The following is a 444831-nucleotide window of genomic DNA, read 5'->3' on the forward strand; positions in this document are numbered from 1 at the left end:
TCTTCTTCGATTACCTCCTGCGCGAGCCGCGCTTCAAGGCCGACATCCGCCAGACGCTGGGGGTGGAGCTCGTGCAGGTCTCCACGCCCGAGAACTCCATCATCCACCGGCGTGAGCGCGAACTCGAGCGCAACAACTCGCGCCGCTCTTTCACGGAGGCCGAGGCTGCCACCTTCCTGGAGCGCATCGACCTTGAGATGGCCCTCGCCTACCAGCAGGGCTCCAAAGGGGTGCGTGCCCACCAGCGCAACAAGGCCATGTTCGGCAGCACCCTCGAGATGGGCCTGCGCGCCGATGAAGTCCTGGGCCTGGACACCGATTCGTTCGAGCCGAATCCCGAACAGCCCGCAATGGGGGACTTCGGCATCGTCCGCGTGTTCGGCAAGGGCAGCAAGTGGCGACAGGTTCCCATCCTGAAGGTCGCCCTGAGCCACGCGCTGGCCTGGTACATGGAACACGTGCGCCCGAACTACCTGGCGAAGGCAGCACCCGGAGAAAAGGCAATGTTCCTCTCCGAACAGGGCAAGCGACTGAGCTACAGTGCCTTTCACCGCGAATTCCGCCGAATCATCGAGCTTGCGGGCCTGCCCATCGAGCTGGTGCCACACTGCCTTCGCCACACATCGATGTCGTCGGATGACATGAGCGGCCTCAGCCTGGAGTCCAACCGGCAACGCCACGGCCATGCGCACGGCTCGACCATGCAGGTCTACATCCACCATCCAGATGCTTATATCCGCGGGGCGTTTAACGCCGCCATCGCCAGAAACCTGAAGGCCGATGGAGCGACCGAGTGAGCGACGTCCGCCAGTTGACCCCTGCCGCGGCGCCGCCAGCGGCAAGTTGCGTGGTGCTGTGGCGTCTGCACACGGTCATGTCGGAGCGTGGCATTCGAACCGCTACTGAGTTGTCGCGCCGGCTGGAGCCCTACGCCGTCGGACTCACCCGCAAACAGCTCACGCGCATAGTTGCGGGCCTGCCGTCCAAGCTGAACGTGAAGCTACTGGGCGCGTTGATGCGGGAACTCGATTGCGACGCCCATGAGCTGCTGCGCCTGGAGCCGACCGGCGCACCACCCGCTGCTGGGCCTGCGGGTTCGGCCAAAGATTCTGCTCGCCCCGCTCGCGGCGTTGCGCCCTCCACACCCAAGGCTCCGCGAACCAAGCATCCTGCGGCCTCTGCGGTGCCCCCGAGTGTGCCCCGGGACATCCTGGGTCCCTCCCTGGCATCCCTCGCATTTGTCCGCCCTTTGGGCGCGAGCTAGGGACACGGTGGCTGAGTCCTGCGCCCTTTGCGCCAACCCCGTCCTCATCAAGGTGGCGACACGGCTCGCGCAACGGCCGGTCTGCGGCGCCTGCTACCAGCGAGCGTTCCTACCGGTGCCCTGCTCAACCTGCGGAGCGAGCACCCGAAGTCACCAAGGGATGGAACCTGCCTACTGCCGCCGATGTAGGCCATCGACCGCGTTTGCTTGCATGCGATGCAGCAAACCGGTGCATCGTACGTCGTTCGAAGTGCCTGGCGGCTACGCTTGCGGCTACTGCCGTCGGTTCTACGAGCCTCCTGGGAACTGCACGCGCTGTGGTCGAGAGAGTCGCCATTTCGAGTCCAATCTCGCGCTCGGCATCACGTCGCCGGTTTGCCCGCGCTGCGCCCGGCCCGACTGTCAAACCTGTTCGCGCTGCCGCAAGCACCGCAAGGTTGTCGCGCACTCGCCGGAGGGCAAAGCCCTCTGCCGTCGATGCGTGGAGCCTGTGGCGTTTAGCTGCTCCAGGTGCGGTCGCTCCAGCGAGCGCCACTCCGCCGCGGAGTGTGTCCAGTGTTACTGGCGCCGCGCTCTCGCAAACGAAGTTGCCCTTCTTGCGGGCAGGCTGACACACGGCTGGGCGCGAGCGCTGTTCGAGAAGTTCGCCGCTCAGACCATCGCCCACGCCACCCTCAGCGGACGTTCCAGGGGGCGCTGGAGAGCCTACGCGCAGTTTTTTGAGCGCCTGGGTCTCGCATCGGTCAGCGGTACCGCGCCTACCGCAGAACGGATGGCCGCTGAATTCTCGCCTGAAGAGCTTCGGCGCTACCAGGTCGCCTATGCATGGCTACTCAGGGAAGGGCAAGCCGAGGCGATGCCGATGGAAGTGGTGGCGCGGACCACTGAGAATCTTGCGCAGGACCGGCTTCTGGCGCGTGTGCGAGAGCCCTGGCAGCTCGAGCTGCTCACGCGCTATCGACGAAGCCTTGCTGCCTACCTGCGTAGCTGGCGAGCCCGCGGCTGGGGCGGCGCACACGAACGGTTCACTGCGCGAACGGTCACCTTGTCTTTGCGAGCCGCGTTCCGGCTGCTCGACTCGATGCCGTCCTCTGTCGTGTCGGCCCAAGGGATTGACCGCCCGATGCTCGAACGCTTTGTGGCCAGCTACCCCGGACACCGCAACGCTCTGCACTCCTTTATCGGATTCCTGAACCGCAAGGAGCGAATGTTCCAGCGCCTCCATCTGGACCGCAGTGTGCCAAGCGGCGTTCCGTTTCACGACCTTCTGACCCCGCAGCGTGCCGGGCAGCTGCGCCAGGGGTGGTTTCGGGCGGAAGATGGGGACCTTCGGAATGCGCTGCTGGGCGTATTGATGCTCCTCTACGCGCGTACCGGGAAACAGGCGCGCAACCTTTGCCGCGGCGCCTTCCAAACTACAGCAGACGGCTCGGTGCAGGCTCGGTTCGCAGAAGTGTCCATTGACCTCGATGCCAGGACCTCGGTGCTCTTGACACGGTATCTCGCGACGCTAGAAGCTAGGCGCGGCCAGCCTCTCAAAGACAACGATTTGCTCTTCGAGTCCGCGGTGCCCGGCCGTGCGCTCTCCGACGCCGGGCTCAGGTATGTGTTGCTGGGCCAGGGAGTCACAGCCAGGCAGCTGTACACGACGGCCCTCGCATCGTTCTTCCGAGCGGGGCTGGCCACTCCGAAGGTGCTCGTGCGCACGCTAGGAATCTCAAACCAGACTGCAGTGAAGTATTGGGCTGCCTTCGCCCCACGGATTCGCGACGAGGTGGCTCAAGCCGGACGTTCGCAGGCAACGTCGACCTAGGCGCGGCCGGCCACTGCTGGTTGACCCGCGGTCGCTGTTCTGCTGAGGGCACAAAACGCCAAGCTTCCAACGAGATGGCCTGACCCCCTGACCGGCCCTGGGCCTGCTCGACACCGAATCAGCCAACGGGGGAGCCTACGTCCCATGGACAGCTCTATGGACAACCCTTCAGGTTGCCCACAGACCTGACCACAGGACTTCGGCGAAGACCTTCATGAATGAATTCGAAATCAGAATGCGGGCTCCAACCTTGGTGGTCAGTGTTGGAACTTACCAGTCGCGTCCATTTGATTTGCATGAGCGCCTTCAGGACCGCTTTGACCGGTGCCGCCGTACGGGAGCCGATAGCCTAGCACTGGAGAGCGTAAGGAAATGGCCCCGGAGAGGAGCCTTGAGGAAAGAATTTAAAAGGGGATGCCTGCCGCTAGGGCCCCCGGCGCACTCGAAGGAAGGCCTCTCGGAATGGAGTGACCTTGTGAATCCACCTTCCGGCTCAGGTACGTCACGGGGTGAAGTCACTCGGCCCGAACGCCGCGGCTGGAGAGCCAGAGTTCCACCTCTGCCAAGCACTCATCGCGGCCGCCGCCGCAGGTCTCGACTCGAGTAGAACATCCAAACGGGATGCCCGCGGCGAGACGCCGCTCGATTTCAGCTACCAGCGCAAGGAGCATGCCGGGGGCAACGCTGTCGCGGTAGAACGGGTGCACCTCGATAACGACGAGGTCCTGATGATTCATTGTGATGTCCTGAGTTGATGGGCGCCTTGCCGTCGCCCTATATAGGGGGGGATAAGTCCCGTTGGCTACAGGTGTTGAACGCGCTCGAGGAGCGCACACCAGGAAGGACACATGTCAAACGACAACCAGATGGTCGTGCTCAATGCCGACCAGAAAGCTGTATTCAAGCGCACCCTCACCGAGGTCGTGAGCGGCTTGAACCACCTCCACCAGATGGCCGCGGGCGACCAGCTCTCTCGGGACCATGGACGCAACGTCCTGTACGTCGCCGAATCCAGCCTCGCCGAGGTCGGCAAGTTAACCGGCATCGAAACCGATGCGGCCGCCGTGCGAGAAGAGCGATATGCGGCGCTTCGCGCCGCGAATCAGCGGGTCCTCCAGCTCGAGCGCAGGCTGGGCGAGCAGGTCACCGCTGAAAACGTGGAAGCGGCAGTCAAGCGTCTCGGCGACCGTATCGACCGCTGGTGGGACATTTACGGCTTCGGGCACATCTCCGACATGTCGTTCAGCAAGTACGGCAGTGTCCACCTCAAGTTGAGCGGCAGCCTTTTCGGCACCACCTCGTTGACGTTCTCGGCGACCCCCGTCTCGGACAAGGTTACTCGAGCCACCTGGCTAGCCAGCCTTGTCGAGAGGGGCTTTGTACTTGAAACGTCCGAGGGCTCCGGCCACGAAGGCTTGGTCGATTGCGAGGCGAGTCGGAACGCGCTCATCGAGCTCATCGAGTCACACTTTCCCTCGGCACGGGTCACTGGTTTCGAGAGCCATCGCAATCGCGCCGGCGCGACTGTCCTCCGTACCATCGACGTGCATATCGCGAAGCTGGTGGACATCGAGAATCTCGACCTGCCTCCGATGAGCGTCGACGCAGCAAGCTAGGTGCCGGGAATGTCGAAGCGCTGATTCAAGAAAACGCGGCCCTCGGCCGCGTTTTCGTACGCTGGGGTACCGGCTAACTGGGCCGCGGCCCCTAGCCGAAGAGGTCTACCAACGCCTCGCCAAGCCCTTTTCCGGGACCAGGCTCCGGAGGCGCGTGGCTTCGTGCTGCGCCCCCGGCCCGGCGAATCTCCTGGTTCTCCGCTTCGATGCGCCTAGCACGCTCTTGAGCGCCCGTGGCAATCATTTGTGCCTTCTCAAGGTCCGCTTGGAGCTTGCGGAACTGCTTGTCGCGGGACAGGTCAAGCTCCTGCGTTGCGCGGCTTTCCAGCCTGTTGAGCGCGGCGGCTAGCTCCTCGGAAAGCTTGCCAACCAGCACAGCCAGGTTCGTCGCTTGGCCGATTGCGGGCCCCACAGCCTCGCGGCAAAGAGCTTCGACTGCGTGTTTCCATTCCTCTTGCGCCAGCAGGCTTCGCACCAAGAGCGTCCATTGCGCTTCGGAGAGGGCTGGCACCGGGAGCTTGCAGGTCGCGAACTCAGCTTCCACCTTGGGCCGAGCCTGGACCAGCGCATTTTCCACCGCGCCCATCACTGGTTCCATGCGCTCTTCGAGTGTTCCATAGCCCTCAAGCATGGTATCCAGGGCGGACGCCCGCAGCCTTGCATTGCTCGGGACCCGCATGAAGCCAGACTCGCTGACAAGGTAGATTTGTTCGAGCCCGTCCGTGTGCCGCAGGAATGCAAATGCAAAGGTCAGGTCTCTCGCAGGCGGCCCTCCCACTCTGTAAGGGCATACCCAAAGGGCCACTGCCCGCGTCGCTTCGCTCCTGCGGAGTGCCGATGCCATGCGGGCGCGGATTCCATCAGGGCCTCCTGAAATGAAGCTCGGGTCGCCGGGCTCCACGAGCGACCCCGCCCATCCGCCCTCGTCGCCAAGGCCCGTCAACCGCACGACCTGAATCCGAGGGGGAAATTCTGGCTCAAACTCGGCCTCTGCGACCGCCTGGCGGCAAAGCTGTGGAAAGCAATGCGCTTCCAGGAAAAGCACGTCCTTCGCGGCATCGGAATCGCCGATGCCCATGCTCTGGTCGGACATCAGCTTGTCGGCAACGCTGCTCACAATGCTTCGCAAGAGGTCGTCCTGGGTAAGCCCCCCGGCTGGCGACTTCGCGCGCCCTGATTTGGTTCGTAGCTTCGCCATGATTTCAGCTGAGACTGTTTGCAAGATGGGCCACGCCGGAGCCGACCACGACCCGACTCGACTCGGCGTCCCAGAAAAAGTACAAGCGCATGCAATAGCGCTCGTCGCGCCCGCCTCCCTTGAGCAAGTGGAGGTCAAGCATCCTGCGACGTCCGTCCCATCGAACGAAGTAGGCGCTTCCCTGTTCACCTGCGATGCTGGCTCCCACGGAGCCTTCCAGCTTCAGCCCGTGGACGGACATAGCCGCGTCCAGGTCTTCGGCTTTCGCGAGCCCTAGGCGGGTGTCGCGGTATGTGCCGGCAAGTAGCTCAAACGCCGCGCAAACGACCTCCGGCCGCTCGTAGCGCGACTTCTTTACACCGTTAAGCGCACGCGGCAGGACCACGATGCGTTCGCGGTTCTCCGCTGCCCAGGCTGGCAGTGACTCCAAGTCGGGCAGCCTTCCGTCGATGTCCACGACCACCTCGTCGGCTTGCGCATCTGCGTTGCCTGTGGCGGCTTCGAGGCTCCGGAGGCGAGCCCTGTATTGCTTGAGCTGCCGCTTCTGCTCGTCCAGCAGCGTCAGCAAGTAGTTCGCCTCATCCTCTTGGGCGTTAAGACGCGCAAGCAACTCCGGGTTGGTGGATTTGACGCGACCCTCGCCACAAAGCGTCGCCAGAAGTTCAACGAATGTCGGCAGGGTCCCCGTTTCAATAGGCGCTCCCGTCGCAGTTGCTGCCGACCACCAGGCTGGAGCTTCCAGGCGGGTTCCGCCACCATCTGGGGCGTGGAACGGACTTAGCGGACCCGCGTAGCGCCTTATTCGATACCCCGTTCGGGCGGCTATTCCCTTGGGCTGTACGAAGAACGTTTCGTGCTGTGCGAGGCCGTTTTCGTCAACACAGGCCCATCGAGCAGCAACAAAACGCTGGGAGCGTTGCACGGCCAATGAAACCGGCACACCGCCGCTATCCACGTCGCCCACGCCATCCGGCAGGGATTCGCCGGACTCGAGCTGCAAATGCCCCGCGAGCGCCTCGAGAAAGCTCTCGAACACCGCGGCGCTGATACTTTTGTGTAAGGTCTGGGACTGCATAGTGTTAATCCTACGCCTCCCAAGCCCACCTTTCAGGGCAGCGCAGGAAGGCGCGGCTGGCTAGCTAGGAGTTTTGCGCGCTTGAGCAGCTCCCTACTGGTGACAGCGAGGGCTCCCCGAGATGTCGCGACCTGGCGCTGCTCTGCCGTGATGTCGTAGTGAGGATGGCGCGTACCTCGGTGGTACCAGCAGCGGTTTATGCCGCACTCGGCCGCGAAACTGTGCAGCTGCTCGAGCGAATCCGCGGTCAGGTGAAAGCGCGGCTTACCCTTGAAGGGAATCGCAGCGTCGTCGACATAGGTCGTCACGGCTTTCGCTGCTTCAGGTGGTCGATGGCCAGAATGCAACCCGCGATGTGGCACAGGCCGATGTACAGCGACGCGAACTCCATGCCTACGTCGACAAGGCCCCAGTCAAGCTCGCCCATGAACAGGGCGTAAGCGATTGAAAGCAGATGAAGGGCCATTAGGCCGCCAAATACTGCCACAGTCGCCTGCAACTGCCGGACCGGAACGCCGGACTTCGGGTGCCGATTCAGCGAGAACACGTACAGGTACGTCCATGCGACCAGGGCGACAGGGTAGGTGAGGATGAGCACAGGAGGTTCCAGGGTTGGAGGGGCAGCGTTCTGTAGCCACCTGCTTTAGCCTTGGCTAAAACCGTCTTCCCTATACTGACGGCAAAGGGACCGCATCTCGCAAGGGCGCCCGTCTCCGCTAACGAACTACCAAATCGCCGAATGTCATTTGACCGAATCAAAGGAGTGCTGGACGGCCATTAGTTTCACAACTAATGGAGCCTTCCAATGCACACTATTCCGCCCTATCAACCGGGCGTGACCCTGCGCCATCGCAGCGGCGCAAGCTACGACTATCCCTCGCTCGAGGCGGCGTTCCGCGCCCTCGGTTACTGGTGGCTGAGCCAAAACCTCGGACTCGACTTCACGTCGCCCTTCTACTGCTCCCGTCTGCTGTCTTGGGTGACCGCAGACTGGATGATGGTGACGGACTTTGGCGCGCCTGTCGTGGTCTCTGATTTCGAACGTTTCCGTGGGCCGCCCCGCCGTCCCTTCTGGGCCTCGAAGCACGACTACTGCGGCTACGGCCCCGTACCAGGGACGGGTCGTCATCACGGCGGTCACCACTTCCGTCGCGTCCATCACATCAACGAACGACGCAATGCAGTGCTCGTCGTGCACGAGGATGGCGAGGTCGCGCCTCGAGGTAAGCGCGCTGCTGCCAACCTTCCGACCCCGTGGGACGACTACGCGATTGCGGCGCGCGACGACCGCTGCTGGAAGCGCAGTCGCAAGACCCAGTGGAAAGCCCGGGTCTGAGCGGCGTACCGCAGGAACGGCGGCTCGTACGCCCACTGGGCGGCCAGGCTCTAACCGGTCTTCAAGGGCCGGCTATAGGCGTCGAGAGCAGGGTCGGTAGCTATGCGTAAGACACAACATCTCGCTTAACTCATGCGTAATCGCTCTTCCAAGCTCAGTTTCCCTCACGTCATCGTGGGGGCCGCTACTTCCGCGACCCAGGAGGCGCTCGCTCTGCATCGCCAGGTCGAGGAGGTACTGCCGTGCAATGTCGTGAACTCCTCGGCTTCGACGCGCCCTTTGCCCGGGACACATGATGGCGAAACAGTCGGATACTTTCACATCCGCAGCCCTGGTCAGCTGGGGCGGCCCGCAGACGCAATCGCGCGCGCCTTTTCCATGGATGGAGCGCCGGGCGAGACGTTCTGGCACCGCACGTTCTCATTCGACGAAACCGGCGCACTTGAGGAATCGCTCCCGCTCTTCACAACGCTGGACGAGCCCGCTTTGCGCAGGCTGGCCACTGAGGCGCCGTTGGGGGTCGTCAGCAGCCTGGCAGGCAGTCGGCACATCGCGTTCGCGCAAAGCACGCAATCTCCGGAGGTGGCCGCCTTTGTTGACTTTTCCCTCGTCATCCGCCCGGAGGTGGATGCGGAAGAGGTTCTTGCCGCCCCCTGTAGAGCCGGGGGTGTCCGGTTTGAGGTCAGCCTCAATCAGCTCGTGACCCGCGCCAGCATGCGGGGTGCCGGCGCCGCGGCAGCCCTGGTGGAGTTCGTGGTCGATGTCGTTCAGGCAGAACTGGAGGCGGCCCTTGCCCGCCTGAAGCCCGTGGCCGATGCAGCAGGCCTGACTCTCGTCGGGAACGTGTGTGTGAGTACGCGTCGCGATAGCCAGGCAACGCTGATGGTTCAATCCTTGCTGGAGGCGGCGTTGACCCACGCCATGCTCGCGCTTGCCCATTCCGCGGAGATGCCTTCCTTCGCTGTCGGCATCGAGTTCGACGGCAATACCGTCAACTAGGCTACCCCGCCGCGGGGTGCCGCTTCGCAAGCCGTGCCGACTGAGTCAGGTCCGGTTGTGCCGTCCAGAAGGCGTGCGAGCGGCAAGCCCAGCGCATCCGAGAGCTTCGACACGGACGCCAGCGTTGGGTTGACCACCTGGCGCTCAACCTGGCTCACGTAGGTGCGATGAACTCCGGCCCGGTCTGCCAGCTCCTCTTGCGAGAGGCCGGCTCGTAAGCGGAAGGTACGCAAGTTGGCCGCGAGCGTGAGGGAGGCAGACGTCGGATGTCTCGGGGCGGGCATGTCGGCGCAGCTTGCCGTCCTGCGATGAAAAAATCTACAGCCAATCCATCTACCGCCTATACGTCTCGCTCCGTGGCCGGGACTCGACGCCGCTTAGACTACCAGCCGGAGGTGCAGGCATGGCTCGGTTGATTGTTGATTCGCGCGAGTCCCGCAGTGGGCTGGCGCAGCTGCTCGCGCAGCGGGGTGCTGACGTCGTCGTTGAAGAGCTCGACGTGGGCGACTATGTGCTGGCGGACGGCTTGGCCGTCGAGCGTAAGGCAGCAAGCGATTTCATCCTGTCGATTGAGAATCGACGCGTATTCGCCCAACTGGCGACTTTGAAGGCCACCTACGCTCGGGCCTTCATCGTTGTGGAGGGAAACCTCTTTGCCACCAGGTCCTCGATGGCCGAGGACGCTCTTCTTGGAGCCATGTCCTACATCACGGTGCTCGAAGGCGTTCCTATCCTCACAACTGGCACCACCGCCCAGACGGCAACGCTGCTGCTGACAATGCAGAGGCATGCCCTGGAGGGGCTCGGGTACGAGATTGCATTGTGTGCCGGGAAGCCGCGTGACCGCCTTGCCCAAAGCCAGTACCTTGTGGAAGGACTGCCCGGCGTCGGGCCGACCGCCGCGCGCAACCTTCTGAGTCATTTTGGTAGTGCGCATTCCGTTTTTACGGCGCAAGCCGAGGAACTACGCCAGGTGGCCGGCGTCGGTCCGAAGACAGTAACGACGGTGCGGGAAGTACTTGAGTTCGATACGCGAGGCGTTTCGATTCCTAAGCCACCGGCCACTTGAGGGGCTCGGCCCCACGGGCGCGACGTGGCTTTATGGAGCCGGGCGTTCGACAGGTCCTCGCTACACGGGAGCAGGACCACTCGAACGGAAAAGACACCATGGAATCTCTCGAACTGAAGTATCGCCGCCTTCCCGCGGACGCCAGCGATAGCTGGGAGCCATTGCCCGGCACCTTCAGAAGCGCCGCAAACAACTGGCTGGTCGTGCACGACCTGTTCCACCACCTTCCCCATGACCGCGGTTCGCTCGCGGAGGAACTCGCGACCCTAGGGGCGGAGTACTACGTCAACTACGAAGGCTCGGGCCTGCTGGGCGCCTACGATACGGCAGCCGCCGGCTTGCCCACGCCGGGCCTCAACGCCCTGACCCGCTCAGCGGCTGGCGTCGTAGGCATGGCCTATGAAGCGGGCGAAGGGCCGGAGGTGTTCGACCTCCGTCCGACGACCGCGCCCGTGGCGTGCGAACTGGCCGAATCGGTGTTCGTCGCAACGGAACGCTCAGCGGTCGCCGAGCTCGAGCATCTCCTCTGGGGAATGGGCAACGAGCCGGAATGGCAAGCCGCCAAGAAAGCGTTTTGCACACCCGGCCTGGTCGCCAGCTGGGTTCGACAGGGCTATCAAGGCGCGAAAGCGCGCTATCCGGACCAGGCGCGCGCTCGCGCAGGCTGGAACGAGGCAGTTGAGTTGCTGTTCACCGTAGGCTCCAAGGCCCAACCTGACGCCGTGCTTGTTGCAAGTCGACGCGGCTACTCGGCCTCCTTCGAGGTCGTTGCCTGACCCACCTTCGCGCCCCGAACTTTCGGGGCGCTTTCTTCTGTCTTCGGCCCTCCACGGCAAATTAGGAGACACCTTCCCTTCGGGAACGCGCCGGTGGCCTCCAAGAGCACGCCTTGCAGTTCCGGGTGGCGTACGGGCGCTCGCTATACGTGTGCAGGACATTATTTCAAAGGACACCCATGTTCGGAATGAAGCGAGCACTTGCCGCTGTCGTGCTTTCCCTTGCTGCAGGTGCTGCAGCCTGCGCGGTAGACAGCGCGCTCAGACCTAGTCCCGACGAGTGGGCACTGGACTCCACCGTGAGGGGCTGTACGCTGGCCGATATTAGCCATGAAAACGAAGACGTGGTCATGGTGTTTGCATGTGCGGACAAGGCCACTGTGCTGCATCTCTCTGCGAACCTCGGTGGGACGATTCGTCGGACCGCCGAGCACTTCGAGCACCCGTGGATTCGCCAAAGAGAAGTTGCGACCAAGGAGTTGACCGAGCGCCTGGAGGAGCACCTGAGAAGTGTGCGAAATCCCGCCCTTTGACGTCGTGCTCGAGCTTCCTGCCACCAAGTACGTTTTTTCCCTTCTTCAATCGGCCCGCCATCTGGTGGGCCGATTTTCTTCTTGAGGGTCCACCCGAGGATGTCGTCGTGCGCCATCCCTATAGGCCTTACAGGCAACTGCAAGTTCTAGGAGAACCATGAGGAATAGAGACGATTTTCAAGATGGCGCGCCGTCGCGCCAGGGCTTCTACGAGGTATTGCTGCAGGACGAGACGACCACCATCGCAGAGTGGCGCCAGCGCGACAAGCGTATCGGCAAGACCTGGTGGGAGCACCGTAGCGAGCATCCCTCGATTGCGAAAACTCCGCAACCGCTAACCCGGGTGAAGGGCTACCGGAAGGCATCCGCCCAGGCCATCGAGCAGGCTTTGCATAGGGAGCTTACCGAAGCCGAGCAAGTCGAGGTTGCTTACAGGAAGCTCCGTGGAAGCAATTTGGACCGGCTGGCCGTGCGCATGCCGGTTGTAGAGCGCCGCCGTCTGCGACTTGGCATGGCCGTTACATTCGGCGCCTTGCCAGAATGTGTTGTGGTCGGGCTGCATGAGGACGACGAGTACGTGACGATTCGCTACCGCAACCTCAAGCGTGAAAGCGGGCAAATGGTGGGCGCCGGCTTTGAATACCTGACGTCGCACTGGCTGGAGGTCTTTGAGACGGCCGCCGAAAAGGGTACGTCCGTCTGCCGCCCGTCGCTCCTGGAGCGGACGGTCTTTAGCAATGGCGACCTTCTGGGGTTGGTAAGCCGCGTGGGGCATTTCGGCGTCGATGATTCGCCCGACTACCAACGCGGCTACGCTTGGACCGCTGACGACAAGGACAGGTATCTCGATTCCCTGTTCTGCGGTCGTGACCTTGGCCGATTCATCTTCGTGAACTACGGATACACCAGGCCGGCGGAGGTCTTTGACGGCAAGCAGCGCTTGAGCACGCTCATGGAGCTTGTGCAAAGTCGCAGGGCATACAAGGGCATCTACTGGCACGAAATGCTGAAGCGTGAGCGCAGGCATGTCGAGTCCCGCGTCGTCCAGGTCGCGGAGGTTCCTGCCTCGAAGGCATCGCGCGCGGAGCTACTCCAGATGTTCTTGGACGTGAATGCCGCCGGCGTTCCGCAGACCGAGGAGCATCTGAACCATGTTCGGCGCCTGCTTGAGGCTGAACAGAGGAACGCGTCAGCCAACTGATTGAGCATCGGCCACCGGAGGAAATCTCCGGTGGCCGTTCCTTTGGGTCATCTCGCTAGACAGGAGATGGTCAACGGGCTCGGCTGAAGGCTCGGCCAAAAACAAAGGAACTGAACAATGGGAAGCTTTTACGTAGCTGATATCACCTCTGGGCGCGTACTGACGGGCGACGAGCCTGTCGTGGGATTTCTGGTCGCCTCACGGGGCCACCGGTACCCTCTCGACAAGAATCCGAACGATTCAATCATCTACCCGGCTGCTCGCTTCGAACTTGCATCACTGCCGGTATTCGGCACCTATTACGACTATGGCCGAATGGCTGTCGAAGACGAGGCCCAAGTCGGCGTTCGGCTCGCCCTGGCGATGACCGGAACCACGAAATGGGACGACCTGCTGAAGCGCGGGTTGGACTCTGACGAAGGGGTCCAGGTTGGCGGGGCTAAGCGGGCCTATGGGCTTGCGCTCATGCACCGAGACAGCTACGAGCACTTGGTGGCGAGCGGCGCCGGGCGGGTTGGCAGCAAGGTAGAGCTCGCCGCTCAGAAGGCGGGGGATGTCGAGCGCATGGTCGCTCTAGCCAACCTCTACTTCGGGAAGTTGGCTGAAATGAGGGCCATGGACCCGGCGGCCCGGGGAACCAAAGAGTTCTACGGCTCATTTGATGCCGTGAATGAGTTGGCGGGAATTGCGGGCCTGCACGGCGACTGGGCTGTGGAAGACGTACCTGACATGGCGAACGGGAAAAGCATCCCTGTGCCACCGGTGGCGTCGTACCTCACCAGTGGGCAAGGCGAAGGCCGGGCCGCGGATGAGCTGAAGACAGTCTTGCGTGCCGTGGGGCTGTGGAACCTCGGACAGGCGCAGGAAAAGGAACGCTCAACCCTGGGGGAGGTTCCACGCTATCGCGACTATGTGGCTGCGATGTGGGAGATGCAGCGGTTGATGTCTGCCATGGAAGTCAACGAGCTCTCCTTCGCGCCCAGCATGCTGGCTGGGCAGCAATCGAACCACGACGCGGTTTGTGCACGTGAGCTCGCGAGCGTTCGCAGTCAATCGAAGGCTCAGATTGCGTACTTGCGCGACTACGGAGGTCCGCGGGACGTGGCTGCCGTCTTGTCGCGAATTCGGGCACTCAAGGAGTTGGCGGCTGAGCTGGAGGCGCTGCTCTCTGACGTCTCGGCTGCCGCGGACGTGGACACGGGCGCGTAGCACCCTGCCAACTGATTGAAGGCCCGCGCACTCTGCTGCGCGGGCCTTTTTCTCGCCTGTTCCCTTGGCCGGCTGCAGGAATAAGTCCGTTCGCTAAAGGTGGTTGACTCTGGAGCTGCCCAATGCAAAAACTCTTTCTTACCCTGGCCATCGTGCTTTCCGCGACGGCCGCCCACGCTGACACCCTCGAAGTGAAGGTTGATGGGCTGAACTGCGCGCTTTGCTCGGACCAGATGCGGGCGTCCCTGCTAAAGGCAGCGGACGCGACTGCAATCGAGCCTAAACTGGAGTGCGGCGTCATCTTCCTGGAGACCGAGAAGTCGCCAGTGGCCACGGAAGCGGCGCTTGGCTGGACGCTGACAAGCCACGGGTTCAACTTGAAGAGCGTCGAGCGTTCGCGCAAGACGCTTGAAGAGGTCCGGAACCTAAAATGCTGAACCGTGAAGGCGCTACGGTCGCCTGGCTAACGCTTCTTACCAGCAGCTCGACCCTGGTCTGCTGCGCTCTGCCGGCAGTCCTTGTGAGCCTCGGCGCGGGCGCCAGCCTGGCGTCGCTTTTAACGGTCTTCCCTCAGCTCATCTGGATTTCCAAGCACAAGGCGCTCGTATTTGGCCTTTCGGCTGCGATGCTGCTCGTCGCGGGCTACTTCCAGGCCAAGCCGGCCTCATGCCCGGCTGACAGACGGCTGGCGGCAGCTTGCGTTCGCCAAAAGCTGATTTCGAGGGTGGTGTACGGCCTTGCGGTGGCCGCCTACGCGACCGGCGTGTTCTTCGCTTTCGTCCTGCCGCACCTGTTGTAGTCGACTTCGCCTAGCGGAGCACCGAGTGGTCCGCCTCAGCGGTGGCCATCTCCTGGTCGAACGCGGCATCGAACGTAGGATACAGGCGGTCTCCGACCCGAAAGCCTGCGTGCTCGGTAGACGTGGCTTCGGCCAGCGCCCTCAGCCTGTCATAGCGTGCAGCTTTCGCCAGCAACTCCATCAGCGATGCGTCGGCGAGCAAGCCACCAGCTCCGGTTGCCTCGACTTTCCCGATGAAGGATTCGGCCCTGCTCTGCAGCTCTCGCAGCTCAGGTGTCCAGCGCGGGGCGTGGATGGTTAGCTGGAAAGTCAGCTGTTTGAGCAGGGCCACGGGTGTGTCCGGGCCAGTGCCGGCGGGGAACGAAGCAAGATGGGTCATGCCCCGTGTAGCGCCCGGCCAGGTGCTGTCGCGCGAAGATTCGTGAGCGCAAGGGCAGCCGAGCAAACGGCGAAACGGGCCGCGGGCGGTCCTCCGGCGGGGTCGGCCTTACCCGCCCGGCCTAGGAGAGGGCGCTCCAAACATCAGCGGCCATGGCGCGGCCAAACCCCAAAAAGGCGACCAGAGTAAGTAAACACTTCAATGCAAAGTAAACGGGCCACCAGGACGCGCGCCAAATGATGCCCGGCACGCGGCGCCAAGTTATTCGCAGGCCGTTGACGGTCACGGCTTCGCGGCGGCCTTCCTGGCCCAGAGGGAAACGGCTGCACGACGCTCAGGCGTGTTCGCAATGCGAGCCGCGAGCGTGGTGCTCGATGCCGCGTCCAGCGCGCTTGCCGCGCCCGCAAGGTCCGATGCCTGGGAAGGGGTGGGCCCTTGGCCGCGGGAGCCCGCAATCATGCCTTGGGTGTATTTGGCTGCGTAGGCTGCCGCTTGCGGCCGCGCACCGTCGAAGTTAATAGCGATGAGGCGGTCGATTTCGTCCCGAATGCCATTGGCATTTGCATCCGGTCCCAGAAGCGCACGCTCTGCGGACGTCATCGAACCCAGGGCGGGGTGGTTCGACATTTCCGGCACTACGCCTTTTACGTAGTCGTCGCCGGTGGCGGCACATGCGCTCAGAATGATGGCGGCGCCAAGCGCAAGGAGGATGGTCTTCATTTTCATGCTTCCTAAATTGATTTGCCTAAATAGCATTTTAGCACAAACGCGGCAGTGCCGCACTCTAAAACGGTTTGCCAGTCCGCTCTATAGCAAATCGCTCGCTTCGCTCAAGCATTTGTCGGGTCGGAGAATTGGCCACGAGGCGGCCGCTTTCAAAGGCGGTGAGCAAGGCATCGGGGGCCAGTGCCTTGGAGACAAGCCACCCCTGCCCGTAGTCCCCGCCTAAGCCCGTGAGCACATCGAGCTGCTCTTGGGTTTCGATGCCCTCGGCGACAGTGGCCAAGCCGTTCGCTTTCGCTAGGCCTGTGACGAACTGAACGATAGAGCGGTCCCTAGCGCTTTCCATGATGTGATTGACGAAACTGCGGTCAATTTTGAGCACGGCGAGCGGCAAGCGCTGGAAACTGGCCAGGTTGGATGACCCAGTCCCAAAATCGTCGAGCGCAACCCGGGCTCCGACTCTGGCCAGCCAATTCAGTGCCGCTGCCGCTCGCTCAGCGTCGGCGATGGAAACGCTTTCTGTAATCTCGAGCAGTACACGACCGGGCTCAATTCCGGTATCCGTGATGGCCGCCAGGACGCTGTCCGCGTACGCGTCATCCTGCAGCTGCACCGGGGAGACGTTGACGGAGACGTAGTTGAGGCGCAAGCCTCCCTCATCCCACAGCAGGAGCTGCCTCGCGGCCTCCCGAAGCGCCCAGTCCCCGAGGGTTGTGATGAAGCCTGTGGCTTCCGCGACCGGCAGAAAATCATCAGGCGGGACTAGCCTCTCCGGCTGCTGCCACCTTACCAGCGCCTCCACACCGATGACCCTCCGGGTCGAGAGAACGAAGATGGGCTGGTAGTGGAGAACGAACTGGCCGTTAGCCAAGGCCGCTTCGAGGGCGGCCATATCGGGAGAGGCGGCGCCGGGTGCGGAGGATGCTGTCATTCCCAGTGAAGCGACCGCGTTGGTGTGCGCTCAGTGCGCGAGCGGCAGATAGGGTCCCGGCTCAAGCCGCCTGGGGGAGAGCGGAAAAAAAAGTCCACCGAACGGTGGACTGATGAATCATCTGCAATGGAGGCCGGGAAGCCCTCAATGCAGTATCTGTTGGCGGGCCCACTCCTTGACGACAAAATGGAAGGGCATTTCTTGCCACCCACGCTCGTAGGCGAAGGCCACCATACGGTCGAAGTCGACGCTCGTGAAAGAGGCGGATTCGCGCGGCTGGGCGACCGGACGCGCTTGAACTGCTTGCTGGGTCATGAGGATTCCTATCGGGGAGAGTTGATTGCCTTTCCCGTGTAGGAACAACCGCCCGCCAGGCCAGAAAAAAGCGTCCACTCAATAGAGCGGACGCTTAGCGAATCAGAATGCGAGGCTGAGCTGTGCCTTCGCCGCAGGATGGTCTTCAGTTGCCTTCTTCCGGCCGACGCTTGTGGGCTTTGCCGGCCGGGCGGGCAGCGAAATGCCACCGCGCTTCGCCAACCGCAAGTAGAGGGAGTTGACCTCTTCTGCGAGCTTCAACAACTTCCCGCCCTGGTACTGGACAATGTCGTGATGCTTTGAAAGGAACACCAAGTCATGTTCATGACTTTCCAAGTCGGCACTGTCGTGGCAGTACTCGTGGGTCAGCGTTAGAAGAAGCTCAAAGCAACCCGCGACGCCCCTGGCCATCGCCTTCTGAAGTTCCTTGCGGCCCATCACGATATAGCTGGCGCCGTCGGTCCACGCAAGCGCCACATCCGACTCACCCGACTGAAGCTCGCGCATGCCGGAGCTGCGCTCACCCGTCAGAAACCATTGGTGGAACTTCTCATGCTTCTGGCGCAACGCCGTGAGCATGCAAAGCTCCTCCACCGGCAATTCCTCGTCAGCCGTGACCAGGTACGTTTCGGTGCACCCTAGTGCAAGCGACTCAAGGCTTGCCGTCAGGTGACGGAGGTCCATCTTGGTCCTGTCCTCGATGATGCCAAGCAGGTCGTCCAGCGAATGGACCCTGAAACGCGAGAGCGTCTCTTCCGCCAGCACAAAGGCCTTCCCTTCCCGGTGCAGCTTGTTTCCGATGCGACCGTGGCTGCCGCGGGCGACCGCCAGCCGCGAGGCATTAGAGAGGTCGGTCAACGAGCAGTGGCGGCCAGTCGCATCAGTGAAGAGCTTCACGTCGCGCAGCTCGAGTTCCTTGTCGGGGGGCAGGGTGCCATAGCTCCACTCTCGTGCCAGGAAGTCTCGCTCTTCCTTCGTCAGCGACACCTTGGACGCAACCTTGTTGAGGCCGTACGTCTTCATGTGTTTTGCAATGCGGCGCCAGACTTCGCACTTGTGGCGAAGAATGTCGTTGCGCGCGAAGTTGACTTCAAGGGCCTGCTTCGAAACCACTAGGCCCCCAGTCCCGAACTCGTAGTTCGGAAACTTGCAAACCAGAACGCCCATGTTGTAGACCAGCAGGTCACCGGTCCGGACGATTTTGATGTACGCGTCGTCCGTTTCGGTGTCCCACTTCTGGTCTTTCACGTTGCGGCTGATTTCGCGGCCGTTCAACGTCACGGGAATCTCTGCAAAGCGCACGAGCTCAGAGAACTCGCGCACAACCTCGTCGAGAGCCGCTGCGCTCAGTGCCTCGTAGAGCTTCGCGTCGATGCGGCAGCCCTTCGATGTCGGAAGATTCTCGGTCAATTTGTAGCCGAGGTTCGGCTGCCCGATGATGTCGACCTCCATCTTGAAGGTGCCCGTGCGCCAGGTGTTGACCCCGAATGAATAGAGTTGTCCTCTGCCCATGCGGAAACGGCCGAACCGGGCGTCGCCGTCCTTGTGGGGCGTGCCGAAGGTTTCGAACCACTTGATGATTTCGTCCTTGGACTGAAAGCCGCGGCCGTTGTCCCGAAGCGTGAAGCTTGCTTCGCCGAGCTTGATGCTCACGCGGGTTGCGCCGGCGTCGACAGAGTTCATGACGCCTTCGAGAAGCGCCTTGCCCAGTGTTCCTGCCTGGGATTGGATGACCGATACGAGGATGTTGCGGTCCACCGCGAAGTCACGATTTTCGGAAGTCATGTGTCTTGAGGCCCCGAAGGGCTGTAGTTTGTCCTGGTGCGTGTAGCGAAAAGGACAAGGGCGCCTCAGTAAAAGCGCGTCCCCCGGAGCGGGGTCGGTGAATGCCGCCTGCGCGGCGAGGCCTGCCTTGTTACCGCGACGAGGCGCGGGTACAGCGGGGGGGGAAATATTCGACCGGCCACACAGTTCTTGTGGGGCCGCTTTTCTTATCGAAAGGGCACGCGTGTCCAAAGAAAAAGGGCCCGCGACGGTGTGCGGGCCCTGAAGGAGTGGTTAGCGAATTAGGCCTAGGGCGGACTTTTCGGCATCGGTGAGCTTTTCCAGGCCCCTTTTTCGATGCTCCTGGCGTTCGAGCTCGGCTTGGCGCAGGCGCTCCTGCTCGGCGAGGTATTCGTCGAACCAGGTGATGGCGCGGTCCAGGGCCGCGTCAATCTGCTCGAACTCGCAGGCCGCGGTGCCCGATTCGGCGTGCACGTTCGCGCGGCCGCCGGTCGACTCCAGGTGGAAGGACTGTGCCACGGCATCCACGCGGAAGTCGTCAAACCACCAGCTATACGCGTCGCGAAAGCCGGTGTGGTCGCGTGCCAGGAGGGAAAGCCGCAGGGCCTTCGCCCAGATTCGCAGCCACCAGACTGGGCGCTCGGTCTCGAAGCGCCCGATTCGTTCGGCTTCAGCCGCGGCTTCGGCGGCCTTGCGCTGGACCAGCGCGGCACTCCGTTCTGCAGCCGTGGGCTTGGGCTTTAGGGGCGCCTTGGCCTCGAGGAGAGTCTTGGAGGATGTCATTTGGTCGTTCTTTCGTTGGGTTGTCCTGATGCCCCCTGTAGCTATCGCATGGTCAATGGTGGAGCCGAGATGCACCACGCCTATATCCGCGCCTCCCGTGGCTGACTCGCTACACGCTCCAGGACCTGTTATCAGAAAGAGGCATCAATGGAAGACTACGAACAACCCCCTGAGGAAAAGCTCCTCCTCATCGACGGACTGAACATCGTACGGCGCGTCTACGAAGCCATTCCGGCCGACGATTCGCCTGAGAAGGCCCAAGGCGCACTGCGCTCGTCGCTGGCTTCCTTCAGGCGCGCACTGAGCGAGCACCGGCCAAGCCACGTACTTGCCCCGTTCGATTTCGGCGGTCGCACCTGGCGGCACGACCTGTACCCAGCCTATCGGCAGAAGCGAAAGCCGATGCCCCAGGACCTCCGAGCGGCGCTGCCTGAGTTCCGCGAGCGCATCAAGGACATCGGCATCCATTCAATCTCGGTCGAAGGTGTCGAGGCGGATGACGTCATCGGCACAGTCGGCGGCCTTTGGGCCAAGAGAAAGCCCGGTGCTGAACTCGTGGTGGTGTCCAACGACAAGGACATGACCATCATGCTCGCACAGGGCGCCCGAATCCGGGACCACTTCAAGCCGGAGTGGCGTGACGCCGCCTGGGTCAAGGCCAAGTTCTTCGTGCCGCCCGAGTTGGTTCATGACGTGCTGGCGTTGACGGGCGACGATTCGGACGATGTGCCAGGCGTCCCCGACGTTGGGGCGACGACGGCGGGCCAATGGATTGCCAAGTACGGTGGCCTGGAGAACCTACTGGCTGCGGCAGGCGAACTGAAAGGCAAGCGCGCCGAGAACCTTCGCGCGCACGTCGACCAGGTTCGCCTGTCCCGGAAGCTCGTTGCGTTCAAGACAGACATCTCGCTCGGCCTGACCTGGAACCAGCTGCGCTACCAAGTTCCGGTAGCGGCCTGAACTTTCCATCATTCCTGCTGCCCCGCTGAAAGTCGGGGCAGCCATTTTTTTTGGCTAAAACGCTTCGCTATTTTTGGAACTACATCTCGCGGAGGAGACAGTGTCGAATCGTCATGCCCAGAGCCGGCGTGCGTTCGTGGAGTTGGCCCGGAATCGCGGCTACGACCTTGAGCGCAACGGGCACAACTACGCTAACAAACTGACGAACGATGCCTTCGGGATGTACGAAGCGGGCTGCCGACAGCAGTCCCCGGTATAAGAAGCCGGCCCCTGGACCGCTGCGCAAGCAAACGACGGCCCGGTATTCATCCAGAGCGACGACTTCACCCATGACGCCCGACTGAGCATCTCTGGAGACTTTGGGCATGACCGGGTTCGATTTGCGTATGCGGAGGAGCTGGCTCGCCGGCTCAATCGCGCCAGCGGCCAAACTGTTCAGCTGGACGGTGAAGTACCGTACGAAAGGCTTCGAGCCTATTTCCTCGCGCTCGCACGCGTGCTCGACGCCCTTGGCTTAGACGAGAGCCAAACCCTCCGCTACGCGCCGGAGTGCATAGCAGCCTCGGTTTCCGCCGCGCTGGAAGCCCGAGGCATCGCGCCAAATCAACGACTTTCCTAGCGGCCCGTCGGACGCTCGGCCTCCTGGAGCTTCGTAGCCTACGGCAAAGTGCCCCCTGCACGTGAGCGAGGGGGCACGGTTCGCAGAGATGTCTGTCAGAGTTGCTCGATACCGGCAAGCTTCCAGGTTCCCCCGCCCGAGGGTTTCAGGAAGTGCCAGACCTCTTCGATGACTTCAGAGGGGTCATCCCCCTCGGCGATTTCCGCCTTGAAGTGGATGCTGCCAGTGAAGGACGCCGCCGAGCTTACGAAGTCGAGCACACGATTGCCCCGGACGCTCACGGCGAGAACTTTGGTACGCGGCGCTTCGTTCCGTTCATTGATGCTCGAGACAAAGTACTGCAGTAAGTCACCATCGTCGCTCAACGCTGCCAGTTCTTCCAGGTCACCTCGGTTGTTGGCGTCCTGCACGCGTCGAAACAGCTCCGGGGCTTCCCGCAGCAGTTCGGACTGTGCGTCGGCCGACGGCGCAGCAGTCGCGCGGGGGCTAGGCGTCGTCGCCAGCGCTGGGTCGCTGCCGGCCTTGTTCGTCCCGGCTTGACCCGCCGGCTGGTTGCCGCGGTCTCGCTTCACCAGACTGCGCAGGAGGAAGAAAGCGCCAACCACGACCAGCAAGGCCAGGAGCAGGCCACCGAGCATGCTCGCGGGCGCAGGCTTTTCTGTTTGTGACGTGGGTGGGTTGTTCACGGCGGCCGATGTAGCCCGAGGCGCCCGTTCGGAATAGCCCCCCGCCTCGGGGGCCTCGTGCTTCCGATTCGAGCTTCGTGCACCTGGGGTGTCTGGGTGGGTGTCGACGTGGGAGCGGGGTCTCGGTTGTCCGCCATCGCGTAGCCCGCGACACCGGCAAGGGCGGCGGCGCCCGCAATCTGGGCCCCGCTCCAACCGCGGCGTGGCGCTTCCTGGGTGGCCGGCCGAGCGTAGTTTCCGGCGGAGCCTCCGCCCGCCGAACCGCCACCCGCCGTGAGGGGCGTGCCCTCGCGCCGCGGCACATTGCTTCCGATGATGCTATTCCCGTTGCCCGTCGGCTGTGTAGCAGGCACCTCAGTGGCTCGCGAGTATGAGCGGGCAGGCTCAGCGGGCCGCGAGCGCGCCTCGCGCATGGCTTCGGAGCGCCGCAACCCTACCGACGCTCCGCCACCCGCGCGGACCGGCGCCCTCGCGGGAGTTGCGGTGACACTGCGGGAGGACGTAAATGATGACTTCGAACCGGACGGGCTGCCGGCGCGGGCATCTGCGGGCAGCGAAACTGCCAGCATGGCGAGGGTGGCCAACACGGCGGCGAGAGTTTTCAGCTTCAGCATTTGGAGGCTCCTCGGAATCGAAGCGGGTACGCGTTGTGACTGGAATAGAGACGGCGCTGTAGCCGCATCAGCCCGGAAGAAAACGCCTTCCCGGGCGAGAAGGCACGGGAAGGCGATAGGAATCAGCGGCCTGCCGGTTGGGCTGCCGCGCGCTCTACGAAGCGGTACGACTCGGTCAAAAACTCGAGGGCCGTTCTGCCACCGCCAAGACCGCCCAATTGGCTGCAAAGGTGATGGTCATAGACGATGCCCGCAGCGCAGGCCGATGCCGCTTGCTTGAAATCGCGCGCGAGCCACCCGTCCAGAACCCAGCGGATGAAGTGCGGAGCGAGGACCCGGTCCAAGGCCTTTGGGTCGATTTCCGGGCTGAGCGAGCTCAACTCGTCGTAGAACCGTATCGGCGCGCCATGGTCTTGGCCAGAACGGGGTACGGCCAAGATTGCCGGCTCAAGTGGCGGCGGAGGCTCCCCTGAAAAATCCGGAGAACCTTCCAGCAGGAAGGAAGCGAAGGCAACGTCTGCGGTGTGTTCGACTGCGCAGACGAAGTCGCGAGGGTGCCAGTTGCGCGCAATCCAGTGCGTGTACGTCGCGTGAAGCTGAATTCTCAGCTCTCGCAGTTCCGCTGCCGGGTTGGCCAGGTTGTCGTCGCCGTAAAAGCGCTTTGGGGCTTGGGTGGGCATGGGTTGTCTTGTATGAGTGGTCCTGGTTCGTCTAGCAAGCAGGCTCAGGCCATTCCTTGCGCCCGCCCCTAAGGCCGTGCGGAGCTTGCTGGTAAAAAAAAAGGGGGCCGCGAAGGCCCCTCTTGAGTGAACCGGGAGGGCTCAACGCTGGGTCAGCTGGTCGACCTTTGGCACGGCCCCGATTTCCGGCTGGCCTTCCACGTATTCGACTTTGGCACCCGTTGCCGATTCCACGCTGCGCGCCATGTCGAGGATGGTCTTGTTGGTCCACTCCTCTGGAGTACCAATTGCGCTTGCCACGGCGTCCCGCGCCAGGCCGCTCAGCCCGCCGCTCGCCTTCTGGAACACGGCATACATGTTCAGCTCGTAGCCATCCTTGTATCGATAGATGCAGGTGTACAGGGTCAGGTTGTCGGACCCCGAGACGCTGCGATTGGCACGCGACGTCCAGACGGCGCCGTCGCACTTGGCAACGCGTGGAATGGAGGCGCCGGCGCCCCCCTGCATGGCCATGATTGCGCCCAGCGAGGTCCCGCCCAGTGCCGCGGCAGGGTCGACGAGCTGGAAGCGACCGGCCGTCTCGGGGACCTTGGCGCCCATCTGCAAGGGACGGTTTTGCACCACCGAGTTCGTGTTGCGGGCCAAGCCGTCGGCGGTAGCCTTGATGACGGCGTCCGGGGTTGCGCGGGTCTTCACTTGGAACACGTGGTAGTGCTCCACGGTTTCGTGGCGCTTCGCAAGGGTGGAGTTGACCGAGCCGCAGCCGGCGAGGATGAGGACAGCAGCGACTGCGACGGTGACATGAATGGATTTTTGCATTTTAGATTGCCTGTTTCTAAGGGGAGGTGGTACGCGAGCGCAGCGCCGCCTTAGAAGCATTTTAGCATCAGCAGTATCGAGGCGCAAGCTGTTGGCGTTTTAGATGCTGCGAGTATGTCGTTTAGCCAGTCGAGCGCCCCCAGGGCGATTCCCTCGCCGGCCCCGAATGGTGGCTACACAGGGCAGGACTACTTTAGGGAGCTACTGCCCATGCCAATGCATGTTCTTGCCTACCACGCGACGGTTGCGCGCGAGGATTTCCCCCGCTTCGAACTCAGCGATGACGTTGGCTACCATTTCGGCTCGAAGGATACGGCTAACCGCAGGTTGGAGCACCTCCTACAGGGAGGCGACGAGGACGACCTCGAGGGCGCGCGCATTCTCCCGTGCCTCCTCACGATGCAAAGCCCTTTGCGCATGGCTGACTGCCATACGTGGAGCCTCAACAACGTCATCCCGGCGTTGAGGAACGCAGGTGTCATCTCGGCGGAGCAGAGTGATGCGCTGTGGGACGAAGGCTATCTCGACCAGGCTGGCTTCCGAGCATTGCTCGAAGGCGCCGGCTATGACGCGGTCATCTACCGCAATGAAACCGAGGGCGGCGGGGATTCCTACCTGATGCTTGACGCTGACCGCATCGAGTTCGCCTTAACGAAAGCACCCGAGACCGACCGATGATTCGAGCCCTCCACCGGAGGGCTCTCTTTTTAGGCCGCTCGCCACGGCGCGTACTTGCCCCACACCGCGATGAACTCTCGGGAGCCATTGTGTGCGCGGGAGTACAGCCACGAGGGGTGGAGGAGCGTGTGAGGTAAGGACCAGATGGACTTGGCCCGGTGGACGTGTGTGTTCCCGATGACCACGTAGGTTTCGCAGTTGCGGATGATTTCCTCTTCGACTACGCCGTGCTCGTTTCCGCCGGCTTCGTGGCGGGCCGGGTCGTACTTGTGAGTGACCCATGAGGCAACCACCACCTTCGGCTTGAGCGCGCACACCGCGTCGACGGCGTCGTACTGCCTAACATTTGCCCCGTAGGCGATGACTGGCTGGCGCAGGGCGGCATAGTGCGCTCGGATGTGCGGCCATTGCTGCATGAGGTTGTCAGTGCCAATGATGCCGAGCGCATCGCTGAGGACACCCGTCCCTGCCCCAATCTCCAAGGCGGGCCTGTCACCAATCAACGCCTTCAGCCAAGCCACAAGCTCCAGCGTTGGCAGCCCGTATGCGGCGTGGCGGACGCCAAAAATAGCCCGCTCCTCAACCGTCGTCCCTTCATAAAATGCGGCCGGCATAACTTTGAGTCGGCCGCCTTCGTCAAGCACCAGTGGCGCGATGTCGCGAACTTTCGTCGGGTCCAGGGCGCGAGCCTCAATCATCGGGGTCTTTCAGGGGAGCAGCGGGCGTTGGGCCCAGGATTATCGCAAACCTGCCGGCCTCCGGCGGTGGCATGCGGGCTAAACGCGTGCCCTATCCTGTGAACAAACCCTATAGGCGTGCAGAGCGCCGGTTAAATGCGCGTACTTTCCAAATTCCGGGACTATTACGACAACGCTCAGGCCCTGGGCGCGGATAAGACACGGGTGTTCGTGCGAACGGCCGCACGCCAGCAGTTTGCGGAGGGAGCCGTTCCTGTTCCCTGGAATGGCCTCACCGCAGCGGGGATTCCGCGCCGTATCGAAATCGCTGACGGCAGTGTGGTCGCGCTCGACGCACTCCACATCCTCTTTGCCGGCAAGTTGTACCGTGGCCTCCGTGTCCGCCTATACGGGCGCCACCTGCGCGGCTACCGCCCGCCACGGGACCACGACTTGACCGACTGCTACGCCGTCGATGAACATGTCTTTTACAACGCGCCGGGGGCCATTGCCGACCTGAGCCGACATGTGCCGGAGAAGGAGCTGAAGGCAAAGGGGTGGCGCTCCAAGCGCACGCTTGCCGAGAAAGTCGGCGACTTTCTAGGCGAACAGGGTCGCACCGAACTCTTCGACTGGGCGGTCACCCAGCGTGTTGCCATCGCGGTCAAGGAGGCTGAGCGCAGGGGAGTTGGCGTTAGCCGGGTAAGCCTGACGCTGAACCCCGCGCTGGAAACGGTGGAGTTCTACCGGCTATTCGATGCCTATCAGGCCTATCAGGAGCTCGACATGTTCTGGGGCGGCGTACTGGCACCGGAATCGCGCCCCATGGTCGGCATTGCGGACAAGTACCGCATTGCGCAAGCTGGCTTCGACCAACTCAGCTTCCGCAAAAGTCCAACCAAGCGACATACGGGATGAGGTGCTCGTCGATGGGTGCCCCGACTTCAGCGCTTTACTTGTCGCCTAGTGCCGCGTGGCCCTGACCTGCGGAAGCAGGCTTGAGAACACGCCGGCCGTGTCCGACGTGGTGCCAGAAAAGAACGTCACTGCGCCAAACGTGTCCCCGCGGACCTTGCGCGGGTTCTTCACCAGAGGGGCGGTCCCAAGCCAGACGCCTTCGTTCGTCTCTACCGTGAAGGCCATCTGGCTCACGCGATAGGGGCTGTTGCCGACTGAGCCGTACTTATCCATGATGGCGTCGAAGTACTTGAGTTTTCGCTTCGGAAGGCCCCAGGAGTTGACCACGAGAACGACGAAGTCCGCGCTCATCAGCGATGCGACACGTCTGATGTGCTCCGCGGCTTGCGTCTTGGCCTGGTCTTCATCGGTAGGCAGCGGCACTTCAAACACTTCCCGGGACAAGGTGCTGCCCACTATGGCGAACGCCTGAGGTGCATTTCCGGCTTCGACGTCGATTCGTACTTTCTTGATAATTCCGTCGACCAGGTCGGCGAGCTCAGGTGGAAGCGGCTTCATTGTGGGAGGGGACGGGGCATGCAATGCGCCATTGTCGCCTCCGGCGGTGCCTTGGCGGGGGCAGGACTTCGGGCGGCACATCACGAACTCGGCCTTGGCCCAGAATTGCTCCTGCTAGAGGTGTCAGCGCAGCCACATCTTCCCGAGGCCTCTCTCTAGTGGGCTCCGAAGGTGGGATACACTCGCGCCGCTTGCAACTTCGCTTTAGAAGCTGCGCCGCCATAGGCAACATGGTGAACTATTCCAAGGAAAACTGAAATGAACCGTATCGAACTGGTCGAGAAGATTGCATCCACCCACGATGTGAGCAAGGCAGAGGCTGCGCGCATCGTCGAGACCTTCACCAGCGCCATCATCGGTGCCGTGAAGAAGGGAGAGCCTGTCCAAATCATCGGATTTGGCACGTTCAAGCAAGTCTCCCGCGCTGCTCGCTCTGGATTTAACCCGCGCCTGGGAGAGAAAATCAAGATTGCCGCGCAGAAGGTGCCGAAGTTCGTGCCGGGCGCCGCCTTCAAGGCCGCCATCGACCCGAAGGCCGCCAAGCGCAAGGCCGACAAGGTTGCTGCCACGCCGTTAGCCAAGAAGTCCGCGCCGGCGAAGAAGGCTGCAGCGCCCGCCAAGAAGGCGAAGAAGTAAGCTGAGAGCTTGGCTCTAGGAGGCGGCCCTACGGGGCCGTTTCTCATTGTTGGGCGGCCGCTGACGGGGGTGGCACCGTGCCATAAAAAAGCCTGGCATCTCGGAGGGAGAGCCAGGCTTGGAATCAATCAGCTATGTTCGGCCGTGGCCTTGAGGTTCTCGAACCAGCGAAGGACCGCGGTCCTGCTTCTCGGCGTTCGAGGGCGGAAGCCAACGTCGTCCTTGTGAGCATCCGAGAATGCCGACCAGAGGTCCGTGTCGACCAGGCGGCAGTCTGCCTGCTCTCCGAGCAGCCCGACCAATTCGGTCACTGTCGCCTCGTAGGCTGCGCGCGCGGACACAACCTTCGGATGCTTCCAGTCGTTGTTGACACCCTCGAGAGCGAAGGAGTCGTAGTAGGCGGCCCTAGCACGGTACTGGCGCAGCTGCGCATCTCGCGCCTCGGGCGTTGGCCCGGCAAAGTCTTCAGGTGTCATGGTTTGGGGGTGAGTGGTCCTCATTGGTATAGGCGCGCGGCTGAGCGCGCCTGACGTTTAAGGAGGGGAGCTATATCTCATCCAACGAACTGCCACCTTAGGCCATGGAACCGTTTACCTTCCTGCTCGCTTCCGCATTCTTCGCCACCTCGGCTCACGCTGCTCTACCGGCGGCCGAGGTTGTCGCCACCACAGCCACCGTGGTAGCCACTTCAGCTGCCCGCAAAGTCGAGACACTTCCTTCGGGGGTCAGGGTGCAGCACACCTTGAAGGGTGCCGGCGCCCACCCTACGGCCTCGGACACCGTAAAGGTGCACTATCGCGGCACCCTGCCGGACGGTTCGGAATTCGACAGCTCCCATAGGCGGGGCAAGCCCATCGCCCTTCCCTTGAGCCGCGTAGTCAAGTGCTGGACAGACGGCGTACAAACAATGCAGGTCGGAGGCAAGGCGACTCTAACTTGCCCCAGCGACACCGCCTATGGCCAGCGGGGGGTGCCCGGCAGCATTCCGCCAAACAGCGTGCTGAAGTTCGACATCGAGCTGCTCAGCATCGGTTCCGACCAATAGAGGGCGCTCCCAGGCGGGCGTCCTGTGGTGTGCTGGCTTCCCGGGGAATAGGAAAAACCCGCCAGGCGCATGTGCCAGGCGGGTTTCCACAATCAAGCTAGTGCTCGAGCTCTCGGGAGCATGCCGGCAGCGATGAGCGGCTGCACCTTCCGAGCCAGCCGTTGGTTGGTTTCGTCGGGGTCATTTGCGAACTCTGCCAAGTCAAGCCAGCGGCACGAGTGAACTTCCTCGATTTGAGGCACGGGGTCGTACGGCTCATCCACCATACCCAGGTAGACGAAGTCGTGGTGCCAGTGCTTGCCTTCGTTCTTGCGCTGCTGCGCGGCAATCGCGTGGGTGTTGATGTCCAGGGGGATGGGCGCGAGGCTCCAGGCCCCCGGGCAGTTGAGGTCTGTCACCCCAGTCTCTTCCTCAGCTTCGCGCAGCGCCGAGTCGAACAACGAGCAGGGCTGCTCAGCATGCCCGCCTGGCGGCAACCAGCGGTTGTAGGCTTTGTGGTGGATGACCAACACCCTGGCTCGGGTCTCGTCCAGAACGAGCATGCTGGAGGTCAGATGGCCCCGCATGTTCGAGCGAAGGAAAATGTCCCGGTCGTCGGCAAGCTGGGCCTGCAACGCACGGAGGCCGGCTGCTTCGTGCGGATTGCGCGCCAAATAGGCCTTCACCGTCTTCTTCACAGTCTCAATCAAAATCTCTCCTCATCATGTGTGTCCAAATTCGGTCCCCGGTAGAGGCTCTGCGACGCGGGCGCGCGGGAGGTCCAATACGAGGATTGATGGCTTTGCCAGTCCTCGCCTGTGTAGCTAAGTGCCATCGCTAGACCCCCGAACTGAAAGGATTTGTCATGGCCACTGAAATCGAACGAAAGTTTCTTGTGAGGGACCGCTCCGTGCTCTCGGGGCTGGCCGGGACCCATATTGGCCAGGGATATCTGGCTGACAACGGAATGACCGTTCGAGTGCGGGTCGCTGGCGACAAGGGATTTCTGACCCTCAAGAGCAACACCCAAGGGCTATCCCGCGCGGAATTTGAGTACCCCATCCCCCTCAGCGATGCCGAGGACCTCCTGAACGGCCATGCAAGCTTGGGCCGCCTCACGAAGGTGCGCTACCTCATCCCCGTCCGCGATGTGACCTTCGAGGTCGACGTCTTTGAGGGCGAACTGGACGGTTTGGTCGTCGCAGAAGTTGAGCTTGGGTCCGAGGAACAGGACTTTCCGCGGCCGGCATGGCTCGGCGACGAGGTCAGCCACGACCCCAGGTACCGGAATTCGGAGCTGGCGGTAAGTCGCCGGGTCCCAGCCTAGGCCTGATTCTCTACACGAGAGAGGACAACTTCCCTCTACCTCAATGGAACACAACGAAAGCCAGGTCGCGCGAGCTCTCCTGCTGCTGAAGGAGAACGCCGCGGCAGCGATGCTCGAGATGAATGTCATGGCCGACTACGAGCTCCAAAAGGACTTGAAGGCGGTCACCGAGAGCCTGGCCCGCCGGCTGATTGGCCCGGCAATTTACCCAAACGCGGCGTTCAACGACCAGCCGGAAGCGCTCGCCCGCTGCTTCTTGTTGGAGGACGAGCAACCCGACGCCTATGCCCACCTGGTGCGAGGCATCTGCGCCGAGGAATCCGAAGGCTTCCTTCAATGCTACGAAGGCTTGAAGCGCCTTGACGTTCTCGTGTGCGGCCTTGGCGACGACCACGACTACGCCTACAACCCTGAACAGGGTACGATTGAGGTGGATGCCCGGACGCCTACGGCGTACTACCTGACCCCCGCGAGATTTCTCACACTCTTGAAATCGAAGTTCAAGGAATCAAGGCAAGCCTGACGCTGGCCGCTCCCCAAAGAACCCCTTTTTTGCAGACAGATATGAAAAGCACACCGACTCCCCGCACCCACACTGCCCGCACGAAGGCCGAAGTCACCACGACGGTCGGTCCTTCGAAATACGAAGTCACGGTCCCCGCGGGGACGCGTTGCGCCAAGCTGGGCGGCGGCTCCGAACCCTGGGTGGTCGATGACCTCAGCTTCATTGAGAACAAGCAAGGCATCCTGTATTCGGACGCCGATATTTACGGCATTCGAATCGAGGAGGCCAACCTGGCCGACATCACCCCGATTGCTCGCTGAGCAAGCCTTCTACCGTAGATTCACGAGCCCCGCACTGCGGGGCTTTTTTCTTGGGCAGGTCGCGCGGCTACCTACACACGGCAGGACTACTTTCAGGAGAACCGATGTTCAGAATGCACTTGAGCGAAGAATGCCGCAGCAGGCTAGACCAGGAGGCTTCGGAGGCGAACCGCTTGTACCGGCTTACCAATCAGTGGCTCGCGTCCGCACTGCTGAAGCTGGCGCGTGAAGCCCGGAAAAGTACGACCCTCCGACCCGACGACTGCACCTACGATTCCAGCCTCGTTTGGGGCGTGGTGCCCGAGCTCGCGCGCAGGCTTGGGAGGGTGAAGCTTGAGGTCGCCGAAATCGATTGGGAAGTCAGGGACCTGACCAACTATGAGCTGCGATGCCGAATTGGCGCCACTCTCGGAAATGTGGCCGAGCGCAGTTCCGCTGCCTGGTTGCTGTTGACCAGAACGCCGGTGAACGGTAATCCCGTGGCGTATGGGGCCGACCGCCTGCAGCCAGGTGTAGTCGGGGACCGGCAAGACCGCCTTACGTGCGCTATCGCTGAGGTTGCTCGCTGTCGAGGCGTCGCCTACAGCGGCGTCTGGTCGCCGGCGCTGACCCCCGGCTGAAGGCCACTCTCGCAACATTCGGCCCCGCGGCATCCGCGGGGCTTTTTCTCGTCGCCCTGACCGCAGGTGTGGACGGTAAAACGCCCGCAGAAGCGGGCAGGGGAATGAGCGTGCTATTCGCGGCGCAATCCGATGAGCTTGGCCTAGTCCAGGGACGCAGTAGGCCCACGTCGCCAAGATGCTCGGTCAAGCCGCGGTAAAGGTCGTCGCGCGGGAGCTGTGAGGCCGAGGTGGTATCGCGGCCGTCGTTGGGCAGGCTCGGCCTCCCTAAAGCGCCTGCCTAAAGTGCCTGCCTAAAGTGCCTGCCTATACAGGTTTTGCACACACAAAGGACACAAGAATGAGCCACTTCGTCGCCATCCGCCCCCTCTCCGTTCCGATTGCAGCGTTCATGCAAGCGCCTGGGCCGGTGAAGATGGAAGAGGTACTCGCCGGTCCCATCCGCGCCCTCTACGAGGCCGGTCAAATCCGCGGCCCGGCAGAGATTCAGCTCCTCGACCTGACGTCTTCAGATGGCCGGCTCGCAGTAGACCAACTCAGTTTGGCAGCAAACGATGAGCTCGCCGTTCATGACGAGGAGTTTGCGGTGGCTGCGCAGACTGAAGTGCCCCCGAGCCCCAAACTGACGCCCGAGCCGCCCACCGCTGTAGTTCGCAAGCTCTCGTTGGTGCGCTGACAAGCCCTTTCGAAAGCCGACCTCGTGTCGGCTTTTCCCTGAGGCGATAAATGGCAGTGCTATTCCAAAGCTGGCGCGCCACCGTTGATGGCCCCTTTTGAGCAGCACCGCTTTATGAACAGAAATCTCCTCGCAGCAGCACTCCTGGCGATGACAGTCGCCCCAGCATTCGCCATGGGCGCCAATCGAAATGCCATCGTCCTCGTCGAAACCTCCGGCCCGCGATTCGAGGAGGCGAAGGCGCTCTGCAAGCGGGCAGGCCCGAACGTCAAGGACTGCGTACAGGCGAAACTGGTCGCAAGGGATGTGCTCGCGCTGGCCAGGGCACTAGTGCCTCACCCGCGGGCGCGGCAGCACCCCTAGCCCTCGGTCCCCGAGTCCATCGGACCCGGAAAAACGCCCCGCTCGACTTTCTGCGAGCGGGGCGAAATCATTTTGCCAATTCGGAATCGGCGGCGAGTGTTGCCTTAAGGACGTCCGGCTGCAGGCCAAGCGCTTCCAGCAAGCGGGCCGTGTGGTCGTAGGACGACGATTGCTGGCTTTCGAAGCCAAGTCGCTGGTAGTGGTGGAACGCGTCGTAGGCCTCAAGGTGGCGCTCGACCGTTGCGACGCCATCTTTCGCGCTGACCGCGGCAATGCCGAGCTGTCCTGTCTCTGACAACTTGACGTGGAACAGGCCGATGACGTGTCCGTTCTTCCTCATGAAGCTGTAATACTTCCCGAGCAGTTGCTTCCAAGGGCTATCCGTCGGCGCGTCGTAGCAATCCGCACAGAGCACGGTCCGCGAGTTCACGGGGATGTCGACGGCCTCCAGTTGCTGGCAGCGGGCGGCAAGCATTCGGGCCTGCGTCAGTTCCTCGTCTCGGCGTTCCGGCGGGAAGGAATAGTGTTCAACCGCAATGCCCTTCCAGTAGACGTTTCCGTCGGGTGCCTTGGTGAGGTGCGGCGCCAGATACGTCCGCTGCCAGGTTGCGTACGTCCCCTCGGTGACGTTCCTATGCATTGCCTCGAACAGCTCGACGGCTCTGCTGGTCAAACGGCCGTTGACCGCGCCTTCCAGCAGATGAAGGTCTGAAGGGCTCAGGTCGTCGCCGTCGTTGGTCTTCTGAAGAATGGCGATTGCCATGTCTGAGTGGGTCATGGGATGCTCCTGTAGATTTCCTGCGACGTGTAGGAAAGCGCTTCAGGGGCGGCCCGAAGGTTCGGCATTCATAGACAAAGAAAAGGCGAGCCCTGGGTCGGGCTAGCTCGAATGATTGTGGTCAACGCCTTGCTGGGGCGCGCTGCTCCACGTCCCAACGGCAAAGGGCGCTCATGGAGATGCAGCCCCTTGGGGCAGAGAAGTTTGCTGGGTCCAGGCGGTCGGCCCACCAGACCCCGTCGAACACATCGAGTTCCTCGACAATGCCGGTCAGCACCATGTCAACCGCCAGGTCATCAGAAACCTCTTGCCCCGTTACTTTGGCGAGGAGCGGGGTGGCGACGTCCATCTCGATGAGGTCCGTCGTGATGTTCTCCGCCCATTGCTCGATATCGTCGGCTTCGGCCCTAGCCTTGTCTTCGTCGGCGAAAAGGCAGTACCGCTTGTCGCCCACCTCGGGGTCGGTCCACTGCAACCTGTGCCTGGTTGCCCGTTGAAGCCAGCCGCGGCGGGTACCTTCCTGCGCGAGTTTATGTTGCTGGCTAGGGCCAAGGCGGCGGTAGTCGATGAAGCGGCCGGCGCTTCGGTCCTTGCGGCTCAGCACCCAGAGTGGCAGGCCACCAAGGCGCGCGATTTGCTCCCAGGCATCGGGGTGCTGAGACACGGAGAGCCCGGCGCCTTCGTAGCTCACGCCTCGAACGCCTTTGTCGACAGGGTTGAGGCTGCCTTGGTGCCAAAGCTTGCGAAAGCTCCGGCTCGGATAGGATGAGAGATTCATTGGTACGGGTAAGTTGTCCTTCCTCCTGTAGCTACGAGTGCGCTGACGCGGCCGCCCCAAGAGAAAGGCCGTCCACAGGGACGGCCCAATCAGGGTGCGGGCGGAGCTAAGCTTTCCATGCAGGAGAAAACTCGACCTCGTGAGCGAGCAGCTTTGCTGCCGTGATACCAACGACGGTTTGCAGGTCGTAGCCTTCCGTGCTGGTCCCGCCCACGTATGCGTGGCAGCTGTACCAGTGCTTGACCACGGTTTCGGATTCAGCGCCTTCACCATAGATGGCGTGAGAGCCCGAGACGAGTCCGACGTTTGACAGGAGTTCCCCGGTGAGGCGCCAATCGGTCGTCGGGGAATACGGGCCCCACTCGTGGTCGGTCAGCACCCGCGGAGGCTGCTGCGGGGGCACCGCATCAACGTCGATTTGCTTGTGACAAAGCAGCGCGATGGCCAGGTCGAGCTCTGGACCAGTCATGCTGTCCGGTTTAATACGAAGCAGGGCTTCGGCAGCTTGGCGACGCTGGGAAAGGGTGAGGATTTCCATGGATTTCCAGGTAGTTGGGTTCTGCCCTGTGTAGAAAACGGGCCCGCTTGCCGTGGGCGCAGGACTCGCCTCGGCTTAAGGGGCTACGGTGGGGAGGTCGTTTTGCGTTCGCGTCACCGCCATGCGCACGGTGCGGACATCAAGGTGCCGAGCCTTCAACTCCTCAAGGAAACTCAGTTGACGTTTCGGCGTGTAGATGCTCTGTCGGTCGCCTTCGGTGTACCGAGGCGTTGAGAAGAATCCCATGAGCATGCTCGAGTCGCACCGACGCGCCGGAAATCCCCAAGAGGTGCAAAGGTCCGGGCAGTCATACTCGACGCGGCCCCACCTGGCCAGCAGCTTTGCTTTCAGCTGTGGCACGGAACGAAGCCTCTTGGGGTGGGCAAACGGTGCGGACCGGAGGTGGACCGAAAAGGAGAACGTAGCGAGGTCGTATCCCCGCTGCGCGAGTTCGACCAAAAGCCCGGGCTCTGGCGACGGGTGCGGCGGGAGGAAGCTGAGAATCGTCACACGGGGTTCAAGTAGCGCACCCTTCAGGAAATCGAAGTCGCCGTCGCATATTCCCGCTCCCCGGTTAAACTCGATGTACGGTGTTCCGTCAGGACGGCGGCGCCTCCCTCGCGCAAGGAATTCACCTGGGCGAGGCCGGCACACAGCGGGTACCGCGTCACAAGCGCAGATGGCGGGCAGTGTCGTGGCGGGGGCGGGTAGGGCGGTCATTGCGTCAAGCGGCAAGCAGGTTTGTTCAGGCATTTCAGGCGAGCGCCGTCAGGCGGTCAGCGCGCAGGTGGGGCGCCACGTCGGCAAGCTCGCACCCAGGTCGTCTAGGTGCCGGATTTAGCGGAGCAGCGCTGCCGCAGGTGCACGACGAAGCACCCGGCGCGCACGGGCGAGGGGTCAGGCTAGTTGCGCTTCGGCTTCGGCGGAAAGCACTCTGCGAACCAGGCTTGCACCGGCTTCGACACCGCGAGCCAGCCCAGGCCGCCCATTGCGGGGCTGAGGACAACCAGAGCCAGCAGGCACCACAGCAGAAACGGCTGAAGGGGCTGCGCCGTTACCGTAGGGTCTCCCTTGGCCAAGAGCCGCAGCACTACGGCACCCGCGGACATTGCGAGCGCGATGACAACGATGAGGAGCGCCGGCACGGCACCCGACATTGCGGCGAACCAGGCGCGCTCTGCGGGCTGCATGGCTCGATTCTCCCGGCGAGCAAAGGTCACGTTGGCGGCACCGGAAAGGACGAAGAGCGACAGCAAGCCGGTGATTGCCCAGAAAACAGGTTTTCCGAAAGAGAGCAGGCCGTTGAGCCAGAAGCATGCGTACAAGACGGACAGCCCCGCGCCCGCTCCGGTCAGGAATGGGACAACCACCGGGGCGTGGGCTTGTAGCGCTCGTGCTGACAGACCCATGCGTTCACAAAGCTTCAGGAAAATAGAGGACATGAAGGCGTATAGCGCCTGGAGCTCAGCTTTTCTCTGTGCCTGAGGCAAAGGAAAGCGCCCTCCAAAGGGAGGGCGCGGAATGAGGCATGCTAGGCGTAGCCCGGGCTCCTTGTTACAACGCCGGACGTTGCGCGTAGTCGCTTAAATATCTGTCCATCAGCGCCAGGTGCTTGGCAGCAAGAACATAGGATTCATCCTCGGTGCGCGTGGATGGAATCAACTCGGTGCTGCCAGGGAAGCCCATCGGTGTGGCCACGAAAAAGTGCTGCGCGTTTGCATCGCTAGGCAGCAAATCGCCGTACACGGCGCCGAGCTGGTACACAGCGATATCGTAGATGTAGCACAGCAGACGGCTCAGCATTGCTTCTGGGCCGGCGCCCTTGAGCCCATTGAGGGCCCCCAGCAAGTCAGCGGTGCGCTTCGAGAACGCGTCGTCGCGAATCGCTTCCCAGATTTGCAGAAAGTTGGACTCGGCCAGGTTCGGAGGATTTTGGTTCATTGGTCAAAGGGTGGTTGTCCTTTGACGTGTAGCCAGGAGGGCTCCGCTCGCCCCATGTCGCGGCTTGACAGCCTGCTTACTGGCGGATGCTGCGGGCGTTCTTCTCTGGCGTCCCCGATAGAACGGCCTCGAGCGCGGGCCATTTTTTGCGTGCGGCTATCTCTTCTCTCCACAGTTGATGCACCATTTCTTCGACGGGGCGCAAAAGCAGTTGACGCTGCGGCATCTCGCCGAAGATGCCCCAGTAGCCCGTCTCGAGTACGCGCGTCGTGACAAAGTCCAGGTCGAAGGGTATGCCCACATAGGCGCACTCCTCCGGGTTCTCCCACGTCGGGTCGACGACGGTTCCGTCGTGGGTAACACACCAGGCGTGGGCTGTCGCCATGGCAGATAGCGCATAGCCCTCGACGTAGACAAACCTGTCGGGGAACTCTGTCGCAAGCTGGGCGGCGTTGCAGAAGCACTGCCTCTTCACGGCATTTCGCGCGATATCTCTCGGGTAGGGCGCCGCCTTGAAGACCTTGCCCCGATGCAGCACGTACACATACAGCATCGCACCAAACGTCGCAAAGGACTGCAGCTGAGCGCGCAGAGTGGCCTCGGCTGGCGTGAGGGAGGAGGGCCAGTGCTCGAAGAAGGCTGCGGCAGTTGCATGCCGGCTGGCTACTTCGTCAATCTGCTGGTCGGCATCTGGGGCGGTTTGGTGGGGCATGAAGGGTCGTTGCACTGGACCCCTTATTCTGCCTTGCCTGAATTACGTCGGTCACCGACGCCGAAGGGCGAAGGTGACGATGCCTGCGGCGACAGCGCCCTTGCTCTTTGCCTTCCCTGCATAGGAGTGAAGCCGCGCGAGCGCACTCTCCGCGCCGTCCGGGGATTTCCAGCCCATCATCTCGAACTTGAGGTCAGGAATCGCAGGCGTGCCGTTCGGCGCGGAGCGGACGTAGTCGGGTTTCAGGCCACCAAGGGCTCGCTTGTAGGCCTCGTAGGCTGCTTCAATCTTTGCCGGGTCATCGCTTCGATATTCAAGGGATGCGGCCACGAGGCCCTGCTCGGGGTCGAAATCGACGCCCCGAACCGAGAACTCGAACTCACCTAGGTTCAGCACCCGATGCGTAGGCGACTTGGCCGTCGTCCGCGACTCGAGCTCTTCGCGGGACATGCCGCGCCAAAAGCCAACCTGGGACTGCGTGAGGAGCTCGAACGCCGTCGAGTCGTCAGCCGCTGCGCTTAGGAGGCCTGCTGACGGACCGCCTTGTGCATTCGCAACTGGAATGCCGCACGCGATGACGACGGCGAAGACGAGGGGGAGAAGGGATTTCATCGTTCAGTTCCGAAAGGGGTTGCTGTTGAATAGCGCGCGGCGCTTAAACGAGCGATTGGCATCGGCACTGGCCAGCAAAAAGCCCTGCATCGGCAGGGCTCTGTCGGGCTACGGCCGCTCAGGCGACGTTGAAGCCGACCTTCCGGCTTTGAGCGATTGCCCGCAGACGTTGCACGACACGCACTACGGTCGTTAGCGCGTCCTTGCACAGGTGGAAGGCGTCGCTGAACGTGTAGCCGTCCTTCGTGCCACCTTGCGCGGCTGCCTGGGCAGCGAGCTGGCGCTCAAAATCATCAGTGAACTTCGGGCTGTGCGAGACGGGCATGACGGTTGCTCCAAGTAGTAGAGGAAGGGTTTACCCTACGTATAGCTCAGCGCTCAAAGTTAGCCCTCGCCTATAGAGTCGGAAATGCCGCCGGGGCCCGGGTCGCCAGGCATCGACCCTTTCCTTGCTTCCAACGGGGAGCCGAAGAGGTCGAAGTAGGTCTCTGGTGCCCTCTTTGCACTCGACAAAAGCACTGGCTCCACGTATCCCCGGAACTTCTCGGACGCCCAGATGAACCTGTCAACCGGGTGGGCCTCCTCGCCAGGGAAATCGGCCAGGAAGTCGAGCGGTACTGCAGGAATGCGCTCCACAAGCTCGAAGCGCCCGACCGTGTTTTGGCCGAGCAGTTGGCCGGACTCCAGGCACAGAAGCACGCCGGCGGGCATGCCGACCAACCGGGCTCGTTCATCGGTGGCCACGTTTTGAATCGGGACCACACCGCCGATGAATCCGAAGATGGCGTTCCCCGAGGAGGAAAAGCCGGGCTTGGCTTGGTCGAGCGCGAGGTAGAAGCGAACGAGCTCCGCCTTGATGGCCTTGAAATCTGCGGCGGGTACGAGGGTGGGGTCCAGCGTCCAGGTAAGGGCGGCCCATTGGCCTCCAAATCTGGCGTTGTCCCTTTCGAGCGCGAAAGGATTCGCCTGTGCCAGACCGCGCATGGCTGCGCCGTACTTGCGTACCAACCACTCGTCGTGCCAAAGCTCCTCAACACAAGAGGCGGCCAATCCGATTGGAACGCCGGCGTCCATCAACGGTAATAGGCCCTGCTCCCGCGACAGCCAGGAGCCACCGAAGGCTTCCATGCCGGGGTGGAACACGAAGCACACGTCGGGCGTTGCCTCGCTCTGGGGGCGCTCCGCCCACCAGCTTGAAAGAGCATCCGCGGCGAGCTCTGCCGTAGGCAGGTTGCTCACAGCGTCTGCTCCGGCGCTCGTGATGATGCCGGACCGTTCGTTTGCCGAGCGAATGCTCGCGTTCTCTGTCCCCTGCTTCAGTTCCGGCCCGACTAACGTGACCCGCACCGTCATTTTTGGCCGTCCAAGCAACGTGGGCAGGTATTGGTACCAGCGACCTTCGTCCAGGCTGTCCGGGCCCTTCGCGGCGCCAGCAATCACGACATGGAGATGCGGACGCTCGAGCAAGGCGGGTACTTCCTGCGCAATCCACCGGGCGACCGTGGCGGGCGCCACGAGAACGGTCTGGAGAAATTCCTTCGGGAAGCGCTTCAGGCGCAGCCCAAGCGAGGCCTGCGTCACCTCGCGCAGGAGATGGCGCCAGGTGGAGTGGTCAAGGGCGGGGACGTGTGCGGGCATGTGAAGCGTAGGGAAGTGCTCGTTCGGTCCTGTAGCAAGGCCCTTTAGCCGGAGGCAGGGTTAAGGGGTGCTACGCCCAACAGGGGCGAGGCGGAGGAGCCTCGTACGCAGAAGCTATTTAAAGGGGCTTCGCTAAACGCTTCAGGAACAACCCCCTGGAGCTTTTGATGACCGCTCTTTTTCACAAGGATGTTTTTATGCCGGCGCGCCTGGCTGAGCCATGCCACCGTGGACCTCTGAGGTACACGAGGCACGCCCTCAATGAAGCCAACAGCGACCGGTACGGTAAGGTGACGTTGCTCCATGCCTTTATCCCGGAGCAAGCAACCCTCATCGAAACGGAAGCGGAAGACGGCCCCGACGGTCGAAATAGCCGCGTTGTCAAGCAACTGTGGCGCTGCCCAATGGACGAGTATCGTGACCTAGTCATGGCGCTCCTGCCAGGGGGCGTCGTCAAGACAGTCTGGGTCAACTTGCGCTCTGACAAGCATCGAACCCTCAACAAGGCTCGCTACGCTCGCCGCTGATGTTTTCCTGCTGCCCTCCCCGAGGGCAGCATTTTTTTGCTCGGGCGCAACGGCCTATGGTTGAGCTTGGCCCCAAAACGCGCTTGCAACTGCAGTGAGTGCCGAGGCTCGCCCGGCCCAAAACAAGCGCTCCGGCTCTGCCTCTGCTCGGGCTGCTTGGCAAGCTAGTTCATGCCAGGTTGGCCGCGCGAGGCTTTGCACCGCGCCTGCCAGCTGTTCCGCTTGCTCAGCCGCCCAATGCCACTGTGCAGGGAGCTGAAGCGCATGCTCGCCCGGCGCCTCAGGGACTTGCACGTGAGCCGGTAAGCCCGAATAGTCGTCTTCGAACTCCGAGGCCTCGGCTAAGCCTCCCGAGAGGAATTGGAAGACCAGATTGAGCCCGCTGTCGAAGCCGACGGAGAAAGGGTCAGGGGCTTCGCGCATGCTGATAGCGAGGGCAGAGCGAATCGCCCTGAGCTGGTCTTTACTCAGGCCGATGTCCGAAAGGTAGAGGGCGTATTCGCTGCGGAGCATGACTGCCTAAACCTCGACGACCATGGCAGGGTTGAAGTCGACGTTGAGGCTACGGGGGCCGCCGCGTGGGTTGCAGAGCACGCGTGTCGAGCCGACCATATAGTCGTGCGTTGCGTGCATGTGGCCGTGGACCCAAAGCTTGGCCATCGAGTTGCCCACGTACTCGTCCATGTCAGAGGCATAGGCCCCGTTGAGTGGTGAGTACCGGAAGCCCCGGGTGAGCGAACGTACGGACGGTGCGTGGTGCGTTATGACCACCACCTTCTCCGAGTAGGCGTTGGTCAATCCGCGGTCTAGCGCGCGCAGGCCTCGCTCATGCATCCGCACTGCGTCGTTCGGGCGAAGGTTCCTGGCGCTTCCCGTCCCATCGCCGATGCGGATGTACTGAAAGTCGCCCATGAGGTCCTGGGCGGCATGCTTGGCCAGCACGGACGACGCAGGGCCGTCAATCTGAAAGTCGGACCACAGCGGAGTTCCGACGAATCGCACCCCCTGCAGCTCTACGGACTTGTTGTGCAGCAGGTAGACGTCGCCTGCGCACGCAATGCGGTGCATGTTCAGCAAGCGCTCCGAAATCACCCCGTCGTAGAAATCATGGTTCCCCGGCACGAAGAAGACGGGCTTCCCCGCAGTCTGGGCAAGCTCGACGCACCACACGGCGGAGCGTGCACCATCGTCGAAAAGGTCGCCGGCCACCACGATAGCGTCGGCTTCGGTGAGCGGCGCCGTCCAGGCTGCGCCGTCCATATGGAGGTCGGAGAGGATTTGAAGGTTCATGGCCGAGCTGGGAATCAGCTCTCGTGTAGGGCCGTGACTTATCCCCTGCTGCCCCTTCGGCGCACGGGCATACCGAAAGGCAAGCCAAGGCTTGCCTTGAAAAAGGCGTGAAACCGCCATCACCCAGGATGGGTGGGGGAGGCGACGTGGGCGGGCGCGAGAGGCAGGCGTGAAAAAGGGCACCAAAAGGTGCCCCGTGTTGAATGTTGGAGTACTTCCTGCTTAGTGGCCCGAAAAAAGCTCGCGAACGCCGCCGGACAGCTGCTCGAGATGCACCCGCTCTTGACGGGTCAGCCGGGCAAGGCCACTCGAGTGCGGATTGCGGCGGGCATTGCTGCACAGGCCGCAGTTCGTATTTCCACAGTCCATTGCGTGGTGTTTGCGGAAGCGGCCACGCTGAACAGAAACGCGAGCGTCGTTAACGGCCGTGGCGCGAGACCTGGCGATTGCCACTTGGCGCTGGATGGCGACGGCATCGAGAAAGCGTCGTTGGGCGCGGCTGTTGGTCTGAACTTGCATTAAATCTCCTTGGTGCAAAGCACGGAGGTTGTCCGTGCCACCTATAGCGAACGCCCCTGTCCTCGCGGGACCATGATGCGCGGTAGGAAGCGAGACGCCGAAAACCAAGCGCTGACAGCACTTGTGACCGCCGGGTTAGCCGCAGGGGCCTCATCGGCGATGGCGGCCTAAAGCTTCCGGTCCTCGCGCCGATAACCCATAGGCAACCCCTGAGATATCGAATGCTGGCCCGCCGAATTCCCCTTCAATACGTCTTGGCCCTGTCGGCGTTCGTCGTGACCAGTGTCACCGTGGCCTTTGCCGTCTGGTCGGCCTGTTCCTCCCGTGAGCGCTCCATCGAAGAAGCATACAGGGAAGGGCAGCTCGTGGCCCAAAGCCTCTCCGGTCACCTGTCGGCCTCCTTGCGGGACGTAACGAACACGCTCCACGCCTCGGCTTCGGCCATCCGCGCAGAGGGCGGCTACCGCGCCCTCTCGCCCGCGAGGGTGCATCAAGCCATCGCACGCGAGGTGCTCGATAACGCCGTCATTGCGACCCTTCTGGCGGTGGGCCCGAATGGCGAGGTGGTCGCAAGTTCTGGGCGCGTCACCCCGCCTGACGCCTACTTCAAGGACTGCGAAACACTCGCCTACTTTAAGAAAACGCCCCTGGACCGCGGGACCCACATCGGAGAGCCGCGGCGGGCGCCCGATGGCACCGAGTGGGTGCTGCCAATTTCCAAAGCGATTTACGACGACAAGGGGAAGTTTGGCGGCATGGTCATGGCGTTGGTCGACCTGCGCTACGTGCGGACTTTCTATCGCTCGTTGACCACCCGGCCCCACACGGTCCTTTCCCTGGTGAGCGACCGGGGAATCTTGCTGACACGTGTGCCATACACCGCCAGTACGGTCGGGGACAACCTTGCCGGAACCACCCTGCCTGTGGGCTCGTTCGGCGCCGAGGGCACATTCACCATTCCGGCGGGCGTTGCCAAGGACGGTCGGGCCAAATTCGCGGCATACAGCCGTGTTCCCGGCCATCCGCTTATCGTGGCGGTCGGGCTGGACAGGATTCAGGTGTTCAAAGCCTGGCGAGAGGTCACGCGCGGCGTCATCCTGTTCTGCACTGTGGGTCTGGTCTTCTTTTGGGCCATGTGTGCCGCAATCTTTGCCTGGCTACGCCGCCTGCGAGCCGAGGAGGAGCGTTTCGAACTTGCCGCAAGCGGGCTGCGCGAGGGCGTATTCGACTACAGCACCGAGCCCCGACGGTTCTATCGGTCACGCCAGCTCGCCAATCTTGCGGGCCACCGTGGTCCGACCTGGGGGAGAACGCTTGAAGCCTTCCTTGGCGCCCTCGCGCCTGAGGAAAAGCGCCGCGTCCTGCGACGATTCCTGTGGGCGACCCGAAATCGAGAGGGATTTCGTTTTGACGTGAGCATCGAGCGCAGCCTTGGCGGGGCTGATGTCCTCTTCGTATCGGGGCAGGTCGTCAAGGACGCTGCGGGTCAAATTGTCCGGGTATGCGGCATCGTTTGCGACATCACGGAACTTCGACGTGCCGAGACCGAGGCAAAACGATACGCCCGTCGCTACGGCGTCCTGTTTGAGCAGGCCAATGACGGCATCGCACTGTTTCGGGACGGCAAGTTGATGGAAGCGAACCCGAAGCTGCTTCGGATGCTCCGCATGAGCCGCGCCGATGAGCTTGCCGGATTTGACCCCTGGGACCTCGCCCCTCGGCTGCAACCGGATGGGCAGCTCTCGCGCGAGATGGCCCTGAGCAAGATGCAATCGGCGCTTTCAGGGCTACCCGTGTATTTCACTTGGCGCGTGCGCCGCGTAGACGGCTCGGAATTCACCGTCAGCATCAGCCTGACGCTGGTGGCCGTCGACGGCGCGCCTCAGCTCCTTGCTCATGTGCGAGACGTGCGCCACATGCAAATCGACGAACGAGTCACCGAGCCCGGCGCACTGCTCTCCCTTTAATGCGTCGTTGCAGCGGGCCGTCAGGTCCCTCGCAGACCTTCCTTTTAGACCCGTACCCCCTTTTCATGGGCGGTTGCTAGACCGCGAAGGAACCACATTTTTTGCGACCTCGCGTCGCCAACGAAAAGCCGGCACAGCCGGAACAAGGAAACAGGACGCATGTACCGTTATCGAACGAAATCTCTCTTGGGCTTCGCCGCCGGCCTGGCTGTTGCCGTTGCACTCACCGCTTGCGGGGGTGGCGGTGGCGGTGGTGGCGGTGGAGGCATGATGGCCTTCCCGGAAACGCCCACGACGCCACCCGTCGTGGAAGCGCCCCAAACGCCCGCGCAACCGACCGACTCGCCGTTAGTCGCTGCTTGCACCGGCTGCGGCGCGGTCGACCAGAACACCTACGGGGGTTCGGGTACCGGCGTCTGGCAGGCTTCGAACACCTCCACGATTCCTGTCGACATTCCGGTGTCCATCAAAGGCCTGAACGGTCAATTGGTGACGCTGGTGTTCACTAACGAATCCGCTGAAGCGGTGCCGATGCCGGCGCTGCAAATCTACAACCTCGGCGGCAAGACCCAGCTTCTGAGCAAGTCGGTCATCGGCGACGTCGAGCCGAACAAGGTGGACGTCGCAGCGAAGGCTGAAATCAGCGAGTTCAATCGCGCTGGCTTCGGAAAGCTGCTCGGCGGCAAGGCATCCAAGTCGATGTATGCAGCCAAGCTGACTGCGCCGACGGCGCCTTCGCAGGCTTCTGGCTATGCGGTTGGCCAACAGCGGACCGTGTACCTCAACGACCGCTCGCAGCGCACCGTCAGGCTGGCAGACCAGAAGATGACCGGCGACGGCACGATGGTGAACGTCTGGGTCGAAGCTTCGGAGCTGGCCCCGGCACGCGTCTCTGACGCGCTCGTGACCCGCATGCGGGACACGTTCGCAGGCACCGGCGGCATCTACGACATGTTGGTGAAGGTCGGTGGCCCTCTTTGGGGCCCGCACGCTGAATCCTTCCTCCTGGATGGCACGGCACAGCCGATTGACATCTTCTTCGTGAACTTCGACCAGAACAACCAGGCCTACGGCCTCGGCGGCTACTTCTGGGCGCTGAACAACTTCAAGAAGGACGGCGACCCGCAACTGGCGATGAGCAACGAGTCCCTGAGCTTGTACATGGACACGGAAACGATGTACCTGGACGGCGAGCGTGGTCTCAAGCAAATCGTGACAGCCCTGGCGCACGAAGGCATGCACATGCAGAACTTCTACCGCCGCGGCGTCCAGATGGGCGTTGAATTCACGTTCGACATCTGGCTCGAAGAAATGTCTGCGCTGATGATGGAGGACTGGGCCAGCTTCAAGCTGGACGAGGCTCACAACGCAATTCGTGACGTGCGCTTCCCCTCCTACCTGAACTACCGCGGTGTCGGCAGCTACAACTGCAGCCTGCTGAACTGGACGCCGATGGCAGCAACCTGCGAAAGCTACGCGGTCTCCGGCTCGTTCGGTGGCTTCCTGAATCGCCAGTTTGGCCTCGGCTTCTTCAAGTCGGTGCTGAACAGCACGGGCATCGAGGACTCTGCGGACATCCTGGACGCCGCCATCAAGGCTCAGCGTGCTGGCTCGGGCATTGGCAAAGAACTGCGTCGCTTCTCGGCCGCCTCGGCTGGTCTGGTGCCGGTGAGCTCGGGCGTGCCTGAGTACACGATGCCCGCTCGTAGCGAAGAAGGCTTCAACCTGGTGGACATTGACCCAGCCTTCTTTGGTGAAGTCGAGCGTGGTTTGCCGTCTGCGGTTCCAGCACAGCTGGAGTCCCTGGCGAGCTTCCCTGTCACCCGCTACCACGCGACCGGGACGTACAACGAGACGATTCGCGTCCCGCAAGGCACGACGCTGACGGTCATCGTCAACTAAGACCCTCGACGGTCTGATTTCAAAGCTGCTCCTACACCAAGGAGCAGCTTTTTTCTGCCCCATACTAGGACCGCCAATGCTCAAAAATCCCCGTTTCGCTCTTGCTTCCATGCTTCTGAGTACGCTTGCGCTGTCGGCCTGCGCGGCACCGTCGGTCGGCCAGCACATCGAACTCACCGGAAAACTCGTTTTGCGGGGAACGGCCGAGTTCAACACGCCGGCTGTCGTCACCAAGGATGCAGGCGTTTGGGCGCTCGAGGGCCTTTCGCCCGAAGAGGCAGCCCGCCGGCAGAACACTCGAGTCCGCGTGCACGGCACGGTGACCCGTGCAAGGGAGGCAAAGGCCGTGGGGCCGCGCCTTCGGGTCGACTCGCTCGAGACCCTGAAGCCTGATTGATTCCAAAACAAAGGGGACCGCGATGCGGTCCCCTTTAATCATGAGCTGGGCTGGTCGTTAACCGAGGCCGTAAGCGTCCTGCGGCGAGACTACGCGGGCGTAGCGGGCGTCCCGGCCGAGTGTTCCGTCCTCCCAGGCTTCGTCGGTACTCGGGATGCGCGGCTCGCGCATCTTCGTGTCGTAGTCGAAATAGGTGCCTGCGACGTCGAGGCCTAAGGCCTTCGCGCGCGGAGAGAGCGCGCCTTGATTGTCGGCAGCGGTTTGACTTGCTGGCATCGTGTTCCTTCGGTAGTTGCTTGGAGTATGTGGAGCGCCGGCCCTCCGGTCGGCCTAGGCAGCCAGCGTGAACTGGGTCTTGCCGGTTGCCAGCAGCTCGTCGCCAAAGTTGCGAACAGCGTAGTCGGGGTACCACCAGACGTCGCCGTGTACGCGTCGCGAGCCGTCGTCGAGGTATTCGACATCTGTTGCCAGCATGGGGGCATCTGTAAGGGCGGCGACATCCTCGGGGTTGATGCGGTCGAAGTGCCCGTTGGGTGACCAACCGGTTGCTTCCAAGAGCCAGGAGAGCAGCGTCACGTCGTCGCCACCGTGGGTTTCGAGCAGGTCTGCTACCAGTTCCTTGTCGTCGTCCGACTCGAGGATGAACTGGAGATTGCCGCCAGGGGTGCGAAGATATTTCAAGGGGTTCCTTCAGTTGATGACCTGAAGGGTGTAGCTAGCGAAGGGATGCTGTAGCTAAACACAAGAACCCCCACTGTGGCGAGCCCCATTAGTTTGCGAGCTATTCGACCGAACCAGCCTCCACGAAGGTGCCAGGCCTTCAGCTTCGGCGGCCGTTGGTCCCGGCGAAAGGGAGGCTGCTTCCAAGCATTAGGAGTACGTTGTTCAAGGCGGCGCCGGCAGCACCTTTGCCGAGGTTGTCAAATGCGGCCGATAGCACCAAGCACGAACTATCGACGCTCGGATGAACCGAAACGAAAACACCATCTTCGTCGTTCGTTCCCGTGCAGCGGGCATCTAAGTGGCGCGTATCCGTGTCCACGTCGACGTGGACACGCGTCAGCCTGTAGGCGCCTTGCAGCCGCTCTACGACCTCTTCAAGGCGCAGCCCCAGGGCTGTCAGGTGCAGCGGCACCTGCACCAAGGTTCCTCGGGCATACCCTGCCACGGCTGGCATGAAAACTGGCGTGCTCTTGAGCTGCGCGAACCGCACGATTTCCGGGACGTGCCGGTGGTTGAGGTCGAGCCCGTACAGTCGGTACCCGAACGGGTCCGCCGCGAAGGCTTCAATCATCTTCTTGCCACCAGACGTATACCCGCCCACGGCGGTGACGCTGACGGGGTAATCGGCGTCTGCCAGCTCCTTGGCGAACGGTCGAAGCAGCAAAATCGCCCCCGTCGCGTAGCAGCCCGGGTTGGCCACACGGTCGGCATGTCGGATGGCGCCAGGCTGGTCCTTGGAGAGCTCTGGCAGGCCGTATACCCAGCCCTCGGCGGTTCGGTGAGCTGGACTGGCGTCAAGGATGCGCAGCCCCTTCGGGGCGGAAGCGACTGCGGCGCGCGCGGCTGCTTCGGGCAGGCACAACACCGCTACCGACGCCCGCTCGAGGACTGCCTGTCTCTCGTCGGCCGGCGTTTTGCTGCCAAGGGGAGTGACCTCGATGTCATCCCGGCCGGCGAGGCGTGCCATAAGCGTGAGCCCTACGGTCCCGGATGCGCCGTCTACAGCGACGAGCGGCTTAGCCATGTTTGAGGCCCAGCAGAACGAGGTCAGCCAGGTGCCCGAGCGCCGATTCTCGGTTGTCGCCTGCGTAAAGCGGCCAAGGCTCGCCGGCGGGCTCCGCCAGGAAGGGAATGACCATGTTGTATCGCGTCACAACGTCGTTGGCGAACACAAGTGGCAGCCCATGCTGCTGCGCCATCACAGCAGCACGCTGCACCTGCACCTCCGGAGCCTGCCCCGCGGTCGTCTTGAACCCAACTGCCAACACGTCCGGGCGCAGCTCTTTGACGAGGCCCAAGACCTTTGAGGTTGGCCGCAATTTCATCACGAGCCCGCCCTCCGGGACCTTTCTGGTTTGGAGGCGCTCGGCGTACTTGCCAGACTTCACGTCACCAATCTGGCCGTTCATGTCGCAGAGCGCAACGTTGAACACGATTGCCTGTGTCTCCGGTAGCGCGAGGACCCGGCGGAGCTCTGCCTCGACGTCGTCGTTGGTATCCATCGAACTGTCAGGGTCCGCCATGCCCGTGAGGTGGAGCTCGCAGGAGGCGCCTTTGCCTCTAAGGAGTTCGGCAAGCTTCCTGGCCGTTCCGCCCTTCGCCGGCGCACATAGCGCCATGTGGCTGCGGACATGCATGATGGTTCCGCCGCCGAAGATGTGGATAGTCATGTATGGTGTTAGGGGAAGCGGCAGGGTGTTAAAAAAGGGTCCCTTTGGAAAGAACCCACGCGTAGGCCACGGCTTAGCCATTATAGCATTGATGTTTTAGGCTCGCACCGTTTTAGAGTCGACCTAAACAAGAACGACGCCCGAGCCATCGCTTCGCTTGCTGACTACTCGCCGGAGCAGGAGCGCCCTAGCCGCTTGACGAGCGGCCCGAGGGTCGTCGCCTGGACCAGCAGGCTGAAGACCACGACGATGTAGGTCACGCCTATGATGAGGTCGCGGCCTTCGAACACCGGCAGAGAGAGGGCCAACGCAATCGAAATGCCGCCCCGCAGACCACCCCAGGTCATCACCTTGGCTGCGTGAGGGCTCATGGCGTGAAAGCCCCTCAGCGCCGACAAAGGTGCAGCAACGCTGAGGAATCGCGCCGTGAGAACGACCGGGATGGCGGCGAGGCCCAGGTAGACCACATTTGCCTTGAGCGACACCGCAATCATCTGGAGCCCGATGAGCCCGAAAAGCAACAGGTTCAGCAGCTCATCCAACAGGGACCAGAAGTTGAACAGATGCTCACGCGTCTTTGCAGTCATGCTTTTTGTTGCACCGTGACTGCCAAGCACGAGCCCCATGATGACCACAGCCAGGGGCGCGGAAACATGCAGGAGCTCGGCAAGGCTGTAGCCGGCCGTGGCAACAGCGAGGGTGATGAGGATTTCGACCGGGTAGCTCTCCACGCGGGAGACCATCAAGGAGGCTCCGTATCCCACAGCCACTCCTAGGAGCAGGGCACCGATGACCTCGCGTGCGAGCGTCACTGCAACCTCACCCAACGAGAAATGTGTTGTGCCGGCCGCGAGGCCGAGCAGCGTTACGAACGTCACGACAGCTGTGCCGTCGTTGAAGAGAGCCTCGCCCGCGATTTTTGACTCCAGTGCCGGCGGCGCACCAGCGCTCTTCAACACGCTCAACACAGCAATCGGGTCAGTCGGAGAGATGAGGGCACCGAACACGAGGCACCACAACAAGCTGATGGGGCTACCGAACAGGCTTGCGACCAAGTAAAGGCCGAACCCGACTACGGCCGTGGAGATGACGACTCCGACCGTCGCCAGTAGAAAGACGGGAGCCCTGTGGGCACGCAGGCGCGAGACGTCGACGTGAAGCGCCCCTGCAAACAAAAGCAAGGAGAGCAAGCCGTGGAAGACTACCTCTGAGAAGTCAATCTGGGTCACCAGCTTCTGAGCCTGAGCCACCATCTCAGGGTGGCCCGTCCCAAGAATGGACAGGCCAAGGCAAAGCATCAATCCAACTGCCGTGATGCCCAGAGTGTCGGGCAGCTTCAGGTATCGATGGTTGATGACACCGAAGACGGAGATGACGGTGAAGAGGAGTCCTGCTCCTTGGAAGGCGGTCATGGAAATGGCGCTTGGTCAGAAGGAAGTTTCCACGACCTATAGGGACGAAGCTTTGTGCAACGAGCGTGCGCTGTACGATAAAAAAATCCCGCACAAGGCGGGACGATGAATGAGATTGAAGGGGCGGAGTGCGTCAGCCCGGGACCTTTTTGATGAAGCCAGCTACGTCGAGACGGCTGCGGTCTAACCGGAGCGTCGCGGGAGCTAGAAGCTCGTGCACCAGGCTTAGGGCCATGTCTTCGATTCCGAGGTGGACCGACAAGCTCTCCTGCGAGCAGTTTAGGTAGCTCTCGGCGTGCCAATGGAGCGTCCGGAACGTTTCGCGCATCGTGGCCCGAATTCCGTCGTCGCGCCAAGCGCTGTCATGGGAGCACACGTGGGCCCAGTCCAGCTCGTCATAGCGTGCGATTGGGCGCTTCGTCAGCGCGGCGAAAACCGACATGTAGTTGGCCGGGGCGTGGCATGCGAGGTGCAGGTAGCCACCAACTGTCGGAAGCTCCTTGTCCGTCTGGTAGTTGTTGAAATCCATGCGAATGCTGACTGCATAGGCCTGGTCGGTCCCTTTCGGCAGCAGGTGGTACACGTTTGCGACGATGACGTCGGCGTAGCTGTGGATATCGGGCATATGGCCTTTTGCTGGTTGAGGAACTTTCTCGTGTAGCAACGGGCGCCGGCAACGCCACGCCAAATTGGCAAAAACTTCCAGGGCGTTACCAATTCGAGCGCCGCCACACCGACCGGTTCCGGGGTTTCTTAGGCGGCCCCGGCCACGGGAGCCTTCAGTGGAGTAAAAGCAGCGCACGGGTGTGCGCTGCTTGAGAAAGCTAACAGGAGACCGCCGCGCCAGTCAGGTGACAAACGCGACGCGGCGGCTCATTCCAGGTCAGGTCCAGGGTATCGTGGCTGTCCTTCAGCCAGGCGACATCGAAGAGCCGCATGAGCTTCGGGTTGGATTTCAGATTCAGCGACGAAAATGCCTGCACCCCGTAGTCGCCGAGCGAAGGCTCGTCAAACTGCGAGCATCCCCGCCCTACGACGCCGTGGACGTTCGCGGGGTCGAAAAGGACGGTGGAACCCCTCGAAAGCGGAATCCGGATGCCTGATTCGGGGAACACCAGGTCCCAGGGGTCGGTGTGCTCGAGCCACTGTATACAGAAAAACTCATTCCCGTAGGCCTGCGAGTCCTCGTGGAAAGTGGAGCCTTCGCACGCATTGAGCGTGCCGGCATCGACAAAGTCGGCCTTGCGGATTCCAAACGTGGCGAGCCACGCACGCATGCTTTCCGCAGAGCCCTCGGGCACGATGGTGTCGACGAGCAGCACATCGCCAGGATTCCAGACAGGTCCGTTGACGCGCTCCTCGAGGACCTTGTTGAGCGCCGTCATATCGAGCGGCACGTCGCCGAGGTGGGTCTGGAAGACCTTCTTGCTCACAGCGCGGGCGCGCTTGCCGTGCTTGACGCCACGAGGGCGAGAGATGAAGTTCATGACGGGTTGATTTTAAGTTGGCCTTGCTCGTGTAGGGAGCGGTCGGGGACCGAGGATTTCGCGCCCCGGGCTGCTTCGGAAAGGTGTTCGTCGCGCTTCTCGCGGGAAATGGAGAGCGCCTTTGCCTTGGCCGCGGCGCCCGAACCGCACAGGCCGATGTCCCGCTTCCAGTTGGTTCTGCGCACGACCTCGTCGAGCATGCCCAGGTGCCGCTTGGAGGTCGAGATGAGCCCCAGGCCGGCGTAGTAGAAATAGGAGGCGGTCCCCGCAAGGTCCAGGCGCCTGGACTGCTCAACCTTGTGCTCGGCTTCCCAGGTAAGAAACTCCTCAGCCGCTTCCTCGTCAACGTCAAAGAGTTCCGCCTCGTGGGCGCGCAGGACTTGGCGCCCGTTTTTGAGCGTCGTGTTAGGGGTGCCATCCTGGTGCACCATCTCTCGTACAACGTCCCGCAGCCCTAGAAAGTCCAGGTTCTCGCCGGCTCCCCAGTCCGTGCCCACCCATAGAAAGCGCTCCTTCGGTACGCCGCGGGGCGGGAAGGCGACCAGATTCTCAGGGGGATGGTACCGGCGTCCACGCACATGCACGTCGAGCCAAATCTCCACCGCTGTAAATGGCCGCTCAAACTGGCCCTGCAGGCCCCAACTCGCGTCGATTGCCACCACTGCAGAGGGAGATACCAGCTGGAACCGCGGACTTGAGCCGACGCGGCGCGCTGCCACCCGCTCTTCGGCATCGGCCGTGAGGCAGTAGCGTAGGAGCTCCGCAAGCATGGCCGGCGAGTAGGTGTCCGGCTTGACGACAAGGAACCCGTTCCCATCGGACTGGCGCTGCAGCCAACTTCTGCGGTCGAAGTCGTACTGCGTGTCGACGATGAACCGCTGAATCCGATTCAAGCCACGCAGCCAGGCGTAGCCCGGGTCCGATTCAATCATCGCTTCCAGCGACTTGTCGCGCCCAACGGCCGCGCACAGGGAGCACCCGAACCTCGCTCCGCAGGCGCGTGACTTCTTGACCCCTTCTGTTGCCATGTCGGCCACTACAGCGCACGATGAACCCCCGCCAGCGGCGTAGACCTCGAAGACGTCTCGCGCGTTGGTGAACGCTTCAAGAGCGCCCCTGCGTATATGGCCCAAGGCCTCCCAGACGTCATCAGTAGTCCAGAACGCGATTGGACTGAGGAACAACTGGCCATTCTTCGACCAGGGGCGCGTCGCTGACTCGCCTCGTTCCTCCATCCGGGCAGCTCTGCCCGTCGACTCCTCAAAGCGGGTGCCGAGCAGTGTGACCGCCGCGGCAGCGTGCTTCTTGAATCGGGCGAGCAACTTCTTTCGAAGGCGGGCCATCGGGAGCACCTTGTAGCCGACCGTGCAGTCGCGGGATGCCGCATTGGCGAAGGTGGGCAGCTTGCGCCCGGAGAGGACGGAGACGGCCCAGGAGTCGTTGAGCGACGGTCGTGCGACCTCCGCGACCACGGTGATACCGTGCGCAAGGCCAAATTGCCTGGCCTTTTCCATTTCTCGCATTGCCAGCGCAGAAATTGTTGGGTTCTCAATGCCGGTATCCCCGTGCGTAATCAGGATTGGTGGCACATCGCCGCCGGACCGCTTTAGGGCGAGGGCTGCGTTTAGGGCCAGCGCCAAGACCAGCGATGAATCCTTTCCGCTCGAAAAGGCGACCAACACCGCACGGCCTTCCTCCAGCAATCCACGAATCACGAACTCAACGTCTTTGGCCATCAGCTCGACCTGGGATACCTCTCCCTCACGCATGCGGTGCTCGCTCTCAAAAAGTAATGTTTTAGAGGGGTGATTCGCCTTGCCCCTTCTATAAGCTATCAGTTTAAAACGAATATGACTACGATGCATCAGGGGCCCTAAATTTGCACCTGCGGCTGTCGTCAGAAGTTCACGCCTGGCGCGAAGGGCGCCCGAGTTTGGGCACACGTCAGCCGCACGGCGAAGGGTTCGCTAGACGGCGAAGGTAAGAGAACAACTCAGAAAGGTACTCATGTCCGAAACCAACACGCTAGCTGCCGCGAAGGCCCACACCAAGAAGTACGTCTCAATCCTGCGCTCGCGCCTCCTGGGCGCCGGCAAGGTCGACCCCTCCTGGTACCTTGCCGTTGACGCGCTCGAGTGCTCGATTGAGGTCCATGCGGACCAGATTCGAAAAGGCACCGGCGGCCCGTACATCATCCACCCGGTGGAAGCGACGATGTACGTCATGACGCTGCCGGACCTCATCAAGCCCATCGAGACCATCGCGGTGACATTGCTGCATGACGCCATGGAGGACGGGAACCTTCGCTACAACGAATTCGTGAGTCGATTCGGCTCCGAAGTCGCTGATGGCGTCGAAGCCATCAGCAAGGTAGTTGACGGGGTCAAGAAGACGCCGGCGGAGTATAAAGCCGGCCTGGCGAGGTCCCGAACGGCCAGCATCGCGAAGCCGGCAGACCGCGGAAATAACCAGAACACGATGGGCGAGGCCTGGCCGCCTGAGAAGCAGCTCAGTTATGTGCAGGAAGCGGAGGAAGAGATTCTTCCCATGATTAAGATTGCTCGGCGCCGCTTCTGCCAGCAAGAGCTGGCGTACGAGAATGCGAAGCTTCTGTTGCGGACGCAGATTTCGATGGTTCGCGCGATGCACAAGCAATACGCCGCCTAAGCTCGGCTGATTTTGATGCCCTGCGACCTTCTGGTTGCAGGGCATTTTCGTCCGGGGCAGTCAAAGAAAAGGACCCGCCTCGTTGAGGGGGTCCTTTCGCAATCAAGGCCTATAGGCTGTCAGATTCTGTCGAAGTTCGGTGCCAAATCTCGCCGGATGCCAAACTTCGCAGCTGCGGCGACGTGTTCCGCTGCGGCTTCGATGGCGATGGACGTGCGCTGCGTCATTGCCGCTTTCTCCTTCTCAAGGTGTTCCTTGACAAAGCGGGCACGCGCCGCGGCATGGCGTTCACGCTGCTCGGCTGAGGGTTCGTAGAGAACCAGGTCGCCGATGGGCTGCTTCTTGTTGGTGAGGCTTCGCGTTGCCAATAGCATGCGCAGCTCGGCGAGCTCCGACGGCCTGTGGGCGAGGTCCAGGTTCGAAACCAGCTCGTCGAGCGTATTGCCCGTTGCGCAGCAGCGGCGGTGGCCGTGGCTATCGGTTGGGATGGTCTCCACGTCAATGTACGCCGCGTAGTCGCACGACGCCGAGTCGTACATGTGGCAGCTGAACTCGACGGGATGGCCGCCACGGGCCTCGCTGTGAGCCTGGAACATGTAGTGCACTTCCTGGGCGATGTTGAAGACGCGTACCCGGAAAGCGTCCGAAACCGAAATCTTGTTCACCGGGGGATGTTTCTGGAGCTTCATCGTTGCTTTGTGTGAGTAGTTGACCTACCTCCGTGTAGCCACAGCGCGCGCCCGCCTGCCGGGCACAGAACGCGCGCATGCCTAGACGTAGTCCCGTAGCTCTTCCTGTCCGCCGTGCCTTCATCGTACGCGCCCCTGTCGGCGCCAAATCTGTGCGTTCGCCTGCTTGCCGCAGCAATCCTCGCTGCCTCCGGGCTATCCGCGCAAGCCCAGCCCGAGCCTCCCGAGCGCTTCAAGGTCGAGTGCGAGCGGCGGCTGGGGCTCGGCGCGGTCATCGTGGATTCGCTGCCCAGCGAGGTCGTCTACGAATTTGGCATGGGCGCTCAGGAGCTCACGCGAAAGGCGCCTCTGGGCGGCGCGGCTCACATCACGTTAGGGCTCACCCAAGCCAACTTTCAGTTGTCGTCGAGCTGGGAAGGACAAACCTTGGTCGACCGAGCAACCGGACTGGCTTGCGCCAGACCAAAGGTGAAGGTGCAGGTTCAGGTGGGGCCCCAACGTGTGACGGTGGCCAAGGAGTTCCCGAAGGGCACCTGCGCATTCTGGGAGATTGCGGAACACGAGCTTCGCCATGTAAAGGCGAACCAGGCTCACGCGGAGAGGGTAGCTGACGAGCTCAAGGCCGCGCTGAGCCGCTCCTTCGGAAACCGCGTTTTCTACGGAACGCCGGGCGAGCTGCGGGTCGCGTTCACCGAGAACCTCAAAAGCCAGTGGCTGCCGTGGGGCAAGAGCCGGTTCGATGGGGTAAAAGCTGCGCACCGGCAAATCGACTCACCCGCGGAGTACGCACGCAACAACACGATGTGCGATGGAGAGGTGCCCCGGGCGCTCGGGGCTCCGTTCGCGCGCCGGCAGTCGTGACGAAAGCCCTACGGTTTCCGCAACTGGCCGGCGGCGCGGCAGCCGCTAGAGAAGTGCGAACCCTATCGCGGTGTTTATCGCAGTTCTGACGGCCTTCAAGCCGGCGTTGAGCGCGTCCTCAATGATGAGCTGGGTCAGCCCTTCGACTGCGAGAAGGACTGTCTCAAATGAGTTCTTTTGAAACTGAACCAGCTCTTTCGCTCGTTGCTCCGAGATTTTTCCCTCGATGCGAAGCTTGGCGATGGTCGCAAGCCGCTGCGCCAGCACTTTTGACTCGGCCTCGAAGTACTCTCGCACTGCAGGCCACTTTGCCCCTACCGCGCCTTTGAAGCCGCTGACGATGTCAGCTCCAAGCTGGTCGACGTCAATGCCGCTCATTTCGTAGCTCCTTACTTCGCAGGTGTTTTGGCGGGCGTTGGGGGCGCGACCGCCTTCGATTCATCTGGATTCTCTGTGCGACGCTTCGCGAGTTCGAAGGTCAAGATTGCCGTGAACTGAGAGTTGAACCCGTCCCGGACGAGCGGAATTTCAGCTTTCGAAATGCCGTCCTGGTGCATCTTCTGGAAAAGGTCGTAGTTAGTCTGCAATGTGTCGAGCTGCCGGACTGTCAGGCTGTTCCGGGACGTGGCGTCTGCGCGCACGCGCAAGGAACTGACAGCCACCTTGGTCTCGCCGTAGAACGCTTCGTTGCCCTTGTACGGCAGCGCTTTGTCCCCCGGTCCGGACGTCAGCTTGACCAGGTACGTCTCGGTGCTCTTTTGCAGTGCGGTGACGCCGTCATCGATTTGCTTGTCGTAGGTCCCTACCAGGCGGATGTCTGCACAGCCAGCGAGGACCGACAGCACCAAAGCGATGAACCAGATGCGTGTTGCCTGTGCGTACGCGAGAGGAGAGGATGTTCGCATTGTTTTGCCCCGATTTCTGTGCCGAGCTGACAATACACGCCGCTTTCGCGACGTCAATCCACATTTGTGAGGAGGGACGTTGGCGAAGGCGCCGAGGTACACCTGCCCTCGGGGCGTGCCGCCGGGCTTGTCTTCAAGTTAGCCGCCGGCGCTAAGCCGCCCATTTGGGGTCCTGGGCGGGGCCGTCGCAAAACGCGGAAGGTCAACTCAACAGAATAGGACGCTCTCATGCCCGATATCAAACGTTCCCCCATCGACGCCACCACGACGGGCTTCCAGGCCCTCCCTCGCGGCACAAAACTCGTGAAGGGAGCTGACGGGGTTGGAGTGCAGCTTCCGCTTCCCGCAGAATCGGCTCGCCTCAGCGCTTTGTCACTTGCCAGAACCCTGGCAAGGTTGGGCGTGCCCGTCGCTGACCCGGAAGTTGACAAGCGCGTGAAGGATATCTCGCGGTTCGTGTCGAGCTTTGGCGCGGGCGTAGTTCGGTACGCTCTCCTTGGCTCCTCAATGAGCCGGTTCGTCTCCTCATCCCCGAATTTCGAGGGAATTCCTCGATTCGGCGGCGAAGGAACCGCGACCGGTCGGATTTCCTCCCACCGCGCTCGACAAGCCAGCAACTACCCGCAATCAGCCGAAGGTGCGCGCTACTACAAGCGCTGAAAGCCCACACGTCATTCCAGGGCCTCCTGCGTACGCACGGAGGCCCTTTCTTTCGAGGAAATGGAACGGGAGGCGAACAACACCGCCGCCCCGGGGCGTCAGAGCTTGGCCAAATGAAGCGCTAAAGGAGCCTTGCTATAGGCGCCCATGAAAGCCCCAACCACCTTTGCCGCCAGCCGGGCCTCGAGCTTCGACGTCTTCTACCGATACGAAGATGTCCGCTATGCGCCATCGCTCGACGAGTTCGATAACCCAATCGGGGAAGGTCGAGTGGACATCCTCTGTCGAGAGTTCCTGGTGACCAAGCAAACTGCGAGGGGCGTCTGGCTAGATGTTCACGGCGCGCCGAAGTTCGTTCGGCTGTCTGCCAACAAGCGGTACGCCTGCCCGACCAAGGAAGAGGCCGCGGCATCCCTCATTGCTCGCAAGCGGGCGCAGGTCCGCATCTACGAAGGCCGCGCCATGCGGCACGGAAAGCGCTCGACCTGGCCGAGATGCTGCTTGCGACGCCGGACCCGGCTGCTGACTAGCTCGACTGCGGGCCGCGGCGGATTCTTACCCCTGGCTGCGCGCGAGGGCGCATCTTCAAGGGCCGCCGCGTTGGTCGTTGCATGCGGGCGCGCCGCCGCACCGGGCCTGTGCGGCCAGGCCCCGATTGCTAGACCAAGCAGGCAAACTCTGAAAACCGAGACATGTACACATCTATTTCGTTCACCGGCCTCAAAAGGTCCCCGCTGTTCGGCTACGCGGCCCAGCTTCCATTTTTTGCTGGACGCAAGAAGCTTGACTTCAAGCCGGGCCTGAACATTCTTTTCGGCCCCAACGGTTGCGGCAAGACCACAGTCCTGCGCATCCTCAGCGACACGATGTGCGCCACACAAGGTGGGGTATCCGCCATCACAGAGGAGTCGCTGCGCTCGACCATCGAGGCACCGTTCCAAAAGGCGGCCGTGGACGGCATCGGGCTCAAGGTGACACACGACGGGCAGCCCGCGGTGTTCGTCGACAGCCGGAAGCAAATTGGCGTCAGTGGGGGCTCCTTCGATGACGACTTTCTGAGGGAGGGCATCATGTCGAAGCTTTCGGAACGCGAGGCCAGCCACGGCCAGGTGTCGGTCCAGCGCATCAATAGGGCCCTCGCTATCCTGGCGGGGAAAGCCAAGATGCCGACGGATATCGTCCGAAAGGTGGGCGCCGGCAACCTGAACAGTGTCTGGAAGCCCAAGCTGGAATTGATTGAGCGGAGAATGGCCGCGTCCATCGAGCCCGGGCAACCGAGCATTCTGCTCGACGAACCGGAGAGCAACTTCTCGATTGAGTGGCAATCACAGCTGTGGCATGCGTTTGCCCAGGAGCGCTCTACGGCGAGCTTTCAAATCATCGTGGCCACGCATTCGGTTTTTGCGCTGGGCATTTCCGGCGCGAACTACGTTGAATTCACGCTTGGCGCGCTAGCTAAAGCTAAGGACGCACTACTTGCAAAGGCGCGCGGCTTGAGCGCCGAGCCCACTGCTTAACATTCAAACGAACGCCGGCCGAGCCGGCGTTTTCTTCGTTTGCGAGTGATGCGTGGCGGCGCAGCCAGTGGTGTTGCGGGCGTGTTGGGCGCCCTAAAGCGTGGGGCAGGGAGGTGGTTGGTTTCAGGGGCTTGGTTGTTGTAGAGAAGCTAAAAGCTATTGCTAAATTCTAAAACCCTGCTACAATTCGCATCATGGAACTTCAATATCTCCTCTGCGCAGTCGTCGTTACCGGACTTTTCGTGTTCCTGTTCCCGAATACCTTTGGAAACGGCAACGAAGAGTTCGACAAGAGCATCGGCTACTGACCGCCCCGGGGAAGGTTCCCCCTCGACGGCCCCGCCTTTGCGGGGCTTTTTGTCGTCTGGCGCGTGGTTGGTGCGACTGCGTCGGGTCGCCGCTAGCTATACAACGTATGAGCAGCTGTTGCTCATCGGGTCGACGGACTCGTTAACCATCCGCCGGGCTTCGACCACTTCGAGCCCGAGGGGCTCGGATGACGCGGCAAGGCGGACATTCTCGAGAATGGAAAACATGCAGGAACTTGCAAAGGTGTTGGGGTCGATGAACTTCTTCCTTCAGCTCGCGCTGTTGGCAGGCGTCATCTACGCATCGCGCGATGCCATGGAACGCTTGCTCGCTCTGCGTGCCCAAGGGTTCGTGAAGACGGCGCCCGCGGTCGCGCTCATCGCTGGATGGGCATTCGGCGGCTATATGCTGGCCGGCCCGCTCTGCGCATTCGGGGCAGGCCTGGTCACTGCCTTGGGCATCGGGGTGTACGGCAGCGTCAAGCGCGAGCTGAAAGCTCGGGCCGCTCAGCAGCAGTGGCGACCCGCCCAGGACGCGGACATTCACGACAGGTAGCGCTGTCTGATTCGGGGCCCTCATCATGAGGGCCTTTTTTCGGCCCTTGCCCTCCCGCCTCGAGCTAAACCGTCCTGTCTAGACTGTGCAGGACAATCATCAATGGAGATTTGACATGGGCGGAAACGCACTAAATGGCATCCGGCATACGCGGCGCTTCAGCGCCGCTGAGTACCACCCCCTTGTTTCCGACGTGTTGGGCCGGGTGCAAACCATCGTGGGCCCCAACCGGCGCGCTGCAGTCATCCCGGCGTACCGGGCCAAGGAGTCGTTCGGGGACATGGATGTCCTCGTAGAAGTGACGGACGGCTCTGCGTTCGACTTTCGGCATTCCCTTGCCCGCGCATTCGGCATCGACTACCTGGTCAGTGACGGCTCGCCGGTAAACCAGCTTGATGCGCCGGTCGAAGCTGAAGTCGCGGTTCGCACCGTTGCTCAGCTTGCGGCATCGGGCAAGACGTACAGCTTTGCCTTCAACGAGCTTCAGGTCGACATTCTGCCAACGTCGCCGCTGGCGTTTGACACCTCGCTTTCCTACTACGGGTACAACGACTGCGGGAACCTCCTGGGACGGGTCGTGCACTCCTTCGGGATGAAGCTCGGGCACCTGGGCTTGCTCTACCCCTTCAAAAGCGGAACCCACGAATTCACAGAACTGCTGGTGGAACGCGACTGGAGGACCATCCTTCCCGCGTTCGGATGGCAGTACGAAACCTGGGCGGCTGGCTTCGACACGCTCGAGGACATCTTTCGCTTCGTCGCGAGCACTCCGTTCTTCAACCCTGACATCTTTCAGCTGCACAACCGAAACGCTAAGAGCCGGGTGCGCGACAGAAAGCGAACCAGCTACAAGGGTTTCCTTGCCTGGCTCGAAGAGCAGCCCGCTGGGAGCTTGCCCGCCTATCCGTATGACGCTGCGAAGGACAAGTACCTTCCGATGTTGATGGAGCGGCTGGAGGGGTGCGGCTTTCGCGAGCGCTACGCCGCAACCGCGGCCGAGTTCCGGAACTGGAATGAAGCGCGAGCGCGGTTTTGTGGCGAAGTGGTGCGCGATTGGTCGGGGCTGGACGGGCGAGACCTGGCCGGCTTGATGACCGATGTGCGCACTGCGATGGGGAGCAACCCTGCCGAAGTCCAGGCGTACGTGCTGTCGCACAGCGACGCGCAATTGAAGGAGTTGGTCACCCAATGGTCTCGCCAGCGCTTGAACGCCGCAGTTTGATTCACACCACGAGTGCAGCCCAGCCTGTTGCGCGCGCTCACCCTTCAACGCCGACCATGAACCTGGTCGGCGTTTCCTTTTTCCGAGTTCGGCCCGTAGGCGGACCTGTCCGACGTCGCACACAACTTGCTCGCGCCCCGGAGGGTCCGCGCAGCTCTTGTGGTTCTCACCATGTGTGCGCTTCGTGGTGTCGCCGTTCTCGGGGCAACGCCGTTCTACCATGCCCCCTGGGCGCGATTTCTCGGGCTCATTGCCGGACAGCACTGGGCGTACTGGCCGTCGTCTACGGTTCAGTGTGGCTGCTCTTGCGTGGGCGCGCGTCGGGAGCTTGGCCTTTCCTGGCGGCCGCCCGGTAACCGGCCGGTACCGTAATCATGTTCAGGCCTGTGGTTGCTACGACCTACTAGGAGCTCTGGCTGCTATAGCACTCTCCCCGGCCACTCAGCAGTCACTGCGAGGCGATTGCACGGTTATCCCGAATAGACGCGCGCGGGCGGACGTCAGGTAAGGAATCGCTCGGCGTGGAGCGGTGACGGAACCAGGCAGACCGCGGAGCGGCCAAAGATTCGGTAACGGTTGCGGGCGACAAAGCGGTAGACTGCATCCCGAACCGGTGCAGGCACCAGCCACGCCGCCCACGCGAGCCGCCATGCCCCGCCGACTACGTGAAGCACGCGCAGGATGGCCGCCGTATGCTGCCAAGTCTGCGTCCCGTCCACAAGCAGAAGTGTTTCCAGTCCACTGACCTTCAGCCCGGCTGTCGCCAGCAGGCGCCGCCCGGTCTCGCCTTGTATCGAAGCGAACTGGAACACGGCGTCCTTGTCGTGCTTCAGGAGGAACTGGACCCAACCATTGCACAGGAGGCACTGTGCGTCGAAGACGACAATCACGTCGCCTCCTGGGTGGGAAGCACGAGGTAGCCTCGATACGCGACAACCAGGCCCGCGCCCGGCACAGTGGCGCGCACATGAAAGTTCAGCCTGTTCGCCGTCCCCGTTTCTTCCGCGGTGACGCGCGGCATGAGCCACGTGGGGCAGCGAATGCCTGCAAACCACAGTTGCCGCAGGCGCATGACGAGCTTGCCCTCCACAGCTTCCAGTTGGAACGCCATGCGCGCAGTGCCCAGCTGCTCGACGATGCCTGGCGTGTCGAGTCGCAACGTTGAGCTCATCGCTGAGGCGGGAAACCTCCGCGTCCAGTGCTCGGTTGTCGGCGAGGCGTCCAGGCTGAATACCAGCGACCCGTGATTCTGACGACGCGGTGTACCGAGCATTCGGGCAAGCAGCTTGCCGGCCAGCGTGCTGGGTGCCTCGGTCTCAACGGCGCCGCGCAGCTCGTGGCAGCCCGCGAGCGTATGGAAGAGCCGCACCTCCGGGTCGAGCGTGGTGAAGCTCGGCCCCATCGCGCGTTCATACATAGAGGGTGTTCCTGTCAAGGCGCGGACCCCTGTCGAGCGCCTTGCTCGAAAATCGGTGCGGATGCTGCGGGTGGACGTTTCAGGTGCATGCCGAAGTCTAGCCATCCGGGCTACGGCTAGCAGGGGCGCGATGCCTGCGACAATTCAGCCCTTGACCGGGACAGAGCGTGGCGAAACCGATTCAGCTATCCAACGGCCGAACCTGGCCAACACAGCGGGCAGCCCTAGACCATTTCAAGGCGATGCTGGCGCGCTATTCGGACGACGAACGCGTCGACAACCGGATGGACCATCTCGACTTGGTTGCGCTCCTAGACCGCTTCGACCTTTCGGTTACCGACGACGCTCCGAAGACCGGCGCCGGCGCGCGCTACTTCATGCGCAGGCTCAACGTCGGAGATGGCTACAGCTCTTCAGGCTTCTGGCTCGCCCGCATCGACGCCGAGCCGACTGACTTCAGCTACATCGCTGCCCTCAAGGGAACGCCACGCTCGGACGCGAAGGAGTTCTACGACACCTGCATGGCCACGGTGCGGCCTGTGCTGACCGAAGCAAAGCTTGAGTTTTTCGCTGCCCACGCAGGCTTGGACGGACAGGTGCCCTGCGAGGTGACGGATGAGATGCTCACGCCAGAGCAAGCATTGATTGACCATGCATGGCCAACGTTCGGCCAAATCGTCGGTGCATTCAGAGTCCATCAGGGATGGGCGACCGAGATTCCGGCAACGGCAATCCGCGCGCCTCACGGGGACGAGCGCCAAAGCTCGTTCTCCGACCACGTTGTTGCGCAGGCGTTCTGCGATTTTCATCGCAGCGTCGCGACGCTCCGAGTGATTTCCGCACGGGGTGGTCCGGCGATGGAGGCTGAGAAGCGCAGAACAGTTGTCAAGCGCCCCGTCCCGCTCCCGCCGCGACCGTAGGGTAACCGAGCCGCCGCCTCCTTGAGCAAGCGCCAAACTATGAGCCGTGAAAAAATCGCGCAGAGTTTTCCACCGAACCCGTGCATCACTCTGTGGATAACCGGTGTACTTCGCGCCGAACCCGCATCAGCGCTTGGTTTGAACAGAGTGCCTCCAAATCGAGCGGTCGACGTTCTGGACAACAGCGTGCACTTGACAAGGCTCGAAGTACTGCGCCCAGAAAAAGCTGACGGCGCCCGAAGGCGCCGTTCTTGTTCGGGGCTACGCCCCTGGCGTCATGCCCACCACGCCTTGCGCTGTACGCCGATACGGTACTTGCCAGCGCCGAACACGGCGATGACAACAGCGGTCAGGAAGAAGAAGGCCTGCAGCTCGAGCGACCAGCCGCCCGACTTGCCGAGCGCGAAGAGGTGACTCGTGTGGGCCAGTAGTACGGCGACGACCATGTTGACGGCAATCACAATCGCCGCGGGGCGGGTGAACAGACCCAGGAGCAAAAGCGCGGGAGCGAGCACTTCACCGACGAGGACGAGGTTGGCGAACGCCGCCGGCAGTCCAGCTGCCGACAGCATGCGCTCAATTCCGGCGGTGCCGTTGAGAATCTTTGCGGCACCGTGGAAGAGCATGAGGCCGCCCAGGGTTGCGCGAAGAAGAAGTTTTCCGATGTGGTCTGAGGTCATGGGTAGTCCTTGGGACGTTTGCGGCGGGCGCCGAGATGCGTGGGCCTGGCTCGGGCGAGCAAGTCCTCCTTGTTGCATAGGCACAGGTTTTGTATGCGCGGGTCCGCCGTCCGCCTGCAGCACAGTGCACGAGCGCAACCCGGCCTGAAGCCCAGTGATGAGCAGCACGCTCGCGTATAAACCCGTGAGAGCGGTTGTGTGCAGCGCCGTGAGCGCAGGCGTGCGCACACAACTGTGATGGGGTGGGTACAGGCATCAAAGAGAAAGCGGCCTGCGGGGCTCGGGAAGGCCTCGCTGCGCCCGGTAACGCGATTTCTTAACCCCCTGTTTCCGGGCCCGTTTAATCGATGACTAACAGGCAAAGAAACAGGGGTAGGCGAGGTTCTTCGGGGTACAAGAGCCCCTCATTTCGGCCGAGGCCTCCGTAAGCTACTGATTTCATGGGTGAAATCGTCGCTAGGCGTGAGTCCCTGGGGCGTACCAGACCTTGCTCGGTTTCGGCCTTGCGGCCGGCTAGCCTCTTCGCCTCGATGTCGCCGGACTCGCTTCGCTCCTCCGACGCCATTCGGCTCGAGCCAGCACCTTCGCAGGTCTGGTACGCCCCATCGATTTATTCTCCGAGGTCCCGAAGCTCTTCCCGTTCGTACCCCGTCCCACGGCGGCTCAGGATGGACTTTTCTGCGCCCTGTAGGGGCGCGCGGATGGACGGCGGGAGGGTAGGCGGGGGGGCGGCAGGGAGAGGGGAAGCCCCTAGGCGCCGGATGTACTCACGCCTGCCTGCGCAGGTAGACCCAACTCTCGTTTCGCAGGAGGGAGCGGCCTGCCTGCTATCAACGATGAGGCTGCGTCCGGCGTAGAAAGGCTTGGGTCTTCCGGGGCGGCTTAAGCCCCGGGGCGCCGGTAAGGCGCGGCCTTCACCCGCACAGGCGGAGGTTGGTCTCACGCGGGAGCGCGGCGTTTATGTAGCCCTGCGGGCGCCGGAAGGCGTCGCCTTCTTTGCTCACAGGCATACCTTGCTGACAAAGGCTGCTGGCTTTGCTGAGGGGCTACGCGGCTTGCTGAGCTGGTGGTTTACCGGCGCAGGAAGGGTGCATGGACTGCTTCTGCGCAGGTAAGGTTTGTGAGTCATTCCGGCGCAGGTAGGCTTGAACTGCTGGGGCGCCGGATGAAGTCACGGACTGTTTGCGGCGCAGGAAGGCCTGGGGTTTACCGGCGCAGGAAGGGTGCATGGAGTCCTCCGGCGCAGGTGAGGTTTGAGAGTACTGCCGGCGCAGGAAGGGTTTGGTGTGGGGCTCGAACGTAGCCTTGCGCCGCGCAAGCGCGGCGTGAAGTCCCTGGGGCGCAGGCAGAGTCTGGGGCGCCACGCAGGCGTGGCGGTGAGGCCTTAGGGCGCAGGGGCGGAGCGTGCGGGGGACTCGAAAAGCCTGGGCATGCTCCGCAGGTCTGGTACATCCCTCGGTACTGACGGCCGAGGTCCGGAAGCTCATCGCGTCCGTACCCGTCCCACGGCGGCTCAGGATGGACCTTCCTGCTTTCTGCTCCTTGGGGCTTCGCCCTCTGTGCGTTCTGAGCACTCTGCGCATATACGTCTGCGGGCTATTGGGGCGGCGGGTCTTGGCCTGCTATGTGTGCTCCCTTTATGGAATCAAGGAGAGGTGGAGGTCTGGCTATGGTGCGCAACGTAGGTTCGGAGTAGCGGATGAGGGGGTAGGAAGGACTGGGGCTTCCGCTGGACTTAAGCGCTGCGGATGCATGTCGGCATATACAGCTCCCCCACACCGGTGAGCTTCGCTTCCACTTGCCTGCGGCGCGATGAACTCCCTCGCGGGCAGGACTGCCGGCTCCGTTTTTGAAGGCAAGGAGGGGCTGCGCGAAGGCTTGGTCATGCTCCTGGCGGGGCTGGTGCTGCTTGTGAGGAAGGGCGGGGAGGCGGTCGGTCCGACGTTGGATTTGACGCGCGGGGGGAGTTCGAGTTGCCACCGGGAACCGCGGGGCGGCAGGCCTGCGGGGTGGCGCGGGGTGGCGCGGCGTGGCGCGGCGTGGCGCGGCGTAGCGCGACTAGGGGAGAACAAGTTCTCTAAAGCGTAAAAGGGTGACGGTTCTTTTCGGCCCCGACCAGGGGCTTGGCTGGAACGCCTGCATGCTGGCGGGGGCACTGGGTGCTGGTAGCAAGGAGGGCCTGCCGGCGCACATACTTCATCCTGCGCAGATAGGGTTTAGGGTTTACGGATGGACCGCCATCTGTTATAATGCAAGAGCCGTAGGCCGTCTTTCAAGAAGTCTAAACAGATAGCCGCCAAGCCCACCGGGGCCTCACCTGACCACTTCTCGAGTCCGGGTACGCGGTCCCCGCGCGTGAGGGGTTTGGTCTCCTTCGCATGCCCTGGCCGACACCCGCCGGGCGCCTCGACTCCCCAGAACTTCCAGCCTCGCGGCAGCCGCATCTGGCCACCCCGACGGTGTCTTCTTCCTCCTTCGGCCCGGCTCGACTCCTGGGCCTGGGGCCTTGCGCTTTCCCGCCAGCGACCCTCGGCGTCATGGAGCCGTGAGGCATAAACACGCGCGCTAGACAGTCTTCGGGTTGGCCGCCACCTGGCCTGGCCACTCGTCCGGTGCAGCGCGCCTGGCGCTGCAAGCCCATCCTTCGAGGACCTGCTGAACCATGACCGCCAATCCGCCTTCCGCTCCCGACAACGCCTGGCCGACGGCCGACCCTGCCGACGCGGACTTCGCTGCGATGCTTGCTGAGTGCCATGCACTGGACCGGGACGAGCCGGATTTCGAGGCTCGGCGCGACGCTCTGACCGAACGCGTTTTCCGCCTGCTGCTTGCCCGAATGGCTGTGCACCGCGAGCTATTTCCCACGCTTTGGGCGCAGGGCTCGCCGCATTCCCGCCACATGGAATGCCTCATCTGCGCCAGCCCGCTGGAGTCGATGCCTGATGACAAGCTGGTCTTCTGGAGCATCTTCGACGGCCGGTTCGAGTGCACCATCGACGACCAGAAGCGGCCGCGCGCCTTCAAGACCGTGAGCATTCCCGAGGCCTACCTGGGCGTCGACGGCGTGCAGGTCATGCGCGCTGACGCTGCCACCTTCAACAGCGGCGCCGCGGCTTGAGCCTCCCGACTGGCCGGAGCTGGACGAGCGTCTGCAGGCCTCGAACTGGTTCCTTGCCACCTGTGAGGCCGGCCAGGCCCTGAGCGGCGAGCAGTCCCTCCGAGCAGCAAAACATCTTCTTCCTTGGACCCTGAGCATGACCTCGCCCACCCACATTCTCGACGACGCCACCGCCGACGCAGGCGAGGCCTCCTCGAACTCTCGCGCTGCGGCAGCCCCGGGGCTCGAGGCTCTGCGGGCATACGCCTTCGCCGGCTTCTTCCTGCCTGAAATCAAGGCGGAGCACGAGCGCCTGAACGAGCAGGCCGCGGCCGTCATCGCACGGCGAACCGTGCTGCGGGACCGGGTTTGGGAGTTGTTGAAAGCCCGGGTCGCGCTCCACCGCGAGCTGTTCCCGACCCTTTGGGCTCAGGATTTCCCGGTGACTGAGCACCTGGCGTACGAGTACTACGAGTGCCCGCCGGACGACTGGTCGAACGACGCGCTGGACCACTGGAGCGTGCGCGCCGGCCGGTTCGAGGCCACGATTGCCGACAAGGACGTGGACGCCAAGTTCAAGCTCCTGAGCATCCCGGAGGTCTACATGGGACCCGACGGCGAGCGTGCGATGCGCGACGACGCCGCGCTTGTGAATGCGCATCTGGATGCCTGACCCAACTGGTCTGCCGCAGAGTCCGCTGGTTTAAGACGGCGCTGCTACACGCCGCGCGAACTCAAAAAGGACCACGATGATTGACGCACGCACAATCGAAGAGCGAATCGCCGAGCTGGCCCACCAGGCGGGGCTGCGCTATGTCGACGCAACTATGCCAGGGGCGCGGGTGGTTCAGATGCCGGGCTTCCTCGTCCGTTTCGGCGGACTGGACGCCCCTGAGTGTGACGGCTTCAAACAGGCTCGATTCGTACGCCTGGTGGCTACGCAGTTCCGCAGGCCCTTCCGCCTGCGACGCGACCGCACCCTCGACTACCCAGCGTACGGCGCCTGCTTTGAGCCGCTGAGCGACAAGAAAATCCTGGCCGAGGTCAAGCGGTGGGCGCTCGCGACTTCCTGGAAAGACAGGCACATCCGCCGGCTCCCGCTGCCCCAGTCCGTCCGGAAAAGCTTGCTCGCAGAGCTCGAGCTGGCACTCCAGGCTTAGCCGTCCGAGCAACAACTCGGCATCTGGCCAAGCGCACCCGCGCGGCGCCGGTCAGGCGCCGAACTCCCTCCGCCCACATTCCCGAGCGCGCGGCCGGCCGCCCACCAGAGCGCCCGCCGCACCTGCAACGCCTTGCCTTCCCGCTCTCCCGTCCTTCACCTGGCCATTGGGCAGGCAGTCGGCTCTTGCGCTAGGGCCTAAAGCGTTTCTGGGCGCGCCGGCTTTCTACACCTGCTCAGGACCTCACTCAACTGGACAGGACATATGAAGCACGTCGACTACAGCAAATACCCGGTGGCCGAAGCCCGCAAGCCCCGCGCGCACTTCACCGAAAAACTCATCCGCGCGTGCAAGCGGCTGGTCGAAAGTTCGGAGCGAGTGATGTCGTTTACCCCGCTTCTCCCCTCCCTTCCGGACCACGCGTACATCCGGATTTCCCGCCTCTGGGTCGTCGGCTCGTATGCCCGTGGCGCCACGACCTGCGGTGACCTGGACCTGGTCGCCGAGTGCAAGACCCTCGACGGGATGCAACCTTTCCCCGCTGTCATCAAGAAGAACTTCTTTGGTCCCGTGCCCAGCGTCAGCCTGTATTGCGGCACGCCGCAGGACAATACGTCGGGCGTCGCGTTCGCGGATGCCGTGCTTGTTTGGGAGCAAGGCCTGGACTGGCAGGCCGCCATCAAGGCAATCCCGAAAGTCGCCAACGCCGGTCGATTCTGGCGCGAAACCGATGAGATTCCCGTGCGCTTGCAGCAAACGACCCTGGACTGGGCGATTTTGAAAGGACTGCTGGAGCTGGAGCGCGATGGCAAGCTCACCTGGAAGTTCGTCCCGCTCACGCGCGTGGAGTCGGTGTTTCGACCCATCGGAGGACGAGAAGGAGGCTGCCGAGATGCTCTGCGAACAGAGCGAAGCCAAGCGTCAGCTGGCCCCGGCCGTTCTCGGTCTCGCTCGCCAGCTGCGGCGAGAAAAGGGAGTCGACGAGGCCCCCTGTCAGCGTTGCTTCGATGACCGCCACCTCTGTTTCGGCGGCGTGGAAGTTCATGTCGAGCGAGCCAATTTCGACCACCGAACGCTGGACAGCATCCGCAAAACCTGCATCGTCTTCGCACCAAAACTCAGCACCCGCGGGCCCAACGGCTTCTGGGTCATCGAGCGCGGGCCGGAGCATCCGCTGACCAAGCAGTTCGCTGAAGCGAGCGCTTGGATTCAAGAAGTTGGAGGCGGCCGGTCCGTTGAGACCCTCTTCTGCTACGACGCTTTCGAGGCGTCAGGCCCGACATTGTTCGCAACGCAAGAGGCTGGACTGACGGAGGTCGCTGGATGGATACAAGACGACCCCGAGGCAGGGTATCGGCTGAGGGAGCTTCGTGGCTCGCAGGTCTTGGAAGCAATCGCCGGCCACGACCTGGTTGAGTGCTGGGATAGCAGTGGCGCGTTTCCCCTCACCCAACGGGGTAAGGAGTACGTCCGTGCGTGCGAGGATGAGGCCTTGACCCTGGCGCAGTTCTCCGACTACGCGCACGGCAAGACGACCGAAGCAGCCTGAGCCGGCCGCGGCGCCGGCAGGGTTGGCCGTCCGCTGAGGGGCGTTCCCTTCACCCCACCCGGCGCCGACTCCCACCGCCCTTCGACCCTGTCGGCAGTTGCTGGCGGGGTTTTCTCGTGTGGGCCGTGTCACTTCCTTCCCGCTCAGGGCTGTCACAGTCTCATCTGGCCACTTCCGGCGGCGCGCCAAGGATACGTTTTAGCTGCCCGTTGCTAATGCTGAACCGGTTCCCCGAGCCGCTCTTCCGGCATCGTGCCCGGCTTCCGCCAGCAGCTTCGGGCTCCTTGCCTCGGAGGAGGCTTGCGAATGCTGCAGTAGGGCCGGCAGAATGCTCACACTGAGATTGCACGAGGAGGCTACCCGTGTCGAAAATTACTCCCCGACCTAGGGGGCCAAGCCCTTTGGCCGTCGCAGCAGCACTCAGCATGGCAAGCGGAGGGTGCTTCGCAGACATCGGCAAGCACTCTGAAAGCAGTCCGGAGGTGCAGGTGTACCGTGCTCTGCAAAAGGAGTTCTTGGAGGGGCCGCAGGGCAAGGAGCTCTTTGCCCGGTTGGGCGCGACGCTTTGCCAGCCGAAGTCTGAGCGCCGGGGTGACATCTACAGGTTGGATTCCGCGAGCAGTTTTTCAACAATCACCGGTGCCGCGGCTGACGCATACCCGTGCGCTCAGCTGATTGAGGGCACACCGGTCTGCGGGCAACTGGAGGGCCCCCCGTACTTTCAGGGCCCGGCAGATTCGGTCTGGCGCTTGCCAATGCATGGCGTGGCGTACGCGACCTACGTACGAGAACTTGCGCGGCGCGCCTCAATACCTCCAGGGGAGATTGAAGCTGAGCTAGCAGACATCGAAGAAGGCACGCTGGCGAGCATCCAAAGAACGTTGTCGCCCTCGGCCGCCGGCCCTGATTCCATGCGCACTCGCCTCGTGAACAATCCAGCGACCAAGGAGTTGAGCCTCATGGTCAAGTGGAACGCCTATGTCCTGGCGTTGCCAGATGCGCAGCGGGCAACGACCCCCGTCCTGTTGTCGGCTCGCCCTGTATGGGGCCAGTGTTACAACTCGCCCGGGACGGAGTACTTGGTGCGGTCGGTGCCGCCCGGTGCGATGATTCGCATCATCCAGGACTTCGACTGGAGGCTGTGTGGTGCGTTGAAGCAGGACCCCTGGGGCGATAAATGTGTGGGATGGACGGTGGTCGTCGCCAAGCGCGTCCTCATCGGAACATATCGGTACGAAGCACAGTGGCAGGACGGCAAGCGTTCGCGGCAAGTCTTGAACGTGGATGGGCGAACCGGAGACACACTGGACTTGCCTTGAGGCGTCTGGCTCCGGACGCAGGGACTCGAGTAAAGCCCCTTGCGAACTGCATCGTGCGCATACCGGCACCGGCCAGACGCCCGAGGCCTGGCCGCACCTGCCTTTGAGCACTCCGCAACCTCTCCCTGGCCAATTCGCGATGTGTTCGGTCGAGATGCGCTTCAAGTGGCCGCGCATCCCCGCCACTTTCCAGGAGCGGCGCGACAACCTGGCCGTGGCTCATCGTCCAGGCACTTACCTCCGGCGCCCCTAGCAGAACGCCCTCCACCCGGAGCTGGGCACCTCGACCCGGCAACACGAGCTGGAGCGCCGTCCTGATTACTCCGGAAAAGAGCGACATGTTGACCTGTTGTTCAGCAAAAACACGACACAGATGGCTTAACCCGGCTCCGAGAACCAAAAAACACGACACGTCGCTTGGCGCTAATGGCCGAAAAACACGACAATAGAAACTAATTGCACACCAAAAACACGACATTTCGCGCAACAAGGCTCGCTTGACCATGAAAAAAACGACAACGGTACTGGACGACACCCTCGTTCTGTACGCGGAGCTCTCGTCAGCGCAGGTGCGAACTGCTCAACGGCGACTCGCGGCGGGGGACCTGAAGCTTGTGGCCAAGGGCTTCGCAACCTCCTTGCCCGAGGGTGACTGGGAAGCCCTGGTCGCACGTCACCGAACCCGTGTGCTGGCCGCGTTCTTCCCCGGCACCGTCGTGAGCTTTCGAACCGCGTTCGACGGCGGTAGCCCGAGCAAGGGCACCGTCTTCCTGGTGGGCACGTACCGCCGCACCGTAGAGCTGCCCGGCCTTACGGTAGAGGTCTGGAAGGGACCGCCGCCGCAGGCTGGCGATGGCCAGATGATGGGGCGACCGATTTACTTCGCGTCGGAGCCTCGGATGTTGCTTGAGAACCTGTCACCAAGTCGAGGGGAGAGCCGCAGGAGCGTTGGCGCCGAAGCCGTGGAGAGGCGGCTGCTGGACATCTGCCACTCTCGTGGCGAAGAAGCCCTGAGCCAGTTGCGAGAGCGCGCGCGTGAGCTCGTGCCCGAACTGGGCCTCGAGGACGAGTTTTCCCAACTCGACGGCTTGGTGGGCAGCATCCTGAACTCTCGCCCGAGCGTTCTGACCACTCGAGAGGGAAAGGCTCTGACCGCGGCCATCCCTTACGACAGTGCGCGCTTGGAGCTATTCGAGAACTTCGCCCAACGCTTGCGCGCCGTCCCATTGCCCATCCCTGCCTCGTCGCTGACCACGGACCGTGCTCGGCGAAACTTCGCTTTTCTGGAGTCCTACTTCTCCAACTTCATCGAAGGAACGGAGTTTGCCGTCGAGGAAGCGCGCGGCTTCGTGCTGGAGGGCGTTCCGGTGGTGGCGCGACCCAAGGACTCGCACGACATCATCGGCGTGTTCGAGCAGGCGCTCAGCCCCACTTGGTCCACGCTTACGTTGCCCGCGGGCGAGCCGGTGCTCGAGCAGCTGCGCGCACGTCACAAAAAGCAGATGGAGAACCGGCCTGAGGTGGGCCCAGGGGAGTTCAAGCTGGTTGCCAATCGAGCAGGCAACACAGAGTTTGTGCTGCCGCCACTGGTGAGAGGAACCTTGGTTGAAGGGAGCAAGCTGCTATTGAGCGTCCCTGAGGGAACAGCTCGTGCGCTTTTGGCAATGTTCCTTGTAGCCGAAGTGCATCCCTTCAATGACGGCAATGGACGCCTGGCTCGCTTGGTCATGAACGCAGAACTGTCCGCCGTCGACGGTTGCCGCATCATCGTGCCGACGCTGTATCGCGAGGAGTACCTGGACTGCTTGCGCGTGCTGACCCGCGAAGGCGACCCAGCCCCATTCATCAAAGTCATGTGCCACATCCATGACTGGACATCCCGCTTCAGCTATGACGACATTGACCAGGTCATTTCGGACATGCGGCGCTGCAACGCCTTCGAGCGTTCGCGGAACCAATTTGAGCTCCTGATGCCCTAGAAACTCGGCATCGGCACCACGGCCTCTGCCAAGGCCAGAGGCAATATTCGAGAGCGCAAGTCGCGCCGTGGCTTAGTCGGCCCCAAGGAAAAGCTCCGCCGGGTGACGGCGGAGCTGGAATAAGCACAGGGCGGGCGGCGCTTAGGTCGCGCTGCTTGCAATCACGAGGTCGCGCTCGGCACGTGCGGCGTCATCTCGGGTCCGGAAGGTGTAGTCGCCTTCCTCGTCGAGTTCACCACGCCGGTCGTCGCAGACAATGCGCCACTTCTTGTCCGGGTAGTTGTTGCTGACGCAGCCACAGGCACCGGTGGGGTAGTGCAGGTTGGTGACGTACCAGCCTCCGTTGCGCCAGGGCAGGTATTGCGGCTCCCACGCGAAGACACCAATGGCGAAGCGGTCGGGGCTGCCTTCGATGGCGGCGCTCTTAACCAGAACCACGGGCTCACCGGCGAAGCGCTCGGCGGCCTCGTTGACGGTGCCTCTGAAGTCCTCGCGGTGGGTGTAGTCGGCGGGCACGACCTGCGGGGCGGTGCCAAATTCGTGAACGACCGCGGGAAGCTTGGCGGATTTCGCGTTGCGCGGGGTAGTTTGGGTCACAGGTTTCCTTTGAGTGATTTGGTGGCAGCACAGCTGCGCGAGTTTCTAAGTCGTATAGCTCCGCCAGGCCAAGCCAGAGGATGCGCGGGCCCCGTAAAACATGTTCGCGGTGGCGCGCCAAGCTACTACGCAAGACACAACGCCCAACTGAGACGGTGGTCATCGAGCGTGGAACCGTTCCTGCCATGAGACTGGCCAAGCATCCTCAAGAGTCTATAGGCTCTGCTCGCAAATAGAAGCCTAAACAGTTTAGGTTGTCCGGCGGGCCTCAACTCTGCTAAAATGGACACACCCAGAACGCTTTTAGAACCATTCGGAGTCACGCAATTTAAAGCAGGTGCTCGATGCAACGAGCACTGTCACCGCGGCAGCTTGCGGTTCAACAGAAAACCTGTCGTACGCTCTTCCCATGCAACTTCACTCATCCACTGAAACGTTGGCGCCGGCGGCACAAGCAGTCGCTGCCTCGCCGCCCGACACCCAGGCCCCAGACGTAGGCGGCGCGGCGCGCGCGGGCGTCACCCCGACCGTTGTGCGCCCCGCACTCAAGAAGCCGTACCTGCCACCCTTCGACGTCCTGATGAAGATGGACCTCGACATGCACCAACGCCGGGGCGGTGGCTCTGGCCGCAACAACCTGCTGCGCGACCTCGGCAAACGGGCCCGGTACATCCAGAGCATGCACCAGGAAGCGTTCCTTCCCACCTGGCGAGAGCATCAGACCCGAAGCTACAAGCGCAACTTCCCGTCTGTTTTCGGCCTGGACTACTTGGCGGAGTGGTGGCTCGACGGGGACCTTTGGGTTGGCCAGTACGCGCGCCCCGAACTCCAGAACGCCGCGGCGAAGCAGTTTTTCCTCGCCCTTCCGCTGGCCTACCTGAACGAAGGTGGCGAGGAGCTGATGGCACGCGACGTCGAGGCCCGTGACTTCAGCCATGTCGCCACCGTCATCGCCTGCCTGGAGAAGCTCAAGCGTCCGCTGCGGTCCATGCGCATTCCGGCCGACTTCGCATTCCCGCCGGGGTACGTCAAAGCGCTCGAGAAGCGAAAGGCGCTTGCCTCGGCAAGAGAACCCGTGGCCATTGCGGCTCCTGCCCGTGCCAAGACGCTCTCATCGGCTCTGGCGGCAGCTCTCGCCCTGAACAACAAAGACAAACCCTGCGGCATCCCTGCTGCGCCACCTGGAAAAACATGACCAACGAATCCGCACCTGAGGCCATCGAATCCTCGCCCGTCCTCTCTCCGGCAGAGGCGGAAGCGCTCGCCCAGGACATCGTCGCCCTGGCCGACTACACCCGCGGCTATTTCAGCCGCATCCCCGGCCCGGGTGAATTCCTGGTGACCGGCTTCCAGCAAGGCCGCCGCGATGCCTTGAGCCGCATAGGCTTTTGCGTCCAGGTACGCAAGGGCGTGGGTCAGTTCAGCAGTGACATCGTTTTCATGCGTCACGCCGCCGGCAAGCTGAGCACCCACGAGAACCAGAGCTTCATCCCGATGAGCCCGTACCAGCTGAAGCTGGCGCGAAAGCTCTTCGCGGGAATTCCGGAGTCGAACCTTCCCGAGGACGAAGACATGACCCACGGATACCGCTGCCAAGCCGGCATCCACGAAGTGGGCCACATCATCGAGAACTCGGCCTCCCGTGCTGCGCCCACCGCCGGCGTAGTGCTGCTCAACGTGACCGAGGCCAACGGCAGCGTCAGCTCCACCGCGTTCATCTGAGCCTCGCGCTCACGCTCCCTATTTCTGAATCGTTCGTTGCCTGGCGCGCGCCGGCGACGCTTCAGGCTCCGCCCGCTGTTGGGCAACACACCGGAAAACTCGTCCTCATGTCCAAGACCGATACGCTCCTTCGCGCCGAGAACCTGCGTCTGCGCGGCGCCCTTCAGCAAATTGCTGCCATCGAGAACGAGATGGTCGGAGGAGACTGGGATGAAATCGACCACGCGCGCACTGTGGCGCTCGACGCGCTGAACACGCCTCCCGTCACGTTCGACCAGGTGCCCACGAAGTTCATCGACCGGTTCCAGGAGGTCCTGACGCTGCTGGCCGGCGGCAAGGCCCCCTCGCTCGAGCACTGCGACATGTGGCTGCGCAACATCCAGGCCGGCGCCGTCGACCCCCTGCAGGAGTGGGCTGCCAACAATGTCGTGCTTCCCTGGGCCCAGGGCATCGGCGCCATCGACGCGGCCCGCACGCTCGCGGAGCAGCCGGAGGAGGGTGTGGAGCACGAGTCTTTCGAAGAAGCCTATCCCTCAGAGGTCGAGGTCACCGAGTTGGATGCTGAAGCGCAGGCTGCGGAAACCGACGACGAGTGGCTGGCGCGCATGCACGTTGCCATCAAGCAGTTCCACACCCACGACTTCGGCTCCGGCCCGCAGCTGCACGCTGACTGCATCTCCGATGCGCTGCGCAAAGGCCTGGCGCGAAGTGCGGAACGCGCCAGCAATGCCGAAGGGGCAGACGGCGCGGCCGGTGCAGATTCGCTGGAGCAGAACGTTCGCTACCTCCTCGAGAGGTGCCCGTTCACGGTGCGTGACCTCTCTGGCGAGCTCACGGGTGTTCGGGGTATCGAGTCCCTCACCGGCTCCCTGGCCATCACCTTCCTGGCCATGCAATCGCGCCTGACCGGCGCCGCGCAGCAGCAAGCGGCGACCACGGGACGTGGTCTGAGCGTCGACCTTCCCGAACGTGTCGCGGACGTTGTCGCCCAGACAGCTGGCATCTCCGGTGTCTTCACGCCGCAGTTCTACCGGTTCGCGCAGGACTTGAAGGACGAGGTCCTGGCACGGGTTCCGAGCTCGGCGTTGGCCACGGGCGGACAGTCGCAGGCGGCCCAAACCCTGCACGAATTCAAGAATTTCCACCGCAACCTCTGCATGCGCTTCGACTACGTTCACGACGAGCGGGATTGGAAGCGCGACCAGGCCTCCCTCGAAGAGCACATCGCGGCGCGGTTCACTCGTAGCCCGGCGTGAGTGCGGCGCAACCACCTGGCCCATGGGGCGCGCATCCGGTGAGCAAGTCATGGTGTGTCTGGCGCGAGTGGCCCTGTGGCAGGGTTGAGTACCTGCTCCGAGCCGACGGGCAGATGCGCCGGTTTCGTTCCGAAGAAGGTGCATGCGCCACCATTGCCAAATCATCAGTTGCTATCAACGGCGCCTCAGGCGCGGCACCCAAGGATTAAATACATGGCCAACCACATCGAGAACCTTCTCGAGATACTGGACGAAATAAAGGAGCATGGGCTCTCCTGGGACGACCGGTACGACGCCGTCATGGACAAGGCGCGTCAGGCGAGCAAAGGGGCGGGAGGCCGGGGGCCTGCCAGCAAGCTGGAGGCCGAAGAGACCGCGGTGGTTCCGGAGGACGTGGTTCGGCACATCTTCACCCTGGCCGAGCGCTGGGCCGACGCTCGCGTCGATGCCATCCGCAAGCGGGCCTGGGGCCCCGAGGTGCGCAAGGCGCAGGATGCCTTGTGGGAGTTCTGCAGAGGCCTGGGCAAACAAGCCTCCGCTGCAGCGCCGGCGCCCGGCTCCGACCCGGTGCCTGGCGGCCAAGTCATGATGTCGATGCAGCCTGAGCTCGAGCTGGGCTGGGTCCGCTACGAAAAGGCGCGCAAGCTCAATCCCCAGCAGTGGGCGGACCTTCATGCCCGCAACCTGGCGGGCGAGAACTTTGACGACATGGTTGACGCCCTGCCCGTGCCCTCGACCCCGCGACCTGAAGGCTGAGGCCTTGTTCCCTGCGTGCCGGCCGAAGTGCTCGCGCGCCCTCGAAGACCGAAAAACCAATGCTCAGACGACCTGGTACCGCTGACGCAAGCCTTCGGCACCGTGAACTCCTCGGCTTCCCTTGGTGAGCTGGACCGCAAGCCCAACGAGGTATCCCATGGGTGCGTCTCGTTGCGCCATACGTGCCGTATCGCAGCCCGCCCCCTCGAACACTCTGCAACCGTGACCCTGATGCGACGACCCGGACGATGGAGAACCTGTGGCCTGAATGCGTCCGCGCCGCGAAGAAGCCGTTTCCGACGCTTGAATATCTCTGAACCCCATCATGCCTGACAGCAAATTCATCGTGAGCTTCGTGCTGCTGGCCTTCGTGGTCCTGGCGCAAAACGCTGCAACCCTTGCGGGGGCCACCCTCATTGGCGAACTCGGGCCACAGACCGCAGCCGCTGCAAAGACCCTCAACCTGGTCCTCTCCATCGCTTGCATCGGGGCCGCCACGCAATTCTTCTTTCCTCACTGGTGGGGCGAAGGAAACGAGGAATTTCGCCGTGAGCTCGAGGAGCGCGAGCGCAACCGTCGGGATTGACGACGAGCCCCGCAATCAGTGGGCGGACAGCGCACGATGCGGACAAATGAAAGGCGCTACCTGGCCGACGTCCCTGCCAGCGCGGGTAGACGCAGCCGAGGACGCCGACAAGGAAGTGACGCGCGAGCCCTCAAGGCCGGCGGCCCCCGGCCGGGACAGGCGCGAACCCGGCTTCCAGGACGCGGAAGTCAGGTGCTTGGTGACGCAGGGAGGGCTCGGCTGCACAATGCGACCACCACAGGCAAAGCAGGAGGGCGCCATGCCGAAAGCCACAGTCCTCAGAACGCGTTTTCGCTGCCTGGCCGCCTCTATGCTTTTGGGAGCCGCCGGCTCCGGCTGTCTGGCAGACATCGGCAAGCACCCAGAGGCGAGCCTTGAAGTACAGGTCTACCGGGCGCTGGAGAAGGAGTTCCTGCAAAGTGCGTCAGGCAAAACGCTGCTTGAAGAACTTGCAAAGACCCGGTGTGCCCGCTCACCGGTAAGCGCCTATAACTATGCGCCAACCGAATCGGACACACGCGTGCGAGAGATGGACGCTGCTGCGGGCAAGGCTTTGCCTTGCAACCAGCATCTGTATGGCGTGTGCGGCTATGCGAACATCACGGGGCCCAGGCCTTTTAGCTCCACCTGGGCTAGCACGATGAAGGGCGTGGCTTTCCGCTTGTACATGGTTGAGCTCGTCCGGATGACGGGCATGCAAGTTCCGGAGCTTGAGAGGGCATTGCAGGCCTTGGCAGAAAGGGACGTTCAGGACATCGCCGCGAGGTTGAGCGGCACTGAGGCCGACCCAAAGGCTGCGGCGTTCAAGGGTCTCTACCGCGAAGGTGATTACGGTGAGCTTGAGGCTTCGCTTGCGAAGAAATGGAACGGGCTGGTTCTGGCGCTCCCGGAGAGCCGTCGCCACGAGGTTCCGCTCCTGCTGTTTGGCGGCGGCATGTGCCACTTTCTGCTCGGCGACCCATTTGAGGTCAGGACAGAGCCGTCCGGGGCAACGGTGAGCTTGATTCTCGATTTCGACTGGCTGTTATGCCAGGCACTCGGGCGCGACCCGTGGAATCAATCCGACTGCCCCGGCTGGTTCGTGCTTGCATCTCCGGGGCATCGACTGCTGGGAACCTACCGCTACGAAGCCAAATGGCCGGGACGACCCGTGTCGCGGAACACAATTCGAACCGAAGGCGCGGTGGGGAAAGTCCTTGTACTGCGATGACGCACCGCACCGAGGAGAGTTGGTTCACGGTTTGGGGCACCTCACGGGTAGCGCTCTAGCGCCGGTCGCCCGTCTATGGACACAGCGGCGTGACCTGACACTCCGCGTCGGACTGCGCAGTGCGAAGCGTCAGCTGGTGGCAGCTGGCGTCGTTTGAGGCCTGCGTGGTCGGCGCGCAGCCGACGGCTCAAGACCCAGGTCCTGCAGCTTCCGGCCGAGTACGTCATCCTTTGCAACCAGGTCAAGGTCCTTCTCCAGGCGTAGCACACGCAACGCTCGAAGATAGGTTCCCAGGGCGATGTTCGGTTCGCCTTTCTCCAGCCGATGTAGTGTGTCGCGCGAAACTCCCACGCGCTCTGCCATTTGGACGGCCGAAATCTTGCGGCGTAGGCGCGCCATGCGCAGACGGTCGCCAAGCGCCTCCATCTGGCGAGCTACAGAGGGAAACGGTCGTTGGAAGGTTCTGCTCATGGTGTCCGATACTTCAGGCTCAAAGCTGTAATCTGACGATAGTATCGGACGTCGACCGGCTTAGAGCAGGGCTTTCCCGCTAAATTGCCTCCCTAGACGGAGGCAATGCGTGTCTTCATCTACCTCAATCTCCACCGGCGGTGCCTCTCCGTGCGCAGCGAGGACCGTGAGACCCGTGGCCGCGTCATCGCCCACGTCGACGCTGTCGAGCTGGAGAACGCGTCTTTCGTGGTCTCGCAGGCCGGCCGGCAGCGCGCCCTGCGAGAGAAGCGCAAGAACGTCCACGCGGGCATCCGCGGTGAGCTGGTGGGCTGGCTGGAGTCAGGCGCGAGCATTGCTGACAAGCGGCCCTGGCAGCAAAAGGTACGCAGGATGCGCGGGGTCGGCGTGACCTACGACCCGTACCGCTACAGCACCTTCGTGGACCGAGCCACGCGAGAACCTGTTTTCAAGAGCGCGCGTGTGGTGGCACTGGGGAGCTCGGTCGTTGCCCGCAAGACACGCGTGCCGACCTGACTGGGCTCACGGCGGGCGAAGCGATAGTGCGAGGCTACTTCCCGCTTGCGCCCTCGTATTGTGGTGCGCAACCATCGAAAGAACATGTTCTTCGGAGTCGCCGCTTGTGACACTGCTCGACGACTGGTAACGTATAGCGGTTTGCGGTATCTAAGCAAGCGGCCTCTACCTCTCATGCCCCGCCCGCTCCGAAAGACCTCGGCCACGTCGCTGAAGCTCACCCCCGAGGTTCGCGACCTCTGGGAGCAATGTGCGGCGGCGGAGAGCCGCAGTTTGACCAACATGTTTGAGGTCCTGGTGCGCGAGCATGCCAAGAGGTTGCATCTTGCACCCGCGCCGGCTCCCCCAGCGTCCGCCAAGAAAACCAAGCCGTCCAAGAACTAACAGGGAACCAGCTCATGGCCCAGAATTTTTCCGAACTCGCGAACTTCCTCTGGTCGGTCGCCGACCTCCTGCGCGGCGACTACAAGCAGGCGGACTATGGCAAGGTCATCCTCCCGTTCACCCTGTTGCGCCGCCTGGACTGCGTGTTGGAGAGCACGAAGGAGGATGTGCTCGCCGAGTCCAAGAAGCGCAAGGATACTGGCATCAACCTCGACCCCTTTCTCAAGCGCAAGAGCAAGCAGGCCTTCTACAACGTCAGCCCGTTTACCTTGCCGGGCCTGCTCGCTGACCAGAAGCACATTCGCCAGAACCTGGTGGCCTACCTGGGCGACTTCTCGGAAGACGCGCGCGACGTGTTCGAGCGCTTCAAGTTCACCGAGCGAGTGGCGGAGCTAGAGGAGAAGAACCTCCTGTTCCAACTGGTGCAGAAGTTCGCCAACGTCGACCTCCATCCGGACGTGGTGCCTAACGAGACCATGGGCCTCGTCTTCGAGGAGCTGATTCGGAAGTTCGCGGAAGCCTCGAACGAGACGGCCGGCGAGCACTTCACACCCCGAGAAGTCATCCACCTCATCGTGCAATGCCTCTTCGCGGGTGATGACGAAGCGCTGGCCAAGCCGGGGGTGGTGCGTTCGATGTACGACCCTACTGCTGGCACCGGCGGCATCCTGTCGGTGGGCGAGGCCGTCGCGCGCTCAATCAACAACTCTGCCGTCATCCGCCTGTTTGGCCAGGAGCTGAACGACGAGTCGTACGCCATCTGCAAGGCGGACATGCTCATCAAGGGCCAGGACCCGAAGAACATCGTCCGCGGCAACACGCTGTCGGCCGATGGCTTCGCTGGCGACAAGTTCGACTACGGGGCTGCGAACCCGCCATTCGGGGTGGACTGGAAGAAGGTCCAGGACGTCGTGAAGGCCGAGCACGAGAAAAAGGGATATGCCGGCCGTTTCGGGCCTGGCCTGCCGCGCGTCTCGGACGGCTCGTTGCTCTTCCTCATGCACCTGATTTCGAAGATGCGCCCTGCTGCCGACGGCGGCGGTCGCATCGGCATCGTCCTGAACGGCTCGCCTCTCTTCACCGGCGATGCCGGGTCTGGCGAATCAGAAATTCGCCGGTGGATTCTCGAAAACGACCTCTTGGAGGCAATCGTCGCGCTGCCTAACGACCTGTTCTACAACACCGGCATCGCGACCTACATCTGGCTGCTGTCAAACCACAAAGGCGCTGAGCGCAGGGGCAAGGTACAGCTCATCGATGCGACGCGCATGTACAAGAGGATGAAGAGCCTTGGCAACAAGCGCGTGTTCATCACCGACGAACAGGTCGAGGAAATCGTGAAGGTCTACGCGGGCGCTGTCGACCAGGCCACCTTCGCGGGTGAGTTCGCCGAGACGGGCAAGAACGGCAACGGGAGGGGTCAGGCCGAGCCGGCGCGCATTGTGTCGAAGGTCTTTGAAAACAAGTTTTTTGGATACCGCAAGGTCACCGTTGACCGACCGCCGCAGGAGGGCAAGGCGCCGCCCAAACTCAAGAAGGGGCAGAAGCCGTACGACCCAGACCTGCGCGACACCGAGAACGTGCCGCTCTCCGAAGACGTCAAGGCATACATGGTGCGCGAGGTACTGCCGCACGTGCCCGACGCGTATGTTAACGAGGACGTCTGCGACGAAAAGGACGGCCAGGTCGGCAAGGTCGGCTATGAAATCAACTTCAACCGCTACTTTTACGTGTACAAGCCGCCGCGCAAGCCGGCCGTCATCGCCAAGGAAATTGGCGAGATGGAGAAGCGGTTCATGGAGCTGATGAAGGGAGTGCTCGCTTGAGTACCCTGACGCCCTTCGTTACGAAGCATCCAACCAAGCCGCTGAAGTTCCTTGCCGGCCTGAGAGGGACCAAGGTTGACAGCGTGCCCGCCGAGGGCGTTTATGTCGGCCTAGAACAAATCGAATCTTGGACGGGCCGCTTATCCGGCATTGAGCTACAACAGCAGCCGGAAGGCAGTGCGAACGTATTCGAGCCAGGCGACGTGCTCTTCGGAAAGCTTCGCCCCTATTTGGCCAAAGGGTGGGTGGCCGAAAGTCACGGATTCAGCACGACGGAGTGTCTGGTCCTGCGAACTGAGGGTGTAGACGCACGTTTTCTTAGGTATTGTCTTCTGTCCACGGAAAATATTTCCGCCATCGATGGTTCAACCTACGGGTCAAAGATGCCGCGAGCTGACTGGAGCTTCATCGGAAGCGTCAACTTTCCAGCACCCGCTCGCTCCGACCAAGTGCGCATCGCCAACTTCCTTGACGAAAAGACCGCGCGAATTGATGCGTTGATTGCAGAGAAAGAACAACTCCTGGTGTCACTTGACGATGCACTTGAGGCCTATGCGTTCGACTTCGCGAGCGAGGGACTTCAGCGCAAAGGAACTTCCAGTGGACGCAAGGAAGGCTGGCTCGCCCGCGTGCCAGCCCATTGGTCGACTCCGAAGCTGGGCTATTTCGCAGATGTTGGAAACGGCTGCACGCCGAAGAGAGAGGTGCAGAAGTACTGGTTGGACGGAACCATGCCTTGGGTCACCAGCACCGCCATCAACGACAGAGTCATCAAGGAGACGGCAGAGTGCGTGACCGACTGCGCCCTGTCCGAAACCGGACTCCGTGTGGTGCGGCCAGGAAGCGCCATAGTTGGCCTTATCGGCCAAGGACCAACGCGGGGCATGACCGCTCGGCTGGCGATTCCGGCCACGGTGAGCCAGAACGTCGCATATGTGACCTCAAGGAGTCCCGAGGTTTCAGACGACTACCTGGTTGTCGTACTAACAGGGCTGTACACCGCACTGCGCTACCTTAGTGACGGGAGCGGCGGTGCTCAAGGGGCGATGAACTGCGACACCCTGAGAGCCTTCCGAGTACCGATTGCGCCGCGAAGCGAACAAGACGCAATCGTGCAAGCGTTCATCGCAAAAAAGCACGCGATTGAAGGCTTGCAGGAACATGCCAGAGCGCATATCCAGCGCTTAAGCGAGTACCGCTCTTCGCTGATTTCCGCGGCGGTGACCGGCCTCCTGCAGGTCGGCACTGTGCTCAAGGGGGCTATCTGATTCCCAAGCCGCTGCTGGACGTGAAGAGGCGGACCTTCTTGCCTTCGTTGAGCAGGAGGCCGGGGAGGGTCCTCAAATCACCGCTACTCTAGAGAACGACATCGCTGGAGAGGAACGTGCACCACATCTTGAACATCATGAACTATTTTGCTTCGCTGCGACCGGGTCGGCGCGACGACCCGCTGACTGCGGAGTGGAAGGGAAAACAGCTACGAGCATGGGCAAACCTCTTGATTCTGCTCATCGGATTGGGGCTGAGCGCAGCTATTGCGAGCTTCCTTGACACGATGGATGGCAACCCCGGTCTGAGTACGATGTCCGAGCGGTGGCGCCCCGCAGTCTCGTGCATGGTCGCCGGAGGACTGGGACTCGTGCTCCTCTTCACCGTATGCTCCTGGGCGGTCGGTCGCTCGCTTCTTGAAGAAGCAGGGGATTGAGTGATGCCGACCACGTCCAACATTCACACCGAACGCGTTTTCGAGAACGAGCTCTGCACGCAGCTCGAGGCTCACGGCTGGTCGGTCAAAACCCATCCCAAGCAGGCCTCCAGCTACTCGAAGGAGTACGCAATCCTGGCCGAGGACCTGCTGGCTTTCGTGCAGGATACGCAGCCCACCGAGTGGGCCAAGTTCAAGAAGTGGCACAACGGTCAGTCCGACGCTGTCTTCGTCAAGCGGGTTGCTAAGCAACTGGACACCCACGGCACGCTGCACCTCCTGCGCCATGGCTTCAAGGACGTCGACGCCAAGTTCTTCCTCTGCCAGTTCAAGCCGGCCCACAAGAAGAACCCCAAGCTGCTGGACCTGTACCAGAAGAACCGGCTCACGGTGGTCCGCCAGCTGCACTACAGCCTGCACAACGAGAACAGCATCGACCTGACGCTGTTCGTCAGCGGCCTTCCAGTCGCAACCGGCGAAATCAAGACCGACCTGACCCAGAACGTCAAGGACGCCATCAGTCAGTACAAGAAGGACCGGTTGCCGAAGGACCCGAAGTCCAAGGAGCTGGAGCCTCTTCTCCAGTTCAAAACCCGCGCGCTGGTTCACTTCGCCATCTCCAGCGACCTGGTCTTCATGACCACGAAGCTTGCGGGCGACGATACCCAGTTCCTGCCCTTCAACATAGGCAGGCCGGATGGCGTCGATATGCTGAGCGCAGGCGCCGGAAATCCGCCCGCGCCGCCCGGGAAGGGTTACCCTACTTACTACCTGTGGGAGTACGTCTGGCGACCAGATGTCTGGCTCGAGGTGCTGGGCGAGTTCATGCACCTGGAAGCGAAGGAGGTCGAGGATTCTGACGGCAAGAAGGCCACCAAGGAATCCCTCATTTTCCCGCGGTATCACCAGCTCGTGGCCGTGCAGGAACTGATTCGCGCGGCGGCCGAGGAAAGCCCGGGCAAGGACTATCTGGTCCAGCACTCCGCCGGCTCGGGCAAGTCGAATTCCATCGCCTGGGTAGCGCACCGCCTTTCCAACCTGCATGACGCGGCCGACAAGAAGACGTTCGACACAGTCGTCGTGGTAACGGACCGCCGCGTGCTGGACAAGCAGTTGCAGGACACCATCAGCCAATTCGAGCACAGGGCCGGCGTGGTGCAGGTCATCTCCGAGAACAGCGCGCAGCTGGCCATGGCCCTGAACGTGGGCGCGCCGATTGTCGTAACGACTCTGCAGAAGTTCGGCTTCATCCTGGACCAGGTCGGAGCGCTGGGGAAACGCAAGTTTGCCCTCATCGTCGACGAGGCACATTCCAGCCAGACGGGCACCGCGGCGCGCAAGCTGCGGGAGGCCCTCACCAAGGGCAAACCGAAACAGAAGGCGGCCGAAGTCATCGACGGGGTGGAAGTCCAGGTCGAGGCTGACGTCGACATCGACCCGGAAGACCTAACCTCCGAGGACATGGTCGCCCTGGCAATCGAGGGACGCAAGCGCCCCGAGAACGTCAGCTACTTCGCCTTCACGGCCACCCCAAAGTCCAAGACCTTGGAGCTGTTCGGCCGAAAAGGGCCCGAGGGCACACCGGTGCCATTCCACGTCTACTCGATGCGCCAAGCCATCGAGGAAGGCTTCATCCTGGACGTGCTGAGGCACTACACCAGCTACAGCACCTTCTATAAGCTGGGCGCGGTAGCCAATGAAAAACTTGTGCCGCAGAAGAAGGCCAAGATGGCGCTGGCTCAATACGCCAAGCTGCACCCGCACAACATTTCGCAGAAGGTCGTGGTCATCGTGGAGCACTTCCGCGAGCACGTGGCGGCCAAGATTGGCGGCAAGGCGAAGGCAATGCTGGTGACCGACAGCCGGAAGGCTGCGGTCCGCTACAAGCTGGCCATCGACCGGTACATCAAGGACCAGAAGTACACCGACCTGCGTACGCTGGTAGCATTTTCGGGCGCCGTGCTGGACCCGGACTCGGGGGCCGACGAGTTCACCGAGTCGAACATGAACGACGTCAAGGGACAGGAGCCCTCGGAGGCGTTCAAGCAGGATGAGTACCGCATCCTGCTGGTGGCCAACAAGTACCAGGTCGGCTTTGACCAGCCGCTGCTGCACACGATGTACGTCGACAAGCGCCTGTCGGGAGTGCTGGCCGTCCAGACTCTGTCGCGCCTGAACCGCATGTACCCCGGCAAGGAGGACACGTTTGTCTTAGACTTCGTGAACCGGCCCGACGAAATCCTCGCGAGTTTCCAGCCCTACTACCGCACCGCGCAGCTCGAGGACGTCACCGACCCGAACGTCGTGCACGAGCTGTTCACAAAGCTTGACAAGGCCGGCGTGTACTACTGGACCGAGGTCGAGCAGTTCGCTGCGGCCTTCTTTGACCCCAAGGTCAAGAGCCAAGGCGCCCTGCATGCCGTTCTCAAGCCCGCATTTGACCGCTATGAAGGGCTGGAGGACGAGCCACAGGAGCTGTTTCGGAAGGACCTGGGCTCGTTCCTGCGCCTTTACGAGTTTCTGTCGCAAATCATCCCCTACGACGACCCCGAGCTGGAGAAGCTTTTCGTTTTCGGAAAGAACCTGATGCCGCGCCTGGCCGCCCACGGCAAGGACAAGCACAAGCTGGAGCTTGACGCCGACGTGAAGCTGACGCACTACCGCTTGCAGAAAGTGGGCGAGCAGCAGCTGGACCTGGAAAAGGCCGAGGTCGTGAAGCTTCCTGGCATCGGCGAAGCCGGCACGGGCTCGGCGCCCGAGGACGAGAAGAAGGCGCTGCGCGAGATTGTGGCCAAGATGAATGACCTGTTCTCCGGGCACATCACCGAGTCGGACTTCATCGGCGCGGTCACCACCTGGCAAGGTCACCTGGCCAAGAACGAGAAGCTCGCTGCCCAGGCCCGCAACAACAGCGAGGAGCAGTTCGCGATGGGTGACTTCAAGGATGCCTTCACGGACGTCGTCATCGAGGCCCAGGACGCTCACAACCAGATTGCAGAGCAGTTGCTGAAGGACGAGCGCATCTTCGGCATGATGCAGAAGATGGTGGCCAAGATGGTTTGGCAGGGGTTCCAGCAGGGGCCAGCCGCCCGCACCTAGTGCCGACGCACATGCCTGAAGCCGACCTGCGGGCCGGCTCGAAACCTCCGCGCGCGGGCCGATACTGAAGCGCGCCGGACGGACGGCAGGCAACAGTTGCCGCGGGAGGTTTACCGACATGGCGAGACCGAGGCTGGCAAGCTGCAGTCGAGTTCGCAGGTTCCAAGGAGAACGGTCATCTCCTGCGCGGAAGCTGCCGCAGGGCGCCCGCGGTCAACGGAGGTCCCCCAGTCCGCCCAAAGAAAGACCGCACAGCGTGAGCTGTGCGGCCTTGAACAAGGTCTTGCGGCGAACCGCATAGTCCTGGAGGGTTGCTTGTGGGTCAAGCAATCAGGCAGCTGCTTTTATCGCGCGGCGGGCGCCGGTTACGACTTGGTCATTGCCAGGGTTGAAGAACACCGGTTGCGGCATTCGCTTCATGACACGCCAAGTGACTGCATTGAGCAGCCTGAGCGTCAGCCTTCCACGAATCTGCAATGCCGCGAGGGGCACCCAAGCGAGCCTGTCGCAGTCGATGTACAGCAAGCAACCGTGCTTCCAGCCAGCGGACTCTGCCGAGACCCGGTCCCTCGGGAAAGGGATGTAGCCAGGGCGGCGCTTGTTGTTGCCGTGAGCGTCGGTTCCGGCGTACGCGACCAGCGCCATCTCACCATCCACTTGCAGAAGGACGGAGTGGTGGTCGGCAAGATTGCGGTACTTCTCGATGAGGCGGCCTTCGATGACGGCGACCGTCTTCACGGGGAACATGCCAAACACGGTGGTGCCGGCGGGGGTGTTCTTGGTAACTTCTGTCATTTCTCTCTCCTGATGAAGGGAAAGAGGGGCGGGTGCCCCTCCGGTTGAGGGGCAACGCCGAATGCGCTGTCCTATGACGCCTATAGCGATTGAGCCGACGCGCTGGAGTCTGGCTGCCGCCGGCGAGATGGCGTCCGCGAAGAATCGGGTTTTCGCTCTGACCGCCGACGTCACAAGGGCTGGTCTCAGGCGCTGACCGCACGACGAAAGCCGCGGGACCAAGAGAAAAACCGCACAGCGTGAGCTGTGCGGTCTAGAACAAGAGTTGCGGCGAACCGCATAGTCCGGTGAGGGGTGCCTGAATGCTTGTGGGTCAAGCAATCAGGCAGCTGCTTTCATCGCGCGGCGGGCGCCGGTCACGACTTCATCATCGAGCTCGCTGTAAACGACGGGCTGGGCCCGGCGCTTCATGACGCGCATCGAAACTGCGTTGAACAGTGCATTGGACAGACGTCCACGCACTTGCAGCGCTTGGACGGGAACCCAAGCGAGCACGTCGCAGTCCACGTAGTACTCGCTGCCGAACTTCCAACCAGCCTTCTCCGCCGAGACCACATCTCTCGGGAAAGAGATGTAGCCCGGGCGGCGCTTGTTGGCTTCGTCAGCGTCGGTTCCGGCGTATGCCACCAGAGCCTTGCTGCCATCGACGCCCAGAAGGACGCAGTGATGGTCGACGAGGTTGCGTTGCTTTTCGATGAGGCGGCCATTGACGACAGTCACCGTTTTCACGGGGAACATGCCGAACACGGTGGAGCCCGCGGGGGTGTTCTTCGTAACTTGGGTCATATCTCTCTCCTTGTGATGGGAAAGAGGGGCGGGTGCCCCTCTTGGTTGAGGGGCAACGTGCGCTGTCCTATGACGTCTATAGCGAACTACCGCCCAGCGGCCGGCCGAGCTTCTTTACGCCCGTGGTGGGCCCTGACTGAGCCAGCCGTGGCCAGCTGGGCAGTCGCCCTCGGTAGACCGGCGTGCCGCGACCGGAGAACTCGTTCTTCGAGCTCGGCTGCACCAGGGAGACGGTGGGTCCACCTTCAGGACGCTGGCCAAGAAAAAACCCACCGGAAGACACCGGTGGGTTGGAAGTAGGGCTTGAGCGCGAGCTACAGAACCTGTCGAAAGTCGAAGGTCGTCGGGTTGATGGCCTTGAAGGTCGACGCAAGCACTTCAGCCAGGTGGTGGGCCTTGCCTGACAGGTCCGCATAGTCGGTGGCCACGAGGATGCCCTGGAGGACCTCGTCGTTGCGTTCGACCGAAATGCTGCCGCTTCCCATCATGTGGAAAGGGGCGTTGGCGGCGTAGAACGCCTCCTTGCTGTCCTTGTCGGGGAAGACGTCGACCCCGTCCGTGCCGATGGCGATGCTCTGGGTCACCTTGAAGTCGAGGGACGTTTCCGTGTCCTGCGCCTCCGGCTTGGCAAGTACTGTGAGCTGGAATCGCGACATGCTCTCGTTCTCGCGGAACAGCTCAGCAATGCTGAGCGCCAGTTTCGTGAAGCACGCGGCGCGGGGGTACACCACTTCGTTTTGGAGGTTACGGCTGCTCAGCAAGGTCAGGTCTGCCTGGCCCTTGAGCAGCGGAAAGTTGAGGTTGAACATGTGGTTTTTGTCTTTAAGAATGTGGCCTGGCATCCTCTATAGAGAACCGACAGGGGATGGGTTGCCCAACGAGACACCCAGTGTCGCCGAAGACGCCCTGGCCGGGTTGAGTGCGACGGCCGTGTCCTGTGGCGGAGGCCGCCCCTTTGCTGCTTCAGCCAGCGCCGCCGGCGCCCAGCAGGAAACGGCAAGGCGTCTCGCCGAACGTCGATGTAAGCGAAGGTCGGAACGGCGCAAACTCCTTGAAGGCCTTGAAAGGCTTGAACTCTTTGAAGCTTTTGAATGGCTCGAAAGCCGTTGTCTTCAATGCTTCCTTCGTCGCGCAGGAGGCGTAGCCCTCGCTGTCCCAGACCACACCCTTCGTGAACCATCCGAGGTGTTTGCCGTTAAAGCCGTAGACGTGGTAGCCGCCGCCGGTGTCGTTCTTCTCCAGATAGGCGACAGGCTTGCCGCCCCAGAGGTAGATTGTGAGCTCTTCGGCGATTGCGATGTACGCGTCCGCCCTTCCTGAGCCGCTGAAAAGCGCAACTTCCTCATCGTCGGCGTGCGCCGCAGGTGTGACCAATGCCAGGGCAAGAAGGCTGGCGGCAAACAGGGAGTGCTTCATTGGGGCAGGGCTTGTGTTGTTGTGGTTGACCAGATTCTCGCCTCGACGGAAGCCTCGGCGCCGGCGACTCGGCCTGCCGGTCCGCCCGGCGGTCGAAGAAGACGTGCTTTGGGTGAACTTTTCCGCGATTTGCAGCCGGGCGTCACCCTCACCGAGCCTTTGCTGCACGCGGGCAGCATCACGGGCCGCGGGGCATTGGCTATACGTTGCCAGGAAAACTCACGGCCTCGGCCAATCACCCATGCAAATCCATATCACTGAGCACAAGAGCGTTGGCACGCTCGACCCCCGTCCCAACCGTACCGTGCGCGTCTTCGTGGACCGTGACTACCAGTACGGCTACTTCGTGGACGAACACAAGCTGTTCGGCCTGCTCACCCCGGAGCAGCAGCTGGTCTACCTGGCCGGCGGCGAGGCGAAGCTGGATATCGAACCGGCGACCGCTCAGGTCATCATCGACGACGGTACGACGCCCTACGCGAAGCCGCAAGTGGCGGAGCCTATCCCTCCCGAGCTCGCTGATAGGCCGCAATGAAGCGCGCCACGCTGGTCGCGCTCGCGCGGGCCTCCTCACTGCACGAAGTGCAAGACGACGGTTGCCGCCACATCATCACGAACAAGGAAACCGGAGTGGCCGTTGCTGTCTATGAGAACGGCGCGCCCCACCGGGCCGACGTTGACCTGAGCATCACCACGAACATGACGATTCGTGCGAGCGCCGGTGTACTGGACCTGCCGGCAGACAAACAGGGCGCTCCCGCGGCGTTCCAAAGCTCGAGTTAAGAACTCATTCTTCCAACCAGCCCCACCGTGGGCTGGTTTTTCATTGCCTCGATGTACGAAGGCGGGATTTGCGGCTTGGAGCACCGCGGGTGCGCCGGGCTATTCGCCGGGTTCGACTGCCCCTGCCGGCTCCGCAAGCGCCGGGGGCACCAGGCCGTCTCTGGCTTGGTGGCCGTCGTCCCCAAACAGCTCCGCCATCCGGCGCTCGAGTCGAAACCGCTCAAAGTCCTGGATGTCCTGGGCCTTGCCATCAGCACGCGGCCGGCGGGAGGGGCTGACTTTCATGAAGAAGTGCAACAGGCCGCTCGTGGGCTGCTGCTGCGCTGCTTCGATGAGCTCGGACCTGGTGAAGAGCCAGATGCGGGGTGTCGACATGTCGACGAGCGCAACGAGCTGCGCCGGCGTGGTCGACGGGACCCACCAGTCGAGCAACAAGGCCCCCTTGCCCCCGCCAGGCTTGGCCGCAAACACGGTCTTCACCTGGACGGTGGCGGGCTGTGCCGAAGCAGACGAATAGGTGACCAGGTCAATGCCCGTGTCGGTGCTCATGGGAGCAGATTCGACGCCTCGAGCAAGGAGTTCGTACTGGACCAGGAGCTCGCCGCATCTTCCAATCTGCGCTGTCGAAAGTTTCATGACCGTCCACGCTGTTGACCGCGCATTCTGCCAATCCCGGGAGTTCGGCAAAAGAAAACACGCTCCACGGGCAGGCCAGGGAGCGTGTGAAGAAGGAATCGTTATGCCAACCAAGGGCTCAAGTGCGAAGCGTCAAGCACGTCGCGAAGAGCGCCGTTGGAGGAAACCTGTTTTCCGGTGAGCCGGTCGACCATTCCGAGGATGGCGCATTGCTGGCGTCCTTGTCGCGTGCAGTAGGCCTGGTCGAGCATCCCGAACCAGTCCCAGCTTCCCTTGGGGTTGAACAGGAAGGGGCTCATCGTCGGGTACGCCTGAGGGTACAGGACGATGATGTCGTTCGCTTCCGCCCACTCGTTGTAGCCAGCATGCGTGGCGAACAGCTCTCCCAACTTGTACTCGGACTGCTCGCAACCGTGGAGGGCGACATGCAGCTTGCAGCGCTTACCGCGCAGGGCAGCGGTTGGGTAGTAGACCAGCCCGGTCTCGCCCATTCCGTACAGCGTCGGATGTCGCAAGAACTCGTTCTGGCTGAATCGCGCCAGGAGGCCTTGAGGCGTCGTTCGCGACCTCAAGGGCCCGTACAGGTGCTTGAGCATCTGGCCAGCCGCATCGAAGCCGACGTTGCTGATGTACGACTCCCGATAGGGCGACAGTGCCTTCGCGTCGAAGGAATCCGTGGGCATCGTGTGCGCGCACGGCACATTGTTTACGTAACGAACATTTCCCTTGGCGGTGAACCGCTCGCAGAATTCCACCAGGCCGTCGGTCGGACCCTGAAGGACCGTCTGGTCTTCGGTGCCGCGGAACACCCAAATCCGGGCGTCTACCAGGTTCTCGAGGTCGGCGATGGCGCCGACCGTTTCGAGGTACCGCGCCTTTGAAGCCAGGCGAGCCACGTCGAGCTCGGGTCCGCCGCGCATGCCCGCAGAGAGTGCCCCGTACAGAGAGCCGTTCGAGCAGAGGAACGGACCGCCGGCGATAGAGCCCATCCCGGAAAACACGTCGCTGTAGGCGACCAGCAACTGATGGGCCATGTACGCGCCGGCGGACAAACCGGAAACCGTTACTTTAGAGACATCGACAGCCGCTTTGGAAAGCTTGTCCATATTCGTATACCTTTGATTTAGTCCTTCGAGGTATAGGAATCGGGAGCTCGGGCCTAGCCGTTGGCGAAAAGCGGGGCCGGAGGCGTTAACTGGGAACGTCGCTCGCGGCGTCGCAGGTGAGTACTCGACGGAGAAGCTCACCGTCAAGAACATGACCGCCAGTGCGGCTGGCACGGTCGAAGACCGGGGCAAGCGAGTTGCCCACAAGGGGGGCCGGAATCGATAGGTTCTGGACACCGCTCGTTCACGGCGGGCTGCCCGAAGAGTTAGCCAGCGCCGCCCAGGGGGTGGGAACCGTCCTCCGGATGCGGCGCGCAAGCTAGGAGGGTCTGTGTGTACAAAAGTAAGCAGGCTGCACTATAGTTCACGACCACAACGACGAAATGATTTAAGCCGTGATTCATCTAAAGGTTCGCTTGCCCACTTTCGCGCTGCTTCTGTTTGCATCCGTCCTGGTCACGAGCGCGCGCGCCGACGACGAGGTAACTGCTTCCGACGTCGCCGACTCTCGAGAGGTGTTCACGCGCATCGGCAAAGCGTACCTAGTAGCCAAGGACAACGGGTACATGACGAAGGCGGCCTTATTTTTCAATTTGCGGCTCGCTCGATTCACGCCCCGGCCGACCACCAAGTGCAGCCCCGAATGCAAGGATGCTATTGCGCTGCCGGCGCGCCGTGAGTTCGTTGTAGAAGCGGTGGTGGCACCCGATGACGAACGTAAAGACGTGAGGCTCACGTGCCGCGCAAACAGCATGTTCTGCCACTACCGGGTGCGCTTCACTGACGGGCAGGTCGCCTATGTGGAGGTGCACACTTTCGAGGAGTCCGTGAGCCCCTCCACGGCCATCGCATTGGACATGCCCGGCTTGTACTCAATACGCCCGAAGGTGGCGACCGCCGCGTCGCGCAAACACCAGGTGGAGCTCGACAGGCACTTCCGCAAGATTGGCATTAAGCCGGGGTTCACAATGGCTGAGGTGCTGCGCAGCGACTGGGGCAAACCTGAATTCAAGACGTCGGGCAACGGGCGAACCGCGGTCTGGGCGTACCGGACCCGGATGGTGTCCTTCATTGATGGTGTTGTTCACGAAATCAAACCCCTGGATTAGGCGTTCGTCGGCCGCCGCCGTTAACCCCGCTTCAGTCAGCCCCTTGTGGGCTGGCTTTCCTTTGCGGGCGGGCGCCGTCATCATCTTGCGAGTGCCTTGCTGTCGCACAAATGAAACGAGCCCCACAAGAGGGGCTCGTCTGCATCAGGACCTGCCTGCGCCAGCGCTTTTGCGCTAATGAGGGTGTGGCTCCTGCACGGCGGGGTGCTTCAGCCCGTGGGCAATTTCCAAGGCAGTGATGCCCGCGAGCAGTTCCATCAGCCCGAAGGCGGCGACGCTGCCCATCAGGCCGAGCTGCGGGGTGTGCCAGGCCCACATGATGAGTGGACTGAGAATCGCGCCTTGCGCGAGGCAGTCCGTGATGCCCCAGAAACTGCCGAATCGAATCTGGGCCGGCGGCAGGACGCTGCGTAAGATGCGGCCAACCTTGCCGGCCCATGCCGGCGTGTGCGCTCCACGTCGTGCCAGCCTTGCCTGCAACGCTTCCTTGATGGGCTCGCCCCGCCAAGTGAACCCCGACTTTCACGGCAACGTAGACGGACAACACGGCGTGGAGGTCGATGACAGCGGTGGTGTCCGCCAAGTTGTTACAGGCCAGCAGACCCTTGGCCACGCCCACGACACCTGCGCTGTGCGCACACTCGGCCATGAGGGTGGCGGCGTTCCAGAGGGTAATACGGGAGCTCACTTTTCATCTCCTTGGGTAGCGTCATGGTTGACGGCCGTCTTGCGCGGCGGGCCCTCGAGACGCGCCTCGAGGCGCGGCGGCACCACCGGCTCGACGTGCTTTTCGATGTGCGCCGGCGGCGGGGCGGTGTTCGGCTCGTGGCCACCGGCATGGCCGCCGCCGTGACCACCGCCGAAGATAGTTCCGATAGCCAGGCCCGCCAGAACGACAACGCTCTGGACGGCGCGCGCGACGGCGCGGTTTCTCAGTGCCAGGCCGAGGACTCGGCCTGCGAAGCGGAGGACTTGAGGATTGGGCATGGTGGCAATCTCCAGTTGGGTGGTGCGTGCTGGAGAGAGCCTAAACAGCTTTTCGGAAGCTCGATAGCCTTTAGTGGGTTCGCCCGACCAACCTAAAACTACACGCTGTCCCGCTGTGCCACCTAAAACGATTTGGCGTGTCGCGACAGCGTGAGGCCCCGGGCGGGAAGAGGCGCTGCAGGGAGTGGTTATCCAGGCAAACCCTTAGACGGCGGGTTCCGGAGGAGGCGTCGCGAACGAGCGCGAGCCAGGCGCTTTGGATGCGCGGGCCGGATTGTGCCACACGAACTCCCCCGCAAGCGCGTTCGCCGGAGAACTTTCGTTATCAGAAAACCAGTTCTCTCGGCAGAATGTGCCGCTTGGACCTGACATCCGTGGAAGGAGATTGCGATGGCGACGCGCAAAGCGAAGACCGGCAAGGTTTCGGCCGGCGCCGGAGAGTGCGGGGGTGACGTGAAGGCGCAGGCGGCGGGCAAGGTGAAAGAGGACGTCACAGACAATTGGAGGCGCCTGCTTATCGACCACATCGTCTTTGGCCTCCTCTCGTACGACATCCAAGGTAGGCGCGAGGGCACCTCGATTCACGGCGCGATGAAGCGCTGGCGCCGGCTTTGCGAAGAGGGGCTTCGGTTCGGCCGGGGTCCAGACGAGATATGGCCGACGCGCTTCTGGTTGGGGACGCAAACCGACGTCGTCTTGGACCTTGGTTGCGGAGACGCGTTTCTGGGGACGCGGCTGACCCAGGCAGGGCACGTCGAGTACATCGGCATCGACTCCTCCGCCGAATGCTTGAAATCCGTCCAGCTGACGAAGCACAATGACGGTGACGGTTCACAACCTGGAGGGCGATGACCCGCTGGCCCCTATTGGGCATCTGCGACAGCGCCCACAGTTCATTTTGGCCGTCCGACTCTTTGACCACATCAAGGACCCGGCAAAACTCTTGGCTGAGATTGGACAGCGCTACGAACCTGGCAGGTCCGCGTCGATGCTGGTTGTGACGAGTAACTTGCGCTATTTCCGTAAAACGGGGCACCCCCCTGACTTCGGAGAGCAGCCGCAGGTAGGGGGGCTTACTGAATGCCGAGACGGCCAGCAGCGCTTTCTGAGGTCCCGCACGGAGATGCGCAGGCTGTTTCGTGACGCAGGGTTTCTTATTTACGACGAGGCATCGCCCTTGCTTCCCGCCGGCGCGCAGGACCTGGACGGCTTCACTTGGCGAGAAGGTGACCATGCGGTGGCACCGTTTCACGTCTGGCTACTTGGTATCCACAGCACGCGCCGAGAGCCGGCCAATGCAACCCAGATTGAGAAATGGCTGAGCGAACTGACGTCAGAACGCGACGCGCACGGTACGGCCCACCTGCTCCTGGAGGCCATCAAGGAGAACCTTGACGGTGTTCACTGGCGCACGATTCCTGCAGATTCGCCACTCATTTACAAGCACAACACCGGAGGTCAGGTCTTCATCGTGCGCACCGGCAGGTTGGGTGCATACATGCCTGGCACCGAACCCGGGGCCGTCCGGAGGGTGGCAAAGTCGAAGGGGACGGCGGCAGAGGCGGAACTACCGCAACCTCCCGCCCCGCCCCCTCCACCGCGACAGCCCAGGGTCGTCTTAGACCCGAACGAGGCCTTTGGCGAGCTCGAAATTTTCGACCACGAGACGGAGCACGACCGACGTTTCGTCTCATCGGTGTATGGCATGCCTTTGGACAGGCGTGTACCTCTGTCGGATGTACTCGTGCTGCCCCAAGAGACGGTCCAAATACTAATGAAGCTTCCTAAAGTGCTGGGCAATCCCATGCTCGTTGACCTGCGGACGAAAAGCCTGGAGTCGTCGTTGCGCTATGAGGCACCCTACGTTGGCACGTCCAAGCTCTCGTTTCAAATCGCTGGTGCCCCCCACCCGCGTGTAGTTGAGCCGGTCAACGTCAGCATGGTTGCATCCCTCCTGGCCTTGGCCCTGGAAGCAGACCGCGAGAAGGCGCTTTACGCGCTTGATGGACGGCGCGTCATCTACATCGACCGCATTCACGAGGCGCCGTCGCGGCTCTTCCAGCGATTTCCGGGTCGGGATGTCCGGGCCGCCATCAATGGCGCACTCGAGTACCTGCAGGCAGCAGGTGTGCTTGGCCTCATGCGGCCGGTCCCGCTAATGGCGACTCCAAAGGAGAGGGAGGAGCGCTATGCGCGGCTACGCGAAGTAGCCAAAGAACGAAACGTGCACAGTGCGCTGGCCACAATCGAAAAGTCCGCGCCTGCCAGCGCCGCGGTCTTCGAACGGTTTCTGAAGAACCCGTTCTATTGCCTGATTATCGTCGAGGCCGATATGTCGCTTCGCAAGTTCGTGCTGGAGCCGACCGAGGAGCTTTTCACAGATACGAACGCTTCAATCGTAGCGAAGGGGAAGCCGAGCCCTGAGTCGTTGGCGTTCTGGCACGACGAAATGGTCAAGGTCAGCATGGACTTTTGGAGAACGCGCATCGAGGCGGATGCCTGGTGGTACGACAGTCTGGGCACCCCGCTCGCCGTGGGCCGCCAAACCGCCCCGCACCATGAACCGTTGGTCTCCAGCACTCCTGAGCCAATGCGGTGACGGTCGAGGCCTAAGGCCTTGCGGTGGGAGGCAGAATGTTAAATCGTTTGCGAAAAGCGCCTTAGTACGGTACTATTCGCATAAAATCATGAGACCCATCTCGCCCCTGTCTCAGCCAGACACTCGCCGTGCAGGTCTCGAGCCTGCCCTGCGCAAAATCCAGGCCCAGGCTCGTTACCTCGTGCGTGCCGACGAGTTGGCCAAGCTCACGGGCCGGGAGCCAGGTGGCGATGCGATGAAATCGGCGCTTCGGCGTGTCGCTCAACAAGGCCTCGTCACCCTGGCTACGAAGCGTCCTTCGACATGGCTCATCGTTCCGCCCGAGCACAGCCATTTTGGGGCGCCTCCGGTCGAGTGGTGGCTGGACGACTATTTGAAGGATGTCGAGCCACACTACTACCTTGCGTTGCTGTCGGCCGCCAGGCATTGGGGCTCCGCGCACTATGCGCTGCAAGCCACCCAAGTGATGGTTAGCCGGCCGCGGCGCGCCCAAACCATAGGCCGCCTGCGCCTGGACTTCACCGTGAAGAAGTCCATAGACAAGACACCGGTCGACTACGTCACCACGCCGGTGGCGCGTCTACGGGTCAGTACCCGCGAAGCGACGCTCCTGGACCTGGTTCGACATCAGTCCCAGGTTGGTGGCATCGAGTCGGTCGCTCGAATCGCCAAGGACCTCGCGCCGTCATTGAAATCCGATGCGCTCTTGCAAACCCTGGACGCGCTCGACCAGGTGCCGGCAGTTCAGCGCCTTGGCTTCGTCCTCGATACGCTCAAGTTAGGGGAGCAAAGCCATGTCCTCAAGAGCTGGTTGACTGGACGGCACCGGGCGTCGCAGCCCCTGGAACCAGCCAAGGTTGCGCCGTCGGGCGTGTTGCACGATTCAACGTGGGGCGTGGAGCACACCCTGCATCAAAGAAACAGTATTTCGGAGCTCGCTTGATACCCCTGAAGGAAATTGTGCCTTGGCGCTCCAAGGCACCATGGAGCGACGACTTGATGGTGGAGCAGGACTACCTGCTCAGCCAAGCCGTAGGCGCAATCTTCGCGGACGAGAAGCTGCGAAAGCAACTCGCCATGCGCGGCGGCACCGTTCTTCACAAAGGACACCTGGCTCCGGCGAGTCGATATTCGGAGGACATCGACCTTGTGCTCACGGCGAAACGGTCAAGGAGTGGCATCTCTGCGGACATTGCCACGGCGCTCAAGCCGCTGCTGGGCGAGCCCTCGGAGGTTGTTCGCACAACGGTAACGCTGGCAGTTCGGAACTTCCTCTCCAAGTCGGAAATTGCACGGGTCACCTACGTCTATGGGCCAACAAGCCTGTTGGCCGCCCAGGCCAAGCTAAAAATCGAGGTGAATCTGAACGAGCAGACGAGCCTGTACCCGCTGACCACCGTGCCTATCGAGATGCCGTTGGCAGGAGGCGGCGTCGGTTCGGTACTCGTCCCCTCGTACGACCTCGACGAGATGCTGGGGACGAAGCTGCGCGCATTACTGCAACGCGAGCACGGCCGCGACCTTTACGACCTTTGGTGGGCCTGGACCGCATCGCAGGCGCAAGGCGCCGTCGCCCGAGTGCAGCCAGCCCGCGTAGCGGAAGCGTTCCGCTACTACATGGCCCAGGAGGGAAGCACATTCACCGCGGATGACGTCAAGTCTGAATTGCTGCGGCGAATGGGTTCAAAGAAGTTTCTCAATGATATGGCGGACTACCTGCCGGTTGGTGCGACGTACAACCCGCAGGTTGCCTGCAGCGAGTTCTTGGACGTGTTTTTGCCCCACCTTACGGCGAAATCCCGTTGAGCGCGGCCGACTCCGTCAGAGCAAGAGTTCGCAGCCGCGAAAGCACTCGCGTGGCCGAGCGGAGCCGTTCAGGTGGCGACGGCGGTTTCCGCAGTTGCCGTTAATCCGGTTGCTGTGCCCAAGCAGGTGGCGCCGTGGATGCCAGCGCGGACAGAAGGGCGGGTCGTTTGAAGGGAATGCCGAAGTCTGCTTCCAGCCGTTTCATCAGGTCAGGGGAAAGTCGCCCTCGGTAGTCGCTCTCCTGGGCGTTGCCCATGATGAGCATCATCGGGCTGGCAGCCTTGATGTTGAGCCGCATGCCCAACTGCTGACTCCACAGCATCACCGCCTCGAAGCCCCCTTCTACGACGAACATGAGTAGCATTGGCGGGGGCGCGTGCGTACGGTCCTGAAGCTTATGCAACTGCACCCACGAAGCGCGGACATCGACCGGGCTTTTGGCGCCCTTGGCCACCGCGAGGAGCGCTTCTGCAAAGTCCTTGCACTCCATGGACTCGGGCTTGCCGCCCAGGGCCCTGAAGTGCAACGTTACCTGGTCGACAGCGTCGTTGGCGAAGCGAACCTTGACCCGCTCACCACAGTTGTTGAACTCCTCGAAGAAATGCGCCAAGCCGACGAAGTCGACCTGGTTGTAGTTCACGTAGGGCGGAGGTCTTAGCCCCTTCTCTACCTGAGAGAAGTCGGGGGTCACCCAAAGTCCGAGAATCCGTTTGAACGTGGCCATGCCAGAAGCTCCAATGGGCCCGAGGTTTTGCCGCGGGTACACGCAGGGAACGGCCGCCTTGTCGGCCCGCAGCGATTCGTATCCTGAAGAACGGTTCTACCTCGCCATTCGTCATCGGTACAGAGACAAAGCGCAAGAAATAAGACGCATGCGTCTTGTCGAAGGCGAAAGCGCTGCCTCACCAGCAGTAGTCCGTGCACCCGACCTTCGTCGGTTGGGTGTCGCTGGCCAATATACCGTCGGGATTGAGATAAAAAAACCAATTCCACTTGGCATTCTGGTTTTCTGGGCGTATATGCCCAGCGGAATGCAGGTGGTGCTTCGGAGGCCATGACGCCCGGACTTGGCGAGCCCCTAGCCCAGCTCGTCTCTACACCTGGAAGGCCACTCTCAAGGAAGCTCAACATGATTCAAACACGCGTTCTTCGCACAAGCGAGCAGAAGCACCAAGTCTTCGCCGGACAGCTCAAGGAGATGGAGACCAGCCTGGTCTACTTCGACCCGTACACCGCCCGGCATCGCTCGTTCATCGCTGCGATGGACGGAGAGCAAGTCATCGGCCTGGCCGCACTGAAGGAGGAGTCGACGCGCATTCCCGGCGCGATGACCATCACCTTCGTTAGTGTTCGTGAGGACCGACGCAACCAGGGCGTTGCCAAACTCCTCGTCGACGCGCTCTTCGACTTCGCGGAAGCCGAAGGCAAAGCGCTGGCCAACACGCAGTACGAAGAGGAGGGGCTGCTGTACCTGAAACCCGCTCTCGAGGCAGCAGCGTCCAGGCGTCCGCACGTCGGGTTTCACGAGTTCCCAGTCGCTCATTGACACAGTCTGTTCGCAGCTCCTCCGGGGGCTGCTTTTTTTCTGGCCGCGTGGTCGCGCGCCTCGAAAACGTGCCGCTGGCGAGGTGCCGGGCTTCGAAGCTGCTAGGCTCCGCTGCCAACAAGAGGGGTCGACGATGGTGAAGATGAAGACGAAGGTCAAGGCTTGGGAGCAGGCGATGGTCCGCGGCTTGGCGCTCGCCTTGTTTGCAGGGGGCGCGGGTGCAGAGAACTACTCTTTTGACGGGGTCCGGCTCGAGGTTCCCATCCCACCTGGCTTCTGTAAGCTCGAGGAGCACGGGCCCGACGCGGTGCTTCGTAAGGGAATCGCTCCGACACTCGGCCCGGAGCTGCGGCTGCTGTTTGCGGTCGTCGATTGCCCAAGCCTGCCAACCTTGCGGAAGGACCCGGGCTATGACGGTGACGTGTCCTTCGGCATGGTTGCTCTCATGCAGAAGGACGGAAAACCAGCTCCGATGAAGAACACAGTCAGGGACCTGGCCGTGGGGCAAGCGGGCAAGGCTCCTGAGCGCGAGCGTGTTCGCAGTCAGGTCGAAGCGTGGATGCGAATGTCGGGGCACCCCAATGTCACCGAGCGCAAGGAGCTCGGGATAGCCGACGTCGACCGCAACGGGATTTACGGACTCGCGACCGTCAAGGCCCGCGGGCGTACGAATCCGGCGCTCCTCGTACAGACGCAATCGATGACCGTCGTGAATGGGATGGGCGTTGTCGTAACCATCACCGAGCCCGTCGGGCCGCGGACGACCGTTGCCGGCATCCTGGCAGAACAGAAGCGTAACTTGGCCGCGTTGGTGTCTGCTAACGGCCCCTGAGTGGCTGCCTGACACCGCCGCCGTCGAAGGAGGTCGCACCCGAGCGCCAGAGCTCGTCAACAGTCGGGCGGAAAGAAGTTTTTCGTTCAATCGCCATATGGCTGCTCGGACGAGGGAGGCTGCAGCCTCAGCGCTTCAATGAACGCCGCGTCGTCTACCCTCGACACCGGGCATTGAGCGGCCGCCACCGGCCCCGCGGGTGCGCTAGGTCACTTGGCGGACGACGCTGTCGAGGTCCTTCCCCGCTTTGTTCTTCCAAGTCTTCCAGCCGTTCATGTTGTTGCCAACCACGATTGCAGCGGCAGCGCTCGGCGTCGGAAACGGATAGGTCTGCGTGAAAATCAAATGCTCGCCCTCCTGCTTGAGCACTCCAGCTGCTTCCAACTTTTGGCGCTTCACGTGAAAGCTCTTGTCTTTGAAACTGTCGGTGACGCTCAGACGGGCCTTTGAGCCCTTCAAAACAACCAGCCCTTCAGCTGTGTAATGGCCGCGAGCGTCAGTGCCTGCTGCATTGCAATAGTAGAGCTCGAGGTTGGTTTTGCTCTCAACAGCCCCCGGCTTCTCAAACAGGAAAAAGCCGAGGGTGCTCATGAGGGTCTCCCCCGTATCGAACAGCTCGTCGCACTCAGACTCGAGCGGCTTTGAGGTATTCAGCTTGTTGCCGTTGGTGTCGTTCTCAATGACGCAACGGCCCGCCTCCTTGGCTTTTTGAATGCAAAGTCGCTCCAGATAGAGCGAATGCGTCGTCGTCAGGCTCTCCGCACGACTGAGCAGGACCACGACGCGCTGCCAGAAATCCTTCTTCTTCTGGTGCTCGACCAAGCGTTTCTTGAGGTCGGTTGTCTGGCCGATGTAGACGAGGGGCTTTGCGGCCTCCTCCGCGTCTCCGAATAGGAAGTACACCGCGCCACCGGCGGCCTCGGGCATCGCCAGGAACTCCTTCAAAAGAGCGCGCGGCACGTCGATGACTCTCACGATGCGCGTGGTGATTTCCGCTTGGCGAATTCCTTGGGGGTCTCCAGAAGGGAGGAATATCTGAATTGTCTTGGCGCGGGAGGACATCGGGTTCTTCTTGTGAGTTGACGGCGCGAACTCCTAGCTCGCACCAAAAAAGACGGGCAGTATCCGGCAAATCCTGACAGGTTAGATTTCCGATGTGGATTGCTCGACTTGCTTTCCGGACCCGAGGGATTCCGCCTCTGATGTCGCGGCGGCAATCGCATCCTCAACCGCTTGGGCTGCCGGGTCCGATTCCGAAGCCTCCTCGAGCTCAGGCAAGCGCCACTCCCGATACTCGACCAGCGAAGGCGCACGCTCCAGAGCGCCCAGAGGCTCGATGCCCATCGCCTTCAGGCGAGCAAGCAGCTCCTCGACGACCTCGTCTCTCCGCAGCGACCAGGTCGAAGCGAAGCAGCGCCAGAACGTCCAGCCGGCTCGCTCGAGCACGCGCTGGCGGCCCATGTCGGCCTGCCAACGGTCGGGCCCGTGGAACTCGTCCCCGTCACATTCGATGGCCAGGCGAGCATCGTCAGCGCCTTCGACCACCATGTCGATGCGGAAGGAGCCTGCCTTCACCTGCGGCACCACGCGATAGCCGCGGCTGTAGAGCTCGGTGTAGACCTGTTTCTCGAAGCCAGATTCGCACAGCTCGATGAGCGACTTGGCCTGGTCGTCCTTGAACTCCTCCATCGGCCGGCTGAAGTGCTCCAGGAGCCCACGGCGCAGGTCCAGGTGCGACAGGTCTGACATCTGAACCGAGCGCACCAGGTACATCCGGTCTCGTGCACGGCTTGCCGCTACGTTGAACCGCTGCTCGGAACTGTTGCCGGAGAGCGCCTTCGAGCGCTGCGGGTCAGCGACCATCGAGAGGAACATGATGTCGCGTTCGCTGCCCTGGAAAAGGCGGGCGTCGCCCACGTCGAACCGCCGGCGGATGAGTTCCTTGGCATCTAGGCGCTGACGCACCAAAGTATCAATTCTCTTGGCCTGTTCGGGGCCCAGGAGTGACACGACCCCGATGGTCCGGCCGGCAAGCTGTGGGTTGGCGACGATGGCCTCGATTTCCGCCAGGATGCACTGCGCTTCCAGGCTGTTCTCGTCCTTCACGCCGCGCATGCCGCCGGGCACGAAGATGTCCACAAGCGGAGGGTCGATGCGCTCAGAGGCCTTCGGAATGCGCAGGGGCTGGATGCCGTCGTAGAACCTGTCGCTGTAGGCAATGATGGCCGGCACGCAGCGGAAGTGTTCCCGCAGCATCACCTTCTGGGCCGCGAAGACGGTTGAGGCGATGTCGTAGAGCGACTTCTCCGGCGTCAGCACGGTCGCGTACGGCTGCTCGCTCAGGAACCGGTCACGCAGTTCCTGAATTCGAACGGCCGAGACGAAGCTGCCGTCGGGCGAGACCTGCTTATCGTCTCCGACCACCAGAATCTTCTTGCCGCGCAGCACCGCGGGCAGCGCCCACAGGTCCGACTGGCTTGCCTCGTCGACGATGACGAGGTCGAAGGCGCCAAGCTGCGCCGGGAGGCTCTCGGACACCTTGGCGTGGCTCATCACCCAGCAGGGGATGGCGCCCTGCGCGTCCAGCATCGCTTTCTGCGCGTCGCGACGGTGCCGCGTCGCATTCGGGCCGGTGCCCATGCCGATACGGCGGACCGCTGTCCGGTAGGTCTCCAGTGCCGCCAGCACTCTTGGCGAAGCTCCGAGCTTGGTTGAGAGCCAGGCGGATTTGGACACGACGCTCTCGTAGAGCCGGGCGAGGCCTGCCTCCAGGTCTCGCCGGCGCGCCGCGAGTGTGCGCAGCTCTTCGCGCGATTCGATGGCATCCAGATGGGCGCGGACACGCGACCACGTCCAGGCCTCGCGCCAGCTGACTGGCAGGACAGGGTCATCTCCAGACGCGTCGACCACCGAAGTTCTGATTCGCACAGCAAGCTTGGCGGCGCCGGCGCGCTCCAACCTGTCCGCCACGTCGTTCACCAGCGCCAGGTCATGGCCGAGGCCTTCCACTCGGCGCACGTCACTCACGAGCTCCGCGTATCGTGCCGTGGCCCGTTCAACAGGGATGGCTGTGTTGCCTAGCTCATTCGCAACGAAGGCGCGCAGGGCGTCGGAGACCGGACCGGTCGTTCCCGCAAGCTTCTCCTGCAGCGTCACCAGGGTCGTGGCTGCCTTGGCCAACTCGAGACGGGTCAGATGACTGCGCAGATGGCGCTGCATCTCTTCGAGCTGGGAGGACAAGCCACGCAGCAGCATCTTTGGAGGGTTCGCAAAAACGCGTTCTCCAAGAGCCGGCAACTGCGCGTCGAACTGCATGGCTAGCGTGTGTGCCTTCCTGGCAATGCCCGTGACCAGCTCAACGCGCCGCAGCCCGACCACGCCACCCTTGAGCTCAGGCAAGGAGAGAAGGTCGGCGACCTCGTTCCACCGCACGCCGAACGAAAGAACTTGTTCGTGGAGCGCCAGGTAGCGGTGCACGTGCTTCCAGTGGTCGACGGAGGCAGGCGCCAGGCCGCTTACCCGGATGGCATTCACGAGCTCCTTGATGTCGCTGCCGCCGAAGCTCATGAGACCAAAGGGTTTGCCGGTTTCCGCAGCGCGCTGCACGGCTTCGCGCACCTTCGGCTGCGCCAGCGCCTGCTCAGGCACCTCCACCGGCGTCTTCAGGAACTGGGCGCGCGCTGCAATCAGCTGCTCGATGTTGGCAAAGAGTGCCTCGAAGGCGGCCCGTTCGCTCGCAAAGGTCGCCTGGCCACACTTCTTGCGCAGCTCCAGGGTCCACAGCTCGCCGGATTCCTCGAGCTCGAAAGCGAGTTGCCGTGCCTCCTCGACCTTTGCCAGCAGGCGACGGGCGTCATCCAATACCTCAGGGGTCATGGCGCGCAACGCCAGCAGGCCTCCATTGGCTTCTGCAGCCTCGATTTCGCGCAAGCTGACCAGCGCGTCGTGCAGCTGGGCCACCTCTGCAGCTGGCAACAAGGCGTTGCTCGAAGGGATGCGGGCGAGGGCGTAGTCCAAGTCTTGGCCAAGCCGGCGACGGGCTTCACGGGTCTGGGCGGCCAGCGCTGCGTCCATGGGCGGCGCATGCGCGGCATCGAGCGACAGCGCGTCATCGAACCATGCGTGCTTCTCCTGGCCCGAGATGACCAGCTCTGCCATCTTTTGCGCGCGCATCTGCACCCCGTCGACCTCGATGTCCGAGAGCTGTGCCATCGCAATCGCGTCCACCCGTCGGTCGATGGTCGCGAGCTCCTCGTGCGCGCGGTCGATGCCGCTGCGCTCGGTGCGAATCTGCTCGTTCACCACCTCGGGGTTGAGCTGCGAGACGTTGTGGATGATGGCCTCGATGGAGCCCTGAAACTGGCGCATGCCTTCGCGGTCACCGGAGAGGAGCGCCACGGTCAGCGGCCGGACGGTCTCCGGAATCTTGGACTGCAGCACCTCGAGCGCCTGCTCGCCTTTGGAGGTCACCAGCACCTTACGCCCCGTGGCCAGGTAGTGGCAAACGATGTTGGCGATGGTGTGAGTCTTGCCCGTCCCGGGCGGGCCTTGCACGGCGACACCACTCGAGCGTTCGAGCTGCTCGACGATGGTGACCTGCTCGTGGTTGTAGGGCAGGGGGAAGAAGAGCTCCTGCACCTGGTTGCGGCCGCCGTAGTTGCCTGAAACACCGGAGAGCCCGCGGAACGCGACCGGCACGTGCGTGGCCAGTTGGTCCGATGGTGGCGTGACCAGCGAGAGTGGCCCGAGAGGAATCTCGACGCCGGGCGTGAGGCGCGCCTTCAGGCGCTCGATGTCCTCTTCCAGGTAGTTGACGGACTTCGGGCGGGACAAAAGAACCCATGCGTCGGTGACCACCAGGTCCTCGCCAGGCTTCGGGAAGGCCTCTGCTCCAGGCTCGTAGCGCCCCTTGTCATGCAGGTTGCCGGCGATGAGCTTGAGCAGGTGCTCGTAGCTGCCCGAATCAAAGGGGCTCACTGGGCGGTCTGCGCTCTTCTCCAATGCCGCGCGAGCGGCCTTCTCGACCTCGGGCGCGCTGAGCAGCTGGCAGGCAGCGAACGCATCGAACGAGAACTGCGGGCCGACGGCGCGCGGGCGCAGCTCAAGCGCTAGCGTGCGGTCATCCATCCCGACCTCGAGAGCCTGAGTGATGAGCGGGTACTGGAAATCGACGACCGATGTCGTGCCGCGCTCAGTGTAATTCAGCTTCCAGGCTGACACGCCCACGCCCCAGACGAGCTCATGGGGCTTGGCGGTCTCCTCGGCCTCCAGCTGATGCTTGATGGCAAAGAGGTCGCCGTAGAGCGCGATGGTCTTGCGGCGGGGCTTCTCGCCGGTGGCCCAGGCTGTCCACAGCTGGGTGTACGCCCCAAGGGCTTCTTCGAGCCGGGTACGTGCTTCGGCGACAAAGACGACCCGCTCCTCGGCGAGCATGGCTTGGGTCGCAGCTGTCATCCGATGCTCAAACGCGACCTCGTCGATGCTCGGGCGGGCGCCCGTGGGCTCGCGGTGCGCGACGATGAGGGGCTTCCACTCGTCGTTCGGCAGCGCCGGCGGCGGGTGCGCTTCAAGGCGCGCCACCTTCAGCCACACATGGTCGCCGTCACCGGCCAGGTCGAAGTCAACACCGGGCAGGCCTTGGAGGTCGGGCTTTGCCTTCTGGAAGCCGCCCTGGCCAGAGAGCTGGAAGGCCGTGGGGTCGACGGTCTTCGCTTGCTCGAGCACGTAGTCGAGCAGCTTCTTCATCAGGTCGGGCGCGTTCATTGGGCACCTGCTTTCTCGAGCTCGCGCGCGGCCGGCGGGTTGGCGCTCAGGCCGTGGGTCCGGCAGTAGTCGAAAAGAAGTTTTTCGAGGAGGTTCGTCTGGCTGCGCTGCTCGTGAGCTGCGGCTCGCTCGAGGAGGAACTTGAACTCAGGCGTCACTCTGAAACTAATCGAGACGTTCTTCTCTGCGGCCATTTGGCTCCTCTTTGCTTTTATCGGCTGTATAGAGGTTCACCATACAAGACTTCGCTGTGTTGCCGACTGCTTGCGGCTCAATGAACTGGTGCACCTGTGAAGTTGTTTGCACCATCGCTTGCTGTGACGGGCAGGACAGGGCAGATGGGCGGCTCAGCCCTCGGACGAACGGCCGTGCAACGCCGCCGACGAGTTCAAAGGACAGGTTCAAAAAGCTGAAAAGGGCCACTTCTATGTTGTGTGGTCCAGACTTTCCAGCCGACGTCCCGCGGCAGGGCGGCCAAGGTGTTCCCTCGGGATGAAACCTACGCAGCCATTGGCCCATGGATGATGCCGGAGTACGCGTTCTCGAGCGCCTGTGCCAAAGCTGAAATCATGAGACAGTGCCGCCGTGCCATGGCTGTGTATGCGACGCGGCAGGCTAAACTGATACGCTATAGGCTACGTTTTAAAGGTAGAATTCAAAGATGACGGTTTTAAGCAAGCTAAGCATTTCCAAGGCGGTTGTCCGCCATGCTGCGCTTGCACGATGTCTGTGCGCGAATCACGTCAACCGATTCCCGCAGCCATCGAACGAACCATCATGCATCTCAAAGATTCCCTCTCGGGCGCGCTGAAGCGCGTCGAACCCACCGACGTTTCAATCTACGCTTGCGGCATCACGCCGTACTCGTCCGCGCATGTCGGTCACGCACGCACCTATGTCGTCTTCGACCTCCTGAAGCGCGTCCTCACGGCGCAGGGTCACCGTGTGCGCCTGGTGCGCAACATCACAGACATTGACGACAAAATCATCAACACGGCCAAGACGGCCGGCGTTGCCTGGCACGAGCTCTCGGACAAGTACGCCGAGGAGAACCGCCAGCTGATGCGCGCCACCGGGCTGGATGTTCCGGAGGAGCCGAAGGCGAGCGAGTACCTGGCCGACATGTTCTGGCTCATGAAGCAGCTCATCGGCCTGGGGCTGGCCTACGTGGCGAGCACGGGTGACGTGCTCTACCGGGTGAGCGCCTATGACGGTGCACTGTTGATGCCCCACAAGGAAGGCGCACTTCGCTCGGAGCAAGGCGCCACGCGGGTGAGTACTGACGGCAAGGAGGACCTGCGGGACTTTGCGCTGTGGAAAACCACTTCTCGGGATGAGCCTGGCTTCGAATCGCCCTGGGGCTGGGGCCGCCCGGGCTGGCACATCGAGTGCTCCGCAATGATTCGCGCGCTCTTTGGCGGCAGCGTGACCATCCACGGAGGCGGCGTCGACCTCAAGTTCCCGCACCACCAGGCGGAGATGATGCAGTCGGAGCCGGTGTTCGGCCGGCCCCTGGCCGAAATCTGGATGCACAACGGCTCGGTCCTGTCCGATGGTCGCAAGATGAGCAAGAGCGAGGGCAACTTCGTCACTTGGCAGGCGGCCCTCGACTCCGCGGAGGCGTTGGCGCCGGGCCTGGGCGGGCAGCTGCTGAGCTTCGCGCTGGTGCAGGCTCACTGGCAGAAGCCGCTGGACTGGAATGACAAGCTTCTGGCGTCCACCCATGCGGACGTGCTGCAGCTCACCCAGGATTTGGCTGGCGTTGTGCCTGGGACAGCGGATGCTCTCATTGAGGTTCTGGCGGACAACCTGAATGCACCTGCCGGCAGCTTTTGGCTGAAGCAGGAGCTCAAGGGCGGCACACCTGCGCGATTGGCGGCCGGTCTGCACTTCTTCGGTATCGACGTCGATGCCTGGGCCCGCCTGCCCCGTTCGGCCGCGGTGAGCTTGAGCCACACGGACATCGACGACCTGCAGTCGCAGCGACAGCAGGCCCGGGCTGCCAAGAACTGGGCGCTCGCCGACGAAATCCGCCAGCGGTTGAATGCCCATGGCGTTGCCGTCAGCGACGCGCCCGTCGCGCAGCTGTAGTCCGACTCGGCTCGAAATTCCATCCCCAAGGACGCCTTGTGCCGCGAGAACGATGGCAAGCCTGCACCTTGCGAGGAGGCATTTTGGGCAGCTGACGGCCGAAAACAAAATGCCCTGCATCGCAGGGCTTCCTCCGACTCTGGCAAGGACTACTGGTCGGAATGCCCGCGGGCCTTTGCTGCATGCGAGCTCGCGTGCCACAGGCTTTCGAACACTTCGTAGGCCACGATGAGTCCCAGAAGCTCATGCATGCCCAGCACGGCAGCGCATGCCGTCGGGCCCAGCTGAGAGGCATGCCACAGCCACATCGCGAGCGGCGCCAGCATGACCCCGTTCGCCACTGCATCGACCAGGCCAAGCCAAGAGCTCAGGCGGAGCTGCGCTTTGGGCAGGAGCCGACGAACGCACGCACCGAAGGTGCGGGCCCACCTAGGCTGCTCGTTTCCGTAGCGGGCCAGCACATACGCTTTCGCGGGGGCCCCAAACAAATGCACCGAAAGCTTGGCCGCGACGTAGATGGCGGCCAGGGCGTTCGGGTCGGTGAAGACCGATACCGCGTCGGCCAGGTTCTGCGCCGCCAACAGGCCGCGGGCCACCGCGAACACGCCCGCGCTGTGAGCGGCTTGCGTGCCCAGCAGAAGGAAACCCCAGAGTGTCAGTTTAGTGCTCACTTTCGGCTCCTTGCATGATGTGTGCTGTGGTGGCAGCGCGAGGCTTGTTGAACTCGGCTTCGAGCAGATGAGGTGCAAAACGCTCCTCGTGCTCGCGCTTTTGGATGGGCGCCGGCGGCTGGGTAGGTTCTGGCTCGTGGCCGCCTCCGTGGGTATCGCCGTGGGTTCCGCTGAAAAAGGCACCAAGGGATAAGCCGAGCGACACGGCGACGGCGGTTGCCAGCCGACGCACAGCAGGTTCCTTCAGGCAGGCGGTCGCGACGGCGGTGATGACCTGGACGATGGGGCTGAACACGACAATCTCCGGTTGGGTTTTAGATGACCCAATCATCCGGATTGAAACGGGAAAGTCTTTAGGGTACTTTGCGTTGACTCTAAAACGTTCCCTGAACTCGCCGCCCGGGCTACTGAGCCACCGCGCAGCACGGTCCGAAAACCGTCGTCAGGGCGTTTCAGGGGGCCGAAAGACGAGGGCCGGGAAAACCCCAGTGCCTTGTCATCGGGTCGGGGCCCCTCGTCGCAGTGCTCGGCTCAGCGGACCGTCGTATTCGGCGGAATTCTGCCATGCGTGCGGGCGTGGGGGTAACGTCCAGGCGTGGAACCTTCATATCAAGAACGCGTTTTTTGGGCAGAATTCTCCGCTTCGGGGAATCCTCCTCGACGGAGGACAGGCATGGCAGCGCAAGACGCAGAGGATGTCGATGGTGCCGACCAGGGCCGGGAGGTCCGAGACGCTGGCGACGCAACCGATGAGCTTCGCCGAGAACTGGTCGACCCAATCGTGCAAGGTCTGTTGTGCTACGACCCCACGGGAAGCCGAGATGTCACCTCCATCCAGGCGGCGCTACAGAGGTGGGAGGGGCTTTGCGACCAGGCGACAAGCGCTGAGTTGACGCCAGAGAAGATGTGGACCTACAAGGATTGGCCCTCCAACAAGCGTCACGACAGAGTGCTGGACCTCGGGTGTGGCGATGCAGTCATCGGCCACAAACTGATGAATGCGCCGAATGTCGCCGCCTACGTCGGCGTGGATAAGGAATCGGAACGGCTCAAGGCTGCGCAGCCCTCCAAGTTCATGCAGGTTCTCGTCAGGAACCTCGAGGAAGACGACCCCTTCGGATTCATAGACACGAAGGAGATGCCGAACATCATCCTGGCAATTCGGCTTTTCGACCACATCGCTGACCCGGCTAAGCTTTTGCTCGCACTCGGGCAGCTGTTCGAACCGGGCCGGGAAGGAATCATGTTGGTGGCGACGAGCAACAGGCGCTATTTCAAGAAGGACCTGGGTCCCGAAGACTTCAGCACTGAAAAGCAGGATGAGCCCTCCTTGACCGAGTGCCGGGATGGGCTCCATCGGCATTTGCGGTCCCGAACGGCGATGAGACGACACTTCCGAGACGCAGGCTTTCACGTCTTCGACGAGGCCTCACCCCTCCTTCCGGCGAGCATCGACCGTCTCAAGGGTTTCACAAAGCGCAACGGAGACCACGCGGTAGCGCCATTCCACATCTGGTTGCTTGGGATATACAGCACACGGCGCATTCAGGCCTCACGCAAGGACATCGACAAGTGGGTTGCAGAGCTCGCGGCCGCGCGTAGAAGTCTCGGGCCAGAGGAAAACCCCGGTCCGGCCCACTTGCTGCTGAGCGCCATCAGCGACGATATCCTCCCTGGTGTGCATTGGCGCACGGTTGCCGTCAACCATCCGATAGCCTACAAGCACAACACGGCCGGCCAGGTCTTCATTGTTGAGAGTGGACGATTCGGAGCCTACCTTCCTGGTACTGAGCCATCCCCGGCCCTCACCGTCAGTGCGGAGCCTCGAGTGGTCTTCGACCCCAACGAGGTGTTTGGCGAGCTCGAGGTGTTCAACCAGGACAGGGAGCATGACCGACGCTACGTGGCTTCGGTCTATGCCATGCCGGGCGAAGACAAGGCTGCCAAGTTCTACAACGTGTTGGTCCTTCCTGTGAAGCCGACGGTGCAGGCCTTGATGGGGGTGGCCACGGTGCTCGGCAACCCCATGCTGCAGGATTTGCGCACGAAGAGTTTGGAGTCGAATTTGCGCTATCACGCCCAATACAACGGCGTGGAGCGCTTCAGCTTTACCTCCCCGACCGGGGTGACCACGACTGTAAGGCCGGCATTCGTCATCGTGGTGGCATCGCTGCTCGCGTTGGCTCTTGAAGCGGACAGGGAAAAAGGGCTGTACTCGCTCGATGGACGGCGGGTGGTCTATATCGACCGAATCGACCTGGCAGCGGAACGGCTGCTGCGCCGGTCAGGATTCAAGGACGCGAATGCCATCAACGGAGCTCTGAAGTATCTCCAGGCCGCGGGCATTATCGGGGTATTGAGGCCTGTGCCTGACGTCGCAGCCGAACGGGTGGCAGCAGCGGCGCGGCTGGAGCTTGCGGCGAGCGAGCTGTACGGCGTTCGAAAGGCCACGGCTAACGTTCCTGGCAGCAAGGAGGTGTTCGACGGATTCATCAGGAACAGCTATATATGCATGGTGCTGGTGGAGCGCGAGATGGCGCTGCGCAAGTTTCTCCTGGAGCCCACTCAGGCGCTATTCGATGAGACAACGAGGGGAATAGCGGCCCAGGACCCCGCCAGCGCGGAGACGCAGGAGTACTGGCGGGCGGAAATGGACAAGGTGAGCATGCAGTTCTGGAAGCGGCGCATTGAGGTCGGTGCATGGGCTTACGACAGTCTCGGGTTCCCGTTGTCGAAGTTCGCGGGAGCGAAGCGGCCGGCCAGAGTGCAATGACCCACGGAGATGGCGACGGCCGCGTCGTTCAGTTGGGGAAGAGTGGCGGTATCTCCAGCATCTCCGTCGGGGGCCCGCGTCCTGGCAACATGGCTGTTTCACACTCGTCCGCCACCTTCTTGAGGTCCCAGGGGCCTATTGCCCGCCTACGGGCCACACTGGATGGCGTGCCGACGGCCGCAAGGACGCTTACGCCGACGTACAGCCACACGTTGCCGCGCATCTCAGCCTGTTTGAAGGAGCAAAACCGTTCTGCTTCGAGGCGGACGTAAACGCTAAAAGGGCGTCCAAGCTCCAATAGTGCTACGTCCTCCACGACGCTGCCTCTCACCTGCGAAACGTGCCCAAGTCCCCCGGCGCGCAACTCAGCGGTGCTCGGCTCTCCCTCCTGCTCCAGCGGCTGTGGCGGCCTCATTGCTTGAGCTGCGAATTCTCCGAAGCTTGGCGTTGCTATAGCGGCGGCTGTGCTTAGCCGGCGGGTGGTGCGCACGCCGGGGCCAAGGATTCTGGGTGTGAAGTACAGCAGCTGCTCACCATAGTCCAGGGCAATGCTGCCCGCACCGGACGTGAAGCCCAGGAGCTGGCACTCAATCACTGACTCACCGGCTTGGGTCATTGGGCCCAACTTGCAGAATGAGGTCAATGGCTCCACCTCTACCGTCTCCTGGGGTTCCCCTCTTGGAGTGCCTGCAACTTGCGCCTGTTCCAGGAGTCCTGAAGAGGTACTCAGCGCGAGAACAGCGCTCATCAAAATTGCTGCTGGCAGGGAGACTGCAAGCAGGACGAGTGCCGGCGCGGTGAGGATGGAGGACAAAAGACCTGCCCACCTGCGGCGAAAAAGGGCTCCCGCAAGGCTCCGGGAAGCGCGAATCGCCGCGACCACGAGAGCGAGATACAAGGGGACTAAAGCCAAGTACGACAACAAGCTCGCAACAAGCCCCGCATACATGGCGGTCGGCAGCTCACGGGGCGAGGTGGGCACACTGTTGAAGTCGTAGTTGCCTAGTCCAAGCACCCCGCGTATTGGTGCAAGCGGAACCAAGGCGCCCGAGACCAGAAATGCAATCAGCCAGGCGCTGAGCGCGAGGGCGAACGTCGTCGCGGCCAGCAGTCGGACACCGTGGGCAGCGCGACCATTTACGAGCTTCGCAGCAAACCAAGGGACCAGCGCCCAGGCCAGCCCGAGAGCAAGCAAAGGTACAAACGCCGCGAGGTATCGCGATGGCGTCAGCACGTTGCCGAGCGATACCGCCAGCGAAAAGGGGTCTACTATGCGCGGCCCATGGGCGAGCACTGGGTAAAGGACGCTGAATAGCGCGGTGGACACCAGGAGCACGCCAACCCAGCCGAGGACGCGCCTATCGGCCTCCAATTTGCAAAGCTTGTCGACGGGATGCCGACTCATCAACGTGCCGTAGCCGTGGATGACGGAGCCCCACACCCGCTTGACCAATTCCAGCCAGCCTGCAAGCCAGTCTTCCCCTTCGGATACCAGAGGAAGCCGCTGCCGCAGCTTCTGGGTCTCCTGTGCCATCCTACGGGAACGGGACCGAAGTGAGCCCCCGGGTTTCCGCGCTGCGGACCCTCTCAAGCTCCAACGCCTTTTTGGGTGGGCCATCCTTCGCTCCTTCGCCCACATCATCAAGGCGCGGCGTCACCTTGGCAACTCGTTCGGAGCCGGCCATGAGCTAGGAGCCAGGCCCAGCGACCGTCCGCGCTGGGCGATTCGAGAGGGCTAGCAAAAGAAAACGAGCCCAGAGGGCTTGTTTGCAGCCAATCAGGCTAGTCGTCGAGGAGGTCGGCGCCGCCGTCGGGGGCCAGCTCGGGCACCAGCATCGACACGGCAAAGCCGATGCGCTCCATCGCATGTGAAATCCGGTGGAAGCCGAACCAGTGCACATCTTTGACCGCCGGGCAATCCCCATAGGGCTGCTCGTAGCTCAGAACGTAGCCCTTGTCGCGGCCGTCGGCATAGCGCAGACCGATGCCCGCATCCTTGTGACCAGGTACCAGTGAGCCGCGCAGGAACGTATTCAGGCAGGGCCGTTTGGGATAGTTCACCCCGGGCATGTCATCAGAAAACCTGTCCGCAGCTTCTGCAGCCAGGCGGAGGACGTCCTTGATGCTCAGGTTGCTCCCGGTGTACTGGTCGAACGTACCGTGGTAGTCCGGGGAATCCAGCAAGGCTGGGTCGTCCCAGAACTGCCGGATGTGCAGCGTGTGCCGCCCGAAACGTTCCTCGAGGACCACGACCCAGTTCGTGCTCTGTGTTTCCACGACGAACGCCTTGACGACATGCGGCGGTAGCTTCTCGCCGCCAATCAGGCCGAGGAGGCCCTTTGCGCCGGCGGGTACCTCTTCTGCCTCCACCTCGCGATGAGGGATGAAGTAGCAGTACGCGTCGTTGCCGAACTCGAACGAGTTGCTGGCGTCGTGGCCCTCGGCGACCAGCTTGTCGTAGAGGGCGACGTATCCTGCGAGGACGCCTTGCACCGCCAGGCCGACGTAGTTGGCCATCGTGCTCTCGAGCTCGAGGTTGCGAAGGGCCGCCTTGTCGCGGCGCTTGAGCTCAAAAAGCTCGGCCAGGACGACGGGGCGCTCCAGAAGCGAAAACTGCTCGCAGCAGCCGGCCTCCATTGCGACGCGCAGGGACGCGGCGAGCGTCTTCAGCTCTGTCATGCTTTTCATGTTCGTTTCCTTGTTGATTGACCTTCCTTGTGTAGGAAGCTGCAAACAAGGGACGGGGTAGGCTTCTCCGAAAACATCACAAGCTGGCGCGGTGTGCCTGGGTTGCGCCTCACAAAGCAATCAAGTCTGCTGGACGTTGCGCTAACCGGCCGCTCCGATTGCCCGCTGTTGCCCTTTAGTGGCCGCCGGGTGCGGCAGTTTGCCAACGGGCATCGCCTAGACCCCATAGAACTCGCGCGTTTGATGTCCATTGAGGGCCGTACCCTGACTTTTGCAGGGTCCGTAAATCAAGTTGCTGATTGAGCGCGCCAGCGATGCGGCGTCCTGCTGGGGAGGAGGCGGTATGCCATGCACGAGCATCATCTGCCGTACCTCTCGCACAGTACGTCGCCTGCTGAAGGGCTCGAATACCCAATCACCGGGAGCAACGTCGTCACGCGCAATAAGACCTGCGAGCGTCTTCAATCCAAGGCGAAAGTCGACGCTCAACGCCTCTACGCTGAGGTAGCGGCGATGCTCGAGAGTTCGAAGGTTCCAGGCGAACCACTTGTGCAGGACTGTGTCTCTCAGAACCTCATGGGCGGAGTTGTAGTTTTTCGCGGTGCCCCAATAAGTGTTTAGCAGCGCCTGCTCGCCTGCAAGCATTGCCTCTCTCGTCTCGAATCTCTCGATGATTCCAAAACGAAAATCAGACAGCCCCCAGCCGTTCTTCTGAATGTCCAAGCACATCAGATGGTTCCCGACTCTGGCTGTGCGGGCAGCTTTAATAGCCCGCCGATGTTCTGCCCACCGGCTTGAAGTATTGCTCGTCGACCCAACGTAGAACTTGCCGTTCCGCTCGTTTTTTATCTTGTAAGTGACAAACGGACGTTCGCTTTCCATCATTCTCCCTTTCTACGCTTCTTCCGTTTCTAGTGTTCCGTGTCGACGCCAACTGCTGACCTGACCGGGGTTCAAAGGACTCTAAACGGTAGCGTTAAGTGTTTTAGAGTCATCAATGATACAATGCAGCCATCGGGTATTCCGCCCTAAAACACAAGGGTAAGAAGAATCGAATGAGCGAAATGAACGGCTGGGCCTGGTTTGCCCTTTGGTATGCGACTGGCCTGCTGACAAGCTTGTTCTGGCCGCTCAGATATCGCAAGAACATGCGTCGGCGCGACTGGGATGTTGTGCTCAAGCGGTTGCCCTTGATGGCGCTCTGTGGCCCGTTGGGCCTGATTCTTTTCTTCCCGGTCTAGGCCGACGAGTTCCTCAGCCGACAAGGCCCGGCCATGCCGGAAAGGGCGTGGCCGTGGCAGGAGCCGTTGTGCCTTCCTGCTTGTCCGCAATGCCAGCTGCCCCTTCCGCTACCGCGGTCGCCGAATGAGCTTTCAATGTACGCTGCTGGAGGGCCATGTGGCGTGACAGGACTGAAACGGCCAACGCCTGAGGCACACCGTCCAAGTCGCCCAACTCGAACTCCACCTGGTCGCCGGCGTCGAGCTTCCCTTTGCCTGCGACGACCTGTGAGAGGTGGAAGCTCACCTTACCCGACGTCTTGCTCGCAATGAGCCCTCGGCCCGTGATGCGGTTGAAATCAGCGACTTTGCCGGTCATTCTCATTCAGCACTCCATCCTCGTTGTTGCAGCATTTTAGGCGCGCATCTGATGCACTCCGATGCGGACTAACGCGCACTCCGTTGAGACCGTTTGCGGCGGCCCGCAGCGGTAGACTGCAGCCTGGTGGCTTCTGAGAGGACCGCAATGAAGACGACGAAGGCTTGGGTGCGAGGAGAGGGCGTGGTCCTCGAGATGGACCTCGAGACCGGAGACGCCCGGATTGAGTGTGGGCATTTGGGCAGGCTCACCGCTCGTGCCAAGGAGGTACGAGCCGGCGCCAAGCTTAGCGTTGGGCAGCGGGTGGACTTCGACATCGTCGTTTGCGGCGGGACCGCCTCGGCCGTTGACGTTCGGGTGCTTCCAGAAAAAGCCGGTGTAGCGCCCCGGCCAGCGCCCGTCTACGGAAGGGCGAGCCCCAACGTACTCCGGCCAGGGCCGCTCGAACCTGGTTCCGCAAGCCGTTCTGCCAGGTCCGCGGGGCCGCGGGAGGTCCCGGCTTGGCCACAGCGGTCGCCGCAACCGGTCTCGACCGGACAAGGAGTTTTCTCTCGCCTGCCGGATGAGCGGACGCACCCAAATGCTGCCGGTGCTTCCCAGGTGCAAGTTCTGCCTAAGGCCCGGCCGGCGGCGCCCGCCATGGAGCCAAAGCCCAGAACGGCGCGCCGCCAACGCCCGGACGTCACGGAAACGCATGACCGCTGCGGACACTGCGGAAAGCTGATGGTCCCAATACTCGTTGTCAGAAAGGGCAGGGCGGTCCGCTCTCTGTGTCGGTTTTGCGGGGGCACGCACATCGATTTCACGAAGAGCAGCGGCGCCGGGGTGGCGGCCGCGCTGTTGTTGCTCGGCCTCCTCGCGAGCTGAAGCTCGAGCCTAGAACACTTCGTAGAGCTTCTTCTCGCGGCCGCGCGGGTCAAGCGCGCTGCAATGTCGGATTGCCTTGGGCGTTTCGGTATAGCCCTCGACCGACTTTCCAGGCAGGACCCGCAGTCCGGTGAGCTCGAGCTTCACGAACTCGCGGTCGCGCACGGTCCTCGACGAATAGTCCGAGATGTGCTCTCCGCCCTTGCCCTTGCGGCCATCGCCCGAGGTATTTCCGAACAAAAGGGAAAAGTCTTCGTCAGGCGCCACGACAGCTGAGCCCGTCGCTAGATGCTTCGGCCGAGGCCTTGCAGGCGGGACGTAATCTGGAGTCATGGTCACCGGGGGAAGGTCAACCTCGCACTGCACGGTGAGCCCGGTCAGCACTGACTGGCTGGCGTTGAGCACGTCCACGTACAGCGCCTTCCCATCCTTCTTGAACGAGACACCCAGCTTCTGGGCATCCTCTGTTGGTAGCAGTCGGTCCGCAGCATGGCAAACCGACGTGAACAAGAGGGCGGTTGCAAGGATTGGCAGCAGGGGTTTCTTGAGCATCTGTTGGTGGCGGGTGGTCGGCTGCGAGAGTGTATTGCCGGGCGCGAGGTACCAAGAACGACTTTGTCACGAAGGGCGCGAAGAAGACCCCCGGCGAACGAATCGCCAGGGGGCAAAGCCAGCCGACAAAGGGAGGAGGAGGGAAAGACTGTCGGCCGCGTGAGCATCTTCAGCCCACGCCGGCGATTCTACGCGTCGGGACGGTGGGCCGCGTCTTCCGAACTCGGCCTAAGACGCAAGTTGCATTCGCCCGCCGTCGGCCGGTCGCGCAATACGTCGGAACACCCCAAACGGTTTTAGCAGTGGGGTGCAATGCATTTTAGGTCCGTTGTTGTAGGGGCTCTGATAAAATGCAACGGAGCTGAGCGGTTCAGCGGCCTACCCCCAGGAAAACCCCCTCTATGACTGCATCTCTCGTGAGCGCCCCTGACAGCTCTGCATCTGCGCCTTCCAACTTTGCCGACAAGCTCGAGGCTCTTGCTGCCCTCAAGGGCAGCGACCCTACGACATGTTCAGAACGCTGGCGTGTCAAGGACGAGCTCGCAGCGACTCTGTTGCAGCGCATGCAGCTGCATCGGACCCTTTTCGAGCCCCTGTGGACGAGCACCGATGCGCCGCCGCGGACGTACTCGGATGACTTCCCCCCGGTAGACCCCGCGACGGACAGCATCCATGAGTGCTATGAGGCGGACGGCATCCTGTACGCGGTCGTGCAGCGCAATCCTCCCGGAGCTGCCTTTGCAAACCTGCTCAGGATTGGTTTTCCGATGCCCTACCTTGCAGACAAGGGGTTGGAGCTGATGTGCGAGCACGCGACGGCGACGCTGAAAGCGCGCGAAGCTGCCCTCAAGACCATGGTCCGGGACTTCGATGCCACCAAAAGCAAAGCGCTCAAGGTGATATCCGCGGCCCTCGGCCATCCGGAGCACTGACGCCGAAGGGGCCGTTCTATCGGCGATAAGTTCGCTCGCTACATGCGATGCCCGTCGGCGTTCGGCGGGGAAACGGAGTTAACGTGGCAACCTTCACGTCGAGCAAACAGGGCAGCCAAGGCAGGGAGAAAAAGCCTTCCAAGACGGGACCACAAATCTTTCACGCGGCCGCCGTCGACCACTGCGTTCGTCTCATCCGCGCCAAGCGCCTGCCCCTGATGGTCGGCGCCATACTCCAGCGGACACCCAAGCCGAGCCCGGAGGGCCAGAAGGGCCGCTGAGCATTCGTGGGGCGGTCAGCAGACAAGCAGGCGCTCCAGGCACCTGCGGATTTCTACGAGGCGGTCAAGAACCGACGCGCGGTGGCGCTGAGCCCGACCGCAGGCGAGCTTGGCGACTTTGCACCGGCGTTCGAGCATGAGCCGCTTGAGGGAGCGCGCGCGTCGCTCAGCGGCGCCCCTTAGGTACTCGGGCCTCCGGCCTACCCTCGCCACTCTGCAGAATCTTCAGCACGGTCATTTGCGACACGCCCACCAGGCGACCGATAGCCTGCGCGCTGAGCGATGACCGCTGGTACTGGAACCAGATTCTCTCGAGGAGTGCTTCTCTGGAATCGTAGCGACCTGTCGTCTGCTTTCGCCCCCGCTTCTTGGTCGAGCTAGGCTCGGTGGAGGGCATTGGGGTGGCGTCGGGCTCGTTCATCTAAAGGCTAGGTGGAAAGGTGATTTTTAGCTAAAATGCGCATCTGCTAAAGCATTTCTCTAGAGCGTTGGTCGCTTCATCCGCGAGGCGCGCACGCCCATTCGGCACACCTGAGGACACATTCTCCTATGACGACAACTCAACCCCGTAGCGGCCAGGTATCCGCGCTTCGCCTGACGCCCCGGCAGCGCACGCTGATTTGCGGAATGATGCACCAGCCACAGCGCCAGGCATGGCGCCACTACGAGCATCCGGGAACCTTCGACTCGCTCATCAGACGAGGCCTGGCCAAGGTGGTGAGCACCAAGCGCGAGAAGGTCGTGCGTGCGGAACTGACGGTCGCTGGCGCACGGGCCTGGGCGAAACTCACGGGGAACGTGCTGGACGAGCCCGCGCCGAAAGGGAAGGCTGTCAAGCCTCCGGCCATTGAGCACTCCGAGGCAGAGCTGGTCTTCGCCGCGCTCGCCACCGGCCACTGGACGGTCGAGCGCAACCTTCCGCTGTCATACCTCACGGCCGCAGCCAACAAGCGAAACGCATGGTCCGTTCGGAGGCGCGAGGCGCCGTTCTGTGCCGACCGTCGAGACTCGCCTCGCTCCTGGTCGGCGCCCACTGCCCAGAAGGCCCTCACCGCTGCCTGCGTTGACCTCAAGCTCCCGTTGCCCCAACCTGATAAAGCCTGAGCGCCGAGGATTTGTCCCAGACGCTCACCCTCACAATAAGTAGTATTCCTATGCCCGACGCGCTCCTGCATTCTCTCGACTCCCGCACCGCCGCGGCCGTGCGCGGGCTGCTCGTCCTCGTAGACTCGTACGCTGAAACGCGCCACAAGTGCGGCGCGTAGTACAACGCCCGGGCGGCCGAAGCTCGCAAGCAACTCATCGCAGGCTTGGTCGCAGAGCTCCCCGCGCTGCATCCGTGCGCTCAACAGGGCGCACCAAGTGCTCCGGCGTTCGTCGCACAGGGTCGTACCACCCCTCCGAGCCCGCGCGGATTCAGCTGCGACTGAGGCCAGCGGGGCCAGATTCTGGCCTCCGTAGAATGGTGGTTTACTTGGACTTTAGAATCATGACCGAAAAGACAACCAACGCCTTCTCTCGCCCACTGACCCCCAGCACGGAGCTGGCAGCAGTCATCGGCTCGACGCCCCAGCCCCGCACGCAAGTGACGAAGCTGCTGTGGGAGTACATCAAGGCGAACAACCTGCAAAACCCCGGGAACAAGCGCAACATCCTTTGCGACGCCAAGCTGAAAGCGGTGATGGGCAAGGACGAAGTGACGATGTTCGAGATGACCGCCCTAGTCGGCAAGCACCTGAGCTGACACCTCCGGCTCCTCCGCGCCTTCTATAACGTTACCCATGCCACGCCAATCCGACGACCTCACGCTCAAGCGAGCCCTGGCCCCTGCAGTACTGGACCGCGAGAGCTATGCCCAAGCGTATGGCGGCAAGGGACCGGAGGCTGAAGCGGCGACAGCCCTCAAGTTTGCGTTCGAGGCCCTTCGAGGCAAGAGCCTGAAGTCCTTGACCTCCGAGGAACGAGAGACCGCGCGGCTGGCGCTTATCTACGCCGAGCAGTGGGAGGCGTCGCTGGCCGAGGCCAATGAAGGCCTTCCTGATGCGCAGGAGCCGCTGCAGGAGGCCGCTGCCTTCCGCAAGATGAGGCTGCGCCTATGGGGGCGCACTGCGATGGAAGCAGCGCTTGCTGGCGGCAAGCCCGTAGACATCCGGAGCCTGTAGCCGCGGTCGGCGCTCCGCCGGCACTTCAGGCTTGGTGTTCTCCCTGATGCCTAGTCGCAAGAAGGTCCTGAACATCTGCAATCAACTCGAGCTTGCGAACGTTGGTGCCGGGGCACGCATGCGTGGTCTCAGGGTCCTCGCGATGGAGCTTCGTGGTCATGGGCTCGAGCCCAAGAATGGCGCAAAGGGTGGCCATGGCGGCAACGGTGTTGTGCCGAACCTTCAGCCCTCTGCCGGCGTCGAACGCGTCCCTGTCGAAGTCGCCGAGCATTTCGATGCCGAGTGACTGCTTGTTCCACGAAGGCGAGTGCACGCCTGACATCGTGAGTGGCGTGAAGACCCAAATGCGCTTGTCGTCAATGAAGAGGTGAGGGCCCGCGCTCCATTTCATCTTGTCCCGGTAGTAGGTTGCGAAGTTGCCCATGTGCGTCTTCGTGAATCCGTTCGGCCGCTGCGCCAGGGTCGGTACACCCGTGTTGTGGACGACAAGGAACGAGGGACGCCAGGCAGTCCAGGCCAAGCTGTGGCAGTAGGTGTCGAACGCGTCGACATCAAACGACTGGTCGACAGTAACCTTCCAGGCCATAGGTTCCTCCGAGCTGCTGCTTTAAGCGGACGAACTCCCCTGTTGCCAATCATCCATCGTCCGGTACCTGAATGCAATCGAGAACGGCTTCTTTCAGACCTGATGCCCGGCCCAAGGGGCCAAACGCATGCAATGCGCAGAGGGTACCCGGCGGCTAGCCCCGATGCTCTGTTCGCCCGTCCTTGTGGAGCCAAACGCCGCCTTCCAAGTAGCCCGGCTCGCCATTTCCTGGACTTACTGCCTGGAACAGCTGGGCAGCTTCGTCGTGTTCGGCTCGATAGCGCTCGTTTGACTCCTTTCGACCCAGGCCGGCCTTCTGGAAAAACGAAGGTTCTATCTCCTGGTCCTGGGTGAAACAGTGCGATGCGTCGTTGACGCGTTGGTGGACGGCTGTTCCGCTTTCCTCAAAGTTGTACTCGGCCACCCAATCGGCCTCGCGTCGGAGGCTGATGCTGGCATCGCCTTTTTCGTTGAGCAGCTCTTCGAGCTTAAGGGGCGTCACGACGACGTCGACTCCGCGTTTGCGGACCAGAACGAACATCGTCCTTGCCGCGGTCGCGAAGTAGAGGGCTCCCATCCAGCGAGAGGAGGCGGTCGCCTGCATCTTGAAGCCCTTGGCGCGCAGTTCTGCAATCAGCTCATCACGGGTCATCGCTTTCCTTTCAGCGTGCTCGACCTGGGCCCGCCAAGCGCGCCGCCTGGCTGAGCCGGCACCAGTTCGGCGGTAAGCATTGTGTCTTACATTTGAACCGCCATCCCTCGACCCAAGGCAGGCAGGGCGTCGGGCCTGCGCGGGTTCGGTGGTTTCGCCCGGTCGCCGGGGCAGGCGCTCATTTCATCTCAGACGTCTCCGATGAGCGCATCACGCGCCGATTCACGTGCCGCGTGGTCCTCGTGGAAGCGCACCCGGGAGCGCACGAACTTCTTGGCGCCACGCTTGGCATTCGCGTAGCCCTGATGGCCGTTGGAGTTGTCTCCGCCGAAGCAGGTCCCGATGGTGCGGTCTGACAGTGCCGAATAAGAGCCGGCGCCGTCGAGGGGGCTGTGCCGATAGCGCTCGCTGTCCTTGCGGGACTTGTCGCCCTGGCGGCGGTGGTTGGTCTTGCTCATCGAGAACCCTTCGCCTGGTCAGAAGCTGCTGTGAAAGCCCCGCTCGAACGGGAAGTTGACCTTCAGCACTTCCGCGGCCAAGTGTCCGGAGTCGTACAGCGCGGTGACTGCTTCCCGGAAGGCGACCACCTTGGCCGGCTGCTTCCCCCGCCAGTGCTCGACGGCTGAGAACCCCTTCACGACATAGACGCAACCGGAGACGAAGTCCGGGGCCCTTTCCTTGGAGCGCAGAACCCGCAGCGTGCAGGTCGCGACGTCCCAGGACGCGCCTTCCTTGGGGTTGGGCAGCTGGATGTAGATGCTGGGGTCGCTGAACGAGGACTCGTTCCATGCGCAGATGGCGGGGAACCCCGAGCGAAGGAGCTGATTTTCCAGGCGCAGCAGCAGAGCCTCGATGGCCAGGTTGCGGGCTTGGTAGAAAAGCTCGTTCATGCCGCCAGGGGTCGGCTGGAGCGTTCGGAGCTTCGTAATCTTCTGAGCGAGTTGCATGAGATGCGTGGGGGTGAGGCGCGGCGCGCGGGTGGGAACCTATAGCGGAACCGTCTTAAACCCGCTTGGGGCACTGGCCTCGAACCGCCGCGCTCCCTATACCAGGAAGGCTGCCAAAGCCTGCCGCGCGAGCCTCTTCGGAGGTCCGGTAAATTTGGCGGTTCCCAGAACCCTGTCAGACGCAGCTTTCCCAGTCATTCCGACTGGCCTTGCTGGCAACTCGCGCACCCAAGCTTTACCCCTATCGGAGGCCAGTCAGAACCTGATTGGAAACAAAAATGGACATTTCTCAAAGCAAGCTCAAGGCCAAAGTTCTCTCGACGTACCTGCGCGAGATTGGCTCGCCCATCAAGCACGGCCAGGCGCTCGACGCCATGGCCCGCATCAACGGGCACCGTACCTGGAACGAGTTTTCTGCATCTGCACAGAACGTCGACCTGGCGCCTGCCGTGTCGCAGACCATGCATGTGCTCCCTGTGCTCAGCGTCTTCGCCGGCCAGCGCGACACGTTGCGGGCCCCTGCTCGCATCAAGTCGGACGACAACCGCATGACGGCGGACTTCGATGCCACTGCCTGGCTGGACCAGGCCAGCGACAAGGAGCTCTCGGACCTGGTTGAAATCGGATTCGGAGGCGACTACGCATCCGACGCCGCCGGCGAGTTCATGGGCGCGCGGGACGCAGAGGTCGATGCGGTGTTCAAGTACATCGAGCGGGCGCAGGAGTTCCTCGGCCGCCGGGAATCACTCGGCTTCGAAGTCGACGTGAACCCGGAAGGTGTCTGGGCTTACCTGCGGGCGTTCCGGTACGCGCTGTATGTCCGGCTCACCCTGGCGCAGCATTTCGGTCCGGTTGCCAAATGGCCAGCAGACCTTGTCGTCTCGCGGCTGAGCACTGAGCCCGCAACCTTCGTCATCGAAACGCCCGGCGTCAAGGAAACGAGTTTTGCAGACGAGGACTTCGCCTGGACGGCCGTTGGCCGCGCCCTGGAGGAAGGCCTCGCGGACGAGCGCGGCATCACGATGGAGGCCGAGGAAGTCGCCCCGTGGTCGGGAATCCGGGAAGGCAGCACACCCGCACTGCCGACTCTGGTTCCCGGCCGTTTCCTGGAGGAGGGTGGCAAGCACCTGGTGCTGGCGGGTACGTCCCCGCTCACGCACGCGGAGCTCCGCCGCATCACCGACGATGGTGAACACGTCCTGGACGTCGTGCTTGGCGTAGAACTAGAGGACATCGCCTCAGGCATTGACTCGCTCAACGACCACGTTTCCGAGCGCATCACTGGCGGCATCTGCGACCTCACCGGTCTCAGCTACCACGGCTATGCCGGCGCGGACGTTGCCGACCTTGCGGGCAACTTTGGCGCCATCATCCGCGTCCGGGCGCACTGGACGCCGATTGACGGCATCGAGGACGACAACGAAGGCTAACCCCGTGCGCCCCTGAGCGCTCATTCGACCCTGCTGGCAAGCGATTGCTGGCAGGGTTTTTTCTTGGCTCCTCGAGGCGCTACGGCGAGACCGACGTCGACCTTCGCGACTCCGGGTTCGGGAGGCACGAGCACCTCGAGGACCTCTAGCGCATCTTCAAGGGCTGACGCCCTTTTCGGTTCTTGCAGGCTGTGCAGGCTTTGCCTGACAATTTCGACCGCTGGACGTCCGCAACGGCGTCAGGCTGGCCAATAAGCTACCAAGTCAGACCTGAGGTCGCTGGCTCGTGGGTGCTGCTGCAGGTTCTGCTCCAGCGAGCGTGTTGCCGAGGTCCGCCTGCGTCGAACAAGATTGGAGAGGAGAAGTCGGGAATGGAACCTGGAGATTTGGCCGCAGGCGCAGTGCGCCGGAGCTCGCCAGGCCTGGCGCGCCTCGCACGGCTCCTCGGGTGGCTGGAGCTCATCCTTTTCGGGTTGGCTGTTGCCTCCATCGCCATCTCCGCGCAGAACATCTTGGCGGGAGATGCCTTTGCACTCAGGTCATTGAGGTCGTTCGCAAAGGTTTCCGCTTGGTTCTTCGGCCAGTGCCTGTGGTGCACAGGACGCGAGACCACAGGGGGCATCCTGGCGAACCTGGCTGGGGGTTTCGGCTACCTCCTCGGGGTGTTCTCCCCGCTGGTGTTTGGGCTAGGACTGGGCATTTTGCGCAGGGCTGTCGAGCTTCGCGCCTCAGCTCTGGACAGGGCGGCGGGCACACCTTGGCCCGCTGTGTGGCTGCGCCCATCATTCCTTGCTCCGGCGCTCGCGGCGGCGGGTAGCCTGGTGCTCGCGCTTAGTGCCGTCTACAGCAGCTCGCGGCCCGCGTCGTCCCCTGCAAGACCGTCTTCGGCTGAAGCGTTTTTGGATTCGCCTTCAGGAACATCCCTGTTTGTCGTGCAGGTGGGCGTCTTCGAGAATGAAGAGGAGGCGAACCGCGTCCAGGCGATGCTGGAGCGCGTCGGTCTGCGTCCCTTCGCCACGGCGCCGCAAGGAGGGAAGGTGCGTGTGCGCCTGGGGCCATACCCGAGTCGCGATGACGCTCTGACGGCCGCGCAGGCCGTAAGAAGGCTCGAACTCCCAGCCGCGGTGCTCGACGTCAGCCGTTGAGGGCCGCTTCGCCCGAAAGCGAAACAAAAGTGCCTGCTCGAGAGGCGCAGACGGGCAACGCCTGCTAGCGGGCCTCTCTTCAGGAGCAGACGCTGCAGCGAGAAAAGGGCCCCCGTGTGATGCTTCACAGGGGGCCAGGGTCGTCACGCAAGAAGGGAGGAGGAGAGGGGTATTGCAGCGCGACGACGATGCAATCATGATGCACCCCTCCAATGAAGGGCGTCGGCGAGTATGCAGCGGCTGGGCAGGCCGTGTCCTAACCCGAAAGCTCCAGGCGCGCCCTAACCAGGATGCAAAAGAACAGAGCCCGGGTTCTCCCGGGCTCTGTGATGTGGCCGCTTGTCGGCTTCAGCTGAACTTGAACTGGAGCCTGGTGCCGTACTGCGTGTAAGGCGTGGGAGCGACCGGGCCGTAGGTGCCCGTGGTCAACGCCTTGCGGGTAGCCGTCACCTTCACGACGCAACTGGCGCCGGGAGCGACATTGCTGCACGCCGACATGTCATAGGTGAAGTTCGCCGGGACAAAGTTGTTGTAGCCCGTCACGTTGTTGATTCCGGTCCAGTTTGCATTCTGCGTCCCGTCGTTGCGCACGGTCGCATTGAGTGTCTTCGACGTGCCCACGGCCAGTGCACCGAAGTCCACCAAGCCATTAGCCGGTGAGACGACGTTTGGTTTGTTACCAAGGATGGTTGCGGTCAGTGGCTTCACGCCCTTGATTGTCCCGCCATCGGGAATCGTCGCCGTGTATGCAACGCTGTAAGTTCCTACCCCGATACTAGAGCCAGCGCTCAGGTAGAACGAGAGTGCGCAAGTTTGACCAGGCGGAACGTTCACGCAGTTGTTGCTATCTCCAAAGAATGGGCTGGTAACGCTATTTCCGAATACCACACTAGGGATGGTCGCTGTTCCCGTGTTCAAGAACTCAACGCTGTCAGGGTACCCCCCGCTGTTGTACGGCACAGCAAAGGCCGGATGGTGCACGACAGACAACTCACGATAGACCCCTGTGCCGGAGACCGTGAAGCTCGTCTGCCCCCCCGGGCCGTCGTGGAATACGGTGACGAGGGCTGTGCTGATACCCATCGTCGTTGGCGTGAAGGCAATTCGGACTGCGAAGTCAGTTGCACCAGAAGGTGCAGTAGCCGCGTCGAAGCCAGGCAGGTCCCGTGTCACTGATTCCAGGTAAGGACTTGCGTAGTTCGTTATCGAGCTCGCCGTTGTCGAATCCCGAGAGCCTCGACCTGTCGCGGCAATCTTGAACGGGGTACCCGACTGGACCTGAACACCGGTGAACCGGACCGCACCCGCCGTCCCCATGTTGCGCACGAAGAAATACTTGAACGAGGAGCTGCCGACGAGTGCATCGCCGAGGGGAGTGGGCGGCACATACCCCGGGCCCTCGGACACTGCGAAGCTCACGTCATACGCCGTGCGCGCAGTGAGGTCGAGCGGCAGGGGGGAGACGTTGTCGCCGTTGTGCTCGACCAGTAGCTGCGCATTGAAGTCGCCAATCTTGTTCGGAGCGAACTCAATCCGGACGTACGAGCCGGCCGGGAGATTGACGGCGACGTCGCGAGTTCCCGCCGGTGGAACGGCCCCTGTATATGAGGCAATCGAAAAGGCCGAAGCATCGGGTCCGACGATGCGGAATCTCGTAATTTGGAGGCTGCCCGCTTGCGTAGGGTTCACCACATAGAAGACCTTACCCTTTGATGCGTTGACGCCGTTCGGGTTGTACGTGACGAGGCCGAAGTCGGGCGAGACGACAGGGTCGACGGCAGATGAGCTGTCCGACCAGGCCGCGGTCGCCTGCACGCCCGTGCCCTCTAGCTGAAACGTCGTGCTGCCGCCAGGTCCGTCATGGAACACCGTCACCGTCGCTGTGACCCTGCCGCGCTGGGTCGGGGTGAACTTGAAGTTGAGGGCCAGGTCGGTGGACGTGGCCGGCGCCGTCGCGACATCCGCCCCCTGCATGCTGAAGCTTGCCGAAGTGGCCCCTGCCGGGAACGTGGTGGTCGGTCCATACTGCGTCTCCGCGCCGCGGCGTGCGAAATTGGCCGAAACCGCCGTGAATGCGGGGTCGCCCGTCAACTGGATGCCGGTATACGTGACGCTTCCGCGCGTGCCGACATTGCGCACAAAGGCCGTGCCGGTGGCGGTTGCGCCCACGGCAACGATGCCCTTGTCGACATTCGCGGCTTGCAGGACGACATCACGCACGCCCTGGCCCTGCAGGTCGAGTGCCAGCGGAGACGTGTTCATGCCGTCGTGGTCCACCAACACTTGCGCTGTGTGGCTCCCGGACTTGGTCGGCGTGAACTGGATGCGAAACGACAGGCTCGGGTACGCGCCCTCGACCATGTTGGCCGGAGACACGTCCTGAGTCGACACAGAGGTGGCGCCGCTGTACGCAACAATCTTGAAACTCGCTGCGTCAGGGCCGGCCAAGCGGATTCGGTTCACGCGCAGCGTTCCGACCCCGGTGGTGTTGACGACGAAGAACGTCTTCGCCACCGCCTCGGCAGGCGCGCCTGCTTCGCCGTTGAAAGTGGCGGAGCCCAAGTTGCCATTGGGCACCGCTGCGGGCGAACCGGCGGTCTCAGACAGTGCTGCCGCTGCGCGCACGCCCTCCCCGCTGATTTCGAAGGACGTCTTGCCGCCAGGGCCATCGTGGAAGACGGTCACGGTGGCCGTGTGCGCCCCGGTGGTGGTCGGCTTGAACTTCAGCTGGGTGTACATGTCCGTCCATCCGCTCGCAACGGACGGGTCCGTCAGCGTTCGCGTGTACGCGGCGTAGCGCGTACCTGCGGGATAGGGCGTCGCGCCGTTCTTGTTCGTCACGGTAGCCGCGCCGGCTTCGGAGATGGAGAAGGCCGGCGAGCCTACGACCTGAATTCCCGTCACGGTGAGGCTACCCACCGTGCCAAGGTTGCGAACATAGGTCGTCAGGGTGGCCTCGGCTCCCAAGCCGACGCTCGGGAACGAGGGAATCGCGACCTCACCTGCGCCGCCGGAGGCCACCACACGCACGTCGCGCGCGCCGGTTCCCCTGAGAGCCAGGATGGTCGGAGAGCCGTTGTCGGCATTGTGCGAAAGCAACAGCTGCGCGTCGTGCTGGCCCATCCGGGTCGGCTGGAATTGCACGGTGACACCGAGCGGTGAAGTGGCGCTCGTTTGCGCCATCTCCAGTGGCGCGATGGATTGCGCCGGCAGGCGGTCGCCCGCGGCTTTCGGCGAAATGGACGTGATGTGGAACGCTCCCGCGTCCGCGCCCACGAGTTGAAGGTCGCTCACCTTGAGCAGCTTGCCCTGCGATTCCGTGGTCAGCAGATAGAAGGTCTTGACTGCTGACCCGGCAGCTTCGGATGCCTCGTTGTACGACAGCGTCCCGAAGTCCCCAGAAGGCGCAACCACGGGCAGGGCACTCGAGCTGGAGAGCTCGGCCTTGTTGAAGTACTGCGCTTCACCGTACAGCGGCAGTTGCACCTGGCGCGCGCCGTTGTACCGAATGGTCAACTGTGCGTTGTGAACGCCCTTGGCCAGCGGTGCGTAGGACAACACGACAGCGAGGTGGGGGTAGGCGCCGTTGCCGACGTCAACGACCGCGCCCGTAGCGCTCAACTTATCGGGCGCAATCGTAGCGCCGCTGACCTTGTTCGAGCCGCTGCTGGCAGCTGCCACGACATTCGTGATGCGGAAGTGGGGAGCGTCGGGGCCGGTGATGGTAATGACCGGCTCGTTGATGCGCGTAGCGGCTGCCTGGACCAGGTTCAGCAGGTAGATGTTGCGTGCGACCGCGGGGTTGCCCTGGCCGGCTTCGCTAAGCGCGGCCACGACGCCGAAGTTTCCGCTGACCAGGCCGAGCCCACCCGCGGAGTTCGACAAGGCGAAGTCGGGTTCCTCGACCGTTGCGAACAAGGAAAGCGGCGCCGTGGAGCCGCCCTGCGGCACGGAGGTCGCGGCGACCACGGTCCCGGACGCGGCGCCCAGGGTCGAACCGGTGGCGATGACCTCGACGGTGCAGCTGGCCTTTGCCGCCAAGGAGGCGGGGAATGCCTGCGGGCAGGTGCCCTGTGTCCCGAGCGAGAAGACCGAAGCCGTCGGGGAGCTGACGATGATGCTCGAGAGCATGACCGGCGCCGTGCCGGCGTTGGTGAGGGTCACCGTGCTGGAGGCCGAGGAGCCCTGCGCCACGGCACCGAAATTGCCGCCGGCCGGACCCCAGGCCAGGTCGGCCGCCGGAGCGACGTACTGGATGGCGGCCGGAAGGCTGGCGGTGCCGGCGACGTTCGTCACGCTCAGGGCAACGCTGCCTTCGGCGACGATTGTGCGCGCTGGCACGGTCACAGTAGCCTGCGTGAGGCTGCGCACAACGATGGTCGCAAGCCGGCCTTCAACCGTTGCGGTCATGCCGGCAACAAAGTTGGTCCCCGACACCTGGGTCGTCCACCCGCCCGCGAGGGACCCGGACGCGGGGGACACGTCAGCGATGGTCGGTGCAGCCACGTACTGGACAGCACCAGCGCGCGACGCCGTGGTCACGCCGTTGTTCACCAGGCGCATGTCCGCGAGGCCCGCGGCGTGCGCCGGCGCGGTGACGGTCAGCTGCGTGGCGCTGACGAGGTTCACCGGTGCGGCCTCGACGCCGCCGATGAAGACCTGCGTCGTGTCGGAGAAGCCCGTACCTTGCACGACGACGGTCGCGCCGCCGGCCGCGGGGACCATGCTCGGGCTGACGGCAACAATGCTCGGCGACGAGGCGGTCGCGGTCAGTGGGACGGTCAGCTGGCCGGCGGTCGTCATGATGACCAGTGACGAGCTCAGAGCGCCATTGCCCTGGCCGGTAGCGCGCACGAGGATGTCGCAGGACGAGCCGGCGTCGATGGCTTCGCCGCATGCGTTTTCTGTTGCGAAGCCGGCTTGACTCGTGAGCGAGACCGAGCTGACCCGCATCGGGAGGGTCCCGGTGTTGTTCACGGTCACCAGGCGGTCTTGTGGGGCCGTGGAATAGACGACCCCGAAGTCCACCGCGGTCGGCGTAGCCTGGGCGGTCGTGGTGATGCCGGTCCCCGTCAAGGCGACGTCGATGGCGCCTGCGGAGTTGGAAGTCGACAGGCGAAGCGTGCCGGTGCGCGGGCCGGCGCCGGCCGGCGTGAAGGCGACGGCAACTTGGCACTGCTCCCCGGCCGCCAGGATGCCCGGGCAACCAGAAGTCGCGCCGTAGCTCGAGGTTCCGGCAGTCACCTGCGCGGAGTACACGGCAACGCTCTGGAGGCCGTCGTTGGTGAGGGTCACCACCTGGGGTGCCGACGTGAATCCGACGGGCTGGTCAGCAAAGGACACGTTCGTCGGAGTCACGGAGATGTGCGCCGGCGGGCCTTCACCAGCCAGGGACACGACGCGGGACTCGCCAGAGAGCGGAACGATGCGCAGCGCAGCTTCATGCCGGCCGGCCATCGTCGGCGAGAAGGCGACAGTCACGGTGCAGGACTGGCCCGCGCCCAGGGAATCCGGGCAGGACGGCGTGGCGGTGAATGCCTGGGCGCTGTCGCCCTCAACCGTGATGCCGGTAATAGGCAGTGCCGCGGTACCGACGTTTTGCACCTGGACGGACAGTTGGGCTGAGGCTCCGATGGCGAGTGCGCCGAAGCCCAAGGTCGCCGGGTTGACCGCGAGCACGCCGATGCGGCCCACGCCATTCAACGCCACGCGGGCGGTCTGGGTCGTCGGGTCGTTGGTCGAAACGAGGAGCCAGTCAGCGTGCGTCCCGCCGGTGACCGGTGAATGCTGCACGAACACGCTGCAGGTGCCCTCCGGCGCCACGGAGGAGCCGCAGGTCGTGCGCTTGGTGAACTCGCCACCGATGCCGATGCCGGAAATTTGAAGTGCTGCCGTGCCGGTATTGCGCACGACGACTTCCTGCTCGGCGGATGCCGTGCCCACGTCGTCGGAGCCGAAGTCGAGTGCGGCGGTCGAGAGCGAAAGTTTCGGAGCGGTCACTTGCGTCTGGACGCTGGCCAACTCAACCTTCACCGTTTGCTGCGTCTCGGTCACGAGCGTGAGCTCGGCCTGGTCCTCGGAACCGCTGCCGACATATTGAACGGTCAGGTCACAGTACTGGCCGGTCGCGATGAGCGTGTCGCAGCCGGTGGTCACAGAGAAGCTGGCGCTGCCGCTGACGATGCGCTGATTGAGGGCCACGGCGTCGGGCCCCTGGTTCGCAACCCGGACCTGCTTGCTCGAGGGCGTGCCCAGTGCAACGTTCTCGTAGGTCAGCGCGAGTGGCGTCACGGTGACCGTGGCGGCGGGCGCCTTGGCGACGCCCTGCACGTGCAGGGGCACGGGTGCCAGCGACACATCGGCCGTCTTGAAGCGGATGTCGAGTTGGGCGGCATGGTCGCGCTCCTCGCGGGGCGTGCCGCTGACCACGATGTCGCAGCTGGTGCCTGGGACCAGGCGTACCACGCAGTCGAGGCCGCGCGAGAAGGCGGCGAGGTCCGAGCCGTTGAGGTTGATGCTGTCGACCACCACGTCCACGTCGCCGTTGTTGCTCAGCCGCAGCTTTTGAGAAATCGACTTGTTGATGACGACTCGCCCGAAATCGACAGCCGGCTGGCTCAGGGACACCGAGGTGGCAGGTGCCGTCGTGGACGTGCCGTAGCCGCTCAGGGCGACCGCAATGGATGTGCCGGCGCTCGTCTGGACCAGGAGGCGGGCTTGCGTGGCGGATGCCGCGTCCGGCTGGTAGGCAACCAGGGCGGAACAGGATTGACCGGGCTCGAGGCCCAGGCCGCAATCGTTGTTGGCCGCAAACTGGTCAGCACCTGTGCCCTGCAGACTGATGCCTGTGAGCTTGGTGACGGCGCTGCCGCGATTGGTCATCGTGACGACCTTCGCCGGCGAGAGCTCGCCCACGCGCACGCCACCGAAGGCGAGGGTGGTCGGCGTGACCTCGATGTAGCCGGAGCTGCCCACGCCGGACAGCGGAACGAGGAACTGGGGCAGTTTGGCGTCGTTCGAATCGATGACCAGCGCCGAGCTGTGGAGGCCCGCGCCAGTCGGCGCAAAGATGACAGCGACCTGGCACGACTGCTGGGAAGCCAGTGCGGAGCCGCAGTTGCTGCTCTGGTTGAACGCAGCGGTGTCAAGGACATCCAGGCCGCGAATATCCAGCGTGCCAGTGCCGACGTTCGAGACGTTCACGTAGACCACGGAGGAAACCTTGCCGACGGCGGTCGACGCGAAGGTCACCTGGCCAGGGGACACCCGGATGGATGCGGTGCCTTCCTCGCCATCTCCGCCACCGGGGGTCGTTGCGGACAGGTTCACGACGGCAGTCGGATTGGACAGGTCGTTGGAGCTGAGGGCCAGCGACGCGCTGCGTTGGCCGGCCGCCACGGGCGTGTAGGCCACGGTCAACTGGCAAGAGCCGTGCGGCGCCACCGGGGTGGTCGTGCAGTTCTCAATCACGTTGAACTCTGCGGTTCCCGTGAGCTTGAACGTCCGGATGACCAGGCTCGCATCGCCCTGGTTGGTCACCGTCAGCGTCTTGCTGGCGGTCTGGCCGAGTGCGACGCTGCCGAAAGAAAGGGATGCGTCACTGAGCCGCATCGCCGGTGCTGCTGCCGTCCCCGCCAGCGGGACGGTCAGGCGCTGGCCGCCCGTGGATTGCACGGTCAGCATGCCCGCTTCGGCGCCGCCGGCGGTGGAGTTGTAGCGCACCGTCACGCCGCAGGAGGCGGCGGGGGCGAGGCTGCTCGAGCAGGCGGAGTTCACCAGGCTAAAGGCTTCGCCCGTCACCGTAGCGCTGGCCACGCCGACTGCAGTCGTACCGACGTTGTCGATGCGCACCACCCGGTCGAGCGGGGTGCCAATGCTCCCCCCCCCGAAGTCGAGGGCGTCCGGCGTCGCAGCGAGGAGCGTGGGGGTGGCCGTGGTGCCCTGGGCGGCCACATGGACGCTCAAGGCCTGGCCGTTACCGAGCGATGCCGTCACCTCAGCCGAGTACGTCTGGGCGGCGGCCACGTCAGCCCGCACCTGGACCTCGCAGGAGGCCGTTGCACCCAGGCTGGCGCCACAGGTGCTGGTGGTCGTGAAATTCGCGGCGTCCGCGCCCGTCACGTTCACGCCGGCGATGGCGACCGCGGTGGCGCCAGTATTGGTCAGCGTGAACTTGCGGGTGACCGCCTGGGGGATGCCCACCGAGCCGAAGTCGAGCGACTCGGGGAACACGCGGACGTTGCCAGCAATAGCGGCACCCGCCCCGGTCAGGAGAACGGATTTTTCGGTGCCGTCGGAGGTCTGGACGTCCAGGGAGCCGGCCCAGCTGCGACCACTCGCGTTGGGGGTGAACTGGACCGCGATGGAGCACGAGGCACCGGCATCCATGGCGCTGCCACAGTCGTTGGCCAAACTGAAGACCTGGTTGCCGGGAGCGCGAACGCCCACGCTCGAGACCCGGATGCTGCCGGGGCCCGGGTTCGTCACGGTGACTGTTTTCGCGGCAGAAGCCACGTCCTTGGCCACTTCGCCGAATTCAAGGGACGCCGGTGAGACGTTCACCTCGCCGACGAGACCTTGTCCCTTCAGCGTCACCAGGGCCAAGGGTTGGCGGGGGTCGTTATTCTCGATGGCCAGCGAGGCGAGAGCCTGCTTTCCGTCCAGCGGTGTGAAGCTCACTGCGACTTGGCACGACTGGTTCGGCTGCAGCGGGGTGCCGCAGTTGTTGCTGCTCGAGAAGCGCTCGGGGTCGGTCACGCCGATGCCATTGACTTCCAGGGGAAGGCGGCCGGTATTGGTGACGTCGACAGTCTTGGTCGCGGCGGTCAGTCCGACGCCGACGCTGCCGAAGTCCACGGTTGCAGGTGCAACCTGGATGCGCGGCGAAATGACATAGCCGGTGAGCGGGATTTGCAGGTTCTGGCCTTCGCCCGTCGTGACGGTGAGGGAACCGCCCGCGTAGTCGAGCGCGGCGGCCGAGAACTGGACTTCGAGGTCACAGGTTCCCTGGGGCGCCAACTCGTCGGTGCAGCCGCTCAGCACCACGAAGCTGCTCGCGGGCGAGGCAGACGTTTGCATCACGTTGGCCGCAACGGTGCCCGTGTTCGTGAGTCGCACCGTCCTCTTGACCGCGGCGTTGAGCGTCGTCTCGCCGAAGTCCACGGTCGTGGGGGCTGCGACCAGCTTGGAGTTCAGTGCAACCGAGCGCGCGACCAGGCCGACGGCGGCAGGGCTTGCGGGGTCATCCGACGCCAGCTCGAGGCTGGCGCTGTAGGACTTGTGCCCCGTCGGGTTCAGGCTGACGTCGATGGCACATGTCGCACGCTCGGCGAGCGCCTCCGGGCATTGGTTCTGGAGGGTGAAGGAGCCCGCGTCGGCGCCCTTGAGCGCGGCCGCCGAGAGCTGCAGCGCCTTGGTTCCCGCGTTGACGAGGGTGACGGTCCGCGTCACCGTGCCCGCATCCGGTTCCAGGGTCCCGAAGTCCACGGTCGAGGAGGTCACCAGCTTCGGTGTCGGCGTTGTGGGAATGGTCTCGGTGCCGCCGATACCCAGGAGCCAGACGTCGCGCACCTTCTCTCCGCTCTTCACGCGCAGCGCGCCCATGCGTTGACCCAGCGCCGTCGGGGTGAACGAGACGGTCACGATGCAGGTGTTGCCTGGCGCGAGCGAACCACCGCAGTTGTCGCTCAGCTTGAAGTCACCGCCGCCTGCCTCGAGCAAGTAGGGCTGGCTCAGGCTAACCGGCGCCGTGCCCGTGTTCTTGATGGCGAGCTGCTTGCTGGTGCTGGTGGTCCCGACTTTCCAGGTGCCGAAGTTCCAGCCGCTGTCGGAGATTTCCACGTCCGACAGCAGCGGCACGGAATTGCCCAGGAGTTGCGCTTCAGCCTTGGCGCCTGCGCCATGGACCGTCAAGGTGCCGGTATGGAGGCCTGCCGTCTGCGGGAGGTACGAGACCAGCATCGTGCAATCGCCACCGGCAGGCAACATCGAGCAGCCCTGCGTGTCGATGGCAAAAGGAGCCTCCGCGCGTACGGCCATACCTGCCACGGGCACGTCGCTGTGGTTCACGACCCTGACAGGGCGCGTGCTGCTTTGCGTGCGCGCGACATCCCCGAAGTCCGTGGCCGCGGGCTGAATCTCCAAGTCCGCCGCGCTCTGACCGACCTTGAGGTCGATGGGAATGCGGTACATGTGTTCTGAAGCAGCGGCCAGGACGGGTTGCAGGGCAATTGTTGCGCTCAGCAAGGCTGAAACGGCACGTTTGAAGTAGGGTCGCATGGGTCGGAACTCGTCAAGGGTGCGGGCGAAAATTGCCCGTATTTAGGCGTATTCGAAGGTGTAGCGAATCACCTTTTAGCTCGCCAGCGCCTAAAACCCAAGGTCTTTGGGGCGTGGATATAGGGCGGCTCCCGCTCTAGCCTCATGGGGAAACGCGGCTCGGGCTCGCGCGTGGCTACACAACGCAGGCCATCAACTCCACGCAAGCCTGCAACATGTACCAACTAAACCAAATCAAGCACGAAACTGCCAACTTCTGGGTTCTCGACGTCGGCCGGAAAGGCTTCGAGGTGTACCAGACAGGCCTGACGCACTCGACCCGCGTCGCGAGCATCGGCCGCGCGACCGAGCAATGCCCCAACCTGGGGCTGCCGCGCGCCATTCGGGAGTGCGAGAGGCGCGAACGCGAACTCCCGCCGGCCATCGACCAGGCGGAACCTTCCCGGCCCCCGGGTCAAGTCCGGGACGCTGCCGCACGCGGTGCCGTAGGAGCGGCCATGGCTGCCCAGTAGCAATCCACCATTCAAATGCGCCACCTTCATCGGTGGCGCATTTCTGCTTGGGCCCAACAGGGTCGGGTCATGCGTGCACAGGCACCGCGGGACACCCCCATTTTCTGGCTATAAGTCAGCTCCGTTTTCCCGCTAAGCGATTTAAATTGCAAGCCCCGACCGCTGGCTGCTAAAATCGGTGGACACGCCGGACCTATAAGGCGAACACTTGGCACCAGGGTGCCCGTTTTAAGACGGCGCACCCCGACCGGCCCCGCCCCATCTCGTCGACCGAGCGACCCCGGCGTCTTGGCCGACTCGGATGGCGCGCCTCCAGGCCTGAGACCTGACCCAGAAGAAAAGGAGTTCTTGTGAGCACCGACACCATTGCCCTCCGGAGCGTGAAGGACCTCGCCGCCGCGGCCGATGCGCGCACTTCGAGCATCGCGCGCAACCTGCTCGCGCTGGCCGACTCGTATGCGGACATTCGCCACGTCAGGGGCGCGCCCGAATACAACGCCCATGCCGCGCACGCCCGCAACCTCCTCATTGCTGCCATTGCACAGGCTCTCTCCAGCCAGCAGGAAGCCCTCACGTCCGCTGCGCTTGACCTGCGTGCGATTGCAGCGACCGCGGGTGTGGACTACGCCCAGAAGGCGGCCACGAGTGCCGAGCGAGCGCTCGTCGCCCCAGTGGTAATCCAGGTGGCGCAGCCTGCAGGCCCGCGAGCCAAGCAACGGGTCGAGACGGATGTGTCCAGTACTGACGGCGCTCTGCTCGATGAGGGTCTTGCTATGGCGGCCTGACCCATGCCCGCTGGAGGCTGAACGTTAGGGCCGACGATGCCATGGCGCTGCATGGAGCAGTGGGACCGTGCTCGATTGCCCGCCGGCACGATGTCTTGTGGGGTAACCTTCAACGTCTAATCGACCACTCGAGGCGTCCATGTTCATCGAGCATCCCAGCCAAGTTCTGAATGCGCTATTCCGCGATAAGCCTTACCAAGGGGCAAATCCAAAAAGCGCAAAATTCCTGTTCATTGGCCTCGACGCGAACTATCACGCAGAAGTAGAAGACGAGCCAATCTTCAAGAAGCTGCGGGAGTACCACGAAGACGGAGTCGCCTTCTGGCGCAGTCACCAACGGCATCATCCGTTTTTACTAGAGCAGTACCCATACCGAGGAGACGGCCGCTTCTATCACAGCAGCTTCGCCCGCATCGGCTTTACGCCGGAGCATGCGAGCCAAGTCGCATTCATAGAGTTACTGCACATTCCTACGGTCGGGCGAAGTCGCCTCGTGCGAGCAGACTTAGACGACGCCCATCTATCCAAGCTCAGCGACTATGTCCTGGATGGCGACGCAGAGCACGTCTTCGTGTCGAAAAAGGTGGCTCGCCTGATGCATGCCACGAAGCGCTTCCGATGGCTGGAAAAGCGACCGCTGGGCCAATTTGGACCGCTCGACATCCTATATCGTCAAGAAACGAAGACTGTCTACAGCCATACGCACTTCTCCGCATATGGCAAATATGAGGCACAGAAGGTCGATGAGGCGGACGCAATCCGGTCACTTCTTCGCGAATCCTCCAGCAAGTGCGTGTAGATGTTTTTGCGGGCAAGTCGCGGTAAATAGCAGATTTCTCAGGTCCGTAGGCCTTTTCGCCGGTGGCAGGCGTGTGCGTAGAAGGCTTGCTAAGCCCGTCAGCTCTGCTCGAGGCGCTGCGCCGCGTGCGCAAGGGAATCGATGTCGCCACCCGGCGGCTGTGAAGTTCACCATGCCGCTTGGCGGAGACCGGGACTTATTTCACGGAATAATGAGGGTGCGGGCGCGCAACCAGTCCATTCGGACCGTGCGCGACAAAGGCACGTTGGCCAGAATCCGGCCATGGACCGAACAATCACCTCGCATCTGGTCGCCACAAGGTCTTTCGTGGACGCATTCCTCAACGACATGTCGCAGCGTGGCCGCGCGCGAGGCGCCCTCGTGCCTGAGCCATCTGGGGACGCTGACGACATTTCGTTGGTGCCAATGAACCCTATGGAGGTGATGCGAGTCGCGAGCGACTGGCGACGCCTGGCCGGTGTGGACCAACGTGCTGAGCGGGTCGCACAGGCCCTTGAAGTCGTAGCGACCGCACGTCGAAGCTCGGCGCAGGTGCGAACAAGCCGGGTGGCCCGGCTTTTCGCCGGCTGCAGGGGAAGCTAGGTGAAGGCTTCCCGCGCCGGCCGCACATGCTGCCATTCGGGGCGGGGACCCGCGCGATGCCAGGTGAGACGCGTAACGGCGCACTGCATGCGGGCCGGCTACACTCGCCTTGCCGCGGCCGGCACGAGTGGTTCGTTCCGGCAAATCGGCTCTGAACGTCCATTGAGGTGTTCGAGAAAAACAAGAGGAGTGCCATGAGCGAGGAATCTAAAACTAAGAAGCCCTTCTTCAAGCGCCTATGGTTCTGGGCCTTGGTCGCAGTCGTCGTCGTCGGGGCCTCCATGGGAGAACGCAAGAACGACTCCAAGGTCGCCAGCACATCGTCGACAACCTCCAGCGAAAAAGCTAAGGACCCGAAGAAATCCGTCGTAACGCTCCCGCCCGCGGAGGAAGACCTCATTCGGGTCATCAGCGGAGCTCAGCGTGAGTCGAAGGACGCCGAGAACGACATGCAGCGAGGCGGCACCAAGGCAAATCGCGACAAGCTGATTTGTCAACAGATGCGTTCGCTTGCTGTAAGCAACTGGGTCGGCAAGGTCGAGAAGATTGACTCCAACAGTGACGGAAAGGGAGTTCTCGAGCTGTCTATTGCCCCCGGCATCACTGTGAAGACGTGGAACAACGCCATCTCGGACGTGCTCCACGGCACACTCATCGAGCCAGGCACGCCGGTTTTCCAAACAGCCTCCCAGATGAAGAGGGGTCAGTATGCGGTGTTCTCCGGCTCGTTCTTTCGCGGCACCGAGGCGGACTGCCTTGCTGAGCAGAGCGTGACCCTGCGCGGGAAGCTGGAGGCGCCCGAACTTGTCTTCAAATTCTCAAGCGTAGCGCCGTACATCGCTACTCAGAGCGCTGCGGCGGCTCAAGGCCCGGTGCCCGCGTCCAATCCGGCCGTCACGACAGCAGTGCCGCAGGCGGCGGCCGCTGCCACTGTAGACCCCGCCGCTGGCACCAAGGTCGTGGGGCAAATCGAGGCAGACGGGCCGAAGACGCTCGGCACCGTCGCCGGGGAGCTCAAGGTCACTGAGTTGCCTTCTGGGGAGCGAGCTGTCACGTTGGGCGGTGCGCCTCTGTTTACCGGCGAGGACGCCCAATGGCAAAGCATCGTCCGGCGGTTCGCGCTTTCTGGGGGCCGGGATGCCGTACTCCTTGCGAGCAGCGGTGGCCGCGGCAATAGCTGTGAAACGCTCTACTTCTTCGTCATCTTGGAGAAGAACAACCAAGCGAAGTGGACGCCTGAGTTTGGAACCTGCTCTCCCGGCGGTACTTTTTCCCAGGACGGCGACCGAATCTCGCTCAGCCTGCCTGCGGTTGGAAAGATGGAAGTGAGCATCTTCGACGGCAAGCAGGTGATTGAAGACGGGAAGCCAGTCGTGCTGGTGGCTGGCAACGACCCTTCGAAGTGAACGGAAGTGGCGGAACGGCGCCAGGCTGACCCGCTACGCATTGCGTCCGGCGGGCGCCGACTGTATCGAGCCAGAGCACCGAGACGCGGGCGCCTAGGTCCCCTGTGAGACCATTGGCGCCGATTGCCCCGACTCGGTTCAGCTCTTGCACTCAATGAACATTGAGTTCGGTCCCCGCACGAACGTGGCGCCGGCGCCCATCGGGGTCACGATTCCATTCGGCCCGTCCTGCCGGTCTACGAGGCTGTAGCCCTGTGGGCAGAGCTTGGCGGCTTCCTCGTAGCAAGCATGAAGAACTGCGCTGCCGCACTTGACCGTGTATGCAGTTCGCCCGTTCGGACCCGGTATGGGTTTCGAGCTGATAGCGCAGCCGTGAAGTACCAAGGCCGTCGCAACAATCGCACTCGCCTTCAAAAAGCGCATAGGTGACTTCTCCTCGTTCCCGATTGGCGAGTGTACAGAACTGCTTTCCTATTCCCGAGTGCGCCGGGGTTCGGGCTGCAGGGGCTTGAGCGCAGCCTTCTGCGCCGCCCGGAGGTCCCGGACCAAACCGCAGGGGAAAAAAGGCATGGAAGGGTTGCCGATATGCTTGCCACCGGCTGACCCTTGGCGCCCAGCACAGCAGGACAAACGGCCCCCAATAATCGTGACAAACGGCTTAAGGATGACAGTAAGGGGCAACGTAGACTTCTGCCATGGGAAGCAGTCACACGGCAACACGATGTTTGAGGCTCTAAAGTTGTTCCTTGCAGGGGCGATTTTATTCGGGCTATTACCGAAATCCTGCACAGCCGACTGCACCGTGTGTGGCCGCTTTGAAGCAGTGGACGGCTGCTCTACTCTGTCTGTGTATAAAGATGGAACCGCAGCGCTGGTGGCCCAGTGCATCGGTCCGGCCAGGGCACCTCGAACCGAGGTCTACAAGTACACCCTAGAGCAGGGTTACGACAGCGACCATTTTGAGTTGTTCACCACGGGGCCCCTTCAAGCGGGGTCAAGCGCTCCGTTTCGCATTTCGATGAAGCGAGCGGGCTCCGACGACTGGGAACCAGTTGGCTACCATCAAAGAATGGATTCGCGCTACCGGCGCCGTTAGGTTTTGCGCCAAAGCCACTCCGCGACTATGAATTCCCCTGGGGCTGTGTCGCAGTCGAATCGTTGCCGGTGGACCGCTGATGCCGTTGCTGCGAATACCTGTCCAAGCCCCAAGATAGGAGGAACGAGCCGACGATGGCTGCTGCCAGGTACAGGATAGGGGAGTCAAACCCGCTTTGCTTCAGGAAATAGAACGCTGGGATGTGGATGATGTAGAGCGGGTAGGAGATATCGCCAAGCAACCGAAGTGCCGCTGAGCCGCTCGATTGCGCGCCTACGGATTTTGCAATTCGCTTAAAGGTCCAGAGCACGGCAAGCAAGGTGAATGCCTGCAGTGCGAAGCTGTCGATGCCGACGTGCAGGAACTGGTCGACCTGGTCTCGCTTCCAACTCGAGGCGAACTGGATGGATATGGCGAGGAGAATGTGCAGCGCAAACATCCACCCTACCTCATTCAGTATGGGCTGGTAGCGCTGCGGCTCTCGCGCAAGCCTGAATCCCGCCAGCCAGATGAAGGACAGGAATACGAGGTTGAGGCCATACCCCACGCCCGAATAGTAGTTCCAGTGAAACAGCGTCCGACCGCAGGTGTGCGCGAGGAACGCGACGAACGACACGCGCGCCAGCAGCTGCAGGGTCGAAGGCTTCAGGCTGAAGAGTAGCGGCGTGAGCAGGTAAAGCCAGAACTCCAGCGCCAGGCTCCAAGCAGGGCCGACGAACGAGTCGCTGGTCACAATCTGATTCAGGAAGAGCACGTTCGCCACGAGCAACCAGGCCGACGGCATGGTGCCGTGCTCCATCGCGAAGACGACGCAAGTCAGGGCGAGCGCGGCGATGTAAATTGGATAGATTCTTAGAGTGCGCCGCCGGAGGAACGCTTTCGGCTCTTTCTGGTACGAGGTGCCTATCGAAAACCCACTAATCAGCAGGAAGCCCAGCACCGCTTCAAAGGCGCCGAATTTTGGAACCAACGCCCAAATCCCGACCGGGACAAAGTCGGGCAGATGGTTTACTGCAACGATGAAGGCCAGGACAAAGCGCAGGCCCGCAAGCACGCTCCATTTATCGATTTGCATTTGACAGGCGCGATGTTGTTTTGAAGACGTTCCTCAGTCCGAGGCCAGTCCCTGGTAGCTCTATTGCTCATACCCGGAAGTCGTTTTGAACGCACTCCGCCGTTTCTCTACGGTCGGCACGCTCCCGCTGGCTTAAGCGCTCGAATCGGCTGTTCGCCTCGAGCGCGATGTCGCATGCCATCGGCCCAGGAATCGGGCCAGGCCTTAGGCCTTTTCTGCACGACCCACCTGCCCTTGGCCGGGAGGCGGGCGTTGGCGCAGGGAATGAAGCAGGCGAGGATGACGTTCTGCACTTTGCTTCGGCCGAAGCGGGAGGCGTCAATACAGGTAGACCGCACCCGAGTAGGCCGTCGCGGGTCCGGTCGGAACGCCATTGATGCCAGAGGTCACGTTCGTCTCACTGGGGGCACCTACAGCCAAGGTTCCGCCCTCGCGTGAAAGGGAAACGGCCCAGCCGAAGCCGCTCACCGAACCGCTCAGGGCAGTTGGCCTGGCCTTGACGAAATCCTCGAGCTTCCATAAACCCGTTCGGTGGTGGAAGGTTTGCACCGCACCTGTGGTGCCACCGACCATATCCAGTGGCCCTGAGCCATTGATGCCAGTTGCGGTAGAGCGGTCGAAGACAATGCCCACCGCCATGAGCAGTCCATCGTATGAAAGCGAGATGCTTTGCCCCATGCCCTGGTTTGCGTACGTGACCGCAGGCTTGAGGGTCGTCTCGAGTGCATAGGCGCCCCCGGGCGCGCGCCGGTAGGTGTGGACCGCACCGGAATTGAGCGCTGGCGGCGCCGTACCGTCAAAGCCAGTCGTGCTGTTCCAGCCTGAACTTTCGTTCGTGGCGCCGACGGCAAGGACACTGCCGTCACCTGAGAGCGCAACCGTGATGCCAAAGACCGTCGGCAGGGCGGGAGTGGGCGACTTCAGGAAGGACGTACGCGTCCAGCTCGAGCCGTTGGCAGCATAGACGTGAACCGCACCAGATATCACGCCCGCATTGCTCGTCTCGTCGCCATCCGCGATGCTGGGGTGCGCATACTCACCGATGGCCAGCGTACTCCCGTCGGGCGAAAGCGCCAAACCATGGCCGAAATGCGCGAAGAAATGGGGATGCGACGCAACGAGCCGCGTTTGCTGTGACCAGGCGCCGGCAGATTGCTCGAATACGTAGACCGCCCCTTCCCGTGTGGCCACGCCAAGCGATTCATCCGGAGCTGCGACCGCCAGACGCGTCCCGTCAGCTGACAAGGAAACGGCGCTCCCGAAGGAAGAGTACCCAGCGACCGAGCGCTTGAGATAGGCCTGTTGCGACCAGGTCGCGCCACTGCGCTTGAAGACATAGGCAGCCCCGGTGCCGGGGAGCGAGTCGTTGTTCGGGTCCGCACCTGTTCCGGTTCCCGAACTCGCCTCGGCTTCAGCGCCCACGGCCAACGTCGAGCCATCCTCGGAGAGCGCTACCGACGCGCCGAAGTAGTCGTTTGGGTCATTGTTGTCCGCCAGCACCCGGGCCTCGAACTTCCACTGGCTCGAACCGACGCGGGAGTAGATGTCGACCTTGCCCGTGTTGGTCACCCAGAACTTCGAACCGACCGCTAGCGTGCTGCCGTCACCTGAAACCGCAACCGAAAGACCGAAGTTCGTGTTGCCCGCGGGTACCGGCGCTCTGAAGTGTCCGATGGCCAGGCTGGGCACCGGCGTCACCGAGTCCGAAAAGGGGCTGCAGCCACTCGCATTGCACGCTTGAACCGCGAACTCAGTGGGTACCTGCTCGAGCAGGGGCAGATTGAGTAGGCTGAACGTTGTTGACAGGAGGTTGTCCGCCATCAGCGTGAGCGAGCTCGGCGTGACGGTGCTCTGGCCGAGCTTGTAGTACGTGGCGCCAGATACCGGCGTCCAGGCAAGGATGTAGCTCTTCACGCCATAGCTGACGGTCGGGGTCGCTGGCTTGTTCGGCGCCGGCGGCGGCGGGACGTTCGCACAGCTGATGGCTACGTCGCCGACCGTGCCCTGGACCGTCCCCGAGCCGAGTGCGACGGTGCAGGCCTGCCCGGTAGGCAGGGTGCGGACCGTCACCGCGTACGCGCTTCCGTAAGCCAAGGCGGTCGGAAATTGGAAGGTACCGTTTGAGCTGAGGTTCAGCTCGTCGCCCCCGTTGTTGCGAAGCACGAGGGTGCCGCTCAGCCCGCTGAGGCTTCCGCCCACGTTGAACGTCGAGACGGCGCAAACCACCCGGATAGCCGTGACTGCGGCGGTTACCGAGCCTTCGCCAGCGCTCACGGAGCACAGGTGCCCCTGGGGTTGCGCCGCCACGGTGACGGCATAAGGGTTGCCTGCTGTGATGGTCTTGGGGAACTGGAAACTGCCGTTGGCGGTGATGCTGATGGCGTCGCCGCCGTTGTTGTGCAGAACAAGCGTTCCGCTCAGGCCCGACACTTCTCCACCAACGCGGAACTCCTTTTCAGGAGTCGGAGCGGGTTCTGCCGGCGCCGCAGGCGATGGCGTCTCCGCTACAGGAAACATAAAGCCTCCGCCTCCGCCTCCACCGCCGCCGCCGCAGGCACTGAGAGCAAGCGCTGCTGCGGCTGCAAGCCAGGCGCGTTTGTAGTTGAGCCATTGGAATGGCGTTGTGGTCCCCAGCGTCACTGTAGCCCTTTGTTGTTAATTTAGGCTACGCAATGTAACCGAAATGTACTGCTGTCAGGTGCCAGGGCGCGCCGGTGTCTGCAGAAAAGTTCGCGAACAGCGCCGAATATCGATGCTTTTGCAACCGTGGCCCCCGCGGAGGCTCCCTCCCTGCAAGTCCTTTAAGCTTTAGCGAGCCGTGGGCGTCTTATAGGAGCGTCCCTCCGCTCCCTACCGAGTGGATTCTTCATGCCTGGCCTTTCCTTTGCACGACCCTGCATCAGCTTCCGACGACAAGGATGGCTGACGCGCCTGAGGGCACGTGCGGCAGACGCCGCCGCCTTCTGCCTGCGTGAATGCAACGCTTGATGCGAGCATCAACACGGCGACCAGCGAAAAGACAACCCTGCGAGTGATGTCTGCGAGCAAATAGAGGGTGGCGTTGCGAAGGAAGCCTCGGGGCGGACGTTGGATATGAAATGAAGACATGGGCAGCCTCGGCGAGGAGGGCGTATCAAGTTCAGGGCGAGACAGAGCACAGGGGACGTAACTGTCCGGATACAGCGTCTAGCCTTCCCGCTTAGCCTTTGGCGGGCGAGCCTATTGCGCCCCGCCCGCGAAGAGGCGGGACGCCCTCCGAGTTGACTAAAATGTGTCTCGGCCGAAATAGGGTTCTAAAATACAAGTGACTGCTATAATGCGATTTCGCGGCCTCTTTAGCGGGTTCGCATTCCAGAGATTGATAGGTCATGACCACAACTGCCGCCACAAGCTTGAGCTCCTCTGAAGTCCGCAGCCTCACCGTGTCCTCGGCGCTCGCGGCACTGCGGCAGGGGACCGGGCGTGCCGAGCCGCGCGACCAGATGTTGAACGCTGACGCGCTGCGAGCGCTGCGCCCTGTGCTCGAGCAGCGCATGGCCGTGCACCGTTCGCTGTTCGAGCCCACGTGGGTGAAAGGTGACGGCGTATTCGAGAGCTTCCTTGACGAGTTTCCGTCGCTGGACCCCGGGGCCGACCAGCTGATGAACGCCGGCGTTCGCGACGACGTTATCTTCTTCGAGGTCGCGCGCCACCGCGAGGGCGTTGGCCTGAGGTATTCCCACATGCTGCGTTTTCCGCTGAGGTATCTGAGCGACGGGGGTGAAGCTACCTTGCGTACAGAGGCGCTAGCCCGGCTGAGCAAGCAGCAGCAAGCGCTGGAAGCGAAGAACGCGGCATTCTCCGATGCAGAGACTGCGGTGCTCACCACCCTTCGGCAGCTGGCTCGCGAAGACCAGGCTGGCGCATGAACGCGATAACGTCACCCCAAACACCTCTGTGCGACTGCCTCCTCGAGGCACTGGACCCCGTCGGCGCGAGTTCCCCCTCCGAAGCTGGCTGGATGGCCGCCGCGCATCTATTCCTCAGCAGGATTACGCCTCCCTCTCTCGAAGCGCTTCTCGTGAGAGCATGTGAAGGTGCGGCCAGGGACAAGGAGCCTTTGCGCACCACCGCGCATGTTCATTTCATCGCCCTGGTGCTGAGCGAAAAGAAAGCCCTGGGCCTGGTCGAGCCCGAGGCGCGTGCGCTCCTGCTGCTTTTGGCCGGGCAGGTCGACCAAATGGAAAACATCTTTTCGTCTTGCGTGCTGCCCGAGTGGGAAGACACCGTGGACGCGAGCAGTGCAAGCTGACACTCAGCCCGACTTCTATGACGCCAACCTGTCCCTCGCAAGCCACAGACGGTCCAGCCGCTGCGCAGCGCCACGTGGCACCCGCGGGAACGCCTCTGTCCGACGCGTTGGAGCGCACGCGCGTCGAGCTCGGCCAGCAGCGCACACCCGCATACGGCGATGCCCTTGCGCTGTGCCGCTGCCTGGAAGCAGAACTTGTCGCGCTGCGAGACACGCCCCAGCCGGCTGCAATGCAGCGCGCCGACCGCACCGAGATTCATAAGCGCTTGACGCGGCTGCAGACCGGAGGCTGCACCTGCATGACGAAGACGCCGGTGCTGGCGTATCACAGCGAGAGTTGCCGATACCGGCTCGCGTCCGAGGTTGACCTGCTACTTGCGGCCGAGGAGCAGACGGTGCCCTCGGCGCCGGTGCCGAGCATTGAGGAAATGGCGGCATTGCTCGGCAGATTGCGCTATGCGCTGCGCAAGCATGCCGGTACCGTGCCTTTCGCCATGGAAGTCGCGGACCGAGCGGGGGAGTACCTTCGGCGCCATGGACTGCAAGGTTCCCCTCTGAGGACGGGGGCCCGCGAGCCCGGTCAAGACAGGGCCTAGCAATCCTGCAGCAGCCCCAGCCCTCCCAGCTGGGCTTTTTTTCATGCTTTCGCCGTGGGAGGGGCCGCCGTACTTAGGGTGGCCAGGTCCGGCCGCCGGCCAGGGTGAATAATGCGCCGGATGCACACCCCAGATTCGCTGAAGGCCTTCCTCGAGGCGCAACCGCTGCGTGGCGCCCTGTTGGCAAAGCTCGCGCCTGCCAAGGACGGGCACCACCCCCGGCCACATCTCGCCGCGGTGCACGTTCTCCTCAGCACCGCGACGCCGTCCGTCATGGAGTTCAAGCTGGAGCATTCCTGCCTTCTTGCGGATTCGACGTCGGACACGCCCGACCAGGCCGTATTCGTCTTTTTCCAGCAGCATCTGAAGCAGGGCGGCCTAGACGGCATGACCGACACTGACCTCCTTGCAACGCGCTATCTCTTCCTGGCCTTTGCCGACGAATTGAAAAATGTCTTTTCGGCGGTGCACGAAGAGTGGGTGCCAAGGCGTCGGCCCGGCGCGCTACTGCTTCCGCCGCGCCGGACCCGTGAGTGACCTCAAATGGACCCACTGCAGTTTGCACGCAATCTGCGCAGCCCGGCCTTGCCGGCCAACGCTTCGGAGTCAGCGAAGCTAAGGCGGGTGGCCAATGGCGTGCGAGCCATCGTACCGCCGCAGCTGCAGGCACTTGGCTTGACACCTACGACCGAATGGGGCGGACGCCGGGAGTTCATCCTCGGCTACATCGGCGGTGTCGCGCTGGGCATCTGCCGGGCGCTGAACATCGGGCGTCTCTCGGCAGAAGCTGCGCTATCGGCGGTGATGGATATGGCCGGTGCGTTCGCGAACGACAAGCCGACCGTGGGCGAGCTCGTCGGGTTAATCGAGGACGGCCGCCGAGCCTTCCTGGCTGGGATGGCTGCTGGGCGCGCCGACGGCCTTGCATGGGAGACGACCACCCCCGCCGCAGGCCTCGTCGGTGCCTTTCAATCAGGGCGCCGAACTTCCCCGCCAGGGCAGGCCGACCCTTCCGCCGAACCGGCAGGCACCCGCTTTGGCAAGGCCGGCGTCGCAATGCGACGCTTGGAGCGCTATCTGGTCGAGCACCTGCCGCGGGTAACGCTAATCCTCTGCACCGCCCTGGTACTCGGCATCACCTTCCAGGCTTGGTCGACGCGCCACGCCGGAAAGACTGCTATCAAGGAGCGGGAGGAAGCGGAGCAGGCTGTGGGCAGGGATGCGAGCAACAGTGCAGCAATCCTTCTTGGGGCCTACCAGAAGTGCCGTATCGTCGGCGTCAGTGACTTGCACCTTTGTGCGACGCACAACGGGCCTTTCCCTCAAGACCGCGCCGCCAAGGCGATGGCAGCCCTCGCCCTGGACTATCGCGCGAGGTTCGACAGCAGTTGTGCCCAGGTGCACAGTACCCAGGAATGTCTGGACCTGCTGTCGCGCGCCTTGCGGATAACGCAGGCCGAGGAGGCACTGGAAAAGTAGTTCGAGACGGCAACCTTGCCGGAGACGGCGAGAAGCGCGCGAGGTGCAGGGGCGGCCCTATACGCAGCAGGCCCCAACGGAGATTCTTATGAAACGTGTTCACTTCCTGCCGCGGCACATGGCGGAGAAAATCCACCCCTTGCCGAACTGCGGCGTCATCTCGCTGACGACACCTGGCGACCCGGACGCTGTGCTCCATTCGGGATGGGCAGCAGTTCTGCGCCTCGCATTCCACGATGCCGACAAGCCTGAGCCGGAGCGCATCGTGTTCAGCAAGGAGATGGCCCGCGAAATCGTGGCCTTTCTGCGCGCGAACGAGCAGCTCGACGAAGTGCTGGTGCATTGCGACCTTGGCATCAGCCGAAGCGCGGCCGTCGCGCTTTTCATCCGGGACACCTTCGACGTCCTTACCTACCGTCGGGGCGTTCCGGTCGACATCCGCTACAGCCAATACAACCGCCTAGTATATCGCCTTTTGAGCGACGCCTACTGGCGGGACGCTGATTGAACAAATACCGCCATCTGGCGGTATTTTTTTGCTCTCAGCGCTGAGCTGGCGCGACCTTTGTCGCGTTTCCGAACCTCCCCGCGCCGGGCCTGAAAAACGCCCTGCAACCAGAAGGCTGCAGGGCGGGAATGGTCAGAATTGGGCGACTGGCTTGACGCCGAGCCTGGCCGGAACGCCCCGAATCAGGTTCAGGAACTTGTCGTCCGGCTGCTTCTCCGACTTCTGCACGACGCCATAGGTGTCGTAAGGGCCGTTTACGGCAACGTACGCTCCGACGTGAAGCTGGAAACGCGAGGACAGCTGGTAGAGGCTGCCGGTGTACTTTGGGTTGGCCATGGGGTGTCCTGGAATGCTGCTGCAGCGCAAAGAGCGGCAAGGCGGGCAGCGGTTTAGAAGGTGACTGCCTTGTCTAGTGACGACGCCTCCTAGCATCTCATTTTGCTTGGCTAAAACGCGTGCGAGATGCTAAACTGTTTAGCAACTCTTAGCCCAAGGCTTATAGGCGACCTAGCATAGTTCTCCTCGTTCAGACTGGGGCTTCTTCGAACTCTTCTAGCCGAGCTCAATCGGTCGACAATGCTTGCAACTGAACTCTCAGAGGCCCACCTGCGTGAACACGAGGCCATGGCGGTCCTGCGCGGCCTGTTGGAGGCTGGCTCGCCGCTGCTGGTGGCCTATAGCGGAGGCAAGGACTCCTCCATCGTCCTGGCCCTGACGCTCAACGCTGCCCTCAGCCTAAAACGCGCCGGCGGCATCGTGCCACCCATCCTGGTCACCCACGGAGACACCGGCATCGAGAACCCAACCGTCTCGGCGCTGGCGATGCAGGAGTTGGAGAAGGTGCGTCGATTCGCCGTCCGCCATGGCCTGGTCGTACGGGCCGACGTCGCCCGCCCGGCGCTCAACGACACCTGGGCGGTCTCGGTTCTCTCGGGGCGCAAGCTCCCGACCTTCGCAAACTCGTCGTCTCGCGACTGCACCATCGGCTACAAGATTTTGCCAATGGTTAAGCTGCGAAAGCGCCTCCTGGCCGCGTTCGGCAAGCACGCCGGCCGCCCAGTCACCGTCATTGGCACCCGATTCGAGGAATCTACTGGTCGCGCGGAACGCATGGACGAGCGCAAGGAGTCCGCCTTCGTGCCCTGGGAGAAGGATGGCGCGCTCTACCTAAGCCCCATCGCGCTATGGACGTCGGACGATGTCTGGGAGAGCCTCGGAAGAATGCGTGCTGGCGACATGGAGGCCTTCACCGACGCGGCCGACGTGTTCGACCTCTACGCCGCGGGTGGCGGTTCCTCCTGCGCAGTAGTCGCCGACATGGCGAGTGAGGGCGCCAAGAAGTCGCGGGCCTGCGGTGCACGCTTCGGGTGTTCGCTTTGCGCGGCCGTCGGCCGGGACAAGTCGCTTGAGAACATGCTCGAGTCGGGCCCCGGCTACGCCTGGCTCCGCGGGCTCAACAACATCCAGCGCTTCCTAGTGGACACGCAGTACGATTTTGACCGCAGGACGTGGCTTGGGCGCACCTTGGACAAGGACGGGTTCCTGCCGGTGGCGCCGGACACGTATTCGCCGGCGATGCTCAAAGAACTCCTTCGCTACTGCCTGACCGCCGATGCCGACGAAGCGCGCGCCTGCCGCAGAGACGGCCTGGCCGCGCCACGCTTCGAGCTGGTCTCGCCGCAGGCTCTTGTTGCCATCGATGCACTGTGGGGGCTTCACGGCAACGCCGAGCGCCCTTTCGCCGCGGTGGAGGTGTGGCTGGACGTGCACGTGAACGGCGCGCGCTACTATCCGCCGAAGGACGTGATTGCGTATCCGGTCCAGAGCTTTCCGGCGCCGCGCTTCATCGCTGTGGGGGAGGAATGGGACCAGGGGTACGCGGGGGACTATTCAGGCCTTCGCGACCTGCACGCCGAGCTCGCGGCACGCGAGGGCACGCCCAACCGCAGGCTGGGTAACGGCCGAGAAGTCCTGCAGTTGTGGGAGTCCGAGCTGTTCGAGGTCGACGTGGAGGGCGCGGACACGTTCCTGGCCTGGGAGGCGGAGGGCAAGGTTGCCGACACCGCCAGCGGCGCTTCGTCGGGCGCCATCTCGTTCTTCTATTACGCGCAGCTCGGCGTCCTGGCCACGTCCGCGCGCCACACCGGCATGCTGGATTCCATCGTCCGGCGGACACGTTGGAAGCAACGTGAAGGGGTCGCGGGGCCGGTGTCTGCTGCCAAGGTGAAGGCGATGGCGCTCTCCAAGACTGAGCGGGACGTTCAGGCTGCGCAGCGTCAGGCGTCAGGAAACGCCTTCCTTGGCCCGACTCCCGAAGTGCCACTGCGCATGAAGCTGTGCCGCCCAGCCTATGTCTGAAGGTCGCCCCGGCAGGTGCCTCCCCTAACCATCGCCTACGACGGTACCTCGCGGCGATGCCCTTTGCTACACGCTTAAGGCAGTCTCCCTTAAAGCAACCAGTATGAACAACCAGTCGCTCCCCCTCGCCGTCTGTCTCATGGCGGTTGTCGGCAATCACGTCGTAGCCGTTTCGCGACGCGACGACCCCACGCAGTGGGGCCTGCCTGGCGGCAAGGTCGACCCCGGCGAGACCGAACTGCAAGCGCTCTTGCGAGAAACGAAGGAAGAGATTGGCCTTGACGTCAGGACATCCGACGTCGTGCCGCTGTTCGTCGGTCCCTGCGGCGGCGAGAACGGTACCAGGCGCTTCCTGGTGACAACGTACCTCCTCAACGCGCCGGCGCCCGAACTCTCCGCCTTGCAAGCAGAAGAGGGCCTGGCGGTCGCGTTGCAGCCCATCGCGCTGCTGCTGCGCCCGGACACGTCCCCCTTTGCTGCATACAACCAACAAGTCTCGTGGGCGTACGCCAAGCACATGGATGCCGCGCAAGCTTGATTCCAAGCAGCCCGGGCCTCGCGCCTGGGCTTTTTCCTGCCCATTCAGGCAGCGAGGTGCCCGCTGGGAACTGCTGCTGCATCGTGCAGCTTCCAGCGGCCTGCCCCGCGCTCGGTGCGGGTAAGCACGGCGGCGCCGAGGAGGGAGGACACCCGTGCGGGCGGGTTCTTCAATTCGCCAGGAGCGCCGAGCGCGGCGCGCAGCTTTTCCGTGACGTACTCGTTGGGCTGCGGCGCATTGCAGTGCAGGCAGATGTTGCTTGTCGGCGCCTTGGACCTCCTGCCGAGGTTGATTTCATACTGCTCGATACGGTTTAGACCGAGGCCGGCAAGCTCGCTCGAGCTTAGCGCGGCCTGCACGCCGGCGAGGGTCTGGGAAAGAGAAGCAGCGGTGAGCGGGTGATACCACCAGGGTTGTTCCGCGCTGTCGAGCATCCCGCAGACGTGCTTCAGCTGCCGTTTGCATGTCCAGCACTCGCCCAACAGGTATCCGACGTGGAGCGTTCGGGTGTATTCAGGCACCTCGTAGGTCAGCCGCTTGCCCAGCAGCGCCTCAACGAACTCGGGCAGCGCCAGAGGGAATCCTTTGACCCGGGGCGGCACGCCGACCTCGAAGTCCTCGAGGGAGAAGACCGGGGTTTCCTTGTCCGTCAACGGCGCAATGCCGCTCTTCATCGGCGCGTGGAACCAGGCGCCGCGTACCCCGGAATCCCTGTAGCGGCGTTGCCGCCGAAGCGTCTCGGCGTGCGGCTGCGGGGACATCTGCACTTCGAACGCGACCTGGGCACGGCCGCGCTCGCAGAAGACGTCGGCAATCCACGCCTCGCCGGTGGGGCAGGCCCCCGGCCGCTCAGTGGTCACCGTCCAGCCGGCCGCGTGCGCCGCCTGCGCGATGAGCTGTTTGCAGTAGAGGTGCTGGGCGCTTTCAGGGGCGGTGGCACAAGGTCCCTTACGGGCGTGCGCAAAGAAATAGTTCCCGAGCGGGCTCGTCTTGGGTACCGCTGCACGCTGGCAACAGGGCATGGTCAAGCCGAGCCGCTTGTAGGTAGCCTTGAGCTCCTCCCACTGGCCTTCCTCAAATTCGAAGGCGTGCAGGTTTGTCGTACCGGTGGTAGCGCGCAGAGGCATCGAGGGTTAGTCGTTCGGCGTAGCTTGGATGATAGGGGCGCGGGGCTGTGGCGGCGACCCTCAACTTTTCCCTCATTCTGCCGATAACCCCTTCCAAACCCCCCAACGAAGGGGGGGGCGACCCTCGTATTCATCCGCGCCGGCGATTCCGCGGGCGTGCTGACCTTCGCTATACGGCAAAGGGTCAACTCTCATCAAGGAAGCACTGTGCTCATCACCCAACAAGAAGTGGAGGCGCTCGCCCAAAAGCGAGGCCTGGTTCTCGAATTCCCCAAGGCTTGGGCCTTGAACAAGTGGGATATCGAACTGGTCAAGCCGCAGCCCGAAGGCACGAAGCCACCTGCCGAGCCTCGCAAGGTCCTGCAGACCAACAATGTCGGCGACCTGTGTCGATTCCTGGGCAAGGACGGCTACACGGAGATGGCGGGCAAGCAAATCCGCCGCACCGAGCCGACCATCTTCCACCTGTGGCACCACGACGGCACGCTCCTTCATAAGTTCACGGGCCCGGTCGCGCTGATGCGCGACTAGCCGGGCCACTGCAACGCAATACATGCATCCGCATTCGGGCCGAATAGTGCCCCGCTCGGCCGTAAACGTAAACGGGTCGATGAGCGAACCGTCGGGGCCGACGCTCATGGTCCAAACCTGAAGGCGCTGACCGAGGCAAACGGGGCCCGGGCCACGGAAGGGAGCCAGACCTCAAGCGGGAAAACGCGCAGCGTCACAATCCGCTGGTATGTCGCGTCCCCACGGCAAACATGCCTGTGGAGGCCAAGGGGGGCAGGAGGCGCGCTTTCGAGAGCGTCTCATTCCGCTTAAGCGGTGAGACGCATGAGACGCGATGCGCACGAAGCAGCAATGGCCACCGAGGCTTCTGCCTGGCGTGCTCCGGCCCCGCCAGCGCCAGGCCATGGAGCTGTTGGTGAACAATGCATCCCACTGCCCATGCCTGTTCTTTGAGGGAGTCCGCGTGCCGCATGCCTTGACGTTTGAAAACTACTTCCTGGAAGCGGAGGAGGGGCGCGTTCGCCTGAAGGTCGTTCCGTCGGTCGATGGGCTTGTGCTCGACCAGGACGACCGATACGCCTTTGACTTCGTGCTCCTTCCGGCGGCAAGGGCCGGGGCCTGGGCGGACGTCTACCTCTTCACCTGCGACACCTGCGGGGACCCAGGCTGCGCTCGCATCGAGGGCGCCATTAGGCTGGAGGCGAGCCTCGGGCACACGACCTGGGTGATACCCGAATCGCTCCGCTCACAGCTGAATCCTGCGTTCCATGGCAAAGGACCGCTGAAACTCACCTTTGATGACAAGGCGTACTCGGCGGAGCTCGAACGCGTCATGGATGCCGTCAGGGCGGAGTCACGTCGTCTTGGCCGCAATGTTGACCTCGTCCCTTGGACGATGAGCGACGGCGAGCCCACGCTGGACCTGGAGGCGCACGTCGAAAAACTCATTCTCCGCAGGAGGTGGCTCGAATGGCGGGAGCGGGTGTGGGGTGCGCTCGACGACACGCACCTGGAGCTCGAGTTTCCAAGCGGCTACGTCCATGCCATCACGGTGGAGTGCCTCGCAAACCTCGTTGTGGGCAAAGGGCCCGCGACACCCTGGACCGAGCAGGTTGGCCGCGAAATCGAAGCGGACGTGGCGCCGCGCTTGAAAGCAGAGCTCGAGTCCGTCGTGGCTCTCGCCAAGACGCTGGGGTGGCCAACCATCTTGCGCGAGGGATTCACTGCTGACCGCAGCCCGGAAGGCCTAGAGCTGGGCGAACTCGAGCGAGAGACTGGATGGTCACAAGCGAAGCTGTCGCTCACGACGCACGCGCAGCGCTACCCGCCAGATTCTGAATAGTCGACGCGCGAAGGCCGAGCCACCGACCCCCTCGATGCAGGCCCACATCCTGCCCTTCTAGCTAGACAGAGGTCACCGAAACGGCCATCATGCCGCCTGGCGCGTCAGAGCGCGGTCAAAGGAGCGGCGATGCACGTTCTTCATTCTGTAGCGTGGAGAAGCTGGCGACTTCTCGCCGCATCAATCCTTGCTTTCAATGCCCTTCATCTCGCGGTAGCACAGCCACGAGGAGGCCAGACCGTTTCGTTTGATGTTACCGAGGCATCCGGGGCCTCACGCAAGCTGCAAGGAGTGCTCTACAAACCCACTGGCGCTCCAAAGGGGGCCGTGGTTCTGGTACATGGCTCCTCCGGCTGGACAGACCACCGAGAAGGCCACTACGGGCGTGCTCTGAGTGAGCGCGGCTACACCGTCCTTGCCATCGACACGTTTGGGCCGCGGGGAATCTCCAACACTGGAGAAAACCAAAGTCAGCTGACGACACTGCAGCAAACGCGTGATGCCTTCGCAGCGCGCCGTTTCCTGGTCGAACAATCGCACCTGCCAGCGCGCATAGCCGTCATGGGATTCTCTCGCGGTGGGCTCGTTGCGCTCTACGCGGCTGACCGAACATACCTGCCAGAGCAGAGCGACCGGTTCGCCGTCGCCATTCCTTTCTATCCGAGCTGCAGTGCCCGACCGCGAGAGCCCAAGCCAGCAAGCGTGGTCTTCATGGCGCTGGGGGAAAAGGATGACTACACCGGCGTGAAGCCGTGCGAAGAACTTGCCAAGGACTATGCGAATGCCGGAGGGAAGATTGAGGTCAAGGTGTACGCCGGAGCCAGTCACGGCTTCGACGGCGACCCAGCCAACACGCGCCTCTTTCGAGCCAGCACGGTTGAGAACTACATGGAGTGTGCGGTTGTAGTGGAGCCGGATGGTCGGTACGCACTGGGCGGAAAGTACTTTTCCGAAGCGAACTACGAGGAACTACTTGGCGAGATGAGGAAGGGCTGCATGAAGAAGGGAGCATCTTTCTGGACGAACACAGCGCAGAAAGAAGCGGCGACCCGAGATGTGCTCGAATTCCTAGACGCGCGGCTCACGGGAAACTAACTAGCACGGTCCCAGGTCGGCCTTCGAGGCCTCGGATGGCAGTCTTGTGGGCTCCGGCTTGCCCTTGAAGGTCACCACACGCGGAACCATGAACTTCCCGCAGTGCCCACAACTTTCCTTGTCGTCGGGTGCAGGGGCTCTACGGTCGGCGAACGAGACAACTTCTTATGCTCCCACTCAAAGTGTGAAGCTCATTCTGGTAACCGAGTGCGGGGGATTCAGGTCCCATTTGTAAGGGAGGTGAAGTCTCACGTCCTGGGCCTCGTGGCCTCAGTGCCCATAGACGGAATGTGATTGAACGCGGGCCCCTTTCCGATGGTGCGGGCCCAGAGGCAAGGCCATAGACCGCGCTGCCGGGGAACTCAAGTCGAACGCCTTAGCTCCGGCGCTGCGCCGTTTCCTCCGCTGCTTCCCCCGTTGGCCGGGGGGCTCTTTTCATGTCTCGGTTCGCCCCATCGGCCCAAGCGCGTCACGCCGGCTATCCACAGGAGCGGAGCTCCGCTGCTGCGAGTACTTGTCCAGTCCCCAGTACAGAAGGAACGAGACCGCCACGACTGCCGCCAAGTAGAGGGTCGGAGATTCGAGCGAAGCGCGCTTCAGCAGATAAAACACTGGGATGTGGGCCACGTACATCGGGTAGGAAATGTCGCCAAGCAGTCGCAGCGTTGCCGAGCCACCTGCTCCCACCCCAGGGTACGTCGTGAACCGTCTGAACGTCCACAGTACAACGACCAACGTGAATGCCTGCAAGGCGAAATGGTCGATGCCGCTGTTGAGGAAGTCATCGATGTGGCCACGCTTCCAGCTGGAGGCAAACTGGATGGCAGTGGCGAGCACGATGTGCAGCGCGAACATCCAGCCAACTTCCTTCAGGATGGGAACGGAATTCTCCGGCTCTCGAGCAAGCCGAAGGCCGGCTAGCCAGATGAAGGAGAGCAACAACAGATTCAGGCCGTAGCCCACCCCAGAAAAGTAGTTCCAGTGGAAGAGGGTTCGCCCGCAGGTGTATGCCAGGTAGGCTGCGAATGAGGCTGCCGTCAAGGCACGCAACGTGGACGGGCGGAGCTTGAAGAGCAAAGGGGTCAGACAGTAGAGCCAGACCTCCAGAGCCAAGGTCCAGGCTGGCCCAACAAAGGAGTCGCTGGTCAGAATCTGATTCAAGAACAGGACGTTGACCAAGACAAGCCAAGCCGACGGGAACGTGTCGTGCTCAAGCGCGAAGACGCCACACGTCAGTACGACTGCCGCAAGGTAAACCGGATAGATACGCAGCGCCCGGCGCCAGAGGAACCCCGCTGGCTCCTTCGCGTACGACGCTCCGATGGAGTAGCCGCTGATGAGGAGGAAACCGAGTATCGCCTCGAAGGCACCGAACTTTGGGATGAAATCCCAGGTGCCGAGGGCCACGAAGTCGGGCAAATGATTCACTGCGACGACGAACGCCAGCACGAATCTCAGCCCTGCGAGGGCGCTCCACTTTTGGATTTGCATTTTGTCGGATGAATGTTGATGGGTTTGCGGGCTCAGCAATGCGACTGCCATCGCCAACTGCGCGCCTGCGAACCCACCACGAAGGGGTAACGGGAGGGGTCATCGCCTCGGGCCCACCGGTCCTTCAAACGGCCTAGCAGCGCCGCCAGACCACCTTGCTTGGCTGCGTAAGCCAGATGCTTGCGGTAGAGCTCGCGCTCCATGGCCAGCACCATCCGCAGGGAAGAGATGTTCTCCTCTGTGTACGCCCACACGCCGTGGACAACGAAGTTTCCGGGGCGGCTCGCGTCAGGCCTGGGTCGAGCTTCAATGTCCGTAGCTCCAATGCTCCTCAGGAACTCGACGCGCGCCGCTGCGACCATCAACCCGTCGCCGTGCATCTCGAGTTCCCGACTCAGCGCGAAGTGCACAGCCTGAATAGCCGGGAAGCGCTCGGCCAGGAACATGGTCACCTCGGCCAGCAATAGAGGTGCGAAGTTGCGAACTTCCCTTCTTGAAGACGGCGAGGGCACAAAGCGGCCGACGCGAACCTCAGACCTGTCGGGGCTAGCCTCGACAGGCTCCACTGTGCCCAGCAGGCGGGCACCCTCATAGACGAACATCGGCTCGCCCAACTCGTACCTCGACAGGCCTGGGCCCGAGAGGTGGAGTTGATGAGGCGGGGAGGGCGGTGCCATTGATTTCATGCTTTCTCGCTCCCTCATCAATGAAGCGTTAGCCCGCAGTACGTCAAGCTCGTCGCCTGCGCCTTCGCGTTCAGGCGCAACAGCTTTCGGCCCCTGCCTTGTCGCGCGTCGGAGAGGCTGCGGTCGCGCAGCACCTTGCGGAAGCGGTAGCCGACGGTGACGACCTGGCCATGAGCGACGACCGCGTACGCGGAGCGGGTCTCGCTTGCGAGGCGCAGCGCCTCGGCACATTCATTGCGGGCAATCTGGCGCAAGGCGCTGCTGTCCAGGGTGACCACCTCAGCTCCGAGGTGGTCATGGGAGTAGTGGCCGTACCGCAGCAGACAATCGAGCAGGAGGCTGTTCATCCCGCGCTGCTGGACGCGCAGGGATGCGTGGGCGCTGAGAGTGGCCGCGACGCCCTCGGTTTGCGTGGAAAAGTGCATCGAACCTGACATCACGAACTCCTCTTTTTGTTTGCAATGCAGGTAGTATTTGCACAAGGGTGGCTCATAGCGTGAGCCACTGATACCAAAGAGTTACTCCCCAGCCGCCACAAGCCCCATGGACCGGACCGAGCGCTTCTACAAAATCGATTCCTTGCTCCAGCGGGGAAGGCCGGTGCCCATCGCCAGGATGCTGGAGGAACTGGAGGTCTCCCGGGCCACCTTCAAGCGCGACATCGAATACATGCGCGACCGTCTCCAAGCGCCCATTGAGTGGGACCGAGATGCCGGTGGCTACGTGTACGCCGGGGCCGGGCCGGGCCTGGAAAGGCAAGAACTCCCGGGGATGTGGTTCAACTCGAGTGAGGCGTATGCGTTGCTGATGATGCAAGCGCTGCTGTCGGAGATGCAGCCAGGGTTGCTGGGCTCACATATAGAGCCTCTGCGGGCGCGACTGCGCGCCGTCATCGAGACAGGACAGCACGCCGCTTCCGACGTCGAGGGCCGCGTGCGCCTGATAACCACCGGCGCGCGGGCCGTGCCAGACAAGCACTTCGAAGTCGTGGCCGCTGCCTTGTTACGCGGCGAACGTCTTAAGTTGAAATATTTTGCCAAGGGGCGTGGCGAAAGCAGCGAGCGTGAGGTGTCGCCCCAGATGCTCTTGCACTACCGCTCGAACTGGCTTCTCTGCGCATACTGTCATGTTCGCAACGGCTTGCGGTCGTTCGCGATGGATTCGATGGAGGCCGTAGAGGTTCTCGCTCGCCCTGCAGGGAAGGTGCCGAACAAGGTGCTTGCCTCGTTCATTGGCGAGGGCTACGGCATTTTCAGCGGCAGCCAACTCACCTGGGCAAAGCTGCGCTTCAGCGCCGAGCGCGCCCGCTGGGTGTCGCGCGAGAGCTGGCACCCGAAGCAACGCATGACGCGCGACGCCCAGGACCGCTTAGTGCTGGAGGTCCCGTATGCCGATGCACGGGAGTTGACGATGGACATCCTGCGCCACGGGCCTCATGTCGAGGTCTTGGAGCCGCCGACCTTGCGTGCGCAGGTGGCGCAAGAGTTAGCTCGGGCGATGGAGCAATACCAAGCCGCTTAAAGGGGTGCATCGGACACCTGTTTGCGGGCCACTGGTCGCTCGTGAGCACTGCCCCGAAGCCGGACCAGCGAACCCCTAATCGAGCTCAGGTCCGGAACCTAGCGACGGCCTCAATCGGCGGGTCGAGCGCGGCTTCTGCAGTGTGTGCCCACTGACCACGTGACACGCAATCGGCGCGATACGCGCTTCCGTCCATGGCAGGACATCAAGCCCGGTTCCAGTTACGATTGCCGGCGGGTGCCACCGACAAACCAAAGAAAAATGAACAAACTCGCAGCCTGCGCCATGCTCGCGGCCACGACGATTCAAGCGCAGACACTGCCGAGCGACGTGGACGAGCGTGGCAGCTACCACGAGGCGCATGTCTACCACGTCATGTTCCGCACAGAGGCGGATGCCAAAGAAGTAGCGTCGCTCCGAACTGTCCCCAAGGAGCGTTTGCTGCCAGCCTTCAAGGTGGCGGCTGTCGCCAAGAGCATCGACCCAGGCTCGCGCCAAGCGGGCGGAGACCTCGGGGTGATTAAAGAGGGCACGATGGTGCGCCCTTTCGAAGCAGCGGCCTTCGCTACCGCGCCTGGCCACATGAGCGGTCCGGTCCAAACGGAGTTTGGCTGGCACTTGGTGTACGTTGCGTCGGCGAAATCGACCCCCGTCGCGCAGGTCTGTGCCCAAACTCTCAAGGCCCAGCTGAGGGCGACGCCGGGACTGCCTGCGAACGTGATTGAGCTCACGAAGAGCTACAAGCCAGGGATGCCGGGCTTTGAGGGCAAGGTGGCGCGGTTACTCGGTCCGCTCTGGGCCTCCCCTCAAGAACATGGATGGAAATCTCACCTTTCTTAAGGTGGGGTCCACCGATGCGTCTGGCAACACGGAGGTCCTGCAGCACACGGAGTACCCGTACGCACGCCTGAACACTTCGCCCCTGGCATGCAAACGGTCGGAGCGAACCAGATACCTGGTGAACTGCAAACAGGGCATTGTCCAATTTCATTCGGCTGAAGAGCAGGCGCTCCGAGGTGGTCAAGGACTCATTGTCAATCGACGGCCCTCAATCGCCGGCGCTATCGACAAGGCAGAGTACGGCGGGTTCTACCGGCAGCTGCGCGCCCTTGCTTGCAGGCCGGAGCTCAAGACCTAAGATATGAGGAGGCCCGATTTTCCATCGTGGCGCCACGGCAAGCCTTCTCGTAGGGGCTTCCTGCATTCGGGCCAGAAGCAGACGGTCAGCCCCTGTCGCCAATCCTTGAGAATCCGTCCATGTATGCCTTAGAAATCTCCATCAACGGACGAGACGCTGTCACCGGCGGCGCAACCGACCTGTGCGTGCTCTCTGCCATCATCACCCTGACAGGGAAGCTGGGCCCTGAGGCTGCACCGCCGCGGGATGATGGAAGCGTCGACATGGACTTGCGTCTTGGAGGACTGACGGCACGCGCGGACGGGGCCGCCGACGAACACTTGGATTGGTTACGAGCGAATTTGAAGGCTGGGGATGTGGTGAGCATCCGCGTCGTCGAGACAGCCACTGCCGACCCTGTAATTTCTGGGCATGAGGCTGAGCGCGTCGCAGACGATGAAAGGGCCTATTTCGAGCATTGCAGGAAGGCATATCTTGAGATGCGTGAGAAGTATGAGCCGACCTCCGCGGCTTAGGGCGTGTGGGTGTGAGACGCTGCCAACCGCCGCGCCGGCCAAAAAGACGGTCGTTTCGGGCCTCCACTTCTCAGCGTCGATGTAGGATTCCCTTCGATGTCCGACGACTCTCTCGCAACGTTTACCCGCCGGCTGTCGGCCGAGTGGCTACCCGCCTATTGCAATTACTCAGCCCGGCAGTATTCGCCGGCGGGGTACAAGGCGATATCCAATAAGGTGACGACAGCTGATGCCAGGGGCTTCCTCCGCGCGCTGGATAGCGGCATCGTGGTGCACGGGAAACGTGGCGGATACCGACTGCCCCACGGCAAGACCGAGGAAGTGATTTTCTGGGAGGGTTCCAGAGACGCCGTCCCGAGGAGCATCACGCCTTGGCTGGAACCGGTCATTGCCATTAGCTCGGTGGCACGCCTCCATTTCGAACTTGGATGGCCCGTGACCTGCTTGGCACTGCAGTCGGCCAAGTGGGAATTCGACCTGACCGCGTCTCTTCCCGGCAACCTGGAGACGGAGTACATCGCCGGCGAGGTCAAGAAGACCGAGAAGGAACTCGACGCGCTCATCGAGCATATGCTCAACCTGGCTCCCCAGTCCGAGGTGGATGAGAAGTCCCTGACGGGCCCGAAGCTGAACGCCTACCGGAAGTTGAATCGTCGTCGCGCACCGTTCTTTTGGGCCGTGGGACCGGGGGGTGTCAGCCACGCATTTGCTGTCGTGCACTCACCCGAGTTGAAGATATTCTTCACCCATGTGCCGCTAGACCGGCTGGCCTGCCCAGGTAGCGTTGAGCCGGCACGCTCTGAGACGGACGCGACCGGCTGGTAGAGCTCTACAAGACTACTCAACGCTCGCGTTGCGGCCAATACCGGAAGTTCGTCACGACCCTCCAGTTCCGCTAGCGTTGCCTTGATTGAAGGCCTATTGACCGTGGCGCGGTCGATAAAGGCCTCCACACGAACGAAAACGTGGCCCATCGCGGGGGGCGCCGAACTCCCTTCTCGAGGGTTTCACGTGAAGTTCACCGGGAACGCACGGTGCGGCTCTAACGTAGCGCGTGCATTCGGTGTGAAGTGCAAGACTGGGGAGATTCTGCTTGTGACCCGTTCGACGATGAAGCTCGCTGTGCCGCTGTTGCTGACCTTGACCGTTGCAGGGGCGGCGGCAGGTTCGTTGTTGGAAACCAAAGGTCCAGTGCTCGCCGGTTCTGTAACTCGACCTGAGTGCAAAGAGGCGCTCGTCATTGCCCAAGCAGCGTTCGCATCGGACTCGCCTCGTCTCTACGCTCCCTTCTTGCTGCCGTCCGTCCTGTCGAGCGAACTGGTGTTGGGAGCGTCAGAACTCGACCTCTCTGGCGGCGACGCGCTTCAGGTCGATGAGACGATGTTTGAGAAGCACCGTACACCGGATAGCACCATCGCCAGAGCCGTGTATTGGCAGCGGCATGGAGAACATGGGCACCGCTTGATTGTGCAAGAAACTCCGCGCGGGTGGCGCGGAGATGCATATTCCGCCTTCATCACGCCCGATGAGCAGACTGTTGGCGACTTCGTTGCGCGTCTTGGCCAACCCGCGCAGCGGGGGTCGAACGGCGAGATTCTCTCGGGCGTGTGGAGGCCCCCCCCTGGTATTCAGGCACGGCGCATCAGGGGCACTCTGGCTCATCGATGTGGGGCAGCCTTTTGTCTTTCTCGCAGCTTGGTCTGTGTATGCGCTCGAACGCGGTCCTAGCCCAAGTTGCCGAATTGACTTCCGGCCGGCGTCTGCAAAAGATGCGAGTGCGCTGCTCCCTGAGCCGACAGCCGCTCTCGTGCGCCTGCTGGATAAGGCAATCGGGTCCGGTGCGGGCGAAGGTACGCAGCAACCAACGGCGTGGATACAGGTGGACGTTCAGCACACGCTGGCGAACGCCGCGCTGCGTCCGTGGGCGGTTCAGCAACCGTTCAACTCGAGGAGCGAGGTGGATTCCGGGCTGGCCGAGTGGGCAGGCAAGGATACGTATAACCGTCAATTGTTCCAAGCGTTTGGGATGAAGTATCCGGCTGCAGAGAGGGCGCTTGCGGCTCACTATCGGCACCGCTTTCACCTGGGGCGGAGCCAATCAAAGCGGATGGCGGCGTACTCGTTGGACGTCGCATTTCGCTCTCATTTCACGTTTCCTAAGGAAAATACTAATACTCCAGGGGGGAACCCTGCGCCGGCGAACCCCTGGCACAGTTTCAATCCACCTCGTGACGGCTGGTGACCTCCATAGGCAGAATGTGGGCCATCAGGGACAGTCAAGCGCGACGTCCGAAGCGCGTGCGCTCTGTCCTGAGGCCGGTCACGATTGCGCCTGCACTACGTACAGGCAGCCTGCCACTTTCGACTACCGATGCCTTCAATTGACCACGTCGAGGAGCACCTGCCAGGACTGCAACTCGCCTTCTTCGAGATTGTCTGGCCTGCGTTCGATTGGCTTGGAGCAATCGGTCTGCGCCCCGAGCCAGGCCATGTAGTGTCGGTGCAGCTACGGGCCTCAGAGCTTCCGACTAAAGGTGACCTCGATGACTGTAAACGGCTCCTTCGAGACGTTCTAGACGCGGCGTTCGCCGGTGTGAAGGTCAAAATCCACATCACCAAAGACAAACCTGGGGCAGAAGTTAAGGGTTGGTACCTCGGTATGTCGCCGGACCTTTTTAAAGTCATCGCGAGTTCGCATGCACCTTGGCGTCTTGAGCGCGGTCGATAGCCTTAGCGGCGCCTGGAGGCCTTTGATATCGGTCCGCAGCCGTCCGAAGCCTTCGTTCTTGATGGCGTCTCAATTCCAGTTCAACTGAACTGCAACAAAACGCGCCTCTTCCAGTTGGCTTTCGATGCCGTCCGGGTTACATTTTGCTGACATAAATCGGCTGCGCGAACCGTGCGCGGCCACGAACGAGGAGCGCCGTAGCAATGATTTGCCCGCAATGCGAGGCTGAAAACACGTTCGCGGCCGCGCGCTGCACCGACTGCGGGAAACCCTTCGGTCCGTCACGCGACAATCGGGACGAACCAGCCTCGCGTGCAAGCGAAGTCGCACCGGCATCCAACGTGACGCGTCCCAGTTCTTCAGCGTCACCAGCCGAGGTGCTAGGCCAGCCGCAGAACCTCGACTGGCTCGTCCGCTATGCGCTCTGGGGCATGCCTGTCACGTATATCGGCTTGGTCGCAGCATCCGCGTTTGGGCTGAAGCCGCCAATGCTTGTTTTCAAGGTGCTCCTTGGAGGCGGCGCTCTATGGCCGTTGCGCGCGTTGCTCAAGAAGGAACCCAGCAACGAGCGCGCCCTGGTCGCAAGAAAGTTCGGGCGCATCCAAATGGCCGTGATGCTCGCCGCAGAACTGACCATGATTCCCTTCATGTTTGTGTTGCCGGCCCAATCTTGGTTGTTGGTCGGGGGAATCTTTTTGCTCGTGGCTTTCGGTGTGCATCTTGTAGTCGGTGTCATAGGCACACGTCGCCTCAGAGGCTTTGCACAGCTCGGCGGATAGCTCGCTGGCGCTGGCGGCGACGAATTGCTTGCGCGGACGCCTCCAACCGGCCAAGACCGGACCTTCGACCCTACCCTCTGACTTCTCAAAACATGAGCCAACTCTGCACCTTCGCGGGCGTCCGCATCGCTCTCCCCAACGGCTGGGTCGACATCAGCGACGACATGCCCGAAGGAACACCGCCCACCCTGGCAAAGCCGGAAGGGGTCGGGGCACTGCAGTTCTCTGTAGGACGGTATCTTTCCGGCGCCAACCCACAAGTCAGCCCGGACGACCTTGACGCGATGCTCAAGGAGTTCGCCGACACACGTTCTCTTGGCGTGGCTGCGAACGTCGAACGAGGCAAGTCCGCGAGCCACTATGTCGGCGGGAGCTTCCTGCATGCAGGCGACGTGATTCGCGCCTGGTACTTGACCAACGGCTCCGACGTGGCACTTGTCACCTACGTGGCAGCCGCTGAAAGCGGCGATGCCGCGGGCGAGCTCGCTGACGCGGGCACTATCGTCAGGTCCGTTGATTTCGGCTGAACGTCAAAGGGCAAGATGCGGCCACAACCGGCCCTTCATCCGCATTTCCTATTCATGCCGAACATCGAAGACTTTTCATCGTTGAGCACGGAAGAGTTGGTGCAGGCTTTGTCCATCAGCCTGTACGAACCTCCCCTAAATCGCCTTCGAGAAACCTTGGCATCGCGGCCTGAGGTTTTTCGTGTGCTGACGCTCGTACTCGACTTCGATACCGAGGTCTCGATGAGCGGGATTCTCGGATTCTTGGAAAATTCCACCGGCCAGTGGCTCAGCGAGACCATTGAAGCCTTCGACCTCATCAGTGCCAACGAAACCGCCGGCATCCTTCGCCGCGTTCACCAGGCGATGAATCGACATGGCATAACCCCAACGACCTTACGTTCCGAAGTGAATGCCGGAACGCTGTATGACGTTGTTTCGTTCGGCGAGCTTCATGGAGCGAAGAGCCAGGCCATGTCTCGCGAAGTGATGCAGATTGCCGGCGACCTCTACGTCGGCAATCCTGGTTCGCAGGAGGAACCTTGGCGCCTGCTCTATGAGTATGTTGAGCCAAGGCGTCAGCAGCTCTTGGATGTGCTTAGTCAGATTTGACTCCGGCCAGGCGACGAACTGCAACAGCCGCTTTGGGGCAACGGCTACTTCCGCTATGGGCCTGCCCAGAAGTACGGCGCCGAGAAACCGGATGTTCGAGGCGTATGACGGGTTCGTGCCCGTTGCCGTCGCAGCTGTACCTCGACATCGGAGACAGCTATCCGCCACCTAGCGGTCAAACAAGCATTACCGCGTCATTGCCCCGCGCGCACTTGCGCTGCCTGAGGCACCGCTTGCGAGGTCGTACTTTGACGCCCTGGTTATCGCAGCCGACTGCCGATGCGCGACCTGGAGGGCCAAGGTACCGGCCGCCCAGGTTGGTCAGTTGGGCAGCCGTAAGTTGCCGACGTGGATGCCTTGCGCCGTCGCCGGCAAGAAGTCGGCGCACTCGTTAATTTGTGCCACGACGAGCGCTCATCAGGGTGCGCAGGGGCGCGCCGTCCTGTATACACTGCCGCCACCAGAAGAACGAACGGCCCATCGAGCCCTAGCTGAATGCAGAACTCAGGCGAACAAGCGAAAGCGCAGGGCCAAACCGCCACGCAGATGGACCAGGGCGCTGAGGCGCCAGTCCAGGATGGTGGGGTGCCATCCCAATCGTCGACCGAGCAGGCCGGTGCGTCCACTGCGAAGCCAAACTTGGCCGCAATCGCGGTGGCGACAGCAGTCGCTTTGGTGGTTGTCTATGGCATCTTTCAGGGCTGGTTTGGCACCAAAGTGACCCCCGCAAGGCTGGCAGGCACCTGGGAGTGCGACGGCCAGGGCCGGCCCATGTACGAGTTCGACCCCGCCGGCACGTACACACAGTCGACAATTGGCGACCCGAATTCGTCCGACTCGGCGAAGCGGGCCAGCATGGAGGTCAAAGGAACGTTCGCCATCTCGGGCGGTGAGGTGACCATGACCCCAAAGCGCGTGCTCGCGGCGGTAGAGCCCCAAGACCTCCCTCTGTTTGCGCCGGCCATGCGGTCCGGGGCCATCCGCCTTCTTGGCAGCAACACCTTCGAGATTCTTCCTGGCCAGGGCAGCACCACGATGAGTGCAAAGCTTTCCGACAAGACACTGACCTTCCGGGTGACCCGGCGCGTCGACGCTCGAGGTTCGGTGGTCAATCCGCCCGCGGGCGCCTGGCAGCCATTTGAGTGCACCAAGGGATAGCCCGTCGAGGGCTTTTGGTCTTCAAGAATCAATGAAACAAGCAGGAGGAGCGTTCATGAGATGTTTGGCTTTAGCGGCATCGTTGCTGCTGGTGAGTTCGTTTGCGGCCGGTCAATCGCGAGTCCCTGAGAAACTGCGGCGCAGCGCCAGTCCCGAAGCCATTGCGGCCCTGTCGGAGGCTTCCGGAGAGAAGCCGGAGGTCATCAGGGCCATCCAAATGTTCAGGACGCAGCTTGAAAGCATCCGCGCGACGCGGGAAGACGAGCTCGAATTCAGCCGGGAAGAGGTCGCGGAATTTCATCGAAAAAACCCGAACTTCAAGCCCGACAACGCCGACCAACTTCTGCTGGTTTGCTTCGACTGGAGGCCTGTTGCTCAGCAGGTTTCTGACATAGTCCCCTGGATACTCTTGCTTAGTTCCTATGGGCCTTGTTTCGAGCAGGGGTCCGCGAGTGCATACGTGGTCAATCGTGCCTTGGTCAAAGTCGCGATTTTCAAAATGCGAGAGCTCGCGCCGAGCAGCTGGTCGACTCCCTGGCCAGGGGAAAAAATCGACCGAGTCGAGAGCTATATCTTGGGAAGCAACAAGAAGAACATCGAATTGCTCGCCGAACTGATGCGCAAGGAAGCGGTGGCTGCCATGTCCCCCGCCCAAAAGGCTGCGCATGAGAAAAGCGAGCAAGCTCAAAAGGCGGCAGGGCGCGCGAACATGTGCCAGTTCATGAAGGCAACAGTCGACCAGGCAATCAAGGCAGGTGATAGAGCTTCGGCCGAAAATACGCTTGCCTCGATGTCGTTGCACGGCTGCAAGTAGTACCAGCGCTGAAGATGCGTTGCCTACAGGGCAGTCCTCTTCGCGCTGATGACGAATGGCCAATACCTTGATTTCCCGGCCTGGAATGAGGATGGCAGGCGCTGCTGCCCTTCGTACATTGCGCGGCATGGCATCACAAACCCGCCGGAGCGATGCAGCATCGAATGGCGCTACCGGGCATCGCAGCGCGTGCATCCGCACTGGCGCCGCCTCCGCGCCATAGGAGCCCGAGCTCGGCGGCTCGTCCGGAAGCTGGGAACCCGCCCCGCGTGCCGAACTGCGAGCAAGCTGCTAGCCGAGCCGCCCCTCCTGCGCACTTGCCAGCACGCGAGCCTTTGCAAGGTCGAACTCCTCTGCCGTCAGAATGCCGTCTGCGTGCAAGTTCGCCAGTTGCTCCAAGCGCAACATCATCTTGGCGGTTGCATCGCTAGCCACCGCGTTGGCTATTGACTCGGGTTTTGGGCGCATCAGGCTCTGAAGCTCGGGGCTGCTAGATGCCGTTATGAAATCGAAAGCGGTTCTTCCAGTGCTGTCAGGATGGTCGGGCTTTGCGCCGGCTTCGAGAAGAAGCGGGATGCAAGAGAGTGCCTGTTCCGAGACGGCGTATTGGAGAAAGCCGCGCCCTGTTGGCAGTTCGTCGTATGGGTGAACTCGCCCGGCCTGCAGCGCAGTGCGAATGACCGAGGGGACGTCATGTTTCAGCGCGTCGCGAAAGTCCTCGATGGCGGATAGCTTCTCGGTACTCAATGCCGTGCCGTCACCATAGCTGACCGGCGGGATGTCCTTCGTGCCCCCGCGCCCGCCGAACACCATGAAAATGGCCCCGGTCACAGCCGCGGCGCACGCTGCGAGCAACAGGTTTTGTCGGTCCTGCATGAGGCCGATGTTGTTGACACGACTGCCGTAGCCCGTCGCTACGCTCGGGTCGAACACGAAGAGTGCATAGCCCCCGACCAAGACCGCACCAATGAACAGCAGCACTCCAAATGCCTTCATCCGGCTCTCCCGTGGTGCCTAGACCGCAGCCGACGGGATGAGCCTGGCCGCAACCGCATGCGCCTTTGTCGCCAAGAAAATCCCCACCGCCAGCTCCCCGAACCCAATCATCCCGTCGATGTGCATCCAAGGGTCCATCGTCGTGATGGGCTGCCCGTTGGCAATCACGATGGCGCACAGCGACAGGTACTTCAGCACTGCCGGCAACGCCTTGATGGCAATGACGAGCAGCCCGAGCACCACGCAGGCGACGACCAGGGCCTGCTGGCTCGGAAGCTGTAGCTTGTCTTCAAACCTCGTCTTCGGAACCAAGCGGTGCGCGACGGACATTGGAAACAGCCATAGGAGCGCGCCGGCTCCGACGTAGAGCCCGGCCACCAGATACGGCACCCACACGGCGTCCGGGTTATTCGACGCCTTCAGCGCCTGGGCGATGGCGAACGCCTGGAACGCGGAGATAGCGAGCCAGATTGCGAACAGGCGAGCGGCAAGGCCGACGATTTGCTGTGGAGTCATGAGCTGGCTTGCCGAAGTGAGGGGCGCATGTTGCGCAGACGAGTTACTGCTGGTAACATAAGGTTAGCACAAAAGTACCCACTGCCGGTGGCGAGTGCGCTCAAAAGAATGGAACGGCGGTACTCCCTACGGGAGGCGCTTCAGGAGTCGAGGGCTAAGGCACGTGCCGGGGACTACCGGTCACGCGCCGGGTTGGAGGAAATCGCGATGCAGACTTGGGCGAAGGTGCTCGATTGGATTGGTGTTGCCTGCTTCGGAGTCGGCGCGCTTGCCATGGCCCGCTACCCGCAGGCCTCTCCATGGGTCATGGTGATTCATCTGCTGCCCTTCGGCGCAGCGCTGATTGCCTTCCGGCCAGACTCCTCGCGCGTTGCCGTTGTAGGAGCGCTGGCGCTCAATGGGCTGTGGCTGGCAGGACTGGCCGCGGCTGTCGCTTTCGTCCTGTGGTCGCTTAAGGCCCGGGAGAGCCTGTTCATCGCCGTCTTCATCGCGGTGATGGCGACACCGTGCCTGCTCAACATCCTCGCGCTGATGTCATCCAAGAACCGAGCGGTAGCGGGCGAGTCGGCTGCGCACACGAGCTTCGCGGCGGCGGAATGATGTCGCGACAAGGCTCATTCTGGTGCCCGCCAGCGCGTTTTCCTCTGGCCGCATGCTGGCGACGTGAAAGTCGTGGCGCGATGTGTTTGATTGTTCCCGCCCTGGCGGCACTCGTCCTGTTGTCCAGCGCCGGCGCAGCAGTGGCCGCTTCCGAAGACATCGCTTTACGCGGCTGCTGGCGTAGTCAGCAGGTTCGAGTCACCCTGGCTGACGGAACGCACCGCGAGCAGAACGGCGACTGTGTCATTGAGTACGACGGTAGTCGGGCTCGGTCGACGTGCCACGGCAGTAACGGAAAGACGGAGACTCTGTCGAGCTATGTGCCATCCGGGCCAGGGCAGTTGCGGGTGACAACCCTCGACCCAGTAACCGGTCAGCCGAAAGGTCCAGCCTCTGAGCTGAACTATCGTATCGAAGACGAATGGCTTCTGTTTGAGCGCCAACTCCCGGCTTCTGCTCAGGCGAGCCCAACGGGAAAGCAGCCGGTTTCGTTGAAGTCGGTGTCAATCCGAGTCTCGTCAGGGACGACGAAGGGAACGGAGTGCCGGCCCCGCGGCGAAAACCCGCTGCGAGTGGGGCGCATGCCGACAAGTTCGCTGCTCTTGACACTGCCCACTGGCTGGAAGCCATGGAACGTCGACCCGGCGACCGACAAGAATCTTGGACCGGCAGTCAACTCGAACTTCTTCGTCGGTGCCTTCGTTCCTCAGAGTGCAAACTTCGGGTCCTCGGGTCCGGTTCAGTTCGTGCTCGTTCTGGACGACACGCGCTATGGGCCGATACCTGTGCGGCCAGCCCAGTTTGCCGATGTAAAGAAGCGATTCATCGGCGAAATGCCTGGGTCTCGGCTGAGTTGCGATGACCAAGACCGAGTATGCGCCAGTCTGCGAACTCCAAATGGCGCAACCACCTATACCGAGCTAGTCAATCTAAACGGGCGCGTGGCCATGGTCACTGCTGCCTCCCAGAACGATTCCATCGACACGCTGCGGAGGTACGCCGCGCGATTTGTGGAAAGACTGCGACTCGACAACCAACGTTGATGCCCCGGACGCTCTAGCGCCGAACGGGCCCTACTCACAAAAACACTGAAAGACTGAGGAGCGAATATGACCATGGAGCAGGCTGGCTCGCTGCTGCCGCTGTTGATATTCCTCGCGCTGATTGCCGGTTGCGTGTGGCTGGTACGTCGGTCGGCACGCCAAAGGGAGGCTCGCGGAGAGAGGCTCCACGGAACGAGAGGCTGGCTCGGCTTCTTTCTTGTCGCTTCATTCGTCCTTTCGCCGCTGATAGGTATTGGCACGCAATTCAGGAACTTCACCGAGGCGGAGGCGCGCAACCCCGCGCTCGTGGAGCTTCCAAGCTATGTGCAATACAAGGCTTTCTGCTGGTGCCTGATGCTGGGCATGATTGTCTGGCAGGTCTGGATGGCCAACCGGCTTCGCACGAGGTACGAGCCGGAGAGCGTGACCCACGCCAAGCTCTTTCTTGCCCTAAGTCCGTTCGTCATGTACCTCGGCGATGTGGGCGCTGCCTGGGCGTTCCTCAACGTGAACGCCGCGGGGGAGGGCGCTGCTCAAACGGTTCGCGGCTTCATTTCAAGCTTCCTCTGGTTTCTGTACTTCACGAACTCGGAGCGAGTAAAGAACACCTACTTTGGTGCCAAGCAGGCCGGGGACCTTGAGCCGCTCGAGTCTCTGCGCATGCGAGCACGTGGCCGGAAAGCGCTCGAAGACCGTCGAGACCCTGTGTTCGCCGAGGCCCCGTTGGCTGCGTTGCCGACGCCGGAGCAGACCGACACGCCCGCAGCAGACGCAGCCGAGCAGGTCTGGTGGTACGCAGAAGGCGAAAACAGGAGCGGTCCGCTGTCGGCAGTGCAGCTCGAGGAGCTTGTGCAGGCGGGCACCATCAGCATGACCACGCTGGTTTGGCGCGAAGGGCGCCTGAGCTGGAAACCCATGCAGCACATCCCGGAGCTGGCCAAGGGCCGGGCTGCGCCGGCCGCGGACGCTGAGCCTGGATTCCTCAGGCAAGCTAGGTTACGCGAACGCGCCGCCGGCGCGCCGCTGTGGACCGCAGCAATCATCTTGGCCGTGGTGCTGGTCGCGTTCGGCCTGGCCTTCCATCTGCCTGAGAGGGCGTCGCTGGCCTATGCGCTCGGAGTCGGCCTTGGCACGCTGCTGCTGCCAGTCGCGGTCGTCGTCATTTTCTCGCTCTGGAGCGACTACCCCAGCCAGCGCAAGAACCTGAAGGTCTTCGTCGGATGCTGCACGGTGCTGCTCGCAACCTCGGGCGCGACCACGCTCATGACACGCGGCTACGTGGAGCGTTGGCTCAATCGGGACCAGTTGACGGCGGAGGACCACCGTTCTCAGGCAATCAAATGTGTGCAGCTGCGCGACCTGCGATGCCAGGAAGCCAGCTGGCGCGAGTACGTACGGCTTCGACCCGACGACGCCTTCGGCGCCGCGCGCCTGGGCATGGTCCTGAACTTGCGTGACAAGCACGAGGAAGCCATCGTTCACCTCAGGAGGTCGTTGGACCTCGGGGAGGGTGCGTACGACCTCTTCGCGTTCTACGCCGACAGCCACGAGAAGCTGGGCCACACGGGCGACGCCATCGAATGGTCGTACAAGGCGCTGTCCGTGGCACCGAGCCTGGTCGACGTCAGAGGGCGCTTAGCCAGCCTCCTGCTCAAATCGAAGCGGCCCTACGAGGCGCTGTCTCTCCTGCAGGCCTACGACAACCAGTTGGAAGCAAAGGGCGTCCGGCCGTACTTCGTGGCGCAACGGATTTCCATTGAGACGGCTATCGACCAGGCCGAACCAGAGAAGACCTTGGAGCGCGCGGCGCTGCGGTTGCCGGCCTTCAGTGGTCACTTCTTCGCGCCAGTGACCCTGGGCTCGAGCAAGCCGCGGGCTTTCATGGTCGACACCGGCGCCAGCCGGACGAGCCTGAGCGACGCGATGCTGCGTGACACGAAGGTCGTCTACCGGGTGACCGAGCCGCAGGTGAAGATGCGGACAGCCGACGGCAGAGTAGTGCTGGCACGAGGCATCGTCATCGAGTCGATGAAGGTCGGGCCCTTCGAACTCAAGAACGTGCCAGCAATCGCGTGCGTCGATTGCGCCTCGCTGCTTGGCCAAGCGAGCTTGGCCCATTTCGACATGCAATCAGCGCGAGCGCAAGGGGTTGAGTTCCTGCTCCTGGCGCGGCGCGGACCTCAATAGTTGAACAAAGGAAGCGAGTCCTTCGATGGAAAACATGTTCTTTCCAAGGCTGCGCCGCCTGAGCATTGCGCTGCTCGCGGCGGTGTCGTTCGCGGCAGCCGCCCAGCAGCCAACGCCAGCTCGACTGCAGGCCGAGATTTCGCGGTGGATGCAGCGCTACGTCAGTGACGAGACTCTGCTCGAGAAGACAGTGACCAACTCGTACGGGCCGAACCTGGCGCCGCCGAAGCGCGAGGCAGTCAAGGCCATGTTGCGAAGAGTCATGCTGCACGAACGGATGGCGCCATATCTGACCAGGGTGGTGATGCCGTTCTACGGCAAGCAGCTCGGCGCGGATGAAAGCAAGAACTACGTGCTCGAGGCCGTGGTCGAACTGCAGGTGAAGGGGCTGCGCCGCCTGCCGACCGAGGTCCATGCGCAATTCCTGCGATACATCCTCGACATGGCTGCGGCCACTCAGCCTACCGTGTGCAAGGCGCTCTTCCTCGGGAAAATGGGCACCCAGCAGTCCGCCGTCTATGAGCGCCGGTACATGGCGAGCTTGCCGACAGAGAAGTTCGAGGCCGTTCTCGGTATGTACCAGGCGGCAGCGCTGGCCGAGCTTGATGGCTATCCCGACGTCAAGCCGCTCAACCCGACGCAGGCCAAGGCGGCCGAGAGCGCCTATGCCGTTGCAGTCAAGTCCCGCATCGCGCGCATGCCGCTAGGGCTGCACGCACGCGTTTCCGCGGACATTGAAGGTGGCGAACCGACTGAGGTGTGCGCGTGGTTCCGTGACACCGTTGGAGCGGCATTGGACCTGCATGAGCCTTACCTCGGGTGGTATCTCACCCGCTTCATCCAGGCCATGTGACGGAGCGAGGTGCGCGATGTCGTGTTTACGCCGGCAGTGGCTTGACGCGCCACCCACCAGGAGCGGTGAACGTGGCACCACAGCGCTGGCTCGGGCAGCTTTCTGCGTCAAGGAGCACGACGGTATCGCAATTCGGGCACGTGCCCTTGGGCTTCGCCTCGTAGGCCTCACGCTCGAGACGAAGTCGACCTTCTTCTGTCTTCAACTGCTCTACCCTCTCTCGCTCGATTCGCTCTGCAGCCAACTCGCCAGCGCGGCGGCCGGTATAGAGCGCTCTGGAGCGAACTTCATCGCCCAGAGCTTCTGTAAAAGCTTTTGCCCAGACCCCGGGCTTTCGCTGCGCTGAATCGCACTCGGCCATCGCTGCGGCGAAATCGTCATCTGTTGGCCCCACATGTGCGGGAGCGGAGGAGGACTTGGTTGATGCGTCGAACAGCGCAGCGGCATTCATGGCGCCCGACGAGGAATGCGCTGAGGTGCGGCCAGCACCAGGTGCCGGAGTCGATTCCCCTGTGGCAAGATTCTTCGAGACTGCGAGAATAATCCCTGCAATCAAGGGGCTGATGAGCAGGCATAGGAAGAACCATCCCCAACCGCTTCGGCCGCGGGTCGATGCCCAGATGCCGACCGCGATAGACAGGGGCAACGCAATCGTCAGCCAGCCTAGTAGTTGTCCCATTTCACGCTCTCCTCAGTTCCTGTTTGAATTGTTGCAGCACGAGAGTGCTCATTATCGTTCTGGCCGCACGATGCTGTTGGCAACCTAACGGCACAACGGCTTCAAGCGTGCAAAGGACGCCGCGGCTTTCGCCACATCAGAGTCGCCGTTCCCAGCCAAGAATTGGAAGCGAGATGAAGTAGTCACCGAAGCAAGCTGAGTACATGACCATCCGCGCTCTCAGAATTCTGGCCCACTCGTGGAGCATGTCGAGCTCCACGATGGCGCAAACGAAGCAGCGGCGAGGGCGAACAGCCGCTGTCGCCTCGATAAGCGCCTGCGTGGCGGACGGTCTTCAATGCGAGGCCGGGAGGCGGCGAGCACAGTCCAGGCCGCTCACTTGTGCAGGTCCATCCGCTCCGTTGAAGGCCCGCAGTACAGACTGCTTCCAAGTCTGTGCGATTCCGGCGGCGTCGTCAGGATGAGCACTGCCTCGCTGAACGGCCTGCTCGAGGTCCTCCGGCAGTTCATCTTCCGGGCCCAGTCGCTCAGCCAGCATGGCGCCGAGGGCTCCTGCGGCCTTGGGCTGCAGGCGTGTTGAAAGCAGAGCCCATTCGGCCTTGTTCGCAAACTCAGGGTCCACCAACGATGCAGTCGCGACAAGCTGCGGAGCAACCCAACTGTCAGCTTGAATTGCCCGCCACAAGTACCAGAGCGTCTTGGGCGTCGTGTGCCCGCACAGGAGCGCCACACATGCCACCAAGTGAGGCCTCCACCCACCCGCGTCGAGTACCAGGCAGATGGCTCGTTCAACTTCCTCACGGGGATAGTCGCTCATCAGGGTTCGGAGCTTGTCTGCCTCGGCGGCGGCTCCTGGCTGCATCCATAGGAACTCCAAATACCCGACCTTCAGCTCCAAGCCTTCATGCTCGTCGGCTTCAGCAAAGAACAATGTGGACGCGGCCGCATTCTCTGCGCGGTCAGATTCATCAAAGGACATGCGGCATACCTTTTCTTGTTGGCTTCGTGCTTGCGAAGGTCAAGCAACCTCAAGGCTAGGGAGAGCTCGAACGCGCAGCGCCCGAGCGGCTACCGGCAAGAAGAGCCACTGTTCGGTAACCGGCCGTCCAGTCGCGCGGACCAGCGCATCCGCGTACGAGGCGAGCTGAGGCCCGTGCTCGCGCACGAGCTCCTCATCGTGAGTCGCACCGCGCGGGTTGGACTTGTGGTCGATGAGGACCCATCCGGCTGGTGTGTCAACGAGGAAGTCGATGCGCCCGCGCAGCCGCGTGCCGTCCTCACGGTCGACCTCGATGGGCACCTCCACGTGAACCGGGCAACCGGGCCAGCGCTTGGCAATCCAGGCGAGGAAGGAGTCGACCTGGCCGACCACGGCGCCCGTGTCGACAGCGTGCGCAACATCCCAGCGCGTCAAGAGCCGCTCGACGTCCTCGCCCGAGATGCTTCCGGCCACGCCAGAGCGGGCGATACAATGGTGCAAGGCCGTTCCAAGGAGAACCATGTCGACGCTCTTCGAGATGGCAATGCGGGTGCCGACAGCCTCGACCTCACCGACGGCGAAGACGCTCGCCTCGGCGCCTTCGCCGGTGCTGGGCCGGTGCCACAGCGGACGGCTGGCAAGCGGCGCGGCAGGGCTGAACCAACTGCGGTCAGCGGCAGTGGCCGCCGGTGGCTCCGCGGCGCAGTCGGCGGCGGACCAAAGCTTGGTCTCGCGCTGCACATGACGACCGTCGGGCAGCACCATCACGCCGCTTTCACCAAAAAGTAGTTCTGAGGCGCCGACCTCGTCGACCCAGGAGCGGTCGGGCCTGGTCTTCATGGCTGAAACCAGGACGAGCGCGTCTCGAGCGCGTGTCATGCTCACATAGAGGAGGCGCTTGTTTTCCTCCAGGCCGGCTTTGGCCATCGCCTGGCCGATTTGGGAGTTCTCGGCGTTGAGCGCCGCTTGCGGAGCCTTGCGTTTGCCGAAAGTTCTCGGCCAGCAGTGGATGAAGCGGTCGCGCAAGGGCTCCTGCGGGTCGAGCTTCTCGGCATTGGTGCGCGCACGGACATCCCAGACCGCGGTGCGCGCGCCGGCGCCCAGGCCCGTCAGGATGGCAACCGGCCACTCGAGGCCTTTTGCACCGTGGTGCGTGAGCACGGCAACCGCGTCATCGGCGGCAGCGGCCCGGGCGTCCTCGCCGCCAGCCGCTTGAGTTGACAGCCACCGCAGGAGGCCGCCCACCGACGCAGGCTGCTTGGAAGAGACGCACTCGCTCTCGTAGGTCGTGGCCATCGCGAGCAGCGCTTCCACGTTGTCGACACGAACGCGCGCTTCCTGCGGTGTGCGCGACCAGGCGCTGGCCAGCATGGCCACGTGGGACTCCGCCTTGGCCAGCCGGAGGGCTTCCGCAGGCGTCAGCGAGAGCAGGGACGGGCGAAGCGTCTCCAGCCGCGCAAGCAAGGGATGCGCATTGTTGCCCGTGGCCCTCCACTCATGGGACGGCTTCTCCGCGGCAAGATGGTCCAGGCGGTCGCCAAGCCACTCCTTGGCGGGCATGCCGGCCGCGAGCGTGAGGATGAGCGCCGTCGCCACGGTGTCCGTCGGGTCCTGCAGGCGACGAAGGCACGCTGTGACCAGCAAGGCCTCGGGCGTTGACAGGAGGCCCGGGCGGCCACTCGCCGACGGGATGCTCCAGCGCGCGAGAGCTGCCGCGGCGTAATCAATCTGGTCGTTCGTGCGGCACAGCACAGCAATGTCGCCCGCCCTGATGGCGCGCAGCTCCTTCGTGCCCTTGTCGTAGACCTTCGCTCCGGAAGCAAGGAGCTCCGTGATGGCAGGGCCGAGCCCGAGATAGTCGAGCTCGCCTTTCCTGCTCTCGAAGGTCCAGTCGTAGAGCGCTGGCTGGCCGGGGATGTCGCCTCGCGTCGGCGCGAGCTTCACGGCGTCGGCTTCGAGGTCCGGCGCAAACGCAGGCACGAACACGGCGTTCGCGAGCGACACCAGCGCGGGGGTCGAGCGCCTGGAGTCGGTGAGCGGGTCGCCGATGATTCCACCCCAGCCCTGGACGGCGCCGATGACCCCCGCGATGAGCGAGGCGTCAGTGCCGCGGAATCCGTAAATGGCCTGCTTGGGGTCGCCGACCCAGACCGAGCGCCTGGCGAGCTTGGCGATTTCGACAAAGAGCGCGAGCTGCAGCGGGCTCGTGTCCTGGAACTCGTCGACGAGAACGAGGTCGAGCTCGCTCGACAAGGCCTCTCGCACGGCTTCGCTCTCGCGCAAGGCCCGCAGCAGTTCGACCTCCTGGTCAATGAAGTCAACCGCACCGAGTTCTTCCTTGGCACGTCTGAAGGTGTCCAGGGTGTCAGTGGCCAGGCTGAACACAAGGTCGAGGTAGCGCCGCACCTCCTCGTGAAACTGCGGGTGACGCTCGTGCGCCTGCGCCGCGTCGACGACCGGCTGCACGAGACCCACGAGCTTGGCGCCAATCTTGACGTTGCATGCGGCGAGCCAGTCAGGCCAGGTCCAGTTGCCCGACTTGAAGAGGCGATGCAAGCGCTCGAGCTCCTCGATGCCGTCCCGCATGACCTTGTCGACCCTGCCACCGGCGGCGTCCCGGGACTCGATGTCCTTGGCGACCGCCGTCTTGGCCGTCGCGAGTTCCTCCAGCAGCCTGGCGGCATGGTCGACGCCACCCTCGGGCGCCGGCCAGTTCTCGAGCATCCGGTCTGCGTTCGTCGCGCCCATTGCGCGAAGCGCCTCTCTGGAAATGTCGTTTTCGCGAGCGGCCTTGACCACCTTGCCGATGGTGTCGGACCACATGGCGTCCTCCATCCCCAGCCGGCGCATGAGCGTCAGCAGTTCCGTGCGACGCTCGGCGTCGAAGGTGTCGTCGAGCGCACGGGCAAGAAGTTTCTTGGTCTGGGCCTCGCTCAGCACCGTCTGGTCGGGGGAGAGACCCATCTCGAAGCAAAACCGCTCGAGCAGCTGGCCACAGACACTGTTGACGGTCCCGATGCGCGCCTGGCCGATGGCTGTGACCAGGTCCATGCGGCCATGCTCGAGCAGTCTGGTGCGCACGCGTTCGCGCAGCTCCGTGGCTGCCTTCACCGTGAAGGTCGTGGCGAGCACCGCGTGGGGGCGCACCGGTTCGTTGCCGCCAAGGAGTGCCTCCGACAGGATGCTCGTCAGGCGGTAGGTCTTGCCGCTTCCTGCGCCGGCACTGATGAACTCAACTGGATTCATTGTTCCCAGCCTCCGAGCAGGGTGAGGTGTTCACGATGGAAGGGACCGAGCGTGGTGACCGGCAAGGTGCCTTCCGGCCCTTGGAATTCGGCAATGTCCGCCTGGGCGTCGACCAGTTCGACGGTGCCCTCCGCCCACTGGGACATGCGCCACTTCCAGCTTTCCCTTGCCTGAGCCAGCATCGGGTCGACCGTGACGCCGCCCGCGGGCTTGCGCAGTTGGGCATCCGGGAAGATGCCAGGCGTGGAGATGAGCAGCGTTGCCGAGTCGAAGACAAAGTAACCCAAGGCCACGGGCAGCTGCCCGTAAACCTGGTGCGTCAGACTTGCATACAGCGCGAGCTGCAGGTGGCGGCCTTCCACAAGCGCCTCTCCATGCCGCTTGGTGCCGGACCACTTGAGGTCAAGGGTGACACTGCGCTCCTGCGGCAGGTCGACCAGCAGGTCAATCTTGCCGATGACCTCCACGTCGCCCAGCAATCCCTGGACAGGAACCTCCACCTGGACTCGAACAGCGCCGGCGCTTTGCAGGTGTGTGAGCAAGGTGAGGAGCGCCGTGCGGCAGATTCGCTTGAACCGGCTCATGCTTACGCCGGCGCCCTGCATCAGGAGCGGTGCGCCTTCTGCGAGCAGGAGCTCGTCGACCATGGCGTCGAACCAGGCGCCGGCCTGCGCGCTGGTCCAGCGCAGAACATGTTCTTGTTGGAAGAATCGCTCGACCACCCGATGCGCAAGGTTGCCAAGTAGCTTGTTCTCGTGCTCATCGTCGAGGCCACTCCCCGGTCGCAGGTGGGCCACGTCCTTCAGGACGGCGAGGGCGGGGTTGTTGAAGAGCTCGTTGAGTGCCGTGTACGACTGGTGCTTCTTGCGAGAGGCGAGGGGACGCTCGAGCTCGAGGTAGCGCCCCGCGCGCTGCAGGGGAGCATCGGTGACGCGACGGGCAATCGAGCCCAGGTGCGTGCCGTACAGGTCGTCATCGATGCGGTGCACCTTCACTTTCGGCGCCAACTGCCGGATAAGTTGCCAGATGGGGTGTTCTTCCGCACCCGGCGGCGGCAGCACCAGGACGAAGCGTTCCTTGGCAGCAAAAAGTGGGCGCAGCCACTGCGTTGCGAGCAGCTCCAGCTCACGCTTGGGGTCACGAAGCTCGACCCCCAGGCTCCTGAGTGCATCGACCTCGCTTTGCGACCAAGGAAGCGGCCGGGGAAGGGCCGGCGTCGAAGGCATCCACCAGACGACTTCACCTGCAGGCTCGAGGCATGCGGCCGCGGTGGTCGCGGATTTCAGGCAGCCGACCTGGGAGACGGCAGCGGGGTTGGTCGCGCCGGCGGGCGTGGACTGCGCCAGCAGCTGTTCGATTTGCCGCGGTACCAGGTGCTCCAGGCCCTGCTGGCGCAGCTCGGCCAGGCCCACGAGCACGGCGTCGCACTGGCGAAGTGCCGGCGCGATGGTCGCAGCTTCACCAGCTTGGTGGACGGCGCGTCGTTGCAACGCCGTGCGCACCTTCTCGACGCGGACAGCGACCTCGGTGATGGGGGCGCCGTCTGCGCGGGACCAGCGCTCCCCCTCGAGCCAGAAGGCGACCTCCTCCAGAAGTGTCTGCGCGTTTTCCTTCTCGCCGATGCTCGCCTTGGCAGCAATCCAGGCCTCTCCGCCGAGACCCGGCTGCTCGGCAATCGCACGCGCGAGCTTGCCTCTCGCAGCTCGGCTGAACGGCCCGTAGGGATGCACGAGGAACTCGACGAGGCGTCCGATATGGAGCGGCGCCCACAGCATCTCGAGCGCCAGCCCCAGCGTCTGCAGCGCGGGTCGCAGGCTGCTCGGGCTGTCGAAGCCACAGGCGGCGGCGCCCGTTGCCATCAAGGTGGCGTCCAGGGAGTCGCCCCCTTGCTCGCAAAGCACCAGGCGATTCGCCGGGTTGGCACGGCACCAAGCGCTCAGCCAGTGCTCGGCGGTCTCGCGCGACTGTGCTTGCAGGACCTGGACGGTTCCATCGTTGAGAGCAAAGGCCTCGGGGGCTTTCAGCTGGCCATTGGCCACAGATTCTGCGGCGAGGCGCTGCAGCTCACGAAGCTGCCCTTTGCCGCCAGGTTCGGCGGCTTGGGGCTCGTGCACGCCCTTCAGGTGATTGAGAACAGCGCGCCACATGGCCGGAAAGCTCGCAGAGGGGTCGGCGAGCCTGACCTGCGAAATGGGCACCGTGTTGCCTGCAGCGAGCGCAGAGGCCACTTCCACCAGGCGCTCACCCTCGCCAGGTGCGACGTGGCCGAAAGCAGCCTCCTCGACGCTCGCCAGTTCCTGGATGCGCAGCGGAGAGGAGGGCGATGCCTTTCCATCCCAGCCGCCCAGGCGCCACTCGTCGCGCCATGAGAGAAGAAGTGCTGCGGTGCCGACGTCGTCTACCTGGAGCGACCGGCTGTAGAAGCGGCTGCCGTCGTCGAACTTGCGCAGGTGACCGAGGTACGCCGCCACGCGCTGCGCCTGCGGCACCTCCGGCCGAGCCAGACCCAGGTAGGTCTCCAACAGGCCAAGAAGTCCCATGCGCCCGACGACCGGCTCCCTGAAGTACCCCCTGTCCGAGGGGCCCTGGCGCTCGTCAAGTCTCAATCCAAAGGTGACCTGCATCCGGATTCCTCACAGCACCGCGAATCGCGTACAAAAATTATACGTATAAAAAGAAGACTAAAGAACTGATTTTTCGTATCATCCAGACATGCCGCAGCAGCCGTCATTGCCCCCGGACTCCGACGAGGCGGGGGAAAAGGCGCCCGCCCGCTGGAGCCAGGGCCGTCGCCTCGAGTTCTTGGATTTCCGCCTTCGCTGGGAGGGGCGGCTCAACCGCAGCGACCTGACGAATTTCTTTGGCATCTCGGTGCCGCAGGCATCGCTCGACATCTCCAAGTACCTGGAGCTCGCTCCCAACAACGCGGTCTACGACCGGAGCTCGAAGGTCTACCTGGCCACCGACGGGTTCGAGCCGCTCTACCCCTCGAACGAACCCTCGCGATACCTGAACGAGCTCCTCGCGCGCGAAATCGGGGTGCTGCCTGCAGAGCAGAGCTTCCTGGGCTGGACGCCGCCGACGGCCGCCGTTGCCGCGCCCACGAGAAAGCTGGAGGCGAACACCGTCGTGGCCGTGCTGACCGCGATACGGCAGCGTGTCTGCTTGCGCGTGACCTACCAATCGATGTCCTCGGCCGAACCCAAAGCGCGAATCATCTCTCCGCATGCGGTCGCCTTCGACGGCTACCGGTGGCACGTCCGTGCGTTCTGCCACACACGCGGCGACTTTCGTGATTTCGTGATGGCGCGGATGCTCGGCGTGGAGGTACTCGAGGACGCCGGCACCGACGGCGCAGACGACGAGGCTTGGCACCGTCAGGTCAGCCTGGTGCTGGCGCCGAACTCACGTCTCTCGAAGGCCCATCGCAAGGTCATCGAGCTCGACTACGGGATGGTCGACGGAGAGGTCGTTCTGGAATGTCGCCAGGCACTTCTCTTCTATTCACTCAAGCGACTCGGGCTGCTGGAGGTGGATGCCTCAGAGCCGCATGTGCAGCAAATCGTGCTGAGAAACCGTGCCGCGGTGATGAAGTTCCTGCCGGCGGCGCCCGCGGAGGAGGGCGGGGCGTGATGACCACGAAAGACGGACGAATGATTGCACTCAAGTGCGTTGGTTGTGGAGCATGTCCCGAAAACTCCTGGACCTGGTGCAGCTGGCCGCCCTTTGGTGGCCCTCGTCGTTATGGCCCTCGTCGGGGGCCTCTGGTACCTGGGCGATGCGTACACCGAGAACGGGTTTAAGAACTGCCGCGCCAACGGCAGCTCCTATACCTGGTGCCAAGCCACCATCAAGTGGCAGTCGTTCAAGGCGCTGTTTTAGCGCGTTTCGTTCCAATTCAGCCGCCTCGTACATCGGGGCGGCTTTTCTTCGTGCCGGGGTGGCGACCCTTACGAGCCAAAGAGCGCCTTCGACGGCGTTTGGACCCAGGCGTGGGTCACCTCGTCGAGGAGGTAGAAACCGCTTGCCACCCCCTTGCGCCACTGGAACAGGACGATGGCCTTCGCGCGGTAGACGTCCTTCACCGCCTTCAACCGGTCAATGTCCTCCTCGGTTGGCTTCGGCGCCGAGCCGCCCTTGACCTGGATGAGCGTGATGTCGAACAGGTCCAGCGACTTCAGCTGCGGGTGAGCCGGATGGTTCGGCTTTCCACCGCTCTTGCGGATGGCAACGATGTCCACAATGCCTGCGGACTCCCGGCCCGCTGGCCCGAGAAAGTCGACAAACTTCCATCGCTTCGAGCTTCGCTGTGCCAGCGCCTTGGCCAGGGTGTTGGCCATCCGACCCGTCTTGGCCGCGGATGCTGCGGCGGCTTGCCATTTCTCCAGATGGGTCGCTGGGACCTCGACCTTCGGCGGTCCGGCCGCGGGGTCCACAGAGACTTCAGTGACTAGAGTCGTGGAATTCTTCTTGGTCGTTGGCATCTGGTCTCCTGTTTCGATGGCGAGGATGGTAGCTGTCGGCAGGAAGCTTGGTTGCGTGCCGGGCGTGGAAAAAGCCCGCAGCGTGATGCAGCGGGCTCTCGAAAATCAATCTTTCCATCCGCGCCAGCTCAGGTTCGGCACGGTCATGAAGCCCGCGACCTCTAAGGGCTGGTGGCAGTTGAACTTGGCGCCATTTTTCAGGCGTAGCTCGGGATAGAGGGAACGGAAGTACTCGACCACCGCAAGGCCTCGGGTCGTGGAGTACACGTAGCCGTTGCGCGACAGATGCAGTAGGTCGTTGAGGTCGGCGCCGATGCGGTTGGTAAAACCGCTGACACCTTTGCTGAGGCCGTAGGCGGTCGGCCGCGCGCGAGGCGCGATGCGGTCAAACCACTTGGTCTCGCATGACCTGCCGCGCTTGCGGACCAGGTATTCGCTTTCGTCAGTCTCGGTAACACCCAGCAGCAGCCATAGATGGCGCGGGGTGAGTGCTAGGCGGACGTTCCAGGGATGAGCGCCTCCGCCTCTTGGCGCTTGTTCTCCCACCGCTCGAGCATCAGGAGCTCTCGGGCCTGGGCCGCCTCCTTCCGTCGGAGTTCGATTTCTTCAGGGGTGAGTTTCTTGGGCATAGAGTTCCTTGGTAGATGACCTTCTGGGTATAGGGAAGCCCGCCAGGCTCCGTGCCTCTCTAAAGGCGCGGGGGTCAGGGATAGCAAGGAAAATCTCCGACAGAAATAGGCGCATTTCCGCCACGGCAAGCTCTTTCCGAGGACTCGGCCTGCAGGCACGGGAGAACTGGTTTTCTGAACAGATGCCCGCCTGGTATGAAGGCGGCGAGCTACACGAAGCAGGACCAACAACATCCAGGAACCCCATGAAGAAACAAAACCCTGTTATCGCGACCCATTCGGGTTCTTTCCACGCCGACGACGTGGCAGCCTGCGCTGTGCTGGCCAAGCTCTTCCCTGCGGCCACCCTCGTTCGCACCCGCAACCCTGAATTCATTCGGCGCGCGCAGTTTGCGGTCGACGTCGGCGGAATCTGGGACCCGGTGAACGGTCGCTTCGACCACCATCAGAAGGGCTTCGTTGGCGCGCGCTCCAGCGGCGTCGTCTATGCCAGCGCCGGCCTCGTCTGGGCTGCTCACGGCCAGGCCTATGTGCAGGCCGTCGCGCCCAAGCTCACGCCGCTGCAAGCCGCTCGTGTTGCCAGCTCCATCGACGACGAGTTGATGCAGCATCTGGACATGGCCGACACAGGCGCCGCGCAAGGGGGTCGATTTGTTTTCGTTGTCAAAAGTGACGGTAGGAGATCGAGCACTGGCGTAGGGGTGGTCTGATAAGCCCTTGATTTCATTGGTTTTCCTGTTCACTTTTTCAGGCGTATTGTGTCTGCCCCAATCACCGGAGACACAAGATGCAAAGCTGGCACACAACCTACCTTGGCCTGCGAGAGCTGCCAAGGGAAATCAGCACCTTCGAGCTTCAGTCGTTTTTCACGTACAGCCGTACTGAGCGCGAGCTCATCAACGCCCGCCGAAGCAACGCCCACAAGCTGGGTCTGGCACTGCACATAGGTTTCTTGCGCTTGAGCGGGCGCCTGCTGAATTCGGTGCGCATCGTTCCGACAACCCTGTGGCGCCATCTGGGTGACGAAATCGGCATCACTGCTGTTGAACTGGCATCCCTGCGAGCCCTGTATGTTCGCGGTCGAACCCTCTTTGACCATCAACAACTGGCCTGTGATGTCCTGGGGTTTCATTGGATGACGGAGCACCAACGTCGCGCCCTGGTACGCACCCTGCGCGATGAGGTGGCCCGCTGCGCCGATCGGGATCAATTGCTCGTATTCGCTCGGCGCTGGTTGTATCAAAGCAAGATCCTGATCCTGCGCGACCGTGACATCCGTGTCCTGGTCACAGCGGCGCTGGGACAACTCGAAGAAGAAACAGCCAAAACGATTGCGGCATCTGTGCTGCCCGAACAACTGGTGCGCTGGCGGGATGCCATGGCCGCATTGCGCCCGGATGGGCAAACCCAGCAGAGCTGGTTGTGGTCGGCACCGGCCAAACACTCAACCAAACAAATTGGCGAGGTGTTCGAGCGAATCGAACTGCTGTACGCCCTGAATGTCCACAAACACCTGGACGACCTGTCCGGTCTCATTGTGCGGCGCTATGCACGCCGCCTGGCTTCAAGGCCTCCCTCGGTGGGGGCCAGGATCAAAGAACCCGCTCGCACAGTGGAGGTTGGCTGCTTTTTACGGCACTGCCTGTTTACCAGCACAGACCAAGCTATCTTGATGGTTCAGCGGCGCGTTGCCGATCTTTGGCGCACGGTCGCAGCAGGTGTCACGGAGACGGTCAATTGGGCTGACCTGTACAAGACATTGCTGGCAGAGCTGGCTGGTTTGGTCGCCCAGGGTGAACTTCAAGACGCGGAGTTGCGGGCTCGAATTGTTGCCCTGCTCAGTGCCAGCCAGCAAGGCAAACCACCCAGCCGGGCCTCGGTGGTGCGTGAGCGTTTGTTTGACGCCATACGTCCCGTGCGCTCTTTGCTGGCCGAAATCACCAAGCTGCCCTGGCAGGCCAATAGCGAGCACCCGGTGACCACAGCCTTGGCCCAATTGACGAAACTGTACGCGGGCAAACTTCGCGAACTACCTGCTGATGTCAGCGCCCCTCGCTTGGGTTCGGTCTGGAGCGGCGCGATTGCGGGTGCCGACCGGGAGCGCGCGTTTCGGGCCTTGGAGGTGGCCACCCTGTTTTCATTGCGACGTGCCGTGCGCAACGGTTCGGTGTGGATTGAGCACAGCCTGAGCTTTCGTGGCCGCGCACGCCTGTTCTTCACTGATGCGCGCTGGCAGGAAGAAGCCAAACGGCACTATGCCCGACTGTCACTGCCAGCCAATGCATCCACACTTTTGAAGCCGTTGCTGGCCAAGGTACGCGCCGGCGTGGAGGCAGTGGCCGTCGCCGCGCGCAGCGGTGTGCTGCGCGTGGACGAAGAACTCCACCTTTCAGTATTGCCGGCAGAGGATGAAGATCCAGAGGTGATTAAGTTGAGGGCCAAACTTGACCTGAGGATCGGTGAGGTGCAACTCCCAGAAGTGATCCTGGCCGTTGACGCTCAGGTACGTTTCAGCTGGATCATGCTTGGCCGCGAGCCACGTTCGACAGAAGAGCTGCTGATGGTCTACGCCGGCATCATGGCCCACGGCACCAGTCTGACGGCGGCCGAATGCGCCCGTATGATTCCGCAGTTGTCTGCCACCAGCATCCGTCAGGCCATGCGTTGGGCCGGGGACGAGCGTCGCTTGAGTCAAGCCTGCCACGCGGTGCTGGAGTTCATGCAACGGCACCCCATTGCAGCGACATGGGGTCGCACGGACCTGGCGTCGTCCGACATGATGAGCATGGAAACCACCCAACGGGTGTGGCAGGCCCGACAGGATCCAAGACGCAACACGTCCTCGATTGGCATCTACTCCCATGTGCGTGACCGATGGGGGATCTTCTACGCGCAGCCTTTTGTGCTCAATGAGCGCCAGGCAGGGGTCGCCATTGAGGGTGTCGTGCGCCAAGAATCCATCGAGACCAGCCAGTTGGCGGTGGACACCCACGGCTACACCGACTTTGCCATGGCGTTGGCCCGGCTACTGGGGTTCGATCTATGCCCACGACTGAAGGAATTGAAGCAGCGTCATCTGTACGTGCCGCGTGGCACGATCATTCCACCGGAGATCGCAGCAGTTTGCGAGGCTACCGTCGATACCGCTTTGATTGAGAAGCACTGGGACACCTTGGTCCATTTGGCAGCCTCGGTGATGAGCGGCAACGCCAGCGCAGTTGCAGCGCTGGCCAGATTTGGATCGGCGGCGCGGGGAGACCCCATCTACGAAGCGGGTGTTCAGTTGGGGCGCTTGCTGCGAACTGCGTTCCTGGCCGACTACTTTGTCAAAGACGCCTTCAGGAATGAGCTGCGTCGGGTACTCAACCGGGGTGAGGCGGTCAATGCCTTGAAGCGGGCGATTTATACCGGCAGAGTGAGCCCGGCTCAGGCCAAGCGGGCCGAGGAAATGCAGGCGGTGGCTGACGCCTTGAGTCTGTTGGCCAACATCATCATGGCCTGGAACACAACCCAGATGCAGGCCGTTCTGGACCGCTGGGCCAACCGGCGTCAGGTCATCCCGGCGGAGCTCACGGGGAAAATTGCGCCGACGCGGCTGCAAGGTATCAATTTGAGGGGCGTATTCCGCTTTCCAGTGGAGCGTTATGCCAGTGAAATCCTGCCGTCACAGACCACGCCGAAAACCGGGACCGGCGGTTGAAACCGAGCACGCTTTTGCGCCCTCAAACGGCGATCAAAAAAATCAACAGGAAACCCAATGAAATCAATGGCTTGGCAGGCCACCCCTACGCCAGTGCTCGATCTCCTACCGTCACTTTTGACAACGAAAACAAATCGACCCCGTGGATCTGCACTTCAATCAGGCCGCCTTCGCGCTGCGGCACGGTCGCCAGGTTCGGCTCGATTCGCACCGGCAGCAACTGCGCCGGCGCCGCCGGCACACCGTAAGCGTTCCGCGAACGACACCCTTGCGCCGTCGATGACGGCGTGTTGAAGGATGGTTCTACGCGGCGGCGGCGAGCGCCGCGTTTGGCACGGCGATGTCGGTGGCAGGCCGCCAGTTGTGCGGCAGCAGCTGCGCGAGGTCGCGCTGCTTGAGCGTGGGCAGACGCTCGAAGACGTCCTTGAGGTAGGCCCAGGGATCGTGCCCGTTTAGTTTGGCCGACTCGATCAGGCTCATGACCACGCCAGCGCGCTCGCCGGCCTGCTGCGAGCCTACAAAAAGCCAATTCTTGCGGCCAACGCACAGCGGGCGCACCGCGTTCTCCGCCGCGTTGTTGTCGATTGGGACGTCGCCGTCGTCCAGGTAGCGCGTGAGCGCGCGCCAATTGCTCAGCGAATAATCGATCGCCTTGGCCGTCACGTCGGCATTGGCCAGCTTCTGGCGCTGCCCGGTCAGCCAGAGGTGCAGGGCCTGGACGATGGGCCTGGAGCGTTGCTGGCGCAGCAGCCACCGTGCCTGGGGTTCGAGTTCGCGCGCCTCGCGCTCGACCTCGTACAGCTTTGCGATCAGCGCCACCGCCTGGCCGGCGATCTGGCTGGCGTTGAACTCGTGCGCCTCGAACAGCTTGCGCCGCGCGTGGGCCCAGCATAGTGCGGCGCTGACGCCTTGCGCCTGAAGCCCAAAATAGCCGCTGTAATCGTCGCTGACCAGCGTGCCGCCGAAGCCTCGCAGCACGCGCCGCGGATGTTCGCCGGCGCGGCTGGCGGTGAAGTCGAACAGCACCGCGCGCTGGGCCACGAAGTTGGTCGTGCGGTAGACCCAGACGTAGGCCCGTTTGGTCTTGCCGCGCCCCGGCGCCAGCAGCGACACCGGCGTCTCGTCGGCGTGGATCACACCGTGGCTGAGGATGAAGCCCTTCAGTGCATCGGCCAGCGGTGCCAGACGCACCCCGCAGATGCCGATCCACTGGGCCATGCTCGAGCGCGGGATGTGCACGCCAGAGCGCGCGTAGATCTCTTCCTGCCGGTACAGCGGCAAGTGATCGTCGTGCTTGGCCACCACCACCTGCGCGAGCAGGCCCGGCGCGGGGATGCCTTTGTCGATGATCTGCGCGGGCATCGGCGCGGCCTGGATCGTCTGGCAGCACGTGCAGGCGTACTTGCCGCGGATATGGCGCAGCACGAAGAATTGGGCCGGCACGCAATCGAGCTGCTCGCTGACTTCTTGGCCGATGCGCTTGAAGGGCTGGCCGCACTCGCAGTGGGTCTGCTCGATCTCGTGATGGTGATCGATGCGCGGCAGGCTCGCCGGCAGCGCCTGGCGCACCGCCTGGCCTTTGGCCCGGGGTGGCGCTACCGGTGGCTTCTGGTCTTGCTGGGCGGCGCGGTCTTCCAGCGCCGTGTCGGCCAGGATCTGATCGAACAGCACCGCCTGCGTGCTCGTCTCCAGGCTCTCGCTGGAGGAGCCGAAGCGCCAGCGCTTCAGCCGCGCGATCTCGAAGTTCAGCGCCTCGATCCTGGTTTGCTTGAACTTCAGCTCGCCTTGCATGCGCCCGATCACATCGCGCAGCTCCTGCATCGAATCCAGTGCGCCCGGCGCATCGATCGTGTGGGTGTCCGGGCCTTCGAGCATGGCCGCCATCATGCCTCGCGCGCGCGTGCGCGCGAGGCATGACTTTCTCCAATAGACAAACGCGCAAATCCCGACCTCGAATCGAGCGCATTCAGACCACCGTGATCGACTGCGGCTGCGCGCTGCCCAGGCGCTGCCACGGCAGGCCCGCGACGAGCCAGTCGAACTGCTCGCGCGTGAGTTGAAGTGACCCCGTGTCCTGGCGCGGCCAGGCGAAGCTGCCCGCTTGCAGCCGCCGGGTGCACAGCCACATGCCCGCGCCGTCGTAGACCAGCACCTTGAGCCGGTCGGCGCGGCGGTTGGCAAACACGTAGGCGTGGTGGGCTTGCGCGCCCAGCGCGAAGCCGCGCACCACTTGGGCCAACAGCGTGTCGATGCCCCCGCGCAGGTCGGCCGCGCCAAGCGCCAGCCAGATGACGTCGATGCGAATCATCGGCCGAACTCCCGCAGCAGCGAAGCGAGTTCACGCGTGTGCGCCAGCGGCCAATGCAGATCGAGCCGGGTGCCTCCCACGTTCAATTCGACGCGCACCGATGTCGATGCGGCACCAGGCGCCACGCGGGCGGCCACGAAGCCGCTCGGCCTGGCGGCTGGCGAGGGCTCAGGGCTGACGCCGTCGAGCCGCGCCTGCCAGCGCCGCGCATGTGCGCACCAGCTTTGCAGCGTTCCCGCTGGCACCCCGTTGGCCTCGGCCCATACCTGCGCCTTCTGGCCAGAGGCACGATACGCCGCCACTTGCTCCAGGCACCGTTCCATCTGCTGTCGATCCATGTCCACCTCGTCTCGTTCGTTGATTGCGAAGACCCGAGGTTCGCAGCTTCAACGGTGAGATGAAAGATGGGTTCGCGGAACGCTTACAGCGCATCGACCGTGTCGCTGATGAAGTAGGCCAGGTGCCCCGCAGGCAGCCAGTCCTGCAGCGATGCGGACAGCAGCATCTCTTGTTGCGGTTCGTAGGGGCGGTAACTTATGGCCATGCAGCTTGAACGCTCACTCATGTGCGCAGGTCATCAGGGGATTCCCTGCTTCTGCCGCCCACGCTCCTAGCCTGCCGCGTGGCTCCTAGCGTTGCCGTAGGGCTCGAAGTGGCGGGGGGTGGTTGAAAAAACCATTGCATCACTCGCATTTTTGCGAATAGGTTTCGCATGTTTTCCTTTCAGGTTCTCAGGAAATCAACATAATATTAATCTGCGACAAAGATCAATTGGCAAATTTAATGCGTGCTGAACTGATCTGGTGGCAGATGGTTGGGTAATTCGTTAATTCTAAACAACCGGCATCTATGCCGGAAAACCCGAAGACAAAAATGAGCCAGAAATTCATTGATCGGCACGGCTTGTGGTCCGACGCCCAGAAGGCGGCGGCCGTTGAAGTGCTGAAGAAAATCGAGCAGGACGGCATTCAGATGATTCGCCTCTCATGGCCGGATCAATATGGTCTGCTGCGCGGGAAAATGCTGTCGGTGGCAGCCTTGCGCTCCGCATTCGGCAGCGGCTCGGAAATCACCATGGCGCCCTTTTTCTTCGACACGGCCAGCGCCTTCGTGTTCAATCCCTTTTCCTCGGATGGCGGGCTTGGCAACCCGGAGTTGGCGGGCAGCCCTAACGTGGTGATGGTGCCCGACCCCACCACCTTCCGCGTGCTGCCCTGGGCTGATCGCACGGGCTGGATGCTGGCCGATCTGTACATGCGTAGCGGTCGGCCCTTCCCGCTGAGCCCGCGTGCCCTGTTGAAGAAAGCGCTGGGGCAGTTGGCGGATCTGGGCTATGACTTCCATGGTGGCCTGGAGGTGGAGTGGTACTTGACGCGCATCGTCGACCCCTGCCTGGAGCCCGAGACGCTGGGTGGCCCCGGCACACCGGCGGCACCGCCCAAGGTGATGCCGGTCGCCAAGGGCTACTCCTATCTGCTCGAAAATCACTTGGACGAGGTCGAACCCATCATGGCCGAGGTGCGCCAGCACCTGCTGACGCTGGGCATGCCGTTGCGCAGCATCGAGGATGAATGGGGGCCCAGCCAGATGGAGACCACCTTCGACGTCATGTCCGGCCTGGACATGGCCGACACCATGGTGTTGTTCCGCAACGCAGTCAAGCAAATCTGTCGGCGGCGCGGTTACCTTGCCAGTTTCATGTGCAAACCCAAGATTGAGGGTTTCTGTGCCTCGGGCTGGCATCTGCACCAGTCGCTGGCGGCGCGCGACTCCGGCGTCAATGCCTTCGTTCCGCAGACGGGCGAGCCGCTGTCGGCGCTGGGCCGGGCCTATGTCGGTGGCCTGCTCAAACATGCCTGTGCGGCCTCCAGCTTCACCACCCCCACGGTTAACGGCTACCGACGCCGACGCCCGTTCTCTCTGGCCCCGGATCGGGTGACCTGGGCCGAGGACAACCGCGCCGCCATGGCGCGCGTGATCGCCGCCCCAGAAGACTCAGCCAGCCGTGTGGAAAACCGGGTCGGCGAGCCGGCGGCCAACCCCTACCTGTATCTGGCCTCGCAGCTCTTCTCGGGGATCGATGGCATTCGTCGCCAACTCGATCCCGGCCCTCTGCAGGAAACGCCCTATGCCGCCGACGTTCCGATCCTGCCGCGCAACCTGGCCGAGGCGCTGGACGTGCTGGAGGGCTCCAGCTTCTTCCGCGAAGCCTTCGGCGAAGAGTTCATCCACTACTGGCTGCACCTGCGGCGCAGCGAATGGGCGCGCTTCGTGGCCGCCGAAGGCGCCGACGTGGACATGGCGGGCGACCCCGTCACCGACTGGGAGCATCGCGAGTACTTCGAACTGTTCTGAACTGAACCAGGTAACGCTCATGGACACCGTGAAGAAGAAATATGCCGTGCTCTGGTGCACTGAAGTACCCGGAGACGAGATCTTGCAGGAAAAAATGATCGCCACTTTCGGTCGCGCGGGCGGGCAGTGGGACGTGCTGGAACCCGCGCGCGACGGCTTCCTGGAGCGGGCGATGGGCTACGACGGCTACGTCATCAGCGGCAGCCCAATGTCGGTAGTGGACGATGCCGATTCGCTCCTGGTGAGCAACCTGCTGGCGCTGATTCGCCGCGTTAGCGACGAGGCAGGCTCACCCCTGATCGGGCTGTGCTTTGGCTCGCAGGCCATCGCGGCGGCCCTAGGTGGACGGGTTGCCAGGAACCCGTCAGGGCGCTTCAAGCTGGGGGTCGATGCCCTGCGCTGGGACCCCGTCGCCGTTGAGCTGCTGGGCGCGGCGCTGGCGCAAGCGCCCAGCGTGCTGGTGAAAAGCCACGGCGAATGCGTGGCGGCACTGCCGCCGGGCAGCGTCCTGCTGGCGTCGTCGCAGACCATCCCCCACGAGGTGTTCTTGGTGCAGGGCCGCATCTTGGGCATCCAGGGGCACCCCGAGGTGGACCGTCAGTTCCTGAAAGACAAGTTCATGGCCTACCACCGCGCGCTGTTCGACGACGAGCAGTGGGCGCACGTAGAACAGGAAGCCAGCCAGCCTCTGTCTCCCGACGCCGTCATCGCGCTGGGCCGCCGCTTACTGGACGAAGGCGCCCTGGCTCCCGCGGCTGTGCCCACGCTTACCGAAACAACATGAACTGAAGCCGCGATTTTCAGATTCAACCGAATTGCGAGAAAACGATGAAAGTAATTCATATTGCCGCCGTTCCGGCCGGGGAATCCGCCGCCGATGAATGGGACGACCTGGTGCAGCCAGACCGTGTACACCGCCGCGTCTATACCGACCCCGCCATCTTTGCCCGCGAAATGGACCATGTGTACGCCGCCAGCTGGGTGTACTTGGCCCATGAAAGCGAGATCCCCGAGCCCAACGATTTCCGGCAGGCCTGGCTGGGCACCCGCGAGGTCATCGTGACTCGCGACGAAGAGGGGCAAATTCGCGTGTTCTCCAACCGTTGCTCGCACCGCGGCGCAACCGTCTGCCGCGAGCACCAAGGAAACGCCGCCAACTTCACCTGCCCCTACCACGGCTGGCGTTTCGACAACCGAGGTCAGTTGTTCGGCATTCCCGGCAAGAACGCCTATGGCCCGGCCTTCAAGGCGCGCGACATGCACCTTGCGCGGCCTGCGCAGGTGGCGTCGTACAAGGGCTTCATCTTCGCTACCCTGAACTCCGAGGCGCCGCCCCTGGCCGAGCACCTCGGCAATGCCACACGCTATCTGGACGCCTGGATCGAGCACAATGGGGGCGCTCAGAACATCGTCTTGGCCGGCGCTCAGCGCTTTCGCGTCGGCTGCAACTGGAAACTGGTCTGGGACAACGCGGGCGACGGCTACCACGTGCCGTTCTCGCACCAGTCGCTGCTGGTGATGACCAAGGAACGCTACGGTGGCGGCGACATGGCCTACTTCGCCGACGCCGACCGCTCCCGCATGAGCAACAACGCGCTCGACAACGGGCATACGGTGGTCGACCAGCGTCCCGAGATGCACAGCAACTCCGCCTGGCGCGAGCAGCGCCCGCAGCCGGGGCGTGAGCCCTACGAGGCCCACGTGGCCGCCACCCACAGCCGCGATCAGGCCCAACGCGTGCTCGACACCACTGTCGGGGCGGGCATGAACCTCAACATCTTTCCCAATCTGGCGCTGATCGGCAACCAGGTGCAGGTGATCCAGCCTCTGGCGGTGGGCGAAACCTCGGTAAGCTGGCATGCCACCCGGCGCAGAGACGTGGACGCAGAGGTCAACACCATGCGCCTGCGCACGCAGGAGGATTTCCCCGTCATGGGCGAGATGGACGACGCCGCCAACTTCGAAGAGTGCCAACGCGGCCTTATGAACAGCCCCGAGGACGAATGGGTGGACATGGGTCGCCACTGGGAGACCGGCAAGGATGTGCCCGGTCCCGATGGCGTGGTCAGCGGCCCGGTGACCACAGAAATTCACATGCGCAACTACTACGCTCAGTGGAAGCGGCTGATGCAAGCCCGCCCGACGCTGCAAATGAACAAGGGGAAGCTGCCATGAACGCCGCCCAGGATCTGGCCCAAGCTGCCGCCGTTCCGGCCTACCGCCACCAGCCTCCCTCGCTCTACGTGGTGCCGGCGTTCTACGACTGGCTTCTCGCCGCTTCGGACGACCTGGCCCAGGCCGCCGTGCGCACCCAGGGCGCTGACGCCGCGCAAACGCAGCAGGTGGCACAACTACTGACACTGGAAGCTCGCCTGCTCGATCAGGGCTCGATGGACAAGACCGCCTACGAGCGCTGGCTGGCGTTGTATGGCGAGGAATGCGCCTATTGGGTGCCGGCGGGCGCGCCCGCGCCCGACCCGCGCCAATACGTCACCTTGGAATTCCACGACCGGCGCCGTCTGCTCGACCGTGTGAGCCGCCTGGGCACCGGGCTGGCCTTCTCGCAGTTCCCGACTTCGCGCACGGCGCGGCACTGGGGCGGACTGGAAGTGTGGCCCAGCCCGGACCGTGGCAATGAATGGCGCGCGCGCTACAGCTTCACTCTGGCCGAGTCACGCGAGGGCCACAACCGTGTGCTCGCGGGCTGGAACGGGTTCGTGCTGCGCCAGAGCGCCCAGGGGCTAGTCATCGTGCTCAAGCAGGTCAACCTGATCGACAGCGACTGCCTGCAGGGCAACAACTCGTTCTTTTTGTGAGGGGAGGTGGCAGCGCATGAAACTGGCACATTCTCTTACCGTCACCGCTGTTTCACCGCAAGGCAGCGACGCCATCCTGCTGAGCCTGGGCGTGGACGGCGGGCAGCGGCAGCGTTTTTCCTTCCAGTCTGGCCAGTACCTGACGCTTGCCGTCCCCGTGCAAGGCGATGAACATTGGCGCTGCTATTCGATCACCAGTGCGCCCGAGGATGGGCAGGCGATCAGCGTGCTGGGCGCGGCGCTGGCGCAAGCGCCCAGCGTGCTGGTGCAAAGCCACGGCGAATGCGTGGCGGCACTGCCGCCGGGCAGCGTCCTGCTGGCGTCGTCGCAGACCATCCCCCACGAGGTGTTCTTGGTGCAGGGCCGCATCTTGGGCATCCAGGGGCACCCCGAGGTGGACCGTCAGTTCCTGAAAGACAAGTTCATGGCCTACCACCGCGCGCTGTTCGACGACGAGCAGTGGGCGCACGTAGAACAGGAAGCCAGCCAGCCTCTGTCTCCCGACGCCGTCATCGCGCTGGGCCGCCGCTTACTGGACGAAGGCGCCCTGGCTCCCGCGGCTGTGCCCACGCTTACCGAAACAACATGAACTGAAGCCGCGATTTTCAGATTCAACCGAATTGCGAGAAAACGATGAAAGTAATTCATATTGCCGCCGTTCCGGCCGGGGAATCCGCCGCCGATGAATGGGACGACCTGGTGCAGCCAGACCGTGTACACCGCCGCGTCTATACCGACCCCGCCATCTTTGCCCGCGAAATGGACCATGTGTACGCCGCCAGCTGGGTGTACTTGGCCCATGAAAGCGAGATCCCCGAGCCCAACGATTTCCGGCAGGCCTGGCTGGGCACCCGCGAGGTCATCGTGACTCGCGACGAAGAGGGGCAAATTCGCGTGTTCTCCAACCGTTGCTCGCACCGCGGCGCAACCGTCTGCCGCGAGCACCAAGGAAACGCCGCCAACTTCACCTGCCCCTACCACGGCTGGCGTTTCGACAACCGAGGTCAGTTGTTCGGCATTCCCGGCAAGAACGCCTATGGCCCGGCCTTCAAGGCGCGCGACATGCACCTTGCGCGGCCTGCGCAGGTGGCGTCGTACAAGGGCTTCATCTTCGCTACCCTGAACTCCGAGGCGCCGCCCCTGGCCGAGCACCTCGGCAATGCCACACGCTATCTGGACGCCTGGATCGAGCACAATGGGGGCGCTCAGAACATCGTCTTGGCCGGCGCTCAGCGCTTTCGCGTCGGCTGCAACTGGAAACTGGTCTGGGACAACGCGGGCGACGGCTACCACGTGCCGTTCTCGCACCAGTCGCTGCTGGTGATGACCAAGGAACGCTACGGTGGCGGCGACATGGCCTACTTCGCCGACGCCGACCGCTCCCGCATGAGCAACAACGCGCTCGACAACGGGCATACGGTGGTCGACCAGCGTCCCGAGATGCACGCCAACTCCGCCTGGCGCGAGCAGCGCCCGCAGCCGGGGCGTGAGCCCTACGAGGCCCACGTGGCCGCCACCCACAGCCGCGATCAGGCCCAACGCGTGCTCGACACCACTGTCGGGGCGGGCATGAACCTCAACATCTTTCCCAATCTGGCGCTGATCGGCAACCAGGTGCAGGTGATCCAGCCTCTGGCGGTGGGCGAAACCTCGGTAAGCTGGCATGCCACCCGGCGCAGAGACGTGGACGCAGAGGTCAACACCATGCGCCTGCGCACGCAGGAGGATTTCCCCGTCATGGGCGAGATGGACGACGCCGCCAACTTCGAAGAGTGCCAACGCGGCCTTATGAACAGCCCCGAGGACGAATGGGTGGACATGGGTCGCCACTGGGAGACCGGCAAGGATGTGCCCGGTCCCGATGGCGTGGTCAGCGGCCCGGTGACCACAGAGATTCACATGCGCAACTACTACGCTCAGTGGAAGCGGCTGATGCAAGCCCGCCCGACGCTGCAAATGAACAAGGGGAAGCTGCCATGAACGCCGCCCAGGATCTGGCCCAAGCTGCCGCCGTTCCGGCCTACCGCCACCAGCCTCCCTCGCTCTACGTGGTGCCGGCGTTCTACGACTGGCTTCTCGCCGCTTCGGACGACCTGGCCCAGGCCGCCGTGCGCACCCAGGGCGCTGACGCCGCGCAAACGCAGCAGGTGGCACAACTACTGACACTGGAAGCTCGCCTGCTCGATCAGGGCTCGATGGACAAGACCGCCTACGAGCGCTGGCTGGCGTTGTATGGCGAGGAATGCGCCTATTGGGTGCCGGCGGGCGCGCCCGCGCCCGACCCGCGCCAATACGTCACCTTGGAATTCCACGACCGGCGCCGTCTGCTCGACCGTGTGAGCCGCCTGGGCACCGGGCTGGCCTTCTCGCAGTTCCCGACTTCGCGCACGGCGCGGCACTGGGGCGGACTGGAAGTGTGGCCCAGCCCGGACCGTGGCAATGAATGGCGCGCGCGCTACAGCTTCACTCTGGCCGAGTCACGCGAGGGCCACAACCGTGTGCTCGCGGGCTGGAACGGGTTCGTGCTGCGCCAGAGCGCCCAGGGGCTAGTCATCGTGCTCAAGCAGGTCAACCTGATCGACAGCGACTGCCTGCAGGGCAACAACTCGTTCTTTTTGTGAGGGGAGGTGGCAGCGCATGAAACTGGCACATTCTCTTACCGTCACCGCTGTTTCACCGCAAGGCAGCGACGCCATCCTGCTGAGCCTGGGCGTGGACGGCGGGCAGCGGCAGCGTTTTTCCTTCCAGTCTGGCCAGTACCTGACGCTTGCCGTCCCCGTGCAAGGCGATGAACATTGGCGCTGCTATTCGATCACCAGTGCGCCCGAGGATGGGCAGGCGATCAGCGTGCTGGTGCGCCGCGTGGCGGGTGGGCGCGTCTCCAATTGGCTGTGCGACCACGCGCGAGCGGGCCAACGATTGCAGGTGCTTCCGCCCGCCGGGCGCTTCACACTGGCGCGGCATGGCCAACCAGTGCTGTTGTATGCCGGCGGCAGTGGCATTGCGCCCATCTTCGCGCTGGCGCGCCAAGCGTTGCTGCAAGGCGCGCCCCAGGTACGGCTGTTCTACGCCTGCCGCGACCGAGCCACGGCCATGCTACTGGCTGAGTTGCAGGCGCTACAGGCGGGTAGCGGGCAGCGGCTGGAGATACGCCACTGGTATGACGCCGAACAGGGCCTGCCCACGCAGGCGCTGCTGGAGGCGCAGACCCAGGGCCTTGAGGCTGCTGACGCCTACCTTTGCGGCCCCGAGGCCTTCATGCACTCCGTTCTGGCTGCGCTGGCAGCGGCTGGGATCGAGCCCAGTCGCGTCTACCGCGAGGACTTCGGCGCTGCGCTGGAGGGCGCGGTGGAAACGGGCGCCGAGGGTCCCGACGCCGAGCTGACGGTTCAGCTCAAGGGGCAGACGCATACCGTGTCGGTGCGCGGCGGGCAATTCCTGCTGGGCGCCATGCTCGACGCCGGGCTGGCCGTCCCGCACGCTTGCCGGGTTGGCGAATGCGCCTCCTGCATGTGCCGCCTGGTGGACGGCGAGGTGCTGCGGCTCGACAGCTCGGTGCTGGACGAAGACGATGCTGCAGAAGGCTGGCTGCTGGCCTGCCGCACGCGCGCCGCCAGCGCCCAGGTGCGGCTGCGCTTTTCCTGAACCTGCAAGCCCCAGAAAGCCTGAAGCCATCGATGAAAGCATGCACCATGACCCGAGACGGCACCACCACACCTCCATGGGACCTGATCCGCGCCTTCCTCGCGCTGGAGCGCCACGGGAGCTACGAAGTTGCAGCCGACATGGAAGGCATCGACGACTCCACCCTGCGCCGGCGCATCCGGGTGCTGGAGCAGCGCTTCGGTCGCACTCTGTTCGTGCGCAGCGAGGCCGGCTGGAAAGCCTCGGCCGACCTGCACGCGCTGGTCAGCGCTGCCCAGCACATGGAAGAGGCGGCGCGCAGCTTCTCTCAGAATCACCAGGAAGGCGCGGGCGTGGTGCGCATCAGCCTGATGGACGTGTTCGCCAAGCGCTTTGCGCCAGTATTCGTCGCGCTGGGGGAGAAATTTCCTCGGCTGCTGCTCAACATCACCACCGAGACGCACTTCGTCAATCTGGAGCAAGACCAGGTGGACATCGCCGTGCGGCTAGCACGGCCTGTGCGCAACAGCAATTCCCTGCGCGTACGCAAGATCGGTGCGGTGGCCGTGGGCGCTTACGCCAGCCGCGCGTACCTGGCGCGCCACGACACGAGTGCGTCAAATCCCGCGTTTGTCGACGACCACGACCTTCTGGCCATGAACTTGCAGTTCTTCCACCAGGATCACAACTTCACCTACGCCAACCTGGACTGGGCCAAGTTCGGCCTGACGGGCAAGGTGCGCGTGCAGTCGGACAGCTTCGTGCCCATGGCGCACCTGTGCGCGCTGGGCCACGGCGTGGCGCTGCTGCCCAAGTTCGTTGCCGCTGACTATCCCGAACTGGTGCCGTACCCCGAAAAGCTCTTCTTCGAAACGGAGCTGTGGCTGGTCAGCCGCTTTGACTTGCTGGCAGCTTGGCAGCGCGAATTGGCCGACAGGCTGCAGGAAGAAATGGCGACATGGCCTCAATGACCTCGCTCCCTGTCCTGACCACCAGCCCGCGCTTGGCGGCGCTGCCGGTCACTATCGCCAACGTTGGCCTCAGCTTAACCCGGTAATTTCCGTCTAAAACTGATCCACGTAACAACCCTAACCTGCTGATTTTTTCGGCAGGAGCATAGGAGTGATTGACGTGGCAACATTAAGTGTCATCAGACGCTGGGCCCTGCGCGAGCAGTTGTCCATCCGAGAGATCGCCCGGCGCACCGGCCTGTCTCGCAACACCATCAAGAAGTACCTGCGCGCGGGTGTGGCGGAGCCGCACTACCCTCGGCGCATCAGTCCGAGCCAGCTCGATCCCTACGCCGAGAAGCTCTCAGGCTGGCTCAAGAGCGAAGCGGGCAAGTCGCGCAAGCAGCGGCGCACCGTGAAGCAACTCCACGCCGACCTGTCCGCCCTGGGCTACCCAGGCTCATACGGCCGGGTAGCCGCCTTCGCCCGAGTCTGGCAGCAGCAACGTCAGGAAGCGCAGCAGACCACCGGCCGAGGCACCTTCGTGCCGCTGGCCTTCGGTCCTGGCGAAGCGTTCCAATTCGACTGGAGCGAAGACTGGGCCGTCATCGGCGGCGAGCGCACCAAGCTGCAGGTAGCCCACTTCAAGCTCAGCCACAGTCGCGCCTTCACCGTGCGGGCTTATCCGCTGCAAACCCACGAGATGCTGTTCGATGCGCACAACCATGCCTTCGCGGTGTTGGGTGGCATTCCCCGGCGCGGTATCTACGACAACATGCGCACCGCCGTGGACAAGGTGCGCCGGGGCAAGGAGCGCGACGTCAACGCCCGTTTCAGCGCCATGGTCAGCCACTACCTGTTCGAGGCCGAGTTCTGCAATCCGGCCTCGGGCTGGGAGAAAGGGCAGGTGGAGAAGAACGTGCGTGATGCGCGTCACCGGCTGTGGCAACCCGTGCCGGCGTTTCCAACCCTGGCCGAACTCAACGAGTGGCTGGAGAACCGCTGCAAGACCTTGTGGCGCGAGATCGTCCACGGCAAGCTGCCAGGCACGGTGGCCGATGTCTGGGAGCAGGAGCGGCCCACCCTGATGCCGATGCCGCGCCCCTTCGACGGCTTCGTCGAACACACCAAGCGGGTCTCGCCCACCTGCCTGGTGCACTTCGAGCGCAACCGCTACAGCGTGCCGGCCTCCTACGCCAACCGGCCGGTGAGTCTGCGGGTCTACGCCGAGCGGCTGGTGGTCGCCGCCGAAGGTCAGATCTTGTGCGAGCACACGCGCCTCATCGACCGGCGCCACGACGTCGGTGGTCGGACCGTCTACGACTGGCGTCACTACCTGGCGGTGCTGCAGCGCAAGCCCGGTGCCTTGCGCAACGGTGCTCCGTTCGCCGAACTGCCGCCAGCCTTCAAACGGCTGCAGGCCATGTTGCTGCGCCAATCGGGTGGCGACCGGGAGATGGTGGAGATCCTGGCCCTGGTTCTGCACCACGATGAACAGGCCGTGCTGGCCGCCGTGGAGCTGGCCTTGGAAGCTGGCGTGCCGACCAAGACCCATGTGCTGAACGTGCTGCATCGTTTGCTGGAAGGGGAGCCGGCGCCTGCGGCGCCGGTGACGGCACCACAGGCCCTGCGCTTGGTCAACGAACCTCAAGCCAACGTGCTGCGCTACGACCAGTTGCGCCGCCCCGCGGCTGCCCGCACAGCCCAGGAGGTGCGTCATGCGTCATGACCCTGCCAGCGGCGCCATCGTGATCATGCTGCGAGAGCTCAAGATGTATGGCATGGCCCAGGCCGTGGCCGAGCTGACCGCACAAGGGGCACCGGCGTTCGAGGCGGCACAACCCATCCTGGCCCAACTGCTCAAGGCGGAAACCGCCGAGCGCGAGGTGCGCTCCGTGGCCTACCAATTGAAGGTGGCCCGTTTCCCTGTGTACCGGGACTTGGCCGGTTTCGACTTCGCCCACAGCGAAGTCAATGAGGCGCTGGCGCGGCAGTTGCACCGTTGCGAGTTTCTGGAGGAGGCCAACAATGTGGTGTTGGTCGGGGGCCCGGGCACTGGTAAGACCCACCTGGCCACGGCGCTCGGTGTGCAGGCCATCGAGCATCATCACCGGCGAGTCCGGTTCTTCTCCACGGTCGAACTGGTCAATGCGCTGGAGGTCGAGAAGGCGCAGGGCAAGTCGGGACAGATCGCCACCCGGCTCATGTACGCCGATCTGGTGATCCTCGACGAACTGGGTTATCTGCCATTCAGCGCGTCCGGTGGGGCCTTGCTGTTCCACCTGCTGTCCAAGCTTTACGAACGCACCAGCGTCGTGATCACGACCAACCTGAGCTTCAGCGAATGGGCGTCGGTGTTCGGTGATGCGAAGATGACGACGGCGCTGTTGGACCGGCTTACGCACCACTGCCATATCCTGGAAACTGGCAACGACAGCTTCCGATTCAAGAACAGCTCGGCGCTGCCGGCACAATCCAAGAAGGAGAAAACCAAGAACTTATCCACACCGTGAGCCTTCCAGGCTTGCAAAAAGGGTGGATCAAGATTCGATGGAAATGCCGGCTCAGGGTTGCATGGAAATTAACACGTGCGGTTTGAATGTTCGCGTGGGGGATGTTGTGGAGCGTGTGCACGGTGTGACGGCGTCGCGAGGACTCGCGATGCACGAGGGGGTGCGTGCGCCGCTGTACGCAAGCTCCTCCGGCAAACTCGTATTAGCGTTTCTCGATGCGAAGGAGCTGGAGGAATACTTGGCGCGCGTCGAGTTGCGACCGATTGCAAGGCGGTCGGTGAGATCGGTGGGAGAGCTGCATCGGCAGGTGCTGAGTGTGAGGGCGGAGGGGGTGGCGTACTCGCAGGACGAGTTTACGAATGGTGTTGTCGGTTTCTCTGCACCGGTATTCAATGTCCATCTCAAAATGATCGCCTGTCTCGGCCTAGCTGTTCCGACAAGCATCTTCGAGCCCAAGAAGCTAGCGCTGACAAAATTGTTGAAAGCGACGGCGCAAGCGGTGACGGGGCGCATCTCTTCGAGCACCCGCGTTCCTTAGCCTACGTCACCGCGTGTCTCACGCTTGCATGTCGCAACGCAACTTCAGTGACCTTGCCCCCGAAAAACGTATCCCTTGCTGAGTGTTTGAATACAAGCAAGTGACGTCTCCCCCTTATCCGGTCACTTCTAAACTGGAATCGGGCGGCTTCCGGCTTGTTGATCTGACCTCTTTTTGACGAACTCACTCGGGGTCAGGTGGCCGAGAGAGCCATGCGGCCGGTGATGGTTGTAGTCATGCTGCCAAGCCTTCAACTTCTCACGCGCATCCTGCATCGTAATGAACTCGTTGACGTTCAGGAACTCGTCGCGCAAGCGACCGTTGAATGACTCGATCAGCCCATTGTCCGTGGGCTTTCCGGGTCTCGTGTAGTCGAGTTTCACGCCTCTGCGCCATGCCCATTCATCGAGCGCCTTGGAGGTGAACTCCGTGCCGTTGTCCACCGTGATCGCCTTGGGCCATCCACGCTGCAGCGCAGCCTCGTCCAGGACCTTCCCGACGCATCGACCTGTGAGCCGGAAGTCGGCCTCTAGAGACACGCTCTCGCGACTCCACTGATCGATCACCGTGAGCACACGGAATGCCCGGCCATCGAGCATCTGGTCGTGTACAAAGTCCATGCTCCAGTGCTGGTTCGGTCCTGTGGCTGGCGTCGCTCGACCGCGCTGCAGGCTGATGCGCTTGCGGCGTTTGACCTTCATGCGAAGCTGCAAGCCTTCCAGCCGGTACAGGCGATAGACGCGCTTCTTGCCGACCGACCAACCCTCGCGCTTGAGCATCACCAGCACGCGCAAATACCCGAAACGTGGACGATCCATCGCAATCTCCCGAATGCGCAGGCGCAGCGCGCTTTGATCGCGTGCCTCGCTCTTCTGATACCAAACCGACGGGCGCAGCAACGCCAGACGGCACGACCGCCGCACACTCACCTCGTAGCGCTCCTGCATCCAGGCTGCCAGCTCGCGCCGCTTGGCAGCCTTCAGAGCTTTTTTCTAACGACCTCCTGCAGGATCTGCTTGTCCAGCGTCAGGTCAGCCACGATGCGCTTCAAGCGGGCGTTCTCGTCCTCGAGCATCTTGAGCCGCTTGAGCTCGGTGACGCCCAGGTCGCCGAACTTCTTCTTCCACGTGTAGTACGTCGCTTCGGACACGCCGATCTGGCGACACACATCGATGACGGGTGTGCCCGACTCGGCCAGTCGCAGCGCGTAGGCGATCTGCTCTTCCGAAAATCTCGACCTCTTCATTGCTTCTCCTTGCACCCCTTCGGGGCTGCCGGAAAGCAACCGTACCTCTAGTTTTAAAAAGTCCGGAAATCGGGGGGAACGTCACTGGGCCTCCGTTCCGCCCGACTGGGGTCACTCGGGTCTCGCTCCGGAGAGCCTCACAGCCTCCGCCCACTTAACGCGTTCGGCGCGCATAAACGCTCCGAAATCCGATCCTTCCAACAAGCGCACCTCGTGTCCCGAATCCACCAGCGCGCTTAGCACACGCGGGGTTTGCAGTGCGCTCTTGACTGCAGAGCGGAGCTTCGTCTGGGCTTCTGCTGGCGTCGCGCGTGGGGCGACCAGCCCGTACCAAGCCGTCCCACTGATGTCGATTCCCTTCATTTCGAGCAACGTTGGAACGTCTGGTGCGACGGCAAGCCGGCTCGCGGAGGTAACCGCCAATGCCTTCAGTCGCCCCGACCGAAGGTGTGGAAGGACTGAAGCAGTGGTGAAAATTGTCATCGGGGCGTGGCCGCCGAGAACCAGCGTAATCGGGTCCTTGTCGGGCACATGTATCAGCCTGATTCCGGCGCGGGCAGCTAGTAGCTCACCAAGCAGGTGTCCCGTGCTACCGACTGTGGCTGAGGTGTATGCAAGCCCACCAGGGGCCCTGCGGGCCGCAACGACCAGATCCCCCATGGACGTGATGCCTGTAGAGGGGTTTACCGCAATCACGTTGGGCGCTTCGGCCATCAGAGAGATCGGGCTGAAGTCAGCGTCGACGTCGAAGGGGAGTTGGCGATAGAGTGCCGTGTTGATGGCGAAGTTGGGAGTCGAAGCAACAACAAGGGTGTAGCCGTCAGGCTCCGCCTTAGCAGCTACTCCCGTACCCAGATTGCCCGTAGCGCCGGGGCGGTTTTCTACGATCACGGCTTGCCCGAGTGAGGTCGCCATAGCCTCTGCGACGCGGCGCGTTATGAGGTCAGCTGATGCGCCGGCTCCAAACGGGACGATGATTTTGATGGATCGGCTCGGATAGGAGGCCTGCGCCCATGAGGCGCCGTTGGCCATGCAGGCGAAAGAAAGACCTGCGAGCACGGAACGGCGGCGCATTGAGCTGGGTGGATTCAAGACGTTCTCCAAACAACGATCCACCCGACTTTAGGCTCTCCGCAATGCGCAGGCCAATACCTTTTCAGGCACGGCGCCATACCGGAGGCCGGCACCCACGGGGACAGTCGTTCCGCCGGAACTACTGAGGTACGCAGGTCTACGTGGCGGACTGAAATCGCTCGACGGCGGCAGCTGGAACGGCAGCGGTCGAATGCATCTCGAGACGTGCAGAGCCCCACAGGTTCGAAGATCGGATGACGCCACTGGCTTCGATCCAAGCGCATCCGACCGGGGCGCGCAGCTGGACTTCACTGCGTCCGGCTGCCTTGAGATTCGGCGCTCAGAGTGGGCTCTCGTGGCGAGAGGGTCGCTCGCCCTCTAAACAGCGACGCGACCCATGCCCTGCCACGCGTGCAGCCCTTCGGGTCCGACGCTCTAGCAGTCGGCCGGCATTGAAAATCTACATTCAATACCGGCGAATGGGGCGTTGAACATACGCCGCAGAGGTCAAATGTTGGCCTTACGACGGCCTCGACTGTCGTGACCGAGCTCGACCAATCGACTTTGCTCCTCGAACGCGTTGTTATTCAGTGCGTTCAGATTCAAGGCGCGCACCACAGCTAGAAAACCGGAGAGAAGTGGCCTCTGGTCGTTCCTTCGGTAGACGCAGCACAGGCTACTTGTGGGCTCAGGATCAGTGACTTTGAGAAAAGCAACCCGCGGTAGACGGATATTGACTGTGGATATTGGGACTAGTGCGATGCCTACTCCGCCGGATACTAGAGCGAGGCAAGCCCATGGGATCTTCCGTTTCCTGAACGATGCGAGGTGTGAACCCCGCCTGATCGCAAAAGAGCATGACCTCATCGGCAAAGCTTGGACGAGACGCCGCAGGGTAGACGATCATGCACTCATCTCGCAGGGCCGACATGGGCACGACGGTGCGGTTGGCCAATGGGTGCGTCGACGGCACCGCAAGTACCACCGGCTCGCTCACCACCACCTCTGATGCGATGTCCGGTTCGTCTCGATAATAGCGGGCAAACCCGATGTCAAGCCACCCATCGCGCAGAGCTCGGATTTGCCGATCCTTCGTCATATGGGATAGACGAACTGTGACGCGGGGCTGCGCGTCACGATAAGCACCGATCAGATGAGGGATGGTACCGAAGATCACGGAGCCGTAATAGGCGACTTCGAGGTGGCCAAAGTCGCCCTTTGCAGCACGACGCGATCTTTCGACAGCGTCACTTGTTATCCGCAGAGCCTTGTTTGCACCCTCCAAAAAGACCTCCCCCGCTGCGGTCAGCTCGACGCCGGTCGTGGTTCGATCAAATAGCTGAGCACCGACCTGTTCCTCGAGCTGCTTGATGAGGCGCGACAGCGGCGGCTGAGAGATATGAAGTCTGAGCGAGGCGCGACGGAAGCTGCGCTCCTCCGCGACGGTCACAAAATAACGAAGGTGGCGTAGCTCCATACCTAATTATGACTTAGTGCTGCCCTCGCGATACCTTTCTGGTCATCGCGATGACAAAGATGGTATTGGATTGAATCGCCCCTGCCCGGTAGATTCTGCATTCGTTCACCCACTACGACAGGAGACAAGAATATGGCAAACCGGGCAGAGACAGTGATCGGCGAGATCGTCAAGGCGGTCCGCGAAGTTCTGAAGCGCCACGATGTAACCTTTGAAGAATACCGCGCTGGCGTGGGCTTCCTCATGCAGTACGCAAAGCTCCGGAATACGAAATCCCTTGGTGTGCGATCTCTGGTTCAACGCAACCATTACGGACAACGAGATGAACCACCGGAGGGGCTCCGTGACAAACGTGGAGGGCCCCTATTTTCTAGAGTCCATTCCAACGATCACAGATCGGATCAAGTCACGTGGGGATGGCGGCGAGGAGTTGATCATTGAGGGGAAGGTCGTTGACTTGGCGGGCAAGCCAATCGAAGGTGCCGAGCTGTTTATCTGGCACTCCGACCACGAAGGGTACTACAGCGGATATAGCGAAGAGTTTCCGCCGGATTTCTATCGCGGCAAGAAGATCATCGACTCGACCGGGGCTTTCAACATTCGTACCGTGCTGCCAGTGCCTTACATGATTCCCCACGAGGGCCCCAGCGGCAAGATGCTGGAGCTGATGGGTCGCCATCCATGGCGACCCGCGCACGTGCACTTCAAGATCCGCGCGCAGGGCTTTTTGGAGCATACAACGCAGGCCTACTTCGCGGATGAGAAGTGGGTCGACAGTGACTGCGTCGAGGCTGTGCGCCCCGCCTTGATTCACAAGCTGCAAGAACGGGGGGGCGTCAAGGTCCTCAAGAAGGATTTCGTTCTCGATCCGGTCTGAACTTTTGCGCATCACTGAATCCCGACGCGCAAGACTGGCAGCAGGCTTGCCGCGTTTGCAAAAAGCTCTGGTGACGCGATCTGGCCCTTGGCCTGATCGCCTAATTGAGGAACGTAGAGATGGATATCAAGCCCGTGACCTTCCCAACACATGATGGGACCCGTGTGCCTTTGGACGTATACCGTTCCCAAGAGGTTTACGAACTCGAACTACAACGCATCTATCGCGGGCCAACCTGGAGTTTCGTGGCCTTGGAGGCCGAGATCCCGCAGCCCGGAGATTTCAAGTCCACGTTCGTGGGCGACACGCCGGTAGTTGTAACGCGCACAAAAGAGGGAAAGCTCAGCGTCTGGGTCAACCGCTGCGCGCACCGCGGCGCGGCGGTCTGTCGCAAGGCGCGTGGAACCAAGGGATTGCGGCGGCCAGCGCGGCCTTGGGCTTTCCCGTTTGCTATGACCCGTTGCCATGGTTTTGGTCCGATCAGTTCACGGTCAACATCCAGATTTATGGTGTGCCCAAGTCGCATCACCGTGTCGCCATTCGCCGACTTCTCGCGACGCAGACGTCGCTGTATTTCTACCTTGAACAAGACCGGCTGAAGGCCGTTGTTGGGGTGAACGCACCGAGAGAGCTTGCAATGGCGCGCCGCCTCATTGAGAAGCAGACGGCGGTCATGGCCGAAGTGCTGGAGGATCCAGATCAATCGATTCCACGCGCGTGATTCCGGTCTACAAGTTATCAGCGATGCAGCCGTTTTTTAAGGAGATATCTCAATGTATGTAGCGATTTTTTTTCAAGACTTGCCGGGCACAGTTGCGAAACGCCAAGCGGTCGTGTCCGAGCACCGCAAATACATGGAAGGCCATGCAGCCAAAGTGCTGGCGGCGGGCGCGACCTTTACTGACGACGGAAAATCCGTTAGAGGTGGGAGCTACATCGTCGAGGTGAGCGACCTAGAGGAGGCTCGTCAGTTCGTAGAGAACGATCCGTTCACGCGAGCCGGGCTGCGTTCCTTCGTAACCATACAACCCTGGATCAAAGCCGTGTTCGCCGGGAAGTTCAACATACCAACCGACGACAGCCCGCTTTATGCGAATTCTGTCGCCTGAGCGAGTTGATGATGAAAGACTTTCTCTACCAGGGCATGCCAAGTCGCGTCAGATTTGGCCGAGGTACTGTCTCCGAGGTCGGCGACGAAGTCGAACGGCTGGGGTGCAAACGGATCTTGATTGTGGCAAGCGCTCCGGAACAGGCCGAACAGATCCGATCCCTCGTCGGCCCTGTTTGCGTCGGCGTCTTCGCTGGGGCCGTAATGCACACGCCCGTCGAAGTGACGGAGACCGCTCTTGCACAGGTGCGGAGCTTGCGTGTGGATGGAGTAGTGGCATTGGGCGGGGGATCGGCGATCGGGCTTTCCAAAGCTATCGCGCTTCGTACTGATCTGCCACAGCTAGTGATTCCAACCACCTATGCCGGATCCGAGATGACTCCCATTCTTGGTCAAAGCGAGCGCGGCATCAAGACTACACAGAGGACGCCCAAAGTACTGCCGGAAACAGTTATCTACGACGTAGAACTGACGTTCACACTCCCTCGAATGCTGTCTGTGTCGAGCGGCATCAACGCCATGGCTCACGCAGTAGAGGCGCTTTACGCGAGTGACGCTAACCCGATAACCGACACGTTCGCTGAACTAGGGATTGCTGCCCTATACAGAAGCCTCCCGAAACTCTGCGAGGACCTGGCTGCTCCCGAGGTGCGGACCGAGGCACTGTATGGCTCATGGTTGAGCGCCATTTGCTTGGCCTCGACGTCGATGGGTCTTCACCACAAGCTTTGCCACACGCTTGGAGGCGCTCTAAACCTACCCCACGCCGAGACTCACGCTGTAGTGCTATCGCACGCCATCGCATACAACGCTCCCAAGATTCCTGAGGCAATGGTCGTAGTGGGGCGAGCGATGGGTGGAGGAGATCCCGCTGGGCTGATCTATGACATTGCAAAGGACAGCGGCGTGCCGGTGACTTTGCGAGACCTGGGGATGAAAGAGAAGGACATCGACGTCGTAACCGCCGCAGTGATGGCTAAGCCCTACCCGAATCCCAAGCCCCTCGAGTCCCAACTCGTTAGGCGCTTGATTGCGAATGCATGGGCTGGGATCAGGCCAGATCATTCGACGTACCTGTAGTGGTTTTCGTCGACAGGAGGACAAGATGAACGCGCAAACTATCGAAACCATCGAGAGCATCGACACTCGCATAGTCGATCTGCCTCTCAAGAAGGTACACAACCATTCCAACTCGTCGCATTCGCATCAGTCGCTCCTCTTTTTGACGTTGCGCACCTCCAGCGGAGTAGTCGCGTACGGGGAAGGGGGCACGCCCGCGGGAACGCCGTTTTGGGGGGGCGAGTCTATCGAAACCATGAAGCAGGTCGTCGATCGATACTTGGCCCCCGCGCTTATAGGTGAAAATCTCTTTGGACACGAGACACTGCTCCTGCTGATGGATCGGGTGGCGTCCGCCAACTTCTTCGCCAAAGCAGCCGTCGACGTCGTACTGCACGATGCGGTGGGTCGGATCTTGGGGCTGCCAGTAAGTGCCTTTTACGGAGGACGCGTTCGGGAATCGATGCCAGTCCTCTGGGTGCTCGTTTCAGGTAACGCAGGCGTCGACATCGAGGATGCTGAGAATCAGCTTGAAAACCGCCGCCACCGAACGTTCAAGATAAAGATGGGTCTTAGCGATCCCCGATCTGAGACGGAACGGGTCGTCCAAACTGTCAAGGCGATTCACGCGATGGAAACTCGGGCAATCGTCACCGTGGATCTGAACCAGGCATGGGACTTTCCGACATGCATGCAGTATTTGCCTCGGCTGCAGGACGCGGGCGTCGCCATGGTTGAGCAGCCTTTGCCCAAGTGGCAGCTAGAAGGTCTTTCGAACCTATCGGCGAGGTTGAACATACCCATTGCAGCGGATGAGAGTCTCTGGGACTTCCGTGATGCCTTTACATGCTTCAAGGCCGGCGTCACGGGGCTATACGGCGTCAAAGTGGGTAAGGGCGGCGGGATTCGGCGCGCGTACAAAGCCGCGGCCATAGCAGAGGCCGCGGGGATTCCAATATACGGGGGAATGGCGCTGGAAAGTTCGATTGGCACGGCCGCAGCGCTTCAGTTGTTCAGTGCGCTTCCCACTCTGGCCTGGGATTGCGAGCTGGTTGGGCCGCTGCTTCTAGCTGACGACCTGGCAACGACGGCCACACAGTACAGGGAATACGAGATTGTGGTTCCTCAGGGCGTAGGGCTTGGTGTCGAGCCCGATTTGGACAAGATCATCTTTTACTCGCGAGAAAAATGAAAAACTTCAACTTCGAATTGCAAACGACTCATGGTGCCATGGGTGGCTACATTTCGTCCGACTCACGGGAGCGGAAACAGGGCATTGTTCTGCTGCCGGAGATTTTTGGGATTAACAATGCGATGAGATTGGCGGCCGACCAGTTCGCTCGTGAAGGGTTCGTCGTGCTGGCACCGGATCTTTATAGCCAGATCGAACCTGGCGTCGAATTGACGTATTCTGACTCGGACCGGGAGATTGCCATATCATTTTGGCAACGAATGGACAATCAAGTCGCGCTCGATGACGCGAGGGCAGCGGTCAATTCGCTCGCGAGCGACCCACGCTGCGATGGAAGCGTCAGCGTCGTCGGATTCTGCTTGGGAGGCAAGTACGCCCTTCAGCTTGCGGCGATCGGAGGCATCGACAGCAGCGTGTCGTTTTATCCTGTCAAAGCGCAGGACTATCAAGCGGAGCTTTCGGCCCTGAAGCGCCCGACGCAAGTCCACATCGGAGATTCGGATGCGCACATTCCTGTGGAGGTGCAGGAAATTTTGAAGCGGGCCCTAGGCACCCCTAACGCTTTGCATGAGTTCTTTATCTATGAAGGTGCCGGGCACGGCTTCTTCAACTCTGTTCGCTCATTTGGTTTCGCACCCAAAGCCGCCGAGCTGGCACTCTCGCGATCGGTCGAGTTCCTCACGCGACACCATTCCAATGGGCTCCAGAAGTCGCCGTAGCCTGCGCCTTTTTTGGAGTGGATTGTTGGCCTGGATACTAGTCGAGCTTCACGCCAAGCGATTTCACAAGTGGCAACCAACGCGCACGCTCGGCCGCCATGAAGTTGCCAAGGTCTTCGGGTGTCCCTGCCATCGGTTGTTCTCCAATCGAGTGAAATTTCTGCGCTACTTCTGGTTTGAGCAACGCATCATTCACAGCCTTGTTAATTTCCAATACAGCAGAACGCGGCGTCTGCGCCGGCGCCACGATCGCAATCCACGCGCTGGTCTCGCCATTGGCGTATCCCGATTCTTTTAGTGTGGGCACGTCCGGCAAAAGCGGAAACCGTCGGTCATCAAGAATGGCCAAGGGGCGGATTTTTCCAGCTTTGGCTTGATGCATTGAAGACGGCAGCGCGTCGAACATGACGTCAACGTTATCGCCGATCAGGCCCAAGATAGCTGGTGCGCTTCCGCTAAACGGTACGTGCGTGACCTTGTACCCCATCAGAGCCGCCACATACTCGCCGGCAAGATGGGTCACATTGCCGATTCCGGCTGAGGCCATAGACAGTTGCCGGGTCTTCATCACCGACACCAACTCCGCGACGCTGTCGACGCCAAGGCCATTACGGGTGACCAAGAGAAGCGGTGATTTTCCCAACCCAGCTACTGGCGCAAAGGACTTCGCGGGATCATATGGCATCTTGTCATAGATAGCCGCGTTCAGAACTAGTGGGCCATTGCCACCGACGAAGAATGTCTTCCCATCAGGCTTCGCGCGCGCCACTAGATCGCCAGCAATCATGCCACCGGCACCGGGCTTATTTTCAACCACGACAGGAGTGCCGAGGCTTCTTGCGACCTCATTCGCCACAATTCGTGCCATCTGGTCGCCAGCGCCCCCAGGCGGGTACGCGACGACAAAACGAATGGGGGTCGGTTGCTGCGCATGAACTTGGAGAGCGCAGATCGTCAGAATAATTGCCGAGCATGCGGCGCGGAAATACATGAACATGGGAAGATCCTTTAGACAAGCAGGAGAAAAAGTCAATTTGATTTCACATGGATCCGGCACCTTAAACAGGCACTGACTAACGTGAGTTGATCTCGGAAAAGAAAGGAATCAGAGCTTGCGCATGATGTCGATCATTGAGCGGTTTACAAGACAGGCATGCCGAGCGCTTTACGAGTCCGGAAGCGAATTCCATGGTCATACTGGTCTCCTTAGTGATTCAACATGACGGCCTTGGCCAAGGCCGCCCGGATGCCGTCGATCTCCGCTGTCGATAGCTTCATCAACGGCGGCCTCACCACGGCATGGGGAAAGCGTCCCATGAGGACTTGAGCCTCTTTCATCCGGTTGTGCTGGTCGGCCATCGGGGCGTGGTAGAAGGCCTTGTTCGGAATGTCCAGCCGCTCATTAATTTCCCGAGCACGTGGCAGGTCGCTGTCTTTCATCGCCTCGAACAGCTCGGCCTGAAGCGCGGCGACAGTGCTGCCTGCACCCGACAAGATGCCTTCGCACCCGAGCGCAAGTGATTGCAGAAGCCACGAGCTGTGGGCGGTCAGCACGTTCACCTTCCTGTGGCTATTCTGGAGCTGTCTGACCGTCTCTTCGTGCGCAACGGGGTCACCGCAGTAGTCTTTGATCGCCTTGATGCTGGGGATGGTGTCAGCCAGATTGGTGAGCGTCTGGATCGCCATCATTTGCGCGCCCGCATATTGAAAGATGATCAGTGGCAGGTCGCATGCATCGGCGATCCGCTGGTAATGCTCCATGACCATCTCAGGCCGAAGCTGGGCACCCTTGCCGAAAGCAGCCGGTGGCACCACCAAGAGCGCGTTGGCGCCGAGCTGCTGCCATTGCTTGGCATGCTGGGCTGCGACGATGCTGCTTTCCGAATAGACGCCGCCGATCACCGGCAGCGCGTTGCCTACTTCTTCCAGAGCCACCGTTAAGATCCGGGCCTGTTCCTGCTCCGTGCAAGACATGACTTCCGACGCGTGTCCGTTGACGCAGATTCCCGTGACTCCCTTGACGGAGGCGAGATCACGCAAGTGAGACCTGAACGTGGTCAGGTCCAACTCCATGTCTTGAGTGAAAGGCATCAGCGCCGCTGGAATGACGCCGCTGGCACGAAATTTCATGGGGTATCTCCTTGTTTTCCGGTTGGGTTCGAATGGGGCGGGCGGCCGGCCAGCAACCGTACCGCTGTGTACGTCATGACCGTTACCCCGCGCTGGTTCAGGACGGTGATCGCCGATGCGACTACGGCGCGGCCGGTCTTCTTGGGCTGGATCGACATGATTTCGATCTCGGCCCGGATCGTGTCGCCCACCAGCACGGGCGCGAGGATCTTCTGCGTCAACTCGAGCATGGCGAGCCCGGTCCCCTGGATCATGGTCTGCAGAATGAACCCCTCGATCAGGGTGTAGGTCAGCGCGGCCGGTACCGGCCGGCCGGCAATGGCCCCGTCCGGGTAGTTGGCTTCGATGAAGATGGCCTCCAGCATGCCCGTGACCGACACGAAATTAACGAGGTCCGCCTCGGTCACGGTACGACTGAAGGTGTCGAATCGATCGCCCACTTGGATGTCCTGCCAATGGCGGCCTTGCCCGAGGCGCACGGGCGGAGTTCGATCGGGCGTCGGCATCACGTGGTCGCGATCGGTGTGGTGGGCGAGCCGACGGCGCCGGGCAGCCGCAGGGGGGGCGCGGTCAGCAGGAACGCGGTGCGGCCCTCCTGCCCGAGGTAGTCGGCCAGATCCTTCACCCACCACAGTTCGGCCAGCGGCACGCCCAGCTTGAACAGGCAATGCTGGTGAAGGGGAAGCGAGGGCCGCCGGCCAAGCGCCTCGCGCGCGGGCAGGCCCTCGACCGCGTAGTTGTCGGCGCACAGTGCCGCGATGCCGCTGTCGGTTATCCAATTCAGCAGCCGTGTGTCCCGCCCATCGAGGACACTGCCCGTGGCGTCGAGAATTTCCTTGTCGGGCTGCCTGTTCATCGCCATAACCGCTTCCGTGAAGCCCGTGCGGAACACCACTATGTCGCCAGGCCGCACGTCGATCGCATCCTCCGCGATGACGGCCTGGAGGTCTTCATGGCTCACGTGCCGACGGTCCATGCCGAAATGCTTTTTGAGGTCAAAGTGTTGATTTCCATCCAGAACTGATCCACTTAACCCGGTAATTTCCGTCTAAAACTGATCCACGTAACAACCCTAACCTGCTGATTTTTTCGGCAGGAGCATAGGAGTGATTGACGTGGCAACATTAAGTGTCATCAGACGCTGGGCCCTGCGCGAGCAGTTGTCCATCCGAGAGATCGCCCGGCGCACCGGCCTGTCTCGCAACACCATCAAGAAGTACCTGCGCGCGGGTGTGGCGGAGCCGCACTACCCTCGGCGCATCAGTCCGAGCCAGCTCGATCCCTACGCCGAGAAGCTCTCAGGCTGGCTCAAGAGCGAAGCGGGCAAGTCGCGCAAGCAGCGGCGCACCGTGAAGCAACTCCACGCCGACCTGTCCGCCCTGGGCTACCCAGGCTCATACGGCCGGGTAGCCGCCTTCGCCCGAGTCTGGCAGCAGCAACGTCAGGAAGCGCAGCAGACCACCGGCCGAGGCACCTTCGTGCCGCTGGCCTTCGGTCCTGGCGAAGCGTTCCAATTCGACTGGAGCGAAGACTGGGCCGTCATCGGCGGCGAGCGCACCAAGCTGCAGGTAGCCCACTTCAAGCTCAGCCACAGTCGCGCCTTCACCGTGCGGGCTTATCCGCTGCAAACCCACGAGATGCTGTTCGATGCGCACAACCATGCCTTCGCGGTGTTGGGTGGCATTCCCCGGCGCGGTATCTACGACAACATGCGCACCGCCGTGGACAAGGTGCGCCGGGGCAAGGAGCGCGACGTCAACGCCCGTTTCAGCGCCATGGTCAGCCACTACCTGTTCGAGGCCGAGTTCTGCAATCCGGCCTCGGGCTGGGAGAAAGGGCAGGTGGAGAAGAACGTGCGTGATGCGCGTCACCGGCTGTGGCAACCCGTGCCGGCGTTTCCAACCCTGGCCGAACTCAACGAGTGGCTGGAGAACCGCTGCAAGACCTTGTGGCGCGAGATCGTCCACGGCAAGCTGCCAGGCACGGTGGCCGATGTCTGGGAGCAGGAGCGGCCCACCCTGATGCCGATGCCGCGCCCCTTCGACGGCTTCGTCGAACACACCAAGCGGGTCTCGCCCACCTGCCTGGTGCACTTCGAGCGCAACCGCTACAGCGTGCCGGCCTCCTACGCCAACCGGCCGGTGAGTCTGCGGGTCTACGCCGAGCGGCTGGTGGTCGCCGCCGAAGGTCAGATCTTGTGCGAGCACACGCGCCTCATCGACCGGCGCCACGACGTCGGTGGTCGGACCGTCTACGACTGGCGTCACTACCTGGCGGTGCTGCAGCGCAAGCCCGGTGCCTTGCGCAACGGTGCTCCGTTCGCCGAACTGCCGCCAGCCTTCAAACGGCTGCAGGCCATGTTGCTGCGCCAATCGGGTGGCGACCGGGAGATGGTGGAGATCCTGGCCCTGGTTCTGCACCACGATGAACAGGCCGTGCTGGCCGCCGTGGAGCTGGCCTTGGAAGCTGGCGTGCCGACCAAGACCCATGTGCTGAACGTGCTGCATCGTTTGCTGGAAGGGGAGCCGGCGCCTGCGGCGCCGGTGACGGCACCACAGGCCCTGCGCTTGGTCAACGAACCTCAAGCCAACGTGCTGCGCTACGACCAGTTGCGCCGCCCCGCGGCTGCCCGCACAGCCCAGGAGGTGCGTCATGCGTCATGACCCTGCCAGCGGCGCCATCGTGATCATGCTGCGAGAGCTCAAGATGTATGGCATGGCCCAGGCCGTGGCCGAGCTGACCGCACAAGGGGCACCGGCGTTCGAGGCGGCACAACCCATCCTGGCCCAACTGCTCAAGGCGGAAACCGCCGAGCGCGAGGTGCGCTCCGTGGCCTACCAATTGAAGGTGGCCCGTTTCCCTGTGTACCGGGACTTGGCCGGTTTCGACTTCGCCCACAGCGAAGTCAATGAGGCGCTGGCGCGGCAGTTGCACCGTTGCGAGTTTCTGGAGGAGGCCAACAATGTGGTGTTGGTCGGGGGCCCGGGCACTGGTAAGACCCACCTGGCCACGGCGCTCGGTGTGCAGGCCATCGAGCATCATCACCGGCGAGTCCGGTTCTTCTCCACGGTCGAACTGGTCAATGCGCTGGAGGTCGAGAAGGCGCAGGGCAAGTCGGGACAGATCGCCACCCGGCTCATGTACGCCGATCTGGTGATCCTCGACGAACTGGGTTATCTGCCATTCAGCGCGTCCGGTGGGGCCTTGCTGTTCCACCTGCTGTCCAAGCTTTACGAACGCACCAGCGTCGTGATCACGACCAACCTGAGCTTCAGCGAATGGGCGTCGGTGTTCGGTGATGCGAAGATGACGACGGCGCTGTTGGACCGGCTTACGCACCACTGCCATATCCTGGAAACTGGCAACGACAGCTTCCGATTCAAGAACAGCTCGGCGCTGCCGGCACAATCCAAGAAGGAGAAAACCAAGAACTTATCCACACCGTGAGCCTTCCAGGCTTGCAAAAAGGGTGGATCAAGATTCGATGGAAATGCCGGCTCAGGGTTGCATGGAAATTAACATATGGCAGCAGCCCAGGCAGGACGTTCTACACCCACATCTCTGACCAGTACGCGCCGTTCCACAACAAGGTGGTCAATGTCGGCGTGCGCGATTCCACCTACGTGCTTGACGGCCTGCTGTACCACGAGTCCGACCTGCGCATCGAGGAACATTACACGGACACGGCGGGCTTCACCGATCACGTCTTTGCCTTGATGCACCTGCTGGGCTTCCGCTTCGCACCGCGCATCCGAGACCTGGGCGACACCAAGCTCTACACCCCGAAAGGCGAAGCCGCCTATGACGCGCTGAAACCGATGATCGGCGGCACTCTCAACATCAAGCACGTCCGCGCCCATTGGGACGAAATTCTGCGCCTGGCCACCTCGATCAAGCAAGGCACGGTGACGGCCTCGCTGATGCTTAGGAAACTCGGCAGCTATCCGCGCCAAAACGGCCTGGCTGTCGCCCTGCGTGAGCTGGGGCGCATCGAGCGGACGTTGTTCATCCTGGGCTGGTTGCAAAGCGTTGAGCTGCGCCGCCGCGTCCATGCCGGGCTGAATAAAGGCGAAGCACGCAATGCACTGGCCCGCGCCGTGTTCTTCAACCGGCTGGGCGAAATCCGCGACAGCAGCTTTGAGCAGCAGCGCTACCGGGCCAGCGGCCTCAATCTGGTGACGGCGGCTGTCGTGCTGTGGAACACGGTCTACCTGGAGCGCGCAGCGCATGCGTTGCGTAGCAACGGCCATGCCGTCGATGAAACGCTATTGCAGTACCTGTCGCCGTTGGGCTGGGAACACATCAATCTGACCGGCGATTACCTCTGGCGCAGCAGCGCCAAGATCGGCGCGGGCAAGTTCAGGCCGTTGCGACCTCTGCAATCGGCTTAACGTGCTTTATTCTCCGTTTTCTGAGACGACCCCTGGTGGGCGCAATCTTCCCGATCAGTTCCGGTGGAATGACCTGGCGGCGGTTCGACCAGCGATCCAGGACCGCCTGCATCTGTGAGGTATTCCACGCCATCACGATGTTGGCCATCAGGCTCAACGCATCGGCCACAGCCTGCATTTCATCGACACGTTTGGCCTGCGCCGGGCTGATCCGGCCGGTATAAATGGCGCGCTTGAGGGCGTTAACAGCCTCGCCCCGATTGAGCACCCGGCGCAACTCGTTCCTGAAAGCGTCCTTGACAAAGTAGTCAGCCAAAAACGCCGTACGCAGCAACCGCCCCAATTGCACGCCAGCCTCATAGATTGGATCGCCCTGGGCGGCAGAACCGAACCGCGCAAGAGCTGCCACCGCACTGGCATGTCCGCTCATGACCGAGGCTGCCAGGTGCACCAGACTATCCCAATGCTTTTCGATCAAAGCGACGTCGACATTGGCTTCGCACACCGCAGCGATTTCTGCGGGCACTTTGGTGCCGCGTGGCACAAAGAGGTGGCGCTGTTTGAGTTCCTTCAACCGCGGGCAAAGATCAAAACCAAGCAAACGGGCATGTGACATGGCAAAGTCGGTGTAGCCATGGGTATCCACAGCAAGCTGGCTGGTCTCCAGCTTTTCTTGGCGGATGACACCTTCAATGGCCACGCCCGCCTGGCGCTCATTGAGCACAAAGGGCTGCGCATGGAAGATGCCCCACCGGTCTTTTACATGGGAGTAGATTCCAATGGAAGGTGTGTTGCGCCGAGGATCAAGCCGGGCTTGCCACACCCGTTTGGTGGTCTCCATGCTCATCATGTCAGAAGATGCCAAATCGGACCGCCCCCAGGTGGCGGCAATCGGGTGTCGCTGCATGAATTCCAGCACAGCCTGGCAGGCCTGGCTCAGACGCCGTTCGTCCCGCGCCCAGCGCATGGCCTGGCGAATGCTGGTGGCAGACAATTGCGGAATCATGCGCGCGCATTCGACCGCAGTCAGACTGGTGCCGTGGGCCATGATGCCGGCATAGACCATCAGCAGCTCGTCGGTAGAGCGCGGCTCACGTCCGAGCATGATCCAGCTAAAGCGCACCTGGGCGTCAACGGCCAGAATCACTTCCGGCAATTGAACCTCACCGATGCGGTGATCCAAAGCCGCGCGCAGCTTGGTCACTTCTGGGTCTTCGTCCTCTGCGGGCAATGGCGACAAATGGAGTTCATCATCCACGCGCAGTACGCCACTGCGGGCTGCAGCGGCCACCGCATCGACACCGGCAGTTACTCTGGCCAGCAAAGGCTTCAAGAAAGTGGCAGCCTTGCTGGGTAACGATAGACGGGCATAGTGTTTCTTGGACTCTGCCTGCCAACGCTCGTCCGTGAAGAACAAGCGCGCACGACCCCGAAAGCTCAGGCTGTGCTCAATCCAGACCGAGCCATTGCGCACCGCGCGGCGCAGGGCAAACAGGGTGGCCACCTCCAACGCCTGAAACGCCCGTTCCCGGTCTGGGCTGGAGATCGAAACCTGCCAGATCATTCCCAGACTTGGTGCCACCACTTCAACTGGCAGCTTTCTGGATCCTTTGAGATATAAAGCTTGCAGCTTGGCAAGGTACTCGATGGCAGGATGCTCGCCGGTGGCCTGCCAGGGCAGCTTTGCAATGGCGACGAGCAACGACCGCACGGGGCGAATTCCATCAATCAATCCCTCGCGGACCAGGGAGGCCCTGCTCGGTGGTTTGCGTTTCTGGGTTTCGGTGATCAAGGCTTCAAGACGGGCACGCAACTCAGCATCTGGCACCGCACCTTGCGCGCTCAAGGCAACAAGTTCGCCGAGCAGCGTTTTGTACATTGCGGCCCAATTGACGGTAGCGGGGACATCGGCGGCAGCCTGACGCCACAGATCGGCGATCCGGCGCTGCACCATAAGGATCAACTGGTCTGTGGTGGTGAACAGGCAATACCGAAGAAAGCATGCGACCTCCACGGTGCGCGCTGGCTCTTTGATCTTGGCTCCGGCTGAGGGCGGCCTGGAGACAAGTCGGCGCGCGTAGCGGCGCAAGATGAGATCGGGGATGTCTGCCAGGTGCTTATGAACGTCCAGCGTGTAAAGCAGGTCGATGCGCTCCAGTACCTCGCTGATTTGGCGGGTTGAGTGTTTCGCCGGTGCAGCCCATAGCCAACTCTGCTGGGTTTGTCCATCTGGGCGCAGCTCTGAAACTGAGGCTCGCCAGCGATCAAGTGTTGCTGGATCAACGCTGGCGGCGATGGCGGTGCCTGTTTCAACTTCAAGCTGGGCAAGTGCCGCCGCAATCAGTGTCCGAATTGCCCGCTCGTGCACGATCACCAGCTTGTTCTTGTACAGCCATTGACGCGCCCGCACGAGTAGCTGATCGCGGTCGGCGCAGCGCGCCACTTCGTCGCGCAGTTCACGTACCAGTGAGCGGCGCTGGTGCTCGCTCATCCACTGGAATCCAAGGACCGTGCAGGCTACTTGTTGGTGATCGAATAGCGTGCGCCCGCGTTCATACATGGCTCTCAGCGAGGCGACTTCTGGTGCTGCAATGCCAAGCTCGTTGCCAAGGTGGCGCCACAAGGCTACTGGAATTACCCGAAAGGCACCGAGCAAACGCCCACTCATGCGCAGGAAACCAATATGGAGCGCCAGACCAAGCTTGTGGGAATCACCTCGGCGTGCATTGATTGCGTCGCGCTCGGCACCATCGAAGGTGAAAAATGCCTTCATCTCGAAGTCGCTGATATCGCGGGGGAGCCCACGCATCCCCAAAAACGTTGTGTGCCAACCCTGCATCGTGAACCTCAAAAGTGGGAGGCCACCATACCCGTTTACAAAGCGAACAGGAAAGTCAATGAAATCAACGGTCTACCCAGACCACCCCCGCGCCAGTGCTAGCTTTGCGTACCGTCACTTATTGCACTGAAAACGAGGAGACCCCGACTACAGGCCTGGCCCGAGTTGACCGGCTCCCGGCTGCTGCGTGAGATCCGGGTGTTGACGCCGACCGAAAACTGACCATCTAGAGGTCGAAGTGCCTACTGAAAATTGACCAGGGTGTTCCACTGACCTGCTGAAACTTTCAGCAGGGAAATTAGGTGATCACCATGGACATGATTGGCAAGGTCAGGCGCATGAAGCTGCGCGACCAACTCTCCCTGAGCGAGATTTCCAAGCGAACCGGCTTGGCCCGAAACACGGTCAAGAAATGGCTCAAGGCCCCCGGCCATGAGCCTCCGAAGTACGAGCGACGCGTCGTTGAGCGCAAGCTCACGGCGTTCGAGGGCACGCTGCACCAGGCGCTGGCGGCCGATGCGCACCGGCCCAAGCAAAGCCGGCGTTCTGCAAGGGCACTGTTCTCCCAGATCCAGGCGCAGGGTTACCGCGGTGGCTACAGCGCGGTCACGGACTTCATCCGGGCGTGGCGCACGCGCTCTGACAGCAGTCCGGCCAAGGCGTTCGTGCCCTTGAGCTTTGAGTTGGGCGAGGCGTTCCAGTTTGACTGGAGCGATGAGGCGATGGTGGTGGGCGGCGTGTTCTACAACGTGCAGGTCGCGCATTTGAAGCTGTGTGCCAGCCGAGCGTTCTGGCTGGTGGCGTATCCCAGCCAGGGGCACGAGATGCTGTTTGACGCGCACACGCGCTCGTTCCAGGCGCTTGGCGGGGTGGCGCGGCGGGGCATCTACGACAACATGAAGACCGCGGTGGACAAGGTCAAGCGGGGCAAGGGGCGCATCGTCAACGCGCGCTTTGCGGCCATGTGCAGCCACTACCTGTTCGACCCGGACTTCTGCAACGTGGCCTCGGGTTGGGAGAAAGGGGTGGTGGAGAAGAACGTGCAGGACAGCCGCCGGCGTATCTGGATCGAGGCGAGCACCCGGCGCTTCGGCTCATTCATCGAACTCAATGCCTGGCTGGCAGAGCGTTGCCGCTCGGTGTGGGCCGACACGTCGCACCCGATCCATCGACAGTTCACCGTGGGTGAGATGCTGGAGTTGGAGAGGGGCCACCTCATGTCCATGCCGACGCTCTTTGATGGTTATGTGGAGCGCCTGGCCCGGGTAAGCAGCACCTGCCTGGTGGTGGCCGCCCGCAACCGTTACTCGGTGCCGTGTGAATGGGCGGGTCACATCGTGAGCACCCGGGTGTATCCGGAGCGGGTGGAGGTGGCTGCCATGGATGCGGTGGTGGCCAGCCACGCCCGGCTCTCGGGCAGTGGACAGACCGTCTTTGACTGGCAGCACTACATCGACCTGGTGCAGCGCAAGCCGGGTGCGCTTCGCAATGGAACACCCTTCCTGGATCTGCCGCCTGCGCTGCTGCGGCTGCGGCAGTCTTTGTTGCGCCACGCCGGAGGTGACCGGGTCATGGCGCAGGTGCTGGCGGTGGTTCCGCAGGCGGGTTTGGAGGCGGTGCTGGTGGCTGTAGAGCTGGTGCTCGAAGGCATGGCCCCCAGCGGCAGCATCAGCGTGGAGCACGTTCGCAATGTGCTGGCGCGGTTGAACAACCCGGTGACCCCAATGCAGGCCGAGACCGCGCTGCAATTGACCTTGGCGCCCAAGGCCGACACAGCGCGGTACGACCGGCTGCGTCCCACCCACCTGGATGATCAGGAGGTGCGTCATGCGTGATACGACACGGGATGTTCACGCGCAGCTCAAGGCATTGAGGTTGAACGGCATGGCCGTGGCCTGGGCGGATCTGGTCGAGCAAGGTGGGGACTCGACGCTGGATGCCTCACGCTGGCTGGTGGAGCATCTGCTGCAAGCCGAAGATGCGGACCGGGCGATGCGCTCGATTGCGCACCAGATGAAGTCGGCCCGCTTCCCCATGCACCGCGACTTGGCCGGGTTCAACTTCGAGGTGTCGCAGGTGGACAAGGCGCTGATCCAGAAACTCTCAGACCTGTCCTTCACCGACGATGCGCAGAACGCTGTGCTGATCGGTGGGCCTGGCACGGGCAAGACGCACCTGGCCACCGCACTGGGCATTGCCGGGTTGAGCCGGCACGCCAAGCGGGTGCGGTTCTACTCCACGGTGGATCTGGTCAACGCGCTGGAGCAGGAGAAAGCCCAAGGTCGCGCAGGCCGCATTGCCATGAGTTTGGTGCGCATGGACCTGGTGGTTCTGGACGAACTGGGCTACTTGCCGTTCAGCCAGTCCGGTGGTGCCTTGCTGTTCCACCTGCTGTCCAAGCTCTACGAGCACACCAGCGTGATGATCACGACCAACCTGACCTTCGCGGAATGGTCCAGCGTGTTCGGGGACGCCAAGATGACCACCGCGCTGCTCGATCGGTTGACGCACCACTGCCACATCATCGAGACCGGAAACGAGTCCTACCGCTTCCGCCACAGCTCCAAGGAGGCCAAGGGCCGCATCAAGTCCAGGGAGCAGGAGCGCAAGACTTCAGCCAGTCAACCCTTGAATGAAGGGAGCGAGAAACCAGGAACGTCTCTATAGTTATCCACAGCTGACCTCCTGCGGAGGCAGCCTTAGCCCCTGGTCAAAATTCAACCGGCACAGCTGGTCAATATTCCATCGGCGCCAACAGCTAGGCGGCAATGCGCATGATGTGGTGCTGACCGACGGCAGTGGCCTGCTGACCGCAATTCGCCATTCCGTTCTTAGAGACCCAGTGGCGGCTGCGCAGCAGTCGCCCCGTGCCAATCCGGCAAACCTGAAGGCCATCCAGGATGAGCTGGTCCGCTGGGCAGACGCCAACGAGCCCGCCCCGGACGAGGTGAACGCACTCCAACTGCTTTTGCGTCGGCTAGGCGACCTGCGCTCCCGCTCGACCTCGTGCTTCGACAGCACGAACGTGCTCGCGGCGATGCTGACCGGCGTCGCACCTTCCCTTTCGACGGCACCACTTCATTACGCGATGTGGTTTCTTGTCGAAGCGTCGCTCCAGCATGGCCGCACCAACGCCTTCGACAGGACGGATGAGCTTGTACGCCAAGCGCGGTCCGGCGATTTTTTGCTGTCAGAGCAGGACCTGCCGGGCGGGTCCGGCGCCCCTGCGATTCCCGGCTGGGCACGCAAGTCGACGTTGCGGCTTGGCCGCAAGTACAGCGCTGGCTTCTCGCAGGCCCCCTGGGAGGGCGTAATGCGGTGCCTGCAGATGGACGATGCTGAAACCGAGCGCATGCGCGAGATGTACCTCACCTGCCTTCAGCACCCCAGCCCGACTGCTTGCGGTTAGGCAGAGCGCGGCGTTCGGTCGGTGGCGCGAGCACAAGCAACAGCACGGTCCGCACCGGCCGCGCCGCCAGCGGCCCAGGCGTTAAATGCGCTACTCGCCGGGAGCTCGGTCGCCCTCGGTTTCGAAGTTCTGACGCGCCGCTGCCCGGAGCACCTCGTCGGATTCGTGGTCGTATGTCTGGAAACCCCAGGCCTCCAGGTAGCCGACCAGCTCAGGTCGGGAAGCGCGTTCGATAGCCTCAAGGCTGCGGAGGAGCGGCAGAATCGTCATTCCCGACATTGTCTCCCAGGTCGCCACCTGTCCTCTGAGCGAGGTGCTTTGCCTGGAGAAGTGCCCTGCCTGCGTAGATTCCCGGCCGCAACCGAATTGCCTTCGCGCGTCGTGCCAGGAGCTGAGGTGCTTCTGGCACAGGCAAAGCGGGGCCCGTCGCGAGCACACCCAAGGGAGCTAGTCGTCCAGGTGCCGCGGACGGACCACCGGCTTCGAGTCCTTCAAGTCCTCGGGGGCCGACAGGTCCCAGACGAGATTGCAAGGGAAGACGACCTGGCACGCGGCCTTGATGAGGTTCGGCTGGCTTTTGTCGACCTTTCCGAAGAACGAGAAGACGTCCCTGCCGGAAATTTGCTTAAAAAGTGCGAGCAGGACCATCACCACAAAGAGCCAGAACCACCAGTGGCGGTGAAGTGGCTTGTCGTCTGGCCGTTCGTCTTCCGACATCAGCGCTTCAGGCGTTGGCCGCAATTGGCATGGCCATGCCGAGCGCCGACGCGGCGAGGGCGTTCTCGCCTTCGCTACCTGCGAGCGAATAGCCGCGCTCGAGCAGCCGCCGGGTGTAGTACTTGTTGTACATAAACGCCCAGATGATGCCGATGGCGAGCGCGCCGATGCCGAAGGTCATCAAGCCGATGATGACGGCGATGACGAAGCCGCCGATGAAGGTGAGGAAGTCGCCCCGGAAGAGCGCTGGGAAGAATCCGAAGAAGAGCGTCGTCCATGAGAAGCCGTAAAAGCCATTCTTCATGAGCCCGGTGTCCTTGTGCCGGAGAGCGATTCGAGTTGCCATGGCTGAGTTCCTCTTAGTGTTGTTAGTGTGCTGCCGGCCGTTCGACCCAATTTCTCACGTCGTGCACCAGGGGCAGTCTACGAGCGAGTTCCCGTACCGCCGGCTCGAGGGAGTGGTTTGTGTGCAGCATTGCGCACTTCGCTTCCTTGGATGGCGAGCGGTGGTATGGAAACTACGGGCCCCGCGCAGACCGGTTGCCCGCTGGCGGTTGCTCCGTGCAGCTATTCTTGGCCAATGGCCCTAAAACGTGAAAGAATAGATGCAGTTCGTTTAAAATGTGAGTGCCTATACAAGGCGTCACACTCAATCAAGCACATCGTGTCCAAGCACTGGTCCTTCTCGATTATTCGCACCTCCGCTGCCGCAGAGCACCGGGGGCGAATTACGTTGGGCGATTAGCCCCACCTTCGACCTCGACCTCCCAAGGCAGCGACTCACCCTCGCTGCCTTTTTGCTTTTCTGGACCCGAATCATGTACCACCTCAATCTCTTCAAGTCCTCGTTCGAACTCCCGCAACTGCATGCGGACAAAGCACCCTACCTCGCCCTCTGGGGCGCGCCGGCGACCGTGGACGCCTTGCATCGCAATCCTGTTGGCAAACCGCTCTTCCTGCTGCACGACGGACCTCCGTACGCCAACGGCGGCTTGCACCTCGGCCACTTTGTGAACAAGACCCTCAAGGACGCGCTCGTCAAGTTCAAGCGCCTGGACGGCTACTTCGCGCCCTTCGTTCCTGGCTTCGACTGCCACGGCCTGCCCGTGGAGCTCGAGGTCGAGAAGCTTGGCGTCTCAAAGGACGACCCCCGAGCCTTCGTCGAGGCCTGCCGAGCCTACGCGGAAGGCCAGGTCGCCAACCAGACCGCGGAGTTCCGCACCTTCGGGGTCGCTGCCGACTGGGAGCAGCCGTATCGCACGCTCGACCCGGAGTTCGAGGCCGGCGCAGCGCGCCTCTTCAGCGAGCTCCCCAACGTCGCCAAGCGGCTGCGGCCGGTGCACTGGTGCCCCGACTGCGCGTCGCCCCTGGCTGAAGCAGAGGTGGAGTACAAGGAGCGGGCTTCCGACAGCCTGGTCGTGCTGTTCCCCGTCGAGGGGCTGGAGAACACGTTCTTGCAGGTCTGGACCACGACGCCCTACACCCTGCCTGCCAACAAAGGCGTTGCCTACAGCCCGGCGCTCGACTACGTGGCGGTGGCGGACGGCGCGCGCACCCTGGTGCGAGCCCGGGCTCCGGAAGACGCCGCTGATACGCCTACGTTCGACCTGGCTGGCCGCCGCGCCTACAGCCCCTACACCGGAGAACTGGTTCCCTTGCTGCCTGCGGACTACGTGACGAGCAGCGGCACCGGCCTGGTGCACCTGGCGCCGGCGTTCGGAATGGACGACTTCCGGGTGGGAGAGGCACACGGCCTGGCGGTCGAGCACTACGTCGACGAGCGCGGCCGCTTCCTCCACGGCGAGATGGCCGGGATGAGCCTGCGGGAAGGCACGGCCCACGTGCTTGAGCGCGTCGCACCGCTCGTTTTCTCGCACGAGAACGTTCAGCACGAGTACCCGCATTGCTGGCGTCACAAGCGCCCCGTCTTCTTCCGCGCGTCGTCCGAGTTCTTCATGGAGTTAGCGGACGTCGGTCCCCGCGCGCTCGATGCGCTGCAGCACGTTCATTTCGTGCCGGAGGGGTCGCGGGAGCGGCTCAGCAGCATGCTGCGCTCGCGCACGTCCTGGTGCCTCTCCCGCTCCAGGCTTTGGGGGACACCCCTGGTCGACGCCTCCGACCCCGAGGACCGCGCCCTGGCGGCCCGAGTTGCAGGGGAGGGCGTCGAGGCATGGCATTCTGCAGGTCCACGTCGTACCCTCGATGTGTGGTTCGACAGCGGCGCCACGCATGAGCTCGTCATGAAGAAGCGCTTCGGGCGGACAGCGGACGTCTACCTGGAAGGTACTGACCAGCACCGAGGCTGGTTTCAATCTTCGTTGTTGACAGCGGTGGCCGCCGGCGGCCCGGCGCCGTACAAGGCCTTGCTCACCCACGGCATGGTGGTCGACGAGCATGGCCGCAAGTACTCGAAATCCAGCAAGAACTACCTGCCGCTGGACGAGCTCTTCAAGCGTTACAGCCCCGACGTGCTACGCCTCTGGGCCCTACAGCAGGATTTCACCAAGGAGCTCAAGCTGTCGCCAAAATCGCTGGACCAGACGGTGGAGCGCTACCGCAAGGTGCGCAACACACTCCGGTTCTGCTTGCAAAACCTGGTCGACTTCGATTTCGACTTCGCGCTGGCGGAACTCACCCACTCGCAGAACCGCCTGCAGGTCCTCGAGCTCCGGGAGCTGGTGACCGGCGTGCAGGAGGCCGCCGGCTTGTACGACTTCGCAGCGGCGACCGCGCTGCTCTTGAAGTATGCGGATGCGGTCTCCAGCGACTACTTCACTGCTGTCAAGGATGCGCTTTACTGCGAAGCTGCAGGCTCGGAGCGCCGGCGCGAGGTCCAGTACGTCCTGGCCTGCGTGCTCAACACCCTTCTGCGCCTGCTGGCCCCCGTTTTGCCGTTCACCGCAGAAGAGGTCTTCCAGTCGGTTCGTGATGCGCTGCGTCGTGAGGAGGCATCTGTGCTCCTGCTGACGCTGGGAGACCTGGCGCTTCCCTCTGTCGACACCCCGGACGAGCTTCTGGCCACCTACGACCAGCTGAAAGCGCTCAAGCGCGAGGTCAACCAGTACGTCGACGCGCACCGGCAGGATGGCCTGAAGTCGGCAAGCTCGCTTGAGCTGGCGGTGGTCGTGCCCGACACCCCTGCGGCACTCCTGGTCAGCGAGGCGGAGATGGTCGACTTCTTCGGCTGTGCCGAGGTGCGGCTCGGCCGCGGAAATGGGTACGGCGTACGCGTAGTCAGCTCCGAACGCGGGCTGTGTCCCCGGTGTCGCAGGCACAGTCGCACGGGGCTGTTTCTGGACCTGTGTGCACGCTGTGATGACGTGGAGGGCACGGCAGCGGCGCTGGGGGCCGCTGCGGCCTGAACGGAGCACCCGGCCTCAGGCCAGGCCGTGCCATTCGCCAAGCAGTTCGACCAGGCGGCGGTCCGAGAGCTGCCTGCTTGCGCAGGCCGCGACCAGCGCCTGTACCGCGGCTTGTTGCAACGGAGACAGCGAGGACAATGGGGTGCCAGCAGCAGACGCTTCAGGAGCCTGTCTGCGGTGCCCCACCTTGCTCGGCGCTCCTTCGGGCTGCCTGAGGTCCTCAATGGTCACGCCCAGAATACTGGCGAGCTTCTCGAGCGTGGAAAGCCTGTCGAGCCCTTCCCCCGCTCGCTCCATCTGAGACACCCGGGCCTTGCCGACGCCTAACTCCTTGCCGAGCGCAGTCTGCGTCAGGCCTGCGGCGATACGCAGTTCCCTTAATCTTGAAGGTGCAATGATTGTCATCAGGGAAAGAATACCTGTACTTTGGTACACCTATTCTAAACTACTCGGGCCAGGGCCGGAGGGCCCTTCTGGACATTTTCTTGAGCGGCGGAGAGATTTCCAGGTCGTACGCCGAAATCTGAAGGAACTCTTGCCATGGCGCAGGCCGCAAGCGTCGGCTCCGCACGAAAAAAGCCGCCCGGGAGGGGCGGCTGAAGAAGGGGGATGCGCTTAATTGCCCGAGTAGGCCTGGGCGGCGCGGCGGCAGAACATGTGACCAACGTCCGGTTCAAGCCGAGGGCGGAAGCACGTAGCCCAGGTTCAGCAGCAAGCCATCGCACCAAGCCTGGGATTCTGCGTCCCAGCCGTCGTCGCCTTTGGAGCCCGGATGCCAGTTGCGGTAGTCGGTGTGCAGGTCGGTGAAGGGCGCATTGCGCACACGCGGCGTCTTTTCGATGAATGCCACGCGGTTCGCGACCTCGTTGATGTCGGTTCCTTCGATGCAGCGCATCGAACAGTGATGAGCGCCGGGTACGGCAAGCCAGGCAGTGAGGCGCTGACCGGCCGCGGGAGGCGATTGGAGTTTCCGCATACAGGGTCCTTGAGAGTTGTCCTTTTACCTGTAGCCACCGCGTCCGCTGCCGCCAGGGGCGTTGGCCTAAAAGCGCCGCGTCGCCTGACTGCGTTCGGCGAGCAGATGTCCAGCTTTCTGGACAATTCCGCCCCTTTTGCCCAGCCCGTTGAACAAATGGCCGGAGGTCTTAAGCCTGCGAGACCGCAGGAGTCGCTATAGGCGGTACGGGTTCCATTGCCCATCCGCCTGCGCCCTTCGGGGTATGGAAAAGCAATGTTTTCAAGGCACTGTGCCCATCCATCCGATTCACCGGAAGGTTGCGCTCAGCAAGGCAGGCACTGGCGACAAGACAAGCGACCTTCCAGGTCAAAAGGACAACCATGCAGTTTTTTATCGGACGCCTCCGCGTCACTGACGCCAATGACAGCCACGCAGTCAACTGCTGCGCCAGCGCAATGGACCGGCACGAAGCCGCGGAGCTCTTCTCTCGTCGCGCTTGTACCTACGGGTGGGGGCCGTTCACCGTAAGCGCCGACGGCTCTTTCTCCTTCAAGGAGGACCGCGGCCGCAACGTTCGCGTGGAAGAGGTGCTCGAGGTCAGCGCCGTCACGTTCCAAGAGCTCGCGCAATCGAAGTGGTTCGACGTCTGCGACTCCGGTCCGGCGGCCGTGCTCGAGTGTGAGGAGCCCAGCGAGCGCGTGAGAACGCTGTCGCGGCGCATCGGCCGGCAGCTGACCAAAATGGACGCCAAGGTTGCTCACAGCAAGCTTTTGCATGCAGTGGCTGCCAGCATCGGCGAGACGGACTGGCAAGTACTCGTGCACCAAAGGACCCCCACTGTCTGCAGCGCGCCCGACCAGGCGCCGCATTCGCAGACGGAGATTCCGGGAACTGGCTTCTTGTACCGGGTTCCGGTGTCAGTCGACACGAGCATGACCGCTATCGTGCTGGCGCGAGGCGATACCCCGGAGGACGCCATCGAGGCCGCCCGGCAGTTTGCAGCTGACGGCAAGGCACACTTCGAGGTTGACGACGGCAACTACCGCGGATTGGCCGACCACTACTGTCCCGACAAGAGCGAAGACGTGGTCTACCGGGTGGACGAGCCACAGGGCACCTCGGAGGACCCGAAGCTCGGCGGCGCCGTCTACGGCCCCTATGCCGTGGAGCTCACCAGCCTTGGCGGCTGCGACGACGAGCTGTTGTGGGCAGACCTGAGGGTCCTCACGGCAGACCGGTCGGTGGCAGACACCGAATCGTGCTTGTCCGCATGCCTAGTCAGCGCCACCCAGGCTGAGCGGGTGAAGTTCTGTGACAGAGTGGCTGCGCTCATGTACCGGTGTGCACCAGACCTCAGCAAGGTCAACCCCGACGACGTTCGCGGCCTGTTCGTGCGCGCTGTGCAAGGTGACCAGAGCGACGCTGCGTTTATCCAGATTGAACAAGAGGGCCTCCCTCCCAAGAAACCATAACCGGCTGGTCGTGCGATAGCGCACATCATTCCTGCGGCTCACCTTGGTGGGCCGCTTTTTTCTTGGTTCGCCGTGGCGGTCCGCTGCTAGCATCGGCTGCCATGCCGCATGCCCACCCTCCGGACCCCACATCGACGAGCGTCGCGCGCGCCGCAGTCCATACGCGGCTGAGCGACTTGGCGGACGTAGGCCTTAATGTGGCGCTCGCGCCCTGGCGCCTCGTGCGCATCCTTCTGTCGACCGCAGCGCCGCGGCTGCGAATCCTGGCACTTCTGGCACTGGTTCTTGCTTGTGCTTTGGCAGTCTGGCTCATGTCCCCCAGTGGCATCCTTGCCGCAGCCTTGGCCATCGCGTTCAAGTGGGACCTGCTGCGTGGTCTCGTCTACGCGGCAGGCATGTTCCTCAGCCCCGCGCTCCGTGCCGCCGTGGGCGCCGCTGCCTTCATGACCCTGTCCGCCATTTTTCTTCACGCCATCAGGCGGGCTAGCGTCGACCAGACGAAAGAACGCGTTTCGCCTAGATGACTTCGGAGGTCCGCCTAGCGCTCAAGAAACTCGCCATCGAGTTCGGCGAGCTGCTGGACGACCAGGGGTTCCCGTTCGGGCGACTGCAGGAACTCGACTGCATCGCCATCCTGGCCGGCGCGAGTGACTGGGCGGCTTTCAAGGTCGACCCTTTGCGATACCGAGGCGGCCCGGACTGCAAGCAGTTGCGGGCAGCGGCGGTGTTCGAGCACCTCAACCGACGCCCGAACGTCCGGGCTGTGCCGCCGGCAACGTTCCTGGACGTGCTCGGGAAGCTCAACCTCCCAGTAAGGTGGCAGCGGGGGATAAGTGCTGAGACCTAGACGGTGCATTCCCCTTTCTCAGCCCCTGACCCGCCAGCACCATGAAACCCGAATTCGACCAAGCCCTTTGTGAGAAGTACCCCCTTGTCTTCAAGGACCGACGCGGTGACCCGAGCCGCACGCTGATGTGCTTCGGCTTCGAGGTGGGAGATGGCTGGTACTCGCTCCTTGACGCTCTCGGCAGCCTCCTGGAGGCGGACCATCGGGCTGCCGTGCGCGAGTATGAGCACAAGCGGAGTATCGAGGGAACGGTGCCCTACAAGGGAGCAGAGCGAGTGAGCGCGGTCGACGTCGAACGTGCACGCCTGGCCATGTCCGCCGCGGCCGACCGCGTCCCTGTCGCGGTCCAGGTGAAGGAAAAGTTCGGCACCCTGCGCTTCTACGTCTCCGGCGCCAGCGACGAGCAGTACGCCTACATCGCATTTGCCGAGGCGATGAGCGCACGCACCTGCGAGGTTTGCGGCGCGCCGGGCGAACTTCGCAATTCCGGATGGATTAGGACGCTCTGCGACGTGCACGACACTGAGTAGCCTGGCTTCCGGCGCAAGCAATGCATCGCGGCATCGAGCCGTAAGCTCGTAGTGCTCGGCCAAATCAGGTCAGGCCTCTGATGGCCGGGCTTAGCGCCGGCTGTCCGTCTCGCAACGCCGGCACGCGCTTGCTGTCGGCACAGACCCGCTTCATGGCTATACGCGCTATCAATCGTTCAACCGTGCCAGCTCACCTCAGTGTGCGGGCCGAACAGGAGGAAATATGGAAGATTTGGTCACGAAGGTCACTAGGGTCATGCCCAGGCGCGATGGGTCGGAAGTCAAACTAGTGGCACAGGCGTACTTTGGCGCTGGCCTACACCGCTCGACGGGAGTTGACGTGTATCGCCGAGCGAGCCCCCATCAAAACTGGCAGTTGTGCAGCGACCAGCCCCACCCCGATTGGCGAACCCTGTCCGTCGATGCGTACTGCAAGCAGGGCCGGTCAGAGAAATTGCAAGCGGCCTCTCTGGGGGAAATCCTTGCCGTCGCCGCCCTGATTGGAAAACCGCTCCACAGCCTGCCTTCCGGTATCGAGCTTCAGTAACCGTCATTCCCGCCCACCGTGCGCTACTGCGCGCCGTGGGCGTCTTTTTTCTGCGCACTCCAGCCAGGTGCCGATTTCCCCTGAATGACGGAAAAAGCCCCGACCGAGAGTGGTCAGGGCACTGAAGGAGGTTAGGGGCGGTTGTCCTTACCGCAACGCTGGCACGCGCTACCGTAGTAGTTTCCGACGGTCATGAAGACGCCGCAGCCGTGGCATCGATAGCGCTCAGGCGCCTGCCGCTCGGGCTTGACCAACAGCGCTCGAAGCCACGGGTCGCTGAGTGCCGTCTTGTGGTCAACCGCACCTGCATCCACCGCTGGGCGACGCTGGGCTTCGACCAGAGTTCGGGGCCACGCAATGCCGGGGATGCCGTCCAGCTCGTCTGCACGGAACAGGCCTGCCAGGCCCAAGTTGGTCGCCGAGCTACCGTCACGCGTGCGAAAACAAATATCGTTTCCGATGTAGCGACGGTTGGCGTCCTGCACGTAGAAGAGGCCGCTTGCTTTCATCGCCTCGAAGGGGATTTCCTCGTGACGCGGCAGGTATTGCATGTCCACAACCGGGCGGGCGTGGTCGCGCAGGTAACCGGTCGGCCATGGGATGTCGGACTCGCGTGACGCGTGCTGCTTGAATGCGTCGAACTCGGAGAAGGGTTCAGCCTTAGACAAATCCGAGGTGTAGCCGCCACCGATGGCCCACCACATCAGGTTGTCGCCAACGTTGCCGCGGCTGTCCTGCAGGTGGAACGAAGGTGCTTCTGGGGAATTTCTCATTGTTGCTCCGTAGGTTTTCCTGGCTCCTATAGCGAGTGCCGCGGCGTTTGGGAGTGGGTCCCCCTAAAATAAATCCCTCGCCGCAGTTCTAAAAAGAAGACGCTCCAATGGCAAAGTCGAAATCGCGCAAGTCTCGTAACCCCCGCGCGCAGCCGCCCGCGTCTGCGCCAACGGCCGCGGCCGCAGCCGCTGCCGAGCATCCATCCCCAGGACGGCGGCCCTTTTCGGAGCTCCAGGCGCGCGCGGAACAGGCTCGCGCTGCACAGGACTTCGACACGTTGCTTGCGCTGGGTACGTTGCCCCCGGCGGAAATCGACGCAGAGCCGGACAGCAATCTTCAGGCGTGGCTGGCCTTGCAGGAGGTTCGCGGGCTTGCCGGTGACGAATCTCTGGACGCCTACGACCGTGTCAGGCAATCGGACAAGCCCCGGCTGACGGCGGCGCTGGCTCGCCTGAGCGAGCACGACCCGGACTTTGCAGTTCGACCCGAATTCGACGTGTACCTGCGGACGCTTGGCTACGACCTCAAGGACGCCTTGGAGGGTATGCGATGGCTGACCACCGCATGCCGCGCACAGCCAAGCCGCCTCGACCTTCTCGAGAACCTCCGCGGGCGGGTGCTCCGCATCATGCTTCGGGATGACTACCAGGAGCACGACGAAACCTGGACGCAGGAGGTGGAGGTCCGCGCGAACGCGGCCGGAGAGGTCGACCTCATCCTGCGCGAAGCACTCGAGCGCGCCTGGACCTCCGAGCTGGACGACTACGGTCGGTTGCTTGTCACCGCTCTGCGAGCCGACCTGGACATGCGCGTCGCTCAACCGTGGGAGGCTGAAACCGCTCTCGCGTGGGCAGGGAAGCTGGAGACCCCCGCGACTGCTCCGTATGAGGAAGGTGCGTCCAGGTCGGCTCGGGACGCGCTCACCCCTCAAATCTGGGCCCTTCTGTGGGAGTTCCAAAACACTCCGGTCAAGCATTTGGATTCCGTTTTCAGCCGGTACCCCGAAGGCCTGGGGCCGCGGTGTGATGGGCTGCGCAAGGTCGTGACGAGCTTGACTGCTAATGGCAGCGACCAGGAAAACCTCTTCTTTGAAGGCATGGCGCTCCTTGCGAGCGTGGCGGACCAGGAGGATGGCATGTTCGGCCAGGCCCTCACCGTGCAGCACAAGGGCAGCGTAGAGGTGTTGCCCGTGGGCTGGAACTCGTTCCTCGCGCCCAGCCTTAGTGAAAGCCTTGCCCGGCTCATGGACGAGGCCGAGCGCATTCGCTTTCAATGGCGTGACGAACTGGCTTTGGCAGCTGTGATTTGGACGGCCCTCGCGCAATACGCGGTAATAGACAGGGAACTGCCTGGGGATGATTCCAGCTTCGCATGGCTGGGGGACAAGGTGCCGCTCTTCGCATTCCAGGCGGCGCATGTCCATCCCCTGCCAGCGCAACGCCTGTTGTTGATGCTCCGAGCACTGCACGGCTGGCTGAAGCGGGGGCAGTTGCCGCCGACCACCCACGTCTGGGCTGACTTGGAGGGTATCCAGTTGAGCGCGGAGGAGCGAGCCGAGGTGCGGGCGCTACTTGGGAAGCTCGCGGTCGCGGACATGGCCGAACCCATATGGGAGGTCTGGCTGCAGGTCGGGGGCCCCGCCTTTGCGGCTCTGTGCAATGGCTTCGAGACCCAAGAGCATGCTGGCGTGCTCGCTCTCGCGCGGCAGTTCCGAGATGACCTTGAGAAAGGGGAGGGTGGCTTCCGACTTGGATATCTCGAGCAGCTGGCAGGCTCGTCCAGCCTGTCCTTGGAGAGCTACCTCTCGGTACTGGCGGATGAGCGGAAGGCACCTTTCGAAAAGTCCACGCTCGGCAACCTGCGGATATTGCTTGACAAGGAAAAGAGCGAAGCTGCGGCCGCGGCTGCCGTGACGCGCCTTACCGAGGCCGCATTGCCTGAACGCCTCGCTGAGGCGCGTGGCGAGCTTCTGAAGCTGGCAAAGGCCCGGCTCGCCGCACTGAAGAAGGAGGCCCAGTACGAGAAGACCGCGGTCAATCGTTGGCCCTCCATCGGAGCTCCCGCCCGAAAGCTCCTGGGCGTCCTCGCCCAAATTCAAACCTACAGCAGCATGGACGAGCTCGCCGACTACGCCCACATGGAGGTGAAGTGGGTTCGGTTCCACTACGAAAAGCTCGTCGATACCGGCATGATTTTCGAGAGTGCCGGCAAGTATCGAATCAACCCGCACATCGCTCCGCTCGTCGAGCAGGAGGACCAGCACAAGCTTGTTGGCCGAATCATCCGCGCGCAGGGGACGAGCACCGTCAAGCAGGTCTTCAACAGCGGGCTCGAGTTCCGCATCTATCAAATCATGACACAGCTGTGCCCGAACCACCTGGTGTTCCCGAACTGCGCGTTGCAGAGCTTCATGAAGTACGAGTTGGTGAAGGAACTCGTGACACCCGAGGACTTCAACTACTACCTGTTGGCAAGCGTGGACCTGCTTGTGGTCAATTCGACAACCTATATGCCGATGCTCGCCATTGAGGTCGACAGCATCTATCACGACACGGAGCGCCAGCAGAAGAACGACGGGAAGAAGGACCGGTTGTTCGCAACAGCCGGGGTCCCGTTCCTGCGCCTGCGCCCGGTCGGTAGCCCCTCCGAGCAGGTCGTGCGCGGCCAGGTGGCGGAGCACCTCGACGAACTGGTCCGCACCCTGCGGCCGGAGATTCCAGGCTACGCGCAGGCCCGCATGCTCCTCGAAGACCTGTCCGGCGGAAAACTCGTTCCTTGAACGAGTCGCGCCGCGAGTCAACTGGTCAAGGCTTGGTGAGCGCTACGCCCGACTAGGCCGGTTCGACGCCAGGCGGGCGGCCAGCCCCGCGACGGGCTCACGTTCTTGGCCTCATGGCCGGCCGGATTTAAACGGTCGTTGGCTATACGCGAAAAGCCCGTCTCAATGCGCTTCCATGCGCTCTCCTTTTCGCTTCTCGATGAACGCCTTTACCATGCGGCGCTCTGGCGCCGCCCTCGTCCTTGCAACAGTGCTGGGCTTCGCCGGCGCCGCAACCGCCGCACCAACCCTTGTCTTCAAGGTGCCTGCCACGGGGCTTACTGTTTTGGGAGCGCCTCCGGTCGGCGGTCCGCGGTCCGAGACGCCGAGCGACTCCGCGTTCAAGGCGGCAAGCGCGAGATTGGTGAATCTCCAAGCATCCGGCGCCCTTACGGTCGGAAGCACTGTCGAGCTGGTGGCCGACGTCGTCGATGCCGAGGGAGCGAAGGCCCCCGACGGTGTGGAGGTCCGATGGGCCGCAGACGTGGGCTTCCTGTCCGCGCCGACCACCTATACGGCCGGAGGAAAGGCCCGCGTCACCCTTGAAGCCCCCACGTTGGCCCAAACGATTCGCGTGACTGGAACGACGCCAAGCAGCGCAGCGTCAACGTCTCTCGAGGTGGCGGCCCGGCCCGACTACGGGCGCGCCACCGTGCTCTACGTCTTCGCAGCGCCCTCCACGATATCCGCGGGCGGCCAGACCACTCTGCGCGCGCTGGTTGCCGACCCGCACGGGAATGGCGTGAGCGACGGAGCAACCGTGCAATGGGAGAGCACGAGTGGAACGCTCAGCGCCGCAACGAGCCGGACCGCCGGCTACGGCGAAGCGACCTCCATCTTGACGGCAGGGGGCAGCCCGGGCATTGCCGTGGTGACCGCAAAGGGGTCGGCCTCCGACCCCGGCAAGTCCATCAATGTCACCGTCAACCGACGGCCCGGGGTCTATTTCGCTCCGCCATTGCCGACCACGGCCGAGGGAGACAACGCCGCCGGCTCAACTTTCAACGTGAACGTGTTTGCGAGCAACACCGCGAGCGTTCCAATGCCGCGCGCCGACTTTGGCTGGGACGGCCAAGGTCCGATGCCTGACATCAGCAGTGGCTGCGCCGCGATGATTCCGGCCTACAGCAACTGCATGGCGACGTACAAGTTCAGCACTGCCCAGCGAGGCACCTACTCCGGCACGCTTCAACTGAAGTTCGATGGCCAGGTCCTCGACGCGGCTCCCCTGACATACACGGTCTACACCAACATCTCACTCACCTCTCCGCAGACCGACGGGCTCATGACCCTGCTCTTCCAGGCACCGTCGCGCACGTCCGGCGACCCGGACGTCTTCACCTTCAACTCGACGTTGACGAATCCCGCTTCCTCGCATGAAGCGGTGTCGGTCGCCGGCGTGCGCGTCTCGGGCATCACCAACGGGACGAGCGTGGGCCTCGGCACCTGTGGGGCTGCCCTCGAGCCTGGGCAAAGCTGCGCGATTCAGGTGGCCTTCGTTCGCCCCTCGAGCTTCGTGACTGCGACGAACTTCTCCGTTTTCGTGGCGAAGCGCAGCCCGGCAGGGCGAGTGGCGGAGCAGCTCTTCATGTTGAGGGTCAGTCCAACCAACTGATAAGGGCTCAAGGCCTGGTCATGGGCGGACGGTAGCCCAAAGACAAGCGACGCCGAAGCGCCGCTTGCTGCCTGCAGTCGATATGCATGGTGCTAGATGCTCTCGTCCTGGTCATTGGCACACCCGAAGGTGACGCAAACGCCCGGCTATACCGAGCGCGCGAGAACATCATAGGCCCAGTCGCGCCGCGGCGCGATGCCGTCAGTCGGCAATTTCAGCGACGGTGCGTGGTCATGGGCCGGCGGCGATGCGCTCCATATGCTCCTCGAGCAGCTTGAACCGGTCGTTCAACTTGTCCATGCGCTGCACATTGCAGTGAAAGCAGAGGAGCGGGCCCCACGCCGTGCCGGCGGGCCGGCCGCAGCGCCACAGGCAGAGCTTGCCCGTGTGGTGTTCTGCGGAATTTCCGGGGTGGTCAGGGTCTTGGTAGGGGAGCATGCGAAGGTATAGGACCGCGATGTCTCTATCGGCAGCGCGCCGCACACGACCAAGAAAAAGCCGCCCGGGTGGGCGGCTGGAAGGAGGTGTAGGGGGCGCCCTGGAGAACCAATGTTCCTGAGGAGGCGCGCGAACGTTGCGCCAGGCTGTCCTACTTGGTGGCAGGCGGAAAAATGCTGGCTCGCAACGCTTTCGACGCTCTTGGGCTGAGTGCCAGGCCGGCCTCGCGCGCATCGCTCAGGATGCATTGCAGGGGCTCTGCTGCGGCGTTGACCGCATCCGCCAGGGCAAGCTCCAGGAACGCACGCTCTGCGGGCGAGCCCTCCTTGCATTCAAGCGCTTGGCCTGAGACGTTGCAAACCCCCATACCGCTACCAGTCTCGTAGCGCGTGTAGAACGTCAGGCCGTCCCGGCGCTCGATTCGATACTTGCGGTCATCGTCCATTTCGCCGAACAAGAGGTTCGTCTCGAAGACGGGCTTCTTGGTGAACCCCTGGAAATCAGGGTTCGGGTCGTCGCTGTAGAACATCACCGCCTTGGGATGGAAGCGGTGCTCGAAGTCGGCTTCGACCACGGCCAGGTCCGGATGGCGCCCCGTGACATATTTTTCCACGAGGGATTTGACCTTGGAGAGGGTAGATTGGGTTTGCTTTGGCATGGATGGCCTTTGATGTAGTGGTCCTCTCGTGTGTAGCGCTTGGCTCCCCCGCGCCCTAAAACACCAAAGACACCCGGGTCGACGTTGACGCAGGGCTCGGAAGTGACTGGGGCCGAAGGAGCCTTAGCTGGCTGGGGCTAAGTTCAGGCGTCCAAAGAAAAACCACACCGGTGAGGGTGTGGTTTCGAAGCAGAACAGAAGTTCGACTTGGGCGTCTTGCAGTTGCCTGCAATGGCCAGGTTACCAGCCGGCCGGAATTCGGAGGGTTTCGACGGACGGGCGGCGTTGGGAGACGCGCTTGCGAACGACGGTGACCTCCTTGAACCGGGTCGGAGCAGGGACGTTTTCCAGCAGGAACTGCGGAATTTTCAGCTCGAGGAACGTGCGCGCCTTGGGGGCAGGCATCTTCAGGAGCTGGAAGTCCTCACGGATGTCGTCCAAGCTACGACTTGCGAGTTCGGCGTTCAAAGCGTGGCGGGACTTCCGACGCTCGTTGCGCTTCAGCATTCCCGTGAGGGCAGCACCATCGAACATCGAGCGGCGACCGCTCAGTTCGTAGCTTGCCCAGCTGTTGGGGACGATGGCAGCGTTGACAGTTTTCATGGAGAGAGTTACCTCGTAAAAAAGTTGACCTACTCCGTGTAGCGACGTCGGCGACGCCGCCCCTTGGCACGGCCAGGCGGCGGCGGGACGCTCCGGACCTAATCGCGCCGCGTGGGTCAGGCCTCCGCGACCTCTTCCAGCGAGATGAGCGCTTCCAGCTGAAGTCGGTTTGCCTTTATGATGCCGCCGACTGCGCCTTGCTCCGCCCCAAACTCCAAGCCGTTGCACGGCAGGCATCGCACGAAGCTGTCGCGCAGCGCCAGCTCGAACTCCTCCTGGCTGAGAGCCCCGCCAATGACTTCGTGCACCGACTTGCCGCTTCCCTTGCCAACAAGCTGGAGCTGTGAAGTTCCTCCGCACTTGGAACAGGTGCAGCCTGCCAGGTAGGCGTCCCGCTGGGCGACAAAGCTGGCGCGGACGACCTTCTTGCGAACAGCGGAGCGGTCGACGTAGTCCTGCTTGTTGCCGGCGTAGCGGCTCTTCGAGTAGCTGCGCGTGCATTCCTTGCACTTGGACTGCAGCAGCCCGGTTTGGCGGTTCTTCACCGAGAAATCAGTTTTTGGCTTGCACACTTTGCAGCAGCCGCATGTTTTCATCTCCATCACATGATGTCCTAAAGAGAAAGCCGGCTAGGCGCCGGCGAGTGAGTTCTTCAGGGTGTAACAAGCTGCGGCGGGAAATGTCCCCACCTAAAACGGATGGCCCGCCGGGTTGCATTTAGTAGATGACGTCCGAGCCGACGATGGCAATGCACCCACGAACGGAAATTGGTCGCATGCGGCGCTCCCTCCTCAAATTGGTGTAGCCAAAAGTTAACGTTTCTGGTCCACTTGGGCGCCATTGTTGGCAAGGCTGGAGGAGCGTTCGATGCAGAAGTTTGTGAATGTCCAAACCGTGAACCTTCGCAGTGCGCCCAGCACCGAGGGGAACGAGCCCATCGGCCAGCTCTCGCTCGGCCAGTCGGTCGAGCTGCTGGACGGCGGTCAGCCAGGCTGGCATCGGGTCAAGACTCAGGTTGACGGCAAGGACGTCGAGGGCTTCTGCGTCGAAGGCCTGGCGGACGCCCGAATCTCCTGGACCACGGCCAAACAGCCTACCTTGAGGGACCCCGCGTCGCCGGCGCGCGAAGCCCTGGCCGCGACGGCCGCGGAGCAGTGGCTGCTCTTCAGGAAAGGCGAAGGCAAGGAGAACGTCGAGCCGTTCAGCACCATGGTGGGCAAGATGTGGAAGGCGTTCAACAAGAATTTGACGGGCAAGGACCAGGGCATGCCCTGGTCCGCCGTGGCCATCTCCCTGATGGTGCGAAACGCCGCGAAGTCCGTTCCGGGGTACAAGGCCTTCCCTGAATCTATCGGGCACTCGAAGTACATGTGGGATTCCATCCGGAAGGCTGCCAGCGGCGACACCGCGGCCCCCTTCTGGGGCGTTGCCCTCGACAAGGCCAAGCCCCAGGTGGGCGACATCATCGGCAGCTGGCGCAACACGCCGTTCAGCTTCCAGCAGTTCCAGGCTGCGACCAAGAACCCTGAGACCCCTTGCCACTCGGACATCGTGGTCGCGGTCGGCCCGGACCTGGTGCTCGCCATTGGCGGCAACATCAAGCATTCGGTCTACGCCACCGGCTACCAGGTGACCTCGGACGGATTTTTGACTCCAAACCGTCGCATCGACGTCGGCGGCAAAGTCGTCGGAGAGGCCGTCGTTTTGATGGCCAACCGGGTCTAGCCCAATCTTCGAGGCGTGCAGCCTATCCGGCTGCGGCCCCCCTTTTTCCTAAACTGACCTGAAAACGAATCCCATGGTGAAACTAGTCGACCGGCAAACGTTTGAGCGCACCTGCGGAAGGGTAATGCCCGTGCGACGAAATATGGCAACATTCAACGGAGACAGCTTTAAGTGCGGCTGCGGCGGCGAGCACACCTTTGACACCGCGTATGTCCCCGTGCTGCTCGAAGGATTCAATGGCCGCTTCGTGGTCGCCTGCCCAAGGAACAATGAACTCATCAGCCTTATCAAGACGAAGATGAAGTTCGGCATTCTGTACAAAGAGTTGGAGCTTCTCGCCGCCCATGACACGGGAGCTGAGCCGGGGCAGCGCCGCGTCGCCTAGAGGGCCAGGCTGACACGCCGAAAGCGTACGGAGCTGGGCCAACAGTTCCGACAGCAAGAGCTCGGCAGCTCCATGGAGAACAATCGTTGCGACCTCGTCGAGCTCGATGGGCTCCAGGTTCACCGCGATGATGCTCGCACCGCGCTCGCCGCCAAGGTATGGCCGGAAGGCGCTGGATGCGCACCTGCTGTCAGCGGCGCGCGATGCCGCCGTGGCTTGCGACGCCTTCCTGGCTGTCGGCAGCACGGCTGCGGTCTTCCTGGCCAACGCATTGCCGCTCGGACATCCGGTCGCGCCGGTTCGCCGCATGGCTCGGGCCTTCGACAACGCCGCTGCTGGCCTCCATCGAGCTAGAACCTTGACAAGCCTATTCGGCTTATCGACACTGCGCCCTGGACGCTGAAATCGACAACTCCAACAAACGGGTCCCGCGGAAGCGCATGTCGAAAATGGCCGGGACTGGTCAAAGCTTGCGCGCCTTCGCCCGTCGACCTGACTGGAGGCTCGAATGAACGGCTTGGCAAAAACGAACGAAGTCACCTTGCGTTTCCCGGAACAGGGAAAACCGGTTAAAAGGGAGCACCTCTACGAGTTGTACAGTGATGTCATGGGGGTTCTGCAAAAGGACCATGACTGGTACATCCCGAGGAAGCGCGCTTACTACTTGCTCTCGCGGGTCACGCTAATTGGGTCGACCGCATTGCTGGGCTTTGCAGCCTTTCTTGCTTTCACCGACCAAAACTGGGCCCCGAGCTTCCTCGGCCTGAAGTTCGCCAATCCGGCTCAATTCGCCTTGGCACTTGCGGCTTTAGCGGCCTTCCTTCTGGCTGCGAACCAAGTCCTGATGTTTACGGGTACGTGGGTGCGGTATACGGAGGCCGCCATGAAGCTGAACTCACAGATGCTCGCTGCCCAATTCGACTGGCAACTATGCAGGATTGGCTGGGAGGACAAGGAAGGCGAGGCCTCCCCCGACCAGCAGGTTAAGGCGCTCACTCTGCTCAAGACTATGGTGGCAAACTCGCGCGCGGTCATGGAGTCCGAAACGTCGAAATGGAGTAGTGAGCTGGTGAAGGCCGTCGACCAGCTGAAAGCGCTCACTACTAGTCAGACGACCGCTACCCAAAGCCTCATCACCGCAGCAGGGAAGGCAGCAGTAGCCGCCTCCCCCGCAACCCTAAAGGTTAATTTCTCGGGCGCGCCGGACCGTCTAAAGGGACGCGAGGTTGTCGTCACCGTAGGGGACCACACCGAAAAGCGCACTGGTGTCGACTCAAGCGTGGTGTTCCCGAGCGTCGCACCTGGTACTTACAAGGTCGGGCTTGTAGGCACTGATGAAAAAAATGTCGAGGTCCGGGTGGACGGCATTGTGCAGGTTGAGGGCGGCTCGACGAAGGACATCACGCTTAATGTGCCGAAGGGTTAGCGCAGCCCGTTCCCCCGCCAGCTCTCTAGTTGCAGTAAGTTTGGTCGCCAATTTGTTGGCACGTCCGACCGTTGGGGCCATAGGTGGTGTCACCAATCTGCTGCCAGGTCTGCCCGTTCGGCCCGTAGGTAGTGTCTCCAATCTGCTGGTACGTCTGGCCATTGGGCCCGTACGTCGTATCGCCTATCTGCTGATAGGTCTGCCCCCGCGGCCCATAAGTTGTGTCGCCGATTCGCTGCCACGTCTGGCCGTTGGGGCCATAGGTCGTGTCGCCGATTTGTTGGTAAGAGCGGGTCTGGGCCACTGCCGGCAAGGCGAGCAGGCTAAGGACGAGTACGAGTGCAAGTTTCATAGAAATAGTTGTTTAGGGTGGTCGACGGCTTCTGGGCTTTTCGAGGTTGAGTCTACGGAGAACCGCGACTCAGGAGGAGGAACTCTGTCACGCATCCCTCAAGGCTATATCTTCCCTTTAGGGTAATCCCTAGCGCGTCCGCTACACTACCTGCACTCTCGGGGCCGGACCCTCAGGCCCCTTTTTCTATGAACGCCACTTACCTCATCAACGCCACCGGCTTGGTCGCACTTGTGCTGACTGTTCTCAGCCTGGTCGGCACCAGCGACAAGTTTCTTCGCAAGTCAACGGGCATCGCGTCTGCCATCTGGGCGGTGAACAACCTCCTGCTGGGGGCTCACACGGCGGCCGCACTGAGCGCGGTCTCGGTCGGCCGCCAAGCTTCCGCAGAAGCCGTGCAGACCCGCAGCGCGAGGACGCGGCTATTTGCATGCCTCAGCTTTGTCGCCGTTACCGTTGTCGCCAGCGCGCTGACCTGGAAGGGCTGGACCTCGCTGGCAACCGCAGCCGGCTCGCTGCTGGGCACATGGGCAATGTTCTATCTGCGCGGCGTCGGCCTTCGCCTTGTGATGGTGCTGGTCGCAGCGCTGTGGATGTACAACGCCTGGGCCTATAACTCGTGGTGGCAGATGGTGGGCACGTCCGCCTCAGGCGCTGCAGCGCTGTACGGCGCTTGGCGCACCCGCGCGGTGGACGGCGGCGGCGCGGCCTGAGCCCGTACCTGCCGACGAAAAGCACAAGCGAATAGGCCAGGCGAGCACTACGGCACGCAGCAGGGTTCGGCCCTCAAGCGGAACCGCTCTGGCTGCCGCCAGCCGAGTTAGAGTGCAGGCATGGCAACAATTCCTTGGCACGAAAGTTTGAGCAAGCAAGCTCAGGCTGACCTTTATCGGCTTTATGAAGTGCTATTCGAGGTACGTGACCTCCCGGCGTCAAACAAGCAGCGCGCGTTTGAGGCAGCGGCGGTCGGCAAGCACACTTGGCCAATAGTAGGCATCACCATGGACGCGCTGAAGCACCTCTGCACGAAGGGGACGTGCGACGGATTGCGTAGGGCCCATCGCGTCAAGCGCATCGACCGCGCGGCCGCCATGTTCGTCCGCGCGGAACGAATGACGCCCGACGAGCTGTTCAAGCACTTCTTCGAACTCGACGAGGTCGTCCTGGCGACCGTTAAAGAGAACGGCCGCCATGGGATAACGCATTGGGCCGAGGTCATCGACGTGCCCGTCGAGTACTTCACGCGCACCGGCATGAAAGCCGTCGCAACTGATGAGGACCTCGCTTGGGCCAACGGCGCGCTTCGGTCACGCGGCATCGCCGTCGTGCCGGAGTTCACCCCGAAGAAGCGCCGGCGCAAGGGGCCGGCGAAGAAATCCCACTAGGCGCCCGAAATCCTGGGTAACCGGCCTGGCGCGCACGTCGTGACCTGAGTGCCGTGCGGTTCCCGCCCGCGTCCCGCCCTGCAAATGCCCCAGGCGAGAAGCAGACCGCCCAAAGTGGGCGGGTTCGCGGGCGGGACGAATTTACTGACGAGGTCCGGAAGTCGTGCTCGTTCGTACCCGTGCCACGCCCCCCGCTCGCTAGGCGGGCCCGCCGGTCGGGAAACTCTTCTGCAATCCGAGCTACGCGCTTCAAGGCCCGAACCTGGCGCAGCACCTCGATTCGGGCGGGGTCGACGCCGTCCAACAAGTCTCGAACGGAGCACTGCAGTGCGGCCGCCAAGAGCATCAGTTCTGACGGGTCCGGCAAGGCCTCGCCCTTAAATGCACGCAGGAACCGATACTCGCCACGTGCATCATGGACCGTGCCTCCGCTCGCTCACAGACAGCTTCTACTCACGCTCACGCGGGTGAGCCCCAGTGCAGCTGTGCGCTCGCGCAGTTGCTGCGATACGCCCCATGCAACGCGCTCACCTTCCTTGACGACAGCCAGCTCGTCGGCTTCACGTAGTCTCTTGCTCGATGTGCGGGCGTAGCCGGACACGGACGACCGAGCTGATGATGGCTTGGAAGCAGGACCGCTTGACCGGTCGCGGGCGGCAAGGTCGCTCATGGGCTACTGATGGAGGAGGGCCGCCGGCGCAAGGTCGATGCGCGATGCGGACTGAAGGCCGCGGGGACTGCGCGGTCGATTTTACGGGCTAACCCTAACCCGAACCTTTAGGCCGGAATTTGGCCCTGGCCTCAGGTGGGCTCAGCACCCCCGGACGGCCCGCAGGACGCCCTCCCAGTAACTCTTTAGGTTCCCTTTGGAGAGGTGCGCGGACCGCTGACTCGCGGTGCGCGCGAGCTTGGCGCCGGCGAGCTCCGGTACCAGTTCGAACCAAGCCGCCACGCTGCGAACAAGTACGAAATGGCTGCCCGCGGCGAGCTGGTGCAAGGCGAGCTCTCGCGTGTAGGCCCTCGACGGGAGCTTCAGTTTCGGGTCGAAGTTCTCCGAGGCCCACGGGCACAGCTGCAGCGCCAGCACGTTGTTGCTCACAAGCTCGGGCCCCAGAGCCTCCCGGAGCTCGCGCAGGCGCTGCCAGGTCCATTGGCCATACCCGTTGCGGTACGCTGGTGCCAAGCTCTGCAGAGGCCAGCCGTCCACCACGGGGGGAGGGTGGTTGAACCCGTAGCCAGGGGTGGTCACATAGCTTGGGTTCGAAAGCAGCCAAGTGACCGGAGCGCCCAGGCGCCCCTCGTACAGCAGCGGAGCCACCTCCGAGCGCAGCCGGTACTCAGACCCCGGCGCAAGGCGCGCGTTGTAGGCGTCTAGGAAGGGAAGGTCAGCACTGAAGTCGAAGGTTGCACTCGTCATCGTCGGCACACTTTCCGGGCGAGGGAGCTCAACGCTCGGCCGCCTTGGCGGAGGTTACTTGGCGCAGTCAGCGGCCCGCACTTCGATGTCTGTCATTTTCCGGTCCGGACCGAAGTAAAGGCTCCGAAGCGTGATGCCCCGCTTCATGAAAGCAGAAAGGTTAGGCGATGCGCACTGCTGTTTCACAAGCGCAGCGCGCTGGGCCTTCTCGTCCATCGGAAACGTGGTCTCGTAGCGATACATGTACACCTTGTTGAAGGAGGTGTACGAGACGCTTTGCAAGATGGTTGTCGCGTTTACTCGACTCGGAAGGTCCTTGTTGAAAGCGTCGACGCCGGCTTTGGTCTCGGCGGCCAGCTCGCTCTCGGACATTTGAAGGATGCTGGCGGAGTTGTCGGCTGCGCCCGCAACGCCAGCAAGTAGAAGAACGAAAGGTGCGATGAGGGCGCGCATAGATATTTCATTTTGTAAGCAACGAGGTTCAATTGTGCCCGACGACGCTGAGGCTGGGCCAGGCTGTATCGGCAGCGTCGGGGCCGGGGCCTATACGAAGGAGGTCAACTCAAAACACTAAACCATGAAATCTGCACAAACCATCTCCCGCTTCGCCCTCCGCGACAAGACCACCGGCCAGCTGGTGCGCTACTACGTTGAGGACAAGAAGGGGGCATACGCATCGGAGCCCGTCGCCCATTTCCTGGCCTGCGGCCAAATGGATTCGGAGCTCCCGGTCTACGAGCAGCCAACCGCGCGAAAGCTTCACCGAGTGCTCCAGTCCGACACGCCGTCGTACAACGCGACGTACGACAGCCCGGGCCACGGCGAACTCGAGGCAGCCACCCTGGAAATCGTGCGCCGCACCGTCACGGAAGAGGTGGAGGCCTATGCTTACACGCCCCCGCCTCCTCTGAGGTCGCGCCTTCAACAGGACAAGCCGCTGCTGGTGCTGAGGCGCTACGCGGGCAATCCGAACCTGGACGCGACCGCTCGGACCTTCGAGGTCTTCAACATGCCCGAGGGCGAAACCCTCGCGAGCATGCAAGCCCGCGCGCGGAACGCGGAGGCCTTCCTGGTCAACGACTTCCGCTTCGTGGAGATGCTTGCTGTGTTCGAAGTCCCTGAGGACTACGTTCCGGACTTGCGCGGGAAGGACGGCTTCGCTGCCATCACCCGCGCGGTGGTCGAGCCGACCGAGCAGAAGGTGCCGGAGCCGGTTGAGCTGTGCGCATACGACGAGAACTCGCCGATGCCCGTGTCCGCGGCCTGGCCGCTGCGCGAGGAGCTGTGGCGCCCCTTTGTGGACAAGGACGTGCTCGTGACCTTCATCGCGGTCGTGCCCTTGCAAACATTGGTTTTCCCGTCCCCGCTCGAGGACTACCTGGTCGAGGCCTTTGACCGCCAGGTCGATGTCTCGGACGCCGAGTTCCGTGCGGTCGGTGCGCAGTACGACGGCTGGGATGACAAATTCGCCGGCGACGTCGAGCTCCAGGTCACCTGTCGGCTCATCAGCGTCGACGCATAGCGTGAACGTTTGATTTTTCAAGGCCTCTGAGTTCAACCTCAGGGGCCTTCCTCTCGCAGGCCTAAGCCGAGCGCCGGGCAAGTTTCCCAGGGCCGAGTAAAAGAAAAACGCCAGACCCGAAGGTCTGGCGAAATCAGCAGGGCGGGCACGGGAGGGAACCGCCCCTGCGATTTCAGCGGGGCGGTGCCGGCTGGGCGGGCGGTCTCGGCGTGGGGCATTCAATGAGCATGACGCCCGAGCAACGACCCCAGTCGCGCCAGAGGCCGAGCCCGCTCGCAAGAATCGTAGCGAGAGCGAACACGCCCCAAGCGATGAAGGTGACGCGAGTGCGCCTGCCTTTGCCTAGTCGCTCGAAATAGGACTCCCATCGTCCATGCTGAAGCTCCTCGGCTGACGGCTTGGCTGTTGGCTTGGCTGGCGCCTCGGCAATCTTCGCGCTATCCATGGGATAGGCCTCCAGTTCGAGGAGACGAAGATAGCCGCCAAGCAGCTTGAGATGGGAGTAGATGGCGTGCGACTTCCAGATGCCGTAGGCTACGACAAGGAAGGGCGTTATCCAAACCAGCGCTCCAAAGCCGAACCGGTACTCTGCGCTTGCAAGCCACGCAAAGATGGCTACGACGCCCAGGACGCAGGCCCTCTCCGTAAGCGCGAGTTCGGCCATGCACCCTTCGACTTCCTTGCGCAGGGCGATGTACTCTTCCTTCGGTAGCCAAGGTTCCGCCATAGTCCCTCCGTCGCAATGGACCGAACTGTGGCAGTGAACGAGCCAGAGGGCAAGCGTCGCACCGAAGCACCTTAGTGGCAGCCGTCCGCCAGCGCTCGCCGCTGTCGTACGTCCCGGGCATCGGCCGATTGTTTGCGACAATCAGGCTGGGATAGCAGCAGACGGTCGGGGAGCCTGGGGCCTGGCTACACGAATTGCACCCAACAACGAAAGGCCATTTGTGACCACTTCAACCATCCTTTCCGCCTCCATCAGCGCCATGCCTCGTGCGATGCCCGAGGGCATGTTCGACCCCATGCCGAAGGTTTCGGCGAAGCTGTCGACTGGCGAGGAAGTTTCCCTTTTCCAGTTCTACCCCGACGAGCTCACCTTCACCGAAGCGGAGTTTGTGGGCCTGACTGTGGAAGAGGCACGCAAGCTCCATCAGCGCAAGGACGTCGCGTACCTGCGGAGCTGATTGCACAACCACTATTCAAAAGGGCCGGAGACTTTTCCGGCCCTTCTTTCGTCCATCGCTTTCGTTATCAGCTCCTATGCACACAAGTCAGCTCCTTACGCGCCTCGGGGTCTTAGCCAGCCTGTCGACCCTCGGCCTTGCGGTAGTGCTCGCCGGATGTGACCGGAAAGCGGAAGCGCCGCCCATCGCGCCCGTGGCGTCGCGTCCGCTTTCGGACCCGCTGGGCCTGTTTCAAGAAATTCTGCGACCGTGCCAGGCAGTGCTGGGAGGTTCAGCAGAACGTGTTTGGCAAGCGCCAACGGGGAAGTGGGTTCGCAACAAGTTCATCCCGAAATCGCTAAGCTTCGACGTGAAAAGGACCGACTCCTTAGTATCCCCGTACGTGGCATACATGGATGTCAGATACTTTGAGGCGACGGACATTGACAACTCCGAGCAGGCCGTCAAAGCCCTGACAGTTCCAAACAAGCTGAGCAGCAACGTCGACCAACATTGGGTGCTGAAGTACGCCTTCAGGGACGGCAAATGGCAGCAGGGCGAAGTTGACTACTCCTTCGCGTTTCCCGATTTGAACATCGCCGAATCAGCGCCCAAGTCGCTACGCTTCGAGGACCTGGTCGAAGTCAGGCCAGACGCCACCGCTTGCGCAGTTCCGGCAACCTGAACACCTGCGGCGCTCTCCCGACCTGCGGGGTCAGCGGCGACACTCACTGGGTAGCAAGCTCGGCCTCATGTCCACAGGCTTGCAGACCCAGGTCACCCGGCCAGCGGCGTCCGCCGACGGGATGAGCTGGAAGGTGCGCCCATTCGCGGGGCCTGACGCAAGGACGAACTGCAGGACACCGTTGGACGTGTTCAGCTGCACGTCCTTAAGCCCATATGGCGGGCGCGTGTCGGAGAGCACCTCGGCCAGGCTGCCTGGCAGCCGCCCCTGTGCTTCGTAGAAGGACCCGACCTCTGCCGCTACCGTTTTGCCGTACATCAAGGCACTCGTCGCCTTGGCGCGCGTCGTGTAGTCCTGGTATGCCGGCAAGGCAATCGCGGCCAGGATGCCAATACCGGCCACCACGCCCATCACCACGGCGAGGATGAGCGCGATGTTGCTCGTGCCACCCTTGCTTGCGACCAGCACGACCTGGGCCTGCGGATTGCTGCTCGTGGCCCGTGCCTTCGCGACGAGGCGCTGGCAGTGTCGGTAGTAGCCACCATTTGAGATGAGCGGCGGCACGATGAAGATTCCAAGGAGGTACACGACGTAGCCCAGGCCTCCCGCAGTCGGCGAAACCGCGGCAAGCCCGCCGAGCGCAATGGCCAAGAGGTACGGCAGGAAGAAGTAGAGTGCCGCCTTGCCCCACATCTTGCGGTACAGCAGCCACCAGAACGTACAGAAGAAGGCCGGCCAGTGCCAACCGACCGAGGTTGTGCCCGCACGGTCGAAGGCCTCGAAACGGCGCAGGTAGTAGTCCCGATTCTTGTGGCCAATGGCCAGGCCGTACAACTCCGCGTCGTTGTCGCGGGCCTGCGCGCTCGGCGCCGCAGGCGCCTCGGCGGCTTTGCCAAAATCCAGGGAACGCTCTTGCGGGCCACGTGTGGTTGCCGGAACGGGTTTTCCGCAGCCAGCGCAAAAGTTCGCGTAGCCCGGGTTGAGGGTTCCGCAGTCAGTGCAATTCATGTGCAGGTCGGTCTTTCACAAGGGGTTTGCCTGCGCAGGGCTGCACCCGGCGGCAGGGGCTCGAACTAAGGGAAGGGGCGGGCTCAGGAGGTGACCTGGTACACACGCACCAGCTGCGCCTCGTCGGGGCTGAATACGCACGACCACTGCTTCTTGCCGGTGTATCCGCCGTAGCTGTTCTTGGCGTTGATTTCGAGCCCATACGAAACGCCTGGATGGGTCTTGCCGGCGTGATAGTCGTAGGCGGGGCCAAACCGCTGCGTCTCCGTCATGCGGGCGCTGTCTGGGTCCTTGAGCATGTCGCGCGCGGCCGCGCTGCACTTCGCCTTGTTGGCAGCCAGCAGCTCCGGCGTGGGCGGATTGGTGTCAGGAATCTTGGTGGCAAGCTTGCGCTTGGTCTCATCCAGGTTGGCCAGGATGTCTGCGTAGCCGCTGTTCGAGTTCACGCCATTGGCCTTCGAGTAGACCGACGTTTGTCCCTCGCCGCAGGGCACCTGGCTAAAGGTGTTGCCGCATCGATAGACGGTTTGGCCATGCACGGCTCCGCACAGGAGCAGCGCCAGCGCTGCGATAGTTTTCATTCGTTCTTCTCCTCGCCCGCGGTTGTACCGGCAAAACGGAGGCAAAGCGAGGGAGCTGTTCCCGAAACGTCGGTTCCTCACCACCCTTCGCGGACAAACTTCACGCTTCGTGCGACGCGAGGCAAGCTAGAGCTTGGGGCCCGCCCGCAACAGTCTCTGGAGAAGCGCTCTTCCGCCGGCGCTGTTCATGGTCAACGAAGCAGAGGTCCCCTGGGCCTTGTCGTACACCACGAGGTTCTCTCCGCTATCGGCCGAGCCCTGGTAACCCCAGGCGTCGATGTGCCGGGTCACGATGACCAGCTTCTCGTTTTCGAGCACCAGATTGCGGGCGAGCTCCAGCGCCTCCTGCACGCTTGGCAACCTCTTCAGGCTTGGCGTCGCGGTGAAATCCTTCGACCGGTAGGGGCACCACTCGAGCACGGCGACCTTGTGAGCAAGTACTCGGTGCACCTCCTCCAGTGGTACCTTCCAGTTTTGCCCGAGCTCAGTGGCCACACCACGAAGCTTGGCCATCTGCCGCTGCTTTACTGCCAGCTCTGCGCCACCCTTCCAATAGGCGACCCCAGGGTGCGTGCGAAAGGCCGGATTGAAGTCGTAAAACGGATAGCCGCCTGGCGTGTGCTGCTGCTGGATATTGGCGCTCTGTGCTGCAGTCATCGCCTCGTGTTCTTTCGGCCAAGCCTTGCGCCAAGCTTCATCGTTGTCGCCATAGCCTGCGTTAAGCGTCAGGATGACGGCCTCCGCCGTCCGCAGGTTCCCCAGCACGGGAATCGGCAGGACCTGGAGCTGGAACTGCGGATGCTTTGTAGGCTCGAGATGGGGCTCGTCCTTGGGGTGGACATACAAGGACTTTGGTGACATGTCCAGCTCTCGCCAAAATCGTTCGAAACGCTCAATGCCTTTGCTCATCCTCGACTCCGTCTTGCTGCGCCCGCTCGCTGGCGCGATTCGGGGAATGGTACGGAAGGAGCGATATAAAGCGAAGCTCAATTCCGGGTGCGTTGCGCAAGTCTCACGACCGCGGACAGGGGCTTGACTTATATTCGCGAGTTTCGCAGCCGCGCTGCCGCTCCGAGGTCAGGAGAACCGCTCCGCAGGGCCTGCTCGTCGCCTTCGTCCGCTGCAAGCCACGCTCGGACCGATTCGATATGCCGGTTCAGTTCGGCCTGGTCGCCAGCCCGGTATCGGTCCCGCAGCGACGTGAGAGGCTCGATGATGATTTCTGGCCAGCCGAACTGGTCAGCTGTGATGTCCGCCACGGTCGGCTCGCCGGCGATTTCCAGCTCGACCCAGTAGTGTCCTCGCCAGTTGCCGGAGACGTCTCGAACGCCATCGTTGTCGCCACCACCGCCGCGGATGACACTGCGGTGCGGTGTGAACTTGTGAAAGGCGTCCAGCAGCAAAATGCTCCCGAGCGCGCAGACGCCATCGGTGCGCTGATGCTTCAGCGTCATATCGAGCGTCTGGACGAGAAGTCGACGCATCGTGGCGGCAATCTCGAGCGGAGGGGGCAGGGCGGACTCCTGTTGGTGCGAACGTTGCAAGTGTGTCATCGCCGGGGAGCCTGCTGCACCGGGTTTCGGCGCTAGACGGCCCGCCCAGTGTTGGTGATGGCCGCGCGCTGCCAGCCTTGGCCGGGCACCAGGAACGAGTACGGGCCGTCGGTATCGATGGTGTCGGCAGCGAAGGCATCACCGCAGAGCCGGACCGCTGTGCGCCCCAGAAGCTTGTTGGCAACGAGTACATACTGCTCGGGCTCGTCGATATCCTGCTCAGAGATGCCAGCAACCAGTCCACGCGAAGGGTGGTGGATGGCAGCTCGAGTAGAGGTCTTGCCAGAAGCCCGGTCGGTTAGCACCGCGACGTAGGCGCTCAGCTCGGACTCGTCGGTGTACGTCGCGTCCGCCACGCGCTTCATCGCGACCGAGAGGGTGTGCGCCTGCTTGATGTGATAGACGCTGCGCAACACGGGCCAGGGGCTGCCAACCATCAGGCACGAGTGGGTAACAGACAACGGCGGCCGGCTGGCCACACCGTCAGAGTACTCCGCAGCGAAGCTGAGGGGACTTGCCTGCAGCTTCTCCAGGTCTTCAGGCGTGCCGTCCTTGACTCGCACCAGCAGCATCGTCTCGTCGTAAAAAGGCGTCTCGTCGATTTCGCGCCAGCAATTGGGCTCCGCTTCCTGCACGTGGCCGTCCTTCAGCTGCGCGCAAATCTGGAAGGCGAGGGTGGGCGACAAGCCAAACGCTTTGGCGGCATTCAGGTGCCCCGGCAAGACGTCAAGCCGCTCAGGCGAGATGCCCGACGCCTTCGACAGGTCCGCTGCGACGGCTCGCGGGTCGCTCAAGCGATTGAGCGTGACGCCCCGCGGGCGCGCAAAGACCGTGGCCAGGGCGGCCAGCGCGTAGCCGCTGGAGTAGTTGTTCCCGCCTCCACGAAGCGGCTGGAACATCGACGAGCTCAGCATCCCGTCGAGCTCTTCGAGCGCACCGTCGTTGCCCGGCCGGGCCGCCTCTGCGCCCAGCGTCATCATCCGGGTGCTCTCGTTGCGAGCCAAGAGCCGGAAAATCTCTCGCCCGACAGGCCCTCGAAGGGCCGACGCACCTTGGGCGATTGCGTTGAGGCTCCTGATAAGCTCTTTGTCGTTCATTGGGCGGTCGGCGCGGAATTGGCGCTTATTTTAAGTAATTTGGGGCGCGGATTTTAGCAAAGATTGTTTTAGGCCACCAGCATTATATTAGACTGGTTTAGGCCCGCGAGAAGCGAAACGCCCTTCGAAGACCAAGAGGTCCGCGAAGGGCGTGCGAAAAAGGAGTTCTCTATGACTCGGCGGCGTCCATGAACTTGGTAGTTGCCCACAAGCCGCGCTTGAACTGCTTGATTTCGCCTTTGGCTACCAATTCCCGGCGAACTGCGTCAAACACTCGACTGGCGATGATGGCATGGTTGGCGGGGAGGGGGTTCGTCCGTTGGAGCCATAGGCCGCCGTGCTTCAGCAGGTGCTGTCGCACTTCATCTGGTGTAGATGTCGCGTTCCCGAGGAGGCGCTCTCGAGCGAGGTCGAAGAGCTGCTCGGGGATTGGAGTAGTGCCGAATTTCATTGGTCGAAGGTATTGGTCCGGAGTTTAAGGGAGGCCTGTACCCGGTATAGGAAACGGTCGCAGGCCCGGGAGCTCGACCGTGCCGTCAAAGCTTGAATAGGCCGGCCTTGGCCGCGGGGGCCGCGCGCTCACCCTGCATCGGGCGAAGCGCCTCGCGCCAGGCCTAAAAGTCCAATCCGTTCGTCCCGAACACGTTCCCGTGAACGGCGAGCCCAGAGCCATGGTCCATTGGCAAACCGTTTGACGGAGTGACGGAGCCGAACGGGTCGGCGACGTACCAATCATCCCGGAGTCGACCGCGGCACGGGAGTTCGCAGAACGACAGCTGCGGCTGACACGAAAAAGCCTGCTCGCATCGCTGCAGCAGGCCTTCGGTAGTAGGGTGACAGAAATCGCAGCGCCTAAATTTCGAAGTGTGAGTTAGAAGGAAGGCGGCCACATGGCTGTCGAAGATACGACTGGAATTCCGGGGCCTAAGTTTCAACCAAAAGAATTTAGAAGGAAGGCCATCAGATAGCAGTCACACAAACATTATAGCATGAAGTTTTTATACTTTTGAGCCTGTTGCTTGAAATAGTTTAAGGCTCACCTTGGATAGTCGTGCACAAGGCGACCGATTTCGCCAACCGTCATGGTGCTGAGCCGCTGCATGCTCACGTATTCGCCATGGAGGACCTCCTGCTTGGCCGCTTCGATGGCACGGTTGCGCGCATCGCCAATCACTTGGCGACGCTCGTCGTTCGACTGCGATGCGGCCGCGCGTAAGGACCGGTGGGAGTCGATGAGCTGCTGCAGGGTCAAGGCGCCTGTCAGGTCCATCTCCTCGCCGTAGCGCCGCAGCTGCTCCCAAACTTCTTCGATTAGCACGGTAGTTCTCTCTTGCTCGAGGGCGGCATGCTTCCACGCCGCCCTCATTTGTTTACAGCCAGTCCGCCACGACCTCGTCGAGCTCATTGAGCTTGCGCTCGTCCAGGACCAGGTCGGCCTCTTCGCGCGTCGAGACAAGCTCCCCGCGCGCCTGACCATGGAGTTCGAAGAGCTCCTTGAGGCTCACCCGCTGGTCCTGCATGGCGATGACCGCCTTCAGCTGCTTCACCGCCCGGCCGCCGGCCGACTCCACGGTGTTGTACATGTTGCGTCCCTTGAGGGACAAGTCCGCCCACACCACCTGGCAGGTCGCCAGGTCAACGACCATCGGCACCATGATGACCATCGCTCCGTTCACGGAAAACTTGTGCTTCACAGTCTTCGGCTCGAAGTTGGCACCCTTGGTGGCATCCTCACGCTCCATGAACCCGGCGAAGCACGGGAAGGTGTCGAAGCTCTGCCCCGTGTACGAGAACACCGTAACCGCGGCGTAGCGCACGCCTTGCACCTTGAGCGCCGCCAGGTCCAGGTCAATGAACTCGCAAGCCCCTTCCGGCCCGGAACCGGAGCGCAGGTCACCGGAGTGGGCGCTACGGCCGTACGACCGCACGTTGGTCCAGGACAGGTGGTCCTTCTTGTTCCAGTGCTCATCGTAGAGCGCGCAGGACAGGTCGACGTCGATGTGCGGGCCCGCCCAGTGCATGAACAGGCGCACGATTCCCTTGGACGACTCCAGTGCGACACGCGAGCCGCGGGTCATCGGGGACATGCCGGACGACGCGCTGCGCTGGGAAAACGGCACCAGCACTGCTTCCAGAGCCTCGTCCACGAAAACCTTCCCGAGCGCCTTGCGCTCAGCAAAGCGACGACGCAGCTCCTTGTCGACAAGGTCCAGCACGGCGAAGCGCGCCTCCGCGGCCAACGGCTTGCGTCCATCCCCATCGACGATGTACATCTTGGCCACGGAGCCCTTCGGCATGAAGGCCCGGAACTCCGACTTGGCCGCACGCTGGCGGAAGTGCGCCAGGAGCGTCAACAGGATGGTCGTGCTGACGGACTCCACGCGGAGTGCGCCAAGCACCTCCTCGAACGGCAGGCCGCGGCTGAGCAGCGCGTCAAGCTTGCGAGCAAGCTCACCCGGGCGCTGCGCCAGCGTTTCGAGCAGGGCGAAGCGCGCCTCCTGCTTGTACAGGTTCGAGTGCACGAGCAGCTTCTCCACCCGCGACGCGTGAGTCGTGATGTCGTCCTCGCGATTGCGCAGGGCGTCAAAGCACGCCCATGCCTTCGGGAACCGCGCCTTGAACTGGCCGACGTGCAGCACTTCACCCAGGCGCAGCCAGCGGCCGCGGTAGCCGAGCATCTCCTCGAGCACGTACGCATCGGCTTGCTTGAGCGCATTGAACGCTGCCATCAAGAACTGGCGCTGACCGTTGTTCAGCTTGAAGCGCGTCACTTCCTTGAGCGACACGTCGCCCCCGCACAGCGCGACCGCCAGGCGGAGCACGTCCGTCGGGGTCTTCAGAAAGCGCAGCAGGTGGGCACGCTCCACACCCTGCTTCAGCAGGCCCGCGGTCACGAAGGTCGCGGTCTCCTTGAATGCCATTTCATCCGGCAACCGGCGTACGACGGCGTCAGCCTGCAGCCCGATGACCGCCGACACGAAGCCTTTGTACGACTCGGAAAGGGACGTGCGCGACCGTACGACGTTGTCGAACGCCTGGAAAACGTGTTCTTCGGTAGCCAGGCCGAGGAGCTTCAGCGGGGTGAGCTCGTCCAGCGGCACGACGTTCGTCTGCTCGACGTTGATTTCCGGCACCTGATGCTGGCAAATCGGGCACGCACCGAACTTCTCCAGGTCGAACAGCCGGTGGTTCACCAGGTGACCGCAAGAGAGCGCCGTGTACTGGCCACCCAGAATCGGGCCCAGGGCCGACTCGGCGTAGCCCATGAACCGACGGACGAAGTAGTCGAACGTGTCCGGCACGTCATGCGGGAAGTTCTTGAAGAGCGGGCGGTACTTCACCTGCGCGCCGACTGCCTCGCGGAGGATAGCCACCAGGCGACCATGGAACGCCTTCAGGCCTGCGACATCAAGCTTGCGCAGCAGTGCGCACAGCTCACCGTCCAGGGTGAAGCCCAGCTGGCCCACATCTGCCAGCACTGCCGGGATGAGCGTAACCGCGCTGCCGTTCAGAGCGGCAGCATCGACAGACAGGAACACCTTGCGCTTCTCGCGCAGCAGGAAGGATTGGACGACAGTGTTGTTGGCAAAGGAATTCATAGCTTGCTCGGTGTGTTGTGAAGGCTGCACTGAGGGCTGCCCTATATCCGATTCATTGCAATGCCCGTGCCAGCACGCCCAGCGAACGGCCTAAACAACACTAAGCCTTTGATTTCATTGCGCTTTCCCTATAAAACCTTAAATCTAAAATCCTTGTTGAAAATTATCCACTAGGATATAATCTATTCATCGCAGACTGAACACCTATCCAAAAAACATGGCCTGGAAGCTAGCTCGGACCCGCCAATGCGCAAAGTGCCCATGGCGCACTGACGTTGACCCGCGCGACATCGCCAACGGCTACTCGGAGGAACGGCACCGCGCCCTGGCGAGAACCATCGCCAAGCCGGCCGATTTCACGAGCCTGGATGCGCCGCTGCACATGATGGCATGCCATGAGACGGAGAAGGCGCACTGCATCGGGTGGCTCGCAAACCAGGTCGGCCCTGGCAACAACATCCCGCTGCGCATGCGGCTGCGAGATTGCGAGAACGCCCACCGCATACAGACCGTAGGTGAGCAGCACCTCACCTTCGACGACACCCTCCCGAAAGACACGCCCAAGTGAAAACGCTCCGGTTCTACGGCCAGTTCGACGACCAGTTCAACCTGGATATCAACGGACGCTATGTCGCGCAGGTCAACGCAAGCCAGCGGCTCGCGCACTACCGGATTGAGTCGCCCGAGGGCGAGTTCATTGTGCACGCCACCTTTGCCCCCGAGCAGCTGCCCAGCGATACATGGGCCATTGGCGTCGCAGCCGGCTCGGCTGGCAAGCGCCTGCCTGCTTGGCCGATGCGATTTGAGCAGGATGCTTCCCTCGTCATCGAGGCCCCCGATGAAGCTGTTGTCATCCACGGCGACCACGCGCTCTTCGGGCGCTACGTCTAAACGATTTCTCCGCCCCCATGACCAAGAAGTTCATCGTCACCTACCGCCCGCCGGAGCACGCCGGCAAGCTCATCGCCGTCGAGCATGAGTCGGCCGAAACGCTACTTGAAACGCTCCTGCCGGCAGCCGTCTCCGCCCTCCAAACGGACAACGGTCCGTTCGAACTGTTTGGAAAGCGGTTCGACGTGGAGGCCTTGATGGTCTGGGTGCCTGACGACCCAGTCCGCCACGCCTACGACGAGCGCAGGGCGAAGCTGGAAGGGCGGCCGGCACCGGTGCGGTACGAGGACAGCCGCGGCCTGATGCGCCGCTACGTGGCTCCGAAAGTGGAGGCACTCGACGACTGGTTCGACCGAATCGCCAAGGCGGGCGGCGCCCGTAGCTACGAGCTCGAGCGGGAAAACTCGGAACTCATGCGGGCGGAGGCCTGAGCCATGAGCAGAACCGTTGTCCTTGGCTTTCTCGGCAGTCAGCTCGACTCCGGCCTCACGGCCAAGCGGTGGGAGCGCTGGCGCCCAACCGTGAGCCTGGCCGCGCAAGGTGAGATTCCCGTCGACCGCATTGAGCTGTTCACGTTCAAGGCCGCTGAATCCGCCTTGGCCGAAGTCGTCAAATCCGACATGGAGACCCTCAGCCCGGACCTCCAGGTGACCGTGCACGACCTCGCCATCAACGACCCGTGGAACTTCCCGTCCGTCTACGCCGCGCTGCACGAGTTTGCCCGGGGCTATGAGTTCCAGGAGGACACCAACTACTACGTCCACCTGAGCACAGGCACGCACGTGGCGCAAATCTGCCTCTTCTTGCTGACAGAGGCGCGCTACTTCCCGGGCAAGCTCCTCGGCACCCGAAAGGGCACCTCTGACGGCAAGCCGTGGGAAGGCCGGGCGGAGGTCATCGACCTCGACCTGTCGACCTACGACCAGCTCTCCTCGCGCTTCCGACGAGAGCAGGACGACGACCTGTCCCTTCTCAAAGGCGGCATCGTCACGCGCAACGCTGCTTTCAACCAACTGATTGCTCGCATCGAGAAGGTGAGCCTGCGGTCGACCGCGCCCATTCTGCTGACAGGGCCGACCGGTGCCGGCAAGAGCCAGCTGGCAGCTCGCATCCACGCGCTGCGTGCCCGCAAGCGCATGGCCCAGGGTGCCTTCGTGGAGGTGAACTGCGCGACCCTGCGTGGCGAGAACGCGATGAGCACGCTCTTTGGCCACAAGAAGGGGGCTTACACCGGAGCGACGTCCGACCGCGCTGGCCTTTTGCGCTCGGCCGACGGGGGCATCCTCTTCCTCGACGAGATTGGGGAGCTGGCGCTCGATGAGCAAGCCATGCTGCTGCGCGCGCTCGAGCACAAGCGATTCATGCCCCTGGGCGCCGACACGGAGGTCGAGAGCCGGTTTCAGCTGCTCGCAGGTACCAACAAGGACCTGGCCGTCGAGGTGTCGAAGGGCACGTTCCGCGCCGACCTGCTTGCTCGCATCAACATGTGGACGTTTGAGCTTCCGGGCCTTGCTGCACGGCCGGAGGATATCGAGCCGAACCTGGACTTCGAGCTTGAGTGCGCAACCGAAGAGCTTGGCACCAAGGTCTCCATGAACAGCGAGGCGCGCGAGGCCTATCTCGACTTTGCCGGCAAGGCACCCTGGCCTGGTAACTTCCGGGACTTCAAGGCTTCAATCGCCCGGATGGCCACCCTTTGCACCGGCGGCCGGATTCGTCTGAGCGACGTCACGGACGAATGCGCCGTCCTCGCTCGGCAGAACCGGTTTTCCGAACCTGCGCGAACCCGGCCGCACCCGGCGGGCGACTTGGGCGATAGCCTCACCGGCGCGGTGGACCGGGTGCTGGGGTCGCGCGCGAGCCAATACGACCCCTTCGACCTGGCACAGCTCGAGACAGTGCTGCGGGCGGTTGCCACCGCCCGCAGTCTTGCCGAAGCGGGCCGTCATCTGTTCTCGGTCTCTCGACAAGGCAAGGCGAAGAGCAACGACTCGGACCGGCTTAAAAAGTACCTGGCCCGGTTTGCCCTTGAGTTTCTTGAAATCAAGCAGCAGCTGGGCGGTAGTCCGGGGGCGCTGACGGCGTAACCAAATCCCGCGCCGCTCGCAACGCGGCTCCCTCAGTTCGACGGTGCCCTGGGGGGCGCAAGGCGACGGCGAACGCACATGCACGGCGCAACCGTGCCATTGTTCGCAAAGTCCCAACAAATGTGTCGACATGCAACAGCATTTAAAATAGACTGGCGTTCTCCCTTCGTCCTAAAACGAAGGGAGAACATAAACACAAATGATTCGAAGGACAGTCATCTAATGCGTTTCCGTATCGCGCTCTGCGCAGGATTTCTGATGGCCTTGGCTGGGTGCCAAGCGAAGCTGGACGCATCCAGCCCCGAGGCGCTCGATGCCTCCATCCCGAAAGTCGTGGACTCTGTGCCGGAATCCCAGCGGGCTGAACTCTCCGGGTACATCAAGAATTTGGTTCGTCCCGTCGGTGCCGCCCTGATAGTGGGCACTGCCGACAAGAACGTCGGAAATGCGATGTTCAATGAGGCCGCAAAGCATCTGGACGGACTCACGGCTGAGCAGATTTTCACAATGGCGCGCGAGTCCGAGGTTGCTGCCAAGAAGGCGCAGCAGGAGCGCGCGAGGTCCGATGCAGCAAGGCTGGTGAAGGAGGCTCAGGACAAGGTCGACCTTTTGCTTGCGGGCCAGGCTGCCTTCACCAAGGTGACCGTCACGCACGCAAAGCAGCCCGTTCAACAAGCCGGTGCCGGAATGGGCTCCTTCGTGGTTTTTGACGTGCTCAACGGGAGCGACTCGGCGGTGGAACGCGCCACCTGGGAAGTGACGTACGTCCGGACCACCGCCCAGCGTGTAGCCGGGGGCAAGTTCGTGCGGCAGTCCGCCCTCAACGAAGCGGGCTTTGCTGGAGTACCTGCAGGCCAAACGGTTCAGGTCCGACTGCCGGAATCCGCCGGGGCCTTCGGTGGCGAGGCCAAGGACTACCTGGAGACCGAAATCACATCGGTGAAGCTGATGAACTTCCAATCGGCAAATGGCGCCTTCGCGTCGGCCGACAATGAGCAACTCATCGGGCCAGCTCAGGCACGGCTGAAGGAAGCGCAGGAGACACAGGCCCGCGTCCTGCGCGACATCGACGAAGAGAACTCCATCAAGGGCTGAAAGAGCGACCGGGCGCTCACCGCGCGACGTCTCGTGCGTCGCACCGGCCGCGCGAGAGCCCCTGCGCCTGCAGTCGCGACCACGCACACTCCAAGAGCTATGAACCTCGTATCCCTCTCCGAAGCCAAGCCAGAAATCAAATGCGCAGAGCTGGAGCTTGCCCCCGACACCAAAGTGATGTTCTCGTACGGGCGTCCGGCGGCGGCACTGCTCCCAGACCGTGGCTACGTCCGTGTCGACCAGGTCATCTCCAAGACGACCGAGCGGCATATCGCCGAATGGGTCGGCGCCGAGGCATCCGAGCAGGTCTCACAGGACTTCTTGGATGGTCTCCTTGCCGGTACGGCGAGGTGCTGACCAAGTGTTGAGGGTGAAGACTATTGCAGCAGCATCTGCGCTCGCGCTGTGCTGCGCGAGTGCTTTCGCAGACAAGCCAACGGTTATCGTCCCAGGGGACTGTGGGCTCTGGGTCAAAACCAAGTCGCCTGCCTACCGTGACACGATGTCCGGATGGCTGCTGGGGTACCTGTCCGGGCTGAGCATGAGGCACGAGCCTCCGAACGACCCACTCGCGGACCTATCGCCCGAGCAGGCGAACCTTTGGATGGACAAGTTCTGCCGAGAAAACCCGCTGAGTAATCTGCAGATTGGCGGAAGTCGACTTTTCAGCGAACTCGACCGGCTAGGGCCCCGCACAAAATAGGGGACTGTCCCTTCCTGCTCAGCTTCAGTACCGCGAGGGGAGGACGATGCTGTTGGCAACTTGCTGGCAGAGGGGCTTCACGCCGGTGTAACCGCTCGCCGCCTTTCTTGCGTCGCCCTTCGTCGCACCGGCCATGCACTGCAGGCTGATGAAGTAGTCCCCGTAGAAGATGCCGTACATCTCAGCCCGCATGGCCAAGTCGATGCCCGCTCGGTCCTGAGCCGAGTCGTACTCGACAACGAATGCCGGCTGGCCTTCGACGGTGACAGCCTTCGCGGCGATGAACGTCCCGCCCTCGGGAATCATGGCCTTGACCTCACCGTTGCGCAGCGACTCCGCGACGTCTGCCTTGGTCACGCGTTCGCCGCCAATCGTTTTCACCAGCAGGAGGATGGTCTCCATGCCGGTGCCGTTGGCACTCGTCCATTTCCGAACGATGTTCGGCCGATAGCCCTCCTCGCCCTTCCATGACTTCGGCATCTGCATGTCCAGGCGCAACCCTTTAGCCTTTGGGTGGCCGGTTGCGCTGTAGGACTGCCTGAAGCCGTTTACGAACTCACGAGCTGGCGTTTCCTCGTACTGCGCTGCCAAAATGAACTCGAGCTCCGGGCTTGGAATCTTACCTGCGGCGCGGTCATTGACGAGCTCCAGAAAATCGGTTGCCTGCTGCCGCGTGATGCCTTCAATCTGCTTCGCGAGCATCGGGTCGAGCTTGCTACGCCAGGCGGCGGGCTTTCCAATCGAGGCCATGGCCTTCTCCAGGCGCTCTTCGAGGCGGGGGAACTTCGCCGAAAAGTTCAAGCCTGCCAGCTGTACCTGCTGGTGCAGCTCGGGAAACACTCGGTCAATGTATTCGAGGCTCAGCCGTTGGCCATACACGAAGCCATACGACCGGCCGAAGCCCTTGGAGGCCTCGTCGTTCATGTTGAGCGCAGAGGCAGTCGGGCTCAAGAGCAGGGCGCACAGCAGCTGTGCTGCAACAGCGAGGGAAGGTCTGACGCGGGGCACTGGTTCTCCTCGTTGGCGGCCGTCCGCGGTGGCTCTGCGGCGCGGCCATTCTTGTTAAAGGGCGAGTGCACTCTACAGCGCGCGGCCCGCCATGCAGCCCTTGCGGCGAAAAATTCCCCCTATTCGTGCCGTGCCTCACGGTTCGCGCGCTGCCCGGTTCGCCCGGCTGCGCCAGCCTTGCTGGCCTCCCATCTCTCGACCACCTCTTCTCCAAACTGGTGTGACGCAAGGAAACTCATGCGGCAGAAGTGGCTCGGCGCTGGTACAACAAGGCCAGGCCATCCCCGTCGCTCAAAATACTCCCGCGCCTTGCTTCCATGGGGAATGATGACCTCAGGCTGGATGAACTCCAACAGAAACTCGAACAACGACGTGTCGCGGTCCGAACGCGCGCGTCCGCGCGCGTCGGGGGAGGGGACGTTGTAGAGGTTGGTGACAAGGCATCTCTCCCCGCCCACCACTTCCAGAAAAGGCTCCATCCGGCTGCGCGTCGTGCTCATCGCCGTTCGCTTGCCGGTGGACCGACGGTAAGCGCGGTAGTCCTCGAGCCACTTGCTTTCAAGGAACCCATGGCCGGATTTCCAGTGCTCCCAGAACGGCGTGGCCATCGACGTCGCTGGATTGAAGCCAACGACGAAACAGTTGCATTCGACCGGGTTTCCGTCGCAAGTTAAGGGACGCGCGGTGGAGTTGCGTGGGAGCTTGCGCAGTAGCCGCCGCTCGAAATCGTTCAAGCGTGCGATGTCAACGGCAGAATGTGCGCGGAGCCGGGAGCGTGTGGACATGCCCGGCAGTATCTCGCAGCGCCGAACTGACGACAAGGAGTGCCCGCCCGAGCCGCTGGCAGTAGAAGAAGCCATACGGGCGAATGAAGCCCTTCGTCGCGGCATCGCTCGTGTTGAGGGGCGGGAGGGCTTCCCAAACTCTGACGCCAAAGAAAAGCGCCCGACTGTGTCGGGCGCGGAAGGATGTGCGCCGGTCCAGCGCTGGTCAAAGGCCGGCGGAGACGACGGAGCTCGAGGTGTCGAACGACCAGCCGCATCCCGCGCAAGCGTAGCCTGCGACGTTCGTACGACCAGAGCGGCCGCTGTAGGGGTTCATTTCGAGGTCGCACTCGTCACAAATCGGATTGCCGCTGAGGCTCTCGAGGCCATATGGCCCCTGACGAGTCGCTGCGGGAGCGGGGGATGCGGGGGTGGTCGCTTGAGTCATGAGAGGTGTCATGTTGAGTGGTCCTGCCTCCTATAGCGAACGCAGCGTCACCGAGCACTATAGGGGACCTGGTGTTCCGCCTGGCTCCGCGAGTGGCGACCCGCGGAGCTTCAAGTAGCCGCCCGCGCTTCAAGCGGGCTGCTGGCTGCGCTGAAATCCCCTTCCGATTTCTCCGACGAGGTCGTACAGCGTAGCCAACTCCTCGCCGGTGAATGGGATACCGCAGGCTGCAGAGCCCCAGTCACCGCAGACCACCGCGACGCAGCGGTTCTTGATGAACACCGGGACAAGAACCAGAGATTTAGTGTCAGGGAAGGCCTCGCGGTACCAGCGCGGGACCCGGTGCGCAATCTCAGGGCGCTGCGAGTCCTCCAGGTGCGTCGGTCGCTGGGCGGTCGTCGCAAAGTGGAAAACGTCCGGCACAAAGCCTTCCTCGAAGGACAAGCAAGCGAGCCGCTCCCGCATGCCCGGCCCGAAACCGATGCGCGCGCTGAAGCGCTTCGCCTGGGGGTTCAGGAGCATCAGAAAGCAGTGCGTGAAGTTCATTGCCCCCATGGTCGATTCAATGACGAGCGGCACCAGTTCGGAGACCGGATGGTCCGTGGCCGCAGCCTGGACTTCCTTGAGGTTCCGCAGTAGCCGGCAGTGCGCGTCGAGCGGCTTGCCCGGCGCGTGGCGTCGCTCGACTTCCGCTGCAGCCTCGTCCTCGTGACGCGCCTCCCTCAAGTTTTCTACCTTGAGCCTTGCTGCCTCGACGGCCTGCTCCTGGAGGCCGAGGGCTTCCGCGTGCCGCCCGAGCAGCTCCGCCACCTCGTCCGCGTCCCCGCCACGGGTCACCAGCGCGGCGGCCTGCGCCGACACCTCAGCCATCGCGCCGAGCCAATTCGTGTGGGACCGAGACACCGTCTCAGCGTCCGTGGCGTTTTGCGTCATGGTGGCCGTGATGAGCGGTGGCATGCGCCACTTCTGCGCCGCGGCGCGCGCAATCTCCTCGAGCGTCACGCCCAGCACGTGATGGCATGCCATGCTCTCGCTCTCGGAGACCCCACCGGACATGGCCTGAATGCGCGCCCATTCCTCCGGGTAATAGAAGACGAGCAACAGCCGGCTGAGGTGATGCATGAGCGTGCACACGACGAGCTCTTCGCCTTGGTTGATGCCTTGTGAGGCGCTGAGGGTGCGCGCGAACTCGCCCGCGAGAATCGCCCGCTCGAGCTCCTGCGCGGTGTCTGGACGCCGAGCCGCAGCGCCGGCGAAGTTGTCGAGCAGCTGAAGGCCCAGGGCCAGGTGCCCGACGGCATCGACTCCCAACACCATGATGGCGCGGGACACCGTCGTCACCCCGCCACCGAATGGCGCATACATGGCGGAATTTGCCAGCCGAATGACCTTCTGCGCCAGCGAGAAATCGGTCAGCACGCTCTCTGCCAACGTGCCGACGTTGGCGTCGGCGCCCAGCGCTGGAAGCAGGTTGTCGAGCGAAACCTGAAGGGTCGGAAAGTCGCCCTGCTGCTGCATGCGGGCCCAAAGCGTCTCGAAGAAACGCGCCTTGGTGAGTTTTGTCATGCTTGGTGGTCCTTCGAATCCTGACGGCAAGCGTGGAGCTTTAATGCGCCCGATGTGATGGCTTGTTCGAGTTGCGCGGCCGGCAGGGCCTTGGAGTGGTGCCAGCCTTGGCTGAAGTCGCATCCGTGTTCCGAGAGCAGCGCGCACTGTTGGGCCGTCTCAACGCCTTCTGCGACCGACATGAGCCCGAGCTCCCGGGCGAGCGACAGAATGGCGAAGACGATGGTCCTGCTGGGGCCCGACTGGAGCATCTCGGCGACGAAGCTTCGGTCAATCTTGAGGGCCTGCAGCGGAAACTGCTGCAGGTAGGCCAGGCTCGAGTAGCCCGTGCCGAAGTCGTCGACCGCAAACCGCACCCCGGCCTGCCGAAGTTCGCTTAGCAGCCGCCCGGCATGCTCCGGGTCGGCCATGAGCGCGCCCTCCGTGATTTCAATGACCAGCCGCCGGGCATCGACGCCCGACAGCGCGATGGCACGTTTGACGCTTTCGACGAACGCGGGATGCTGAAACTGCACTGGGGACACGTTGACCGAGATGTACTTGAAGTGCAGGCCCATCGAGTCCCAGTGGACAAGCTGGGCGCAGGCGCACCGAAGCGCCCAGTCACCCAGGAAATTGATGAGGCCGTTGTGTTCCGCCAGTGGAATGAACGTCGACGGCGGAATCAAGCCATCAGGTCGCTCCCAGCGCATCAGGGCTTCGAGGCCCCAGACCTCGCCGGTGGACGGCGCACAGATAGGCTGGTACTGCAGCGAAAATTCGCCGTTCTGTACGGCGTCGAACATGTTTTGCTCGAGCGCGAACTGCACCTGCTGCTTCCGGTCCATCTCAGGGGTGAACACTGCGACCCGGTTCTTCCCCTGGGCCTTCGCCTGGTACATCGCGATGTCCGCGCGTTTCATGAGCGAGGACTCTGTCAGGTCCGGGTCGTCGCCGGAGAGGGTCAACCCCAGGCTCGTGGTCACCCGCAGCTGGCAGCCGGCCAAGTGAAATGGCTTGCGCAGCGTAGCGACGACGCGCTCCGCGAGCTCGATAGCGACCTTGGCCTCGCCGGCGCCAGGCAACAACAGGACGAACTCATCTCCGCCCAGGCGTGCCACGATGTCCGAGGTGCGGACTGCCGCCTTCAGTCGCGTCGCGACTTCCCTCAGCAGGCCGTCGCCCACGTCGTGCCCCAGCGAGTCGTTGATTTTCTTGAACCCATCCAGGTCGAGAATGGCAACGGCGAACTGGCTCCTGTTTCGAACCGCCGTCAGGATGTGCTCAGAGATGGCCTTGCGCATCAGCGCCCGATTACCGAGGCCGGTGAGCGGGTCCGCCATGGACTCCTCCTTGAGGCTCTCCTCGGCCAAAACCCATCCCGAAACGTTGTAGCCGAACAGAATGAAGCGCTTGAGGCCGTCCGGCGTGGGGTCCGGGCGTATGGTGACCTCGAGCCAGACGCTCTCGGGCAATCCGCCGGTGAACCGAAGCCGTGCGTGCTCATCCGTCGAGCGCGCCCAGGCGTTTCGCAGCAAGCCCGACAAGATGTCTCGGTGGTCAGGCGCCACGATGTCCGAAAGCGACGCGCGCAGCAGGTGCTCTTTCGGATAGGCGAGCAGTTCGGCCGAGGCGTCGCTCGCATGGAGGATGCGCCCACCCGAATCGATGTAGATGGCTAGCGCCCCTGAGGCGTTCAGAATTGCTTTCAGGTCTCGCGCGTCGCACTCTGCCTGAGGTTCGGGCTCAGGCGCGACAACGCGGCCGAAGTTCGCCGATAAGGCGGCTTCGATATCCAAAAACATCGGGCTCTTTTTGCTTCTGTGCATTGAGGTCTTGTGTCCTGTACTCAAGTCGCCCCAAGGCGCGGGAGGCACTCTGGTGGCGGTCAAGACCTGTAGTGAAGAGCCACGTTTTATTAGCGTATAGGTAGAAAGTGTCGGGTTTAGGCGTGTGCGCACCTGCCGCGAAGGGGCTGCAGAACACGGGCCGATGCCAAGAATCTCGGTGTTGGCGACAGCGGAAGGCGCGCCCTCCTCCCCACACGGCACGCGGGGCGTGGGACGTCGTTCCAAGAGCGCTGCGTCCTTGCTGGCAGCTGCGTCGCCGGCCTGGGGTCTCAATGAAAACGCCCCGAGGTAACCGGGGCGTTGTGAAATCAGGCTAGGCGATGTGATACCGAAGGTGGTGAGGCAACGCCTCTACGGCTTCCCAGTACCTGTTGCTTCCGCCGAGGAGTTCCTTGATGGCGTTTTGCTCGCTCTCTTCGTCCGGAAGCACAAGATAGTCGTCTCCGTGGTGGTCTCCGAAGATGAGCTTGACGCCGGCGGCGGCCGCTAGGTCGCGGACGAAGCTACCAGGTGCTATGGCGCCCTTGCAGAGCGAGGCGGGGAGGCTGAAGCGAATGAAGCCAGGCACGGTTCTCCTGTTCGCTGTGCGCAGTTGGACTATTCGGTATAGCCCTCTGACGGCGCGAAGGTCTTAAGCGCAGACCAGGTGCGTTGTGTAAAGTGCACGCGACCCGCTTCTTTTAGGGCGCCTGGCCATGCGAATGAGTACGTTCGGGTTACCATTCGCTTATAAGTCGGAGGTGCACCATGAATATCTACCCCACCCGCAGGCAGGCGACAGGCGTGGCTCGCAATTTCAGCAAGACAGCGCGCTGCGTAGTCGTCGTCTACAAAACGCCTGAAAACAAGTACGCCGCGGCGAGGTCAACCGAGCCCGTTGCCGGGCAAATCGACATCGTCTTTCGAGACGGGTACGAGGTGCGGTCGCTTCTCACGCTCTCCGGACAAGCGGCAGCCGCGCTTCGACGGTAGGCGCGAGCTCGCCGCCAGCAGAAAAAGGCCCCTTCGGGGGCTTCTTTTTTGGAGGGCCGGCAACGCCTGGCCAAAAGAGGAGCCCGCGTTCCGAAGAATGCGGGCTCGAAAGAAGATTGTCAGGGTCTCAGAGCTTTAGGCCTGAGGCCGAAAGGTCGGCTTCAGCCAAGGTTCCCTCGAAGCTCCTCGAGGTCGTCGTCAAGTACCTGCCAAGCCGTCACGTCGTTGGCCTTCACCTGGCGCACCTCAAGCCATTCGGAGTCAAGAAGCTCGCTTTCGATGCGAACTCGGACTGTGGCGCTTCCTACGTCGGCTGGCACCTCGCCGATGGCCTTTACCAAGCCGGTGGAGAGGTTCACGGCCGCTTCGACCGAGTCGCCGTCTTCGTCTGGATAGACCCAGCTGAGGGTGACCCAGGCCGAAGTGGCCTTGCCTTCCGCGGCGGTTGTTTCCGACTCGACGCCCTGCTGGATGAACCGCATGCACCAGTCAGCCTGATGAGCACGCGACATCGCCTGCATCTTCGCTCCGTAGTGTTGCCCCACCCATTCGGCGATGGTGTCCCAGAGCCCTGGGTTATCGTCGATAACCGCCAGCACCAAGCGGTGCCATTCCACATCTGGCATCCGCACGCCGAGCTCACAGGTGTCGCCAGAGTCGTCGCGCGTATCGACCGTCTCAGCGGAGTAGGCCTTGGCTTGGCTCAGGAGGAAGCGGTTGCGGTAGAACACTTCGGGCTCCTGGAGGTACACGGGGATGCCGTACTTCTGGATGCGAGGAATGCGGGCCTTCTGGGAGACGAGTTCAGCGCTCGGCGCGAAGTCGAAGCTGTTGGGCAGCTGATATTCGCCGGCCTCGTCCAGTGCAAGTCGTTCGAGGCATCCGATGTCGTCCTCGACCAGGTACAGCGTCCGCGTCGCCCACTTCGTGGTGACCGGTGCCGCCGGAGCCTGTTGCGATGCCTCGCTCTTCTGCGACTTGGCGAAAGCGTGCGGGTGCTTGCCCTGCGCCTTCAGGTAGCTGGCGCGCAGCGCTGCATGGGGCACCTTGATGCCATGGTCCACGTCGAGCGCGCGCTTGATTGCCTGGACCACTTGGGTCACTTGTTGGTTGTCTGTCGTCATTGCGATTTCCTTTGGATTTGCGCCTGGGGCGCCGAAAGTCTCCGAAGAGACCTGATTTCCGCTTTGTCCTTCGACGTCCTTTGGCGCAAGCCTTAGGAAACGTGGTTCGAAAGTTCGTTGCCGAAGCAACGCCTTGTCTTCTCCCGCCGGTGAGGCGACCCGTTGTGGGCGCGGAGAGATGGGCGCAAGGTGGCCTAGAACCCGTATAGGTAGCCTGCGGTGGGCTGCAGCCCTATTTAATGTTGCCGACATCGCGTTGCGGGTTGTGGCGGTGACGCCGCCGCCCGCCCGATAGCACCATGGGCTGGGCCGCGCCTTACATCGAGAAGCTTCGAGCAGGCGAGGTCGTATCTTTCCGGCCGCGCGGCCACTCGATGCGGCCCCACATGCGAAGTGGCCAGCTCGTCACCCTCGAGCCCATCCTAGCGGGCAGCGCGCCTGGCGTTGGGGACATCGTGCTCGCGCGTGTACGCGGGGCCGACTACCTGCATTTCATCGGCGCCGTGCGGGACGGGCAGGTGCTCATTGCCAATGCCCATGGGCACGAGAACGGCTGGACGGCCCGAGAACGCGTTCTCGGCAAGGTCTGCGCCGTCGTCGAGTAGCGCACAGCGAACGGCAAACGAACCGGAAGGTTTGGCGGCACGGGCGAGGCTCCAGTCGGCATCAAGCCGTTGATTTCATTGCGCTTTCTTGCCCAGTGGGACCGACCAACGAACCGGCAACCCGAACGCGCGAAAGTAGGCCGCGTCCTGGCCGTCCACGGGATTCGCTAGACGGCTTAGGACCTCACCACGCAACAGGAGCGACATGCCAACACCTACCAAATCTCAGCGCCTCTTCAGCGAGCTCGCAACTGACAACAACTGGTCCGCCGAGCTGCAGGGCCAGGTCGCACTGGCTTTTCTCCACCAGGACCCCGAAGCCATGGACCGGTTCTCCGCCTACGTTCTGGAGCAAGTCAACATCGCCCTGGTTCCAGACGACTTCAGCCACGAGGCGCTCAGTGTTCAAGGCTACCGAGTGCAGCTCGGCGCCAACGGCTACACCTGGATGCGCCTCGGCGACGCCCAGTGGCAGTCGAACTACAGCTACCCGAGCGAAGACATCGCCTGGCGCAGTGCCCACGTCGACGCTGTCGCCGAAGGCCTGGTTTCCGCCTAGGCTCACCGCGCATCTCTGATTTCACCAGCCCCGTCCATTTGGACGGGGCTTTCTCTTCGCCGGTCGGGTCAACGGCACAAGGAAAAAAAAGACCGCCGGCGAGGGCGGTCTTCAGAAGTAGTTTTTAACGTGCCAGCCCAGGGATACGTCCCGTGCGGGGGCACGCCTCGAACTGGTTCGGGGTGGTGCGGATGCCCTTGTGCTTCTTGGGTCCGTAGGCCTCGATGCCGAGAGCGGCACAAGCCTTTGGCGTCCTCAGGGCCACGAACCCCACCATGCCGACAAGGTCGGTTGGTGCGTAGTCCGTTTCTTCGAACTGGCGCTTGCCGTTGAGCAACGCATGTGGCTGTGCCGGGTCGAACACAACCACGGTGCCTGGCTTAAATGGCACCTCGATGTCCATCTCGCCAAAACGCACCGTCCGCTCGGGCGGTCCTTCGATGCACCAGGCGCCGAAGATACCGTTCGAGTAGGGCATGTCGTGGTGGTAGGGCAAGCCGCCGCCGACGATAGCCCCGTAGTCTGTTGACAGGTAACGGATGCTGCGCTCGCCGAGGACTGGTTGGAGCACCGAACGCAAGAGGTTGCGGATGACAAGGCTGTTGGTTTCGCCGAGGTCCTCCAGTTCGAACTCGCTGACCTTGCTCAAGCCGAGCTTCTGGACGAGCCGTGCGGCGCGCCCGTTTGCCCAGTTGCCAACGAGTGACGGCGGAGCCTCTCCGACCAGGACGTTTCTGGCGGCAAGGTACTTGGGCGTGGAGGTATCCGACCTGTTGCTGCTCCAGAGGTAGCGGAAGGACGGGTGTGCTGAAGTCAAGGTTTGCATGAGATGAAATGTCGGTTGGCCTGATGGGTGTAGCCATCTGCCGTCAAGCTCATCTCCGACCGTTGTACATTGCACAGCAGCCGCTGTAGATTCCACAACAGCGCAGCCGTGGCCGCTTCGGCCAGGACATCAGGGCTTCGCCGAGGAGCCACGCTCTTTCTTACCGGGCACCGCCGAGGGGCAAAAAGAACCGCCTGGAGTGTTAGCTCCAGGCGGGAATCAGCGGATATCCGCTCAGGCAGTTATGCCCAGCATTGCTGGACTCGCCACGCTCAGCTCGGGGAAGCGATGCGGGTGGGCCTGCATCAGAGCGAGACGCTCTAGAGCGTCGACTTCATCGATGCACCACTCGAGCACACCGCTGCTGCCTTGCTTGTCCTTTCCCTCGACAGCCCATGTCGCCGAGGCACAATCGCAGCCCAGCCCTCGGTACACGTAGTCTGGGTAGTCGAACAACGCCGTGGCGTTGCGAGACACTGCGAACTCTTGGAGCGTGTCGTTGAGGACCAGCACCAGATGCACCAGGTGGCGCATCTCACGCACTGAGGCAGTGTCAATGTCCAGCTGCACGATGTACACGTTCGCGACCGAACCGAAGTCGTCGTCACGGGCGCAGCCGACTTTCTGAATCACGACGTCCGCGGGGAAAAACGTCGCATTCAGCTCGTCGATTGTTTCGGCGTAGCGCTCGACGGCCGCGAGTTGCTCAGGAGAGTAGCCGTCTTCGAAGCAGAAAGATTGCACAAAGACGATTTGTCCGTTGACGCAGCCGCCGTGCCGTCGGATGAACCGGCGAATCGCGCGACCGTTGTTGCCTTGCTTGTTATCAAGAAGCTTGTAGGCCTCGCGAACGACGCCAGCGACCTCGAAGAGCAGATTGGAACGAGAAGAGAGTGCCATGGATGGCTCCTATAAGAGTTGACCTACCTCGTGTAGAACCAGCCCCCGTGCCGCCACCCCGCGTGGCGAAGTGAGTGTGCTGCGCTCTTAGAACCCGAAGGCCTCTGCTCACAAGCCTGGTCAGCAGGAAGCGGCTTCGCCTTCCCCATCCGACGGATTTCCGCCAACGGACCCCTTGTGGCTGCGCCCGCGTCCAGGGTTCTGGCGCAGGGAAGAAAGACCCGCACAAGGCGGGTCTCGAGGGAGGGGAGGGACTAGCTCTGGGGGTCCGCGCCGTCGACTTGGTCACCGGACGGGCGTCCGTCTGGCGCGACTTCTTCAGGCGCAGCTTGCGGCGACTCTGCGCGAGAAGTCAGGCCGCCAGGTTTCGCGGAGCAGTCTGCAGGCGGAGTGGAACAGGTCTTGGCGCACGAACCTGCGACGGCGCAGGCAGCAACGGCCGACGCGATTGCGATGGTCCGGGTAGGCAGAGCAGATGGTTGGCACATAGTTGGGAGCGGGTTGGTTGTCCTCCTGCGTATAGCCAGCCAATCTCGCTCCCGTGCGCGCTTGTGTACCAGAGGGCCCCCGGGCTCGCAAAGCCGTTGGCCCTATCTCCCGCGTTCCGTTTTCGGCTATGCCGCCTTCAGCTCGCGTGCGAGGTCACGCTGTTGGTCACGTTGACGAACCGTATCGCGCTTGTCGTGCAGCTTCTTGCCCTTGGCCAAGCCGATGTTCAGCTTCAGCTTGCGTGTGTACGTCAGGGCGAGCGGCACAACGGTGTAGCCGCGCTCGTCCACGCGGCGCTCGAGCTTGCGCAGCTCAGCCTTGTTGAGCAACAGCTGCCGAGGGCGGGTGGGTTCCAGCTCTTCCAGCAGACCCTTGCGTGCTTGTGCCAGGGGGGTGATGGTGAGCGACTCGACGAAGGCCTCTCCGTCCTTGAGGCGGATGAAGGCGGAGCCGCCATTGAACGTGGCCTGGCCGGCCAGGATGGCCTTGACCTCCCAGCCGCGCAGCATGAGGCCGGCTTCGAAGGTGTCTTCGATGAAGTAGAGGTGTCGCGCCTGGCGGTTGTCCACGACCGTCCGAGTTTCGCGCTGTCGAGGTCCGCTTTGTGCGGGGTTTGGTGCAGTCACGATGGAATCCTTGAGAGGAGGGCGGCGCGTGAGCGCGCCAGAGGGTCAAACGCCCCGATGCACGTGAGTACATCGAGGCGCCGGCAAGCCGCATTGCTGCGGCTCACAAAGGCTTAGGTTACAGGGTGCCTTTAGACCCCGGCCTGCTTAAGCAGCGAGGCGGAAATTGCTTTCATTGGCAATTGTCATGTCGTTCTGTTCTACAAGACCTAAGCCTTGCCGGGTAGTCCCAACCCGCGTTGCCGCCTGCACTTCCGCCCGTCTTCGAATCCAGGTCACCCCCATCAACAAACGCCTCATCTAAAGCGTTTCTTGGTGGAAGTGTGGGGAATCGAACCCCATTTAGACACGTTTCCGATTCAGAGGATATACAACGATGTCGTCAGTATAGCACATCGCCACAAGCGCAGCAAGCAGCTGAGGCTTTTAAACTCGACGTTTCGTTGGTTCAGCATATAGGCGACGCGACCAAGTCAGAGCGCTAGGGCGCGGAACGCTATTGGCAGCCAAGAGCTCGCGCACGCGGCGTGGGTCGTCGCGGTCTCAAGCCCATATTTTGGCGAGTCGTCGCCTGCTGCCAGCGTCGCAACAGGATGAACCTGCCGCCCGTCGAGCGCGGCTTTCATTTTAGCGGGGCGCGTGCCTCGCCCCTTGGTGCCAGGTCCGTTCCTACACGAGGGAGGACCACTTCACACAGGACACTCACATGAAGAAGACCAAGACGCTCGGGCTCACCGTGCTCCGCAAAGGCGACCGCGAGCTGATGGCAAAAGGCGTTGAAAAACTCGTTCGCGACTGCGGCGCAACCTCCACCCGGCGCGAAGGCGGCGAGTACCCCGGCCCGCGTGGAATTCACGTTGAAATCGACACGCCTCGCGGCCTGCAGGTGACCGTCTACTTCAACGGCTACTCCAGCCAACCGGACGTCTACGTGCTCTCCTGGCACATGGACCTCGAATCGGATGACACGCTGAGCCCGGCTATCTTTGGCGGCAACGTGAACCCCCACCATTTCCGCAAGGCCACCTACGTGGCGCACGGCTACGACGACCTCTGCGAGAAGCTCAGGAAGGGCCTCGACATGGCCATTTCCGGCGTTGCGTTCCGCGAACGCGAGCTCGAACCGGCGTAACGCTCGGCTCCGCTGACCTCCTTCAGGCCTCTTCCAATTTGGAGGAGGCCTTTCCTTTTCTTGAGCTCCCGGCCGGCACTAGCGAAGGCTGAGGTCGCCCGACCACGCGGACAACGCGTTGCAGCAGTCAACCAGCGTTGTCGTCGAGGCAAAGCCCAGGTATGTCAGCAGGGCGCCTGAAGCGGGGTCCGCGTCTGAAACGGTGAGCCGCGGCGCGTAGGCCTCCAGCCACGCGACGTTCAGCTCCCACAGTTGGCGCGAGAGGCGGTTGCATGCCTCAGCGGGAATCTTGGCCCTAAAGACCAGGTTGACGAAAGGAAGCATGTAGGGCGCGCGGGCTGTCTCCCCTGTTGGCAATTCGATGACGAGCCCGCCGTCCCTCGCTCCCAGCAGAAAGTCCCTCGCATCCACGATGTCGAGCACTTCGCGCTCCGCCAGCTCGGTTCCCCGCAGGTAGGCCTCATTCAGGTAGGTGAAGCCGGCCACCTGGACGCCTTCTGCCGTCAGGAGGGCGTGCACGGAATGCTCCGTGTCCCCCGTGGCCTTGTCATCATCCAGCACACGCCACTTCCGGGACCGGTCGAGGCTGGCCAGTTGCAGCGCGAGGGCCGCGGCCCCGGGTCTCGGTACGCGCTGTGACGAGAACACTTGGCCACCTCCGACGTCAAAGAGCCGGCTCACACGCAGCTGCGCATCGCCCAGAACGCACGCGTCCAGGCTCAGCATCGACGTCTCGGGTTCGCGCGCTGCAGTTGCCAACTCGATTTGCGCCGCCAGCGGGATGCCGTGAACCACGCCGGCGGCGCCGAGGCTCGAAGCGAGAACGTCCATGAGCGACTCCTCGAACTCGGCCTGGGCCGCAGCGTCGACCCCCCAGTTGGACGTCGCATGGGCCAGGTCGCGACGAACGAGGTATGCCGGTGTCATCGTCGGGGCCTGGCTCGGCGGCTGCACGAGCGCCCGGTACCGCGCACGCGCTGCCTCAGGGATAAGGGAGAGGTTGCCGCTACGCACCTTGGTAGACGATGCGGTCTCGGCCCGCGTCGCGCGCGTAGCGGGCATCATGTGAAGGCGATGCTCACGGCCGCCAAGGAGCGCATGGGTTTCGCGCAGCGCTTCAGTGGTCATTTCGCCTCGAACACCGCAAAACGCCAGGCCGCGTTCTGCGAAAGCCGCCAGGAACCCCAGGTTGTCGCTGCCAAAGACGTATCCCAACTCAATTGCGTCAACGTGCCTGGCCAGGTAGGCCGCTAGGCGGTCGAGCACATCCGTGAAGTTGAGGGCTTCCGGCGCATGCCGTGCCTCCCACGGGCAGATGGAGAGCCAGTCGCTGTGGCGGACGGCCTCCTCGGCGAGCGCGACTCGTTGCTCTGCATGCAGCGCCGCCGTACCGCCGTTCTTCACGCTGACGTAGGCGTCATGGGAAGGGGACATATAGCCGCCTACGACCGTGTATCCGAGCTCCTGCGCGTGCGTCCGGGCTCGCTCCATGAGGGCGATGTGCCCTTCGTGCATCGGGGAGTAGCTGCCCGTCGACAGGAGAACGAGTTTTCGGGCGTCTTCCGGCGACTGGGCGAGTGCTCGTCGCACCTTCATCAAGGGCGTCGTGAGCATCGCCGGCGACCAGCAAGGGTGCGCCCGAACGCTGCCGTCCAGGAGGTCGTCAATGAAACCGGCGGCTCGGAGCGTCTCGTGGCTCGCGCCGGCGGCGGCGAGCGGCGCATAGTAGGGGTCCAATAGCGCCTTGGCGACAAAGCGGTCAGGGCGGGGGTGGCGTTCCGTCAAGTGGGCGCCCCCGTTCGCTCGAAGACCAGGTCTGTTCTCAAAATCAGCTTCTCCTGCCCGAGGACCGGAGCTCCGTCATGAAGCATTCGGTGCTCGAACAACAGGGCATCGCCCTTTAGGGGCGTCACTGCCAGCAGCACCTCGTCGGCATTGGCATTTCGGGACCAGTCACTGAAATCTCGGGCTGCGAAGGGGAGCGGGTCCTGCGCGTCACGCAGAAACCTCGTCTCACCGCTTTCGTTGTCGCTCAGGTACACGACCAGGCTGAAAAGCGTCCTGCGAGCTTCGCTCTCGATGTACGGAGCGTCGTAGTGACCCACCAGATGGCCACTGCCGGGCTCGTAACGAATGAATCGATGCAAGGCGTTGACGCCAACCGGGTTCCAGAGCGAATGGCCGTCGTGGTCTGCTCGGTCGTGCTCACTGAACGCGCGTGGCTCGAGCAGGGAGGAGGGAAGGCAGGACCAGAGATGGCTCGCCAACTCCGCGCTGAAGCTGCTGCTACGCCAGGAGGCTGGGTGGGTTCCAGGCTTGAAGTTGCTGAGGATGCCGTCAGGCCCGACTGGCACGCTCGGCGCCGACAGGACCTCTCGGCGCATGGCCTCGACAAGCTCGGGTTGAATCAGGCCCCGGATATGCCAAGCTTCGCCCGGCACGGGGAGCCTTCGTGCGCGAGCGCCGGGCCCGCGCGCGGACGGCAGGGCGCTCATCGTGAACAAGGAGGCAATGGGGGCGCTTGCCTCGGTCTTCATTGCCTGGCTTCCCTGGCCACGTGGTAGTCCCACCCACCCTCGATTCGGCAATCCCAAAGGTCGAAGTGCACCGCCGGCGACTTACCCAGATACTTATGGTGGTTGTAGCGGTGAAGGTCCTCCAACGCCGCGCGCTGGCCCGCAAATCGGTCGCTCCGGCCATCTGCCATACCAACTGCCGCAATTCGCCGGGCGACATCGGTACAGGCCTTCTCGCGAAGGAAGAGCTCCACAGCGTCATAGCTGGCGCCAAAGACTTCTTCGTCCGTGCGGCCGTCGTACATGTCTCCGGTCGGCGTCGCCTCGAGGATGGAGGACGGCACCCCCAGGTGCCGGGCAACCTCATAGACCTGGGACTTGTACAGGTCCGAGATGAGCTGTGCGTCCACGAGGCCGTCCGAGGCTTTGCCGAAGTAGCCCAGGTACGCACCCTCGTCGCGATTCGTCGTGCCAATCAACATGCCGGGCGTGCCGGCCTGGGTCAGAAGGCTGGTGACGTAGTAAAGCGCCGGAGTTCGCTGATAAGCCACCAGCTGGCCCGAGGCCCAGCCTTCGCCTAACGTCGACAACGCGTTGTCGACGAGCGTCTTCGTCGCCAGGTGCGCCTTCGACAGGTCGATAACGACAGGCAGCAGTTCAAGCGCGCCGCAGAGCTCCACGCCGCGTGACGTTGCAAGGTCCTGGTTGGTGGCAGCGCCATCGGTGAAGACCGGCAGGAGCACGGGAACGATGCGCTGAATCGGCGAGCCGGGCTGTTGGCTGGCCGCCTTGACCAGCGCCAGCACCAAGGCGGAGTCCACGCCCCCGCTCACGGCCACCACGGCGGCCCGGAGCCCCGATGCGCGAAGGTAGGCGTTCAGCGCATTGCCCTTACGCCAAACGTAGTCAGGTGCGGAAAACGCATCCTCCAGACGAAGCTGGGCAAGCAGCTCGGTGAGGCCGCTCGGAAGGGCGTGCTTGGCAGGAGGGGGATAGTGATTCATGTTGAGGCTTGGAAGGAGGCCCGAAATAGCGCCTGCGCACGGTCAGCCGTGGCGCGCACCAGGCAATTCATGGTGTCGAGCACCCGTTCATCGGGTTCGAGCTGCGCGCACGACAGTTCTGTGCAGGCAATGCGCACCTCGGCGACGCCGCGGCGCAGCTGCTCGGAGATGAGCGCCTGCAGTAGGCAAGCTGAGGGAGCCTGACCCGCCATCCCCTGCTCGATGAGCAGTTGAACTGCGGCTTGGGCGGCGTCGCTCGGGAAAATCAATTCTGGGTAGCGCGCGGAGAGATACGCCCTCATGCTCTTGGAACACAGCACCGCCGTGGACGCGGGCTGTCGCATGGCGGGTGCCGAGTTCCATGGGGTGAACACCTCAAGACCGAGGGTGCCCGTGCAGTTGGTCAGGACCTCGCCCAGGCTGTTGCAAGGCGCAGCGACGAAGGCGGCACCCGCTTCTTTCAACAGCGACACACCGCGCGCAAGCGAAGCGGCGGCCCTACGGCGGCATTCCACGCCGTCGGCGCCGAGTCCTTGCAAGGCCTCACTGAGGTGGATGATTGCGGGGTAGTGCTCGTCTTGGAGGCACGCGCCGGACATCTGACGCGCCCAGGCCTGGACCAGCCGAACCTGGAACACCGCACTCGCGAAGGGCCCCGCGCCGCCCAAGATGCCGATGCGGGCCGGTGCTGTCTCAGCTCGCATGCTCTGAAAGCAGGTAGAGCTGCTCGTCGTGCGTCCCGGTCGCGCGGGGGTCCTGCCCCAGGAAGATGATGTCGCTGCCCGCGGTCCACGGGTGCAGGTCCTGCGGCCGGACGCGGTCGATGTGCGCTCGCAGCGACTCGACGGCGTCCACGGCGTCCATCACCAGCTGCGGCGGCAGCTTCTCGGAGACCGGATAGTCGTACTGGAGCGGGAAGGGCGCCATGGCAATTTTGCTGACACGACGGCGCAAACCACCCAGAGCCAGCGGGAGCAACTCCTTCAGCAGCTCGGCCCCGAGCCCCTGACCGCGCAGGTCGTGCCGGACCTCGAATGCTTCCAGGAACAGGAGGCCCTTGCCGTCATAAAAGCTATCAGGGAGCCGCTGATGCTGCTCGAGCACATGGAGGCTGGTCCCAAGCTTGAGGCCAGCTTCGTCATAGGCGTCGAGCGTCCACAGCGCCTTGGCGGCAGATTGGCCGCGTCGAAGGTAGACGATTCGAGCGTCGAAGGTGGCCACGGGCCGGCCCTTGGCATCAGAGACCAAGGCAGCGATGTCGTAGAGCTTCTCGCCGTCCTCGGCATAGCGGTGCAGGCCGGCACGCCACATCGACAGCACGAGGCCTTCCCCCGCCGCCAGAGGCAGGTTGTCGGCGAGGCGGGCGACCCCGTTCTTGTCGACCCTTCCCCCGAAGTAGTTCTGAAGGGTCACGTCGAGCTCGTCGGACACCATGCTCGCGTACCCGCCGATGAATCCGGTCGCGCCCGGCCGGTACTGCAGAAGCTCCGTGACGCTCGTGCCCAGGACGGGTGCCAGCAGCGGCGTCGCAAGCGCGATGCACGCGTCCAGCTGCCGGCCGGGGGGCTCCCAGTTGTCATCGACCAGGCCTTCGTGCCAAAGCAGGGGTGCGATGGCGTCCATGCAGGCCCGGCCGGCTACCGTTTCGGGCGTAACGATTTCTCCGCCGAGCGCTTCGACTCGGACCATGAAGTCGCAGAGCAGCTGCCCAACTGTCAGGCGTTCGAGCACGGGCCAGCGGGTCGGTGCGCCACTGCGGTCATGCGGCGCGCCGCTCAGGATGGCGACCACGAGGGCCGTCGCTCCGATGCTGGTGCGGTCAAGGTAGGGGCGCAGTTGCGCAGTCGAGAAGTAGGTAGATGCCATCGCGGTCGTCCTTGGCAGCAGCGCTGCGGTCAAGACAGAAAAGCGACACGGTTTATGGCACCTATAGAAGAACGTGGGAGCAAGGTTGATTTACGGACCGCGGAAACCGTATAAACTAAATGCACATGCAATCTAAACTACAAGTCGCCAGAGGCCTGTGCGCCCCCGCTTCCTCTGGAAAACCAATTCCTACGCAACGGTGGCGGGACGGCAAGTCGTCCTTCCGTGTCGACAGGGACGAAGGATTTAGGAAGGGGGACTTCGCTGTGGACCTCATCACGGAGGGCGTCGCAAGAAAGTTCGTGGAGGCCCACCACTACAGCCGGTCGTTCGTAGCGTCCGTCGTACGCGTGGGCCTGTTTGGTCCCAAAGCGGAGCTGATGGGCGTCGCGGTGTTCTCCGTGCCCATGAACCAACGGGTGATTCCGAAGTACTGCTCTGTGCCCCCGAGCGAAGGCTTGGAGCTAGGCCGCCTGGTGCTGCTTGACGCCGCTCCCTACTGCAGCGAGACCTATTTCCTGGGTCGCGCGTTCGACCTGCTCAAGAAGGTGAAGCCGGCGATGAAGGCCGTCGTCTCGTACTCCGACCCAGTGCCCAGGCGAGACGAGGACGGGGGACTGACGATGCCTGGGCATGTCGGCATTTGCTACCAGGCATTCAACGGGCGGTACCTGGGGCGAGGGACCCCTCGAACGCATCACGTCACGGCGTCTGGGCGCGTGGTCAGTCCCCGCTCGCTCTCAAAGATTCGTCTTCTGGAGTCGGGACACGAGGCGGCCGAGCGCGCGCTGGTTCACCTTGGTGCACCGGCACGGCCGTTCGGCCAGGAGCCAGCCCAGTGGCTCGACGGAGTTCTTCGAAGCGGCCTCCTGCGGCCTGTGAAGCATCCGGGCAATCATGTCTACGCCTGGCCGCTGGGACGCACCGGCGAGAAGGCGATTGTGATGTCGGGCTTTCAGCCTCCGCAGCCGTACCCTAAGCAGTCCGATTCGCACCGGCGGGTTGCGCTGATACCGAGCACCTGAGCGAAAGGCTCTCCGCTCATGCCTTTCCGACGTTGCTTGCAACCCAGGTCTTGTCGTGGGCCTTCTGTACTACATACGCCAGATTTGCGTCCACGTAGTCCACGTTTTGGGAGATGCGCTCAATCCTGCCACGGCTGTGAGGGGGAATTTTGCCGCCATAGGTCGCCTGGACCCACAGGAGCCGCTTCGGTAGCCCGCGGATTTGCTGGAACTCCGCGCTTGCGGCAATTTCCGAGCTAAGCCGCTCAATTCGCTCTGCCTCCAGCGTGTGCAACTGCTCCTGCAATACGGCCTCGTCATCGAAACGTTGTTCGATGAAATCGGAAATCTTCTCCGCGATTTCATTGGCCCAGGTCAGTAATACGCTGGAGGTACGGAACGCGCCATCCTTTGTGTACATCGCCAAGATGAAATAGGGCTGGCCGCTGAAGCGCTCGACCAAGGCCAGGTCTGCGGCGACGTGCGCACTAGTCTCGGCCGGCGTTGGCCAGCGACCTCTGCGGCTCATCTCAAATACGGGCTTCCAACCCTCTTCCTCCATGCATTCCTGGACGTAGTCCTCTGGCACAAAGCATTGTTTTTGCCAAAAGACGGCGCTTGGTTTTTCAGCGGCGACTGCCTTCAGGAAATCCTCCCACGCGAACCGCAACCTCGGAGTCGCATCGAGGTCGCTGGCGGTGGCCGGTATTAGCGCACTCCCATGCTTCGCACAGTCATTGCCGAGCGCCTCCAGGAGGTCTTCGATAGTTAAAGTTGGGGTCATGTTTGGCGAATGAAGAGCCTCCTCCGTAGGAGACGGCCCAAATCATCGCATGCGCACTAGCCGAACGGTGACCGAAGTGCTTCGCCATGAAGAAGCCCCTCGCTGCGCAGGGCAGGAGGGGCGAAGAGTTTCAGTCGCGAGCGACGGTGACCGCTTTGACCTGATGCAGCCGTGCCGCGTAGGTCTGTGAGATGACTTGGTCCGCATTTACGGCAAATTTCCGTGCGAGCAGCCGTACCGCGTCTTCATCGGCGCCTTCAGGGATGAGCGTGCCGTGAGGCTCTAGGGCATTGCGGCCCTCGCTTTGGTAGTCGCCTGAGAGCGTAACGTTGTACCCGTCGCCACGGCTCACGTACGCGTGAGCGACCTTGGGCCCGACGGCGGTTTGGAATACCTTGCTTGCAACGCCGGTGCCGCTCTCTTTCTTCCAGCCTGCTGCAGCCAGTTGGCCTTTGATGGTCTGGATGAGCTGGGCGTGTTGGGCTGAGTCCATGTGGTTCCTTGTTTTCAGTGTCCTGCCACGTGTAGCCTCGCGGCGATTTCGCAGTACAGCCTGGCAAGGATAGCGTTCCTCAGTGGTCCCAGGCCTTTCGGCCCTTGTGTTGGGACTTCCAGGACCGCTCGACGCCGCGCGGGCGGCCGTCCCAGGAGTGGAACAGGTAGGCGTCGCGTCTGGTCGCGCGGCATTCCACCTCGCCTTCCTCAGGGTGCCAGGCTGCGTTTTGGCGGCGCTGCGCCATGGTCGCGCAGTTGCGGTAGGTCGGTCCGCCACGCCATTTGCGGATGCCGTACACGGAGCCGCGCCGGTTGCTGTAGCCGCGGGAAGGGTACCGGCCGGAGTCGTACCAGGCGGGGCGTGCATTGGCGTACAGCGTAGGCACGTCCAGGGCCTTGCCGCGCGGGCTGTAGGCACGCAGGTGCGTCTCCGGCCATGCGACGGTGTGCCCGGTGTGGGCTCGAGTCGGCGGAGCCAGTCGTCGTGGTTGTGCCAGGCGCCTTTCAGAGCCTGGGACAGCGCGGTGAGCGTGTCGAAGTACTGGGTTTGCGTGCTGCCGTTGGCAGCGACGATGTCCAGTTGGTAAGGGGTGCCCTTACGCGGGCGTGCGGGGGTGGGGAAAGTCAATCGAGGTCTCCAGTCTTGCTAAGGTGCAAGAGTGGAAAGACGCTCGGTGCTTAAAGTGATGGCGGGGCATTGGCCCAGTACAGGGATTGCGTTTAAACGCCGTTCCGCGCAAGCGCAACCAGGCGCGCCGGTACGGGTCAGGCTCCTTGTCTAACGGCCTGGCGCGGCGCGAAACCGCCGATACAGGTCGTTAGCGGTGCCCGTTTCATCGTCACTGGCGACAAGCCCATCTTGCTCGAGCCCGGCGAGCACCCGGCCGGCCTCCATTGGTGTCAACCTTCCGCCCAAGGCCTTGGCGACCTGGTAGGCCTCGAGCGGCTCCGGTGATGCTTGCAGGTGCAGAAGGACCTCGCCAGGGAGGGCCCGCAGTTCAGCGGCACGCTGCGCAACAAAGGCCCGAACGACGTCGATGCCGACCAGCTTCGCGTCCTCCCATTCGGTATCAGAAAAGCGCACCCCTCGAGCCTTCCTGCGAAGCCCGTCAGGTGCCCCCGGCTTGCGACCCTGATTGCGGCCAGCACCGCCGCGGTTCGACGCGGGCTTGCTCTCAGCGGCAAGCTTGCGCGCCCAGGCCTGACCAGCTTGGAAGCAGGCGGAGCTGAAGGTGCCTGGCACGACGTTGGCCGACCGAGTTGCGCCGTTAAGCGTGTACTTTCCGGAGAAGCCATCCCAGAACGCCGCCCGGTGCCCCGCGCCGCGACGAGGCTGGCCCTCGTGATAGAGCTCACTGTTCTTGTCGGCAGCCGCGGCGAGCATTCCGTCGTACAGCTTCTGCAGGTGCGCATCTTTGAACTTCGCCATGGACTCCCTTTCGTTTTAGGTGTGCTTGATGTTTGATATTGTATAGACACATTCAATCGTCGGCAAGTCCGAGGCACTACGCTCCGGCGCAGCATCGCATCGCGCCGTGCGAGAAAAGTCGCTCCGTGACATCCTGCCTCGCTTGGTCGCCGTCTCGCTGCCCATAATGCTGGCCAACAAATAGAAAGAGGAAGACCAATGCAAGTAGAGTTACTGACGGACAGCAAACAAACGACGAATACGCTCGTCGACCTGATGGCAAAATGCGACCTCGCCGCTTGGGCGGTGGCTTGGGCCACGGACAACCAGGTTCTCGAGGCGGCGTTTGAGCACCGCGCCAAATTCCGCCACCTCGTCGTCGGCACGCACGGATACGTGACCGCGCCGTCGGTCATTGAACGCTTCCAGGAGATGCCGAATTTCAAGGTCATGCTTCCGGAGGGTCCGCTCTTCCACCCCAAGGTCTACCTGTTCCGAAGCAAGGAGGACTGGACCGCCGTGGTGGGCAGTCACAACCTGACGAATCGAGCTTTCACGACGAACATTGAAGCCAGCACCCTGATGCGCGGCAACGCGACCGACGCCGGACTCCAGAAGCTCTTTGCCTTCGTTGCCCAGTCGTGGGGCGCTGGGGTCGATGTCACCCCCGAGTGGCTTTACAGCTACCAGGCCAATCACCGCCGCGCCAAGGCCGCGCATGACGAGCTTGCGCGGTGGGTGCCTGTAAAAAAGTCCAAGGCGGAAGACGACATTCCCGGACCACAGGACCTGGCGTGGCAGGAATTCGTTGCCCGGGTCAAAATTGAAAACCCGAACTCGGACCATACGCTTGAGGGAAGGCTGCAGGTGCTGGAACAACTGGGCGCAATGTTCCGTTCCAAGCCCACATACGCCGAGCTCGATGTAGACGTCCGCAAGCGCATTGCTGGCACGATGGGCGGGACACAAGCCAAGAAGGACGGCCATGAGTGGGCCTGGTTTGGCGCGATGGGTGCCAGTGGCTCGTTCAGCACCACTGTCATCAATAAGCCGGAGGGGCTGTCGCGCGCGCTGGACTTCATCCCGCAAACCGGCCCCGTAAACCTGGAACACTACGAGCTGTTCCGAGAAGAGTTCATGGGCGCGCTGAGCGAAGACCTACGCGCCTCGGGCGGCATCGCAACCGGAACGCGCCTGCTCGCAATGAAGCGGCCGGACCAGTTCGTTTGCATCAGCAGGCCAAACAAGAAGGGCATCGCAGAGCACTTTGCCGTTGCGAACAACACCTCTCTCGACAACTACTGGGAGCGAATCGTACTTCGGATTCGCAGCTCGCCCTGGTGGCTCGCGCCCGAGCCCACGGACCCGCTGGAGAAGCGGATTTGGGCCGGGCGTGCCGCGTTGCTGGATGCCATCTACTACGACCCCGCCACGCGCTGACTATTCCCTCGTGATGGCCAGACGCAGGTCTGTTCAATCGCGGGCATGCAGCAGAATGCGGGCATGAAACTCCTCCTTACCCTCGCGTGCGCATTGGCTGCATTTCATGTTGCTAGTGCTTCCGCGGCCGACGAAGCGTCTGAATTGAAGGCGCTGGTCGAGCGGCAGAACAGTCAGTGTCGTGGGGGCTCCGGCGGCGACCCAAAGACGATGGCGGCCTGCGACGACCGCACGGCAACCATGGCGAAGCTGAAGCGACTTGGGTGGTGCTGGGTAGCCCGGGGCAGGCGGCATACCAGATGAGCTGGGAGCGTTGCTCCGCGACAGCTCAGCCAAGCCCGCAAGGGACAAGAGGTCAACAGGCGGCACGGCCGCAAAGTGCAGATGACGCGGTGCTGGAATCTTGCGGCAAGCAAGCTGTGTTGCTGGCCGATGTTGCCAAGAGGCGAGACCAGGGGTGCCAAGCAGCAACGGCCAGGCGTTTCAGCGTGTCCAAGCCAGGGCAGCATACCTCGAACTTCCGAAACCTTTCGTCGATGCGCTGCCCGGGCTCTACGGCGACATCTACTTTGGCCGGATGCTGGGGCTGACCCCGAACGAAATCCGCGCGCGGACTACTCGATGAAGTGCCGAAACCGCCAGCAAACTAGCACCAGGAGGTAGCCGTATCCGAAGAAGGCTGCAAACGTCGTCAGACCAAGCTGCGCAGGGCCAACTTGCGCGTTCGTCAGCTTCACCAGAAGCCAACGCGAGAGAAGCCCATCCTTTAGGGCGGGGAGTGAATCGCGGGTTGTTTGCAGCCGAAGGCATTGCTCTATCTAAAATGCAGCGATACACTGGATGAAACAACAGTTGAAACAACAACGCCTCGGTGTCCCTTCCCAGTTGCCCCCCGCTCTCGACGCGTGTCCTTCGGCTTCGGCTGAAGGACAAGCACGCGGCCGTGCTGCGCGCGATGGCGCGCGACGTGAACCAGGTCTGGAACTACTGCAACGACCTCGGCCAGCAGGTGCTGCGCCGCGAGGGCCGCTTCATGAGCGGGTTCGACTTTCAGAAGTACCTCAACGGCGCAAGCAAAGCGGGCCTGCTCGTGGGCTCTGCGGTGTTCCAGCAGGTTGCCGAGGAGTTCGCCACGCGCCGGCGGCAGTTCAAGAAGGCGCGCCTGCGCTGGCGCGTCTCCGACCCTAAGCGCGCGAACCGGAGCCTGGGGTGGATTCCATTCAAGGCTCGCTCGCTGCGCTACAAGGGCGGGCAGGTGGCTTTCCAGGGCCATCTTCTGAGCCTTTGGGACAGCTACGGTCTCGCCGACCGCGAGCTCGGCGCGGGCAGCATCAGCGAGGACGTGCGCGGACGCTGGTTCCTGAACGTCACGGTCAAGGTGCAGCCGAAGGCCAAGCCGTCGCCCAAGGGCCTCAAAGGGGCCATTGGTGCCGACCTGGGGCTCAAGAGCCATATGACCGACTCTGCGGGGACCTCGGTGGACGCCCAGCGCTTCTATCGCGACCTCGAGTCGAAGATTGCCACCGCGCAGCGCGCTGGCAAGGCGCACCGGGTGCGTGCGCTGCACGCCAAGGTCGCCAATCGCAGGAAGGATTTCCTGCACAAGCTGTCCACCGTTCAGGCATACAGCCATGCGGCGGTCTTCGTCGGCAACGTCAATGCCGCTTCCCTCGCGAAGACCCGAATGGCGAAATCGGTGCTCGACGCGGGCTGGAGCAGCTACCGAACCATGCTCAAGTACAAGTGCGATGACGCAAGTGCTTGGTTCGCGGAGGTCGACGAATCCTTCTCCACTCAGGAGTGCAACGTCTGCGGCACGCGAGCCGGCCCCAAGGGTCGAGCTGGGCTCGCCGTACGGCAATGGACCTGTCCGTGTTGCGGCACGTCCCACGACCGCGATGTGAACGCGGCGCGCAACATCCTTGCGCGTGGGCTGGTGTGGTTGGAGAACACGTTTTCCGCTGCGGATTCGCGCTCGACGAAGAGTGCGGCCGCAGTGAATAAGGTACCAGGCCCTTCAGGGCTGGGTGCCGCGGCCGGGCATGGCCGTCCAGCAGTGGGAATCCCCGTCCTTTAGGGCGGGGAGGATGTCAATGAGCGGTGCCGGTGGCCTCGACAGTCGGGCTTGACAGGAAGTCCGGCAAGCACCTCTGCGCCACCCGCGGTTGGCGCTCGAACGCCCTTGCTCACATGGCGTGCGAGCAATTCTTCGATTTGCAGCAGTCGCATGAGCGGGCATTGGAGCTCCGACGACTGCCGGCTTGCGTACTCTCTCAATTCCCGCATTGCTGAGTAGAACGCGTCGTTCACCACGCACTCCAACTCGACCTGCCTAGCTTCGAAAATCTGCCTCTTTACTTCGGTCAAGTGTCCTAACTGGTTGTATCGGGGGTCCCCTTGGCTGTCCTTGACAATTGGGCTCCAGAGCATGAAGTGGTGCTCGTACTCCCCCAGGTACTTCCGAGCGTAAGCGATGTCGCGGGAGAACTTCTCAACGAGCTTGTTGACATTGTTTGGTCGCTTGTCCTTGACATACTGGAGGCCAGTCGTGAGGTGAACAGCAACCTCGCACACGTACACCTTTCGCTCCTTGAGATTGATGCCCACGACGTCAATCTCACCCTGCACGTCGACCGTGTACAAGTTCGTCTGGATGAAATCGCACTTTCTGATGTACCGAAGGTACGAGGAAACCAGCTGCTCGCCAACGTTCATGATGCCCCTCTTGTTTTGGTGATTATCCACACGGCGCCCGCAAAACCCATTCGGGGCGGGCCTCCGAGGGCCGTGCCGGGCGCATCGCCTTGCGCGCCGAAAGGTGCCGAATGACCAGGTCGTCAGCTGCGCTCTCCCGCGCGACCGGTCTCCGCTGCTGCACTACCAGGTAGCGGCGCAACAGCAGTGCGATGGCGGGGCTGAGGCCACGACGCCATCGGCGCCTGGCATGAAATCGCCAGCAAGCGGCCCATTCGGTCCCGATTCCATCGCGCTTGCCCGCCAGGAGGCGCAGGGTATACCTTGGGAATTCCCGAGGGACGTTGGAAATGTTTTTCAGGAAACGTGGTGGGGTGTTGTCGCTACACGTGGAAAGAACCACTTTCCCGAAGGACGCCAATGCACCGACCAAGGTTCGGCAGACATTTCACGGCCGACTGGCCGTATGACCCGCATGATGGAGTAGGGCTGGAGTTCGTCGGCGCTCCGACTGCCCGCAAGGCCTTCCTCGACGTGCTCCGCGCCGCCGGTTGCAGCTCACCCGCGGCATGCCGCATTCTCCAACTGCTCGAGGAGGGCGGCACAAAGCGCACAACTGTACGTTCGACGCTCAGATTCGACCGCATCGGCGACCGGCTCGCCGCCCTCGGCGTAGCGATGACAGTCATCCCGCCAGCCAAGCCGACAGACCCGCCTGTTGCAACGTGCCCCTGATTCCCACGCCCCGCCCTCGTCGAGCGGGGCTTTCTTTTGCCTATGGCATCCCCGCCCGCCGTGCCGGGAGGGCAGTGCTCGTTGCCCTCTACTACGACTCAAGACGAAGGCGCAAGTCCTCAGCTTGCCGCGCGCCGGCGCTCAAGCTCGCCTCGTAAGAAACACTCCGGTGGCCGCGGCCGCTCTGCGCGTAGACTTTTCCTGTCGCCAAAATTGGGAAGCAGCAGATGTCGTTCGCAGTTCGCAAGCCGAAGATTGCCGAGGTCCTGGACATGGTGTCGGGCCGCGTTCTCTCAGCCAATCAGGCGATTGGCGCTGACTACGACGCAGCCGTCGTTCTTCGCAGCACGCTCAAGGAGCGTCAGTTCGAAGGTCGCCCGCTGTACACCTGCCCCCTCTGTGGGGTAGGGGTCCAGCTCAATTGCATGGACAAGCAGAAGCAGTTCTACTTTCGGCATGTGCACGAGCTTGGGGGCTGCCCCATCGACACCGGCGCTCACCTTACGCGTGACGAAATAGACGCCATCCGCTACAACGGTGCCAAGGAAAGTGAGCTGCATCACCAGATGAAGCAGTGGATAGCGCAGTGCACCGAAGTCGACCCGGCATTCACGAACACTGAGGTTGAGTCGTCCTGGAAGGGAAAGCTCACGGGGGAGATGCGTCGCCCTGACGTTCGAGCGGAGCACAAAGGCATGCGCGTTGCGTTTGAGGTCCAGTTGTCATCAACCTACCTGGACGTCATCGTCGGGCGCCGGTTGTTCTACCGTAAGGAAGGCGCGCTGCTTGTCTGGGTGTTCGCAAACTTCGACGAAGGCATCCGCAAGATGACCCAAGACGACATCTACTTCAACAACAATCAGAACGCCCTAGTCGTTACTGCCGAAACAGTCGAAGCGTCTAAAAAGCATGGCAAGTTCATGCTCGATTGCGTCTGGCGGTATCCGCTTTCCGCGACCGACAGCTCCGCCGTCTCCGACCTCCAGCGCAAGCTCGTGAGCTTCGACGAGTTGACGCTCGACCTCGCCTCGCAGACGGCCTTCTACTTCGACTTCGAGGGCGCGCGGGAGAAGCTGCGCGCGGCCGAGCATGCAGCAGGGCCCAACCCCTATATCGCACCGGTCGAACAACCGTGGTGGTACGACACCGATGAGGCTGAGGCCCTTCGTGAGCGCTTCCGAGACACGTGGCTGCGCGCTATAGGGGACGGAAAAGTGCCAGGCGAGGAGTGGGAAGAACTCGGGTTTCGCTTCGAGGAGGCGGACCTGAAACTGCCGGCGTACCCGCATCTGCTGCCAGAGACCGTCCTCAAGGTTCTCTACTCCTTCCAGGCGGGGCGTCCGGTCGGCTACAAGTTCAGCAGCCTCATCCAGGTCCTGCACGAGACGCTCCCTCGCAGTGACCGCACGCGTGTCATGCCGTACCTCGAGTACGTGGGGGAGGCGCTACGCGTCTACGGCCTGGTGCCTCAACTGCGCAAAGCTCGGAACTACGCCGCCTGGGAAACCAAGGCCGCTGAACACCGCGCCCGCGAGGCAGAGCGCATCGTGGACCCCAAGCCAGAGCTGGCCACGGTCCGGCTCATCGAGTTCCTGTTCCCAAGGCTCGCCGGCGCAACCGCCAAGCTTGCCGCGTCGCTCTAGGCCACGGGCCTGAAGGAGGCCGAGGGGTCGCTCAGACCATCGAGCTCGTCTTCCTTGACCGCAAGTCCGTCCGCAGCCAGCTTTTCCAAGGCCCTGCCGGCCTGGAGCGGGCTCACCCTTGCGGCCTTGGCGATGCCGTAGCCGTCTATTGGCCCAGTCGCCCTACGCAGAGCCTCCAAAACGGCTTCCCGCGTGCTCTCACCATCACGAACCCCTGGTTTTGCTGCCAAATGCGCCCCTCCGGCTTAGCTGTCGGTCGCGTCAGCTTAGCGGCGTCCGGCGCGCGTGAACACCGCCAAAGGGCGCGTTGTGGGCCTCGACCAACGCACCTGGGCTCTTTTTCGGAGGCGGCCGCCCACTCCGACTACTTTCGTACTCAGGCGCAAACGGATGAACCAACGAACCTAGGCCGCAGCGAGCGCAGCAGTCTCGGACTCTGCCTCCAGGAACTCGTCGAAGCTGACGGTCGGCGGCTCTTTGAGGCCGCGGTACTCGGCCAACGCGCGCAGCTCCTCTTCGATGAGAGGAGGGAAGGGAATCCGGAAAGCCCGCTGCGGGTTGAGCAATGCCTTGAAGCATTCGCGAATCAGCTTTTCGCTGTTCCAGCGCAGGGACAACGTGTTCGCGATGCGCGGGAACCGCACTTGGATGTGGCGCGGTCGTACGCCGAATGGCAAGCTTTGAAGCCAAGCCTGGGCGGCCAGGTTGAGCGCGTTGTCCTCGGGGGCCGGGACGCCGCCAGCAGGGTTCCGGTCAATTTTTGAAACTATGGGCTGACGGTCTAGGCGGCCTGTTTCAGGGCCTTTGGCGTTCATCGCAAATCCTTATAGGCGCGCGGTAGGGGAGGGCACGATTTTAGCCGGGGCATACGCGCCGGCGCCTGCTGCCGAAGCCAAACAAAGCCGTTCAGGCGTCGACTTCTGCACGCTCCGCGCCGGCAACGCGCAGGCCCAGCACATCCAGCGCAAGGGCCGCCTCTTGCGGCGAGTAGGCCGCTCCGGGTGTTGCCTTGGCCTTGTGCCAGGCCCACATCCGGTTGGCCTGGGCGAAGGTCGGCTCGAACACGAAGTGCAGCACGTAGTGGGCCGGGTAGCTGTTGGCCCTCGAGAAGCATTGCACCCGGGGCTCGCCACCGCCTTGCGGGTGGAAGTGGACGCGCGGGTTGCGCTTCAGCACTTCCAGGCCGAGCTCCAGGTCAAAGAACTCGGTTGTCATCATGGAGGCGGGGTCACCGAACCTGACGCCCGTCTGGATGACCTCGCCGGCGAGCGTGAAGAGCATTTTGGCGTCCGGGTCGACCACGCACAGGTGGTCCGCGTCGCACTCACCCTGCGTGACGCTCGTGAATGGCGTGAGTGCACGATGCGGCTCGCTGTCACCCAGGGCTTCGAACCCTTCGCGACCTGCCGCAGCCTGCTTGTCGGCATCCAGGAAGAACACGTTCTCCATGGCTACAAGGGCTGCGCCATGTTCCAGGTGAGCGCGGATGTCCTCTAGCCGTGCGACGCCTTCGGCAGCGCTCTTGGCAGGGATGTGCGGGGCCAGCCCCGCAGACAACTGGGGCACGCCGGCGCAGTTGAACTCGTCGCGGAACGCGAAGAAGCCCGGGGCCACCCGGCAGTATTGCAGCGTGCGATGGGAGTCGAGCGTTTGGACTTGCGTCAGGGTTTGGATTTCCATGGTGGCCTCAAGGGGAGTCGGCCACCGTCTATCGACCCTCTTTAGCCACGCCTCGCCCTAAAGCACTTCGCTTCCCAACCATGCGCCAAAAGAGGGGAGGTCACCGGTGGGGAGGGCGCCGCCGGGAATTACTCAAGATTATCTGAAATCTGATAATTGGCCGAAGCCCCCTGGTGCGCCGTCCAGGATGCGAAGCACCTCGTCGAGGGAGCGGCCCACGTTCAGGTCGCGGAACGCCCAGCATGTCCTCGGCGGACACTCCCATATTTTCTGACCGGCCTGAGAAATGAAAGACCGCACCGAGCGTGAGCTGGTGCGGTCTTGGAATGACGCTGCGACGGCTAGCGTCGCGCTTGTCGAGCGAACTTCGCTTCGTTCTTCAACGCTTTTGCAAGGCGACGGTTGGTGGTCTTGTCGAGCACTCCGCCTTCATCTCGCCTAGCGGTCACTACTTCCGCGATGAAGCGACGGCGCCCTGCACCTCGAATTGCCTTGTCCCGTGCGGTCAAGCTCATCGCTGCAGTTCCTCAGTCGTATACGCCGGCGTACGTGTCGAATCGCGCCGCTCCTGCCTTGCGCAGTCCGAGCAGGTCAAGGACAAAGATTGCCTCGTGCTCTTCGCCGGCCGCGCGCTTCGTGTCGCGCGCGAGGTGCCAGTCCCGAATCCGCACCGCCTCTTCGACCGTCGGCTCGAAGATGAACTCCAAGCATTGCGTCCGGCCGTCTTCAGCGTTGTACGACGGAATGTTCTGAAGCTTGCGACCGGACCGGTCGGTCTCGAAGTGCACCCGAGGATTGGCCTCAAGCAGGTGCAGCGCGAGCTCGAGGTCGTAGGACCGGTTGTCCATCATGCCAACGATGTAGTCGAAGTGAATCCCCATCGGTCGCGGGAGACCGTCCATTGTGAACACCTGGTGGCTCCCCATTTCGATGCGCACGAGGTGCCTGGAGTTGGCGTCGCCCGACACAAAGCACGAGTAGGGCTTCGTGAGCCGCGCCGTCTTCTGCAGTGCTTCCAGCATGCCGGAGAAGCCCTTCACCGCGCCTGCTCGCAGGACTTCATCGTCCACAAAGCAGACTGACGACAAATCCTTGAGCGGTGCACCGGTGTTGAGATGGTCAAGCAGGTTCGCCTCGCGCGCGAAGCCTTCCGTAGTGGTGTTGAACTCAAAGCCTGCCTTGAACGACGGGTCCGCCGGCGGCTGGGCCGCGCAGATGCGATGGTCCTTGTAGACCACGATGCCGTGGGCAACATCGCGGTAGTTCACCTCGCGACGGGCCTGAAGCACCTGGGTCTTGAAAACCGTTTGGGTTTGAGTAGCCATTTGTTCCTCTGAGGGTTGTTGTCCTGCGTTGTCTAGGGAAACGACAATGGCCAGGCCGCTGCCAAATGCCGGCCGCGGGTTAACAGGCATTTCTATGCCCCTTATCCCGCCTTTTAACCGCTAGCAGCCACTCTTGTGCCGGTTAAGGCTGGCCCGCACCGGCTGGCGCCGGGCGCCAGGCCGAGCCCGTCGGCATCGAGAGGGGCGCTGCGGCCCGACCAAGAAAAAAGCGCCAGATGAGCTGGCGCTTTTCGGGAATGGTCAAAACTTATAAGGTTCGTCCGTTCGCAGGACATCGGAGAAGTCGTCCTTTGCTCGGGCGGCATCGTTCGTGTGGGTCCAGTAGCGCTGGTAGGCCTCATCCAACAACTCGCGGCGTTCCTCGTCGAGAACGTTAAACGGGAATACGTCCGAAGGGCTGTACCTGCCTGCGAGCACTAAGCGGTGACCGTACTCGGTCGGCTTGGCAGTCTCGAGGCCCGAGTAGATGTCGTTGATGCTCTCCAAAGATTTCGGGTTGTAGTAGAAGAACGGCTTCGGCGAAAACAGCTCCGAACAGCCGATGGCGTCCTCTGCGGGAGAGAGCGTGAAGCCGGCGTCGATGAGTTGCTGAACAGTCCGCATGGCGGTTTCCTTTGGTGGTTGTCCTTTGGGTAAATCTTGTAGTCACCGCGTCCAGACCAGGTGACCGACGCTAGTGCCTAGCTGTTCGACTCCACGCGAGAAAGTCACGACTTGGGACTTCTGTCGTGCGCGGCACGCACAGGCATCGGGAATCACTGGTTTTTGCGTGATACAAGAGCATCTGGACATTTTTCCAAGCGCCGCCCTGCTTACAAGGACTTTGGACGTATGAAAAGAATGATGGCCTATCGGGCCGTGGCCGTCGCCGTGCTCGGTGCAGCGCTTTCGATATCCGCAACCGCAGAGGTCTTGGCTAGCGAGTACCAGGCGGCGATGCAATCGGCTCGCGACAAGCCAGCGATGCTGCTCTACATATCTGGTGTTGGAACCGGCTTTGGCTGGGCAAACGAGACAAACACCTACAACAAGGTGCGACCGCTGTACTGCCAGCCAGAGACGCTATCGATGAACGCACAGAATTTCACGCAAATTCTCGACGCGCGCTTGGCAAAGGTTACAGCGGAGAATCGCGCAATCGGCAAATCCACGGATATGACGAAATTGCACGCCGAGTTTGAGCTACTCCGCGGTCTTGAACAAACGTTTCCATGCCAATAGCGCAGTCCCGGCAGCCAGCGCAAAGAGAAGCCCCCAAAGAACAGGTTCTTTAGGGGCGAGAATCAGCTCGGGCTAAGGGCTAGAGCATGTCGTGCAGGCGGCGCGCGTCGCGCAGCTGACGGATGAGCTCGAGCACGACCTGCGGCTGTGCAGCGGCGATGTAAGCGACGTCGGCATCCCGGGTCGAGTACTGCGTCTCGTCCTCACCGAGCACCTCGATGTCGTAGCCGTGACGCGGGTTCTCGCGCGGTGCCGAGACAAAGCTCGGAAGTCCCGGGGAGCTGCGGACCTTCCAGGGCCCTTTGGTGGCAGCGTTGGCTAGGTTCTCGAGAGCTTCGAGGTCGAGTGGGGCGCCGGCGCCGCGGCAGGGGGTGGTATCAGGCATGGTGTTTCCTTCGTTAAGCGAGTGCTGCGCGGAGCAGCGGCCTGCCTTCTGTAGCAACCGGACCGGCCACGCCGCTTAACGCGCCTTCTGGAGAGGGATGGGCCGCCCGGCCTGGTCGAACCGCTTCGGGAACAGCACCTGCAGCTTGTAGCCAGGCTTCACGACCTGGAACCGGTCATCGAGCTCCAGGAAGAATTCCTTGACGTCACGGCGCGAGACGTGGCCATCCGTCGGACCGGCGAAGCACAGCTGCGCTGCCGACAAATCCGAGCCCGGGCGCCACATGATGCGAAAGGCGTCCAGAAGCATCTGCTTGGGAACAAGGAAGCAGTCGAAGCGCAGCACGCAACCGACGCGGGCCTGATGCGCGGCCTCGAGCCAGGCCGCTGCGGCGTCTCGATGAGCCGCCTCATCTCCGGCATCGTGCAGTCGTCGGGCCTCACGAAGTAGTTTTTCGAGCCCTTCAGGGCTGGTACCGGGCGCCCGCTCGTTCAAGGCTTCCACCTGGCTGCGCAGCTCCGCTTTAAGGGCAGCTGGCGCGATGCCGGCCGCATGGTAGCGGCGCACGAGCGCCTCGAGTTCCCGGGAGATTCGGCTTTGAGCTTCTTCGGATAGGGCGGGGGACACGGTTGTCTTTCGGAGGCTGAAACCCCGTGTAGCAACGGCCGTATAAAAGGTTGCGTCCAGCGTAACCAGGGGTCCGCTTGGTCGCAGCCTCGGCGGAGCTGTGTGGTTTTCTCGCCAGAACTACACGTGGCATTGCTCCGACTTTCCGAGGGGACCATGCCATACCTTGTCGACATTCATTGCTCCTATCAGCGCCGAGACCCCTGGGAGGGGTTCCGGACGGCACACGATTTCGCCCTGCTCGACGCCTTCCGAAAAGGCGCAACGCTGCATTTGGCGCTGCATGAATCCCCATGGCGCTGGTTTCTCCGGCCTGAGCAGGGGGATGAGGTCCTGGTGTGGAGCGGAGCACCTCAGGGCCCAAAGGGGCAGCCTGAACTCCGTCCCACCATGCCTCTACTGTTGAAGGAGCTCGCCCAGCCGGTGGCGGCATCGGAGGGAGAGCCGGTTGGTATCGAGCCCGGAGGCTGGCGCTTTGATGCTGAGGGATTTGCCCGGCGCGAGCGGGAGTGGTCGGAGGTGGTCGCCTGGCGCGAGGCGCGCAGGCAGAACCCCACGCTGTACAACCCTGAGCTCGGGCGCCTGAGTGCGGCCGCGTTGGCGACGCTGCGGCTGCTGAAGACTGGTCAGGTCGTGTACCCGTACCCCGAACTGGAAGCGCCGCTCCTGGAGCTGGATGCGCAGGGGCTGCTGAACATGCCCAGCGGCGCAGCGTTCAGCCTGGTTCCGCCGGCGCGCCGTCTGCAGGTGCCCCGCGGACCGACGCTCAAGCTCAACTTCGCGGGCTGACGCGACCGCGCCAAGAGATGGCGGGAGCCGCCGGCTTCGCGACCCCCAGGCCCTGGCTAGCAGCAGCCGTCTCCTCGGTGCCTATACGAGGAGAAAAACTTCCCTTCGAGCGCGCTGTTCAGTTGGCGCTGCGCCCAGGGCGAAAAGACCGTCCCGAGGCGGTCTTTTCTTATCCGTTCGGCCAGCACATGTGCGGTGATTGGTGGGGCGGGCCCGAGCCCGCGAGTAGGGAGCGGCCGCTAGCCGCTGGTCGAAAGTAACGCGCGCGCCTTGGCCAAGCGCGCCGGCAATTCGCGGTACCAGGGACTCTGCCGGACGTCAGCTTGCTCCAAAGAAGAAGTTTCTTGGTAGTACTGCTCAATCGCGCCTGCGTACCGCTCGCACATCTCGACCTCTTCTTTGTAGCGCTTGGCTTTGCGCAAGAGAATCGCCACCCGCTCGAAGTAGAACGGGGCGGCGACCACGCCATGGTCTGCCATGTTGCGCAGTTCAGCTTCGCAACATTGCAGCATCAGCGGGAGGTCCTGCGCACTGTCGCGTGCCAGGGTCCAGGTGGGTTTGCCGCCAACCGTGGCGGTGCTGGGTGCCCATGTCGTAGAAGGCTTGTCGGACGCCCGGCTCATCACACGGGCCTATCGCCGCCGCGGCAGCATGTTGGAAGCGCCAGAAGTTTCATGTCCGCATTTTCGCGCATGACGGTCACCGGAGCTGCCGCCAAGCTGGACCGTAGAGCACGGACGCGCCCCGAACGACTGTGGCGCCGGTCACCGGCGGTCAGCGACCCGCTACTTTTTGGGGGCCATCACGCCCATGGCCAGCTGTGTATTCAGGGAGGCTATTTGCTGCACAAGCCCCCATTGCCGCGTCATCAGCTCCAAAAACTCAGGGTTGGGCGGCATCGCCTTGGCCGAAAGCGCGAGCTGCGACATCGCTTGGGCGATGTCCTGCTGCTCCGCATAGATTTTCTTCGCGGCTTCCGAGTATTCGTCCAGCGTCATGCCATATCTCCTGGTCGTGGTGCGAAATCTTAGCGTTCCTGGGAGGCGAGGTCGAGCGCCACCGGAGCCGAGCGGGGGCACTCGCTACAGGAAGAAGACCTCTTGTTCAACCTCAGGCGCCAGCACCCGCAGGCGCATCCAAGGACTCCCATGACCCACACCCTCCAGTGCAGGTTCGCGCACACAGCGCTTGCCAAAGGTGCGACCACGCTTTCCGACACGCTTCTCGTCTTCCTGCCGGGCGCGTTCCTCCAGCCGGAGGAGTTCGAACGCCAAGGCATCATCGCTGCTGTCAAGGAGCGGAACCTCGCGGTCGATGCCCTCCTGGTGGACGCCAACGTCGCGTTCTACTACGACCAGAGCTTCGTCGAGAGGCTGCATCTGGACGTCATCCGGCCGCAGCGCGAGGCAGGCTACAAGTCCATCTGGCTCGTCGGTGTCTCCATCGGAGGCTTTGGCGCGCTGATTCATGAACTGGCCTACCCGGGCGCGGTCGACGGCATCGTCACGATTGCCCCGTACCTCGGCCGGCGCCCTATCGCCGCGGCAATCCAAGCCGCCGGTGGCCTGCGGAGCTGGCAAGTGCCCGAAGGGCCTCCGCCGGACCAGGAAGTCGACCGCAAGCTGTGGCCATTGCTCAAGCGCTACACCCAAGCAGACGCTTCCAGCGGCCTGCCTCCGGTGTATCTCGGCTACGGCTTGGACGACCGCTTTGCAAGCAACCATCGGGTGCTCGCGGACGCGCTGCCGGAAGGCCGTGTGTTCACGACACCAGGGGGCCATGCCTGGCCGCAATGGTCGCAGCTCTGGCGCGAGGTGCTCGAGGTGCTGCCCCTGCCCATGGCTGAAAAGGCTGCGGCCGCTACGGTTTAGGCCTTACTCTCAAGCTTGTCCTCATTTGATTGGCCCCCCGGAAACGGTGGGCCAATTTTTTGTATGCGGACAATCGGCGGAGTACGTGTCGCGGCGCTTAACGGGGAGCTACTGCCTTGCAACCGCCGAGTTCTCGGCTCAAAATTACTCGTTACACGCGTCGCAATCGACGGAGGTGTGCCATGGATTCATGCCGAAGCAGAGGGCCACTGGCGTGCACGCTCGTTTTGGCACTTCTGCCCCTCCCGTCTCTCGCAGACGTTGGTGGCCGTTCCGAGGCTGATGACACCGTGAAGCTCTACCGTGTTATCGAGCGCACGGCTATGCCGCAGGGGCCCATTCGCAGCTTCCCGTTTCATTCACAGTCCGTGTGCGAGTACGCGGGTCAACCTTTGCCCGGACCCAACCAAGCGCTTAGAGCGACCACGATAGCGGCGGTCGGGGATGACGAAGAGTACTTGTCCGTCGAAAGCTATGCGAAGTGCGCGCTGAAGGACCAACAGCCCTACTGCTTCTCCGTAATCCATCCGGGCGTTTGGACCTGGACCGAAGTTAGCATCTTGGACATCGCAGAGCGGCGCGAAGTGGTCCGCAGTGCCAGGTTTCCTGAGAATGTCTTCGAGCCTGTGCTAACCGCCCTGGAGGCATTAGTGCTCGAGAACATCGAGCGCCGCCTGCAGCAGCAACCAACGTTGCATACCGATGCGGGCCTGACAATACTGTATACGAGTGACGACCGCCGATTTGCGCGGAGGCAATGGCTGGCGCTCGAGAGGACTTTTGCTTTGCGCTGGGCGGGGTATCTAACTTCGCTTCCTCCCGGAGAGCAACGCGAGCTTCCTATCTATGCATTTCATTACGGCTGCCTAGCTGCGGGAGGTTCAGATTACCAGGTTACCTCGGACCCGCCGGGCGCAAGCATTCGCCTCATCAGTGACTTTGATTGGCAGGTCTGCAGGGCGCGGAACGCCGACCCTTGGAACCCTGACAAATGTGCAGGCTGGAGTATCCTCGTCCAGCCTTCCGCGCTATTGATAGGCACATACCGCTATCACGCCACTTGGCCCAGTGGAAAGGAGTCTCGGAACGTCTTCAAGGTGGAGTACATGAAGCACGAGGCCGGCATCACCCTTCGTTAGCTAATGCAGGGTGCTGGGTTGGCCTCTAAAAAAATCAGATGCAGAAGGGGCCGACCGGCGCGAGTGCGCGGGTCGGCCCCTGGCTGCTGCGGTGCGAGCTATGCCGCTGCCGATTACTTCGACGCGATGTTCGTATGGTTGAAGGTCGAGACGACCTTACTGTTCACACGCGAGCTGGGCTTCACGTTCTGGTCCGGAGCGTGAGCGGCGGCCACGGCCTGGGCGCGCACGGCTTCCTTGCTGGCAACCGATGCGACGGTCAGCACGCCGCGGCCGGGCTCGGCAGCCAGGTCGATGGACTTGGCTTCAACGACGGCTTCGATGTTCACTTCAGCGCGGTTCTTGCTCGAGGCGGACACATGCACGCCGTCGTAGGTTTCGGCGTGGGCGCCCAGCGAAAGACCGAAGGCGGCGATAGCGGCGAGGGCGAGGAGAGACTTCTTCATGAGGGATTCCGGTAGGTGGATAGGCTTTAGGAAAGGTCCGTTTGTATAGGTCTGCAAATCTTATAGGTACTTACCCGGAGATTTAGTAGCCCTATAATCGAAACAGTGCGTCTCCGTGGCAGCTACAATGCACCTGACGGCGCCGTTGCCTACGGGTTTTTCCATTATAACACAACCGCTCTCTGTGGGTCTATAGAGCAACCGGAGAGGTTGCGTTATAGGTTGATTGCCACCAAGGAAAAGCGAGACCCGAGGGGTCTCGCTGAATGATGGCAGACGCCGGCTATGCGCGCTTTCTGACGTGTCCGGGTGCTGGTGCGAACTGGCGCTCCGCCCAGACGTTGAGCCTGAACAGGTCTTCCAGGGGCATGTCGCCGAAGTCGAGCGTTGAAAGGCCTCCGTTGGCGCAGTCGACAATCACGCCGCCCTGCACGAAGCCCATGAACTCCTTGACGACAAAGCCGCCGCGGAGGACGAATGTCTGGAAGCTGGGCAAGCCAGGCGAGCCTTTGCCGCGCGGAACCCAGGCCTTCACCGGCTTGCTGCGGCCGATGGGGCCTTCCCGGAACCCGGTCTCGATGAGGTGGGCGCGCAGCAGGCGGTTGAGGGAGGCCGAAAGCCGGCGACGTTCGTTGCGATATTCCGTTGGGGTCATGAAGAGCTCCTTTTGTATTTCCTGCTTTCGTATAGCTGGCGCACGTCGGGGCCCTAGGCATTGGCTACACGGAAGCAGGACCACACTGGAGAGACTTCAAATGAATATCCTGCGCGCGGAAGCCTACCTGGCCCGCTTTGCCAATTCGGAACGCCTGTCCGACATCTACGACGACGACGGCATGCTGCAGGCAGCGCTCGCCGTGCTGTTCCCAGGCTTCGAATACCCCGACTTCTCCCATCTCACGATGGCTGAGATTCGCAAACGCTATGCAGCCAACCCGCAGAATCTGCTGCCGACATAGCCTGCTTGCCTCATTCCAAGACCTCTCCGGAGGTCTTTTTCACGTCCGTGGGGACGAAAAAAGGCGCCAGCCGGTGAGGGCTGGCGCAGGGAATGACTTCAGTCGAAGATACAGGTGGGCGCAGGGCCCGAGCGAGTGTCCTTGAGGTTCACGGCGTGCTTTGAGGCCAGGAACATCCAACAATAGTGGTGACCGTCACGGCGCATCTCCTTGACGCCAATCTCCCGTGCGGCGGTGACCGCCTCTTCAGGGCCCTCGGCGAGATTCCAGGGTTCACCGAACCCCACGCCTCCGTGGATGAAGCGCCAAGCCCATGAGCTCTTGCGCTCGTACACCTGAGGGTCCGGACGGTATTCGGTGTGTTCCGGCAGCTCGAACTCCATGGAGAGCAAACCCCCGCCGGTTTTGGCCAGCGTCACCGTCTCGAAGGCCCCGCGTCCATCCGGGCGGCGAGGACCGCATCCCCAGACGACGAACTCATCGAAGCGGACCTGGAGCTCCCAGCCTCCGCAACCATCCTTCGGCGCTGGGCCGCGATAGACTTCTGCCAGCAGCTTGGGCATGACCATCGAATAGCGCTCGCCCGGGTACTTTGCCTGCAGCTCGAGGATTTGCGCAGATGAGAAGCGGCCGGCCTCGTCGACGTCCACCGTCGCGGTCTCGCCATCCGCCTTGAGCCATGCGCTCTGAGGGATGTGCCAGACAACGGCCATGTGCGCATCCTCGTCGACCCGCTCGACCTTGCCGGAGCCCATAACGCTGGACCAGCCCATTGCGGCACCTTTCGGCCCCGCCGGGTTGCACCAGTGAGGGTTCTGCTCCCGCATGGCCACCCAGAGTGCCTCCTCGAAGGCGGCCAAGTTGTCATCATCGTAGGGGATGTCCGTTTGCAGCAGCACGTCGGAGGACTGCTTCAGTGGGGGCCGAAAGCCCCAGTTTGTTCGTTCGAAGGTGGCGCGATACAGCGGCATGTTCTCTTTCGTTCAGGTTAGTGTCCTGAGGCGTCTAGAGACGTCACGCCGCCACGCTTGCGGATTTTTCCCCCACGCAGACCGGCGCAAGATGGTGGGTAAGGGCCTTTAGCGAAGTTGGCTGAGGCCGTGCCGCCGCCGCAGGGGCCCACGCGGCGGTACAGAGCTCGCCGTAGGCCCGGCCCAAGGCCATTTGGTTACTTGGCTACCTGTTCGGACTGGCGAGGAGCTTGTCTTTGGCGGCGTTGTACTGGTCGAGGGTGACGTGGCCATCGTCCTTTAGCTTGCTCCACTTGATGAGCTCGTCGGCGACAGAGTAGGACGGCGACAGCCCTCCCCCATGAACGATATTCACGTCGGCCTGCTTGGCAGCTGGCACGGCGGCCTTCGACTTCGAAGTGAAGATGCCGTTGGCCTCAATCCACCTCTCATGGCCTCGCATCGGATTCAGGAAGAGCACCTTTACGAGGGTGAAGTAGCCGAACGCTATAGACGCGGCGACCCCCCAGGCAAAGGCCGATTCAACGGCGTAGCTGCGGTCCCATTTGTCCAGATTGCCTTCCCATACCCTGAGCACATTTCCCGCCGCGAACAGCGCGCAGCCGGCGAACACGATAAACCAGTAGCCCCGGAAATTTCGAACCGCAGTCTCCATGTGAGAGAAGTCCGCGTTCTTTTTTAGCATCCAGACTCCGAAGGCGAGGAAGAGAACCGGGATGATGCCGACAAAAAACAAGCTAGGCACCAGCAGCAGACCGAAGATGAAAATCTTGCTCTGGTCCGAGCTCGTTAAAGGTTGGCTGTATGTTGAAGAGGACATTGGGCTCATTGATTGTGCCGAGGCATTGTAAGCATTTATTGCTAATGAGGTTGGCCTGGCTGGTACAAGTGCCGACCCTGCCTATAGATTTGTGCATTTCTCCCTCGGTACCGTCCGCCCTTTTACCCTTTCGGCTGGCGGTACCCAGGCAAGAAAAAGCCCGTCGCAAGGACGGGCTCGTGAAGTGACGGGAGGAGGCCTATTGACGGAGAAGCGGCTCCGCCCGGTCGATGTCGTCAGCTGAGATGTGCGGTATCGCAAGCACCAGCTCCTGAAGTTGGGCAAATCCTTCGTCCTCTGGGTCTTCGGGCCAACGCGTCGGGACGCTCAGAACTTCCTTGGATACGCCGGCCGCGGTGTCCACGGCGACGCTCCCACCGAGCTGAGCGACAACCGCCAGCGCCAGCGCAAGCCAACGTGCGTCGAACGGAAGCAGCATGCCGCGTTCCCCCTTCTTGCCGAACTCGAAGTGGTACGACGCCGCGAGGATGTCGCCGGTGCCAGTACGCAGCTCCACGTGTGCCATCCCGACGCAGTCCGGACGGACGCTGACGCGAAGGCTCGGCACGCGGGGGTAGCGCGCGCCCGCAGCTTCGCTGAGGTGAAAAGGCGAGCCTGCCGATATCGCGAATGCCGCCCCGATGGCATCGATACGCGCTTCGGGCGGGAATGTGACGGTGATGTTTGCAGCCATGGTTTCCTTTTGGTGTTTCCTGCCCCGTATAGCTTCGCCCCCGCACGACCCTTCAAGGGCCAAGCTGCGCTTCCGCCCGTGTGGCGAGGTCCTCAGCCATCGCAAACAGCACCATCTCGGCCCGCGCGAGAGCAAGCGGCCCCTTAAGCCCCGCAGCCGCATGTTGCAGCAGGGCAAGATAGGTCGGGAACACTTGGCTTTCCGCAAGCGGGCTCCACCCGCCTGCCAACCCGTGCTCCTTGAGCTGAGGGCCGGTCCGCTTGATGACGCCGTTTTGGCTGGCAAGAACCGGGAACGCCAAACCTCTTGCCGGGCCGGCGAGCACCTGGAGAGCGTTCAGCGAGACCGCCACCCGCGCGTCGAATATGGCGGCCGCTTCGGGGTCGGCGGCGGCTGCAACCTTGGACCACGATGCGATGCCCTTGAAGTCCGGCACCTTCCCTTTTGCGATGGTCTGGACGTACGCGGGAACGGTGCCTGGAAGGTTTCGCTTGATGCCGCCCCACACCCGCACGTAGTAGTCGCCGATGGCGTCATGCTGTCCCGGGTTGGCCTTCCATTCACGGGTCAGCTGGCTTTTCAGGTCAAGATTCCGCGTATACGCGTTGCTTCCGGCGACCCGAAGACCCAGGTGCTTCAACAGCGTGTCGTCTCGAAACTGCCACGTGTAAGTGACAGGTAGCCTCGGCTCCTCCTGTGCTACGTACTGGGACACGACGGATACGAGAGCGTGTGGAAGAGCTATCGAAGAGCGCATTGTGTAGAGGCTAGGGTTGTGAGCGGGACCGAAAGGGATACGCGGCTTGAATCTGGCGGCATGCGGGGCGATGCTACGCGGCGAGTGACGCGAGCCGCTTCGTTGCCCTCCGGAGGAGGCTCACCCGCTCGGTCGGCACTTCGGCCTTGGTGTCTCCAAGAGCGACGATTTCGAACGAGGATTTGCTGGCAAGCTTGCGCGTGAGCGCGTCCCGCGGTCCCAGGCCGCGGAATTCGCCGTGCGACAGTACGTGAACCTGCAACTGGCGCGAGATGGCCTTCACGACTTTCTGCAAGGCCGCGGCCAGCGCGGCCTGGTCGGGTGCGACTTTGCCGTGAACAATCAAGAGCTCGAGGGTGCCGGCCGCGCCGGCCTCACCCAGGATGAAAGCACGAAGAACCGACTCTTTGAACTTCGAGCGCAGCATCGCACGAAGGGGCTCGGCTGCAGCGAATGACTTCAGCGCGATGGTGCGCAGCTCTTGGTAAAACACGAACGAGACGTTGGCCGTGACTTGCTCGGCCTGGTCCTCCGCTGGCTTGCACTTCGTCAGCACGCCGCTGCTAAGCAAGTGGCCGAGCGTGCCCTCCAGCTCGTCGGTGTCGAGCTTGCAGGTCTTGGCGAGTTCAAGAGGGGAGAACTGTTGGCCCGGATGGGCGTAAAGGACGGTCAGGAGCTTCTGAACTCCAGGGGACAGCAGGAAATCGGCGGCGCTCATCAGAGGGGGCGGGGCTCAGAACAAAGGTCCGCATTATGAAGAACGCCCGGGCGCCCGTCGCTACACATTGGTTTGGACACCTTAGGAAATCGCATGACCAATCGGGACGCCCCCATCATCGTTGAGCTGGACAATGCCAGCGCGGCCGCCTCCGTCGCCTCCCGGTGCTTCCTGCCCCTGAAGGACCAGGCAGCACGGCTGGACACCCAAATCGTCGAACACGCTACGCAGGCCCTCGCGTCGCAGGAGCGCGGTGAAATCCGTGTTTTGGTCGTCGGCGACCTTCACGACTCAACGCACGTCGAGCGGATTCGACGGGCACTCGAGGCCAACTCCGTAGACGGGGCGCACATCTCCGTCCTTGCCGGCGCCCCGCGCACGCGCTGCCGCACCCTTGTGGTCGACGACGCCTTTCTGGTTCAACGCCAATTGGCAGAGGCCATCAAAGCCATCGAAGTGCCGCGCCTGGAACTCTACGCCCCCGAAGCCGAGAACAAGCCCTGGTACCGGCAGCACGCACAGCGCGGTCGCCGCCGCGCCTACTGAAACCATCTTCCCCGGTCCCTGAGCTTCGCAGTTCAGGGACTTTTCCTTTTAGCGCGCTGGGGGCAAGGAACCTTGCTGTACCTACAGGATGCAGGAAATTTAACAAGGATAGCCCGTGAAAATCAAGATTGAGTTCAACGAAGCGCAGGTACACCTGACGATTCCTCCCGTGGCGAAGTTCTCGCCATTGCACAACGCCTTGAACGGCGGCTACCCGGTCATGGTGCTGGAAGACCCCTGGCTCCTGATTTCGGAGACCGAGGCGACGACGTTCGAGATTCCGTTCACCAGCTGGCGCCACTTCCTGCGTGGCGTTCAGCATACTTTCGACTACTTCGCAAAGGTCGAGGCAAAGGAAGGCGAGCCGGACAAGCTGGTGTTCGAGGTCGCAGGCGTCGAGTACGACCGCCCCCGCTCCATTCCCCTCCGAGACGAATTCGTGCGCGATGTTGGGGGCTTCATGCTCTCCGACACACGGATGCATGTGAGCGACCCCTGCTACAAGAAAGCGTCTGACGGCACCTCCCTTGGTGCCGTGGATGGAGCCTGGAAGGCGCGCGTCGTGTTTCGAGACGGCTTCAACGGCTTCTGCTGTGCTGAAATCACCGTGATGCACGAAGACTTCGAGGCGCAGGCTGCCGACAAAGCGCTCTTTCATCAGTGCGCAGCCATCGGCGTCGACAGCGGACAGGTCGGATTCTTTGACGGAGCCCACTACCCTACGGCACCCGAAGAGTTCGCGTACGAGGACGGCACCTTTTACAGCCGCTGTACCGACGCGACGGAGTGCCTGGCGGATTCTTGGGAGCACAAGAACCCTTACCCCATGGGCCAGGTTCCTGGCGCCATCGGATTTGTCACGCGCACGTTCGACGGCGACGGCACTTACCCCCTGTCGGTCGTCACTGAGCCGCAACTCGGCAAGGTCGTCGCTGCGCGTGTGGTCTTTGCAGACCGCATGTCGAAGATGTTCGGCTGATAGCTGTCACAGCTGACCGCGCGACCTGATTGAACGCACCCCACTAGCTTCGGCTGGCGGGGTGCTTTTTCGTCCGGTCGCGGTGCTCGCGCTTGGCATTTGCGCCGCTCGCAGAAGTCCGGGAAGGGTTGCGCCTGCGGGCGTTTCCTTTCTTGGGCGTACGGTCGGCCTGGCAGCCGCCTCGCGCTAGAAAGGAAGTGCCTGGGCAGGCCGCCCGTACGCCCCTCAAGGGATGGACGAGGTCCGGAAGCATTCTGAGTGTGTACCCCGTCCCACGGCGGCTCAGGATGGACCTCTCGACGACCTCAGCTTCACGTGCATCAGTGCGCCGGCAGCGCCCTCTGGCTCACGGCGATTTCCGCGGCCACCCGGGTTGCCACGGCAGCGAATGTCTTGGCGAGGACGGGGAGAGGAGGGCGGTTCTCCCACTCAATCCACTCGCGCGCTTCAGGCTGCTCGGGGTCCACGGAGATGACGCCGCCTGTCTTGTGCTCAAGCGCTTTCCGTACCGCGGTCTCCGTACGGGTCCAGTCGTAGCAGAGCGCCGCCTCGACGAGCTGCACGCGCCGCGCACCTTGCCTGCCGGACAGCTGCTCGACGAGGCCCACCAGGTCCTTGGTCATCCCGACCTTGGCGACGTTGGGAGCCTCAGGGCGCACGACGAGGTAGATGAAGCGCGCCTTGTCCGCCGCCTCGGACCCCATTGTTTCCACCATGCGCTCCTTCTGAGCCTCCAGGAAAGGGAAGGTCTCCAGCAGTACGGAGAGGGCACTGATAGCGGGTGCCACCAGAGCGTCGTAGGCCGGCCGGTCGTCGCGGTGCACGTTCCTGGCCATCTCGAAGACTGAGCGCGCCTCTTCGCTGGTCCCAAAGGTTGCGGTGACCAAAGCGAGCTCCGGAGGTTTGGACAGCCCACGGGCGAGCTCGAGCTCACGCTTCGCCCGCAAGGAGAGCGCCCGAGCACCAATTTTCTGGTCCCTTGCCTTCGCACGGCAGGCCATCTCGCAGCACAGCTGAAAAAAGAGAGCCAGCTCCTCTCGCAGGAGCGGGTTCAAGAGGGTCTCCTTCAGGGTGACCAAGCGCCGCTGCTGGAGAACGCCCTCAGCGGTCGGGGTCCATTTCTCGAGCGCGGCCATCACACTGCCGGGCAGAGCGCCGGTGCGACCGGGCAGCCCCAGGAACCCCGCAAGCAGCCCTCGCGGCGCGCCGGTGACTGGAAGGCCGGGAAGACCGTAAGGGGCTACGCTGGCCGAGGCCAGAGCCGATTTGGGGATGCCCATCAGGCCCTTGAAGCCGCCCCGCCGCGCCCGGCCCTGCTGCGCCTCGAAGTCGGCCTCCGAATTGGCAACAGATTTGGCCAATGCGCGAAGCCCCGCGCGGAGCCAGTTGCGGGTTCGCTCAATGCCGTGGCTCGGGCCTGGGAGCAAGGACGAATCCACCCTGTTCGCCGCACTCCACCGGGGCAGCTCTGCTTTTGCGCGTGCCGCTCCCCCCGTGTACCAGACACACGCTTCCTCCTGACTGGTTCCGCGATGTTTGTCGTCATGGCCGTTGTGCATGAAGTACGGCGCGCCGTTCGCCCGCTTTGCAAGGACGACGCGACTCGAACAGCGGCCGCATTGCGGGTTGCGCTGTTCACTCTGAAGCGCATACAGCCCCAGCGCGCGCTGGTAGTCAGCGTGCTCCGATGCCGGCGCTTCCGGCGCAGGCTTGGTGAGCTCCTTCGCGGAGACTTCGAGCTCACCAAAAAAGACGTACTCGATGGTCATCGCTCATTTTCCTGTGTGTCCTTCAAGGCGCTAGCAAGTGGTTGCTAGACGGTTTGTCGGACTAGCTATCTGGCACTGACCCGCAGTGCCAGATTCACATCTGGCATGAGGGCTTTCTTAAACGTTTAGGAGAGTTTCTTTGAATATAGACCACGCACAAAGCGCGCTCGCGCGCCTCAACATCTACCTGCCGACGCTCAACAGTCGTGCGCTGGAGGACGTTGTGTACGGCCGGGGGACACCTTCCCAGTCCCTTGTCACCATGCACACCGCTGCCATGGCGCTTCTGAGGAGCAAGCTGCGAAGCAAGGCTCGACAGCTGGCGGTGGAAGCTTGCGGCGCTCTGCGTCTCAAGTCTCTCCAAGGGGATGTCATTGCGCGGTCGTACCTCGCAGAGCTCTCCTCCCGGAACCCAAAATCAGTTCACTGATTCCAAGGCCCACCCTAAGCGGTGGGCCTTTTTTCGTGTTCCGCTCCGATAGCCTATTGGGCCGACTCATCCGAAGCCTTCTCCGTACGCGGGCTGGGCCAATCGGCGCGCCCTGTGTCCATCGCGACGTCGCCCCCGCAACGCCGGCACAGGCCGCCTTCCTTGGCGCAGGGGATGCAGAGCACCGAAGTGGCGCGGCTGCCGTACACCTGGTCCATCTGGCAACACATGCACGCTTGGACCGTCATGGCGGCCCCCGCAAGCCGAGTTCGGTAGAAGCACGCCCGGCACTCCTGCCGCGCAAGTCGCTCGGCTTCCCGCGCATCGAGCTCGATGTCCCGCGCCGCTCGAAGCAAGTCGTCCACGCGTTGCCTGGCGTGCCGGGTGGCGCGTGCCATTTCGGCCGGCGTCATGTCAGCAGGCGGCTGGTTCATCAACTGTTCTAGGGTTGGGAGGCGACGCGGCGGGCGCTGAACAACTCGACAACGTTGCTCGGAACGGCCTCTATTTTGTTGGCAATCTTCGCCAGGCCCGTCGCGAACGACTCGAAGTCTCCCTCGATGTAGTGGCTCCAAACGGCCTTCTCCTCGGGGGAGAGGTCGCCGCTCGCGATAAGCGCCAGCAAGCGGTCTGCGCGCAGGAGCCCGCTTTCGCGATTGATGAACATGACGGTCTTCACGAAGCCCTCGGCGTCGCTGTCGTCAAGGCGAAGCCCGAAGCGCTTGAACCAGCGCCCGTAGTAGGCACGTCCCTCCGGGGTGAGCTCCATCGTGCCCTCGGCGTCGTCGAACGCCACGTAGGCATCGACGAACTCGATTTGTGTGTCATCTGCGAGAGCTTCGCGACGGGGAAGGGGGATGGCGGTCATGCTGTTGTTCTCGATGGACGAGATAGAGTATAGCATAGTGCGCCTAAAATTGCTTATTCGTTTTAGGTCGGGGTCCGACAGGAATGCGCGCAGCGATGGCGAGCGAGCCGAGCCTGCCTGCTAAAATGGCGTAAGGAAACCGTTTAAGGAGTATCGAGGAATGCGGACAATATATCGGGCAACTGCTCTCTGGTTCGCTGCCCTGGCGGGCAGCGCGTCGGCCCAGTCGAGTGGCGGCGGCCAGTTCCGACCACTCATGCAGCTTGAGGGACGAATAGTCTTCGCGCGTGTGCTTGAGGGTGGTCTCCAAGGGGGGCGCTACGTCGGTGTTCAATCGATATCACAAGACACCGGCAGGGGTGCAAGCGGCCTGAATACGCAGAGCTACACAACCTTTTTTGACTGCAACCAGCCTCGGCGCATGAGCCTGGTTGCTGTAGGCATGAACAAGGAACCGGACGTCAACGCACCTCCCAAGTGGGACTGGATGCAGGTCGAGGGGTCGGAGACGGAATTCAAGCCGCAGCAGCTGACATACGAATCGATTGCCGACCACGAGCGCGCAGCGCAGGCAGACCTCGCTGCGAAAGGTCTCGGTGGCAGAAAGGTCCCGAGCTCATATCAGGCTCAAGCCTCCTTCGGCTGCGAGGTAGCCCGCGAGCCCGCGAAGGAAGAGCAGGTTGCGAAGCGCTTGATGCGGACCGCGGACGTCCCAGCACTAACCGAGCTTGACTGCGAGGGCAAGCGGCGCAGCGGGGAAGACTACCCTGTTGGCGTGCGATTCTCACAGCGTGAGGGGGTTGTGCAGATGAATGACCGTTGGATAGGAAACTCGCAGGTGACTGAGGAGGACGTTCGTGCCCAGACCTCTACCTACCGGGTGGTGGTGAACCGGAAGACGGGCAAGTTCGAGCTGCGGGCGATGCACGGCACGGAGCCGGGGAACGTTCTGGCCACCGGCAGCTGCGAGGTCGCGACGGCACAGAAGACCAAGTTCTGACGCCGGCGGCCGCGGTGACGCCCGCCCAAGTTTGCCGGGCCAGCCGTCCTGGGATTCCACTTCAGCCGCCGTCGTCGTAGCATGCGCTCCTCTAACAGGGCTGGAGGCGGAGATGACGGCAGAGAACGACGTTTTCATGAACTCGGCCGGCGCGGTGGCGCTAGCGCTCACCTTGGGGCTATCGCCCGCTTTCGGCGCCGATTGCGAGGGGTCGCAGCGAACAGACCTGGGCAACGTCCCGCGCTCCTGGGTGCTGACGGATGGCGGCATCGCAGCCTTTGCCAAAATGAACATCAACATCGACGGGTACGCGAGGGCCTACCATCCAAAGAACGCCGCTGCGGGTGCGCTTATTCACCTCTGCAATGCCGGGCGGCCCTACCTCCCAGACGGCACGTCGTACAACGCCTCTGAGGACAATCAAACCTGCACCGGGCGGTTCATGCAGGACTTCGAGCGCATCGGCGCTGCCGGCTGGAAGTCCCCGTCTGTCGGTGCCATCAACTGGTTCGGCATCCTCGGAACCGGCTCAGTCAAGGTCGGCAAGAACGCCGTGTCCGCGGTCGTGCCGGTCAAGCAGAAAGACGGCTCAGGCTTCTACGTGTCGCCGACGGCGCTTGCGGACGAAACCATCGCGGACAAGACCGAACAGTCTCGATATGTGAACCCGCTGCGCGTTCCTGCAGGTGTCGTGCCAAAGACCGTTATCGCCGAGGGCGTGAAGATGGGCAGCTTCGGTGTGGCCTACAACGTGAACCGGCGCATTGCCGTGCCCTTTGTCGTCGGGGACGCCGGCCCACGAATCGGCGAGGCCAGCGTCGCGCTGGCGCGGCTCGCAGCAGGACTCCCCCTGAAGGACGACATCAAGCGCAGCGAACGTTACGCCGGCCAGGTCGACACCCGGGACGTGCTGTGGGTGTACTTCAAGGACGCGTCTGTGGCCTATGACCACAAGAACGAGGCCGCCACGGTCGAGAAGGCCAAGGCTGCCTACCAAGCATGGGGCGGGGACGAGCGCTTGGCACTCTGCGTCCAGCGCGTGCCGCGGAACTAGCGCGAGTTCCCGCCGGGCGCCAGCCCAGGCGGGCGCGCCAAGGGCGCGGTGCTAGACTGAATTAGAGGCCCCGACCCTCTTGCCGCTCTCACCCTCACGGGCACGGCTCAAGCTCGGCTAGCAGGACATCAGTCCAGACCCACTTTTGCTTTTCGCGAAGGCGCCGGTCGGTAACGAGAGCAACCCCACCACATCCTGCGCGCCTTTGCGCAGACAAAAGGACAACTCATGGTTAGAAAACCGCAACCGAAGGACGCGGCGCGCAAGCTCGCCTCGTTTCTGACGAACGAAGGCGTCACGCTCGACAACCGCAAGCTGCTCGACATGGTCGCTATCGTCGAGGGCCACAAGGACTGGCAGACGATGTCAGCCAGTCTCAAGGGCACAGAAAATGCGCCGACCAGCAAGGCGGCCGGCCGCCAGACTCCCCGCGTTCGCGACTACACGAGGGCCTGGGCGCAAGTCGAGGCCCAGTGCCGCAGCACCTTGATGGAGCTCCGAGATATGCTCGAGCGCGCACTAGGTGACAGTTCATACAGCATTTCGGTGCCGCAACCCGATACCAACTCTGATGACTTCAGCGTTGGAATCACCGTGCTCGAAAATCCCATGCGACCTGGTCCGGTCGAGGACCGCATCCAGGTCACCTTGGAGCTCCGCCAGGCCGAGGACGACGAACAGCCGACCGAGGACCTCGCTAACATAGCACCGAGTCGGTGTCTGAAGTTCGGGCATGGAATGCTGTTGAATGTTGTCGACGCGCGGCTTGGAGACACCGTGGCCACTCAGGTTCCGCTCAACTACAGCTCCGAGGTCTGGACCCGGGATATTGAAGAGCTGCGCGGCCGCGCTTCGTCCGACGTTATGGACCTTGCCGGCGTCGTCTCCTCCATCGTCGCTCGATTGGACGTCTGATTTCGAGAGCCCGCATCTGCGGGCTCTTTTCTTTGCCCCTGGCAGCAATCGTGGCTGTCTCGCACCCCTAACCAGGCATGAAGAAGCCTTCTCGCTCAACACAGGCCCCAGCTGCGGGAAAGTTGCTGTGCCAATTCCCCGTGCGCAGCGCGCAATCGCCGACAGCGGCCCTCAGCGCGCCAACAGCCGGTCCTAGCACTGAACGTGGGCAGGTGGCGCGGCATCTGAAGGTGTAACCCCCACCCCGTCAGGCAAGGCCGAATCGTGGATAAACAAAGGTTTGACCCCATCTGTGCAGTGACGGCAATCTGTTCCGGCGACTGGGGAGGCCCAATGCAGCACACAGTTACAGTTCAGACTCGCGGCCGCGTGACCATTCCGACCGCGATTCGCGACGCTCTCCATCTGCGCCAGGGGGATGAGCTGCTGTTCGTCGAGGAGGCCCCCGGCAAGTTCGAGCTCAAGGTCGAGCCGCAACGAGCTGCTTTGCTCGGTAGGAGACGCTCGAGTCGGATTTCAATGACACCTCCTACGCGGTCGCCGCAACTCGAGCTCAACCTCGGAGCCGTCGAAGGGTCCCGCCCAATCCGGCCACGCAGCGCCTAGTCAATCCTCCGGGTACCTCAGAACAGCGACCCCGTATCGGCCGGCGGCGTGTCTTGCTTCTGTCTAGAAGTTGTTTTCCGAGGCGGCGCCGGGAGCGCCCTCGCTGCCAGGGCTTCGGCCGGCTGCACCTGCAGCACAGCCAAGGCCTCCTCGTTGGTGCCAAACAGCCAGGTCTTCCACGCGCTCTTCGGCAGGGCGACCACCGCGCGCTTGTCCTGCTTGTCCAGGGGACGCCTAGGGTCAGGTCGGTGGAAGCGTGCCAGCAGGGGGTGCCCGTCGACGTTGACGGTTGGCATCGTGAAGTTGGGAACAAGTTCTCCCGACTCGGGGTCCGTCCACTCTGACCACAGGCCGGCAAGCGCCAGGGGCTCGGTCTCCTTGGGGTTGCTGACCTGCCACCACTGGTTCTGCCCCGACTCCCAGTTTGGCTCGTCGTACCCCCAAACAGGGATGAGGCAGCGCTGCCCGTTTTTCCATGCATCTCGGAAGGTTGGGAGCCGCGCCATGGTCTCGCTGCGGGCGTTGTTGGTCATTTTGGGGCGACCGTCCTCTGCCAGTTCGAAGCGGGTAGCGGAGCCGGGGCGAATCATTCCCCACTGCCCCTCCACTTCGACGACAGCATCCGAACCTGGGCCTGGGCGCAGGAATCGACCTTGCCCTCGCGGTCCGATGGTCACGCGGACCGGCTCGAGCAGGTCGGAGGAGACGGCAAGCATGGTCGCAAAAGCAGGGTGGCGGCCTGTGGCCGGCGTGTAGCGGTTGCACATGTCGGTAAGTTACCGCATTGCGGCACGGGCAAGGTCGCCGAGGGCTTTCCCCGGAAGTCGGGACGCATAGCCGCGATGGCATGATGAGGCATGACCCTCGCCAATGCCCGACCCTCCGTAGAGGAGCACCCTGAAATCCCTCATGCGAAGCGGTACGAGTGCCGCTGGCGCGACGACCCTGCGAGGCCAGGCCGCCAGGTCCATTATTGGGTGGATAACGCCCCTACTCAACCGCACTGGCCGGAGAGTGCGGTCATGCGCTGGGACTTGCGGCAAAGCGATTGGCACCTGATATGGCCCGAGCTCATCGACCATCCCTGCGCCAAGCTGTTCGCTCCAACCCATCCTGACCGGAAGGGCCCTAGGCGGTTCCGCGACTGGGTCGAGTCCTGGCCCGAGGGATTTGCTTGGCGCTCGGAACTTCCTGGCCACCTTCATCCGGCCATCGAGAAGGCCCTGAAAGAGCTTTCCGAGGGATTGGCGCTGGAGGGCGACCCGGTCGGTGCCACGCCTGCCCTACAGGGCCCTCAATCTTCGGGCGATGCCGCCGCCGCATTGCGACCTGCTGGCCTTGACGTGCCCGGCTTGGTGGAGAGCCTGGCCGTCGCGCTGCACGAGGTGAACGATGGGGACCGCCCGGCAATCGCGCAAGCGCTTTCAACCCTGGCAATGGCTCCCGACAGCGGGCGCACGCTCGAGGCGTTGAAGAATCTCTTGAAGCCGTGAGTGCACGAATTGCGAGCAACCGAGAAATTGGCCACAGACAAAAGCGAGGCCCCGCCCCTAAGCTCAAAGACCCTAATCCCCCTGGCGGCGTCCCATGCACCTGAGAACACGTTTCCTGCTTCCGCTCGCCCTGGTGGCATTCCTTGCCGCCTGTTCACAGCCGAAGGACGCCATCATCCCAGCGGATTCCGCGACCTGGGAGAAGGACCTGCTGCCAAAGATTCAGAAGCTTTCAGACGATGACCGCGCGGCCCTAGCGGCCTATCTGGTGCGCGCCAAGATGGGCGAGGCATTCGGCGGCAAGACGATGCCCCTCGGCACCACGGTCGGCCAGGCCATCGACCAGCAAAAGGCTTTTGCGGCTCAGCAGGCGGTAAAGGCGGCTGAGGAGCAGGCGCTCAAGGAGAAGCTGCGCAAGGAACAGGAAGAGGCTGCGGCTGCGCTCAACAGGATTGTCACGGTGACGCTTCTCGAAAAGAAAGAGCTCGCACCAAACTACGAGCAGCGCCGATACAGCCAGGAGCAAGTCTTCAAGATTGGCATTCGCAATGGCGGCGACAAGCCAATCAGAGGCGTGAAGGGCGTGCTCGAGTTTGTTGACATCTTCGGCAAGCGTGTTGGCTCCGTCGCCTTCGCTGTGGCCGAGAACATTGCGCCCAGCCAGGCGCTCGTATGGGAGGGCAGCCGCGACTACAACCAGTTCCTCGATGAACACAAGGCGGTCTGGAACCTGGAGGAGGGGAAATTCACGACCCGCTTCGTACCGGAGCAGGTAGTTTTTGCCGATGGCACCAAGCTGGGTGCTAGCCAATAGCGCAGCGATGGCTCACGGCTTTGTAAAACAAATCGCCGCTCCGAAAGGTACGGAGCGGCGATTCGGGCGAAATTGATTCTGCCCTTTCGGCCGATGGCCGCCATCAGGCGGCGTGACGGTCATACCGGGTGGAGTAGCTTCGCCGGCACATCCCAGAAACCCTGGCGCGTCGCGGCGCGTACCACGTTGGCGCGCTTGCGGAACTGCGGGTCGATGGCAATCAGCTCGGCGCGCGGCACACTCAGCACATTGGCCATGCGTTCGAGGCAATGCGCATCCACGTTGGGCATCGCTGCACGCTCCACGCGGCTGATTTTACAATGTGAAATTTTGTAATCGAATGCGGCCTGTGCGACCTGCAGTTGGGTCACTCGCGCGCGGATGCGGGCGTTGCGGAACAGCCGCGCGAACTTCTTCAGTTGCGGCTTGGTGAACTTGAGCTTCTTGACGATTGCCATGGCATTTCCTGTGAGGTTGACGGGTGGTTTTTGCCGGGCGGACCCCAGACATGCCTCTGTGAAGCAACCACGTTTATCCGCCCGCATCACCTAAAAGGAACCCGCCGACAGCGTGCGCTGCAGGCGGGTTTCAGGAAATCAGGTCGGAGACCTCAGCCACGGGCGCAGGCCCAGGGGCTCGAAATACTCGAAGGCGGCATTGCGCACGCCCGCGAGCTCGCTGTATTGCCAGGCTGTGCCCAGCTGCATGATGGTCGCGTAGCGGGCGTCGAAGGGGTCCGGGTAGACGTGCAGCTGGCGCTTGTCACCAGTAAGAAGCACGCCGCGCGTCGGGCCGTTGACCACCTTGGCTGGCTTGGTGAGGCTCGCGCCGAGGCACGGGATGAGCCTGCCCGAGCGCAAGCCGTCGAGGAAAGTCAAAGCGCGGCCCTCGAATTCGGTGGTCGCCTGCTGGTACCCAGGGTGGCCGCCTTGAGCGTGAACCTGAACCTGTTCTGCGAGCAAGTCCTTGCCGACAACGCCGAAGGCAGCCATCGCGACCAGGACGTCAAGAAGTTGTGCATACGGCATCTTCTCGAAGTAGAGGTAGTCGCCGACGGTGGCTTGCACCATCAGGTTTGCGCAGGGGAGCGCCTTGACTGCATTCAGCAGGTCGTCATCACGGCAAGTGAACGAGCCACTCAGCACTCCAGAGATTTTTTGGGCCGTGGTTGCGTACAGATGCGCATCCTTACCATTGACGGTGGTGCCTCCGACCTTGACGAGGGCGAAACTGTGACCGAAAACGGCCGCGGGATTGAAGATTCGAGAGCTCATTGTCCTTGCAAGGTGGGTTTGTCCTATTTCGTATAGGCGATGCGTCCCGGCTATAGAAAACCCCTTCGGTGCGCGCACAGAAGGGGCTGGAGGAATGAAGGCCCGAGGCTATGACGGCAGACCGTCAGTCCATCCGGATGGCTTCCCAGTCGATGGCGCCCGGCTCGGCGGTTGTGGGCGCGACGCCCGGTACGGCACCGACCCACTCGGGGGCAGAACCCTCGGGCAGCTCGAAGTGCTGCGTCCAGAACGCCACGGCCTGCGCCTTGTCCGGGGCGACGACCAGCAGGTCCAGGTTCTCGCCGTCGGGGTTGTTGTCGCGGATGTAAAAAAGGTGATTTCCTTGGGGCATCGTTGATTCCTTTAGCCTTGACGGCCGCAATTGATAAAGTCCGTCCGGTCGAGTCCTTGCGACTCGAGGTAGGCGGTTTTGCTGGCAACGGCGCGTTCGAACTCCTCGGGGTCACCCGCGGTGCATTCGATGACGAAGTCGAGCTGGCGAAGCCGCTCGGTCTGTTGCGACGTCAGTACTCGGTGAGACAAGGCGCTCGTCCTCAGTTGGGCGTCATGCGATGGCCTTGCATGAAGGCAATCCACTTGTCGGCCTTGGCGTCGGACTTGAAGCTGGCTTGCAGCTCACCGTCGACGCTGACCGATGCGGCGTAGCCAGGCTCCTTCGAGGCGTGGCGCACCAAGTTCGGAACCCGATAGGCTGGGTGCCGGTACAGCTCCTGCTTGCTTGCAACGTCGATGATGCGGACGATGCATGCCGTCAGGATGGCGCCTCCGCCGTGGGAATTCCGCCGGCTAATCAGCAGTGGCGCCCGGATGGGGCCCATGGACCGGCCGACCGTTCCGATAACGTCGTGCTCCTCGAGCCAGTCTCGTCCTGTCAACGCGTCGCCCATGAACAGCCGCAGGCGGCCGCCATGCTGCCGGTACGCCTCCAGCACCGCCTGGACCTTCACCGGGGTGTCCGGGTCGAACAGGGTTGTGGTTGGCTTGGTGGCAATGTAGGCGCTTTGAGCGGCCTCGTACAGCTGGTACTGTGCGAGGGTGCCGATGTCGGCCTCGTTCGGGGAGGCCAGGCCAAGCAGGCTGGCGAACTGGCGCAAGCGCTTGAACGTGACGTCGAACCCGAGGCAACTGAAGCCGCGGCCGCTTGGCAACACGAAGAGTCGCTGGGAAGCGTTGATGGTGATGGTGCTCATGGCAGATGTCCTCTGTGGAAAGAAATGGTTCTTTCCGGTATAGGACCCGGGCGCACAGGGCCGCCTCCGGCCCCCGGCCTCTAAACACCGCCAAGCCGGTCATGCCCAGGTACCTCAGAACCTCACACGAAAAACCCGCCGAGCGAAAGCTGCGGCGGGTGCGGATTCGAATCAGAGGAGTTCGTAGACGGAAGAGCGAGTTTCCACTCGAGAACCATCGATAGTGAGGATGTTGGTGGTGGCCACCTCGGTACCTGGCGGGTGAATCGGGTGTTCAAAGACTTCGCGAGTTTGCCTTGCCGCCAAAGCCCCGAAGGTCACATCGTCCGAACGCGATTCGTTCGCTGCCTCGTCCGTGTGGCGCGTGACATCCGTGTAGTCGATGTCCAGGTCGACATGGCCGGTGCGCTTCTTCAGGTGCGCGGGTCGTAAAGCCCGCCTTCACCATCCCGGGGTAGCTGCTGCTTCTCGCGAGGTAGATGTGTCCTTCGGCCACGTGTGCTCCAAACACGCGTCTAGCCGAACTATTTAGCCCGCGCTGCCTGCGGCTCTAAACAGCAATTACATCGAAATCTAAATTGCAGTGGGCGCGCTTCGTGCTAAAATGCTTCTTACAAGAGGACCCTCCAAGACATGCACGTCATCATCACCGGCACCATCGGCTCAGGGAAGTCGACGGTTGCCGCGCAGCTTTGCAAGGCGCTGCCCCAATACAAGCTGCTGGATTTCGACAAGGAAGTTGACGGGCTCTACCGGGACGACCACTTTCTTGCGTTCCTGGACAAGGAATTCGGCACGACCGACCGCAAGCAAGTCTCCGACATCGTTTTCGCCCAGCCCGAGCTTCGCCGGCAGCTCGAGGCCCGGTCCATCCCCGCCCTACAGGAACGGCTCACCGATGCCCTGCAGGCGCACCCGAACCTTCTTATCGAGTTCCCCCTCTACTTCGAGGCAGCGTGGCCACTGGGGCACGTCGACCTCTGCGTCACGGTGCACTGTGACCAGGAGACCCAGGTTAAGCGCGTAGCTGCCCGGGATAAGGCCTCAGCCGGCAAGATTGCTGCCATCCGGGCCGCCCAGCTGAGCACTGCCGCCAAGGTTGCCCTGGCCGACCAGGCCGTCGATACGGGGCGCGACGACGTACCCGAACAACTGGCGCGCCTCGTCGAGGCCATCCGCATCGGTGACCTCCGGGACCGCGCGCTTTGCGACCTGGGCGTAGCCGATGCCTGGCCGGAGCTGGTCGCAGCCTACTCTCAGCCCCATCGCCGCTATCACACCCTGGCGCATCTGCATGCCATGTTCGAACGCCTGGACCAGGTTGGCTCCAATGTGTCCCATCCCAAGGCGCTCGCGCTCGCCATCTGGTTCCACGACTACGTGTACGAGGTCGACGACCGGTATGGCGACAACGAGGCCCGTAGCGTGAAGGCCATGAGCGACGTGCTTCGGCGCAGCGGCAGCCCGCTCCTCTACGAGCACGAGCAGCGGTCGAGCGTGGTCGCCCTCGCCGCCGAGTTCATCCTCGCCACCAAAGGCCATCAGCCCGCTTCGGGCTACCTCCAGTCGCGTCCAGCCGCATTGGCCGACGCGCAGCTCTTCCTGGACATCGACCTAACCATCCTGGGCAAAGGCCCGGCCGCAGCCGAGCAGTTCGACCAGGCCATCCGACATGAGTTCTCGCGATACGGCGACCAGGAGTTCGCCCGTGGCCGCGTTCAAGCGCTGACGACCTTCCTGGAGCGGGACCAGGTCTACTTCACCCCCACGTTCGCGCATCTTGAAGAAGCTGCGCGCGCAAACCTCAACTCTCTCATCTGCCGCTGGAAATCAGTGGCTCCCGCCCAATGACTCGCATCGCTGTTTACGCCGGTACCTTCGACCCCCTGACCAAGGGGCACCTGTGGGTGATTCGGGAGGCCCTTCGGCTGACCGACAAGCTCTATGTCGCCATCGGCGTGAATCCGGACAAGAAAACTTATTTCTCGCTCACCGAGCGCCTCGAGCTCATCCGGGCTGTGCTGTCGTCAAAGCTCACGCCGGCCGACTACGCCCGCATCGAGGTGGTTTCGTATGAAAGCGAGCTGCTGGTGAACTTTGCCGGCAGGGTAGGGGCGACCCACATCATCCGCGGCATCCGGAACAGCAACGACTTTCACTACGAATTCGGTATCAACCAATTTAATCGAACGATTGACCCGAGAATCGAGACCATATTCCTCATCACGCCTGACCGCCTGGCGCAGACGAGCTCGTCGTTCGTCAAGGGTCTGGTGGGCGTCGGAGACTGGGAAACCTTGCTGACAAGGATGGCCCACCCGGCGGTCATCGCTGCCTTCAAGGCCAAGAGGGCCGCGACCGCCTGAGCCGGCGGGCCCGCAGCGCCGTCTAGCCCTTGAGCCAGCCCGCCAAGGCAACAAGGGCTGCGCCGAGACTCGCCCCCAGGCCAACGACCGCCCAGGGGAACCAAGGCCGCTGGTCGATTGCATTGCGGGAACGTTGGTGTTCGCAGAAGACCCGCCAGCTTTCCGCGCGGTAGGCTTCCATCTGCTCCTCGAAGGACGGCATCGGTGGAATCGGGTCTTTACGTCGCATGCGCATATCGTAGCGAAGCTTCGGCGAATTGGAAGGAGCCATCTCGAGGCCCGACCCGCGGGCCGGTGCGGGTCCAGCCAAGGTGTTGGCCAGCTTAGCGGATGCGCGTGGGCTGCTAGTCATAGCTTACAACTGGGCTGACGGCGGCGAAATTGCAAGCCAAAGCTGACATTTTTGAGAGGGCGTCCAGCCCTCGTGCTCTCGCTAGACGGTTGCAGGACAACCTCACAGGAGAAGTTTTTTGAACGCAAACGACACCGCCGCGGAAGCCCCCTATCGGCTCGACGAAATCGAGGGCATCCTGCGGGAGGCAGGCCTTCCGTACAGCCGAATCGGCAACCACCTGCGCGCCGAGCTCTATGCCTTGGACGCCTTCTACGGCATCGCGTACATTGTGGCTGCCGAGGAGGTGTTTTCCTTTGCTGGCAGCCAGGGGGAGGTCGAATACGCACGCAGCCAGCTCTGGGAGCACGTGTGCGGCAAGGACCATTTCGAGTACAGCCCGAAGAAGAACCTGTACCTGTTCGTCGTCGGGCCGTCGGAACTCATCGACCAACCGGAGTACCTGGTGGCGCGGGCCCACATCGTCAACGACGACCGGAACTACGCCATGAAGCGGGTGGTCACGCCTGCGCAGGCACAGCTTTTGCTGCAAAACCCCTTTCAGCCCTTGGTCGGCGCCGCCCGTGCGGCAGAACGGCCGGAATTGCACCTGGTGCGGGAGCCGTACGAACAGCTGGGGACGACGCCCGAACAGCTCGAGGCGTCGGCCGGCCTCACGGTTGGGCCCATCCTAGATTACCGCGAGGCGGAGCGTCGGTACGACAGCCCGGCCCTCGTGTCCCGAGGCGACGAGTTCACGGACGAGGTCTGGGACCACGTGGAGGTCATCTTCCGGCGCCTTATGGGCCTGGATTACGGGCTGAGGCGCACGGTGCTGGGACTCTGCGTCACCCATCGTGGCAACCCGCACGGCGCGTTCATGTGGCAAGCGAGCAGGGGAGAGCGCATGGCGTTCGCCTTCGCCCAATTCCTGGCTGAAGCCGCAAAGGACGTGAAGCCTGGTCTTTGCCTGGGCGTGCACGACGTTCTCGCGGCGTTCGATACATTGCGGCAGCTCGTCGCGCTCGACTTGCTGCGTGACTTTGCCGTCGCTACTGGCGCCAGCATCCAGCTCAGGTCCGCCAAACAGGACTTCAAGCGCCTCGCCGAGGCAAAGTTCAACTTGCTCAAGGCCCTGCCGGCCTGACCGAATGATTTACCGCCCGCTTCCTCTCGAGGAGGCGGGCTTTTTCGATTCGGGAAGGACGGCCCGCAAGCTGGTCAGGGCGGTGGCTTTTTCGCGAACGCGTCGTACGCAAGCACGGCACGGCGCATGTACGGCCATCGCTCGACCATTCGTTCCTTGCCGTCCTTGGGGCAAATTTCGTCGTCAGCGTAGGCCTCGAGTTCCTTTTGGATGCGAGCGGCGGTACCCGTCGCCCCTTTTGCGTGGCCGAAGGCGCACCTGGCGCCCCTTGGGCTGGAATTCCAGATGCGTGCGAGGATGAACGCCTCCCGCACGTCGTGTTTGCCGTCGGTCACCACCAGCCGATAGGCCGAGGCCCATTCGTTGTTTGCAAAATCCCGCATGATGCGGAACTGCACGTCCTCGCGACGCAGTGCCTCGCGCATGCCGTGCCGAAACACCTGCCAGTCCTTTGGACTCAACGTGCTCCGGAAATAGTCCCTGCAGTACTTCTTGCCGGCAAATCTTGGGTGTTCATCGTGCTGGAACGCTGCACCCGCGAGGTCCGTCTTGACTTCGGTGAGGGGCGACGTGCAGTGGCCGCCGCTGGCATAGAGCCTGTCGAAGTTGACGCCCTTGAGCTTGAAGAATTCATTCTTGTTCGCAGCCGGCACGACGTCCGGATGGTTTTTCTCAAGGTACCCCATGAGCTTTTCCAAGCCGCCCGAGTCCTGGTGCATGACGCCAATGCCGCCCTTGGAATAGCTCATGAGGTGCTTGCCGTCCCCGGTGCTCTCGACCGCCTCCCAGTTTCTCCGCGCTGGGTCTTTCGGGAGGCCTGTCGTCGGCGAAACGCCCCATTCGGCGACCGCCAGGGCGAGGGGAATGAGCGACAGATTGGCGATTGCGGTCGCGTCTGTCGGATTCGTCTCGTAGGCCTCGACCAGCGTCTTGATGAAGTCGGCCTGCAGCAACTCCCCGCTGATGTTGTCATCAGCCGTGGTGCTCCATTTGCCCTGGGCAAGGAAGGCGCGCATAGCCTCCTCCGAGGGACCGCGGGGCGCCGTCGGTGCCGGCTGGGCCGTCGCAAGAGCTGCGGACGCCACAAGCGCTAGGCATCCGGCGGCCCGATGAAATGGCATCACGGTTCCGAACAAATGCATCGAGCTTCTCCTCGCTGTGGCGGGCACCCTCCTGCCCCGAGGTTCCAGCGTAAGGGATTCAGCCCGCGATTGGAAGGCCGCTTGTGTGGTCCTTAAGCGGGCTCAGCGACTTGGGCCGGCGGGACGGAAGTGGAGTCCAGCCAAACACCGCGGCTGCGAAGTACCGGCCCCCATTCGTCCCAGGGAAAATACGCGCTGGGGTGGCGGACGAAAAAGAGCTCCAGCTCCCGTCCCCCGTGCACGAGCCGCATGTGCAGCGGGCGGGTGTCGACAATCGCAGGTAGGCGCTCCTGCACGAGTATCTGCACGTCAGGCATTGCGCGAAGCGCGGCAATCTTCTTTGGCTCTGTGCCATAGACGATGCAACGCTCAGCCTCTAGCGCGGCCGCCACTGGAAAAAACTGGTTCCAGCCGGCCACGAAGTCCTCGTCCTTCGGCCGATGCGTGCGGGAATTCAGCAGCCGTGGCACCAAGTTGAGGTAGGCGACCTCGGACCACAGCCTCTGCCGCTCCGCGGCGGAGGGCCGTGTCTTCAGGAACACGGCTCGCTCGAAATTCGCGAGGAATGCGCGCTTGCGGCTGCCCTTTGGAAAGCTGTCCGACAGGCCCATCCTCAGGTGCCGCCAGCGCATGCTGTCAACGACCGAAATTTTCTCGCGGTTCCTCTCGTACTCCTCAGCCGAGCCCCAGACATAGAGGCTTTCGCCCAGCACGATGGTCCTTTTGGCGGACGTTCGGAAGGCCGAGCCTACCCAAGGCAGCAAAGGAAGGCGCAACGCCTCGAAGGCCGTGTCGAACGACCTGTCCAAAAATCCCCTGTACTTGTCTTCGCCTTCTTCCATGGTGCCTCTGTTCAACGTTCTGTCGAAGTTATCACGCTGCTTGCGCGAACCCGGCCGCCTGCTGCGCCAGGCGCCGCTTCAGCCATGCCTTCTGCGACAAAATGCCGAGCCCGGCGAGCGGGACGTGCACGTCGCCAAACCTCGTGGACAGGAATCTCATCAAGTCATCTCGGTAGGCCCGCCCCGCGAGGACGACGCAGGCCTCTCCTCGGAGGCTGGCCGATTGCATCTGGCGTTCCACTTCCCGGGCCCACGCCTTGCGACCAGCCGCACTGAGGTCGTTCAAAGACTGGTCGTAGGGCGATAGAAGCTCGTCCGGGTGCACGAGCCCATGCTTTGCGGACAGGATGTACCAGCTCCCGGTCTGCCGCTCAGTCCAGGCGCGCGCCTTCCTGAACAGGTCCGAGCAGTACAAGTCCCTCGCCGGTGCAGCCGATTTCAACTTTTGCGAGCAGCAGGCAACGAAGACGGTGGGCGAGTGCAGCCCCGTGGTCCTTGCTGTCAAGCCAAGGCCGACTGGATGCCCACACGCGCCGCGCGCCGGCGTGGACGCCCGGTCTCCTTAAGGCTGCGCACCAGGTGGTTGGCCAAGATGGATACGTCGCGACCCGCGTTCTGGACTTGGTTCCAAGGGCGAACGTCGTCCACCGAAAACCGCCAGGAGCCGTGCGTCCAGGCGCATTCGTTGGCGATGCGCTCCAGCCCGGCCCTGAACTGTTGCCTGGTTCGGGCGCCCTCGACGCCGTGCAAGTAGTCCATGGCGAAGCCGAGCGCCATGATGCCGGCGCTGTGGACCAGCCGGGAGGTCCGAGGGGTCTGCTCGTCCCAGGCGCAGGGCCAGGTGTCCCGGACGGCCCAGAAGAAGTCGCTGACCAGGTCAGCCGAGCGCGCGACCGCGGTCTCCGCCGGCGCTTCCCGAAGCGCGCCGTCAGAGCGGGAGCACATGACGAGCTTCTGAAGCGCCGTGTCCCGCACAACGCCTTTGGGATTGGTGTGCTGGCTCACCGCGCGGCGCAACGACGAGTCGGCGCGATAGTTGAGCTGCTCGACAACCTGGGAGCCGAACGACCGGGAGCTCATGCGCTTGGGCAACGACGACACTGTTGGCAAAAGCTCGTAGACCAGCTGCTTGGGTAGAGGCCGAGTGTTGTTGATGAGCACGAACTGCCGCCGCAGCTCGGCGTAGTCCTCGCAGATGAGGACCGAGCAGAAGACCTCGAAGTCTGTTCGACCGCTCGCCACGAGCGCCTCGAGACGCTGCTGGCCGTCGACCACGAAGCCGGGCCCGTCGCCGTCACGGAGCGTGACCACCAGCTCATGGAGCTTGCCGGCAACTTGCTCAACCCGCGCGCCCTTGACGAAGGCAATCACGACCGGGTTTGGCAGGATGGCATGCCCTTCCTGAAGGTACTCACTGATTTCTCGGATGTGCTTGGCAACAAGGTGACGCTGGAAACCCCGCAGCTTCCCGTCCTCTTCACGACCCACGCGTTCGACCCGGGCTATGGCACGCAGTTGGCCGGGCAGCGCCGTCACGCTCAGCACCTTGTGCCGCCGGGACTGTTGGGCGAGCAAACCTTGCAGACGAATCTCTTGCACTAGCGTCCTTCGATTTATACGGGACACATACTTTACTCTATAAAGCTATAACCTTCAATTGCGTTTAAGGGCCGGACTTTGTAGAACGTAGTGTATGCCGAGCGAGGTTTAGCAACCATCTCGCGTAAACCCACCGTCTTCAGGCCGGGGATATTAGGCGGACGCCATGGTCGCACGATAGGAGCCCGCAGCTCTTGCCAGGCGCCCGAGCACCCAACTTGCGCGGCTGATACGACCACCACGCTGGACAGGTGCACGCTCAGCGCCTGGCCTAAAACGTAGGAATCCCCCCGCCTTGGCGGGGGGAGGAATGTCACCCTGAGCTGGCCTCGCAACGAACAATGCGCCGCCAGGTCGAGCAGGACTGAAGGGGCATCGAGAAATTAACGCCAGACAGACTACGCGCCGCGCCATTGCTGCGGCGAACGGTCTCGCTGCGTCACTTGAAATCCCGCGAGCTTGTCCTCAACAGCCCTAGCAGTGGCGTCAAGTCCTTCAGCCGTTCTGCGACCAGGCTCCGCGGCTCCCCGTCGGCTCTGCCCGCGCAAGGGTTACTTCGGTGCGGAAAGCAGCATCAAGCCACAGCCGGCGAACTTCGCCTTACCGTATCCCGTGGCTAGCTTCGTGAGGAAACGAGCGGGGTCTTGCACCTCGAGGGTACCGGTGATGTCCAGGTAGGAAAGCTTGGTCATGTGCTGGCCCCGCTTCGTCACGTCGAAGCGTCGGTAGTTTCCCGCAGAGCAGTCCACGACCCGAAAACCCGAGCTTTCCTCGCGGCGTTCGAGCCAATCGGCCGCTACCCCCTGCGCGATAGTCTGAACGTCGACCTCGCCGCCAGCGGCCTGATATCGGTCCATCACCATGTCGACCCGCTTGCTGCGAGCATTGAGCCCCTGGGCTTTATCCTCCGTCGGACTGACCCGAAGTGAGAAGCCCACCAGTTGGCCAGCCCGTACCTTGGGCGCGTATTCGCGCGTTCGGGCGCGCCATGGACCCTCGGGCGAGAGCGCTTTCGGCGACAAAACGTAGACCTCGAGACCGTCATCCGTGATTTCAGTGCGGTAGAGGAACTCCCGGGAGGCATCCGGTCGAGCCTGGAGCATGGACCAGAGCGCCTGGTGCTCCACGTATTTGTTCGCAACCAGGCGGGAATAGGCGGCGACCGATTCGCGGGTACGGGGGAGGGTGAGGTGGGTGAGCTGCATGAAAATCAAAGGGTCAAATGACCCTCCCGCTCAACGCGGGAGGAAAAACTGTTTCTCGAGAGCGCAGTACGTCGGTCGTTTCGCCGATGGACGACAAGCGGCTCGACCGCCGTTGGCAGGTCGGCTTCCCAGAAGAACTCGCGCTCACACGGATGGCCGGTGCCTCCGACACGACGGCTCCACTCGCGCATTGCGTCCTCCGCCGTCTCGGCGGCAAACACGAGTGGTGCGGTAAAGGCTGACAGCGCACAACTCTTGCGGCCGAGGTAAAGCGGGAACGCGGGCGCGCACAGTGCATCGGCAATGGTGCGCAGAACGGATTCCTCCCCTCCAAGGACCACTAACCAGTGGCCGCTTTGCAGGTACTCACGACGGGTCACCATCGAATTCGGCTCGCCGGTGGCCAGCTGCTCTCTGCGGGTGCGACCGATTTGCTTTGCAGGTGCCTGCACGGTATGGAAGTCGACCAGCACAGTTGGCGTGCGAAGTACCACATACCCTAGCGACAGCGCGTTGGACAGGGCGAGAAAGCGGCTGTCTTCCGAACGTTGAATGCCTAGCGCAGCCGCGAGCAAGCCCACCACCGCGGCGCGGCGAGGCCGACCATCAGTGCCTCGTTGCTCGCCCGACGTGCTCCCGAAGGAGGCTAACGGCGCCTTCAGTTGCAGAACAAGGTAGTGCACGGTCTGCCCTTAAGCCGCCACTGCCTCTGCCACCAGGGCCTGCACTTCAGGAAGGGAGCCTTGACGGGCAGCGACGAACATTTCGCGATACTCGGTACGCTGCGAGGGGAAGCATTGAAAGGCTGCTTCACGGTTCGCACGCAGCGCTGCAACGGCGCCGCCCGTAATGTCGTCGCCCTTCACCGGAGCGGCGAAGGCATCCGCATAGGAGCGAGGCTGTGCATTCCCGACCTCGACCGCCAGGTAGAAAGCGTACGAGCGCGCCGCGAACGTATTCTGTTTGCCACCGGGCGCCACGGTCGCGACGGCCTCAATGAAGGCTTCGATTGCTCGTGCCGCCAGCGCCTTGTCACCGTTAAGATTCTTCAGCAGTACGTCGACGTCCACGTTGAAGTAGGAGTAGTACACCCCTGCGCCAAAACCGTTCGAACCCATGTGGCCCGAGCCCTCGTCTGGCGAAATGTCGTCGACAGCGGTGAAGAAGTCATCGTCAGCAGTCGCTTTGTGAACAGTGAACGCGTGAGCGGCCTGCACCCCGCCTTCGACGGAGAGGGGCTTGTTGCCGGCAACCATGCGACCGAACATCGCCACGTCGACGCTCATGAGCAGGTCCAGAATCTGGCCCTCGACCACCTTCTGCTCGATAGGAGCGCCCTTGGTGGAGCCGCTGGGGTTGAGCGAGTCGGCCAGTACGGTCTTGATGAACTCGACCTCCGATTTGCTGGCGTAAAACAGGTTCCCCTTGAGCTCCGCCAAGGTAGCGGGGAGGGGCGCAGCGCCCTTCTTCTTCTTGCCGCCCTTGCCCTTCTTCGCCTCGGACGGCGGCGTTTCAGAATCCGCGTCGTCCGTCCCGGATTCTTCGTCCTTAGGAGCGGCGCTCTTGCTACCCTCGAACGCGTCGCGAACAGGCACGATGTGCGCGATTACGGCCGCTTCAGGGTGACCAAGGGCGACTTGCTCCGAGGCAAGCGTGAACCACAGGTCGCGGCTGCGCGTGCCGGTCATGATGTCGGCCATAACTTCGCTCGTGCGGTAAGCCCGTTTCAAGCACTGCGAGGACAGGCGAAGACGAGGAACTCCGCAGAACACTTCGCTCTTCGGACGCGACAACTCGTCGCGGTTGAGGTTGTTGGCGCCGTACGCGGTCAGTGCGTGGATTTGAATGAACTTCTTGGTCATAAGAGATGCCGATTGGATTGGATGAAAACGGAGACGGAGTGGGTGCGACGCGGCTCAGGCGGCTGTGAGCTTCACGGAGTGATAGTCCGCAACGAGCCGCTTGCGCAGGACGTCCGCGTAACCCTCAGTCCAGTTCAGCGCGAGGTCGGCGATGCTGAAGGGCGACACTTGGCCCTCAACGAAGCGGATGGCACGATGAACATGCGTAAACAGCTCTTCCGGGCCCTCGGCGGTAACGAGCTGCTGGAAACGGAGCGCGGAGTAGGGGTGCTTCTTGTCCCCAAGAGCCTGCCCCAGGCTCGCCTTGCCTTGCCCGACGTGCGGAAGCAGAAGCAGCGCGCATGCAAGGTTCTCGTCACGCACGCGGTGACCCGCAGCGGAGAGTGCCTGCCGTGTCTGGGGGAAAGTGGGTTCGAACATTGCGTGGAGCGCTTCGCTGCCTCGGCGCAACCTGAAGTACTCCGGATTCCGGGAAGCCTTCAGGGCGAAGATGGCGCTGACCACAATGTTGGCGGCGGACAGGGAAGGGTTTGGCGGAGTCATGCGGCGATAGCGTCCTGGTTGGAGGCCGGCTTGGCCTTGGGGTAAATCAGTGAGTACGTTTTGGCGCTCAGCAGAACGAGCTTGTGGCTCAAGGTCTCATTCGCGAAGTCGATGACTAGCGCTCTGTTGAACAGCGATACTGCCGCCTTGCGCAACTGACTGCAAAATTGCTCGTAGTCATCCTGCGTGAGGCTGCCGCCGGCTCCGTCGACTTTCGCCAGTGCACGGCTGATGAGTGAGCGTGCGCGGCCGGCAAGTTCGGATTCGAGTTGCCCGGGACTGCTGGAAAGCGGCACCGCAAGGGGTCGCTTCTTGCTACCGAGGTTCTTCCGGGCGGCCGTCCGGACGATGACGAGGACCCGCTGCGCTTCGGCAACCAGCTTCTCGGCCTCTGCTCGCAATTGACGAAGGTGCTCCGCGTCAGCTGCGGCCAATAGTGGCCCCGCCTCGTCGAACCAGGTCAGGAACGTGGCGGTGGCGTAGCGCGGACCGAAGACGCGAAGGGTAGCGCGCGCGGCCTCTGCGCGGGACAGGTGTGCCATCGCGGGCAGGCCGGCCAAGATTCGGCGGGTCGGGGTTTGTGCGCCCAGCGTCAGCGCGAGCCAGTCCCCGAGCATGTAGCCTTCCGACGGAACCATGACCGCGGCCTCAACGTCCACCTTGGTCTTGACGCCGTCTATCTCCTTCTCGTTCTTGAGCATGCACCACGCCGTGTGAGGGTGGCGGAGCCCCTCAGGCGGACGGGCGGCCGTCTTGTCACGGCTCGCGGTTCGAATATGCGTGGGGTGAACTTCTCCGCAGGTGGAGCATGAGGTGCCGTCCGCGTTCGCGCTTTCATGGAGTCGCAGGGCACGGGGCATCCACCAGAGCGCCGCGTGCGCACCCAGCTCCCTTGGCCCGATTGCCTCCTTGCTGAAGACCTTCAGGCCCGTCGTCCAGGGGAAATCCTCTTCCGCTCCACCCTCGAGGCAGTAGCGGTCGGTGTACGTGTCGCGGTCCAGTAGATTGAGGCAGATGGTCTCCCACAAGGTGGGTGCCTCGATGAGCGCGGCCAGGGCGCTTCCCCCGCGCAGGGCAACCTTGTAGCCGGAACCTCCTTGGCCCGCATGCGCCTGGTTGCCAAAGAGGGCCGCCGGGGCGCAATGTGGGCACATTGAGTCGAGTGCCGAGCGGTGAACGAAAAGGTCGGTGTTTTTGGCAACAGCGTTCGCACCGGGCCCCTCTGGTACCAGGCCACGCACAGGGATTTCTCCGCCAATAGCTTCTGGCGACTGCAGGAATCGTGCACCGTCACCAAAGATTTCAAACGCAGGCGCGGCAGTTCGAAACGCCTTGTCCAGCAATGCAAGGTCGGGGGCCCGCACCAGAGCTCGTCGCGCAATCCTGTCGTGCGGCGCCGCAAGGGTCTGGTAAACGCACACCGCCAGCTCAGTGATGAGCGCTGAGTAGTCGGCTCGGGCATGCTCCACACGAAGCGCACCGGAGGTAGGGATGTCCACCATGCGCTGCTTGGCCACAGTACCGTCTGGCAGCAGGAGGGGGACCCAAGGGTCTAAGAGTACGTTCATGCGCACAGCGGAATAGTGAAATTATGCCGCCTTGCTTGATGACGTAGGCGACGAATGCTAAAGCGTCACTCATTGTATCACAAAGGACACTGATAGCGCAATGCGCTCGAGTATAGGTTACAGCCTTAAAAGCTGAGGCCAGGCTCCACGCCGCAGCACAAGAGCCTGGCACGGGCTGTCCGTTGGCGGTCGACCGAGACTTCCAATCCCCGCGCAAGCGGGGGTGACGTGCTCATTGGCGTGAACTTGGCCATCAAGGGCGAGCTATCCCCGCTTGGGCGGGGGAGACCTCAGCAAATGCTCATCGCCCGCAGCCCGTACCGAGCTATCCCCGCTTGCGCGGGGGAGACACGCGTGAGCAAATCGAGGACGACCAATTTCACGAGCTATCCCCGCTTGCGCGGGGGAGACGTGTCCACCGGCATCGACCACTTCGAAGAGGGCGAGCTATCCCCGCTTGCGCGGGGGAGACTCAATGCAGCGCGCTTGCCAGGTGATAGCGCACGAGCTATCCCCGCTTGCGCGGGGGAGACCCCTCGGCGTCCTCGAGGCCAATCACCAGCCGCGAGCTATCCCCGCTTGCGCGGGGGAGACGTCTACGGATGTCTGGGTGGCTTCCTCGTCGGCGAGCTATCCCCGCTTGCGCGGGGGAGACGGCTCCTGGATGGCGATGCTCTCGATGGTCGACGAGCTATCCCCGCTTGCGCGGGGGAGACGAAGCCCCCTTCTTTGCATGCAACAAGCCTCGCGAGCTATCCCCGCTTGCGCGGGGGAGACAGGGGCACGATGTCGAACGCGGTGGACGCCGGCGAGCTATCCCCGCTTGCGCGGGGGAGACTACTCGACGTCTCGAGATGGAAGCAAAGACTGCGAGCTATCCCCGCTTGCGCGGGGGAGACAGCAGCTGCGCGGTACGCGCGCCCCAGCACGGCGAGCTATCCCCGCTTGCGCGGGGGAGACGCGTGCGGCTCACCTTGGTGCGAACGGATTTACGAGCTATCCCCGCTTGCGCGGGGGAGACGACGTTGCAGCGGCCGTCAGCGCCCCACAAGACGAGCTATCCCCGCTTGCGCGGGGGAGACGCGCACGCAGCACGCCAAAGCCTGACGCTGCGCGAGCTATCCCCGCTTGCGCGGGGGAGACTCTTCCCCTAACCCGTTGATTTAGCGAAACATTTTAGTTGTCACACTGTCCACCGGGGAAAACCACCTCCGCTAGACCTGCTAAATCCATAATGGACTCAGGGACCTCGTCTGTGCTCAACCGAGGGAAATCCACCAGCTGCAGCCCATCGACTTCGACCGCCCGGCGCCGATTCACGCCTACCGTCCGGAACGAGACGCCGCAAACCTCAGTTTGGTCTGGCCACACAATCAGGGCGTCGCCATCCTCGATGTTGCCGCAAGTCAACGCCCATAGTTCTTCACGCAGTTTCTGTGTCGCGTGCCCGGTATAGACGCCAGCCCGCACCTCAAGCAGTATCGTTGATAGCCGGCCTCTTAAGCGAGGTGGCGCACCAGTCAGGACGAGGACGAGCATCATGCGGTCGACTCTTCGAACAGGCCTTTGAGGTCATCCACGACCCGCGCAACAAATCGCGTTTGCTTAAAGTGGTCACGCAGGTGCCGCCTTACTTGAGTCTCCACCGCGAATGCCGAGCTCCCCGCGGCAGCCCTGAACGCAAGAGGTGCGCAAATCTCCAACTTATAGAGGTCTGCAATGTCGTATACAAAACTTTTGGCCCCTCCGTCGTGGACAAACCCTATCGTGGGCTGTATCCGCAGGCGAGAATAACAGCCACCGCATTCGCTGCGGACAGGGCCCGGTTGACGCTATCGGCAGCGTCCCACTCTCCTTGCTCGTAGGTTCGGCCTTTCCAGTCCACTCCGAACTGTCGAGCCAGCAATTTGTAGGACTCGCGGACCCGCACCCCCTCGATGCCTCGAAGTTGCTCAATACTGCGTCGGGCCGGAATCGCCTCGCCGAACCTAATCTCGAACATCTTGCGGGCCACCTGAAGCCTCCGGGCTTCGTCGGCATATGCCAAGACCTGCACTTTAAGGTTGGTAGGGTTTCCGTCGGAAGGGCGCCCGACAGAGTATGTACGGCACGCTTGCTCGCCAACGAAGCAAATGAGAGTGTGACACTGGGCCGCGAGCTGGAAGGCAGCGTGGGTCACGCTCGTCCCGGGCTCAAGAAACAAGACATTGAAAGCAGCCACTGGCATCTGCACGCGAGTTCCATTCGCATCCTCCAGTACAAATGCGCCGTCCTTGACGTCAAGGCGGCCGTAGCTCAGGAAAATGAAGGGTATCCGTTCCTTCTGAAGGCGATAGATAGGCTTTAGCGGGGCGTTCATACCCAGGTGTAGCGCTGCGTTACCACCAGGTCTTCTGCTGACGCGGAGAGCAAATATCCCGCCGAATGAGGGCGCCTTGACGTGACCCGGCGATTCCCGCTTGCGAGCACGACGGCAATCGTTTCGAGTGTCCCCGCTTGCGCCGGGGGGACATGCCCCATCCAGAACATTTCCTGTGGGCGAGCGAGCTGTCCCCGCTTGCGGGGGAGACCCATGGTTCTCGCCACTGCACGAGCAATCGCACGAACTACCCCCGCTCGCGCGGGAGAGACTCTGATGCGCGGCCGGACGTTCTGGTGGGGGGGCGAGCTATCCCCGCTCGCGCGGGGCCGACGACGCAAATGAGAGCGACTACTTGCTGCTTCCCGAGATATCCCCGCTTGCGCGGGGGAGACGAGGGCGGCGGCGTGCACGACGTCCTACAGAACGAGCTATGCCCGCTTGCGCGGAGGGGACGCAGGAGACAAGCAAATGGCAGCCCTCAAGTCCGAGATATCCCCGCTTGCGCAGGGAGACGCCTGATACTGCTCGCGCTCGCGGTTCCAGCCTGAGCTATCCCCGCGTGCGCGGGGAAGTCTCAACGCCACCGCAAGTGATGATGCGACAACCCGAGCTATCCCCGCGTAGGCGGGGGAGACCGGTCACCCCGAAAGAGGACGGCATCGCAGACCGAGCTATCCCCGCTAGCGCGGGGGGGGGGGAGCCGTTCGGTGCGATATCAGTGAACGAGACCGGCCGAGCTATCCCCGCTTGCGCTGGTGGGGGGGGAGCCGGCTTGCGGCCTCCGTATCCGGTGCGCATCATCCCGCTTGTGCGGGATAAACGATGGCGACGGTTGGCATCGGTCCGATGCTCCTGAGCTATCCCCGCTTGCGCGGGGAGAGACGCACGCGTCGTTCGACACCCGAAACTACGGCGAGCTATCCCCGCTTGCGCGGTCAACGTCTTTCGCACCTGCATTTTTTAGCCACCGGCTTTATCCGTTCATTGGCGCACGTACGTGCGCCGCGGCTCTCATCTCCGCCGCTGTGGTGGGCCCACCGAAAACCCACGGGTCCGACTGTAGCGGACCAATCGCTCCTTGCTCGCATGGTCGACCGCCAACATCTCCCACTCACCCGAGCCGGCTGCGCCCATCCTCAACTTTGCGTGCCCGGTGTCGTCGACCTCGAGAGCAAGTAGGCTTGCTCGTAGGCTTAGGCGGGACAACTCCATGCTGCCAAACAAGGGGGCGCCGCCTTGGTCGCAAAGCACTACCCGGACCGACTTCTCCCCCAGCCGGGTCACTGCTTGCTCAGGCGCCACGTCTGCAATCAACTGGGAGTAGCCCACGGTCAGATTCAGTCGAACGTTTTTAGCCGCTCGCTTGGCTGCTTCAATCTTCCCTTCTGACCGCTCTTCCGCAAACGCCAGAAATGCTGGCGCCTCGGCCTCTTCGTCGTACGCGAACTCGACGGCTTCCCGAACGCCTGCGGGAATCTGCAAGCCACCGCGCTCCTCAACCAACTGTGCCGTGCGAAAGAGCACCACAGGAAGGGGATAGACGAACATCGTGTTCGCAGGGAGCTCCGCAAGGAAGTCGACATTGCCGTGAGTCTCGGGCGCGACTACGTACACCAGGCCTTCCCCGCGCGCATCGTCGCCTGCCATCGCCATCTTCCCGTCGGCGTCCCGAACGTGCCGGCGCCAGCGGCCGATACGCTGCAGCAAGGCGTCGATTGGGGCCAAGTCGGTGATGAGCTCGTCGAAGTCCACGTCGAGTGACTGCTCCGCCACCTGGGTAGCGATGACCAGCTGTCCTTTGCGAGTAGCGGATGTCGAGCGCTTGCCGAACTGCTCCAGCAGGTTGCGGTCATTTTCCGAGCGATGCTTGCCGACAAACTTCGCGTGCGCCAGCTGCACCTGGCCTGGCAACAGGGCGAAGAACGTGTCGAAGTCCGCCTGGGCACGGCCGACTGTGTTGCGCAGCAAGAGAACACACTTGCCTGCTGCAAGTAGCCTCAGGACGAGGGCTTCGGTTGCGCTATCCCCGATTCGCTGAATGCGGGTGAACCTGCTCACACGTCGTGCGGCAATCGGCGTCTCAACCATGCCGCCCGAAGAGGCGACAGTGGCAAGAGGGTAGTCGGTGGAGACAGGGACGGCCTGCGCGCCAGTCCAACGGGCGCCCTTCCGAAAGGCAGCGACAAGGGCGGCCTTGTGCTTCCGCGGTAGCGTTGCCGACAGCAGGATGGCGCTACCGCCGCGCATGGCATGTGCCTCGAGCGCTGTTTCAAGAAGCTTGAGCATGTAGGCGTCGCATGCGTGAGCCTCGTCAACAACCAGGACCTTTTGCCCGATGCCCAGTTGCCGTAAGCAAAAGTGCTTCACCGGCAGGATAGACAGCGCGACCTGGTCGATGGTGCACACCCCGACGTCCGAAAGCAGGGCAGTCTTGCTGCTGTCCTGGGCCCAGCTGTCGAGGTCGGCACAAATCGACCCAGCTTCGAGATGCTCCGAGCGCAGCCGCGCCAGCGACAGAGACGCACTTCCGTGTGCCAGCGAGAACGACGGAACTCCGCCTTCTGCCTCAAAAAACATGTTGGCCAAAGGCAGCAGCCGCCCGCAAAGAGCATCGGCGGTGGCCTGTGTCGGTAGGCTGACGAGCACCCCGGTGCCTCTTCCGGCCTGAAGCAGCCGCGAAGCAAGGGTCAGCGCGGCCTCGGTCTTGCCGGCACCGGTCTCATCCTCCAGGATGAACAGGGAAGGGCCGGCGCGGTCCAACTCGACGCTATCAGCAAATCGCTGTAGCGGTGTGGCACTCGCCGTGAACGCAGGGAATAGGTGCGAGAGCCCGGCTTTGGCGCTTGGGCGCTTTTCCGCCAGGCTGAGCTCAACCAGCGCGGTACGCGCTTGGTCTTGTGCCTCGACGAAATAGCACTTCAAGGACATCGTCGGTGCTCGATAGGGAAAGAACCTCTGCATGGAGCCGACCCAGTCGCAGAGGGTCAGCACGCCGGCGAGCAAGGATGACGCCTGGCGGTAGCCGCCTCCGTCCCAAAGGTCGACGAAACTGTCGAGCCCCAATACGTCGGCAACGGCATCAAGGTAGGCGTGGGCTGCCGCAGTCGTGCGCTTCCCCACCCCTGTCGAGTTTGAGAGGTCAACTGGCCTGCCGTGGTGCCCGCAAGAAGCGTTCAGAAGGGGCTCTAGCGCTAATTCCGCGTCTTCGAGGGAATCGGGGTACCACCGGGCCGACACCCAGTCGAGTAAGGTGGAAATGCCGGCCTGGGAGTGGTGCTGTGCAGCTTGAGAGGGAACCGGTTGGTCCGGCTGCAGCTGAGCAAACAGCTCCTCGACCTTCGCTTGAAACGGGCCGAACTTGCCAACATCATGGCTGCCTGCCAGGAACATGGCCACCTTGATTGCAGCGTCCTCGGCCATCCCCAGGAGTCGAGCCAGCGTCGAGCTGAGCGAAGGATTGACCCGCAGGTACTCGCCAACGACCGCAGCGACGTCCAAGCTGTGATACGCAAGGGGGTGCCAAGCGACAGTTGTGCCGGGCAATGGGTGCGCCTTGCCCCAATAGGTTAGAAAATCTGCAGTCAAACGAAGCTCCTGGTGGAGCTCCGTCTAGAGTGAGTATTTAGCGGTCTAAACTGATTGCGCGCCCAGGTGCGGCTTGGGCCGTCCTAAAACGCCGGAACGGCGACAAACGTCGTTCGCTGGCGCGGCCGAGCCAACACTTCGAATACAGTTTGGAGATGGACAACCTCCCGAAAAGAATCATCACTAGTCGCGAGAGGCTCGGAATGACGCAGAAGGAGCTAGCTGCCCTCGTGGGCGTCACGCTGCAGGCCGTGCGCAAGATGGAGTCAGACGCCGGCGGGGTATCAGCAGTCAATGCATTTGCAGTGGCAGACGCCCTTCAGGTGAGTGCGCGCTGGCTCGTTACTGGCGTTGACGCAGCAGGAGAGCCTCCTAAAGTCCCCCCAAGCTCGAGCGCATCGCGATGCACCTGGCCGCACTGCCAGAGAATCGCTTGGACGCCTTGGCGACGGTGATAGGCATCAAGCTATAAGCCCGAACGTCCCGGAACCCGACACCCAGGGGCGTTGAGTTGGGCGGGCTATGCCCAAGCACATCCCCGCTCTCGCGGGGCAGACAAGCTCATCGTAGAGCTGCAGGACGAGCACTACGAGCTATCCCTGCTTACGCTGGAGGAACGTTGCGGCTATGAACTCCGTTGGGTGATGGCACGAGGTATCCCCGCCGACGCGGGAGGTGCCCTCAATACGCCGAGCTGCGGTGCCTCTCGAACGAGCTATCCCCGCTTACGCGGGGCTTCTCCGAATGCGTTCCCCAACATCGCGGATTGCGCTCGAGCTATTCCCGCGGGTGCGGATGTCCCTATCGATATAGCTCAGCGGTTTAGCCGTGGCATTGAGAAATCAATGGAAGTCCCTGGAAGTGGTTCGCAGTCGACCAAGTAATGGTGTCAGGTCCTTCAACCGCTCTGCGACTAGGCTCCGGAGCTCACCTTCGCGCTGCCAAGTGCCCTTGACGGCAAGTAGTCGGGCGTTCAGCAGCTCCTGCCTCTGCGCCTCCTTGATGCTGCGCCAGGCAATCACCTGCACCACGCCGGTCTCATCCTCGAGCGATACGAAGATGACGCCGTTCGCCGTCTCAGGCTGCTGCCGCAGAGTGACCAGTCCGCAATAGCGCACCTCCGCCCCGTTCTCAACGTCCTGCAGGTCGGCGGCCGTGGCCAGCCCCCGTTTTGCGAGCAACGGTCGAAGCAGCGCGAGTGGATGGCTGCGCAACGTCAAGCCCGTCGCAGCGTAGTCGAACATCACCTCTTCACCCTCGGGCGCCGGCGCCAGCTCCAGGACGTCTTCGTCGACGCGCGCCTCCTGCAGGAGCTCGGGCACAGAGCGGAGAGCCGCGGCGTCCCAGACCGCGACCCGCCGGTGGCCGCTCAGCGACATCAAGGCATCTGCGCTTGCGAGCAACTTCATCTCAGCCAGCTCGAGCCGCGCCCTCCTGGCAAGGTCCTCAGCATTGTCGAACGGCCCTCGCGCGCGTTCATCGACGATGCGCTGCGCGGATTCCCACCGCAGCCCTGCGAGAAGCCGAAGTCCAAGTCGCACCGCCGGCGCATGCGGGAGGTCTTCAAGCGTGCAGTCCAGGTTGCTGTGCATGACGTCGGGCGGCCGGACGACGACTCCATGCCGCTTGGCATCCTGTACCAGTTGGCTTGGGCTGTAAAACCCCAATGGCTGGGAGTTCAGCATTGCGGTCAGGAACTCTGCCGGGTGGTGCCGTTTAATCCACGAGCTCGCATAGACGAGGAGGGCGAACGACGCCGCGTGGCTTTCGGGAAATCCGTACTCGCTAAAGCCCTTGATTTGCTCGAAAATCTGCTCGGCGAACGCCTTTTCATAGCCCCGCGTCGTCATGCCCTCGACGATTTTGGAATGGTACTTTTCCAGACCGCCTTTGCGCTTCCAGGCAGCCATTGCTCGGCGGAGCCCGTCCGCCTCCCCGGCGGTGAACCCCGCGGCAAGCATCGCAATCTGCATTACTTGCTCCTGAAATACGGGCACGCCCAACGTGCGGCCAAGCGCCTCCTTGAGCGCTTCACTTGGATACGTCACGGGCTCGAGCCCCTGCCGACGCCGCAGATACGGGTGCACCATTCCGCCGACGATGGGCCCGGGGCGCACGAGCGCGACTTCGACCACCAAGTCGTAGAAACACCGAGGCTTCAACCGCGGCAGCATGCTCATCTGCGCGCGGCTCTCAATTTGGAAGACTCCGACGGTGTCCGCGCGCGAAATCATCTCGTACGTCTCGGGGTCCTCCGCCGGGATGTCCTGCATCGCGAATACGAACCCCTTACGCTGACCGATGAAATCCAGGCATTTGCGGATGGCGGTCAGCATGCCCAGAGCCAGGCAGTCGACCTTGAGAAACCCCAAAGCGTCAAGGTCATCCTTGTCCCACTCCAGGACCGTTCGGTCCTTCATCGAGGCGTTCTCGATTGGAATCAGCCGAGACAACGCCGTCCTTGTGAGCACGAACCCGCCGGTGTGCTGGCTGAGGTGCCTTGGGAACCCTAGCAGTTGCCCTGTAAGCAACATCAGCTGGCGCACCTTCAGGTCATCAAGCGACAGGCCTAGTTCCACTAAACGCTCCGGCATGACCGCCTTGCCGTCAAACCACTGATGATTCTTGGCAAGCTGGTCTACCACCTCAAGGTCAAATCCCAGCGCCTTGCCCACGTCCCTCACCGCACTCTTGGGCCGATAGCTGGTCACCACACCGGTGATGGCGGCACGGTCGCGTCCGTAACGCCGGTACAGGTACTGGAGAACTTCTTCTCTACGCTCGTGCTCAAAATCGATGTCGATATCCGGCGGCTCATTCCTTTCCTTGGAAATGAAACGCTCAAAAAGGACGCTCATGCGCGCTGGGTCGACCTCAGTGACGCCCACGCAATAGCAGACGACGGAATTGGCGGCACTCCCGCGCCCTTGGCACAGGATGTTGCGAGACCTCGCGAACTGGACGATGTCAGCGACGGTCAAGAAGTAATGCTCGTACCGGAGCTCCTGAATCAATGTCAGCTCGTGCTCAATCTGTAGCTGGACCTTCGCCGGCACCCCTTCTGGCCACCGTCGGCCGGCGCCCTCGTAGGTCAGGCGCCGCAAATAGGAGGAGGGCGTCTCCCCGTCCGGCACCACTTCGTCGGGGTACTGGTATCGAAGCTCCTCGAGGCTGAATTGGCAGCGCGCGGCCACGTTGAGCGTCTCTGCAAGCAAATCCTCCGGGTAGGTTTGCGCCAGCCGAAGACGCGTTCTTAGGTGCCGCTCTGCGTTTGGCTGAAGGTCGAGGCCGCACTCCGTCAGCGGGCGGCCAACTCGCGTAGCGGTCAGTACGTCCTGGAGTGGTTTCCTGGAGCGAACATGAAAATGAACGTCGCCGGCGGCTACCAAGGGAATTGCCGTCAGCTCGCTCACCTGGCGGAGTCGGTACAACCACATCTCGTCGTCGATGAGGCGCAGAAGGTCGACGCCGAACCAGCAACGCCCCCGGAACTCTGACAGGAGCCAGCGTCCTGTTGTCTCCAGCTGTTCCGGGGTCGACATCCGCTTCGGGCAGGCGACGACGACGCAGTCCTCAAGGGCCGCGGCGGTCAGGTCTGCGAACTGCAGTTCGTATTTTCCCTTCTCTGAGCCACGCCGAAGCTTGGTGATGAATTCACAAAGGTTCCCGTACCCGTTCAGGTTGCACGCAAGGACGAGCAACGTGAAGGGGTGGCCGCAAGCAACCTGGACCTGGGTTCCGACCAGAAGCTTGAGGCCGTGCTCCTTGGCAGCAACGTGCGCGCGCACGATGCCCGCCAGGCTGCACTCGTCAGCGATTGCGAGAGCGGAATAGCCAAGCTGCGAAGCGCGCTCCACCAGCTCCTCCGGTTGGCTGGCGCCGCGCAGGTAGGTGTGATTGGAGACGCAGCGCAGCTCGGCGTAAGCGGGAAGGGCGGACATTGCCGGCGGCCAGGATACTGGATGGCCGTACAGTATCGCACAGCTTGCAGGCCTGCGGCATCGGACCGGGACCGCGCCTGCGCGGCCTGCACGGGCGGTTCGACGGGCGCGATGGCGGCAATCAGATTGGGCCATATCGGGCCTGAGAAAAACCAGGTGGCGCCGGCGCCACTACGGTGCGGCTAAATCTAAAATGCTTGCATCTGATACTGATGGTGCTCGTTCAAGCACTGTCGTACAATAACCCCAAGCGCCGCAACCGCAGCGCATTAAATTCAATGTAGTTTCGAGGACCCAATGCCCGCCACCGCCAACCAGGTCGATGCAACCTCCCGCAAGCGTAAGCTTGACCTCGCCGACCGCCTAGAGCTGGGCGCGCGTCTGCGAAAGCTGCGCGAAGCGACTGGCAAAACCACGCTCGAAATTGCCGAGGAGGTCTTGGGCTATCAGGGCAGCCATGCCGCTGTTTCCCGCCTCGAGCGAGGCGTCTTCTCCGTTGTCAACCTCGACCACCTCGACAAGCTCGCGTCCCGCTACGCCACGGACTCGGCCACTCTGCTCAAGGGCACTGGCGATGTCGAAACCGCGGCACTGCCTGAGGTCACAGGGGAATGGTCCTTCGACGACATCGCGCCTGGTATCCATTTCCGCCTGCGAGACCTTCGGCAAGCGCTCGGCCTTTCCAGGGCGCAGATGGCGACGCGCCTCGGCCACAGCACCGCGACAGTCCTGAAGGGGTGGGAAGAGCGCCTCGCCACCCCTCGTCCCGACACGATTCTCCGTATTGCCACCGAGTTCGGCGTTTCGGGTAGTTGGCTCATTCTTGGCGCCAAGGGAAAGGCCCCGCGGCCGACTCAATCGATGCGCCTGCGCGCACTTCGTCATGCTTCCGACGTCTCCCGCAACCAGCTTGCGATGAAGGTCGAGCCGCTCGATTTTCAGGGACTGCGCACTGCTATCAGCCACGCAGAATCCGGCGTGCGCGGCTTGCCGAGCGACCGCCTGCAGAGCATTGCAAAGGCCTTTGACGTGCCGGCTGACTGGCTTGACCCCGAAGGCCTGCGCTACGCGCCAGCTACCCCCATTGACGCCCCGGCGCAATCCGAAGCGGACTACCTCGCGGGCCTGCCTGCCACGGTCAGAAGTCTTGTCAACAATCTCGTTGCCATGTTCACAACCGGCTTGCTCGACAGTGGCGACGTCGCCTCTGTCAACAAGGAGCTGTCGCGTCGTGCCTGGAAGCGCGCAACGCCCTCAACGGCGCCAGTCAGCGGCGCGCAAGTCGGGGACGTGCGGCGCTCCCGCATCGTGACCGCCTAAGGCCCCTACCGACTTCAGGCACAGGCGGCCACCGACCTCCGGAAGGCCCAAGGTCGCCGCAACGGCCCCTAACACCCTGTGGGGCGAGGTCTTGGCACCGCGCGCTTCAGTACCGCCGCCAACTCCTCGCCAAGAGCTCGTCGCGCGTGCGCAGGCCGCCCCGAACGAGGGACGCGGCTGTGCCCTCTCTGCGCGCCGCGGATGGGCCTGAAAAGAAGGGGCCTAAAACCCCGCACTAGACGGTCCCTGGCTATAGGCCCAAAGCCCCCGGAATCCGTCAGGGGGCCGCTGTCCGAACTGTCTAGAAAAATGCGTCCGTCCTTCAAGCGCTTCGTCTGCGCGCTCCTCAGTGCAACCATTGTCCTCCAGCCCGCGCTCAGCGCAGCCGCGTCCGATTTCCGGTATCGCATTCCAATCGACATCAAGCTGACGGGCCAGGCTGACCTGGAGATTCAGCCCGAGCTCACCGATTTTGGGGACGTGGCTCGCACCCAAATGCGGACCTTGCCCGTCAAGGTCGTCAACCACGGGGGCGGCGCCGCCACGGACGTGACCGCGGTCGCCACGGCTCCTTTCGCCGTGGAGAAGACCTGCTCAACCGTGCCGGCACATGGCGAGTGCACCATGCTGGTCAGCTTCATGCCACAAGAGGCCGGCCCACAATTCGGAAGCCTGGTGCTCCAGGGCTCGAACAGCCGCGCCGAGGGCTCTCTCATCGGCAACGCCGTACGTCTCCTCACGGACCTAGAAATCTCGGAAAACGGCTGGAACTTCGGCACCTGGAAGCTCGGCACGACGAGCACGGTCAAGCAGCTTGCAGTCAAGAACGTCGGGAATGTCCCTGCCATCATCAGCCAGATGTACTTCCTGGACGGGGGTTCCGACTTCAAGGTGAGCCACAACTGCAGCACCAGCCTCAGCCCAGGCGCCGCATGTATTGTTGCCGTGAACTTCATACCGACCGCCATGGGGCAGCGCGTGGGCGCGCTCCGCGTGAAGAGTGGGGACGGCAGCATCCGTGACGTTGGGATGCTCGGCTTCGGCGGCGACCACACGGACCCCAGCGAAGGTGCCGTGGACGGCCGCTTGTCAGCCCCCGACTCCGTCTCGCTTGGCGACGTCGTTGTCGGTGAAGCGCCGGCGACGAAGACCATCACCTTGGCCAACGCCGGAACCAAGGAGCTCACGCTGGGTTCGCCCACCTTGGGTGGCCCAGACGCGGCTTTGTTTTCGTCCAGCTCGACCTGCGGGGCAACTCTTCCCGCGTACGCTACCTGCCAGCTCGCCCTCGCGTTCTCGCCTGCCGTGGTCGGAACATTCAGCGCTCAACTGGCCATCCCGACGGGCGCCGGACAGACCACGCTCACCAAAACTGTCGCTTTGTCTGGCAAGGGCGTCTCGTCTGCCGCCAAGGGCCAACTCAGCACGAACATGTCCGAGGTCGACTTCGGCACGACAACGCTCGGCACAGCGGTGAGCCGCGTCGTGCGCGTGACGAATGCTGGTCCGGACGTCGCGGAGGTCACGCACACGTACGCGACGAACTCGGCGAACTTTGTGGTCACGACCGGCTGCACCGCGCCGCTGGCAGCCGGGGAATACTGCGACCTGACCGTGCAATACACGGCCAGCTCCGTGGAACGGTCCATCGGCGACCTGGTCATCGCCTCCCAGGCCGGGCAGAACCTGCTCGTTCACCTCAAAGGGCATGTGCCTGCACCCGTGCTGGAAGTTGCCCCCGGCTCACTCCAGTTCGAGGCGATGTCGCAGGGGGACACCTCCAACTATCAAGAGGTGACGGTGACGAACGTCGGCTCCGCGCCGCTCGAGGTCACGAACGTCGGCCTCGCCAGCACGGTGGAGTTCAACCAGGAAAACAGTTGCGGGTCGCCGTTAGCCCCTGGCGCATCCTGCGCGGTGCGCGTGCAGTTCACGCCAAACGGGAGTGGCACTCGAGAAACCGAGCTGCTCGTTGTTTCGAATGACCCGGTGAATCCGGCCGCCTCCGTGTCCCTCAGAGGCGTTGGCCTTAGCAGCGAGTTGCAATTCACTCCGTCGCGGCTCGCGTTCGGCTCGGTTTCGATGGGTTCGTCCTCCGCGCCCGAGGACATCACCATCTCCAGCGTGGGAGCCGGCAATGCGCTCATTTCTGGCGTGAACATCCAGGGCTCAGGGTTCTCTCAGGTGAACACGTGTGGCGTAAAACTGCCGAAGGGCGAGAGTTGCACCGTAACCGTGACATACACCCCCACCGCAGCGGCCAGCGAAACTGGTTACCTTCGCGTCTACTCGCCTCAGGGAGTCCAGATGGCTTCCCTGAGCGGGGAGGGGTTGACGGCCGACCAGGCGTTGGTCGTCGACAAGCGGTACCTCAACTTCGGGTCCTTCGAAGTCGGCCAAGGCTCCAGCGCTGATATCCAGGTGTCGAATTCCGGCAGCGAAGCGCTCTCACTCAACGCGCCAAGCTTGAGTGGCGCCGATGCAGCCGCTTTCACGACGTCGACGACCTGTGGCGCGACGCTCGCCTCCTCTGAGAGCTGTGTTGTCAGCGTCGCCTTTTCCGCACAGGCCCTGAAGCCGCATGCTGCGGCATTGACCGTAGCGACGGCCGGCGGCGTCCAGCGCGAGGTCCTGCTCTACGGGAAGGGGGTCGACCATGTGCCCGCGGCCGTGCTGACTGCCTCGCCCAACCCGCTCTCCTTCGGAGCAGCAACGCCGGCCAGCCCTGCTACTGCGGCACTGCGCATCTCCAACGCCGGGCCTGAAGCAGTATCGCTGGTCTCCGTGGACTCCACGGACCCGACAAACTTCACGTCAAGCGAGACCGATTGTCGGGAGCCAATCGCCGCGGGCACCCACTGCGACCTTCCCGTACGATTCCTTGCGGGCAAAGACGGCCTGGTAACGGCACAGCTCAACCTGCGCGCCGAGAATCAGCAGCCCCTTGCCGTTGCCCTGACGGGCCAGGGGCCGACGCCGCGCATCTCGGTCGCCCCCACGGCGCTGGACTTTGGGAGCGTGGACTTCCTCGCCACGGCCCCGCAGCAGACCGTGACCGTCCAAAACACCGGCAACGCTCGCCTGGCCCTGAGTGGTGTCGGCATCAGCGGTGCCTTCACCCAGTCGAACACGTGCGGCCCGGAGCTGGCCCCGTCCGCGACCTGCGAAATCCAAGTGGGATTCAACCCCGTCAGCGGAGGAGCACAAGCGGGCACGTTGGTGATTTCGTCGAACGACCCGACGATGCCCACCTATTCGGTGGCGCTCGCGGGTCTCAGCTTGCTCGGCAGCGTCGCCGCGACGCCCACCGAGCTGGCCTTTGGCCAAGTTGCGATGGGCGAGCACGCCGCGCAGGTCGTGTCGATTTACAACCCGGGCCCGGGTGGCGTGGGAATCTCCAGCATCGCCCTGGACGGACTGAACAAAACCGCTTTTTCGTTCACCAGCGACTGCGGCCCTCAACTTGGCAAAGACAAGGCCTGCTCGGTCACGGTGCGTTTCTCGCCGCAGGCAAGCGGTGCTCACGAGGCAGCCCTCGCGGTGGTGCCACAGACCGGCAATCGGCTGACGATTCCTCTGACAGGCAACGGTCCGACCGCCCGTGCATCGGTTGACTCGAACAGCCTCGCGTTCGGCTCGGTCGTGGTTGGCGAAAGCTCCGCTGCCCAGACCGTCATGCTGACAAACGAGAGCACCGGCCCTCTGAACGTCTACGACATCTCGATGGCTACTGGCGCAGAGAGCTTCGGCGTCTCGTCCGACTGCGTCTCTCCCCTGGCAACAGGTCAATCCTGTCCACTGTACGTGTCCTTCACGCCGGCGTCTGGCGGTGCATTGACGGGCGCGCTCCGCCTGAAGACGGCGAATTCCGGCGGCCCGCTGGATGTCGCGCTGACCGGTACAGGCCTGCTGCCGCAGGCCGCACTGAGCCAACCGAGCGTCGACTTCGGCACGGTCTACGTCGGCGGAACCGCTGAGAGCGTGGTGCAGGTGAAGAACACCGGAGCCTACCCGGTCAAGGTCAACTCCATCGGTATCCCCGACAACACCTGGTTTCAGCAAAACAACGCATGCAGCCAGCCCCTGCGAGCGGGAGAGGCCTGCGACATCGCGCTCAATGTCTTTCCGACCACCGCTGGCCCTCAATCGAGCACGCTGACTGTCCTGACCACCGCAGGGACGCTGACGGCGACGCTCGGCGCCACGGGCCAAGGGGTCAAGCTCACGCGCGTGACGCCCTCGATTGCCGACAGCAACGGCGGCACTCTCGTTTCCGTCCTGGGTGCAGGCTTCACCGCCGCGACAAGGATATTCTTTGGCGACGTTGCTGCATCCACCATCCAGGTACGTGGCAGCACGCAGCTGGACGTCGTGGCCCCTGCCCACGCGACTGGCGTGGTCGACGTCACGATGACGAACGACGCGGGCCTCACCGCAACGCTGCCGCAGGCCCTGCGATACGCCGGTGCCCCTGTCATCGCGAGCACAACTCCTGCAACCGGCTCCGTCGCCGGCGGCTGGCCCACCCTCCTGCAGGGCCGAGATTTCGCCGAGGGCATGAAGGTCCTGGTCGACGGGCAAGCCGCTCAAGTGACGTCCGTCTCGGCAGACGGCTCGAGCGCAACAGTCGTCGTGCCGGCGCGGCTCTCCCCGGAGGCAGGCACTGTCGACGTGGTCGCCACCACCGCCGTCGGCAACGGGACGCTCTCCAAGGGGCTGGCCTATGTCCTGCCACAAGGCAAGCTTAAGCTCCTGGGCCAGGGCGCATTTGGCAACATCGCAGTTGGCGCAACCTATGGCCGCATCTTCACATTGACCAATACAGGAGACCTGCCGACGCAGCTGGTGGGCCTCTCCCCCGAACCGAGCGGAACGTTCTCCATTGGCACCAACGGGACCTGCCCAACGGCACTTCCCGCCCCACTCGCGGTCGGTGCAAGTTGCACGGTCGAGGTGCTTGCCTCCAATGCCGCGCAAGGCACGGTCGCCGGCACCCTCACCGCCTCCACGGGTGGGCCTACGGGCACCCAGGTCTCCGTCAGCCTGTCTGCCTCCTTCGTGCAGGCTGACTACGCGCTCTCTGGCACGGCAGGGTCCATGGCCCTCGTCAGCGGCAACTATCCGACCATCATCGCAATGAGCGAAGAGGGTGGCGCGAATGGAACGCAGCAGAAAATCATCTACCTCAACAACGTCCTGAAGGCCGCAGGCACGCGCATTGACGCGGCTACCGTGACCATCACCGGCGCGGATGCGGGGCAGTTCGCTATCACCGAGGTCCGCAAGTCGAGCAACAGCGGCTCGTACAGCTCGAGCGGGGCAAGCATCTCGGGCGACCGCCTCACGGCCACCGGTGCCACGGTTGACGCGGGTTCGGGCACGTACCCGCACCTCGGCGTTGTGGTGACCTTTGCCCCCAAGGCGAAGGGCACGTTCAATGCTCAGTTGAACATTGACTACAACGGGGGGAGCCGAGCACAGCTGCCACTATTCGGCGTGGCCGAATACTTCAGCTACGCCGCGCTCTCTGGCACGGCGTCCGCAAATCCTGTGGTCGCACCCAATGGTGACTTCGGCACGCTGACGTTCAACGACGGCGCAGGGCTCACGTCCGATGCGCTCAAGCGCAAGTTCTTCCTGGTCAGCACTTCCAATGCTGGGAAGCGTCTGCAAGCAACACATCTTTCAATCATCGGCGCCGACGCCGCGAGTTTTGCCATCACCGGGTACTCCTATCGGGCTACCGCCGACGGCACGCTCCCGGCCCAGGACGTTCGCCCCGCGAACATGCGCCAAGGGTCCGTCGCGGAGGCTCTCCTAGTCGAAATTGCCTTCTCGCCCATGCGCGCAGGAGCCCAGGAGGCGCAGCTTGTTGTGGAGCACAACGGCGACAACGCGCAGCCAGCCGTCGTGAACTTGACAGGCACCGGCGCGTATGACGTCTCCGTTCAGGCCTCGGGCGGTCCATTCATCGCGGACATTCCGCCATTCCCTGTCACGGGCGTGGGCGCGAGTTCGACCCTGGACACCTACGTCCGCAACACCGGCACCTTCGGTCAGGTCACCTGGAAGTCGATTCAAATCGTCGGCTCGCAGGCCTTCTCGGTCAAAGGGGTGAGTCTCACGAACACGGGTAGCACGAGCTCAAGCGCGTTGCAGGCGCAACCGGCCTCGACGCGCTACGTGAACATGAATCTCGTGGGCGCTGACGCCCGCACGATGGGTCTGTCCGACCTGCGTGCCCTGCTCGCGTTCTCTCCCACGACCACCGGGGTGCAAACGGCAACGGTAACGGTGTTTCATGATGGCCCCGGCGGAAAGACCACTTACACCCTGACGGGTGAAGGTCGCCGTGCAGCGGCAGCCCTCTCCTCGACGGCCGCCGCGCCCTATGTGCCCGCCAGCGGCGACCTTGGCGTTGCTGGGTTCAACGCCCCCGGTGATGCGAGCAACGGTTCCGTCTCGAAGACCCTGAATGTGGTAAATTGGAACACGCTGGGGCTGCTCAGGGTGACGCGTCTGCGCATTACGGGCGCCGATGCGTCCGCATTCGCCATCGAGTCGTACCCGAATCAGCCGGGGGGCTACGTCCCATCGCCCGATGTCTCCCCGGCCGCAATGGTCCAGGGCACCGCTTCGGCTTCTCTGCCGTTCAAGGTCAAGTTCTTCCCCGTCAAGCTCGGGGCGCACGAGGCAAAGCTCGAGGTCTACCACGACGGAATGAATATCTCGCCCGTTGTGCTGCCCTTGTCTGGCACGGCCTCGCGTGATGTGATGCTCGCCGTGTCCGAGGGCACGAGCGCGACCATCGTTGAGCCAACGCCGTTTGCCGACACCCTTGTTGGCAACACCTCGAACGAAAGGTCGTTCTACCTCCGGGCAACGGGTTCCGCGGGTGCCGTGACCTACACAGGTGCCTCAATCGAGGGGACAACGGACATTGCACTCACCGGTTCCGGCCTGGTCCGCCAAGGCGGAACGGCTGCCGTTGCATCGGCGTTCTACAGCCGGGTCGCCAGTGCCGAATTCAACTACGTGGGCGCGAACGTCGCTCCTACTGGCGGCTACACGGACCTAGTCTTGAAGTTCACCTTCCAGCCGTCCAGCCTTAGCCAGCAAGTGGCAAAGGTAACGGTGACCCACAACGGGCCTGGCGGCAAGACGACGTTCTTGTTGACCGGCAATGGCGTGCAGCCCATTGCGGCCCTCTCAGCGGCCAGCGCCCTGGCGGCCAATCCCGCGCCACCAATTTCTGACTTTGGCGTGGTGTCGTACAACGCGAGCAATCCGTCACCCACCCCCACCACTCTGACGAACTACGTGGTGAACACCGCCGGCGTCGGTAGCCTGCGGGTGAACCGCATGGTCATCACCGGCCCCGATGCGAGCAGCTTCCAGTTCACGAGTTGGACAGGCCAGGGGACGGCTCCGGCTGCGAACGACGTAACCCCGATAGGCATGGTCCAGACCACCAGCACAGGGCCTCACTTCAAGGTGACGTTCCTCCCTGCACACATGGGCGTGCACACCGCGCAGGTCGCCATTTACCACAACGGGGGCAACACGAATCCCCTGGTCCTGCCAATTTCCGGCACGGCGGCGAGCGATGTTAACGTCACGGTGAGCGACCTCGCCACTTCCGTCCAAGCCCCGGCGCCGTACCCTGTGACAGTTGCTGGAACCACGGCGAGCAAGCTCATCTATCTCCGCGTCACTGGAACGAAGGGCCAAGTGACCTACACGGGCTTCAAGGTTGAGGGCTCTCCAAGCTTTGGGGTGACTAGCTCGTTGAACAAGTACCCCAAGGGCACGACCAGCTATGGCGGCATCGTCAAGAACTACAACCCTGATGTCGTTCGTGAAGATGCGTTCTCGTGGGCGGGCGAGGATATCAGCAAGTCCGGAGCCGTCACGGACCTGGGCATCACGGTGCGTTACGCGCCCACCGAAGTTGGCACTGAGACAGCCAAAGTCACGGTTTTCCATACGGGCCCAGGGGGTAAGACCGAGTTCCTTCTCTCTGGCAGCAGCATTAAGCCCATCGTGCAGTTCTCTGGTACCAATGTTTCGAAGCCTACGGCTGCATCGGGCGACATGGGGGTCGCGACTTACAACGGCCCGACCGGTGCGGCAGCAGGCACGGTGCTGAAGGACCTCTACCTCGTGAACACCAACAAGGTCGGCTACGCGAGCGTGCCACGCATGCGCATCGTCGGCGCAGATGCATCTGCATTCACGTTCGCGACCTGGACAAACTACTCGAGTGCAGAAAACACAGGCCAGGATGTTTCGCCCACCTCGCTGAAGCAGAACAACGTCAGCACCAATCTGAACGTGCGGCTGCAGTTCAAGCCAACCAAAGCAGGGGCACACGCCGCGCAATTGCTCATCGACCACAATGGGGCTAACACGTCGCCCTTGACTTTGGACCTCTCCGGGGCGGGCGAGCGTGACGTGACGGGAGTCTTCGCGACGGTGGACTTTGCTGACAACGGACTCATTCCGGATTTCGCACCACAGGCCAGCATTGCCAACAGTGCGTTCGGTTCCAGCACGAAGCTTGTCAACCTTCGGGTCGCCGGGTCCCGCGGACGCGTCACCTACAGCGGCTTCAAGGTCGAAGGCTCGCCGGCCTTTGCGGTCACGACGGTCTATGCTGTCCATCACACCGGTGCGTCGAAGACGCAGCTCTTCACCTACGCCGCGCCAGGCGTGACGGAAGGCGCCGCGCCGTACGTCGGCGCTGACGTTGCCGGCGGAGCCGTTCTTAGTGACTACGGCCTCAACGTGACCTTCGCCCCGACCACCCTCGGCGCGCATACGGCGACATTGACCGTCTTCCACGACGGGCCTGGGGGCCAGACGTCGTTCCGCGTGAACGGTGCGGCTCAAACAGAGATGCAGCTGTCATCGCGTCCCGACATTGCCGACTATGAGTTTGGTGCCTCGCTGTCGAGCATGGCACAAGTGTCCGCGCCCTTGCCTGTGTACATCCGGCGCACCACCGGCACGACACCTCTCCAAGTGGGTACGGTCGAGCTCAGTGGGCCGGATGCAGACCAGTTCTCCATCTTGTCGGTGGTGAACGTGACGGACAACGCTGGTACGCAGGGTACCAGCCTGTGGAGTGATTCGCAGGGTGCCCAATCAGCAGCCGTGAACGCTTCGCTGGCCGGCGCCACTGGGGCAGTCAACGTGGTGTACCGGCCATCGCGCACGCCAGGCGCAAGCGGGCACACTGCGACGCTGACGGTCAGCAGGGCCGGCTTCGCCTCGCAGAGCGTGCAGCTCACGGGCTCCGTGGCTTCGGACGGCCAAGGCTTTGCCCGCTTCCGTCCCAAGGCCTCGTGGAACCTCTCGCAAGACAATCTGATTGCCACAGCTGTTTCTCCCAACTACGTGGGCATCGGGCCAGCCGGCGGGATTCGCGCCGGCAAATGGTACTTCGAGGTGACGGATGCATCGCCACCGCCTGTGGTCAACCCGACGACGAATGGCGACGGCTCGCGCAACTACTACACCTACGCGACGAATCTGATGCAAGTGGGAGTTGGCATTGGGAGCAGCACGCCTGGCGCTACCAACACCTTGGCACTCGCCCCAGGAGTGTTCTATGACTACCAAAGCGGAACCTCGCGATACTGGACCCAGTTCAGCGCGGGCTACAACACCCCGGCGGGGTACTCGGTCGCCACCGACGCTCGACTGAAACTGGAGACCTACAAGGCATACGGCATTGCCATCGACTACGACAACCGGAGGTTGGACATCTATGTTCAGACCTCTTCAGGTTGTGCGAAGGCGTTGTCGTATTCCCCGAAGCCCGAGGCTTTGGCCTGACACTTCGGCGTGGTACCCCGTCATAAACAGTAATGCGACCAAGTCGATGGTGCTGACCAAAGGTGAGGGCGGCACGTTCCGCTGCAAGCCAGCAGGCTACGAGGCGCTTCGGAATTGAAAGCGCGGCCTGCACGGTATGTCGCGGCTGAGGAGGTTCGCTTCTTCGGCCGATGAACAGCGCATGGCTATAGGCCGGCAGGCAACGTCCATCTTTCAGGAACCCCATGAGTCATCTCTTCAGTGTCAAGAACTTCTCTTTGTTCAGTGCTTTGCAGTCAACCGGAACCCTGGCCCGACTGTGCCGAGGGGGCGGGGCGCAGACCCCTAACGACGGCCTGCATCGATTCGTCCTCCGCTCTCCCGAGGTGCAAGCCGCGGTTCGGCGCTCGACTGGCCTGCCCGACTTCCGCATCCGAATTGCCTACCCCGAGGACCCGATAGCAGCGGGCTTCATGGCTGCCGCCAACACGCTGCGGCTCGAGGTTTACACCGTCGAAGGCAAGCCGGTCGGTGAACCACAGCTGCTGCCGAACCTCGACGATGATTTGGCGGTGGCCATCGAGGCGGAACTTTTCCACGAGCTCCTGAAGAGCAAAGGCATCGACATCCCGCTGCTGTAACCATTTCGGCCGCCCTCTCTAGGGCGGCTTTTCCTTGGACCTTCGGGACGCTGCCGGGGCCACCGCTCGGGCCTGCGGCCCGACGCGTCGCGACGCGACTTTCTATACAGGACATGTGCCCCCTCTAGGAAATATCCATGCCTCTTACTTCCGCCCCGACGGTTTCATGGCCGGCATTGACTTTCGGACCCGTAAACCTATGGAGTGCTCCGCCTGCTTGGCGCAGGGTCGGAACACAGCGGGTACCTCAACCCCGCACCTCCACGCCGAGTTGCCGCAGCGCCCCAGGACTCGTACACCCCGGGGTCCGCGCATTGCTGCGCACCCGATGAACTCCTTCCAAGCCCCTCGAGTAGGGGCTTTCTTTTGAGCTCGGATGCATCTCGCAACGGGTGGGTCGTGCGCCCGATTAAGCGAATACGCCATGGAGGAACCATGCGCTTTCTTCGCTCGCAAGGCGGGTTTGGTACACCCATAGCAAGCCAGCATGCTCACTCAGCGCGACGAAATAGTCACGCGCAACGTGACGTGTTTCGACCTGGTCGGAGGTGGCGGCCTTTCCTGGCGACGCCTGGTCAGTCAAGCTCTCACCGACCCGGTCGAACCAACCATGCTCGATGCGATGCGGGCCTATCAAGAACTTAAGGGGGCCTTGGTACAGGGGTTGTGACTCACGGGAGGCCAGGCGCAGTGGTTTGGGCAGGATGAAGGTGGGCTGAGGGCAGTCGAGTAGGCGCGCCACCTGCCTTGGGCGCTTGTCCGGAGCAGGCTGCCAATGGCACATCCATTCCGGCCGGTGGTCCTCCAGGATGACAGGTCGCAAGACCCGCTCTGGCCCCAGCCGCGCGGCGATGCGCTCCAGCACCAATGCCAGGCCTTCGCCGTCCGGTAGCGTCTCAGGCAGCAGCGAAAAACTGTTTTCTTCGAGCGGGCGAACGTCGTCTGCCACCAGTGCGAGGTCCCCCACGGGCGCCAGCAGCTCGACCTTGGCCAGGTTCTCGGCCAGCAATCGGCTCAAGTGCTCGATGTTGCGCGTTGGCTCCGCTGTACGAACCGACAGTTCGCCGCCATCTCCGGCTGCCTTGGCGCGCATCGCGTCGTGACACCACTTCAGCGTGAAAGCTGTCGTCCCGGACCGCCTTGCGGCCAACCAGGCGCACAGCTGGAGCAGGAGCCGACGGGCGCCAAAGAGAAGCGCCGGCGCCATCTCGATGCGAGACATCAGCTCGAGCTTGGCAGCAAAGGTGTCGGGAAGTTGCACCCAGGCATGCGCCTCCGGCTTGAGGCCATAGGCCTGGTCCAAAGCCCCCAACAGTTCCTTGTCAAAGCGCCGGCTCAGCCCGCCACGGGGGAGGGCGCGCACTTGGCCGAGGGTCTGGCATCCGATGCGTTCAAGGATGGCGGCATGCGCCGCGGCGGAAGCCAGAACTTCGACGGGGAGGGCGTCCAGCAGGGCCTGGAGGGGTTTGGAAAACCCGTTCGATTGACCCGTGCGCGCGACCGCCACCGCGGCGAGACTGGTCGGGGCCCAGGCAAGCTGACCCACCCCCATCTCTTCCGCCTCGGTTTTCACCCGCTCGACGAGCTTCCGCTTGCCGCCAAACAGGCGCACGCTCGCCTCCAGCTCCATCACCACCGCAGCAGAAGCGGAAGCCGCATCGATGATGCTGACGCGCGGGGTGAACTGGAGGCACCAGACCGCCAGGCCACGGATTGCTTCAGTGCGCTGGGTGTCGGAGAGCTGGCTGTCGGGAAGTAACGCTGCCCAGAGCATCTGATGGTTCTCCAGCGGTCACGCGAGGCTTGCGCGCGGCGAGGAGCACGCTCGGCTTCGACAGCCGGGGCGTGATGAGCGGCGCCAGGCCGCGGGGAATTGACGGCAGGTGCAGCACGCCGTCATGGGTGCTGCCTTTGCGCTTCAGCAGGTGCACCTGAAGCTCCCAGTCGACGCCATAGCTCACCTGCAGGCGCAGCGGCGCCGCGGAGGGCTCGTGCTGGGCCGCGGCGGGCCGGCACAGGACCACTGGGCTGTCGCATCCCTGGGCGCACACCTGAAGCCGTCGAATCTGCTCCTGACGCGCTTGCGGGAGCCAGGCCACTAGCATTCCGGCTGCGTTCGCCTTCACCAATTGCTCGGTGACCCATAGGCGCTCCGCCGGCGTCGCCGCCTGAATCCAGACCATTCGGCGCTCATCGATGCCCTCATCGCGCAGGCCTGGCAGGTGGGGAGCCTTCGGCGGTCCCACGATGACGATATCCTTGCCATCAGCCACAACCTGGCGCATTGCCGGGGCAAGCAGGCGCCACTCGAGCACGGTCGGCTGGGCCTGGAGCAGTTCGGTCAGGGAGCGGGCCGGCCAACCCCCGCCCGGCAACTCTGCATCGAGTGCGGCGAAGCCGGTGGGAACCACCTTGGTGACAGGCGAGCCAAGCTGGTCGCCGCGCCATAGGGCAGCCTCGACGGAGGCGGGCAACTCGCCCGGCTTCAGGACGGGCTTGACGCGGCGGGACGGCAGGGCCGGCGCGTCGTCATCGTCGGCCCATTCCAGAAGGGCGGCCATGACGGGCTCCGGTACTGTATGGACGTCCAGTTTACGCGCCTTTTCAGGCGCGTACAGCAGCCCCTCCAGGCGAGTCGGGTTTGGCCGGAGCCTTCCAGCCGAGGAGCAAGGGTCTCACTTTCGTGTGTCTGAGCTACGGGAAAGTTGGACATGTGCCCTGTTTCTGTGTGCGGCGCCCCCAGAGGGCGCGGCCCGCCTTGGTGCTACACGAAGGAGGCCAACTCACCCCCTCAATCATGCTGCACCCCCGAATCGACCTCGCGGCTCGCAAAGCCCAGCAACCCGTTCCGCCGAACTTGAAGACCGCCGAGCATCACTGGCTGGAGGTCAAAGACATGGACGGCCATTCCTTCGGCTTGGTCGTTGCGCAATGGAATCCGGGGGCGCGCAAATGGAGCCATTCCGGCAACGTCGGAACAGGCTTGTACCTGAACTCCGACTACTGGCGCTATGTAGCGCCCTGCCCAATGCCGGATTTCCCCGCCTGATTATTTCGCCCCGCCGGCTTTCAAGCCGTCGGGGCGATGCTTCTGGCGTTCTCCGCGCGGAATGCAACTGCGATTACTCACTAAGCGCCACAAGGGGTACTGAACTACCCAGCGAGCTTTATCTATTGGGCCTGAAGCAGCCCAACCTGCTGGAAGTGGCTGGCAATTCGGTCTAGAGCTGCGCGCGCAGACGGCGCAATCTCGGCGGAACGCGACAGCATGAGGTTGAGGCGCTGCCCGAGGCCTTCGACGTGAACCTTCGTGGCGGTTTCGCACTGGCCACCGCGGCCGTCCGATTCGCAGGGAAGAGTGGCGGCTACTCGGGATGCGTAAGTGCCGGCAGGGACGCCGTAGGCAACGACCGGCTTCTTGAGCGCCACAGCGAAGCCCACCTCATAGACGGTTCCGGAATCCGGTTCGGTCCCCCGAAAGTTCACCAGGTTGGCTGCAATGCCGTCCGCGCGCTGGATGAGCTCGATGTTCGCGTCGTAGATTCGCTGGGCGATTTCATCCTCGGTGCCCCCGAACCCGTCCGGCAGGCCGCCATCGGACGGCACTAGGGCAACCATCCCGAGCTGCTCGCAATGGGCCTTCAGCGCCTTGAAAATCTCGGCGCGCTCGGGGAAGAAGACGTCAGGCCCGGCCAGGTAGACGTGCGGGCGTGCTGGTTGCTCTCTCATGGAAACTCAAGAAATTGAAAATGAGGCGCGCCGTAAGGGCGCTCATCTGTTATTGGCGGTGGAATCCGTTCAGTCGTCCAGGCGTATCCGAGGGGCGAAGCGGTCCGGGTACAAGTTGCGCATCCGTGCGCTGGGGCTCACGACCTCAATCGGAGTCAACACGGAGACGCCCTGCTCGCCCGATTCCTTTCTAGGCATGAAAGCGGGAGTCGCCGAACACGGCCCCTGAAACCACATATAGCCCGTCTGCAGGCCGTCGTACTTCATCCACAGGATGCGAAAGCGGTCCACCAGTACCTGGCGCGGCTCCTCCCAGGTGTCCCGGTTAATCTCAACGACATCGCCAATGCGGGCGCCGAATTTTGCGAGCAGCCACGCCTCGCACGTCTCGAGGTGAAGCTTCTTCTTGCCCGCCATCAGGTAGTCGTAGGCGTCCTGCAAGAGTCGATTCAACGGACCCTCGCGCGCTGCTTCCTCGGCGGCGCCCGCCTCGATGTTCATTCGAAAGACGCGGTAGCACAGCGAGGCATGTGCCTCGCCGGCGGAAATCCCAGCTGCCGTGCAACGCTGAATCAGGAGTTCGACTTCCTTCGTGATGTGGTCGTCCACTGCAGCTTTTCTTGCCAGTTCTTGGGTAGCGGGCATAGTCACATCCTGAATTTGTTGTTTGAATGGAGCTCGTTGGGTGCCCGTGGGTACCCGTTCCAGGCTCGCGGGTTCGCGTGCCTAAGAGCCCTAAAAGCCATCATTATAGCAGCTATAAAGCTTTCGAGCTAGAACCGTTTTAGGGTGACTCGCGCAAGAAAACGGACGGCGGTTAGGCGCGTCCGTTTTAGGGAAATCAGAGCAGGTCGCTCAGCAAATGAATCTGGCCCTTCAGCAAGGCCTTGTCCCGCATGCTCAGCCCGCGCACCAGTCGATGTGCCAGGGCCGCTGCGTCTCTCCGGTCTTGCTCCTCACGCATTGCGCTGGGGAAGATTTCACCAGCCAGGTACTGCGCCATCAGGTGGTCGATGCCGCGAATACCTTCTCGGCGTAGGCGGATGATTCGGTCAAGGTCATCGCCCAAGGTCTTCGGCGGCACCTCAGTCGCTCCCTTGGAGAGCGACATCTTGCCCGTGTGCACCAGATTGCCTTCTGAAAGGCGGAAGGCCAGGTCAAAGCCTCGCCGATGGTCCTCAGGCTCCGCCGTCAGGACGATTTTTCCACTTTCGCGCTGGTGCTGGGCGGCCCGGTCTCGCAACGGCCCACGCAGCAGCACGCGCTGACTGCCGAGGTCCATGCCAGCGGGAAGCGCGAGAAGCGCCCGAATCCACGGAGTTGCGGGTTCGCCCGTGGCCTGCCGAAGCTCACCGCGGGCCATCTCCAGCTTGGCGTAGATGCGAGTCAGGTCGCCCTTCCATCGGTAGCGCTGGTCGGCGGTCAGGCTGTCGACTAGAAGCGCCTGCGAAGTCCCGCGCCAGTATTGCCAGTAGTCGAAGCACGCGTGGTGCAATGCACGCGCGCCCGGGGAGGCCTCGGCATCCTGAGGCTCGAGCCTGAGGCCAATTCCGCGGCGGCCGTGGCGTCCGGGTTTGTATTCGAAAGGCTCTATCGTGTGACCGCGGAGGCAGTCGAAGATTTGGAATGCGAGAGTAGTCATTGGGTGCCCTTGAAGTTTGTTTACCTCCTTCGTCTAGCGAACACGCCGCGGTCAAGCGGGAAAAAGCTCCCAGGGCATTGCCGAGGGAGCTAGAAGGAGGGGAGGTTGAAATCAGTCTTGGCTGGAGGGCTTCTTGGCAGCCGGCTTGAACTCCGGATTGCTGCCGGTCTCGACGCGGACTGTGGTGTCCAGCGAGGGGACTTCGAAGTACATGCGAACACCGCCTGTCGTATGCATGCAGGAACCCGCGTGCAGCTTGATGCCCAGCTTCTTGGTTCCAGCGCTCGCCAAGGCGTCCGCCCAGCGGTTGCGGTCTTTGTAGTCGACCGGGCAGGGGTTGCGCTTGTACGCCTTCACGGCTTCTTTGGTCATCACGTCGATTACATCGACGGCCGACACAGGGGCTTGTTGCTTGGCCAGGTAGCGCACGCCCTGCACAACAAGGGGTCGATGCTTCTCGGTCGCATCGCGTATCGTTGACTTCACCGCATCCAGGTGCCGGCTTGCATTTTCGCCTGCCCATTTCGAGAGGGCGCCATACGAGGATGCCGCGGTCAGGTGCAGGTCGAACTCGCTCTTGCCATCAACCGGCTTGTGCGCGTACTGCACCGGAAAGTGCAACGGTCGCTCGAAGCGCGTGCGGTCGGTCAGGATGACTTCGACGGGAACGTCACCGTCGGGGTCCTCTTCGTACTTGACTTCGATGAGGCCCCGCACGATGGCGTACAGGTCCTCCATCTCCTTCGGGTCCACGGGAGCAAAGCCGCCATCGGACTTCTTCTTGGTCTTGAGGAATGCGTCAATGCGCCGCAACAGGGTGGCTTTCGTGGTCATGTGTGTCTTTGTCTTGAGGGGGTCTTCCTCGTCTAGGCAACGGCTGACGCCCGAGCTGGGACGGTCCGCAAAGGCGAGAAGAAATCCCCCGCTGCGGCTCGCGCAGGCAGGGGACCGGAAATCAAGCGCTAGCCGATTTCAATGAACTCGGGCTCGTCCGAGGGTGAGGCTTTGGGGGCAGTCGAGAGCGCCGCGCGAATACGGGTGCCTGCGTTGTGCGCGCCGTTCGCCATGGCTTGGTGGATTTGCTTGCCGAACTCCGTGGCGAACTTGCTCCTCGCGACGCCTCCGTACTCCAGCGCAACCTGGTCACAGAGCGCCCCGGCTTCTTCAAGCACAGCGTCACGGGCAAGGACAGGCGACGGCGGCAGCTCCTCGCGCGGCACAAGGAGTGTGTCCTTATCCTTCTCGTCGCCAGTTACGTCAAACAAGGTGCGGTAGCTCACCGCGGCCGGCGGCGCTTCGCAGGGGTCGGGCAGGTTGGTCCAGGAGTTGATGGTCATGCTTCAGGTCCTTTGTGGTCAATGGTCTGATTCGTCTAGCGATGCCTGATGCGCGCCGCCCGTGCCTAGCAGTCCCGTATAGGCCTGATAGGGCCAAAGCTAGGGGCTCCCGGCAAGAAGAAACCCCCGCCGGATAGCGGGGGCTTGGAATCAGCCTAGGCCGTAGCCTTCAGTTCGCATGAAGCACTCCTTGGTTGGTTGCAGGGCAGGTGGCGCGGATTCATGCGAATCCGTCACCGTCGTGCAGCTTGCGCATCGAGACCTCCTTAATATGCAGTTGAGCCCGTGAAGGGGCGATGGAGTTGGGTTTGGCCTAGCAGCCGCTGCCGCCGCCGTTTTGCTTGCGCATGGTCACCTCCTTGGGTTGCTTGATGCGACGTATAGCGATGGCGACGTGCGATTTACCTGCTCCCGGGCCACTGGTGCGTACCCGGTAGCCCAAAAGAATAGCCGCCCGGGGAAGGGCGGCTTCAGAATGGAAGTGGCGTCGTCGGAGGTCGGAGATTTCAGTCCCGAAGGCGCTCCATGTCCTGGTGATGCCGGTATTCCGCGATGAGCCAGAGCAGGCCGCACACCAGCAGGGTCGATAGGGCTGGGAGCAAGCCCAGTTCCAGCGTCGGGGCCGCGCCTACCCCATCGATATGGCTGCCCACGACGAAGACCAGCATCACAGGCGCGATGAGGCGCATCGTCGGCTGATACAGCAAGCCCCGCGACAACGAGGGAAGGGCAATGATGCAGCCCACGAACGTTCCGATGGCCATTGAGACAACAGTCAGCCGGAAGTTGACTGAACCTGCGTAGAGCAAGAAGCCAGCGCAAGCCAGCAGAGCTGGGTACAGCGCGCGGCGTGCTGTACGCACGAGCGGGACGGAGCTGAAGGCGCAACGCCGCATTTGAGCCAGCGCCACGTACTCGCCAAGAAAGGCGATGCCCGCAAAGGCCAGTGCAAGAAGGAGCAGAGAGGGAGCGGTGAGTGTCATTTCGTCATTTCGAGTGGTCCTGCACCGTATAACCGTCTGCTCGACTTTGCCGCGTTGCAGGTGCGCCGAAATGGGCTCCGAAGGGCTATTGCCGCTCAGCCGCAGGGGAATGGCCGAAGGCTTGCCTTACGTCGGGCGGTCCTGCGCGACCAGCACGCGAAAAGGAAAGACCGCCGGGCGTGCCGACGGTCTGAAGTACTGAATCGATAGACTTGGCTCAGTGCACGGCTCGCCGGATGTGCTGATGCTGTTTCCAGCCTTCTTCACACTCCGGCTCCCACGGAAAGTGGCCCTTACGGTCAGGCAGCGCCACCTGGCTGAAGCTGGCCTGACCGCGACTGCGATGAATCGCCCGTCCGACCATGTCGCTCACCTGCTCGGGCGCCACCGGCACCAAGTGAAAGGGCATGGGCCATCTGCCGAGCGTGTGCTTGCCGATTTGTCGTGTCGCGTCGACCGGTTCCTCTTGCTGCCAACGTGCGATGTCGTTCAGCAGCTGGTGGCCGTACTCGAGGGGAAGCCCCATCACGATGAGTTCAGAAAGCCCTCGCTGGTGAAGACCGATGGTGTACGAGAAGAACGGGCCGGGATGCTCCTCTGTCGGGAAGACGCCCTGGACCATCCAGCCTGCACGTGCAATCAGCTCTTCAGCGTGCGGGTCGAGGAAGTCGGGGATATTTTTGATTTCTTCAGGCATTGTTGATTCCATTCGTTGTCCTAGCCTCCCTGTAGCACCCAAGATGCTCGGGATGGTACTGCCGTGGCGACCATGCAGCTATAGGTGGGCGCCGGAGATAACCAGCATGCGCTACAAGTTGGATGTCGGACCTCTTCTCCACCGCCCCAACTCCTCCCCTTGCGGAGCTGCTTCGCCCGACTTGTTTGGATGACGTCGTGGGTCAGCAGCACCTCGTGGGGCAGGGCAAGCCCTTGCGCCTGGCCTTCGAGGCCCGAACCCTGCACTCCTTCATCCTTTGGGGTCCCCCAGGTGTCGGCAAGACGACTTTAGCGCGCCTGACTGCCCGGGTCATGGACTGCGAGTTCATTGCGCTGTCAGCGGTCATGGCCGGCGTGAAGGAGATTCGCGCGGCGGTCGAGCGTGCTGAGCAGGCCTTGAATCACCGTGGCCGCAAGACCATCCTTTTCATCGACGAGATTCATCGCTTCAACAAGGCCCAGCAAGACGCACTCCTCCCATTCGTCGAGGCAGGAACCTTCGTTTTCTTGGGAGCCACGACTGAGAACCCATCTTTTGAGGTCAATTCCGCTCTGCTCTCCCGTGCGCACGTCTACGTTTTGCAGTCCCTGAGCGACGACGAGCTGGCGGCGCTGTTCAAGCGCGCGCAGCCCTCCCTCGGAGGCCTCGAGTTCGACGATGGCGCGCTCGCTGCTGCCATCGGCTTCGCTGACGGGGATGCCCGCCGCTTCCTCAATTTGCTAGAGCAGCTCAGCACCGCGGCAAAGGCCGCCAGGGTGACCAAAGTCACAGAACCATTCGTGCGCGAGGCCTCCCCGGCAGCGCTGCGCCGGTTCGACAAGTTCGGCGATGACCTGTACGACACCGTGTCGGCGCTTCACAAGTCCATCCGGGGCTCAAGCCCCAATGCCGCGCTCTATTGGCTGGCACGCATGCTGGACGGCGGCGCTGACGCGCGCTATGTGGCACGACGCCTTGTTCGCATGGCAAGCGAGGAGGTTGGCAACGCAGACCCTCGGGCTCTGCAACTAGCCCTGAACGCTGCTGAATCCTACGAGCGCCTCGGCTCGCCCGAGGGCGACTTGGCCCTCGCACAGGCGGCCGTGTACATCGCGATGGCGCCGAAGTCGAACGCTGTGTACAAGGCTTGGAACCGTGCCAGGGCGTTCGTGCGAACGGATTCGAATAGGCCTGTCCCCATGCACCTGCGCAATGCGCCCACAGAGCTGATGGCGCAGCTTGGTCACAACAAGGGCTATCGGTACGCGCACGACGAGCCGGACGCCTACGCGGCAGGGGAGAACTACTTTCCGGAAGGCCTACCGGAGATGGACTGGTACCAGCCGGTCTCCCGTGGGCTCGAGGGCAAGATTGGGGAGAAGCTCCAGCACCTCCGCGGGCTCGATGCCGCTGTCCGAACCACACCTCGCGACCCGAAATAGAAACATGATGCTGATATTTCTATCACTATCCTGATAGCCTCACTGCATGAGCAATCCGGTTCCAACCGACCTGAATCGCGAGATTTCCCATCGGCTCCTGGCAGCGATGACGGCGCATCCTTGTCTGAAGACCCAGTTAGCGCTGTTGGAGCACTCAGGCGTCCCCCAGGCGACCATCAGCAAGATTTCGCGAGGCAAGCTCAAGGTCCCCGTCGGCACCTTGCTGACCCTTGCCGAATCGCTCGGCGTTCCTATGCCAGCCCTACAGCCCTTGGACGCTGGGTCGGTAAGCGCGGGGGCGACATCCTCGGTGGAGCAGTCAAGCCTCAGGACCTCGAACGACTTTCGCCCGTGCACAGGGCCTTCATCGACACGGCGCTCCACGTCGCCCTTCGTGGCGGCGTTTCCGAGGTGGAATGCCTGGACCACATGCGCGAATGGGCCGGGCGGCTCGAGCAGGCAGCAACGCACTACGAGGGGTAGGCCGCCTACAGCTTGAACGCTCGAAGTTCCCGTACGATGCCCCGTTCCAAAGGAGTTTCCGAGATGGAGAACGAAGACGACGACCCGGTGGGCGCAGGCATCGATGACCCCGCGTGCCTTGAGGGGCTCACCGAAATGGCGGTGGATTCAGGCTTGGCCCGCGCTGGTGACAAGCTCGACAAGAACTTCCTCGAGTTTGCGATGGACGTGGCAGGCCTTTGCGCAGCCATTGGGGACGCCTACGCGGACGACAAGTCAGGCCTGAGTGCGGGCGACCGCATCCGCGAGCAGTTGTGCTGCGGCGTGCCACGCAGTGCGTACCCGTCCTTCCGCACAGACGGTTCACAGGCGCGCGGACCTGTCTCGCGCTTTACCGAGTTCGCAACACAGCGCGGGCTCATCCGGCCTGGCGACAAGCTCGACCAGAACGTGGTCGACTTCGCGACCCGCGTGGTGGACGCTGCCGCCTCCCTAGGCGACCCGTTTGGCGACAGCGAGGCTGGCGGCAATGCTGGCGAGCACATCCGGGCGGAGTTGTACGAGGGCTAGGTACCCCCCCCTCGGAGCTCGCGCCGTCTTAGCCCGCTTCGAAGAAGAAGGGGCCACGGCAAGCCCGCTGCCCAACTCCAGCCGACGGGGGCAGCCCCTCATTGATGATTTCGGAGGACGCGTGGCCAGGGCTCCGAGGCAGCCTGGTCCAAGGCTCAGTGGTGCTCCGGCGAATAGCTCGGACTTCTTACGTTCGGAGGCACCGACCAACTTCCATGGGGCCTGTCGGCAGCTCCGTGTTTCCAGCCGCCTGCTCTGCGAAGAGCCTTGTGCAAGGCAGCGGTCTCGCCTTCTGCGAACAGCACGAGCACCGTAAACGGTGCGCTGCGACCGTAGCACTGCAGGGGCATGGCTGGTTGCGCAGCTTTATAGATGCCGTCATCGCCTCGAGCCTGGAGGTTGAGCGCCCGGCAGAGGTCGATTGGTGCACCGGTCCGAACCCAGGCCGCCGGGAACCCGGGCCTGACCGTGCGCCACTCCGCCTGGCGACCGAACGCTCTCGGGGGGCTTGGCACCGCGGTGAGAAAGCTCGGCGAGAGGTGGGTGAGAGCGTATGGCCAGCGGCCTTCCTTCAGCGCATAGAGCACCGACGCGCGGGTGAGATGGTTCGCTTGGCTCATCAGCCCGGCGGCCTCAGCGTTGACGCCGTTCGCAGGCTCGGCGGCCTGGGCGATGAGTGCGGCGCCCAGCAAGACCGTGGCTGCGAGCGAGCGGAGGCGGGGGTGCGGCGACATTGGGGCAGCCAAGCGGGTTTGGATGCTCCGTGTAGCGAGAGCGCAGCTCCCCCTGGGCAGAACTGCAGGAGGTGCCGCGGTATGGCAGGAGCCAGGCGGGCGCCCCGGGGCTTCCGAGCGGCTTTCAGACTAGAGCGCGCGTTTGCCAGTCCAGAGTCGTCTCGTGGTCGAGGAGGCCTCGCCGCTGTACGAAGGAACGGTGCAAACGCGCTGGCTTTGGACAGGGGAGTGCTTCCGCCGTCGAAAAGCTGACGGAGCTCCCGCAGCGCGCCGACACAGGCGAGCTACGGTTCGTCGCAATGCGCCTGCTGCGGCCGTTGAACGACGTTGCGGCCGGCGGGACAACTGCGCAGCGGCACGAGGCTCTCAGGACCCTGCGTGAGAACTCAGCCGGCGTGCGGGGTCACTGAAATTTGCCTTCTGGCATGCCGCAGGACGCCGCGGCGAACGCCGCCTATCTCTTTTTCCGCGCGATGGCGAACGTCTCTTCGTCGAAAAGGTCGGGGAAGAAGGTCGTCACGGTGGGCTCCACCTTCGGAAGCGATTCCTGAATGGGCAGCGTTCGAAAGTCGGTCGCAGCGAAGTCCGGCGGCACGTGGACACCCTCGGCGTCCTTGGTGACAAGGCCCCGCCCCTCCAGGTCCCGGATGGTCTTGTTCACCTGCTCGCGGGACAGTCCGGAGTACGAAGCAATCACCGACTGCGTAATGCGTTTGTCGTAGCCGCCTGATGCCGTTGGCGCGAGCTGCGTCAGCTCGTGAAGGATGCGACTTACCAACTTCTCCGACGACTGAGATGCGATGCGGCGCAGTTGCGCACGCAGAACGACCAACCGCTTGCGGGCAAGCTCGAACAGACCCAGCGATATCTCCGGGTACTTCAGACACAGCTCCTTCATGGCCACTATCGGGACCACGTATGCCGTTGTCGGCAAGGCAGCTACCAACGAGGCGTCTGCATGGTACGAGGGCTCCATGAGCGTTGGGCCCATGAAAAAGTCGTCCTGACGAACGAACTCCGTGGTCACCCCCTCCTCGCCGCCCGACGGCACCACCACCCTGGCCAGCCCCGAGGCAATGCAATAGATGTAGCTGGTCTTCTCATCGAAGGCAACGATGACTTCGTTGCGCTTGAACGTACGAAGCTCAGACTTCTTCACGAGAGCGGCCCGTTCGCTCTGCGGAATGCCTGCGATGAGCGGGTGGAGATACATCAACGCCTTTCGGTGGGGAAAATCGAACGCAACGGACCTTAAATCGTTCACTAGCCGTGAATGCTCGAGGGGACTTCTCCTTGTCTGAATCGGCAAAAGCAATGCCCTGGTTCCGCACTGAGGCGAAAACACATGGCGGGCCAGGGGCGGGCCACAGTCTACCAACGATGATTTTCCGCTGCATGACAGGGATTTCCCGTCAGCGAACCTCCACAAGACTTGGCGCAGGCCCTGCGCCTTCTCTCAGCCTATGGTCGGCTTGATGAGCCAACCACCGCCGGACGCGCGCTCATCGGTGAGCCTCGCGTGACGGGGAGGCCCTTCGCACCGCTTTCATTCGGCGCGCGCCAGGCAGTCCCGCATTTTCTCATCAGAAGCAAGGCGGAGGCAGGCTGCCACCGACTGCTTCGTGACGGAACCACGGTTCTGCGGCAGATTTTTGGGCCGCGAAGCGACCGTTCGCGGCGGCTGAACACGCTGAGATGGAGCTACTGGCGGGAGGCCGACCGGCTGCGACGAAGCAGCGGGGGTCGCGGCCGCCGTCGGCGCAACGGGGGCGCTTCGGTCCAGAAGACCCAAACTGAGGACGAGGTAGCCGATGTAGCCGAGCACACCCAGCGCGCCTAGGACAAGCCCGGGGAGCCCCTTGCCACGGCCGCCGCTGGCGGCGGAAGGGGCTGGCGGAGGCGGTGCCGCTGGAGGAAGTGCCGAGGCACGCGCTGCTTTCACCTCGCGCTTCGTTTTGAGAAGCGTCCGCATCGACAGCCAGTACAGCACGGCGACCGCGAGGACATCCAGCACCATGTACGCAGGGTGCCCCATCACAACGCCGACACCCGCCGCCAAGACCGCCGCGACGGTAGTCCACCAGACGCTTCGGGTCGTGCTCGCTACCACGAAGACTGCGACGGCTGGGACGAGCGCGATGAGAAGGACTAGAGCAGACATAGGCAGTTGGTCCGAAAAAGTCCAAAGTCGGCCATTCTGCCCACATCCTGGCCTTCGTGCGCTCCGCTTCAAAGCGCCTGCGGCGCAAATTCGGAAGTGCGTCACACCGCAGATAGCCGCCTTCACGCTTCTCGGCCACACGACACGCCCCTCGTGCCATGAGACGTGGTCATGCGCGACCAAGGCAGAGGGGCGCTCCCTCATCCCGCGTCCGTCCTCTCGCGTAGTCACGCGCCGAACGCGATTTCGGATTACGCCTCGCTCGCTATACCGCTCAGGACAACTACTTTTTAGGAGGGCAGCCGTGCCTATCGTTCGTGAGTTCATCTATAAGGAATGGGATGAGGTTGGAATCATGGGTCTCGAGCCGACCTGGTTTGAGAACGCCAATCCGGCCAGCGGCCTGGCGTGCGCGCACGACATGCTGGAGCACTTCGCGACCCAGACCTCCCCGGTCGAAGGGGAGTGCGAGGCACTCGGCTCCGTTCTGCTGCTGCGCCTGGAGAACGGCTGGGCCATGCGGCACTCTTACGGCCGAGACAACGCTGCGGACCTGGCGCTGAACATCGAGGGGATGCTGCGCGATTGCGTCAACGACGACCTCGAGCTTCCGAAGCTCATCCCCAGCAGAAAGCTGGACTTCTACACCGAGGACTCCATCGTCCGCGGCGTGGCGACCGCCTTTGGCAACTTGGATGAAATCCTTGCCGACACTTCGCTCAGCGAGGAGGAGGTTGCCGAGTACAAGTCACCGACGGTGCAGGCCGCATTCGTCGCCTGGATTCGTCGCGGCTATCGCCGCGCCATGAAACGCTTCTCTGAGTGCGACGGCTACACCGTCGGCATGGTCCTCTTCGAGAAAATCGCGAAGGCTGCTGACAGCCTCATCCGTTCAGAAAGTCTCTGGGAAGGCGCCCGGGTGCGGATTTCCGCTCATCTGCGTCGCTGCGAGGCTGTCATCAAGGTCTTCGACCCCGACACGCGCCGCTGGGTCGACGCAGAACTCTACTGCTAAAAACTGCTTCTTTCGAGCCGCTGGCCTCACAGGTCGGCGGCTTTCCCATTTTAAAGCCCGCCATCGTGCGGCCTGGCTATACACACGTAGAACCCAACCAAAGGACAACATGACAGTTACGAACGTGCAGGAAGTACAAGCCAAGTTCCTGGCCGATGTGGCCAAGAACGGTATCGTCCACACGCTGCAATGGATTGGCACCTGGTACGACCAGGTTGCGGAAGCCGCGGCAGCCGACGAGTTGAAGAACGCGCTTGGCGAATTTGCCGACGATGCAGAAGCTCGCGAGTTGGCGCTGCTCGACCGCCTCCTGCCAGAAGCAGAAGGCATCTCGAACTACAACTCATCCGCCGGACACAACCTGCTCCGCGAAGCGAACATCGCGGCCCGTGCCCGGCTGGTGAACCGACACATGTTCGGCAACACCGGGCCCTCGGGCCGCCGGATGCGATGGGACCAGGTGCGTGAGCGCCTGCAAGCGGAGAAATTCGCCGCTCAAGCGCAGGCAGGCAAGTGATGCCAGAGCAGTCGCAAACTTCGACCCAGCCGCTTTTCGAATATTCGAAGACCTACCCGCCGCGCAACCGAAACCTGCCGGCCCCGGGGCCAGCGGACTACCCGCGCCTTCCTCCGAACAGCGCCTTGAGGACCCCCCAAAGGCTGAAAGTCGTTCGCGAGTAGATTCGGTTGTAGGCGGCCTTCTTTGGGTTGATGAGCCAGCCCCATCCTCGGGGAGCCTTCAGGCCCAGGCTGTGCCGCACGAAGCGTTTGGGCGACGTACGCGCGCCAATCATCTTGCGTACCGAGGGCTTTCGCATCCCAAACTTCACTGGCGGCTCCTTAAGTCATATCTGGGCGAGGTGGCCGTCCGCTCGGTCAGCCGTGCTCATTGCGTATCGACCGAGGCCTTGCGTAGGACTACGAAGCAGGAAAGAAGTCCCGGAGGTCTGCAATCGTCTCGCCGCCGCTTGCTTGCGCGTACACCAACTGAAACTCGCGCGTGTCCACCAAGGGAACTGGAACGGTCACTCCTGGAATCAGGACGCAGAGCCTATCGGATTCATCCAACGAGAGGTGCATCCGGCAGGCAAAAGGGCGGTTGGCGTAGATGCTGCAGCGGTTGTTCCTGAGGAACGTACACGGACGGTGATAGCCATACTCTGTCGACATCTCCTTGCTGGCAGATACGCGCTTCGGCTTGCGACCAATCGCCTCCCCAATGAGGGAGGCCTCTGTTTCGGACACCGACACCGGGATGTGGCAACAATGCGCGCAGCTACCGGCGGCGCAAGCGGTGATTGGCATCAAGGCCTGCCCGAACTTTGTTGCCAAGTCGCGCAGCTTCGTCATGCGAGCTTTTCGCGAAAGGGACGGCCGCAGCACCTCATTCAGCACGCGCTGAATCTCGGCCTCGAAAGCCTTCAGGCGGGCGCGCATCTCAGCCACCTTGCCCTCGGCAACGGCCTGTGCATGCGGCAGGATTCGAATGATGTGTTCGGGAACATCGGCTGCGACGTGCTCGACCATCTCGCGACTGTCGGACGTGAGCATCGCGCGGACTTCGGCAAAGTCGTCGTCGGAGAACTGGGGCACGTGAGGCATTCCGTATTATCCCTCGTTGGACGACGGCCGCATCGCGATGGCTACACGGCGTAGGTCATCAACACGAAGGAATGCCAATGGCACATGGAATTGCAGTATCCCTGGGCACCCCGCCGCTTAACCGCTTTCGCGAAGGTTCACAGCTGTTCCGGCTGCACCCGTCGCTGGGAGAATACGAAGACATCAAGAATATCGTAACCGTCGCGGTGACGGGAGCAGCTGTCGACCACGGCCATCCCGAAACGACCGTCTTCTTCACCGACGAGCAAGGCGATGCTGGCCACTACCTCGGCCTCGGCTTTGCAGAAGCGCTACCGCGCGAACACCGCATTGTGGGCAAGCACGACGTCTACGCCGCCCTGCGCAACCTGCGCTACCTCCCCGTCGGCGCTGACCGCCTCCCAGAGCTGCGCACAAAGGGGCACGAGCTTGCGCTCGCCTTTGCGACCAGCAGCAGCTACCTCGACCCCGAGGACTACGCTGCCAACAACTGGGGCATGTTTGCCGCCAAGTACCTCGTCGAGAACGAGGGCTTGGAGGACCTTCCGCCGGTTGCGAACAAGGTCGACTGGGCTGCAATCGACACCCGTGAGGCGCAAGAGCGCCAAGCGCGTGACGTCCTTTACATCTGAGTAAAAAACTCATTTCTTGACCCCGGCAGCAAGCTGGGGTCATCTCATTTCTGGACGAGTCGTCTTGAGGGAGAACAGGCGCCCCGAGTTCTCGGTGCAGCGTCGCGCCACCTCCTCGAGGGGCAGGCCCTTGAGCAACGCGACCTCGTGCGCCACCCACCGGAGGTTGGCGGGCTCGTTGTACGTGCGTCGGCGTTTGAGGTTCTTCGGGCTGAGGTAGGGCGCATCCGTTTCCAGGTGAAGGCGCTCCAGCGGGATGCCCTTCACCGCCTCGCGCAGGGCGCCACCACGGTTAAGGTCAGTCACCCAGCCTGTGATGCCGATGTCGAGCCCCATGGCGAGAAAGGCCAGCGCTTCGTCATATGTCCCCGTGAAGCAGTGCACGACCCCGCGCACGGCACCCACGCCTGGCTCGGTGACCAGGGCGTGGAACTCCTCGAACGCGTCCCTGCAGTGCAAGAAGAGCGGCTTCTTGAACGCAGCCGCGGCGCGCAGCTGCGCTGAGAAGGCCTTGCGCTGGTTCTCCCGGGAGGAGAAGTTCCGGTTGTAGTCAAGGCCACACTCTCCTATGGCGACGACCTCTGGGCTTTCCCACAAGAGTGCAAAACGCTCGAGGTCCGAAGGGCTCCAGTTGTCTGCAGAATGAGGGTGCACGCCGGCGGTTGCAAACACGAAGCCGCGCTCCGCACGTGCGAGGTGCAGCGCTTGCACGCTGGACTTATGGGAAGTGCCTGTAGCCATCACTGAGACCAAGCCCGCCTCCCTGGCCCGAGCGAGGATGTCCGAGGTGTGGCCGGCGAGCTGGCTGGTGTGGAAGTTGACTCCGATGTCGATGAGGTCCATGGTGTCGATTTCTGAGCGGATGTGAGCTGTGTAGCGTCGTGGATTTGCTTCCGGATAGCCGGCTGATGCTTATGGGGTGTTAACTAAAACGGATGTAGCCCATAGTACCTAAAGCTGACCTTGATAAGATTCATTCTCTCGTCCCCCTCGCTGAGGGGAACCCAAAGCCCGCGCAGCTCGTGCCGCGACGCGCACCGCGCGACCCAACACATGTCCGCAACACCTGCAACCCTCGTCATCGACAAGGCCTTTTCGGCCTATCTCGCATACAGCACCGCTCCGACGGAGGCGGCGCTGTTGGAACTGCTGGCCGAGCTGAAGATGCTCGACGAGACCCTGGCTCTCACCGCGAATCGCAATACCTTTCTGGCGTTCCCAGAGTATCAAGCCCTAAACGCGCTTCTGGACCACGCCAGGTATGTCGGGGATGCGCGCAACGTCATCAGACTGCGCTCGCTGCTCGGCACGCCGCTTGAGTCAGAGATTGGCCAAGCTTGCCTGGTATCGAGGACCGATTGCCACGCGGCGCTGCTGAATGTCGGGGCGGCGCACCGGATATGCGCGAAGCGGGCGGTGTTTAAGGCATTTCGTCAGTGGGGGCCCGTCCTGGACATCCATCCCGCGGTCCTGAACTGCATGGTGAAGGCCTTTGAGCTCCTACGTGCCACGGGGCTGAAGGGGGAGGGCACTGCCTTTCAGGTCTTCGAGGAAACCTACGACTACCAGGCCGAACACGATTTGCCGCACCTTGTACCTGGTGTCGTCGCCTGCAAGGAGTCGGAAGAGCAGAAGCTGCTCGGGCTGATGACGAACCTTTATCTGGCGGAGACGTCGCTCGCAGGCGCCTGACGCGGCCTAAAGCGTTTCTCATTTCATGCAATGTTTCTCGTTCTGGACAAACCGAACGAGAGCCGAAAGACGGGCTTAAGCGCCTTCGAAATCAACCAGTAGACGGGCGGCAAGGGCGCGCAGAACTCCGATATCTTGCGCCGCTTCCATTGCGGCTGTCGAACCATCCGCCGGAATGTCCATCCATTGCGCAGCGCGAATCAATGCGGCACGCTCCGATGTGGCCAGGGTCACCCGGCTGAGCTGGACGCGGTCCACCGCGTCCTCGACGATGGCACGCGCGTAGTCGCGCATCCAGCCCTTGGAGACAGCCAAAGCGTCGACCAGGCCATCAACAGCGGCAGATACGCTCCCCTGCACCGGCCTGTTTGGCGGCGTCTGGCGGCCGGCAGCGAGGTCGCCCAGGTCGAGAATCGCGCGGCCAACCGACACCAGGTAGTCGGCCTTGTTTTCACCCACTGCGCGAGCGAAGCACACGAGGATGTCCAGGTCACTGACGGCCGGCGTCACAGCCGGTGCAGAACGCAGTTCGACCCCGGAGGCCCTGCCTCCGGCGCCGGTGTTCTCTCCTTGCGCCGTCATCGCTGGTTGGCCAGGCCAAGGGCTGGCGCGTCCGTGGTTTGGGGGTTTCCGGACCGCGCCGCGACGCGCTCGGCCTTGCGTTCAGCGAAGGGTCTGCGCGTGCGACTTGGCAGCGGTGGCCAGGCAAGGACCCGCATTTCGACTCCGGCGAACTTGTTGCCAGGGGAGGACTCGAAAATGTCGGGCTGCGATTGGTGGTTCATGAGGGCGGTTCCTGAGGTGATTGGGGCTTGGGCTAGCCCCCGCTATGCAGTTCCGCACAGGCTCGCCGCTGCAGGGAGGCCGCTTCCACGACTTCCTCGTGCCGGGAGGCCTCCTTCATGAGCAGGTAGTCCCGTACGTATAGCTGCCGATGCGACGCAATCACCGAATCGCGTATCTGGCGCGCCCAGCTGCTCCGCTGCACGAGGTCGAGGGCGTCAGTGCAGTACTTCGATTCCGCCAAGGGCGAACAGGCCGAAAGCGCTTCCCCGAAAACGGCTCCTACCCCGACGGACAAGAGCACTCCCACCGGGAGGAAAACCAGGGCCGACGGCGGCGCTTCGTAGCCGTTCCAAGGAATTGCCAGCAGCCCAGCCGCAAACACGAGCCCCAGTGCGTGGCTCGCGAACATAAGTAGCGAGAATAGCTTCTCCCGACTAGCTGCCACCTTGTCCGAGGGCAGTTGGTGTACTGCCATAAGCAGTCGTGTCAGTTCGCACGGCATTCGCGGTCCTCTCGTTTGGTTTTGTTCGCTGCAACCGCGGCCGCTGCAATGGTTCCCGCAACGTCCGCCCACACTTCACGGGTGCGGTCGCTGATGTCGTTCCAGGTCAACGGTTTCCCGAAGGGCGGGGAGACTTCCTGCATGCGCTCGAACGCCAGCCTACCGAAGCAGGCCAGCTCGCCTTGCCTGCCCGTTGAAGCTCGAATCGGCGCGAGTGCATGCCTCGGTTGCACAGCCGCATCCGGGCGGCCCTCCGCGGCTTTCTCTCGCAGGCGGCGCTCATGGAACGGGTCGGTGCCCTGCAGCTGCATAGACGCCAACTTCTCGGGCGACCAGGTTGCGACGGTCGCTTGAGCGCGAGCGACCTGCTCGGCAAGCGAGGAGGGCCGGGCTCCCATCAGCTTTCCTCCTGGCGCAGCTGAAGTTGCTCCCAGACTAGGTCGACGAGGGCATCGTTTAGCTTGTACCGGCCGGTGCCCCGCCACTCCAGGCCGCGCTGCCCGGTCGCGAACTCTCCCATGACCTGCTCGCCAAGGTAGAGCTTTGCGGGGTCCCCGTCACCCGTATGCAAGCGCAGCGTCACAACGCCGTAGTCGTTTGGCTCGTTGTAGTAGACGCCATCGCTGTTGCCCTCCACCTCGAACAGGTCGAGCACAGCACGGATGGTGGGCCTGTCGAATTCTCGAGCTGCGACAGCATCTCCACTGGGCTCTCCAACAGCGGTCGATTCCGCTTCCTCGCCCTCGTGTTGGCCACGCGAAGGCGGGGTTCTGTTCCTAAAGGCGTCAACTGCCGCGTCGAGCTCGTCGCTTGCGATGCAAGTACCAGCGCCGGCGGCCGGTTGCAGGCCTTCAAACTTGAACGCAGGGCCAGCGGCCGTCTCTTCGACCCTCACCCGCTTGCGCAGCTGGACGTAGCGCAGCGCATTATCCTGAAGGCCTCGGGACGGGTACGGTGCGGCTCGCGCCAAGTCACCGCAAACGTCGCACTGCATCCGTTGCCAGCCTAGAGCATCGAGGGCATCCCAGTCGACAGGCTCCTCCTGCGGCGCCTTCGTCTTCGCGGCCAGGGCCTTGAAAAGGGCGTCCGCGAAGGCGAGGGTGTCCGACCAGGGTTCGGTGGACCCTGAAGTCGTCTTTCGCCGTAGCGCGATGACTTCTTCGGGCGTGAGGATGGGATAGGCAGGGGATTGGCTCATAGGCGCCTGGGGAGAGGAGAAAGGCGGGAGCTGTCCCGCGGGCTTCGGCGTTCATTATAGAGCCTTTTAGATGCACTATCAACACCGTCACTGCACATCTAAAGCACAAAAAGCGCCCAAGGGCGCCTTTTTGGAATGTCGCTGTTTAGGCGGCGACGGCGGCCTCCGAACGCTTCCGCGGCCTTCCCACATGCGGGCGGTTCACGAAGTGTCGCTGGATGTGCAGCCCGTCGGCGGCGCCGAACACCTTGACCTTCTCGCTGTCGAAATCGGCAACAGCCGCTGCCGGGACGTAGAGCTTCGGGGTGTTGCCAGTGTGGGTTGTCACCATGTGGGGCCCGCACGCATTCAGCCTGGCCAATCGACGGCTGGGCATCAGAGGATGCGGGACCAGCTCGAATCGCGCCCCTGGCACGAAGCCGTAGTCTGCGAGCCATGCGCCCTGAACCTGAATGCGGCTTTCACCTGGCGGGAGGTCGTACAGCGACGTGTTCTTGCCAGAAGGTGCGTGGAGGGGCACCGTCAGACCGCCTATGGAAGCCGTGGGGGCCTTGGAGCCTTGGACGGCGGCGCCCTCGTGCCTGGAAACAAAGCGCTGAATTCTCAGGGAACCGAGCGGGATGCGTTGTGCCTTCTTGCACTGCCGGCCCAACTCGCTGTCAGGGGTGGTGAGCAAGATTCCGTCGCGCGTCACAATCGCCCGGACAACTTCCGTACTCGCCACGTCGAACAGCGTGGTGCCCACGAATTGACGGGGCATGTCGGACCTTGTTTGGTCGTAGGGGCGCAGCGTCTTCGACGACGTCTCATTCCCGCGCCGAATCATCGTGACGTTGGTGTATCGCGTGAAGGCCAGCGGGTCATTGAGCTCGATGCCTGCGAGCTTCCAGATGAGGCCGGCGAGGATGGCTAGGCGGTTGCCTGTGGCATCCGTTACCTTGCAGTCCTTCCACGCAAGAACAACAGCGTCAGCGGTCGGATACGGCGCGCTGACGAGGTCAACGACGTCATCATCTACGCGAGGGTTGCGCTCGAGCCGGGTAGGCTCGAGACCTCGGGCGAGCTTACGCGCGTCTTCTTCGGTCGTGAGGATGACGTAGCCTGGGCCTTGAACCAGCGCGTGCTTCGCCGGCGTGACTTCAGGGCTCAGTCCAACGTGGTTGACCACAAAGCCTCCTTCCGAGGTGACGGAAAACATGCCGCCGCGGTTGCCGGCCCAGATGAGTGCTCTGCCTTCAAAGGTAGCGATATTGAGGCCTTGGCGGGGTTCGAGCCCGGCCGCACGGAGCGTCCGCATTGGCACTCGCAGGGACGTGCACCCCTGCGAATCGGCCCGCAGGACCACTGCCTCGGGCTTGGCAAGCCTTGGCCAGCTGGCGAGGGCCGGGTACATCAGGCGCACACCGCCGACCGCAACGCTGCCCCGCGACCAACCGTGAGGCGGTTCCTCGCTATCCTCAGCTGGCGTAAACGGTCCAGCGTCGGCAGCCGCCTTCGTTGCCACTGGCACGTTGTCTGCGGCCTCGCGCGCCTCTAGCCCGAAGTCGGAGAGCGGCCGTGACATGCCTACCAAGGCAACGGCACCGTCCATTGCAATCATCCGCACGGCGTCGCCCTCGACGGACGCGGCCCCGATGGGTCCAATTCGGAAGTAGGGATAGGCCTTGCCGCCCGCGGAAGGCCGGTAGGTCAACCGACCGTTGGCGCGCTGCTCCTCCACGCGTTCGATGAGGAGGCCGTCGGCATGGCGGGTGATGCGCGTCGGCGACTGGGGTCCGAACCCGGCGACTTCCCACAGCTTGCCGGAGACCGTCAGGTGCTTGCGCTCTCCGTGCGTCTTGAGCAGGATGTGCCAGGCAAGCCCGCGGCGAGAAGGCACAGGTGCCTTGCTCGTCGCCAGTTCCTGCTTGTTCGGTAGGGGGAGGGTCGGAACGGACTTGAAGTCGGCGACGCCCCGCCGGCTTGGCATCAACAGGAGGTACCCCTTACCAATCAGCAGCAGCGACTGCTCTTGCAGTCCGGCAGGCAGGCGAGAACTGGTCAGACGCACACCAAGCCTGGGCGAGACGGCTACGGAATCGCCGCAAAGAGCCTCCGGGCCGCCGGCCGTGACAAGCGCGATGTCCTGGAACGAGGTGACAAACACCTCGCGCACGTGGGCCATGCTGGCGGCTGCCAGCGCCGCGTTGGGAATGAGCAATTGTCTGTAGCCGGCAGGCTGCACGACCTTGGGCACGTGCTGCAGCAAGGGCGCGGTGAGCTCGGGGCAGGTCGGAGAGGCGGGATAGGGGACAGCGCGCACAGGCTTGCTTTCTGGATTGACCGTTGGAAAGCAGGATTGTAGGGTCTTTTAGATGCATTAGCAATACCGCCACTGTTGCCTAAAACGAAAGCGGCGCCTTATAGCACCGCCTTGCTGACCGTCACGTCGCGGTACTAACTCGCGAAGTGCTGCTGGATATGCAGTCCGTCACGGGTACCAATGACCTTGACGGCAGGGCTTCGGAAGTGCGAGACCGTCTCCAGTGGCAAATCGAGCGCCGCGTGCGAGGCGTTGAGAGGAGTCTCCCCGACAAGAAACGCGCCCTCCTTATCCAGGACGGCGAGGACTCGAGAGCGGACAACCGGGTCCTGCTCGAGCGAGTAGCGCTGGCCCGGGTGGAAGCCGTAGTTGGTCAGCCACGCACCCGTGACGATGAGGTTGGGCATCTCCCGGTCAAGGGGCACCACCGTTGTGTTCGCGGGCGAAACCCGCAGCGCCTCTTCCGCGGTCGCCGGAGTGTCATAGTCGCGGCGGTCGTCGGCGATAAGGGCAAAGTCGCGCAGCGACCTGGCCACGCCAACCAATGCGATTGCGCCGTCCATGGCGACAACCCGTACCGTGTCACCTTCGATGGTCGACAAGACCGCCCGGCCGAAGCGTTTGCCGCCGTAGGCACGCTTGCCCCGAGCCATCTTCGAACGCAGCTGGCTATTGGCTTCCTCTGCGGCGACCTGCTCGATGAGGACGCCGTCCATGTAGCGGGTCACCCGCAGCGGCGAGTCAAGCTCGAAGCCTGCGACGCTCCACACATTGCCGGTGACGTCCAGGCACCGCTGTGCGCGACCATAGGCCGCCGTGGTGAGCTCGCGCCACAGCAGGCCCTTGCGCGCGGGCAGGGGCGCGTCGACGTGGGCCACGGTCTCCTCTTTGAGCAAGCCCTCGTTTTTCTCGAACTCCGGCAGGTGCTGGTAGCGGGCGGCTTCCGAGCCAGAAACGACGGCAACGAAGCCTGGGCCTGCTAGCAGGATGGAGTCTCGGTGAAGCACGGAAGGCAGGCGCGACATCGTCAACTGCAGCACGGCGCCGCGCTCCGAGCTTCCGGCAAGCGCACGGCGCTGGCCACCGTGGCGGGAGCTCGCGGTCACAAGGGCGCCGTCCCCGAAGGTGGAGACGAAAACAGCGGCGCGGCCTGAAAGGCCAGCAGCGGCAAGCATGCGGGCAGGGATGACGAGGAAGCGCCGCCCAGCGTTCGGCGCACCGTATTGAAAGGCATCGCATCGGGCGACGGGGTCGGCCAGCTTTGGCCAAGCAGCGAGAGAGGGGTACATGGTTGACAGGAACGAGGGTCAAAATCGAAAAAACGACATCTGCTCGTCCCGGCATTGGGCGCAAAACTAGAGCGCCGCCCGGAACCAAGAAACCACGTATTGAGAGACACGCTTCGGTAGAGGCAGAAAGGAAAAGAGACCGCGCTGCGCCGACTATCGTGAGCCTTAAAAGGTCTCACGTCGCTGGTACAGGCGGTCGTCGGTTTTGCGCAAGGGTCATCGTCGTAAGCTAGACGGCCGCCCTAAGGCAACCGTCGCACTGCGTATAGGCACCCCGGAAAATGATGGGTTAACCCTTAGCATATAGAGGGGCACGTCCATACGCGCGCAGTTCCATTGCCGGGCGGCCGCCCGCCGGCCGCCGCGGAGAACACCAAACGAGAGCCGCCTGGTGCGCAGTGCCGTGACTTGAGTGCCGAGCGGTTCCCGCCCGCGTCCCGCCCTGTAAATGCCCCAGGCGAGAAAGACCGCCCCAAGTGGGCGGGTTCGCGGGCGGGCAAATTGCTTTCCAAAGGTCCGGGAGCTCTGCACGTTCGTACCCGTGCCACGCCCGCCCCAACGACCAGCTACTCGCCAAGGCCGGTGAGCCAACGAGTAATGGGAGCCGCTGGCGAAGCGCAGGGCGCACGCGCTTTCCCTGCCTTGCGCCATTGGCCTGAACGGGTGGGTCCTACATAATCGCCCGTACGCCTCAGCCAGGGGCAGGAGTGGCCCATGACCTCCATTTTCCCGACGGCTTCCGAGTCTAACGGCCACCTGCCGCCGCCATTGCTGCACATTGCCCAGCCCCGTCCAAGGTGCGCGGCGCGGATGCCATGACGACCCGTTTCCAGTCAACTCTCCTTTCCAATTGGGGAGCTCGCGCTTCGGCACTAAAGGTGGAGCACCGGTCTCTGGCCGAGACTCCAGCGACGACATATGTGGCTTGGCATCGTCGCGGTAGCTGCCGCCACCATTGCTGGCAGCTCATTGGTTGCTCAGGTCTCGAAGGACCCAATGGTCTTGCTCGGTCTAGGATGGCTCAGCCTCCTTGGAGCCTTGTGCACTGCCGTGAGCTCCTTCCTGAACTACGGCAAGACAGCTGAAGCGCACCGCTTGGCCGCGGACAGCTAAGAGAGCATCCGGCGCAGCGTCGAAGTTATCGCTGCGGGACCCAAAGTCCAAAAATCCGCGCTTCAGCAGGAGAGCTGATGGAACTGGAAAGGCGCTTCCAGGCTGCCGACAAAATTGCGCCACTCCGGGTTCGAGGGGTGGTCGGCGGCGGCGGGGATGACGACGACGATGACGACGATGACGACGGCGATGATGATGACGACATCGACGAGGTCGATGACAACGACTTCGAACGAGTTCTTGCACGCCGAAATCGTGGACAAAGGGAAGTACGCACGCCGCTACGCTAGCAGCGACCCCAATGCTAGGCAATGGTGGCGCCAGCGGCATTGCACGCCCCCGGTGGCTCACTGAATCTGGTCTTCCCGTTGTTCCCTCCGCGGGGCGGCAAGCAATGGTTTTCAAAGTAACCAAGCGCCTTTGGTCGTTCGCTACAGGTCACAGGAAACAACCTAGGACGACCTGTGCCTTTCGACAAAGAAACCTGCCCCTACTGCGCCGACCCTCACTGCGAAGCTGATTTCACAGACGTAGGGGTGGGATACGTTCAGACAGGTCCGTACCACTGCTACGCCTGCGGCGCAACTGAAGTTGGCGGCTTCGACACCTCGACACCGTCGGCCGACGAGCTGCGAATCGGCTGGTACGCGCCCAATAGCCCGAACCTGCCCGACACAATCTCCAGCCTGAACGGTCAGTTTGTAGACGCGGAGACAGCGCTGGCGATTTACCGCCGCGGCGTCGTGGACCGCGTTCCTTTCAAGCTCTCCGTCGAGCCTGCCGAGTTTGCGCGGCTGATGGGCTTCCGTATTCAGCATTCCCGCGGCCATCCATTACTAAACGACAGCCAGTGAACAACGCTTCGCGGGTCTCAGGCAAGCCATTGCTAACTGGTGGCAACGGGTCGCCTGCCCCTGCAGCAAAACCGTGCTGCTCCATGAAGATAACGCCTGCAGCATGCGCGAATGCACGGCTTGCGGTTCCATCCAGACCTACGGACGGCCGTGAGCCGTCCTCAAAAGGACATCCATGAAAATTGCAATTCCCCGCCTTTACGTAGGCTACGGACCGGTGGGCCACCCAAAGGCTCGAACCTTCGACTTCGGCTTCGACAAGGAAGACTTGGGAAGCGCGCTCTACCGCTACCTGACCCACAACGCCGGCCAAGGCCTCGTGCCTACCGTCTTCTTTGACGAGTGGCTGGGCCTGGAAAAGCAGGGCTACTACATTCTCGAGGTCGTGAACGGAGAAATTCCCGACGCTGTGCTCGAAGGCTTGGAAGCGCCTGCGTGGTTTGCCCCTCGTCCCTTGGGTGAGCCCGGGCGAAAGCTACGGGAGTTCGAAAAGCTGCTTCCAAGCTACGTCCGCCCTGCTGACGTAGAGACATGGGTCGAAGGCGACCCCGCTTGCGACCACGACTTCGGGCTGGAGAGCTACGAGACCGTGGAGCGAGGAGACCAGTTCTTTGACCGAATGAGCTGCACCCGCTGTGGCGCTGTCCACGCGATGCCCCAGGTCGACTGATTCACAACCGACCCGCCAGGTTCTCCTGCGCGGGTCGTTTTCTTGCGATTCTCGGGCCCTTGCAGGCCGGCAGCAGCGCGTCCGACGTTGCGCCGAGCGCCATTGGTGCACTACTGGTCTAGCTGGTACACCTGACTGCCGAGGTGGTACCGGATGGTCGTGTCGCACATGTTGGCCAGGCGGTGGGCCTCCTCTGGCACGTCCAGCTCGTCGTTGTGCCTGGTGTACTGCGCTCGAGCAACCTCCAGTGCCCGCTCCAGCTCTCGACGCAGCCAGGGTCGAAGTTGGCTTTCAGGGGGCAGCCCGTCGATGTACTCCGTCCCGAAAGCTGCAGGCGCTCGCTTGAGACTCGCGCGCAGGGCCAACGCCGCCTGGTCAAGGGCGCGCTGGCCAATCTGCACGTGGAGCAGTTCATGGTCATACACCGCGCGGAATCGGCATCCCTTCACGTCCAGCTCGCGCGCGATGTAGACCACCGCGGTATCAGCCACCAATCGGGCATTGATGTTTGTGGTCGGGCAGCCGTCGCGGTTAGGGCCAGCCTCAAACTTGACGCGGAATCCGAACTGGACATCTGTAAGGCCGTCGGCCGGGCCAGGGCGCTGAGCCTGCGCCACCCGGGTCAGCTCGTCGCGGGCGACCGTGTTGTTGAGCTCAGGCGCGACCTGGGCGGAGGTTACCTCATAGGTCCCGATAACTTCGGGGCAGGCGGCGAGAGCAGCAAGTGGGGAGAGCAGCGCCAGCGCGATAACGCACCGGCCCATGCGTAGTCGGAGAGAATTCACGGCAACGTGGCAGCAGTAGGTCTGCGCACGTGTAGGTCCGGCGTTTAGCCGGCGTCTAGCTGTGAAAGCGAAGAGGCCACCTTTAGGTGGCCTCGGAATTCATGCAGCGCAAAGGTTTACCTTGGGAAGCTCAGGAGCTTCTCCCGGACGGGTGGTCTCGAAGTAGGTGCCGCCCATCAAGCCGGCGATGTCGTCCGACAGGTCCGCGTATGCGGGCTCAATACAAACCAGCTCGAGCTTGGGGTTCAGGAGGCCAATTTCGCGCCAGAGGTCCTGGTACGGGGCAGCCAGGTCGCGCGGTGCCTGGTTGGGCCGCATGCCGTGGGGAATCGCATAGACGCGGCATTGAGCTCGGCCTGGTGCGACGTAGATGGTCTCGGTATGGGTTTGGGGGGAAGCGGTCGTCATTGCGAATCTCGGTGGTTGTCCTGGCTGGTGTAGCAAGCAGGAGTGGGGTATGCACCAAAGATAAAGCCGCTGACACAGGGTCAGCGGCTGGAAATCAGGTTGATGCCCCTGGCGGCTTCCAGGCGGCGACTTCCTTGGGGGCAAGGTTGGCTTGAATGGGAACGAACAGAACCTCGACTTGGTCCTTGCACTGCGCCTCGTACGCGACGCCTTGCACGAGCTCACCTTCGGCTTCACCTTCCGCAATCAGCACCACTTCGGCGCCAACCCGGTAGTCCCCCTCGTCATCGCGCAGGATGGCGGCAAGTTCGGCTCGGTCGTCCGTGAGAGGGTGTATCGCGACGACCCGATGCTTGGGCATCTGCGCGTCTTGCACAATCTGCGCATACAACGACCAGCCCCCCGACACCTGGTAAGGGGCGCCCCGGTCCTTCGTGTTGACCAACAGATGCAGGAAGCCCTGCGCCGTCAGTTCCACATAGACGCTCGACACGAGCGAAATGTCACCGAGAACTTGTACTTTCATGCGCCGAGCACCTCGGCCATCTTGTCAAAGAGGCTGGGGGACTCGACGTGCAGCTGAGTGCCACCGGCGATGTCGTATTCCCGAAGGTTTGCGACCAGGCCATCAATGGCGGCCTTGCGACCGCGCAGGCGTTCACCGTCGTAGGCCCTCAGGCAGCTGACGATTTCATCTTCCGTCGAACCGACCTCCACGAGGCGGTCCCTGACCTTTTCCTTCGTCAAGGACGCCATCTTGTATTCGCCGCAGTTGGTACTGCCGGCAACAAGCTTTTCGCGCATCTCTTCCGTCAGCGTGCAACCCGCGCCCATCAGCAAGACGCCGAGGACCTGGTAGCCGATGGAGCGGTTGTAGCGCTCGCGTTCTTCGTCCCGCTCGCCGAGGCGACCGTCCAGCTTTGCGAACAATTCCGGAATGGCTGCCTCGAGCCGGGCGCGCGTGAGCGGTGTGTTCGCTTCGTCGTTCTCCAGGTCAATCTTGGCGAGTTCCAAGAGGTCGCACTCCCAGTCGAGCGCGTCGTCCGAGCCGATGATGGCGTAGCTCCAGCATCCCATGTCTTTTCCTTTGTGTGATGAATAGGTCCTGAGACCTGTAGCGACCGAGCGGCGCCGCGGCTAAACGGACCGCCTACACGGGCGATGCCTCAGCTTCCTCACCTGGTCTCAATCGCCGCCCTCGAGCGCGCCTTCGACGCCAATGACGCGCCCCGTACCGCAGAACTCGTTCTTTCGGCCCTACGGCAGGGAAAGGGCGATGTGATGCGCTCGTTCACCGCGCACCCGTTCGAGGACGACTGGCGCGACTTCGCGACGAAAGCGGTGCGGGACTACCTCCAAGCGGCGCAAGGGCACGTCTACGTCGTCGGGAATCCCCTTCAGCGGGACTTCCTGAAGGTGGGGAAGACGGGGCGCACGCCCGAGAAGCGCCTGGCCGAACTGAACAACGAAGCCGTGGTCGGCGCATTCATGTTGGTTGCCAGCTGGGAGGTGCTCGACCGCCACTATGTCGAGAAGGCGGCTCACCGCGCCCTGTCCTGCTTCGCCCGGGTCAAAGAGTTCTTCCAGGGCCACTACGAGCCAGTTTGCGCTGCGGTAGCGAAGGCTGTAGAGGAAGACCGAGCCGTTTTGGCCCGGGCAGGCTTCCGCTAATACAGCTCGACCGTCTCGAGCGTGAAATCGCTCGGGTAGCGCTCCCCGAGGAACTGGAAGATGGATTCCGCCTTGGTGTTCGAATCCGGTCTGACCAGCGCAACTCGTCGGGATGCTCGTCCGGGGGCGTGAAACCGAGCCTTGTGAAGCAGCAGCCCTCCGGCGTCCGGGGGAGCGCGGCTAGGAGCGCAGCCGGCACAAAAAAGCAGGTCAGGATTGCTTTGGCGGGCAGACTTGCATTCCATGTGGAAAAGCCCATAATTTGAACGTGCTGCCCATCTACCACCCGGACGCCCGGCTCGAGTTGCTCGACGTCCTCAAGGCGCCCGGCCGGGCGGTGAAACAATGTACTGGGATGATGATTGCTCGCCACCATGCCATGGACCTCGGCCTCGAGCCCCTGGCCCCCAGCGAATACCTGACCTCCGGTGCCGGGGGCTACGCTACGCTGTACGGGGTGGAGTATTCATACAACCTGTTCGGCCGAGTCGAGTGCGTCTATCAGGTCGAGGCTGGCGTAGTGACCCTTCTTGCCATCGACGCCTGGCAGGCTACCGCACGAGTCGGTCTTCCAAAGTCCGCGCCGGATGCGCGTGCACGCGCGTGGGGGCGGTCAACCTGAAGGAGAGAAGACCATGGGACGAATGAACGTAAACGATGCCGCTGCCCAAGCGCGCGAGTCTGAGGAGTTTGAAGCAAGCCTGCTTCAAGACCCAGAAGTCCGGTTCGGGTTCGACAACTACGAAATGCTGAAGCAAATTGGGGCATTCCTCCGGGAGATGCGAAAGGAAGGTGCGCTGTCGCAGGAGGGGCTAGAGGCAGCCAGCGGGATTGGCCAGGCCGAAATCAGCCGCCTAGAGACAGGAGAGATGGAGCGCGGTCCTTCATTGCTGACGCTCGTCCGATTGGCACACGCAGCCGGAAAGCGATTGGTCCTTGGCCTGGAAGACCTGGAAGGCCAAACCAGCGAGCCGCGTCGGGTGATATCTCTTTGAGCGTGCCACGTGTCCCTAGAAACATGGTCTGACGTGTGCGGCCTCGTCAGCGGCATCCTGCTCGTGGTGACGGCTTGGCGCAACGACGGGCTCTATGGATTCGTCGACAACCTTCGAAAGGTTGTCTCAGACGCGAAGGCCAAGTCACGCCCCGAGGACCCGATGGCGCCCGTTGTAATAGCTGTACTCGAAGCCGAACTGTCACGATGGTCCTGGGTAGACCGCTGGAGCTTGCGCGGCGGGGCTGTCTTCCTGGTCGCCGCTTTCCTGTTGAAGCTCTTGGCGCCAGCGAAATAGCAGGTTGAGCTGCTAGCTCGCCACGAACTCGGCGACCGTTTCGAGAACGGCTTTCGCCTTACTGATGTCGAACTCGTTTTCCGTGCGCACACCGGACTCCATGTCCAGCCAGTAAGCTACGCTCAGTTCATCGACTGCTCGCGCCACGGTCGCGACGTTGCCTGGCGAAATGCCCCCCGCGAAACCGAGAAACGCGCTCCCAAGCCCCTTCGGAATGGTCCAGGCATCGGGCTTCACGCCACGGCCCTTTGACTCGTCGAGCAGCACGTGGACGCGCGACCGGTCATCGCCGGCGAGGTGACCGAGGAATAGCTCGATTGCCGCGGTAGTGCCGCCATGGCGCTGGAGGATGAGGTCAGGCCCGAGGTCCAGCGCGCGCCGGTAGAGGTCGAGCGTCTCGCTCACGCTGAATACCACCCCGCGCGCATTGATGTTCAATTGCAGCCGACCAGCCTGCAGGATGTCCGTTGGCAGGGCGCCGGCCTTCAGCTCCGCAAAAGCCTGAAGCCCGCACAGGTGAACGGCCGAACCGCCGGCGGCCCCCGCATCGAAAAAGCGCTCTCGCCAAGCCCTCGTCGGGTTGCGTGCCAGCCGCTCCTTCTCGGGTAGGTAAAGTAGCGCCCATTCGACAAACGGGTAGCGGCGTCCGAGCTCGGCCAACGCATCGACGGAGGTGTTGTCATCCGGGCCTGTCAGCGAGACTCTCTCGAGGCCGCCACGGACAGCCCTTGCGCCGGCGCTCATGCTGCACGCCCCATTTCGAGCCGACCCATGAGGAGAGCTAGCAACTCGTAATCGAAGTCGTGGAAGCTCGCCGAGACCCCCGTTGCCACCAAGATGTGCGTGAGGTAGGGGGCGTACAGGTCGACGTTGTCCGGGGTGATTCCGCTGGCGATAGCGAGCGGGGCCTCACCCAGCGCCGCGCGCATGAGCTTCAGCTTTTCGACGTCTGCCGCCTTGCCGGTCGCCTCCCCGCTCGTGGTTGGAATCATGCCGAACTCAACCGCGCGCTGCGCAGCCAGGCCCGGGTTGGGCTCCGCCGCCTGGTACTTGAACGCCACCCCTCCAAAAAACGCGTGCCCAGGATACTTGCGTAGCTCGGCGGCAATCGGAAGGCCCAGCGCGTCGTCCTCCGTCGTATTCACGCGCGCATTGTCAGCCTAGGTCATGTCCAGCCCGGCTGCGACATTGCGCCTAATGGCCTCTACGGCCGGCAGGGTCAGATAATTGATGCCGACCTGCTTGGTCGGCCAGGCAGCCTTGATTTCAAGCGCAGCGGGCTCGAGCAACGAATCTCGCCCGTCCATCGAGATGAGCCACACCCCGTCGCACCCGGCGTCAAAGGCAACCGCGGCGTTGTGGAAGGCACGGGCCTTTTCAGCAAAGTGGATGACTGGCAGGACAATTGGGCGCATGGTGCTCCTGGGGGCTATGACTCGGAAATCGAAGTTTGAAGGCGGGCTGGCCCGGGGCCTAGTCCTCGTTGGAGGCACGTAGGCGGTCGACGAAGCTCGGTTGCGTGTCCCGCGGCCGCAGCTGCTCATGGTCTTCGCAGTACCAATGGGAAACCTTGTTGGCATCGACGCCGTAGCTGTAATCAGTTGGCGTTGAGCATACGGTGCACGAGGTCGCCGGAAGGAACGCCTTGCCCTTGAACATCCCGCAGTGCTTGCAGAACCCTGCACCGTTCGTGTACCCCCGGCGCTCGAACTCGTGGCCCGGACAAGCTTGATAGCGCTCGAACTTGGCAAATGCGTTTCGCTCCGCGTCCTCTACGTTGGAGCCTTCTCCTCGGATGAACGTCTCGGGGAACGCTTCGAAGTAGGCTGTGATGTATGGCTCGCCGCCGTCTCGGCGCAAGACCAGTCCCTTTGTCCCCCATTGGACGTAGCAATCTGCGGGCCAGGCACAGACCGGCGTATGGCCCGCATGAGCGTGGTGGCCCGGGCGGCAGTGGGCCGCGACGTTGGCCATGGCTCACGCCTCCCACGGTGGCGGAAAGTCGCACAAGGTGCCGTCGACCTGCGTGTACGAGTAGGCCCAATGCCCGGCTCCAGACCGGTCGTCGAACTGATATTGGTAGACAAGGTGATGCTCCGGCGAGCCCACCCCTATGCGGATGCCCCGGTCGACACTGGGCCGCTCGGGCAATGCACCCTTGAAATCGGGCGTCCGCCCCGCAACCGAGCGGGGACGGATGACCTCGTAGCCCTGCCGGCCGGCCGCCGAGGACACGAACCACCGGCTGGCAAGCCGAGCTGCCATCAGCTGGCGCTCCGCCGCGAGTTGGAGGAGGATGGACTTGGCAACAGGGCGCTCGCTCTCGCCGAGGAGAGCGACCTTGCCGCCCCCTTCAGCGGCTACCGCGAAATCCTCAGCTGACTCTAGAAGGCTCTCGTAGGCGGCGCGGTCGAACTCGAACGACACTTCCCGCGGCTCCCCCTCGACGAAGCCCCTGCTGCGCAGGTAGTCGAAGTAAGCCTGCGAGAACGTCCAGGAGACCGCGCCCGTCCTTCTACGGACATGAACCGGCTCGAAGACGCCGGCGCACTCAGGCACACCGCACTCACAGTTCAGGAGGAAGAGTTGCGCCCCGCGCAGTCGACCTGCCAGTAGGATGTTTCCGTCAAGGCGGGGACCGTCGGTGGTCTCATCCTTCGTGGAGGCGAAGGGCTTGCCGTCGACGATGAGCGTGAGGTGCACCAGCTGGTTGGGTTGGACCGGCTCGCAGACGAAGGGGCGGCTCAGCTCGCCGAGTTCGCAATGGATTTCGAGGGTGTTCATAGTTTGAGGCCAACACGCTTCTCAGCGGAAGCTTTGTATATGGACTGCGCTTATCGCGGCGCCGGACTCGAAGCACGAAGCCGCCGCCTAAAGCGCATTGTCGTATGATACATTTTAGCATCTCAAAAGTGCGCCGATGCGTTTTAGTTTTAGCTGATTTGGCGAAAGGAGCGGGGGATGACTGGAGCGGTCAAGAAATACGAGTTCGCAGACCTTGCGGGGTGCGTCTTGCAGCGCGAAAGCCGAAAAACCGGACACCTTGTGGGTCTGTACTCCGCCGCCCAGGCCGACCTGGATGAAAGCGGAGGTCCCTGGGCAACGATTTGCGAAGCACATGGCCACGTCGTCAACCATCCGACACTCGCCCTGGCCAAGGCACATCTTGGCGACCCCACGGGCTGGTGCGAGACCTGCATGGAGGAAGAGGAGGCGCGCGGCAGGTAGGGGGCGCTCGCGGGCATTGCCCTCGTCGCTAGACGTCGTTAGGACCACTTGAGCACACGACATGGCAGACATTTTTGGACTGGGGATGAAGACCATCCCCCAATCGCGCATCCCGCGGCTGCGTCGCGTATTTGACGAGCGCCTCGCGCGCATTCCGCTGATGCGGCACCCAGGGTTTCACTTCGACCTAGAACAAGAGGGCTACAAGGAATACGTGTTTGGTGGGCGCTACGCCTACTCGTCAGAATTCGGAGCGATTTGCCACGACCTGGCCCACGCAGTCGAGTTCGGCCCGGACAGGTTCGATGAACGCTGCAACCCCTGGGGCGGCTTCACCTTCAACCTGGGCAAAATCGAAATTGCGGGACGCGAGTACGAACACCCTGTCACCGGCCAGGCTACGGAGCGCGAGTGCCGCACCTATGGCATCCAAGCGCGCCTAGCCGACGCCTTCGGCATGAAGCTCAACTTCGAGGCCCATGCAGCTTACTGCGCTCACCTCTGCCGGCATATGCCCGACTGGGTCGCGTACAGCGGCAAAGAGGCTCAGCTGTTGCAGCTCATTGGTGAAAGCCGCGACATGTTCTCCCAAGCTGAAATCTTTCAGCGCCTGGAGGGCTGGTTCGACCTCACAGAACGGCGCCTCAAAGCGGAGCATACCGAGGACCTCTAACGGCCACCTTAGCCTAAACAAACCATTCCGCCCCGACCGCCACAGCGCCGTCGGGGCGCCTTTTCTTGGCGGTGGACTGCCTCAGTCCGAGGAGCAAAGAAAAGCGGACCCAGAGAGGGTCCGCTCGAAATCAAGCCAGAGGCTTATTGCTGGGAAGCGCGCAGTCGAATCGGTGCCGATTCCTTGCCGCTCTTGAAGGTTGCTTCGACACCTTCGGTGATGACAACCTTGTAGTCGTCGAGGTTGATTTTCGGGTAGCCGGCAATGCGCATCCACATACCGCGCCAAAAGGAGCCGAGCTCCTGCTGGTAAACGCGCTTCTTGTCGATGAGCGTAGTCTGGTTGACCTTGAATTCGTCGCGACCGGACTCTACAATTTGCTGAAGCTTCAGGTAGAGCTTTTCCGACACTTGCGGGTTGGTTTCGGTTATTGCCTGGAACACCGCCTTGGAGCCATCAGCGCCATAGCGGCCCTCGATGGCTGCCTTCGTCACCCGCACCAGGTCGTCGCGCATCATGTCTGTGACCTGTGCGGCCTCCAGGACCTTCTGCGAGTACGTCGCCAGGATGTTTTGGTTGTTCTGGTGCGTGGCCTTGATGCCTTGCTCCATGGTGTTGCCGGCGTTGTAGGCCGAGATGTAGCTGACACCGAAGACCGCGCCAATCAGCACGAACAGGGCGACGATTGCGATGAGGATGCCGACAGCGGCCGAGCCGTGTTGATTTTTCTTCATGGGGTGATTTCCTTGGTGATTGATGAACTGGGAGGCAGGGGCGTTTAGCGCCGGCTTTTAGCGTTTCGTGCGAACCGGCGCGGCATGTAGCCGCCCGACGATTCGGAGTTGTTAGCAAGCTTGATTGACGTGACGACGCTGGCGACCAGCGAGAGCACGAACAGCAGGGCAAGCAGCCACGTAGGCGGGGCGATTTCCCATTTCAGGTACTCGAAGTCGGACATTTTCTTGCGCTCGAAGCCCTTCATCGTTTGCTCTGTGAGCAAGGCGATGACGGAATCGGGCGTCACGGTCTTCAGGTCCTGGATGGCATCCTGGAGCTGCACTTTGAAGAGCTGGCTGTCGGACCAGGTCACGACGCGGGCCCATTCGACCTCAGGGTAGCTGGGCGCGCCGATGACCACAATAATGTCGTTCTTCTTTCCGCCCAGCCATTTCTGGTGCAGGGCCTGCGCGTAGTTCGGGTCCGTGTCGGCGGTGAACACCAGGACGGCGTTCGCGTGCTTGGCCGGGCCGAGCTTCTTCAAGGCGCCTGCGAGCTTTGCATTCCATTCGGCTGCGTCCGGCACCTTTGCGCCGACGACCAGAACACGATTCGCGTAGTGGTAGTCATGGATTTCGTCCGGATAGGGAGGCAGGTGGCCGTCGAATTTCGCGTACGCGGCCTTCTCGGCGAGCGTGTTGAACAGCGACTCGGGCGCAGCCTTCACGTAGTTCACGAAGTTGTGGCTTTTCGCCACCGGGTCCCCAACGGCGGCCTTGGTGAAGCGCGGAGGGACTGTGAGCCCTTGACGGTCAACGCGGTCGATGTCGATGTCCCCCACGTTGGTGTACAGCGTGTGGTCGACGTCATGAGTGTGCTCGTAGCAAGTGGAGCAGCTCTTCGTTGTGGTGGTCCGGCCCTGGGAATCGGTGCTGGTTGAGGACGTGCAGTTGCACTCGTAACTGTGCTCGCAGGAGACACGATGGGACTCCTTGCGGAGCACTTCACCGTTGAGCAACTCGACATCGTGCGTCTGGGCATAGCGTCCGCCGGCCCATCCGAGGATGACGATGGCGGCGCCGACGGCCAGATTGATGGCAATTTCCCGCACGGTCAGCTCATGCTTCCAAATTGCCTTCGCGATGAAGGGCCAGAGGAGCGGCACGACCAGCAGGAGGGCTAGTGTTTCCAAAATTGGTTCCTTGTGAGTTGTCCTAGGCCGTATAGCGAGCAGGCCTCGGGTCATCTAGAGAGTCGGGCGCGCCACTGCGCAAGCGCCCATAAGGAAGCCCGCGGTGAGCGGGCTTCGAAGGGAATGAGGGGAGCTCAGTCGGCCTGCTGTTTGGCCGCGGCCTCGACAGCGGTCACGAGGGCCTTGGCGGCCGAGACGGAGTTGAGGTTGATGCCTTCACAGGCCAGCGCCAGGAGGAGGGCCTCCATGCCGGCGACGATGCCACTGGCCACCCGGTCTTCAGCATGCGCGGCGAAGGGGTGCTTCGCGCCCTGGCTCAACACCTTGTGTTGCTCCAGGGTGGAGAGCTTCACCCACGCTTCCACAGGCATTGCGCCGTGGTTGCCAACAAGCTCCTTGCTGAGGCCGGAGCGCACGATGCGGCCGGCGCCGTCGAGGGTAGTTTCGATTTCGATGTCGAAGGGGAGGGCGTATTTCATGATGTCCTAGGTGGTTTTGTCCTTCGTCTAGCAAACGCCGGGTGACGCAGGGTTTAGAACGAATGGCCGACGAAGTCGGCAACTTCGAGCAGGCAGCTTTGCTCCCAGTCGTCGAAAAGGCCGTCCAGTTCGAGGACGTCAAGGTCGGTGTTCAGGTGCCAAAGGTCGCCGAGCAGCACCTCGCGGGACCAAAATCGAGCTGGTGGCTGAGGGAAAGCGCCAGACCTGTCAGCTAGGCAGGCAGTCACCTCCCAGTCTGAGGCGAGTTGTGTCCGAAACCTCAGGTCAAGGCGAAACTCCGGGGCGGGAAGGGGAGCGGCCCTGTTGTACACGGGCTTCTTGCCGAGGAGGGCAATGGAGCAGCAGGCGTCACAGCCGTCGGCACGCTGAGCTACGGTATGGCCCGTCTCGAGCGCCTGCCAGCGCACGCCCGCGGCATCAAGGCTGTGGCACAGCAGGTTGCCAAGTCGCTCGAGCGTCTCGCGAACAGCCGCGGTTCGACATAGGCGCGCGAGCTCCTTCAGAGGGTCGAGGTCAGCAGGGGCCGTCGCCATCCCCAGGCGATTTTCGTTCCTTCCGCGCATCACTACTTGGTGAAACTCACCTCGATGTCCGCGTTGAGGCTGTAGTTGTTTGCAGCCGGGTCGGCGCCGCCAACACGTAGCGTCGAGCGGTAGGTTCCAGCCGGCTGCCACTGGCTCACCTCCACGGTGAAGGACAGTTCGCAGGTTTGGCCACCGGCAACGCCGATTTGGCAGGTCGAGCTGAGGTTTTTGATTTGCCCCTGTGAGCCGTCCTGGAAGAAGCCAACGCTGTAGACCTGGTAGTTGTTCGTACCGCTGTTGTGGAGCTTCACCTTCCTCGTTAGAACGGTTCCTGCGGGCAAGTAACCCAGGGCGCCACCTTGGTCGAAAGCCAACATGACCGGGCGCGCCGGCGCAGTCACCTGCCCGGTCAGCATCGCCAACGTCTTGTGGCCTGCTGCAGCGGGGTCACCGCAAGCTCCAGCCGCGCAGGCCTCGAACTGCCATTGAAAGAAGAAGCTTTCTGCGTCCTGGTAGGTCCCTGCCGCACCGGCTCCGGGCGCGAACTGGAGGAGCAGCTTGCAGGTGGCGCCGACGGCGAGCGTCCCGCCGACAGCGGGACACCCGGACTCGACCTGTGACGAGAAGGGATAGGCAAGCACGCCGACCGGCAGGTAATTCAGCTGTAGCGTCTTCCCGGTCGTGTTCTGGAACGTCGCGACCAGCGAATCCGTTCGATGAAGCTCGGCTTGTAGGGCACGCGCCACGGTCAGCGTCGGGGTGTCGCTCCAAGGACCCGCTGCGTCTGGCGCAGGGGCAGCTTCCGTCGGGCTGCCGGGAGCGGGGGAGGGATTGGACGTTTGGGGCTGCGCCGGTCGCGCGCCGGGCGGGAGCATTGAGCCAGGGAAGGCGGCGCTGCCGAGAACGGTCAGGTCCCTCATCGGCATGACACCGCCGGCGGCTGCGCTGTGGGTGGCCATCAACAGGCTGGCGGCGGTGGCCAGGGCCTGGGGGAGTCGTTTGAGCATATGGTTCTCTGGGTCGGCAAAGTCGTGGCTTCTGCCCTGAACGCCAGGTGCCTGCCAGCTCAACGGTGCTGGGCCACGTGACACATGTAGCCCCGTGTTTTGTATGCCGACCGGGCTAAGCCGCGCTTCGGATGGCGCCGCGGGGCGCGGGGCGGCCGCCGACCTGGTCGCTATATGGCACATTCGATATCTGCATGGAGCCCCTACGTGCTTACAGCCGTTCCCACCTACTTTCGCCATACCGATGGCGGCATCTACGCTCTCACGTGCTTCGGCAAGCACACCGAGGATGCAAGCAACGTCGTGGTCTACCGCCACGTCTGGCCTTTCGAGCCCGACACCTGGGTTCGTCCGGCGTCGGAATGGCTGTCGCGCTTCAAGCACATCCCGGAAGCCGAGGTCATCAAGGCGCTAAAAGGCGACCGCGAAGCTGCGCAGGCCGCCATCACCGCAGCCAAGGCCAAGCGCAGGGCCGCTGCCGCATCCCAATAGACAAGAGCCAGTGCGTCATTCACCCCCGCCTAGAGCGGGGGTTTTCGTTTCTCCGGCACCGCTCCGGGCTCGAGCACGGGAGCCAAAGAAAAGCACCCCGGCAAAGCAGGGTGCTAGAAGCAGCGAGCGTGCGCTCGTGAGGGCTTATTTCCGGTAAGCCCGCGACTGAGCCGGGCTCAGGACGTAGGCCTTTCGGTCGCCGAGGTCATCCATGTAGGCGCGGATGTAACGGTGGTTGCCGTCACACAGCAGGTAGTCGGCCGTGTCACCTTCGGTCTTGAGAACGCCTTTTCCTTTGCCGACATAGATGAGGATTGCCGGTTGGTCCAGCACCTCTTGTGGCAACTCAAGCGCGTGTTTCGAGCTCACCGCGATGAAGAGCGAACCAATCTGGTCGACATCGCGTTTGGCCTTGTCGATGCCCAGGAAAGTTCGGGCGTAGGTCGCCACGAACTCCGCATCCATGGTCACTTCCTTCGGGCGTAGCTTCTTGCTGGCAATGTCCGCAAGGATGGCGCTAACGTCGATGCGCTTGTTCATCCACACAAAAACCTCTTTCGGTGGTGCCTTGCCCTCCAGCTCCATCTGGGGGAGCCCGTCGGCAGTGAACGTCGAAAAGGCGCCGCCCGCCTGCTTGTGCGAGCGCAGGGCAGAAGCCCATGCCTTGCCTTTCTTGGACAGGTGCAGCACCTCTCCAGGCTCGATGTCCTGCTCGTTGCTCGTGAACAGGCCTTCGGCCGCCAGGTCCTGCAGGCAGGCCCAGTCGTCGTGGCCGTCGACTTCAGAGCCGTCGCGAAGGCGCGTTCCGTGGTGGGAATCGACTGCGTGCGGCCAGGAGCGAGCGCCAGCACGCTTCGGCCGGGGGCATTCGCTCTGCATCACCCGGAGGTTGCGCCGCGTGCTGCGCATGCGCGCGTCCGCGCCAACCTGAAAGCCGGCACAGTCCGTCGCAACTGCTTCCACGTAGGAGAGGGTGGACCAGTGGTCTTTGCCCCAGGCGGACGAAGGGATGATGTCGTCCTTGCTGTAGGTCTTGTCTGCAGTGGGTCGTTCGAGGAGAGCAGCTTCACTCATGTTCATATCCTTGGTAGTAGTTGGCCTTCACGGTGTAGCAACCGCGATGCGCTTTAGGCCACTGCACACAACCGTATCCCTTGACCTACCTGGCTACATCGGTGTAGCATGAGACTGCACGCTTATAACGGATAACACATGGCCACCAAATACCTGCAGCAGCAATTCCTCAACTTCTGGTTTGTTCTGAACGAGTTGCCCGCGTCAGAGGACAGCGAGGGAGGCAGTACCATCTTCGGTACGGCCTACAAGACCGTCGAGACTGGAATCGGCAAGCTGCCGGTTGCCATCCAGGCCGTCAACGACGGCGGCATCCAGTACGAGGTTCCCGCGTACGACCTGTGCGCCGCTGAGGGCGCTGAGGAGCTTGAGGGAAAGCTCGCGTGGGTCGTTTCACTTCATTCGGAAAACTGTTTCGAAACTCCCACGGCCGCTGCCGTGAAGGCGTTTTTGGTTTGCTGCTTCGCGGAAGCCGCCCGGATGCATGGAGGAACGGCACGGCTCGCTAAGGTCACGTTGCAATCGCACACCATGGTCGTCGAGGAAGAGACTTTGCCGATGGAGGCTCTCTGATGGCAACGAAGGAAGACCTGACCCACGTGGCGCCGCTCGTCAAGAACACGCTCCTGTCACAGCTGGCTAATGCACGTACCGCCATGGGCCTCACCCAGGCCGAACTGGCCAGTCGCGCCGGCGTGAGCCGCATGACCATCCAACGAACTGAGGCGGAGGACGCCGACACCAGCCTGAGCACCTTCGTTCTGCTCGCACTCGCCCTGAATCACACTCCGCGCCTGGTGGCAAAGAGCGACGACGACGATAAAGACCAGTACACGCCCCTGCCGGCCGGCATCGTGCACCGCGGCTACGCATTCAACCGGACGAAGAGCGACCTCGAGTACCGTGACCGCCAGCGCGAGGCGGCGCTTGCCCAGGAATGGGAGGCCGCGAACCAGGACCGGCTCGGGCTGCCCCCTCTCATGCAGACCCTAGTCCCGAACCACACCCAGGAGCAGGCCTCGGCGGCGGCGACGGCCATCCAGTGGCTGGGCTCCGAGCAGGGCTTCGAGTTCTTGGTGAGGGTACTGGGCCGTGCCGGCTACGACGTCCTCGTGTCCAGGAAACAGCCGCCCAAGAGCGCCTTCAAAGCTCGAGGCCGCTAAGGGATAGCTGGCGACTATTCTTGCAGCGAGCTGAAAGGCATGGGCGAGGGTGCACGTCATGAACGTGCAGCGGTGGTTGGACAGGTTGGGCAGCCGGACCTCATCCAGGCATCTTCAGCGCGTAATTCACCAGGCCGCCAGCGTTGCTGACGGTCTTTGTCATCCCATCAAGGCTCGTGGGTGCGGAGGAGGGTCTCCCCGGGCACCGCATGCTCCTGCAATCGCAAGTTGCTCGCCTGACTCACAGCCCGGCAGGCCCCCTCGAAGGAGAACGCAGTGCACCCGTGGATAGCTCTTGCCACGGCATCCATTTGAGGGGTTCGCGGGCGCAAATGCGGCGCCGAGCTACGAGGGCGCGGGGGGCTGAGGCGCGAACGGCCGGGCAGGGAGTTTTGGGTCAAGGTGCACCGTATAGCCGTCAGCCCGAAAACCGAAGCCCAGCCAGGAGCCCTCTGCGTTGCAAGCAACGACGTGCCTATCCTAGGCATGAGCTCCTGCGATACCCCTGCCCACACCGGCTTGACGCCGGCCAATTTCGGCCTCTTCGGCACGTGCGGCCCCAGCAGTTGGAGGCGGGCCTTCCGCACTGCGCTCGAGGCTCGAGGAGTCACCTATTTCGACCCGCAAGTGGAGAGCTGGACGCCCGAGCTCGCGCCCTTGGAAGCATTGCACCTTGCGAACGACCAGTTGGTGGTGTTCGCGGTGACCGAGGAGACGTTTGGGTTCGGCTCCCTGGCAGAAACTGGTTTTCCACTTCACGCGGTGCGCGCGACCAGCGCGCAGCACTTCGTACTTCTGTATATCGCGGAGGACGTCAGCGAGGAGCTGTGGCAGGCATCCCGGCCCAGGCCGAAGCTTCGCGCAGGGCGCGAATACTTGCTCGTGCGCACCTGGACAGGGTCAGCAAGCCGAACGTATTCGTTGCGAAGTCGCTCGAGGACCTTCTGCGCAAGGCCTTGATGCTGGTGGACGCGTTGGAAATCCTAGAGCGGGTGCGCGACTGAAGCGCGGACCCCCGTTTTCCGCCGCCGGAACGTCCCTATACCGAGGCAGGACACCCATCGCTTCGGAAAAGGAATACTCTCTTGATAACCCAACTCACAGCCAGCGGCTTCACCGCTGTCCCGTACTTTGAGACTTCGCTCCTCATGCAGGAGCATCCCAAGGGAATCACGTTTTCGACCAAACGGCCTAATGTCATCGTTGGTCCGAACGGCGCCGGAAAGTCCGCGCTGCTCAAGACTCTGGCGCTCCAGACGCTCTCGTACCAAACAGGTGAGAGCGCTTTCGACGACAACTACACCAGGGGCCTCGACTCGGACGACTACTGGCACCAGGCAGGCTACCGGTGGTCGAGAGACTTCCGTTACCTGAACGGGCTCGAGGTCGCAACCGACGGAGCGCCAGCGCTGTACTACCAGCCAGGCCACATCCCGGGCCACGACAACAGCATCGCCGCATCAATGATGTGCGGGTACTTCGACGAAGCTCGAGCCTACGGCACGCTCATCAAGGACAAATCGTCCGGGCAGCGAAGCCAAGCGTTGCTGGAAAAGCTCAAGGCACTGCTCTCCGGAGACAAACCAACCCTGAGCTACCAGTACGTGAACTGGCATGGCGGCACGCAGCCCCTCGCTGTAGACCGACTCCGCGACGCGTCCGACTGCACGCTCAGAGCCGAGGTGCTCAAGAAGCGATACGGCAACGTCGCCGCCGGCGCGGTGCCCGTCGTCCTGATGGACGAACCGGAGCAGTCGCTCGACGCGAAGGCGGAAGCGCTGCTTTGGCGGCAAATAGCAGATGCCGACATGTCGCGGCTGCAGGTCATCGTTGCGACCCACAGCCTTTACCCAATGATGCACCCAGAGCACTTCCATCTCATCGAGGCGGTGCCTGGCTATGTCGCAGAGGTGCAAAGCCTCCTCTCCTGATTGCAGGCGCCCTGGTCTCATGACCAGGGCGCTTCTCCTTGCAGGTGCTGAGCCAAGAGAAACGCCGAGCACAAGGCCCGGCGTCGAAGAAGGTGTTTTCAGACCTCGTGTTCAGGCGAAGCCGAGGCACGCTCGCTCTCGAGGTGCGGCGTTCCACCGAACGAGCGCAGGTCGTAGATTTGGCGCAGCGTTGCTTCATCCCATGAACGCACGAAGGAGCAGCCAAAGGTCTTGTTGCAGAAAAGCCGGCGCTCGACCTTGCCCAGCTCCTCCCACCGGCAGGGCTGGCCGTTGACGTCAGGGACCGCCAGCTTGTTCAGCAGGTAGTCCTCCAGAGCCGACAGGCGTTGCTGGCCGTCCAGCAGGACATCCGTGAACTTCCTGGCAAACAAAGGCTTCCCGGGTTCCTCGATATAGTCGGCCATGTCGTTGACCAGGTAGGTGCCAACGTCGATGTCCAGCCACAGCGAGGTGATGAACCTGGCCTTCTGCTCCCCGCTCCAGACGAGAGCCCTTTGCCAGTCGGGCAGAGGGTAGCCAAGCACGAACCGGCTGGCCCAGGGGTACAGCTGGCGTTGCTCAGCCTCCTTTGAAGTGAACAGTTCTAGTCGGCCCACGAGCTCGCCGATGGAGCGCGGTGACGTGGATGCGTTGATGGTCGCCCGCGGCATCTTCCGTGCGGGGTCGACGCCTGGCAGGTCGTGTCCGTCGTAGCGATGGAATGGCTTGGCGCTCATGCGGAGGCCCCATTCAAAAGTAGTTTCGTCATGTTTTTCCCTGAGGGCAGTGCCCAGTGGTCCTGCTCCGTGTAGCCAGGTCCAGCGTAGCGCTCAGTGGGCCCGGTGCGGCGCCAGAGCAAACCGCTTAGTTAAAGGCGTACTCGAGCCGGCCAGGTCGATAGCGGCCATTTTCGACGGCGCTGAGGGCGAAGCCGTAGCGGTTCACGAATGCGCGGCTATAGATGTGCAGCATTTCTTCCGCCACAGTGCAATGCGGCCTTTCACATTCGAGCTCGTGAAGCATTCGGTCGATGAGCCTGATACCAACCCCAGACTGGTGGTAGGCGGGCAGCACCCGAACACACCGAAGCTTGGTCTCCTCCTCGCCACGCTTTCCCAATGCCACGCCGACGACGTGGTCCGCTTCCTTTGCGAGCAGGAGGATGTCACTGCCGGCGGCCAGGCCGGGCACGACCTTACCGGCGTACCACCGCTCGAACCCGGGTACAGGGCATCGAGGTCTTTAAGGAAGGGCAGCGCCGCGGCTGCAACGCAGAGGGACTTGGAGCGCTCGAAACGCATGGGCAGGGAGCACGGACAGGTGGACGATGGCCGCTTACGTACGATGCGGCATGTCCCTATCGAAGACATCGTTCGAGGCGTTCGCCTCCGTTCTTTCTCGCCCGGACCGTGTACCGGGTACGCGAGCGCGCGAACGCTCTTGGACTGCTCGAAGCCCACGGGTGGCAATGGCCGCCCTGGGAAAGAGCACCCGCCGCAACCTAAGCTCCGTGCGAAGCCGTGTAGGAAGGCGGCTTAAACGCTCACGGCGCGCGCCACTTTTCCTACCAACCGGCCAGATTGCGATGTGCCGAGGCCGAATTGCCTAGGAAATTGCCGAGCTGTTGAAAGCTCGCTAGGCTGGGCGCAGGGGTACCGCATGTCGGCTACGGCCTGCCCAATTTGGGCATGACCGTGCCCAGTCTGGGCACGGAGGCACTCCCTACGGCCGGAAAGCTTCCTGGTCGACGAACTGGCCCGTGCGGGACATGGCGGGGATGAGTTCGGCGTCTGCGAACAGGCAACCGGTTCGCTGCAGCTCACGCTGGCCCTGCTTGTCGGCAGCCTCCGGGGCGTGGCCGCCCCCTGACTTCAGCGCCTGAAGCATTTGCAGGTAGCCTGGCCGCCACGCCTCAGTCTCTGGAAAGGAGGCACGAAGAGCTGCAAGAATCCGCATCCCCGCAAAATCCAGGTCGCCCCAGAAGTAGCTTGGCAATCTCAAGGTCGAACCCGCCGTCTGGTACAGCCAACCCTCGAACCGCGCACGGCCCTCGGCGGATGCGTCACCTTTGGCCGAGTAGTAGAGGGAGCTGCCCGCGGCGGTCCTCAAGCGCTGTGCGCTGCCCCGGAAGCCTGAGGCGAATGCCAGGATGAGTCCCTCAAGCATTGCCGTGGGCGCGCCGACAGCCTGCTCGAACGTCATTGCGTTCTCGATGAACAGCACCCCGCTGGGCGGACTTGGCGGCAGGAACACCTGAAGCTGCACAGGCGATTCGGGGAAGGGGCATTCCTGGACGCCGAGGACCGCACAAACCAGCGCTTGCCGCTTGTCCAGCACCTTGGACATGCCCCAGAACAGCCGGCTCGAGGCCTCTCGAAGGAGTACGGACTCTGGCACCAGGTTGGGCAGGGCGTTGAGGCGCTTCACTACCTCTGCCATGTCGCGATTCGGGATATCGATGCAGAAGTCGGCCACCGCGGCTTTTTGCTCGGGTGTCCCGATGAGGTGCTCGTTGACCGCTGCACGCCAGCGCTCCAGGCTGGAGCGGGGCCGCTCTAGCCGGCTGACTGCACGTCGCACGTCAGCTTCCGCCTGTACCGTCAGCCGGGGCGCCATCGCATAGCCCGAGCGAGAACGCAGCGCGGCCTCAGGTTTGACAGCGACCCATCCCCAGCGCGCCATGTCGCAGAGGTGGGCCCAGAGCTCTTCCTTGTCCGACTCCCGTCCGGCGCCGTAAAGCGCAGGCCAGGTGCGCTCGCTGAGCGCAAGTGAGGCCGTGCGAGCACTGCCCCGTACCTGCGAAGCGTCCAGCCTGTCCACCAGCAGGTTGAGCAGGGAGGCCACGCCCGGCGAGCCGACCCAAAGGGGGCACACGTTCACGCGGCAACCTCCGGCGCCAACGTGTCAGGGGACTTTTCGCTCGCCGTCGAGCCGGTTTGCGGCCGTGGCTCGGCAGCTTCGAAGTCGAGCGCCGCCTGCTCACGGGCCTGTGCACGCTGCGCTTCCCAGAGCGCGCGCATGCGGTCGGTCTTGAGGATGCGCTCGTCGTGGTCGGTCACGAAGTCGAGTTCACCGTTCGCTTCGACCTTCGCCCGAGAAACGCTGTACTCCCGGTTGAATTCATCCCGCAAGGGCCCGGCATTGCGTGTTGGCATGGAGCTCACGACCTGGAGCCGCAGCCCGTCGCTTAAGAATCGCAGAACCGCTCGGGCGCGTTGCTCGTCCATCTTGGAAAATGATTCGTCGTTGACCAGGAGCTTGAGGCTCGGGCCTTTTTCGAACACCTTGAGTCGGTTGGTCACCACCGCCGCACGCACGATGTACGCCGGCGTTTCAAGTTGGCCACCAGAGCCCGTGCCCCAGGTCGAGAGCCCGATGCGGCTCCCGTCGGACGAATGGCTCCAGATTTCGTACTGACGATAGTTCCGATAATCGGCGATGCGCATGAGCTCCCGGCTCGCCCGGTCCTGGTCCTGGTCAAGCAAGAGCGCACGTAGGCGGTCTCTCACCAGAAGATGTTTTTCGGAGAGTTCGGACTTTCCGAACAGGTCCACCGAATCCTCGCCATCCCCGGATTCAGAAAGCTCGGCGACTGCCTTGAAGAAGCTGTAGTACTCCTCATACTCCGGCACCCATCGCGTCCAGTCGATGCTAAATTTTTCACCGCCGAACTTGAGGTTTTCCAGCTCGATGTTGAGCTGGCGCAGCGTCCGGATGCCATCGTCGACCTTGGTCTTGATTTCAACGCAGAACTGCTTGGTGAACACGTCGTGGAACGACCGCTCAGCCCCTTCGATTTCTTCCCGGTTGTTGTAGAGCCCAACGCTCTTCATCGACTGATGCAGCTCGCCGGCCGCGGCGCCGAGCTTCAGCAGGGCCGAATAGTAGGGTTCGAAGCTTGCCGGCTCGAAAAGCATGGGAATCGCTTCGAATCGCTCCTCCTGCCGTGCCGTTGCGTTGTAGTCCGCCAGCAGACCTCGGACATCCCCCAACAGTTGGTCAGGAAGCACCAGTAGACTCGTGGTGAGCAGTTGCTGGACTTCAGCGACGTCGAGACGCCTGTCCTCGAGCATCACGTCCACCCTCTGTGCCATCAACGGGTAGGTGCGCTGCACGTTGAGCTCACAAAGCCTGGCCAGTCTGCTGGTCTGCAACTGGACGTCTCGCAGCCGTGAGTCGTAGCGGCCGCGGACGGTCTTGATGATTTCCTCTGCCGCCTCGACTTCCTGGTCGGCCAAGACCACGGCTCTTTGGGCGGCCTGAATGGAGGTGTCCAGCTCGGCTAGCTCCCCCTTCAACTGCTTTAGTTCGTCCGCAAGCTCGGACGCCTCGGAGAGGTCCAATTGTGAGAGGGAGCGCTGTACGTGCTCGATATCCGCAGCCAACGCCCCCAGCGGAGCGGCGTTAAAGGCGGGCTCCTTGAGGCCGTTGAGGCTGCGACGGACCTCCTTGAGGCCTTCGTTCAACGCCTCCAGCTCCCGGGCCTGTTGAGCGGCTGCATCGAGCTTCTGCCCGTACTCTGCCAACGCGGCCTCCCGCGCGGCCTTACCGAACACCAGGCTCTTGCTCCCAGAGGTGAACATCGTCCGCGAGCCACTCCCTTTTCCGTCCCGGGTCACCCCGCGCGAAGTGAATCGGAGCTCCTCGGTCGACCGGACCTTGACCACGGCGCCGAACTGGTCAATCAAGTACGCCTTGGCAATGGGGTTGTCGGTGTGCAGCTCGTGGATGATGGAGTCTGCCGGCACACGTGCCGCATTGGCGCTCTTGAGGCAATGTGCGCCCTGGATGACCCGGCAGCGGGACCGCACACCCTGCAGCAGCTCGATGGCTTGCGCCTCGAACTCCTGCCGCACTATGAGGTTGAACCGCGCTCCGTCCATGTAGCCTTCGATGGCTGGCTGCCACTCGAGGGAAAGCGGCTCCACCAGGTCACAAAGGACCTGAACTTCGGCGCCCGGCAGCCGTGTCCGAATCAATTCGAGAGCTGGAACCGTCTCTCGAGGGTAGTCGCCGCCGCCTGTCGAAAGGCGCTGTTTGGTCGCATCGAGTTCCCGAATCGTGGCCTCGACGCTGTCCCTGCGCGACTCGAGGCTACGCTCCTCCGCCGCCAGTGCCATGGCCACGCTCTGTTCAGTGCCAACCAAGCGGTGGTACACCTCGCTCAAGCCATCGTTGGAGTTCCGAAACCCCTCCGCGAGCTGTTCGAGGCGGCTCGGATTCAGCGGTCGCTCGCTCGACGCCTCGACCAGGACATCCCGAAGGCCGGTGAGCCGGTCAAGTGACGTCGCCCCCAAGGAGCGGGCCACGGCTTCCACGGCGGTGCGTAACTGTGGGAATTGGTCAGGAATTGGTTTCCCCAGGAGGTGCCGCGCCACGTTGTCCAACCGCGCCGCAGCCGTGACGGAGGCCCCTAGGGCAGAAAGAGTCGCGCTTGCCGACTCGGTCAGCCGCCCCAGGTCAGCTTCAAGCTTCATCTTGTCGCTGTATGCCCGAATGCCGGAGAGCTGTGCGCTGAGCGCAATGCGGCGTTCGTCGAGCTGCTCACGCTCCTTTTTGCGTTCACGCTCGAGGTCCTCGTAGCGCGTCGCGCGTGCGTTGGCTTCTGCCTTGCGCCCCAGTTCCTTCTCGATTCGCTCATTGTCGTTGCGCTGGTGCAGCCGCGCCTGTAGCAGTTCATGCAGTACTAGTTCTTCGTAGGCGGCGGTCGCCTTCGAAGTCACAGCCGTCAGTACATCAAGCTGTTGAACCGCGTCTTCGAGGCGCTTGCCCTCCCGCTTCAGGTTCGTCACCTGCTGCATCAGCTCGCTGATTCGCGAGATGCTCTCTTGGAGGTTCTTCGCGTTGAACTCCAGGATGTCGTCGCGCACAAGGTCGTTGACCGAGCCGATGGGGCGGTATGCGATGGACTGGCACCAGGCCTTTGCGGCATTCTGGGCTTCATCCCACGGGGCGGACCCGCGTCCCCGAAACCGCCCGTAGAGCGCGCACATGTAGTCCCTTTTGTGGGCCTCGAAGGAGTTGACCCTTGGGTAGCGCGCCTTGAGCCGGCGCACGATGTCCTCCACCGCGACGTACTCACCGCGTTCGGCGTCGACCATAAAGTCGTCGAGCGCGAGGGCGGCGTCGTCCACAATGATGAGTTCCAGCCGCTCCAGCTTTGCGTCACGTCGGTCACCGGTCCCGTCGACACGCGCAGAAACGCCCACGATGGCAGTGAAGGTCTTCGCGGAATCTTCGTTCACGTCGGGCCTGAATACCGCGGCGACATAACCGTGCGCGCCATCGACCCGGGAGAAGCTGTTTCGGTCCGCGCCCACGATGAACGACTCTAGCGTGCGCTTGGTCTTCCCCCCGCGGCGTTGCCCCTGGGTCACCTCGTCCTGGCCCGGGTTGTAGCTGTAGACGCCCGGATAAGCTGCCGTCATCACCGTTTGGATGGCGTCCAGCATCGTGGACTTGCCTGACCCGCTCTCGCCGGTCAGAAGGGTCTTCTCTCCGAATTCGTAGCTTCCAGGGTACATCTGCCCCCAGTTGGCCAGGACCATGCAATCGAGCTTCATTCTTCGACCTCCTCTTGGGCCGAGGCTTCGACCTGAATCACACCGTCGGAATCCATTGCTGCAGCCAGCGCGTCATTGCTGACGATGCCCAAAATCGTCGGCCGAATGGCGATGAGCGCGTCCTCGTCCGCAATAGAAAAGTTCGGGGCCACCCGTACCAGGCGGTGGCGGCGCAGCTCTGCGAGCAATGCCATCTTCTCGCCCATGCCCGCCGGCAACGGTCGCTTGAGCTGGGTCTGCAGGGTCGCCGCGACCTCCTCGAAGCCGACCAACACCTCGCCCTGCGGCTGGATGTCGCCGCTATTGAACTTGTTCTGGTAGATGAACCGCAGCGCCAAGGCTGCAGCCACGAAGTCGGCCGATACCCGAGCTCGCAACGACGGCACGGGAGGGTGCGTGTCGGGCGGTACGCCGTCGACCAGCGCGCCGGGCGCGTAGAGTCGAAAGTACTGGTTAGTCGCGTCGTGGTGAAGCATCAGGCCCGCGACCTCGAAATACTCCGTTACCAGCGATTCGATACGTCGGACGTCGTCGTAGAGCAGCTGCTCTGTTCGGTCTTCGTCGCGCAGGAGGACGCCGTAGGAGAGCAGTCGGGCGATGATTTCGCGGAAGCGCTCAGGACGCAGGTTGGCCTCAGCCAGTTGCTCGCGGATAAGGGAAGATAGGTTCATTCTTTGAAGGAGATTTCGTAGTCGTTGCCGCTGTAGAACTCGTTTTCGAGGCGGTAGGGAAGCTTGCGAGCAACAAGGTCCTTGTCCGCCGCGCTTCGCGCAGCCTCGACCGTTTGCATGATGCTGATGACCTCGCGCGCCGTGGACGCGGGTAGGGCGGAAAGTCGGATGGGATGCCGGAACAGCCGCAGGTCCGCACGCAGCCGTGCGGCAAGGTCGACATTCGACACGGAAAACACCTCTGATTCGGCCCGGCGAACCGCCGCATCGCGCCTGGACTCCCAGGTAGGTCGCGGGCGGAGAGTGACCGTCACCGCCTTCCGGCGCTGTGTGGCCGTGCGGAGCTTGAAGCTGGCAGGGTCAAGCAGTCGAACCTCCGCGCCAGCGATTTGCTGGCCGATGCGTTCGAGTAGCTCATCCTGACCGGCTTCTGTTGATTCCGCAATGCGCTGAATGGCTGCGAGGTAAGCGTGGCGGGTCTGGCCCGAGCGCAGCATCATCGACTGCAGAGCCAGGCCGTTTACCCGCTTGAGGTAGGTTTCCATCGCCTTCAGAAAGCCTGGCTGCTTGGAGTCGCACGCCGCGTCCACGATGTCCTCAATCCGCGTGAGCACCCAGTCGTACGCTGAGGCACCCGAATGGTCCTTAACGAGCCAGTGGGCCATGTCGTTCAGGTGCGCGTTCATCCGCTCGAACCGGGCCTCCGGAACATGCCGGAGCTTCTCGATGTTCTGGCGAATGGCCTGCCGGTTGAGTGTGACGTTGTCCGCCGTGAGCTGCTTTGCGAAATCGCGCTGAAACCGACGCAGGAACTCGACGAACTCCTCCCACTGCTGGCTTGCGGTGGCCGTCTGCATCACGTGCCGCAGCAGTTCCTGGAAGTAGTCGATGCCCTCGTTGAGGTCTTCAATGACCTTTTCCGCATATTCATAGGCGTCGACCAGGTCGTAGGCATCCCCGCGAGCGAGTGCGGACTCAAGAGCATTTCGGCAGCTGCGCATGTTGCGCTGTCGGCTACGGCTGGGCCGGTCTAAGGATGCGAAAGCATGCGCAAACAGCTTCCCGGGGCGGGAGAACCGAAACGCGGTGACCAGGCCTTGCCTGTCCGCAAAACTCTCGAGCCAGCCATCTGCCAACAGTGAGCGGACAACAAGGGCTGTCAGCTGCGAGGGGTCTTCGGCCTCAGGCGCATTGAAGTCGTCAGGAGGCGCGTCGTCGGAAACTTGGCTCTGGTGCTCCCGCACGACAGGCAGTAGCAACTCCCGCAGGGAATCACGGGTCAGGTTGTGGGCGTAGTCCGCCTGCGGGCCGTGAAGGCGTTCATACAGTGTCCGGAGGCAAGCCACGACCAACTCCCGTCGGGAGCTGTTGACGGGCCTGAAGAACCGCTGCCTCTCCGCCTCAAAAAACATTGCTTGACCTCAATTCAGAATTCTGTCGGAAATTTAGGAACCGCCCTGCGCGGCCTAAAACGTAGGGGTGACTCTAAAGCATGTGCACTTGTGCGCCAAGCCGGGGTCGGGCTACCTCAGCAACTGGTCCCTCTCGTAGCAAATCCGCTGGAGCTCGTAGTCTGCGACCTTGCGCTCGCCTGAGCACGCACCAGAACTTGGCCGAACCCATGCCGACGGTTGATTGTGCGAACGTGGCTGAAAGGGTTGCTTGCATAGGGTCGGAGCCGGGCGCGGCCGCGCGCCGCTAGGTCAGATTGTTGTGTGCCGCGGCCTCTGCTTCGCCATCTTCACGGCCCTGAGCCTCGAGGTCGGCAACTCGGGCACGTCGCCATTCGTCAGACGACATCTGCCACAGCATGTGGCCCTGCATGTCGCCGCCGTCTGGGTCGGTCCCGCGTTCGTCGTCGGCCGTATCCTCGAAACCCAGGACAAAGCCGCGCAGCCAGGCTTTTGGCGGCACGAAGGGATTGGCGACAGGTGCGAGGGCGGAGGCGCCCGCCTTGAGGTCGGGGTCCTCGACATCGGCTGCGAAGCGTTGAATCGCCAGCAAGAGCCGGGCCCGGGTGGCGTCGCCGGTAGCGCGTTCGAATCCGAGGTTACGGAGGGCTGCGTCGAGGTCTGCCATGCTGGTCTGCCGTGGGTGCGCCGGCGGGCTGCGCGACGCTTCATGGATTATCGCCGCGCTCTCACGGCAGTCACGTCTCGCAATGGAGGCCGAAGCTCCCATCGATTCGGCCAACGTCGGACCTAGCGTTTCTCTGCTCACGCAGCAGCTCCGCATCTCCCTTGCTGGGGAGGAGGAGTCTCAAAAGCCCGACTCATCGGGGACCTCGTTGGACCGGATAACGGTCCGAATTGGTCGTGGGCGGTCGGGCAGTATCCGACTGGTGCGGGGCCTGTGTTTCCCCGCGACTATGGGCGGTCCTGAAAGCCTAAGCTTCGCCGATTCCATGTCTGCCAGCGCACGTCGTCTGCTCGGGCTGCTATCCCGAGCGGCACCCACGAGGCTGCACCCTTTAGGAAAGGCGCAATCTGCTGGAAGCAGTGACTGGCATTATAGCACAAGCGGTTTAGCTCTTGGCCTAAAACGTATTGAATGCAACTGCCGCACAGAAAAACTCCAGCACGAAGCTGGAGTTGGAATGGTCAGCGACCGCGAAGGCGTTCCGGGCCGTAGAAATGCACCGTGCCATCACGCGGAACCCGCTGTCGAGGCGGTTGCAGGTAGTGAACGTCAGGACGGCGCTCAACGAACACGACTGGAACGGGCTCACGGTAGCCATAGGGAGTGAACACCTGGGGTTCCGCCGGCTCGAAGGCTGGCTCGTAGACCACGGGAGTAATGGTGCACGCGCTCAGAACGAACGGCGCTGCGAGCAGCAGCAACTTTGCGAGTTTCATGAGATTTCCTTGTGTCGATAGTCCTCTTTCGTATAGGGAACGCGCAGGAAGCCCTCTGCTCCTGGCCGTTCCAAATGAAAAGCCCCGCAGCCGAAGGGCGTGCGGGGCTCGAAGAGCGGCAGTCCGCCTACGCTGAGAACGCGGGAGCGAATGCTGCGAGGCGGGCCTTGAGCGACTCAAGGGCGCTCAGGTACGCCTCGACATCCTCTTGGTACGACGCATCGAGGTCGTAGTAGTCGAACGACAGGCCAAGCTTCGCCCGCAGGTCCGCGATGCGAAGACTTCCGTTGGAGCTGAAGACGAGAGAGAAGGCATCCTCCCACGCGCTCTCGGTGCCAGCATTCCGGGCGACAGCGCCGACGGAAAGCAGCCAGTCGATGACTTTCAGCAGTTCGTTGTAACGTGCGCGAGGAACGGCCGGAGCTGGCTCGTCCATCGCAGGGGCGGCCGGGTTGGCCGGATTCATGGTATCTGTCATGTCGATAGGAGGCGACGCCTCGTTGTTGTCCTGGGCTGTGTAGCCAACGAGGCCACGCCGGCGCCTCAGGCCGCCAATGGCACAGACTCGACGTTGAAAAAGTTGAGATTTCCCTTGAGCGCAACGAACGGGAGAGGGACGGCCTCATCGAGGACGAAGCCGAACTCGTTGAAATACCACTTCGAGCTGTACGCCCCGTTCGCTCTGCTACCCGGCTCCACGCAGTCGACCACCGATGCCTGGCCCACGATGCCCCCGAGCTCGAACTCCCCGGGCGCCGGCATCGCTATCTCAGGGAACGTCTCGCGAACCCAGTCGTAGCCTACGCGGTCGAACTTCTTGCCGGCATGTACGAGGAAGGCGCCGCGGTGCTTGGTGCGCCAGGTGCGGTTCTCGACCGGCTTGTGCCCATGCACGATGAGCCAAGCCCAGGGCTGCTGGATGCTCAGGGCCTTCATTTCGCAGATTCCAGGACGCTCACGGGCTGGGCGAGTCGTTGGTTGAGAAAACGGCTTTGCGCCAGGAGGGTGTCCACCTCGGCGGACAGGATGCCCGCCTGCAGCGTCTCGACGTGCGCCTGCAAGGTGCGCAACTGGCCGAGCAGCAGGTCCTCCGCCGTTTGGCCGTCTGCAACACGGGCGGTGCGGGCGTAGAGCGGCGGCAGGCGAAGATAAGCCTCGACCGCCTGTGGCAAGAAGATTTTGACGGTCTGCTTAAGCTCTGCACGGTTGGTCGCCTGCACCAGGCCCGCGCCCTCCATCTCCTTCAGGCGAGGCATGAGGTCGTGTGCACGCTCGATGAGGTCGCTAAGGATGTCTCTCGCGGACGCGGGAAGTTTCGGCATGGCGTTGTCCCGTAGCCACTGGAGGCTGGCTTCGGTCGACAGGTCGATGGGCTTGCTTTCAACCTTTGTCTCTGGACCGATAGGAAGCAGCCAGACGGCGGCGTATGCCGCAGCCGCAATAAGCCACCACCAGGCGTCAATGATGCCGAGCAGGTACAGAACCGTCACTGCGCACGAGGCGCCGACTGCGTAAAGGTTGCGGTCGCAAAGGAGGAACTTGAGCAGTTTGGCGGGCATGGCGCGAAAGGTGTCGAGGATGGAAGCAGGCCCAGCGAGGTCTACTGGTATGCCCGGATGGTCTTCAGGACGCGAGCGAGGCTTGTCGAACGAGCATCGAACACCTTGCCGCCGGTGGCGGCCGAGAGTCCTTGGAGCTCGTCAAAGTTCGCGTCACCGTATGCCACGGCGAAGACGGGGATGCGCGGCTCGCCGGCGTCCTTCACAAAGGCCTTGAATGTGTCAGCGTTGATGCCCGTAGCGTTCTCGCCGTCGGTCAACAGCACGATGCTCACGCTGCGTTCGCCGCTTCGGGCGCGCGCCTGGGCTGCCTGGTAGGTCACCCGGGCTGCGTTGTAGATGGCGGTGCCGCCGTTGGCAACCAGTGATTCGACGTACTGGCCGGCGGAGCGCAATGCGACCTTGTTCGCAACGGGGTCGTCCGTCAGAGCAACGTAGCGGCTTTCGTAGACCTCGTGGTTGAACGGAGAGATGGTCAGCTCCTCCCGTGCGCGGAAGGTCGAGAAGCGGGACCCGGAGCCGACGTCTGCATTCGTCAGCGCCGTCATGCCCTGCTTGAGGGCAGCCAGGCGGGCGCCACTCATCGAACCGGAGATGTCCAGGACGAAGAACGAGGAAGCCGGCCGCGAATAGACGTCGCCGAATCCTTGCAGGATGGCATCCACCACGGCAAGGGAGCCGGGAAAGGGGAGCTCGTTGACGACCTCGTCCGACGCAACGCCGGCCAACGGACGGCGGAACGTAGTCGACGCGATGCGCTGCTGGGTGTCATCATTGCGCAGGTGTTCAACCAACTGGCCGTAGAACTCGGCCGACTTGCTGCCTGACATCAGCATCAGAGGGTAGTCCGCCGTGATGACCCCTTCCTTGGGGATGAGCACGTCGAGCTTGGCGGCCCCCTTGGCGTTGATGCCAAGGATGACCGACTCGTAGTTGATTAGGCCGTCAGCCTTGGAGGGGTCCGCGACGAATTTGTCTGCCAGGTCCCCAGATGAGCCCGAGGTGATGCTCTGCCTGGAGAAGAAGTTCTTGAGCGCGTCGACCGGGATGTCCTTGGCCTCCAGCGCATCTCCCTTGCCCGAGAGCTCGGCGGCCAGGCCTACGAGCGCCACGAAACCCGTGTTCGAGGCTGCCGGATTGGCCATGCCGAAACGGAACTTGCCGTCCTTGGAGGCCTTGACGACATCCGACCAGCTCGTCTTGCCAGAAACCCAGCCGAGTTCCTTGGCCTTCTCGCTGCGAACGCCGAGCACGACGCGCGAATAGAACGTCTTTTCCGATGCCTTGACCTGCCCTTTCAGGCCAGGAATCAGCTGCAGGTACTTGCCATTTGAGAGCCAGAGTGCGTCGTACGTGTGAGCCTCAGAGACGCGGTCAATTGCGTCGAGCGACCCCGTGTACTCGAACGTGACCTGCACTCCATGCTGAGCGCCATAGGCCGTCACAAGAGGAGCGACATCCTTGAGCTCGGAGCCGGCCAGGATTTTGAAAGCAGCACCGGGCGCCGAAGGGGCGCCGACCGCTGAATCGACCTTCCCGCACGCTGCGAGGGTGATAGCAACGGCAACGGCCGACGCCAGCGAGAGAATGCGTTTGAACATGGTGCGCTTGGGGCAGTTCGATGTTGAAAATTGGGCAGGGCCCTACTTGGCGGTGCAAAACGTCCGGACGGCGGGTGCTTGGAGCTTGATGTCGAAGGTGGTCACCAGGACGGACATGGCCAGTTGTCAGTTCGTGGTGGTACTGGCGGCCGGTGCAGAGACCACGTCGCCAGACCAGGACGAGAACGGATTGCCGACGGCGTCAACGGCGAACGGGTTGGGCGACGCCGCAAAGATGAAGATGGCGACTGCGATGGATGCGAGCATTCTTTGTGTTTTCCTTGGGATTCGACAGAAGCGCTTTACAGCGGCATTGCGGCAGCAAGCACGGCCACGGGGAAGGCGGCGCCGGTGGTGAAGGACGTGACGGCGACGACAGCGATGATTGCGAGCAGCATGTGGATTTCCTTGAGTGAAGTGGCTTTTGGGTTCAGAGTGCGATGCCGCCGGCGGCAACCGGGGCGGGAAGATTGCCGGCCGTGGCCGACTGGTCGTTGCGAATGCGCTGCATGTGCTCGTCTAGCATTCCGCGCACCACAGCGTTATTGCTCTCCATGGTCAGGAGGGACTGGCTACGGAAGTTGTCCATGATTTCCATCGCCTCGTACGTCTTGTCGAACATCGCCTGCAGCTTCTGCACGGCGAAAAGCGGGTCGCTGGCGAATTCGGTCGTGGCCTTGGCGTGGTCGCTCAGAGCGGTACCGGTGGCCTCGACCAAGCCTTCGACGCTTGCATTGGCGCCCTTGAGCATGGCCATCGTTTTCATCTGGACGCCCAACGAGCGGGCCATCGTCACACCGAGGGACATTGCTGCCATGCCGAGGGTGGACACGCGGTCGCAGCCGTTCATGGCTTCGCGGCCGGTGCGGCGAATCTGGCCCAGCGCATGGTGTGCGTTCACAGTCAAGGCTTGAGTAGCCAGCAGGTCACCCTGGTTCTGGCGAATGTAATAGAGCACTTCCTGCTCCAGCGCACGAGCACGGTCCGGTTCCGCTGTGCGAATGCTTTCGATGCTCGTGCTCAGGCGCTGGTCCAGGCCGTGGATGAAGTAGACAGCCGCCTCGAGCTTCTCGAGCGCCGCCCAGAGCTTCGTCTGCGAGGTCCCCAGGTCGCTCACACCTCGGCCGACCTCGTCCTTTGCGGCGACGACGTTCTCCTGGATTGCCGACATATGTGAGTCGGCGGACTCATAGCGGCGCAGGTAGCGCGTCAGGCGGTCACCCCATGGGAGCTCCAGCCCGAATACCTTCGAGGGCACTGGGACGCCCAACACCTTGGTAGGGGCGAAGAGATTGCCCTGCTTGGAGGGGTTGAACTGGTCGAAGAGCTCGCGCATCTCCTGAATCGCCAGGTATGCCGGCGACTCCGCATCTTTCGCGAAATTGGCGCTGGTGAAGGAGTTCGTGAGCGTCGTCGCGTCAGCGATTTCCTTGCGGCCAACCTGGAAAGCCTGCTGCAGCTTCGCTTGGAACTCGTCCGAGGCGACGTCGGCGTTTTGCAGCGAGGCCACGAACGCCTCCAGCTGGGCATCCACCGCCTGTCGGGTCGCCTCCGGCAGCTTCACGCGCCCTTTGGCGTCAGCCGGCACCATGGGGGTCAATGCCTCCGGGGGTGTGAGTACCAGGGGAGCCACGGTAACGGCGGTTGCAACGGCTACTTCGGTTTGCTGAGAGAGAGGTTGGGTCATTGCAGGGCTTTGCCTTCGAGCTTGTTGACGAGCACTTGATTCATCGCGTCCAGGACCGGTGTCGAGGGCGCATCTGCGAGATTGAGAAGTTCAGGAGCATCCAGCTCGATTTCCTTGGCCGCAGCCTCGAAAATTGCCGGGTCGGTGGTTCGGAACCCGTATTGCGCGGCGATGACCTGCGCTTCACGGTTGTTGGAAAGGATTTCGCCGAGTTTCTTGCCATTCGCGCTGCGGCCGACCAAGATGTGCTTCAGGACCAGGCCGGGCTGCGGATAGAGCAGGGTGTGCGCATCGTTGAGCTTGCCCTGACGCTTCGCCTCGACGAATTGACTTTCGTAAACGAGCACCAGCGGGGCCTTTCCCATGCCCTGACCGATGTAGTCCTCGAAGGGGCCGGAGAGAGTGCTCTCTTGGAAGCCCTGCCGACTGATGAGCGGCGAAAGCTCGTCCGCAAGGGCCCCGGCTTTGGCGAGGTCAGTCGGGACCTCGTTGCCATTGCGGATGTAGGCGAGCGTAGCGATGAACAGGGCACCCGTGTTGGACTTGCGGACATCGGGCGTGTTCACTAAAAACCCGCGGTTCACGCTGAAGACGTCGTTGCCCGACAGTTGGTTCCAGCGTTTGGCTGACACCATGAGGGGCAGCGCCTTCTCCAGGTTCAGGTCGCCGTGCTTGCCAACAACCTTCACGAGCCCGTTTGCCGACAGAACCGGCACCAGCTTCTTCCAGCTTGCGACGGCCAGCGGAGTCGAGAAGACGGGGTAGGCGCTCGAGCCGGGCAGGACGGCGCTGAAATCGCTGGCCGTATTGGCGCCAGCGGGCCACACGGCATCGAACGTGCCAGCTCGAGCCACATCGGCGCTCGTGCTGCCCGACTTCTCCAGCTCGAGCTTGAGCCCCTCAGCAGCCAGGATTGCGGTCAGCTGCTCGTCCTTGAGAAAGGCAAACTTCGCGCTCCCGGTGAGCACCTTGACGGTCGCGACCTTGGCGGCGGATGCTGGGGCCGGGTCGCCCGCAGCAGCGCCGTCTGCAGCCGGCACGCTGGACATGGATTTCCAAATGCCTCCGCCGATGGCAAGCACGAGCGCGCCAAGGAGAACGTACCGAATTTGCTTGTTCATGAAGTCTAGGGTCCCCGAGTGGGTTTGTGTTTTACGCATCGTACCATGAAAGGCGCCTAAACCGCAATATGGAGGTATTTTAGGTACAGGCAGTGTCAGTTGGCCGCGCCGCGGCGGGGCCGCAAACGTTCGCGCACTGCCGCAGGAGTCCTCCACACTAGCGTTCATGCGTTATAGACGCAGTGCTTTACTTGTCATTTTAGGTACGTTACGCTATAATGCGTGCACTCCAACGAACAAGACATCAAGGTCCTCCCCACATGCTCCGCTCTGGTGACTCAATCCGCCTGACTTCCAATGAACGTGAAGTTTTTGCCTCCATCACCGGCGGCGAGGGCCTTCCGGCTCCCACGACCGTGGCCGAGCACAACAAGGCGCTCCAGGATGCATCGGAGTACCACGCCCAGCGCGATACCGCGGAGGACAAGTTGCTGGCAGCGCTGGCCCTGGACCTGTTGGCATGAGCGGCAAGCCTGTTGGGGCGAAGTGGAGTGGCAGCAAGCTCACCGTCATTACCGAGCGAACTTCCGCGTGGCGCCCCATGGCGAAGGCCCCGAAGGACGGAACCGTCATCCTCGTGTGCGAGACCCCCAATGGGGAGGCGTGGAACGTCATGCCCGCGGCGTTCATGAATCTGTACGGCGGCGGCCGGCTCGCATGGTGGGGCGTTTCGCCCACGTCGCGGTTGCCGACCCATCTGATGACGCCAGAACGGATGGAATCTGCCGACGAGCATTCGCCCTTGGCCGTCGACTGGCGCCCCATCGCGCTCACCCCGATTTGCTGGCAGCCAATGCCTGAGCTGGAAGACGTCTCGACGCTCCGCCGGCGCTTCAGCGCTATCGCTGCTCACAAGTACAAGGACCTGGTGCGGGCGGCGGGAGCGGTGCCGAGCGCGACCTAGTTGCCTTCGAGGACCCAGACCCCGCCCAGCCGAGGCGCTTTCGATTTAGCCCCATGAACTCCAGGTCGCAGTGACAACCATCTACGTCTTTGGCAGCAACAGGGCGGGTCGACACGGAAAGGGCGATGCTCTGACGGCTCGCCTGCGCCATGGCGCCATCTACGGCCAAGGGGAGGGCCTCCAGGGCCGCAGCTACGGCATACCGACCAAGGATGGGTTCCTAAGGCCCCTTTCCTTGCCAGACGTCGCACAAGGCGTTGCGCGCTTCCTCGCTTTCGCACATGCTCACCCGGAGTTGACTTTCGACGTGCAGGGCGTTGGCTGCGGCCTGGCCGGGTTCCTGACTGCTCAGATAGCACCACTGTTCAGTGACGCGCCGCCCAACTGCTACCTTGAGCCGCGGTTTGTGGCGCACCTGCGGGACCTTGGCGTCGAAAAGAAGGCAGGCCCGCCACCCTCCGCCCAGGTTGACGCTGGCCAGGCCACGTTGGACTTCTGAGGCGCGGTAGGCCGTCGAACTCCCCGAGACGAAAAAAGGCTCTCCACAGGGGAGAGCCTTCGGAATTAAAAATTCCAGAACTGCGAATTACGTCGTCAGCAGTGCCGTCACGATGATGAGGCGAGCCTTGGCGTTGAGCGACCGGGAGTCCAGCATCCGATGGATGTGCTCACGCTGGCCAGCAGAGAGCAGCTCGTCGACGATGTAGTCGAAGTCTGCGAGACCGTTCGCCAAGTCGGGTGACTGGGCGAGACGGTTCGCAAGAAGACCGGGATTCTTCTTGGCGACTTCGAGCACGGTGCCTTTGGCTGACTTATGTGCCGCTTGTTCCAGCGCAAGCGCGGTTTTGACATTGGCCTTCACGAAAATTCCTGTAGTTAACCTGAACCGTATAGACACAAGGCTTTAGGTACTTCCAGGGGCGTAAGGATAGGCAGACCGCTTAAACCGTACCCGTATGAAACGCTTCCCTACACAGGGCACAGGACAACCTGTTGCGCGCTTCGGCAGCGCACCCGTCAGTAATCATTTTTTTGAGGCACTATGGATTTCTTTCTGCTACCTCAAGTCGCACCGTTCACAGCTGCCCTTGCGGCAGTGGCAGTCATAGGGATGTTCGAGCTCCTCAGCTTGGTGGTCCTGGGCGTCGCCGCCATCACCCATGTTCTCGACAACCTGCTGGACCTGGATACGCCGGACTTCGCCGGTCTGGACTGGGTCCTCATCAAGGGTGTCCCCCTGATGGTGACCCTCATCACGGCTCTGGGCGGCTTCGGCTGCGCCGGTTTGGCCGTTCAGACGATGCTAGGAACCCCCGGCGAGCCAGTGGCTCTGCTGCCGGCAGCAAGCATCGGCATCGTCGGGGCCCTCGCCAGTGTTCGCGGTATCGGCGCATTCTTCAAACGCTATCAAATCGCCCACCACAGCACCGCTGTGTCCCTGGAATCACTGGTCGGCCGCGAGGCCGTGCTGCAAAGCCAGCTCGCACGCATCGGCTTCCTCGGCGAAGCACTCGTTCGGGACGAGCACGGCAACGTGCACTACGTCTTCGTTCAACCTGAGGAAGGCACCCCCGACCTCGTGCACGGCGCCCGCCTCGAGCTCCTGGCCTTCGATGGCTCGAACTTCCGCGCACGCGCCGTGAAGTAGCCCCTTCTCAAGAACCCGTTTCCCAATCCAACCAAAGGAACCTATCCATGAGCTTTCTCTCATCCCTCGCCGGCATCGGCATCCCCCTCCTCGCCGTCCTCATCGTCATCGTCGTCATCGGCTTTGTACTGTCGAAGCTCTACGTCAAGGTGGACGCCGAACGCACGTTCGTGCGCACTGGCATGGGTGGCCGCAAGGTCGTCCTCAGCGGTGGCGCCCTGGTGCTGCCCATCTTCCACTCCATCACGTGGGTGAACCTGAAGACGCTGCGCCTCGAGGTCACCAAGAAGGACGACCACTCGCTCGTGACCGGAGACCGTCTCCGCGTGGACGTGGGGGTTGACTTTTTCGTGCGCGTTGGCAACAACGCTGAAAGCATCGGCCTGGCTGCGCAAACGCTCGGCGATTTGACGACCAAGCCGGAACTGCTTGCAAGGCAGGTCGAAGCCAAGTTCGTGGACGCTCTGCGTGCCGTGGCCGCAAAGATGGCTCTCAACGAGTTGCATCAGCAGCGCCACGAGTTCTCGCAGGCCGTGCAGAACGCCGTCGCCCCCGACCTGGCAAAGAACGGCCTGGAAATGGAGTCGGTGTCGCTGACCTCGCTGAATCAGACGGACAAGCGCTACTTCAACGTGGACAACGTCCTCGATGCGGAGGGCCTGGCCAAACTGACGGCTGTGACCGAAGCGAACAAGAAGACCATCAACGACGTGGAACAGACGAACCAGGTGGCCATCGAACAGCGAAACCTCGAAGCCGCCCGTCAACGTGCCGAAATCAAGCGCGACACGGCTGAAGTGACCCTGCAGAACGACCTCCAAGTCGCCACGATGACGGCCAACCGCGAAGCGGAAATCGCCGCCACCCAGGCAGACGGTCGTCGTCGTTCGCAGCAGGCGAGCATCGACGCAGAGCGTGAAATCGAACTGGCACGCGTCGCCTCGGCGCAGACGGTGAAGACGGCGGAAACCGCCTCGGAAACTGCCGTTCGCCTCGCCCAGCAAGAGCAGGCCATCACGGTGTCGAACAAGACGACGCAGGAAGCGCAGGCCGAGTCGGAAGCGAACAAGGCGCGTGCGCTGGCTGTCGCTGCCGAGGAACAGGTCCGCACGGCCCAGGCAACGGAAATCGCGAATCGTACGAAGGCCGTGGCCGTCATCGCCGCGCAGCAGCGCGCCGAGGAAGACTCCATCGGCATCGTGGTCGCAGCAGAAGCCGAGCAGACGGCGGCCAACCACCGCGCCATGGCACTGCGCACCGAAGCAGAAGGCCATCGTGACGCCCAAGTGGCACGCGCTGCCGGTATCCTGGCAGAAGGCGAAGCAACGGCCGAAGCGCTGGAAAAGCACAACGCTGCCCAGAACACGCTGTCGCCGGATGTCATCGCTCAGCAGGTCAAGCTGGCGCTCATCGCAGCGCTGCCGGAAATCATCGCCAAGTCGGTTGCTCCCCTGGAGAAAATCGATTCCATCCGCATCGCCAACATCGGCGGTCTGGGCGGCAATTCGAGCAACGACGGAAATGGTGGCAACGGCAACACGGCCGGCAACGGCGGCGGCTTGGTCGACCAGGTGGTGCGCGGCGCGCTGACGTACCAGTCGCAGAAGCCGGTCGTGGACTCGCTGCTGGCACAAGTGGGCTTCGGCACCGGCGCCACCCTCGACAACCTGCTGGCCAGCGGCCTGGCAGTCGGTCAACTGGCAGTTCCGGAGGTGGCCGTTTCCACCGCACCGGATGTCGCCGTCCCTTCGGCAACGCCCGCCGCGAACGATGGGCTGCAAGCAGCCTAATCGCTGAACTTTGTCCCGGTTAGCCCCGGGGCCGCGTTTCAGCTGATTCCTAGCCGCGCACTTTCGAGTGCGCGGCTTTTCTTCGCCTGACCGCCGGCAACCCGCGCGGCAGTAAAGTTGGGCCTGTACCCCCACGCAGACCTCAACCTCGAAAAGGTCACATCATGGAAGACAACGCGGAACTTCGGCACCTTCTCGCAAGGGCCAGGGATGCAGCGCGCGGCGGCCATGCAGCCTGGACCGTTCAGTCCACAGGCGAGAAGGTGGCCGTGGCATTGGTCCTTAATCGAGCCGACTGGCTGGCCGAGTTCGACTACACGCTAGCGGAAGCCATCAAGCGAACCGGGCCGGAATGGCTGCAGCTGATTCCAACTGTCGAGCGCCTCCTGGAAGACGAGGGCGTCTTGCCGGTGTCCCCTCAGTCGCCCAGCTGAGGCGCTCGGCCTCCCGCCTGCCGTTCTAAATGCCTCCGTTGTTCGTTCAGGTCTTCGGTCCGTCACTACACATCTCGTGTGGCCTGACGGCCGTAAATTTCAACGAAAGGACATCATGGGTAGAAGAGAGTGGGAAAAGGGTGAGGTCGTCATCCCGTCGGCCGCCTGGGCTGGCTTCAAGAAAGACCTGCGCGAGGCGTACAACAAGGCCATCGCCGCGGACTTCGAACTCGCCAAGCGAGTGCACGAGCGTGTGAAAGCCGCCCAGAAGGGCAAGCGCAATGTGGACTGGGAAAAGGCGGTCTGGGCTGAAATCCACGCCACCGACGAAAAGCGCTCTGCGGGCTATGGCTACTTCGGGGGCGGGGGCACCTACCAGGCCGAACGCTATGAGTTCAAGGTCGTCTCGGAATGGAACGTCAAGACCGCGCTCCTCGTGAATGATGAAGCTACCGGCAAGGTGAAGCTCGCCACGCCAAAGGCGAAGAGCTTTGCGCCGGTGAAGTCGGACGCACGCCAGTTCTATGCTGGCAACGAGGCATCCATCACGCTGGTGGACGAAAGCCGCACCGCGAAGTGGAACGTGTACGAAAACAAGAACGCGTGCGAGGAAGCGCGCCAGTCGTACATGGGCCGGGCCTTCCTCGGGCTGCTGGCGAAGGTCAAATGGACGCGCGGCTCTGGCGGCTCCTTCCATGGCAACGACGAATACCACGAGGACGCCGGCCGGGAACATGCGGGGGGCGGCGGCAGCTACATCAAGGACACCTTTGGTCCCCTCGGAGATGACGACTACGAGCGGACCAACGGCATCCGCCGCGCCAAGGCGCCTGCCTTTGCGGGCAGCCGGACGGTCGGGAAGTTCTATCGTTAATTCTTCAGCAGCGCCCTCCAGGCGCTGCTTTTTCGTCAACGCGACCGCCATGACTACTTTCGGGTGCGAACGCCCGCCGGCGTGTTTTGAAAAGCCGCCGAAGTGCCGAATTCTTCGCTTCTGCGGGGGGCCTTGTTCAGGGGAAAATCCTCCTACAGTCCTTAGGGGTTGTTCAAGGGGTTATCAAGGTTCGGCTCGCCTCGCGGCGGGCCTCTTTTTCCCCCACGATGGTCACTGCGCCTGCGGGGTAGTGCCACGTGCATTTCTTTCCTTAGCCAGGCCATGGCCTGGCCGCTTCTTCGCTGATGTCTCCCATTGCCACCATCACCGCTGCTGACGACGGCGGCGCGCACCTCCAACGTTCCATTTCCGACCTGCTCAAGATTGTTCGCGACCAGCTCAAGCTCGAGGTCCTCTTTGTCGCCGAGTCCGTGGGCGGCAACCGCGTGCTCCGCCAGGTCTGCGCCGTCGTTCACGGCGTTGGTGTGCACATTAGAGTTCCTGTCCAACTCCCAGACGGGCGGCTGTACGGCACGCTTTGCGGCTTCAACGTCGCCCCGTCGGCCCATCTCGACGAGAGGCACGTGAGACGACTGGAAATGGCGGCGGCAGCCGCCGCGCGGCTCCTGGCCCGGGCCGAGGGAAGCGACCTGTACGCGCTCGACGAACACGACGTCGTGACGATGCCCGGCGTACTCCTCTAAGGGATTGAGGCGCGCTTCAGGGCTCTCCGGATAATGTTTTCCGTAAGTCCGGGCTAAACGGGCTTTCTACACGATGGACACAGGAAACCCCTGTTCATTTCATCCATCAGCAGGAAGCCCCATGCCCAATCCCCAGAACGACAGCCTCCACCTTTTCGCTCACCAGGTGAGCGCTCAACTCTTCGCGCGCTGCCGCGTGAACGTGTCAATCGCCGATGTTCTGGACATGGTGGAGAGCGCCGTCTACGCCAGCGAGGGCAGCGGCCGCCCCGCGCAGCCCCAGCAAGCCCCGAACCCCGCGCAAGCTCCGGCCCACCTGGCGACAACCAGCGCTGCGGAGACGCTGGTGCGCAACGCCCTGCAAGGCGGCCAGACCTACATCCTTGAGCAGTCCGAGGGCACCGCCCGTCTCGCGCTGCTGGACCCAACCATCCGTAGCGGAATACGCCAGCTCAACATCTCTGCCCCCGGTGACGTCGCAAAGGCGCTGCGTGACCTGCTTGGCGTCGAGCTGGAGCAGGACAACCAGGTTTCGCGCGTGGTGGCCCTCTCCGACGGCACCGAGGTCTTCCTCACCGTTCGTCGCTTCGACGCGTCCCAGCAGGACCGTGACGCTGACGGCTACGAAATCTCGGCGCTGCCGGCAAAGAAGCCCGCACTGTCCATCTACGACCTCGGCATTACCCAGGTCGACCGGTGGATGGACGCCGCCGAGCAGTCGGACGGGCTGTGCCTGGTTCACGGTACCGGCATCCGCACGACCCTGCGCGCCACCGCAGACGAACTCGCCGAGCAAGGACGAGAGGTCATCTGGGTCGACAAGGCCGACGACGGTGCAGCGCTCGCCCGCATGGACGCCGACGTCTACGTGTTCTCTCGTCCGTTGCGGGATGCCAAGCATCTGCAGATGGTGGTCGAGCTCGCCGAGCAAGGCTACATCGTGCTCGCGTCGCTTCGCGCAGGCAGCGCCAAAGAAATCGTCAACCAGTTCTACCGCGCCGGCGTGCCGGCGGAGCGCCTTGGCGACATTCTCAATGCGACGCTGCTACAGGTGCTGGTTGACCAAGCCGCGGAAGACGACGGCTCGCCGTTTTCCCGCGAGGACCTCGCCCCCACGGTGCTGTCGGAGTTCATCGGCTACGACGATGCCCGTGACCTCGAGGCTCTGATGAGCGGAGACCTGCATGTGCGCTTTATCGCCATCGACGCAGCCGAGAAGCTGCGCGCGGACGAAATCACCGAGGAAGCCGCGCGCTCTGTTGCCGGCGACCTCCTCGACGTCTACCTTTGAGCCCAGAAAGAGGGCCGACAGCCCTCTTTGACCCTCGTGGCCTATACCTCACAAGTAAACTCTGAGGTATAGGCCATGACTACTTCTGCTTTCAACCATCTACGCTTCGATGCCCCTGTTCCCGAGGAGGCAGTCGTCGCGGCCAGGGCCTTCGCCATCAAGGCACACGGCGACCAGGTGTACGGCGACAAGTCTTACGTGGAAGGCCACCTGGACCGCGTTGAGGCCCTGGTGCGCTTCTACAAGCTGCCCAACTTCTTTCGCGTCGGCGCATACCTGCACGACACACTGGAAGACACCGCGGTGACCCAGGAAGAGCTTGCGCAGTCGTTCGGCGTGGACATTGGCGACATGGTCGACTGCGTCTCTGGCTTTGGGGAAACCCGACGCGAGCGCAACGAAGACATCGTCGGGAAGCTGCAGCACAATCCGCAATACGTGCCGCTGAAGCTGCTGGACCGCTTGGCCAACGTCGAGGCGTGCGTCGAGGAAGGCAAACTCGAGTTCCTCCCGATGTATCGCAAGGAAATGCCGATGTATTACGGCCTGTTCAGCGCCGCGTATCCCGAGGCCTACGCGCGACTGTGCCGGGCACTCAACTGGTGATTCTGCCCAAAAGCCCCGCTCCCGCGGGGCTTTTTCTTGTGCTCAGGGTTCGATGTAGACGGTCACGCCGTCATGGTATTGGCCGCCCGACACGTCCTGGCCAGGCGCAATGCTGGCGAAGACGGGAATGTCGCGCCCCAGGAGCAGCAGCGAAAGGACGACCGGCACCGACTGGCGCGACGCGACCGTGCCCCACACGCGCGAGTAGCTGCTGTCGGAGTAGATGTTGTAGCTCAGCGTGTCGGCCTTGCTGGTGTGCTTCATCTTGCGAGTCGCGATGCTCCCGGATGTCTCTGATGGTCCGAAGCTGACGTTCACCAGTGCTCCCGCCAGGCACCGGACGTTGAGCGACGATGAGGTTTTCAGGGGCTGCGCGCTTGTCGCCTCGTAGCTGCCAAACTGCAGTGGGCGGGTGCTGACTGAGCAGCCCATCTCCAGCCCAAGCAGAGCGTGCGCCGGCCAAGAGACCAGGCAAAGCAGTGCCAGGCTAAGGGCTCGTACAAGGGACATCCCCAATCTCCAGAAAAGCTGTTTTTCGTTCCGGGATGCGCACGGATACTTGGCAGGGCCGGCCGTCCACCACAAGACCGCCTTCATAAAGGCCCGGCGGTCCTTCATCTGTGTAAAAGGTGCCGTCCTTGCTCGTGACCAGCCGGAGCGTGTCCGAAGGGCTGGCAAGCGAAACCCGATGGCTGCCCAAGGCCACGCCGTCGGCGGACACCAGCCTTCCGGAGAGGGCTTGAGCAAGGTGCACCTTGAAATCCAGCAGGACGCCAGCCTTGTCCGGCAAAGAGACGTTCCTCTGCAGGGACTCGACTGCATAGTCCAGGGGAATGTTCTGTTCGTCCAGGGTGAGGCCATGCTGGGCCCAACTCGTAAGGTATGGCACCAGGAGACGACCATCATCTCCGGTGCGACCCATGTACTGGTTGTCCATCATGACCTTGACACCAGGCAACTTCGCGTCGACCACCGCGAACGCACCGTCGATGGGCCGCGTTATGCGCAATCCGTCCCCCCGAGTCCAGGCCACCGTGCTCGCCACCGAAACCCCCGCTTGCCCGGTTCGTTCCGAGGCATCGGCAGAGAAGGAAGTGCTGAACCGCTCGTGGAGGTACTGGCCACTGGCACGCACGTCCTGTTGGTCACCGACCCGCTGGGTGGCAAGGCGGTACCCGAGACCGCGCTGTCGCGAGCCGACGCTTGAGTAGTCGGCGCCAGAGACCACCTGCCCGCGGGAGGCCGAGACGTAGGCACCGGACGATTGGTTCAGACCCAGGTCGTAGCTCAGGGAGACGGCCACGCCTGGTGACACGTCCGGTCCGTGCCCGGTGGTCCCTCGCAGCGTGACATTCAGGGCGCCCCACCGCTTTGAAACGCTGAAAGACAGGCTTTGGCTCCCCTTGCCGTCCATCCGTTCGACCTTGGCCCCGGTGAGCGCGAACACCACGCCAGCGGCAGCCGTGGCCTGGTAGGTGGCGCTGTAGCGCGCGGCGCCCCGCACCCCTGGGTCGGTGACAGCTTCGCCGTAGAAGCCCCGCGAGTAGCGCTCGGCTTGGAATTGCACACTGCCGTGCTTGGATTGACGGACGAAGGCGGCGACCAAGCCCTGGCCGTGCGCGACACCGCTCGCCTGTGTCAGCTGCGCGGATAAGCTGCCGAACTGGCCGAGGACCGCCGTGACCTGGCCGCCGGTGTAATGCGCTCCGCCTGCTGTCCCCTGGGCGAACCCGCCAAGCGTCAGCGCTGGACTGAGCCCGCGGGCATACCGCAGGTTGTAGCCCCACGAAGGCCCCGCACCGACGCCACCCGAGGTTTCGCCGGCCGACACCGCATAATCAGAAACGCCCTCCGCGAGCCCCTCGCTTGGCAGGTAGCGCTGGTCCGTGAAGCGGGACAGCACGTTTCCTGCGCGGTCACGCAGCACGACCTCCGTCGCATGGAGCCCTGCGCCGACGTTGAGGTCGGACATCGACAAAGGTCCGGGTTTGACCGCGACGCTGCGCACCCGGATTCCGTCCACGTAGACATCGGCCATCGCGGGCACGGCCGCCTCGGCCGTAAAGGCAAGGCCTGGCACCCGCTGGAAGTACGGCTTCATCTCGAAGGCGCGCCCGAACCAAACGCCGCGCATGGCTCGTCCGGCATAGCCGTCATTGGGTACATCGCCGATGCTCAAGCGCTGCATCTGGCTTGGGAAGTCCCGACTGAACCGCAGCAGGCTGGAGCGCCAAGTGTTGTCCTCGGAGTACAGGTTGGCCTGCATCAGCCATGCTTGATGGCGAAACGAGTTCTCCGAATAGAACAAGGGGCTTCCCGGCTTGACCGTGTCCGTCGCGACGCGAAAGTTGCCGATGAAGCTCGTCTCAGCCGGGGTGAGCCCGTACGGGCTGACGCTCGCAAGCGAAATCTCCTGGGTGCCTAGACGCGCCGTGTCAGCAGTGAGCCGAACTTCCAGGGCGCTTTCGTCGATGACCGCCTCGACGCCCTCGAGCCCGGTCAGAGGAAGCACGACTTGGCCATCTACGGTGCTTTCGGGGCCGACGGTCTTGATGCCAAGCTTGGCGAGCTCCGAGCGCGCGACGAAGTATTCCCCCTTGTCGAAGACAAAGTTGAAGTTGCCGCGCGGCGAGTCGTTCAGCACGACATCGAGCAGTGCGACCTCGGCGCGCACCCCCGCATGGAGCAGCACGAGTGCCGCCACCGTCAGCCCCCTGCGCACACATCAGTCCGCGCAGAGCGGACCCTGTAGAGCCGTCGGCAGGTTGCCTTCCTCGGTCTCTGCCACCAGCGCCAGGCTTGCGGCACTGCAGGCTGGGCCGGCTGTCTTGAATTCGACCTTGCGGGCGGCACCCGGCAGCAGATACCAAGGATTCAGTTCGCCGAAGGACACCTGGTCCGCTGCCAGGCTCGTCAGGCGGACGTGCGCGTTGCCATTGTTGACAACCCAACCCTGGCCTTGCCCGTCCTTGAATGATTCCGGCTTGAAGCTCAGGGCCAGAGTTTCGGTCGCGGGCCTGTGCCACACTGCGACGCCAAACTTGACCGCCACCGAAAGTCGCGAAGCCCCGACGCGGCCAGCGGCAGAGGGAATTTCCTCCAGGAACAGGCGATACGCTGTCTCCGCGGTGCCTGCGGGCCGCTTGATGCGCGCCCGAACGACACGCTTCGCGCCTGGAGCGACCTCCACCTCCATCGGGAAGAACGCCACGTCGTCGGTGGGCTCGTAGCTGTCCACACCTTCGGCGCTTTGCTTCCATCGCACAGCGCTCACCTTCAGGCGCAGCGGTTCGGCGTCGTCGTTCGTCACCGACACCGAGCCGGCTGGGGCCTTGTCGGTCAGGTCCATGCGTAGCGGCGCAACGGTGAACTGGCCGGCGAATGCACTGGAGGCAGCAATGGCCAACAGGAGGGGAGCAAGTAGTTTCTTCATGGAAAAGCGGTCCTTTGGAAGAGGCCCCAAAAAGCGGCCTTACTTGGATAGGGAGCCGGCTTTATGCGCGCGACGACTGAAAGTGGCCCCGTGCCGCGAAATGACTAAGGGAGGCCGAGGCCTCCTTTTGGGTGGGAATGCAGCAGCGTGCCGCGCGGGGTGTTTACGGGGTGACGGTCAGCTGGACTGTGTCCTGGTACTCGCCGACGGTCGCGTCGATGTAGTCCGAGCCGCGCAGCAGGGCGTTCATCGAGAACGTCAGCGGCGTGCTGCGGCCGGTGCCGATGCCCGAGGCGTTCACGGGGCTCAGCTCGTACTTGATGTAGTCGCCGGTGGCGCTCTTCATGCGACGAGCCGTGGTGGCGGAGTCGAAGTTCGCGCCGTTGCCGACGTTCAGCGTGTAGTTGGCACCCTTCGTGCACCAGAAGCTCACGTCCGTCTTGGCGTTAACGTCGCCGCCGGCGCCCGGGTCTAGCGTGCCGAAGTTGACGTCAGGGGCCGCCAGGAACTTGCAGGTGCCCTGCACGTTCGCCAGGACTTGAACGTTGGCGTTGTCGGCCGCGAAGGCGGACGAACCGAGGAGGGTGGCGGCCAGGACGGCGAGGACTTGTTTGCGCATTGCAGTGGTGTGAAGTAGTTTAGGATGAGTTCCCGGGCGGCGGGCTCACTGAGCGGGGCCACGTCGCCGACGGTATAAAAGGTGTAGGCTAAAACTTTTATACATTTATATCGTTATGTGCTTTTGGATTGCATGGCGTGACCGAAGTCACAAGCCACCTATGCCCACCGCACACCAAGCAGAAAGCCACCTCCAGGGAGGTGGCTTAAGAATTACGTTGCGAGCGAGAACATCACAGCGCCGCGCTGCGCGAGCAGGCGCTCGAACTTGCGACTTCCCCTGCAGGCAAGGATGTGCCATACGACGCCGGCGGCGATGCACAAGCCGGCAGAGCCGAACGCGTCCGGAAGGTCGGACAGGAAACCGACTGCAATGCCGCCGGCAGCGACGAGACACCACGACCAACCGGCCACCTGGGCGGTCGCTGTCCGTACGATGGAAGTTTTGAGTGCACTACGGCCTAGCGCCGGGAAGGTGTAGCCGTGGAACATGCCGATGACGCCGGCGACTGCGACCATTTGGCTCTCGAGCGTCATGACGTCATATGGCGTCGCTTCGACGGGGGTGCCGAGCCAGTGGTAGACGGCAAGTACAACCATTGCGGCGGCAGCATGTGCCGCAAAGGAGACGATTGCAAGGAAGAGACGAACGAGCATGATGAGTTCCTTTTGGAGTTGACCTTCCTCGTGTAGCCAACTCGCCGGCGGGCTATATCGCAGAGCCCGCCGTTGCTCGGTCGACCTGCCCGACTATCGGGTCGCCCTGACCTGGCGGACCAGTTCAAGGACCCGGGTACCGTCAACGGTCTCGTCCCGCAGCAGTTCATCCGTCAGCGCATCCAAGGCGCCCCTGTACACACGAAGCAGCGCTTTTCCGGTCTCGCTGAGCGATTTCAGCAGGATGTCGGCCTGCCGCACCGCGGCGGTCACGTGTTGAGCCGCATGCTGAGCGGGGAGGGCCCCAAGGCTGAAGAGGGAGCCGTCGGCGCCGAACCCGTACCGACCAACCATGTCCAGCGCCAGCTTTGATGCCTCCTGCAGGTCATGGGACGCCCCGCTCGAGGCCTCCGCGAAGACCTCGAGCTCGGCATTCCGGCCGCCAAGCAGCATGACGATGTGGTTCTCCATGTCGCTGCGCAGCATGAGCGTCTTGTCTTCATCCTGCGTCACCAGGGTGACGCCGAGCGCCCCACCCCGCGGGAGGATGGTCACCTTCTCCACGTTCCCGTAACTCAGCACGGCTGCCGTAATGGCGTGTCCAGCCTCGTGGACGGCAATGTATGCCCGCTCCTCGTCACTCAAGGCGCGTTCGGCGCCGTTGAGCTCACCAATGCGCGTGGTCTCCACGGATTCCACAAAGTGGTGCATCTCTACGCCGCTGCTGGCGTGTCGGCCGGCAACAATCGCCGCGTGATTGACGATGTGGGCAATTGTCGCCGGGGACAAGCCTGTCGTCAGGCGGGCGAGCTGGTCCCAATCCATGGGGCCGTGCAGCTTCAGCTTCTTGCCGTACAGCTTGAAGATTTCAGCGCGGTCACGAACGTCCGGGTGCCTGACGGTCACGCGGCGGTCAAAGCGGCCTTCGCGTAGGAGTGCCTCGTCCAGGTTTTCCGCCAGGTTGGTGGCGCCGACCACAATGACGCCTTCGTTGGACGCAAAGCCGTCCATCTCGACCAGCACCTGGTTGATGATGCGGTTCGATTCGGACTCCACCGGGCCGGACCCGCTGCTCGTGCGCTTGGCGATGCCGTCGATTTCGTCGATGAAGAGGATGCAGGGGGCGTTCTTGCGAGCAAGCTCGAAGACACCTTTCACCTTCTGCACGCCTACGCCATAGAACTTCGAAGTGAACTCGCCGCCGTTGATGGCGATGAAGCTCGCCCCGCATTCGCCGGCTAGGGCCTTGGCCAGCAGCGTTTTGCCCACGCCAGGCCCGCCTAGCGCCAGCACGCCGCAGGGTGGGCGCCCGCCAAGGGCCGAGAACCGTTTGGGGTCCTTGAGGTAGGCGACCACGTCCTTGAGCGCGTTCTTGGCCTCCATGGCACCAATCACGTCATCGAATCGAATTCCCGTGGGCTGCTCGACAAGGGTTGCATTCCCGCCAAGCTCCTTGCGCACCAGGAAGACAAGGCCCCCGATGAGGAGCAACGGCAGCAGCAGACCGGCCACGTCGCGCGCGGTCCCGAGCCATGCACCCTCCACGTCGGGCGAGCCTACCTTGGAGTTGGGCAGCACGACCAGCTGGAACGGCTTTTTCTCGGGGTTTTTTGCCTCGCCGACCGCCAGAGCCGCGAACGAGCCCCGACCGTCGACCACGAAGTACTTTTCCCCGGAGGTCGTGGCGACCAGGATACCGCTTCCGGCGATACCCACCGCGGAGACCTTGTCTGCGCGGAGGTCGCTCAGAAGCTCCGAGCCGTCCTTCTCGACCTTGGACCATTCCTCGGGGGCTGCCCGCATCTGCTGCGCTACGCCGGTGAGCTCGGGGGCCTTCGGTTCATCCTTCTTGAGGAAATAGGCCGAGGTGGCGGCTACCGCGGCAAGGGCAAGGCCGAGAGCGACATTGCGAAGGAGAGAGCGGACTGGTTTCGAAAGTGGCTTCATGGAGCAGGGGCCTGGGTGAGGCCAACCTGTAGCCAGCGCGTTTATGCCGCAGGGCAATATGCGCTTTAGACCGGCCCTGCCGGCCTCGGCCGCGCCGAACCAAGGAATTTCGTTGCGCGAACGCACTGGATACTTCAGTATTCGGCTCGGCAGGAGTGCGTGCGCCCGCCAACTGGACGGCAGGAGTGGTTTCGACCAGCCAGCGGCGCGCTGTCCAGCCTTAGCACGCAACGACTACTGCGACAGACAAGGATGGAGGTGGCGTATGGCAACTGGCCCCAGAACAGGCCTTGACGAGTTCATGGACGACGTAAAGCGCGTCCGGAAAATGGCCTTTGTGGCCGCGGGCGGGCTGCTGGCTATTCCCCTGGGGGTTGGTCTCGCGGGCTTCAGCCCGCCCTGGCCGCCTGGACCAGGTCTCACCGTCATGACCTCGCTCGTGGAACTTGTGGTCCTCGTCGTGGTGTTCCAGTTACTCCATAGGGCGGAACGCTCCACGGCGAACAAAGTCGTTGTGGCGTCGGCGGTGCTGGTCTTTCTCTTCAGCATCCTCCACCTCGTGCTCAATGCCGCCTTCGTCTACCCGATACCGAACAACGACAACCGGGTCGTCATGGGCTGTGGCCTCACTGACAATGCCAGGCTGATTCTCAAGGGCGACGGGCAGACCCCAACGGACGAGTGTCCAGGCGAGTTCACTCAACTGCTGTCTGCCTCACAGTACGAACCCGAGAAAATATGGACGCGGTTCTCCCTCACAGGCATAAAGGCCGCGCTGGTACTTACCTGGCTGGGCGCCTTTGCCTCGCTTGCATCAATGGTCGGGGTATTTGTATCGTTTCAGCGGAGGCAGCCGGCACAGCCCGAAGGGCCGCCCGCTCCTACAGAACCGCCCGAGACCGGGGACACCGCTAAGCCCAAGGTACCAAGACCGGCGAAAAGGAAAGCGCCGAGGGCAGCCAAGCCCGAAACGGTTGCGCCGCAGGCTTCCGGGACGTCAAACAAGCCCGAGAGCACGGCGCGACCCGTACCGGACAAGCCCAACCCCGCCACCGCCGCAGCGATGGCGGAAGCTCGGGAGTCAGGCCGCGAGCGCTTCGAGACACCTGAAGGTCTTTTTGATGCGCTCGAAAGCGGGCCCGGCCCCAAAGAAAATGCACGCAAGCCTTCCTAGAAGCTCTTCGTTCACCAAGCAGTTCCACAAGGATTGGACCAGCCTGACCCTCTCTGGATGGCACGACATGAGCCGGCCGAAGGAGGCGACGTTGACCGGCGCCTAAGGCTTGGCTGCCGCGCGCAGGTAGTGAAACAGCACTGTCATCAAGAAGGGCCCCACGAATAGGCCGATGATGCCCATCGTCGACACCCCGCCAAGCAGCCCAAAAAGTACTGCCAGGAAGGGGAGCTCCACCGACGCGCCGATGATGCGTGGGCGAACGAACTTGTCGACAAGGAACAGCTCCACAGTCCCCCAAAGCGCGAGTCCGAGCGCCGCGGCGGTGCTGCCTTTTGCAAGCAAGACGAGGCTCACCGTGATGAAGGAGAGCGGAGCGCCCCCTGGAATCAGGGCAAGATAGCCGGTCAGGACGGCCAAGAGGACCGGCATCGGAGCGCCGGCGATGGCGTAGGCGATGCCCAGCACCACGCCCTCGAGGAGGGCAACGGAGCCTAGGCCCAGCGCGGTTCCGCGCAGGGACAGGGGAAGCAGGCGACGTACGACCGCATATTCGGCAGGCAGCAGCTTGGCTCCAGCGGCGTCGAGATGCTTCACGATGACCGAGGCGTTCAGCTGGAAGACCACGAAGGTCAGCAGGCTCAGCAGGATGTAAAACGCATTGGCTGCAAGGCCGGCGCCTATCCCGCCCAGCTTGCCGGTGGCGTTGAGCACCGAGGTGCCGGACACCTGGCTGACCATCTCGAGCAGAGCGCCAGGCGCAGACAGATGCGCACCCCACCAGGCGGCCGCCTGCCCGCCAAAGAGGGGAAGACGCTGCAGCCAGTCCGGAGAAGGCAGCCCCGTGGCATTCAATTGATGGACGTACCGCGAGGCGGCCGCGACTTCAGGGCTCAGCGCATCGATGACCGCGAGCGCTGGCAACCCGAAACCCAGCAACAGGCCCATGCCGACTGTGGCCACTGCACCACCATTCGAAAAGCCACGCCGTTCGAGCTTTTGGACGAGGGGCCAGGTTGCGATGGCGAGCACGCCGCCCCAGGCGAGCGACGGGAGAAAGTGCTGAAGCTGGTACAGCAAAGCGACCAGAAGGGCGGTGGACAGGCAAAAGCGTTTCATGATGGCTCCGAGAGTGGCCACCCCTGTAGCCAGCGCGCTTTAGCTTTCGGCTCGGGCATCTAAAACGCTTTGCTATAATGCTTATCATGAATCGCAAGTCCCTCATCGCTTTTTCCTGGTGGCACGGCTAACCCCGGCGGCCACATCCTTGCGTTTTCTTCTCTGTGATGCCGCCAGCTTTGGCGGCATTTCTGTCTCGACCTTTGCTGGCGGCGTCCGACCACTTTCGGAGCTTTCCAATGCAAACGTCTTCTTCTGTTCCTTCTCTCCCGTCCCGGACAGTCGTCCTCACAGGTGACCGGCCCACAGGCCCACTCCACCTGGGTCACTACGTCGGTTCCCTGCGTGCACGCGTCGAGCTGCAGCACACGGCAGACCAGTTCATCCTGCTGGCAGATATGCAGGCGCTGACGGACAACTTCGCCGACCCCCAAAAGGTCACGCGCAACGTGCTCGAGGTGGCGCTCGACTACCTGGCTGTCGGCATCGACCCGGCGAGGTCGACCATCTTCATCCAATCCCAAGTGCCCGAGCTGGCGGAGCTCAACATGCTGCTGCTCAACCTCGTTACGGTTTCTCGCCTCGAGCGTAATCCGACCATCCGTCGGGAAATCAACCTGCGAGGCTTTGAGCGCGACATTCCGGCGGGCTTTCTGACGTACCCTGTCAGCCAAGCAGCAGACATTACCGCCTTTAAAGCGACCGTGGTCCCCGTGGGAGACGACCAGCTGCCGATGATTGAGCAGACCAACGAGTTGGTGCACCGCATGAACGCCATTGCCGGCAAGGAGGTGCTGCTCGAGTGCAGGGCCATGCTTTCGAGCGTGAGCCGACTGCCCGGCATCGACGGCAAGGCCAAGATGAGCAAGTCGCTTGGCAACAGCATCGCGATTGGCGCCAGCCCGGCGGAAATCAGCGCCGCCGTCAAGAAGATGTTTACCGACCCAAACCACCTGCGCGTCGAGGACCCAGGTCAGGTCGAGGGAAACGTGGTGTTCTCGTTTCTCGACGCCTTTGAGCCCGACCAAGCCGCCCTGGTCGAGCTCAAGGCGCACTACCGGCGCGGCGGCCTTGGAGACGGTGTTCTCAAGAAGCGCCTGGACGCGCTTCTGCAGGATGCGCTCGCACCCATTCGCGCGCGCCGAGAAGCTCTGGCGACAGACCGCGGCGCTGTACTTGAGGTTCTGCGTCAGGGTACGGAGGCTGCCCGCGCGAGGGCAGCGCTGACGCTGGGGGAGGTGAAGCGCGCGCTGGGCTTGTCGTACTTCTGAACGCCCGCGGCCTTATATACGATTGGAAGGCTGGACAGCGCCGGGCTTAAAAGCTAAAATGCATCTTCACACACCAGCGCCTCTATAACACAACGCTGCCCCAGCGCGGCACGCCCTCCGAAAACAAGAAAGATTTTAAATCCATGGCCCGAGTTGCGCGCAAGCAAGCTGCCCCCAAGACCTGCCCGCCGCTGGCTGAACTCCTGCAAGAGGTGTCCGAGTCGGTCTACTTCAACGGCGAAAGCCCGCTCCGCCTGAACACCGATGCGGTCCGCGCAGACTGCCCGCTGCACCTGGTCATCGGAGACAACGGCGCCGGCAAGAGCTTCCTTGTCCAGGTCCTGAGCGCCTACGCGCGGTCCGACGACTGCACGCCCCTCCAGATTTCGATGGCTTACCGCACGCGAGCAGGTATCGAGCGGGCCTTCATGTACGGCTCGGACGAGGACCATAGCACCGGCCTCAACAGCATCGGCGTCGTCAGGCGCGCTATCAGCTCCATGCAAGGCTGGGGCTCGAAGGCGCACATCGCCCTTTTCGACGAGCCAGACACGGGCCTATCGGACCGCTATGCCCATCCGTTGGGAGCGCTCATCGCCCAGTTTGCGACCGCGCCGGCGGATGGCACAAAGGGCGTTCTCATCATCACGCACAGCCGAGCTTTGGTGCGAGGCGCCCTGGGCGTCCTCGAGCAAGGTGGGCACGAGCCATCAGTCGCATTCGTAGGAAGCCGCTACTCGTCGCTTGACCAGTTCCTGGGAGAGACGGCGCCGGCCACCGTCGAGGAGATGCTCGAGGTCGAAGGTAGTGCACATACGACCTGGCGGTGCATCTCCAAAATGCTCGAGCCCCGGAAATAGCGGGCAGGCTGAGCACAAGCGGGATTGGCATGTTCAGGGTCGAGGGCGTGGACGCCTAAGACGTGGTGGGCCAACAAAGAAACCTTCGCGGGGCATGTGCTCCGCGAAGGCTTTTGCTCAATCAGGTCTTCGAGTCTGCCTCCGGCGGCGTGGGCTCGAACGAGCCGTCTCGCCAATCTCGCACCAGCCCCTGCATCTGGTCACCCATTGCGTTGAATCGTTCGACAAGGTCGATGGTCAGGCACAGCGCCTGCATCAGGTCATGGTACGACATGTCCGAAACCCGAAGCGCGGGTGCGCCTGGCGCGCAAAACTGGTACTCGGTCGGGTCGAGCCTCGTCTCCAGGTAATCGGGGCGCAGCTCCGCCGGAACTGCTTTTGCGGGCAGGGCATCGATGATTTTTGTAGGCATACAGGTCTTTCGCGTTGTGGTCCTGCTGCGGTGTAGCGAGCGAGGCCGCCCGGTTGGGCGGCTTGAGCGACAGGGCAGGGCTCGCGTGCCCGAGCTAGAGCTGGGCCGGAGCAATCCGAACGAGCAAGGTCAGCCCATCCCGGTATGGAAAGTCCTGATGCTCGAAGATGTCCTTGCCTGTCCGCAAGATGAAGCTGCGAGCAAAAGTAGCGGAAACCGCCATTCCCAGCTTACCGAGGACTTGCACGAACTCGTCTACCTCAGCCGCGTAGGCTTGATGCGGCGCATCTTGCCAGTCCCCTCCAATTCTCGTCGTGCCGTTGGCGATGCTCTTGCCCATCTCCCAGACGTTCGCAAAGTTTTCGATGGCGTTCTCGATAGCACGGGCGACGTCAGGTGTGGCGCCAGCAGGCCGGCCGAACTTGATGCTGTCGGCAGCGCAGTAGTAGGCCCGCAACGCTTCACCCGACGCGACCCTGATGAACTCTGACGGCGCCGGCGTAACGAAAAGCCGGCTGGGGTCCTCCAGCTTGAGGAACTTCGCCAATCTTGGCAGCAGCGGGCTCGGGAGCAGGCCCGTCAGCGCCGGAACATCTTCATCGATTGAGGCGGCGAACTGCGGCCACCCGAGGCCTCGCTGCGCAAAGGCTTGCTCGACGAATCGAAGGTCGACGGAAGCAAGCGATGCACTCGGAGTGCGCAGCCCCAGGAGCCGCTTCCCGCCACGGGTAGGCGGGGCCTCCTTGAAAATCCTACGCGCGCGCTGGTAACGGCGAAACAAGCTCGCGGCCTGTTCGACACCTAGGGGACGGCGCGACCCGCCGACTCCAACCATACCCTTGCGGACCTCGTACACGTGCCATGTCAGTGCCTCAGCGCCGCACAGCCACGTCTGGCCATCGAACACCACGTCCCCGTGAAGCGGCTGGCCGTATCGCGCATCCGAGCGACGCGAGTGCTCAATCTCCAGCCAGCAGCCCAACTCGTCCCCCCGGGCGAACTCCGCGCCACCGCGCAGCACAACCAGCTCAGCGTTGCCGATGTCGTCGAAGGAGAGCAGGCTATCGTCCGCTCGCGAAATGCGTAGGTAGGCTGAAAGTGCGGCGAAGCCGTCGAGGATGGCGTCGTTTTCGACAAACCTCCGAAGTCCCTCCAGGGCCGTAGCGGCACCGTCCAGCCAGTGGGCGACTCCCTCGGCCGCCACCACCTCCAGCAGCACCGTCTCGCCTGCACGTTCGTGCCCCCGTGGCTCGAGCGCAGACAGGACCAGAGTGCCATCCACCAGGCCGACCCAGTAGACCTTTGTCGGGTCCGCCTCTGCCCAGCGAGTGATGCAGGCTTGCATCAGCAGCTTGACTGAAGCCCAGTCCTCGTACAGCTCGCCGTCGGCGGCACCAAGCTGGCGGCAGAGAAGCCGGGGTGCCACGGCATTGTGAATAGGCAGCAGGTGCCAGCTCGGCTTGCCGAGGACACGGGCAATCGCCTGCTGTGCGTGGGTCAGCTTGAGCTTGATGTTCCTGGCCGCAAACTTCTGCTGCAACCAACGAGCCAACTCCTTCGCGTCGACATCGGTCGGGGGAGGAAGCCCTTCGAGCAGTTCCGCGGCAAGCGCTGGCGTGAACCAAGGCTTTTCGCGACGAACGAATTCCCAAAGCGCGAGTGCACGGGGGTCGGTGGACGGGAGCGCGGGATTAAACGCGCGCGATTGAACGCTCATGGTCAACTCCATCGAAGAGCTCGTCGAATGAGCGGCGCGCGTTACCCAGGCTCTTCAATAGAAAACCAGGCAATGGTGTGGAAAACGAATTCTGACGCTGCTTTTTGCCGTGCCGGACACGGTCCGGTGCGCGCACTGACGGGGCAACTATCCCGAGGTCCCAACGAACCGTAAGGGAATGATACCGAGCCCCGTGCTGCCTCGTCAAGGAGCCGGCATGCGGTCGCACAAGAAAAAGCCGCCCTGGGTAGGGCGGCTTGTGAATGTCGACTAGCGGCGGGTCTTCAGAACCAGCCGTTCGTAGGCCGTCTTGGCCCGAGCGCGAAGTTCGGAGGCCAGTTGGGCAACGCAATATCCGTCGTACGGGCCGTTGAGCGTGAAGAGTTCCGACACATTCTGCCGCAGGAACGTCTCGGCGTTTTTGTTCTGTTCCCGCAGAGTGGCCTTGGCAAGCGCCTCCATCACCTTCGAAATCACCGAGGGCGTTCCCGCTTCGTCACCTTCGTCGGCAAAGAGGCGGTTGAAGACTTGGCGATAGGCCTGCATTTCCAGGTCGACGTCTTCAGCAGGTTTCACCGCGCCGGTTGTTCCGGCATCGCTCGTATGCTGCAGCGCTTCAATTTCCCACTTGGTGAGCGCGAAGCCAATGACGGCTGCGGCTTTCTCAAGGAGGGCCTTTGTCTTTGGCAGACTCCGGGTCTCCGTCAGCGTGATGCCTTCCTCGGCAAAGTACGTCCGGTAGGCGGCCAAGAGGACGTCGCGCACCGGAAGCTCGTCTTCATCCTCGAGCCATGGAAGGTCGTCATCCTCGGGGTCGCCTTCGTAGTCCTCGGGCAACAGCACAAGGGCTGACTCAGGAACGATTTTGCAATCGCCGTTCAGCCAAAGCGTTTCTCCCTTGGCATTACGCTCCGTGTGTTGCTCATCCCAGGAAAGTTCGGTTTCCCCGTCGCCTTGGAAGTCCAGCCCGTCTTTGCGGCGCGTAGCGGATGCAGCGCTGCAGGTGCCCGGCACCAATTCGCAGGCACCAATGAGCTCCATGAAGGAGCCGTGCACCGGCTTGCCGTCTTCGCCCGGCTTCACGAAGTCGAACTGGCCCGTGTTCTTGAGCGGGTACTTCCGCTCGACGGGCTTCGCTGCGGCAGCGCGCAGAGGACTGTCATCCGGAAGCTTTGCCTCCAGCTCGTTCCAGCTCTTGTGGCCAAGCGCCTTGGCCAGGATGGTCAGGCACTCGCTGTGGCTCAGTTCGGAAGCTGGCTTGGTGAAGCCCTTGAGTTCGCGGCGCAGAGCGCTCACGGTGGTCTTGGCTTGTTTCTTGGTCTCGAAATACATGGTGTGTTTCCTTGGGGGCCTCGCTGGCCCTGAAAAACGCTGCAGCGCAATTGCTGCACGGTGTTTGCATTGCCAAGCGAGGCCCCGGATTCACGGGATAGATTTCGCATTGGTTGTCCTCAAAAGTCTTCGCCATACCTGCGGGAGCAGGCGCAAACGGCAGGCGACTTCACGGCCTTGCGCCGTATAGGCAAGGGAGGATGTCGACCTATAGCCCTGCGGGCTCAGGCCGGCCACGAGGAGGCCGGGCGTGCCGTCAACAATGAAAACGCCCAGGCTGGTAAAGCCTGGGCGGAATGAGCGGGCAGGGCCCGTCAGATGGAGATGACCGGAAGGCCCTCGGGTCGAGTTGTCCGTTCGTACCAGTAGTGGCCGATGAACCCGTCCTCAGCCAAGACCTGCGCGATTCGCGGATTCGCGGCATGCTCTTCGTCGGATACAGGACGGACCAGCTTGAAGACCGAGCTTCCGCGACGGACGTACGCTGGTGCTTCCGCCGAAGTGGTGGAAAGCAGCACCTCCGGTACCGGTCGCCGGTCCTTGAAGAGGTTCACGCTCTGCACGAGCATGAACCCAGGCGTGAGCGGTTCGACCTGGATGCCGAACCTCTCGCTGAAGTCCATCCCGTAGAAGCAAAAAACTTCTTCTGGGTAGAGGTCCGCCTCGGGGTCCGAGATGTGCACCTGCTCGCAGGGCAGGCGGCTGCGAAGGTACGCAACCAGCTGCTCGAAGGCGGCCGCATCGGTCACCCAGCGCCGGTGGTGGTCTCGTAGGCCGCGGCCTGCATCTTGGACGATGCAAACCGGCTTGCCGTCAAACCAGAGCGTGTGCATCTGGGCGGACCGCTCACCGTCGAAGTATTCGAACATGAGTTGTCGCACGTCGAAGCGCTTTTCGAGGTCGAGCGTCTCGAGGAACTCGGTTGTGCAGTTGCTGTCGAGGTCCTGAATCTCCGGCAGCCACTGGCCGCTGAGAACCCAGGTGGTATGAAGCACTGGCTTCGTTGGGAGGAGGTAGACCTCCTTGAGCTTGAGCATTCTCATCAGGGGAACGACCTGCTCAGACCGAGACAGCAGCCAACATTGTCTTCAGACGCTCGACTTCAGCTCGCGCGTCCTTCAGCTCTTGGTGGAGGCGGATGACCTCCTGGCGCGCCTTGCGGTCGCCGCGGTGGGTCATGAAGAAGTGCTCCGCGTACTCCTCGGTGGCCGGAGACCATTGAGCGATGGAAGCGGAGATGGCTGTGCGATTGTCGAGCTCGACCAGCGCGCGGACGTAGGCACGCGATTCCAGTGCCCTGGCCGCATGCTCGTCTGGGGTTTCCTTCACCAGGCCCAAGCGGGCGAGAAGGCCGGTCGCCAGCATGCGCTGTGCATTGGCGGCAATGGCCAAGACCGAACGCGTAGCGGTGGGATTGACGGTATTCATGGATTGGTTACTCCTTGGGTTGAACAGATTTCCTGCCCCGTATAGGGATACCGACGCTCCGACGACGCACCGGGAGCAGCGCAGCGCCCCGTCCTTTAGGGCGGGGAGTGAATGGCGGTTGTTTGCAGCCGAAGGCGTTGCCCTATCTAAAAAGCGGCGATACACTGGATGAAACAACAGTGCCTCCTCGGTGTCCCTTCCCAGCTCTCCCCCGCTTTCGACCCGTGTCCTTCGGCTTCGGCTGAAGGACAAGCATGCGGCCGTGCTGCGCGCTATGGCGCGCGACGTGAACCAGGTCTGGAACTACTGCAACGACCTCGGCCAGCAGGTGCTGCGCCGCGAAGGTCGCTTCATGAGCGGGTTCGACTTTCAGAAGTACCTCAACGGCGCAAGCAAAGCGGGCCTGCTCGTGGGCTCTGCGGTGTTCCAGCAGGTCGCTGAGGAGTTCGCCACGCGCCGGCGGCAGTTCAAGAAGGCGCGCCTGCGCTGGCGTATCTCCGACCCTAAGCGCGCGAACCGGAGCCTAGGGTGGATTCCTTTCAAGGCTCGCTCGCTGCGCTACAAGGGCGGGCAGGTGGCCTTCCAGGGCCACCTTCTGAGCCTGTGGGACAGCTACGGTCTCGCCGGCCACGAACTCGGGGCCGGCAGCATCAGCGAGGACGCGCGCGGACGCTGGTACCTGAACGTCACGGTCCAGGTGCAGCCGAAGGCCAAGCCGTCGCCCGAGGGCCTCAAAGGGGCCCTTGGAGCCGACCTGGGGCTCAAGAGTCATATGACCGACTCGGCGGGGACCTCGGTGGACGCCCAGCGCTTCTATCGCGACCTCGAGTCGAAGATTGCCAGCGCGCAGCGCGCTGGCAAGGCGCACCGGGTGCGTGCGCTGCACGCCAAGGTCGCCAATCGCAGGAAGGATTTCCTGCACAAGCTCTCCACCGCCCAGGCCCGCGGCCATGCGGCGGTCTTCGTCGGCGACGTCAATGCCGCTACCCTCGCGAAGACCCGAATGGCGAAATCCGTGCACGACGCGGGCTGGAGCAGCTACCGAACCATGCTCAAGTACAAGTGCGATGACGCAGGTGCTTGGTTCGCGGAGGTCGACGAATCCTTCTCCACCCAGGACTGCAACATCTGCGGCACCCGGGCCGGCCCCAAGGGCCGAGCAGGGCTCGCGGTGCGGCAATGGACCTGCCCCTGTTGCGGCGCGTCCCACGACCGCGATGTGAACGCGGCGCGCAACATCCTTGCGCGTGGGCTTGTTTGGTTGGAGAAGACGTTTTCCGCTGCGGATTCGCGCTCGACGAAGAGTGCGGCCGCAGTGAATAAGGTGCCTGGCCCTTCAGGGCTAGGTGCCGCGGCCGGGCATGGCCGTCCAGCAGGGGGAATCCCCGTCCTTTAGGGCGGGGAGGATGTCAATCACAGGTGTTCCTTTCAGTTGTCCTGCAAGGTGTAGCGCAGCGCCGGCAGCGCGAGGAAATCGGCGCACGCCGCCCCTCGCGGCGGGTCAACCGAATGCGGCGTAGGGGATGGGCAGCCGGCCAGAGCGCTGCAGCGCGAAGATGATGACGCCGCCCAGGGCCAACCACTGGCCGAACGCCAGGCGGACCTGTCCATCCAGCTTCTGGCGGTTGGCGGCTAAAGCTGCGAACAGCGCAAGCGGGCACGCCGTGGCCAATGTCTGAACGACCCCGAAGGGCCCGACGAACGTGCCGATTGCCAGCAAGAGCCAGGCATCGCCCCCGCCGATGCCGTCGACGCCACGCCAAGCCTTGAAGGCGGCCCCGGTGACTCCTAGAAGGCCGTAGCCCGCCAGGGCGCCGTAGATGGCCAGCGTCGGCGAAATGAACCAGGACTGCGTGGCCGCAACCAGGCCAAGGGCAGCCAAAGGGTGGACCAGCGCGTCGGGCAGCAGCTGGTGCTCGATGTCGATGACGGCAGCCCAGAGAAGCAAAAGGGCCGCCACGCCGACGAGGGCAGCCTGAGCCGTGAATCCGAGCCAGGCAACGCTGCCCGCACCAGTTGCGGCGCCGGCGAGCTCGAGTGCAAGGTAACGCGGAGAGATGAGACGGTGGCAAGCCCGGCACTTGCCCCGCAGGAGTAGCCAGCTGACCACCGGGAGGTTGTCATACCAGGCAATCCGCACGCCGCAGGCTGGGCAATGGGACCGCTTTGCTCGCAGCATGGGTGCGTCATCGTCCACAGGCAGGCCCAGCTCCTCCTGTGCCCCCTGTCGCCACTCCAGCAAGAGCTTTCGCGGCAGGCGGTAGACGACGCTGTTGCCAAAGCTTCCCAGCACCAGGCCGAAAAGCATTCCCAGGGAGATGAACAGGTGGATGGAGCTGAGCATGCGTCCGTCTAGTAGCTCCCTTTAGCCTGCCGGCCCTGGGAAAGGCTCGCAAGCCCAGACAACCCGCGAGCCACCCATACCCGGAATAAGACGGTCCCTATACGAAAGCATCCGTCTAGCCCCACCTAAGGTTGCCCCAATGTCAAACCGCACGTCCCGTAGACTCGTCACCGCCCTGCTTGCGGTGTCCCTGGCCGTCCAATCGGTCGCAGCTGCCGCCGCGGGCGCACAGTTCTCATACCGTGTCCCGCTCAAGACGATGAACGTCATTCCGGATTACGTTCCCGCGACCGGCGCCATCACCAGTCTGACCGCGGACCCGCCAACTGTGGTCGCGGGCTCCTCGGGCGTGGTAACTCTCACGGCCAGCGTCGCGGATTCCAACGGAAGGCCGGCAATTGATGGCGAAACCGTCGCATGGGCCACGTCCGGCGGCGACTTGGGGGCCGGCTCCGCCACTGTCGGCGGGGCCGCCGTGATTACGCTTGCGCCGCCCACGGTAGCAGGTCCCGTCACGGTCAGCGCACTTCTCAACTCGAGCGGGGCTTCGCTTTCGACGGTGGTCGACGTTATCGCTGATGAGGTCAGCGCCAAGGTCGCCCAGGTTTCCGCGCCGGGAGGCACTCTTCCGGCCAACGGCTCGGCCCAGGCGCTCATCACTGCTTCCGTCACAGACGATTACGGCAATCCTCTCGGTGCTGGCATCCCAGTGACCTGGTCGACCGACATCGGCACCCTGACCGGGACCAGCAGCTCGACCGACGCGAACGGGATGGCCGCAACGCACCTGACCGCCCCGACCACGGTCGGCATCGCCACGGTGCGCGCCCTGGCAGCCAATAGCGGAGATGCAGGCAAGACTGCGGGCGTCTCCTTCATCGCGGACGCCGCGACCTCGAAGGTGGTGTCTGTCACGGCCGACAGGACCTTCATGACCGCAAACGGCAGCGCAACCGCGACCCTTTCGGCGCTCTTGCGTGACGCAAATGGCAACCTCGCGCCGGCTGGCACCTCGGTGAGCTGGGGAGCCACACTAGGGAACCTCGCCCCGGCGACTTCCTCAACTGACGCAGCAGGTCGCGCCACTGCCGTTCTTACGGCGGGCACCGTCAGCGGGACCTCGACGGTCACCGCCAGGGGCGCTTCAGGCGACGCAGGAAAGACGCAGTCGATTTCATTGGACGCAGACGCGACGACGGCTCGGGTGGTTTCGCTGAGCACCAACGCGACAACCGCAGTGGCAAACGGGGCGCCCGCGGCGACTTTGTCCGCTGCCGTGCTGGACGCCCACGGCAACCGGGTGACTGGGGCAACCGTCGATTGGACGACCACCCTGGGCAGCATTGCCGCGAGCTCCACTACCGGTGGAGACGGTATCGCCCACGCAGTGCTGAACGGCAGCACCGTTGCTGGCGCAGCGACCGTTCGGGCAAAAACCCGCGCAGGGGGCGATGCTGGCCAAACCCAGACCGTCACCTTCTCGGGCGACGCTGCGACTGCTCGCGTTACCGCGATGAGCAGCAATGCCTACACGGCCGTTGCCAACGGAGCGCCGGCCGTGACGCTCTCGGCTACGCTGAAGGATGCCAACGGCAACCTCCTGCCAGGCGCCATCGCCAATTGGACGACGAGCCTCGGCACCATTGCCGCGACCACCGCTGCAGGCGCAGACGGCGTGACCTACGCTGTGCTGTATGCAGGCGTTGCAGCCGGCACGGCAACGGTTCGCGTCAAGGGCGCAGCGGCAGATGCTGGCCAAGCAACATACATCAGCCTTATCGGTGACGTGACCACGGCGCGCCCGGTTCAGGTTGTCGCGAGCCCGTCTTGGGTCTGCGGCTCGGTCTATCCGGACAACATCACCACCACGCTCTACGCAGTAATGCGCGATGCGAACGGCAACGTGGTGGTCGGGGCGCCTGTGACCTGGGCAGTGGACCGTGGCTCTCTTGGCGTTGGCCAATGGGGCGTCTCATACTCGGATGCGAATGGCACCGCCGTCTCGACGCTCACGTCATCCCCGGAGTGGCAGGTGTACGCAACCGCCACTGCCTATGGCGCCGCAGGCCAGATGCCCGTCAACGTGTACTACGAATACTGCAAGCCCGCAGGGGGTGGCGGCAAGTAACGTCTACTGCCAATGCCCCTCTCGCAGAAATGCGAGGGGGGCATTTTTCTTTTTCTGGCGGAATGGGGCAGACTTTCTCCGTGGTCTGCGTTCGTGGCAGCCGAGCCGCAAGGAAAAACCCCCGGTGCAAGGCCGGGGGCTTCAGGGCAGCAGGGTTAGCTGCAGCGTTGGTTTGTCAGAACGACGCCTTGATGCCAGCGCTGAGGTTGTACAGGTCCGCTCGCGAGTCGCCGAAGTTCGGCACGTACTGGAGCTCGGTGCGCAGCGCAAAGGTCGCATTCAGCTTGTACTCCGCGCCGACTCCGAAGAGCGGAGCGTTGCGGTGAAAGCGACGGCCCTCGACTTCGCTGGCCGTGTCGGCAATACCGAGGCGACCGAATGCGGTCACACCGCGGTACGACGGGGCAAAGCCGAGCACGCTGGCGGAGAGCATCGAGTTCTGCGCGAAGCCGACGCCATCGCGCTGCTCGATGTCGCCCAGCCGCGCATAGCCGATTTCCGCTGCGACGTGGGGGTTGAACTGGTAGCCGCCGTAGATGGTCGCGCCCACGTCACCGGCCTTGATGCCGAAGGCAGTCTTGTCGCTCAGGCGGTAGTGCGAATAGTCGAGGCCCGCGCCGGCGTAGAAGTTGTCGAGAGCCGGAGCCGCATGAGCTGCGCCACCGAGGGTTGCAGCTGCGAGGAGAGCGAGTGCGAGGAGGGATTTCTTCATTTCATTGCCCCTGACGGGGTGTAGTTGAGGGATATGCGGTCCCGCGGACGGGTTAGCGCTGTTACGTGTAGGGAGGCGTCTGCTACGGCACCCAGCAGCTGCATCTCAGCGACTTTTGGCGGACAAGAAAAAGGACCGGCATGACGCCGGTCCTGAAGAAGTGAGCAGGGGCCGCTGCGGGCTGCCCGCGGTTCGCCTAGAGGTCCAAGGGGTCAGGCGTGCTGAGATAGGTCTCATGACACTTTACTGTGAGTAGGTCCAGGTTGATGGTCACAAACTGGCCCTCCTGAAAAGCCTCCATTGCGTCATCCACCACAAGCACGCGGCAAGAGGTCTCGCGCGCGACTGTCGCCAAGTGGGCGAGCTTGCCTCCAACGGCGCTCACCACCGCGCCGCGACCGCCCTTGCAGGCAGACAGCATCGCGAGTTCGTAGTCGACGCCAGCATAGGGCACCACTGCAATCGAGCCTTCCGGCACCGCCTCGTTTGGCTTGGGGAACACGACCTGGCCAAAGACGGTGCCGTCTCCTGCGAGTCGAACACAGTCATGTCCTTCAGCACGGCCAAGGCCTGTCGCAAACCGCCAGGCGGCTCTGTTGACAGGATGGTCCATGTCGTACGCAGCCCTCAAGGGCAAGCCCGCGCCCAGCCACCAGTCCGTGTGCATGGGGTTATCTCCCCCCATTTTCATGCCGGTAGGGCTCACTGGGCGCCATTTGGGGAGCGCCTCGTGGGTGTCCATGGTCGCATGCCTTGATGCCCAGTTGAGAAAGGGGGCTGCAGGCACCTTGACCAATCGGTCGCCAGCTTCGTCGCGCACAAGCAAGTCGAGGTATCCGCCGAACTTCGGGGCCTGTTGACCAATTCGAAGGCGTAGAACCTCCAGCTCGTAGTCCTCCTCCGCCGCCTTAGCTGGCGGGCGGGTCTGAAAAAACATTCCGCGCTTCTTGCCCGGTGACCCTCCGCTTTCGACTTCCGCCTCTTCCTGGACCTTGGCTTGGCCAATGCTGTCCGCCAGTTCGGTGAGCCGGTCGAGAATCGCTTGCGTTGGCTGGTCGAGGAGCTCGTCTGAGCCTCGGCTACCGTAGACCACGCCATCTCGAATGGCATCTTCGTAAAACTCCCAGCACTTCGGCTCGAAGTACGCGTTTTCCGCTTCTTCGCTGTCGCCGATGCGGCTGAGGTCGCGGTGCTCGCGGTAGGCGGCCAAAGCTTCCTTCGGCTCATTGAAGGTGGGAACCCAGAATGCGGGGCCCTGGACCCGCTTGAAGAGCGCTGCTGTCTCCTGGAGGTTGAAGAACACCAGGTCCGACTCGCGGCTGTACATGTGGTACTTGGCCCGCAGCACCCGGTATTCGTCGAGCGTCACGCACTCGTTGCCCATGCGCTCGAGGTGCTCTCTCGCGTAGGCCTTGTCGGCGCGTCCGAAGCCCGCGATGTACGCGTAGGGCTGGTAGAACTCGCCGCGTGAGCGGTAGATGCCTGCGGTCTGCCAGGCGGCGGTGCCGAGATAGCGCTTCAGGCGGGTATCGTTCGGGTCCTGGGGGCCATCGCACATTCCATCCTCGTCGGTGGAAATAGAGCGCTCGCCCTTCAAGATGGCGACAGCCATATCGAGGGTCATTCCCTCCAGGCCTTCCATGAGGAAGGAGAGGGCGCCGCGCCAGTCGTCGGAAAGTACCAGGTCCCGGGCGTGTTCGACCACGAAGCCCGGCTCGACTGAGAAAAACAGTTCTTTGGTCATGCTTGATGTTTGGAGTTGTCC

At 62.8% G+C, this 444831-nt stretch carries 455 protein-coding genes, 1 other RNA gene, 2 pseudogenes and 1 CRISPR repeat array (1 of these 459 only partly in view); of the genes and pseudogenes, 211 read left to right on the top strand and 247 right to left on the bottom strand.

Annotated elements, in window-relative coordinates; genetic code table 11:
- The 3 genes from E5P2_RS28485 to E5P2_RS28495 all read left to right on the top strand — a co-directional run.
- Positions 1-797, top strand: the 3' portion of a protein-coding gene (locus E5P2_RS28485) for a tyrosine-type recombinase/integrase (protein WP_162570736.1). 313 nt of this gene lie to the left of the window's left edge; the window shows 797 of its 1110 coding nt (coding positions 314-1110); the start codon falls outside the window, past its left edge; it ends in the stop codon at positions 795-797.
- A 53-nt stretch (positions 798-850) separates the two neighbouring features.
- Positions 851-1264: a helix-turn-helix domain-containing protein gene (locus E5P2_RS38405; protein ID WP_443083474.1), complete on the top strand. Its 414-nt coding sequence runs from the start codon at positions 851-853 to the stop codon at positions 1262-1264.
- Between the two features lie 772 nt (positions 1265-2036).
- Positions 2037-3077, top strand: a complete 1041-nt coding sequence (locus tag E5P2_RS28495) for a hypothetical protein (RefSeq protein WP_162570738.1) — start codon at positions 2037-2039, stop codon at positions 3075-3077.
- 515 nt (positions 3078-3592) lie between these two features.
- Here E5P2_RS28495 and E5P2_RS28500 read toward each other — a convergent pair.
- A complete protein-coding gene (locus E5P2_RS28500) occupies positions 3593-3814 on the bottom strand; it encodes a hypothetical protein (protein ID WP_162570739.1) in 222 nt (73 codons plus the stop codon).
- Positions 3815-3925: 111 nt separating this feature from the next.
- On the opposite strand from E5P2_RS28500, the gene E5P2_RS28505 reads away from it, so the two are divergent.
- Positions 3926-4693, top strand: a complete 768-nt coding sequence (locus tag E5P2_RS28505; RefSeq protein WP_068677184.1) for a hypothetical protein — start codon at positions 3926-3928, stop codon at positions 4691-4693.
- Between the two features lie 91 nt (positions 4694-4784).
- On the opposite strand, the gene E5P2_RS28510 is transcribed toward E5P2_RS28505, so the two are convergent.
- The 4 genes from E5P2_RS28510 to E5P2_RS28525 form a co-directional block, all read right to left on the bottom strand.
- Entirely contained in the window at positions 4785-5822 is a 1038-nt protein-coding gene (locus E5P2_RS28510) for a hypothetical protein (protein ID WP_162570740.1), read from the bottom strand.
- 73 nt (positions 5823-5895) lie between these two features.
- Positions 5896-6966: a hypothetical protein gene (locus E5P2_RS28515; RefSeq protein WP_162570741.1), complete on the bottom strand. Its 1071-nt coding sequence runs from the start codon at positions 6964-6966 to the stop codon at positions 5896-5898.
- Between the two features lie 32 nt (positions 6967-6998).
- Positions 6999-7274 (bottom strand): DUF4031 domain-containing protein, encoded by a 276-nt coding sequence (locus tag E5P2_RS28520; protein WP_162570742.1) that lies wholly within the window; start codon positions 7272-7274, stop codon positions 6999-7001.
- Positions 7271-7564, bottom strand: a complete 294-nt coding sequence (locus E5P2_RS28525; RefSeq protein ID WP_162570743.1) for a hypothetical protein — start codon at positions 7562-7564, stop codon at positions 7271-7273. The genes E5P2_RS28520 and E5P2_RS28525 overlap by 4 nt, the downstream gene beginning before the upstream one ends.
- Positions 7565-7771: 207 nt before the next feature.
- Here E5P2_RS28525 and E5P2_RS28530 point away from each other — a divergent pair, with 207 nt between their 5' ends.
- Positions 7772-8302 (top strand): hypothetical protein, encoded by a 531-nt coding sequence (locus E5P2_RS28530; protein WP_162570744.1) that lies wholly within the window; start codon positions 7772-7774, stop codon positions 8300-8302.
- Positions 8303-8434: 132 nt separating this feature from the next.
- Entirely contained in the window at positions 8435-9301 is an 867-nt protein-coding gene (locus tag E5P2_RS28535) for a hypothetical protein (protein WP_162570745.1), read from the top strand.
- On the opposite strand, the gene E5P2_RS28540 is transcribed toward E5P2_RS28535, so the two are convergent.
- Positions 9298-9585 carry a helix-turn-helix domain-containing protein gene (locus E5P2_RS28540; RefSeq protein ID WP_162570746.1) on the bottom strand — a complete coding sequence of 96 codons (288 nt, stop codon included), beginning with the start codon at positions 9583-9585 and terminating at the stop codon, positions 9298-9300. The two genes, E5P2_RS28535 and E5P2_RS28540, sit on opposite strands and share 4 nt — an antisense overlap.
- Before the next feature lie 119 nt (positions 9586-9704).
- Here E5P2_RS28540 and E5P2_RS28545 point away from each other — a divergent pair, with 119 nt between their 5' ends.
- The 7 genes from E5P2_RS28545 to E5P2_RS28575 all read left to right on the top strand — a co-directional run bounded on the left by E5P2_RS28545 (position 9705) and on the right by E5P2_RS28575 (position 14888).
- Positions 9705-10370, top strand: coding sequence for an ERCC4 domain-containing protein (locus tag E5P2_RS28545; protein ID WP_162570747.1), 666 nt, complete (start codon positions 9705-9707; stop codon positions 10368-10370).
- A 98-nt stretch (positions 10371-10468) separates the two neighbouring features.
- Positions 10469-11146: a hypothetical protein gene (locus E5P2_RS28550; protein ID WP_162570748.1), complete on the top strand. Its 678-nt coding sequence runs from the start codon at positions 10469-10471 to the stop codon at positions 11144-11146.
- A 179-nt stretch (positions 11147-11325) separates the two neighbouring features.
- The gene (locus E5P2_RS28555) at positions 11326-11679 is read left to right on the top strand and encodes a hypothetical protein (RefSeq protein ID WP_068677205.1); all 354 of its coding nucleotides are present in this window, start codon (positions 11326-11328) and stop codon (positions 11677-11679) included.
- Between the two features lie 157 nt (positions 11680-11836).
- Complete coding sequence (locus E5P2_RS28560) at positions 11837-12880, top strand: DUF262 domain-containing protein (RefSeq protein WP_068677207.1); 1044 nt, start codon at positions 11837-11839, stop codon at positions 12878-12880.
- A gap of 117 nt (positions 12881-12997) precedes the next feature.
- Complete coding sequence (locus tag E5P2_RS28565; protein ID WP_068677209.1) at positions 12998-14089, top strand: hypothetical protein; 1092 nt, start codon at positions 12998-13000, stop codon at positions 14087-14089.
- A 122-nt stretch (positions 14090-14211) separates the two neighbouring features.
- On the top strand, positions 14212-14526 hold the full coding sequence (locus E5P2_RS28570) for a hypothetical protein (RefSeq protein WP_068677211.1): 315 nt from the start codon (positions 14212-14214) through the stop codon (positions 14524-14526).
- A complete protein-coding gene (locus E5P2_RS28575) occupies positions 14520-14888 on the top strand; it encodes a hypothetical protein (protein ID WP_068677213.1) in 369 nt (122 codons plus the stop codon). The genes E5P2_RS28570 and E5P2_RS28575 overlap by 7 nt, the downstream gene beginning before the upstream one ends.
- A gap of 10 nt (positions 14889-14898) precedes the next feature.
- Here the strand turns inward: E5P2_RS28575 and E5P2_RS28580 are convergent, their stop codons facing one another.
- The 6 genes from E5P2_RS28580 to E5P2_RS28605 form a co-directional block, all read right to left on the bottom strand.
- On the bottom strand, positions 14899-15219 hold the full coding sequence (locus E5P2_RS28580; protein WP_146039492.1) for a hypothetical protein: 321 nt from the start codon (positions 15217-15219) through the stop codon (positions 14899-14901).
- Positions 15220-15549: 330 nt separating this feature from the next.
- Complete coding sequence (locus E5P2_RS28585) at positions 15550-15987, bottom strand: hypothetical protein (protein ID WP_102905917.1); 438 nt, start codon at positions 15985-15987, stop codon at positions 15550-15552.
- Positions 15988-16051: 64 nt separating this feature from the next.
- Positions 16052-16921: an EAL domain-containing protein gene (locus E5P2_RS28590; RefSeq protein WP_083944315.1), complete on the bottom strand. Its 870-nt coding sequence runs from the start codon at positions 16919-16921 to the stop codon at positions 16052-16054.
- Between the two features lie 144 nt (positions 16922-17065).
- The gene (locus E5P2_RS28595; protein WP_157103402.1) at positions 17066-17236 is read right to left on the bottom strand and encodes a hypothetical protein; all 171 of its coding nucleotides are present in this window, start codon (positions 17234-17236) and stop codon (positions 17066-17068) included.
- Positions 17237-17338: 102 nt separating this feature from the next.
- Positions 17339-19021, bottom strand: a complete 1683-nt coding sequence (locus E5P2_RS28600) for an ATP-binding protein (RefSeq protein WP_068677222.1) — start codon at positions 19019-19021, stop codon at positions 17339-17341.
- A 273-nt stretch (positions 19022-19294) separates the two neighbouring features.
- The gene (locus tag E5P2_RS28605) at positions 19295-19882 is read right to left on the bottom strand and encodes a hypothetical protein (protein ID WP_162570749.1); all 588 of its coding nucleotides are present in this window, start codon (positions 19880-19882) and stop codon (positions 19295-19297) included.
- Positions 19883-19951: 69 nt separating this feature from the next.
- On the opposite strand from E5P2_RS28605, the gene E5P2_RS28610 reads away from it, so the two are divergent.
- Positions 19952-20764, top strand: coding sequence for a 5'-3' exonuclease (locus E5P2_RS28610; RefSeq protein ID WP_162570750.1), 813 nt, complete (start codon positions 19952-19954; stop codon positions 20762-20764).
- A gap of 79 nt (positions 20765-20843) precedes the next feature.
- On the opposite strand, the gene E5P2_RS37920 is transcribed toward E5P2_RS28610, so the two are convergent.
- The 4 genes from E5P2_RS37920 to E5P2_RS28625 all read right to left on the bottom strand — a co-directional run bounded on the left by E5P2_RS37920 (position 20844) and on the right by E5P2_RS28625 (position 24182).
- Positions 20844-21131 (bottom strand): hypothetical protein, encoded by a 288-nt coding sequence (locus tag E5P2_RS37920; protein WP_162595284.1) that lies wholly within the window; start codon positions 21129-21131, stop codon positions 20844-20846.
- 347 nt (positions 21132-21478) lie between these two features.
- Positions 21479-22069, bottom strand: coding sequence for a hypothetical protein (locus tag E5P2_RS28615; protein WP_162570751.1), 591 nt, complete (start codon positions 22067-22069; stop codon positions 21479-21481).
- Between the two features lie 736 nt (positions 22070-22805).
- Positions 22806-23363 (bottom strand): hypothetical protein, encoded by a 558-nt coding sequence (locus E5P2_RS28620; protein ID WP_162570752.1) that lies wholly within the window; start codon positions 23361-23363, stop codon positions 22806-22808.
- A 141-nt stretch (positions 23364-23504) separates the two neighbouring features.
- Positions 23505-24182 carry a hypothetical protein gene (locus E5P2_RS28625; RefSeq protein ID WP_162570753.1) on the bottom strand — a complete coding sequence of 226 codons (678 nt, stop codon included), beginning with the start codon at positions 24180-24182 and terminating at the stop codon, positions 23505-23507.
- A gap of 210 nt (positions 24183-24392) precedes the next feature.
- Here E5P2_RS28625 and E5P2_RS28630 point away from each other — a divergent pair, with 210 nt between their 5' ends.
- On the top strand, positions 24393-24860 hold the full coding sequence (locus tag E5P2_RS28630) for a hypothetical protein (protein WP_162570754.1): 468 nt from the start codon (positions 24393-24395) through the stop codon (positions 24858-24860).
- A gap of 29 nt (positions 24861-24889) precedes the next feature.
- Here E5P2_RS28630 and E5P2_RS28635 read toward each other — a convergent pair whose 3' ends face one another.
- Positions 24890-25558, bottom strand: coding sequence for a hypothetical protein (locus E5P2_RS28635; protein WP_162570755.1), 669 nt, complete (start codon positions 25556-25558; stop codon positions 24890-24892).
- Between the two features lie 135 nt (positions 25559-25693).
- Between E5P2_RS28635 and E5P2_RS28640 the strand changes: the two genes are divergently transcribed.
- Positions 25694-26455: a hypothetical protein gene (locus E5P2_RS28640; RefSeq protein WP_162570756.1), complete on the top strand. Its 762-nt coding sequence runs from the start codon at positions 25694-25696 to the stop codon at positions 26453-26455.
- A gap of 45 nt (positions 26456-26500) precedes the next feature.
- Here E5P2_RS28640 and E5P2_RS28645 read toward each other — a convergent pair whose 3' ends face one another.
- Positions 26501-27013: a hypothetical protein gene (locus tag E5P2_RS28645; protein WP_162570757.1), complete on the bottom strand. Its 513-nt coding sequence runs from the start codon at positions 27011-27013 to the stop codon at positions 26501-26503.
- Between the two features lie 258 nt (positions 27014-27271).
- Between E5P2_RS28645 and E5P2_RS28650 the strand changes: the two genes are divergently transcribed.
- On the top strand, positions 27272-27649 hold the full coding sequence (locus E5P2_RS28650) for an HU family DNA-binding protein (protein WP_162570758.1): 378 nt from the start codon (positions 27272-27274) through the stop codon (positions 27647-27649).
- Positions 27650-27777: 128 nt separating this feature from the next.
- Here the strand turns inward: E5P2_RS28650 and E5P2_RS28655 are convergent, their stop codons facing one another.
- The gene (locus E5P2_RS28655; RefSeq protein ID WP_162570759.1) at positions 27778-28125 is read right to left on the bottom strand and encodes a hypothetical protein; all 348 of its coding nucleotides are present in this window, start codon (positions 28123-28125) and stop codon (positions 27778-27780) included.
- Positions 28126-28229: 104 nt separating this feature from the next.
- Between E5P2_RS28655 and E5P2_RS28660 the strand changes: the two genes are divergently transcribed.
- Complete coding sequence (locus E5P2_RS28660; protein ID WP_162570760.1) at positions 28230-28694, top strand: FKBP-type peptidyl-prolyl cis-trans isomerase; 465 nt, start codon at positions 28230-28232, stop codon at positions 28692-28694.
- Positions 28695-28786: 92 nt separating this feature from the next.
- Here the strand turns inward: E5P2_RS28660 and E5P2_RS28665 are convergent, their stop codons facing one another.
- On the bottom strand, positions 28787-29383 hold the full coding sequence (locus E5P2_RS28665) for an NUDIX hydrolase (protein WP_068677247.1): 597 nt from the start codon (positions 29381-29383) through the stop codon (positions 28787-28789).
- Between the two features lie 155 nt (positions 29384-29538).
- On the opposite strand from E5P2_RS28665, the gene E5P2_RS28670 reads away from it, so the two are divergent.
- From E5P2_RS28670 to E5P2_RS28695, 6 genes are all read left to right on the top strand, one after another.
- Positions 29539-30000, top strand: coding sequence for a CYTH domain-containing protein (locus E5P2_RS28670; RefSeq protein WP_068677249.1), 462 nt, complete (start codon positions 29539-29541; stop codon positions 29998-30000).
- A 43-nt stretch (positions 30001-30043) separates the two neighbouring features.
- Positions 30044-30523 (top strand): hypothetical protein, encoded by a 480-nt coding sequence (locus E5P2_RS28675; protein ID WP_162570761.1) that lies wholly within the window; start codon positions 30044-30046, stop codon positions 30521-30523.
- 41 nt (positions 30524-30564) lie between these two features.
- Complete coding sequence (locus tag E5P2_RS28680) at positions 30565-30825, top strand: hypothetical protein (RefSeq protein WP_162570762.1); 261 nt, start codon at positions 30565-30567, stop codon at positions 30823-30825.
- Positions 30826-30929: 104 nt separating this feature from the next.
- Positions 30930-31445, top strand: a complete 516-nt coding sequence (locus E5P2_RS28685; RefSeq protein ID WP_068677256.1) for a hypothetical protein — start codon at positions 30930-30932, stop codon at positions 31443-31445.
- Between the two features lie 340 nt (positions 31446-31785).
- A complete protein-coding gene (locus tag E5P2_RS28690; RefSeq protein ID WP_068677259.1) occupies positions 31786-32121 on the top strand; it encodes a hypothetical protein in 336 nt (111 codons plus the stop codon).
- Between the two features lie 114 nt (positions 32122-32235).
- Positions 32236-32484, top strand: a complete 249-nt coding sequence (locus E5P2_RS28695; protein WP_146039495.1) for a hypothetical protein — start codon at positions 32236-32238, stop codon at positions 32482-32484.
- Positions 32485-32551: 67 nt separating this feature from the next.
- Here the strand turns inward: E5P2_RS28695 and E5P2_RS28700 are convergent, their stop codons facing one another.
- From E5P2_RS28700 to E5P2_RS28740, 9 genes are all read right to left on the bottom strand, one after another.
- Positions 32552-33262 carry a hypothetical protein gene (locus E5P2_RS28700; RefSeq protein WP_162570763.1) on the bottom strand — a complete coding sequence of 237 codons (711 nt, stop codon included), beginning with the start codon at positions 33260-33262 and terminating at the stop codon, positions 32552-32554.
- A 121-nt stretch (positions 33263-33383) separates the two neighbouring features.
- Positions 33384-33953 (bottom strand): hypothetical protein, encoded by a 570-nt coding sequence (locus E5P2_RS28705; RefSeq protein ID WP_162577749.1) that lies wholly within the window; start codon positions 33951-33953, stop codon positions 33384-33386.
- Between the two features lie 193 nt (positions 33954-34146).
- Positions 34147-34578, bottom strand: a complete 432-nt coding sequence (locus tag E5P2_RS28710; RefSeq protein ID WP_162570765.1) for a hypothetical protein — start codon at positions 34576-34578, stop codon at positions 34147-34149.
- Between the two features lie 902 nt (positions 34579-35480).
- Entirely contained in the window at positions 35481-36020 is a 540-nt protein-coding gene (locus E5P2_RS28715; protein ID WP_162570766.1) for a hypothetical protein, read from the bottom strand.
- A gap of 112 nt (positions 36021-36132) precedes the next feature.
- The gene (locus E5P2_RS28720) at positions 36133-36519 is read right to left on the bottom strand and encodes a hypothetical protein (protein WP_162570767.1); all 387 of its coding nucleotides are present in this window, start codon (positions 36517-36519) and stop codon (positions 36133-36135) included.
- A 76-nt stretch (positions 36520-36595) separates the two neighbouring features.
- A complete protein-coding gene (locus E5P2_RS28725; protein ID WP_162570768.1) occupies positions 36596-37231 on the bottom strand; it encodes a hypothetical protein in 636 nt (211 codons plus the stop codon).
- A 51-nt stretch (positions 37232-37282) separates the two neighbouring features.
- Positions 37283-37843 carry a hypothetical protein gene (locus E5P2_RS28730; protein ID WP_068677276.1) on the bottom strand — a complete coding sequence of 187 codons (561 nt, stop codon included), beginning with the start codon at positions 37841-37843 and terminating at the stop codon, positions 37283-37285.
- Between the two features lie 118 nt (positions 37844-37961).
- Complete coding sequence (locus tag E5P2_RS28735; protein WP_068677278.1) at positions 37962-38168, bottom strand: hypothetical protein; 207 nt, start codon at positions 38166-38168, stop codon at positions 37962-37964.
- 59 nt (positions 38169-38227) lie between these two features.
- Complete coding sequence (locus E5P2_RS28740; RefSeq protein ID WP_068677280.1) at positions 38228-39481, bottom strand: MSS51 C-terminal domain-containing protein; 1254 nt, start codon at positions 39479-39481, stop codon at positions 38228-38230.
- A gap of 167 nt (positions 39482-39648) precedes the next feature.
- Here E5P2_RS28740 and E5P2_RS28745 point away from each other — a divergent pair, with 167 nt between their 5' ends.
- Positions 39649-40008, top strand: a complete 360-nt coding sequence (locus tag E5P2_RS28745; RefSeq protein WP_068677282.1) for a hypothetical protein — start codon at positions 39649-39651, stop codon at positions 40006-40008.
- A 519-nt stretch (positions 40009-40527) separates the two neighbouring features.
- On the opposite strand, the gene E5P2_RS28750 is transcribed toward E5P2_RS28745, so the two are convergent.
- Together E5P2_RS28750 and E5P2_RS28755 are read right to left on the bottom strand one after the other, a co-directional pair.
- Positions 40528-41298 carry a metallophosphoesterase gene (locus tag E5P2_RS28750; RefSeq protein WP_162570769.1) on the bottom strand — a complete coding sequence of 257 codons (771 nt, stop codon included), beginning with the start codon at positions 41296-41298 and terminating at the stop codon, positions 40528-40530.
- A 222-nt stretch (positions 41299-41520) separates the two neighbouring features.
- The gene (locus E5P2_RS28755; RefSeq protein WP_102906933.1) at positions 41521-41817 is read right to left on the bottom strand and encodes a hypothetical protein; all 297 of its coding nucleotides are present in this window, start codon (positions 41815-41817) and stop codon (positions 41521-41523) included.
- A gap of 221 nt (positions 41818-42038) precedes the next feature.
- Between E5P2_RS28755 and E5P2_RS28760 the strand changes: the two genes are divergently transcribed.
- The 3 genes from E5P2_RS28760 (at position 42039) to E5P2_RS28770 (ending at position 46083) form a co-directional block, all read left to right on the top strand.
- Positions 42039-43784, top strand: coding sequence for a cache domain-containing protein (locus E5P2_RS28760; protein WP_068677290.1), 1746 nt, complete (start codon positions 42039-42041; stop codon positions 43782-43784).
- Positions 43785-43943: 159 nt separating this feature from the next.
- A complete protein-coding gene (locus E5P2_RS28765) occupies positions 43944-45686 on the top strand; it encodes a M30 family zinc metallopeptidase (RefSeq protein ID WP_232076909.1) in 1743 nt (580 codons plus the stop codon).
- 109 nt (positions 45687-45795) lie between these two features.
- Positions 45796-46083, top strand: a complete 288-nt coding sequence (locus E5P2_RS28770) for a hypothetical protein (protein ID WP_146039497.1) — start codon at positions 45796-45798, stop codon at positions 46081-46083.
- A gap of 57 nt (positions 46084-46140) precedes the next feature.
- On the opposite strand, the gene E5P2_RS28775 is transcribed toward E5P2_RS28770, so the two are convergent.
- The 8 genes from E5P2_RS28775 to E5P2_RS28810 all read right to left on the bottom strand — a co-directional run bounded on the left by E5P2_RS28775 (position 46141) and on the right by E5P2_RS28810 (position 53111).
- A complete protein-coding gene (locus E5P2_RS28775; protein WP_068677295.1) occupies positions 46141-46359 on the bottom strand; it encodes a hypothetical protein in 219 nt (72 codons plus the stop codon).
- A gap of 54 nt (positions 46360-46413) precedes the next feature.
- Positions 46414-46764, bottom strand: a complete 351-nt coding sequence (locus tag E5P2_RS28780) for a hypothetical protein (protein ID WP_068677297.1) — start codon at positions 46762-46764, stop codon at positions 46414-46416.
- A gap of 139 nt (positions 46765-46903) precedes the next feature.
- Positions 46904-47830, bottom strand: coding sequence for an N-acetyl-gamma-glutamyl-phosphate reductase (gene argC, locus E5P2_RS28785; protein ID WP_068677299.1), 927 nt, complete (start codon positions 47828-47830; stop codon positions 46904-46906).
- Entirely contained in the window at positions 47823-48476 is a 654-nt protein-coding gene (locus E5P2_RS28790) for a phosphopantothenoylcysteine decarboxylase (protein ID WP_068677301.1), read from the bottom strand. The genes argC and E5P2_RS28790 overlap by 8 nt, the downstream gene beginning before the upstream one ends.
- Before the next feature lie 164 nt (positions 48477-48640).
- On the bottom strand, positions 48641-49888 hold the full coding sequence (locus E5P2_RS28795; RefSeq protein WP_068677303.1) for a cation:proton antiporter: 1248 nt from the start codon (positions 49886-49888) through the stop codon (positions 48641-48643).
- A gap of 133 nt (positions 49889-50021) precedes the next feature.
- On the bottom strand, positions 50022-50513 hold the full coding sequence (locus tag E5P2_RS28800; RefSeq protein ID WP_068677305.1) for a hypothetical protein: 492 nt from the start codon (positions 50511-50513) through the stop codon (positions 50022-50024).
- Positions 50514-50712: 199 nt separating this feature from the next.
- Positions 50713-51375, bottom strand: a complete 663-nt coding sequence (locus tag E5P2_RS28805) for a hypothetical protein (RefSeq protein ID WP_068677307.1) — start codon at positions 51373-51375, stop codon at positions 50713-50715.
- Positions 51372-53111 carry a phosphoadenosine phosphosulfate reductase domain-containing protein gene (locus tag E5P2_RS28810; RefSeq protein ID WP_162570770.1) on the bottom strand — a complete coding sequence of 580 codons (1740 nt, stop codon included), beginning with the start codon at positions 53109-53111 and terminating at the stop codon, positions 51372-51374. Before E5P2_RS28810 ends, E5P2_RS28805 begins: the two co-directional genes overlap by 4 nt.
- Before the next feature lie 271 nt (positions 53112-53382).
- Between E5P2_RS28810 and E5P2_RS28815 the strand changes: the two genes are divergently transcribed.
- Positions 53383-54042 (top strand): HD domain-containing protein, encoded by a 660-nt coding sequence (locus E5P2_RS28815; RefSeq protein WP_162570771.1) that lies wholly within the window; start codon positions 53383-53385, stop codon positions 54040-54042.
- Between the two features lie 119 nt (positions 54043-54161).
- On the opposite strand, the gene E5P2_RS28820 is transcribed toward E5P2_RS28815, so the two are convergent.
- Positions 54162-54731 (bottom strand): hypothetical protein, encoded by a 570-nt coding sequence (locus tag E5P2_RS28820; protein WP_162570772.1) that lies wholly within the window; start codon positions 54729-54731, stop codon positions 54162-54164.
- 114 nt (positions 54732-54845) lie between these two features.
- On the opposite strand from E5P2_RS28820, the gene E5P2_RS28825 reads away from it, so the two are divergent.
- Positions 54846-55592: a hypothetical protein gene (locus E5P2_RS28825; RefSeq protein WP_162570773.1), complete on the top strand. Its 747-nt coding sequence runs from the start codon at positions 54846-54848 to the stop codon at positions 55590-55592.
- Between the two features lie 45 nt (positions 55593-55637).
- Here the strand turns inward: E5P2_RS28825 and E5P2_RS28830 are convergent, their stop codons facing one another.
- On the bottom strand, positions 55638-55970 hold the full coding sequence (locus tag E5P2_RS28830; RefSeq protein ID WP_068677317.1) for a hypothetical protein: 333 nt from the start codon (positions 55968-55970) through the stop codon (positions 55638-55640).
- 11 nt (positions 55971-55981) lie between these two features.
- Entirely contained in the window at positions 55982-56497 is a 516-nt protein-coding gene (locus tag E5P2_RS28835) for a hypothetical protein (RefSeq protein WP_162570774.1), read from the bottom strand.
- A 228-nt stretch (positions 56498-56725) separates the two neighbouring features.
- Between E5P2_RS28835 and E5P2_RS28840 the strand changes: the two genes are divergently transcribed.
- The 4 genes from E5P2_RS28840 (at position 56726) to E5P2_RS28855 (ending at position 60760) form a co-directional block, all read left to right on the top strand.
- A complete protein-coding gene (locus E5P2_RS28840; RefSeq protein WP_162570775.1) occupies positions 56726-57157 on the top strand; it encodes a hypothetical protein in 432 nt (143 codons plus the stop codon).
- 692 nt (positions 57158-57849) lie between these two features.
- The gene (locus E5P2_RS28845) at positions 57850-58674 is read left to right on the top strand and encodes an AAA family ATPase (RefSeq protein ID WP_162570776.1); all 825 of its coding nucleotides are present in this window, start codon (positions 57850-57852) and stop codon (positions 58672-58674) included.
- A gap of 525 nt (positions 58675-59199) precedes the next feature.
- The gene (locus E5P2_RS28850; RefSeq protein ID WP_068677323.1) at positions 59200-59538 is read left to right on the top strand and encodes a hypothetical protein; all 339 of its coding nucleotides are present in this window, start codon (positions 59200-59202) and stop codon (positions 59536-59538) included.
- Between the two features lie 115 nt (positions 59539-59653).
- Positions 59654-60760, top strand: coding sequence for a hypothetical protein (locus E5P2_RS28855; protein ID WP_162570777.1), 1107 nt, complete (start codon positions 59654-59656; stop codon positions 60758-60760).
- A 500-nt stretch (positions 60761-61260) separates the two neighbouring features.
- On the opposite strand, the gene E5P2_RS28860 is transcribed toward E5P2_RS28855, so the two are convergent.
- Positions 61261-61650, bottom strand: a complete 390-nt coding sequence (locus E5P2_RS28860) for a thiol-disulfide oxidoreductase DCC family protein (protein WP_068677328.1) — start codon at positions 61648-61650, stop codon at positions 61261-61263.
- Positions 61647-62177, bottom strand: coding sequence for a DUF4166 domain-containing protein (locus tag E5P2_RS28865; protein WP_068677329.1), 531 nt, complete (start codon positions 62175-62177; stop codon positions 61647-61649). Before E5P2_RS28865 ends, E5P2_RS28860 begins: the two co-directional genes overlap by 4 nt.
- 167 nt (positions 62178-62344) lie before the next feature.
- Here E5P2_RS28865 and E5P2_RS28870 point away from each other — a divergent pair, with 167 nt between their 5' ends.
- Positions 62345-63097, top strand: a complete 753-nt coding sequence (locus E5P2_RS28870; RefSeq protein WP_068677331.1) for a DUF3223 domain-containing protein — start codon at positions 62345-62347, stop codon at positions 63095-63097.
- Positions 63098-63372: 275 nt separating this feature from the next.
- Here the strand turns inward: E5P2_RS28870 and E5P2_RS28875 are convergent, their stop codons facing one another.
- Positions 63373-63777: a DoxX family protein gene (locus E5P2_RS28875; protein WP_068677333.1), complete on the bottom strand. Its 405-nt coding sequence runs from the start codon at positions 63775-63777 to the stop codon at positions 63373-63375.
- 2662 nt (positions 63778-66439) lie between these two features.
- Here E5P2_RS28875 and E5P2_RS28880 point away from each other — a divergent pair.
- The 7 genes from E5P2_RS28880 to E5P2_RS28910 all read left to right on the top strand — a co-directional run bounded on the left by E5P2_RS28880 (position 66440) and on the right by E5P2_RS28910 (position 72881).
- Positions 66440-66895, top strand: a complete 456-nt coding sequence (locus E5P2_RS28880) for a hypothetical protein (RefSeq protein ID WP_068677340.1) — start codon at positions 66440-66442, stop codon at positions 66893-66895.
- A 136-nt stretch (positions 66896-67031) separates the two neighbouring features.
- Positions 67032-67547, top strand: coding sequence for a hypothetical protein (locus tag E5P2_RS28885; protein ID WP_068677341.1), 516 nt, complete (start codon positions 67032-67034; stop codon positions 67545-67547).
- A 76-nt stretch (positions 67548-67623) separates the two neighbouring features.
- Complete coding sequence (locus tag E5P2_RS28890) at positions 67624-68034, top strand: hypothetical protein (RefSeq protein WP_068677343.1); 411 nt, start codon at positions 67624-67626, stop codon at positions 68032-68034.
- Between the two features lie 264 nt (positions 68035-68298).
- Positions 68299-69045, top strand: a complete 747-nt coding sequence (locus E5P2_RS28895; RefSeq protein WP_162570778.1) for a hypothetical protein — start codon at positions 68299-68301, stop codon at positions 69043-69045.
- A 22-nt stretch (positions 69046-69067) separates the two neighbouring features.
- Entirely contained in the window at positions 69068-69583 is a 516-nt protein-coding gene (locus E5P2_RS28900; protein ID WP_162570779.1) for a hypothetical protein, read from the top strand.
- Positions 69584-70071: 488 nt separating this feature from the next.
- Positions 70072-70902 carry a hypothetical protein gene (locus E5P2_RS28905; protein WP_162570780.1) on the top strand — a complete coding sequence of 277 codons (831 nt, stop codon included), beginning with the start codon at positions 70072-70074 and terminating at the stop codon, positions 70900-70902.
- Positions 70903-71405: 503 nt separating this feature from the next.
- A complete protein-coding gene (locus tag E5P2_RS28910) occupies positions 71406-72881 on the top strand; it encodes a Fic family protein (RefSeq protein WP_068677349.1) in 1476 nt (491 codons plus the stop codon).
- A 141-nt stretch (positions 72882-73022) separates the two neighbouring features.
- Here E5P2_RS28910 and E5P2_RS28915 read toward each other — a convergent pair whose 3' ends face one another.
- The gene (locus E5P2_RS28915; RefSeq protein WP_180988656.1) at positions 73023-73478 is read right to left on the bottom strand and encodes a hypothetical protein; all 456 of its coding nucleotides are present in this window, start codon (positions 73476-73478) and stop codon (positions 73023-73025) included.
- Positions 73479-73887: 409 nt separating this feature from the next.
- Here E5P2_RS28915 and E5P2_RS28920 point away from each other — a divergent pair, with 409 nt between their 5' ends.
- The 6 genes from E5P2_RS28920 (at position 73888) to E5P2_RS28945 (ending at position 79008) form a co-directional block, all read left to right on the top strand.
- Positions 73888-74673 carry a hypothetical protein gene (locus E5P2_RS28920; protein ID WP_162570781.1) on the top strand — a complete coding sequence of 262 codons (786 nt, stop codon included), beginning with the start codon at positions 73888-73890 and terminating at the stop codon, positions 74671-74673.
- A complete protein-coding gene (locus tag E5P2_RS28925; RefSeq protein WP_068677353.1) occupies positions 74670-75200 on the top strand; it encodes a hypothetical protein in 531 nt (176 codons plus the stop codon). Before E5P2_RS28920 ends, E5P2_RS28925 begins: the two co-directional genes overlap by 4 nt.
- Positions 75201-75307: 107 nt before the next feature.
- Positions 75308-76456 carry a hypothetical protein gene (locus E5P2_RS28930; RefSeq protein ID WP_068677355.1) on the top strand — a complete coding sequence of 383 codons (1149 nt, stop codon included), beginning with the start codon at positions 75308-75310 and terminating at the stop codon, positions 76454-76456.
- A gap of 213 nt (positions 76457-76669) precedes the next feature.
- Positions 76670-77212: a hypothetical protein gene (locus E5P2_RS28935; RefSeq protein WP_068677357.1), complete on the top strand. Its 543-nt coding sequence runs from the start codon at positions 76670-76672 to the stop codon at positions 77210-77212.
- A 325-nt stretch (positions 77213-77537) separates the two neighbouring features.
- A complete protein-coding gene (locus E5P2_RS28940; protein ID WP_068677359.1) occupies positions 77538-77798 on the top strand; it encodes a hypothetical protein in 261 nt (86 codons plus the stop codon).
- Positions 77799-78057: 259 nt separating this feature from the next.
- The gene (locus E5P2_RS28945; RefSeq protein WP_146039505.1) at positions 78058-79008 is read left to right on the top strand and encodes a hypothetical protein; all 951 of its coding nucleotides are present in this window, start codon (positions 78058-78060) and stop codon (positions 79006-79008) included.
- 129 nt (positions 79009-79137) lie between these two features.
- On the opposite strand, the gene E5P2_RS28950 is transcribed toward E5P2_RS28945, so the two are convergent.
- Entirely contained in the window at positions 79138-79479 is a 342-nt protein-coding gene (locus tag E5P2_RS28950) for a helix-turn-helix transcriptional regulator (RefSeq protein WP_068677363.1), read from the bottom strand.
- A gap of 105 nt (positions 79480-79584) precedes the next feature.
- On the opposite strand from E5P2_RS28950, the gene E5P2_RS28955 reads away from it, so the two are divergent.
- The 5 genes from E5P2_RS28955 (at position 79585) to E5P2_RS28975 (ending at position 87009) form a co-directional block, all read left to right on the top strand.
- Positions 79585-79995 (top strand): hypothetical protein, encoded by a 411-nt coding sequence (locus tag E5P2_RS28955; RefSeq protein ID WP_068677365.1) that lies wholly within the window; start codon positions 79585-79587, stop codon positions 79993-79995.
- Positions 79996-80393: 398 nt separating this feature from the next.
- On the top strand, positions 80394-82205 hold the full coding sequence (locus tag E5P2_RS28960) for a type I restriction-modification system subunit M (RefSeq protein ID WP_162570782.1): 1812 nt from the start codon (positions 80394-80396) through the stop codon (positions 82203-82205).
- Complete coding sequence (locus tag E5P2_RS28965) at positions 82202-83473, top strand: restriction endonuclease subunit S (protein WP_068677372.1); 1272 nt, start codon at positions 82202-82204, stop codon at positions 83471-83473. Before E5P2_RS28960 ends, E5P2_RS28965 begins: the two co-directional genes overlap by 4 nt.
- A gap of 128 nt (positions 83474-83601) precedes the next feature.
- Positions 83602-83910 (top strand): hypothetical protein, encoded by a 309-nt coding sequence (locus E5P2_RS28970; RefSeq protein ID WP_162577746.1) that lies wholly within the window; start codon positions 83602-83604, stop codon positions 83908-83910.
- A gap of 3 nt (positions 83911-83913) precedes the next feature.
- Complete coding sequence (locus tag E5P2_RS28975) at positions 83914-87009, top strand: type I restriction endonuclease subunit R (protein WP_162570784.1); 3096 nt, start codon at positions 83914-83916, stop codon at positions 87007-87009.
- A 330-nt stretch (positions 87010-87339) separates the two neighbouring features.
- On the opposite strand, the gene E5P2_RS28980 is transcribed toward E5P2_RS28975, so the two are convergent.
- From E5P2_RS28980 to E5P2_RS28995, 4 genes are all read right to left on the bottom strand, one after another.
- Positions 87340-87804, bottom strand: a complete 465-nt coding sequence (locus E5P2_RS28980) for a hypothetical protein (protein WP_162570785.1) — start codon at positions 87802-87804, stop codon at positions 87340-87342.
- Positions 87805-88125: 321 nt separating this feature from the next.
- Positions 88126-88590: a hypothetical protein gene (locus tag E5P2_RS28985; RefSeq protein WP_068677378.1), complete on the bottom strand. Its 465-nt coding sequence runs from the start codon at positions 88588-88590 to the stop codon at positions 88126-88128.
- A 314-nt stretch (positions 88591-88904) separates the two neighbouring features.
- The gene (locus E5P2_RS28990; RefSeq protein WP_068677380.1) at positions 88905-89399 is read right to left on the bottom strand and encodes a hypothetical protein; all 495 of its coding nucleotides are present in this window, start codon (positions 89397-89399) and stop codon (positions 88905-88907) included.
- Positions 89400-89553: 154 nt separating this feature from the next.
- A complete protein-coding gene (locus E5P2_RS28995; RefSeq protein ID WP_083944319.1) occupies positions 89554-90006 on the bottom strand; it encodes a 4-fold beta flower protein in 453 nt (150 codons plus the stop codon).
- 241 nt (positions 90007-90247) lie between these two features.
- Here E5P2_RS28995 and E5P2_RS29000 point away from each other — a divergent pair, with 241 nt between their 5' ends.
- Together E5P2_RS29000 and E5P2_RS29005 are read left to right on the top strand one after the other, a co-directional pair.
- Complete coding sequence (locus tag E5P2_RS29000; RefSeq protein WP_068677382.1) at positions 90248-90541, top strand: hypothetical protein; 294 nt, start codon at positions 90248-90250, stop codon at positions 90539-90541.
- A complete protein-coding gene (locus E5P2_RS29005; protein ID WP_068677384.1) occupies positions 90538-90789 on the top strand; it encodes a hypothetical protein in 252 nt (83 codons plus the stop codon). The genes E5P2_RS29000 and E5P2_RS29005 overlap by 4 nt, the downstream gene beginning before the upstream one ends.
- Before the next feature lie 99 nt (positions 90790-90888).
- Here the strand turns inward: E5P2_RS29005 and E5P2_RS29010 are convergent, their stop codons facing one another.
- Both E5P2_RS29010 and E5P2_RS29015 read right to left on the bottom strand, forming a co-directional pair.
- A complete protein-coding gene (locus tag E5P2_RS29010; protein ID WP_146039507.1) occupies positions 90889-91338 on the bottom strand; it encodes a hypothetical protein in 450 nt (149 codons plus the stop codon).
- Between the two features lie 188 nt (positions 91339-91526).
- On the bottom strand, positions 91527-92531 hold the full coding sequence (locus E5P2_RS29015; RefSeq protein ID WP_068677387.1) for an extracellular catalytic domain type 2 short-chain-length polyhydroxyalkanoate depolymerase: 1005 nt from the start codon (positions 92529-92531) through the stop codon (positions 91527-91529).
- A gap of 395 nt (positions 92532-92926) precedes the next feature.
- On the opposite strand from E5P2_RS29015, the gene E5P2_RS29020 reads away from it, so the two are divergent.
- The gene (locus tag E5P2_RS29020; protein ID WP_068677389.1) at positions 92927-93640 is read left to right on the top strand and encodes a hypothetical protein; all 714 of its coding nucleotides are present in this window, start codon (positions 92927-92929) and stop codon (positions 93638-93640) included.
- Positions 93641-93814: 174 nt separating this feature from the next.
- Here the strand turns inward: E5P2_RS29020 and E5P2_RS29025 are convergent, their stop codons facing one another.
- Both E5P2_RS29025 and E5P2_RS29030 read right to left on the bottom strand, forming a co-directional pair.
- Positions 93815-94120 (bottom strand): hypothetical protein, encoded by a 306-nt coding sequence (locus tag E5P2_RS29025; protein WP_068677391.1) that lies wholly within the window; start codon positions 94118-94120, stop codon positions 93815-93817.
- A gap of 204 nt (positions 94121-94324) precedes the next feature.
- Positions 94325-94627, bottom strand: a complete 303-nt coding sequence (locus E5P2_RS29030; protein WP_068677393.1) for a hypothetical protein — start codon at positions 94625-94627, stop codon at positions 94325-94327.
- Positions 94628-95017: 390 nt separating this feature from the next.
- Here E5P2_RS29030 and E5P2_RS29035 point away from each other — a divergent pair, with 390 nt between their 5' ends.
- From E5P2_RS29035 to E5P2_RS29050, 4 genes are all read left to right on the top strand, one after another.
- Entirely contained in the window at positions 95018-95479 is a 462-nt protein-coding gene (locus E5P2_RS29035) for a class I SAM-dependent methyltransferase (RefSeq protein WP_068677395.1), read from the top strand.
- Positions 95445-97226: a hypothetical protein gene (locus tag E5P2_RS29040; RefSeq protein WP_162577745.1), complete on the top strand. Its 1782-nt coding sequence runs from the start codon at positions 95445-95447 to the stop codon at positions 97224-97226. Before E5P2_RS29035 ends, E5P2_RS29040 begins: the two co-directional genes overlap by 35 nt.
- 88 nt (positions 97227-97314) lie before the next feature.
- Positions 97315-98169 (top strand): type IV toxin-antitoxin system AbiEi family antitoxin domain-containing protein, encoded by an 855-nt coding sequence (locus E5P2_RS29045; protein WP_068677399.1) that lies wholly within the window; start codon positions 97315-97317, stop codon positions 98167-98169.
- 56 nt (positions 98170-98225) lie between these two features.
- Entirely contained in the window at positions 98226-99032 is an 807-nt protein-coding gene (locus tag E5P2_RS29050; protein ID WP_162571146.1) for a nucleotidyl transferase AbiEii/AbiGii toxin family protein, read from the top strand.
- Between the two features lie 100 nt (positions 99033-99132).
- Here E5P2_RS29050 and E5P2_RS29055 read toward each other — a convergent pair whose 3' ends face one another.
- Positions 99133-99756 carry a hypothetical protein gene (locus tag E5P2_RS29055; RefSeq protein WP_068674517.1) on the bottom strand — a complete coding sequence of 208 codons (624 nt, stop codon included), beginning with the start codon at positions 99754-99756 and terminating at the stop codon, positions 99133-99135.
- A gap of 405 nt (positions 99757-100161) precedes the next feature.
- Here E5P2_RS29055 and E5P2_RS29060 point away from each other — a divergent pair, with 405 nt between their 5' ends.
- Both E5P2_RS29060 and E5P2_RS29065 read left to right on the top strand, forming a co-directional pair.
- Positions 100162-100578, top strand: coding sequence for a GNAT family N-acetyltransferase (locus E5P2_RS29060; protein WP_068674515.1), 417 nt, complete (start codon positions 100162-100164; stop codon positions 100576-100578).
- 133 nt (positions 100579-100711) lie between these two features.
- Positions 100712-101410 carry a hypothetical protein gene (locus E5P2_RS29065; protein WP_068674513.1) on the top strand — a complete coding sequence of 233 codons (699 nt, stop codon included), beginning with the start codon at positions 100712-100714 and terminating at the stop codon, positions 101408-101410.
- Between the two features lie 204 nt (positions 101411-101614).
- On the opposite strand, the gene E5P2_RS29070 is transcribed toward E5P2_RS29065, so the two are convergent.
- The 3 genes from E5P2_RS29070 to E5P2_RS29080 form a co-directional block, all read right to left on the bottom strand.
- Complete coding sequence (locus tag E5P2_RS29070; RefSeq protein ID WP_162570787.1) at positions 101615-102472, bottom strand: GIY-YIG nuclease family protein; 858 nt, start codon at positions 102470-102472, stop codon at positions 101615-101617.
- Positions 102473-102553: 81 nt separating this feature from the next.
- Entirely contained in the window at positions 102554-107173 is a 4620-nt protein-coding gene (locus E5P2_RS29075; RefSeq protein WP_068674509.1) for an AAA domain-containing protein, read from the bottom strand.
- The gene (locus tag E5P2_RS29080) at positions 107170-107367 is read right to left on the bottom strand and encodes a hypothetical protein (protein WP_068674507.1); all 198 of its coding nucleotides are present in this window, start codon (positions 107365-107367) and stop codon (positions 107170-107172) included. The genes E5P2_RS29075 and E5P2_RS29080 overlap by 4 nt, the downstream gene beginning before the upstream one ends.
- A 583-nt stretch (positions 107368-107950) precedes the next feature.
- On the opposite strand from E5P2_RS29080, the gene E5P2_RS29085 reads away from it, so the two are divergent.
- Positions 107951-109264, top strand: a complete 1314-nt coding sequence (locus tag E5P2_RS29085; protein ID WP_162487205.1) for a CysS/YqeB C-terminal domain-containing protein — start codon at positions 107951-107953, stop codon at positions 109262-109264.
- A 149-nt stretch (positions 109265-109413) separates the two neighbouring features.
- Here E5P2_RS29085 and E5P2_RS29090 read toward each other — a convergent pair whose 3' ends face one another.
- Entirely contained in the window at positions 109414-109935 is a 522-nt protein-coding gene (locus E5P2_RS29090; RefSeq protein ID WP_068674505.1) for a hypothetical protein, read from the bottom strand.
- Positions 109925-110230, bottom strand: coding sequence for a hypothetical protein (locus E5P2_RS29095; protein ID WP_068674503.1), 306 nt, complete (start codon positions 110228-110230; stop codon positions 109925-109927). The genes E5P2_RS29090 and E5P2_RS29095 overlap by 11 nt, the downstream gene beginning before the upstream one ends.
- Before the next feature lie 378 nt (positions 110231-110608).
- On the opposite strand from E5P2_RS29095, the gene E5P2_RS29100 reads away from it, so the two are divergent.
- Positions 110609-112708, top strand: coding sequence for a class I SAM-dependent methyltransferase (locus tag E5P2_RS29100; RefSeq protein ID WP_068674501.1), 2100 nt, complete (start codon positions 110609-110611; stop codon positions 112706-112708).
- 28 nt (positions 112709-112736) lie between these two features.
- Here E5P2_RS29100 and E5P2_RS29105 read toward each other — a convergent pair whose 3' ends face one another.
- The 3 genes from E5P2_RS29105 to E5P2_RS29115 all read right to left on the bottom strand — a co-directional run bounded on the left by E5P2_RS29105 (position 112737) and on the right by E5P2_RS29115 (position 116281).
- On the bottom strand, positions 112737-114242 hold the full coding sequence (locus E5P2_RS29105; protein WP_068674499.1) for a hypothetical protein: 1506 nt from the start codon (positions 114240-114242) through the stop codon (positions 112737-112739).
- Positions 114243-114490: 248 nt separating this feature from the next.
- On the bottom strand, positions 114491-115396 hold the full coding sequence (locus tag E5P2_RS29110; RefSeq protein ID WP_162570788.1) for a hypothetical protein: 906 nt from the start codon (positions 115394-115396) through the stop codon (positions 114491-114493).
- A 216-nt stretch (positions 115397-115612) separates the two neighbouring features.
- A complete protein-coding gene (locus tag E5P2_RS29115; protein ID WP_162577743.1) occupies positions 115613-116281 on the bottom strand; it encodes a GIY-YIG nuclease family protein in 669 nt (222 codons plus the stop codon).
- A 170-nt stretch (positions 116282-116451) separates the two neighbouring features.
- Between E5P2_RS29115 and E5P2_RS29120 the strand changes: the two genes are divergently transcribed.
- Complete coding sequence (locus E5P2_RS29120; RefSeq protein WP_102905932.1) at positions 116452-116637, top strand: hypothetical protein; 186 nt, start codon at positions 116452-116454, stop codon at positions 116635-116637.
- A 13-nt stretch (positions 116638-116650) separates the two neighbouring features.
- Here the strand turns inward: E5P2_RS29120 and E5P2_RS29125 are convergent, their stop codons facing one another.
- Positions 116651-116995 (bottom strand): cold shock domain-containing protein, encoded by a 345-nt coding sequence (locus E5P2_RS29125; protein ID WP_162487206.1) that lies wholly within the window; start codon positions 116993-116995, stop codon positions 116651-116653.
- Between the two features lie 876 nt (positions 116996-117871).
- On the bottom strand, positions 117872-118414 hold the full coding sequence (locus E5P2_RS29130) for a hypothetical protein (protein WP_162570790.1): 543 nt from the start codon (positions 118412-118414) through the stop codon (positions 117872-117874).
- Between the two features lie 401 nt (positions 118415-118815).
- Between E5P2_RS29130 and E5P2_RS29135 the strand changes: the two genes are divergently transcribed.
- The 5 genes from E5P2_RS29135 (at position 118816) to E5P2_RS29155 (ending at position 121789) form a co-directional block, all read left to right on the top strand.
- The gene (locus E5P2_RS29135) at positions 118816-119346 is read left to right on the top strand and encodes a hypothetical protein (RefSeq protein WP_162570791.1); all 531 of its coding nucleotides are present in this window, start codon (positions 118816-118818) and stop codon (positions 119344-119346) included.
- An 83-nt stretch (positions 119347-119429) separates the two neighbouring features.
- The gene (locus E5P2_RS29140) at positions 119430-119627 is read left to right on the top strand and encodes a hypothetical protein (protein WP_162570792.1); all 198 of its coding nucleotides are present in this window, start codon (positions 119430-119432) and stop codon (positions 119625-119627) included.
- A 627-nt stretch (positions 119628-120254) separates the two neighbouring features.
- Entirely contained in the window at positions 120255-120731 is a 477-nt protein-coding gene (locus E5P2_RS29145) for a hypothetical protein (RefSeq protein ID WP_232080946.1), read from the top strand.
- 385 nt (positions 120732-121116) lie between these two features.
- Positions 121117-121371, top strand: a complete 255-nt coding sequence (locus E5P2_RS29150; RefSeq protein WP_083944163.1) for an SWIB/MDM2 domain-containing protein — start codon at positions 121117-121119, stop codon at positions 121369-121371.
- Positions 121372-121408: 37 nt separating this feature from the next.
- Positions 121409-121789, top strand: coding sequence for a hypothetical protein (locus E5P2_RS29155; protein ID WP_162570794.1), 381 nt, complete (start codon positions 121409-121411; stop codon positions 121787-121789).
- Between the two features lie 25 nt (positions 121790-121814).
- On the opposite strand, the gene E5P2_RS29160 is transcribed toward E5P2_RS29155, so the two are convergent.
- The 4 genes from E5P2_RS29160 to E5P2_RS29175 all read right to left on the bottom strand — a co-directional run bounded on the left by E5P2_RS29160 (position 121815) and on the right by E5P2_RS29175 (position 123917).
- The gene (locus E5P2_RS29160) at positions 121815-122375 is read right to left on the bottom strand and encodes a peptidoglycan recognition protein family protein (protein ID WP_162570795.1); all 561 of its coding nucleotides are present in this window, start codon (positions 122373-122375) and stop codon (positions 121815-121817) included.
- Between the two features lie 154 nt (positions 122376-122529).
- Complete coding sequence (locus E5P2_RS29165) at positions 122530-123027, bottom strand: hypothetical protein (protein ID WP_162570796.1); 498 nt, start codon at positions 123025-123027, stop codon at positions 122530-122532.
- A gap of 188 nt (positions 123028-123215) precedes the next feature.
- Positions 123216-123485 (bottom strand): hypothetical protein, encoded by a 270-nt coding sequence (locus tag E5P2_RS29170; protein WP_162570797.1) that lies wholly within the window; start codon positions 123483-123485, stop codon positions 123216-123218.
- Positions 123486-123503: 18 nt separating this feature from the next.
- Entirely contained in the window at positions 123504-123917 is a 414-nt protein-coding gene (locus E5P2_RS29175) for a hypothetical protein (RefSeq protein WP_162577742.1), read from the bottom strand.
- Between the two features lie 335 nt (positions 123918-124252).
- Between E5P2_RS29175 and E5P2_RS29180 the strand changes: the two genes are divergently transcribed.
- Positions 124253-125404 (top strand): glyoxalase superfamily protein, encoded by a 1152-nt coding sequence (locus E5P2_RS29180; protein ID WP_068674476.1) that lies wholly within the window; start codon positions 124253-124255, stop codon positions 125402-125404.
- 371 nt (positions 125405-125775) lie between these two features.
- Positions 125776-126549, top strand: a complete 774-nt coding sequence (locus E5P2_RS29185) for an SPOR domain-containing protein (RefSeq protein ID WP_083944162.1) — start codon at positions 125776-125778, stop codon at positions 126547-126549.
- A gap of 348 nt (positions 126550-126897) precedes the next feature.
- Here the strand turns inward: E5P2_RS29185 and E5P2_RS29190 are convergent, their stop codons facing one another.
- Entirely contained in the window at positions 126898-136827 is a 9930-nt protein-coding gene (locus E5P2_RS29190) for a choice-of-anchor D domain-containing protein (protein WP_162570799.1), read from the bottom strand.
- Positions 136828-137051: 224 nt separating this feature from the next.
- Entirely contained in the window at positions 137052-137369 is a 318-nt protein-coding gene (locus E5P2_RS29195; protein WP_162570800.1) for a hypothetical protein, read from the bottom strand.
- Between the two features lie 320 nt (positions 137370-137689).
- Between E5P2_RS29195 and E5P2_RS29200 the strand changes: the two genes are divergently transcribed.
- The 3 genes from E5P2_RS29200 to E5P2_RS29210 all read left to right on the top strand — a co-directional run bounded on the left by E5P2_RS29200 (position 137690) and on the right by E5P2_RS29210 (position 140932).
- Entirely contained in the window at positions 137690-138124 is a 435-nt protein-coding gene (locus tag E5P2_RS29200) for a hypothetical protein (protein ID WP_068674468.1), read from the top strand.
- Positions 138125-138263: 139 nt separating this feature from the next.
- On the top strand, positions 138264-138923 hold the full coding sequence (locus E5P2_RS29205; protein WP_068674466.1) for a hypothetical protein: 660 nt from the start codon (positions 138264-138266) through the stop codon (positions 138921-138923).
- Positions 138924-139720: 797 nt separating this feature from the next.
- Complete coding sequence (locus tag E5P2_RS29210; protein ID WP_162570801.1) at positions 139721-140932, top strand: hypothetical protein; 1212 nt, start codon at positions 139721-139723, stop codon at positions 140930-140932.
- A 1121-nt stretch (positions 140933-142053) separates the two neighbouring features.
- On the opposite strand, the gene E5P2_RS29215 is transcribed toward E5P2_RS29210, so the two are convergent.
- Both E5P2_RS29215 and E5P2_RS29220 read right to left on the bottom strand, forming a co-directional pair.
- Positions 142054-143103 carry an acyltransferase family protein gene (locus tag E5P2_RS29215; RefSeq protein WP_068674458.1) on the bottom strand — a complete coding sequence of 350 codons (1050 nt, stop codon included), beginning with the start codon at positions 143101-143103 and terminating at the stop codon, positions 142054-142056.
- Positions 143104-143421: 318 nt separating this feature from the next.
- A complete protein-coding gene (locus E5P2_RS29220; RefSeq protein WP_146039512.1) occupies positions 143422-145743 on the bottom strand; it encodes an FG-GAP repeat protein in 2322 nt (773 codons plus the stop codon).
- A gap of 728 nt (positions 145744-146471) precedes the next feature.
- On the opposite strand from E5P2_RS29220, the gene E5P2_RS29225 reads away from it, so the two are divergent.
- From E5P2_RS29225 to E5P2_RS29250, 6 genes are all read left to right on the top strand, one after another.
- Positions 146472-147011 carry a hypothetical protein gene (locus E5P2_RS29225; protein ID WP_068674454.1) on the top strand — a complete coding sequence of 180 codons (540 nt, stop codon included), beginning with the start codon at positions 146472-146474 and terminating at the stop codon, positions 147009-147011.
- 191 nt (positions 147012-147202) lie between these two features.
- On the top strand, positions 147203-147394 hold the full coding sequence (locus E5P2_RS29230) for a hypothetical protein (RefSeq protein WP_068674452.1): 192 nt from the start codon (positions 147203-147205) through the stop codon (positions 147392-147394).
- 74 nt (positions 147395-147468) lie between these two features.
- Complete coding sequence (locus tag E5P2_RS29235; RefSeq protein ID WP_068674451.1) at positions 147469-147990, top strand: hypothetical protein; 522 nt, start codon at positions 147469-147471, stop codon at positions 147988-147990.
- A 120-nt stretch (positions 147991-148110) separates the two neighbouring features.
- Positions 148111-148527 carry a hypothetical protein gene (locus tag E5P2_RS29240; RefSeq protein WP_068674449.1) on the top strand — a complete coding sequence of 139 codons (417 nt, stop codon included), beginning with the start codon at positions 148111-148113 and terminating at the stop codon, positions 148525-148527.
- Positions 148528-148533: 6 nt separating this feature from the next.
- Complete coding sequence (locus E5P2_RS29245; protein WP_068674447.1) at positions 148534-149469, top strand: hypothetical protein; 936 nt, start codon at positions 148534-148536, stop codon at positions 149467-149469.
- Positions 149470-149557: 88 nt separating this feature from the next.
- Entirely contained in the window at positions 149558-149977 is a 420-nt protein-coding gene (locus tag E5P2_RS29250) for a dual specificity protein phosphatase family protein (protein WP_068674445.1), read from the top strand.
- A gap of 132 nt (positions 149978-150109) precedes the next feature.
- Here the strand turns inward: E5P2_RS29250 and E5P2_RS29255 are convergent, their stop codons facing one another.
- The gene (locus tag E5P2_RS29255) at positions 150110-150313 is read right to left on the bottom strand and encodes a hypothetical protein (RefSeq protein ID WP_068674443.1); all 204 of its coding nucleotides are present in this window, start codon (positions 150311-150313) and stop codon (positions 150110-150112) included.
- Positions 150314-150601: 288 nt separating this feature from the next.
- Between E5P2_RS29255 and E5P2_RS29260 the strand changes: the two genes are divergently transcribed.
- Both E5P2_RS29260 and E5P2_RS29265 read left to right on the top strand, forming a co-directional pair.
- Positions 150602-152335, top strand: a complete 1734-nt coding sequence (locus E5P2_RS29260) for a phosphoadenosine phosphosulfate reductase domain-containing protein (protein WP_068674441.1) — start codon at positions 150602-150604, stop codon at positions 152333-152335.
- 103 nt (positions 152336-152438) lie between these two features.
- Entirely contained in the window at positions 152439-152873 is a 435-nt protein-coding gene (locus E5P2_RS29265; protein WP_068674439.1) for an NUDIX hydrolase, read from the top strand.
- A 44-nt stretch (positions 152874-152917) separates the two neighbouring features.
- On the opposite strand, the gene E5P2_RS29270 is transcribed toward E5P2_RS29265, so the two are convergent.
- Positions 152918-154000 carry a competence protein CoiA family protein gene (locus E5P2_RS29270; RefSeq protein ID WP_068674437.1) on the bottom strand — a complete coding sequence of 361 codons (1083 nt, stop codon included), beginning with the start codon at positions 153998-154000 and terminating at the stop codon, positions 152918-152920.
- Between the two features lie 207 nt (positions 154001-154207).
- On the opposite strand from E5P2_RS29270, the gene E5P2_RS29275 reads away from it, so the two are divergent.
- From E5P2_RS29275 to E5P2_RS29285, 3 genes are all read left to right on the top strand, one after another.
- Positions 154208-154531 (top strand): hypothetical protein, encoded by a 324-nt coding sequence (locus tag E5P2_RS29275; protein ID WP_068674435.1) that lies wholly within the window; start codon positions 154208-154210, stop codon positions 154529-154531.
- A 394-nt stretch (positions 154532-154925) separates the two neighbouring features.
- On the top strand, positions 154926-155852 hold the full coding sequence (locus E5P2_RS29280; RefSeq protein ID WP_162570802.1) for a hypothetical protein: 927 nt from the start codon (positions 154926-154928) through the stop codon (positions 155850-155852).
- A 129-nt stretch (positions 155853-155981) separates the two neighbouring features.
- A complete protein-coding gene (locus E5P2_RS29285; RefSeq protein ID WP_162570803.1) occupies positions 155982-156947 on the top strand; it encodes a dienelactone hydrolase family protein in 966 nt (321 codons plus the stop codon).
- A gap of 435 nt (positions 156948-157382) precedes the next feature.
- On the opposite strand, the gene E5P2_RS29290 is transcribed toward E5P2_RS29285, so the two are convergent.
- The 3 genes from E5P2_RS29290 to E5P2_RS29300 all read right to left on the bottom strand — a co-directional run bounded on the left by E5P2_RS29290 (position 157383) and on the right by E5P2_RS29300 (position 159606).
- Complete coding sequence (locus E5P2_RS29290) at positions 157383-158489, bottom strand: acyltransferase family protein (protein WP_162577740.1); 1107 nt, start codon at positions 158487-158489, stop codon at positions 157383-157385.
- A complete protein-coding gene (locus E5P2_RS29295) occupies positions 158471-159040 on the bottom strand; it encodes a hypothetical protein (RefSeq protein ID WP_162570805.1) in 570 nt (189 codons plus the stop codon). The genes E5P2_RS29290 and E5P2_RS29295 overlap by 19 nt, the downstream gene beginning before the upstream one ends.
- Before the next feature lie 101 nt (positions 159041-159141).
- Positions 159142-159606 carry a hypothetical protein gene (locus E5P2_RS29300; protein ID WP_162570806.1) on the bottom strand — a complete coding sequence of 155 codons (465 nt, stop codon included), beginning with the start codon at positions 159604-159606 and terminating at the stop codon, positions 159142-159144.
- 61 nt (positions 159607-159667) lie between these two features.
- On the opposite strand from E5P2_RS29300, the gene E5P2_RS29305 reads away from it, so the two are divergent.
- From E5P2_RS29305 to E5P2_RS29350, 9 genes are all read left to right on the top strand, one after another.
- A complete protein-coding gene (locus tag E5P2_RS29305; RefSeq protein ID WP_162570807.1) occupies positions 159668-160645 on the top strand; it encodes a helix-turn-helix transcriptional regulator in 978 nt (325 codons plus the stop codon).
- A gap of 261 nt (positions 160646-160906) precedes the next feature.
- A complete protein-coding gene (locus E5P2_RS29310; RefSeq protein WP_162570808.1) occupies positions 160907-161485 on the top strand; it encodes a peptidylprolyl isomerase in 579 nt (192 codons plus the stop codon).
- A 417-nt stretch (positions 161486-161902) separates the two neighbouring features.
- Entirely contained in the window at positions 161903-162298 is a 396-nt protein-coding gene (locus tag E5P2_RS29315) for a hypothetical protein (RefSeq protein WP_162570809.1), read from the top strand.
- Between the two features lie 96 nt (positions 162299-162394).
- A complete protein-coding gene (locus tag E5P2_RS29320) occupies positions 162395-163123 on the top strand; it encodes a hypothetical protein (protein ID WP_162570810.1) in 729 nt (242 codons plus the stop codon).
- A gap of 2106 nt (positions 163124-165229) precedes the next feature.
- Complete coding sequence (locus E5P2_RS29330; RefSeq protein WP_162570812.1) at positions 165230-165805, top strand: hypothetical protein; 576 nt, start codon at positions 165230-165232, stop codon at positions 165803-165805.
- Positions 165806-165897: 92 nt separating this feature from the next.
- Positions 165898-166332, top strand: coding sequence for a hypothetical protein (locus E5P2_RS29335; protein WP_162570813.1), 435 nt, complete (start codon positions 165898-165900; stop codon positions 166330-166332).
- A 54-nt stretch (positions 166333-166386) separates the two neighbouring features.
- Positions 166387-166923, top strand: coding sequence for a DMP19 family protein (locus E5P2_RS29340; RefSeq protein WP_162570814.1), 537 nt, complete (start codon positions 166387-166389; stop codon positions 166921-166923).
- Positions 166924-167418: 495 nt separating this feature from the next.
- The gene (locus E5P2_RS29345; protein WP_162570815.1) at positions 167419-168081 is read left to right on the top strand and encodes a hypothetical protein; all 663 of its coding nucleotides are present in this window, start codon (positions 167419-167421) and stop codon (positions 168079-168081) included.
- Positions 168082-168112: 31 nt separating this feature from the next.
- Positions 168113-168895 (top strand): hypothetical protein, encoded by a 783-nt coding sequence (locus E5P2_RS29350; RefSeq protein ID WP_162577739.1) that lies wholly within the window; start codon positions 168113-168115, stop codon positions 168893-168895.
- Positions 168896-169186: 291 nt separating this feature from the next.
- Here the strand turns inward: E5P2_RS29350 and E5P2_RS29355 are convergent, their stop codons facing one another.
- Positions 169187-169891 carry an SHOCT domain-containing protein gene (locus E5P2_RS29355; RefSeq protein ID WP_146039519.1) on the bottom strand — a complete coding sequence of 235 codons (705 nt, stop codon included), beginning with the start codon at positions 169889-169891 and terminating at the stop codon, positions 169187-169189.
- Positions 169892-169909: 18 nt separating this feature from the next.
- The gene (locus E5P2_RS29360; protein ID WP_068674398.1) at positions 169910-170407 is read right to left on the bottom strand and encodes a hypothetical protein; all 498 of its coding nucleotides are present in this window, start codon (positions 170405-170407) and stop codon (positions 169910-169912) included.
- Between the two features lie 207 nt (positions 170408-170614).
- On the opposite strand from E5P2_RS29360, the gene E5P2_RS29365 reads away from it, so the two are divergent.
- The 4 genes from E5P2_RS29365 to E5P2_RS29380 all read left to right on the top strand — a co-directional run bounded on the left by E5P2_RS29365 (position 170615) and on the right by E5P2_RS29380 (position 175090).
- Complete coding sequence (locus E5P2_RS29365) at positions 170615-171007, top strand: hypothetical protein (RefSeq protein ID WP_068674532.1); 393 nt, start codon at positions 170615-170617, stop codon at positions 171005-171007.
- A gap of 86 nt (positions 171008-171093) precedes the next feature.
- A complete protein-coding gene (locus E5P2_RS29370; RefSeq protein WP_146039520.1) occupies positions 171094-172050 on the top strand; it encodes a hypothetical protein in 957 nt (318 codons plus the stop codon).
- A gap of 66 nt (positions 172051-172116) precedes the next feature.
- Positions 172117-174237 (top strand): GYF domain-containing protein, encoded by a 2121-nt coding sequence (locus E5P2_RS29375; RefSeq protein WP_162570818.1) that lies wholly within the window; start codon positions 172117-172119, stop codon positions 174235-174237.
- A gap of 25 nt (positions 174238-174262) precedes the next feature.
- Positions 174263-175090: a hypothetical protein gene (locus E5P2_RS29380; protein WP_162570819.1), complete on the top strand. Its 828-nt coding sequence runs from the start codon at positions 174263-174265 to the stop codon at positions 175088-175090.
- Between the two features lie 25 nt (positions 175091-175115).
- Here E5P2_RS29380 and E5P2_RS29385 read toward each other — a convergent pair whose 3' ends face one another.
- From E5P2_RS29385 to E5P2_RS29400, 4 genes are all read right to left on the bottom strand, one after another.
- The gene (locus E5P2_RS29385) at positions 175116-175769 is read right to left on the bottom strand and encodes a hypothetical protein (RefSeq protein WP_162570699.1); all 654 of its coding nucleotides are present in this window, start codon (positions 175767-175769) and stop codon (positions 175116-175118) included.
- A 334-nt stretch (positions 175770-176103) separates the two neighbouring features.
- The gene (locus E5P2_RS29390) at positions 176104-176748 is read right to left on the bottom strand and encodes a hypothetical protein (RefSeq protein WP_068674392.1); all 645 of its coding nucleotides are present in this window, start codon (positions 176746-176748) and stop codon (positions 176104-176106) included.
- A gap of 39 nt (positions 176749-176787) precedes the next feature.
- Positions 176788-179994 carry a UvrD-helicase domain-containing protein gene (locus E5P2_RS29395; RefSeq protein ID WP_162570820.1) on the bottom strand — a complete coding sequence of 1069 codons (3207 nt, stop codon included), beginning with the start codon at positions 179992-179994 and terminating at the stop codon, positions 176788-176790.
- Positions 179991-182618, bottom strand: a complete 2628-nt coding sequence (locus E5P2_RS29400) for a PD-(D/E)XK nuclease family protein (RefSeq protein WP_162570821.1) — start codon at positions 182616-182618, stop codon at positions 179991-179993. Before E5P2_RS29400 ends, E5P2_RS29395 begins: the two co-directional genes overlap by 4 nt.
- A gap of 88 nt (positions 182619-182706) precedes the next feature.
- Between E5P2_RS29400 and E5P2_RS29405 the strand changes: the two genes are divergently transcribed.
- Together E5P2_RS29405 and E5P2_RS29410 are read left to right on the top strand one after the other, a co-directional pair.
- On the top strand, positions 182707-183627 hold the full coding sequence (locus E5P2_RS29405) for a helix-turn-helix transcriptional regulator (protein ID WP_068674386.1): 921 nt from the start codon (positions 182707-182709) through the stop codon (positions 183625-183627).
- A gap of 96 nt (positions 183628-183723) precedes the next feature.
- Complete coding sequence (locus E5P2_RS29410; protein WP_157103372.1) at positions 183724-183876, top strand: hypothetical protein; 153 nt, start codon at positions 183724-183726, stop codon at positions 183874-183876.
- 68 nt (positions 183877-183944) lie between these two features.
- Here the strand turns inward: E5P2_RS29410 and E5P2_RS29415 are convergent, their stop codons facing one another.
- Positions 183945-184478 (bottom strand): hypothetical protein, encoded by a 534-nt coding sequence (locus E5P2_RS29415; protein WP_162570822.1) that lies wholly within the window; start codon positions 184476-184478, stop codon positions 183945-183947.
- A gap of 105 nt (positions 184479-184583) precedes the next feature.
- Positions 184584-185024, bottom strand: coding sequence for a hypothetical protein (locus E5P2_RS29420; RefSeq protein ID WP_162570823.1), 441 nt, complete (start codon positions 185022-185024; stop codon positions 184584-184586).
- Positions 185025-185352: 328 nt separating this feature from the next.
- On the opposite strand from E5P2_RS29420, the gene E5P2_RS29425 reads away from it, so the two are divergent.
- Both E5P2_RS29425 and E5P2_RS29430 read left to right on the top strand, forming a co-directional pair.
- A complete protein-coding gene (locus E5P2_RS29425; RefSeq protein WP_162570824.1) occupies positions 185353-185817 on the top strand; it encodes an MYG1 family protein in 465 nt (154 codons plus the stop codon).
- Between the two features lie 77 nt (positions 185818-185894).
- Entirely contained in the window at positions 185895-188807 is a 2913-nt protein-coding gene (locus E5P2_RS29430; RefSeq protein WP_012478196.1) for a Tn3 family transposase, read from the top strand.
- Positions 188808-188892: 85 nt separating this feature from the next.
- On the opposite strand, the gene E5P2_RS29435 is transcribed toward E5P2_RS29430, so the two are convergent.
- The 5 genes from E5P2_RS29435 to E5P2_RS38210 form a co-directional block, all read right to left on the bottom strand.
- Positions 188893-189048: a hypothetical protein gene (locus E5P2_RS29435; protein ID WP_014386443.1), complete on the bottom strand. Its 156-nt coding sequence runs from the start codon at positions 189046-189048 to the stop codon at positions 188893-188895.
- 62 nt (positions 189049-189110) lie between these two features.
- Positions 189111-190628: an IS66 family transposase gene (gene tnpC / locus E5P2_RS29440; protein ID WP_059153614.1), complete on the bottom strand. Its 1518-nt coding sequence runs from the start codon at positions 190626-190628 to the stop codon at positions 189111-189113.
- A gap of 145 nt (positions 190629-190773) precedes the next feature.
- Entirely contained in the window at positions 190774-191115 is a 342-nt protein-coding gene (tnpB, locus tag E5P2_RS29445; RefSeq protein ID WP_014386445.1) for an IS66 family insertion sequence element accessory protein TnpB, read from the bottom strand.
- Positions 191112-191453 (bottom strand): IS66 family insertion sequence element accessory protein TnpA, encoded by a 342-nt coding sequence (gene tnpA, locus E5P2_RS29450; RefSeq protein WP_014386446.1) that lies wholly within the window; start codon positions 191451-191453, stop codon positions 191112-191114. The genes tnpB and tnpA overlap by 4 nt, the downstream gene beginning before the upstream one ends.
- A gap of 83 nt (positions 191454-191536) precedes the next feature.
- Positions 191537-191659 (bottom strand): hypothetical protein, encoded by a 123-nt coding sequence (locus E5P2_RS38210; protein ID WP_015060607.1) that lies wholly within the window; start codon positions 191657-191659, stop codon positions 191537-191539.
- A 329-nt stretch (positions 191660-191988) separates the two neighbouring features.
- On the opposite strand from E5P2_RS38210, the gene E5P2_RS29455 reads away from it, so the two are divergent.
- The 12 genes from E5P2_RS29455 (at position 191989) to E5P2_RS29510 (ending at position 203911) form a co-directional block, all read left to right on the top strand.
- Positions 191989-193470: a glutamine synthetase family protein gene (locus tag E5P2_RS29455; protein WP_060710153.1), complete on the top strand. Its 1482-nt coding sequence runs from the start codon at positions 191989-191991 to the stop codon at positions 193468-193470.
- 19 nt (positions 193471-193489) lie between these two features.
- Positions 193490-194254 carry a type 1 glutamine amidotransferase gene (locus E5P2_RS29460; protein WP_060710154.1) on the top strand — a complete coding sequence of 255 codons (765 nt, stop codon included), beginning with the start codon at positions 193490-193492 and terminating at the stop codon, positions 194252-194254.
- A gap of 44 nt (positions 194255-194298) precedes the next feature.
- Positions 194299-195645, top strand: coding sequence for an aromatic ring-hydroxylating oxygenase subunit alpha (locus tag E5P2_RS29465; RefSeq protein WP_162570825.1), 1347 nt, complete (start codon positions 194299-194301; stop codon positions 195643-195645).
- Positions 195642-196286 (top strand): aromatic-ring-hydroxylating dioxygenase subunit beta, encoded by a 645-nt coding sequence (locus tag E5P2_RS29470; protein ID WP_014386451.1) that lies wholly within the window; start codon positions 195642-195644, stop codon positions 196284-196286. Before E5P2_RS29465 ends, E5P2_RS29470 begins: the two co-directional genes overlap by 4 nt.
- A gap of 16 nt (positions 196287-196302) precedes the next feature.
- Positions 196303-196875, top strand: coding sequence for an FAD-binding oxidoreductase (locus E5P2_RS29475; RefSeq protein ID WP_162570826.1), 573 nt, complete (start codon positions 196303-196305; stop codon positions 196873-196875).
- A 44-nt stretch (positions 196876-196919) separates the two neighbouring features.
- Positions 196920-198266 carry an aromatic ring-hydroxylating oxygenase subunit alpha gene (locus E5P2_RS29480; RefSeq protein WP_162570827.1) on the top strand — a complete coding sequence of 449 codons (1347 nt, stop codon included), beginning with the start codon at positions 196920-196922 and terminating at the stop codon, positions 198264-198266.
- Positions 198263-198907 carry an aromatic-ring-hydroxylating dioxygenase subunit beta gene (locus E5P2_RS29485; protein WP_014386451.1) on the top strand — a complete coding sequence of 215 codons (645 nt, stop codon included), beginning with the start codon at positions 198263-198265 and terminating at the stop codon, positions 198905-198907. Before E5P2_RS29480 ends, E5P2_RS29485 begins: the two co-directional genes overlap by 4 nt.
- Positions 198908-198923: 16 nt before the next feature.
- On the top strand, positions 198924-199931 hold the full coding sequence (locus E5P2_RS29490) for a ferredoxin--NADP reductase (RefSeq protein WP_014386263.1): 1008 nt from the start codon (positions 198924-198926) through the stop codon (positions 199929-199931).
- Between the two features lie 32 nt (positions 199932-199963).
- On the top strand, positions 199964-200881 hold the full coding sequence (locus E5P2_RS29495; protein WP_015060643.1) for a LysR family transcriptional regulator: 918 nt from the start codon (positions 199964-199966) through the stop codon (positions 200879-200881).
- Between the two features lie 151 nt (positions 200882-201032).
- The gene (gene istA / locus E5P2_RS29500; RefSeq protein ID WP_011255179.1) at positions 201033-202589 is read left to right on the top strand and encodes an IS21-like element IS1600 family transposase; all 1557 of its coding nucleotides are present in this window, start codon (positions 201033-201035) and stop codon (positions 202587-202589) included.
- On the top strand, positions 202579-203373 hold the full coding sequence (istB, locus tag E5P2_RS29505; RefSeq protein WP_011255145.1) for an IS21-like element IS1600 family helper ATPase IstB: 795 nt from the start codon (positions 202579-202581) through the stop codon (positions 203371-203373). Before istA (E5P2_RS29500) ends, istB (E5P2_RS29505) begins: the two co-directional genes overlap by 11 nt.
- Positions 203374-203410: 37 nt before the next feature.
- On the top strand, positions 203411-203911 hold the full coding sequence (locus E5P2_RS29510; RefSeq protein WP_060710272.1) for an IclR family transcriptional regulator domain-containing protein: 501 nt from the start codon (positions 203411-203413) through the stop codon (positions 203909-203911).
- 128 nt (positions 203912-204039) lie between these two features.
- Here E5P2_RS29510 and E5P2_RS29515 read toward each other — a convergent pair.
- The 4 genes from E5P2_RS29515 to E5P2_RS29525 form a co-directional block, all read right to left on the bottom strand.
- A protein-coding gene (locus tag E5P2_RS29515; RefSeq protein ID WP_419186584.1) for an IS3 family transposase occupies positions 204040-205157 on the bottom strand; the annotation gives its coding sequence in 2 pieces (ribosomal slippage) (positions 204040-204905 and positions 204905-205157; 1119 coding nt in all).
- 111 nt (positions 205158-205268) lie between these two features.
- Complete coding sequence (locus E5P2_RS29520; protein WP_015060617.1) at positions 205269-206249, bottom strand: Bug family tripartite tricarboxylate transporter substrate binding protein; 981 nt, start codon at positions 206247-206249, stop codon at positions 205269-205271.
- A gap of 489 nt (positions 206250-206738) precedes the next feature.
- On the bottom strand, positions 206739-207035 hold the full coding sequence (locus tag E5P2_RS38410) for a LysR substrate-binding domain-containing protein (protein ID WP_443083567.1): 297 nt from the start codon (positions 207033-207035) through the stop codon (positions 206739-206741).
- Complete coding sequence (locus E5P2_RS29525; protein ID WP_269475711.1) at positions 206926-207708, bottom strand: LysR substrate-binding domain-containing protein; 783 nt, start codon at positions 207706-207708, stop codon at positions 206926-206928. The genes E5P2_RS38410 and E5P2_RS29525 overlap by 110 nt, the downstream gene beginning before the upstream one ends.
- A 343-nt stretch (positions 207709-208051) precedes the next feature.
- Between E5P2_RS29525 and E5P2_RS29535 the strand changes: the two genes are divergently transcribed.
- The 7 genes and pseudogenes from E5P2_RS29535 to E5P2_RS29565 all read left to right on the top strand — a co-directional run bounded on the left by E5P2_RS29535 (position 208052) and on the right by E5P2_RS29565 (position 212663).
- Positions 208052-208585, top strand: coding sequence for a dioxygenase family protein (locus tag E5P2_RS29535; protein ID WP_162570830.1), 534 nt, complete (start codon positions 208052-208054; stop codon positions 208583-208585).
- Positions 208586-208704: 119 nt separating this feature from the next.
- Positions 208705-208989: pseudogene (locus tag E5P2_RS29540) on the top strand (Rieske 2Fe-2S domain-containing protein); the annotation flags it as partial.
- A 29-nt stretch (positions 208990-209018) separates the two neighbouring features.
- Positions 209019-209306, top strand: coding sequence for an oxidoreductase C-terminal domain-containing protein (locus tag E5P2_RS29545; protein WP_232076904.1), 288 nt, complete (start codon positions 209019-209021; stop codon positions 209304-209306).
- Between the two features lie 52 nt (positions 209307-209358).
- On the top strand, positions 209359-209694 hold the full coding sequence (locus E5P2_RS29550; protein WP_162570832.1) for a YciI family protein: 336 nt from the start codon (positions 209359-209361) through the stop codon (positions 209692-209694).
- An 11-nt stretch (positions 209695-209705) separates the two neighbouring features.
- Positions 209706-210773: a maleylacetate reductase gene (locus E5P2_RS29555; protein WP_015060622.1), complete on the top strand. Its 1068-nt coding sequence runs from the start codon at positions 209706-209708 to the stop codon at positions 210771-210773.
- A 25-nt stretch (positions 210774-210798) separates the two neighbouring features.
- Positions 210799-211944, top strand: coding sequence for a muconate/chloromuconate family cycloisomerase (locus E5P2_RS29560; protein WP_162570834.1), 1146 nt, complete (start codon positions 210799-210801; stop codon positions 211942-211944).
- Positions 211941-212663, top strand: a complete 723-nt coding sequence (locus E5P2_RS29565; protein WP_015060624.1) for a dienelactone hydrolase family protein — start codon at positions 211941-211943, stop codon at positions 212661-212663. Before E5P2_RS29560 ends, E5P2_RS29565 begins: the two co-directional genes overlap by 4 nt.
- Before the next feature lie 37 nt (positions 212664-212700).
- Here E5P2_RS29565 and E5P2_RS29570 read toward each other — a convergent pair whose 3' ends face one another.
- From E5P2_RS29570 to E5P2_RS29585, 4 genes and pseudogenes are all read right to left on the bottom strand, one after another.
- Positions 212701-213660, bottom strand: a complete 960-nt coding sequence (locus tag E5P2_RS29570) for a Bug family tripartite tricarboxylate transporter substrate binding protein (RefSeq protein WP_015060625.1) — start codon at positions 213658-213660, stop codon at positions 212701-212703.
- A gap of 209 nt (positions 213661-213869) precedes the next feature.
- Positions 213870-214793, bottom strand: a complete 924-nt coding sequence (locus tag E5P2_RS29575; protein WP_015060626.1) for a dihydrodipicolinate synthase family protein — start codon at positions 214791-214793, stop codon at positions 213870-213872.
- Positions 214790-215299 (bottom strand): MaoC family dehydratase, encoded by a 510-nt coding sequence (locus tag E5P2_RS29580; protein WP_015060627.1) that lies wholly within the window; start codon positions 215297-215299, stop codon positions 214790-214792. Before E5P2_RS29580 ends, E5P2_RS29575 begins: the two co-directional genes overlap by 4 nt.
- Positions 215299-215790 (bottom strand): annotated as a pseudogene (locus E5P2_RS29585) (cyclase family protein); the annotation flags it as partial. The pseudogene E5P2_RS29585 and the gene E5P2_RS29580, both read right to left, overlap by 1 nt.
- 109 nt (positions 215791-215899) lie before the next feature.
- Here E5P2_RS29585 and istA (E5P2_RS29590) point away from each other — a divergent pair.
- Genes istA (E5P2_RS29590) through E5P2_RS29600 form a run of 3 tightly spaced genes read left to right on the top strand, consistent with a single transcriptional unit; the run spans position 215900 to position 219184 of the window.
- The gene (gene istA / locus E5P2_RS29590; protein WP_011255179.1) at positions 215900-217456 is read left to right on the top strand and encodes an IS21-like element IS1600 family transposase; all 1557 of its coding nucleotides are present in this window, start codon (positions 215900-215902) and stop codon (positions 217454-217456) included.
- Positions 217446-218240, top strand: coding sequence for an IS21-like element IS1600 family helper ATPase IstB (istB, locus tag E5P2_RS29595; protein ID WP_011255145.1), 795 nt, complete (start codon positions 217446-217448; stop codon positions 218238-218240). Before istA (E5P2_RS29590) ends, istB (E5P2_RS29595) begins: the two co-directional genes overlap by 11 nt.
- Positions 218237-219184: a Tn3 family transposase gene (locus E5P2_RS29600; RefSeq protein ID WP_015060629.1), complete on the top strand. Its 948-nt coding sequence runs from the start codon at positions 218237-218239 to the stop codon at positions 219182-219184. Before istB (E5P2_RS29595) ends, E5P2_RS29600 begins: the two co-directional genes overlap by 4 nt.
- On the opposite strand, the gene E5P2_RS29605 is transcribed toward E5P2_RS29600, so the two are convergent.
- Positions 219153-222023: a Tn3-like element IS1071 family transposase gene (locus E5P2_RS29605; RefSeq protein WP_013397097.1), complete on the bottom strand. Its 2871-nt coding sequence runs from the start codon at positions 222021-222023 to the stop codon at positions 219153-219155. The two genes, E5P2_RS29600 and E5P2_RS29605, sit on opposite strands and share 32 nt — an antisense overlap.
- 311 nt (positions 222024-222334) lie before the next feature.
- On the opposite strand from E5P2_RS29605, the gene istA (E5P2_RS29610) reads away from it, so the two are divergent.
- From istA (E5P2_RS29610) to E5P2_RS29620, 3 genes are all read left to right on the top strand, one after another.
- Complete coding sequence (istA, locus tag E5P2_RS29610; RefSeq protein ID WP_162571147.1) at positions 222335-223858, top strand: IS21 family transposase; 1524 nt, start codon at positions 222335-222337, stop codon at positions 223856-223858.
- Complete coding sequence (gene istB, locus E5P2_RS29615; RefSeq protein ID WP_162570835.1) at positions 223851-224690, top strand: IS21-like element helper ATPase IstB; 840 nt, start codon at positions 223851-223853, stop codon at positions 224688-224690. The genes istA (E5P2_RS29610) and istB (E5P2_RS29615) overlap by 8 nt, the downstream gene beginning before the upstream one ends.
- A gap of 112 nt (positions 224691-224802) precedes the next feature.
- Complete coding sequence (locus E5P2_RS29620; protein WP_162570836.1) at positions 224803-225432, top strand: hypothetical protein; 630 nt, start codon at positions 224803-224805, stop codon at positions 225430-225432.
- A 90-nt stretch (positions 225433-225522) separates the two neighbouring features.
- On the opposite strand, the gene E5P2_RS29625 is transcribed toward E5P2_RS29620, so the two are convergent.
- From E5P2_RS29625 to E5P2_RS29635, 3 genes are all read right to left on the bottom strand, one after another.
- On the bottom strand, positions 225523-225702 hold the full coding sequence (locus E5P2_RS29625; protein ID WP_162570837.1) for a hypothetical protein: 180 nt from the start codon (positions 225700-225702) through the stop codon (positions 225523-225525).
- A 177-nt stretch (positions 225703-225879) separates the two neighbouring features.
- Positions 225880-226149, bottom strand: a complete 270-nt coding sequence (locus E5P2_RS29630; protein ID WP_162570838.1) for a hypothetical protein — start codon at positions 226147-226149, stop codon at positions 225880-225882.
- Between the two features lie 7 nt (positions 226150-226156).
- Positions 226157-226453 carry a hypothetical protein gene (locus tag E5P2_RS29635; RefSeq protein ID WP_232080947.1) on the bottom strand — a complete coding sequence of 99 codons (297 nt, stop codon included), beginning with the start codon at positions 226451-226453 and terminating at the stop codon, positions 226157-226159.
- A 514-nt stretch (positions 226454-226967) separates the two neighbouring features.
- Between E5P2_RS29635 and E5P2_RS29640 the strand changes: the two genes are divergently transcribed.
- On the top strand, positions 226968-229511 hold the full coding sequence (locus E5P2_RS29640) for an isoleucine--tRNA ligase (protein ID WP_162570839.1): 2544 nt from the start codon (positions 226968-226970) through the stop codon (positions 229509-229511).
- 15 nt (positions 229512-229526) lie between these two features.
- Here E5P2_RS29640 and E5P2_RS29645 read toward each other — a convergent pair whose 3' ends face one another.
- Together E5P2_RS29645 and E5P2_RS29650 are read right to left on the bottom strand one after the other, a co-directional pair.
- Positions 229527-229916, bottom strand: coding sequence for a helix-turn-helix transcriptional regulator (locus tag E5P2_RS29645; protein WP_162570840.1), 390 nt, complete (start codon positions 229914-229916; stop codon positions 229527-229529).
- A 268-nt stretch (positions 229917-230184) separates the two neighbouring features.
- Entirely contained in the window at positions 230185-230487 is a 303-nt protein-coding gene (locus tag E5P2_RS29650) for a hypothetical protein (RefSeq protein ID WP_162570841.1), read from the bottom strand.
- Positions 230488-230849: 362 nt separating this feature from the next.
- On the opposite strand from E5P2_RS29650, the gene E5P2_RS29655 reads away from it, so the two are divergent.
- The 4 genes from E5P2_RS29655 (at position 230850) to E5P2_RS29670 (ending at position 233318) form a co-directional block, all read left to right on the top strand.
- Positions 230850-231941, top strand: a complete 1092-nt coding sequence (locus E5P2_RS29655) for a hypothetical protein (protein WP_162570842.1) — start codon at positions 230850-230852, stop codon at positions 231939-231941.
- A gap of 101 nt (positions 231942-232042) precedes the next feature.
- The gene (locus tag E5P2_RS29660; protein WP_162570843.1) at positions 232043-232465 is read left to right on the top strand and encodes a hypothetical protein; all 423 of its coding nucleotides are present in this window, start codon (positions 232043-232045) and stop codon (positions 232463-232465) included.
- On the top strand, positions 232462-232788 hold the full coding sequence (locus tag E5P2_RS29665) for a hypothetical protein (RefSeq protein ID WP_162570844.1): 327 nt from the start codon (positions 232462-232464) through the stop codon (positions 232786-232788). Before E5P2_RS29660 ends, E5P2_RS29665 begins: the two co-directional genes overlap by 4 nt.
- A 41-nt stretch (positions 232789-232829) precedes the next feature.
- Positions 232830-233318, top strand: a complete 489-nt coding sequence (locus tag E5P2_RS29670; RefSeq protein WP_162570845.1) for a hypothetical protein — start codon at positions 232830-232832, stop codon at positions 233316-233318.
- Between the two features lie 678 nt (positions 233319-233996).
- Here the strand turns inward: E5P2_RS29670 and E5P2_RS29675 are convergent.
- Positions 233997-234638: a hypothetical protein gene (locus E5P2_RS29675; RefSeq protein WP_162570846.1), complete on the bottom strand. Its 642-nt coding sequence runs from the start codon at positions 234636-234638 to the stop codon at positions 233997-233999.
- Positions 234639-234745: 107 nt separating this feature from the next.
- Between E5P2_RS29675 and E5P2_RS29680 the strand changes: the two genes are divergently transcribed.
- Entirely contained in the window at positions 234746-237418 is a 2673-nt protein-coding gene (locus E5P2_RS29680; protein WP_162570847.1) for a DUF2726 domain-containing protein, read from the top strand.
- Between the two features lie 175 nt (positions 237419-237593).
- Positions 237594-239072, top strand: a complete 1479-nt coding sequence (locus tag E5P2_RS29685; protein WP_232080948.1) for an Ig-like domain-containing protein — start codon at positions 237594-237596, stop codon at positions 239070-239072.
- A gap of 231 nt (positions 239073-239303) precedes the next feature.
- Here the strand turns inward: E5P2_RS29685 and E5P2_RS29690 are convergent, their stop codons facing one another.
- The 4 genes from E5P2_RS29690 to E5P2_RS29705 all read right to left on the bottom strand — a co-directional run bounded on the left by E5P2_RS29690 (position 239304) and on the right by E5P2_RS29705 (position 241373).
- On the bottom strand, positions 239304-239510 hold the full coding sequence (locus E5P2_RS29690; RefSeq protein WP_162570849.1) for a hypothetical protein: 207 nt from the start codon (positions 239508-239510) through the stop codon (positions 239304-239306).
- 151 nt (positions 239511-239661) lie between these two features.
- Entirely contained in the window at positions 239662-240168 is a 507-nt protein-coding gene (locus tag E5P2_RS29695; RefSeq protein WP_102905942.1) for a hypothetical protein, read from the bottom strand.
- A 240-nt stretch (positions 240169-240408) separates the two neighbouring features.
- Entirely contained in the window at positions 240409-240771 is a 363-nt protein-coding gene (locus E5P2_RS29700; RefSeq protein WP_162570850.1) for a hypothetical protein, read from the bottom strand.
- A gap of 116 nt (positions 240772-240887) precedes the next feature.
- Positions 240888-241373, bottom strand: a complete 486-nt coding sequence (locus tag E5P2_RS29705) for a hypothetical protein (protein WP_162570851.1) — start codon at positions 241371-241373, stop codon at positions 240888-240890.
- Positions 241374-241638: 265 nt separating this feature from the next.
- Between E5P2_RS29705 and E5P2_RS29710 the strand changes: the two genes are divergently transcribed.
- On the top strand, positions 241639-242496 hold the full coding sequence (locus E5P2_RS29710; protein WP_162570852.1) for an SH3 domain-containing protein: 858 nt from the start codon (positions 241639-241641) through the stop codon (positions 242494-242496).
- A gap of 73 nt (positions 242497-242569) precedes the next feature.
- Positions 242570-242881, top strand: coding sequence for a hypothetical protein (locus tag E5P2_RS29715; RefSeq protein WP_162570853.1), 312 nt, complete (start codon positions 242570-242572; stop codon positions 242879-242881).
- 190 nt (positions 242882-243071) lie between these two features.
- Here the strand turns inward: E5P2_RS29715 and E5P2_RS29720 are convergent, their stop codons facing one another.
- Positions 243072-243227 carry a hypothetical protein gene (locus E5P2_RS29720; protein WP_162570854.1) on the bottom strand — a complete coding sequence of 52 codons (156 nt, stop codon included), beginning with the start codon at positions 243225-243227 and terminating at the stop codon, positions 243072-243074.
- 162 nt (positions 243228-243389) lie between these two features.
- Here E5P2_RS29720 and E5P2_RS29725 point away from each other — a divergent pair, with 162 nt between their 5' ends.
- Positions 243390-244307, top strand: coding sequence for an SLATT domain-containing protein (locus E5P2_RS29725; RefSeq protein WP_162570855.1), 918 nt, complete (start codon positions 243390-243392; stop codon positions 244305-244307).
- 25 nt (positions 244308-244332) lie between these two features.
- Here the strand turns inward: E5P2_RS29725 and E5P2_RS29730 are convergent, their stop codons facing one another.
- Positions 244333-244659 (bottom strand): hypothetical protein, encoded by a 327-nt coding sequence (locus E5P2_RS29730; RefSeq protein WP_162570856.1) that lies wholly within the window; start codon positions 244657-244659, stop codon positions 244333-244335.
- 188 nt (positions 244660-244847) lie between these two features.
- Here E5P2_RS29730 and E5P2_RS29735 point away from each other — a divergent pair, with 188 nt between their 5' ends.
- Together E5P2_RS29735 and E5P2_RS29740 are read left to right on the top strand one after the other, a co-directional pair.
- Entirely contained in the window at positions 244848-245372 is a 525-nt protein-coding gene (locus E5P2_RS29735; RefSeq protein WP_162570857.1) for a YgjV family protein, read from the top strand.
- Positions 245373-245660: 288 nt separating this feature from the next.
- Positions 245661-246044, top strand: a complete 384-nt coding sequence (locus E5P2_RS29740; protein WP_162570858.1) for a hypothetical protein — start codon at positions 245661-245663, stop codon at positions 246042-246044.
- A gap of 436 nt (positions 246045-246480) precedes the next feature.
- Here E5P2_RS29740 and E5P2_RS29745 read toward each other — a convergent pair whose 3' ends face one another.
- The 3 genes from E5P2_RS29745 to E5P2_RS29755 all read right to left on the bottom strand — a co-directional run bounded on the left by E5P2_RS29745 (position 246481) and on the right by E5P2_RS29755 (position 247914).
- On the bottom strand, positions 246481-246714 hold the full coding sequence (locus E5P2_RS29745) for a hypothetical protein (protein ID WP_162570859.1): 234 nt from the start codon (positions 246712-246714) through the stop codon (positions 246481-246483).
- 141 nt (positions 246715-246855) lie between these two features.
- Positions 246856-247461 carry a hypothetical protein gene (locus E5P2_RS29750; RefSeq protein WP_162570860.1) on the bottom strand — a complete coding sequence of 202 codons (606 nt, stop codon included), beginning with the start codon at positions 247459-247461 and terminating at the stop codon, positions 246856-246858.
- A 54-nt stretch (positions 247462-247515) separates the two neighbouring features.
- Positions 247516-247914: a hypothetical protein gene (locus E5P2_RS29755; RefSeq protein WP_162570861.1), complete on the bottom strand. Its 399-nt coding sequence runs from the start codon at positions 247912-247914 to the stop codon at positions 247516-247518.
- Between the two features lie 124 nt (positions 247915-248038).
- Between E5P2_RS29755 and E5P2_RS29760 the strand changes: the two genes are divergently transcribed.
- Entirely contained in the window at positions 248039-248983 is a 945-nt protein-coding gene (locus tag E5P2_RS29760) for a hypothetical protein (RefSeq protein WP_162570862.1), read from the top strand.
- A 172-nt stretch (positions 248984-249155) separates the two neighbouring features.
- Here E5P2_RS29760 and E5P2_RS29765 read toward each other — a convergent pair whose 3' ends face one another.
- Complete coding sequence (locus E5P2_RS29765) at positions 249156-249710, bottom strand: hypothetical protein (protein ID WP_162570863.1); 555 nt, start codon at positions 249708-249710, stop codon at positions 249156-249158.
- A gap of 220 nt (positions 249711-249930) precedes the next feature.
- On the opposite strand from E5P2_RS29765, the gene E5P2_RS29770 reads away from it, so the two are divergent.
- On the top strand, positions 249931-250167 hold the full coding sequence (locus E5P2_RS29770; RefSeq protein ID WP_162570864.1) for a hypothetical protein: 237 nt from the start codon (positions 249931-249933) through the stop codon (positions 250165-250167).
- Positions 250168-250558: 391 nt separating this feature from the next.
- On the top strand, positions 250559-250831 hold the full coding sequence (locus E5P2_RS29775; protein WP_162570865.1) for a hypothetical protein: 273 nt from the start codon (positions 250559-250561) through the stop codon (positions 250829-250831).
- A 30-nt stretch (positions 250832-250861) separates the two neighbouring features.
- Here E5P2_RS29775 and E5P2_RS29780 read toward each other — a convergent pair whose 3' ends face one another.
- From E5P2_RS29780 to E5P2_RS29815, 8 genes are all read right to left on the bottom strand, one after another.
- Positions 250862-251839, bottom strand: coding sequence for a DUF2628 domain-containing protein (locus E5P2_RS29780; protein ID WP_162570866.1), 978 nt, complete (start codon positions 251837-251839; stop codon positions 250862-250864).
- An 83-nt stretch (positions 251840-251922) separates the two neighbouring features.
- The gene (locus E5P2_RS29785; RefSeq protein ID WP_162570867.1) at positions 251923-252420 is read right to left on the bottom strand and encodes a hypothetical protein; all 498 of its coding nucleotides are present in this window, start codon (positions 252418-252420) and stop codon (positions 251923-251925) included.
- A gap of 126 nt (positions 252421-252546) precedes the next feature.
- Entirely contained in the window at positions 252547-253329 is a 783-nt protein-coding gene (locus E5P2_RS29790; protein ID WP_162570868.1) for a hypothetical protein, read from the bottom strand.
- Between the two features lie 128 nt (positions 253330-253457).
- Positions 253458-253973 (bottom strand): hypothetical protein, encoded by a 516-nt coding sequence (locus E5P2_RS29795; RefSeq protein WP_162577730.1) that lies wholly within the window; start codon positions 253971-253973, stop codon positions 253458-253460.
- A 32-nt stretch (positions 253974-254005) separates the two neighbouring features.
- Positions 254006-255070 (bottom strand): hypothetical protein, encoded by a 1065-nt coding sequence (locus E5P2_RS29800; protein ID WP_162570870.1) that lies wholly within the window; start codon positions 255068-255070, stop codon positions 254006-254008.
- Between the two features lie 169 nt (positions 255071-255239).
- A complete protein-coding gene (locus tag E5P2_RS29805; RefSeq protein ID WP_162570871.1) occupies positions 255240-255521 on the bottom strand; it encodes a hypothetical protein in 282 nt (93 codons plus the stop codon).
- A 585-nt stretch (positions 255522-256106) separates the two neighbouring features.
- A complete protein-coding gene (locus E5P2_RS29810; protein WP_162570872.1) occupies positions 256107-256388 on the bottom strand; it encodes a hypothetical protein in 282 nt (93 codons plus the stop codon).
- A gap of 52 nt (positions 256389-256440) precedes the next feature.
- On the bottom strand, positions 256441-258669 hold the full coding sequence (locus E5P2_RS29815; RefSeq protein ID WP_162570873.1) for an RING finger family 4 domain-containing protein: 2229 nt from the start codon (positions 258667-258669) through the stop codon (positions 256441-256443).
- A 217-nt stretch (positions 258670-258886) separates the two neighbouring features.
- On the opposite strand from E5P2_RS29815, the gene E5P2_RS29820 reads away from it, so the two are divergent.
- The 6 genes from E5P2_RS29820 (at position 258887) to E5P2_RS29845 (ending at position 263099) form a co-directional block, all read left to right on the top strand.
- Positions 258887-259237 (top strand): DUF6283 family protein, encoded by a 351-nt coding sequence (locus E5P2_RS29820; protein ID WP_162570874.1) that lies wholly within the window; start codon positions 258887-258889, stop codon positions 259235-259237.
- Entirely contained in the window at positions 259234-259560 is a 327-nt protein-coding gene (locus E5P2_RS29825; protein WP_162570875.1) for a hypothetical protein, read from the top strand. Before E5P2_RS29820 ends, E5P2_RS29825 begins: the two co-directional genes overlap by 4 nt.
- Positions 259561-259577: 17 nt before the next feature.
- The gene (locus tag E5P2_RS29830; RefSeq protein WP_162570876.1) at positions 259578-259991 is read left to right on the top strand and encodes a hypothetical protein; all 414 of its coding nucleotides are present in this window, start codon (positions 259578-259580) and stop codon (positions 259989-259991) included.
- A 3-nt stretch (positions 259992-259994) separates the two neighbouring features.
- Positions 259995-261647, top strand: coding sequence for an RNA repair transcriptional activator RtcR (gene rtcR, locus E5P2_RS29835; RefSeq protein ID WP_162570877.1), 1653 nt, complete (start codon positions 259995-259997; stop codon positions 261645-261647).
- 222 nt (positions 261648-261869) lie between these two features.
- The gene (locus E5P2_RS29840) at positions 261870-262742 is read left to right on the top strand and encodes a DUF6694 family lipoprotein (protein ID WP_146039538.1); all 873 of its coding nucleotides are present in this window, start codon (positions 261870-261872) and stop codon (positions 262740-262742) included.
- Between the two features lie 99 nt (positions 262743-262841).
- Positions 262842-263099: a hypothetical protein gene (locus E5P2_RS29845; RefSeq protein WP_068674242.1), complete on the top strand. Its 258-nt coding sequence runs from the start codon at positions 262842-262844 to the stop codon at positions 263097-263099.
- Positions 263100-263469: 370 nt separating this feature from the next.
- Here the strand turns inward: E5P2_RS29845 and E5P2_RS29850 are convergent, their stop codons facing one another.
- The 5 genes from E5P2_RS29850 to E5P2_RS29870 form a co-directional block, all read right to left on the bottom strand.
- Complete coding sequence (locus tag E5P2_RS29850; protein WP_162570878.1) at positions 263470-264369, bottom strand: hypothetical protein; 900 nt, start codon at positions 264367-264369, stop codon at positions 263470-263472.
- Between the two features lie 203 nt (positions 264370-264572).
- Positions 264573-265187: a hypothetical protein gene (locus tag E5P2_RS29855; RefSeq protein ID WP_162570879.1), complete on the bottom strand. Its 615-nt coding sequence runs from the start codon at positions 265185-265187 to the stop codon at positions 264573-264575.
- A 607-nt stretch (positions 265188-265794) separates the two neighbouring features.
- A complete protein-coding gene (locus E5P2_RS29860) occupies positions 265795-267231 on the bottom strand; it encodes an HDOD domain-containing protein (protein ID WP_162570880.1) in 1437 nt (478 codons plus the stop codon).
- Entirely contained in the window at positions 267228-269039 is a 1812-nt protein-coding gene (locus E5P2_RS38215) for a putative bifunctional diguanylate cyclase/phosphodiesterase (protein WP_269475016.1), read from the bottom strand. The genes E5P2_RS29860 and E5P2_RS38215 overlap by 4 nt, the downstream gene beginning before the upstream one ends.
- A gap of 334 nt (positions 269040-269373) precedes the next feature.
- Positions 269374-269628: a hypothetical protein gene (locus E5P2_RS29870; RefSeq protein WP_162570881.1), complete on the bottom strand. Its 255-nt coding sequence runs from the start codon at positions 269626-269628 to the stop codon at positions 269374-269376.
- Positions 269629-269807: 179 nt separating this feature from the next.
- Between E5P2_RS29870 and E5P2_RS29875 the strand changes: the two genes are divergently transcribed.
- The gene (locus E5P2_RS29875) at positions 269808-270032 is read left to right on the top strand and encodes a hypothetical protein (RefSeq protein WP_068674230.1); all 225 of its coding nucleotides are present in this window, start codon (positions 269808-269810) and stop codon (positions 270030-270032) included.
- Positions 270033-270193: 161 nt separating this feature from the next.
- Here E5P2_RS29875 and E5P2_RS29880 read toward each other — a convergent pair whose 3' ends face one another.
- Positions 270194-271156, bottom strand: coding sequence for a hypothetical protein (locus E5P2_RS29880; protein WP_162570882.1), 963 nt, complete (start codon positions 271154-271156; stop codon positions 270194-270196).
- A gap of 299 nt (positions 271157-271455) precedes the next feature.
- Here E5P2_RS29880 and E5P2_RS29885 point away from each other — a divergent pair, with 299 nt between their 5' ends.
- Both E5P2_RS29885 and E5P2_RS29890 read left to right on the top strand, forming a co-directional pair.
- Positions 271456-271761 (top strand): S26 family signal peptidase, encoded by a 306-nt coding sequence (locus E5P2_RS29885; RefSeq protein ID WP_068674226.1) that lies wholly within the window; start codon positions 271456-271458, stop codon positions 271759-271761.
- Positions 271762-271966: 205 nt separating this feature from the next.
- Positions 271967-272320: a hypothetical protein gene (locus E5P2_RS29890; protein ID WP_068674224.1), complete on the top strand. Its 354-nt coding sequence runs from the start codon at positions 271967-271969 to the stop codon at positions 272318-272320.
- Positions 272321-272444: 124 nt separating this feature from the next.
- Here E5P2_RS29890 and E5P2_RS29895 read toward each other — a convergent pair whose 3' ends face one another.
- From E5P2_RS29895 to ssrA, 4 genes are all read right to left on the bottom strand, one after another.
- On the bottom strand, positions 272445-273146 hold the full coding sequence (locus E5P2_RS29895) for a hypothetical protein (RefSeq protein WP_068674222.1): 702 nt from the start codon (positions 273144-273146) through the stop codon (positions 272445-272447).
- 234 nt (positions 273147-273380) lie between these two features.
- Positions 273381-274046: a hypothetical protein gene (locus tag E5P2_RS29900; RefSeq protein WP_162570883.1), complete on the bottom strand. Its 666-nt coding sequence runs from the start codon at positions 274044-274046 to the stop codon at positions 273381-273383.
- Between the two features lie 614 nt (positions 274047-274660).
- Positions 274661-275161, bottom strand: a complete 501-nt coding sequence (gene smpB / locus E5P2_RS29905) for an SsrA-binding protein SmpB (RefSeq protein WP_083944153.1) — start codon at positions 275159-275161, stop codon at positions 274661-274663.
- Positions 275162-275242: 81 nt separating this feature from the next.
- Positions 275243-275588: a transfer-messenger RNA gene (gene ssrA / locus E5P2_RS29910) on the bottom strand.
- 279 nt (positions 275589-275867) lie between these two features.
- Here ssrA and E5P2_RS29915 point away from each other — a divergent pair.
- A complete protein-coding gene (locus E5P2_RS29915) occupies positions 275868-276293 on the top strand; it encodes a hypothetical protein (RefSeq protein ID WP_068674216.1) in 426 nt (141 codons plus the stop codon).
- Positions 276294-276371: 78 nt separating this feature from the next.
- Here E5P2_RS29915 and E5P2_RS29920 read toward each other — a convergent pair whose 3' ends face one another.
- The 5 genes from E5P2_RS29920 to E5P2_RS29940 are packed head-to-tail and all read right to left on the bottom strand — an operon-like array spanning position 276372 to position 281679.
- A complete protein-coding gene (locus E5P2_RS29920; protein WP_162570884.1) occupies positions 276372-278078 on the bottom strand; it encodes a hypothetical protein in 1707 nt (568 codons plus the stop codon).
- Positions 278075-278830, bottom strand: a complete 756-nt coding sequence (locus tag E5P2_RS29925) for a 2OG-Fe(II) oxygenase (RefSeq protein ID WP_083944152.1) — start codon at positions 278828-278830, stop codon at positions 278075-278077. Before E5P2_RS29925 ends, E5P2_RS29920 begins: the two co-directional genes overlap by 4 nt.
- The gene (gene nadE / locus E5P2_RS29930; RefSeq protein ID WP_162570885.1) at positions 278827-279813 is read right to left on the bottom strand and encodes an NAD(+) synthase; all 987 of its coding nucleotides are present in this window, start codon (positions 279811-279813) and stop codon (positions 278827-278829) included. The genes E5P2_RS29925 and nadE overlap by 4 nt, the downstream gene beginning before the upstream one ends.
- Positions 279810-280517 carry an aspartate/glutamate racemase family protein gene (locus E5P2_RS29935; protein ID WP_068674211.1) on the bottom strand — a complete coding sequence of 236 codons (708 nt, stop codon included), beginning with the start codon at positions 280515-280517 and terminating at the stop codon, positions 279810-279812. The genes nadE and E5P2_RS29935 overlap by 4 nt, the downstream gene beginning before the upstream one ends.
- Positions 280507-281679, bottom strand: coding sequence for a hypothetical protein (locus E5P2_RS29940; RefSeq protein WP_068674209.1), 1173 nt, complete (start codon positions 281677-281679; stop codon positions 280507-280509). The genes E5P2_RS29935 and E5P2_RS29940 overlap by 11 nt, the downstream gene beginning before the upstream one ends.
- A gap of 266 nt (positions 281680-281945) precedes the next feature.
- Here E5P2_RS29940 and E5P2_RS29945 point away from each other — a divergent pair, with 266 nt between their 5' ends.
- Positions 281946-282704, top strand: a complete 759-nt coding sequence (locus tag E5P2_RS29945; RefSeq protein WP_068674207.1) for a Mom family adenine methylcarbamoylation protein — start codon at positions 281946-281948, stop codon at positions 282702-282704.
- Between the two features lie 16 nt (positions 282705-282720).
- Here the strand turns inward: E5P2_RS29945 and E5P2_RS29950 are convergent, their stop codons facing one another.
- The 4 genes from E5P2_RS29950 to E5P2_RS29965 all read right to left on the bottom strand — a co-directional run bounded on the left by E5P2_RS29950 (position 282721) and on the right by E5P2_RS29965 (position 285391).
- Positions 282721-283467: a hypothetical protein gene (locus tag E5P2_RS29950; protein ID WP_162570887.1), complete on the bottom strand. Its 747-nt coding sequence runs from the start codon at positions 283465-283467 to the stop codon at positions 282721-282723.
- 130 nt (positions 283468-283597) lie between these two features.
- Positions 283598-283960: a hypothetical protein gene (locus E5P2_RS29955; protein ID WP_068674203.1), complete on the bottom strand. Its 363-nt coding sequence runs from the start codon at positions 283958-283960 to the stop codon at positions 283598-283600.
- A gap of 79 nt (positions 283961-284039) precedes the next feature.
- Positions 284040-284348: a hypothetical protein gene (locus tag E5P2_RS29960; protein ID WP_068674201.1), complete on the bottom strand. Its 309-nt coding sequence runs from the start codon at positions 284346-284348 to the stop codon at positions 284040-284042.
- Between the two features lie 392 nt (positions 284349-284740).
- Entirely contained in the window at positions 284741-285391 is a 651-nt protein-coding gene (locus E5P2_RS29965; protein WP_162570888.1) for a hypothetical protein, read from the bottom strand.
- Positions 285392-285589: 198 nt separating this feature from the next.
- Here E5P2_RS29965 and E5P2_RS29970 point away from each other — a divergent pair, with 198 nt between their 5' ends.
- Both E5P2_RS29970 and E5P2_RS29980 read left to right on the top strand, forming a co-directional pair.
- Positions 285590-286810: a phospholipase D-like domain-containing protein gene (locus E5P2_RS29970; RefSeq protein WP_068674196.1), complete on the top strand. Its 1221-nt coding sequence runs from the start codon at positions 285590-285592 to the stop codon at positions 286808-286810.
- A gap of 871 nt (positions 286811-287681) precedes the next feature.
- Positions 287682-288887 carry an RNA-guided endonuclease InsQ/TnpB family protein gene (locus tag E5P2_RS29980; protein ID WP_241520350.1) on the top strand — a complete coding sequence of 402 codons (1206 nt, stop codon included), beginning with the start codon at positions 287682-287684 and terminating at the stop codon, positions 288885-288887.
- Here the strand turns inward: E5P2_RS29980 and E5P2_RS29985 are convergent.
- Complete coding sequence (locus E5P2_RS29985) at positions 288884-289525, bottom strand: hypothetical protein (RefSeq protein WP_068674195.1); 642 nt, start codon at positions 289523-289525, stop codon at positions 288884-288886. The two genes, E5P2_RS29980 and E5P2_RS29985, sit on opposite strands and share 4 nt — an antisense overlap.
- Before the next feature lie 941 nt (positions 289526-290466).
- Here E5P2_RS29985 and E5P2_RS29990 point away from each other — a divergent pair.
- On the top strand, positions 290467-291882 hold the full coding sequence (locus tag E5P2_RS29990) for a DUF6035 family protein (RefSeq protein WP_162570890.1): 1416 nt from the start codon (positions 290467-290469) through the stop codon (positions 291880-291882).
- A 404-nt stretch (positions 291883-292286) separates the two neighbouring features.
- Here the strand turns inward: E5P2_RS29990 and E5P2_RS30000 are convergent, their stop codons facing one another.
- From E5P2_RS30000 to E5P2_RS30020, 5 genes are all read right to left on the bottom strand, one after another.
- On the bottom strand, positions 292287-292697 hold the full coding sequence (locus tag E5P2_RS30000) for a hypothetical protein (RefSeq protein WP_068674188.1): 411 nt from the start codon (positions 292695-292697) through the stop codon (positions 292287-292289).
- A gap of 91 nt (positions 292698-292788) precedes the next feature.
- Positions 292789-293562, bottom strand: a complete 774-nt coding sequence (locus E5P2_RS30005; RefSeq protein WP_162570892.1) for a hypothetical protein — start codon at positions 293560-293562, stop codon at positions 292789-292791.
- 341 nt (positions 293563-293903) lie between these two features.
- The gene (locus tag E5P2_RS30010; protein ID WP_157103371.1) at positions 293904-294077 is read right to left on the bottom strand and encodes a hypothetical protein; all 174 of its coding nucleotides are present in this window, start codon (positions 294075-294077) and stop codon (positions 293904-293906) included.
- Between the two features lie 12 nt (positions 294078-294089).
- Complete coding sequence (locus E5P2_RS30015) at positions 294090-294887, bottom strand: hypothetical protein (protein ID WP_162570893.1); 798 nt, start codon at positions 294885-294887, stop codon at positions 294090-294092.
- Between the two features lie 261 nt (positions 294888-295148).
- Complete coding sequence (locus tag E5P2_RS30020; RefSeq protein WP_162570894.1) at positions 295149-295511, bottom strand: hypothetical protein; 363 nt, start codon at positions 295509-295511, stop codon at positions 295149-295151.
- Positions 295512-295739: 228 nt separating this feature from the next.
- Between E5P2_RS30020 and E5P2_RS30025 the strand changes: the two genes are divergently transcribed.
- A complete protein-coding gene (locus E5P2_RS30025) occupies positions 295740-296129 on the top strand; it encodes a hypothetical protein (RefSeq protein ID WP_068674180.1) in 390 nt (129 codons plus the stop codon).
- 79 nt (positions 296130-296208) lie between these two features.
- On the opposite strand, the gene E5P2_RS30030 is transcribed toward E5P2_RS30025, so the two are convergent.
- Positions 296209-296514 carry a hypothetical protein gene (locus E5P2_RS30030; protein ID WP_162570895.1) on the bottom strand — a complete coding sequence of 102 codons (306 nt, stop codon included), beginning with the start codon at positions 296512-296514 and terminating at the stop codon, positions 296209-296211.
- A gap of 75 nt (positions 296515-296589) precedes the next feature.
- Positions 296590-297081: a hypothetical protein gene (locus E5P2_RS30035; RefSeq protein WP_162577726.1), complete on the bottom strand. Its 492-nt coding sequence runs from the start codon at positions 297079-297081 to the stop codon at positions 296590-296592.
- A gap of 216 nt (positions 297082-297297) precedes the next feature.
- On the opposite strand from E5P2_RS30035, the gene E5P2_RS30040 reads away from it, so the two are divergent.
- Positions 297298-297930, top strand: coding sequence for a hypothetical protein (locus E5P2_RS30040; protein ID WP_162570897.1), 633 nt, complete (start codon positions 297298-297300; stop codon positions 297928-297930).
- Positions 297931-298169: 239 nt separating this feature from the next.
- On the opposite strand, the gene E5P2_RS30045 is transcribed toward E5P2_RS30040, so the two are convergent.
- The gene (locus tag E5P2_RS30045; RefSeq protein WP_162570898.1) at positions 298170-298553 is read right to left on the bottom strand and encodes a hypothetical protein; all 384 of its coding nucleotides are present in this window, start codon (positions 298551-298553) and stop codon (positions 298170-298172) included.
- Positions 298554-298715: 162 nt separating this feature from the next.
- Positions 298716-298928, bottom strand: a complete 213-nt coding sequence (locus E5P2_RS30050; RefSeq protein WP_068674170.1) for a hypothetical protein — start codon at positions 298926-298928, stop codon at positions 298716-298718.
- Positions 298929-299078: 150 nt separating this feature from the next.
- Between E5P2_RS30050 and E5P2_RS30055 the strand changes: the two genes are divergently transcribed.
- Together E5P2_RS30055 and E5P2_RS30060 are read left to right on the top strand one after the other, a co-directional pair.
- Complete coding sequence (locus E5P2_RS30055; RefSeq protein ID WP_232076901.1) at positions 299079-299801, top strand: alpha/beta fold hydrolase; 723 nt, start codon at positions 299079-299081, stop codon at positions 299799-299801.
- 290 nt (positions 299802-300091) lie between these two features.
- Entirely contained in the window at positions 300092-300940 is an 849-nt protein-coding gene (locus tag E5P2_RS30060; protein ID WP_162570899.1) for a hypothetical protein, read from the top strand.
- A 113-nt stretch (positions 300941-301053) separates the two neighbouring features.
- Here E5P2_RS30060 and E5P2_RS30065 read toward each other — a convergent pair whose 3' ends face one another.
- Complete coding sequence (locus tag E5P2_RS30065) at positions 301054-301386, bottom strand: DUF4148 domain-containing protein (RefSeq protein ID WP_162570900.1); 333 nt, start codon at positions 301384-301386, stop codon at positions 301054-301056.
- Positions 301387-301669: 283 nt separating this feature from the next.
- Positions 301670-302041, bottom strand: coding sequence for a hypothetical protein (locus E5P2_RS30070; RefSeq protein ID WP_162570901.1), 372 nt, complete (start codon positions 302039-302041; stop codon positions 301670-301672).
- Positions 302042-302141: 100 nt separating this feature from the next.
- On the opposite strand from E5P2_RS30070, the gene E5P2_RS30075 reads away from it, so the two are divergent.
- On the top strand, positions 302142-302345 hold the full coding sequence (locus tag E5P2_RS30075; RefSeq protein WP_068674159.1) for a hypothetical protein: 204 nt from the start codon (positions 302142-302144) through the stop codon (positions 302343-302345).
- Positions 302346-302443: 98 nt separating this feature from the next.
- Here E5P2_RS30075 and E5P2_RS30080 read toward each other — a convergent pair whose 3' ends face one another.
- The 5 genes from E5P2_RS30080 to E5P2_RS30100 form a co-directional block, all read right to left on the bottom strand.
- A complete protein-coding gene (locus tag E5P2_RS30080; protein ID WP_162570902.1) occupies positions 302444-303316 on the bottom strand; it encodes a hypothetical protein in 873 nt (290 codons plus the stop codon).
- Positions 303317-303521: 205 nt separating this feature from the next.
- Positions 303522-304136 (bottom strand): hypothetical protein, encoded by a 615-nt coding sequence (locus E5P2_RS30085; protein ID WP_068674155.1) that lies wholly within the window; start codon positions 304134-304136, stop codon positions 303522-303524.
- 199 nt (positions 304137-304335) lie between these two features.
- Positions 304336-304830, bottom strand: a complete 495-nt coding sequence (locus tag E5P2_RS30090; RefSeq protein WP_162570903.1) for a hypothetical protein — start codon at positions 304828-304830, stop codon at positions 304336-304338.
- Between the two features lie 52 nt (positions 304831-304882).
- On the bottom strand, positions 304883-305470 hold the full coding sequence (locus E5P2_RS30095; protein WP_146039547.1) for a hypothetical protein: 588 nt from the start codon (positions 305468-305470) through the stop codon (positions 304883-304885).
- 190 nt (positions 305471-305660) lie between these two features.
- Positions 305661-306305 carry a hypothetical protein gene (locus tag E5P2_RS30100; protein ID WP_162570904.1) on the bottom strand — a complete coding sequence of 215 codons (645 nt, stop codon included), beginning with the start codon at positions 306303-306305 and terminating at the stop codon, positions 305661-305663.
- 93 nt (positions 306306-306398) lie between these two features.
- Here E5P2_RS30100 and E5P2_RS30105 point away from each other — a divergent pair, with 93 nt between their 5' ends.
- Both E5P2_RS30105 and E5P2_RS30110 read left to right on the top strand, forming a co-directional pair.
- Positions 306399-306851: a hypothetical protein gene (locus tag E5P2_RS30105; RefSeq protein WP_162570905.1), complete on the top strand. Its 453-nt coding sequence runs from the start codon at positions 306399-306401 to the stop codon at positions 306849-306851.
- Between the two features lie 115 nt (positions 306852-306966).
- On the top strand, positions 306967-307830 hold the full coding sequence (locus E5P2_RS30110) for a hypothetical protein (protein ID WP_162570906.1): 864 nt from the start codon (positions 306967-306969) through the stop codon (positions 307828-307830).
- Positions 307831-308150: 320 nt separating this feature from the next.
- On the opposite strand, the gene E5P2_RS30115 is transcribed toward E5P2_RS30110, so the two are convergent.
- Complete coding sequence (locus E5P2_RS30115) at positions 308151-309599, bottom strand: hypothetical protein (protein ID WP_162570907.1); 1449 nt, start codon at positions 309597-309599, stop codon at positions 308151-308153.
- A gap of 872 nt (positions 309600-310471) precedes the next feature.
- Positions 310472-310897: a hypothetical protein gene (locus E5P2_RS30125; RefSeq protein ID WP_162570909.1), complete on the bottom strand. Its 426-nt coding sequence runs from the start codon at positions 310895-310897 to the stop codon at positions 310472-310474.
- Between the two features lie 421 nt (positions 310898-311318).
- Between E5P2_RS30125 and E5P2_RS30130 the strand changes: the two genes are divergently transcribed.
- The 4 genes from E5P2_RS30130 to E5P2_RS38415 all read left to right on the top strand — a co-directional run bounded on the left by E5P2_RS30130 (position 311319) and on the right by E5P2_RS38415 (position 314472).
- A complete protein-coding gene (locus E5P2_RS30130) occupies positions 311319-311897 on the top strand; it encodes a hypothetical protein (protein ID WP_162570910.1) in 579 nt (192 codons plus the stop codon).
- Positions 311898-312009: 112 nt separating this feature from the next.
- Entirely contained in the window at positions 312010-312951 is a 942-nt protein-coding gene (locus E5P2_RS30135) for a glycoside hydrolase family 75 protein (RefSeq protein ID WP_068674134.1), read from the top strand.
- Between the two features lie 228 nt (positions 312952-313179).
- The gene (locus E5P2_RS30140) at positions 313180-313866 is read left to right on the top strand and encodes a glyoxalase superfamily protein (RefSeq protein WP_162570911.1); all 687 of its coding nucleotides are present in this window, start codon (positions 313180-313182) and stop codon (positions 313864-313866) included.
- Positions 313867-314199: 333 nt separating this feature from the next.
- Positions 314200-314472, top strand: coding sequence for an AbrB/MazE/SpoVT family DNA-binding domain-containing protein (locus tag E5P2_RS38415; RefSeq protein WP_443083218.1), 273 nt, complete (start codon positions 314200-314202; stop codon positions 314470-314472).
- 17 nt (positions 314473-314489) lie between these two features.
- Here the strand turns inward: E5P2_RS38415 and E5P2_RS30150 are convergent, their stop codons facing one another.
- Positions 314490-315239, bottom strand: a complete 750-nt coding sequence (locus tag E5P2_RS30150; protein WP_162577723.1) for an SOS response-associated peptidase family protein — start codon at positions 315237-315239, stop codon at positions 314490-314492.
- Between the two features lie 255 nt (positions 315240-315494).
- Between E5P2_RS30150 and E5P2_RS30155 the strand changes: the two genes are divergently transcribed.
- Both E5P2_RS30155 and E5P2_RS30160 read left to right on the top strand, forming a co-directional pair.
- Positions 315495-315965: a hypothetical protein gene (locus E5P2_RS30155; RefSeq protein ID WP_162570914.1), complete on the top strand. Its 471-nt coding sequence runs from the start codon at positions 315495-315497 to the stop codon at positions 315963-315965.
- Positions 315966-316059: 94 nt separating this feature from the next.
- On the top strand, positions 316060-316779 hold the full coding sequence (locus E5P2_RS30160) for a hypothetical protein (protein WP_068674125.1): 720 nt from the start codon (positions 316060-316062) through the stop codon (positions 316777-316779).
- 119 nt (positions 316780-316898) lie between these two features.
- On the opposite strand, the gene E5P2_RS30165 is transcribed toward E5P2_RS30160, so the two are convergent.
- The 4 genes from E5P2_RS30165 to E5P2_RS30180 all read right to left on the bottom strand — a co-directional run bounded on the left by E5P2_RS30165 (position 316899) and on the right by E5P2_RS30180 (position 319264).
- Positions 316899-317237, bottom strand: a complete 339-nt coding sequence (locus E5P2_RS30165) for a helix-turn-helix domain-containing protein (RefSeq protein ID WP_068674123.1) — start codon at positions 317235-317237, stop codon at positions 316899-316901.
- A gap of 138 nt (positions 317238-317375) precedes the next feature.
- Positions 317376-318053: a hypothetical protein gene (locus E5P2_RS30170; protein WP_068674121.1), complete on the bottom strand. Its 678-nt coding sequence runs from the start codon at positions 318051-318053 to the stop codon at positions 317376-317378.
- A 124-nt stretch (positions 318054-318177) separates the two neighbouring features.
- Positions 318178-318405 carry a hypothetical protein gene (locus E5P2_RS30175; RefSeq protein WP_068674118.1) on the bottom strand — a complete coding sequence of 76 codons (228 nt, stop codon included), beginning with the start codon at positions 318403-318405 and terminating at the stop codon, positions 318178-318180.
- Between the two features lie 202 nt (positions 318406-318607).
- The gene (locus tag E5P2_RS30180; protein ID WP_068674114.1) at positions 318608-319264 is read right to left on the bottom strand and encodes a hypothetical protein; all 657 of its coding nucleotides are present in this window, start codon (positions 319262-319264) and stop codon (positions 318608-318610) included.
- A 633-nt stretch (positions 319265-319897) separates the two neighbouring features.
- Between E5P2_RS30180 and E5P2_RS30185 the strand changes: the two genes are divergently transcribed.
- On the top strand, positions 319898-321115 hold the full coding sequence (locus E5P2_RS30185; protein ID WP_068674112.1) for a dephospho-CoA kinase: 1218 nt from the start codon (positions 319898-319900) through the stop codon (positions 321113-321115).
- Positions 321112-321630: a pantetheine-phosphate adenylyltransferase gene (gene coaD, locus E5P2_RS30190; protein WP_068674111.1), complete on the top strand. Its 519-nt coding sequence runs from the start codon at positions 321112-321114 to the stop codon at positions 321628-321630. The genes E5P2_RS30185 and coaD overlap by 4 nt, the downstream gene beginning before the upstream one ends.
- Before the next feature lie 22 nt (positions 321631-321652).
- Here coaD and E5P2_RS30195 read toward each other — a convergent pair whose 3' ends face one another.
- Complete coding sequence (locus tag E5P2_RS30195) at positions 321653-321859, bottom strand: hypothetical protein (protein ID WP_146039551.1); 207 nt, start codon at positions 321857-321859, stop codon at positions 321653-321655.
- A gap of 241 nt (positions 321860-322100) precedes the next feature.
- On the opposite strand from E5P2_RS30195, the gene E5P2_RS30200 reads away from it, so the two are divergent.
- Entirely contained in the window at positions 322101-323108 is a 1008-nt protein-coding gene (locus E5P2_RS30200; protein ID WP_068674107.1) for a hypothetical protein, read from the top strand.
- Between the two features lie 74 nt (positions 323109-323182).
- On the opposite strand, the gene E5P2_RS30205 is transcribed toward E5P2_RS30200, so the two are convergent.
- The 12 genes from E5P2_RS30205 to E5P2_RS30260 form a co-directional block, all read right to left on the bottom strand.
- Entirely contained in the window at positions 323183-324124 is a 942-nt protein-coding gene (locus tag E5P2_RS30205; protein WP_068674105.1) for a hypothetical protein, read from the bottom strand.
- Positions 324125-324342: 218 nt separating this feature from the next.
- Positions 324343-325092 carry a hypothetical protein gene (locus E5P2_RS30210; protein ID WP_068674103.1) on the bottom strand — a complete coding sequence of 250 codons (750 nt, stop codon included), beginning with the start codon at positions 325090-325092 and terminating at the stop codon, positions 324343-324345.
- A 31-nt stretch (positions 325093-325123) separates the two neighbouring features.
- Positions 325124-325597, bottom strand: coding sequence for a DUF6884 domain-containing protein (locus tag E5P2_RS30215; protein ID WP_332105935.1), 474 nt, complete (start codon positions 325595-325597; stop codon positions 325124-325126).
- Positions 325594-326691, bottom strand: a complete 1098-nt coding sequence (dbpB, locus tag E5P2_RS30220) for a DGQHR domain-containing protein DpdB (RefSeq protein WP_162570915.1) — start codon at positions 326689-326691, stop codon at positions 325594-325596. The genes E5P2_RS30215 and dbpB overlap by 4 nt, the downstream gene beginning before the upstream one ends.
- A 551-nt stretch (positions 326692-327242) precedes the next feature.
- Positions 327243-327896 carry a type I-E CRISPR-associated protein Cas6/Cse3/CasE gene (gene cas6e / locus E5P2_RS30225; protein ID WP_146039555.1) on the bottom strand — a complete coding sequence of 218 codons (654 nt, stop codon included), beginning with the start codon at positions 327894-327896 and terminating at the stop codon, positions 327243-327245.
- Between the two features lie 5 nt (positions 327897-327901).
- Positions 327902-328579 carry a type I-E CRISPR-associated protein Cas5/CasD gene (gene cas5e / locus E5P2_RS30230; RefSeq protein ID WP_083944147.1) on the bottom strand — a complete coding sequence of 226 codons (678 nt, stop codon included), beginning with the start codon at positions 328577-328579 and terminating at the stop codon, positions 327902-327904.
- A 9-nt stretch (positions 328580-328588) separates the two neighbouring features.
- The gene (gene cas7e / locus E5P2_RS30235) at positions 328589-329758 is read right to left on the bottom strand and encodes a type I-E CRISPR-associated protein Cas7/Cse4/CasC (protein WP_068674097.1); all 1170 of its coding nucleotides are present in this window, start codon (positions 329756-329758) and stop codon (positions 328589-328591) included.
- A gap of 54 nt (positions 329759-329812) precedes the next feature.
- Complete coding sequence (gene casB, locus E5P2_RS30240) at positions 329813-330301, bottom strand: type I-E CRISPR-associated protein Cse2/CasB (RefSeq protein ID WP_068674095.1); 489 nt, start codon at positions 330299-330301, stop codon at positions 329813-329815.
- Positions 330298-331869, bottom strand: a complete 1572-nt coding sequence (gene casA, locus E5P2_RS30245) for a type I-E CRISPR-associated protein Cse1/CasA (RefSeq protein WP_068674093.1) — start codon at positions 331867-331869, stop codon at positions 330298-330300. The genes casB and casA overlap by 4 nt, the downstream gene beginning before the upstream one ends.
- Positions 331870-332129: 260 nt before the next feature.
- A CRISPR array of direct repeats spans positions 332130-333012; the repeat unit is 29 nt; unit sequence CGAGCTATCCCCGCTTGCGCGGGGGAGAC.
- A gap of 33 nt (positions 333013-333045) precedes the next feature.
- Positions 333046-333411 (bottom strand): type I-E CRISPR-associated endoribonuclease Cas2e, encoded by a 366-nt coding sequence (gene cas2e, locus E5P2_RS30250; protein WP_068674091.1) that lies wholly within the window; start codon positions 333409-333411, stop codon positions 333046-333048.
- 220 nt (positions 333412-333631) lie between these two features.
- The gene (locus E5P2_RS30255; RefSeq protein WP_068674089.1) at positions 333632-334228 is read right to left on the bottom strand and encodes a CRISPR-associated endonuclease Cas1; all 597 of its coding nucleotides are present in this window, start codon (positions 334226-334228) and stop codon (positions 333632-333634) included.
- 1014 nt (positions 334229-335242) lie between these two features.
- The gene (locus E5P2_RS30260; protein ID WP_083944146.1) at positions 335243-337816 is read right to left on the bottom strand and encodes a CRISPR-associated helicase/endonuclease Cas3; all 2574 of its coding nucleotides are present in this window, start codon (positions 337814-337816) and stop codon (positions 335243-335245) included.
- Positions 337817-337971: 155 nt separating this feature from the next.
- Here E5P2_RS30260 and E5P2_RS38420 point away from each other — a divergent pair, with 155 nt between their 5' ends.
- Entirely contained in the window at positions 337972-338271 is a 300-nt protein-coding gene (locus E5P2_RS38420; protein ID WP_083944145.1) for a helix-turn-helix domain-containing protein, read from the top strand.
- Positions 338272-338658: 387 nt separating this feature from the next.
- On the opposite strand, the gene E5P2_RS30270 is transcribed toward E5P2_RS38420, so the two are convergent.
- Entirely contained in the window at positions 338659-341757 is a 3099-nt protein-coding gene (locus E5P2_RS30270) for an error-prone DNA polymerase (protein ID WP_162570916.1), read from the bottom strand.
- Between the two features lie 297 nt (positions 341758-342054).
- On the opposite strand from E5P2_RS30270, the gene E5P2_RS30275 reads away from it, so the two are divergent.
- From E5P2_RS30275 to E5P2_RS30285, 3 genes are all read left to right on the top strand, one after another.
- Positions 342055-343077 carry a helix-turn-helix domain-containing protein gene (locus tag E5P2_RS30275; RefSeq protein WP_068674082.1) on the top strand — a complete coding sequence of 341 codons (1023 nt, stop codon included), beginning with the start codon at positions 342055-342057 and terminating at the stop codon, positions 343075-343077.
- Between the two features lie 309 nt (positions 343078-343386).
- On the top strand, positions 343387-352917 hold the full coding sequence (locus E5P2_RS30280; protein WP_162570917.1) for a choice-of-anchor D domain-containing protein: 9531 nt from the start codon (positions 343387-343389) through the stop codon (positions 352915-352917).
- Positions 352918-353141: 224 nt separating this feature from the next.
- Positions 353142-353537: a hypothetical protein gene (locus E5P2_RS30285; protein ID WP_146039557.1), complete on the top strand. Its 396-nt coding sequence runs from the start codon at positions 353142-353144 to the stop codon at positions 353535-353537.
- Between the two features lie 409 nt (positions 353538-353946).
- On the opposite strand, the gene E5P2_RS30290 is transcribed toward E5P2_RS30285, so the two are convergent.
- A complete protein-coding gene (locus E5P2_RS30290) occupies positions 353947-355311 on the bottom strand; it encodes a Y-family DNA polymerase (RefSeq protein WP_068674076.1) in 1365 nt (454 codons plus the stop codon).
- Positions 355256-356098, bottom strand: coding sequence for a translesion DNA synthesis-associated protein ImuA (imuA, locus tag E5P2_RS30295; protein ID WP_083944143.1), 843 nt, complete (start codon positions 356096-356098; stop codon positions 355256-355258). The genes E5P2_RS30290 and imuA overlap by 56 nt, the downstream gene beginning before the upstream one ends.
- 236 nt (positions 356099-356334) lie before the next feature.
- Here imuA and E5P2_RS30300 point away from each other — a divergent pair, with 236 nt between their 5' ends.
- The gene (locus tag E5P2_RS30300; protein WP_068674074.1) at positions 356335-356586 is read left to right on the top strand and encodes a hypothetical protein; all 252 of its coding nucleotides are present in this window, start codon (positions 356335-356337) and stop codon (positions 356584-356586) included.
- Positions 356587-356708: 122 nt separating this feature from the next.
- On the opposite strand, the gene E5P2_RS30305 is transcribed toward E5P2_RS30300, so the two are convergent.
- From E5P2_RS30305 to E5P2_RS30335, 7 genes are all read right to left on the bottom strand, one after another.
- Positions 356709-357266, bottom strand: coding sequence for a nucleoside 2-deoxyribosyltransferase (locus E5P2_RS30305; protein ID WP_068674072.1), 558 nt, complete (start codon positions 357264-357266; stop codon positions 356709-356711).
- Positions 357267-357335: 69 nt separating this feature from the next.
- Positions 357336-357875, bottom strand: coding sequence for a hypothetical protein (locus tag E5P2_RS30310; RefSeq protein ID WP_068674070.1), 540 nt, complete (start codon positions 357873-357875; stop codon positions 357336-357338).
- A 232-nt stretch (positions 357876-358107) separates the two neighbouring features.
- Positions 358108-358908, bottom strand: a complete 801-nt coding sequence (locus E5P2_RS30315; RefSeq protein WP_068674068.1) for a hypothetical protein — start codon at positions 358906-358908, stop codon at positions 358108-358110.
- 111 nt (positions 358909-359019) lie between these two features.
- Positions 359020-359742: a hypothetical protein gene (locus tag E5P2_RS30320; RefSeq protein WP_068674066.1), complete on the bottom strand. Its 723-nt coding sequence runs from the start codon at positions 359740-359742 to the stop codon at positions 359020-359022.
- A gap of 128 nt (positions 359743-359870) precedes the next feature.
- Complete coding sequence (locus E5P2_RS30325; protein ID WP_068674064.1) at positions 359871-360245, bottom strand: hypothetical protein; 375 nt, start codon at positions 360243-360245, stop codon at positions 359871-359873.
- Positions 360246-360751: 506 nt separating this feature from the next.
- Positions 360752-361228, bottom strand: coding sequence for a hypothetical protein (locus E5P2_RS30330; RefSeq protein ID WP_068674062.1), 477 nt, complete (start codon positions 361226-361228; stop codon positions 360752-360754).
- Between the two features lie 217 nt (positions 361229-361445).
- Positions 361446-361925, bottom strand: coding sequence for a DUF4262 domain-containing protein (locus E5P2_RS30335; protein ID WP_068674060.1), 480 nt, complete (start codon positions 361923-361925; stop codon positions 361446-361448).
- A 122-nt stretch (positions 361926-362047) separates the two neighbouring features.
- Between E5P2_RS30335 and E5P2_RS30340 the strand changes: the two genes are divergently transcribed.
- The 3 genes from E5P2_RS30340 to E5P2_RS30345 all read left to right on the top strand — a co-directional run bounded on the left by E5P2_RS30340 (position 362048) and on the right by E5P2_RS30345 (position 364399).
- Entirely contained in the window at positions 362048-363367 is a 1320-nt protein-coding gene (locus E5P2_RS30340; protein WP_068674058.1) for a replication-associated recombination protein A, read from the top strand.
- Between the two features lie 351 nt (positions 363368-363718).
- Positions 363719-363850, top strand: a complete 132-nt coding sequence (locus tag E5P2_RS38220; RefSeq protein WP_269475015.1) for a hypothetical protein — start codon at positions 363719-363721, stop codon at positions 363848-363850.
- 63 nt (positions 363851-363913) lie between these two features.
- A complete protein-coding gene (locus tag E5P2_RS30345) occupies positions 363914-364399 on the top strand; it encodes a hypothetical protein (RefSeq protein ID WP_068674055.1) in 486 nt (161 codons plus the stop codon).
- Between the two features lie 1188 nt (positions 364400-365587).
- Here E5P2_RS30345 and E5P2_RS30350 read toward each other — a convergent pair.
- On the bottom strand, positions 365588-366346 hold the full coding sequence (locus E5P2_RS30350; RefSeq protein ID WP_068674523.1) for a Crp/Fnr family transcriptional regulator: 759 nt from the start codon (positions 366344-366346) through the stop codon (positions 365588-365590).
- Between the two features lie 1252 nt (positions 366347-367598).
- Here E5P2_RS30350 and E5P2_RS30355 point away from each other — a divergent pair.
- Positions 367599-368309, top strand: coding sequence for a hypothetical protein (locus tag E5P2_RS30355; RefSeq protein ID WP_146039560.1), 711 nt, complete (start codon positions 367599-367601; stop codon positions 368307-368309).
- Positions 368310-368418: 109 nt separating this feature from the next.
- Positions 368419-368826, top strand: coding sequence for a hypothetical protein (locus E5P2_RS30360; protein WP_068674047.1), 408 nt, complete (start codon positions 368419-368421; stop codon positions 368824-368826).
- A gap of 97 nt (positions 368827-368923) precedes the next feature.
- On the opposite strand, the gene E5P2_RS37940 is transcribed toward E5P2_RS30360, so the two are convergent.
- Complete coding sequence (locus E5P2_RS37940) at positions 368924-369139, bottom strand: hypothetical protein (protein WP_162570918.1); 216 nt, start codon at positions 369137-369139, stop codon at positions 368924-368926.
- Positions 369140-369227: 88 nt separating this feature from the next.
- A complete protein-coding gene (locus tag E5P2_RS30365) occupies positions 369228-369902 on the bottom strand; it encodes a YkgJ family cysteine cluster protein (RefSeq protein WP_162487216.1) in 675 nt (224 codons plus the stop codon).
- An 86-nt stretch (positions 369903-369988) separates the two neighbouring features.
- On the opposite strand from E5P2_RS30365, the gene E5P2_RS30370 reads away from it, so the two are divergent.
- On the top strand, positions 369989-370543 hold the full coding sequence (locus E5P2_RS30370) for a hypothetical protein (RefSeq protein ID WP_068674044.1): 555 nt from the start codon (positions 369989-369991) through the stop codon (positions 370541-370543).
- A 39-nt stretch (positions 370544-370582) separates the two neighbouring features.
- On the opposite strand, the gene E5P2_RS30375 is transcribed toward E5P2_RS30370, so the two are convergent.
- Entirely contained in the window at positions 370583-371386 is an 804-nt protein-coding gene (locus E5P2_RS30375) for a TatD family hydrolase (protein WP_068674041.1), read from the bottom strand.
- Between the two features lie 210 nt (positions 371387-371596).
- On the opposite strand from E5P2_RS30375, the gene E5P2_RS30380 reads away from it, so the two are divergent.
- Complete coding sequence (locus E5P2_RS30380) at positions 371597-372235, top strand: hypothetical protein (protein ID WP_162570919.1); 639 nt, start codon at positions 371597-371599, stop codon at positions 372233-372235.
- A gap of 75 nt (positions 372236-372310) precedes the next feature.
- Here E5P2_RS30380 and E5P2_RS30385 read toward each other — a convergent pair whose 3' ends face one another.
- The 6 genes from E5P2_RS30385 to E5P2_RS30410 all read right to left on the bottom strand — a co-directional run bounded on the left by E5P2_RS30385 (position 372311) and on the right by E5P2_RS30410 (position 379688).
- Complete coding sequence (locus E5P2_RS30385; protein ID WP_068674036.1) at positions 372311-372817, bottom strand: hypothetical protein; 507 nt, start codon at positions 372815-372817, stop codon at positions 372311-372313.
- A gap of 690 nt (positions 372818-373507) precedes the next feature.
- On the bottom strand, positions 373508-373834 hold the full coding sequence (locus E5P2_RS30390; protein WP_146039562.1) for a hypothetical protein: 327 nt from the start codon (positions 373832-373834) through the stop codon (positions 373508-373510).
- An 86-nt stretch (positions 373835-373920) separates the two neighbouring features.
- The gene (locus E5P2_RS30395; RefSeq protein ID WP_162570920.1) at positions 373921-374721 is read right to left on the bottom strand and encodes a hypothetical protein; all 801 of its coding nucleotides are present in this window, start codon (positions 374719-374721) and stop codon (positions 373921-373923) included.
- 145 nt (positions 374722-374866) lie between these two features.
- Positions 374867-376969, bottom strand: coding sequence for a hypothetical protein (locus E5P2_RS30400; RefSeq protein ID WP_162570921.1), 2103 nt, complete (start codon positions 376967-376969; stop codon positions 374867-374869).
- Positions 376970-377157: 188 nt separating this feature from the next.
- Positions 377158-378312: a hypothetical protein gene (locus E5P2_RS30405; protein ID WP_068674024.1), complete on the bottom strand. Its 1155-nt coding sequence runs from the start codon at positions 378310-378312 to the stop codon at positions 377158-377160.
- Positions 378313-379487: 1175 nt separating this feature from the next.
- Positions 379488-379688: a hypothetical protein gene (locus tag E5P2_RS30410; protein ID WP_162570922.1), complete on the bottom strand. Its 201-nt coding sequence runs from the start codon at positions 379686-379688 to the stop codon at positions 379488-379490.
- A 201-nt stretch (positions 379689-379889) separates the two neighbouring features.
- Between E5P2_RS30410 and E5P2_RS30415 the strand changes: the two genes are divergently transcribed.
- Both E5P2_RS30415 and E5P2_RS30420 read left to right on the top strand, forming a co-directional pair.
- Positions 379890-380279 carry a hypothetical protein gene (locus tag E5P2_RS30415; protein WP_197893622.1) on the top strand — a complete coding sequence of 130 codons (390 nt, stop codon included), beginning with the start codon at positions 379890-379892 and terminating at the stop codon, positions 380277-380279.
- Between the two features lie 175 nt (positions 380280-380454).
- Positions 380455-380949: a hypothetical protein gene (locus E5P2_RS30420; protein ID WP_162570923.1), complete on the top strand. Its 495-nt coding sequence runs from the start codon at positions 380455-380457 to the stop codon at positions 380947-380949.
- Between the two features lie 110 nt (positions 380950-381059).
- Here E5P2_RS30420 and E5P2_RS30425 read toward each other — a convergent pair whose 3' ends face one another.
- The 4 genes from E5P2_RS30425 to E5P2_RS30440 form a co-directional block, all read right to left on the bottom strand.
- Complete coding sequence (locus tag E5P2_RS30425; RefSeq protein ID WP_162570924.1) at positions 381060-381734, bottom strand: hypothetical protein; 675 nt, start codon at positions 381732-381734, stop codon at positions 381060-381062.
- A 99-nt stretch (positions 381735-381833) separates the two neighbouring features.
- Entirely contained in the window at positions 381834-382142 is a 309-nt protein-coding gene (locus tag E5P2_RS30430) for a hypothetical protein (protein WP_068674014.1), read from the bottom strand.
- 94 nt (positions 382143-382236) lie between these two features.
- A complete protein-coding gene (locus E5P2_RS30435) occupies positions 382237-382668 on the bottom strand; it encodes a hypothetical protein (protein ID WP_068674012.1) in 432 nt (143 codons plus the stop codon).
- Positions 382665-383219: a hypothetical protein gene (locus E5P2_RS30440; protein WP_068674010.1), complete on the bottom strand. Its 555-nt coding sequence runs from the start codon at positions 383217-383219 to the stop codon at positions 382665-382667. Before E5P2_RS30440 ends, E5P2_RS30435 begins: the two co-directional genes overlap by 4 nt.
- An 84-nt stretch (positions 383220-383303) precedes the next feature.
- On the opposite strand from E5P2_RS30440, the gene E5P2_RS30445 reads away from it, so the two are divergent.
- The 3 genes from E5P2_RS30445 to E5P2_RS30455 all read left to right on the top strand — a co-directional run bounded on the left by E5P2_RS30445 (position 383304) and on the right by E5P2_RS30455 (position 384808).
- Positions 383304-383813, top strand: a complete 510-nt coding sequence (locus E5P2_RS30445) for a GIY-YIG nuclease family protein (protein ID WP_068674008.1) — start codon at positions 383304-383306, stop codon at positions 383811-383813.
- 268 nt (positions 383814-384081) lie between these two features.
- The gene (locus E5P2_RS30450) at positions 384082-384435 is read left to right on the top strand and encodes a hypothetical protein (protein WP_162570925.1); all 354 of its coding nucleotides are present in this window, start codon (positions 384082-384084) and stop codon (positions 384433-384435) included.
- Positions 384436-384448: 13 nt separating this feature from the next.
- Positions 384449-384808, top strand: a complete 360-nt coding sequence (locus E5P2_RS30455; protein WP_162487218.1) for a helix-turn-helix domain-containing protein — start codon at positions 384449-384451, stop codon at positions 384806-384808.
- Between the two features lie 309 nt (positions 384809-385117).
- On the opposite strand, the gene E5P2_RS30460 is transcribed toward E5P2_RS30455, so the two are convergent.
- Genes E5P2_RS30460 through E5P2_RS30480 form a run of 5 tightly spaced genes read right to left on the bottom strand, consistent with a single transcriptional unit; the run spans position 385118 to position 387889 of the window.
- Entirely contained in the window at positions 385118-385849 is a 732-nt protein-coding gene (locus E5P2_RS30460) for a hypothetical protein (RefSeq protein ID WP_162570926.1), read from the bottom strand.
- Positions 385846-386250 carry a hypothetical protein gene (locus tag E5P2_RS30465; RefSeq protein WP_162570927.1) on the bottom strand — a complete coding sequence of 135 codons (405 nt, stop codon included), beginning with the start codon at positions 386248-386250 and terminating at the stop codon, positions 385846-385848. The genes E5P2_RS30460 and E5P2_RS30465 overlap by 4 nt, the downstream gene beginning before the upstream one ends.
- Positions 386251-386265: 15 nt before the next feature.
- Positions 386266-386520 carry a hypothetical protein gene (locus E5P2_RS30470; RefSeq protein ID WP_162570928.1) on the bottom strand — a complete coding sequence of 85 codons (255 nt, stop codon included), beginning with the start codon at positions 386518-386520 and terminating at the stop codon, positions 386266-386268.
- Between the two features lie 58 nt (positions 386521-386578).
- Positions 386579-387079 (bottom strand): hypothetical protein, encoded by a 501-nt coding sequence (locus tag E5P2_RS30475; protein ID WP_068673996.1) that lies wholly within the window; start codon positions 387077-387079, stop codon positions 386579-386581.
- 3 nt (positions 387080-387082) lie between these two features.
- Positions 387083-387889: a hypothetical protein gene (locus E5P2_RS30480; RefSeq protein WP_162570929.1), complete on the bottom strand. Its 807-nt coding sequence runs from the start codon at positions 387887-387889 to the stop codon at positions 387083-387085.
- A 177-nt stretch (positions 387890-388066) separates the two neighbouring features.
- On the opposite strand from E5P2_RS30480, the gene E5P2_RS30485 reads away from it, so the two are divergent.
- Both E5P2_RS30485 and E5P2_RS30490 read left to right on the top strand, forming a co-directional pair.
- A complete protein-coding gene (locus E5P2_RS30485) occupies positions 388067-388333 on the top strand; it encodes a hypothetical protein (protein WP_068673992.1) in 267 nt (88 codons plus the stop codon).
- An 85-nt stretch (positions 388334-388418) separates the two neighbouring features.
- On the top strand, positions 388419-389006 hold the full coding sequence (locus E5P2_RS30490; protein WP_162570930.1) for a hypothetical protein: 588 nt from the start codon (positions 388419-388421) through the stop codon (positions 389004-389006).
- A 143-nt stretch (positions 389007-389149) separates the two neighbouring features.
- On the opposite strand, the gene E5P2_RS30495 is transcribed toward E5P2_RS30490, so the two are convergent.
- The 5 genes from E5P2_RS30495 to E5P2_RS30515 form a co-directional block, all read right to left on the bottom strand.
- Entirely contained in the window at positions 389150-389740 is a 591-nt protein-coding gene (locus E5P2_RS30495) for a hypothetical protein (protein ID WP_162570931.1), read from the bottom strand.
- A 44-nt stretch (positions 389741-389784) separates the two neighbouring features.
- A complete protein-coding gene (locus tag E5P2_RS30500) occupies positions 389785-390915 on the bottom strand; it encodes a hypothetical protein (RefSeq protein WP_162570932.1) in 1131 nt (376 codons plus the stop codon).
- Between the two features lie 134 nt (positions 390916-391049).
- On the bottom strand, positions 391050-391394 hold the full coding sequence (locus tag E5P2_RS30505) for a hypothetical protein (RefSeq protein ID WP_068673983.1): 345 nt from the start codon (positions 391392-391394) through the stop codon (positions 391050-391052).
- A 53-nt stretch (positions 391395-391447) separates the two neighbouring features.
- On the bottom strand, positions 391448-391948 hold the full coding sequence (locus tag E5P2_RS30510; protein WP_068673981.1) for a hypothetical protein: 501 nt from the start codon (positions 391946-391948) through the stop codon (positions 391448-391450).
- Between the two features lie 32 nt (positions 391949-391980).
- Positions 391981-392946: a hypothetical protein gene (locus tag E5P2_RS30515; protein WP_162570933.1), complete on the bottom strand. Its 966-nt coding sequence runs from the start codon at positions 392944-392946 to the stop codon at positions 391981-391983.
- A gap of 207 nt (positions 392947-393153) precedes the next feature.
- On the opposite strand from E5P2_RS30515, the gene E5P2_RS30520 reads away from it, so the two are divergent.
- Positions 393154-393438, top strand: a complete 285-nt coding sequence (locus E5P2_RS30520) for a DUF1653 domain-containing protein (RefSeq protein WP_068673977.1) — start codon at positions 393154-393156, stop codon at positions 393436-393438.
- Positions 393439-393582: 144 nt separating this feature from the next.
- Here E5P2_RS30520 and E5P2_RS30525 read toward each other — a convergent pair whose 3' ends face one another.
- On the bottom strand, positions 393583-394512 hold the full coding sequence (locus E5P2_RS30525) for a hypothetical protein (protein ID WP_162570934.1): 930 nt from the start codon (positions 394510-394512) through the stop codon (positions 393583-393585).
- Between the two features lie 138 nt (positions 394513-394650).
- Here E5P2_RS30525 and E5P2_RS30530 point away from each other — a divergent pair, with 138 nt between their 5' ends.
- From E5P2_RS30530 to E5P2_RS30545, 3 genes are all read left to right on the top strand, one after another.
- Positions 394651-395085, top strand: a complete 435-nt coding sequence (locus E5P2_RS30530; RefSeq protein WP_162570935.1) for a hypothetical protein — start codon at positions 394651-394653, stop codon at positions 395083-395085.
- On the top strand, positions 395085-395675 hold the full coding sequence (locus tag E5P2_RS30535) for a helix-turn-helix domain-containing protein (protein WP_102905960.1): 591 nt from the start codon (positions 395085-395087) through the stop codon (positions 395673-395675). Before E5P2_RS30530 ends, E5P2_RS30535 begins: the two co-directional genes overlap by 1 nt.
- Positions 395676-396760: 1085 nt before the next feature.
- Positions 396761-397606: an AAA family ATPase gene (locus E5P2_RS30545; RefSeq protein WP_068673971.1), complete on the top strand. Its 846-nt coding sequence runs from the start codon at positions 396761-396763 to the stop codon at positions 397604-397606.
- Between the two features lie 98 nt (positions 397607-397704).
- Here the strand turns inward: E5P2_RS30545 and E5P2_RS30550 are convergent, their stop codons facing one another.
- From E5P2_RS30550 to E5P2_RS30620, 15 genes are all read right to left on the bottom strand, one after another.
- A complete protein-coding gene (locus E5P2_RS30550; RefSeq protein ID WP_083944139.1) occupies positions 397705-398343 on the bottom strand; it encodes a DUF262 domain-containing protein in 639 nt (212 codons plus the stop codon).
- Positions 398344-398470: 127 nt separating this feature from the next.
- A complete protein-coding gene (locus E5P2_RS30555; RefSeq protein WP_068673969.1) occupies positions 398471-398797 on the bottom strand; it encodes a GNAT family N-acetyltransferase in 327 nt (108 codons plus the stop codon).
- 531 nt (positions 398798-399328) lie between these two features.
- On the bottom strand, positions 399329-400450 hold the full coding sequence (locus E5P2_RS30560; RefSeq protein ID WP_232077600.1) for a Wadjet anti-phage system protein JetD domain-containing protein: 1122 nt from the start codon (positions 400448-400450) through the stop codon (positions 399329-399331).
- A gap of 32 nt (positions 400451-400482) precedes the next feature.
- Positions 400483-404169 (bottom strand): SbcC/MukB-like Walker B domain-containing protein, encoded by a 3687-nt coding sequence (locus tag E5P2_RS30565; protein WP_162570936.1) that lies wholly within the window; start codon positions 404167-404169, stop codon positions 400483-400485.
- Complete coding sequence (locus tag E5P2_RS30570; protein ID WP_162570937.1) at positions 404166-404840, bottom strand: DUF4194 domain-containing protein; 675 nt, start codon at positions 404838-404840, stop codon at positions 404166-404168. Before E5P2_RS30570 ends, E5P2_RS30565 begins: the two co-directional genes overlap by 4 nt.
- Entirely contained in the window at positions 404837-406252 is a 1416-nt protein-coding gene (locus E5P2_RS30575) for a Wadjet anti-phage system protein JetA family protein (RefSeq protein ID WP_162570938.1), read from the bottom strand. Before E5P2_RS30575 ends, E5P2_RS30570 begins: the two co-directional genes overlap by 4 nt.
- A gap of 286 nt (positions 406253-406538) precedes the next feature.
- Positions 406539-406919 (bottom strand): hypothetical protein, encoded by a 381-nt coding sequence (locus E5P2_RS30580; RefSeq protein ID WP_162570939.1) that lies wholly within the window; start codon positions 406917-406919, stop codon positions 406539-406541.
- 521 nt (positions 406920-407440) lie between these two features.
- The gene (locus E5P2_RS30585; protein ID WP_162570940.1) at positions 407441-407695 is read right to left on the bottom strand and encodes a hypothetical protein; all 255 of its coding nucleotides are present in this window, start codon (positions 407693-407695) and stop codon (positions 407441-407443) included.
- A 127-nt stretch (positions 407696-407822) separates the two neighbouring features.
- Positions 407823-408161 carry a hypothetical protein gene (locus E5P2_RS30590; protein ID WP_162570941.1) on the bottom strand — a complete coding sequence of 113 codons (339 nt, stop codon included), beginning with the start codon at positions 408159-408161 and terminating at the stop codon, positions 407823-407825.
- A 77-nt stretch (positions 408162-408238) separates the two neighbouring features.
- Complete coding sequence (locus tag E5P2_RS30595) at positions 408239-408631, bottom strand: ASCH domain-containing protein (RefSeq protein ID WP_162570942.1); 393 nt, start codon at positions 408629-408631, stop codon at positions 408239-408241.
- Entirely contained in the window at positions 408628-409254 is a 627-nt protein-coding gene (locus E5P2_RS30600) for a hypothetical protein (RefSeq protein ID WP_162570943.1), read from the bottom strand. The genes E5P2_RS30595 and E5P2_RS30600 overlap by 4 nt, the downstream gene beginning before the upstream one ends.
- 41 nt (positions 409255-409295) lie before the next feature.
- Entirely contained in the window at positions 409296-410855 is a 1560-nt protein-coding gene (locus E5P2_RS30605) for a substrate-binding and vWA domain-containing protein (protein WP_162570944.1), read from the bottom strand.
- A 126-nt stretch (positions 410856-410981) separates the two neighbouring features.
- On the bottom strand, positions 410982-411122 hold the full coding sequence (locus E5P2_RS30610) for a hypothetical protein (protein WP_162570945.1): 141 nt from the start codon (positions 411120-411122) through the stop codon (positions 410982-410984).
- A gap of 163 nt (positions 411123-411285) precedes the next feature.
- On the bottom strand, positions 411286-412542 hold the full coding sequence (locus tag E5P2_RS30615) for a toxic anion resistance protein (RefSeq protein WP_162570946.1): 1257 nt from the start codon (positions 412540-412542) through the stop codon (positions 411286-411288).
- Entirely contained in the window at positions 412539-413663 is a 1125-nt protein-coding gene (locus tag E5P2_RS30620) for a hypothetical protein (RefSeq protein ID WP_162570947.1), read from the bottom strand. The genes E5P2_RS30615 and E5P2_RS30620 overlap by 4 nt, the downstream gene beginning before the upstream one ends.
- 260 nt (positions 413664-413923) lie before the next feature.
- Between E5P2_RS30620 and E5P2_RS30625 the strand changes: the two genes are divergently transcribed.
- From E5P2_RS30625 to E5P2_RS30635, 3 genes are all read left to right on the top strand, one after another.
- Complete coding sequence (locus E5P2_RS30625) at positions 413924-414127, top strand: hypothetical protein (RefSeq protein ID WP_162570948.1); 204 nt, start codon at positions 413924-413926, stop codon at positions 414125-414127.
- Positions 414124-414567, top strand: coding sequence for a hypothetical protein (locus E5P2_RS30630; protein ID WP_162570949.1), 444 nt, complete (start codon positions 414124-414126; stop codon positions 414565-414567). The genes E5P2_RS30625 and E5P2_RS30630 overlap by 4 nt, the downstream gene beginning before the upstream one ends.
- Before the next feature lie 70 nt (positions 414568-414637).
- Entirely contained in the window at positions 414638-415066 is a 429-nt protein-coding gene (locus tag E5P2_RS30635) for an A1S_2505 family phage non-structural protein (protein WP_197893621.1), read from the top strand.
- 87 nt (positions 415067-415153) lie between these two features.
- On the opposite strand, the gene E5P2_RS30640 is transcribed toward E5P2_RS30635, so the two are convergent.
- A complete protein-coding gene (locus E5P2_RS30640; RefSeq protein ID WP_162570950.1) occupies positions 415154-415429 on the bottom strand; it encodes a hypothetical protein in 276 nt (91 codons plus the stop codon).
- 180 nt (positions 415430-415609) lie between these two features.
- Here E5P2_RS30640 and E5P2_RS30645 point away from each other — a divergent pair, with 180 nt between their 5' ends.
- The 7 genes from E5P2_RS30645 (at position 415610) to E5P2_RS30675 (ending at position 421914) form a co-directional block, all read left to right on the top strand.
- A complete protein-coding gene (locus E5P2_RS30645) occupies positions 415610-416215 on the top strand; it encodes an OB-fold-containig protein (RefSeq protein ID WP_269475014.1) in 606 nt (201 codons plus the stop codon).
- A gap of 47 nt (positions 416216-416262) precedes the next feature.
- Positions 416263-418005: a flotillin family protein gene (locus E5P2_RS30650; protein WP_162570952.1), complete on the top strand. Its 1743-nt coding sequence runs from the start codon at positions 416263-416265 to the stop codon at positions 418003-418005.
- Between the two features lie 164 nt (positions 418006-418169).
- Complete coding sequence (locus E5P2_RS30655) at positions 418170-418439, top strand: hypothetical protein (protein ID WP_162570953.1); 270 nt, start codon at positions 418170-418172, stop codon at positions 418437-418439.
- A gap of 76 nt (positions 418440-418515) precedes the next feature.
- Positions 418516-419313, top strand: a complete 798-nt coding sequence (locus tag E5P2_RS30660) for a hypothetical protein (RefSeq protein ID WP_162570954.1) — start codon at positions 418516-418518, stop codon at positions 419311-419313.
- 305 nt (positions 419314-419618) lie between these two features.
- Complete coding sequence (locus tag E5P2_RS30665; protein ID WP_162570955.1) at positions 419619-420017, top strand: hypothetical protein; 399 nt, start codon at positions 419619-419621, stop codon at positions 420015-420017.
- A 121-nt stretch (positions 420018-420138) separates the two neighbouring features.
- Positions 420139-421308, top strand: a complete 1170-nt coding sequence (locus E5P2_RS30670; RefSeq protein WP_162570956.1) for a hypothetical protein — start codon at positions 420139-420141, stop codon at positions 421306-421308.
- Between the two features lie 75 nt (positions 421309-421383).
- Positions 421384-421914 (top strand): HD domain-containing protein, encoded by a 531-nt coding sequence (locus E5P2_RS30675; RefSeq protein ID WP_162570957.1) that lies wholly within the window; start codon positions 421384-421386, stop codon positions 421912-421914.
- Between the two features lie 42 nt (positions 421915-421956).
- Here E5P2_RS30675 and E5P2_RS30680 read toward each other — a convergent pair whose 3' ends face one another.
- The 6 genes from E5P2_RS30680 to E5P2_RS30705 form a co-directional block, all read right to left on the bottom strand.
- Complete coding sequence (locus E5P2_RS30680) at positions 421957-422511, bottom strand: Csu type fimbrial protein (RefSeq protein WP_332105974.1); 555 nt, start codon at positions 422509-422511, stop codon at positions 421957-421959.
- Complete coding sequence (locus tag E5P2_RS30685) at positions 422402-424618, bottom strand: fimbria/pilus outer membrane usher protein (protein WP_162570959.1); 2217 nt, start codon at positions 424616-424618, stop codon at positions 422402-422404. Before E5P2_RS30685 ends, E5P2_RS30680 begins: the two co-directional genes overlap by 110 nt.
- Positions 424619-424639: 21 nt before the next feature.
- Entirely contained in the window at positions 424640-425347 is a 708-nt protein-coding gene (locus E5P2_RS30690; protein ID WP_162570960.1) for a fimbrial biogenesis chaperone, read from the bottom strand.
- Between the two features lie 163 nt (positions 425348-425510).
- The gene (locus E5P2_RS30695) at positions 425511-425966 is read right to left on the bottom strand and encodes a Csu type fimbrial protein (protein WP_162570961.1); all 456 of its coding nucleotides are present in this window, start codon (positions 425964-425966) and stop codon (positions 425511-425513) included.
- Between the two features lie 212 nt (positions 425967-426178).
- Positions 426179-426622 (bottom strand): hypothetical protein, encoded by a 444-nt coding sequence (locus E5P2_RS30700; protein WP_162570962.1) that lies wholly within the window; start codon positions 426620-426622, stop codon positions 426179-426181.
- Positions 426623-426715: 93 nt separating this feature from the next.
- A complete protein-coding gene (locus E5P2_RS30705; RefSeq protein ID WP_162570963.1) occupies positions 426716-428569 on the bottom strand; it encodes an AAA family ATPase in 1854 nt (617 codons plus the stop codon).
- A gap of 265 nt (positions 428570-428834) precedes the next feature.
- On the opposite strand from E5P2_RS30705, the gene E5P2_RS30710 reads away from it, so the two are divergent.
- Positions 428835-429743, top strand: a complete 909-nt coding sequence (locus tag E5P2_RS30710; RefSeq protein WP_162570964.1) for a hypothetical protein — start codon at positions 428835-428837, stop codon at positions 429741-429743.
- 102 nt (positions 429744-429845) lie between these two features.
- Here E5P2_RS30710 and E5P2_RS30715 read toward each other — a convergent pair whose 3' ends face one another.
- The gene (locus tag E5P2_RS30715) at positions 429846-430862 is read right to left on the bottom strand and encodes an AI-2E family transporter (RefSeq protein ID WP_162570965.1); all 1017 of its coding nucleotides are present in this window, start codon (positions 430860-430862) and stop codon (positions 429846-429848) included.
- A gap of 239 nt (positions 430863-431101) precedes the next feature.
- On the opposite strand from E5P2_RS30715, the gene trpS reads away from it, so the two are divergent.
- The gene (trpS, locus tag E5P2_RS30720; protein WP_162570966.1) at positions 431102-432133 is read left to right on the top strand and encodes a tryptophan--tRNA ligase; all 1032 of its coding nucleotides are present in this window, start codon (positions 431102-431104) and stop codon (positions 432131-432133) included.
- A gap of 143 nt (positions 432134-432276) precedes the next feature.
- The gene (locus E5P2_RS30725; RefSeq protein ID WP_162570967.1) at positions 432277-432993 is read left to right on the top strand and encodes an ATP-binding cassette domain-containing protein; all 717 of its coding nucleotides are present in this window, start codon (positions 432277-432279) and stop codon (positions 432991-432993) included.
- Between the two features lie 121 nt (positions 432994-433114).
- Here E5P2_RS30725 and E5P2_RS30730 read toward each other — a convergent pair whose 3' ends face one another.
- The 5 genes from E5P2_RS30730 to E5P2_RS30750 all read right to left on the bottom strand — a co-directional run bounded on the left by E5P2_RS30730 (position 433115) and on the right by E5P2_RS30750 (position 437882).
- Positions 433115-433405, bottom strand: coding sequence for a hypothetical protein (locus E5P2_RS30730; protein WP_162570968.1), 291 nt, complete (start codon positions 433403-433405; stop codon positions 433115-433117).
- A 94-nt stretch (positions 433406-433499) separates the two neighbouring features.
- Positions 433500-435122, bottom strand: coding sequence for a hypothetical protein (locus tag E5P2_RS30735; RefSeq protein ID WP_162570969.1), 1623 nt, complete (start codon positions 435120-435122; stop codon positions 433500-433502).
- A 270-nt stretch (positions 435123-435392) separates the two neighbouring features.
- Complete coding sequence (locus E5P2_RS30740; RefSeq protein WP_162570970.1) at positions 435393-436454, bottom strand: glyoxalase superfamily protein; 1062 nt, start codon at positions 436452-436454, stop codon at positions 435393-435395.
- 314 nt (positions 436455-436768) lie between these two features.
- Positions 436769-437491: a hypothetical protein gene (locus tag E5P2_RS30745; protein ID WP_162570971.1), complete on the bottom strand. Its 723-nt coding sequence runs from the start codon at positions 437489-437491 to the stop codon at positions 436769-436771.
- A gap of 22 nt (positions 437492-437513) precedes the next feature.
- Positions 437514-437882: a hypothetical protein gene (locus tag E5P2_RS30750; protein ID WP_162570972.1), complete on the bottom strand. Its 369-nt coding sequence runs from the start codon at positions 437880-437882 to the stop codon at positions 437514-437516.
- Between the two features lie 190 nt (positions 437883-438072).
- On the opposite strand from E5P2_RS30750, the gene E5P2_RS30755 reads away from it, so the two are divergent.
- Positions 438073-439278, top strand: a complete 1206-nt coding sequence (locus tag E5P2_RS30755) for an RNA-guided endonuclease InsQ/TnpB family protein (protein WP_269475013.1) — start codon at positions 438073-438075, stop codon at positions 439276-439278.
- Between the two features lie 105 nt (positions 439279-439383).
- Here E5P2_RS30755 and E5P2_RS30760 read toward each other — a convergent pair whose 3' ends face one another.
- On the bottom strand, positions 439384-440226 hold the full coding sequence (locus E5P2_RS30760; RefSeq protein ID WP_162570973.1) for a prepilin peptidase: 843 nt from the start codon (positions 440224-440226) through the stop codon (positions 439384-439386).
- A 139-nt stretch (positions 440227-440365) separates the two neighbouring features.
- Here E5P2_RS30760 and E5P2_RS30765 point away from each other — a divergent pair, with 139 nt between their 5' ends.
- Positions 440366-442354 carry a beta strand repeat-containing protein gene (locus tag E5P2_RS30765; protein ID WP_162570974.1) on the top strand — a complete coding sequence of 663 codons (1989 nt, stop codon included), beginning with the start codon at positions 440366-440368 and terminating at the stop codon, positions 442352-442354.
- Positions 442355-442529: 175 nt separating this feature from the next.
- Here the strand turns inward: E5P2_RS30765 and E5P2_RS30770 are convergent, their stop codons facing one another.
- Positions 442530-443066, bottom strand: a complete 537-nt coding sequence (locus E5P2_RS30770; RefSeq protein WP_162570975.1) for an outer membrane beta-barrel protein — start codon at positions 443064-443066, stop codon at positions 442530-442532.
- Positions 443067-443262: 196 nt separating this feature from the next.
- Positions 443263-444810 (bottom strand): hypothetical protein, encoded by a 1548-nt coding sequence (locus E5P2_RS30775; protein ID WP_162570976.1) that lies wholly within the window; start codon positions 444808-444810, stop codon positions 443263-443265.
- Positions 444811-444831: the final 21 nt, after the last annotated feature.

It is taken from the genome of Variovorax sp. SRS16, from assembly GCF_901827165.1.
Lineage (GTDB): Bacteria > Pseudomonadota > Gammaproteobacteria > Burkholderiales > Burkholderiaceae_C > Variovorax.

Bases quoted from the DNA above. Each gene is read 5' to 3' on its own strand.
- E5P2_RS30440 (WP_068674010.1), bottom strand. From the start codon at position 383,219: ATGGGATGCTGGAGCTACGCCATCATCGGCTCGGACGACGCGCTCGAC.
- E5P2_RS29115 (WP_162577743.1), bottom strand. From the start codon at position 116,281: ATGATGGAAAGCGAACGTCCGTTTGTCACTTACAAGATAAAAAACGAG.
- E5P2_RS30345 (WP_068674055.1), top strand. From the start codon at position 363,914: ATGGAGAACGAAGACGACGACCCGGTGGGCGCAGGCATCGATGACCCC.
- E5P2_RS30085 (WP_068674155.1), bottom strand. From the start codon at position 304,136: ATGTCCTCTTCAACATACAGCCAACCTTTAACGAGCTCGGACCAGAGC.
- E5P2_RS29750 (WP_162570860.1), bottom strand. From the start codon at position 247,461: ATGACGAGTGCAACCTTCGACTTCAGTGCTGACCTTCCCTTCCTAGAC.
- E5P2_RS29635 (WP_232080947.1), bottom strand. From the start codon at position 226,453: ATGAAGAATGGCTTTTACGGCTTCTCATGGACGACGCTCTTCTTCGGA.
- E5P2_RS29525 (WP_269475711.1), bottom strand. From the start codon at position 207,708: ATGGAGCTACGCCACCTTCGTTATTTTGTGACCGTCGCGGAGGAGCGC.
- E5P2_RS30340 (WP_068674058.1), top strand. From the start codon at position 362,048: ATGTCGGACCTCTTCTCCACCGCCCCAACTCCTCCCCTTGCGGAGCTG.
- E5P2_RS28990 (WP_068677380.1), bottom strand. From the start codon at position 89,399: ATGTTCAACCTCAACTTTCCGCTGCTCAAGGGCCAGGCAGACCTGACC.
- E5P2_RS30670 (WP_162570956.1), top strand. From the start codon at position 420,139: ATGCCCAATCCCCAGAACGACAGCCTCCACCTTTTCGCTCACCAGGTG.
- E5P2_RS30115 (WP_162570907.1), bottom strand. From the start codon at position 309,599: ATGACCATCGAGTACGTCTTTTTTGGTGAGCTCGAAGTCTCCGCGAAG.
- E5P2_RS30585 (WP_162570940.1), bottom strand. From the start codon at position 407,695: ATGAAACTCGCAAAGTTGCTGCTGCTCGCAGCGCCGTTCGTTCTGAGC.
- E5P2_RS30695 (WP_162570961.1), bottom strand. From the start codon at position 425,966: ATGCGCAAACAAGTCCTCGCCGTCCTGGCCGCCACCCTCCTCGGTTCG.
- E5P2_RS29655 (WP_162570842.1), top strand. From the start codon at position 230,850: ATGCAGTTTTTTATCGGACGCCTCCGCGTCACTGACGCCAATGACAGC.
- E5P2_RS29715 (WP_162570853.1), top strand. From the start codon at position 242,570: ATGGTGAAACTAGTCGACCGGCAAACGTTTGAGCGCACCTGCGGAAGG.
- E5P2_RS29680 (WP_162570847.1), top strand. From the start codon at position 234,746: ATGGCAAAGTCGAAATCGCGCAAGTCTCGTAACCCCCGCGCGCAGCCG.
- E5P2_RS38210 (WP_015060607.1), bottom strand. From the start codon at position 191,659: ATGGCCATAAGTTACCGCCCCTACGAACCGCAACAAGAGATGCTGCTG.
- casB (WP_068674095.1), bottom strand. From the start codon at position 330,301: ATGACTCCGCCAAACCCTTCCCTGTCCGCCGCCAACATTGTGGTCAGC.
- E5P2_RS30475 (WP_068673996.1), bottom strand. From the start codon at position 387,079: ATGGCCAACGTCGCGGCCCACTGCCGCCCGGGCCACCACGCTCATGCG.
- E5P2_RS29495 (WP_015060643.1), top strand. From the start codon at position 199,964: ATGAAAGCATGCACCATGACCCGAGACGGCACCACCACACCTCCATGG.
- E5P2_RS30745 (WP_162570971.1), bottom strand. From the start codon at position 437,491: ATGCTCAAGCTCAAGGAGGTCTACCTCCTCCCAACGAAGCCAGTGCTT.
- E5P2_RS28760 (WP_068677290.1), top strand. From the start codon at position 42,039: ATGCTGGCCCGCCGAATTCCCCTTCAATACGTCTTGGCCCTGTCGGCG.
- E5P2_RS30690 (WP_162570960.1), bottom strand. From the start codon at position 425,347: ATGAAGAAACTACTTGCTCCCCTCCTGTTGGCCATTGCTGCCTCCAGT.
- E5P2_RS28750 (WP_162570769.1), bottom strand. From the start codon at position 41,298: ATGAACCTTCAAATCCTCTCCGACCTCCATATGGACGGCGCAGCCTGG.
- E5P2_RS29845 (WP_068674242.1), top strand. From the start codon at position 262,842: ATGAACCTCGTATCCCTCTCCGAAGCCAAGCCAGAAATCAAATGCGCA.
- E5P2_RS28775 (WP_068677295.1), bottom strand. From the start codon at position 46,359: ATGCCAGCAAGTCAAACCGCTGCCGACAATCAAGGCGCGCTCTCTCCG.
- istB (WP_011255145.1), top strand. From the start codon at position 217,446: ATGCGTCATGACCCTGCCAGCGGCGCCATCGTGATCATGCTGCGAGAG.
- E5P2_RS28620 (WP_162570752.1), bottom strand. From the start codon at position 23,363: ATGCCCACCCAAGCCCCAAAGCGCTTTTACGGCGACGACAACCTGGCC.
- E5P2_RS29105 (WP_068674499.1), bottom strand. From the start codon at position 114,242: ATGGCACAGGAGACCCAGAAGCTGCGGCAGCGGCTTCCTCTGGTATCC.
- E5P2_RS28955 (WP_068677365.1), top strand. From the start codon at position 79,585: ATGCGTGTCTTCATCTACCTCAATCTCCACCGGCGGTGCCTCTCCGTG.
- E5P2_RS29550 (WP_162570832.1), top strand. From the start codon at position 209,359: ATGTATGTAGCGATTTTTTTTCAAGACTTGCCGGGCACAGTTGCGAAA.
- E5P2_RS29985 (WP_068674195.1), bottom strand. From the start codon at position 289,525: ATGAACGTTGGCGAGCAGCTGGTTTCCTCGTACCTTCGGTACATCAGA.
- E5P2_RS28940 (WP_068677359.1), top strand. From the start codon at position 77,538: ATGCCTGACAGCAAATTCATCGTGAGCTTCGTGCTGCTGGCCTTCGTG.
- E5P2_RS30550 (WP_083944139.1), bottom strand. From the start codon at position 398,343: ATGAGCGCCAAGCCATTCCATCGCTACGACGGACACGACCTGCCAGGC.
- E5P2_RS30025 (WP_068674180.1), top strand. From the start codon at position 295,740: ATGAAAAGAATGATGGCCTATCGGGCCGTGGCCGTCGCCGTGCTCGGT.
- E5P2_RS28655 (WP_162570759.1), bottom strand. From the start codon at position 28,125: ATGACACCTGAAGACTTTGCCGGGCCAACGCCCGAGGCGCGAGATGCG.
- E5P2_RS29760 (WP_162570862.1), top strand. From the start codon at position 248,039: ATGAAATCTGCACAAACCATCTCCCGCTTCGCCCTCCGCGACAAGACC.
- E5P2_RS28875 (WP_068677333.1), bottom strand. From the start codon at position 63,777: ATGACCTCAGACCACATCGGAAAACTTCTTCTTCGCGCAACCCTGGGC.
- E5P2_RS30770 (WP_162570975.1), bottom strand. From the start codon at position 443,066: ATGAAGAAATCCCTCCTCGCACTCGCTCTCCTCGCAGCTGCAACCCTC.
- E5P2_RS28550 (WP_162570748.1), top strand. From the start codon at position 10,469: ATGGAATCTCTCGAACTGAAGTATCGCCGCCTTCCCGCGGACGCCAGC.
- E5P2_RS28995 (WP_083944319.1), bottom strand. From the start codon at position 90,006: ATGAAGCACTCCCTGTTTGCCGCCAGCCTTCTTGCCCTGGCATTGGTC.
- E5P2_RS29130 (WP_162570790.1), bottom strand. From the start codon at position 118,414: ATGCTCAAGAAACCCCTGCTGCCAATCCTTGCAACCGCCCTCTTGTTC.
- E5P2_RS30605 (WP_162570944.1), bottom strand. From the start codon at position 410,855: ATGTTCAAACGCATTCTCTCGCTGGCGTCGGCCGTTGCCGTTGCTATC.
- E5P2_RS29100 (WP_068674501.1), top strand. From the start codon at position 110,609: ATGGCAGCGCAAGACGCAGAGGATGTCGATGGTGCCGACCAGGGCCGG.
- E5P2_RS30505 (WP_068673983.1), bottom strand. From the start codon at position 391,394: ATGAAATACGCCCTCCCCTTCGACATCGAAATCGAAACTACCCTCGAC.
- E5P2_RS30435 (WP_068674012.1), bottom strand. From the start codon at position 382,668: ATGAAAGTACAAGTTCTCGGTGACATTTCGCTCGTGTCGAGCGTCTAT.
- E5P2_RS28925 (WP_068677353.1), top strand. From the start codon at position 74,670: ATGACCAACGAATCCGCACCTGAGGCCATCGAATCCTCGCCCGTCCTC.
- E5P2_RS30740 (WP_162570970.1), bottom strand. From the start codon at position 436,454: ATGTATTTCGAGACCAAGAAACAAGCCAAGACCACCGTGAGCGCTCTG.
- E5P2_RS28680 (WP_162570762.1), top strand. From the start codon at position 30,565: ATGAAAAGCACACCGACTCCCCGCACCCACACTGCCCGCACGAAGGCC.
- E5P2_RS29395 (WP_162570820.1), bottom strand. From the start codon at position 179,994: ATGAATCCAGTTGAGTTCATCAGTGCCGGCGCAGGAAGCGGCAAGACC.
- E5P2_RS30005 (WP_162570892.1), bottom strand. From the start codon at position 293,562: ATGGAAATCCAAACCCTGACGCAAGTCCAAACGCTCGACTCCCATCGC.
- E5P2_RS29075 (WP_068674509.1), bottom strand. From the start codon at position 107,173: ATGAACGCGCCCGACCTGATGAAGAAGCTGCTCGACTACGTGCTCGAG.
- E5P2_RS28575 (WP_068677213.1), top strand. From the start codon at position 14,520: ATGCTGAACCGTGAAGGCGCTACGGTCGCCTGGCTAACGCTTCTTACC.
- E5P2_RS38215 (WP_269475016.1), bottom strand. From the start codon at position 269,039: ATGCACAGAAGCAAAAAGAGCCCGATGTTTTTGGATATCGAAGCCGCC.
- E5P2_RS30015 (WP_162570893.1), bottom strand. From the start codon at position 294,887: ATGGCTACTCAAACCCAAACGGTTTTCAAGACCCAGGTGCTTCAGGCC.
- cas6e (WP_146039555.1), bottom strand. From the start codon at position 327,896: ATGCAGCTCACCCACCTCACCCTCCCCCGTACCCGCGAATCGGTCGCC.
- E5P2_RS28805 (WP_068677307.1), bottom strand. From the start codon at position 51,375: ATGAACTTCATCTCTCGCCCTCGTGGCGTCAAGCACGGCAAGCGCGCC.
- E5P2_RS30165 (WP_068674123.1), bottom strand. From the start codon at position 317,237: ATGGCAATCGTCAAGAAGCTCAAGTTCACCAAGCCGCAACTGAAGAAG.
- E5P2_RS28695 (WP_146039495.1), top strand. From the start codon at position 32,236: ATGAACAGAAATCTCCTCGCAGCAGCACTCCTGGCGATGACAGTCGCC.
- E5P2_RS30290 (WP_068674076.1), bottom strand. From the start codon at position 355,311: ATGCTCTGGGCAGCGTTACTTCCCGACAGCCAGCTCTCCGACACCCAG.
- E5P2_RS30645 (WP_269475014.1), top strand. From the start codon at position 415,610: ATGGATTTCTTTCTGCTACCTCAAGTCGCACCGTTCACAGCTGCCCTT.
- E5P2_RS30700 (WP_162570962.1), bottom strand. From the start codon at position 426,622: ATGCTCGTTCGTCTCTTCCTTGCAATCGTCTCCTTTGCGGCACATGCT.
- E5P2_RS30375 (WP_068674041.1), bottom strand. From the start codon at position 371,386: ATGGACCTCATCGACATCGGAGTCAACTTCCACACCAGCCAGCTCGCC.
- tnpA (WP_014386446.1), bottom strand. From the start codon at position 191,453: ATGGATCGACAGCAGATGGAACGGTGCCTGGAGCAAGTGGCGGCGTAT.
- nadE (WP_162570885.1), bottom strand. From the start codon at position 279,813: ATGAATCACTATCCCCCTCCTGCCAAGCACGCCCTTCCGAGCGGCCTC.
- E5P2_RS30195 (WP_146039551.1), bottom strand. From the start codon at position 321,859: ATGCGACGTAAAGACCCGATTCCACCGATGCCGTCCTTCGAGGAGCAG.
- E5P2_RS28630 (WP_162570754.1), top strand. From the start codon at position 24,393: ATGCCAATGCATGTTCTTGCCTACCACGCGACGGTTGCGCGCGAGGAT.
- E5P2_RS28590 (WP_083944315.1), bottom strand. From the start codon at position 16,921: ATGACAGCATCCTCCGCACCCGGCGCCGCCTCTCCCGATATGGCCGCC.
- E5P2_RS29015 (WP_068677387.1), bottom strand. From the start codon at position 92,531: ATGGACAAGCTTTCCAAAGCGGCTGTCGATGTCTCTAAAGTAACGGTT.
- E5P2_RS29010 (WP_146039507.1), bottom strand. From the start codon at position 91,338: ATGAGCACCGACACGGGCATTGACCTGGTCACCTATTCGTCTGCTTCG.
- E5P2_RS28600 (WP_068677222.1), bottom strand. From the start codon at position 19,021: ATGACTTCCGAAAATCGTGACTTCGCGGTGGACCGCAACATCCTCGTA.
- E5P2_RS28640 (WP_162570756.1), top strand. From the start codon at position 25,694: ATGCGCGTACTTTCCAAATTCCGGGACTATTACGACAACGCTCAGGCC.
- E5P2_RS29270 (WP_068674437.1), bottom strand. From the start codon at position 154,000: ATGCCTCTGCGCGCTACCACCGGTACGACAAACCTGCACGCCTTCGAA.
- E5P2_RS28960 (WP_162570782.1), top strand. From the start codon at position 80,394: ATGGCCCAGAATTTTTCCGAACTCGCGAACTTCCTCTGGTCGGTCGCC.
- E5P2_RS29815 (WP_162570873.1), bottom strand. From the start codon at position 258,669: ATGAATTCCTTTGCCAACAACACTGTCGTCCAATCCTTCCTGCTGCGC.
- E5P2_RS29360 (WP_068674398.1), bottom strand. From the start codon at position 170,407: ATGACTCCACAGCAAATCGTCGGCCTTGCCGCTCGCCTGTTCGCAATC.
- E5P2_RS29045 (WP_068677399.1), top strand. From the start codon at position 97,315: ATGAGACCCATCTCGCCCCTGTCTCAGCCAGACACTCGCCGTGCAGGT.
- E5P2_RS29160 (WP_162570795.1), bottom strand. From the start codon at position 122,375: ATGGCCTGGAAGGTTACTGTCGACCAGTCGTTTGATGTCGACGCGTTC.
- E5P2_RS29250 (WP_068674445.1), top strand. From the start codon at position 149,558: ATGAAACGTGTTCACTTCCTGCCGCGGCACATGGCGGAGAAAATCCAC.
- E5P2_RS30575 (WP_162570938.1), bottom strand. From the start codon at position 406,252: ATGTTTTTTGAGGCGGAGAGGCAGCGGTTCTTCAGGCCCGTCAACAGC.
- E5P2_RS29860 (WP_162570880.1), bottom strand. From the start codon at position 267,231: ATGACAAAACTCACCAAGGCGCGTTTCTTCGAGACGCTTTGGGCCCGC.
- cas2e (WP_068674091.1), bottom strand. From the start codon at position 333,411: ATGATGCTCGTCCTCGTCCTGACTGGTGCGCCACCTCGCTTAAGAGGC.
- E5P2_RS29915 (WP_068674216.1), top strand. From the start codon at position 275,868: ATGAAGAAGACCAAGACGCTCGGGCTCACCGTGCTCCGCAAAGGCGAC.
- E5P2_RS29850 (WP_162570878.1), bottom strand. From the start codon at position 264,369: ATGAACGACGAGGCCTCCAAGGGCTTCGGCCGGTCGTATGGCTTCGTG.
- E5P2_RS30420 (WP_162570923.1), top strand. From the start codon at position 380,455: ATGAAAATTGCAATTCCCCGCCTTTACGTAGGCTACGGACCGGTGGGC.
- E5P2_RS29290 (WP_162577740.1), bottom strand. From the start codon at position 158,489: ATGGCAGTCGCATTGCTGAGCCCGCAAACCCATCAACATTCATCCGAC.
- E5P2_RS29400 (WP_162570821.1), bottom strand. From the start codon at position 182,618: ATGCAGGTCACCTTTGGATTGAGACTTGACGAGCGCCAGGGCCCCTCG.
- E5P2_RS29195 (WP_162570800.1), bottom strand. From the start codon at position 137,369: ATGAAGGTGGCGCATTTGAATGGTGGATTGCTACTGGGCAGCCATGGC.
- E5P2_RS30590 (WP_162570941.1), bottom strand. From the start codon at position 408,161: ATGAATCCGGCCAACCCGGCCGCCCCTGCGATGGACGAGCCAGCTCCG.
- E5P2_RS29005 (WP_068677384.1), top strand. From the start codon at position 90,538: ATGAAGCGCGCCACGCTGGTCGCGCTCGCGCGGGCCTCCTCACTGCAC.
- E5P2_RS30705 (WP_162570963.1), bottom strand. From the start codon at position 428,569: ATGAAGCCACTTTCGAAACCAGTCCGCTCTCTCCTTCGCAATGTCGCT.
- E5P2_RS30320 (WP_068674066.1), bottom strand. From the start codon at position 359,742: ATGACCACGAAAGCCACCCTGTTGCGGCGCATTGACGCATTCCTCAAG.
- E5P2_RS30480 (WP_162570929.1), bottom strand. From the start codon at position 387,889: ATGAACACCCTCGAAATCCATTGCGAACTCGGCGAGCTGAGCCGCCCC.
- E5P2_RS29430 (WP_012478196.1), top strand. From the start codon at position 185,895: ATGCAAAGCTGGCACACAACCTACCTTGGCCTGCGAGAGCTGCCAAGG.
- E5P2_RS28515 (WP_162570741.1), bottom strand. From the start codon at position 6,966: ATGCAGTCCCAGACCTTACACAAAAGTATCAGCGCCGCGGTGTTCGAG.
- E5P2_RS29935 (WP_068674211.1), bottom strand. From the start codon at position 280,517: ATGCGAGCTGAGACAGCACCGGCCCGCATCGGCATCTTGGGCGGCGCG.
- E5P2_RS29150 (WP_083944163.1), top strand. From the start codon at position 121,117: ATGACCGAAAAGACAACCAACGCCTTCTCTCGCCCACTGACCCCCAGC.
- E5P2_RS29385 (WP_162570699.1), bottom strand. From the start codon at position 175,769: ATGGGACAACTACTAGGCTGGCTGACGATTGCGTTGCCCCTGTCTATC.
- E5P2_RS28850 (WP_068677323.1), top strand. From the start codon at position 59,200: ATGGAAAACATGCAGGAACTTGCAAAGGTGTTGGGGTCGATGAACTTC.
- E5P2_RS29765 (WP_162570863.1), bottom strand. From the start codon at position 249,710: ATGGCGGAACCTTGGCTACCGAAGGAAGAGTACATCGCCCTGCGCAAG.
- E5P2_RS30055 (WP_232076901.1), top strand. From the start codon at position 299,079: ATGACCCACACCCTCCAGTGCAGGTTCGCGCACACAGCGCTTGCCAAA.
- E5P2_RS30210 (WP_068674103.1), bottom strand. From the start codon at position 325,092: ATGGAAGAAGGCGAAGACAAGTACAGGGGATTTTTGGACAGGTCGTTC.
- E5P2_RS30525 (WP_162570934.1), bottom strand. From the start codon at position 394,512: ATGAGTGAAGCTGCTCTCCTCGAACGACCCACTGCAGACAAGACCTAC.
- E5P2_RS29625 (WP_162570837.1), bottom strand. From the start codon at position 225,702: ATGACGATTCTGCCGCTCCTCCGCAGCCTTGAGGCTATCGAACGCGCT.
- E5P2_RS30385 (WP_068674036.1), bottom strand. From the start codon at position 372,817: ATGACGGCGCAAGGAGAGAACACCGGCGCCGGAGGCAGGGCCTCCGGG.
- E5P2_RS29700 (WP_162570850.1), bottom strand. From the start codon at position 240,771: ATGAAAACTGTCAACGCTGCCATCGTCCCCAACAGCTGGGCAAGCTAC.
- E5P2_RS29245 (WP_068674447.1), top strand. From the start codon at position 148,534: ATGGACCCACTGCAGTTTGCACGCAATCTGCGCAGCCCGGCCTTGCCG.
- E5P2_RS29215 (WP_068674458.1), bottom strand. From the start codon at position 143,103: ATGCAAATCGATAAATGGAGCGTGCTTGCGGGCCTGCGCTTTGTCCTG.
- E5P2_RS30580 (WP_162570939.1), bottom strand. From the start codon at position 406,919: ATGGCAGACCTCGACGCAGCCCTCCGTAACCTCGGATTCGAACGCGCT.
- E5P2_RS30280 (WP_162570917.1), top strand. From the start codon at position 343,387: ATGCGTCCGTCCTTCAAGCGCTTCGTCTGCGCGCTCCTCAGTGCAACC.
- E5P2_RS28770 (WP_146039497.1), top strand. From the start codon at position 45,796: ATGCTTCTGAGTACGCTTGCGCTGTCGGCCTGCGCGGCACCGTCGGTC.
- E5P2_RS28635 (WP_162570755.1), bottom strand. From the start codon at position 25,558: ATGATTGAGGCTCGCGCCCTGGACCCGACGAAAGTTCGCGACATCGCG.
- E5P2_RS30045 (WP_162570898.1), bottom strand. From the start codon at position 298,553: ATGAGCCGGGCGTCCGACAAGCCTTCTACGACATGGGCACCCAGCACC.
- E5P2_RS29255 (WP_068674443.1), bottom strand. From the start codon at position 150,313: ATGGCCAACCCAAAGTACACCGGCAGCCTCTACCAGCTGTCCTCGCGT.
- E5P2_RS29800 (WP_162570870.1), bottom strand. From the start codon at position 255,070: ATGAACGACAAAGAGCTTATCAGGAGCCTCAACGCAATCGCCCAAGGT.
- E5P2_RS29485 (WP_014386451.1), top strand. From the start codon at position 198,263: ATGAACGCCGCCCAGGATCTGGCCCAAGCTGCCGCCGTTCCGGCCTAC.
- E5P2_RS28660 (WP_162570760.1), top strand. From the start codon at position 28,230: ATGGAACCGTTTACCTTCCTGCTCGCTTCCGCATTCTTCGCCACCTCG.
- E5P2_RS29650 (WP_162570841.1), bottom strand. From the start codon at position 230,487: ATGCGGAAACTCCAATCGCCTCCCGCGGCCGGTCAGCGCCTCACTGCC.
- E5P2_RS29640 (WP_162570839.1), top strand. From the start codon at position 226,968: ATGTACCACCTCAATCTCTTCAAGTCCTCGTTCGAACTCCCGCAACTG.
- E5P2_RS30510 (WP_068673981.1), bottom strand. From the start codon at position 391,948: ATGGCGACGGCCCCTGCTGACCTCGACCCTCTGAAGGAGCTCGCGCGC.
- E5P2_RS30710 (WP_162570964.1), top strand. From the start codon at position 428,835: ATGGCAACTGGCCCCAGAACAGGCCTTGACGAGTTCATGGACGACGTA.
- E5P2_RS29380 (WP_162570819.1), top strand. From the start codon at position 174,263: ATGGAAAACATGTTCTTTCCAAGGCTGCGCCGCCTGAGCATTGCGCTG.
- E5P2_RS28500 (WP_162570739.1), bottom strand. From the start codon at position 3,814: ATGAATCATCAGGACCTCGTCGTTATCGAGGTGCACCCGTTCTACCGC.
- E5P2_RS30075 (WP_068674159.1), top strand. From the start codon at position 302,142: ATGAATATCCTGCGCGCGGAAGCCTACCTGGCCCGCTTTGCCAATTCG.
- E5P2_RS28835 (WP_162570774.1), bottom strand. From the start codon at position 56,497: ATGCGAACATCCTCTCCTCTCGCGTACGCACAGGCAACACGCATCTGG.
- E5P2_RS28610 (WP_162570750.1), top strand. From the start codon at position 19,952: ATGGAAGACTACGAACAACCCCCTGAGGAAAAGCTCCTCCTCATCGAC.
- E5P2_RS30090 (WP_162570903.1), bottom strand. From the start codon at position 304,830: ATGGCTGCAAACATCACCGTCACATTCCCGCCCGAAGCGCGTATCGAT.
- E5P2_RS30040 (WP_162570897.1), top strand. From the start codon at position 297,298: ATGCCATACCTTGTCGACATTCATTGCTCCTATCAGCGCCGAGACCCC.
- E5P2_RS28930 (WP_068677355.1), top strand. From the start codon at position 75,308: ATGTCCAAGACCGATACGCTCCTTCGCGCCGAGAACCTGCGTCTGCGC.
- E5P2_RS29955 (WP_068674203.1), bottom strand. From the start codon at position 283,960: ATGGACTCAGCCCAACACGCCCAGCTCATCCAGACCATCAAAGGCCAA.
- E5P2_RS29265 (WP_068674439.1), top strand. From the start codon at position 152,439: ATGAACAACCAGTCGCTCCCCCTCGCCGTCTGTCTCATGGCGGTTGTC.
- cas7e (WP_068674097.1), bottom strand. From the start codon at position 329,758: ATGACCAAGAAGTTCATTCAAATCCACGCACTGACCGCGTACGGCGCC.
- E5P2_RS30405 (WP_068674024.1), bottom strand. From the start codon at position 378,312: ATGTACCCCTCTCTCGCTGCTTGGCCAAAGCTGGCCGACCCCGTCGCC.
- E5P2_RS28700 (WP_162570763.1), bottom strand. From the start codon at position 33,262: ATGACCCACTCAGACATGGCAATCGCCATTCTTCAGAAGACCAACGAC.
- E5P2_RS29660 (WP_162570843.1), top strand. From the start codon at position 232,043: ATGCCGCATGCCCACCCTCCGGACCCCACATCGACGAGCGTCGCGCGC.
- E5P2_RS28625 (WP_162570753.1), bottom strand. From the start codon at position 24,182: ATGCAAAAATCCATTCATGTCACCGTCGCAGTCGCTGCTGTCCTCATC.
- E5P2_RS30535 (WP_102905960.1), top strand. From the start codon at position 395,085: ATGGCAACGAAGGAAGACCTGACCCACGTGGCGCCGCTCGTCAAGAAC.
- tnpC (WP_059153614.1), bottom strand. From the start codon at position 190,628: ATGCAGGAGCTGCGCGATGTGATCGGGCGCATGCAAGGCGAGCTGAAG.
- E5P2_RS30565 (WP_162570936.1), bottom strand. From the start codon at position 404,169: ATGAAGCTCGATTGCATGGTCCTGGCCAACTGGGGGCAGATGTACCCT.
- E5P2_RS29745 (WP_162570859.1), bottom strand. From the start codon at position 246,714: ATGAGCGACCTTGCCGCCCGCGACCGGTCAAGCGGTCCTGCTTCCAAG.
- E5P2_RS29705 (WP_162570851.1), bottom strand. From the start codon at position 241,373: ATGGAGATGAAAACATGCGGCTGCTGCAAAGTGTGCAAGCCAAAAACT.
- E5P2_RS28820 (WP_162570772.1), bottom strand. From the start codon at position 54,731: ATGAAGCTCCAGAAACATCCCCCGGTGAACAAGATTTCGGTTTCGGAC.
- E5P2_RS29990 (WP_162570890.1), top strand. From the start codon at position 290,467: ATGTCGTTCGCAGTTCGCAAGCCGAAGATTGCCGAGGTCCTGGACATG.
- E5P2_RS30330 (WP_068674062.1), bottom strand. From the start codon at position 361,228: ATGACACTCACCGCTCCCTCTCTGCTCCTTCTTGCACTGGCCTTTGCG.
- E5P2_RS30185 (WP_068674112.1), top strand. From the start codon at position 319,898: ATGCACGTCATCATCACCGGCACCATCGGCTCAGGGAAGTCGACGGTT.
- E5P2_RS29000 (WP_068677382.1), top strand. From the start codon at position 90,248: ATGCAAATCCATATCACTGAGCACAAGAGCGTTGGCACGCTCGACCCC.
- tnpB (WP_014386445.1), bottom strand. From the start codon at position 191,115: ATGATTCGCATCGACGTCATCTGGCTGGCGCTTGGCGCGGCCGACCTG.
- E5P2_RS29315 (WP_162570809.1), top strand. From the start codon at position 161,903: ATGTATGCCTTAGAAATCTCCATCAACGGACGAGACGCTGTCACCGGC.
- E5P2_RS28720 (WP_162570767.1), bottom strand. From the start codon at position 36,519: ATGAACCAAAATCCTCCGAACCTGGCCGAGTCCAACTTTCTGCAAATC.
- E5P2_RS29725 (WP_162570855.1), top strand. From the start codon at position 243,390: ATGAACGGCTTGGCAAAAACGAACGAAGTCACCTTGCGTTTCCCGGAA.
- E5P2_RS30105 (WP_162570905.1), top strand. From the start codon at position 306,399: ATGACCAATCGGGACGCCCCCATCATCGTTGAGCTGGACAATGCCAGC.
- E5P2_RS29755 (WP_162570861.1), bottom strand. From the start codon at position 247,914: ATGCGCGCCCTCATCGCACCTTTCGTTCTTCTACTTGCTGGCGTTGCG.
- E5P2_RS28980 (WP_162570785.1), bottom strand. From the start codon at position 87,804: ATGACAGAAGTTACCAAGAACACCCCCGCCGGCACCACCGTGTTTGGC.
- E5P2_RS29035 (WP_068677395.1), top strand. From the start codon at position 95,018: ATGGCGACGCGCAAAGCGAAGACCGGCAAGGTTTCGGCCGGCGCCGGA.
- E5P2_RS29965 (WP_162570888.1), bottom strand. From the start codon at position 285,391: ATGGCGAAGTTCAAAGATGCGCACCTGCAGAAGCTGTACGACGGAATG.
- E5P2_RS29875 (WP_068674230.1), top strand. From the start codon at position 269,808: ATGAATATCTACCCCACCCGCAGGCAGGCGACAGGCGTGGCTCGCAAT.
- E5P2_RS29970 (WP_068674196.1), top strand. From the start codon at position 285,590: ATGCAAGTAGAGTTACTGACGGACAGCAAACAAACGACGAATACGCTC.
- E5P2_RS29470 (WP_014386451.1), top strand. From the start codon at position 195,642: ATGAACGCCGCCCAGGATCTGGCCCAAGCTGCCGCCGTTCCGGCCTAC.
- E5P2_RS30370 (WP_068674044.1), top strand. From the start codon at position 369,989: ATGGCACATGGAATTGCAGTATCCCTGGGCACCCCGCCGCTTAACCGC.
- E5P2_RS29390 (WP_068674392.1), bottom strand. From the start codon at position 176,748: ATGTCCTTTGATGAATCTGACCGCGCAGAGAATGCGGCCGCGTCCACA.
- E5P2_RS28755 (WP_102906933.1), bottom strand. From the start codon at position 41,817: ATGCAAGTTCAGACCAACAGCCGCGCCCAACGACGCTTTCTCGATGCC.
- E5P2_RS29880 (WP_162570882.1), bottom strand. From the start codon at position 271,156: ATGACGACAGACAACCAACAAGTGACCCAAGTGGTCCAGGCAATCAAG.
- E5P2_RS29895 (WP_068674222.1), bottom strand. From the start codon at position 273,146: ATGCAAACCTTGACTTCAGCACACCCGTCCTTCCGCTACCTCTGGAGC.
- E5P2_RS29110 (WP_162570788.1), bottom strand. From the start codon at position 115,396: ATGAAAAGCATGACAGAGCTGAAGACGCTCGCCGCGTCCCTGCGCGTC.
- E5P2_RS29350 (WP_162577739.1), top strand. From the start codon at position 168,113: ATGAAACAAGCAGGAGGAGCGTTCATGAGATGTTTGGCTTTAGCGGCA.
- E5P2_RS28745 (WP_068677282.1), top strand. From the start codon at position 39,649: ATGACCGCTCTTTTTCACAAGGATGTTTTTATGCCGGCGCGCCTGGCT.
- E5P2_RS29190 (WP_162570799.1), bottom strand. From the start codon at position 136,827: ATGCGACCCTACTTCAAACGTGCCGTTTCAGCCTTGCTGAGCGCAACA.
- E5P2_RS29820 (WP_162570874.1), top strand. From the start codon at position 258,887: ATGGCCTGGAAGCTAGCTCGGACCCGCCAATGCGCAAAGTGCCCATGG.
- E5P2_RS28650 (WP_162570758.1), top strand. From the start codon at position 27,272: ATGAACCGTATCGAACTGGTCGAGAAGATTGCATCCACCCACGATGTG.
- E5P2_RS30020 (WP_162570894.1), bottom strand. From the start codon at position 295,511: ATGCGGACTGTTCAGCAACTCATCGACGCCGGCTTCACGCTCTCTCCC.
- E5P2_RS37920 (WP_162595284.1), bottom strand. From the start codon at position 21,131: ATGCCCAAAGTCTCCAGAGATGCTCAGTCGGGCGTCATGGGTGAAGTC.
- E5P2_RS29185 (WP_083944162.1), top strand. From the start codon at position 125,776: ATGGAACCTGGAGATTTGGCCGCAGGCGCAGTGCGCCGGAGCTCGCCA.
- E5P2_RS30725 (WP_162570967.1), top strand. From the start codon at position 432,277: ATGGCCCGAGTTGCGCGCAAGCAAGCTGCCCCCAAGACCTGCCCGCCG.
- E5P2_RS28585 (WP_102905917.1), bottom strand. From the start codon at position 15,987: ATGAAGACCATCCTCCTTGCGCTTGGCGCCGCCATCATTCTGAGCGCA.
- E5P2_RS30070 (WP_162570901.1), bottom strand. From the start codon at position 302,041: ATGACCCCAACGGAATATCGCAACGAACGTCGCCGGCTTTCGGCCTCC.
- E5P2_RS29365 (WP_068674532.1), top strand. From the start codon at position 170,615: ATGCAGACTTGGGCGAAGGTGCTCGATTGGATTGGTGTTGCCTGCTTC.
- E5P2_RS29690 (WP_162570849.1), bottom strand. From the start codon at position 239,510: ATGCTCCCCTACCAAGACCCTGACCACCCCGGAAATTCCGCAGAACAC.
- E5P2_RS30050 (WP_068674170.1), bottom strand. From the start codon at position 298,928: ATGACGCTGGACGAATACTCGGAAGCCGCGAAGAAAATCTATGCGGAG.
- E5P2_RS29885 (WP_068674226.1), top strand. From the start codon at position 271,456: ATGGGCTGGGCCGCGCCTTACATCGAGAAGCTTCGAGCAGGCGAGGTC.
- E5P2_RS29055 (WP_068674517.1), bottom strand. From the start codon at position 99,756: ATGGCCACGTTCAAACGGATTCTCGGACTTTGGGTGACCCCCGACTTC.
- E5P2_RS28565 (WP_068677209.1), top strand. From the start codon at position 12,998: ATGGGAAGCTTTTACGTAGCTGATATCACCTCTGGGCGCGTACTGACG.
- E5P2_RS28895 (WP_162570778.1), top strand. From the start codon at position 68,299: ATGAAGCACGTCGACTACAGCAAATACCCGGTGGCCGAAGCCCGCAAG.
- E5P2_RS38420 (WP_083944145.1), top strand. From the start codon at position 337,972: ATGGACAACCTCCCGAAAAGAATCATCACTAGTCGCGAGAGGCTCGGA.
- E5P2_RS28845 (WP_162570776.1), top strand. From the start codon at position 57,850: ATGTACACATCTATTTCGTTCACCGGCCTCAAAAGGTCCCCGCTGTTC.
- E5P2_RS29925 (WP_083944152.1), bottom strand. From the start codon at position 278,830: ATGAAGACCGAGGCAAGCGCCCCCATTGCCTCCTTGTTCACGATGAGC.
- E5P2_RS28595 (WP_157103402.1), bottom strand. From the start codon at position 17,236: ATGACCCAGCAAGCAGTTCAAGCGCGTCCGGTCGCCCAGCCGCGCGAA.
- E5P2_RS29685 (WP_232080948.1), top strand. From the start codon at position 237,594: ATGCGCTCTCCTTTTCGCTTCTCGATGAACGCCTTTACCATGCGGCGC.
- E5P2_RS29510 (WP_060710272.1), top strand. From the start codon at position 203,411: ATGGAAATGCCGGCTCAGGGTTGCATGGAAATTAACACGTGCGGTTTG.
- E5P2_RS30775 (WP_162570976.1), bottom strand. From the start codon at position 444,810: ATGACCAAAGAACTGTTTTTCTCAGTCGAGCCGGGCTTCGTGGTCGAA.
- E5P2_RS28560 (WP_068677207.1), top strand. From the start codon at position 11,837: ATGAGGAATAGAGACGATTTTCAAGATGGCGCGCCGTCGCGCCAGGGC.
- E5P2_RS29565 (WP_015060624.1), top strand. From the start codon at position 211,941: ATGAAAAACTTCAACTTCGAATTGCAAACGACTCATGGTGCCATGGGT.
- E5P2_RS29455 (WP_060710153.1), top strand. From the start codon at position 191,989: ATGAGCCAGAAATTCATTGATCGGCACGGCTTGTGGTCCGACGCCCAG.
- E5P2_RS30255 (WP_068674089.1), bottom strand. From the start codon at position 334,228: ATGAACGCCCCGCTAAAGCCTATCTATCGCCTTCAGAAGGAACGGATA.
- argC (WP_068677299.1), bottom strand. From the start codon at position 47,830: ATGGCTAAGCCGCTCGTCGCTGTAGACGGCGCATCCGGGACCGTAGGG.
- E5P2_RS28795 (WP_068677303.1), bottom strand. From the start codon at position 49,888: ATGACCGCCTTCCAAGGAGCAGGACTCCTCTTCACCGTCATCTCCGTC.
- E5P2_RS30325 (WP_068674064.1), bottom strand. From the start codon at position 360,245: ATGACCATCAACTCCTGGACCAACCTGCCCGACCCCTGCGAAGCGCCG.
- E5P2_RS28935 (WP_068677357.1), top strand. From the start codon at position 76,670: ATGGCCAACCACATCGAGAACCTTCTCGAGATACTGGACGAAATAAAG.
- E5P2_RS28800 (WP_068677305.1), bottom strand. From the start codon at position 50,513: ATGCCCGATATCCACAGCTACGCCGACGTCATCGTCGCAAACGTGTAC.
- E5P2_RS30765 (WP_162570974.1), top strand. From the start codon at position 440,366: ATGTCAAACCGCACGTCCCGTAGACTCGTCACCGCCCTGCTTGCGGTG.
- E5P2_RS28715 (WP_162570766.1), bottom strand. From the start codon at position 36,020: ATGTCCTCTATTTTCCTGAAGCTTTGTGAACGCATGGGTCTGTCAGCA.
- E5P2_RS29155 (WP_162570794.1), top strand. From the start codon at position 121,409: ATGCCACGCCAATCCGACGACCTCACGCTCAAGCGAGCCCTGGCCCCT.
- E5P2_RS28530 (WP_162570744.1), top strand. From the start codon at position 7,772: ATGCACACTATTCCGCCCTATCAACCGGGCGTGACCCTGCGCCATCGC.
- E5P2_RS30750 (WP_162570972.1), bottom strand. From the start codon at position 437,882: ATGAATACCGTCAATCCCACCGCTACGCGTTCGGTCTTGGCCATTGCC.
- E5P2_RS30380 (WP_162570919.1), top strand. From the start codon at position 371,597: ATGTCCGCAACACCTGCAACCCTCGTCATCGACAAGGCCTTTTCGGCC.
- E5P2_RS29475 (WP_162570826.1), top strand. From the start codon at position 196,303: ATGAAACTGGCACATTCTCTTACCGTCACCGCTGTTTCACCGCAAGGC.
- E5P2_RS28910 (WP_068677349.1), top strand. From the start codon at position 71,406: ATGAAAAAAACGACAACGGTACTGGACGACACCCTCGTTCTGTACGCG.
- E5P2_RS28790 (WP_068677301.1), bottom strand. From the start codon at position 48,476: ATGACTATCCACATCTTCGGCGGCGGAACCATCATGCATGTCCGCAGC.
- E5P2_RS28950 (WP_068677363.1), bottom strand. From the start codon at position 79,479: ATGAGCAGAACCTTCCAACGACCGTTTCCCTCTGTAGCTCGCCAGATG.
- istB (WP_011255145.1), top strand. From the start codon at position 202,579: ATGCGTCATGACCCTGCCAGCGGCGCCATCGTGATCATGCTGCGAGAG.
- E5P2_RS29465 (WP_162570825.1), top strand. From the start codon at position 194,299: ATGAAAGTAATTCATATTGCCGCCGTTCCGGCCGGGGAATCCGCCGCC.
- E5P2_RS29665 (WP_162570844.1), top strand. From the start codon at position 232,462: ATGACTTCGGAGGTCCGCCTAGCGCTCAAGAAACTCGCCATCGAGTTC.
- E5P2_RS28815 (WP_162570771.1), top strand. From the start codon at position 53,383: ATGTCCGAAACCAACACGCTAGCTGCCGCGAAGGCCCACACCAAGAAG.
- E5P2_RS30140 (WP_162570911.1), top strand. From the start codon at position 313,180: ATGGTTAGAAAACCGCAACCGAAGGACGCGGCGCGCAAGCTCGCCTCG.
- E5P2_RS29305 (WP_162570807.1), top strand. From the start codon at position 159,668: ATGGACCGGACCGAGCGCTTCTACAAAATCGATTCCTTGCTCCAGCGG.
- coaD (WP_068674111.1), top strand. From the start codon at position 321,112: ATGACTCGCATCGCTGTTTACGCCGGTACCTTCGACCCCCTGACCAAG.
- E5P2_RS28880 (WP_068677340.1), top strand. From the start codon at position 66,440: ATGACCGCCAATCCGCCTTCCGCTCCCGACAACGCCTGGCCGACGGCC.
- E5P2_RS28710 (WP_162570765.1), bottom strand. From the start codon at position 34,578: ATGGAAATCCTCACCCTTTCCCAGCGTCGCCAAGCTGCCGAAGCCCTG.
- E5P2_RS29240 (WP_068674449.1), top strand. From the start codon at position 148,111: ATGCACACCCCAGATTCGCTGAAGGCCTTCCTCGAGGCGCAACCGCTG.
- E5P2_RS30530 (WP_162570935.1), top strand. From the start codon at position 394,651: ATGGCCACCAAATACCTGCAGCAGCAATTCCTCAACTTCTGGTTTGTT.
- E5P2_RS29740 (WP_162570858.1), top strand. From the start codon at position 245,661: ATGGACGCGCTGAAGCACCTCTGCACGAAGGGGACGTGCGACGGATTG.
- E5P2_RS30335 (WP_068674060.1), bottom strand. From the start codon at position 361,925: ATGCCTGAAGAAATCAAAAATATCCCCGACTTCCTCGACCCGCACGCT.
- E5P2_RS30430 (WP_068674014.1), bottom strand. From the start codon at position 382,142: ATGACGACCGCTTCCCCCCAAACCCATACCGAGACCATCTACGTCGCA.
- E5P2_RS29030 (WP_068677393.1), bottom strand. From the start codon at position 94,627: ATGCCCAATCCTCAAGTCCTCCGCTTCGCAGGCCGAGTCCTCGGCCTG.
- E5P2_RS30600 (WP_162570943.1), bottom strand. From the start codon at position 409,254: ATGCCCGCCAAACTGCTCAAGTTCCTCCTTTGCGACCGCAACCTTTAC.
- E5P2_RS29675 (WP_162570846.1), bottom strand. From the start codon at position 234,638: ATGAGAAATTCCCCAGAAGCACCTTCGTTCCACCTGCAGGACAGCCGC.
- E5P2_RS30625 (WP_162570948.1), top strand. From the start codon at position 413,924: ATGCTCCGCTCTGGTGACTCAATCCGCCTGACTTCCAATGAACGTGAA.
- E5P2_RS38415 (WP_443083218.1), top strand. From the start codon at position 314,200: ATGCAGCACACAGTTACAGTTCAGACTCGCGGCCGCGTGACCATTCCG.
- E5P2_RS30125 (WP_162570909.1), bottom strand. From the start codon at position 310,897: ATGACCGCCATCCCCCTTCCCCGTCGCGAAGCTCTCGCAGATGACACA.
- E5P2_RS29260 (WP_068674441.1), top strand. From the start codon at position 150,602: ATGGCGGTCCTGCGCGGCCTGTTGGAGGCTGGCTCGCCGCTGCTGGTG.
- E5P2_RS29790 (WP_162570868.1), bottom strand. From the start codon at position 253,329: ATGAGCAAAGGCATTGAGCGTTTCGAACGATTTTGGCGAGAGCTGGAC.
- E5P2_RS30175 (WP_068674118.1), bottom strand. From the start codon at position 318,405: ATGCCCCAAGGAAATCACCTTTTTTACATCCGCGACAACAACCCCGAC.
- E5P2_RS29165 (WP_162570796.1), bottom strand. From the start codon at position 123,027: ATGACCCGTGATGAGCTGATTGCAGAACTGCGCGCCAAGGGCTTCAAG.
- casA (WP_068674093.1), bottom strand. From the start codon at position 331,869: ATGAACGTACTCTTAGACCCTTGGGTCCCCCTCCTGCTGCCAGACGGT.
- E5P2_RS30080 (WP_162570902.1), bottom strand. From the start codon at position 303,316: ATGCCGCTGTATCGCGCCACCTTCGAACGAACAAACTGGGGCTTTCGG.
- E5P2_RS29605 (WP_013397097.1), bottom strand. From the start codon at position 222,023: ATGCAGGGTTGGCACACAACGTTTTTGGGGATGCGTGGGCTCCCCCGC.
- E5P2_RS29780 (WP_162570866.1), bottom strand. From the start codon at position 251,839: ATGAATTGCACTGACTGCGGAACCCTCAACCCGGGCTACGCGAACTTT.
- E5P2_RS29840 (WP_146039538.1), top strand. From the start codon at position 261,870: ATGCGTTTCCGTATCGCGCTCTGCGCAGGATTTCTGATGGCCTTGGCT.
- E5P2_RS30100 (WP_162570904.1), bottom strand. From the start codon at position 306,305: ATGAGCGCCGCCGATTTCCTGCTGTCCCCTGGAGTTCAGAAGCTCCTG.
- E5P2_RS30655 (WP_162570953.1), top strand. From the start codon at position 418,170: ATGGAAGACAACGCGGAACTTCGGCACCTTCTCGCAAGGGCCAGGGAT.
- E5P2_RS30675 (WP_162570957.1), top strand. From the start codon at position 421,384: ATGACTACTTCTGCTTTCAACCATCTACGCTTCGATGCCCCTGTTCCC.
- E5P2_RS29050 (WP_162571146.1), top strand. From the start codon at position 98,226: ATGGTGGAGCAGGACTACCTGCTCAGCCAAGCCGTAGGCGCAATCTTC.
- E5P2_RS29570 (WP_015060625.1), bottom strand. From the start codon at position 213,660: ATGTTCATGTATTTCCGCGCCGCATGCTCGGCAATTATTCTGACGATC.
- E5P2_RS29630 (WP_162570838.1), bottom strand. From the start codon at position 226,149: ATGTCGGAAGACGAACGGCCAGACGACAAGCCACTTCACCGCCACTGG.
- E5P2_RS29180 (WP_068674476.1), top strand. From the start codon at position 124,253: ATGGACATTTCTCAAAGCAAGCTCAAGGCCAAAGTTCTCTCGACGTAC.
- E5P2_RS28670 (WP_068677249.1), top strand. From the start codon at position 29,539: ATGGCCACTGAAATCGAACGAAAGTTTCTTGTGAGGGACCGCTCCGTG.
- E5P2_RS28685 (WP_068677256.1), top strand. From the start codon at position 30,930: ATGTTCAGAATGCACTTGAGCGAAGAATGCCGCAGCAGGCTAGACCAG.
- E5P2_RS29085 (WP_162487205.1), top strand. From the start codon at position 107,951: ATGCATCTCAAAGATTCCCTCTCGGGCGCGCTGAAGCGCGTCGAACCC.
- E5P2_RS30170 (WP_068674121.1), bottom strand. From the start codon at position 318,053: ATGAGCTCTCGAATCTTCAATCCCGCGGCCGTTTTCGGTCACAGTTTC.
- E5P2_RS29710 (WP_162570852.1), top strand. From the start codon at position 241,639: ATGCAGAAGTTTGTGAATGTCCAAACCGTGAACCTTCGCAGTGCGCCC.
- E5P2_RS30155 (WP_162570914.1), top strand. From the start codon at position 315,495: ATGCGCTGGGACTTGCGGCAAAGCGATTGGCACCTGATATGGCCCGAG.
- E5P2_RS29205 (WP_068674466.1), top strand. From the start codon at position 138,264: ATGTTCATCGAGCATCCCAGCCAAGTTCTGAATGCGCTATTCCGCGAT.
- E5P2_RS28505 (WP_068677184.1), top strand. From the start codon at position 3,926: ATGTCAAACGACAACCAGATGGTCGTGCTCAATGCCGACCAGAAAGCT.
- E5P2_RS29225 (WP_068674454.1), top strand. From the start codon at position 146,472: ATGACCACAACTGCCGCCACAAGCTTGAGCTCCTCTGAAGTCCGCAGC.
- E5P2_RS29295 (WP_162570805.1), bottom strand. From the start codon at position 159,040: ATGTTCGTCTATGAGGGTGCCCGCCTGCTGGGCACAGTGGAGCCTGTC.
- E5P2_RS30000 (WP_068674188.1), bottom strand. From the start codon at position 292,697: ATGAACGCCAAAGGCCCTGAAACAGGCCGCCTAGACCGTCAGCCCATA.
- E5P2_RS29135 (WP_162570791.1), top strand. From the start codon at position 118,816: ATGACTGCATCTCTCGTGAGCGCCCCTGACAGCTCTGCATCTGCGCCT.
- E5P2_RS29785 (WP_162570867.1), bottom strand. From the start codon at position 252,420: ATGAAAACTATCGCAGCGCTGGCGCTGCTCCTGTGCGGAGCCGTGCAT.
- E5P2_RS29285 (WP_162570803.1), top strand. From the start codon at position 155,982: ATGCACGTTCTTCATTCTGTAGCGTGGAGAAGCTGGCGACTTCTCGCC.
- E5P2_RS28730 (WP_068677276.1), bottom strand. From the start codon at position 37,843: ATGAAATCCCTTCTCCCCCTCGTCTTCGCCGTCGTCATCGCGTGCGGC.
- E5P2_RS29060 (WP_068674515.1), top strand. From the start codon at position 100,162: ATGATTCAAACACGCGTTCTTCGCACAAGCGAGCAGAAGCACCAAGTC.
- E5P2_RS29170 (WP_162570797.1), bottom strand. From the start codon at position 123,485: ATGAGCAAGACCAACCACCGCCGCCAGGGCGACAAGTCCCGCAAGGAC.
- E5P2_RS28645 (WP_162570757.1), bottom strand. From the start codon at position 27,013: ATGAAGCCGCTTCCACCTGAGCTCGCCGACCTGGTCGACGGAATTATC.
- E5P2_RS30650 (WP_162570952.1), top strand. From the start codon at position 416,263: ATGAGCTTTCTCTCATCCCTCGCCGGCATCGGCATCCCCCTCCTCGCC.
- E5P2_RS29210 (WP_162570801.1), top strand. From the start codon at position 139,721: ATGAGCGAGGAATCTAAAACTAAGAAGCCCTTCTTCAAGCGCCTATGG.
- E5P2_RS29695 (WP_102905942.1), bottom strand. From the start codon at position 240,168: ATGCCAAAGCAAACCCAATCTACCCTCTCCAAGGTCAAATCCCTCGTG.
- E5P2_RS30735 (WP_162570969.1), bottom strand. From the start codon at position 435,122: ATGAGCGTTCAATCGCGCGCGTTTAATCCCGCGCTCCCGTCCACCGAC.
- E5P2_RS28945 (WP_146039505.1), top strand. From the start codon at position 78,058: ATGCCGAAAGCCACAGTCCTCAGAACGCGTTTTCGCTGCCTGGCCGCC.
- E5P2_RS29735 (WP_162570857.1), top strand. From the start codon at position 244,848: ATGAACGCCACTTACCTCATCAACGCCACCGGCTTGGTCGCACTTGTG.
- E5P2_RS30485 (WP_068673992.1), top strand. From the start codon at position 388,067: ATGACTGGAGCGGTCAAGAAATACGAGTTCGCAGACCTTGCGGGGTGC.
- E5P2_RS30715 (WP_162570965.1), bottom strand. From the start codon at position 430,862: ATGAAACGCTTTTGCCTGTCCACCGCCCTTCTGGTCGCTTTGCTGTAC.
- E5P2_RS28545 (WP_162570747.1), top strand. From the start codon at position 9,705: ATGGCTCGGTTGATTGTTGATTCGCGCGAGTCCCGCAGTGGGCTGGCG.
- E5P2_RS30760 (WP_162570973.1), bottom strand. From the start codon at position 440,226: ATGCTCAGCTCCATCCACCTGTTCATCTCCCTGGGAATGCTTTTCGGC.
- E5P2_RS29730 (WP_162570856.1), bottom strand. From the start codon at position 244,659: ATGAAACTTGCACTCGTACTCGTCCTTAGCCTGCTCGCCTTGCCGGCA.
- E5P2_RS30515 (WP_162570933.1), bottom strand. From the start codon at position 392,946: ATGCTCAAACGACTCCCCCAGGCCCTGGCCACCGCCGCCAGCCTGTTG.
- E5P2_RS30470 (WP_162570928.1), bottom strand. From the start codon at position 386,520: ATGCGCCCAATTGTCCTGCCAGTCATCCACTTTGCTGAAAAGGCCCGT.
- E5P2_RS29355 (WP_146039519.1), bottom strand. From the start codon at position 169,891: ATGAAGGCATTTGGAGTGCTGCTGTTCATTGGTGCGGTCTTGGTCGGG.
- imuA (WP_083944143.1), bottom strand. From the start codon at position 356,098: ATGGCCGCCCTTCTGGAATGGGCCGACGATGACGACGCGCCGGCCCTG.
- E5P2_RS29425 (WP_162570824.1), top strand. From the start codon at position 185,353: ATGAAGAAACAAAACCCTGTTATCGCGACCCATTCGGGTTCTTTCCAC.
- E5P2_RS28885 (WP_068677341.1), top strand. From the start codon at position 67,032: ATGACCTCGCCCACCCACATTCTCGACGACGCCACCGCCGACGCAGGC.
- E5P2_RS29900 (WP_162570883.1), bottom strand. From the start codon at position 274,046: ATGGCACTCTCTTCTCGTTCCAATCTGCTCTTCGAGGTCGCTGGCGTC.
- E5P2_RS28865 (WP_068677329.1), bottom strand. From the start codon at position 62,177: ATGTATGAACGCGCGATGGGGCCGAGCTTCACCACGCTCGACCCGGAG.
- E5P2_RS28810 (WP_162570770.1), bottom strand. From the start codon at position 53,111: ATGGCCAAAGACGTTGAGTTCGTGATTCGTGGATTGCTGGAGGAAGGC.
- istB (WP_162570835.1), top strand. From the start codon at position 223,851: ATGCGTGATACGACACGGGATGTTCACGCGCAGCTCAAGGCATTGAGG.
- E5P2_RS29065 (WP_068674513.1), top strand. From the start codon at position 100,712: ATGGTGAAGATGAAGACGAAGGTCAAGGCTTGGGAGCAGGCGATGGTC.
- E5P2_RS30065 (WP_162570900.1), bottom strand. From the start codon at position 301,386: ATGAAGAAGTCTCTCCTCGCCCTCGCCGCTATCGCCGCCTTCGGTCTT.
- E5P2_RS30495 (WP_162570931.1), bottom strand. From the start codon at position 389,740: ATGAAGAAAAATCAACACGGCTCGGCCGCTGTCGGCATCCTCATCGCA.
- E5P2_RS29175 (WP_162577742.1), bottom strand. From the start codon at position 123,917: ATGAACGAGCTTTTCTACCAAGCCCGCAACCTGGCCATCGAGGCTCTG.
- E5P2_RS29670 (WP_162570845.1), top strand. From the start codon at position 232,830: ATGAAACCCGAATTCGACCAAGCCCTTTGTGAGAAGTACCCCCTTGTC.
- E5P2_RS28985 (WP_068677378.1), bottom strand. From the start codon at position 88,590: ATGACCCAAGTTACGAAGAACACCCCCGCGGGCTCCACCGTGTTCGGC.
- E5P2_RS28830 (WP_068677317.1), bottom strand. From the start codon at position 55,970: ATGAGCGGCATTGACGTCGACCAGCTTGGAGCTGACATCGTCAGCGGC.
- E5P2_RS30680 (WP_332105974.1), bottom strand. From the start codon at position 422,511: ATGAAGGCGGTCTTGTGGTGGACGGCCGGCCCTGCCAAGTATCCGTGC.
- E5P2_RS29375 (WP_162570818.1), top strand. From the start codon at position 172,117: ATGACCATGGAGCAGGCTGGCTCGCTGCTGCCGCTGTTGATATTCCTC.
- E5P2_RS29320 (WP_162570810.1), top strand. From the start codon at position 162,395: ATGTCCGACGACTCTCTCGCAACGTTTACCCGCCGGCTGTCGGCCGAG.
- E5P2_RS30300 (WP_068674074.1), top strand. From the start codon at position 356,335: ATGCTGCACCCCCGAATCGACCTCGCGGCTCGCAAAGCCCAGCAACCC.
- E5P2_RS28495 (WP_162570738.1), top strand. From the start codon at position 2,037: ATGGCCGCTGAATTCTCGCCTGAAGAGCTTCGGCGCTACCAGGTCGCC.
- E5P2_RS29335 (WP_162570813.1), top strand. From the start codon at position 165,898: ATGAGCCAACTCTGCACCTTCGCGGGCGTCCGCATCGCTCTCCCCAAC.
- E5P2_RS29720 (WP_162570854.1), bottom strand. From the start codon at position 243,227: ATGGAGGCCAGCAGCGGCGTTGTCGAAGGCCCGAGCCATGCGGCGAAC.
- E5P2_RS30595 (WP_162570942.1), bottom strand. From the start codon at position 408,631: ATGAAGGCCCTGAGCATCCAGCAGCCCTGGGCTTGGCTCATCGTGCAT.
- E5P2_RS29940 (WP_068674209.1), bottom strand. From the start codon at position 281,679: ATGGCATCTACCTACTTCTCGACTGCGCAACTGCGCCCCTACCTTGAC.
- E5P2_RS29830 (WP_162570876.1), top strand. From the start codon at position 259,578: ATGACCAAGAAGTTCATCGTCACCTACCGCCCGCCGGAGCACGCCGGC.
- E5P2_RS30180 (WP_068674114.1), bottom strand. From the start codon at position 319,264: ATGAGCACCATCACCATCAACGCTTCCCAGCGACTCTTCGTGTTGCCA.
- E5P2_RS28675 (WP_162570761.1), top strand. From the start codon at position 30,044: ATGGAACACAACGAAAGCCAGGTCGCGCGAGCTCTCCTGCTGCTGAAG.
- E5P2_RS29125 (WP_162487206.1), bottom strand. From the start codon at position 116,995: ATGACCGGCAAAGTCGCTGATTTCAACCGCATCACGGGCCGAGGGCTC.
- E5P2_RS29775 (WP_162570865.1), top strand. From the start codon at position 250,559: ATGGATGTCAGATACTTTGAGGCGACGGACATTGACAACTCCGAGCAG.
- E5P2_RS29345 (WP_162570815.1), top strand. From the start codon at position 167,419: ATGCAGAACTCAGGCGAACAAGCGAAAGCGCAGGGCCAAACCGCCACG.
- E5P2_RS29330 (WP_162570812.1), top strand. From the start codon at position 165,230: ATGATTTGCCCGCAATGCGAGGCTGAAAACACGTTCGCGGCCGCGCGC.
- E5P2_RS30615 (WP_162570946.1), bottom strand. From the start codon at position 412,542: ATGACCCAACCTCTCTCTCAGCAAACCGAAGTAGCCGTTGCAACCGCC.
- E5P2_RS30285 (WP_146039557.1), top strand. From the start codon at position 353,142: ATGAGTCATCTCTTCAGTGTCAAGAACTTCTCTTTGTTCAGTGCTTTG.
- E5P2_RS30205 (WP_068674105.1), bottom strand. From the start codon at position 324,124: ATGCGCGCCTTCCTTGCCCAGGGCAAATGGAGCACCACGGCTGATGAC.
- E5P2_RS30730 (WP_162570968.1), bottom strand. From the start codon at position 433,405: ATGCCTACAAAAATCATCGATGCCCTGCCCGCAAAAGCAGTTCCGGCG.
- E5P2_RS28855 (WP_162570777.1), top strand. From the start codon at position 59,654: ATGGGCGGAAACGCACTAAATGGCATCCGGCATACGCGGCGCTTCAGC.
- E5P2_RS30390 (WP_146039562.1), bottom strand. From the start codon at position 373,834: ATGCAGCTGCAGGGCACCGACCCGTTCCATGAGCGCCGCCTGCGAGAG.
- E5P2_RS29120 (WP_102905932.1), top strand. From the start codon at position 116,452: ATGAGCGAAATGAACGGCTGGGCCTGGTTTGCCCTTTGGTATGCGACT.
- E5P2_RS30160 (WP_068674125.1), top strand. From the start codon at position 316,060: ATGCACCTGAGAACACGTTTCCTGCTTCCGCTCGCCCTGGTGGCATTC.
- E5P2_RS29070 (WP_162570787.1), bottom strand. From the start codon at position 102,472: ATGTCCTCCCGCGCCAAGACAATTCAGATATTCCTCCCTTCTGGAGAC.
- E5P2_RS30610 (WP_162570945.1), bottom strand. From the start codon at position 411,122: ATGCTCGCATCCATCGCAGTCGCCATCTTCATCTTTGCGGCGTCGCCC.
- E5P2_RS29145 (WP_232080946.1), top strand. From the start codon at position 120,255: ATGATGCACCAGCCACAGCGCCAGGCATGGCGCCACTACGAGCATCCG.
- E5P2_RS30490 (WP_162570930.1), top strand. From the start codon at position 388,419: ATGAAGACCATCCCCCAATCGCGCATCCCGCGGCTGCGTCGCGTATTT.
- E5P2_RS30455 (WP_162487218.1), top strand. From the start codon at position 384,449: ATGGGACGAATGAACGTAAACGATGCCGCTGCCCAAGCGCGCGAGTCT.
- E5P2_RS28740 (WP_068677280.1), bottom strand. From the start codon at position 39,481: ATGCCCGCACACGTCCCCGCCCTTGACCACTCCACCTGGCGCCATCTC.
- E5P2_RS29310 (WP_162570808.1), top strand. From the start codon at position 160,907: ATGAACAAACTCGCAGCCTGCGCCATGCTCGCGGCCACGACGATTCAA.
- E5P2_RS29040 (WP_162577745.1), top strand. From the start codon at position 95,445: ATGACGGTGACGGTTCACAACCTGGAGGGCGATGACCCGCTGGCCCCT.
- E5P2_RS29580 (WP_015060627.1), bottom strand. From the start codon at position 215,299: ATGCCGACGCCCGATCGAACTCCGCCCGTGCGCCTCGGGCAAGGCCGC.
- E5P2_RS28555 (WP_068677205.1), top strand. From the start codon at position 11,326: ATGTTCGGAATGAAGCGAGCACTTGCCGCTGTCGTGCTTTCCCTTGCT.
- E5P2_RS28735 (WP_068677278.1), bottom strand. From the start codon at position 38,168: ATGCCCGTCTCGCACAGCCCGAAGTTCACTGATGATTTTGAGCGCCAG.
- E5P2_RS29950 (WP_162570887.1), bottom strand. From the start codon at position 283,467: ATGACCCCAACTTTAACTATCGAAGACCTCCTGGAGGCGCTCGGCAAT.
- E5P2_RS30030 (WP_162570895.1), bottom strand. From the start codon at position 296,514: ATGCCTGATACCACCCCCTGCCGCGGCGCCGGCGCCCCACTCGACCTC.
- E5P2_RS30395 (WP_162570920.1), bottom strand. From the start codon at position 374,721: ATGAGCCAATCCCCTGCCTATCCCATCCTCACGCCCGAAGAAGTCATC.
- E5P2_RS28920 (WP_162570781.1), top strand. From the start codon at position 73,888: ATGCAACTTCACTCATCCACTGAAACGTTGGCGCCGGCGGCACAAGCA.
- E5P2_RS30665 (WP_162570955.1), top strand. From the start codon at position 419,619: ATGTCTCCCATTGCCACCATCACCGCTGCTGACGACGGCGGCGCGCAC.
- E5P2_RS28540 (WP_162570746.1), bottom strand. From the start codon at position 9,585: ATGCCCGCCCCGAGACATCCGACGTCTGCCTCCCTCACGCTCGCGGCC.
- E5P2_RS29795 (WP_162577730.1), bottom strand. From the start codon at position 253,973: ATGACACACTTGCAACGTTCGCACCAACAGGAGTCCGCCCTGCCCCCT.
- E5P2_RS30360 (WP_068674047.1), top strand. From the start codon at position 368,419: ATGACAGTTACGAACGTGCAGGAAGTACAAGCCAAGTTCCTGGCCGAT.
- E5P2_RS30275 (WP_068674082.1), top strand. From the start codon at position 342,055: ATGCCCGCCACCGCCAACCAGGTCGATGCAACCTCCCGCAAGCGTAAG.
- E5P2_RS28765 (WP_232076909.1), top strand. From the start codon at position 43,944: ATGTACCGTTATCGAACGAAATCTCTCTTGGGCTTCGCCGCCGGCCTG.
- E5P2_RS29890 (WP_068674224.1), top strand. From the start codon at position 271,967: ATGCCAACACCTACCAAATCTCAGCGCCTCTTCAGCGAGCTCGCAACT.
- E5P2_RS29490 (WP_014386263.1), top strand. From the start codon at position 198,924: ATGAAACTGGCACATTCTCTTACCGTCACCGCTGTTTCACCGCAAGGC.
- E5P2_RS29480 (WP_162570827.1), top strand. From the start codon at position 196,920: ATGAAAGTAATTCATATTGCCGCCGTTCCGGCCGGGGAATCCGCCGCC.
- E5P2_RS30010 (WP_157103371.1), bottom strand. From the start codon at position 294,077: ATGAGCTTGACCGCACGGGACAAGGCAATTCGAGGTGCAGGGCGCCGT.
- E5P2_RS29805 (WP_162570871.1), bottom strand. From the start codon at position 255,521: ATGAAATTCGGCACTACTCCAATCCCCGAGCAGCTCTTCGACCTCGCT.
- E5P2_RS29080 (WP_068674507.1), bottom strand. From the start codon at position 107,367: ATGGCCGCAGAGAAGAACGTCTCGATTAGTTTCAGAGTGACGCCTGAG.
- E5P2_RS29460 (WP_060710154.1), top strand. From the start codon at position 193,490: ATGGACACCGTGAAGAAGAAATATGCCGTGCTCTGGTGCACTGAAGTA.
- E5P2_RS29555 (WP_015060622.1), top strand. From the start codon at position 209,706: ATGAAAGACTTTCTCTACCAGGGCATGCCAAGTCGCGTCAGATTTGGC.
- E5P2_RS29340 (WP_162570814.1), top strand. From the start codon at position 166,387: ATGCCGAACATCGAAGACTTTTCATCGTTGAGCACGGAAGAGTTGGTG.
- E5P2_RS30445 (WP_068674008.1), top strand. From the start codon at position 383,304: ATGCCTCAGCTTCCTCACCTGGTCTCAATCGCCGCCCTCGAGCGCGCC.
- E5P2_RS30630 (WP_162570949.1), top strand. From the start codon at position 414,124: ATGAGCGGCAAGCCTGTTGGGGCGAAGTGGAGTGGCAGCAAGCTCACC.
- rtcR (WP_162570877.1), top strand. From the start codon at position 259,995: ATGAGCAGAACCGTTGTCCTTGGCTTTCTCGGCAGTCAGCTCGACTCC.
- E5P2_RS29415 (WP_162570822.1), bottom strand. From the start codon at position 184,478: ATGCCAACGACCAAGAAGAATTCCACGACTCTAGTCACTGAAGTCTCT.
- E5P2_RS30620 (WP_162570947.1), bottom strand. From the start codon at position 413,663: ATGAACAAGCAAATTCGGTACGTTCTCCTTGGCGCGCTCGTGCTTGCC.
- E5P2_RS28535 (WP_162570745.1), top strand. From the start codon at position 8,435: ATGCGTAATCGCTCTTCCAAGCTCAGTTTCCCTCACGTCATCGTGGGG.
- E5P2_RS28570 (WP_068677211.1), top strand. From the start codon at position 14,212: ATGCAAAAACTCTTTCTTACCCTGGCCATCGTGCTTTCCGCGACGGCC.
- trpS (WP_162570966.1), top strand. From the start codon at position 431,102: ATGCAAACGTCTTCTTCTGTTCCTTCTCTCCCGTCCCGGACAGTCGTC.
- E5P2_RS30460 (WP_162570926.1), bottom strand. From the start codon at position 385,849: ATGAGCGCCGGCGCAAGGGCTGTCCGTGGCGGCCTCGAGAGAGTCTCG.
- E5P2_RS30150 (WP_162577723.1), bottom strand. From the start codon at position 315,239: ATGTGCAACCGCTACACGCCGGCCACAGGCCGCCACCCTGCTTTTGCG.
- E5P2_RS28890 (WP_068677343.1), top strand. From the start codon at position 67,624: ATGATTGACGCACGCACAATCGAAGAGCGAATCGCCGAGCTGGCCCAC.
- E5P2_RS30130 (WP_162570910.1), top strand. From the start codon at position 311,319: ATGAGCCTGGTTGCTGTAGGCATGAACAAGGAACCGGACGTCAACGCA.
- E5P2_RS28690 (WP_068677259.1), top strand. From the start codon at position 31,786: ATGAGCCACTTCGTCGCCATCCGCCCCCTCTCCGTTCCGATTGCAGCG.
- E5P2_RS30135 (WP_068674134.1), top strand. From the start codon at position 312,010: ATGACGGCAGAGAACGACGTTTTCATGAACTCGGCCGGCGCGGTGGCG.
- E5P2_RS29645 (WP_162570840.1), bottom strand. From the start codon at position 229,916: ATGACAATCATTGCACCTTCAAGATTAAGGGAACTGCGTATCGCCGCA.
- E5P2_RS29575 (WP_015060626.1), bottom strand. From the start codon at position 214,793: ATGAAATTTCGTGCCAGCGGCGTCATTCCAGCGGCGCTGATGCCTTTC.
- E5P2_RS30305 (WP_068674072.1), bottom strand. From the start codon at position 357,266: ATGAGAGAGCAACCAGCACGCCCGCACGTCTACCTGGCCGGGCCTGAC.
- E5P2_RS30570 (WP_162570937.1), bottom strand. From the start codon at position 404,840: ATGAACCTATCTTCCCTTATCCGCGAGCAACTGGCTGAGGCCAACCTG.
- E5P2_RS28725 (WP_162570768.1), bottom strand. From the start codon at position 37,231: ATGCCCCACCAAACCGCCCCAGATGCCGACCAGCAGATTGACGAAGTA.
- E5P2_RS29405 (WP_068674386.1), top strand. From the start codon at position 182,707: ATGCCGCAGCAGCCGTCATTGCCCCCGGACTCCGACGAGGCGGGGGAA.
- E5P2_RS30350 (WP_068674523.1), bottom strand. From the start codon at position 366,346: ATGTATCTCCACCCGCTCATCGCAGGCATTCCGCAGAGCGAACGGGCC.
- E5P2_RS30270 (WP_162570916.1), bottom strand. From the start codon at position 341,757: ATGTCCGCCCTTCCCGCTTACGCCGAGCTGCGCTGCGTCTCCAATCAC.
- E5P2_RS30315 (WP_068674068.1), bottom strand. From the start codon at position 358,908: ATGACTACTCTCGCATTCCAAATCTTCGACTGCCTCCGCGGTCACACG.
- E5P2_RS29560 (WP_162570834.1), top strand. From the start codon at position 210,799: ATGAACGCGCAAACTATCGAAACCATCGAGAGCATCGACACTCGCATA.
- istA (WP_162571147.1), top strand. From the start codon at position 222,335: ATGGACATGATTGGCAAGGTCAGGCGCATGAAGCTGCGCGACCAACTC.
- E5P2_RS28975 (WP_162570784.1), top strand. From the start codon at position 83,914: ATGCCGACCACGTCCAACATTCACACCGAACGCGTTTTCGAGAACGAG.
- E5P2_RS28840 (WP_162570775.1), top strand. From the start codon at position 56,726: ATGCCCGATATCAAACGTTCCCCCATCGACGCCACCACGACGGGCTTC.